This is a genomic window from Pyrococcus yayanosii CH1 (genome assembly GCF_000215995.1).
GTDB classification, from domain to species: Archaea; Methanobacteriota_B; Thermococci; order Thermococcales; family Thermococcaceae; genus Pyrococcus; species Pyrococcus yayanosii.
In genome coordinates this window covers 767,958-1,206,775 of sequence record NC_015680.1, presented here as the reverse complement: position 1 = coordinate 1,206,775, position 438,818 = coordinate 767,958, and the positions used below count along the sequence as shown (strand labels likewise).

Below are 438,818 nucleotides of genomic sequence, written 5' to 3'. Positions count from 1 at the left end.
TGGAGCCAATAACCAGCATAAACCACGATCCAAAGTTCCACATATACACGGACACCTACGACGACTTCGTGAGGACTTTCTGTACGAATCCCAACGGCTTTGTAGTGGAGGAGAGGTACGAGAACTACGTCGGCGTAAACGGGCACTCCATGAGGGATAAAAAGAGCAACAACACAAACTTTGCCTTCCTGAGCAGAATAGAGCTCACAGAGCCCGTTGAGGATACGACGGCCTACGGGAGGAGCATAGCACAGCTGGCCACCACCATAGGTGGGGGAAGGCCCATAATACAGAGGCTCGGTGACCTGAGGCGCGGCAGAAGGAGCACGTGGAGCAGGATAAGGAAGAGTGATGTTGAGCCGACACTTAAGCACGTCACCCCCGGCGATATAGCCATGGCTCTTCCACACAGGGTCGTGACGAACATAATCGAGGGTCTTGAAAAGCTTGACAAAGTAATTCCCGGAGTAGCTAGCGACCACACTCTCCTCTATGCCCCCGAGATAAAGTACTACGCCATGAAGGTGGAGGTAAACGAGCTCCTTGAAACGAGCATAGAGAACGTCTTCGCGGCCGGTGACGGTGCAGGTTTAAGCAGGGACATAGTAAATGCCGCCGCGACGGGCATAATGGCCGCTAGGGGCATACTCGTTAAGGAGGGTCTCTACACTCTCAAGGAGTTCAAGAGACCCGGCAACTGGAAGGAGAAGATTGAGGCCCTGGAGGGCTAACCTTAAAAACGGCCCTTCTCACCTTTTTTCAGGTGGGACCGTGAGATGTAAGCTCTGTGGGAGGCCCGCCTACATTAAGCTTCACTATCCTCGGATGTACCTCTGCGAGGAGCACTTCGTCGAGTATTTCGAGAGGAAGGTCCAGAGGACGATAGAGAAATACAAACTTCTCCGCAAGGGGGAGAAAATTCTCGTTGCGGTCAGCGGCGGAAAGGACTCGGCCGTAACTGCCTATGTCCTCAATAAGCTTGGCTATGATATGGAGTGCCTTCACATAAATCTCGGCATAGGCGAGTACTCGGAGAAGAGCGAGGCCTACGCGAGGAAGCAGTGTGCCATTATTGGTGCCCCGCTTCACATCGTCCGCGTCAAGGAGCTTCTCGGCTATGGCATCGGTGAGGTTAAAACGAGAAGGCCCCCCTGCTCCTACTGCGGCCTGACGAAGCGCTACATAATGAACAAGTTTGCCTATGACAACGGCTTCGATGCGATAGCGACGGGTCACAACCTCGACGATGAGGCATCGTTCCTTCTCAACAACATCCTCCACTGGAACACCGAATACCTCGCCAAAGGAGGCCCCCTGTTGCCGGGGGAGGGTAAGTTCGTCAAGAAAGTTAAGCCCCTCTACGAGCTCACAGAGAGGGAAGTCGTGGCTTACGCGCTTGCTGTCGGCCTTGAATATATAGTGGAAGAGTGTCCTCATGCAAGGGGTGCCACGACACTTGACATGAAGGCGATGCTCAACGAGATGGAAGAGAAGAGACCGGGCACGAAGATGAACTTCGTGAAGGGCTATCTCAGGAAGAGGCACCTCTTCGAGCTCAGGGAGAAGGTGGAGCTCAAAGAGTGCAAGGTCTGTGGCATGCCTGCCCAGGGAGAAGTGTGCTCCTTCTGCCGCTTCTGGGGGCTTGAGAAGCCTCTCGACTTCAGGGTGAGGCGGGGATGAGGATATATTCGAACGTCCCCGGGGAGAGACGCTCTCTCCTCATGATCGTCCGCGCATATATGCTGTACCTCTACGTGGCCACCCTATTGGCGGCCCTTTTCACAGTCCTGAATCTCTATTGGGCGAGACCTAAGCAGACTCTCTCGTACCTCTTGGGGACCTTCTTCTTCCTAACGTCCTCTATAATGTACAGGGATTTTCTGTCTTCCCTGAAGAGGACGAGATTCCCGGTCTACTGGAGGCTCTTCAGGATGTATTCACCACCTCTGGGTGCCTATGCCCTTGGACACGTTCTCATAGGCTTGGTGCTCTTAGTTGCCGACATGCTGAAGGGAGGGTATTTCTTCCTCGGTCTGTTGATAATCACTAAGGGGCTTTTCGAGCACCTCCTCTCCCGGGAGATGGTGTCACTCTCCCTAATCTCTCTCCTATACGACGAAGTATCTTCCGGTCGTATCGACATGCTCGTGCTCAAGAATCCCTTCAGGTGAACCTCTTCGTCTTTTCCCAGTGAAACTTTCCCGCTATGAGCCTTAGGAGGGCTCTTGTCGTATAGATAACCGCCATGAATACGAAGAGCGAGAAGTATAGTGGATATGCTGCGATGAAGCTCCACTCAATTTGAAGGCCTGTTCTCTTTCCTTCAATCCAGTTTGAGTACGCTATAGAGGCCCAGAACACCAGGAAGGCCACAATGGACATGGCTATCGATATCTTCGGAGGTATTAGGCCGAAGCTCCTTGCACCGGTTAAGAGTAGGTAGCCGTTAAGTAGCAGGGAGAGTAGCCAGAACACGGGCACGAGGTAACTCAGGAGGTAGAAGTGCTCTACGAAGGCTTCCACGGGCGTCGTGCATCCTCTCAGGACGTTCCAGTAGTAATCAATCATGACTTGGAGGTGCCCCTGGGCCCACCTGCTCCTTTGCTTTATGTAGTGCCTTAAGTCCTCGACAGCCTCCTCCCATCCCACAATCCCGTGGTAGTACCAGAACCGGTAGCCTGAAATAAGGGCTCTCGCCCAGAGCTCTGTGTCTTCCGTTATGGCATCCTCCCCAAACTTGCCGACCCTTATTAGGTCCTTAAATCTTATCAGTGCCACCGTTCCTCCATACTTCCCGTTCTCGTTGAGCTTCATATCCCCCTCTATGGCAACGTTGAAGCCCGCGAGCCTCTCGAGGGTTATAAACTTTGTAATGAAGTTCTTCCGCCAGTTCCTAGGTCTCACGTTCCCCTGAATCCCGATGACGTAGTTGGGAGCCTTCTCCATTATCCTCACGAGCTTTCTAATCGCATCGGGAGGAAGGATGTAGTCAGCGTCGAGGATGAACACAAACTCCGGCTTTTCATGCTCCTTTTCTATCAGCTCGAGGGCATAGTTAAGGGCCCTGGGCTTCTTGCGCCCCCTATCGGGTGGGACATCTATCACGACCACCCTCTTCGGGTTCTGGCGCTTTATAGCCTCCATGATCTTCCTCGTTCCGTCCGTTGAGTTGTCGTTTATTAGAAAAAGCTTCAAGTTTAGGTAGTCCTGATTTAAGACGCTCCTGGCGGTCTTCCCTATAACATTCTCCTCATTATGGGCAGGCACGAGGACGTAGACGAGAGGGTCGAGGGGGCTAGGTTCATCATCTGAGACCTCGGACGGATAAGAACGCCTCGTAGCGAGCATCAGCAGAATGTAGAAGATGGTCCCCGAGAATACCATGAAGAACAGAAACAATAGTACCCCCTCGAGCACGTAGGCCGCAGGCAAGAGCTCCGCTAATGCGATGAGTCCTATGAGGTATAGATATACCACCGACTGGAACCTCAGGGAAACCCTCATGACTACCGCAACCGTTTTAGTCTGGAGGATTTTTAAATTCTCGGGGGGCATGGATGGCGGTGGTTAAAATACTGGATACGGGATATCCAATTAAGTTCTTGAACGAGTTTCTTAAGGGTATTAAGCTGGGCGAGGTCGAGGGAAGCGAGAGGTACGTGGCCGATGCACGGTTGGACGGGGGGAGGATGAGGGTAATCCACGAGTTCTCCACGGGCGAGATAATGATATGGGTTGACGAAAGAGCCTTTCCAGAACTCCTTGAGCTCCTACTTTCACATCCTAGCTTCCTCAGGAGGGCGAAGGTTGTTGGATTCTCCGAGGCCCTTGAGGTCGAGGGAGAGGGTCCTTGGCTGAAGAAGGGAGGGTTTGCGGTAAGGTTCGTGAAGGCGGGAGATGAGCTCTGGCTTGCTGGGAGTTATGATGGAACTTACTTTGCCGCCACGTTAGCGGGTCTTAAGGAGCTCCTCAGGCTAATCAAGGGGGCGGAATTGTGAAGAAGGCCTATTTCGTCCTGCTTCTCCTGCTGTCGATTTTCATCTACCTCCCCCTTATCACAGCCCCATCACCACCTGCTCTTCCAGTTGATGGGAACGGCCATCTCTTTAAGATTCACAAGCTCATGGAAGATGGATGGAAGCCCTGGATAGAGGATTGGTATGCTGGTTTTCCCTTCTTCCGTTTTTATCCGCCAGCCTCCTATCTCCTCGGAGCTTTCTTCGGGAAAATTCTTAGGAGTGATATCCTCGGCTATAGCTTTACACTCGTGCTCACATCATTTATCGGGGCCTGGTCTATGTTCTTCCTTCTAAGGAGGCTTGGGCTCGGGTTGGGAGCGTACGTTGGTCCCGTCATTTACCTTCTATTCCCATCTAAGTTGTTCGTGGTATACGTGGAAGCCAACTTCCCAAGGGCAAACGCGATAAATCTCGCTCCCCTCTTTGTTCTTGCCGTTTTGCTCCTCTCCGAGAGGCACATACGAACGGTCGTTTTCTCGTCCCTGGCAATCTCGGCCATTCTGCTCACCCACCACTCTATCTTAATCCCGCTGCTCGTTCTGACGCTCGCCCTATATGGGGAGAGGCTGGTGAAGATGGGAACCATCGAGAACGCCTTCAAACTCACCGCGCTCACGATGCTCTTAGTGGCCTTCTGGTACGTCCCCTTTTTCTTCGAGAGGGCCTGGGTGGACTTTTGGGATATATATGGGACGCACCTCTTCAAAGCTTATAGCGTTCCTCCATCGGACCTCTTAAGACCTGAGTTTCTCTTGGGACTGGCCGTGTTCTCTCTTTCAATTCTCGTCTTGAAGAGGAGAGGACTTAGGGAGCTCATCCTGGCGGCTATCTTCATATACCTCTCCTTTGGATATTACTCTCCCACCCCGTGGCTTCACTCACTGCTCCTGCTCCGTATAATCCCTCCCTACAGGTGGCTTGACCTCCTAGCTTACATTGTGGCCGTCGCTGGAGCGAAGGCCGTCGATGTTACCTCCAAAAAGGTCTTGTTGGTGGCCCCCCTAACGGTCACTCTGGTGATTTCTTTGCTCTTCCTGCCTACCATTCCTAGGCTTCCTGACGACTATCTTGCCCTCGCGGAATGGCTGGGAGAGCAGCCGGGGGTTGACTGGAGGTTCATTGTCGATGCACCTTGCGAATTCTCATGGCCCAGTTATCTCCCGGCTCTCACCGGTAAGACGGTCTTCAACGGCTGGTATCATGAAGGAAATCCTGCGAGGGAAGGAGAAGAGAAGCTTTGGTACTTCCTCTCTATAGGTGACCCAACTTTGACCTATTATCTTCGCGCTTACGCTGTGAGGTTTGTTATCGAAGGGGACTGCGGCTTGGTTTCCGAAGACTTTCTGAGGTCCCTCGAGTACGTACCAGTCGTGGAGTTCGGCCGTTACAGGGTCTATGAGGCGAACGTCAGCTTCGTTCAGCCCGTCCGCGTCCTCCTCATCGGGCGGTACTGGGAGTTGCCCTTCGACTACGCCTACCTACCGAAGCTCCCCAACGAACTCTCCGGCGTTGATGCTATAATATACGCAGGGATGCCGACCGAGGAAGAAGTTAAACGACTCGAGGAGTTCGCAAGGGAAGGGGGTACCGTAATATGGGCTCCAGAGGCTGATGGTGAGGCCTTCGGTGCTGAGGTCGAGGTTGGACCGGTGGGGAACTTGAGCTCCTCCGTTTACGATGTCTCTCTCTTTGCCCCCTTCCAGTATGCCGATGGCCCTTGGTTTGGTCCTCTCTTCGAGAACGTTACCCCTCTCGTAAGGGCGGGCAACCTAACTCTGATAGGCTTCAGAGACTACGGAAGGGGTCGGGTTTACTTCCTTGGGGGCAATCTCATATTCCACTCCCTTTACTGGAATTCCTCTTATGAACTCTCCATTATCGAGGGATTGCTCTCCATCCGGCAGATATCCCTAAACTATTCAATCCTCTTCAGGAGCGACGGACGCTTTTACCTCTTAGTTGACGTTAACGAAACGTCCATGGTCAGAATCTCTGAGGCCTATTACCCTCACTGGCACATCTCATCTGGCGATAAACCGTTAAAGGTCATGCGAGATGACCGGACGGGCTTAATGCTCGTGACGCTTGAATCCGGCTGCCATAGAGTCAGCGGGGAGTTTAGAGATCCCTTTGAGAAGCTTAGACTGTACTCCGGCCTGGCGTGGCTGTTCCTCTCCCTCTATGCGTTCCCCGAGACTAAGAAGAGGCGTGTGAGGGTTCGCTTTACTCCGGGCCGATGAGGGGAAACTTTCGGGCCCTGAGCGGTGATGAAGGCCTCCCTAGCCGAGGCCCCTCCTTTCCAGCCAGCTAAAATAAGAAAGTTTTGAAATCAGAGCTCCCTGAACCTCAGCCTGAACCTCAACTCGCCGTCAAGGGGGAACAGGAAAGTGTAGCTGACACCCTGCTGGATAAAGTCCCACCCGCTCTCACTTTGCGATAGTGTCTTTATGGGATATTTCCAGACCCTCGCCCTTTTGTCGAGCTCGATGACGGCCTTCCCGATGGCATAGGTGTCGTCTATTTCTACCCTATCGGCCTCGAATTCTTCTGGCTTCTCCATGACACTGTGCACGGCCAAGTTCAGCTCCACGCCGAAGAGGACTTTGGCATCGCTCTTCACCCTATAATCGACAACGAAGCCGTCCTCGGTGAGGCGGAAAGACTTCTCCACCCTTCTCCCGGGGTACCCGTCCCTCCAGAGTGTTACACCGTTCTCGAAGGGCTCGTAATTGTAGGGGCCCGTCAAGAAGTCGCCGAGCTCCTCGTAGCGGGCGAGTCTGTAGTCGTCGAGGGTTGTCTCAGGAGAGAGGAAGTGGTCTTGGAGGAGCGCCCTGAGATGGTTGTCGTAGGCTAACTCTCTCCTAATTTCCTCGGGAATCTTCTTGCCGAGTTCATGGATGCTTGCCACTCCCTCGCCTTCCTCCTCGGGTGTCGCCGCTTCGGAGACCTCGTGGTAGTGCTCCCATCTCCTGGCGAGGACATCGCAGTAGTTCACTGCCTTCCTTTTGGAGCTCAGCTCGAAGAGGGCCCCACCGTAGGCCGGCTTGAATACCGCTATGAAATTCTCGTTCTCGAGGTAAACCTCCTCGCGGCCGTCATAGTCTATGTCCTTGACGAAGCTTCCGATGGGGACGTGGGCCCTAATAATGTTCTCCCAGATGGCCCTCCTCAGATGGGGCAGGTATATGCCGCCGAAGACGCCGTGCCAGTAGGCGTCGTTGCATTGGGCCCTGAGAATGAAGCGCCTAGCCTCTGGCTTATCCCTTGCGAGCTTACTGATCATCAGCATCCGCTTGTGCATGTAGTTGCCCTCTGGATACTTGAAGAAGAAGTTCTTCCAGATGCCGCCACGAACGAAGACGCGGTAGCGCTCGAACTCGCCCCTTTCCTTGAGTCTGTTCACGAACTCGACGAAGAGCTTTGCCTGCCTCGCCGGAAGGGACCACTCGCTCATCTCGAAGTAGGAGGCTATTGGCAGGTATACCAATCCTTTGGGCCTGAAGCGCTCCAGATACTCAGAGTAAAGCATCAAGTTGATCCGCTCGTCGCTGGATACCCTCTCGAAGAACTCCCTGAGCCATCCCTTCTCGTGCACCCACTCATAGGTGCCGGGCCAGACGCCGAACTTCTCCCCGTCGTCGTGGAAGACCGCAACTTTGCTCTCGTCATCATCTATGAGGGAGTGGAGGTATTCAATGGTTTTCTCAACTGGCCTGAATGGAATTAGGTAGCGGAGCTTCTCATCTATGGGGAAAACAGTTATGACCTCACCACCATCTTCCGTGTAGTAGGGCCAGAAGAGCTCCTCCTTGCTCAGACCGGCACTCATGAAGTGGTAGTCGTCCACGATCACGTACTCTATCCCGGCCTCGCGGAGGGTCTTGACGAGCTCGGGCTGCCAGACCCTCTCGGTTAACCAGACGCCCCTTGCATCATACCCGAGCTTCTTGGCCCACTCCTTCATAAGCCTTATCTGCTCTATGCGGTCCTCCTTGGGGATTGCCGCGAGCACGGGCTCGTAAAAGCCGGCGACTACGAGTTCGACCTGGCCTCTCTTGATGAGTGTGCGGAGCAGGTCAAAGTATTCCGGCCTGTTCTCTTCAATCCACTCCACGAGGGGTCCGCTTATGTGGATAGCCGCCTTCATGTTCGGGTACTCCTCGAGGGCCTCGAGAAAAGGTCTGTAAGCCCTTTCGTAGGCGCTCTCGAAGACCCATCCGAAGTTCCCAAGGGGCTGGTGATTGTGTATGCCAAATATGAAGTTTATCTTCTCCATCTTCCCCACCTTATCACTTCCAGTGATTCATGAAATATAAGGTTTGTGCCACTAAACTATTTAACCTCAGTAGACGAGATGATGTGGGTGGTGTGAGTGGATAAGCGTCTGCTTGGACTCCTTATCGTACTGGTGGCTCTCCTTGCCTATGCCATGAAAACAGCCAAGTTGCCCCCGGCGACCGTGGAATACGAGGAAGTCTACTACGATAACAACAGGAGCATCACTTATATCGTCGTAAATCCACAGACCGGCGAGGGAGATGGGTTGTTCGGTCTGAAGATAAATCCCCTCGTGGACAGCTTTGAGCTGAGGATAAAGTTCCCAGAGGGCACGAAATACGTCGTGGGCTACGGGAATGAAAGCTTTAGAGGAGTTGACAGCTTCAGCATAAAGGTTGAGAAAGGAAAGGTTCCGGAATGGGTTTACGTTCAGTTCACGCTCTCTCCTGAGCTCACAAAGAAGGTCGTTAGGGGTGAAGTCAACGCCACGATAGAGATTAGGATGAGCAAGCTTCCCCTCTGGAGATGGGAGGACACCATATACATTGAGAAGCAAAAAGAGGGAAGCTAAAGGGCATTCTTCACGTCTTCTATTACCTCCTTTATCTTGGAGACGTCCTTGACCCTTCCCTGAGCTAAATCGGTCTTGCCGCCACCTCCTCCTCCGGCTACGGTCGTTATCCTCTTGGCGATATCCCCCGCCTTTACCTCCACACCATCGCCGACGGCTACGACGAAGTTACCACTTCCATTGTAGAGCACCACCACCCTGCCAGGCTTCTTGAGCCTCAGGGCCGCGTCCCTGAGGGTTGCGGGGTCAAGCTCCACCTTATGGAATATCAGCTCGACGTTCCCGATTCTCTGTCCAGCTGTCTCAAGGTTACGGATCTGGGCCTCGGCCAGCTCCTTCTTAAGCCTCTCGACGTCCTTCTTGGCTTCTTTCCACTCGTTGAAGAACCTCTTCGCGGTCTCTGGGAGCTTGTCTGGAGGGACGCGGAAGACTTCGCTTGTCTTTCTCAGGAGCTCCCTCTCTTTCTGCCACTCCCTGACGGCGGCCTCTCCACAGGCAAAGATTATCCTTTCAACGCCGTCCTGTATGCGCTCCGTCCTGAGTATCTTAATTGGCCCGATTAGGCCCGTGCTCGGGAGATGAGTTCCACCACAGGCCTGGACGTCCCAGTCCTCTATCTTAAGGACGCGGATAACTCTGCCAGGCACGACTCCGCCCTGGTAGAGCCTAAAGCCGTACTTCTGCTCTGCCTCGGTTCTTGGAAGCCACTCCCACTTTACCGGCCTGTTCTCCATGACTATGCTGTTGGCGAGCCTCTCGATTTCTCTGAGCTCCTCCTCGGTTATGCGTTTGTAGTGAGAAATGTCCAAGCGGGCCCAGTCGGTGTGGAGCTGGCTTCCAGCTTGCCAGACGTGCTTTCCGAGAACCCTTACGAGGGCGCCCATGAGGACGTGGGTTCCGGTGTGGTGGCGCATGTGCTGTATTCTCCTGTCCCAGTCGAGCTTTCCGTGGACGGTCATCCCCTCCTTAAACTTCTCAGGCTCCTCGACCTTGTGGAGGATTACTTTCCCGACCTTCTGGACGTTGGTGACCTTAACTTCCTCCCCGTCCACCACCAGAACGCCCGTGTCGTAGGGCTGGCCGCCGCCCTCCGGATAGAAGGCGGTCTGGTCGAGAACGAGCCAGTTGTCGATGACCCTAAGAACTTTTGCCTTGAACTCCTTCATGAACGGGTCCTCGTAGTAAAGCGTCCTCGTCTCCGGCAGGTCCTTGACGAGCTCGAAGTCGACCACGTGCTTGGCGGCCTCTTTCTTCTCGCCCTTCTCGGCCTCCTTTGCCACGAGGGAGTAGAAGTTGTCTGGGATGTGAACATCAACGCCTTCCTTCTCGGCTATCTCTTTGACGATCTCCGGTGTTAGACCATGGCTCTCGTAGAAGGTTATGAGCTTCTCCAGCGGTATTTCTTTCTTCCCCTTCTTCTTTAGTTTTGTTATCTCCCTTTTCACGAGCTCGCTTCCCCTCTTCAGTGTCTCAGCATAGCGCTTCTCCTCCAGCTCAATAATCTCCAGTATTATGTCTTCCATTTCCTTGAACTCGGGGAACGTCTTGTGCAGGGCTTTTATGTGCATGGCGACGATTTCGGCGAGTGGTGCCTCAAGCCCAAGCTCCCTTAGGTGTCTCATGCTCTTCCTTATCAACAGACGAGCTAAGTAGCCGGCCTTAACGTTGGAGGGAATGACACCGTCGGCGAGCATAAAGGTTAAAGCCTTCGTGTGGTCCGCTATGGCATAGATGAGCTCGTAGGGCCTTATCGCCTTCTCAAGCTCCTCGACGCTTATGCCGACACGCTTGGCCACCTGCTCGCGGAGGACCTTCAGATCGCCCATGTCCTCGATGTCGAACATTCCGGCAAGGCGAGAGTTCTCCATTAAAATGCGCTCATCTATCTTCTCAACACCGGCCTCCCTCTTGAGCGGCTCGATGACGTAGTCGAGGACGGCGTCGTAAGCGGTGGGCGTCCCCTGGCTCATCCAGACCAAGCGTTCAAGGCCGTAGCCGGTGTCGACGACTTTCGTCTCCATAGGGACATACTTCTCGCCCTTGATGATGACAACCTGGCTTGGGTCTGCATTTTCTAGGGCCTTCTTATACTGCATGAAGACGAGGGTAGCAACCTCAAGGCCGCGGTAGAGAACCTCGAATGCCGGCCCGGCGTTTCCTCCACCGGCCCACGGGTTCTCCTTGAAGGTAATGTCCTCCGGCTTCATCTTGAGTTCTTTGGTGAAGAACTCAAAGGCTAGCTCAACGGTCTCGTCCATCCAGTAAATCGGCTTTCCAGGGTAGTTGAAAGCATGATGGGCCATCATCTCGAAGATCGTGAAGTGCCTGCCAGTTATTCCGACGTTGTCGATGTCGGTGAACCTTATAGAGGGCTGGCTTATGGTGAGTGGATTGGCAGGTGGATCGGCTTCGCCGCTGATAACCCAAGGCTGGAAGTCCATGATTGAAGCGCCAACGAGGAGGACATCATCGCGCCAGCGCGGAAGAACCGGGTAGCGCTTCACCCTGCCGTGCCCGTGCTTCTCGAAGAAACCTAAAAAGGTCTCGCGCATCTCGTCAAGGGTGTACTTCTTTGGGATGCCCGGTTTGCCAATGAATTCATATTCATCGCACGGCGGGTCGCCGCAGGTCTCCCTGTCGGGGTCGAGTGTCCAGAAGGGTTTCCCGCAGACCTTGCAGGTCTTCCTTATCCAGCCCTCCTCCTCGAACATCCTAGTCTTCATGATGAACTCCATGGCACTCTCCCTCCAAGAAGTTGGGGAGAACTCTTGGTAATAAAGGTTTCCTATCTTCCCTCAGTTTCCTCCTCGCATTCCTCATCAATTATCACAAATGGTATCTTAGCATTCTTTAGAAACTCGATGAGCCTTTCGTACTGCCGCTGGAGCCTCTCCAGCTTGTGTCTGAGGTTGGCGTTCTCTATGGCTAGGCTCGTGGCCTCGTTTGTCTTCATCCTGAGCTGAGTCTTCAGCCTGACGATTTCCTCCTCCAGCTCCACTATGGAGCGCTCCAATCTTTCGATTTCTTCGATATACTCCCGACAAAGCATCCTCTTAATCATGGAGGTCAGCCCCGCAAGTTCTCCTCACAACTCGGGGGGCTCCAGACTCATCATCCTCCCATGTTTTCGACACTTAGGTATTTTAATCCCTACGCTTTTATAGGCCGGAACTTCTTCTCCAGCTATTGATTTGCCGTCTCAACACCATCGGGGAGAGCGAGGGAACCGGGCGTTACGTGCCGGTGAAAGCCTCGCCCTTTAGGGAGGGGATGCAGTATTCTTGAGTCGAGCATTCTAACCACCGAAACCTTTTTAAGTCTTGCCAGCGTAATAAGGCCTCGAAGAGGCCACCGTAAGATAACCCGATGAGATGAGGGGTTTCACGTTACCCTCCAGCGTTGGAGGGTTGGCGTTGTTAAGCGTCCTTTCAAAAGACTGCCTCTTGGCAGTCAAAAACTCTGAGGGGTGGCCTCTAAACGATAACCCTAATCCGGGTTTGCCGGTAGGGGTAACGGGCCGAAGACCCGGCTTGCGGGCTGAACCGAAACTGGTAACGGGAGTAGGTGATGGGCCCGCGAACCGAACCGCCTCTGGCGAGGGGTTAATTCGTTGGAACCCTCGCCCTTCAGGGCGGGGAGGAGGTCAGTTGTGTGTAGAGGAGATGGTGGATAATTGGGAGGTCCATGGGATAAATCGTGTTCTGGCCGTTCACCTTGGACAGCTGGAAGTGGGTTTATCGGCAGCACCATTACCTTAAAAAATTAATTTGTCCTAGGGATTTAACTACTTTGGCTGGGGGCAATGTCCATGATTAGGGCTCTCAAGGAGATATACACTAAGTGGAGGACAAGATGTCCTTTCGTGAGAAGGTTCGAAGAGTGGCGGGTGCGTAGAATGGTCAGGAAGTTCGAACTTAAGAGGAAATAGCCCTTCTTTGCAATTTTTTGTTAATGGGACTCTGTCGGCACATCAAGATTAGCTGGATGGCTCAGATATTGTCCCCTAGCCCACCTCCTGCGTCTCGCCCCGCTACTTAAGGAGACTAGTAAAGTCATCAAATAACAAAAAGCCTATAAGAATTAAGAGTAAATTTTATAAGTTTGTGTGGGGTGATTGTTGTTGGGAATAACTATGGTGAGTAGGGAATTTTTGTTGGTAGTTTGGTTATTGATTCTTTTTGGAGGAACTATTGTGGGGGCCTTGAACTACATGGTGAATAACGAGGACTCCGTAAGTAGAATATTCGGCTACGATGTGTACAAGATTGAAGGTTCGGGCAACTACGTTATCTACTACCCTCTGCCCAATGGGAGTGTTAAAGTACTGAAAATCGGAAAAGCTGGCGGATTCTTCCCAGTCTTCGTCAAAGTGCCCAGGCAGGAATGGATAAAGGAATTCTCAACTACTGAGAAAGCTCTCTACGCCCCACCAACTCCCCTAATCCTCTACATAACCAAAGACGGAAGGCTTGGAGTGAAAAGCGTAACCTCAAGCAGGATCAGGCTTGAAGGCGAATTTCTCGACTTGAAGGGAAGCTACAATGTTCAGGCAACGGGCTCTTGTCCAAATGGTTACATGGACTTTGGGGGAAGGTACTGCCTAGCCTCAAACTGGGATTTCTACTTTGAAAGCAGGGCAAAGGCAAAGACTTTTGACGAGTGGGTTTCAGTGATGGGGCTAAAAATAGAAAATCGAGTTGCAGAAGAGATTGATTTTGACTGGGATCTCCTACTCAGCAGGAGCACCTACAGCTACTGGACGATTGGAATTGACGTTGGGCCTTTTACAGTCCTCAGCGTATCTAAAGGACACAACTTCGAAGGATGGGCACTTGATGTAAGCTATCAATCATTGGGACCCTTAACAGTCAATTCAAACACCTGGGAGAGGTATCTGAACATTAGGGTTGGGTATATCGTGGTTCACGCCAAAGTTCCCGCATATGATAAGCTCACAAAGAAATACGTTGACATAGAAATAGTCCAAACATACCCCATCAAAATCCACAGCACTGGAGATTACAATATTAAAGAGCTGGGAGAAGGATGGAGGTTCGAGAAATCTGTGGGGCAGAATCCTCCAAGAATTACAAAGACTCCCAACATCTGGAGTATCTCAAAAGAAGCAGAATGGAAGAGAAAGTGGATTGGCAATATCGGAAACTGGGAGGAAGCAGTATTCATAAAGCAACTTCAGGCCAATTCACTTTCCTCTAGGTCGAGCTTGAGCATTCCAATAGGCTATGCGGCCGGAAAGTATCTTACTGGAGTAAGCCCGAAGCTTGGAAGATTGGCCAGCGCACTCAGCCTGACGTTCGGATTTCACAAGTGCATGAACGCGGTATCGATTGCAGTGTACGATGTTGACATTAAGCCAAGGAAGAGTTGTTATGCAATGTACAGCGTTGTAAGTGTGAATGTGAGGGCTGGTGGGCCAAAGGTTAACGTCCCATTGGTCTTCGGCATTATAACCGATGGCAAATCACCATCCCCACCATGCAACCCAAGAACGGGAATTTGCATAACTACAAAAAATGGAGATGCAAGTTGAGGATATCTCCTTGATTTCAATTTTATTATTTTTCAGAAGAAAGCAATGGGCTCTATCTCCTGAGTAACCCTAAAACCTCTTCATCAACCTTGTCAATTTCCACTGTTCTCTGCTCGCCGCTCTCCATGTCCCTTACCGTCACCCTTCCCTCTGCAAGGTCCTTCTTTCCGACGAGAACGACGTAGGGAACGCCGAGCCTTCCAGCGTAGTCGAGGGCCTTCCTAAGCTTCCTACCCATGAGCTCGTGGTCCGCCCTAACCCCTGCCCTCCTGAGCTCCGCCGTTATCTTAAGGGCCGCTCTCCTGACTTCTGGGTCGTCTCCAATGGGTATCACATAAACCTCTGCCCCCAACTTCGGCTCCGGAAGGAGGCCCTTCCACTCCAGTATTGGGATTAGCCTCTCTATCCCTATGGCAAAGCCCGTGGCAGGTGTAGGCTTCCCTCCAAAGACCTCTATGAGGTTATCGTAGCGGCCGCCACCACCTATCGACCCTATGCCGATGTCATTGGGCGCTATCGCCTCGAAGACGACGCTCGTGTAGTAGTCGAGGCCCCTTGCTATACCGAGATCTATCAGGATGAAATCTCCGACGCCGTAAGCCTCAAGCAGGTCAACGAGCTCGTAGAGGCGTTCAATCTCCGCTCTGGCCTTCTCGCTCCTGAAGAGCTCCTCTGCCTTTGGCAGAACGTCATCGGGCTTGCCTTTCATTTCGATTAGCGAGAGAACTTTCTCAACGCTTCCATCGTCGAGGCCGAAATCCCTTAAAGCCTTAATGAAGTCCTCCCGGCTCATCTTGTCTTTCTTGTCTACGAGTCTCATCAAACCTACATCGTCCTCGACACCGAGCTCTCTTGCGAATTCGTCGAGCAAAACCCTGTCTCCTATGTTCACCGTGAAGTCCTTCAGTCTGGTAGCAAGGTAGCTCTCCACGAGGAGTGCTATGACCTCTGCGTCCGCCTCCACTCTATCGCTTCCTATCAGCTCAACACCGGCCTGCCAGAACTCCCTGTAGCGACCGCTCTGGGGCTCCTCGTATCGAAACATGTTGGCGATGTAATACCACTTGATGGGCTTTGGAGCATTCTGGAACTCATTGACGAAGAGACGGGCGACGCTTGACGTCATATCGGGTCTCAGGGATACATCGCGGCCACCCTTATCCTTGAAAGCGTAGAGCTGCTTGACGACCTCCTCCCCACTTCTCAGCTGGAAGAGCTTAGTGTACTCGAGGGTGGGTGTTAGAATCTCTTTGAACCCATAGAGCTCGAAGACTTCCCTTATTCTCTCGAAAACCCATCGCCTCTTCGCCATCTCCTCTGGAGAGAAGTCCCGCGTTCCCCTTACTCTCTCTATTCCCGCCATAGGGCCACCCGGGGAGGATGGGCCATCATCGGATAAAAACCTTTGGACGAAAGTTTTATAGCGGTGAAACTCAATCCATTGATGGTGGTTTCTATGGGGAAGCTTGACTGGATTACCGAGGAGCTTAAGGAGCTCAAGGAGAAGGGCCTCTACGTAACCATAAGGGTTCTCCAAAGCGCCCAGGGACCATGGGTCGTCGTTGATGGCAAGAGAGTTCTCAACATGTGTTCCAACAACTATCTCGGCCTCGCAGCCCACCCGAAGATTAAGGAGGCTGCCATAAGGGCTATCCTTGACTATGGCGTCGGTGCCGGAGCCGTTAGGACGATTGCAGGGACCATGGAGCTTCACGTCGAGCTAGAAGAGAAATTGGCTAAGTTCAAGAAGAGGGAAGCGGCAATACTCTTCCAGAGCGGTTACAATGCGAATCTTGGTTCAATAAGTGCCCTCCTTAGGAAGGGGGAGGATGGCGTCTTTATCAGCGAGGAGCTCAACCATGCGAGCATAATCGACGGAATGCGCCTCAGCGGCGCTCCTAAGGTTATCTACAAGCACATAGACATGGACGACCTCAAGAAGAAGCTGGAGGAGAACAAGGATAAGAAGAAGAAAATCATCGTCACTGACGGAGTCTTCTCGATGGACGGCGACCTCGCTCCCCTGCCGGAGATAGTTGAGCTTGCCGAGCAGTACGATGCAATAGTTTACGTAGACGATGCCCACGGTGAGGGTGTCCTTGGAGAGCATGGCCGTGGAATAGTAGACCACTTCAAGCTCCACGATCGCGTTGATTTCGAGATGGGTACACTAAGCAAGGCCTTTGGAGTAATAGGCGGCTACGTCGCCGGACCTGAGGAGGCTATAGAGTATCTCAAGCAGAGGGCGAGGCCGTTTCTATTTTCAAGTGCCATGAACCCACCTGACGTTGCCGCGGCGATAGCGGCCGTAGAGATACTTCAGAAGAGTGATGAGCTCGTCAAGAAGCTCTGGGATAACACTCACTTCCTCCAGAAAGGTTTGAGAGACCTCGGCTACGACCTCGGCAACACCAAGCACCCGATAACGCCGGTCATGCTCTACGACGAGAAGCTTGCCCAGGAGTTCAGCAAACGCCTATATGACGAGTACAACATCTTCGCGCAGGCGATTGTTTATCCGACCGTCCCGCTCGGAACGGCGAGAATAAGGCTTGAGCCTTCAGCGGCCCACACTAAGGAAGATCTCCAGTACGTCATCGATGCCTTCGAGGATCTGGGCAAAAAGACCGGCTTTTTGAAGTGAAGCGTGATCGCTCTTTTTTACCCCCCATTTGAGTCTACGCGCAGGCAGTTGTGGCCTAAGGATCACCGATTGTATCACCATTTTTACTCAGGCTACTTTTGACAAATCCTAAGGGAAGATTTACTTTAAGTAAATGGAAAAACTTATAAGATAAAGTTGGATAGCAGACATTGCAGACAACCCTACGAAGGTGACCTCATGAAGTGGAAAGGCCTGTTGGCAGTTCTCTTGGGACTGCTGATGGTAGGAGTGACTGCAGGAAGTGCAATGGCGATTCCAAGCACCTATAACAAACAGCAATGGGTTGGTGGGGATGTTCAACCCCAGTCAGTAACACCCGGAGCTGCTTTAGAAGTGTATCTCGACGGAAGTGGCATTCAGGATAAGAGGATAGTACACTTGATATTCTTTGCATACAAACATTACAAGGTGAAACATGGAAGCAAACTTTCACTGGTAGTGGGTATCGGAAAGTTGCCAATAGGAGGCTATCGGGTCTGGATAGGGGTTCCAAGCGGTGTTACGTTATACCCTAATGAGGTAGAATGGAAGTGGAACGAGGTTAAATACGAGGGAACAACGAAGAAATGGGGCAAGCCGTTCCATAAGTTCAAGATTGAGAACAGCGGTTGGACCATGTCCGCCTTTAAAGTCCCAGTTAAGTTCTCAAGAGGAAAAGGGGAGAGCTACGGCATACTTGTGCTGGGAGCAAACACCTACGATGAAATTGACACGTTTTTAAGTGATCTTGGAGGAACCATCTTGGGTTACGTGCTGGCTGGACTCGCAGGAGCCCTCACCGGCTTGCTGGGAGCTTCGGGAGTCAGTTATGACTACATAAAAATCACCGAGGTGTGACAATGAAAATCAGACTGAAAGCCACAATTCTATTCCAAACGCTTCTTTTACTTATTTTCGCCATCCCTTACCTGATTAAATCGGGGATTTCCCGGCATATCCTGTTCCCAGCAACTTTAGTGACGGGAATTATATTAGCTAGCAAAAGTAGAGAAGCCTTTAAGGAGTATCTTCATGAGCAGGTCAGACAAGAAAGAGATACTAATTTTGTAGCCATGTACAACGTTCTTATCCTTTCATTGGTGATATTGGTTCTACTATCAATCTCACTTGCGTGGATAGTTGGCAAAAATGGTTACTCAAAAAATATCGTGGGGTTTATGGTACTGCTCTTGTTGTATGTATTTCTGGCGTTTTATTCCCCAATATCCTTCTCCAGAATTGTTACTATCGCTGTTTCCCTCTATACTCCCAACGTGCTCGCCCTTGAGCTCGCAGGGTTCTATGAGATGCCTATAATTCTAATAGTAAGCGCAATTTTTAGGGTTCTCCTCTGGGTACTGGGGATTAAGCTGGCTCTCCGTATTTTCAAGCTGAAGGAAAACGGGATAGACCCAGTACTTTCCCTGTTTCCCCTCATGTATACGGGATGGATAATAACGATAATCCGGCTGGTTGACTACCTCTATTTCCCCATATATTTAAGGCGCGGAATCGAAGGTTTTCTTATCATAGGGGCCTGGGGACTGTCGTTTTACCTCCTTGGAAGGAAGCTCAGACCATATATCGGCATAATTGCTTATCTGGCGTCGTTCAGCATCGGGGTGGTTTTGTTCATATTATTACCACCCCCAATAAGTGTTTAGTCCTCCCTTTTGCATTCCTGATAAAGGACATCCTTAGCAGGGGCTACCGAAAACAGACTTGTTCATGAAATCCTCGCTATTTTAAGCCTCTCGCTCAACAAGATAGGCCGTATCAAGGAGCGAGAGAAAGAGCCTACCATTGATCATTCTGCCGAAGTACCGCTTGTTGTAGAGCTGGTTTATGGCCTTCTCCAGTCCGCTGCCTTGCCTTTGTAGGCGGGGTCAACGGCTATGCTCATGTGCTCGGCCCTGTAAAGATTCCTTCTCTATCCTCACTACGTCGGGAATGTCGAGGGGAATTCGGCCAGCTTCCCTAACGGACACACTCATGTTATAAGCTACGCGCCAAAGCTTCTAATGTTTGGCCTCAAAAAACGTTCCAGCAATCACCAAATACTGGGATTATGCATTGAGGCCACAGAGTATTCTGAAGGATGAGCCCTCTTTTGGGATGTCTTGTCTTTGTCAGTAGGCAGGACTGTTATACCAACAAGGGCATATTCCTGACGGTCTTCAGTTAGCCCAATTCCAACTGATCCAACTGAAAGCAGCAGAGGGTAGAGAACAACACCCTCTGGCAGTGAAAGAGCAGGTAAAACTGCCGCCGAAGCCTCAAAAGCATTGATTTTTACTGGAGGAGAAAGATTTGAGAATATCAGTCGAAATTCAACAAGTCTGAAGCCAAAACGGGCAGGAGGCTCAAGAGAATGCATAAGAAAGCTAAACTTCAGGCGAGGCATTACATTAACACTGTTAAAAAACTTTATGAACCGATTAGAACGGGTTCTCTAATGAGAACCCCTCAAACCTCCCCACTAGCAAGGGGTTAAGGCGTTGGAACCCTTAGCTAAGGGGGGAGGAGGTTGCGAAGAAGCTTGAGAGCTCCTAGGGGCCCTGGGTCGTGGTTGATGGAAACCGCGTTCTGAAGTATGTGCTCCAACAACTACCTCGGTTTAGCGGCCCATCCCAAGATAAAGGAGGAGAGCAAGGATAAGAAGATCATCGTCAGCGCCGGGGTCTTCAGCATGGATGGTGATTTGGCACCGCTCCCAGAGATGGCCGAATTAGCTGAACAGTACGACGCGATTCTCTACATAGACGACGCCCACGGTGAGGGCGTTTTAGGAGACAGCGGAAGGGGTATCGTTGACCACTTCAAGCCCCACGACAGGGTTGACTTCGAGATGGCTTTTGACAATGCATCGTTTTGAATAGCCGGATGAACCAAAAGGTATTTATGAACCTCTGGCAGAGTATCCAATGAAAGACAAACGAGGGGGATTAACGTGAAAAGGATTTACGCATTTTTCTTGATGGCCATTCTAACTATGGGGGTCATCACCTCGGGATGTATAAGTATCGGCGAAACTTCAACTGCTCCTACGGCGACCCAACCCGCGAACGATACGATTCCCTTAACCGGGGACACCAACGGTAACCTGAACGTCCAGAGTCTTCAATCTTACATAGATTCCATACCTGCTGGGGAACTGACACAGCAGGAAAAAGAAAGCCTTCTCTGGATGATCGAGGAGGAGAAGCTGGCGCACGACGTTTACATCAAACTCTACGAGAAGTGGGGGCTTCCAATATTCAACAACATCGCCAAGAGCGAAACCACCCATGTTGAGTCCGTCAGACTGCTCCTGAAAAAGTACAACCTGACCGATCCAACCACCAGTAGGGGGATTGGTGAGTTCCAGAACAGAGACCTGCAGAACCTGTACAATCAACTCGTTGAGCAGGGGATGAAAAGTGAAATAGATGCGCTCAAAGTCGGCGCTTACATAGAGGAAATTGACATAATCGACCTGCAGGAGAGGATAGCACAGACTGACAAAATAGACATCATAACCGTCTACGAGAACCTCATGATGGGCTCAAGGAATCACCTGAGGGCCTTCGTGAAAACACTTTCAAATTACGGGGTAACCTACGAGCCGCAGGTTCTGCCGAAGGACGAGTTCGAGGCGATAATCAATAGCCCGATGGAGACAGGTCAAGGGAGGGGCGGCAAGCCCTAATCCCGCTTTTCTTCCCACACCAACATTTTATCTCCCCTGCTCTCAGCCAGCAGGTTCCCGTCCCCATCGAAGACCCAAGCCCCGCCCGGCGGGTAGCTGTTGACTATGAATGTCCTAACACCGAGGAGTTCAGCCCGCTCGGACATTGCCTTCACATCCTCCTCGTTCGGCTCGCCGTAGTCCGGCGAGTACTCCATCGGTATAAAGATGAAGTCCGGTCTCTTTTTCCGAACCCACTTCGCTATCCTCTTGTTGTAGAGGTCGCCGCAGATGATTATCGCGGCCTTTCCAAACTCAGTTCTTGCAGTTCTTACTGTATTGCCGGTGCAGAACTTGTAAGGTTCTTGAAACTTGCGGTGCTTCAGCAGGATTTCCCCGTTCCGGCCGATCAGCAAAGCTGAATTGTAGACGCAGTTTTTGTAGGGTTCCAAAAGGCCGAAGACGACGTAAACACCCGCCTTCCTGGCAAGCCGGCTCACCCACTCAACTATCTCGCCGTAAAGCTCCGCCCCGCTGAAGTCCCACTCCTCAAAGCCAGTTAAACAGTACTCCGGGAAGACAACGAAGTCAGGGTCATGTTTCAGGGCCTCCCCAAAGCGCTTCTCAAACTCCCGCCAGTTGGCCTCAAAGTTTCCAGCCTCAACCTTCATAGGGATTAGAGCGACCCTCATTTTTCAGCCTCCCTGTTTTTTGAGAACGAGCAGGAACGCATCGCACTCCCTACCGTGACTCGTTGCCCATCCGAGGACGAGCTCCTCACTCACGAGGAGCCCATAAAGCCCGGTGAGCTCCTTTACCTTTTCTCTCAACCCATTAAGGTCGAAGTCGCCGACGAGGATTCTGCCACCGGGCGAGAGAACGTCAGCGGCCCGTTTTATGAACGACTCCGGTTCAAGGTCGTGGAGGGTGTAGGAGAAGACCACGGTGTCAAAGTCCCGCCCAACGTCGTCGCTGAGGAAATCTGCCCGGATAAACCTAAGGTCTCCGCTCTCAAGTTCCCGAAGGAAGGGAAAGAAGTCGGCCCTCTTTTCGACTCCGATGACGGTTCCCTTCTCGGAGAGCGCGAGGGCAAGCAGTCCGGAACCGGAACCAACGTCGAGGATTTTCCCTTCTGCCCGCCGTACGATTTCCTCCATGGTTCTAAGCCTCAGCCTGACCTCCTCCCTGTGAGCAGGAAACAGGGCTAGTGTCGAACCGGTGAGCCACTTGAGTTCCTCCTCCGTGTCACCTGCTTTTTTAAACACTTCGACGGCTTTGGAGTGGAAGTTATCCAGGGTTTCTCTCACACAACCACCTCCGTCCTCAGGAAGGGTAGGGATAGCGAGAGCCCTTCGTCGAGCCACACCCTTGTAAGCTCGCTCCCAACTCCCGTGGTGGTTTTGAGCAGTTCCCAGACGTTCCCCTTGAGTTCAAAGCGGGAGAAGCCCTTAACCTCACCCCTCTCGATTATTAGGGCAGGCGTTACGACGACTGAAAAGTTGCCTGTCACTGGGTCGAGTGCATTTGCCCCCCTGAGGCCAAGGGCCAAAAAGCCCTTCTCCACCTCTTCTATCATCCGCTCAAGGGTTTCTCTTCCCGGTGCAAGCGTCAGGTTGTGTGGACCATCGAAAACCTCCTCTTCTATTCTTATTCCGTTGCCCGTGCTTTCCTTCCCTGCCTTCCAGGCGGTGTAGCTGTCCCATAAGAGTCCTTTAGCAATGCCTTTCTCAATGAGAAAGTTTTTTCTCGCCTTAACCCCTTCATCGTCTGCCTTAACGTAGCGGAGCGAACCCTCGTCGAGAGGATCATCAAGAACCGTCACGAGAGGCGAGGCCAAGACTTTCCCTTCCTTCGCCTCCATCCCCGGTGAGTTCACAACTGTTCTTCCCCGAAACTTCCAGAGGACTGGGGGGAGAAGAAGGGTGTAAAGTGGCGTTGGGGCAAAGACCACCTCAACTTTCCCTTTTGGGGGCGCGATTTCATCGAGCCTATCGATAAGCTCGAGATATGGCTTAATGAACTCAATTAGTTCCGTTTTTGAAGCCGAGCCCGCGGAAACCTGAAAGGAAAGCCCACCCCCGATTTCGAGCTCGGCTCTCAGGAAGGAATATGAACCCTCAACGTCAGCTCCCGCGGTGCTCTCCACCGAGAAGCGCCTCGTTATGAGCTCCACCGTACCCGAGAGGGAAATGCCCTTCAGCTCGCCGGCCAGCGCGGAGAGCTCTCCGGCAAGGTCGCCAACGTCAATTTCAAACGCCCTCTTCCAGCGGGATTTGTGGCCAGTTGGGAGCCTGTAGTCCTCTTCACTGGAAAAGCGAAGTGTCTCGCGGGCAAGCCTAAAAGCCTCTGCCTCGCCCTCGCCTTCTGCAAGCGCCGAGCCCATTTTTCCGTTTTCGATGAGCCTGACCGCCGTGAACTCCCTAACCTTGGCAAAGGGCTTAAAGCTTCCCTCAAGGGAGACACCCTTCCGCTCCTCACGCAACCTGTAAATTTCCTGCTCCATTCACACCACCCTTATTCCCCTCTCGAAGAGAACGTGTGGCCCGCCCATGCTCACCCTAACCACCTGGCCCTTCCCGCAGTAGGTATTCTCGAAGTCGAGCTCCTTCCCGAGTCCCCGGATTCCGGGAAGTGCATCCAGAGCCCTCCCGGTGGCCGTGGCGTTGAATATTGGCTCCCCAATTTCACCGTTCTCGATTGTGTATCCCTCGAGGACACCAACGGTGAAAGACGAGTCCACTCCTGTCTGTCCCGGTCCAGGGCGGACGAGGTAGTAGCCGTGCTTAACCTCGGAAACAAGCTCCTCGAAGGACCAGTCACCGGGCTCAAAGTAGGTGTTCCTCATCCTCACCATTGGCTCAAAGGCGTAGCTCTCGGCCCTCGCGTGACCGTTCGGGGAAACCCCGAGCTCATAAGCCCTCTCCCTGTCCAAGAGGGGCTCGTTGAAGATTCCATCCTTCAGGATTTCAACTTTTCTGACTGGGACGCCTTCGTCATCGTATCTATCGTTCCCGTGGCCGTTCTCGACGTTCCCGTCGCTTAAGCTAACAAACTCCGGTGCAATCTGCTCCCCGAGCTTTTTGGCTAAAGGCGTGTTCGGCAGTTGGTCTGCCTCAGCCAAGTGACCGAGAGCCTCGTGGGCAATCATCCCGGCAAAGTAAGGGGAGACGCTCACCTACCCGAGCACGGAGGTCAAGAAGACCATACTGAACGACCCCGCATGGCAGTCCATAAAGGCCGTGAAGGAAGGAAAAGTGTATGCCATGCCCAACGACGGTGAGAGCTGGGATTATCCTGCTCCAAAGTGGGTTCTCAGCCTCTACTGGCTGGCAAAGGTTCTACACCCGGACCTCTTCCAAGATGTTGATGTCCAGAAAATTGCAGACGAGTTTTACGGGAAGTGGTACGGCATAGACCCGGGGAAGGTTACCTATCGAGGCTCATAGGAGATGGAATCCTGAGCCTCGTCCTCGCAGGAATGGCCGTCTCGGCCTTTTTCTCGGCCCTGGTTGGCATCGCCAAATATACGGCCGATCCCTACGACAAACTGCCCACGATAGTCTTCTGGCTCCTCGGGAGCCTCGCGGGAATGAGGTGGGAGAGTATGAGCTTTCTCCCGATCCCCATTTTGATTTGCATCGCGGGACTGGCACTCCTCCGATGGCCGCTAAATGTCTGAGCCTTGGAGAGGAGGAGGCAAAGGCCCTTGGATTGAACGTTAAGGTCTACAGAACCCTGATAATACTGCTTTCAACCCTTGGCATATCGGCCTCAACGGCCATGGCCGAGATAGTGAGTTGGATTGGACTTATTGCGCCACACATAGCCAGGCTCCTGGTTGGGCACGATGCAAGAATCCTTGTCCCTGCCTCGGCCCTGATCGGGGCGACACTTTTGATCATCTGCGATGACCTCGCGAGGAGCCTTGCCCCAATGGAGCTCCCCCTGGGGGTAATGACGTCCATAATAGGCGCCCCTGCGCTCGTTCTTATATTGAGGAGGCGATGGTATGCTGTGCGTTGAGGGACTGAGCTTCTCCTACGGCCAGAGGCGGGTTTTAAAGAGCGTAAACCTTTCGGTGGAGAGAGGACTCACCTGCCTCCTCGGGCCGAACGGCGCTGGCAAGACTACCCTCCTGAAGTGCATAGCAGGAATACTGAGACCCGAAACAGGGCGCGTGATCGTGGATGGCAGGGACATAACGGGGCTTCCACGGAGGGAAGTCTCGAAGCTGATAACGTATTCACCGCAGGAGTTCTCATCAACCTTCCCCTACACGGTCTTCCAGATGGTTCTTATGGGGAGAAACCCTTACATCAACCCAATCGAGGGGCCAAGAAAAGAGGATGAAGAAGCCGCGCTCCAGGCCTTAAGAACCCTCGGCCTCGAAAAGCTAAAAAACAGGCCCTTCACTGAGCTCAGCGGCGGTGAGAGGAGACTTGTCATGATAGCCCGCGCGGTGGCTCAGGGGGGAAGGGTTTTACTCTTCGACGAGCCAACTTCTTTCCCCGATTTTAAAAACAAGTACGAGGTGATGTCCATCATAAAATCCCTCTCCGAGAAAAAGCCCGTCCTCGTTTCACTCCACGACCCGAACCTCGCCCTGACGTACTCCGAGAGGGCGTTTCTGCTCAAGAACGGGAAGATAATAGCCGGGGGCAGGGCGGAAGAGGTGATAACTCCACAGAACCTCTCAGTTCTTTATGACATCCCGGTTGAAAGGGTTACCGCCGAGATAATGGTTCCCCGGGAGGTGGTACCATGAGAAAAATCCTGGTCTTTGTAATCTTGACCGTTTTTGTGTGCGGATGCGTTTCGAACGGCTCGAACACGGGGGAAACAAACAGTTCGGAGGGCACATGGACACTGTACATTATCTCAGGAAACAGCGTGAAGGAGCTTTCACTGGAGGATCCAAAGAAGCTCGGTCTGACGGACATGCCCGTTCCGGACCTTGCCCTCGGAAGAACCGTCCACTGGGAAGGTATACCCCCGCAGAAGCTCGGAAAGGGGGACGTGATAAACTTCATCTCCGAAAACGGCGAGATAGTCAGCGTGCCATCGAACGTCAGCATGGTTCTGGCCCTCTACCGCGACGGAGAGCCTGTAAACGGGACGGTGAGGCTGATAACAAGTCTATCCTTCGGGTGTAAGTGCCACTGGATAGACAGAATAAAGGTGGTCGAGTTCCTGAACGAAAGCAGCGCGCTCCACATATACGGAATGGTGGAGAACGAGTTGTATTTATCTCCAAGAACCTTAGGTATCTTCGAGGGCATTGACTACATCGTAAAGCATGAAAAATCAAAGGCAGGCCTCAAAGATATCATTAACCTGGCAGATCCGTGGCCCGAAGCAAAGGAGGTAACCTTCGTAACGTCCCGGGGCGAGAAAACCTTCAGGCTCTCCGATGTTATCGAGAAAAACCCGACGATAGAGTTCGAGAACGGTTTCTGCGTTCCCGAGCTCAACATATGCGGCATTAAGGGGATAAGGATTGGAGGTGACTGAGGTGTTCATAGGCTCGATTAAAAGAAAGGTCTTAAAGCTCTCCCGTGGGCTTGAGCTCGCTGATTTTTCCTTCGGCCTGCCATACACGTGGGTTCTCGTCAGAGATGACAGTGGAAAATCGGCGCTCGGCGTCGCTATGACCCTTAGCGAGGAGGTGGGAAGGTACGAAAGCTCCCTCGAAGAGATAACCCTCCCGGCCTTAATAGAGCGGGCGGACTCACTCAACGCCATCGAGAGGACCCTTGGTCTGGCTGCTATGAACGCCGTCTGCCAGTACCACTTCTCCCTTGAGGACGCGGAGCTCAGGGACATAGTTGAGATTGTGCCCGAGAACGTGGAAAGAGTGGCCGTGATTGGAAACATCGAGCCTGTTGTTGAAGTTCTAAGGAGGAAGGGAAAGAATGTCTATGTTTTCGAGAGGAACCCCAAGCTGTGGACCAAAGACACACTCAGCGACGCCCTTGAGTACGTTCTTCTTCCGGAGATGGAGGCAATAATAGCGAGCGCCACCAGCCTTGTGAACGGAACCTTCGACATGCTCATTGACAGGAGCAAAAACGCCAAGACGTTCATCCTCGTTGGCCCAACTGGAGGACTGCTCCCCGAGTTTTTCAGAGATACAGGAGTGACGCACGTTGCCTCTATGAAGGCGGTAGATATCAATAAAGCCCTTCTGGGCCTCAAACTTGGCTCGTTTAAGGCCTTCGAAAGGGGATGTGTGAAGTACGTTTGCTCCCCTTAGATTTCAATACCTGGTTATTTCTCTTTTCCCAAGGGACAGCTCGGAGAAGGCTGCCTTTGTTCATATTGTTGCCACCCTCAATAAGTGCTACCGAAAACAGGCTTGTTCATGAAATCCTTACCACTATTTAAGCCTTAAGTTAAAACTTCACCCACTCGATTCTGTAATATACTACATCCCCATCCTCGTCAACCACAGCCATAACCATGCTCTTCCTGACACCGTGGGCCACTCTGATACGGGCAGTTATGTCATTAGGGCTCAGCTTGGCGTTCTCCCGCACCACCCAAACGAGCCAGTCCGAGTGCTCTGATCCTCTCCTATAAACGCGGTAGTGGGAGCCGAACTTAAGGCCGGATTTAACGATGTAGCCCCTCTCCCTTAGATCCCTATAAACGAGAAACTTCACGTCAAAGTCCTCATCACGCTTCCGACCAAGATCAAAGAGCTCCTCAAGCGAGAGCTCCCTGTCTCCATCCAGTACTCTTATCTTCCCCTTCTCCAAAAGGTATGCCGCCTCGACGAGCGAGAGGAAGAGCTTTCCCTCGATGACCTCCCCGTAGCCTCGGTTGTTGTGTAGCTGATTTATCGCCTTCTCTCTCTCGCTGAAGACCCTGTCGCCACTTAGCCTGAACTCTATTGGCTCCTTCATTAGTTCCCCCTCCACTCCTCGGCCGGGAGCACCATATAATAGGCATCTTCACCATCTGAGTAGTAGCCTATAATTCGCTTGACCTTCCGGAAGCCGAGCCTTTCGTAGAGTCTTATCGCTCTCTCGTTACTTACCCTCACTTCTAGCCCTATCCATCTGGCTCCCTTCTTGAGGAGTCGCTCTATCACGGCTATCATCAGGGCCTTTCCTATGCCGTTCCCCCTGTACTCCGGGTCGACCGCTATGCTCATTATGTGGCCCTCCATGTCGGGCCTTAGGTAACCCATTACGTAGCCTATAACCTTTCCATTGTACTCGGCCACAAGGAAGGTGTCGGGATTGGCCTCAAGGAACGTGAGGAATATTCCCCTCGGATACTTCTCCCGGAAGGATAGGTGCTCTACCCTCATTATGTAGGGTATGTCGAAGAGTTTTGCCGGTCTAATTGTGACGAGATTAATGGGTATCTTCTTCCGGGCCCTTTTGTCCCTGACCACCGTTTCTTCCATGTTTTAAACTCTTCCTCCCTGTTTTATAAGCTTTGGAGCGAAACCGATATAAGGATTCCAAGATAGAAGGAACAGATGTGATGAGCGCCATCCGATACTGAGTGGTGATGACCGGATTCCTGGCTGATCAGCCCTCGAGGCATCTTTCGAGGGCTTTTAACAACTCTTCCTCATCCCTGAACCTCATTAAGAATGCGAGCAACTTTCTCGCCGTTTCATTCCTCCTAAGCGCCTTCTCTAGTTTCTCTCTGATCCTCTCGGCATCTTTTTCCTCTTCTCCCTCCAGTTCTTTTAAGGCTCTAAGGAGGTTTTCCCGAGTCTCCTCGACGTCCCTGAGGAGGCGGCTGTAGAATGCTGCGCTTCTCCACTCGCCAAAGCTTTTGGTGGCCACAAAATAGGCCTTTCTGTCCCCGGGCTTCTTTACCCTCTGGACTAGTCCGACTCCCTCTAGTACCTTCATGGCTGAGCTCACGTGGGAAAGGGAGTATCCGGTAATCTCGGCTATCTCGGCAAGGCTAAGAGGTTCATCGGAGAAGAAGAGGGCTCCATATATATAACCGAGGAGCTCGCTCTGGCCAAACCTTCGGGCCGTGTTCGCGAAGCTCTTCATGACTATCCTCTTGGCCTCCTCAACCCCCATCCCACCCACACCAAAAGCCTTTTAAAATTCTCACAATATAAAACTTTCGGAAATTTCCGAAAGTTCCGGGGGATCCTCATGCTCCGGAGACTCGCTAGGATAATAGTGGTTTACAGGCACAGCCTTGCCTTGGTTACGCTCTTCCTCCTAGTCCTATCCTTTTATGGTATGTCTCAGCTCCAGTTCGAAAGTGACCTTTCTAAACAACTTCCCTCTGATCTGAAGGCTGTCCAGGACTATTACACTCTCCAGAACGAGTTTGGAAGCGGGGGCTCTGCTCTGGTCCTCGTGAGGATAAAAGGGACTGGATCTGACGTAGTCGATATAAGAGATCCAAGGGTCATCAAGGCGATATATGACCTTGAGCAGAGGTTCATGGAGAGAGAGTACGTTACGGATACCTTTAGCATTGCTGACATCTGCGTTCAGGTTCTGGGCAGGCTCCCGAGGACTATCGAAGAGACAAAGTTCGTCTTGGATATGCTTCCCGAGGATGCAAGGAGCTCCCTCGTCAGTCGGGATTACTCGACAACCCTTGTGGTGGTGACACTGAACAGAGAAAGTAACCAAGAGGCTCTTGTGCGGGTTTACAAAGAAATGTTGGAAGATATCAAGAAGGCAGGTTTTCCCGAGGGCGTTGAGGCTGTTCTGACTGGGGACCTCGGGATAACCTACCGAATACTGGAGATGCTTCAGGCCGACATGAACAGGACGATGGCCGTTGCCGGTGTTATAGTCGTTCTGATACTCATTTATTTCTATCGCTCCCCCATAAGGATGCTCGTCCCCCTGATACCACTGACATTCGGCGTCATCATGACCCTCGGCTTCATGGGACTCCTCGGAATACCCCTCGACCTTGCCACAAGCACCGTGGGGGCAATGATAATCGGGATGGGAATAGATTATGGTGTCCACGTGACTAACCGCTACTACGAGGAGAGGGCAAAGGGGAGGCCACCCGAGGAAGCGGCGGAAGAAGCTATAGCTGAGACTGGAAAGGCCTTGCTCGGGGCCGCTCTCACGACGATAGCCGGCTTTTTGGCGCTATCCCTATCAATCCTTCCCTCTCTGAGACGGCTCAGTTTGGCCCTCGTTATGGGCCTTGGACTTACGGCAATGAACGCCGTCATCGTGACCCCTGCCGTCGCAATCCTTGAGGAGGAGGTAGGGAAAAGGCTGGGTTGGAGAAGCGGGGGACTGAGACTGGGAACCTCGGAGAGGATTAAAAGGGCCTTCGAGTTCCTCGGCGGGGCCATAAAGAGGGCCCCGTGGGGTGCTCTCCTCGTCGCCGGCCTCATAACGGGCCTATCTATTTACGGCTTTACCCTCGTGACGACGGAGGTCAGGCTTGAGAAGATGATCCCCACGACGCTCCCTGAGATAGAAGCGCTGAGCGATATCCGGTCGGAGTTCGGTGGTCAGGACGAAGTTGTAATACTCGTGAAAGCCGATGATGTAAGAGATCCAACCATAGTAAGGGCCATCTACAGGTTTGAGGAGGCTATTAAGGCTGACTCGTGCCTGAACAACGTCTTCGAGACCGAGAGCATAGCTGACGTTGTCATTGAGAAATACGGATATATCCCGAACGACAAGGAAAAGATCGCGGAGGTCCTCAAAGGCTCCTCCCTCGTGAGCGACGACTACTCCATGACGACGATAAGGCTGAAGGGCAACTTTATGGGGGTCAGGCAGGAGGTGTTCAACGAGATAATGGCCTACTTTGAAGAGGAACTTAAGAATGCGGACTTTCCACCAGGAGTGTCCGCAAGGCTCGCCGGGGAGGCCTATCTCAACTACGTCCTCAACAACCTCGTGAACGATGAGCTTAATCGAATCTCGACCGTTGGGACACTCATAGTGGTTCTCGTCGTATTCGCTATCTTCAAGAGACCTACGGTTGCCCTTGCCATGCTAATGCCCATGTTCCTAGGAGCCCTTTGGACGATAGGATACATGGGGCTAGCTGGCATACCTTTTACTCAGACACTGGCGGGCGTCGTTTCCATGGTCGTAGGGCTTGGCGTGGACTACGGTATGCACATAACTCACCGCTTCCTCGAAGAGCTTAGGGAGGGGAACAGGGCCCCAATAATAACAGCCATGGGAAGTGTAGGACCTGCAATACTCGTGGGGGCCCTGACGACAGCCGGTGGCTTTCTTTCCCTCTTGACAGCCGAGCTCACGGCCATCCACGACTTTGGAAAGGTCTTAGCGGTGGGAATATTCTCCTCGATGCTCTCGGCTTACCTCGTTACTCCGGCCCTGCTCCAACTCGAGTTCGGGAGGAAGCTAGGAGGTGTTGAAAATGAAGATTAGGGCGGCACTCCTTATCCTCTTCCTTCTCACCGTCCCGATATCGGTAGCCGGAACGGATATCGCGTTGCTCTTTGAGGGATACCTCAACAAGGGGGACTACGTTCTCGTAGGTCCCCTCACGGTCGTGCTGAGCAACGTGGACAAGAACTACACGAGTGGAGAATGGGTGGCCTTCATAGCAGTCCTCGATGAGGAAGGCAACCCGATAAATCTCGAGTACAGGGTCATAGAGGTGCCCGACCAGGCTAAGATTCAGGAGCTCCTCTCAAACGAGACCTTCCTAATGGCGATGGCCGAGACCCTTGGCTACAACGTTTCCAATCCCATTGAGTATGCTCAATTCCTCCTCTGGCTGAACTCCGCATCTCCAGCTGAGATTTATGAGGCCGTTGTGAAGACGATAGAGGAGCATCCGGAGCTTGGCTTGACCGTGGAGGACATAATGAAGCCATACCCAATTCCCTACCTAACACCCCTCAGGGAGAACGAGACGATGGAGGTTGAGTACAAGGGGAACAAGCTTTACATAACCGCTTTGCTAGTGTATCCGAATGGTGCCAAGCTGAGTATAAGCGGACCCCCAGGATGGAGGGCCTCTATGGTTCAGGGACTTGTTATTTCCAGCATAGAAACTCCCACGGTTGTTAGACCGGGGGATGTCTTTGACGTGAAAGTCCACCTGAAGAACATCGGGGCCAGGAAGGTGAGGTATTTAACCGTCATACTATCGCCCACCCCCGTAATCCCGGAGAGCAGGGAGGAGGGAGCGGCCTCAATAATCCCCCAGACCCTGAGCCAGACTGGACTCGCCCAGGGAGCCCTTTATCCTGCCCATACCTCTTTCCAGTACTTCGACTTCCTCGAGCCCGGAGAGGATAAGGTCGTGACCTTTCGCTACAAGGTCAACGAGAACGCGAGGGCTGGAATTTATCCCCTCTACCTTACCGTGGTCTATTTCGTCTACACTAAGGACGATCAGATGGAGCGGAGGATGCTCTTCGACTTTGCGGGAGTGACCGTCGCCAGGGATGAAGACGCCGCTTTTCAGCTTGTAGAGATTAAAGGGCCTAGGATTGTTCATCCCGGGGAGGATTTCTCCCTAACCATCCGGCTGAGGAACGCCGGTAGGGATATAGCCAAGAACGTGTTCGGAGAGTTAGTGATCGATAGGATTGAGGGGCTTTCGAACAACGCCGTGATTCCTGTTGAGGGGACGGGCCAGTTCTTTGTCCAGTTTGTGAACCCGGCGGGCGAATACGAGCACACCTTCAGGCTTCACGTAGCTGAATCGACGAAGACGGGGACCTACACCTTCAGGCTCAGGCTGAGGTATTATTCAGGCAACTCTAACGAGGAGAAGACGCAGGAGATGACCTTCTCAGTAACCGTCATCAGGAGGAGGGCGGCGTTTATAGAAATTGAGGAGGTTAGGATTGATCCTAAGGAGGTCGAGCCGGGGGACACCTTCAAAATTATCATGAAGCTAAAGAACGTTGGAGAGAGTGATGCAAGGGCTCTCGAGGTTAGGATCGTCCCCTACGAGGTCTCTGTGAGAAGAGATGTTCAGAAGGTTGACCTCTCGGCCCTCTCCAACTTGCCCATAACGGGAAGTCAAGAGCTCAGCGAGAACCTTGCCTTGGCCCTCAACAGGATAATGGAGGAGCTTGCAAGAGAGAACGTGCAGGCTTTTCTGCCCATAGGAGAGGACAACGTCAGGTATGGGAGTATCATCAGGCCTAACGAAAGCTTGAAGGTTGAGTTCACACTCAAGGCGAACGAGAGACTTGAGAATGGCGTGTATCCACTTCGCGTGTCCCTGAAGTATCTCTCGGCCCCAGATGACAGAGAAATAAGTGATGAGAGGCTCGTGGGCGTAGAGGTGACGGGAAGAGAGATGCTTGTAGTGTCAAAGGTCTCTACTTCGCCTTCGAGGGTACTGCCCGGGACCGATAACGTCGAGGTATCCTTCGAAGTCGAGAACATCGGTAGCGGGGTAGCGAGGTATGTAATACTGAGACCACTTGTTGAGCCCCCCTTCGAGCTTAGCGAGACGAGCGAGCAGTTAATAAACATTGGAACGCTAATGCCTGGGGATTCGGCCAGGGCAAGCTTCAGGATAAACGTGGATGATGGGGCGAAGGCGGGCACATACATCATCCCACTCGAGCTCACGTACAAGGGACCTGCGGGTGAGGTGAGAAAGCTCCAGCTTGAGCTCCCGATAATAGTGGCCGAGAAGCCAAGGATAGTCATAGAGAAGGTGAAGTTTGACAGACCCCCTACGCAGGGCGAGGATGTTAACGTCTACATAACGGTTAGGAACGTTGGAGGAGAGCAGGCTGAGAGCGTCGTCATAGAGGGCGTCGTGAGGTCTTCCCAGCCCTTTACCCTCGTTAAGAGGACGGACTACATTGGTAACCTCGACCCGGGCCAGGCTGGCCAAGGCGTGATAACATTGACGGTCGGTAAGAACGCCATACCCAAGACCTATACAATTCAGGTCCGCATAAGGGCGGTGGGTGACAGGGAGAAGGGTGATGACAACGTCTATATCTTTGAGGGCACGATAGAGGTGCCCGTGCAGGAGAACGTCGAGGAGAAGGAGAAGCTGAGGAATACTGCCGTAGCAACTGGCATTCTCGCCTTGGTCCTGAGCATACTCATCTACTGGAGGCGCCGCTCTGGTTGAATTCTTTCATTTTCTCCTGCCACCCACCTCTTGAGTCTTTCCCTAAGGTAAGCGCCTAAGAGAATGCTCAATCCTATATCAAGAGCTATAACGGTGATTCCCTCGACAATTTCGATCCTTTCAAGGGTGATAAGGGGATTCGAGTATTTGGTCATAAGGTCTACAACTTTCCAGAAGGCTGGGAGCATCACTAGGCCCGTCACGTAGTACCAGAGGTGGTAATCCCTGCGTAGGTATCCTTGGATTATCTTTCCGCCCACCATTATGGCCAAACCGAGAATGAACGTCGAATTAACGGCATTGAGGAATATCAGGAGAGCTATGAGCTCACTACCGGGTTGCCCTCCAATCATCTCAAGGGCGATATCCTCCAGCCTAAGATAGACGTTTATCGCTCCGGCGGTTATCACGAGGAGGCCTGTTACCACGGAAATGAAAGTTATGAATCCTTTGGTTATGCTCTCCCTGAGGGATACCCTAATGCCAAAACCCTTGGCAAAGAAATAGCCGCCGACGAGGAGCATTACGAAGCCTGTCACTGCTGAGGAGACTATCTGGGCGCTCGGGGGGTACTTGATTGAGATAAGCCTAGCGAGGCCATAGAGCAGGACTATCATGCCCGGGATTCCGAGGAGGATCTTCGATGCCTCGGGGTCGCTGAGTATCTCCCTAACGTAGCGCGCTATCACGTAGTATGTTGTTTCTATACCCGGGCTCTGCTTGACGACAACCCTTCTAGTGCTAATTATGGGGACCCGGGAGGATATAAGGGGAAATACCTGCTCGTCCTCCGCGCCGTCGGTTACAGTTATGACACCGTCCGCAGGAAACTTCTTGAGAACTTCCTCAAGCTGCCTGCCAAGCTCAAGATCGCTCTTAACTCCGACGTCGGGATGACCTGTTATGAGGGCAACTCCCACCTCGTCGAACTCCCCCTTCCCCTTAAGCTCGTCGTAGAGCTTCACGGCGGCATAGAGGACGTTGGCATCACTGTCCTCCGGGTCGGCGAGGCTGAGCTTCAGGGCGGCCTTCACGCAGGCATCCCTACCGATGACAGGCCCCCTAACATCTGCCTTCACTCCGAAGTCGTCGTCCCTGTCTATCGCGAGGATGAGGACCCTCATTCAACCACCTTCTCGAGGACGGACCGAACCTTGTCTTCCATCCCCCTTTCCTTGTCTCTTCTGTCGTCTATCTTGATGTTTGTGAGCACCCTCTTGGCGCCGAGCTTGAACATGAGCTCGTGGGCCTCCGCGATTATCTTAAACCCCTCTTCGATGCTCGAAACTTCGATTATGGTCCCCATGGGGGTGAGCTGATGCTTGACTCCCTTCTCTTTAAGAAGCTTTATGATCTCGGCAACGTAGCGGCTCAGGCTGAGCTCCCCGAGGGGGACGACCGAGAACTCGATAATTATCACCCTCACCACCGTAGTCCATTACGTGGAGGACGATTTAAGGCTTATGCTCCAAAGGTTTAAATTTAGGGGCGCCTAAAAGGTTCTCGTGGTAGGTATGAAAGCTGAGAGGCTCCGCTTCGGCACGGCTGGCATTCCCCTCTCGACCCCAAAGCCCTCGACGATAAAAGGAATAGAACGGGTTAGGGAGCTTGGTCTCGATGCAATGGAGTTGGAGTTTGTGCGGGGGGTAAACATAAAACCCGAGCTAGCTAAGAAGATAAAGTATGTGGCCAGAAAAAACGACGTTCTACTCACGGCCCACGCCCCCTACTACATAAACCTCAATGCAATGGAGAAGTCCAAGGTAGAGATTAGCAAAGCTAGGATAATCCAGAGTGCCGAGAGGCTTCATGAGGCGGGGGGATGGAGCCTCGTCTTCCATGCAGGTTACTACATGAAACAGCCGCCGGAAGTTGTTTACAAGAGGATTAAGGATGCTCTGCGAGATATTGTCAGGGAGCTCCAAGACAGAGGTGTAAAGGTCTGGATAAGGCCAGAACTCACAGGAAAGCCAGTTCAGTTTGGTGACCTTAGAGAGTTGATAAGGCTGAGCCAGGACATCGAGATGGTTCTTCCTGCTATAGACTTTGCCCATGCCCACGCTAGGACAGGTCGTTGCAACTCTCCTGAGGAGTGGCGGGAGATGCTGGCCCTCATCGAGGGGGAACTGGGGAAGGAGGCCCTCGATAACATGCACATCCACATGAGTGGTATAGAATACACGGACAAGGGAGAAAGGAGGCATTTGAACCTGCAGGAGAGCGATCTGAGGTGGGAGGACCTGTTGAGGATCTTAAAGGAATTCCGCGTCAAGGGGGTCGTCATAAGCGAGAGCCCGAACGTAGAAGGAGATGCCCTGCTGATGAAGAGGAAGTGGGAGGAGCTCGGCCGACAACTTTAAAAGTGCTCCCCCTCCAGCTTAGTGCAGGAAAACTTTTATGAGTTCTCGAAAAAGCAGCCGGGGTGGTAGCCATGAACCCGTTCCATGACCTTGAGCCCGGACCGGACGTTCCCGAGGTCGTTTACGCCCTCATAGAGATACCCAAGGGCAGCAGGAACAAATATGAGCTCGATAAGAAGACCGGACTTCTAAAGCTTGATAGAGTGCTCTACAGTCCGTTCTTCTATCCAGTGGATTATGGCATAATCCCAAGAACTTGGTATGACGATGATGATCCATTCGATATCATGGTCATCATGAGAGAGCCCGTTTACCCACTTACCATCGTCGAGGCGAGGCCCATAGGGCTCTTCAAGATGATAGACAGCGGCGACAAGGATTACAAGGTCCTGGCCGTTCCGGTCGAGGATCCCTACTTCAAGGACTGGAAGGATATCGACGACGTTCCCAAGGCATTCCTCGATGAGATAGCCCACTTCTTCAAGCGCTACAAGGAGCTCCAGGGCAAGGAGATAATAGTCGAGGGCTGGGAGAACGCCGAGGTTGCAAAGAGGGAAATCCTAAGGGCAATCGAGCTCTACAAGGAAAAGTTTGGGGCCAAGTGATCTTTCACTCTTTTTGCGGGGGTTGAGGAATGTACAAGCTCGTGACGGTCAAGGACGTTGTCAGGATTCCTCCGAGGATGTTCACTATGGATCCCAAGGAGGCCGCCAAGATAGTCCTCAGGGAGACTTACGAGGGCACCTACGACAGGGACGACGGCGTTATCTTGGCAATCCTTGAAGTAAAAGAGGTCGGAGATGGAATAATAGTCCCGGGGGATGGGGCCACTTACCACGAAGCCGTCTTTGACGTTCTCGTCTGGAAGCCTGAGATGCATGAAGTCGTGGAGGGCATTGTCGTTGACGCGGCTCCCTTCGGTGCCTTCATCAGGATAGGCCCCATGGACGGTCTGGTTCACATCTCCCAGCTCATGGATGATTACGTCGTTTTCGACGAGAGGAACAAGCAGTTCGTTGGAAAGGAGAAGAAGTACCTCCTCAAGGTAGGGGACGAGGTCAGGGCTAGAATCATAGCAATCAGCGATAAGAGCCGCATCATAAGGGAGAACAAGATAGGCCTGACCATGAGGCAACCTGGCCTCGGAAAGTTCGATTGGATTGAGAAGGAGAAGAGGAAAGAGAAGGAGGGTAAGAAGTGACGGAGAAGGCCTGCAGGAATTGCCACTACATCACGATGGAGGATCGCTGTCCGATTTGTGGGAGCAAGGATCTCAGTGAGGAGTGGTTCGATCTCGTCATAATCCTCGACGTTGAGAATTCCGAGATAGCGAAGAGGCTTGGGGCAAAGGCTCCGGGCAAGTACGCTATACGGGTGCGCTGATGACAGTCCTATTCAGGCTTCCCCCTGAGCTTAGGGGAGAGCTAAAGAGGCCTTTGGGAGAGCTCATCCGGGGCCCGATCCCGGGCCCCTACCTTAAGGTGAGGGAGAGGCTAGCTCGGGCTCGAAACCTTGTAACGGTTGGGGATGTCGTTACGGAAAATGTTTTAAAGCTTGGTGTTAAGCCCTCCATCGCCATCTACGACCACAGAACAGAGCGCAGGGACTACAAGCCAGACATAGAGCCTGATGCCGTGGTGATAACCGTTCAGAACCCGCCCGGCACGATTACTAAGGAGCTGCTAGAGGCCATAAGGAAAGCCTACGAGCTCGTCGGGAGGGGCAAGAGGGTTTACATAATTGTTGGAGGAGAAGAGGATCTAGCGACCATACCTGCCGTCCTCTACGCCTCCCCTGGAACCTTGGTGGTTTACGGTCAGCCCCGTGAAGGGATAGTACTTATAAAGGTCATCCCCGAATGCAAGCGCAGGTGCGCGGAGATAATGAGGAGGATGGAGGTGGTTCGCGATGGAGATTAGGATTACGGAAATCAAGGAGAACAAGCTTATAGGCAGGAAGGAGATATACTTCGAGATATATCACCCAGGCGAACCGACCCCGAGCAGGAAGGATGTCAAGGGCAAGCTCGTGGCAATGCTCGACCTTAACCCCGAGACGACGGTCATACAGTACATTAGGAGCTACTTCGGAAGCTATGTTAGCAAGGGTTACGCCAAGGCCTACGACAGCAAGGAGAGGATGCTCTACATAGAACCCAAGTACATCCTAATAAGGGACGGGCTCATACAGAAGGAGGAGGGTGAGTGATATGGGACAGAAGTGGAAGCTCTACGAAGTTAAGGACGGTAAGGTCATAAGGAAGAACAGGTTCTGTCCACGTTGCGGTCCCGGTGTCTTCATGGCTGACCACGGGGATCGCTGGGCCTGCGGTCGTTGCGGCTACACCGAGTGGAAGAAGTGAATCGCCCCGCCTTATTTTTCAACTTCAAAGCTGGTGGCCTCGTTGGGGTTGTTTCCTGACTTGATACTGAGGAAGTTCAAGAACATCGCGGGGAACAGGTACGAGGAGATAGCGAAAGCTTATAGGGAGTTTCTTCTAACTAAGGAGGAGCTTTCAATCCCAAACGTCAATTCCATCCTCCTGCCTCTCGACAGGTACGTTAAGAAGGTTCCCGAAGGCGTTTACGAGATTCTCTCCGCGTATCCACATGCCGAGGTTGAAGTCGTCTACGTTATAGACGGTGAGATCTGCAGGCTGATAGAGGAGACGATAGGCAAGGAGGAGGCAAAGCTCTTCAGGGAGCGTGAGGAAGAGACCGGAAGGAGGCTCCTTGAGAGCGTTGGCTGGGCCCTTTCTAGACTCGGCTTGATTGGAAGAACGAGGCTCCTATTCGGAAGCAAGAGTGAAGTTGTTGAGGAGATTTCCGAAAACTTTGACCTCATAGTTCTATCAAGGCATTACGGGGCTGAGACTACTAAAACACATCCCGTAAGCACGGTGGTGTTGCGTATAATGCAGAACGTTTCAAAGCCCGTTATACTATACTGACCAGGTGGTGCAAATGATAACGCAGGAAGCCGTAGCTATAGCAGTGTTCGTGGTAGTTTATATAGCAATAGTTAGTGAAAGGATCCATAGAACGGTTGCGGCAATGGTGGGGGCATCTATAATCATGATACTAGGCATAGTTCCTTGGGAGAAAGTTCCTGAGTACCTCGATTTTAACACGATACTCCTCCTGGCGGGCATGATGGTAATAGTGAACGTTTCACGGGAGAGCGGCCTCTTTGAGTATCTCGCAATAAAAACCGCCAAGCTCTCGGGAGGAAATCCTATAAAAGTTCTCCTTTTCTTTTCAATAGCTACGGCGGTTGTAAGTGCTTTTCTTGACAATGTAACAACGGTTCTGCTCTTAACACCCATGCTCCTCTACATAACGAGGCGGATGGGTGTTAATCCTATCCCCTTCCTGCTCTCGGAGATATTTGCCTCTAATATAGGGGGAACCGCAACCCTTGTGGGGGACCCACCCAACATAATGATAGGCTCCGCGGCAGGGCTCAGCTTCAATGAGTTCCTCGTGAACATGGGGCCTATAGCAACGGTAGACCTTGGCCTCATGATTTTGATAATCTGGCTAATATATAGAAAAGATATCGGTGTCGGGAAAGAGAAGGCCCTCGATAGGCTCATGACCCTTGACGAGAAGGAGGTAATAAAGGACCCAGTCCTCTTCAAGAAGTCAGTGATTGTGCTTGGGCTCGTGATATTAGGTTTCTTTCTTCACGATTTGTTCAAGATAGAGCTCGCTGTTGTGGCACTGGCTGGGGCATCTCTTCTCCTTCTCTGGAGCGGAATCTCGCCGGAGCATGCTCTTGAAAAGGTTGAATGGGCGACGCTTTTCTTCTTTGGGGGCCTCTTCATAGTCGTTGGAGCTCTCGTCGAAACCGGAATAATAGACAGCCTTGCATTATTGTTGACCTCTCACGTAAGGAGTGAAGATGAGGCCATACTCCTCGTGGCCTGGTTTTCTGCTGTGGCTTCGGCGGTAGTGGATAACATACCTCTAACGGCCACAATGATACCCCTTATAAAGAGCATGGGGTCAGTCTTGAACATCTACCCCTTATGGTGGGCCCTGAGCTTAGGAGCATGCCTAGGTGGAAACGGAACTGCCATCGGTGCCAGTGCGAATGTTGTCGTCCTCGGTATAGCTTACAGGGAAGGCATTAGGATTAGCTTCATAGACTTCCTTAAGATTGGCATGCTCATAATGCTTGCAACGGTGGGCTTGGGCTCGCTAATGATACTGGTTAGGTACGGGTGAGGAAGATGAGAATACTCGTGCTTGTTGACGGGTCTAAGTGGAGCCAGAAAGCTGCCCTCTACGCCTTTTCCGTCGCGAAGAGGAAGAATGCCAAGGTAGTGCTCTACTCAGTCCTCGACAGGAGGGAAGCTAAGGCTTTGGCTTTTCATCTGAGCATGAGGAGCGAGAACCTTGAGAATATAAGGCGGTTCGAAGAGACCATTTGGAAGGACATGAAGAAGAGCGTCAAGGAGGTCCTCACAACCTTACTTGAGCTCGGCCGTAGGGAGGGTATAAACTGCTCCTTCAAGATAGTGGAAGGCTCGGCGAAGGATAAGATACTGGAGGAGGTCAATTCAGGTAAGTATGACCTCGTGGTGATGGGGGCCTATGGGAAGAGCGGAAAGACAAGGATAGGTTCTCTCCTGGAGGAGGTCGTCGGTCTGATAGAGCCACCGGTGATGATAGTCCGCTAGCGCATATCCTCTACGTAGAGAAAGAGGCACTTGAGGTACTCGGTATCCTTAGAAGCCATGAGTATCGGGTGATCGGGAGCCTGCGTTCTATAGGGTTCAAGCATTTTGAGGAACTTGCCGGCCTTTGCGGCCGCCGCTATTATCATGTCCTTGAATGCCTGGAGATCTACGTGCTGGGAGCAGGAGCAGGTCACCAGTATTCCACCATCCTTAACGAGGTTCAGGCCGGCGAAGTTCACGTTGAAGTACGCCCTGAGGCCTGCCTTCAGGTCCTTCTCGTGCTGGACGAAGGCTGGCGGATCGAGTATCACGATGTCGAACTTCTCCCCTCTCTTCATCAGCTTCTCCATTTCCTCAAATGCACTCCCCACGATGAACTTAATCCTGTCTTCGACGCCGTTCAGCTTCGCGTTCTCCTTGGCAGTCTCTATAGCCCTTGGGGACTTGTCTATGGCTATAACCTCATCAGCACCAGCTATGGCCGCGTGTATTGCGAAGCCACCTGTGTAAGTGAAGACGTCGAGGATCCTATCTCCCGGTCTTACCCACTTTTCAAGGGCTAACCTGTTCTCCCTCTGGTCGAGGAAGAAGCCCGTCTTCTGCCCCCTCATGTCGACTATGAACTTTGCCCGCCCCTCCTCGATTACCGTGCGGTACTTCTCCTTTCCGAGGAGAACGCGCTCTATCTCCGGTAGGCCTTCCCTCCTCCTGCTCCGTCCCGTGTTCTTCTCGAAGACGGTTTCTATCCCTGGCTCGATCTCCATGATGGCCTCGGCCACGTCCATCTTGAACCGCTCCATGCCGGCGCTGGAAATCTGGAGGGAGGCTATATCATTGAACCTGTCCACTATCAGGCCTGGCAGGTAGTCAGCCTCGCCGTAGACCATCCTGTAGACGTTTCCGTACCGGAGGACCTTCTTCCTGTACTCGTTGGCTTTCCTTATGCGCTCGCGGAACAGCTCCTTGTTTATCTCAACGTCCTTGTCCTTCGTCACTATGCGGACCATTATGTTAGAGTTGGGGTTCGCGAATCCCTTTCCCAGGAACTTCCCGCCCCTCGTGTAGACCTCCACTATGTCTCCTGGCCTGATCTCTCCCTCTACCCTCACGACGCCCTTCTTGAAGACTATCATAGCACCCTTCCCTATAGCCCTCGCGGCCTGTGCATCGACTATGACCTTCGTCATGGGGCTCACCCAACCTCGCTTCATCATTTAATCAGAAAGGAGAACGCCGATCATCGCCCTTAGAGCTCCTCCTTTACAGTTACGAAGCTCACCATCGTGACAGTTTGGCCGACACCCTTTATCTCTCTGAGCTTGTCTATAACTATTTTCCCTATATCCTCGGCGCTGGGCGCCCTGACCTTGATAAGGAGGTCCCACTCACCCGCTATTATATGAACTTCGTAAACGCCTGGAATTTTAGCTATCTGCTCGGCTACTTCCCTTTGGGTGAGGCCGGAGTCGGGATCGTAGCGGACGAGAATGAATGCAGTCGTGCCGAGATTGAGCTTCTTGTAGTTGGGCTTTATAGTGAACCTCTCTATTATGCCCTCTTCTATGAGCCTCTTGATGCGGTAATGGACTGTTGTCCTTGGAATTCCGAGCTTCTTGCTGAGGGAGGCTATGTTCTCCCTGGCGTTCCTCTTTAGCTCTTCGAGCAATCGCTTGTCAATTTCGTCGAGGATCTCAGACATAGCCCCCACCCTTTTGACGCTTTGTTTCTACTCAGGTTAGGTTCATTGACATTCATTCATTATTTAAGGTTTTCTTTTAGCCACTCTGAGAATGCCTTCAACGCTTTACCCCTATGCGATATGGCGTTCTTTTCCTTGGTCGTCATTTCGGCGAACGTTTTTGAGAAGCCGTTGGGGATAAAGATAGGGTCAAAGCCAAAGCCTCCGCCCCCTCTAGCCTCCGTTGCTATACTTCCTTTCACAATGCCCGTAAATATGTATGCTTTTCCGTCCCAATACCCTATGACGCTCTTGAAGTGGGCATCTCTTTCCTCAATGCCTTCCATGAGCTTTAGTATTCCCTCGTTCCCTATCGTCTTGAAAACGTAGGCAGAATAAACTCCCGGGAAGCCTCGAAGGGCCTCTATGAAGAGACCCGAGTCCTCTATGAAAAATGGCCCTTCAATTCTCTCGGAGAGCCATTCAAGGCCGAACTTCACTACTTCCTCAAGGCTCTCCGCCTGAACCTCTGGGTAGGGCACTTTTCTCTGGACAATCTCTATTCCCAGGGGCTGTAGATATGTGGCGGCCTCTCTGACCTTTCCCGGATTGGAGGTAATAAAGAAGATGCGCATACTGGTCCCTCAGTCTATCTTGTAGCCTATCTTCTCGACGAGCTCTCTCCTTTCTCTCTTCTGCTCCTCGGTCTCGATTTTTGTGGCGGCTTTGCCATCAACGATCCCCAAAACACTTCTGCCGAGCTCAGTCTCCGCAACTATCACCTGGAAGGGATTCTCGCTGGCCCCGTAAATCATGGTAACTGCCGGGTGGTTCTTTATCGTGTTGAGGACGTTTATTGGGTAGGCGTTCTTCATGAGGATCACAAAGACGTGGCCCGCTCCTATCTTCAGGGCATTCTTGGCAGCCAGCTTCTCCAGTTCCTCGTCGTTGCCGGTGTAGCGGGTGAGCTGGGGCTTGGCCTCGTTCATAGCGATGCCAAACTTTATGCCCGGGACCGTCGTCAGCAGGGCCCTCGCAAGGTCGTCCACCGTGAATATCGAGAAATTCCCCTGCCCTATTATAACCTCGACGCCCTCGGGCTTCTCGATGTCAACGACTTCTATCCTCACCATGGCCCACCACCGTAACCGTTTTAGGTGGCTGGAAATAAAATTTTACCGATGCCCGATGGCCCAAGATAAGGGGCGAGTAAACCTCGAAGAGCTCGAATGGTTGGCTGAGCTTCTCAACAAATATCCGAGGGAGAGCTTAAAAAGGATAGCGGATATAGAGGGCATCGAGTACCACAGGCTCAAGAGGCTCTACGACAGATACTATGGCAGGTACGTCTTCGTCAATGCAATGTACAATATAACGAAGCTTGGTCTCAAAAGCTACGTAGCCTTTCTCTCGGTCCCAAAGGTTGAGCTTAGGATGAAGGCTGAGGAGATGCTCAGGAACCCTTTCGTGGTTCACGTGACACCTATCTTCGGCTTCAAGAACGGCCTGAACGCCATACTTCACATCCCGGTTGATCAAGAGAAGTATATCCCAGAGTTGCTCTCCAAGTACTCGAATGATTTTGAATACTATGAGGTCTGGGCCTACCCGATGGAAAAAGGCAAAGAAGTGAAGTTTGGAAGATGGCGGTATTCCTACGAGTATGCCCTCCTGCTGGACATCCTGAAGATAGACGCGAGGACACCCATGAAAGAGCTCGAGAGGAGACTTGGGAGAAGCAGGCCGACGATAAAGTTCATGATTAAACGTCTGATTGAGGATGGTATAATCCAAGGTTTCTATGCCTACATAGACAACGTTCAGGACGTTTACGACAGATCCTTTGTCGGAATAGCCGAAGAGCTCCCAGAGGACTTCTTCCAGAGGTTCGGTGATATGGAGATACAGATAGGAGTTCTTAGTCCAAGAGGATACTTCGTTGAGTGGTACTTCTCTTCTAAGGAGGATATGGGAGGGAAGATACTGGAGTTTGGTCAGTACGTGGAGAAGATGGCCATAGGCTATCTGGACATGTTCAGGGAGCTAAACCACAGGCACATGAGCACTAGGTACTCAAGGATGGTAAAAGAAGATGGGAGCGGCTATCGCTCCATCTTGGAATTTTAGCCCCCCTTCATCTCCTTCAGTATCTTCTGGAACTCAGAATAATCGGTGACAACCCTTACACCATCAAGTGTCTCGAAGTAAACTTTCTTAATCTTAACCTTCTTGACGTCGGTGTATTTCATTTCGGGGGGATCGTACTCGCCAGGCTCCACGACCTCGTCCTCAATGACATAGGTCTTGAGCTCGGGCTCACCCACGAACTTCCAGACCTCATAGAAGACTTGAGGCTCGAGGTGAATTTCCCCCTCAAGCTCGATGTAGTCTGCGCCGATGTCCTCCAAAAACTCCTTCACGACCTCGGAGTTCATAGAGAATCACCTCCAAATTATCTTGGGCGTCCACGATTAAATACCTATCGGTTGGCCAAAAACTTTAAATCCTCCCCCACCATTTTCCCAACCATGTTCGGTGGTTGCCTTTGGCCTTGGTGAGATTTCCCTCTTCTGCTCTAGCCTAATCTGGGGTTTCACGTCTAGGGGAGGTGTTTTGGATGGCTGAGTTTAAGGTTACGCCTTGGGACGTTGAAGGGTTAGTGGACTACGACAAGCTGATAGAGCAGTTCGGAACCAGTCCGTTGACGGAGGAGTTGCTTAAGAGAACGGCCGAACTAACAGGGGGTGAACTTCCTATATACTTCAGGAGGCGCTTCTTTTTCTCCCATAGGGACTACGACAAGGTTCTCAACGACTACGAGAGCGGCAGGGGCTTTTTCCTCTACACGGGGAGGGGTCCGAGTGGTCCCATGCACATAGGCCACATAATCCCGTTCTTCGCCACCAAATGGCTCCAGAAGAAGTTTGGAGTTAACCTCTACATCCAGATAACGGACGACGAGAAGTTCCTCTTCAAGGACAAGCTAACCTTTGAGGACACCAAGCGCTGGGCCTACCAGAACATCCTTGACATTATAGCCGTCGGCTTCGATCCTGACAAGACCTTCATCTTCCAGAACAGCGAGTTCACGAAGATCTATGAGATGGCTATTCCGATAGCCAAAAAAATAAACTTCTCGATGGCAAAAGCAGTTTTCGGCTTCACCGAGCAGAGCAAGATTGGGATGATTTTCTATCCGGCGATACAGGCCGCTCCAACCTTCTTCGAGAAGAGACGCTGTCTGATTCCAGCGGCCATAGACCAGGATCCCTACTGGAGGCTCCAGAGGGACTTCGCGGAGAGCCTCGGCTACTATAAGACGGCGGCACTTCACAGCAAGTTCGTTCCGCCGTTGACGGGGCTTGAGGGCAAGATGAGTGCCAGCAAGCCCGAGACGGCAATATACCTGACGGATGACCCGGAGGATGCCGGTAGGAAGATATGGAGGTTTGCCCTCACCGGTGGCCAGCCGACGCTGAAGGAACAGAGGGAGAAGGGCGGAAACCCCGAGAAGTGTGTTGTCTTCAAGTGGCTCGAGATATTCTTTGAGGAAGATGACAAAAAGCTCATGGAGCGCTACCACGCCTGTAAGGCTGGCGCCCTCATGTGTGGGGAGTGCAAGCGCTACCTAATCCAGAGGGTCCAGGAGTTCCTGAAGGAGCACCAGAGGAGAAGGGAAAAAGCGGAAAAGCTCGTTGAGAAGTTCAAGTACACTGGGAAGTTGGCCCAGGAGAAATGGAATGAGGCAATCCCGGAGCCGCTGAGAAGGTGAACCGACTCCTTGTCCTTTTTCTCTGGTAGTCGCTTCGATTTTTGGTCCTGAGTTTTGAAAATTTTTCAGCCTCTGGGTGCAACATTCCGTTCTTCAGTGTTCATGTATGCATTCGAGCGTATGGATAAAATTCATCTAAGTCCTAATTTTTCTAACGGCAAAGCGTATTAGGTCCGAAAGCTTATCGTCGATTGGGGTGGTTGGATGAAGAGGGGTGAGGCCTTGGCAATCCTCGTGGGAACTCAGATAGGGGCGGGAGTCCTCGGGCTACCTTACGCCGCGAAGAGCGTTGGTTTAATTCCAGCTCTGGCTGTTCTAGTGGCTGTGATGCTTCTCATGCTCTTCACCGCGAGGATAGTCTTAGATTTTTCCGCGAGGATAGTCTTAGATTTTTCCGCGAGGATGAATGGGGCCCAGCTCAGCACGATAGCTAAGAAGGCCTTAGGCCGTGGTGGCGGTGTTCTGATGTTCGTGAGCGTCACAATAATGAGCTTCGGGGCCCTTCTCGCTTACATAGCCGGCATGGGCAGTGTCTTCTCGAGTCTCTTCGGAATCAGCGAGACCCTTGGAGCCATAATCTTCTGGGCTCTTGCCTCCCTTGTGATATACTTGGGCCTAGAGGCGAGCGGGAAGAGCGAGCTTATTATGAGCTTTTTCATGCTTATACTCTTCCTCGTGGTTGCAGTCATGCTCCTCCCCAAGGGGAGGCTCGAGAACGCTCTCTACATGAGCGGTGAGGGACTCTGGGCAATTGTCGGTGTGTCTATCTTTGCCCTCGGTTGCCACACGGTAATCCCGGACGTTTACAAGGGGCTCGGGAGCTATGAGGAGACGAAGAGGCTCCTTACATGGGCCTTCATAATCCCGACCGTCATCTACGCATTGTTCATGGCTTCCTTCCTGCTCGTCTTCGGCCAAGATACGCCCCAGATTGCCACTCAAGCCTTGGAGAAGCTTTACGGTAGGACGGGCCTAATCTTGGGCAACCTTATTCCCCTCTTCGCCATAACGACTAGCTACATTGGGATTGGGCTGGCCCAGCTCAGCAATGTCGAGGAGTACCTGAGAGTTAACAGGAAGCTGGCGTGGGTCCTCACAGTCATTCCGCCGCTGGTCGTTTATCTCTCAGGTGTCGGAGACTTCGTCAGTGTCCTTGGGGTAGCCGGGGACACCGGAGACCTCATGGCCTTCATAGTCCTGCCACTCGTGATATATCTGGCCAATAAATTGGGCCTCGTCCCGATGGGCGGGGAGGCGGGAACTTCCCCCGGGGATTAAACGAAAAGCTTTTAGCTATATTCTTCCTTATTCCCTATGGGGGTTTAGTTACCATGGGTAAATGATTGGGGGTGATAGGTATGAGCGACGTCGAAGAGAGGATTAACCAGATAATTCAGGTTCTCCGCGACCAGGTCGTTCAGGACACCGTCGTTCCCAGGAACATAAGGAGGGCCGCTGAGCAGGCGATAGAGGCCCTCATGGATAGGAGTAAGGAGCCCGCCGTCAGGGCGGCCGACGCTATAGCGATACTTGAGGAGATAAGTGAGGATCCGAACATGCCTCTCCACACCAGGACGATAATCTGGGAGGTTCTCGGTGCCCTCGAGCAGATAAAGTGAACCTTTTATCTCTTCGTTCGCTTCTGTCCAATATTATCCTCCGAAAGCCCTTGGCTTGGCATCATAAGTTGAATTTATAAACCTCTACTCCCATATTCCCCGGGGATGGCATGAAGGGGCTGATAGTGAGGGAACCCTACGCGAGCTGGATAGTGGAAGGGAGGAAGGTCTGGGAGATTAGAAAGAACTCTACGAGGATTAGAGGGCGGATTGTGATAATCTCCGGAAGAAAGGCACTTGGAACCGTGGAGCTTGTGGACGTCCTGGGGCCCTTTACTCCCGAGGAGCTCGTAGAGCATGAGGACAAACATCTAGCCAGCTACGAATTCCTCAAGAGGTACTCAAACGGCAAGAAGCTATACGCTTGGGTGCTTGCCAACCCCGAAAAATTCGAGCACCCGCGGGATGTGGCAGTTCCCCCGGGAGCCCAGGTGTGGGTTAACCTCAGGGGGTTCCAGTATTGAGGAGGCTCCTCTTCTCCCCCCTTACCCTGCCGCTGTTCATCCTCTTCCTGATTCTCCTTCCTATCCTCCTCATCCTCTTCGCGGGAACGATCGCGGGGGCCTTCTCAAAGCTAGGCATACCATCCACCGTTGCCTACACACTCTTCTTTGCTTCCCTTCTTGGCAGCTTCATTAACATTCCGGTCGGTGAGATAAGGTCACTGGTTCCGGTTCTCCGGATAAGGGAGGTCACAGTATTCGGGATAACGTATCCAATTCCTTACGTTGACGTGGGTGAGGGTAGGACTGTCGTGGCCGTGAACCTTGGAGGGGCCCTTATACCGCTGAGTGTGTCCCTGTACATAATAGGTAGGGCTGCGGCTGAATACAACGTTGCCCTTCTCCTCAGGCTTGCCCTATCCGTTGTCGTTGCCTCCCTGATAGTTCACTCCTTTTCGAGGCCTGTGAGGGGAATGGGTATCGCAGTCCCCTTCTTTATTCCTCCCCTGACGGCCGTGAGCTTGGCTATGCTCTTTGACGTGAACCGGCCCGCCGTGGCTTACATCAGCGGAACCCTTGGAACGCTTATAGGGGCGGACCTGATGAACTGGAACAAATTTAAAGAGCTCGGTGCTCCCATGGTCAGCATAGGAGGTGCCGGAACCTTTGACGGTGTCTTCCTCGCGGGCATAGTCGCCGTGTTGCTGGTGTAGGGGGTGGGAGCATGATTGTGATAGGGAGCGGTGCCAAGCACCTTGAGGAGGAGATAAGGAGGCTCGGTGGTAGAGTCCTCGACGTCGAAATAAGGAAGTTTCCGGACGGGGAGAAGTACGTGCGCGTCCTCGGTGAGGGGAAGGAGGCCCTCGTCGTCCAGTCCACCTTCGCGCCCCAGGACGAGCGTATCGTTGAGGCCCTGATTCTTGGAGACGCTCTCAGAGAGAAGGGCTTTAAGAAGCTCCGCCTCGTCGTGCCTTACCTCGCCTACAGCAGGCAGGACAGGGTTACGAAGGATGGAGAGCCAATAAGCATCAGGGCCGTTATGAGGGCTCTGGGTCTCTACTACGACGAGCTCTACGTCTTTGACCTGCACAATCCTGAGACTCTGAGGTTCTTCCCTGGAAAGGCCCTGAACCTCTCGCCGGCCAGGGCAATCGCGGAGTACTTCGGGGAGAAGCTCGGTGACGGAGTGGTCTTGGCACCGGATAGGGGTGCCCTGGAGAGAGCTAAGGCCGTCGCCGAAAGGCTCGGCCTTGAATACAGCCACTTTGAGAAGAGGCGTATATCCCCCACGGAGATCCAGATGAGGCCAGTCGACGTTGACGTGGCCGGTAGGAACGTGCTCATAGTGGACGACATCATAAGCACGGGAGGTACCATGATTAAGGCCGCGAACCTGCTCAGGGAGATGGGTGCCAGAAGAATATTCGTAGCGGCGACGCACGGTGTTTTTGCGGAGGGGGCGATAGAGAGGGTGAGTAAAGCCGTTGACGAGCTCGCAGTTACGAACTCTATTCCAACACCCGTCTCGAAGATAAGCCTTGTTCCCGACATACTTTCCCTCTGACGAAACATTTATTTTCAACCTTTCGGGTAATTACTGTAGTGTGGTAACATGGCCATTGGAAACACAATCCTTCAAGGGGTCCTTACGTGGCTTCCGGTGGAGGCGCCGGAGAATCATTCCCTTGTCCTCCAGTTTGGGGCACTATTCGCGGTTCTCTATTACCTCCGCTATGACTTTGGGTTCCTGCTCCTCAACATCATTAGGGGACGGTTCGGGGAGGAGGAGAAGTTCTTTGTCTATGCAACCCTCTTCACGGCCCTCATAGGTCTTCCGCTTCTGAAGCTCACCGAGTTTCCAAACTTGGCGATCCTGAACTTCCTCATTGGAGTCGCAATTCTGCTGACATGGAGGAGGACCACTGATGGGGAGCTGGGATTCATGGAGGCCTTCATCGTTGGTGTTGCCCAGGGGATGGCCGTGCTTCCTGGAGCCTCGAGGATGGCCCTCGTTCTCGGGATGCTCCTGCTTAGGGGGATTGAGGCTAAGAAAGCCCTTAGACTGTCCCTTCTAGTGTCCATCCCCTACATTATGGGCAGTATGCTGGCTGGAACGTGCGAGCCTCCCTTACCATCTGCCCTGCTCTCGATGGTGGCCTCCTTCCTCGCTGGTGTCATGACAATACATTTGCTCTTTCTACTCGCAGATAAGACAGGTTCCCCCGGCTTTAGACTGGTGTTTGGTATGATAGCAGTTATTGGTTGGCTCCTGGGGGTGGTGATATGAAGGCTGTGATACTCGCGGCTGGAAAGGGTGAAAGATTGAGGCCCCTCACCGACGACAGGCCGAAGGTAATTCTCAAGGTCGCCAACAGACCAATAATAGAGTACATCCTTGAGAACCTCGAACCATTCGTTGACGAGTTTATAATCATTGTCAAATACATGAAGGAAAAGGTCATCGAGCTCCTCGGTGACGAGTTCAGGGGCAAGCCGATAACCTACGTCGAGCAGGTTGAGGGGGAGGGGACCGCAAAGGCAATATACTCCGCAAAGGATTACGTGGAAGGAGAGGAGTTCTTCGCTGTGAACGGGGACATATACTTCGAGCCTGAGGCCGTGAAGGGGCTCCTCCACGTCTTCAGGAAGGAGAGAGCTGATGCTGCTCTCGTCGTGAAGGAGTTTGAGGATCTCAGCCATTTTGGGCTCGTGGAGGCAAATGGGGTGGTCGTTAGGGCTATAAAGGAAAAGCCTGGTCCTGTCAGGGGGTTTGCTAACCTCGGCTTGTACATCTTCAGGCCTGACATCTTCGAATACATTGAAGTAACAGAGGCCAGCGATAGGGGCGAGTATGAGATAACCGATACCATCAACCTGATTATAGGTGATGGAAAGAAAGTGGTTTGCTACGCTTATGACGGTTATTGGAACGACATCGGCAGGCCCTGGAATCTGTTGGAGCTCAACGAGTACCTGCTCAAGAACAGGCTCAGGCACGACATCCGTGGGAAAGTTGAAGAGGGGGCCGTGATAGTTCCCCCCGTTGAAATAGGGGAAGGCACCGTGGTAAAGAGCGGGGCCTACATAATAGGACCCGTGAAAATAGGGAGGGACTGCCTGATAGGACCCAACTGCCTAATAAGGCCCTGTACGAGCATAGGAGATAACTGCCATATAGGAAACGCCGTGGAGGTCAAGAACTCCATCATAATGGATAACAGCAACGCGCCGCACCTTAACTACGTTGGGGATTCGATAATAGGTGAGAACACGAACCTTGGTGCCGGAACGATAACCGCAAATCTTAGACACGACAACGCCACAGTCAAGGTTGAGGTTAAGGGGGAGCTTGAGGACAGCGGAAGGAGGAAACTGGGCGCGATAATTGGGCACAATGTCAAGGTTGGCATAAACGTCTCCATATATCCGGGAAGGAAGATAGGGAGCAACTCCTTCGTTGGGCCTGGCGTGATAGTTGATAAGAACGTCCCACCTAACACCCTAGTTGTCGTTAAGCAAGAGAAGGTGGTGATGAAGAGATGACTCTGATTGCCTGTCTAAATTTCCTTTCTAGGTGGATACTCTTCTCTGTGGCCGCTTATAAGGCCTATAGAACTAGGGAGAAGGGATGGGCTCTCTTGGCGACGGCCTTCTTAATAGACGCTCTTGCCGTCGAGAGATACATTCTTGAACCCCTTGGCCTGAGGGTAGTATATGGATACGATGTGCTCAGTGCGATTCCAAATTTCCTCGTGGCGTGGATGATTTGCTGGGCTGGCTTTCATCTCAGGTACGGAAAAACTGAATTTAGACACGTCTTGCTAATGGCCGGGCTCCTCATTACCGCGTATCTTTGGCTCTTCCTCCTTGGAACTGGCGAGATAGAGAGCTTTGCCATTAAGTATTCGCTCCCCTCCCTTTTCTACGGACTATCGATGATATACATTGCCTACGTCCTTAAGCGATACGTCGTGGGTAGCGAGCGCTTTCTCGATGCCCTATTCCCCCTTGGTCTTTTCCTTCTCGGCGCGATAAACCTCACATACCCAATCACAAGGCCCATGCCTTGGGCTACGTATGCATTCTTTGCGGCTTTCATCTTTAGGACGATTGCCGCTGTAGGAGCACTGGGTTTCGCTTATTACTCTATCACGAGGCCAAGGGTTGTGAAGACGGGCAAAGTGGAGCCAGGAGCTTACTATACTGAGAACAGAAAAGCCGCCCTTTCCTTCATAAGTAACTTCACACCCATCATTATAACGAGAAGCCCCCCTAAAGTTACCAACTCTTCCCTTATCTACTGGCTGACTAAGGTTAGAGACGGTCAAGTTGGCGAATCAACTTACACTATATCCCCCACGAAAATAGATGTGCTCACTGATCTCATAGCTAAGGCCTTCAGAATAGGCTACAATGCCATTTATCTCGATTCTCTTGAATACTTGATACTAGAAAACGGCTTTGAGCCGGCCATGAAGTTCCTGCTTAACGTTAGAGACATTGCCCTGAGCAACGGAGGCACAATGGTACTCGTGGTGAACCCGAAGGCCCTTGAAGATAGGCAAATGAAGATACTAGAAAGGGAGTTCAGACCCCTTCCTTGAGCTCTTTCAGGTACTTTCCATATTTTACAAGGGCGAATGCGGCGTCAACGCCGTCCTCGACGGTCTCGAATACTGGGACTCCTTTCTTCTCGATTCTCCTAGCCATCTCCTCTGGATATCTGCCTCCGGGAGCCACAAAGATTATGGGCTTTCCGTACTCCTGCATCCTCTCCATGACGTCCACGATGCCCTCGTCGAGGGCTGGACTCTGGAAGAGGGCTATCACGACGAGCAGGTCAACGTTTGGATCCTCAAGGGCGAACCTCATAGCAATCTCGTAGCGGCTCGATGGAGCATCGCCGATGATATCTATCGGGTTCCTATAGCTCATGTGCTCCGGGAGCTTGCCCTCCTCTATCGCCTTCTTGAACTTCTCATTCGTAGCTTCACTGAGCTCTGCAAGCCTCATACCCCTTTCCAGAAGGCCGTCGCTCATCATGACGCCCGCTCCACCACCGTTTGTAACGATAGCTATCTGGTCACCTTCCGCGGGCTTCTGCATAGCAAGGGCCTTGGCGTAATTGAAGAGTTGCCTCATGCTTCTGGCCTCAAGGACGCCCGCCTGCTCGAAGGCGGCCTTGTAGATGGCGTATGAGCCGGCGAGGGAACCCGTGTGAGATGCAGCAGCCTTAGCTCCTGCTTCGGTGCGACCGCTCTTCAGGATTATGACGGGCTTGACCTTGGTAGTCTCCTTGGCGGCGTTGAAAAACTTCCTCCCGTCTTTAACGCCCTCCAGATAGGCGGTTATGACCTTTGTCTTGGGGTCGTCTTTAAGGTAGAGCATGAAGTCGCTCTCGTCGAGGTCGGCCATGTTGCCTAGGCTTATGAACTTGCTCATTCCAACCTCGTGTCTCGCGGCCCAGTCAAGGATTGCGGCACCGAAGGCACCACTCTGGCTCATGAAGGCTATCGGGCCGAACGGGGGCCTTGCCTGCCTCTCGGGTGGGTTGAAAGTACAGTCAAAGCCGTTCTCAAGGTTCGTGACGCCGAGGCAGTTGGGCCCCACGATCCTTATGCCCCACTTCCGGGCCCTCTTGACGAGTTCTTCCTCGAGGTCAGCCCTCCCGGCCTCCTTAAAGCCCGCGGAGATAATGACTGCCCCTTTGACGCCTTTCTCACCACACTCGTCGATAACGTCGGGAACGAAGCGGGCGGGGACTGCTATGACTGCCACGTCAACGTCATCAGGAATATCCTTGATGCTTTTATAGACGGGGAATTTCTTCCCGTTGACCTCTATCTCTCCACCCTTGACGTTCACGGCGTAGACCTTCCCGTTGAAGCTCCTCGTTATAGAGCGCATTATGGCGTTTCCGATCTTTCCTTGGACGTGTGATGCTCCTATCACGGCAACGCTCTTAGGATAAAAGAGGAAGTTTAGATTGCCCGTCATTTCTATCACCTTTGTAGGCGAGCTTTTTAAATTTATAAAATTTTCTCAATTGGACAATATGTCCATTTACTCCTCCCTAATGAGACGGCGCAGCTCTTCGGCCTCTTTCACGTGTCTTGGGGATGCGAGTAGCGTCAGAAAATTCAGAAGGTGAAAGAGCTCTATCTCATCTATTTTGACATTATTTTTGGAGATCTTCTCTATTATAGGCAGGGATTCCACTTCTATTGCATCAAAGACATTCTCAAGGACCTCTACAAACCTTTTCTTATCCGTGATTTTCAGGCCTGAGGCTTCAAGTATTTCCGCTATTCTAGAGGCCTCCATTCTTAGGTAGCTTCTTCTGAACTCCTCGATATCTCCGGAAGATTCGACCTTGATAAGAAAAACCCTGGCCGTCCTAGCGTACACGCTCTCGTTTCCGATCCTGTCTATTTCCTCAACTAGATCTGCCCTCTCGAGGACCTTGATGTGCCTGTATATGGTGGATTTGTCCTTCCCAAGGGCCTTACTCAGCTCTGATATCGTCATTGGGTGATTTCGGAGCATCTCCAGTATCTTTAGCCTGGTGGGTTCGATGATAATCTTGGCTCGCTCGACATCGGTTATAATTAAAACGTCCCTCATTTCAGAACTCCTCTAACTTGTCTTGTGGTGTCTCTCCCTCCTCTACTATTCTCTTTCCGGCCGCTACCATGTCTATACTGTGCACTACGCCTCCGAACTCCTCAATTGTCCTGACGATCTCCTCATAGTCAAGGTTGTCGCCCACGATTGTTATCTTGACGTTTTCAGTTTCCTTATCTATTTCAACGAGGGTTATGTTGACACCTTCGACTCCTTCAAGCTCGCTGAGGCCCAAGGCCAATTCCGTGACCATGGGCTGGTGGGGCTTCAGGACGTCGAGCACGAGGAGCCTTATTCCCCTTGCCATCTCTTATCCCTTCTTCAGGATTTTTCCGAGCTGCCTCAAGAGTTCTATATATTCTTCATCGCGGCCAATCTCGGCCATTGCGAGCCACTCGACGGCGTGTATTATGTCCTCGTTTGAGAACTCACTAAGCTTTTCTTCATTTTCCTCTATATATTTCGAAACCTTCATTTTGTACTCATGCTCTTTCTCGAGAAGCTTATCCATTACGTTGAGTATCTCATCGTCGTTGAACTCGTAGCCGAGGGCTCTGAATATCTCAAGCTTAGTCTTCAACCTCGAACGGGCAAGGTATCGAAGCTCCTCATCTCCGAGGTAAAGGTTTATGTAGAACACGTCAGCCGTTCTCCCGTAGTACTTCTCGACGAGGTTGCCCTTCATTTCGGTCCTCTTCACCTCAACTAGACCAGCTTCTTTGAGCTTCTCGATGTGGTGATAGATCGTCTGGGGAGTCTTTCCGAGTATTTCGCTGAGCTGGGAAATCGTCATCTCCCTGCTTCTGAGGAGTTGGAGTATCTTCCTCCTCGTGTCCTCGAGCATTATCTTGATGACTTCGGGGTCTGTGATTACTTTCACTTTCTTTGCCATCTGCCAGCCCTCCAGTTTAAACGCTCTGATACATATTTAAACGGCGTGGCAATATAACTTTTTTCCCAGGGGCATTTAGGTGATTGTTTTGAACAGGAAGTTAACAAAGCTCAATAATTTATTTAAACAATACTGTCAGAGCAACACACCTAGATTGAAGCTTTCTCGACTACCCTTTCGTCTCAAACGCTTAGAGAGGACAAATCAAAGGAAACAGGGTACACGAAATTTTAAAAACGCGTTTCTGGCGGGCCCGGCGGGATTCGAACCCGCGACCTCCGGCTTAGAAGGCCGGCGCCCTATCCTGCTAGGCTACGGGCCCTCCGGAAGATGGTGAGGAAGCCCGCTTATAAATTTTGCCCATCCCTAATCATCCTAACCCATATGCCGCTCTTTCCAATCTTTCGGAATCCATGGCGCTCGTAGAGCTTCATAGCACTCTCGTTCTTCTCCCCTACCCAGAGCTCTATCCTATCGTTGTGTTTGGAAAGGAAATCGATGCACGTCTTCAGTAGCTTCTTTCCTATCCCCTTACCCTGCCAGCTCTTGTCAACTACGAATTCGTGGATGGCTCCAACTACCCTCCCTTCGTACTTGCTAAACCAATCCCTATCGCAGACTATGAATCCGACTATCTCGTTCCCCGCCTTGGCCACAAAGAAGCCGTCTGGAGCCCTCTTCCAGCACCAGAGGATGTACTTGCGGGCGTAATCCTCCCCCTCACCTCCATACTCTTCCAGGCCCTCGTAACCCCTCATATAGACCTCCACGAGCCTTCTCAACGTTTTCTCATCGAGCTCCCTGAGCCTCTCTATTTTAATCTTCTCCATCGTCTTAAGCTTCTCGGGAAGGTTTTTAACGGTTTGGCAGATTTTCTTCGGGGCGGGCCATGCTGGAGGGGGTCGTTAAGGAGTTCCTGGGGGAAGTGAACGAGATCGTGAGTAGGGCATGTGAGATGGCGAGGCAGAGCCTCGGAGAGGGAAGCCATGGACTTGAGCACACGGAGAGGGTCCTGAGGCTTGCCCTGAGGATTGGAAGGGAAGAGGGAGCGGAGTTGGAGGTAGTAGCCCTTGCGGCCATACTCCACGACATAGCAAGGCCTCTCGAGGATGCCGGGAAAATCGAAGATCATGCGGCCGAGGGGGCTAGGATAGCGAGACAGTTCCTCGGGAGCCTCGGATATTCGAAGGCCGAGAAAGTGGCCCACGCGATAGAGGCTCACCGCTTCTCTGGTAGCCTAAAACCGAGAACCCTTGAAGCAAAAATCCTCAGCGATGCCGACAAGCTGGATGCCATTGGCGCTATCGGCATTGCGAGGGTCTTTATGTATTCGGGAGAGCATAGGAGGGGCATGTGGGACTCTATAAGGCACTTTGAGGAGAAGATTCTAAAGCTCAGGAATCTCATGTATACGGAGACCGCTAGGAGGATCGCGGAAGAGAGACATAGGTTCACGGAAGAATTCCTCAAGAGGCTTAAGATGGAGCTCAGAGGGAAAGCTTAGCCTTCACGATAGCCTGGAGTAGGCCAAGAAACCGAGTATGGAGCTCAAGGGAAAGGCCGTCCACGCTGAGGGCGGGCCTCTTCAGGATGCCGTCTATAAGTCCCTCCTCCACAAGGGCCTTAAGAATTATCTCCTCGTTGAAGTCCCCGAGAAGGCCCCTGCCTTCCATGAGGGAGAGCTGGCCCACAAGTCCGTAGGCTCCCCAGTTGGAAACGCCCGCTATTATGAGCTCTTTCGTCTCTACGACGGAAGCGAAGCGGTCGTCTATGAGGCCCCTTATCTTACCCATCCCTATCTCGTTCCCACCGTCTCCAACCCCAATTGTAGGTATTCCCAGCCTGCGGGCCTCGATGAATAGGCCATCGTAGGGCCGAACTTTTATCTCAAGGCCCGACATTGAATAGTACCTTCCATCCCTAGCCCTCCCGGGAGTTTCGACGCTTATAAGGAGGGAGTAGCGGGAGGGATTTGGGAGCTCAGTCTTGACGTGCTCGTAGAAGCGGGAAATAGCCTTTGCCGTTCTCTCACCCGTCAGGATGTCTGCCCTGCCACCCAGCTCCTCGATGGCGAAGGCAAGAGCGAGAGCCCCCGGTGGTCCATCCGTCTCAGGGAGCATGGTGGGAGGTATTGGGAAGTCTGCCACTATGAGAATCCGTTTTAGGTTTTTGAGCACGAGCTGAGCAGCCCTTTCTAGATAGTCCCCTTCCCTAACCCTGTATTCGGGATATATCCTTCCGATACCTCTGCCGCCAACGTCCGTCGCTATCAGGTGGGCAATCACTCCTCATCAACCTCGTAAACTATTATCTTCACCCTCTTACCCTTTATCGCCTCCTTCAACTCCCACCAGAGTCTCGTGGGGCTCTCCGACCGGTGGATTATCTCGTCATTCCTGGCGGTCTTCACAACATTCTCGGTGTACTCGATAAAAATCCCCTCCTTCTCGAACACTTTCCTCATTGCAACCACCCCAACACTTTCGGGAGCTCCGAGAACGTTTTTATCTCTGCATCGGGCAGGTTATAACCTTTTTCCCCCTCTCTGTTAACCCAAACGGCCCTCATTCCAAGAGCCTTTGCCCCCAATATGTCCTGCTCGAGGCTATCACCAACCATTACTGTTTCCTCCGGCTTTGCATTAAGGGCCTTAAGCGCCGTCAGAAATATCCTTGGCTCAGGCTTGATGGCATGAGCATCGTCCCGGGTTACCACAGCGTCGAAGAATTCTAAGAGGCCAGCCAGCCTCAACTTTAGCCTCTGATATTCCGGACCGCTCGTCACGATGCCGAGCTTGTACTCTTTGGAGAGCTGCTTGAGAGTCTCCTGCACGCCGGGAAAGACCTCAATTTTGTGGGGATACTTTTTCAGGAGCTCCTCGAAGCGGAGGGAAAGTCCGAAGAGCTTGAAGAAGAAGTTCCAGTCGTGCCACTCGTAGGTTCCATGCCTCCTCTCCACCTCGCGGAGAAAAATCCTCCTAGCCTCTCCTCTGCTCACGCCCATACGCCTGGCTATTTCGGCGTAAACCTGGGGGAGGAACAGCATTACGAGCGGTCGCTCGGAGAGGAGCGTTCCGTCTATGTCGAAGAGTATAACCCTCACCATTTCCTCACCAGGAGGGCGAGGATCTCGAGTCCTTTGAAGCCATCGTCCGTTCTGACTCCCCAGATTATGTCCTTCTCCTTGAGAATCTCCTGGAACCTCCTGAGGATTTCGTGAACGTCCCTGAGAGGAACCCCCCTCCCGGCCATGATGTTTATGAGGCCTCTCTCCCAGACTCCCCAGTGCCACTCGAAGTCAACCCTCTGGAGGAGCCGGAGTATTCCTACGTTGCCCCCCCTAACCATCTCCAAGAAGTCGGCGTAGTCCACGTTCACGAGCATGTTGCCTGCGAGGTAACCGTAGAGCTTGGTGAACATGTCGCCTAATGAAATTGCGGCCTCGTTGTAGGCCTGCCAGAGGGGCTTTTTCTCCTTCCCACTCAGGTACTCCCAGAGGGAGTCATAAAAAACGGTCTCGAAATTTAGAGCCCACGGAGGTTTTTCCTCAAAAACGAGCTCCTTCCCCGGGCTCAGGATGTAAGCTAGTCTGATGACGTCTGAAGGAGTGCTGTCAATGATGTGCTCCACTATCTCAATGTTTATCTCCTTGTCCTCAAAGATTAGCCAGAGGTGGCTTCCCTTCTCTAGGGTTCCGAAGACCTCTCTTATCTTCTCGATGAGTATCCTCCTGTTGAAGATGTAGCCGGAGGTATCTATGGAAAGCTTGCGGAAGGGCCCCCTGATTCCCCAGACCACTCTTATTCCAGCTCCCCCTATGCCCACAAAAATGGGGTTGGGAGGCATGGGGATCACTCAAGCGTTGCGTGCTTCCTTTTCATGTCCTTTTCGGTCTTCTGGAAGGTAGCCATGAGGAGCGCTATGACACCGTCGAGAAATACCATCGTTGAGTCCTCGAAGAGTGTTCCCATAGGAGCCGTCCACTTGTACTGGGTCAGCATCTGCCTCGCTATGTAGTCGGTGGGGACATCTGTCTTTGTTCTACCCGGTATCTCAACGACGACGTCGGCCAGACGGCCAAGGGTCGAGTCCTTATAGGATGTTATGGCCACGACCTTTCCACCCTGTTGTTTCGCTATCTCGGCCGCGTCAACTATCGTCTTGGTCTCGCCCGAACCGCTGATGGCTATGAGCAAGTCCCCGGGTTCGAAGGCCGGTGTTATCGTCTCGCCTACCACGTAGACGTTGAAGTCGAGGTGCATGAGCCTCATGGCAAAGGCCTTTCCAACGAGACCACTCCTCCCGGCACCGTAGATGAATATCTTGTTGGCCCCTATCATGGCGTCAATCATTCCCCGGACTTCATCGAGCTTGAGCTTTTCAGCCACCTCATCGATATGCTCCGTGATGTCATGCATGGCCTTCCTTATCGTTTTCATGTACTCGCCCCAGAAGAGGTCAATAATCTTCCTGGTGACTTCCTCCGGATCCTTGGCCTTCGTTATGGCACTCCCAACGACGACTATGGTTGCTCCGAGCTCTATGACCTTCGGAATCGTCTCAAGGTTCAGCCCGCCCGCAACTGCAACTGGAACCTTTACGGCCTTGACGACCTTTTCGAGGTCTTCGAGGGGGCTCTTCCCTTGAGCCTGCTCGTCTATACCCGTATGGACGAGTATGTAGTGGACGCCCATCTTCTCAAGCTCCTTGGCCCTCTTGACCTTGTCCTTGACACCAATGAGGTCAACCATTACCTTAACGCCGTACTTCCTGGCAACGGCGAGGGCGTCCTTTATCGTCTTGTTGTCGGCGACGCCAAGGATGGAAACTACATCAGCGCCATGGCGGGCGGCCATCTCTACTTCAAGGGCTCCTGTGTCCATCGTCTTGAGGTCGGCCACGATCTTTCTGTCGGGAAAGCGGCGCTTCATGAGCTCTACCGCACGCATTCCCTCTTTCTTAATAAGAGGCGTTCCAACCTCGAGCCAGTGAGCGCCACCGCGAGCGGCCTTCTCTGCGATAGAAATGGCTTGCTCTATGTCCGTTAGATCCAGGGCAACCTGGAGTATCATCGTGCGCACCCGAGATGGAGTCGGCCGGGGCACTTTTAAACTTTAACACCAACACCTCATGGGTGCCATCATGGGAGTTACGCGAAAGATATACTGGGCGAAGGAGTTCGACACCAGTCATTTTCTGTCTCTGCCCTACGAGAGCAAGTGCCTAAGAATCCACGGCCACACTTACAGGGTCGAGGTGGAGATTTGGGGCGAGCTGAATGAAAGCGGGATGATTTTCGATTTCAACCACCTGAGCTCCCTCGTGAAGCATTTAGACCACAGGATACTCGTGAGTCGGGACTGGGTCGTTGGGAGGAAGGATGGCGTGATTATCGTGGAGAAGAACGGGAAGAGGCTTGAGCTACCGGAGGGGGAGGTCGTGATACTTGACAAGCCGAATGCGACGGCGGAGCTTATTGCGGAGTGGTTCGCTGAGAGGATTGTTGAAAGGGCGGGGAAGAATGTGAAGAGGGTGAGGGTTAGGGTCTGGGAAGACCCGAGGAGTTATGCGGAAATCACGCTGGAGCTCTGAATCACTCGAGGACCTCTAGTATTTTGGCCTTCACTATGCCTTTGCCACCCGTGGGCTCCACGAGGGTGGCACCGCAGACGAGGCACCTGACTCTAGTTGCCGGGTGGCTGAAGACTATTTGCTCGTTGCCGCAGTCGATGCACTTGACTCTCAGGAAGCGGGAGCGGGGCATTGGAATGAGCCCCTTAGGGAGCGTCATGGCTCACACCTCAACGAGCTCGAATTTCTTAACCCTGAAGCCCTCTCCCCTTGTGTGGGCCTTCCCGCAGACGGTACATCTGAACCTAAGGTCGAGCTTCTTGACGGGCTTCTCCCTACCCTCAGGCTTTGGCCTTGGGAATCCTCCGTAGCCCTTGAGTACCCTCCTGAAGCGCCTCTGACCAGCACTAAGCTCACTCCTTGGCCTCTTCTTGACCCTCTCAACCTTGTGAATCGTGTGCTTCTTACAGAACGGGCAGTAAGTTCTTATCTGCTTTGGGTACTTCATTTCCCTCACCTCCACGAGGCCCGGTGGGTTCCTTCTCGGAGACCCCCGAGCCGTGCGCGATGACCACTGCATGCTCCCCTGATGTCGATGTCTTTAAAACGTTATCGCCCACCTACCTCCGGGTGGTGGAATGCTGGTGCTTGCCTCCGCGAGTCCGAGGAGGAGGGAAATTCTCGCCAAGTTCTTCGAGGACTTCATCGTCGTCCCGAGCGGCGTCGGCGAGGAAAGCTACGCCAAGACACCTGAAAAACACGCGGTTGAGGTTGCCCGGAGGAAGGCTATGAAAGTTGCGGAAAAGATGGGATTGGGGCATACGGTCGTCGGGGCTGACACGGTGGTAGTGATAGACGGGGAAATCCTCGGGAAGCCGAGAGACGAGGACGAGGCTAGGAAAATGCTCGAGAGGCTCAGCGGCAGGGTCCATGAAGTCATAACGGGCTACTGCATAGTCCACGGCGGAAAGATAATTGAGGGCTTCTCGAGGACGGAGGTTAAGTTCAGAGCCCTTTCACACCTTCTCATAAACTGGTACCTCTCGACGGGGGAGTGGAGGGATAAGGCCGGAGCTTACGGAATACAGGGAAAGGGCGGTCTTCTCGTGGAATGGATTCGGGGTGACTACTACAACGTCGTTGGCCTGCCCATCGAGGTAATCTTCAAGCTCGTCGAGCTGGGCTTCAAGCTTAGGCCATAGGATTTTTTAAGGTTAGGGTCGATACCACCCCGGGTGATGGCCATGGAGAACCCCTTTGAGATTACATCCGTCGTGGCCAGGGAGATACTTGATAGCAGGGGCAACCCCACCGTCGAGGTCGACGTGTACACGCCGATAAGCATGGGAAGAGCGGCTGTGCCCAGCGGAGCGAGCACTGGAACCCACGAGGCCCTTGAGCTTCGCGATGGTGGAAAGCGCTACCGCGGTAAGGGCGTCAGGAGGGCCGTTGAGAATGTCAACAAGATAATTGCCCCTGAGCTTATCGGAATGGATGTGAGGTGGCAGAGGGAGATTGACACCCTCCTTCTCGAGCTTGACGGAACCGAGAACAAGAGTAACCTCGGTGCCAACGCGATTCTCGCGGTTTCTCTCGCCGTTGCCAAGGCGGCCGCTAATTCCCTCGGCCTTCCGCTCTACCAGTACATTGGGGGGGTCAACGCCTACATCCTTCCAGTACCCCTGAGCAACGTCATAAATGGAGGTGTTCACGCCGGAAACGAGCTCGACTTCCAGGAGTTCATGATAATGCCCATAGGGGCTGACTCTTTCAGGGAGGCAATCAGGTGGATAAGCGAGACCTACCACACCCTCAAGGGCATTCTTGCCGAAAAGTACGGCAAGCTCGCCGTCAACGTCGGTGACGAGGGCGGCTTTGCACCGCCCATGAGCGACGTCAGAGAGCCTCTTGAAGTTCTCGTCAAGGCGATAGAGGAGGCCGGCTACAAGCCGGGCGACGAGATAGCCCTTGCAATAGACGCCGCCTCGACGGAATTCTACCACCCTGACACCGGTAAGTACGTGGTCTCGGGCAAGGAGTACACCAGAGAGGAGCTCATAGACCTTTACAAGGAGCTTATCTCGGCTTATCCGATAGTCTCCATCGAGGACCCCCTCTACGAGGAGGACTTCGAGGGCTTTGCTCTCATTACCAAGGAGCTCGGGGACAAGGTTCAGATAGTCGGCGATGACCTCTTCGTTACCAACCCGAAGAGGCTCAGGAAGGGCATCCAGATGGGGGCCGCCAACGCTCTCCTACTCAAGGTCAACCAGATTGGAACGCTGAGCGAGGCAATGGACGCAGCTTACACTGCCTTCAGGGCCGGTTACGGCGTGGTAGTTTCGCACCGCTCCGGCGAGACCGAGGATGCGACGATAGCAGATTTGGCCGTTGCCCTCAATGCGGGTCAGATAAAGACCGGTGCACCGGCCAGAAGCGACAGGAACGCTAAGTACAACCAGCTCATCCGCATAGAGGAGGAGCTCGAGGGCGTTGCCGTCTACGCCGGTAAGAAGTTCAGGAACCCCTTCTTCTGAACCCTTCTTTCATTATTTCAATTCTCCACGATGTCCATGGAGGTCGGCCTTAGGTCTTGCTCCATCCTTGTGGTGGTCTTTCTACTTCTCTGCTCCTCCTCGACACACTGACGGCGTTTGGGAAAGATTTATAACGGGGCCCCGAAAGTGTGTGCCGAGGGGTGGTATAGATGGGTCGTAGAGAGGAGATGATTGCCAAGATTAAGGAGCTCATGCTGCAGCCCGAGAGGATAAGGAACATGGGTATCGCCGCTCACATTGACCACGGTAAGACTACGCTGAGCGACAACCTGCTGGCAGGAGCGGGAATGATAAGCGAAGAGCTTGCCGGAAAGCAGCTCGTTTTAGATTTTGACGAGCAGGAGCAGGCGAGAGGAATTACAATCAACGCGGCCAACGTTTCGATGGTCCACAACTACGAGGGCAAGGACTACCTTATCAACCTCATCGACACTCCGGGTCACGTTGACTTCGGCGGTGACGTTACTAGGGCTATGAGAGCCATCGATGGTGCAATCATCGTCGTCGATGCCGTCGAGGGTGTTATGCCCCAGACTGAAACCGTCCTTAGGCAGGCTCTCAGGGAGTACGTCAAGCCTGTTCTCTTCATAAACAAGGTGGATCGCCTGATAAGGGAGCTCAAGCTCACGCCCCAGCAGATGATGGAGCGCTTCGCTAAGATAATCACCGACATTAACAGGCTCATCCAGAGGTATGCCCCCGAGGAGTACAAGAAGAAGTGGATGGTGAGGGTTGAGGACGGTAGCGTCGCCTTCGGTAGTGCATACTACAACTGGGCCCTCAGCGTTCCCTTCATGAAGAGGACCGGGGTCACGTTCAACGAGATAATAGACCTAACTCTAAAGGGAGACAACAAGGCCCTCAGGCAAAAGGCACCGCTCCACGTAGTGGTTCTCGATATGGTCGTCAGGCACCTACCCAGCCCCATCGAGGCCCAGAAGTACAGGATTCCGCACCTCTGGCAGGGTGACATCAACAGCGAGATAGGCCAGGCCATGCTCAACTGCGACCCGAAGGGCAAGATGGTCATGGTCGTCACGAAGATAATCATCGACAAGCACGCTGGTGAAGTTGCTACCGGTCGTGTCTGGAGCGGAACTGTTAGGACCGGCCAGGAGGTCTATCTGATAACGGGCAAGAGGAAGGCTAGGATTCAGCAGGTTGGCATCTACATGGGTCCCGAGAGGATAAACATGGAGGCCGTTCCAGCCGGAAACATCGTCGCCGTTACGGGTCTAAGGGATGCCATGGCCGGTGAGACGGTCTCCGAGGAGCCCATCGAACCGTTTGAGGCTCTTCACTACGTCAGCGAGCCCGTCGTCACCGTGGCTATAGAGGCCAAGAACGTTAAAGACCTGCCAAGGCTCATTGAAGCACTCAGGCAGCTCGCTAAGGAAGATCCCACGCTCCACGTCAAGATCGACGAAGAAACTGGCCAGCACCTCCTTAGCGGTATGGGTGAGCTCCACCTTGAGGTCAAGCTTCACAAGCTCAAGCGCGACTGGGGCATCGATATAGAGGTCTCCGAGCCAATAGTCGTTTACAGGGAGAGCATAACTAAGGCCAGCCCGATGGTCGAAGGCAAGAGCCCGAACAAGCACAACAGGTTCTATATAGTCGTCGAGCCAATGCCCGACGAGATTTACAACGCTATCAAGGAGGGCATAATACCCGAGGGCCGCATCAAGAACCCGAAGGAGACTGCCAAGAAGCTTGCCGAGCTTGGCATGGACTACGATATTGCGAGGGGCATTGTGGACATTTACAACGGCAACATGTTCCTCGACAACACCAAGGGTATCCAGTACCTTAATGAGGTTATGGACCTGCTCATAGATGGATTCCACCAGGCCATGGACGAGGGTCCGCTCGCTAAGGAGCCAGTCATGAAGGTCATCGTCAGGCTCATCGACGCTCAGGTTCACGAGGACAACGTTCACAGGGGTCCGGCCCAGATCTATCCGGCAATCAGGACTGCCATCCACTGTGCAATGATGAAGGCCGGTCCAGTTCTCTACGAGCCCTACCAGAAGGTTATCATCAACATACCCTACGAGTACATGGGCGCCGTCAGCAGGGAGATCAGCCAGAGGCGCGGTCAGCTCGTGGACATGAGGCAGGAGGGTGAGGTGATGACCATAATCGCCGAGGCTCCAGTTGCGGAGATGTTCGGATTCGCCGGGGCAATCAGGAGTGCCACCAGCGGAAGGGCCCTCTGGAGCACCGAGCACGCGGGCTTCAAGAAGGTGCCCAACGAGCTGGCCATCAACATCATCAGGCAGATACGCCAGAGGAAGGGCCTTAACCCAGAGCCCCCGACCGAGAAGGACATCTGCCCGCAGTTCTGATTTCCCTTTTCCATAAAACCTTTAACCCTTTCTCCCAATTTCTCCCCGGTGGTGAAATGCTGGAGGAGTTTTTTCAGCGGTACTTCATAGACCCAATAAGATATAACACCGGCTACAACGTCGTGAACACCCTCACCTACGCGATCATCCTGGGCGTTGCCACGCTCTTCGTTTACAGGGTCCTCAATAGGCTCGGTATAAAATACGATAACGCCTTCTTCAGGGCCCTAATCCCCTACATGGTCTTTGGAGCCTTCACGAGAGCCCTTACAGATGCTGGCGTCTATCCTCGAACTTACCTCACAGTATCGCCGGGCATATACTTTTTAGTCTTCGTCATAACTTTCTCGGCCCTCCTTGTAACCCATAGGCTCTTTGAGGACTGGAGGAGGGTATTTCTCTGGTTCGGCTGGGGTCTCGTAGCCGTTGATCTCGCGGCCCTCCTCGCGAGGGGAGATGTTGACTTTAACTGGGCCGTCCTTAAGTACTTTCTACCCGCCCTCGCCGTGGCAGAGCTTGCAGTTTATGCTCTTTCAAAGAAGCTTTCCCTTGTGAGAGAGAACAGTTACCTCTTCTACGTCCACTTCTACGATGCCACTACGACGTTCGTTGGTGTCGACTTCATGAATTACTGGGAGCAACACGTTCTCCCTAGATTCCTCATGGCCCTCACGGGGACTGCGGCCGTAATGTATCCTCTCAAGTTTACCGTTCTTTACGTGGCCCTCTGGCTGATGAGAGAGCTTGAGAGGGAGGGGGAGGACAAGGAGTTGCTGGACTTCGTAAGGATGGTCATATTCATCCTTGGATTTGCCCCCGGAACCCGGAACCTCCTCAGAATGCTCATGGGGGTGTGAAATTGGAAGCTAAATGGTGGAGGAAGGTTGCCTTTGACATAGTGAGCGCCTTCGAGGAAACCGTAATGCCCCTTTTCGGGAGTCCAGAGGCCGGAAAGCTCGTGGGAAGGGGGCCGAGCGGGGATGAGACGAAGCTCGTCGATAGGGTGGCTGAGGACATCATCCTGGGTTACCTGGGAGAGCTGGGTGTAAACGTGGTTACGGAGGAGACGGGTGTATTAAACGAGGGGAGCGACTATACTGTCATAGTTGATCCGCTGGATGGTTCCTATAACTTCATCTCCGGAATACCTTTTTTCGCTGTTAGTATGGCGGTGTTCGAGAAGGAAGGGCCGATATACGCCTTCATATACGAGCCCATAGTGGAGCGCTTCTACGAAGGAATACCTGGCAGGGGGGCGTATCTGAATGGAAGAAGGATAAGGGTCAGGAAGTTCGATGGAAAGGCCTCGATAAGCTTTTACACAAGGGAAAGGGGAGGAGAGTTAATTCGCAGGGTTAAGAGGACGAGAACGCTTGGTGCGATAGCACTTGAGCTGGCTTATCTTGCCTCCGGCAGGCTCGATGCCGTCGTTGATGTAAGGAGATACGTGAGGCCGACTGACGTGGCTGCAGGCATTATAATCGCGAGAGAGGCAGGGGCCCTCGTCAGGGATGCAGAGGGAAGAGAGCTAAAGATCAGCTTTAGTGCCACCGATAGGATAGACATAGTGGCCGTCAACAGCGAGGAGCTCCTCAAGATAATCCTTGAGGCCCTCCGATGATTTTATTAACTTCCATGAGGAGATTCATCGATGCTCCTCCGCAAAGACTTAATCCAACCCCGCCTTTACCAGGAGGTCATCTACGCACGGTGCAAGGAGCGTAACTGCCTGATAGTCCTTCCGACCGGCCTCGGCAAGACCCTGATAGCCATGATGATAGCCGACTACAGGCTCTCAAAGTATGGCGGTAAGGTCCTTATGCTCGCACCGACGAAACCCCTCGTTCTCCAGCACGCCGAGAGCTTTAGGCGGCTCTTTAATCTTCCCCCTGAGAAGGTGGTAGCCCTCACAGGCGAGATGGGGCCGGAGGAGAGGGCGAGAGCCTGGGCGAGGGCGAAAGTAATCGTTGCGACCCCGCAGACGGTTGAGAACGACCTTCTCACTGGAAGGATAAACCTTGAGGACGTGTCTCTGCTCGTGTTCGATGAGGCTCACAGGGCAGTCGGCAATTACGCCTACGTCTTTATAGCGAAGGAGTACAGGAGGCAGGCGAGGAATCCCCTCGTAATCGGGCTTACAGCTTCCCCCGGTAGCAGTGAGGAGAAGATAATGGAAGTCATAAGGAACCTTGGCATAGAGCATGTGGAGGTTAGGACTGAGGATTCTCCGGACGTCAGGCCTTACGTCCATGGGATTAAGTTCGAGTGGGTGAAGGTCGAGCTCCCTCCCCTATATAAAGAAGTCAGGAAGCTTCTCCGCGACATGCTCCAGGACGCCCTAAGGCCCCTAGCGGAGGCTGGCCTTATAGATTCGCCATCGCCCGACCTCCCCAAGAAGGAGGTCCTCAGGGCCGGCCAGATAATAGGTGAGGAAATTGCCAAGGGCAACCACGACCTCGGGCGGCTTCTTCTCTACCATGCCATGGCCCTAAAGCTTCACCACGCCATAGAGCTTCTGGAGACGCAGGGTCTTTCCGCCCTCAGGGTTTACCTGAAAAAACTCTACGAAGAAGCCAAAGCCGGGAGAATAAAGGCCAGTAGGGAGCTATTCCGGGATATGAGGATGAAGAAGGCGATATCACTACTCGTACAGGCTAGAGAACTTGGCCTCGACCATCCGAAGATAGACAAGCTCAAGGAGCTCCTGAGGGAGCAACTAGATAAAAAGCGGGCATCGAAGGTTATAGTCTTCACGAACTACAGGGAGACTGCAAAGAAGCTCGTAGAAGAGCTTTCAAGGATGGGTCTAAAGGCTAGGCGCTTCGTGGGGCAAGCGAGTCGAGAAGGGGATAGGGGAATGAGCCAGAGGGAGCAGAAGGCGATCTTGGATGCCTTCGCGAGGGGAGACTTTAACGTTTTAGTTGCTACAAGCGTTGGCGAAGAGGGCCTTGACGTTCCTGAGGTTGACATGGTCGTCTTCTACGAGCCCGTTCCTTCTGCTATAAGGAGCGTTCAGAGGAGAGGGAGAACAGGGAGACACAAGCCAGGACGGGTGGTAATCCTGATGGCCCGTGGAACCCGGGATGAAGCTTACTACTGGAGCTCCCGGCAGAAAGAGAGACTCATGGTCGAGACGATAAAGAGGGTGAACGAAATGCTCAGGAGGGAAAGGCAGACTTCTTTGGAGGTCTTCGTGAAACCTTCTGAGAAGGAGGAGAGGGGAGAGGAGGCGTGGAAGGTTGAGGAGAGGAGGGGCCGGGGCATCATAGTTTACGTGGATAGCAGGGAGCTTAAGAGCCCCGTAGTGAAGAAGCTAAAGGAGCTGGGCCTTAAGATTGAGGTTAAGACTCTTGACGTCGCCGACTATGTCGTAAGCGAAGACGTCGGCATAGAGAGGAAATCAGCCAACGACTTCCTCCAGTCAATAATCGACGGTCGCCTCTTCGACCAAGTCAAAAGGCTCAAAGATGCGTATCCAAGACCTCTTCTCATAGTGGAAGGCCAGCTCTACGGTATAAGGAACGTCCACCCCAACGCCATAAGGGGGGCGCTTGCGGCCGTGACGGTTGACTTCGGTGTTCCGGTGCTCTTCTCGTATTCCCCGGAGGAGACTGCCCAGTTCATATTCCTGATAGCGAGGAGGGAGCAAGAGGAGAGGAAGAAGGATGTGAGGCTGAGGAGCGAGAAGAAGGCCCTGACGTTGGCCGAGAGGCAGAGGCTCATAGTTGAGGGCCTACCTTACGTCTCCGCAACCCTTGCCCGGAGGCTGCTAAGACACTTTGGGAGCGTTGAGAGGGTCTTCACGGCCAGTGTCGCTGAGCTTATGCAGGTGGAGGGAATAGGTGAGAAGATCGCGAGGGAAATAAGGAAGGTTATAACGGCACCTTATAGGGAGGACGAAGAGTGATGTACCCCGGGGGAGCGAAGGGGAGTCATGGCCCGGCTAAGGCCTAAGCTACTCCCCCGCGGTTTCCCCGGGGCGATAATTATCGGGGCCGGACGGTTATAAGCTTTGGGAAAACCTTTTATATTCGACTCCCCACCCTATCAGGGGAGGTAACATGGCGAAGGAGAAAACTACTCTACCACCAACGGGAGCCGGTCTCATGAGGTTTTTCGACGAGGATACGAAGGCAATAAAGGTTAGCCCAAAGGGGGCGGTCGCAATAGTCCTCGTTTTCATAGCGGTGGAGATATTCCTCCACGTGTTCGGCCCTCAGATATTCGGCTAAAGTATCGTCTTTTTGAGCCCCCTTGCGTTTAGCTCCTCGTTCACTATTCTCCTGACGGTATCCTCTATGTATCCGGACATGAGGGTTTCTATATTGGCCTTCATGGCGTCTATATCGTGCCTGAGGCCCTCAAGGAGCTTTATGTACTCACGGGCCATTTCCAGCTGGCCCTCCTGCTTGAGCAACTGCTCCTTGAGGTGGCCGAAGTCGTCCTCTATTATCTGGAGCCTCTTCAGCTTCCTCCTGAGTTCTTCAATCTCCCTTTCGAGGTTTTTATTCTCCTCCTTGAGTCGCTCTATTTCTCTCTCCTTGAGCTCGAGCTCTTTGACTAGGGAGTTGTACTCCTCCGCTATCTGGGCGAGCCTTTCCACTTCCCTCAAGGGCGGAACTTTCCCATCTCCGAGGATTATGACGTCGGGCCCGACGTTAACGATGTCAGTAGGCTTGATCTTCAGCTTATTCTCGGAGGAGAACATGCTTGGATGAAACTCTCCCCTTGAGAGGTTCTCTAAGGATTTCATTTTGAGGATAAAGTAGAATTGGTTCCCCTCTACCTCAACGTTTATGTCGGTAACGTAACCAAGTATTTTGCCCTCTGTAAGGGAGACAACGAACTTATTTACGAGCTGGTTGGCTTGGCCTTGCTCCATAGTCTCATCACCAAGCAATCTTAGGCGAGAAAATACTTAAAGTTTGGGGCCTACTCGAGAAGCTTGTAGTAGCCAGCCTCTGGCTCGTATATCTCGCCATCCACGAGCAGCTCGGCTAAGGCGTCCTCTATCGTCTCTTCGTCGTACTTGTCCCCCAGCTTCTTCAAAATATACTTCCGTGAGAGAGCTGTCTTCTTGTTCCTTAGGAGCTCAAGGATGTCCTTCTTGGCCCTTTCAAGCTCCTCGTTCTCTTCTCTCCCTTCATCAAGTTCCTCCTCTATGAACTCCTCGACGGGCTCTTCAAGGCTTGCCCTCTGCTCCATCATTATGGCGTAGAGCTCGTCTATCGTTTCCAAGAGTTCCTCGGGGATTCCCTTGTTCTTGGCTATGACCCTAGCCTTGGCCGTTATGCCGTACTGGTTGTAAAGCTCAAAAGCTATCCTAGCCTTTTTAACGTGCTCAACTTTTTCCTTAAGTGCCTCGTAGCGGTGGAGTATCCACATGTTGGGGTGAACCTTAGCGACGCCTTCCACGAGTATCTGCTTGTCGTCCCTCCACTCCGCTATCTTGCCTATTATCTGGACAAGATCGCCCTTCTTCACGAGCTTCGCGAACTTTGTGTCGTCCCTGAAGCCGAGCACCCAGATAACCCCGGTGCCATCATCCACTTGAAACTTCCCATAGGTCTCGTCCTCGGCTATGACCGGTTCTCTGACGACCGTTCCCACGATCTTTGCCCTGTATATCTTGCGAGCGTCTCTTGTTATTAGATAGTTGGGCTCAAAATCTCCCTCGCTCCTTACGAAAAAGCCTTCGAGGATATCCCTGATGTAAACCCGAGTTGCGGGTAAGCGCTTCTTCATTCAGACCACCACACAAGTTCGTTTTCGAGCCTGGGCAGGGCCTTCCTCTCCAGCTCCCTAATCTCTTCGAGAGCCTCCAAGTCAGCATCGCTGAAGTCCTGGACGACCTCCGCGTATATATGGATTTCTTCGTTCCTTATTACCCTCCCTATGACCCTCACCGTCTGTCCAACCTTGGGGAGCTCGGCCTCGCTCTCGATTACCGCGACGCCCGTCCCGTCATCAAGCCAGAACATATATTCGAGCTTGTCGACCTTTATGACCCTGCCAATTAGCGAGACCCGCGTATCGTTCTCGTTTATCTCGGCAATTTTCTTCTCTACCGCCGGCCTTCTTCTTCTCACCGTAACCTCCATTTCAGAGCACCTCCTTCAGGACTTTTCTGAGCTCCTCTCTCGCCCTTGCGATCTCCCTCGTATAGTCGACCTCCTCCCAGCTTGAGGCCCTGAGGATTAGGCCCAGGAACCTGTCCTCGACTACGTTGCCCCTGACGATTATCTCCCTGCCTACGAGCCTGTAGAATTCCTCCTCGGCGAGCTTCCTTGCAGCCTCCTTAAGGGTGCTTCCCATCCCCTCAAGCTCCTTGAGCCTCTCCGCTATCTCCTCCGCCCCCACTCCCAAGAGCTCCTCCGCGTCGTCGCCAAAGAGGGTGGCCCTTATGTAGCCGGTTCCATCATCGATGCCAAAGTCGAGTATGGTTATCTTCATTGCCTGAACCTCACCGTGCTCTGGGCATATCCAGACGTTCATTCCGGGGTCATAATCTACCTTTCGCTTGCACTCTGGGCAGGCGTCGTAGACTAGGACCCTGTATATCTTGGCTATAGTTCCCCTTACCTCCACGAACCTGTCGCCGTCGCTGAGCTCTTTTATGGGTCTCCTCGTGTAGGTGGCTATCTTCACGGCCTCAAGGGGAGGTATGTCCTCAACCCTCGGGTCATCGGGATTTATTATCAACCTCGCCCTGAAGTTCACGTGTAGCTCCGGCAGGCCTGAAAGGCTCTCCCGTACTTGGGCGTCCAGAACCTTGACGATGTCCCCGATCTGAACCTTTTCATAGTACTCGCCGACCTTTCCGTCCCAGAGAACGACCCTTGCCCTGCCGGTGTCATCGTAGATTATAAGGCTGGCTACCCTTCCGACGCTCCCGTCCCTCTTCGTGTACTCCCTGGGCGGGTACTTCTTTATGACTCTCCCCACTATGTTGACGTCGGTCATTCCGGGGACGAGGTCCCCTATCTTCATGAGTGCTCCGCCTTCGCTGAGAGAAACCCCGAGTTCTTCGGCGAGCAGTAAGGCGGCAGCATGTTCAGAAATGTTATGTTCTTTCATAAGTTCCCAGATTTTAGCTTCAATCTCCTGCGGGCTCATATTTTTAATCTGTCGGATTCTTTCGACGATGTCCTCTTTGGTAAGCACGCCCATAACCACTCACCTGAATAGTAATGCTGGAGTTGAGGTATTTAAGTTTTTGGACATACGATGCTTTAAACCTGAATGAGAGGCTGGAGCTCTTCGTTTAGGAAGAGGCTGTGGGTTAGTGTCCGAATCCCCTCGCATTATCGTAACTTTGACATCAAAAAACAATGTTAAACACTGGTTTAGAATGTTTAAGACAACAATAAAACTTATAATATGTAAGTTTTCATAAGTATAATGTGTAAAATCTCGTAGGGGGTACTAACTATGGGGAGGAAGATACTCGAATTACTGTGGGGGTTGTTAGTTTTGGGAGCAGTGATAGGAATTGTGGTTGCGGGAGCACCAAGCGATAAGAACAACATGGAAGGAATGGTGGAATTACGCATGGGGAGTACGATGCTTACCCTTCCACTTAGGGGGTTTACTGAGGTTAAGGAGGTGCGTGTTGGTAATCAAACGTTTACAGTGGAGGTGGAGCATTTTGGTTTGAGAGAGCTTAAACTTCGGGCACTATACGTTTGCTGAAGAGAATGGCGTGGACATGAGAGAGTTCTTTAACTATCTGAGTGAGTACACATGGAAGACGATGAAGCGTATGTCTTACGAGGGTATAAAGGAGCTCCTAATAGATTTTGCTAAGAAAGAGGGTATTGATCTTGAAAAAATAGCAAAAATGAAAGGGATAGACCTCGATTTCAATACTGCTACTGAATTAACGAAAGTAATACTTGGGGAGGAATTAAAGAGCCTAGTATCCCCACTATATATTAGTGATCCCCCCACTTGGACAATAGATAATATCTATGATTACTATGGGAATAAAATTACCAATAAGCGTCGAGACCCTGCAACGTTATATTTTAGATCGGGTTATTTTGTGGGAACGTACGCTTCAGCGATTTTGTACGATGGAACGGTTTACACATTCATATGGACGACATATAGAGACCGTTTTAGCGTAAAAGATTGGATACTTAGTTATCTTGCTAGAGAGTACGGAATAACAGCTAGTGAAATTGAAAAGATCCATGTAAAGTACTTTATTCAGGGATATGCTGATTGGATAAGGAGAGATCAAACAACGGTTTACTTCGATAATTCTCCTGTAGAGTCAGGATACATTAAGTTTGAACTATGGAGCGAGGCTACTTACTACCCTTCAATAGATTCGTGGCCGTCCGACGAGATACATAGTTACCCTGATGATCAGGATGGAGGGCTCTACAAGATTATTGGTCAGAAAATAAAAGTACTTGCAGGATTTCCTTTTTATTCTCAATACCCATGGTTATCAAGTAGATCTTTCGGAGGAGGTAGCGAAACAGGGATTTCCTTAACTTTATATTCAAATATATATCACCAGGAAAGACTTGAAGGAGTGGGGGAGTGGGGATGAAAAGAAGCCTTCTTGTATTTTCCCTTATTGCTTTCGTCCTAATGGTTTTTGTAGCATACTCAGACTGGACTAACAAAGGAAGTTCAAATGATAAGTGTCCTCTTATGGCTCTAGTGAAAGTCAACGAGGAAAACTTTGAAGTCATTGGTAAATTTGACGGCACAGTAGTATTGCGGGCTGTAGAAAATAAAGGATTGTACATAAGGGTTAGGGGTTATTACGTTAAAGTAGGGGATGGGAAAACGTACAGGATAAACTCATCCAGTGCTTACTTCTTTACCTGGGGATTCGTGGCATCTATTGAGGATACAAGGACCATGAACGTTCCCTTTGTCATTGTGAATATAACTAGATATGAGACTAATGTAACGGTCTTAAACAAAATAATTACAGTGAATGTAAAGCGCTTGGTTGTATGTAGTTATGAGGGGAAATTGTTGTGGAGTTATGAGCTAAAACACCCTTACTATTACTATTGGACTATCAATTACGGGTCGGAAATGTCCAGTAAAGAGGGTTTAAGTTATCCTCAAATTCTTATTTCTAACACCAGCAATTATCTTTTTGTCGTTGAGATTTATTCAGCACCTCGTGAGATGTCTTTTGTCAGGCGCTGGGTTGGTGATGATTTCGTTTATATATTTGGCAAGCAAGGGCTCATCAAAAAACTAAGCCTCGGCGAAAATCCATGGCCAAAGAGGAACGTTTTCGTGTCGTCGGCGGGAAACTATACAATTCTGGGATTCGAGCAGCCGCAGGGGGACGGGTCTCCTGCTTTTGGCCGGGTTTTAATCTTTAGCGGGACGGAGGTCATCTTTGATAAGATTTTTCCCTATGATCCTAACTGCCTGTGCCATGTGATTCCCGGCTGGGGACATGTTAACGAAGATGGATATGCGGTCTTTGGTCTATACACCGGGGTCGGAATCTACAACGGGACGTTCACTTACAGGGAGGGATGAGGGAAGAATTCCGGCTTCGCTCCCTTAAGCTTCTTCTCTTTTGTCTTTTCGGTTGTTCTTTTCGATTTTTTCCATCAGGTCAGCATACTCTGAATGTATTACCTTCTTGAAGGCTTCCTTGATTAGCTCGGGATCATTCTCGGGGAAGCCGTAGAGCTCGGCGAACTTCTGCGTTGTGCCAAGGAGTTTGGTCCTCTCGTAGGGCTCCGCATAAATCAAGCCCATCTCAAGGAGCTTCTTTATGTGCTCGTAGGCCTGGCTTCCGCGTAGCTTTATTATCTTGCTCTGCTCAACGGGCTGAAGGTAAGCGATGAGCGCCAATGTTTTCAGCTCGCCAGCCCTGAGCTCGGGTTTGGGCATTAAGTGGATGACCTTCTGGGAGTACTCTTGTTTCAACTGCATAACCCACTTGTCTCCGAGGACCTTTACTACTTCGATCGCGCTCTTCCTTTCCTCATACTCGCTCGCTATAAGTTCTATCAGCTTCTCCAAGTATTCGAGCGATTTTATGCCAAGGGCCTTCGAGAGCTCCTTCAGGCTCAGGGGTCGTCCGGCCACAAAGAGGGCTGCCTCTACCAGTGCCTTGTCCTCGAGCAGTCCCATGCTACCACCGGGAGAATAAGGGTATCTGCTCGGTTAAATTTTGTGGTAAGAAAAAGGGGGAAAGGGTCACTCCTCGACAACGTAGATGGGCACCTTGCCGTACCATTCGCTGAGGAAGTGCCGGGCCGCTACGAGTAGGATGAGACCTATAGGCAGGAGGATCGCCGGATTCGGGAGAAGTGGTTGGGGAAGATGCCGTGTGCCAAGCACGAGGACAAGGGGCACAATAACCATGGCAAAAGAGCCCAGAGCAATGATGTTGAGGAGTGTTTCAAGTATGTCCATTGCCCATCACATGCCTTAATGCCTGTGAGTGTAGGTCATCCAAGTGGACACGAAGGCCTATGGTCAATGGCAACCCTTTTAAGCGGCGTTCCTTAAGGGAATCGGGTGTTGGAATGTACTGGGTGAGCGAGGACAATGTAGCTGGCGAGCCCGGGAAGGTTCTCTTCGTGATCCTGCCCACGATAGGTTGCTATCGTTACCGGTTCGGTAAGGCCTGCTACATGTGCTCCTACCCGGCTCAGGCCCCGAAGGAGACGAGCCAGGAGAGGATATTTGGCCATTTCTTGGAGGCACTCGATAAGATACGGGGAAAGGAGGGCCGCTTCGCCGTCAGGATATTCACCTCTGGCTCTTTCTTTGACTCGGCTGAGGTCGGGAGGGAGACGAGGCACAAGATATTCGAGGCCATCGCGGAGCTGGACAACGTTTATGAGGTAGTGGTAGAGACCAGGAGCGAGCTCGTGAGGGAGGAGTGGGTGAGGGAACTAGCTAAGAGGGTAGAGGGGAAGCACTTTGAAGTTGCTATAGGCCTTGAAACGGCCAACGATGACGTGGCAGATGTTTCCATAAACAAGGGGAACACTTTCGAGGACTTCGTGAGGGCGAGCGAGAGAATAAGAGGGGCAGGCGCGTTCGTCAAGACTTACCTGCTCTTTAAGCCGGCGTTCCTGGGGGAGAAGGACGCCATTGAGGACATCAAGGCGAGCATAGAGAGGGCTGCTCCTTATACCGACACATTCTCCATAAACCTTACCAACATCCAGAAGGGAACCATCTACGAAAGGCTTTGGGATAGGAATGAATACAGGCCACCTTGGCTCTGGAGCGTCATCGAGGTGCTGAAATGGGCGAAGGAAAAGTTCCCGGAGAAAAGGTTCCTCTGCGACCCTGTCGGGGCCGGTTCACCGAGAGGACCTCACAACTGCGGCCTATGTGACAGAGAAGTGGCTAGGGCGATAAGACGTTTTTCGACGACACAGGATGTCAAGCACTTAGATATTGAGCATGAATGCATGAGGGAGTGGGCTTACATTACAGCGACAGGCCTCCTCGACTGGCAGCTTATCACCTGGTGAGCTTTCTGAAGAGCTCGTCCTCCCCCAGCTCCTCCTTTAGCTTTCTGAAGTTCTCCTCAAGGCGGGGAAGCCGCTCCTTGCTTCTCCTCAGCATCTCGTTTCCTACCTCAAGGGCGAAGAGAAGATATTCATCGTCCACGAAGACCTTCCCATCCCTCCCAAGGGGCACCGTTAGGTACTCGGTTCCGTTTATCTCGACCAGATAGCGGCTTGATATGGCCTTGAAGGTTGTGTATTTGAAGCCCGAGGCGAGACCGAGGGCGTGAACCTTCTTCGCGATTTCGAGATTCTCAGAGACAACGTGGAATATGGGTGGCTGGCTCTTGAGGAATATCAGCCCCCTCTCTGCCCTCATTAGGGCTTCTTTCGCCTCCTCGAAGGTCAGGGGCCTGTGAACCTTGACAAGCCAGCGAGAGAGAGGTTTAGCACCGAGGGCGGGCTCCTCTATGATACCTATCCTCCCCGAACAGGAAGAGGTCGTGTAGACGCCCTTTATGGAGTTAATGAGGAGGAGCAGATATATTATGTCCTCGTCAACCTTGCCTTCCTCAATGGCTCTCAAAAGGCCCAGGAGGGCTTCCCTCTTAGCCTTCATCCTATTTTCCTCCCGGAGATTTCTGAAGTCATTCCTAAGAGCGGTTTCAAAGGTTAAGCGTTTCCAGGGGCCTTCTTTCCGGGATTCTGGCGAAAACTTTATAAATATATCCCAGAAGCTAAGGCTGAGCGCGGCCGGGGTGGTGTAGCCTGGTCTAGCACACGGGACTGTGGATCCCGTAGCCCGGGTTCAAATCCCGGCCCCGGCCCCAGAACTCTTGAATTCAAATTTCTTGTAGCCTCTTTAGACAGCTAAAACAGTTCCATGAGCCATCTCTCGAGGGATAGTGGTTCAATTGAGGTCAGCCGCTTACCGGAGAAAATTAGTCGGTTTACCTTTTCCACGTCGTTAATAACAACTGTTCCATCCTCAAATACCGCTTTAAATCCGTGGATTTCACGTAACTTATCTTTACCTAGGTTCTTCATGACCTTACCGTTGTATAGCACCACGAGGCTGTCGAGTTCGCTGAGGTTCGTAAAGACGTGGGAAACGACGACTATGTTAATCTCTTTTCTAAGTTCGATGAATGTTTCCATCATCTTCTTTTTTGCCACTATGTCGACGTTGCTGAAGGGTTCATCCAAGAAAACGACATCTGGAAAGCCAACAAAGGCGCTCGCAACCAAAAATCTCCTCTTGTAACCCTGAGAAAGTTCGCGGAATTTTTTCGTCTTAACACTTTCGAGGTCGAAGAGCGAAATTATCTCATCGGTGTTGTCGTTTCCCCGAAGCTCCCCAACCGCGTGGAGACAGTCAATGACCCTGACCGAAGGCGGAAACACCGTTTTTTCAAATGAAAAAGCTATCTCGCTAGGTTTAAGGTCAAGGTAGTGCTTTCCGAGTATCATTATCTCCCCCGAATCGGGGGTTATTATGTTGCTAACTATCTTGATGAAGGTTGTCTTTCCGCTACCGTTAGGGCCGAGAATAAAGGAGAGGCCCTTTTCGAGAGTGAAGCTCACGTTGTCGAGTGCCTTGACACTCCCATATGACTTACTCAAGTTTGAGCACTCTAAGAGCATAGCCCACGACACCTCCTATCACTACTATTGTGGCCAGGTTGAGGAGCGGGAATTTTACCCTTGGTTTTAATGTGATGACAGTTTCTCCATCCTTTCTTAGCACCGCCGTGACTCCAACTCCTCTAAGCTTTGTCGTGAAGCTTTCATTGAACTTTCCCTCGGCAGTTATCACTGTTGCATTGGGCCCCTCTATCGTATATTCGCCAGCAAAGGGGAGGATGGTCTCCTTCATGCAGACTGAATAAAGGGGATACGGACCATGCTCGTTCGCAAAAGTAAGGAATTTTATCTTCACATTCTCTTTTGAGGCCTGATAAAAGAGGCCTGAGAGCGTTAGGGCAAATAGCACAGCTGACGCCATGAAAACAATCCAGAGACCTTTCCTCAATAGTAATCCCCCCTTTCAAACGTTCTTAGTGCCAGGGCAGGAGAGAGGATAAAGAGCGAAAGGCCGATTGTCGCCCAGGAACCCATGGGCTCTTGTCCTGAACTCGAGAGCCAGATAAGGAGCTTGAAGAAAGGAAAAAGGACCTCTCCAACGTCTTCTATTGCGAGGAAAATACCGGCTACGGCGAAAGAGCCCAAGATTGAATATGCGTACTCCTTGGATGTGGTACTCAAAATCGCCGATAGGAAAATTCCCCAGAAGGAAGAGAGCATAAGAGCTATGAGCAGATTCATAATGTCGGACTTTGTGGCATCTACACCCGTAAGCGGGAAGATAGAGGCCAAGCCTATGGTTAAAATAGAGGCTAGAAGGATGGAGTAGATGATGAGAGGTGCCAGCCTGAAGATGAACACCTTTCTCCTATCCCTTACGAGACCTATGTCATGGATTATCGTTCCAGTCGAGATAGCCTTTCCGAAGGTTAGGGCGGTGAGGATTGACATCACAAGAAATACCCCGATGAGGGTCGTTTTAATGCCTCTGCCGAAGGCTTCCGACTGTTCAATTGCAACATCTTGAATGAATGATCCTAAAGAGGCTTGGAGTTCAGAAAGGGCTCTCTCTACTTCGAAGGAGGGAACGGCTTTTGCAAGTTCGGCTCCACCATCGCTTGGCATGTCAAGGTTAAGAAACACATTCCATGCAACGTACAAAATCAGGGAAGGAGCCAGAACCATCAGGGCGATGATTCCTGGATTTGATCTGATTTCAAGGGCTATGTGCTTCATTCTCCTTACCTCCTTCTCCTCAGGATTAGCAGCCCAATTCCAGCAGAGATTCCAACGGGGACAACCCAGAAGATTTTGTTTGTAGAATCGCTGGCCTTCAGCACCTCTATGATTTCGTCCGAGGGTATTAGCTGAAAGCCCAGTAGAACAGGCCCATCGTGCAGTCCAAAGGGGTCTCTGGGATACAGCAGATTCGCTCCAGCAACGTACGAAGATTTCGTCACGAGCTCTGTATATCGCACAGGCACAGGATCCTCGCAGGTTATGTTTCCCGTAATGCTCCCAGAGCAGAAAACGTACGTGAAGTCCCTTGTTGATTTAAGGATTACTGCATCACGTATGATGACCTTGGTGTTATCCCCTAAATAGGCGTTTATCCTGTTCTCCTTTTCCATCTTGAGGAACTCAAAGATGTGGAAGGGTCTAAAGTCATCGCCCTTGAAGAGGTAGAACGGGAACAAAACCCTTGTCCCGTTGAGCTCGAACGTGTTGGTTCTCTTGTCAACGATGAAGTTGAACATGAATTTTTTGTTGGCTATTTTTGGATTGAGATAGTGTAGGTCAATTAATTGGCGAAGGTCTTCATCTCTTTCAGTCACGGTGAGCTCCACGGTGACGTTTACTGAGCTTCCCAAATCCCGACATTCTATTATCCTGACATCACCTTCGTAAACGACATTTCCCCTAGCCCCAGAAACAACAAACGGAACGGTCTTGTAAGTGTGGGAATCGGTCTGATTAAGTGCCGTCACCATTATTTTTCCCGTTATTTTGCACTTATCATCATCTTGTAGGGCACTGCTCGCGGCCAGTGCGGGGAGTAGCAACAAAAGGGAAAAAGCGAAAACAAAGTAAACTTTCCTCACAAATCTTCCCCCTCACATGTGGATGTAAACGTTACCGCCTACATCGGCGTAGGGGTTGTATATTACGCGCTCAATAGAATCAAACCAAAGGGCGTGCTCTATTTTTCTTTCCACACTTATATATGCCACTGCATCAACTCTATACCCATAGCTGGTCCTATAGCTGGCCTTCTTTAACCAGTAGCATGTCTTGAAGTACTTAACATTCTTCTCGATTCCATCGTAGTCCTTACTCCTCACCTGAAGTAGATACATTGGGCTGAACGTTACATCCCCATTCGGGAGTATCATAACATTATATCCTGATGCTGCTCCGGCAGCGGCTCCATAATCCCCAGAAATCACCACCTTGAACGTAAGATAGGCGCTCCCGTACCCGCCGGTGATAGATATGTCTGCGTATGACACGCTGTCTGCCGTGTCGACGAACTTTCCAAGAATGGCACTACTTACGTGAGAATACCCCATGGCTGGACTAGTCCAGATGGCCATCCCGACTAGAAGTATTATCAACAGACTGCTGAACCTCTTCATGTCACCTCCCTCAAGAGTTGTCTTCAACGATAGTATATAAATCTTTTGTTTGTTGGTTAATAGTGCGTAAATCTTCCTCGTTTAGTTTAAAGCTGAAAAATTTAGTTAAAAATATACTACTACATTAATAAGTAAAAAAAATCTCCGCATATACACTGGCCTCTCTAGAGGGGATAGTTTTTGCTTTACCTTCTGAACTCCTTGAGGTCGACGTTTAGTTCGCAGTAGGGGAGTTTTTCGCGCGAGGACATTATCACAACGCCTTTCTCTTTGAGGCTCTCCAGGATAGTCTGGAGGAGCTCGTGTTTTGATTCTTCATCCACCGCCACGAGTGGGTCGTCTAGGACGAATATTTCGGCTTCAACAAGGAGGGAAGCGGAGAGCTGGACCCTCCTTTTCATGCCTTGTGAGAGCTTCCCAAGCGGAACCCTTGGAGTTGCGACGCCGACGGTTTTGAGGGCCTTCAACGCCCTATTTTCATCAACTCTGGTTCCATAAAGGCTCGCAACGGCCCTTACGTATTCTATCGGGGTCACCCTGCTGGGGACATCCACAGTCTCCGGGAGGAAAAATATCCTCCTCCTGAAATTCGTTATTGGTTTCCCCTCATAGAGGATTTGACCCTTCAATGGCCTAATGAACGTTGCCACAGTTTTTAGCAGGGTTGTCTTTCCTATGCCATTATATCCATAAAAGTTGGCTGCTTCCCCCTTCTCAATCCTCAACCCTATGTCCTGAAGAATTGGGAGATTCCTATCATAACCGACAGAGAGCTCTTTCAGCTCAAGGCCCATCCTCCATCACCTTCCCTAAAATCGGTGAGAGTGAAATAGCTAAGAATGGTAATGCTTCGAGGCCATTGTTAGATACCAGCAGGAATAGGCCTATCAGAAAGGGACCAAGTATTCCAAGCAAGGTGGAAACATATAGCCTGTTTTGGGACACTTCAATCATTGGCCTCCATACAAATGCCATTCTCTCTCGGTATATTACAACTTGTGCGTTTATTGGCAAATATTGGAACAGTTCGTGCACGTACATTGATACAATAATAGGGAAGAGAACCCGAAAAGCAACAAATTGCACATAACATCTTACATACGTCATCCCAATAACTCCAGAACCGACAGCAATCGCCGCTATAACTAATAAAACACTCCCCAAGATTGCCACGACATAGCCAATGTAAAGCGTTAAAATTTTAACAAAGTCAAAGATTGAATTTGCTTGACATGCTTTCATGTACCCCTACCTCCGCTCATTCTGACATGACATATTAATGGTAGAATTGACAGGATAAGCAATGTGGCAAAGGCTTTAGCGGCAGTTTTCTCAATCATAGGGGGCTTTGGTAGGAAGTATGGGAGGAATGTGAGGCTTAAGTAAAGTGTGAAGGATACGTCTTTCTCGATGTTTGGAAGCACGGCCACAAGGATAGTTCTGAAAAATGCCAACTGGAATGCCACTTCAACGATATCTTGGGGAGGTAGGGTATCCATTAGAAAGCTAGGAACATAAAACGAGAATATTGTCAGGAGCGAGGCTCCATAGAGTAAGAGCTCTTTTGAGGATCTCCTCAGGTAACCTTCCGGAACGAGCTTGTGGAGGTAGGTAAAGTAGGAGTCAAGGTAAGCGTCGGGAATGAGCAACAATTTCCAGAGGAGGGTGTTCACGAGGAAGAGTACCGTGCCAAGTGCAGTAATAAGGATTGACAGCCAAGAAAAGTTGGGCAAAACAAAGAAGTCGGGAGGACAAGCTGGGTAGAAAGAAACCGGGCCATAAACGACTAAACATCCAGAGTTAGATACGTAGCCTACTAAGGAGCCTATCGCAATGCCAGCAAGGAAGATAAGAAGGCGAGGTAGCCTTCCCAACGTCGTTGTGTAGAAACTGGCAAGGAAGTACACGTCGATAATTCTTTCGTACACTTTGGGCCCAATAAACACCAAGATAGCTATCCCAAGATAAGATGCCAGCATTGCTAAAGAGTCCAAAAAGGCTAAACAAAGACCGACAATAAATGCCACAAGTCTGAAAGAGGGGTAGGTAAACGTGGAAAAGAGGAAACTTGACAGAAGAATTAGGGCGACAATAGAGACGGGCTTTGACGTCATGAGTAGTAGCGATATGTATATCGGGAGTATTGAGACGAAGCTGATGAGCGTCTTCAAGAGTTCTATTAATATCGTTTTTGGAATAAACCCAAATATTTTTCCAAACTTTTCGGGACGGAAGTTCATTGAAAGAAGTATGACAACGGGGGAGAAGAATAGGTACGTGAAAGCACGGTCCTCGGGAGTGTTCAGTGGGAGCAGTAAACCTTTACATTGAAGATACATGGCCGTTGATATGAATGAGAGTATTAAGACGAGATATCGAAAGTCCAGCAGAAGGAGCTTCATATGAAAGGTTATTAGGCTTAGGTGGGCTCTCTTCATTCTATTCTCAGCCTCCTAACAAGCTTGTATGACATAAGGGCTGAAACGAAAGCCACAAGCGCCCATGAGAGCGCCGTTCCCTTGACACTTACAGAATAGGAGGCCAATCTCGATACTGTGAACAGAAGGCCCTCCCCAGGTAGCTTCACTTCATGAGTTGCTGAATAAACTGCCAATATGAGAAGTAAGGTGGGGTGAAGCACGAGCGTGAGACATAATGTTGAAAACAAAAATGATAGCAGGCGGAGGGTTCTCATGGTAAACCCCCCGTAGCGTTGTCATGTGGCGTCTCTCAATATTATGGCTGTTGGTACGGGCGGGCCTCCTTCTCTACTTGCACACTTGCAATAGCAGGATATCTTAACGCCATTCAGCCCCACATACGTATATGGGCCGCAAGAATACATTATTATAGCAAGTACAATCCACCAGACACCGTAGAACTTACGTCTTTTCGTATTCATCTTATACCTCTCCAACTCATATCATGCTTTGATTTCTTTAAAAATCTTTCGTAAGATCAACATGGAGTATTACGTAATCATACCAACCGCCCGACAATCTCCAAGCTCACGTCGAAGTTCTTCACGGAGTGAGTTAAGGCACCGAGGCTTATGACGTCCACATCCAAGCGGGCGTACTCGGTTATGTTATCCTCCGTTATCCCGCCGCTGACCTCGAGTTTAACGCGCTCGCGTAGGCCCTCCTTCCTCAGGGCCTCGATGACTTCTGCAACTTCCTCGGGTCTCATGTTGTCGAGCATAATAACATCCGCTCCCGCCCTTGCAGCCCTCAGGGCGTCCTCCAGGTTCTCGACCTCTACTTCGACGACCTTGTAAACGCTGAAGGCCTTCGCCCTCTTTATCGCTTCCTCCAGCGGAACTAAAGCTAAGTGGTTGTCCTTAATTAGGATAGCATCGCTTAGGGAGAAGCGGTGAGGTTCTCCGCCCCCTATAATTATTGCCCTCTTGTCTATTAGCCTAAGAAGGCTCTTCCTCGTCCCCGCCACCATTATCTTTGGGTTGACCTTTCTTACCTTCTCGACGAGCCTTCTCGTCTGGGTGGCTATCCCGCTCATCCTCCCCATCACATTTAGGGCCGTCCTCTCGACGAGGAGGATTGCTCGGGCGTTGCCTTCCAGCTCAAGGATTACGTCGCCCTTCTTCACCTCCTCACCGTCCCTTTTCTTAACCTTCACCTTGACGCCGAAGTGCTCGAACAAAGCTTTGGCCTCTTCGACGCCCGCTATCACGCCGTCCTGCTTAGCTATTACAACCGCCTTTGCCCTCATGTTTTCTGGTATAATGGCCTCGCTCGTAACGTCGCCGAAGGGGGCGTCCTCCTTGATGAAGCGGAGGAGATAATCCAGGGGAACCATGGCACTATCCCACCTTGTTGAGCTTGAATGAAGTGCTCACGAAATTTTTCCTTTTAGCTCATCTCCAGCATCCGTTCGATGGCCTTCCTTGCTTTCTTCGCTATCTCCTCGGGCACCTCCACCTTGTACTTCATGTCCCTGAGGGACTCGTAGATGTGCCTAAGCGTTATGGCCTTCATGCCCATGCAGACTGCATCATCTCTCGCGGGGTAGAACTTTTTCCCTGGGTACAGCTTACTTAGCCTGTAGACCATCTCCCGCTCGGTAAAGACGACCCACTTGTTGTGCTCGCAGGCCCTCCTGACCATTCCGCCAGTCGAGACGATTATGTCTGCTCTATCTTGGACCGCCGGGTCGCATTCAGGGTGGACCATTAGCCTTGCCTGAGGGTACAGCTTCCTGGTCCTCTCCACGTCCTCAAGGGTGAACTTCCTGTGCACGTAGCAGTGGCCGTTAGGAGGTATCGGAATTACTTTCTTGCCCGTGACCTTAGCGACGTAGTGGGCGAGGTTCTTGTCGGGGCCGAAAATCACGACGTCCGAGTCGAGCTTGGCTACTATCTTGGCGGCGTTGGCTGATGTTACCGTTACGTCGGCGTAGGCTTTCGCCTCGGCCGTGCTATTCACGTATAGAACGACGGGGGCGTCTGGATACTTAGCTTTGGCCTCAAGGATATGCCTCACCTTCAGCATGTTGGCCATGGCACAGGTAGCTCTTTTCGTCGGGAGAAGGACGATTTTGTCCGGGTTGAGTATTTTGGCTGTTTCGGCCATAAAGTCAACGCCCGCGAAGACTATCACGTCAGCCTCAACATCCACGGCCTTTCTCGCCAACTCGAGGCTGTCCCCCACGAAGTCGGCGATATCCTGTATCTCGGGGAGCTGATAGTTGTGGGCTAGGATTATGGCATTCCTATCCTCCTTAAGCCTGAGGATCTCTTTGGCGAGATCCATGCTATCGCCTCCGAATTCCCTATCATCGACTAGATTTTTAATTTTTAACATTAGAGCTGTCTTCCCTTTTATTGTGTCTGATGGTGGTCAAACCGGGCACTATTGGGACATGGAACAAGAAGGGAGCGATTCAGCTGGCGAAGGAGATGATTCCAGAGATAGGGAAGATTAGGTACAGCCACCTCGATCCGAAGGAGTTAACTGAGACACCGCAGATGAAAGCTTTGAAAGAGAAGCGAGGCTTTGGGCGGAGAAGGCTGACACCACAAGTTCATCAGCTTGGCGGATAAGAGCGAGCACGAAAAGGTCGAGGAGACAGTTGCTAAGGTCCGCTTCTTCCTGAACACAATGTTACCAACGTGAACATCGGCGACAGGGCGATAACGGTTGTCACCAACGACCTTGCCGTTAAGGAGGGCAACCGTGTGGCAGTAGCTCTACCCCTGCCGGCTAACTTCCGCGGAATAGTCAGCGAGGGCATGTTCCTCGGTGCCGGAGAAGGCGTCCTGAAAGATATCAAGGGGAAATACGGTAGATTACTCTTCTTTTGACCCGTTCACTTCATAAAAACCCGCCTCTCAGAGAGTATACTTGTAGTTTTTCTCACCCTGCTATCTATTTTGATCTCGACTTTTCTTATCTTCGACTCGGTTTTTGCAGGTCTAATGATTCCCCTGGCTTTTGTGTTCCCCTTTCTCCACTGCGTATCCCTGAAGCTCGCTTCTCTCGTCGCGCTTACTGGACCGTATTTGATATGGGCCATTAAGACCATTAGCAAGCGACTTGCATTCAGAACGAGCTTTCAGGGTTTCCTGATCGACAGTAGATATGCAATACTGCTCTCCCTCTTGGTCTTTATATTTGACATGTTCTATGAAGGTGAGATGAAGTTTGTGGTTGCCGATTACATTGGCTTTAAAGACCCCGAATTCAATCCAGTATTGTTCATAGCTTTCATTTCCCTATCTCTTGCGTTCATTACAATTCCATACTTCACACCCTATGGACTCAGGGAAGGGGACCTATACACCTCTCATATTCGAGCGATGGTCGGAACTCCCATTGGGCGTAGGGTCATGGCATTTCTCCTTGCCCTTGTCCTGGAACTTCCTGTGCTTGTATACCTCAACCTTCTGGAGCATTTCGTCGTATCCCCTGAGAATGCCCTGAAAATTATGGGGGCAGGTGCTTTCTTTAACTCAGTCGTCCCAACGGACAACAACTCTAAGTGGACTAGTTATTCTTTCATAGCCTACATGGTGGCGGTTCACTTCTTAATCAAAGTGCCGGCTTGGCCGAGTATAGCCTTCGTTTGGGGACAGTATGTGATTCTTCTGATGTGAACTTAGTTAAGGCCATTGTTAGGTAACATTGAATGGCTTGTCAGTCTCGTTACAGAAAAAAGAAAAAAAGAGTGTAGGGGCACTATCACACTTTCCTCCACTCGGTGCTTCCGCATCTTGGACAAGCGGGTTTTGCTCCGAAGCCTAAGAACCCTCCCTTCCGCCCAAACTTCCTTAGGCAGTCAGCACAATATACTGCACCGCAGTTCTTGCACTGATAAAATGCCGGGCCACCAAAACGTTTCTTTTTCCGTCCGCACATAGCACATACAAGAGCCATCCCACTTTCACCCCCAAGATGCTATAAGAATCCAAGAAGTTGTTGATAAAGGGCCTTCATCTCAGAAGCTGGTCCAGAAAGCGTGGCGAGAGTCTTGGCATGTATCTCAATGATTCCCTTTTTCCCAATTATTCCCTGCTCCTTATATTTGATTCCCTGAATATCCTCGAGTTTAAACGTCACCACGTCATCACTTTTGAATACCAAGCCCCTCTGAGCGTAGAGTATTATTCTCTTGTTAGTTACAATGACTTGGTACCTGCTCCCACCGTACTCCACAAGGCTTTTGCTTTGGAACCTTATATCTTCTCCAGGCAATAGATGGTCTGAGAGGGCCACTTTAGGCACCTCCTGCTTAAAAACTTTTGGTATGCTCAATTCACTCTAAATTCTAAACAACGAAAAATAAAGGAGAACCGGGCGAGAGGAATCCTGAGGGATTTAGAGAGAAAATTGGAGTCAATTTGTCTTACGGCTAGGAGAAGAGCTATGGTCTCGTGGCAAAGCATCTTTGCCCGGAACTTGAGGGACTTTTAGAGAACCTGAGAAAAAGTTTTATACTTTTGGATCGAAACCCTATGAGCTCAGCGAGATCGGTGGTGAGGGATGAGAATAATGAAGAAGGAGCATACCGTTTCAGACTAACAAATGGGAAAGAGGTGGGTAATCTATGAAGAAGGGCTTTGCTATTTTAATTGTGCTACTATTTGTTTGTCCCAACTTATCCCAATTTGGAGTGTCTCGCGTTGAGGCAAAAGAGCTATCTAATGGAATAATAAAGTATACAATTACAGTGAACAACAGGAGCCGGGAGTTGGTAATAGACGCCGAGATACCCCTGTACCAAGATTCTGTCCACTTAGGAGTCCGCTGGTTGCCTCCTGGGGCGGCTATAGAACTAAAAAGCTATGAAGGATGCAGAATATCTCAGGATTGGGTAGTTGAAAAGATTAAAAATGTTTGCAAGATACGATACATCGTTCATTATGACTTGTATGAGATTATCAAAAATTACCACAAAAATCCAGGAGTTGCAGAAGGATTTGCGGCGATAGGGCTTGAGCATGTCTTGATTTATTATCCGGATCTACTTGACGAGACGGCGGAGATAACATTCTTGCTTCCCAAAGGCTGGGAACTGTACACTCCAATAAAGCCGGAAACAAACAACAAGATTACCGCGAAGCTTAGAGAGTTCTTGAGAATGAACGTTGTTGCCGGAAAGGTAACATACAAGTACTCGATGACCTCCAATGGCAGAATATACACGTATGTCTTATTTGAAAAGCCTCACCGTATTATTCATAACAAACTTCTTGAGCAGGTTCCGTTGATAACACGCGATGTCCTTTTGGATGAAGACGCAAGAGAAAGCCTAAATGAGGTTATTTTCTATACTCAGAGATTGGAGGATCTGTTTAGATATCCCAGTCCTGAAAGATTCACAATAACCGGACTGGCTCATATAACGCCAAACTGGATGGGATTCTGGCACTTTGATCAAAATGTAAGGCAGGATCACATAGCACACCACATAGTTCACACATGGATTTCAATTCTGGGCATCCAAACTTACTCAAGAGATCCAAGAAGGTCTCTTGGATTTGGTGAGGGATTTCCTATGTACTATTCCTTCACCCTTGCATATGAGTATACAAAGGAAAGACGTTATCTCGGTCACCATTATCTATATTATCTTCTCTACATGCGCGGGGGCAGGGATAGGTTAAAGCGCTGGTCGCCCGAGGATAAGTACATTGAGCAGGTTCGCACATATCTTTATGAATACGTTATGGCTGTTTACCTTGAAAGACAATTAAATAAGGTCGGGAAAACACTTGCAGATGCCTATGCAGAGGCTCTGTCGAGATATCAATACACCACAATTTCGCTCGATGAGTTCTTGGATATCGTGGAGGAAATTGGTGCAAATGTTGATAGGAACGCTATATACAGTTTTGATCTTGACGTCTACGACTACGAACGGAAAAATTACTTCGATGACTTCGAGGACACCGTGAAGTTCTTTGTCCTAAACCATGAAATGCCTCCAGCGATGTTCTATGCCTTCATTGACATTGAAGCTAACAAAGGAAATCCCGAATACACACCTTACCTCTCACTACCATACGTTGAGAACTTCTTTGTCAGCCAAGCCTTCAAGGATTTTGTCAGCAAGCTCAGGATTAGAAAAAAATGTTTCTAGGCAGGAGTTTCTGAACCTTTTAACTGAGTATGGGGGCAAATCGGACTTTTTTGAGTTCTACTCAACCCACACACCAGTCCCACCAAGTATAGAGTCGATTAACTACTGGCTTTCAGGGAACTACAGCAGGCTTATAAGAAAGATAAGCTATGCAATGTCCCTCACGAGGAGGCTTCAGGACATTGGCATTGACATCAGCAAAGAAAAACGACTAATCAATGAGGCTTTCAAATATACACTACAAGACAAATATCAAGAAGCTAATTATCTCATAACAGCAGTACTCGAGGATATTCATGAAAAATATTCTATGGACAGCGATAAGGATGGAATTCCAGATTTCGTTGAAGTCGTCCATGGGAGTTCTCCTATAACTTCCGACAGCAATAACAATGGCATTCCTGACAATCTCGAGTTAGGGATGAGTTTGGATGGGAGCCTCTGGGATTGGAACAAACTTTATATTGAGGCTAAGGGAGCTAAAAACATAAGGTGGGTCAGGGCATTCAAACTGAACGGAACCACATGGATTGCAATTAAGCTCTCGAAACCTGCCTACGAATTCATAGATAAGCAACTCTATATCTGGATGGGTGACATTAACTATCCAATATTCACACGGTATTCGTTTTGGGGTCAGGAATTTACCTACAGCATGTTCTATGGGAACATTTTCAAATATTCTATGATACTAAACGATACTATCGAGGTAGCAATACCCAATATTTCGTTTTGGGAAAAGTATGGCATGAGGCTTCGGCCTATTGTCATTGCCCTTGATAATGAGTACATCCACATTCCAAGCGTCCCGGATGATACTCTCTCGAACGTGACGGTGGTGTATGGATTCAACAGGGTGGATAAAGAGTACGCTAAAATGATAGCTTACAAAATGGACATCACTCTCACGGACGATGTAAGCTTTACGGGACCCTCTGGAAAGGTGCTAATACTTGTTGGAGGACCCCTTGCCAATAACCTAACTAAACATTATATGACCAATGCTAGGCTCTTTCCATATGTCGTAACTAACGAGTGGCCAGGTAAACACAGAGGGCTGATAATGGCAACTATTCACAATGGCAGAATTATTGTCGTACTTGCAGGTTCCGATAGATTTGGCACTAAAGTTGCAGTTGATGTCTTTCTAGAATTGGGTTACATACCTCATACGCCTATAATTGTCGAGTACTCAAACACTGGATCGAAAATTGTTGAAATTTTAACCTCTTAAATTTTGAAATTTTTCAATTTATCATCATCTCTCGATAACCTCCACCCCCGAATACCTCAGCAGTCTCCTCTACATTCAGGAAGCGAGCTCGATGTATCCTCCGGTGGCTCTGGTGCCGATGCCTGTGAGTTACCGATATAGCAACCGCCCTCGGTAGGAAGATACCTCGCGGAATCTCTAGTGAAGCAGGTTCTTGTCGGGAAAGAGTTCTACGGGACGATGGTTCTTGAAATACCAACGAAGCAGAGAATAGAGTATTACAGGGACGTGGAAACGAGAGGGCTTGCGCTTGTGACCTCCGAGGCAGAAAATCGAGCTAAATATTCAGAAATCTTAGAAACCATTCTGGTTAGCCCAAAAGTATTTAAAAATTACGGAAAACAAAAATGCCAAATTTCACGCCTTTTACTACCTACGGAACAGCCCAGTGGAACCCCTCACCCTTCAGGGCGAGAAGAAGGTCAGTCCCCCCGCTGAATCTTCGCATGCCCGCCGACGAGGCTCTTCTTGAGCTCAAGATTCCTTATCTCACAACGCTCGTCAATTATGGAGCGCCAGATTGTGGAATTCCTTATTATCGTTCCCCTAAAGATTATGGAGTCACTTATGTCCGAATTCTCTATAACGCAGTCCTCCCCGATGTAGACGTAGGGCCCGATTATGGAACGGCCAAGTATCTTCGCCCCCCGCTTTATCACAACTGGGGGAATTATCTTTGCGTAGGGGCTTATCTGAATCTCCTCGATGTAGCTCTCCTTCATGAGGGTCTTCATGGCCTCGATGTAGCTGTCTGCACTTCCAATGTCGTACCAGTAGTCGTCGAACTTATAAGCCTTTATCTCTACGCCTCTCTTCAGGAGCCACTGGAGAAAGTAGCCGGGCGAGTCCCTATTCCCCTCCCTAAGGTAATCTTCCAAGAGCTCCATGACATCCTCGGGGAATATATAGAGGCCTGTGCTTACCAGGGTCGACTTAGGCGTCGCAGGCTTCTCCTCAAAGTCTATCACCCTATCTCCCTCGAGCAGAACAACACCGTACCTCTTCGCGAGCTTGAGGTCGCCCACATCGTAGACTGCTATTATGGTCTTTCCCTCATAGCGATTAAGAAAGTCCCTGAGGGAGAAGGAGAATATGTTATCACCGGCTATGACGAGGTAATCATCAGAGCCTAACTTCTCCGCGATATACCTCAGGGCACCCATCGTTCCCAGCTTTTCCTCTTCGGTTAGGGTATCCTCAATGATAAGCTCAATGCCCCGTTCTTTGGCCCATTCCTCGAATTGTCGCGCGAAGAACCGGTTAGTTGAAACGTAAACATCGAGGTCAAGCTCCTTGACCTTATCAAGTATATAATCTATTATCAACCTCTCCCCTACGGGGAGAAGGGGCTTGGGCTTTGACTTCGTTATGGGCCAAAGCCTCGTGGCATAGCCGCCTGCCATTATAACGACTTTCATGAGCGCCCCCTCTCAGACTGAGCGCTTCAAACCCTTATTATTTTTTGCGGGTGCGTTAAGTGAGGGTGTTCCCGAGGCTACCAAATAGTTTTTAAGTTCTTGGTAATTCAAATACCAACATGATTGAACAGTTCAATCCATGGTGGAGAGGGGCAGAGTTCATTCGAGAGGACGAGGACTACCGCAAATGGGAGGAAGCCAAGGTCAAATGGGTGCCCCGGGCAATTGAAGAAATATCCCTCGAGCCATTCTCCCTGAACTTCGTGTTCGGTCCGAGGCAGGTAGGCAAAACAACGCTCCTCAAGCTTCTTATAAAGAAGCTTCTTGACGAAGGCGTTCCTCCAACGGCGATATTCTACCTCCGGGCAGACTATCTGAGCGACTACAAGGAGCTAATGGAAGTCCTGGATGAATACATGCAGTTCCGCAAAGTTGAGGGCATTGAGAGGTCTTACATTTTCCTCGACGAGATAACGTTTCCAAGAGAATGGTTCAGGGCAATAAAGCTGTATATTGATATGGGAAAGTTCAGGAATGACGTCCTAATTCTAACTGGCTCCACAAGTATGTACGTTAAGGGAGAGGTTGAAACATTCCCGGGCAGGAGAGGCATGGGAAGAGACATCATAATGTATCCCCTTAGCTTTCGAGAATTCCTAAAGGTTGCGGCACCTGAAATTTATTCAAAGCTTCCAACCGTTGACCCAAACGGGGACGTATCAAAATGCCTAAGACTTCTCCCCTGGAAGGACAGGCTTTACGAGATGTTCATGCTTTACCTAAGGAGTGGGGGCTTTCCTAGGGTCGTAAGGGAGATCCTTGAGAGGGGGAGCGTCAGCAGAGAGTCATATGACATATATATCTCGTGGATAAGGGGAGATCTGCTGAGGGCCGGAAAGAGCGAAGGCGTCGCCAGAGGGATTATAAAGGCCCTCCTCAACAGAGTGCCCTCTCCCGTTGGGTGGAACACAATCGCAAAAGAAGTTGAGATCGGCTCCCACAAGACCGTGTTCAGCTATATTGAGTTCTTTGAAAGGAACTTTGTCGTTAGAGTTCTACCCTACTTTAGCCCGAACACCCTCGAACCAGACTTCAAAAAAGAGAAAAAAATACATTTCACGGACCCCTTCCTGTACAGCATGTTTTCATGGTGGTGCCTGGTTGAGGAACCTGATGAGAGCGCAGTCGTTGAAGGCATTGTGGCCACACATCTCGCCCGAAAGTGGAGCGTTGGTTACTGGAGAAATGGGAGTGAAATTGACGTTGTAACGAGGGCTGGAGTGGGATTTGAAGTTAAATGGCAGGAAAAAGCCCAGCCATCAAAGGTTAGGGTTGGGAAAATAAGGAAGGTCGTAACACTCACTAAGCACGAGTTCCGGAAGAGTCCGCTCATGATTCCCGTGCACGTTTTTTTGGCATGCTTGGATGTCTAACCTTTTAAAAGCTCCTTCACGGTCTTTCTTACGGCCTCCCTGCTACTCATCCTCGGCCTCCAGCCTGTTCTCTTGGCCTTCTCTATGCTGAGGAGCATGAACTTGACGTCCCCCTTCCAGCCCCTCCCTCCGTCAACTCCGCCCGTGAACTTGAAGACCGGTCTAAGGCCCATTTCCTCACTCACTATCTCCGCTATCTCCCTAACGGTTATCCAGTCCTCGTTCCCGAGGTTGTAGACGTCGTAGACCTTATCCTCCTTTCTGAAGTGTTCGAATATATGGAGCATGCCCTCGATAGTGTCGCTCACGTGGAGGTAGCTCTTCCTCTGCGTACCATCTCCAAGTATCTCGAGCTCCTCTGGATTTCTCCTGAGCTTGTTTATGAAGTCGTAGATGACGCCGTGGTTCGATCTCTCGCCGATTATGTTCGCAAGCCTGAAGACCAACGCCTTAAAATCGAATATGTGAGCGTAGCCGCTTATCAGTGCCTCAGCCGCGAGCTTGGCCCCTCCATAGACGCTTATTGGCTCAAGCCATGCAGTCTCAGGCGTTGGAAGGACTTTGGCATCTCCATAGACGGTCGAGGAGCTCGTGAAGACGAGGAACTTGACGTTTGAATCTCTAATCGCCTGGAGGAGGTTGTAGGTTATGAGCACGTTGGTTTCATAGAGGAGCACTGGGCTCTGGGAGCTTATCCTTACCTCGGGGTTCGCGGCCAGGTGAAAGATGACGTCAACGTCCTCGACGGCTTCCCTCACGATTTCAGGGTTCCTCATGTCACCCCTCACGAACTCAAAGCGGTTGTGGTTGAGCCATCTTCGAATGTTCTCGAGCCGTCCAGCACTTAAATCGTCCAGAACCCTTACCCTGTGCCCCTCCTCCATGAGTCTGTCCACGAGGTGGGAGCCAATGAATCCCGCACCCCCCGTAACGAGAACTCTCATTCTGGACCCTCCGCCCAGAATTGGACCGTAGATTATAAGGCGTTTTCTCTCACTTCTCAGAATCAACCTCCCCCCTTCCCTTCAGCCAGGCCTCGTAGAACCTCGGCCATTCCTTCTCAAAATCTCTCTTAACGCCCCATCTCCTCCTGAAGGCGTTAAGGAGAACGGATATATCCCTTTTCAGCAGGGCAAGGCTCTCGGGATGGGCGGCGCTCAGGTACTGGGCCCAGTCTATTATTAGGATATCCCCATCCTCAGTCAGGACGACGTTGAACTCGCTCATGTCCGAGTGAACGATTCCGAAGCGAACTATCTTCTCGTACTCATCCAGGACCTTTCCCAGTATCTCCTCAGCTTCTTCCTTAGTCAGGTCCGTGTCCCTCAGCTCCGCCAGCTCCACGCCGCTTATGAACTCCATGACTATGGCATGCCTGTTCCAGGCTATTGGCTTTGGAACCTTTGCGAAGGGGCTCAGCAGGGTGAGGGCCTCATGCTCTCTCTTCGCTATAAGCCTCGAAACATAAAGCCAGCTCTTGTGGTGCTTGTCCGCGAAGACGTGGCCATGGTAGCCGGCCCTTCTCGCGCTCGTCCTTTCTCCGATTCGGTTAAATTTCACCGCAACCTTCTCCCCACTAGGTGTGAGGGCCACGTAAACATCGGCATCTTTTCCGACTCCTATCTGCGTCGTGCTTATGGCCTCTATGACGCCTTTCTTAGCGAAGGCTCTTATGGCGAGAGCGTCGTAGCCGTGGATCGTTAGCTGGTAGCCTATGTAACCTATGTCGCTCCTTCTAACAACAAGGCCCCAATTATCCAGGCGGCCAAGTCTGTGGCTGGCACTCTCGACGTCCATGCGGGCAAACCTCGCTATGTCCTCGAGGGGGACCCATCTGTGGTACCTCATGTTAAGCTCCACTGCCCTGAGTAGCCGGAAGTCTATGTCCTTGAGCTTTGGATAGGCTTCGAGGGCAAGTAGCTTGCTAACCATCGGCAAAGTTATTCGAGAGATAATTTATAAAATCTTAGCACAAGAGATAAAGTATAAGGTGTGGCATATGCTGTGGCAAACCATCGATATAATTCGCATGATAACGTTCATTGTCAAAGTTAGTGCCGCCGCGTACATCTTCCATGTCTACTTTAAGACGGGTCGTCGCTCTGCTTTCGTAATGGCCCTCGCTTTGATAACCTATGCCATTCATACGCTCTTCGATATTCTTCAGATCCCAACGTTAGGTGTCATCTTTGTGGCCATAACATCCTCGTTGTTCTTGCTGACCTCCATCTTGCTGCTCGGAGAAGATGATGTTCTTCCAACTTCCAAGCTCCTTGGAATTCTTCCCCTTACGCCCCTCATTCTGACCCTGTATTCTCTCCTCTTAGGTTTCCATTCAAGTAACTTGGAGGCTGTTATGGTGGGTACGGGCTATGGGATATCTGGCTTCTTCACGTTCCTTGCTGGCCTCTTTCTCCTCCGCCTTAGGGATATATACAGGAAAGATTCAATGCTTCTCATCTTATCATTATCCTTAATTGGCCTGCACGAGATGGACTATCCGTTTCTTAGGCCTGTTGAGTGGTTTGCCCCCATAGGCTTTACAATAGCAACAGTTCTAGTGTTTACCCTCGTGTATGGTGTCATCAGATTTGTGAGGAGCGAAGAATACTTCAAGATCAGGTCACAAGCCCCGACCGGAGTCCAGAAGGGTCCGATGATAATTAATGTGGAAGATTTTCAAACAAGCGTGCTTCCCAAGATAGCTAACGTTCAAGCACTTGCTTTCCTGAGAAACATTGACGGTTCGCCCTCTTGGCATGTCTACTTCGTTACTCAAGCTCTCGCCGAACACGATAGGAACATCGGACCCACGAATCTCCCGAGGATGCTGGAACTAACTCGGAAATATCTCTCTGCCTTTGAAGGAGGTGTTGTAATCCTAGATTGCCCCGAGTACTTGGCCCTATATAACGGCTTTGATGCTCTGCTGAAGTTCTTAGCAACTCTCAGGGATATGACTCTCATGAGAGACGGGACGCTGATAGTAGTCACGGATAGGAGCGCTTGGGACGAGAAGCAATGGAAGCTTCTTCAGAAGGTTGTAGGGGGATAATGTGCCCTCCCCGACCGCCCCCCGGTCACCTTTCGCGGGGGTGTGAGGGGGGAGGGCGTAGGATTGTCTCACCGAACCTTTAAATTGATTATCCTCATAACCTTCTCCCGGAGCTCCTCGAGGGTGCCCTCGTTGACTATGACGTAATCCGCGAGGGCCTTGAGCTCGCTCGTGCGGTAAAGTCTCTCTTCAATCTCGTCGAACCTCTTTAAATCGTCGAGCGTCCTTATTTCCCTATCCTTATCGGCTCCCCTTCTCCTGAGCCGCTCGAATCTTATCTCAGGCCGAGCCTCCACGTAAATAACTATGCCTCCCCTCCGCTTTATGGCCTCTACCTCACCCCTTGACCTAACGCCGTCTATGACGACGTTCTCGCACTCCCTCGTCCTGTCAAGGGAGAGGCGAATGAGCACGTCCTCCCCGTACTTCTCCTTCAGCAGACGGCCAAGCTCTATCAGGGTCTCTCTCGTCGGTTCTCCCTTTATGGGCACCTCGGGAACCCACGTGTAGCGCCAGATTTTTCCCTTCAGCAGGTCCACGAGCGGATCGCTGCAGCTCACTCGACAAAATCCGATTTCCTCAAGGAACTTTGCTACAGTCGTCTTTCCGGCCGCTATCTTCCCAACGATGCCGATTATCACCGCCTCCACCCCCACCTTATTATCCTGGCCCCGTCCGTGGCCTCCATGAGCCCCTCGGAAACCATCGAGACCACGTAGTCAACGAGATCTTCCCTATCAAAAACAGCCGGCCTTGACTCCCCGAACATGTACTTGAGTTCGAAGTAGTTTATCCTAAGGAAGCGGATGGGATTGAGCAGAATTACATCCCTTTCGGCTTTAGCGGGAAACGTGAATTCCGCAAGCACGAGCCCAACGTCCTTGCCGAGCTCCGCCAAAAAGTGAGGGTCGGGAAAGAGGATCTCCCTCCAAGGCCTGTCCACTGGTATGAACTCCATCCGTGGAAAAGAGTAGCGAACACCGTAGACGATAGGCTGAAGGCCAAAGTTCTTCGCGAGGCCAATAAGGGCATGAGCGTTGAAGCCAAGGAAGACGAGAGCTTTACCAGATCCTCTGAGGGGTGGCCACTTCCTCGGGGGAAAAGAGAACTCGGCCTCTATTATTGGGAGCAAGAAGTCAAGGCCGTGCTCCTCGGCGAACCGCTTACTTTCTTCAAGTCGCATCCTCTTTAGGAGGATGTCAAGAGTCGTGTAAACGCTCACGAGCTTCACGCCGAGCCTCTCCTTGAGTTTCCCTATCACGAGGCTGCTCCCTATAACGACGCTTTTGTCTGTCCTGTCGTGGGCTATTATGAAAAGCTTGTCTCCTTCCGGATCGTAGCGAACCTCATCTATTTCGAAGGGTGGCGTTGGAAGGCCGTGCTCCCTCCTTATCTCGACGATGAGCTCGATTATCTCTTCGGGCGTGAAGCGCGGCATGGCTGGAAGTGGGCGGCTAAGGTTAAAAATGAATCGCCAAGTGTAATCCATAGAGTATGGGTGTTGAGCTTTGTAAGTTCAGAACGCCTCGGCCAGGTTTGGTTTATCCCACCATCTGTGCCCGTTCACCTCAATCCTAATGTCGAGGGGCTCCAGCCTCTTCACCTCGAACCCTCTCTTTTTGCCCCACTTCTCTATCTGCCTAAGCACGATCCTTGTCCCGAGCCTCGCCAATGGGTAGAAGGGTATCAGGAAAGGATTCCCCCTCATGACCTTGGGAAGGCTCTTGGTAACCTCTCGCATCATGTGCTTCCACGCGTAGTAGAGATGGAGGAAATGGCCGTAGGTTATCATGTCCTCTATCCTATAGAACTCCTCGCCCTTTAGCAGACCCATGGGAACAAAGGCCAGGGGTGTGACCGTGAAGTGAGCCCTGCTACCAAGCTTCTCTTCGAGTTCCCTCTCCATCGTGATTATTAGCTGGGCGGTCATTATCTCGTCCTCATCCGTATCCCCAGGAAGACCGAGTATCGTGGTGTAGGCCGGGAACCAGTAGTTCTCGTTAAAGACATATGTGCCGTTGAGCACGACCCAAGGCCATTCATCGGGTGAGAAGGGCTTAGTCTTGTTGTTCATGTACCTGCCCATTAATAGCGGAGAGGCAGTTTCGAGGCCCACTTGAATCCCAATCCAGTGGTAAGGGCCACCATTAACAATATCTGAAATTGCCTCAATCATTCCCGGGTTCGCGAGAGCAGCTGCAACACTCCCGTGCGTCGGGTTAACGTTCTTCGTGTACTTGGCCGCGGTCTCGAAGAGCTCGACCACGGCCTCGGCGTTCGGGTAGAAGTTCTTCCTGTCCTCGACCCGGTATAGGAAAACGTCCTCACCATGAAGCCAGGCATGGTCTATTCCTGCCCGAACGTTCAGCCGTATCTCGCTTTCAATAGTCTCCAGGGAAATATAGCGAGCCACCCTCAGGTTCGGCTCGCAGAAGTGGCAACCGCGGCCGCAACCACGCATGACCTCGACGAGGCCACTGTAGGAAGGCCCAGTTATCGCCGGGATCTCCTCGGCCCTTGGCCATCCCTTCACGTATATCGTCTCGGGGGCTGAGCCACTCTCTATGTCCCGGAAGAGCTCTCCGGCGACGTGATCAACCTCTCCTATCACCACGTGGTCTATACTGAGCTTCTCCCTTTCCTCCCTCCTCATCTCGAGCTGCCAGGCACCTGGTCCGCCCACTACAAGCCTGAACTTTAGCCCTTTGGCTTCCCTGAGGTGGTTTATTCTCTCAACGAGCTCCTTAAACTTGACGGATGTATAGTTCCTCCATTTGCCACCGTTCGTGAACATCATGCTTACGGGGCCGAGGCCAAGTGGGTCCATTTCGTAGAGAGCCACGATGGTCGTCTCAGGTCCTATGAATTGCTCGACCTTGCGCGGATGCGCGACCACAACATCCTCCCGCCTGAACCCTTGGGATAGAAGGGCCGCTTCGACCTTCCTGAGGCCGTAGGGGGCTATGGAGAGAGGCCGTTCTCATCGGGTATCTGGGAGTTTAGGAGCCTGAAGACCCATTTGGGGAGCTTATCGTAGGGAGCACATCCCAAGAAGTCAAGAAGTGGGACGTTGTGATACGTGCTCGTCAGGGTCTCGTCCGTAGTAAGAACTATCCTCGCCACGTTCTTCCCCCCTTCAGCATTATGGTCAGCGGTATGTAAGTAAAGTTGCATATTTAAGAACCTTGTGCTTCAGAGAAACGATAATAGTCTCTACCCCTACTCCGGGGCATGAGGAAGAAGGAGCTTGCGATAATCCTCTCGAAGCTCAAGGGGTTCAGGAGCCCGAAGCCTTGGCTTGAACAGTATAGAACGCCGGGAAACGTTGCGGCGGAGCTCTTGTGGTTAGCCTTCACCCTCGGCGACTTGGAGGGGAAGGTAATCGCCGACCTGGGAGCAGGAACAGGCGTTCTGACAGTTGGAGCCTGCCTTCTCGGGGCCAAGAGGGTTCACGCCGTGGAGGTGGATGGAGACGCCTTGACAGTGCTCAGGGAGAACGTCTCATCCATGGGCTTTGAAGGTTGCGTTCAAGTATTCAAGGGCGACGTCTCTGCCTTTGCTGTCCGGGTGGACACCGTTGTCATGAACCCACCATTTGGGGCCCAAAGAAAAGGAGCAGACAGACCTTTCCTTCTCAAGGCCTTTGAGGTTGCGGACGTCGTTTACTTGATTCATCTTGCCAAACCGGAGGTAAGGCGTTTCATAGAGGCCTTCGTTAGGGACAACGGCTTCCTGATAACCCACAGGCTGACAACTTGGCTCGAGATTCCTGCCCAATTCTTCTTCCATAGGAAGAGGCTGGCTAGGATTGCCGTAGACATTTACCGCTTTGTGAGGGCCTGAACAAAAGGGTTAATAAAACTACATAATGGTATGACGCAATCTTACGAACCCCAAAACTATCACTGGAGGAACTCAAAGAGATAGTCTCGTCCTGGCACGTGGGGGAAGTCGTCAAGCTGGCCTGCTCCAGCGAAGACGTTCTTAGAATGCTCATAGAGCTCGTAAGGGATAAAGACAGGAACGTCCGTATTGGTGCTCTTATGGCCTTAAAGGAGATCCTTTCCACCATGGGAGATCCTGAAAAGCTTTTTGTCGTAAAGGAGAGCCTTGAGGCAATCCTTCTTGCTCGAAATCCCGAGCGTGCTCGCCGGTATGCGTCCTCTCCATACTTCTCCCGTTGTCCGGTCTAAGATAGCCCGTCTAATCTCTTCAAGGGATCCCAGGATAAAAGCTATGGGGCTTAAGCTTCTCCTCAACATGGCGGCTTATGTTAGGGATAAAAAGGCCCTCCTCTTGCTCATAAGGGAATTAACCGACCTCCTGACAAGTGAAGATATACTCCTTCTGGACTTCATCCTGACCATTGTAATGGAATTGACAGAATTTCCACCAACGGAGGAAACAGTCAAAGAATTATCAAGGACACTCACGGCCGTTAAGAACCTTGCACTCTACCACAAGGATCCAACAATTACGAACAAGGCAAAAATGGTGGCAGGGGCTCTCGAAGATTTGCTCCACAAATATTACGTGTCAAACCCGGAAGAGGCCCTTAGGAAAATAAACGGGCTGCTGAAGGATGGGAAATTTGAGGAGGCAATAGACCTTGCCCTGGCAGTTGGTGATAAATACATTCTGAAATGGCTTGCAGGTGAGCTTGAAAATATGGAGAAGGTTCGGCTTCAGATTGGCGAAAGGATAATTCTTGGCCCCGTGTACAAATCTCCGCTCCAGGAAATGTTCGGATCCCGGGAGTTGCATCCTCCTCTCCTGGGGGACTTTAAGCAATCAGAAAAATCAAAGCTCAAGGAATGTTAAAAGATTCAAAAAAGGTTGAGAAGACATTTGTCCGTGTGCTCTCCTCGGGGGACAAAAAAAGAACTCCTTAATTTCGTGAAGGTAAGGCGAGAGATAGTGGTAGAGCTCATAGACATGCTCAATAGCAAGAACATAGAGGATAGGATGGATGCCCTCTGGGCTTTATACGTGCTGTCCAAGGAGTTAAAGCCAGATAACATTTCTCTCCTGAGGCCGGCCATCGGACCGCTCCTTAACATCTTAAGCTCTCAGAACAGATGGGCAAGGGATAGGGCGGCCAAAATCTTGGCGAATATGGTGTTAAGAGCGGACTTCGGAGGGGAAATCCTGGAGGAAATGCTCGAATGGTTGGATTCATCGAATAGAAGTCGCCGACTTGGAGCACTGATATTCTTTGGCTACTACTTTCTCCGTAGGTGGGATGATGATATTGGAACAAAAATCATAGACAGACTGAAAGCGTTCTTAAAAGATAAGGAAACGCGTTTTGATGCCCTTTTAACACTTGAGGCAGTCGTGGGGAGCATTCCCTGTGGAAAAGCACCCCCATTGAAGAACTTAGTTCCCGCCCTGAAGGAACTCAAAGAATCAGAAAGTCCAGAAATAGGTAGGATATGCATCAGAATTCTAGAGGCTATGGCTGAAAAGGACCGTTCGCTGGTTGTGGAGTAGGCTGATCTCTCTCCACCTTGACCCTCAGTTCTTGGGCAAACCAGTTGACCCTCTGCGGGAAGGGTATCTCTATGCCCTCCCTCTCGAGAGCCTCCTTTATTTTCTTGAGAATCTCTGTCCTCACGCTATACCACTTTTCGGCTGGGGCCCACGCCTTGATGGATATGTTAACACTGTTATCTCCGAAGTCTTGGACGAAAACTGCCGGTTCAGGTTCGGCTAGAACGTAGGCCATATCTTCGAGTGTCCTCTTAATGACATCTATCGCTCTATCGATGTCCTCCTTATAGGCTATTCCAACGACGACATCCACTCTCCTAGCCGGGTACTTCATTAGGTTCTTTATCTCGCTGTTGAAGAGCTTCTCGTTAGGTATCCTGACGAGAAGGCCATCCCAGGTCCTTATCCTAGTCGAGAGTATCCTGATGTCGTGGACTATGCCCGAGTAGCCCGCAACCTCAACCGGGTCTCCTATCTTTATCGGCTTGTCGAAGTACATGAATATGCCCGAGATGAAGTTCGCAACAACGGTCTGCGCTGAGAAGCCCAGGACTATACCGGTTATGCCAGCGGCCGCCAGCACCGTTGTGAGCTTGCCCGTGAAGCCCGCTATATTGAGGGCTATAAAAAAGGCGAGTGTGATGAGGATGTAGTAAAAGAGTTTAGCCTTTAACTGGACTTCTGGGCCCTTCCCACCGGCCCTCATGACCCAGTAAGCCTTGGTCTTCTTGCCTATAGCGTGGGCGAAGTAGAAAAAGAGGACGGCCGTTAGGATGTTGCTTAGCTTCGTGCCCGCGACCCCTATGTCGAGGATGCCAAGTTGATCAAGGGAGTATATTATCGCTACGAGAATTACGAGGTTCCTCAGAAGGGAAGCAGTTTCCTCATTGAATATCCAGACGAACTTCGTGTTCCGGGAGAGCTTGAGAATTTGATGCTTTAGCAGGTTGCCGATGATGAGTCCAGCCATTAGGATAGTTATGGATTCAAGGAGGGTTCTGACGGTGATGTTGAATATTATAACTTGGTCAAGAACAACTTCTTCCCACATCCTCACCACCTCATCATGAACTTGAGCTGGTGTCTCTCCTCGCTGGCGGCTTTAAGGCCGGGCAGAGGGGCCTTTCCAGTGTTGACTACCTCCACGTCCTTCTTCAGGGAAACGGTAATCAAGGGATAGTAAGCCTTCTCCCGAGAGTAGAACATGGGTCCCGAGAGTGGGAAGACGACCCTCTCAAGGAGTCTCCAGTCATTCGAGGGGTTTATGACTTTCAGCTTTACGACCCCCGGGTCTGGAGGTTCCTCCCTCCAGAACCTGCTCTTATAATACCTGGCTATGACCCCTGCCTCAAGGGTGCCGTAGAGGGCATACTTTTCCCTGCTAATGGAAAAGCGGTCGATGGAAAGGTTTTCGACCTTCACTTCCACTTCCACTGGAGCCGAAAGGAAGCCTTCAACATTCCCGCCTGGCGGGACCGCCAGGGGCTCTGCGAGCCTTATCATGAGGAGCTTGACCCCGTAACCGACGGCAGGAGCAGGGAGGATTCGGAGCACCTCTCCACCCACTATAATTCTCTCCACGTCTCCCCTCCTGTACCTGTAGAACTCACCCTCCTTCTCCAGCATTATCGTCTCGCCGGGCAGCTCTATCGAGCCTTCCCTTAGTTCGTGCTCTCCGAACATGAAAGATGATTTTGCCTGAACAACTTAAACCTTGCGGGAAACCTTTAAGGGGAGTGTCCGCTCAATCTTCAAGCATGTGGGTTGATGTCCTTACATACTCCCTTTTGAACCCCCCAGCTTTTCCCCGTTTTAGAAGGGCTGGCTTCAGGATAGAGGGTAAACACCTGATATTTGAACTGCGGCCCCAGGGATGCTTGACGCTAGACCTCTCGAAGCTTGAAAAGGTGAGCATAATCGAGTTGGTTAATTTCCAACCCCCGAGAAAGGCTATAAAAATGGAGTTCTCGATAGGGGGCGGTTTTTGTATTCTCGTCTCCGTGGGTAAAAACCCCTTGGCCTACGACAGGAGAGCTCTTCGCTCCCTTCTTGTAGGCGTGTTCTCAAGCCTCCTGGATGGAGTTCCTGTCAAAGCCCAGGGTAAGTCAGGCGTCTTAAGGGTTGTCCCAGTGGAGAACGGGAGGCATGGGGTGGTCCTAATAACTGAGGCCGGTGAGATACTGCCCGTTGGAGAAGATGTAAATGGGCCGGGAAAGATTAAAAAGCTTGTGAGAGAGTTCTTAGAGGCTGAGAGCCTTCTTTCCGAGGGGGAGTGCGAAGAGGGTGAGTAGGACTGTTAGGCCCGGGCCGCACACACCTTTACTTGAGAGCTCCCTTCCATCTAAGACGAAGAAGTCGCCACTTCCCGTCCCCACGACGACGGTATCGCTTTCGATGGCGATGCTCCTAACGTAGCCTAAACTAAGCTCCTTGAGGATTTTTCCGTTCCTTGGGTCAACGACAAAGAGCTCACCAATGTTGTAAACGACCGTTCGGTTGTCCTCCTCCTTGGTCTCGAACTTCCCGGTCCCCACGAGAAGCTTTCCTTCGTACCACTTCACGACTTTCACCCTGTAGGGGAAGTCCCTCTCCCACACCACTCTCCCCGTGTTCAGGTCAACCGCCGCAAGCTTTCCGTTCTCCTCCGCTCCTCCCACGTAGGCCATACCTTTATGTACCTCCACATCCTCCACGAAGAAGAGCTCCCTTTCAAGCAACACATTCCCGTTTCCATCCACAACGAGTAGCTTGCCCTCTCGGCCAAAGCCCGTTCCGACGACCGCTTTTCCATTCCAGAGGTCTATGTCCCTGACCCATTCCCCTAGTGAAACGTTCCAGAGTAGCCTTCCATCTGGATTTATACCGAGGAGCTCGCCGAACCTGTGGCGACTCGTGTAGCCGGAGGGAAATCCGGAGCCCACGTATATCACATCTCCCACTCTGACCCTGTCGGGCATCGTTGAGAGGTTGAGGCTCCAAAGGGCCGGCTTAACGATTGTTCCGTTAGGCAAGAGCCTAACCTTATATATAAAGCCGTAAGGATATGATCTGTTCCCCACCATTCCAACGTCACCGCTGACGAGATAAACCTCATCGCCGTCAACGGAGAAGTCATAGAGCTTGCCCTCCACTAGGAACCTGTCAACGTATCTGCCATTCTCGTCAAACACGACGAGGCCTCCTATGCTCCCCACAAGGATTTTCCCTTCAGGTAGCGGATACAGCTTCATCACGAAGCCTGAGTCATTGGTCCACAGCATCGTTCCGTTGGTAGAGTAGGCTGCCGTCACACCTAGGTAGTAAACGCTTATGAGCCCCGTGCCGTTCACGACCCATTTGTAGGAGCACCCCGCGTATATCGTTCCATTGGATATCGCAACGGCTTCTATTGTCTTTTGATAGGGAACGTCTTCACAGGGACTTCCTTTCCAGAGAATCACATCTTGAGCCATGGCGAACGGTATGAGCAAGAGGATGAGTGCAAGGGCGCGCTTCATTGAATCACCTCCGGTAACCTTTTTAACCGGTGGGGTAATTAAACTTATGTGTGGTTCCTATGGAGGAGGAGCTCGACGTTAGAGAGCTTCTAGCGACGGGAAAGGATCTTGATAGGGTTCTCATTAAGGCAAGGTATGATGAGGAGGTTCTTAAAGAGCTGGTATCATATCTCGACGATGACCTCTGGACGGTCGTGAAAAACGCGATATCCATAATTGTCATTCTTGCTAGGGAGAAGGAGGAGCTTTACAAGCCCCTGATTACAAAGCTCTTCGCCCTTGTGAAAAAGAGCGAGGCGATTCCTCTCACCCAGGAGATAGCTAAGGCCTTCGGCCAGATAGCTAAAGAAAAGCCAGAACTACTCAGGACTATGGTGCCCGTCCTCTTCGCAAACTACCGGATAGGGGATCCAAAGATCAAGGTCAACGTGAGCTACGTCCTCGAGGAGATAGCCCGGGCGAACCCCACGCTCATGGCCGAGATAGCGAGGGACTTTGCTGAGATGCTAACGTCAAGGGCAAGAGAGGATAAGCTCGCTGCCCTCAACTTCATAGCGGCCATGGGGGAGAACGGTTTCCGCTACGTTAGCCCATATCTTCCTCGTATAATCTCTCTGCTCCACGACGAGGATGAGATAGTGCGGGCGAGTGCAGTGGAGGTGCTGGTTCATCTAGGAACCCTTAATGACAAGTTCAGAAAGGTGATTCTCAGGAGATTGGAGGAGTTCGAGGATCCTAGTGAGCTAGTTATGAAGGTCGTCAAGGAGGGCATATCGAAGCTCAGCCTTCTTGAGAAAGCTGGGTCGTGATGAGTCCCTCTTCGATTAGTACCTTGACTGCTTGGTTTATCCTCTCGAGCTCTTTTCTTAGCCTCTCATTTTCCTTCTTCAGCTCCTCGTTTTCCTCCATGAGCTTTTTGACACTCTTTGCTAGTTCCTCCACCTTTGAGCGCGGTATGAATTCCTTTTCAAGGGCCTTTAGGGCATCTTGGACGTTGTAGCGGCCCGTTATCTGGGCAAGCTTTGCCCTTATGGTGGCTACCTCCTCGGCGAGTCTCTTGTACTCATCCACCCTCTTCTCAATCTCCTCAACTTTTTTTGCACCCTCCTGTAGTTTGGACACCTTAGCCGAAAGCTCCCTTATTAGCTTATCCTTTCTTTCCAGCTCTTTCTTTAGCTCGACATTCTCCAAGAGGGCCTTTTCGTACTTCGTTAGTACCTCCCTAATCGCCTCAGGTCCAAATCCTTTGGTGTTAAGCCTTTCCTCAAGCTCTTCTATTTTCTCCTCTACAATCTCCCTGATGAGAGTCTCAGCCTTCTCCTGAAGCTCTTTGATGTATCTCTTCTCAAGTCTCTCAGCAACCTCGAGTGGATATGTTGCCATCTTTTCCTCCAGCTCTGCCAGCCTCGGAAGCATCTTCTCAACGTTTGATATGAGAAGGGTTCTCCTTTCGAGTTCGTCGAGGATGTCCTTTATCTGGGCAATCTCCTTTTCGAGACGTTTGTAGGAGTTATCGGCATCCGTCCTGAGGGCATCGAGTTTGGACGAGAGGGTATAAAGTCTTTCACTTACCATCTCTATCTCGGTGTGGAGTTCCCTTTTTAGGGCCACTATCGCATGGAGAGCGAGGATTGAGTAGTCTCCGAGTCTCTCAGCATCCGCTAGGGAAGCTTTAACGGAGTCCCACTCCCTCAGAGACTTGAGTCCTTCGGCAACATCCGGATACCTATTTTGTATGAAAGACCAACTGAGTCTCTCCTTCTTCTTTCTGCCAAACATTATCCAACCCCATCATAAAATGAACAATCATCTTATTTAAGGATTCCTTGAGGCGACGTGGAAACGCATCAGCGCATAATTATACTTTACTGCCTTGTATTGTATTGGGGAATATTTAAAGTCTTTCCGAAAGTTTTATTAATTCCACAGCTATATAAAATAAGTGGTAAAGATCAGCCAAGAATCAGCAAAGCGGGGGGGGAACAGTGGTTGCAGTGATAGACCCCCACGTCCTGCGTTCACTTCACAGGAGCGAGCTCCGGCGCAGAATACTCCTGTATCTATACGAGATTTATCCTTCTGCCACCTATCTCAGCGAGATAGCTAGGGTAGTAGGTTCCGATCCCTCCAATGTGAGAGGTGCCCTCGTTGGTCTAGGTAACAGGTACAATGGCGAGAGTTCTCTCGTTTACCTTGGTCTCGTCGAGGAAGTTGTGAACAATGGATTTAAGTACTACCGGCTCACAGAATATGGAAAGAAGGTTGTTGAGATGCTTAAGGATTACCAGTCCTATTACAGGAAATTTATGTGAGGGGAGGAGAAATGAGCCGTCGGGAAACGCTTGTAAAGATCGTGGACACGAACATTGACCACATGATAAGCCTTAGCGTCCTACACCTTGCCCAGCTTGGAATAAAATACGGGATATTTAAGGCCGTCGCTAGCAGGCCCAGCTACGGGGAGCTCTTGGCCCAGATAGGTGTCCCTAACAAGCCTCTTCTTATGAAGCTTGTGGAGCATCTGAAGGCCCTGGGTATAATAGAGGAAACGCCTACTAACCTCATCTTGAACGGATTCTCCTACGAGCTTAAATTCCCGAACGAGGATTACCTCCTCTTACTTCCCGACTGGATCCCCATGTTCGAGGAAATATATAAGATGGTCGACTTCGCGCTTATATCACCTCATCACCCCCATGTCCTGATGGACTTTGACAAGGACGCAGACTTCTGGGATATCAGGCTTAGCTCATCCTTCCACTCCTCTTACAGGGAACTAATACTCAGGGTGGGAGGGATAGATAGGGGAGTTGAGGTTCTCGACCTTGGCTGTGGCTCCGTCTCTCCAGCATTTTTCGGCAGGCATGTGGGCGAATCTGGCATTTATGTAGGTGTCGACTACTCTTCGGGTCTGCTCGACATAGCGAGGGCTAGGGTTGAGAAGGAAAACCTTCCTGTAGAGCTAAAGGAGCTTGATGTTGCCGTTATGAAACCTCACAACAGTTATGACGTTGCTATAATGAGCTTCGTCCTTGAGTACATCCAAAACAGGCGTAACGTCCTCGGGAGAGTTTTGGAGAGCCTCAGGGACGGAGGAAGGCTCGTGGTGGTTGACGTCTTCAGGGACGAGTTCAACAACGTGGAGGCCCTCGAGTTCTTTGAAGGCCTTAACGGCGACTTTATAGGATATCCGGCGAAGGCAGAGATTAAGAGGGCGATACTAGAGGAGGGCTTTGACGTGAGCTTTGAGGACGTGGGCAGGAGCGTCCTCCTCGTCAGGAAGCTCTGATCCTTTTTTCTTTAAATTACTTTTTTTCTGCATAAATACCTACATATGCACCTACATATGTAGTTACATTCTTACAAACATTCCCACAAGCAAAAAATCAATTTATATCCAACAGCCCCCAGATATTATTGAAAACCTTCCAAGGGGGTGCGGCCATGGCAAGGAGGGGTGCTGTGGGTATTGGGACCTTGATTGTGTTTATTGCCATGGTGCTAGTGGCGGCAGTGGCTGCGGCAGTGCTCATCAACACCAGCGGCTTCCTCCAGCAGAAGGCTTCCAGCACGGGCAGGCAGACAACCCAAGAAGTAGCCAGCGGAATCAAGGTGATGAGTGTCGTGGGATACAACCCGAACCCAACAGGTGGCTTCAACATTACTAGGCTTGCCATTTACGTCAGCCCGAACGCCGGAAGCTCGGGAATTGACCTCAAGAATACTAAGATAATACTCTCAGACGGCAACGTCGAGGGCATACTATACTACAACGACACCCTTGACACTTACGTAGTTGGCCCGGTTGACAACGTATTCAGTGACACACTCACCGATGCCAATGGGAACACTTTCAACTGGGCACAGTTAACATCGACGACGTTTGGTATCATCGTTATTCAGGACTATGACGGTTCGGTCCAGAAGACTGCTCCAACTCTCAACCAGGGAGACATCGTCGTCCTTGCCGTTCAGGCTGACCAGATATTCACGGGTGGAATTCCAGTTAGGACTAAGATTACTGGTGAGGTCGTTCCGGAATTCGGTGCTCCAGGTGTCATAGACTTCACGACCCCATCCACGTACACCACTAACGTCATCGACCTCCAGTGACTTCTCTTCCCTCTTAATATCTTGGCCCTTTCATTCTTTCTTTAAGATTATTTTTCAGGGGGTGATGGCATGAGGAGGGGAGCAATAGGCATCGGCACGCTCATAGTGTTCATAGCGATGGTGCTCGTTGCTGCAGTGGCGGCGGGCGTTATTATAGGCACCGCCGGCTACCTCCAGCAGAGAGCCCAAGCTACGGGCAGGCAAACAACTCAAGAGGTTGCGAGCGGCATAAAAATAGTCAACGTCTTCGGCTATGTCAATGGGACCCCACCCTCCAATGGCACTATCACCAAGATGGCGATCTTCATCACACCCAACGCGGGCAGTAGTGGCATCGACCTCAGCAACGTCAAAATAGTCATGAGCGACGGCATCAAGCTCGTCGTTTACAACTACAGCGGCATCCTCTACACGGGCAAGATACTAGACCTATTTACGGGAGCCAACGAGACTGCCCAGATATGGGACAACCTCGACGAGGGTACCTTCGCCATAGCTATCATAAACGACATAGGGTCAAAGATGGAAGACAACCACCCGACCCTCGAGTGGGGAGACACGGTCGCCCTACTCATAAAGACTGACGTCTTCGAGTACAGGGGCAGCCTCGGCATTGGACCCTCCACGAAAATCGTCGGCAAGGTCATACCCGAGGCAGGCTCGGCTGGAGTTATAGACTTCACTACACCCCCAACCTTCGGATACAACGTGATAGAACTACAGTGAGGTGGTTGATATGAGGAGGGGTGCGATAGGCATTGGCACGCTCATAGTATTCATAGCGATGGTGCTCGTGGCGGCGGTTGCGGCCGGCGTGCTCATAGCCACGAGCGGTTACCTCCAGCAGAAGGCAATGGCAACCGGCAGGCAGACAACCCAGGAGGTAGCGAGTGGCATAAAGGTCATGAACGTTTATGGGTACATAAATGGCACGGTACCAGCGGGCAGCAATATAACGAGGCTCGTCATATACGTCAGCCCGAATGCTGGAAGCACCGGCGTTGACCTCGCCCACGTCAAGATCGTTATCAGCGACGGGAAGAAAATGGCAGTCTACAGGTACTACGACCCCGAAGAGGACGCGGGCCTTCAGGCGACATACTTCCACTACACGGGCGACCTCCCGGACGTGTTCGCATACAACCTCAGCCTCGAGCCCTATGGAGCCACTACAATTACAGGCTACGTGACCGTGAACAGCGCCTCGGACGTATGGCAGAACCTCTACTACGCCTACAAGAACAGCACCAAACTACTCTTTGGCGTGGCAGTGGTGCAGGATGGAGACGGAAGCCTCAAAGATGTCAACAATCCAACCCTCACCTGGGGCGATATTGCGGCCATAATGATCTGGCTAATGCCCTTCGACAACGACAACACTTACAGCGACGGCAGCTTCGGTTTCATGCCCAGCACAAAGGTCATCGGGAAGGTGATACCTGAAAATGGTGCGGCTGGAGTCATAGACTTTACCACGCCCAGCACCTATACGGACAACATAATGGAGCTACAGTGAGGTGGGGGCCTATGGCCCTTGACTTTCTCTCTGCTATCTTTAAAAAAAGAAAAGGGAAGAGAAGGCAGAGGTTGAGCCCGTTGAGGACGTCATAAACGTTGAGGAGCTCGAGCAAAAGGTGGAGAACAGGGAGCAGGAGGAGCAGATAAACCAGATTATGGAGAGGCTTAACGAAATAGAGAACGACCTTCCGAGGGTTAAGATAAGCATCGACAACATCAAGAAGCAGATGCAGGAGCTTCGTGAAGAGATCGAGAGGCTCGACAAAACTATCAAGGACATAATGATGCTCTATGAAGTAGTTTCCCAAGAGATAAACCCCTTCAAGGAGCAGCTCTCTCAAGAGTCCTCCCTCAGCAGTGAGATTCAGGAGCTCAAGAAGCAGATCGAGGAGCTCAGGATGGAGCTTGCTCAGGTCAAGAACGACATCAAGGTGCTCGCCGGGTATGGTGTTGACATAGACTCAATACTCTACGAGGTGCTGGCTGAGGTGTGAGCCATGGAGATGGGATACGTTACGGATGCTGAAATAAATGCAAAGCTCTCCGAGCTCAAGGGCAAAGTGCCCAGCGTCGTCATCAACGAGCTTAGGGAAAAGCTCATGGCCAAGAAGGATTCCCTAACTCCCCAGCAGCTCGACGAGATAATCAAGAGGGTCCTTGATGCCTATGGAAGTCAGGCAGCAAAGTACGAGCAGATAAGCAAGAGGGTCGATGAGCTCGGCAAGAGGCTGACAGAACTCAGCACTCAGCTTTCCCGCTTGGTCGAAGCCTTGGAAGAAAAGAAGTTCGCAGTTCATGAGAAGAGGGCCGAGAAGATTACCGAGCAGGTTGAAGAGGTGGAGGAGAAGGTTGAGAAGCTTGAGGAGATACTCGAAGGCGGCGAGAAGGAGGAGACCGGTAAGGAGATAGCTGAGAAGATTGAAGGGCTCCACAAGAAGCTTGACGAAATATCGGAAAAGATAGCCGGCGAGAAGCTTGAGGAGGCCAGAAAGAAGGTAGAAGAGCTGGAGGAGAAGTTAGAGAAGGGGGAAGTTGCTGAGGAAGAAGTTCAGGAAGTTGTTCAGGAAATTGAACAGCTTGAGGAGGAAGCCAAGAAGAAGCCTGTCGAGGAAGTATCCGTCGAAATCGAGGAGCTTCCGGAGGAGGAGAAGCCCAAGGTTGAGGAAGTTGTTGAAGAAGTTCCCCCTGAAGAAGAGGTTGTTGAGGAGGTTATTGAGGCTCCCGCTCCTGAAGTTGAGAAAGGAGAGGAGAAAGTTCCCGAAGAGGAAAATGTTGAGGAGGGAGTTAAAATGGCCGAAAAGATGAAGATACCCGAGGACATCGCAAGCATACTCTTCGAGGAGGAGCCCAGGAAAGCAAGACTCGAGGAGATACCGGAGGACCTTGTCTCCATAATGATAGCACTCAAGTGGCTTGGGTTCCTTATCGACAGGGTTGGCATGCAGAACCTTGAGCGCGTCCTAGAGTTCTACTACGACATCGGTTGGATAAGCGAGAAGGTTCTCAATCAGCTCCTCCGCTTTGCCAAGGGTACAAGGCCACACCACCGCGACCCCGAGTGGAGGCCGGCTGAAAAGCTCACCGTCCAGGATCACCTCATAAGTCTGCTCTTCATCGAGAGGCTCAGGGGACTCAGGATAACGAGAGACGTCCTCGACAGGCTTGAAAGAGAAATCAAGATGCTGGAGAAGACGCTCGATGAGTTTTACGGCGTCTGAGCTCTATCAAGGAGGGAGCACCAGTGGGCTTCAGCGTTTCAGCGAGCGCAGCAATAATCTTTATATCTTTTTTACTCGCCCTCGGGGCTCTATACGTAGCCTGGGAAAACTCCTACTCGGAAGTGGTCTCGGCAAAAGATTACTGGTACTCACTAAGACTCTCTCAGATAAATTTCAAGATTGGTAGCATTTCAATACTTCCCTACAATACGACTCACGTAAACTTAACGTTTGTATTTGAAGGCCAGACAATTCCTGGTAATGTTGACATAATATTCAACGGTATCTATTCAAATTCCGTAGATTTTAACTATCTGATACCAGGTGATTCCTACTCACTCCTCTTTCCGGGTGCCGATACTAGTGGCAACTTAAATCACGTAAGCCTAGCTTTCGCGAATGGGTGCCAGCTGATAATAACCTATCACTATAATGGCACTAACTATGTCATCGATTCGAGCTCAACTCAGTGTGTAATGGAGGTGAGCTGATGGCCGCAGGCGGGCCTGTGAGCGAGCTCATAATGTTTATCGTGGCCGTCATCGTCGCCGGCACGGTCGCCGGCGCCTTAGCTTACGTTACCACCGATATAGCTGGAGGTATAAAGGTTAGAGGTGCCTCTCTCGCCGACCAACTTAGAACAGACTTCGCGATAATCAACGATCCGGCGAACATTCCCGTGGAGGGTACTGGCCCTTACAACTACACCTTTTACATTAAGAACATTGGGAGGGTTCCGATATCCTTTACGTCCGAGGCTGTCCAGGTATTTATAGATGGGAATTTAATCCCTCCGGCCAACCTCACATTTATGGATGTTAATGGCAATGTTATAACATCCCTCGACCCCTACGAGGTGGGTGTCATTAAGGTCACACTTGGGACACAACTCTCCGCGGGATATCACAAGCTCGTCGTCGTGCTGGAGAACGGCAAGAAGAGGAGTCTGGTGTTTGAGATCTAAAGAACTCTTTCAGGCTAAAATCACCTTAGAAGGGTAACGGGTGATCACCTTGGTCGAGGAGCTCCTCAGGATGGATCTAAAGGGCGATGAACTCCACAGGCGTCTTGGCGGGGGTATCCCCGCCGGCACTATTTTAGTCATAGAAGGCGACAGGGGTAGCGGTAAGTCCATACTCTCTCAGAGACTCCTTTACGGCTTCCTGATGAACGGTTATACGTGCTCTTACGTCTCCAGCCAGTACACGACTGTTGAATACGTCAAGCAGATGATGTCAATTGGTTACGATGTGATTCCTTTTCTCATAAGGAAGAAGCTTGTGTTCGTTTCCCTTTATCCTCTCCTGAGCGGTGTGAGCGAGGAGAGAAAGTTCCTGAGCAGGCTCCTTGGTGAGCCTCGCCTCTGGGAGCAGGATGTTGTTATGATAGATTCCTTTTCATCGATACTCTCGAGGGAGCAGGACGTAAGGGCCGTGAGGAACTTCCTTATGTACATAAAAAGGCTTTCGAGCCTTGGGAAGGTGATAGTGCTTACAGCTAACCCTGAGGAGCTCCCGAGGGACGTTCTCTTCTTACTAGAAGAGGCCTCCACGATGCTCATGCGCCTCAACGTGAGGGTCTTCGGTGGGGATCTGAAGAACTCCGCCACGATAGTGAAGTACAACAATGCCAAGGGAGCTTTTCAAAAGATAATACCATTCCGCGTGGAGCCAAAGGTCGGCCTTGTTGTAGAGATAGCGGCGGTGGTGTGACATGGCGGAGGTAGTGTCAACGACGCTCGAGGATGCGATGAGGAGGAATCCGCACCTCCGCAAATACATCGACCAGTTTAGGAGGAAGTACGGTAAGATTCCAGAGTTCCACGTCCAGCTCAGCAGGGAAATGAAGGAGATACCCTATCCGAATATAATCTACCCAGTGGGTGATCCAATATTCATCCACATCTACGGCGACCCTCAGACCGAGAAGCAGTATATAGTCATAGAGCCCAGGATAGAGAGCAAAGAGGAAGAGGAGAAATACAGGCTCATAAAGGATAGGATACTCGAGTTGGCCCCCTCTCGCGAGATTCCTGAGGAGCAGGAGGAGTTCGAAAGGTTCTTGGACTCCCTCTTTGAAGAGGCAGTTCTCTCCCTCGTAAAGGGTAGAAAAGCAATTACTATAACGAAAGACGAGATGGAGAAGTTCCGCTACCTCATAAAGAGAGACATAATAGGTATCGGTCCTCTTGAGCCTCTCGCGAGGGACCCATACATCGAGGACATCCATATCATAGGTGCCCACTACGTATCCCTCGTTCACAAGATATTCGAGCACCTTCCGACGAACATCAAGTTCAAGGACAATGTTGAGCTTGCCGACTACTTCAAGAACCTTTCAGAGCGCATAGGAAGGCCTGTGAGCGATAGGAACCCGATAGTTGATGGTGCGCTGCCTGACGGCTCCCGTATCAACATAATATACTCCCCGGACATTTCCCTTAAAGGTCCGAGCGCAACAATTCGTAAGTTCGCGGCCACACCCCTTAGCATAACCCAGCTCGTTGCCTGGGGAACTATGAGCGCCGAGATCGCGGCCTACCTCTGGCTGGCCATAGAGTATGGTATGAGTATATTTATCTGTGGTGAAACAGCCTCAGGTAAGACGACGACCTTGAACGCTATAATCCCCTTCATAAAGCCAGGTTCCAAGGTTTTCACCGCCGAGGATACACCCGAGGTTCAAGTGCCCCATCCAACCTGGCAGCGTCTAGTGACTAGGGAGCGCGGTCCCGAGGAGAGCAGAGTTACACTTTTCGACCTTCTCAAAGCGGCCTTGCGTTCGAGACCGAATTATATCATCGTCGGTGAGATCCGTGGTGCCGAAGGTGCCATAGCCTTCCAGGCGATGCAGACTGGACACCCCGTCATGTCCACGTTCCACGCGGGTGATGTCAAGAAGATGATCCAGCGTTTCACGGGCCATCCGATCAACGTCCCAATAACCTTCATAGACAACCTCAACATCGCCCTCTTCCAGCAGGCCGTCTATGTGAGGGGCAAGTTTCTGAGGCGTGTTATCACCGTTGTCGAGATAGAGGGTTACTATGAAGAGCTTGGAGGCGTCGCAACGAGAAATGTCTTCGAATGGGACCCTGTCAGTGATAAGCACATATTCAGGGGCATGAACAACTCCTACATACTCGAGAGGAAGATAGCCGAGATTGCTGGTTATGAGGACCCGAAGGATATCTACGACGAGCTCTTCCTTAGGGCAAGGATAATCCAGAGAATGGTCGAGCTGAAGATATTCAACTACTGGGACGTTTACAGGGAAATTAAGGCCTTCTACCAGAGGGGCATCGAAGGTCTCAGCTTCAGGCTGTGAGGTGGTGGTAACAATGCCGGAAGAGAATATCAGCATCTTCGTTAAGTCAGACGTGTCCCCGAAGGAATACGTGCGCAGGATACTCATCCCCAGCATATTTGGCTCCCTCATAATCTTCATGGCGATAATGGTATTCACTCGATTCTTCGTTCTTCCTCTCGGCCTCAGAATATTCATGTATCTCATCCCGACTATCATTATCATCTACGCCGTGGCATACCCCTACCTCATGGCCGATTCGAAGAAGATATCAATTAACTCCAAGCTCCCCTACTTCATAACGTACTTCGCTGTCCTTTCGACGAGCGAGATAGGCAGGAGCGACCTCCTCAAGGTTCTCTCGAGTGACCCTAAGCTTGGTGCTATAGCCAGCGAGCTCAAGAAGGTTTACATAATAGTTGACAAGCTTCACCGCTCCCTCCCAGAGGCCTTCCGCTTCCTCGCGAGAAGAACTCCAAGCAGGGTGTTCTCAGATTTCCTTGACCGGCTGGCTTATTCCCTTGACAGCGGCGTTGACCTGAAGGAGTATCTCTTCCAGGAGCAGCAGACAGTTATGGATGACTACCAGACATTCTACGAGGGCGCCCTCTACGACCTTGACATCTTTAAGGAAATCTATGAGTCAATAATAATCTCCGTGGTCTTTGCCGCCGCTTTCATAATCATTGGGCCCCTGATAACAGCCCAAGACATTGGGAGGCTGGCCTTATACCTTCTCTTCCTCATAGTGGCGGCTGAGGTGGGTGCCCTCCTGGTCATAAAATATCGCATGCCCGAGGATCCAATATGGGCGGAAGTGAAAGTTGAAACGCCGAGACAGAGGAGGATAAGGAGGGCCTTAATATACTCTCTTATTGCCATTCCAATAGTTGGCCTCGCCTATTACTTAATCATCAGGCCCCGCTTTCCAATACCAACGCCCTTTGTGGTGGCCCTCACCCTAACTCCCCTCGCCTATGTTGGCAATGTCGTTAGGAGGGAGGAGGCGGCAATATTTAGGAAGGATGAGAACTTCCCCGCCTTCATAAGAAGCCTTTCCTCCTCCTTGGCTGCGAGCGGTGCTTCCCTGCTTCTTGTCTTGAAATACCTTAGCGCCCATGACTTTGGAACGCTCACCGAGGACATAAAGTCCCTTTACCGCAGGCTGGCCGTTAGGGTCGACCCGCAGAGGGCTTGGGACTTCTTTATAGCTGAGACCGGTAGCTGGCTCATAGGGATATTCTCGGAAATTTTTAGGGAGAGCCTTAGACTCGGTGCCGAACCGGACTACGTTGGCAAAGTAATCAGCAGGAACTTTGAGAGGCTCGTTCGCCTTAGGAGGAAGAGGCAACAGAGCGTTTCGAACTTCCTCGGCATAATTCTCGGCCTCACGGGAGCGTTTGCATTCTCCATAGCAGCATCCTTCCAAGTGGCCGTTTCCATAAACGATCTATTCGGCAAGCTTGAGGTGCCCACCGAGTACATAGGGGACATCATTCATGTGATACCACCCAGTGGCATGGCGATGCTCAGCCTCGTGATGCTGGTTCTCATGGTAACTCATTCCCTGCTCTCGGCGATGGCCATTAAGGTGGCTGATGGCGGTCACATCCTTGGCTCCCTCTACTACTTCGTAATCCTCCTCTGGGTCTTCGCGGCGGGAATGTACTTGGGCCAACACCTGATGGCTAAGTTCATGAACCTTGGGGGAGGCGAGGCAATACTCTGGCTACTGGGGTGAGCGATATGAAGAGGATGTTTTTGGTATTGTTCCTTCTCTTAACGACCCCGGGTGTCCTCGCATCTGGGCTAGCGGTCTGGGTTACCGTCCCGATAGACATGATCTTAGGCGAGTATTCAGTTTCCTTCCTTGACGTCAGTCTCGATGGAAGCGTGCTTGTCAAGATAACATATGGAGATAGGGTGGTCTATAAGTCAATAATGCCGGGTAAGAGAGAGCTCTTCGGTCTGTGTCCCAACGCGGATTGTGAATACATACCCTTCGGTAATCTTAGCATAGATATCGAGAGAATTCTTCTGGCAGGTAAGAATTACATTTTGGCGAACGTGACCTTCCCTCCAATCCTCGTGGGCCAGTCGGTGAGCGTTGGGCCTGTTAGCTTCATGCTAACGAGTGTTGGGCCTACGGGGTTCTCGATAACCGCCTCGGACGGCGAGACGACTAAGACCTTCTCCACGAAGTCGTTTACCTTTGCAGGCTATAGGGTGACCGTTGACCCCTATCCCCTCGTCTTCTCAGGCAACGTGCGAGTTGGGGATGAGATAACCTATTACTCGATGGTTCTCAAGGTGGTAAGCGTTAACACCACGGGCCTCAATGGAGAGCTCGTTAATTCCGTCATCATGGAGTTTAATGGCTCCACGTATGAAATTCCTGAAGGCTCTTCTGGGGATGTCGGGCCTTTCAGGGTGGACGTCAAGAGGATAGTGTGTGAGTACACAGACAACATCTGCAATCCGATAATCTTCCTCGAAGTGCACCTTCGCGGGGCGATAATACGTGTCGAAAGGAATCCTGATTACGACTTTTGGCTCTACGTGGGACAAGACTACAGGATAGGACCCTACTTGATAAGGGCGGAGGGAAGCGAGGGAGGGCTTGCATACATCAGCATAAGGAACCTGTGCGGTGATATCTTGGTTGCGAAGTACCTGCCCATTGAGAGCAGGGTCATCAAAGGGCTTGGCTACGGTGGCCTTGACCTAGGAATAGTGGGGACAGAAACGGACGCAAAGGGCGTCAGGCTCCATATCATTGCCTTCTACGACCCTGCCCTCAAGCCTAAGCTGGAGCACTTCGCGTGGTTAAACATCTCCCTTGAGGGTCCCAAGAACGTCACCCAGTACGAGAAATTCCCCTTAACTATCCGCGTGAAGAACGTGGGGGAGGACAGGTTATTCAACGTAAAACTATACTTCATGCCTGGCAATGGCATCGAGGTTCTGGATGAGTGTGTCGGTTGCCTCTTCCTTGAATCTCTAAAGCCGGGCGAGGAGAAAACCCTAATCGTCCATGTCAGGGCCCTGAAATCGGGAGTACTTGAGGTTGGAAATGTGAGGGCCCTCGTTCCAATTCCCTATCCACTCGTCTGCGGGGGTTGCGACCAGCTAGAATTTTACTCCAACTCGCCTATCATCACAGTAACTCCCGCTCACGTAACTTACACCGTGGAGCTGACGCTCCCGGAGGTTGTGAGGGCCGGCGAACCCTTCGTAGCCAGCCTAAAGGTGAAGAACGCGGGCAACGTAGCTATACCCGCTAATCTTACTCTGAATCTTCCACCGGGCTTTGGTCTCGTAAATGGTAGCTCCCTCCTTGAGAAGTGGGTTGTGATACCACTCTCCTTATCCCCCGGCGAAGAGTGGTTGGGCAACGTAACCCTCGTGGCCGTGAGTCCTGGCATATATAACGTAACGGCAATCGTAGATACGCTGGGGGGCCCTGCTGGAACGGGGAGGGCAGAGCTTGAGGTGAAGGCTGATGAAAGAGTTGTCCAAGCTCCCGCAACAACCGTGACGGAGACCGTAGGGAAGTATTTAACTACAACGGTCACGAATACCACGACGCTCACGATTACCCAGACGGTCAAGCGGACGGCAACCGCTACGACGACAACCACGGTGACCGTTCCCTACGCTCCGCTCGGGACGAAGCTGTTATTCCTGGGTCTTGGGGCGGCCGCTGGAGCAGGCGCCGTGATACTATACGCATGGTGGAGGGCGAGGAAGAGCTAATAAACCGAATCCCCAACTTTTTCTGGTGATCGTGTGTACACGGTGGAGGGTTTACTCAGTGAGATAAGGGTCCTGATGGAGGATGAGGAACTATTCAGACTCTTCAAGGAGACGTTCAGACGCTACCGCCACTACTTTGAAACGACGAACTCAATAGTCTTCAACGTCTACGGCTTCAATGACCATGGAAGCATCCACGTCCTTCTAACGGCGAAAAGAGCCTTGGAAATCCTCAGGATTCTGAAGCGCTTCGGCGTGAAGACAACGGCCGAGATGCTGGGTAAGTCCCTAAGGTGGAGCAAGTTCATCGTGGCCTTTGCTGCTCTCTTCCACGACGTTGGGAACATCATCCACAGGGAGAACCACTACTTCTTCAGCGTTGTCCTCGCGGAACCGATAATAGAAGAGCTCGTGAGAAAGTTTGAAAATGATAATCCTCTCCTCCTCAAGGCCCTTACCCTTAACGCCATTTACACCCACGACGAGTCAACGGACTGTACGACGATGGAAGGGAGCATCCTCACGGTGGCCGACGGTTGTGACATGGAGGCCGGGAGAAGCAGACTTGCTTACAAGCCGGACAAGGTGGATATACACGGCGTCTCGGCCCTCGCAATCGAGAAGGTCGAGATCCGGGAGGGCGATGAGAAAACGCCAATTCTCATCGAGGTTAGGATGAACCATCTCTCCGGAATATTCCAGGTGGACGAGATACTAACGAAGAAGGCCAGGCGTTCCCTGCTTAGGGAAAAGGTTCGAGTGAGGATTATTGCCGAAGACGAGGTACTCGAGAAGATTATATGACCTTAACGGGTGATTGCATGGAGGCCTATGAGGACCTCAAGTATCTACTCAGCAGAGGCTACAGAAAGAAGACGGCACTGAACTTCGTGGCCAATCACTATTTGCTCGACGCTCGAACCCGTCACATTTTGGCGAGATGCGTCTTCAGCGACGTTGAAATCGAGGAGAGAAAGTCGAAACTCGTTCCCGTGGAAGCCATAAGGGACAGGAAGCTTGGCATAGATGGCTATAACGTCCTCATAACATTCGAATCCCTCCTTGCGGGCAGGGCCGTGCTCTGTGAGGATGGCTTTGTCCGCGACCTGGAGCTTAGGAGAGGCTACGAAATCCATGAGAGAACGGAAGAGAACCTGCGGACCCTTTTGGGCTTCCTAGCAGATTTTGGTCCTTCCGAGGTCTGGGTGTTATATGACAAGAACGTTAGCGGGAGCGGGCGGTTGGCGAGGTTAACACGTTCGATAATGGAGGAGCTGGGCCTTAAAGGAGGAGCCAAAACCGAGAAGGTGCCGGATTTAGCGGTGACACGCTTCGATATCGCCGCGAGCTCGGATGTCTCCGTGATAAAAAAGGCTACAGCGCTCGTCGATGTACCTGGAGAGTTCGCGAGGAAGAGGGGTCTCAGGATTCCCCACTTCCTCGAGCTCTTTCCCTATATTCATAGATAACCTGTCCGTCCACAACGCCGTAAACGTCGGTGCCATCCACCCTATAGTGGAATATCGGGTTCCCCGTAAGGTTTGCAACTTTTTTCAAGCTTTTCTCATCGTTCAGGAAGACCTTGGCCTCGATGCCATGAGGACGGCCTTCCAGCGTTCCTCTCTTCCGGGGCTTTGGATCCCAGAGCCAGAGGAACATTAGTCCGGAGGCGATAGCTAGGAGGGGAAACACAATTCTAGCGGTGCTGACGCTCATGAAGAGAAGCTCGTTTTTAATTGACATCCTGTCAACGATGTTCTTCCTAACAACTTTCTCAGCATTTGCCACGCTCGTTAGGCCCGTTGACGAATCTCTAACCAGGGTGATTTCGTGGGCGAACTCTTCATCGCTCGCTTGGACGAAAGCTTTCATTGATATTTCCCTGGAAAGTCGTGGGAGCTTGAGAGCCTTAGCGAGCTCATCACGTCTCTCATCAATTTTCGTGAGATTGAAGTAAACGACCCTTGTGAAGCCCCCATCTTCGAATGCTCCACTGTACTTGAAAAGCGTCTCGTTAAAAAGCACGATTCTCTCGCCGCCCTTTGTAACGAAGTATGTCACTATGCCCTGAAGCTCATATCTTCCCGTCAGCACGGGGGATACTGTGTAGGTGTACCTTCCGTATATCGCATCCGTGATTCCTGTGGGGTAGTTTTTAAGGGAAGCCCTCTCCCCATAAACGGTTGAGTTGGTAAAGTGCCCCTCATGAGTGAAGGCCGCCGTTTGAACTACCATGCCCATGAGTCTGTCCTCTTCCCTTATGGGATCCCTAGTGTAGGCAACTATCGAAAGAAGCATGAAAGTCACGAAGAGGCTCGCGCTGATGAATGCGAGGATTCTCTTAGTCTCAGCGTTCATAGTCATCACCCTTCTCTATGGTTACTTCTATTCTGCAGGCGGTTATTTTGGCATCCCCACCATTCCATCTGGCTATAATGGTCAGGGGAATTTGGTAGGTGCCGGGAAGCCCAGTTACGGTTCCCTTTAGCTCCTTGCTTTCTCCCGGCAGAATCGTGGCCTCTTCCCAATGGCAGTTTAGCTCTGGGGAACAGCTTGCCACGACTTTGGCTGAAATTGGCACATCCATATTGTTGATGACTCTGATGATGGTGTTATTGCACTCAAATTCGATGTATGCATTTCTCCCTACGGGCACTGTGATTGCTCTTTTAGCGTTATACTCTGTAAAGCTGCCCCTAGAACCGAGGGCGAATATCCCTGCAACTATTAGGAGTAGGATAAATCCAGCGTATCTCATCCAAATCAGCTCCATAAAGTTCTCGGTGATTTAATCCTAATTGGCTCTCCTTCCCCTATTGCCAGCCTTAGGAGTGTCAGGAGGACGCTCAGTTCAGCTATCTGGACGGCAATAGGTAGGTAAGGACTTACTCCGTATAGTTTCTCTATGGTGCTTGCTGGAAGGATTGGTATGAAGGCATAAACGTGCACGTTTTCTCTGTACACTCTTGTCTCCTCTGGAACCTTCACCGTAACTGGCACGTCCTTAGATTCCCCCTTAAAGAGCATGAAAGCACTGTCCTCTCCAATGCCATTTCCCTCAAGGATGAAGAGGAGTGGATACAGGCCCCTGTTTTCCACGGTGATGTTCTCCGTGAAAGTTGAGCCTGGGAGATACCACCCTTCCCTTTGCCCACCCGCCGCCGTTGAGGCATAGCCTATTCCGATGGTTCCCCATGACAGCATCGTGGAAAATACAAACATGAGGAGGAGTATGGTGGATATGAGGCCGTAGAGGGTGTTGAAGCTGATCGTCAGGAACCTCCTACGGGATTTACGGGACTTTCTGCTTTTCTTTCCTCCGGTAGTCAGGAGAATTGTCCCAAAAAGGACCAGCCCAACGGCGACATAAGGTGAGTTCAGGTGCTTTCCAGCCCTTGGTATCTTAAGAGGTTTCCCTCCGATTGTTATTACCTTGCCCGCCACGTCTCCCCTTTTTATCGGCTCTGCTTTCCCATCCTGCTGATCGGTTGCCACGTTGTTGTCTCCCTTGGTTATGTAGCCCTCTCCGCTTATCGCGTATATTCTGTGGACTACCCACTTTCCGTCAAGCTTGAAGACGATTATGTCTCCAACATCCCCTTTAGATAGAGGGTTTATGAAGAAAAGGTCCCATTGTTCCAGCGTTGGTTTCATGCTATCCGAGTAAACGTAGGAGACAAAGAGGGGCCTTCCAAGAATGAAACCAGTAGCGGATGCCGTTACAAAGATAAACACGGCGAGCGTAATGGCGACCTCCACGATTCTCATAATCTCTCATCACCAGAAATTTATTTGGGGGAAAATCCCCCATTTCACTGACAAGCTCCTGCAACTGCATCTATCTGCAGCTGAAACTGATAGCTGCCTAGAGCCGCGTTTGTGTTGTCGAATATAAAGCCTATAGGAACTGGACTTCCATGGTAGACGGTCACGCTTATTGAGCTTCCTGGCCCAGCGATTGGAGAGTCGTAGTCCCCAGCAAATATCTGAATGTTCGGATGCACGGCACTGATTGTTACGCATATAGGATAGTCTCCGTCCTCGTTTTCCCAGAGCTCGTTGCTAACTTCAAAGACCTCTTCAAAGACATATGTTGTGTTCGGACTCATGCCGTCCCCGTATCCTGGATAGTTGGGGTTGTTGGCCGAAAAGTCTATTACAAGCTTTCCGTTGCTTAAGATTGCATAGGGCTGAAGCGGTGTTAGGTCTATAAACTCGTTGTCGTCCCCAACTATGTCCACCGTTATGTCCCTGCTCGCCTCGTAGTATCTAAAGTTGGCTCCCGTGCCAACTGCAAGCATCATTCCTGCGAGAAGCAGGGCCATTCCAAAGAATTTATTCATTTTCAAACCCCCCTAGGTTGCCCGCACTTACCGACGAGCTCCGGCGGCTCCGTGCCGAGCCTGTAAGCTTTGATTGTCATAGCTTCGATCCATACGTCATTAGGGCTGTCCCCGTTGGCGCTGAGGTCGATTCCTATCTTAACAGTGTCTCCAGGCATGACAACGAAGCATACCCAGTCCCTAGCATAGTCGCTTGAACTCGCTAGGCTTCCATCATAAGCTGAGTAAACGTCCCCTTCATGGCCGTAGAACTCCACATTAGTGCTGCTCGACTGTATTTCGACGACTATTGGCATATTTTCCCAAAGGTGGTTGCTGACTCCGAAGACTTCGTCGAAGTTGTATTCACTTGAGGGGCTTATACCATCCCCGTATCCCGGATAGTTAGGGTTATTGGCCGAGAAGTCAATCGTCAGAAGGCCGTCTCCGTTGATGTAAGAGTAGGGCTGAATGGCAACAAGGTCTATTAGCTCGGTATCGTCCGTGACTATGTCCCAGTGGAAACTTCTGCTGGCGTTGTAGTCACTAAAGTTCGCCCCCGCGCCGAGCACGAGACCGAACGTGGCCAAAAGGCCAAATACTCCAAGGGCAAGTTTGTTCAAATTTTCCATCTCCTCGCTTTCTCAGGACCCACATATCGTGAGTCCTAAACCAAACTTAGGTAACTCTGAATACTTAGGTAGTTGGGCCTTTCCCGAGAGATAATAATCAATTACCAGCCAGAGCAGATCAGAAGGTATCAGGCGTGCGATGTCTTGGCCCAGTGGAAAAGCGAAAGCGCCAAGAATGCCAAGGATATCATGACTCCTTCAGGGTTTACTTTCAAAGCGGCTCCTATGAGTGATATGGATGCAAGAAGGGCATAAGCCATAGCCCATATATTTTTCTTTTTCCTTACAACAATATACGCATTAACATCATCGGGAACCTGGAGTAGCCTTATTGTTCCTCTCTTGATCTCCACTATGCCCTCCCTCTTAAGCTTTGGAAGATGGGTCTGAACAAGGCTCACGTAAACACTCTTCCTGTGTCTTCTGCTTGTGTTCCCTTCGATTTTGGTAATATAATCAACGAGCTCACTTATTTCGGCCTCTTTACCGTTCTTCTGGAGAAATTCAATAATCCAAGTTCTCCGATCATTCCCAAGTATCATAGAAGAAGGTGAACTCATAAGACCTGCGGAGGAAAGAGGTAATATCATACCAATTCACCACATGCGTAGTGGAAACTTTGGGTGTATAAGCGTTGTGGTTTGAGAATAAGGAAGGAAATTAAGGAACTCGTATGGTAGCCCCGCGGGGATTCGAACCCCGGTCGCGGGATCCAGAGTCCCGCATGCTTGGCCGCTACACCACGGGGCTACGTCCAAGAGATAGTCTATAAAAGTGGGTTTTTAAGTTTTACCATGATGGCGGGCCGGGCGGGATTTGAACCCGCGACCGCCGGGTTAAAAGCCCGGCGCTCTGACCAGGCTGAGCTACCGGCCCACCACTTCGAAGACAGACAGAAGTTTTATAAGCTTTTTTGTGAAGGGTTAATGTGAATCCTCCATAGACTCGATGACTTGATATCTTTAATCTTGTGAGAATTCAGCGTGGAGGTGGCATCATTGGAGATAGTCGTTGAAAAGTTCAAACCGAAGGTCACGAGGCCCTTCAAGAGAAAGAACGAGTGGTGGGTTAAGCTTATAACCGAGGATGGTGAGTACATAATGAAGTTCAAGAGCCCAATTGAAGCTGAAGATGCCGTTTACGGTCTTCTAGATCTCCAAGTTTACGGAGGCAAGGTAAAGCTAAAGCTCAGGGAGGGAAATGTTATAGAGGACATTGAAGTCTTGGAGGTTTACAAACCCTCCGCCAAGGAGCTAGTTGATGAATATCTAACGGATTAATGCCCGCTTCTGTTCGTCAGTATTCTTTCTAAAGCACACAAAGTATATATATTGATATTGTTTATATAAATTCATTGGAGATGTGTTCAACCGGTAATATCGGAGGGCCAGAACAATGGCAAGGAGAAACAAGGCGCTCATAGAACTTGCACGTGACATAGGTGGAGAGGAAGCCGTTGAGGTAATAAAAGCCCTAGAGAAAAAGGGCGAGGCAACCGATGAGGAACTTGCTGAGGTGACTGGAATACGTGTCAATACCGTCCGCAAGATTCTGTATGCCCTCTACGATGCAAAGCTGGCTGATTTTAAGCGGGTAAGGGATGACGAGACTGGGTGGTATTACTATTACTGGCGCATTGAGATAAAGAGGTTGCCGGAAATCGTCAGGGCGAGAAAGATGCAGGAGCTGGAACGGCTGAAGAAGATGTTGCAAGAGGAGACGAGTGAAGTCTATTATCACTGCGGTACACCCGGCCACCCCAAGTTGACCTTCGATGAGGCCTTTGAATATGGCTTTCAGTGTCCAATATGCGGGGAGATACTTCAGGAGTATGATAACACTCAGATAGTCGAGGAACTGAAGAGGAGGATCGAGGAGCTAGAAATAGAGCTTGGACTTAGAAAACCTGCGAAGACGAGCAGAGGGAAGAAAAGCAAAAAAGTAAGCTAGTTCACCTGGAGGTTCAGACATGGACGTTATAATCAGGGAGAAGATTTATGGAGATAGGAGTGGTTTTAACAAACTTAATCGGAAATTAAGAGCTCTTATTGGAGATCTCGACGTCAGATGGAGGATTAGCGTTACGACGAGGCAGTGGGTAAAGATTAGCCTCGAAGGAGAAGATTCTGAGGTCTCCGCGAACTTAATAAGAGAAGAATTCGGGGAGATCCCCCTGTCCCTCGGCAAGATTGAAGAAGGGCATGTTATCAGGGGTAGGCTCGTGGATCTCGGCAAGGTTGGCTATGGGATCTATGTGGACGTGGGAATCCTTAGGCCCAAGCCCAAGGACGCCCTGCTCCCTTTATACTGGCTCAAGAGGACGTTTGGAGAGAAACCCGTTAGGCAGATGATAAGGGAGTTTGGATGGGTTGACAATCTGCCCGTAGAGGTAAGGGTTGAGAAGGTAGAAAGGCTAGCGAGGGAAGTAGAGGTATACCTTACGGAGAGGTGGATAAAGAAGATAAAAGGATGGACAACGGATGGCTACGATAAGCTGTTTATCGCCGGGACCATAAGCGAGAACATTGAGAGGGCCCTCATAGAGACGGGCCACAGCAGGGACGTTAGGAGGATGGAGGAGCTTGGGCTCATGGAGACGATGCTCATCCTGAAGAAGGGCACCCACGCGCCCGGGATTATAAAGGAGATAGGCCCCTACATTAGGGGGGCCGTTATAGGGGCCATCAAGTTTCCTCATGAGGAATGACGAAACTCACAAGGGCCCTTACGGCCGCCGCCGAGAATATTAATACGAACTCAGGCTCGTTCCCCCTTATGAAAGGAAGAGTAAGTGTTGCGAGTATGATTAGAAACGTCGTCTGCTTCTTCCTTATCAGACTCCTCCATCCCTCAACGAAGGAGTATCCTATGACGGCCATCTGGAGGACTGTTCCAGTAATTAGCCAGCTTGGGACCTCCAATTCCGGTCGTGGTAATGTGATAGGTCCAGCCCTAAATAGTATAGCGAGACCTCCCATGGTAAGAATGACGTACGCGTAACTTCTCTTGTTTCTGGGGAAGGTGAGCAGGTAGGATAGCGGGAGAAGAGGGGCTACCGGAGTAAACAGGGATGTTATAAGGGTCAGCACAACCCCAAGGGTCGTCCAGAGGGCGCCTGTTACCCTGCCAGATGGCCCGTGGCTCAAGAGAACTGATATGGCGAGGGAGAGGGAGGAGAGGGCAAGGGCCTTTTGGGGTGTTAAGAGCTCCCTCACGGCCGGCACCGCGAGAAGTAGGCCTAGTATCAGGAAACCCAGCTCCCTGGAAAACTTCGGCGCGAGAAAGAATATCGAGGGCATCAAGACAAGAAGAGGTAAGAGCTTCTCCGCCTGGCCTTCATTGGTCGCTATCAGGAGTACTAAGAAGCTCATTATGAGGAGGTAAAGTGTCTCTCGTGATTCGAGGGACAAGACTATCGTGAGAATGATTGCAACCGAGGTTATGATTACGTGCGGGGGTAACGGATTGAAAACCTCTAGCAAACCATTCCACCCCAGATAAATGTAGCCCGGTCCAGCACGGCTTCACGGCATCGGGAAGCCCCGGCCTCTGCCGTGCATAGGGAAGTCCTAAAAAGAAAATTTAAACTTTACCGAGCAGTCAGTATATTAGCTTAACGTTAACCTGAACTATCTCGGGGCTTATGGTGTTGCCGCGAACGGTCTTCTTCCTTCTCTCCCCCTTTTCCCTGGGCCTGAAACCTGGTCCCTTGGAGAGGAGTATCCTGACCCTCCTAGGACCGTGGACGTCGGGTCTCATGGGGAATCCGTCCTTGTCGGTACCTCCCCTTATCTCCATCTTGACGTCCTCTGGGAACTCCTTGCCAAAGATTGCGTTGAGGTCAAGTCCAAGTTCTTTAACCAGTATCTGGTCGCCTATGCGCTTTCCTATGAGCTTCTCCGCTGCCTCACCGCTTATCTCAACCTGCTTGGCTATGCCAGTCTTTGGATCAGATATCACGAGCTTGAACGTGGCCATTCCTCCCACCTCCATCTTCATCAGCGGGATTCATCGGGTAGCCCCTTAGCCCGAGGTCTGTGGGAGTGGTGGACTTAAAAGGTTTGCCCTTGGGTCAAGATTTTTAAGAGACGCCCCTGAGTTAAATCAGGTGAAAACGGGTGAGATGGAAAAGATACCTCTCCATAATCCTGTTGGTGCTTACGTTTCTCATCCCCTTTGCAACCCCCTTCACTGAACCAACGTATGATCTTATAATTGTCCGAAACGATAACCTGATAGATTACATAACTGTTCTTCCCTATTCTTACCTAATAAAGGCCCCGATATTGCCCGTGAACCCCGATGGCCTCGACCCGATTACTAAGGCCCAGCTTTACTCCTACGTTCAGCTAAGGAGAACTAACGTTCTCATAGTTGGGAATGCCCAAGCTATAAGCCTAGAAATTGAGAGGGAGCTAGAGAATATGGGCTTTACCGTAACCAGAATAGGAGGTGTTGACAGGACGGAAACTGCCGAGAAGCTCGCCGTCCATTTCTATCCTCAGGGTAGCGAGACGGTCGTCCTCGCGAGTGCCCTCGACTACGGTTCAACGCTCGCAGCTGCTAAGTTGGCGATGGAGTATCGACTCCCCCTTCTTCTAACCTGGGAGGATCGCCTGTCTCCGAGCGCGCTTAGAGGGCTCGAAGAACTCAACGCGAGGATGGTGATACTAGTCGGATTCGGCCTAAACAAGACCATTGAAGATACCCTCAGAAACCTCGGATACACGACCTATTGGATAGGGGAGAACATAGCTCCTCCACCCATAGAAACGCCCAAGCCTCCGGAGGAAAACCCCTATAAGTACACCTTTATCGGAGCCATAGGCGCTCTCCTTGTGGCAGTTCCGATAGTTCTTTACTTAGCCAGGAGGAAGTGGGGATCGAGCAAGGTTCCCCTAGAAATCCTCAGCGAGAAGGAAATAGCCGTTATCAGGGCTATAGTTGAGAATGGCGGGACAATAAAGCAGGAAGACCTTCCCGAGCTCGTCGGCTATTCGAGACCCACTGTGAGCAGGATAATTCAAGAGCTAGAGAGAAAGGGGCTCGTGGAGAGGGAGAAGGTCGGGAAGACATTCATAGTCAGGCTCGTAAAGGAGGTTGACCTCAAAGGCTCATGACGTTATCAGGACTATTCCAATCACGACAAGTATTAGGCCAATGAGTATCTTCTTATTGGGAGGTTCTCCAAGGAATCCCACCGCGAGGGTCGTGGACACTATGGGGTTTATCGCCGTGACAGGAGTCGCAATTTGAGAGCCGACAAGAGCGACCGATTTTACGAAGGTGTATTGGGCAATGACAAGGCCCAAGAGACCGGCAGGTCCCACAACGGAGAGCTCCCTCTTTGAGAAGCCCTTTATTTCGTCTATATATCTCCACGAGACGAGTGTGAGACCGAGGGCGGCGTAGATCATTCTAAGTCCTGCCAAGGTGAGGGGGCTCATCCTGTTAGAGAGCCAGTCCATTAAGGTTATGGCAAGGCTCCAGGAGATGGGAGTTAACAGGGCATAGAGAAAGCCTTTCGGGTCGGCATGCTCCTCGACCTCTGCCTTCCGCACTATCCAGAGGGCGGCCACTATTAGAATGGCTCCCACCACCACGTTCAACGTGATGGTCCTGCCCAAGAAAAGATGAACCCAAAGTATCGTCCAGAGTGGGTATGTGGACGTTATTGGAACGACCCTCGACACGCCAAGCCTCTTGAGTGCGGAAAAGTAGAAGTAATCCCCTATGACGAAGCCGAACTGAGCGGAGATGAAGGCGATAACGTGATTGCAAAAAGGCAAGGAGGCTATCTCTCCGTAGCTTCCGTTTAGGTAGAAGATTATCAAGTAGGTGAGGGCGGCAACGTAGAGCCTCACGAGGTTCGCGGAAACGGGGCTCTTCTTCCTGAGTCCAACCTTTATAAGGACGGAGGAAATTCCCCACGCGAATGCTGAGATAAGCGCGAGGAGAATCCCGAGGATCATGATGGGGCATCCTCCGCTCAGCTTAAAAACTTAACGATTCGATGACTAGCTCAATGAAAGCCCAAAGGTTATAAACTTCGCCGACGATTTTCGCCGGGAGAGGCTATGGGGCGGATAATCTCGATAGTATCGGGAAAGGGGGGCACTGGAAAGACTACGCTCACTGCAAACCTCTCAGTTGCTCTCGGTAGCCTTGGAAAAAGTGTCCTTGCCGTAGATGGTGACCTAACCATGGCGAACCTAAGCCTCGTTCTTGGAGTTGATGACGCTGAGGTGACCCTTCACGATGTTCTCGCGGGTGAGGCGGACGTTAAGGACGCAATCTACATCACCCAGTTCGAGAATGTTCACCTGCTCCCCGGAGCCGTTGACTGGGAACACGTATTAAAGGCTGACCCCCGAAAGCTCCCTGAGACAATAAAGAGCCTTAAGGACGACTTCGACTTCATTTTAATTGACTGCCCGGCGGGCCTCCAGCTTGATGCTATGAGCGCAATGTTGAGTGGTGAGGAAGCTATCCTCGTGACAAACCCCGAAATATCTTGCCTGACGGATACCATGAAGGTTGGAATCGTCCTTAAAAAGGCTGGCCTTGCGATTCTTGGTTTCGTCCTGAACCGCTATGGGAGGACGGAGAGAGACATACCCCCGGAGGCCGCCGAGGAAGTTATGGAGGTTCCTCTCCTCGCCGTAATACCCGAGGACCCTGCCATCAGGGAGGGAACCCTTGAGGGCATCCCCGCTGTCAAATATAAGCCTGAATCGGAAGGTGCAAAGGCCTTCATGAAGCTTGCCGAGGAGGTCCTAAGGCTTGCCGGCATAAAGGCAAGGGTCATGTATTAGGAGGGGAGCTCCTCATGATATTAACCTTCGTAGGCACCGCGGGTAGCGGTAAGACGGCCCTCACATATTCTTTCGGCAAATACTTGGAGGAAAGCTATTCGGTTGCCTACGTGAACCTCGATACTGGGGCGAAGAAGCTTCCCTATAGGCCAGATGTTGATGTGAGAGAAACAGTAACCGTCGAAGAGCTAATGGCGGAGGGCTACGGGCCCAACGGAGCCATAGTGGAGAGCTACGACAGGCTCATGGCAAAGTTCGACGAGTATCTGGGGGCGATATTAGAGCTTGAAGGAGAACACGATTACGTCCTTATAGACACGCCCGGCCAAATGGAGGCCTTTCTTTTCCACGAGTTTGGCGTCAGGCTGATGGAGAACCTGCCATCCCCTCTCACGGTTTACCTCTCGGACCCGGAGATTTTGAGAAGGCCACATGACTACTGCTTCGTCCGCTTCTTCGCCCTTCTCCTAGATCTGAGGCTCGGAACGACGACGGTCCCGGCCCTGAACAAGGTTGATCTGCTGGATGAGGAGGAGCTCGAGATGCACAAGCGGTACTTCGATGACATGGAGTATCTCAAGACGAGATTAAGGCTGGACACTTCAATGCAGGGTCTCTTAGCTTTCAGGCTTTGTTCTTTCCTCTCAGAAGTTTCTCCACCCGTTAGGTTCATCTACCTCTCAGCTAAGACGGGAGAGGGGTTCGAGGACCTCAACACTCTAGCTTACGAGCATTACTGCACCTGCGGTGACCTTACGTAAACGCGGAAGTCTATTGCCACATTGTACTGTCTTGGGGCGTAGTTCCTTATCCTTCTCCTGTCCAGGAACTCCACCTCTAGGCCGAGTTCCTCCGCGACATCCCTTATGGCTTCCTCATGCTTCCCGAACAGGTCTTCCTCGGGCGAAAATCCGTAGTAGTGGATGACACCGCCGTCCCTCACGCTGAGCATGGCTTCCTTCAGGAAGGCCCGCGCATGGCCGGGCAGGTTCATTATCACCCTGTCGGCCTTTATCTGCCCAGCGACCTTCCTGACATCCCCGAGTACCGGCACGACATTGGGAATCTTGTTTAGCCGCTTGTTTTCATCGAGGTACTTCACGGCCCAGGGGTTTATATCACAGGCAAAGACGAGTTTGGCCTTCTTTGCCAGGAGAATCGAGAAGGGGCCGACCCCCGCGAACATATCAAAGACAACTTCCCCCGGCTGGGTTCTCTCGAAGATCCTTCTCCTCTCCGTGGCGAGGCGAGGCGAGAAGTAAACCTTGGCGATATCGAGCTTGAGCCTTATGCCATTCTCCCTGTGGATGGTTTCCGTCTTCTTCTCTCCGGCCAGATGAATCAGTGGCCTTACCCTGAACTCTCCTCCCACTTTCCCGCCCTTGGCGAACACGGCTCTTATATGACGGTGAACCTCCATTATGGCCCTTCCTATCTCCTTCCCGTAGGGAACGAGCTCCTCCGGGAGCTCTATGATGGCTATATCGCCCACTATATCGAAGGAGCTTGGGAGGGAGGGCCTCAGCTCCTTGGGAACCCTGACGACCTCCTGATAGCTGTGTGGCCTCCTCCTCACGGGCTCGAGCTCCACCTCAACGGTTTCGAATCCTTCGACGGGTTCAACCACAGGGATCAGCAGGTAATCGCCCTCACGTCCTATCCTGTAATCCCTGTTAAAGAGTCCTAACTCGATGAGCTTTCTTCTGACTTCCTCTCCCTTCTCCCTCGGCACCTTAACCGCCAGCGGCATCGTTCCCTCTTTGCCATTACGGCTTTTAAAGATGCCTGAGCAACACGTCCAAACTCGCCAATGCCCTGTAGGTGTTCTGGAAATTGGAGATGCCCAACTCGAGGCTCCTCCTGAAGCCACCGTTGGGGTTCTGAAGGGCTCTTATGAAGGCGATATGCCTTCTAATGCAGGTAGCCTTCTCTCTTTGGAGTTGAAGACCTCTGAGGGCGTAGAAGGTTGGTTCAAGGTACGGCGGTAAGGAATGTGGAACCTCGGTAAAGCCACCCCACTCTCCACATACCTCTACCCTCTTGAAGTGCCCGCTCTTTATCTTATAGCCGAGAGAGTGAAGCGTAAAGATGGCCTGGTATGTCATGGTTGTCGTTGGATGAGTCACACCAAAGGCATCGCCGATCCTGAAGCGCATCACGAAGGCCCTGATTTTTTCTCTCATCTCAGCGTTCATTTTATGGCCAATGGCCTTCATCGCTCTGATGGCCCAGTAAGTGGCTTCAAGGGGAGTGGCCGTTCCGAACTCCTCGCTTCCGCCAAGGCCAACCGCGAACTTATCTTCCAGCGGGTTGTACTTCTGAAACAGCAGGTCGAGCTTTTCCCTCGCTAAGTCCTTGGCATCTAGTACAATAAGCCCTTCAATAGCCATTGCGACGCCAACAACTGCGGTTTGCATCTGAGCCGAGCTATAGAGAAACTCTATGGTCCTTTCCCTTTCAGGAACTTCGAGGCCTAAGAGATCGTAGATTTTGATGGCGTAATAGGTATCGTTTATGTTCGTGTCGGCTAGTTGAGACACGAAGCAGTAGCCCCCATCTTCGTGCCTCCTCTCGGAGACGTATTTCAAAAGTGAGTCCACGTTGATGAATCTCTTGAACTCCTCAAGCTTCGAGCCCATACTATCGCCCCCAGGACGTAGAATAGGCGCCATCTTTGCAGGGGTTTAAATCCGTTTAGCCCACTAAGGTTTATAAGGTTTAAAAGTCCACTACTCCTGAGTTTCGGCCTTACGAGGTGGTGCTGAATGAGGAACAGGTCAGGACTTGCTCTGGCCGTTGCTATTTTGGTTATGATGGCCGTTGCCAGCGGGTGCATTCAGGGAGAAACATCCCCAACCGCAACTCCAGAAAAGAAAGTCAAAGTTGCCGTGCTTTTTGATGTCGGCGGGAGAGGTGACCTGAGTTTCAATGACATGGCATATTTGGGAGCTGAAAGGGCGAAGAAAGAGCTTGGCGTTGAAGTTGACTACATGACGCCAAAGTCAAACGAGGATATGGTGCCCTTGCTTAGACAGCTGAGCGAAAGCGGCGAGTACGACCTCTTGGTGCTGATAGGGTTCCTCTGGACGGGGCCACTTAACGAGGTCGCCGACGATTACCCAAACCAGAAGTTTGCTCTCATAGATTCAACAACTGGGAAGGTCCGCGAAAATGAAGTTGACATACTCTTCCGCGAGCAGGAAGTTGCCGCGCTAATGGGGGTTATAGCGTCTGGAATGGCTTATGAGCTGGGCGGGAATACGATTGGTGCGGTTGCCGGAATGGACATTCCTCCCCTCTGGAAGTTCCACATTGGTTACCTCTTCGGGGCCAAGTACTTCGAAAAGAAGACTGGAAAACCAGTAAAGGTGCTCTGGCAGTACACTGGAACCTTTACGGACACTCAAGTTGGCTACAACACGGCAATGCAACTGCTTCAGCAAGATGCAAAGGTTCTATATGGTCTGGCCGGTTTGACCCACGTGGGGATGTTCAACGCCATAATTGACTGGAATGAACAAGGAAAGGGCAAGGCCCTAGCCATGGGTCAGGATGCTAGCCAGGAATGGTACGCTCCAAAGTATATTCCAATAAGCGGTGCTAAGAGAGTTGACGTTGCAGTTTACAAGGCTATAGAGATGGTCGTCAAAGGAGAGTGGAAGGGCGGAATAGTGACATTAGGCTTGAAAGAGAATGGAGTCGGTTACTGGGATCTTGAGGGAGTCAGAGAATTTGCCCAGTTCGCATACGAGGCTGGAAAGCTCAAGGGAATGACGCCCGATGAAGTTGTTAACATCGTTAAGGAAACTCGTGAGGCTTACATAAAGCCCTATGTCTGGGACATAGTCAACGAGCTCGCGGAGAAAATAAAGAGCGGAGAAATAGTCTTCAAGACTCCAAAGACGCACGAAGAATACGAAAAGATAATTGAGGAACTTAACAAGGGTAACCTTGATGCGGCTTTAGAAAAGGGTTCTGTTTCATGACTCCCTAACATTTTTATTTTGCCCATTCATATCTGGGTTTGGTGTTCCTCTAATGCCGGCGGTTGAGATGAGGGACATTGTGAAGGTTTACCCAGATGGTGTTGTAGCATTAAAGGGCGTTAACTTTATCGTTGAAGAGGGAGAAATTCACGGTCTTCTGGGTGAAAATGGTGCAGGGAAATCAACATTAATGAGGATTCTCTACGGCGAGATAAAACCAACGAAAGGAACGATAAAGCTGTTTGGGAAGGAGGTAAAATTTCAGGGACCATGGGATGCCATAAGGCATGGAGTAGGCATGGTCTACCAGCACTTCACACTGGTTCCAAGCTTTACAGTACTGGAGAACCTTCATCTCGCGATGCTGTCGCTGAACCCAAAAATCACGGTTGAGGAAGTCGAAAAGCTTGCCAAGGAGAAGATGGAATACGTTGGCTTTAAAGTCCCACTTTACGAGCCTGTTGAAGAGCTACCAATCGGAATTCAACAGAGAGTTGAGATAATAAAGGTTCTTATGGGTAACGCCAAGGTGTTGATTCTAGATGAGCCGACGTCCGTTTTGACTCCAATCGAAGTTGAGGAGCTCTTCAGAACTCTTAAGGGTCTTAGAGAAAAAGGCATAACAATAATATTCATAACCCACAAGCTTAAGGAAGTAAAGGAGATAACCGACAGGGTAACGGTTCTTAGGAGGGGGGAAGTAGTTGGAACGGTGAAAACCGATGAAGTTTCGGAAAATGATCTTGCAAAGATGATGGTTCAAAGAGATGTTGTTATGAGCATTGAAAAGAAACCTGCAAAGCCGGGAAAAACCGTTCTGAAAGTTGAGGATTTGTGGGTTAAAGACGATAGGGGATTGGACGCCGTAAAGGGAATAACCCTGGAACTTAAGGAGGGTGAAATCTTGGGCATTGCTGGAGTCCAGGGAAATGGGCAGAGGGAGCTTGCGGAGGCTTTGGCAGGTATCAGGGCGTCCTACAAAGGTAGCATAAAGCTTCTTGACGTGGATGTTACCGGAATGCCTGCCATTGAAAGATATAAACTTGGCATAGCCTATGTTCCTGACTCAAGAAAAGTTGGCTTGGTTTATGATATGAATGTAACCGAAAACGTTATCTTGACGAATCTATGGGGTGTTACGTCATCGAAGAGGATTCTCTGGGAGAAGGCCAATACCATTGCCGAAGACGTTGTTAGGAGGTTTGATGTTGTCGTTTCTTCATTGAAGACACCTATAAAACACCTAAGTGGAGGCAATCAGCAGAAGGTCATGGTTGGCAGGGAGATAGTGAGGGAGCCAAAGGTTTTCATCGTTTCAGAACCAACTCAGGGCCTTGACATCGGGGCCACGGAATTCATAAGGAAAACACTTGTTGAGCTTAGAGATAAAGGAAAAGCTATCCTCCTGATATCAACGGACTTGGACGAGATCCTCCAGTTAAGCGACAGAATTGCTGTTATATACGAAGGCAAGATAATGGCCGTTGGAAAAAGGGAGAAATTCACGTTAGAAAAGCTAGGGCTCCTGATGGGTGGTGTAAATGCCTAACGGGGAACTGGTAGGAAAGGCATTTGAGATCGTGATGTCCTTGGCAATAGCATTTTCAGTTGGTGCCATTGTTTTGGTCATACTAGGCTATAACCCGATTGAGGTTTATGCAATCCTCTTCAAGTATGGCTACGGTAACGTTAAATACCTCATGAACAAAAGTACCCCTTTGATAATGACCGGTTTAGCTTTTGCAATACCGTCAATAGCGGGTGTGTTTAACATAGGTGGTGAAAGCCAGCTTTATGTTGGGGCATTTACAGCTTTGATGACCGCTTACTACACCAATAATCCCCTTTTGGCATTGATAGTGGGGGCACTCGCCGGGGCCTGCCTGGGATGGTTCATAGGGGCCTTGAGGGTGTATAGAGGGATTAACGAAGTAATTACGGCGATAATGGTCAACTGGGTATTTTTCTATGTGATAACATATCTGATTGCCGGAGTATTTTATAATCCTCAGAGACCTCATGAGTCAATTCCCGTTCCGGAAAATGCAAGGATAAAGCCAATAGGTGACCTCAGCGTTATATTCTCGATAGCAGTGATCGTTGCTTTGGCATATTACTATCTTCTATACTACACTGACCTTGGATACAGGCTGAGGGTTTCTGGTCTCTCCCCCTCTTCCGCCAGATACGCTGGATTTGATCCCTCCAAAGCTGTGCTAACGTCAATGCTCCTTGGAGGGGCTGCCGCTGGTCTTGGAGGTGCTCTCTTGGTCCTTGGAATTACCTACAACATAGATGACATGCTCTCTGCCGTTTATGGGCTTGGCTTTACTGGAATAGGTATAGGCCTTCTTGGAAGGAATCATCCAATTGGCATAATATTCTCTGCCCTCTTCCTGTCTGGACTCATAATAGGTGGTCAGTGGGTCGAGCTTAAAACGGGAGCTCCCCCCGAGCTTGCTGACACCTTGATGGGTGTTATCGTGATAGCATTGGCAATTCCCTACGTTTACAGGATGATATTCAGAAAGCTTGCGGAGGGAAGGCAATGATCGGAGACATTTTGAATATAATTTCAAACACCTTGATTTCGATGGTTCCGTTAACCTTGGCTGGGGTTGGCGAGATAATAACAGAGAAATCCGGCGTTGTTAACATTGGGCTTGAAGGAATATTCATACTTTCAGCGTTTACTTCGACGGTTGTGACATTCTATACTGGAAATCCATACCTGGGGCTTTTGGTCGGGGTTATCGTTGGTGTACTCTCCGGAATTTTACACGGATTAATAAGCGTATACCTTAAAGGAGACCAAATAATAGCGGGCGTTGGTTTCAACTCCTTCGCCTACGGAATAAGCTTATTGGCCCTGGTCTCACTCTGGCACAGCCATGGCTCTTCACCCTCGGTAAACAAAATACCGATGATAATAGTTGGCAGTCTGTCATTTTCGCCCCTTACGATAGTTGCATTTCTGGTTGGCTTTGCCGCATGGTGGTGGCTATACAAAACGCCGGGCGGATTAAGACTTAGGGCCTGTGGAGAAGATCCGAGGGCGGCCGAAGCTATGGGAGTCAACGTTTACAGAGTTAGGTTCTATGCAACCGTAGTAGGTTCGGCATTGACCGGCCTAGGAGGGGCTTACCTTGTTGTTGGTTGGATTGGGCAGTTCACGAAGTTCATATCCGCCGGAAGGGGCTTTATTGCACTGGCAAATGTTGCTTTTAGTAACTGGAACCCGTTGATGGCGATAGTTGGTGGTTTACTCTTCGGGTTCTTTGAGGCATTGTCAATTTACATTCCAATAAAATTGCAAGAAATGACTGGAAGGGTTTTCACGGCCGAGGCGAGCCTCTTTAGGACGATTCCTTACCTGGCAACACTGGTCGTTGTGGCGATAATAATGAAGAAGGTCAAAATGCCAAGAGCTTTAGGAAAGCCGTACATCAAGGAATGAGATGCACCTTTATCTGATCCCTTTCGAAACTTTTTTCAAATGCTTCTATACCTTTTTCGAGTTTATAAATAGATGTCACAAGGTTTTTAACGTTGATGAGCCTTTTCCTTAGCAGGTTTATTGCCTTTTCAAAGGGTCCGCACCTACTGCCAACGATTTTTACCTCCTTAACGACCATCAGCGTGTAATTGAACGATACATCGCTCCCATGCGTCGATTTTGCCGCAATTACACCCCTAGGCCTAACCAAGTTCAATGCCATTTCCAGACCTTTTGGACTGCCTGTGGCTTCAACAACGTAATCAAAGCCATGTCCCTCTGGGGTGTGTGTCTTCATAAAGTCTAAAGCCTCTTCAAAGGTCATTACCTCAGCCCCAAGCTTTTCGGCAATTCTCCTCTTTGGAGAGTCAGCCCTTGCAACGGCAACGACATTCGAGCCCAACAGATTAAGCAACTGAATTGATAATAGGCCCATTGTCCCTATTCCAACGACTGCCACATTCGATGATGGGTTTAGGGGATGCATTTCCAGCATCTCTATAACAGCTGCAAGAGGCTCAACAAACGCACCCTCCTCCCACGATAGGCCTTCAATAGAATGAATTAAATCGGCCCTAGTTAGCACGTATTCTGCCATCCCTCCGTCAATGCTTATCCCTATCGTCTGCCTGTATGGACAGTGTGAGGACATTCCATGTAAGCAATACCAGCATTTCCCGCAGTGAACGTTGATTTCTGTAGTTACCTTTTCTCCAACAAGGTGTTCGAGCTCTTTGTTGCCAACATCATTAACGATTCCCGCAATTTCATGTCCAGGGATAATGGGAAGCTTTTGAGGCATGTAGGTCCCTTTATAAAAAGCCTTGTCAGTGCCACAGATTCCCACGCGCTTTACCCTAATTTTTACCCAATTTCCTTTGGGGGTAGGCTCGTCAACATCTTCAAGCCTTAAATCTCCCGGCTTATGCAGGACAAGGACTTTCATGAGTTTTACTCTCCCGGGAATAGTATTAAACTTATCGGAGGAGTGGAATTTTTAAACCCTTCCCTTAAGGCTAAGCCGGTGGTGTTATGAGGATAGCGGTCATCGACTACGACAAGTGCAACCCTGACAAGTGCGGACACTTTCTATGTGAGAGGGTCTGCCCGGTCAATAGAATGGGCGGTGAGGCCATAGTTATATACGAGGAGAAGTACAGGCCGATAATCCAAGAGGCAAGCTGTACGGGCTGTGGAATATGCGTCCATAAGTGCCCATTCAACGCCATAAGCATAGTCAACCTGCCCGAGCAGCTTGAGGAGGACTGCGTCCACCGATATGGAATAAACGGCTTCGTCCTCTACCGACTTCCCGTTATCAAAGATGGTATGGTTGTTGGTATCTTGGGTCCGAACGGAACGGGTAAAACGACGGCCGTCAAGATACTCGCCGGCCAACTTATTCCTAACCTCTGTTGCGACAACAGCAGCTGGAATGCCGTCGTAAAAGCCTTCCGTGGAAGCGAGCTTCAGAACTACTTCGAGAGGCTGAAGAAGGGCGAGATACGGCCCGTCGTTAAACCTCAGTACGTTGATCTAATCCCTAAGGCCGTCAAAGGCAGGGTTGAGGATCTTCTCAAGAGGGCTGACGAGACAGGGGCCTTCGAGGAGGTAGTCAAGGAGCTTGAGCTCGAGAACATCCTTGGAAGAGAAATAGAGCACCTCTCAGGCGGCGAGCTTCAAAGGGTCGCGATAGCGGCCGCCCTCCTTAGGAACGCTCACTTCTACTTCTTCGATGAACCCTCGAGCTATCTCGACATAAGGCAGAGGCTCAAGGTGGCGAGGGCCATAAGGAAATTAGCGGACTCGGGAAAGGCTGTCCTCGTGGTGGAGCATGATTTGGCCGTCTTGGATTACCTTAGCGACATAATCCACGTTGTGTATGGTGAGCCGGGCGTCTATGGAATCTTCTCCCAACCAAAGGGCACTAGAAATGGCATAAACGAGTTCCTCCGCGGCTATCTTAAGGACGAGAACGTTCGCTTCAGACCCTACGAGATTCGCTTTACCAAGACGGGCGAGAGAATTGACGTTGAGAGGGAGACCCTCGTGGAATACCCAAGGCTTGTTAAGGACTACGGGGACTTCAGGCTCGAAGTTGAGCCTGGCGAAATAAGAAAGGGTGAGGTAATAGGCATAGTGGGTCCCAACGGCATTGGAAAGACGACCTTCGTCAAGATGCTCGCGGGCGTTGAGGAGCCCACCGAGGGTAAGGTCGAGTGGGACCTGACGGTGGCTTATAAGCCCCAGTACATAAAGGCTGATTATGAGGGAACAGTTTACGAGCTCCTAAGCAAGGTCGATGAGGCAAAGCTCAACAGCAACTTCTACAAGACCGAGCTCCTGAACCCGCTCCGCATCCCGGACCTCTACGACAGGGAAGTTAACGAGCTGTCCGGTGGCGAGCTTCAAAGGGTCGCGATAGCAGCCACGCTTCTAAGGGACGCGGACATATACCTCCTTGACGAGCCCTCGGCATACCTCGACGTCGAACAGCGCCTTGCCGTCGCCCGAGCCATAAGGCACCTCATGGAGAAGAACGAGAAGACGGCCCTCGTGGTCGAGCACGACGTCCTTATGATAGACTACATAAGCGACAGGCTCATGGTCTTCGAGGGCGAGCCCGGTCGCTATGGAAGAGCCCTCCCGCCGATGGGCATGAGAGAGGGCATGAACCGCTTCCTGGCGAGCGTTGGCATAACATTCAGGCGCGACCCTGAGACGGGAAGACCAAGGGCTAACAAAGAGGGCAGCGTCAAGGACAGGGAGCAGAAGGAGAAGGGCGAATACTATTATGTTTAGTCAGGGAATGCTTAATTACTTCTTCCTCCAAACTTTCTTGGGGAGGTTCCATGAAGGAGGTCATCTTCACTAAGAAAGCCCCAAAGCCGATAGGCCCCTACAGCCAAGCCGTGAAGGTAGGCAGCTTCCTCTTCATATCTGGCCAGATACCCATAGACCCCGAAACGGGGAAGCTCGTGAAGGGTGACATAAAGGCTCAAACGAGGCGCGTTTTGGAAAATATTAGAGCCATAGTGGAGGCTGCCGGGGGAAGCCTTGAGGATATCGTCAAGGTGACCGTGTATCTGAGGGACTTGGATGACTTCCAGGCAATGAATGAGGTTTACGCCGAGTTCTTTAGTTCATCGAAGCCGGCCAGGGCGGTCGTAGAGGTGTCGAGGCTCCCAAAAGATGTCGCCATCGAGGTTGAGGCGATAGCCTACCTCGGGAAATGAGGGCTCGGGAAGCCGTCCACTCATCACGTCTCAGTGTCGGAAGGCGTCGTCATCGCCCCTATGGTATATTAGAGGCGAGACTTTTGATGTTTTCTCTCCGGCTCTTTTACCGGCTGCTTGATGTGGAATTACATCTATCTGGCAAAACCGAACCGTTTTTAAGCTAGAACCTAACATGTACATGGTGATAGCATGGCCGTTCATCCGATAGATTACCGCTATGGCAGCGAGGAGATGCTGAGGATTTGGGACGAGGAGAACAAGCTCCAGAGGCTCCTCGACGTCGAGGCTGCCTTAGCGAGGGCTCATGCGAAGGTGGGAAACATCCCCGAGGAGAGTGCCCGTGTCATCTCCGAAAGAGCCAACACGAAGTACGTTACCGTGGAGCGCGTTAAGGAGATAGAGGCGGAGATAGGGCACGACATAATGGCCGTCGTCAGGGCTCTGAGTGATGTCTGCGGTGAACACGGCAAGTATGTTCACCTCGGCGCAACATCAAACGATATAATAGACACGGCGAACGCCCTCCTCATAAGGGACTCCTTAGACATAATCGAGAAGGACCTCAAGGACCTCCGCTCTATCCTCAAGGAGCTCGCGAAAAAACACAAGTACACCGTCTGCATAGGGAGGACGCACGGCCAGCACGCAGTCCCCACGACCTATGGCATGAAGTTTGCCCTCTGGCTCGACGAGATTCAGCGGCACATAGAGAGACTCCACCAGCTCAAAGAAAGGGTTCTCGTTGGGAAAATGAGAGGGGCCGTTGGAACGGGAGCATCTTTTGGTGATAGGGCTCTCGAGATAGAAAGGCTCGTCATGGAGGACCTCGGTCTCAAGCCAGCTCGTATAACCAATCAGATAGTTCAGAGGGATGTTTACGCCGAGCTTGTGTTTTTCCTAGCCCTAGTTGCTTCTACGCTCGACAAGATTGCTCTCGAAATAAGGAACCTCCAGCGGACTGAGATCCTTGAGGTCAGCGAACCCTTCGGAAAGAAGCAGGTTGGCTCTTCTACCATGCCCCATAAGAGGAATCCTGTGAGGAGTGAGAAAGTCAGCGGCCTTGCTAGGGTGCTCTATTCGAACGTCATTCCTGCCCTGCTCAACAACCCGCTCTGGCACGAGCGTGACCTGACGAACTCCTCGGTTGAGCGCGTTATACTTCCAGAAAGCTTCGTTCTCCTTGATGAGATGCTGAAGACCACGAAGAAGATCCTGAGGGACCTAGAGTTCTTCCCGGAGAACATCAGAAGGAACCTCTACATGACGAAGAACCTCATAATGGCCGAGCCCCTAATGCTCAAGCTCGCGGAGAGGGGGATGAGTAGGCAGGAAGCCCACGAGCTTATTAGGCAGCTTGCCATGAAGGCCTTCAGGGAGGGAAGGGATCTACTCGAAGTTGCTAGGGAGAGCGAGGTTATTATGAGATGTCTTAGTGAAGAGGACCTTGAGAGCCTCAGGCCGGAGAACTACATCGGAAAGGCGGGGGAGATAGTGGATAGCGTCATTAAATACGTCGAGGAGATGGAGAAACGCGGCCTTTAATTTATCTAACTTTTTGTGATTTTAATGGCTGGCTTGCTTAGATTGACATTGAGTGTTCCAAATTTTACTTTATTTTGTAATTAACATCTTTAATTAACTAAGTTGTATCTCAATTGTACCAATATTTAAACAAAAAAACTTTTTCCATTAAATGCAAATGCAAAAATCTAGAACTATGGTAAAAAATGCAAATTTTATACTATCTAGGGTGGTGAAATAATGGGTTGGCTTTAAAAATGTCATAGACTCTACCTAAAAATGATGGAGGAAAGAAAGTTATCGATACCGCCGCGGGGTATCAGAGCAATAATCGAAGCCGTGAGGCTGGGGGAGATAATAAAACCTAGCCAGTACGCGAAGAGAGAGGCGTTTAAGAAGCACGAGATAAAGGAAGCCTGGCTCAACAGGACACTTACGATGATATTCTACGACATCATGAAGAAGCAGGGGCTGATAGACAGGGCGATAGAAGACGTTGTCGGTGTAACCCCCCTAATCCTTGACCCCTGGCTTAGAGCCGCCTTAAGGGTTGCCTTTGATGTTGTTCTATTCCACGATCCCAACGCTAACACTCTGAAGAACCTCCGTTGGAAGGCTTCTGACTTTATTTCAGCCAGAACCCACCCCTATGTGGGTATGTATTATTGGGACATCTTTGATAAGATAGTCTCCTACAGGCCAGCCCCGAAAGACGAGCTAGAGAGGCTTGAATGGGAATATCTTGCCCCCGCCTGGCTCATAGAGAGGATAAGGGCGATATTGGGAGACGAGACTGAAGACTTCTTTAGGGCGGTCAACGAAAGGCATGAGTGGATAAGCATTAGGGTAAACACACTAAAGGCGGGCGTTGAGGAGGTTGTGGAGGTTCTAAGGAATGAGGGGAAGGAAGTTGTCGTCAGCGAGAAAGCTCCGACCGTCGTTAAGCTAAAGGGCCCTTACGACTTTGATTCCAGCTCTCTGTTCCGGAAGGGGAAGATAATAGTCCAGGAGGAAGCCTCGGCGGTTGCATCACTGGTTCTTGATCCCAAACCGGGAGAAGTCGTTGTGGACATGGCGGCGGCCCCGGGCGGTAAGACGACGCACCTAGCGGAGCTTATGAAGAACAAGGGGAAAATATACGCCTTTGATATTGACGAAGCCAGGATGAGACGTATGAAGGAGTTTCTGAAGAGAATGGGAATTAGGATAGTTAAGCCGATTAAGAAGGATGCAAGAAAAGCTCCTGAGATACTTGGGGAGGAGGTCGCGGATAAGGTTCTCTTGGATGCCCCGTGCACGTCCTCGGGAACGATAGGTAAGAATCCGGAGCTCAGATGGCGTCTCAGAGAGGCAAAGATAAGGGAGATGGTAGAGCTACAGAGAGAATTGCTGGATGCCGCTGCCCGCCTCCTTAAGCCCGGCGGCCGTCTGCTTTACACTACGTGCAGTGTTTTCCTTGAGGAGGATGAGGAAAACGTGAAGTGGTTCTTGGAGAAGCACGAAGACTTTAGGCTTGTGCCGCTCAGCGGCCCCTATGATCAAGGATTCCTTGAGGGAACCATGCGGGCATGGCCACACCGTCACTCCACGATAGGCTTTTTCTATGCTCTTTTCGAAAAGGTTCAAAAAATTTAAAAACTTTTACATGCATGTAAAGCGGGTGTCCGCCATGCTAGAGATATTATCATTTATGTTCTTTACGGGAGGAGGGCTGGTAATGCTGTTCATAGCGGCCTTCGCAACGACGTGGGCTCAGAGGATTGCGGCTCTAGTGGGGGCAATAGGGTATGGCTTGCTGGGTTTTATGATGGTCGAGAGAATGTCAGTGGATATAAAAAGGAAGACGAGCGACAAGAACTTCCTAATGGTTATGACCCTTGGTTCGTTCCTGATAAACTACTATGCCCTCTCCTCATATCTTAAAAACTACTTTGTCCCCCTGCTTCTAGTTGGGCCAGGCCTTCTATTGGGTCTGTGGATTTACTTCAAGGCCAAGTGACTCTTTTTTATTATCTAAGCAACCAGGGGTTTCCTATGTAAACGTTCTTCAGCCCAGCCTTCTGGGCCGCCTTGTAGGCTATTTCCATCTGCCTTCTGCTCGTTGGTGGAACGTCGGACATAAGATGCTGGGGAGCGAAGGCCAAAAGGACATATGGCGTCTCCGGATTCAGCTCGGCTATGTAACTCGCAATGCCGAACACTTCATGCTCGTCGATGTAGTGAGGGACAACAAGGGTACTGACGACCAAGAGTGGAGGTTCCCCATTGCCCTCAATATCTAGGATGAGCTTGACATTTTCCTTTATCCTCTCCACGGCCCTTTCACCGTTTACGCCAGTCAATGCCTGATAAACGGTTGGTGTGTAGGCCTTCCAGTCGATCTTAACTATTCCACCACTTTCAAGGCTGAGTCTTGCCATTTCCTTCATGATCCTTGGATTCTCAAGCCCGTTCGTCTCCCAGCAGATTCTGATTTTCCTCCTTCTCAGAATTTCCCGCGAGGTTCTAATGGAGTAGAAAGCGTTAGGACAAGGATCGCCGCCAAAGTAGCAGACACAGGTTACTCTTTTATCACTCGCAACGTTGGCTAGTTCCTCGGCGCTTACCAAGTTTCCTTTATGGCTAGTAAGCATGTGCTTGTGTTCGATGTTCTGGCAGAATAGACAGTCAAGATTACAGCCAGCGAAGAATACCGCTAGGTTGTAGAAACCGTAGTGCTCCCGCTCTGGGCATATTGGCTCGGCAACGCAGTTCGTTGGGTGAGGATCTAGATACCAGTGGAGAAGGGCTTTGTTGAATGCTCCGGTCACCGATGTTATATTTCCATTCTTGTTCCATATCACACCACAGTAGCCTGAACCGTTTCTTGGAATCCGACACTCGTTGGCGCAGATATTGCACTCGACTTCCCCGTCCCTTGGGAGTTCTGGAGGAAGCCCCATAAGTCTGCGCCATTTAAAATGGCTTTCCATAGCTATCTTTAGGGCCCTATCATCTTCTTTAAGGCAGTTAACGCACACTCCCAGTGACTTGCTAATTTCCACGAACTCATAACCGCACAATCTGCATCTCGTCATAATGAAAATATCTCCGGAAGGATTGTTAAAGGTAGTGGCTGGTCACTCTAACGTGCATAGTTGTTCGTGGATTTTAGATATAAGGATCATTATATCTAAAATCTTCGTTCATAAATGTACATTTGGGGGGCAAATTACATGGTTGGAGTATCCCAGTAGAGGTCTTGTTTTAGGGTGCTTCCCCTACCCTATACAACACCTTTATTTGGATACGAGTTAAGATAGTACAAATTTGGCATTTTTTACTAAGTTAGATAATTTTTTTAAGGACTACAAAAAGACGTAAAATTTTAGAAAGTTGTTCTCCATTATTGTTGATTTTCCTTAGTTATCTCAAAGTTAAGCTCAACCCAATTTTCGTTATTAACTTTGGAAATTTTAACAAGACCCATCTTTTCAAGCCTTTTGAACATCCTCCATGCAGTGGTCCTCGGTATACCCAAGGCATTCCGAACATCTGCTTGTCTCACCTTGCCTCCATGGTCATATATGAACATAAGGGCCCTCTTCTCATCCTCGTTGAGGTTGAACGCCTTAACAAGCTCGTCGAGACTCTTCAACCTTGCTTTATTACTTTTACCTTCTCCTCGGAGGAATTTCAGGGAGAAAATAGCCCCAAATGTTACAACGACCAACACAGCCAGAATTAGTTGCCATGACATGCTCTTATTTTCGATGGGAGCTGGTTGGGAGGGTTTCTGAAATTCTAGGAGGTAGTATATCGTCTGATTGCCCGGGGGCATCGTAATTGAATTGTTCTCGATTTTCATGGGGATGCCAGAAAGGCCCACTATAACGGAGCGCTCCGGAAGGATTACCGTTACGGGGGCCTCAAAGGACACCCTTACTGCCCATTTCGCTCCAGCTTTGGATGTTATGTCGGGCGTGTAGTACATCACCTCAACCCTGCTCGCGTTCCATGTATAGACGACTATCCTTGAACCGTTAAGGATGTATGATGTTTCTTTCCCATCTACGAGGACGCTAAGACCTGTGAAATTTTCCACAGGGAGAGGCACTTCTATCCTGCTCTCCCCTGGGGATGGTACTATCACCTCGTAGATATTTGCGTATCCATCCCTGTAAACGGTTATTGTAACGCTCTTCAGAGAGTATGCCTGGACTGGTGTTAGGAATATAAGTAATAAGAAGAGCAGTACTCCCTTCTTCACCCTACTCCTCCCCCGTTCTGGGAACCTCGTTGCCCTGAGGTAGGATTATCAGTTCCCTACCCTCAACGAGCATCTGAGCGACCTTCTTTCTTGCCGAGCTAAGGGCCCTCCACACGGTACCTCTAGACACGCCCATCCTCTCTCCAGCCTCCTCCTGGGTCAATCCCTCGTAGTCAACAAGTCTCAGAGCCTCGAACTCCTCATAGGTCATCATTATGGGGGGTTTGGGTGGAAATACTGGGGGAATTGCGGGATAGAAGTGCCTAACCTGGGGGAGGAAGCCTATCTTCCTTAGCTTTCTTCTCCTTCCTCTTCCTCTATTCCACCCGGGACCGGGCATGGTTATCAACGTGGCTTAAGGAGGGGCATCTTATATCTTTTCCGCCTAAACCTCCACCGTGAGGCCGGCGTGGAGGGGGTGAACGTTTCCAAGCTTCGCCCGCAGGTAGGCGTACTCCTCTAGGCCCGTGCAATGTCCAACATAGAGAACCTCCACACCTGCCACTTTGACTTCTCGGATGACATCGTCGAGGAGCTCCTTTTTAGCCCCTCTCAAATGAAGGCCACCAATGAGTGCCTTGATGGGCTTCTTCGCTATGCAAGTGGCGTGCTTGAGGATGTTTATCACGCCGCTGTGTCCACACCCGGTTATCACGGCAATACTATCTCCAAGGTCAACGATGAGGGCGATGTCATCCTTGAGGGAATCTGGCGTTCCGTCTGGCAGATATCCTACTGCCCTGTCCCAGGTCTCCCTTGTTATCTCTCCAGAGCTTATGAATCCAGGGAATATTTCAAAGGGCTCCTTTCTCAGGACGAACTTGGCCCCGAGTTCTTCCAGCTCATCCCTTGGGAAGGGTATCCCGATGGTCCTTCGCTGTGGCTTTAGGGCTATCCTCTCCTGAAATATCCCTGGGTGGGCATATATCTTAACGGAACTCTCTCTGGCCATTAAAAAATCCTTCAGACCCCCTGTGTGATCGTAGTGGCCGTGGGTCAAGAAGATGGTATCTATGGAGTCTGGTTTAATTCCCAGTTCGCGCATGTTGCTGAGCAGAACTTTTCCTTCAGTCCCCGTGTCCACGAGAATTCTACGGCCTTCGTGCTCTATCAGGGCAGAAAATCCATGATAGCCAATCAGGCCCTTCTTATAGCCGGAGTGGTTCTCAAAAATCATGGTAAGTTTCATCACTCTCACTCCCTTTGCGGTCCCTTCCCATGCCCCTCCTGCCACCTTCGGGCCTCAAAACTGGTTGGGTTAGCTCGCCCCTAAGGAAAGCTTTGACTGCCTCCTTAACGGTCATCGTCGAGGGGGCCGAGACAATTCTTATACCAGCGGCTTGAAGGACCTGGTAAGAGTTTGGACCGAAGCGCCCGGCTATCACCACGTCGGCTCCTTGCTCGATGCAGAACTGGGCCGCCTGAATGCCCGCACCTCTTGAGGCGTTCGCCGCCGGGTTCGGGACCACTTGAGCGTTCATTATTTCGCCATTCTCAACATCTACGATTGTGAACGTGGGCGTCCTCCCGAATGCCTGGTTGACGAAGTCGTCGAGTCCTCCCCTTATCGTGGTTACCACTATTCTCATTTCCTCCACCCCACTGAATTAGGGGAGCCGAACTTTAAAAATTTCGTGCATATGCACTCTATGCGATACCCAAAAATGTCCCAAAATGCTTAAAAAATGTAGATGTTACTGTAACCGGGGGGTGCTGAGATGTTAAAAATTGAGGACCTTAGGGTTGCGATTGAGGGGAAGGAGATTCTTCATGGTGTTAACGTCATGGTAAATCCTGGAGAGCTTCACGTGGTTATGGGGCCGAATGGAAGTGGAAAGTCCACACTCGCCTTAACCATAGCCGGCCATCCCCGATACGAGGTCGTAAGAGGCAAGATTCTCTTCGATGGGGAGGAGATAACTTCCCTTGGTCCCGACGAGAGGGCAAGGAGGGGGATTTTTTTGGCCTTTCAAGTTCCCCCGGAGGTTAAGGGAGTTAGGATTATTGATTTCCTCCAGCAGGTTCTCACCGAGCTCAAAGGGATTGACCCCGCCGAGGCGTACGAGTTGATAGAGGAAAGGGCAAGGGAGCTTTGGTTCACCGAGGAGGATCTCAGGCGCTACGTTAACGTTGGCTTCTCAGGTGGCGAGAAGAAGAGGCTCGAGCTCCTTCAGGCCCTTCTTGTGGAACCTAAGCTCCTAATCCTGGACGAACCGGATAGCGGTGTTGACGTAGATTCGCTCAGCGTTATAAGCAGGAAGATAGAGGAGCTTCACAAGAAGGGGACGGCCATAATCTTGATAACCCACTATGGGAGGATACTCGCTCACATCGACACGGACTACCTGAAAGTTCACGTGATGAAGGATGGAAGGATAGTCAGGACGGGCTCGAAGGAGCTCATCGAGGTCATAGAGAGGGAAGGTTTCAAGGCTGTATTCTCGGAGGTGGAATGATGGTGGAAACGCTCACCTCTAAGGACGTTCGTTCCGTTATAGAGGACCAGATAGAGGAGCTGGCGAGGAGAAATAAGGAACCTGAGTGGATGACGCGCATAAGGTACAAGGGACTTGAGGCTTTTGAGAAGGCTCCCCTTAATGATCCCGTCATTGATGAAGAGCAGTTGCTCCAGTTCATAGCGAAGCCGGAAGTGGAGGGCCTCCCTGAACACATAGAGAGTCTTGATGACCTCCCACCGGAGATGAGAGCCCTTCTCGACAGGCTTGGCATAAGCGAGGTTGAGCAGAAGTACATAGCTGGCCTCGCCGTTCAGACGGATACAGGTGTCATATACAATCAGTTCATCCGGGAGTGGGCAAAGAGAGGCCTAATAGTTCTTCCGATGGAGGAAGCCTTGAAGAAGTATCCGGAGGTCATCAAGGAGCACTTTCTAAGGCTGTTCAACGCCGGAGAGAGCAAGCTGACTGCCTATCACACGGCCGTGTGGAACGGGGGCATATTCCTATACGTTAAGGAAGGGCTGAAGGTTCCATTCCCTCTTCATCTCTTCTTCCTAATCCAAGAGAGCTCCCTCGCCCAGGCGCCTCACATCATCATAATCGCTGGACCCAACAGCCAGGTTCACCTGATAGAAGGGTGCACGGCCCCTATCCTCGTCCGTCACTCTCTCCACCTAGACATGACGGAGGCGTATCTCCATAAGGGGGCTAAGGTTCAGCTGACAGTCCTCCAGAACTGGCCTGAGTACGTCCATACGAGGCCCATGACGAGAGCCATGGTGGGAGAAGAGGCCCGGTTCATAAACACCACCGTTTCTCTCGGCAGTGGGAAGAGCAACGTGGCTAATCCCAAGTACTGGGTTGCCGAGAACGGCTACGTTGAGCTGAACGGCATAATCCTCGGCCAGAAAGACTGGTACGTGGACCTGGGCGGTGAGATGTCTCTCAAGGGCAGGGGGGCGAGGGGAATAAACGCCAGCAAGGCTGTGATAATGGACGAGTCAAAGGTCATAACGAGGGGTAAGATAGTGGCAGAGGCCCGCGGAACGAAGGGGCACATAAGCTGTGATGCTCTTCTGATGAGCGACAAAGCGGTTATGGAGACGTATCCTGGCCTGGTCAGCAGGGTTGATGATGCAGAGCTTAGCCACGAGGCGGCGATAGGAAGGATAAGGGAGGAGGAGCTCTTTTATCTCATGTCGAGGGGGCTCAGCGAGGAAAAGGCGACGCAGCTAATAGTCAAGGGCTTTCTGGAGCCGATGCTTAAGGACATTCCGGTAGAGTTCTTGGTCGAGATAAGGAAAATTATTGAGCTTGCGGTTACCGGGGGGATGTGAACGGAGAAGGAAGAAAAAGCGTCTCATAATGACCAGAAAGTCCAACGTGATCGAAGGAAGCTCCTTATGGTCAGGAGCAGGGCCAATGCCAGAGCGTAGGGGGCTGCGACGAAGAAGATCTTCACAAGGGTGTAGAGTATTCCGATGAGCAGGAGCAGGTCGAGTAGGTTGTAGAATCCTCCAAATGGAACTGGATAACCATAGTACCTCCTGCCGAAGCTCCTATCATATCCCCTTCCCATACCGCGCGGCACTGCTCACTCCTCCAAAAATTAAGGAAAAACCTCACCACCAGCCGTAGAGCCGGTGGGGGGTTCTCCTGTTTGGCATGCCAGTTCGGGGGCAGTACCCTAGACGGGCGCCCCAGCCCCTACCTCCTCTGCCCCGTCCGCGGCCCCAGCCCCAACCAGAAGCTGGGCCATAGTAGGCTGGATACGATGGATAAATCGGGCCATATGCCGGGGCCGGGGGCTGGGTGGCCTTTCCACTGATCGCCATCTTAATCGCCTCCTCGACGGGCGTTCCTGGGGACACCTGATAGAGCCTTATGCCAGCTGCCTGGATAGCGCCAAGGGAGCTTGGGCCGACCTGTGGTGCGACGATGATGTCAACCCCCTCATTTATGAGCATTTGCACAGCCATTGGCCCGGCTCCGCCGGCTGCAGTCGTGGCTGGATTCTGGATAACCTTGGTGTTCGTTATGTTGCCTTTCTCGTCAACGTCCGCTATGAGGAAGGCCGGTGCTCTCGCGAAGACGGGTGCCACGGTGCCCTCGAGACCTCTACCATTGGTTGGTACGGCAACCCTAACCATCTTACCACCTCCATTATTTTGTGCATATGCACATAAATATAAACTTTTCGACCAACATTACTCAGCTGAGGTTAGGCGAGGAGAATCAATCGAAATGATTTAATAATAGTGGTATTACGAAACTATGAATTTGGAGGGAGCGGATAAAAATGCAGCGGGGGTTGATTCTCGCCTTAATACTCTGTGCTATCATAACTTCAATGCCTTTTGCGGTTAAGTTTTTGGAGAACGTGTCAGAGACATCAGTTACGGTAACGGTTGTTTCGAACGCCGGTGTCTATTACGTAGGCTCAGCAATTTCCCACGAGGGCTCGGATTTGCTCTGTGTGGTTCCGGCCGAGGTCTATGTTCCAAAGACGGGAATCGAGGTAACGCTCAACGTCACCGTGAAATTTAAACATGCTCAGCCCTGTCCTTGCTCCGACTGGCAGATACTGACCGAAAACCCCAAAAACGTTGAAGTTATTGACGAAACCGAGACGGAGCTCAAAGATCCGTACACGGCTTTTAAGCAATACGTTGTGAAAGTTCTTGGAAATGGTACCCTCGACGTTGTCTTTAAATACGGCTCTGAGTGTCCTTACGGATCAGAAGAGAGAGTGACGATAAAGTTCTACGTCGGAACACCAACCAACGAGGTCCTCAGCAATGCCTCAGCCCAGACTCAACTTCCAGAGCTTAACACCACTGAGAAGATCGTGGAAGGAGTTGTCCAAGAGGTGAACGTTGATGGTCGCTACTTCGTAATCGATGGCACTACATTCGCTGTCAGGGGCAAGTGGATCGGACCGAATGGCGAAGAGTACACTTGGAGAGAAATGCTCTCCCTAATAAAAGTTGGGGAGAAGGTCAAGGTTAGGGCAGTCTATGAAGATGGTGAGTGGAAGGCGGTAGAAATCGTGATAAACGGGGAAATTTTTACCAAGGGGTGATAGCATGGGAATAAGGCTGAGGATGTGGGTTTCAATAGTGCTGTTTTTCCTCTGGCTAATCACAGGAATAAGCGGGACGGTGCTGCTGCTGGGCCCCCTCTTTCCCAGCCTCCCAGTTTCGCTGATGGATACCATTCACATGTACGCGGGCTTTGCGTTCTTTGGTCTCTCAGTGGTTCATATAGCTCTCAACTGGGGGGCCTTGAAGAGCTACTTCCGAAAGGTTTTCTGATCGTTCACTCTATTCTTATTGTGTACTTCCTGCTCTCTTTTGAGAACCCCTGAAGCAACCAAGCTTCAGCTTTTCTATTGCCCTATCGATATCCACAACCTTCATCGCGGCCACGTGCGTTACGCCCGTCCCTCTGAGAAACTCTGGCAGAACCTGCCCAGTTGGGCCGGTCAGGAGTATTACCCCCGCGTTCTTCGCCCTGTCGAGTATCATGTCGAGGGTGCCATTTACTATGCAGGTGGCACTCGCTATTACGGCATCGACTTCGGGCAGGAGCCAGTATTCGAGGGCGTCGCTGAGCGTTTTCCTGTCCCAGAGCTTGGGGTTCCGCTCGAAGACATAGACATCATAGCCTTTCTCGCGAAGGGCCTTTACTATCGGGGCCATGTTGCCTATTACAGCAACCTTCCCTATGCCATCATCGAGGATATTTACCGCATCCACCCATTCCGCCTCGCTTAGGTCTATGTAGTACTGGGACACCGCGTTTATCGCCGCTAAACCGAGCGTCCTCTCGATTACGTTCAAGCTGTCGGCCTTCTCTATGAATGCTTCAATGGAGGGTTCTTCAATCGAGTTCTCATACCCCTGAATCTCCTCGGGGAGGGTCATAGCAACACCCAGGGCCTTGCCGTGTTTTCCTTCAATAAGGACGTAGGTGTAGGGCAACCCGAAAGAGAAGTCCAGAAGCTTGAAGTCCTCATCTATTATATTAAGAGCTTCCTTCTTGAACCTCTTTAACCCTTCAATGTTAAGTTCTAAGCCTTTAAACGTTCCGTCTTGGGGATGCGGTGAGCGTAATCACGTCTCCCTCCTCAAAACTTCCTCCTACGAGCTTTATCCGCTCCTGATTGCAGTATATCCCGATTCCCACCCGCTTTCCGTTCGCGGTGATTGTAAAGGCCGCGTCAAAGATTGAAACTCCAGATGAAATCTGGCAGGTAGGTAAGATGACGTCGAAGAGTCTGACCTCTCCCATATGCTCGAAGGCCGCTCCGTAGTGGTAGTGCGGCAGGCCACCCTCGATTGGAACGCCTTCGGAGGTGAGCGGCGTCAGGCTCCTTCTTCCCCGCCTTCTGGGGACAACCCAGCAATAGTTCTCGGGACATTCGACGACCTCGAACTCCCTATCCTTAGCCGTCGGGACGAGCCTCAAAACCTTTGGTCGAATAGGGAAGGCTCCCCTTGCCCGGTAGGGGTCCTCACAGGGCCGGAGCTCGAAGTGGGCGTGCTTGTCGCTCCAGGGCATGTAGAAGCCGGAAATTATCATATCTCCAATCTCCTCCCCTAGGGAAACCCGCTCCCCGACTTTAATGGAAGGCTTAACGTGAAGAACTTTGAGACAAAATTCACCTACCTGGAAAACTATGACGTAGTCCTCCCTTATTGGCACGTAGGCTGGAGTTGTAACCTTCCTGATTACCTTAACGATGCCCTCTTCGAGGGGAAAGAGCGCTCTGTCGGGAAAGTAAACGTCAATGGCCGTTCCGAGCCTATGGGCGGGGTAGGGGCTGTTGTAGAAGCTCCACCATGCTCCCTTAGGAACCTCGAAGGCCATCCCGCCAACGGTCGCTATCCTCAAGTTCATCACCTAACGCGCCCTATGGAGCTTGCCTATCAACTAACTTGACCTTGTTAATGACCTCTTTAGCCTTTCTGTGGCCAAGTATCCTTCCATCCTCCGTAAGGAAGACCTCGTTGCAGAAAAGGAGGGCTAAGTTGGGGTCATGGAATAAGATCAGGCTTTTTTGGTGCTCCTCCTGAACGAGAAAACGAAGGGACTGATTTTGAAGTCGAGGAAAAGTTGCTCATCGACAACTGGCTATTGAAAACTCCCAAGGGCTATTATCTTTTAAATGGCTGGCTTCAACGTCCCCCCGAATGCTTATATTTTGTTAGGTTCGCTTAACATTGGTGACCACGATGAGGTGCCTGAAAGTGGCCTTTTTTTACATGAGGAGGCTCCTAAGCAGAATTTAGCATATGCACAAAATTTTTAAGCTATTAGGTTGCCCTAACTCTGGGGGTGGTGGGGTGCAGATCGCGGTCAGCGGTGGAAAGGGCGGAACCGGAAAGTCAACGATTGCCGTTAACCTTGCGGTTGCTCTAGCCAATCGAATCGAGATTGCACTTGCAGACCTTGACGTGGAGGCCCCGAACGACCACTTACTGCTTGGCGTTGAGCTGGCCAACGAGGAGCCGGTTACCCAGTTTATGCCAAAGTTCGACTACTCGAAGTGCACCCGGTGTAGGAAGTGTGCCGAGGTCTGCGAGGAACATGCGATTATAACTCTCAAGGATGGCACGCCCTTCCTCATGCCGACCCTCTGCTCCGGGTGCAGGGCCTGCGAGATAGTCTGCCCGGTTCCAGGAGCTATACTGGAGGGTAGCAGGCTCGTTGGCCATACCTACGTTACGGAGACACCCTATGGCTTCCCGCTCGTCACGGGGAAGCTCCTAGAGGGTGAGGAGCGTTCAATGCCTCTTGTTGTCGTCGCAAAGAAGAGAGCTCAAGCCCTTAACAAGGATCTCATCCTCGTGGACACCGCTGCTGGGACTGGAAACACGGTCTCCAAGGCCATCGAAGATTCGAAGCTCCTAATAGCCGTCACGGAGCCCACTCCCCTCGGTCTTCACGACTTGGAGCTCATCCTGGAGCTCGGGAGGCTTATGAGTATTCCCACATGGATCGTTGTGAACAGGGCAGACCTTGGGGACGTGAAGGAGGTCGAGAAGCTGGCCACCAAATATGGGGCCGAAATCGTTGCAGAGATACCCTACAGCGAGGCCATAGTCAGGAGCTACGTCGCCGGCAGACCGATAGTCTTGAAGGATGGTCCTGAAGCCGAGATTTTCAAGGGGCTGGCCGACAGGGTGGCCGAGTTCCTGAAGGAGGTGATCTGAATGCAGATAGCAATAGCAAGCGGTAAGGGTGGCGTCGGAAAGAGCACCGTGACGGCCTCCCTGCTCTACTTCTTGAAGGATGAGTACAGGCTCATAGCCGTTGATGCGGACGCTGAGGCCCCGAACCTCGGCCTGTTGCTGGGCGTAACGGAGTGGGAGGAGGAGAGAGAACACGTGGGTGCCAAGGTCGCCAGGATAAACCCAGAGACCTGCATCAGATGTGGCATCTGCCATGAGAAGTGCCCCCATGATAGCATCAAACTGGTTGACGGCGACTACGTTGTCAACCAGCTGACGTGCGAGGGTTGCAACGTTTGCGGGCTCGTGTGCCCCGTGCCGGGTACGGTAACCCTCGAAGAGGTCCGCTCCGGCGTGATAAGGAGGGCGACCACCAAGTACGGCTTCCCTATAATCTCGGCCCAGTTAGACGTAGGAAGACCAGAGAGCGGGAAGCTGGTGACAGAAGAAAAGGAGTGGGCCAAGCAGCTCATGAAGAAGCTCGACCTTGAGCATATGATAGTTGACTCTGCCGCCGGGATAGGTTGTCAGGTCATAGCGAGCCTTGGGGGTGCCGATGTTGCCATCCTCATAGCGGAGCCGACGCCTGCTTCAATCAGCGACGTCCGGAGGGTTTACAAGGTCGTTCAGCACTTCAGACAACCAGCTTACCTGATAATCAACAAGGCCGACATAAACCCTGGCTTTAGGGCCCTCAGGGAGTGGGCCGAGGGCGAAGGCATCCCGATACTCGGCGAGATACCCTACGACAGGGCAATACCGAAGAGCATGGCAATGCTTAAGCCTGTAGTCGAAGCGTTTCCGGAAGCGCCGGCCTCAAGGGCAATAAGGGAGATAGCGGAGGTCATAATGGGGGAGATTTTAAAGTAATTGAACGAAACCTCACTGCTCACGCCGGACTAAAGGGGAATCACGACGGGGACTCCCCTTACCTCTTCTATCTCCACTCTCACACCGTAGACCTCCTCAAAAAGGCCCGGTTCCAGTATTTCCCTTCCACCGTCGGCCACAATCTTTCCGTTTTTCATGAAGACAAAGCGCTCAGCGAAGCGCAGGGCCAGGTTGACGTCGTGCATGACAACTATTGAAGTCCCTCCCCCGGCGGCAAAGTCCCTGGCGATCTCCATTACCTCCAGCTGGCTCTTTATGTCAAGGTTGTTGGTTGGCTCGTCCATCAGGAGTATCCTTGGCTCCTGTGCCAGAGCCCGGGCTATGCTTACCTTCTGGAGCTCGCCACCGCTCAGCCTGTTGGTGGGTTTCAGAGCCAGGCCATGTATCCCCATCTTCCTCAGCACGCCCATTACCACCTCAACGTCTCTCTTTGACGGTTTTAATCCCATATAGGGCCTCCTGCCGAGTAAAACCGTGTCAAAAACGGTTATAAAACCCGGCTCGTATCTCTGCGGCACGTAGGCGAGAACCTTCGCCAGATCATTCCGGGAGTAGTCACGTATCGACCGCCCAAAAATTTCCACGGCATCACAGTCCAGAATTCCGGCGATGCACTTGAGGAGGGTGCTTTTTCCAGCCCCGTTTGGGCCGAGTATGGCCACGAACTCGCCCTCACCAACCTCAAGGTTGATTCCCTTCAGAACCTCGGAGCCGCTGTACGTGAAGTGGAGGTTCCTGACCCTCACGGCGCTCATCTTGCCCCCTCCATTTTCACCAGCAGGTAGATGAAGGTCGGCGCACCGAGGAATGAGGTGACGACTCCAACCGGCAGGATCATCGGAGAAAAAGCCAGCCTTGCAACTGTATCCGCCGCTACCAGGAGAAGTGCCCCCGTCAGGGCAGATAGGGGAATGAGGAAGCGATAATCGCCGCCGGCGACGAGTCTTATTGCGTGGGGGGCTATGAGGCCGACGAAGCCTATGACACCCACGAAGGCAACACTAACCGCAGTTATCAGCGCCGCCAAAAACGTGGAAACGAGACGAACCCTCTCGACGTCAACGCCCACGCTCTTTGCAACGTCGTCCCCAATGACCGCGGCATTCAGGTCCCACCGCTTCACGACGAAATACCCGAAAACGGGGAGGAAGGTGATGAGCATTATCGTATCTTCCCTCCAGGTGGCCCTCCCGAGGTCACCGAAGCTCCAGTAAACCATCGCCGCCAGCTGGAGCTCATCAGCGAAATACTGGATGAGCGTGGTTAGTGCCACAAAGAGCGAGCTCATTGCCACTCCTGCGAGAATAATCGCCTCAGGACTGAGCCCCCTGAGCCTTGCAAGTGTCAGAATTACGGAGGTTGCGCTTATCGCTCCTATGAAAGCGAACAGGACAACCGAATAGGGATTGTCCAGTGAAATCCTCCCTGAACTTTCCGCGTAGCCTGCCCCGAGGAGTATGGCTAAGGATGCTCCAAACATCGCGCCGTGAGAAACGCCCATCGTGAAAGGAGTCGCCAGCGGATTCCTGAGGAATCCCTGCATGACGGCTCCAGCCACGGCCAGGGAAGCGCCGACGAGGATTCCAGCGACGATCCTCGGCAACCTTATGTTCCAGATTACAAGCCTAGCGCTCTCGCTCCCGCCGCCGAGAATGACATCGATGACCTCCCGCACGGAGAGCGAGTATGCACCGTGTGAGAGGGAGTACAGGCTAACCAGAGCGATGAAAAGAAGAAGGAAAAGGCCGATGAACAGCTTCCTGGCCACGTAGCCCTCGTAGTCCATTTTCATCACGGCGAGACCGGCAGTGAGTACTCAACGGTTCCGTTGGTGAGGTCTATCTTTCCAAAGCCCCCGAACTGTTCCGCCATGACGCTGTAGACCGGCTTCCCGACCAGGAAGGTGTATATCTCGTCGGCCTTCTTAGCCGGGTCGATGTCCTCGAAACGGTCTGGATAGAGGACTTTGCCTATGAAATACGCGTCCGCTAAAGCGGTTCCTATGTTGGTCGTGTAGAAGTTATAGGGAAGTATGCCGTAAACGTTGCCCTCCTTGACGGCCCTCAGGGAGTTGTAGAAGTCGGGGTCTTTCTTGTAGTCGTCAAGGATGAGTTTTAGACCGCCCTCGTCTATGAATATGTACTCCGGCTGCCACTCAAGGAGCTTTTCCTTGTCTATGAGGTGATGCCCCTCACCGAGTTCATCGGCGACGTTCTTAGCATGGGTGACAACGAACGGCGGGTACTCCGCTTCGGTGCTCTCTATGCCGTGGGCGCCCTTGTAGCCGATTCCACCGACGTAGACTGTCTTCGGTTCAACACCTGATGTGCGCTCCATCAAATCCTTCTGGAGGGACTTTATGAAGTTAATAACCTCTTCCGCTCGTTTCTCCTTCCCAAGGATTTTACCGGCCAGTTCAAGCGATTTGAAAAGCTCCTCGTCCTCGAAGGTCGCCAGCCGGCCGTAGCTGAGAACAACAACCGGAATGCCCGTCTTTGCCTGTATATCATCGGCCGTCTTCCTGTCCACGTAGGTGATGAAGATAACGTCCGGCTTGAGCTGTATCAGCGCCTCGAAGTCCGGCAGTTTTCCCGGCCCGCCGGGCCCTATGCTGGGAAGCTCCTTCAGCTCGGGGTGGGCTATGATGTAGGGCCTCCCGAAGTTGTAGCGCTTCTCGAAGTCCTCAACTCCCACAACCATGTCGCTCGCGTTGAGGTAGACTATCAGCCTGAGCGCACCAGGACCAACCGCAACTATTCTGGTGACCTTCGCCGGAACCTCGACAGTTCTTCCAAGGGCGTCCGTGACGGTTATCATAGCCTTTCCGGTTTCGGTGTTCGTGCTGCTCCCGATGCAGCCGCTCATTGAAACCACGAGCAGGATTAAAAACAGGGCAAGGAACCTTTTCATCTCAGCACCCCCTTGGCGGGACATCAACTATCCCCCTTCCAACCACCGCTCGATAGATTTCCCCGGCACAGCGGAGGCAGAAGGGTTTATCGTTTATGTAAACTGTCCTCGTCTCCATAACCAGCTCCCCGCACTTCGCGCAACGGACGCTCTCCACTATCGGCGCCTGCTCGATGGGGGCGACTTTCAGGCGCTCAATCTTGAACTCCTCCTTCGGCAGGTTGAGCATGGTGTATGCTATATCTTCCCAGAGCTCCCAGAGGCGCCTCCGCTCTTCTTCGGTTCCCTTTCTTTCCTTGACAACCTTCCTGAAGAGCTCCATGGCATCTGGTGGGTAATATTTCCTCAGCTTTTCAGCATCGGCGTAGACCCTTACACCCTCCCAGGTGGAGCGCTTCACGAGGGTCAAGGCCGTTTTTCCGAGGTCAAGGTATATCAGAGAGTTGTTTCCCAAGGTGCAACCAGTCGTTACCTGAACGCCGTCGGTGAAGCAGCTGTTCACCTCAACTATGGCAAGAACGGATTCATCAACACTGCCCGAGTGGTCAAGCCTTCCAACACCGAGCTCCTCCATGGCTATCAGAGAAGCTCTTACTCCAAGTGCAAGGTATGGGCAGACGTGGCCATGGAACTCCCTTGCGTACTCCAGGATTTTAACCGCATTTCTCTCCTCGACGAGCCTGTTTAGGGTGAGCATTGTATCACCAGTAGCTAGTTTAGTAGCACGTTTTTAATAATTTTCTAAGCTTGGTGTTATCAACCTTTGGTGTCCAAGAAAACGTGCAAATGTGAAAAGAGGGACGAAAAGATCTGCGAGCACTTTGGCCATGATGAAAGCCATGGCAATCCTTTAACGTTTAAACTGTTCCTTACGGCTTTCCTTTCATGGCATGGAGCTCCATTTCCTCCGTTCTTCGTTGATTGGAGCTATCACCTTCTGATAGAACTCCCTGAGCTTCCTTGTGTGTTCTTCAACCCACTTACCGCTGACCTTTCTCCTCGCGACACCGTCTTTAATTGCCTGTTCCGCGACTGCTCTGGCTTCCTTCGGGTAAACGTCCGGGTGAAGTGGTGTTGGAATTATGTAATCCTCGCTCAGCTCATCCTCCCCTACGCAACTCGCTATTGCCTTGGCCGCGGCTATGTTCATGTTCAGCGTTATGCCCCTCGCCCTAACATCTAAAGCTCCTCTGAATATCCCCGGGAAGCCGAGGACGTTATTTATCTGGTTTGGATAGTCACTCCTACCCGTTGCCACTATCCTTGCTCCAGCTTCTTTAGCATCCTCGGGCATTATCTCAGGGATTGGATTTGCCATCGCGAAGACTATCGCATCGTCGGCCATCTTCGCTACCATCTGCTTTGTAACGATGCCGCCAACACTGACGCCGATGAAAACGTCCGCACCTTCCATGGCCTTTGCTAGGTCACCTTCGACGTTATGGATGTTGAATTTCGCCACCTCTTCCTTGTAAGGATTCATGTTCTCCTTCCTTCCCTCATAGATTATTCCGCTCCTGTCAACGACGAGGATTTCTCTAACCCCAACGTGATGAAGAAGCTTCGCTATAGCTATCCCCGCCGCGCCAGCGCCGCTTATGGCGACCTTTATTTCGCTGAACTTCTTACCAACGATCTTCAAGGCGTTGATGAGACCAGCCAAAGTTACAATGGCAGTCCCATGCTGGTCATCGTGAAAGACTGGGATATCGAGCTCCCTCTTGAGACGCTCCTCAATGACGAAGCACCTCGGCGCGCTGATGTCCTCGAGGTTTATTCCACCAAAGCCCTTTGAGATAAGCTTGACAGTTCTGACTATCTCGTCAACATCCTTAGAATCAATCAGAATCGGGAAGGCATCAACCCCAGCCAAAGACTTGAATAGGACGCACTTCCCTTCCATAACGGGCATTCCTGCCAGTACTCCAATGTCTCCGAGGCCGAGAATGGCAGAGCCGTCTGTGATGACGGCAACAGTGTTGGGAATTACCGTGTAATCGTCGGGACTTTCCCCACTCGCTATGGCCTTGCAGGGCTCCGCTACGCCGGGAGTGTATGCTAAACTTAAGTCATAGAAGTCCTTGAGCCTGATCTTTGGAATGACCTCGATTTTGCCGTTGCCTGGGAAGTTGTTCTTGTGGTAGAGCAGCGCACCTTCCTTCAGCCTCTTCCTCTGCTCCTCGGTAAGTTTAACTTTCACTTTTGACACCTCCAAACGGTATCGAATTCAGAGGATGCTGCCAAAACATTATAATGGTGGAGAAATATTTAAGCCCGCCAGCGTCCTTATACACTTGGTGGTGCTCGTGAAGGCCGTTAAGGCGACGCTCCTCTATGACGGCCTTGGCAATGTCTTGAAGGATGTTTACATTATCTTCGATAAGGAAATCGTTGAAATAGCGAAGGAGAGGCCAAAGGAGGCCGAGGTGATAGCGGAGGGCGTTGTAACCCCTGCCTTCATAGACGGCCACAGCCACATAGGCATGGATCGCTATGGTGAGCCTTACCAGGAGGGAGAAGCTAATGAGCAGATGGATTCCGTTCTACCGCTCGTCGATGCCCTCTACTCCATCTACATGGACGACAAGGCCTTCAAGCACTCCATAGAATTCGGTGTCCTCTACTCGTCCGTGCTTCCGGGAAGCGGCAATGTCATCGGGGGGAAGGCAGTCTTCATCAAGAACTACGGCCGCGACATAGAAGAGGCCTTCATAAAATATGCGGGCGTCAAGGCGGCCTTCGGCTACAACCCGCGCTCGACGACGAACTGGAAGGGAACAAGGCCAAGCACGAGGATGGGCGCGGTGGGAATACTCCTAAGCTGGCTGATTAAAACGCAAAAGACTATAGCCCTGCTCGAGAAGGGTAAGAAGGAACCTGAAGAGGTCGAGCCGACGGTCGAGGCCCTAATTCCCGTTCTGAAGGGAGAGATGCCACTGAGGGTCCACGTGCATAAGGAGGACGACATAGCGGCCCTCCTAATGATAAAGCGCAAGTTCGGGCTAAAGATTACAATCGAGCACGCTGGCGACGTCCACAGCAGGGAGACCTTCGAGAAGATAAAGAGGGAGGGGGCTCCCATAATCTACGGTCCCTTTGACAGCCTTCCCTACAAGGTCGAGCTGAAGCACGAGGACTGGAAGAACGCCCGCTACCTGCTCGAGGTCAAACCGTTCTTCGGCCTTATGAGCGACCACCCGGTCACCTTGCAGGCCAACCTTTACCTTCAGCTCAGGCACTTCATACGCCTTGGGATGAGCAAGGCCGAAGCGATAAAGGTCATCACATACAACAACGCGAAAATCCTTGGCGTTGACGATAAGCTCGGGAGCATCGAGCCCGGCAAGTGGGCCTCTCTGGTAGTCTGGAATGGTGATCCTTTCAACCTTGAAAACTATCCCACGCACGTTTTCGCTGAGGGGAAGCTTATCCACGAAGCTAGCTGGTGACCTTTTCCATACCTCCATCAAAAACTTTAAATATACATCCCCTCCGTAGTGTAAACCGGGCGGCGCCGCGGTAGCCTAGCCTGGTAGGGCGCCGGCCTGCTAAGCCGGTGGGCGTTGCCCTCCGGGGTTCAAATCCCCGCCGCGGCGCCACATTCTATGCCGGGATAGCCTAGAGGCCAGGCGGGGGACTGCAGATCCCCTCCACCCGGGTTCGAATCCCGGTCCCGGCTCCATCCTTTTATTCCGCTTAAGTGGAAGCAGAACCTTTAAGCCATTCTCGAGCCTGCCCTCCCTTATGAGCCTCCAATTCCAGAAGAGCCTTAAACCATTGTAGGGACGGCATATAAGCATGAATTCTCTAAAAATGAAAGGTCAGGAGAGGCGTTCTCTCATGAACTTCTCCAGCCTGTCCATAGCCTCTTCGAGGATCTCCACGGGCGGCAGGAAGACTGCCCTGAAGTGGCCCCTTCCGTATTCGCCGAAGCCTGAACCGTGCACGAGAAGGACGTGAGCGGTGTGTAGGACGTCGAGAACGAATTCCTTATCGTCCTTCCACGGTCCCCCCTCAATCTTCGGGAAGATGTAGAAGGCCCCCTGTGGCTTGACGACGCTTATCCCGGGCATCTCGCTGAGCCTCTTGTAGATGTAGTCCCTTCTCTCCTTCAGCTTCTTCATGTATTCCTTGAGGTAGTCCATGGGTCCCCTGAGACCGGCAATGGCCGCGAACTGGGCCGGTGTGTTGGGACATAGCCTTATCCTGGTGAGCCTGTCTATGGCTTCTCTAACCTCGGCGAGCTGACCCTCGGGATCGACGAAATACATGTAGCCTAGACGCCAACCCGTCGCGAAATAGACCTTGGAGAGGCCATTCATAACTATGACAGGGACATCCTTCGTGAGCGAGCCGGGTGAGATGTGCTCTCCCTCATAGGTCATGAGATCGTAGATCTCATCGCTTATGACGGGTATTCCGTATTCTCCTGCGAGGTCGAGTATCTCTCTCAGCGTTCCCTTGTCATAGAGGGCTCCCGTGGGGTTGTTGGGGTTTATGACAGCTATCGCCTTAGTTTTTTCCGTTATCTTCTTCCTCATGTCATCTATGTCGGGTCTCCAGCCTTCCTCCTCAATCGTCTTGTACTCGACAGGCTTGCCACCGAGGAACTTCACGAGTCCCGTGTAGGGCGGGTAGCTTGGGCCTGGTATCAGAACCTCGTCCCCGGGATCAAGAAGGGCCCCGAATATCAGCTGGAGAGCCTCCGTAACGGCAGCGGTAATGCGGACATCGTCGGGCGTTATGTCCACGCCGTTCTTCCTCTTTTCCCTCTCAACTATGGCCTCCCTCAGCTCGAGAAGTCCCTCGCTGTCCCCATAGTAATTATGGCCCTCTTTTATCGCCCTGCAGTAGGCCTCCTTCATGTGCTCCGGGGGCTGGAAGTCGAACTTGACGGGGTCCCCTATGTTAAGCCTTATTACCCTTATACCCTTCTTCTCAAGCTCCCTTGCGGGTAAAACTACGTCCCTTATTGCGTACTCAACGCTGAGGGCCCTCTTTGAGGCTCCAATCATGTGGGCCACCTCGGGGTATAGTTTGTACTTCCCCGTTAAATGTTTTCCCAAATCGATTTAAATCTCGGGGCCTACCTGGGAATAATGGCGGATGTTAGGAAGCTTTTCCTTGAGTGTGCCAAGGCCCTAGATGCTGAGCTTCCCGGCCTCGGGGATGACGTCAGGAGGTTGGCTGATCTTCCTCCCAATCGGGCCTTCGAGGAATATCTCAAGCTCGTTGATAAGGTCGCGAGACTGAGGGTGAGCAGGGAAAAGAGGAACGTCCTCCTCATGATTTTGTGGAGATATGGAGCCCAGATAGAGGAGTGTATTGTCCCTCCTCAATTCCGTTATTTCAAAATTCGGGGCAGACCTTTCAGGCTCGTGGATTCAAAGCTCGTAGCTTTTCTTTTCATAGTCTTCTTCCTCTTTCCTGCAATAATATCTAGCCTTTGGAGTTTCAATACCTCCTACACAATAGCACACCCGAACGAGCCCGTTACGTTCAGCACACATCTCTGCTCCTATAGGCTCTCATGGCTCTACGATTTCAGGGCTGCCATGGTCTGCGTAATAAAAGAGGGCATTGGAGAAGTTTATTTTAACCTTGGGACGAGCGACCCTTTTGAAGCTAGCCGGAGGATTCAGGCTATTATCTCGAGAATTCCCTACGATATGAGGAGGCTGAAGTTCTCGGAGCCCTACATTCAGACTCCGGAAGAGACCCTGAGGAGAAACATGGGAGTATGTAGCGACTTCGCAATCCTTGGAGCATCTGTCCTCTTGCACAACAACGTTTCCCCGGTTTATATAGTCCACACGGTGTTCAGGGGTGACGAGACCGGCGGGCATGCGGCCATGGCCATCTATTACAACGGCACCCTCTGGGTCTTCGACTGGGGCTCGAAATCTGTTCCTTTTGAAGATTTCATAAATACTATGGGGAAGTATGCGGAAATAGAGGAGGTCAGGATCTACGAGTTGACGGGGGAGGAGGTGAGGCTGGTCACCGTGTACAGGGCTCGGAGGGAGAGGGATTGGTGGAGGTACATCTACGCCCTTACTATTTTCCTTGGGATAGCCTTTATGAAGAGGAAAGAATGGAAGCTAATTTGAACAAGGATTTAAAAGCTGGAACTAAATCTCTTGAGGGTGAGAGGTATGAGGAATCCCTTTGAGAGGATGCCCACGGTCCTTACCGCTGATGAGCTCATCGATAAGGCCTTCAGGCGGGCCGAACGGGCTGCATCAGCCTTTAAACCGCGGGGGGACAGGGTTAAGAAGGCGAGGCAGAGAGAGGAGCTTAGGGTAAGGACTGTGAGCAACGTTATCAGGGACAACCTCAGGAAAGTCCTGGAAAGAACGCCAGGTCTCTCAACGCTTCCCCCATTCTATCAGGAGCTCGTGGATGTGCTCGTGGACAGGGACACCTTCCACAAGGCCATGGCCGGGATAGACTGGGCCATAAGAATGGTGAGGACGCTCGAAGAGAGGTACGTGGAGCGAATACGCTATTCTAAGGATCCAGATGAGATGGCTCAGCTTAGGAGGCAGTTTTACGGCAGGGTCGCGAGCGTGCTGAGAGACATAGATGACCGCCTGAGGTACCTGAACAAGGCAAGAGAGGTTTTGAAGGACCTGCCGGTAGTGGATCTTGATGTTCCGACAATCGTGATAGCTGGGCATCCAAACGTTGGCAAGAGCACGCTTTTGAAGGCCCTGACGACTGCGAAGCCAGAAATAGCGAGTTATCCTTTCACGACGAGGGGGATAAACGTCGGCCAGTTCGAGGACGGCTACTTCAGGTATCAAGTTATAGACACTCCTGGTCTACTTGACAGACCCCTGAGTGAGAGGAACGAGATAGAGAAGCAGGCAATACTCGCTCTCAAGCACCTTGGGAAGGTTATAGTCTACGTCTTTGACCCAAGCGAGTACTGTGGCTTCCCAATAGAGGAGCAGATGCACTTGTTCGAGGAGATTCACGGCGAGTTTAGAGAGTTCCCATTCATAGTTGTGCTGAACAAAGTGGACGTTGCAAGCGAGGCCCAAATTAAAAGGGTGGAAGAATTCGTCAGGGCAAGGGAGCTGGAACCAATAAGGGTGGCCGCCACCAAGGGCATCGGTGTTGAGGAAGTAAGGAAGAGGATAATCGAGATACTGCGACCTATGGCAGAGGAACTTGCGAAGAAGAAAATCGAGGAGGAGCTTAGGAAGTACAGGGAATCATAGCTTCAGTAGACCATCGCTGTAGTCTCCTCCGGCCGCTCCAGCTCATCAGGCAGGGAGAAGAACGATACTATCTCTAAGATGGCGGCGACGAATATCACAAGGAGCCCAACGAGCACTACCATAGTTATTGCCCCTATGAAATATAGTAGACCCGTTGTCCGAAAGAGATCCGTGCCTGTGCGCTCCGCTATCCTCTCGTAGCTACGCTTCCTGAAATAGGTTGCTATGACTAGGGCTATCCAGAGAATCACTAAAGCTATTAGGACACCGCCGAGTATTGCCGCTATATTACGGGCCTCTCTCATCATGCCCTCTATACCTGCCCCTAGTATAAAGGCTCCCACGGTTGCGATGGCAATAATTGCCGCCAACACGATACCACCGATCTGGATTATGAAAGCCTTAAGAAAATCATCGAATATGTCCTTATCACCCGTTTCGTCGCTTATTTTTTTCACGGCCATGAAGATAAGCACTAAGCCTGCCAGCGACAGCACAAAGCCTATCCTTGGCACTAGGCCACCAATAAGTCCTAATATTGCTCCTATACCACCGTACAATTTCGCGTCTTTCAGCGTCATTTTCCCGTGCACCAAGTAATTAGTTCCTAAGTGAAAATATTTAAAGCTTTCGAATTTCACTCAATCAAAATCATACCGTACAAAACGCTTTCGGAGAAATTCAGTTCTACGAGAGAGCCCAGCTCAATGCCGATGGCATCTATGCTTGGCCTCACCTCCGTGGGCATCTTGCAGCTTTTACCTTTTTCGAAAGGACAGTCGTCGCATAGGTTACAGTTGCCGGGAAAGAGGGCGAGAGCATAGATTTTCCCCTGCCTGAAGAACTCTCTTTCTTTTTTCAGCAACCAGGTAAGCACTTTTCTCTTCTCGTTCTCAAAGTCTTTCATTTCGATCTCGAACTTGATAAGGAGGACCTTCCTGTAGTGGCGGAGGAGCTCTCTAGTTTCTCTCCACTCAGGAACATGGGGAGGGCAGCTTGGCCGCTTGCCGAACATGGGGCACGTTCTGCACTTCCACACGGGTCTCGGTGAGATGATGACACTTTCGGCGGGGATTTCCTTTTCCCACACCACTTTCATGGCTGGAGGTAAGGTCACTGCATACAAAAGCTTTAAATTTCACAATCGTAAAATTCGTCCGGTGGTTCTCATGATAGAGGTCGGGGAGTACAAGGTTAAGGAGGGCCTCTACTACACGAAGGATCACGAATGGGCTCAGGTCCTTGAGGACGGAACGGTCCTCGTTGGGATAACCGACTACGCTCAGAAAGAGCTTGGAGACATAGCCTACGTAGAGCTGCCTGAGGTCGGGAAAACGGTGGAGAAGGGCGATGTTCTCTGTGAGGTGGAGAGCGTCAAGGCTGTCACGGAAGTTTATGCTCCTATCAGCGGCGAGATCATAGAGGTCAACGAGGAGCTGAACGACAGCCCCGAGAAGATAAACGAAGACCCCTACGGAGCCTGGATAGCAAAGATAAAGCCAAGCAACCTTGAAGAAGAATTGAAGGAGCTAATGGATGCAAACGCCTACGCTGAACACCTCAAGACCCTCTGAGCTCTTAAAAATTTTTCAGAGAATCTTGCCCTCCTGCTTCATTCTGACGAGCTTCGTCACGTAGCCCGCTATCCTGTTCCTTATGGTCTTGCTAGTCACATTAGTAAGTTCTTGCACCTTCTTCTTGTTGTGCTCGAAATCTGTGGTGAACTCATCTGGATAACGATTCACGAGCTCCCTCGCGACCCTCTTAATGAATCCCTGCCTAATCTTCCCCATCTTCATCCCCCCGTTATCGTAATCCAATCTCCCCTGGGGCGGAGGAGTTTTAAAGTTTACCCACAACTTGCCCCCCATGATGGACCTTCACACGCACACTAGGTACTCAGATGGGGTGGGTCTCATAATAGACAACGTCTCGTGGGCGGAGGCGAGGGGCCTGAGATTGGTGGGAATAAGCGATCACATTCACTACCTCACGCCTGCGACCTTTCGCTCATACGTTGCCGAGGTCAGAAGGGCGGCCGAAGAGAGCGAGGTTATAGTCCTAGTTGGGGTTGAGGCTAATATACTTGATTCCGGGCCGGACATCACGGACGATTTCACGGAGAAGCTTGACTACGTCATAGCGAGCGTTCATGACTGGTTCGGGGTAGGGGAAGTTCATAGGTATCTGGAGCGCATCAAGCTTGCCCTGATGGATAAGAACGTGGACGTAATCGGCCACTTTGGCAACATCTTCCCATGGATAGGCTACCCGAGTCAGGAGGAACTTCTGGAGATAGTCGAGCTGGCAGAGGCCTACGGAAAGGCCTTTGAGATAAGCTCACGCTACAGGGTTCCAGAGCAAGAGTTTATTAAGCTCTGCGTGCGGAGAGGCGTTAAGCTGACCTTCGCGAGCGATGCTCACAGGCCCGAGGACGTTGGGGCTTTGAGTTGGAGCATTAAGGTGTTTGAGAGGGCAGGAGGGAAAAAGGAAGACCTTCTCTTCTCGGATCTCTTATAGCTCCTTAAGGGCCTTCTCCGCTATCTGACCGAGGGGAACCCATTTATAGCCCTCAAATGGGAGCATGACCTTGTCCTTGACGTCTACGAGCGCCTCAACCTTATCCTTAAGCTCTCCAAGCTTTAGCTCCTTGGCAAGCAGTATGGCGAAGCCTCTCTGATTCTTATCGCCCTCCTCAAGGAGCTTTCCGATCTCGGCCACGATTTTGTCCCTCATGCCCTCATAGACCGGCCTATACTTCCTGATGGCATTCATCGTGAATACCATAGCTCCTTCTCTAACGTAGGGATTTCTCGCGGAGATCAGCTTCAAAACCCTAAGGGCCTTTTCCTCCGTGAGCACTTTCCCTATAACTTCGGGCTTCTCACTGATTATAGTTGTCAAAACGAGAATTGCATCGCCGGCAGTTCCAGGGTTCTCATCGTCGAGAAGCTCGAAGAGGATGTCAAGGATCTTCTTGTCCTTCACGGCCTTTTCTATCACTTCGTTAACTTTGTTTTCTTCGAGCATCTTCTTTATTTTCCTCTTGTCTGGGCGGAAGGAAAAGAGGGTCATTGCTTTCACCTTGACGAGAAATTAAAAATACTTGTCCCCTTAAGCTTTACGTTGGAAGTAGAAGATAGTGGCCGGCGGCGTCCCCGGCTTCCCGCCCCCTCTCGGAGGGCAGTACAACCGGGATCGCTGGGGGGCTTAACTTCCGGGTTCGAAACGAGACCGGGTGTGGCCCCCCCGCTATGGCCGCCGTACCGATCGATAGTCCCAAGGTTTGATTTAAAAACTTTTCGGTCTAGAAAAACCTTTTTCAAGGGACTATCCATCAGGATAGACGATGATAAGGTGGGCCAAGAGAGAATACAGCGACGAAGAGATATTTTCAATCCTTGAGGAGCCGGTTAGGGAGTGGTTTAGAAGGAAGTTTGGCACCTTTACCCCTCCCCAGAGGTATGCGGTCATTGAAATACATAAAGGGGAGAACGTGCTGATTTCTTCTCCGACGGGTTCTGGAAAAACTCTCTCCGCTTTTCTTGCCGCTATAAACGAGCTCATTCTCCTAGGAAAGGAGGAAAGGCTTGAGGATAAAATCTACGTTCTCTACGTTTCTCCTCTCAGGGCTCTCAACAACGACATAAAGAGGAACCTTGAAGAACCATTAAGGGAGATAAGGGAGGTTGCAAAGGAGCTCGGCTACAAGCTTCCAGACATAAGGATAGCCATAAGGACGAGCGATACTTCAAGCTACGAGAAGAGCAAGATGCTGAAAAAGCCTCCGCACATACTTATAACAACCCCAGAGAGCCTTGCCATAGCCCTCAACGCGCCTAAGTTCAGGGAAAAACTCAAAACGGTGAAGTATGTCATAGTTGATGAAGTCCACGCCTTGGCTGAGAATAAGAGGGGTTCTCACCTGGCCCTAAGCCTTGAGAGGCTCAGGGAATTGACGGGAAGGGACTTTGTGAGGATAGGGCTTAGCGCAACAATTCACCCTCTTGAGGAGATAGCGAAGTTCGTTTTTGGATTTGATGAGAACGGAAATCCAAGGCCGGGGCTAATAGTGGATGTGAGCTTTGCGAAGAAGACCGAGATAAAGGTCGAGAGTGTGGTTGAAGATTTAGTATATACGCCGGCGGAAGCTCTCAGCGAGGCTCTCTATGAGCGACTCGCGGAGCTCATAAGAAAGCACAGAACAACCTTAATATTCACGAACACGAGGAGCGGTGCGGAGAGGGTAGCCTATAACCTTAAGAAGCGCTATCCGGAGTTTGAGAACCTCGTAGAGACCCACCACTCCTCTCTGTCGAGAGAGGTAAGACTGGACGTTGAAGAGAGGTTGAAGAGAGGTGAGCTTAAGGCTGTTGTGTGTGTTTCTGGAGATTCGAGGGTTCTCACATTAGCTGGTCCCAAAAGGATAGAGATCCTTAAGGAAGGCGGTGCAATAGTGGGAGTAAAGGATGGGAGAAGTTCCTTTGTGATGTTTGACTATCCATATAGGATTGAATACAAGGATAATGGCCTCAAAATAAGAACGAGGCTCGGGTTCAGTGTTAAAGTCACAAAGGAACACAAGTTCCTAATTATTAACGAAGAGGGAGAACTTGAATGGATTGATGCTTCAAGGCTGAAGGAGGGTGATTACATAGGGGTTGTGAGAAGGTTACCAAGCCCAAACAGGGAAGTTTCCATTCTTGAAATCCTTCCGCAGGATTCTGCTTATCTTTACTTGACTGAAGAGTTCCTTAAACAGTTAAAGGCCAACATTCGGGCAAAGTTTGGCTCTATAAAATCTTTCGCCAGAGAGGTTGGAATTAGCGGGGACTATCTTTCCAAACAGCTCAGAGGTGCTTATCCGTTTAGGTGGGGAAAGCTTCAAGCCATTCTTGAAAATGTTCACATTAGCTTGAATGAGAAAGATATCATTAGGATAACCTCAAGTAAGGGTAAGGGTCACCTCCCATTGAAGTTTACTCCCGGAATGGCAAGATTGCTTGGCTTTTGGCTCGCGGACGGTTCGTGGAAATCAAGCGCGATTACACTCTTCTCAAGCGATCTAAATATGCTCAAAAGATATCGCGAACTCGCAAAGCGAGAGTTTGGAATTGAGGGCATAATAAGAAAACATAACGAAAGTACCTATGTCCTTGAACTTTCTTTCACCATTCTCCTTGAGATATTTAAAAAGCTTGTTGGGAGTATAGGGAGAAAGTCAAAGCTCAGAGAGTTTCCAGAGATTCTCTACGTTCTCCCTGAAAAGCATAAGATCCAGTTTCTTTCGGGTTACTTCGATGGAGACGGGTATCTCGAAGTTAGGGGAGGCAGGATTTATTCAGCTGGCTTCACAACGTTCAATGAGAAATTTGCTAGGGGTATAAGGGATATTCTGCTCCAGCTTGGAATTGTTTCTTCTCTTCGTAGCAGAGAGCATAGGGGCATCTCATATACCGTCTCAATCCTTGGAGGGGACTACCTCAGGAAGTTCTCTCGGCTGATTGACCCATGGAGGGAGGAACTCTTCAAAGTTAAGGAATTTCAGCCTGAGGGATATTCAAATATGGATGTTATACCTAATCTCGAGAAGAAACTCCTGAGGATCAGCGAAAGGCTTGAGACGAGCTCGTATTCTCTCCAGAAAAATGGGGGATACAATCCGGTTAAAGTTGAACTCGGAACAAGGGAAATTAGTCGCAAGAACCTAAGAAAGTTAATTGATATCTATAGAAGAATTGCACAGGAAAAAGGGGATACAAATACGATAAGAGAACTCGAAGAGTTGAAAAAGCTTGCGGAGGGCGATATTTTCTTTGACAGGATAATAGAAATTAGGCCCGTAAAACTGGACATCGCCTATGGAATAATAAACTCTGAAACTGGAAACTATGTCGTTGAAGGTTTCATTTCGAAAAACAGCTCAACATCGCTTGAGCTTGGCATCGATATAGGGAGCATTGACCTCGTTGTCTTGATAGGTTCTCCGAAGAGCGTGAACAGGGCCCTGCAGAGGATAGGGAGAGCGGGGCATAGATTGCATGAGGTCAGTAGGGGGATAATCCTTGCCCTCGACAGGGATGACCTCGTTGAGGTAACCGTTTTGGCTCACAACGCGAGAATTAGAAGGCTCGACAGGGTGAAGATTCCGAAGAACCCTCTTGACGTTTTAGCTCAGCACCTCCTTGGCATGGCCCTTGAGAGAGTCTGGGATGTTGAGGAGGCATACAAAGTTGTGAGGAGGGCATATCCTTACAGGGATTTACCATTTGAAGACTTCATGAGCGTTTTAAGATATCTGGCAGGCGAATATGCTGGCCTTGAGGAGAAAAAGGTTTATGCAAAGATATGGCTAGAGGATGGAAAGTTTGGAAAGAGAGGAAAGATGACTAGGGCCATCTACTATATGAACGTTGGAACAATTCCAGACGAGGCAAAGATAGATGTTTTCACCCTCGACAAAAGGTACATTGGAACGGTGGAGGAGGAGTTTGCTGAAAGGCTGATGCCCGGTGATATATTCGTCTTAGCTGGAAGAACCTATGAGTTCGTAAAGAGCAGGGGGAACAGAATCTACGTTATTCCAAGGGAGGGAGCAAAGCCTACAATTCCCTCCTGGTTTTCTGAGATGTTGCCCTTGAGCTTTGATTTAGCTTTGGACGTGCAGAGGTTCAGGAGGGAAGTAAAGGGTCTGCTTAGGAGCAAAAGAGCTAAGGAAATTCTCATGAGGAAATACGGCATTGACGAGAGGGCCGCGAGGGCAATACTGGCATACTTCAGGGAGCAGGAGAAGTTCTCGATAATACCTGACGATGAGACAATTTTGGTTGAGGAAGTTGTGAGGGAAAACACCGTCGAATACTTCTTCCACACCCTGATAGGCAGGAGGGCAAACGATGCCTTGAGCAGGGCGTTCGCTTATCTGATAGGCAAGGAAAAGAAGTGCAATGTCGGCGTTGCGATAACGGATAACGGTTTTATGCTCAGGATTCCAAAGGACAGGAGGCTTAAGGAGGGAGAAATACTCGAGCTGTTTAATGTGAAAAACCTTAGGGATGTCCTAATGAGGGCCCTTGAAAACACGGAGCTTCTGAAGAGGCGTTTCAGGCATGTCGCGAACAGGGGTTTGTTAATATTAAGGAGGTATGTCGGCAGAGGTAAAAGGCTCGAAAGACAACAACAAATGGCAGTTTCCCTTCTCAAGATACTGAAGGAGCGCTATCCGGACTTTCCACTTTTAAAGGAGGTTTACAGGGAGATACTAGAGGACAAAATGGATATAGAAAATGCCGAGAGGTTTCTCGGCTGGATTAGAGAAGGAAAAATTAAGGTTATATTCAGGAGGAATCCATTGCCTAGTCCGTTTGCGTTTAACTTAGAGGTCGTTGGTGCGAGCGATGTCATATTAATGGAAGACAGGAGAGAGCTGATAAAGGCTTTGCACCGGAAGATAATGGCCTTAATCAGAGAACTAGATAGAGGAAAGCCTTCTTAGGGCTTCAATTAGCTTTCCAAGTTTCCCAAAATTTAGTATTTCATTTTCTAGAGGGACGTGAACTTCCAGCTCATTAATGTTTTTTGTCCTCAAAATTGGGGAGATTATTTCGCCGGTTATGTCATTTCCATAGGCCCATGGGCTAAAAGCTGGCAGTACTATTATGTCCTTTCCAATCAAGAATGTTGGGACCTTAATTACTGCTCCAACCTCGTCCCTTAACCTTATGGCTGGATGTTCATGGCCGATTATGAACCTTTCGCCTTCCTCCAATCTATGGCCATGAACGACTTTCCACTTTCCAATTTCAAATGCATCTAGCACTTCGGCCCCGATATTTTCGATCCATTTTATTCCCACGTCGTGATTTCCCTTTACAACAATGACTTCATTAACTAAGGAAGTTATATTTTCCAGGAAGGTTTTTACCTCTACATACTCCCTTTTCAGGGGAACAAAAGAGTGCTTTAGGTCTCCGTTTATTATTACTCTTCTCGGTCTTTCCCTCTCTATTATCGCTTGGATTTGAGATATTACCTCCTTCAGAAGCTTCGGGATGTATTTTCCTTCCGCTGCAGCAGCCTCCTCAAATCCTATATGGATATCTGCCACAATTAGATTACCGTTTGCAAGAATGGCTTTTTCTGGGAGAAGTTTAATGTCCATCCTTCTCCACCCGCCTATGAGATCACCCAGAAAAGCTGGCGGGCCGGGGGGGATTTGAACCCCCGACCTGCGGATTAAGAGTCCGCCGCTCTAACCAGGCTAAGCTACCGGCCCAAGACCCGAAACCATTGGGGCCTAGTCCTTTTATAAGCTTTTCGGTAAGTTCTGTGCTAAGGTTTATAAAAAACCCTGAGGTATAGGGGGCGGGGCGGGAGACCTTGGCCGATGTGGCCAACGTTATCAGCGAGGAAAAGCTCAAGAAGTACTTCCGCCTGACCAGGGAGGCCCTCGAAAAGCTGGAAATAGCCGTTCACGAAAAGAGCCACCTCTATTCTGTTGCGAAAGACTTTTTAATGATGGCCGAAAGCTACTTCCGCGACGCCCAGTACTACTATGAGAAGGGTGATTATGTGACGGCTTTCGCTGCCCTAAACTACGCCCATGGCTTCATAGATGCTGGTGTGAGGCTCGGTGTTTTCAAGGGGGAGGACGAGAGGCTTTTTGCCTTCGGGTGAGGGGGTGGAGTTATGGGAGACTATGTGGTAGTTTTGGAGGCTCCAATAATAGTGAGAGATGTGAAAAGCGTCGAGGAGGCGATAGAGGCCGCCGTGAGCAAGGTTATGAATGCCCTTAACAGGGAGAAGCTGGACTTTGTGAGGATAGAGCTCGGCTACTCTAGGTGCCCTGTCTGCGGGACCCACTTCGAGAGTGCCTTCGTGGTCGGCGACGTTGGCCTCGTGGGTATATACCTTACCTTGAAGGTGTTCAACGCTCAGAGCCTCGAGCACGCCGAGAGGATAGCTAAGGCGGTCGTCGGGAAGGCCCTTAAGAAGGTTCCACTCAAGCTATTTGAGATTAGGGAGCTCAACAACGGAAAAGAGGGAGGGGGAATAAACATCGAGGAGCAGGGAGAGGCCTCATAGCCCTGCCCTTTTTCTGACACCCTCTAGGTATTCCTTAGGGAGTGCTATGAGCGGATAATAAATCGGGAGAGGACACTTCGCGTTCTCCTCTATGAGGGCGTCGCCAAGAGCCTCCGTAAGTTTTTCCGCACGACGGCCACTCACGATACCCTTTGCTCCAAAATCCTTAGCAAGTTCAACGGCCTTCTCTATCATCTTCTCCTTTGGAACCTCCGCGACGACTAGCTCTCCCTTTCCCCCGTAGGCATAGCGTTTTAGCTTCCTCCAAAGTACTCTTACGTTCTCTAGCTCTTCTTCGCTTTCCTTCACGTGGAAGGGGATCACCTCAACTCCCCTCTTCATCATTAGAAAGGCCGCGAGGGCAGAGTTGGGCCCGCTCAAGAGGACGACAACCTTTCCCTGAGTACCTAGAGGTAGCCCTCCCCACCCCTTAACTTTTTCCGTGAATATGTACGCCTTTCCCTCCATGACCTCGATGCCAACCTCGATGTCGTAGTTCCTCAAATCTACCTCAGCCTCTTCATGTTCTAAGATGTATTCTCCCACCTTTGCCTGCAACTCCACGCTTGTCAGCGGAAGCTCCTTCGTTATCCTCCTCGCGGTCACCCTGAACCTTGGCCGCTCTAAGCTTAAGCTTCTCTTTGTTCTCCGGAAGAGCCTCAGGGCTATTTTGTTTATCTTTTCAAGGCTCGCCTCGACTTCCATTGCGGGGCTGAGGGAGACTATTCCGAAGACCCGCGCCAGAACTTCGGTAGCTTTCTCGGCCTCGTTGGTCTTCACGATTATTCTCCCGTGCCTCGCGACTATCTCCTTGTAGCCTATTCCCTCACTAATAAGGGCCTCCCTTATGTTGTTCACGAGTATTCTCTCGAACCAGCTCCTCGTCTGTCTCGACTTCGTTCCAATCTCTCCGTATCTCACTACCACGGCGTTCACTCGCGATCCCATCTTGAGGTTCGTCTCCCGATTTATATGACTAGCGGGCGCAAGGCTTAAAAGCTCTGAAGTTTTAATAACAATTGGTGAAGAAAAATGCTGGAGGGTTACTACATAATCGAGAACCCGGGTGTCGTCCCGGCCGAAAGGAGGTTTCGATTCAGGGACCTAAAGGCTTGGGGCTATGATCTGCATCTTGGTACAATTGAGGGGGAAAGAGCCTACTTCGTTTTCAGGGCTGGCGAGAAACAGGAGGGAGAAACCTATGTCGTCGGCGGGAAAGAGTACTATGTCGAAGAAACACAGAGGGATATCCCCGAGAATGCCCGTCTGCTGGCGAAGATAGTCATAGAGAAGGGTCAGCCTTATCTGGTCTTCTGGCTCGAGGAGGAGGATAGAAGTTTCCCACTAGCCAAAGAAGATCCGAGAATAATCCTGAGAAGGTTCTGGGAGAAAGAGAAGTTCAACCAGCTCCTCAAGCACGTGAGGAGCGTTGGCCTTACCACGGACTTCTACAAGGATAACGTTTTCATAAAGGCTATACCTCTTCCCTACGAGGAGTATCCGCCGAAGGTTAGAAGGGTTCTGAGGGCTGTCAAGGATGTTCACCGAGACATGACAGGGTTTGGTAGGTTCGTATTCCAGTACTTCGGGGAGGAAGACAAGAGACATAACTACAGGCTCTACTGGACATTACCGACGCTACACCTATTCGACCTCGAGGTGGCCAACGAGGTTGACAAGATCCTCGGGATGCTGGATTGAAGAACATGGATATTTTATCCAATATCAAGGTTTGGCTTGGAGTATGTAAAAAGCTTTTATAACTCCCGCTCCTTAACTATTCTTTGGTGGTTGGGATGACTTTCGATCCCGAGAAGCTCAAGAAGATTAGGGAGGAGGAGAAGCGCTGGGAAGAAACTACAGTAACCAAGTTCCTCCAGAAGGCTCCCGAGAGAAAGGAGAAGTTCATGACAGATGACGGCTTCGAGATAAAGCGCATCTACACGCCAGCCGACCTTGGAGAGGATTGGGACTACATGGAGAAGCTTGGCTTTCCTGGCGAGTATCCCTTCACGAGAGGCGTCTACGCCACGATGTACAGGGGTCGTTTCTGGACTATGAGGCAGTATGCGGGCTATGCAACGGCCGAAGAATCCAACAAGCGCTACAAGTATCTCCTTGAGCAGGGTCAGACCGGTCTGAGTGTTGCCTTCGATCTGCCGACCCAGCTCGGATATGATAGCGACCATCCACTTGCTGAGGGCGAGGTCGGCAAGGTGGGTGTTGCCATAGATTCGCTCTGGGACATGGAGATACTCTTCGATGGAATTCCACTCGACAAGGTTTCCACATCGATGACGATAAATTCCACAGCCGCCAATCTGCTTGCCATGTACATTCTCGTTGCTGAAAAGCAGGGAGTTCCCCAGCACGTCCTCAGGGGAACCGTCCAAAATGACATCTTGAAGGAATATATAGCTAGAGGAACTTACATCTTCCCGCCCCAGCCGAGCATGCGCCTTACGACCGACATCATCATGTACTGTGCCGAGAACGTCCCCAAGTGGAACCCCATAAGCATAAGCGGCTATCACATCCGTGAGGCTGGAGCGAACGCCGTTCAGGAGGTCGCCTTTACCTTGGCGGATGGCATCGAGTACGTTAAGGCGGTCATAGAGAGGGGTATGGACGTTGACAAATTCGCTCCAAGACTAAGCTTCTTCTTCGCGGCACACAACAACTTCCTCGAGGAGATAGCCAAATTCAGGGCCGCAAGAAGGCTCTGGGCCTATATCATGAAGGAATGGTTTGGTGCCAAGAACCCGAGGAGCATGATGCTCCGATTCCACACCCAGACCGCTGGCTCTACGCTCACGGCTCAGCAGCCTGAAAACAACATAATAAGGGTCGCCATTCAGGCTTTGGCTGCCGTCCTTGGCGGAACTCAGAGTTTGCACACTAACTCCTACGACGAGGCCCTCTCATTGCCAACGGAGAAGAGCGTCCGCATAGCCCTAAGGACACAGCAGATTATCGCCTACGAAAGTGGCGTGGTCGATACAGTAGACCCACTTGGCGGCGCCTACTACATCGAGTGGCTCACCGACCACATCTATGAGGAGGCCCTTAAGTACATCGAGAAGATAGAGAAGATGGGAGGCATGATGAGGGCCATTGAGAGGGGCTACGTACAGAAGGAGATAGCGGATGCCGCATACAAGTACCAGAAGGAAATAGAGGAGGGCAAGCGAATAATCGTGGGCGTAAACAAGTTCGTGACGGATGAGCCCATTGAGGTTGAGATACTCAAAGTTGATCCAAGCATAAGGGAGAAGCAAATTGAACGTCTGAAGAAGCTCAGGAGCGAGCGCGACAACAAAAAGGTCGAGGAGGCCCTTGATAAGCTAAGAAACGCTGCTGAGAAGGAGGATGAGAACCTGATGCCCTACATCATTGAGGCCCACAGGCACCTCGCGACACTTGGCGAGGTCACGGACGTCCTTAGGGAGGTCTGGGGAGAGTACAAGGCCCCCCTCATCTTCTGAAACTATTTATTTTAGGCTAAGCATTTTTTTATCTGTCCAGCATAATTCATAACAACAAAATATTTAAGAGCCAAGCGAAAACTTTATAGTTAGGAATGTTTCATCGGCAAAGAATATACACCATCTAAGGTGATACATAATGGTCGAGATGTTCAACAGGCTTAGGGACAAGCTCACCAAGGAGGTGCTGTGGCTTTACATCCTGCGACTCCTGAAGGAAAGGCCTATGTATGCCTACGAGATAAAGGGCCTCCTTAAGGAGAGATTTGGCTTCGAGCCAGCTACCGTGAGCTCATATGTTGTTCTCTACAAGCTCGAAGAAGAGGGCTACGTTACCTCCGAATGGCACGAGAGCGAGGCGGGAAGACCCGCTAGGAAGTACTACAAACTTACAGAGAAGGGGGAGAAGCTCTTCGAAGAGGGCATAAAATTGATAGAGGACACTCTGAAGAAGCTCAAATGAGGATCAGCGGCCTCCCCCTCTGGGTTCCCTTGCCTTTGGCCTGAGCCTCTTGTAGCCACACCTCCTGCACTTCTCCGCTCCCCATGGGTTAGTAGCACCGCATCTTAGGCAGACGTACTTCCTGAATATCCTCGCCTCAGCCTCTGGGAACCTTGCCATCTCAATCCCCCGCCCTAACTTGAGGGGTTCTTTTTTAAAGTTTACCGTATAATGTTTTTGGGAAGAAGAATGAAAGAGGGGTGCGTCCTCATAGTCCTCCTGCTCATGGGCTTGGCCATGACCATAATCCTCAAGACCTTCCTAGGACTCGTGGTTCCAGCAGTGGGCATACCCGCTTATCTGGCATACTCGGCGAGGTATCAGAACATCCTCGCCAAATCTAGGCTCGTTGACCTTGACCTCTTCATAATGATAGGTGTCATAATCATCGTGGTGCTCGCTTTTGAAACTTTCTCTGATCCGAGGCTTGGCTTAATACTTCTCTCCCTCCTCCTTCCCCTCCTCTTCGCCTTCCTGCCCTCAAAGGGACGCGAGTAGCTCGAATACTTTGCTAGGGTTCATTGTCCTCTTGTATTCCCTTAGGGTCTCTCTCATAGCCTTTCGAAAGTCGTCGCCTATTCCGAATTTTTCCAATACTCTCCTCGACACGATGTTGTTGGATAGAAATATCATAGCCATCGCCGAGGTCAGGTTTCGGGGTTTTCTCTGGGTGCTAGCCTTCTCGAAGTCGATTATCCAGACGTCCTCTCCGATTATTATGTGCTTTCCCCCTTGTATCTGGCCGTGATCTACTCCCATTACATCCAGGAGGTGCGCCTTCTCAGCTATCCTCAGGAGGTGCTTCTTTTCAACGTCCGCCTCTATTATAGGCTTTCCTTCAAGGAACTCCCTGACGAGGATCTCTCTTCCCAGGACCTCAGCGTAGAGCACGGGCTCGGCCGTTACCCCCGTTCCCTTAAGCATCTCGAGTATCCTGGCTTCCCTCCATAAGGTCCTTCGCGGTGAGTCCCTTCTTTGCCATTTTATTACGACGGGCTTTTTCCCAGCCATACCTTTGAACACGACGCTCGTAGTACCCTTGGAGTAGGGTTCTAAGAGCTCGATTCCCTCACCCCTAAGGAATTTTCTAAGCTCCTTGATATCCTCCTCGCTAACGAGCATCCCAAGGGGCCCCTTCATGTCCTTCCCCCGAAGTGTTTTTATAGACAACATGCGATGTCCGCTATGAGGTGTTCAAGATGCAGTTCGAGGAGGCATTTAAAGAGGTTTATGAGCTCGTCAAGCCTAAGTATAAGCTCTTTACGGCAGGCCCAGTCGCGTGTTTCCCTGAGGTCCTCGCCATTATGGGCGTTCAGATGTTTAGTCACAGGGCCAAGGAGTACAAGGAGGTTCACGTGGACACCGTCAAGAGACTGAGGGAGTTCCTCGAGGTTAAAGAGGGTGAAGTCCTGCTCTTCCCGAGCTCCGGAACGGGTATCATGGAGGCAAGCATAAGGAACGGGGTTTCCAAGGGTGGAAAGGTTCTCGTCACGATAATCGGGGCCTTCGGAAAGAGGTACAAGAGCGTCGTCGAGAGCAACGGCAGGAAGGCTGTTGTCCTAGAATACGAGCCGGGTAAGGCCGTCAAGCCCGAGGACCTCGATGATGCCCTCAAAAAGAACCCGGACGTCGAGGCCGTTGCCATAACCTACAACGAGACCTCTACAGGAGTTCTCAACCCACTTCCAGAGCTTGCCAAGGTCGCCAAAGAGCATGACAAGCTCGTCTTTGTCGATGCGGTCTCCGCCATGGGTGGCGCTGACATAAAGTTCGATAAGTGGGGCCTTGATGTCGTGTTCGGAAGTAGCCAGAAGGCCTTCGGGGTTCCACCCGGCCTGGCAATAGGAGCCTTCAGCAAGGCCTTTTTGGAGAAGGCTGAGAAGATGGAGGAGAGGGGTTGGTACTTCGACATCCCCAAGTACGTAAAGTATCAGAACGAGAAGCAGGGCACTCCCTCAACTCCCCCAATGCCGCAGATATTCGGTCTCAACGTAGTCCTCCGTATCGTTGAGAAGATGGGTGGCAAGGAAGAGTGGCTCAAGATGTACCAGAAGAGGGCCGAGATGATCCGCGAGGGTGTCAGGGAAATAGGCCTCAGTATCCTGGCGGAGCCTGGTTACGAGAGCCCAACGATAACGGCCGTCGTGACGCCAGAAGGGATAAAGGGCGATGAGGTCTACGAGGCCATGAGGAAGAGGGGCTTTGAACTGGCCAAGGGCTACGGTAGCGTCAAGGAGAAGACTTTCCGCATAGGCCACATGGGCTACATGACCTTTGAGGACATAAGGGAGATGCTCGACAACCTGAGGGAGGTCATAGAGGAGCTGAAAAGGGAGAAGGGGCTGGCTTAAGCTATTTTCTCCAGCTTTATTCCTTTCTCGTTCTTTATCCTATATATGGCATTCACCTTCCTGAGCCCTGTCCTGACATCCCTGTAAAGCTCCACGATGAGCTCGAACCTGGCCAAGAGCTCATCGTCCATTCTGAGCCAGTGCTTCACTTCCTCAACCAGGTTGCGGGCGATTACTAGAGAAGTGATAATGAAGGCGTAGTTATCTATCAGGGCCCTGAGAATCTCTGGAACGCTAACGGTGTGAAGGGTATCTACGATAACATAGTCGGGCTCGATTTCCCTTAGCTTCTCCACAACGTCTTGGGTCCTCTCCTCGAGCCTCCTTCCATCGAACCTGGTATCGATGACCTCGATGTTCTCCTTGAAGGGTTTAAACTCTCCATAAGCTGTGATGACGGCTATCCTCCAATCGTCAGGTATGAGAAACGTTAAGGCCTCTACGAGCTTTGTCTTTCCGGCCCTCGTGCCACCCACTATAAGGATGTCGCTCCGGCCCTTAACGGCCTCCTCAAGAACCTTAAGTTGCTCCTCGCGGATGGTTCCGTACCTCAGAAGATCCTCCGGCCTGAAGATGTATATGCCCATTATCAACCACCGGATTGGAATCGAAAGTGGAGGATAAAAAGCTTAGCCCACCAAAGCCCGTTTAAACTGAGGGTGCCAACCTCTAAAAGATGGGGCTCATTGACTCGGTCATCGGTACGAGCAGTCACATCAGCGGTCTCTGCCACAGCGTCGTCAGGGGAGAGCTCTTCACGACCTGCTCCTCTGGATGTATCTACTGCTACGCCCGCTGGTATAGGGGGCCCCATGGCAGGCCGAAGGCAAGGTTTGATATCTTCAAGCTCCTGAAGTCCCTGGGAGAGCTTGTTGGACGCGGCATTCCTGTGATTCCCGTTAGATTCTCGGCCCTGAGCGACCCCTTCCAGCCCCCGGCAAAGGTAACGCTGAAAGCCCTCAAGATGGCCCTCAAGCTGAGGATCCCAATAATCCTCAACACGAAGCTTCAACCGGGAGAGGCCCACCTGAAGGTTATGGAATCCCTAGCGGCTGAAGGCCTGCTCCTCCTTCAGGTCAGCATCACGGGACTAGACGAGGCCGCAATCAGAAGGCTCGAACCCTTCGCGAGTCCCGTTGAGGAGAGGCTGAGGCTCGTTGAGTGGGCCAGCGAGATTGGAATTCCGACGATCGTGAGAATTCAGCCCTTTATTCCGGGTCTGAGCGACAGGAATGTGGAGGGTTTCCTCGATGAGATAGCATCAGCGGGGGCTCGGATGGTCATTGTCGAGTTCTTGAGGATTGAAAGGGGGTTTCTCGACTTCTTCAGGCGGCTCTTCCCCGGGAATGGGGTCTATATGGAGGAGTGGGAGTCTTACCTTCCGAGGACACCGAGCGATGAGGCTCCTCTCCTTCAGGCTCCCTTCGAATACAGGCTTAAAATTGCGACCCGGATAGCGAAAGAGGCTGTGAAAAGGGGTCTTGCATTCGCCACATGCAAGGAGGGGCTCTTCCATCTTCACGAACCGAAAACTTTGGATTGTTGTGGCATGGGATTTCTCGAGGCTGGGTGGACGAGGAGACAGACCCTCTGGGACCTCTACCTTGAGGCCTACGAGAAGGGGAGAGCAAAGCCCGGAGACCTGTGGGGGAGGTGTGAGAGGGAAGGCCTCCTTTGCCGCGAGAGGATGAAGGTGTATCCGGGCTGGCTCAGGAGGGGTTTGAGAGTCCACGAAAAGCGGTTGGAAGGTCTTCTGAAGAAGCCGAGCCTTGTGGAGAAAATAGCTCCGGCCCTGCGGTTCGAAAACGGCTTCTACGTGCCCAAAAATTGAAAAAGGAGGTCAGAGCCTCCCAGTGTCGAGCTCACCCTCCGTCTTGGCCACTATGGCGGTTCCGGTAAGGTCGCCGGTAACGTTGACCATCGTCCTACCCATGTCGAGGATTGCGTCGATGCCCAATATCATGGCGTAGGCGGCGGCGACACTTGGGTTGGTGAGTGGCAGGCCAACGCTCTCAAGAACCATGGCAAGCATTATGGCTCCAGCGCCGGGCACGCCAGCCGTTCCTATCGAGGCCAGCACGGCCGTCAGCACTATGGTGAGTTGCTGGCTGATGGAGAGGCCGACTCCAATGGCATTGGCTATGAAGAAGGTCGTGACACCTTGGTATAGGGCCGTTCCATCCATATTTATCGTGGCGCCGAGGGGCAGGGTGAAGGAGTATATGCCCTTGGATATGCCCATATCATCGGCGACCCTCATGGTGACTGGCAGGGTTCCGCTGGAGCTCCTCGTGACGAAGGCCGTGAGCATGGCATCCTTGGCCTTGGCCAAGAACTTAATCGGGTCGATGCCAAAGATTTTGAGTAGCACCATGTAGACAAGGACTATCTGAAGAATGAGGCCAACGTAAACTGCGGTGGTAACCTTGGCGAGGTCACCGATTACCTTAACCCCATAGCTTGCCATGACGTACGCGATGAGGGCAAAGACACCGATGGGAGCGTACTGCATGACTCCAGCAACGATCTTATAGACGGCCTCGGCGAGGCCATCTATGGCCCTGTAGAGGGTCGTGGCACTGTTCTTAATCCTCTCATCCTTACTGTTCATGAGGTAGCTGAGCGCTATTCCCAGCACTATCGCGAAGAATATCGTGGGCAGGACCTGACCGTTGGCGAGGGCGTTGAAGGGGTTCGTCGGGACTATATTGAGGAGGGTCTCGACGAGTGGTGGGGCCTGCTTGGGTTCGAACTTGGCGCCCTCAACGACGAGCTTGAGGTTTGCACCGGGATTGAAAACCCTGGCCATCACGATTCCTAGCGTCACGGCGAAAGCTGACGTCAGTAGGTAGTAGACGACTATCTTGGCGCCAACCCTCCCGAGCCTAGCCGGGCTGATGCTGGCCGCACCGACGACCAGTGATGCGAAGACTATGGGCATGACGAGCATCTTCAGAAGTCTGACAAAGAGGTCTCCGAAGGGCTTAATGTATGTCTTGACGGCGTCGGCGTGGCCGTAGTGGCCCATTACGAGACCGAAGACTGCTCCTACTATCAGCCCTATAAGTATCTTTTGGAGCACCGGATACTCTAAATACTTCTTTAAAATGCCCATCTATGTCCACCTCCGCACAGGTGAATATCGGGCCGTTGTAATGTTCATCATCAGTTATATACGTTGTGCCCAAATGCCTTATAAAAGGCTGGAGGAGTATTAGGTCGGGATGATGAGGTTCGCTAGAGCGGAGCGGTGAAGAAGCCCAGGGTATCTGACCATGATGAGGCCTACCCCTCTGATCGGTGATGAGAGGGTGAGCTGGCTGAGCTTGTTAAAAGTCTTCGAGCTTGGTCTGTTTGAAATTAAAATGGTAATTGAAGCTAAGAAGAGAGCTCTTGGAGCTTCCTCCTGACTATCTGGCTTACGAGCTTTCCGTCGGCTCTGCCTCTAAGCTTGGCCATGGCGCGGCCCATTATGAGGCCCATCGCTCCCATGCCCTTTTCCCTCACGACTTCGATGTTCTGCTGGATGACCTCGTCTACTATCCTCTCCACTTCCTCCTCGCTGAGCAATGTTAGTCCCTTCTCCTCGGCGATCTGCTTTGGACTCTTCTCCGGGTGAAGGGCAAGCTCCTTGAATATCTCCTCGAAGGCCTCCTTCGCTATCTTGCCCTCAAGGAACAGCCTGAAGGCCTCCTTTATGTGCTCGTCAGTGATATTCTCAATGGGCACCTCCTTCCTGAGCCCCTTGAGGACGACCACGAGTACTGAAGCGGCCAACGATGGCTTGACGCCCATTTCCACAAGGGTCTCGAAGAGCTCATCTCTCTCGTCGTCCACGAGCGTCTGGGCCATGCTCCTGTCAAGCTTGAACTCCTTCACGTAGCGTTCAACCCTTGCCTGCGGGAGCTCTGGAAGATTGGCCCTTATCTCCTCCTTCAGCTCGTCGCTCAGTGGAATGGGTGGTATGTCCGTTTCAGGATACATCCTCGCCTTTCCGGGGAGGGGGCGCATGTACTGGGTATTCCCGTCCGGCAGGGCTCTCCTCGTCTCTTCGGGGACACCTTCTATGGCTTCCCTCGCCCTCTTGATGACCTCACGGAGGGCCCTCTTGGCGGTTTCCTCTTCAGCAGCGACAAGCACGAAGGCATCCTCCTCGCCGAGGCCGAGCCTCTCGATGACGGCGTTTACCTCCTCCTGACTTATCCCGTAGTTGGGGAGCTCGTCTATGTGGAATATTCCGGGCACGTACTTCTTGGCCCTGTCCGCGAACTCCGTACCTAGCCTCCTTCCGGGCTGGATCTCCCTCCCTATTAGTCCCCTGAACTTGGGGAGCTTTATCGCGAGGACACGGCCTCCCTTCTTTATGGCCCGTGCTATTATCTTAGAACCGGTGTTCTGGAATATGTCGGTGACGTCGTAGAACTCCTCCCTTATGTCCTCAGGTTTAACGCCCCTCCTCCTCAGCTCGTCCCTTATCTCGAGAAGGTTGAGTTGCCTCTCGACCTCCCGCTCGATTATAAGGGGAATCATGTCGAGCTCTTGAACGCCCTTAATCTCTACCCTCGCACCGCCCTCGATGGAGATGTTGAGGTCCTGCCTTATGGTTCCGAGGCCCCTCTTAACTTTTCTTGTTGCCCTTAAGGCGTCGCCTATGAACTTGGCAACAACTTTTGCTTGCTCCGGATGGTGTATGTTCGGAGTCGTGCTTATCTCGATGAGGGGGATTCCAAGCCTGTCTATGCGGTAGATAACCTCTTTATCTTTCCTCTCGACTATCCTGCAGGCGTCCTCTTCGAGACAGATAGTTGGAATGCCCACCGTCCCCCAGGGCGTCTCCACCTTTCCATCCGTCGCTATTATCGCCGTCCTCTGGAAGCCCGAAACGTTGGAGCCGTCAATAACTATTTTACGCATGAAGTGAACCTCGTCAACGGGCGTCGCATTTAGGAGGTAGGCTATCTGGAGGGCAACGCGGAGGGCCTCCTCGTCGGGCATGTGCGGCGGCTCCTCGTCCATATAAACGAGGTCCGTCAGCTCGTAGTTGCCCTCGTAGACGTAAACTCTACCCTTCTTGAACTCCTCTAAGGCGGCTGGGTCGATCTCGCCGAGCTCGCTCATCGTCGGCCTAAGCCTCCTCTGGAAGGTGAAGTCGACCTTATCATTGAGCTCACTCGGAACGGGCGAGAAGAGCTTCTTCGTGTCGAGCTGTCTGTGAATCTCGAGGCCGACCTTAAGCCCGAGCTTCTCGTAATCAAACTTCTCCCCCATGGAAATCACCTCAGCACCTCAACAAAATCGTCCTTTTCGTTTCCGTAGAGCTCCAGCATCACTCGCTCTATCGTGAAGGTGCTCATGTAAATGGCCATTATTCCCACGCGTATCACCTCAGGAAGGTGTCGAACCTCGTGTATGGGGTTATCTCACCCGCGTAGCTCGTCAGCATCATCCTCCTGACTTCGTTAAGGTCGTCAGTGTGACCGAGAACCCACATCAGCTTAACATAGGCCGTTTCCGGAAGCATGTCCTCGCACGGAATGACGCCTGCCTTGAGGAGCTTCCTGCCCGTTGAATATACGTTGAGGTTCACCCTGCCGTACAGGCACTGGCTCGTCATGCAGACGGCGACGCCCTCCTGCACGGCCCTTTCAATAGTGGGTATCAATCCGCTTGGCGTATGGCCGAGACCCGTTCCCTCGACAACTATCCCCCTATATCTCCTATCCACGAGGAAGTCGATTATCTCGGGGCTCATCCCGGGGTAGACCTTCACGAGGGCAACCCGTTCATCAAGCTTATCATCGACCCATACCTCCCCCTCGCTCCTCCTTCTGTAATCGTCCCTGAGGAACTCCACCCTGTCAGGCCAGACCTTTGCTATCGGCACGTCGTTTATGCTCCTGAATGCATCTCTTCTGCTCGTGTGCATCTTCCTAACCTTTGTTCCCCTGTGGGCGAGGCAGTACGTGTCACCCGTTTCCCCGTGCATGACGACCATGACCTCGGCGGCATCGCTTAGGGCCATCCGAACCGAGCATATGAGGTTCATAGCGGCGTCGCTGCTCGGTCTGTCGGAGCTTCTTTGAGCACCAACAAGAACGACCGGCTTGCTCAAATCGCGGAGCATGAAGCTGAGGGCGGCTGAGGTATAACCCATGGTGTCCGTTCCATGGGCCACTATCACACCGGCATCGCCAGAGTTTAATGCCTTGGCAACTTCGTGGGCGATCTTAACCCAGTATTCGGGCCTCATGTCCTCACTTAGGATGTTCATAAGGAGCTTTGGCGTGATGTTGGCCATCTCAAATATCTCAGGCACCGCTTTGGCGAGCTCTTCCGCCGTGAAAGCCGGGTGGACTGCACCTGTCTCGTAGTCAATCCTGCTCGCTATCGTTCCTCCCGTGCCTATTATCGTGACGTTTGGAAGCTCGGGTTTTCCCTCGATGAGGGCCTTAAAGTGGACCTCAGGCTTCACCTTGGCCTTTTCAAGAACCTCAATGGCCTTTATCTTCCCGAGGGCAACTCCTATGTTGTAGCCGTTGTCGAGCTTTATGACGAGGGTCTCACCGCTTGAGAGCTCGTAGGGAGGCATTACGATGCCCTCGTAGATGATTTCCTTATTGCCCTCCTGCTTGATTATCCTGACGTAATCTCCAACGCCGATTCCCCGTTCCCTAAGAAACTCCTCCACCCTCATAACTACCCCCGAGTGGGAAAGGGAGGGGAGGGATATAAACCTTTAGAGGCAGACCCCGAAAGGGGGTGAATTGATGGGGATAGGGGGAGGCTGAGGAAATCCTCATGTCTTCTCGGCTGTGTTCTTCCAGCTCATGCTGGCCTCTATGAGCTCCTCCAGAGTTATTTCCCTCTCCGAGACGACCTCGTAGCCGTAGGGCTCGAACTCTTTCAGAATGAAGTCCTTGGAAAGCTTTTTGGGATTGAAGACCACCCTGGCGGTCCTCGCGTATCCGTTCACGAAGACCCTGTACGTCCCCTCGTGGAGGGAGAGCCTGTACTGAATGTCCTTTGCCTCCTCCGGTTTAATTTCCCCGAGCCGGAGCGTGAGCTCTATGAGCATCTCCACTCACCCCCTGAGCCCGAAGTAGTCCTCGATGTCAATGTAGGTCTTCCTGTACAGCTCGCTGTTCCTCATCTTCTCGACGAACTCCTTGGTACGAACGTACTTGTCCTTCGTGTAGTCCCAGTCTGGGTGTAGCTTCTTCCACTCCTCCCAGCTGTAGCTGAACTGGGCTTGGACCTTATCCCTGTAAAGCTCTGGAATCACGTTAAAGGTACAGAAGGGCACTATCCTGCCGTCGGGCATGGCGTAGTGGATTACACAGCGTTCGACACGCTCGACGTCGTAGTTGTATTCGTCCATGAAGTGCATCATTCCGAGGAAGAGCGTCCTGGTGTGGAACTGGCCGAGGGCCTCGTAGTTGCCGTGCACAAGGGCGTTTTTAATTAGTTCCAGTACATCTAGGCCCTTCGGGGCGTTCTTCTCATCGTAGAAGCTCTTGAGCTTGAGGAATACTGCCTCTCCGACAGCCTTGAGCTTGGCGAGTCCCTTGAACCTCGCCTTCTCAATCTCATCCGCCTTCTCCTCGAGGAACTCCGCGAGTCCCTCGACGTCTATAAACCTCGGTATCGGAATAACCTTCTTCTGCTCCCTGTCGAGGAAGACGTAGGTGGCAGCACCACACGCGTAATGGCTTGTCATGTAGTACTTCCTTCCAGTGAAGACCTCGAAGAAGCGCGCTATGTGGCCCGCAATCGGTATGGGATACCAGTCGTCCCTGCTTATGGCCCCGTTAGTCTGCTCCTCTATCTTCTTTATGGCACCCGCCACAGTTATCCTGAACCTCTGGCGCTCCTTCTTCGGAACCCTACCAACGAGGGATATTGGCTGGAAGTTCACACCCCTGACGATGTCGAGGTGGTTGAGGCCGAAGTTTATTATTGCCCCGGCCTCGTGGTCATTGACGTTCCTGATTAGGGTCGGGACAAGGACTATGCCAGGCCCACCAGCCTTCCTTACGTTCTCGAAGATGAGCGGAATCTCCCAGTGGTTCTTCCAGTTAGTCTGGGGCGTCATTCCGTCGTAGCTCAGGTATAGAGTATTCACGCCGGCCTCCCTAATCTTCTTAACGAGCTCCGGCTCGAAGGCAAGCCTTATGCCATCGGTGTTGAGCTGAACGTGGTCATAACCTTCCTCCTTTGCTATCTTGATTATCTCGACGAGATCATCACGGAGGGTTGGCTCGCCACCCGTGAACTGGACAGCGTTTGCCCCTATAGGCTGTTCCTTCTTGGCGTTGCGGAGCATCATTCTAATCTGTTCCAATGTTGGCTCGTAAATTGGTTCTCCTTCTTTGGCATAAAAGAAACAATACCAACAACTTAAGTTACATCTATTTGTGAGCACTATGTTAAGTAAATTAGTGTGGGAGTAGTGCCTCGCGCAGAGGCCACAGTCAAAGGGGCAGTTGACGCCCGTGTTCTCGACGTTGAAGGAGGACAGCTTCTTTTCCGTCCACCTCCACCGGCGGAACCTATAGTAGAGGTCAACATCCTCATAATAAAGGTCGGTTATTATGCCCTCGGGACACTTCTTGGTTATCCAGACCATCCCGTCCTTCTCCCATATGACGGCGGGGACGACCTTCCTGGTCTCGGGACAGAGGGACCATGTCTTATGGGGGAGAGGTTCACCATAGATTCTGCTCGCGTTCTTGAGCATTCCCTCAAATTCCTCTTCGGTTAGCTCGGGGAACTCGACAATGTCTTTTATTGTGCGGGTGAGTCCCTCGAATTCCTTTTCACCGCTCGGAATCTCACCAACGTTTTCCGCCATACTATCACCTGCCCCAAATTTATGGCCTCGAGTATAAAAAGTTTTGCGTAAATATGAAAGTTATCCTTCACACCCCTGCGGGCATCTGAAACCTCAGGTTTAAAACCTTTAGGAGCTAGGCAAACATTTATAAAAGTTCGTTGCAAACCAACGGTGAAATATATTGGAAGAAATCTTCAACCAACAATAAAGCGGGCCGGGAGGGTAAGAAATGGCTGAGGCAAGCAGGATAAGTCGCTACCTCTATACTATTATCGTGCTGTTCATCATATGGCTGTTTCTGACGGCAAGTCTGGATCCTCAGGAACTCGCGTTCGGACTGGTGCTGTCCCTAATCATTGGGGCCTTCACCTACGAGATATTTACAACGCGCGGCCTTGCCAACCTTCACCCCAAGAGGGTCGCCTACGCGATAGCCTACATTCCCTACTTCCTCTGGGCCATGCTCCTGGCAAACCTTGACGTGGCTTATCGCGTCCTCCATCCGAAAAGGCCAATAAACCCTGGAATCGTTGAGTGCAGAACAAACCTCAGGAGCGATGTCGGGAAGCTCGTTCTGGCGAACTCGATAACCCTGACGCCCGGAACCATAACACTCGAGGTTGAGGGTGACAGGTACTTCATCCATTGGATAGACGTCAAGGATGCCTCCGTTGAAGGGGCTTCTAAGAGCATAACCGGGCCCTTTGAAAAGTTTCTGAAGGTGATCTTCGGATGATAGGGATAAACGTTTATCTCGCCCTCATAGCGATAGCGACGCTCCTAAGTATGTACAGGGTCTTTAGGGGACCCACTATCGTGGACAGGCTTGTGGCCGTCGACATCATGACCACGATAACCACGGGCCTCATGGTTCTCTTCGCCCTATACTATAAGAGGATGATATTCCTCGACGTTGCCCTGATCTACGCGGTTCTGGCCTTTGGAGGAGTCATAGCCTTCGCACGCTACCTGGAGGGAGGCCTATGAACGTCCTCGTGGCGGTGGGGGAGTTCCTCGTGCTGTTTGGCTCAGCGTTCTACTTCCTATCAACCCTCGGTCTCATCAGGATGCCCGACGTCTACACCAGGATGCAAACGGCAACCAAGAGCGCTACCCTTGGCTCCCTCGGCGTCATAATCGGTGCAGGAATATGGGCCCTCGGTGATGGTGGAAGCGTCGCCTGGCTCACGAAGACGATAATAATCGCGGTCTTCCTCCTCCTGACTAACCCGATAAGCGCTCACACTCTCATCAGGGCCGCGTACAAGAGCGGCATCCCTCTCTGGGAGGGCAGCGTAGTTGACAAATACCGGGAGGCCAAGGCCCGGGCCGAGAGTGGCGAAGAGGAGGGTGGGGAGGCATGAACTGCATATCCTGCATCGAGTATATTATCGTCGCCCTCATGGTGCTGTCGGCCATACTTGCCGTCGAGTGGAGGGACCTGCTGGCGGCCGTGGTTGGAATGGCAGCGGTTAGTCTCTTCGCGTCAATACTGTTCTTCTTCCTGCAGGCGCCTGACGTGGCCATGACGGAGGCAGCGATAGGAGCTGCTCTCAGCGGTGCGGTGTTCATCTTCGCGATTAAGAGAACCTACAGGTATGAGAGTGAAGAGGAGGAAAGGCCAGGGTGGTGGGTGAGATGGTGAAGAGACTCCTTGCCATACTTGTCCTCCTCATCATTGGTTACTGGCTTGCCCAGGGCCTTGCCAACGTTCCCTTCGGTGAGAACAAGATGCTCGTCGGCCAGTACTATCTTGACCACGTTAAGGAGCAGACCGGAGCTGTAAACGCCGTCACCGCGGTCGTCGTCAACTACCGTGGCTTCGATACCCTCGGTGAGGTCACAGTCCTATTCATCGCGTCCACGGGCGTCGCCGCCCTCCTCTGGAGGAGGAAGAGGAAAAGGACGGCCAAGACGAAAGGTAGCGTTGTCCTGACGACAGGAACAAAGCTACTCTTCCCCTTCGTGATTCTGTTTGGCGCCTACATCTTCATCCACGGCCACCTCACCCCCGGTGGAGGATTCCCCGGCGGGGCCACCATAGCAACGGCCTTCCTTTTGCTCTACATGGCCTTCATAACTTACGAGATTCCGCACAGGGGCTTTGAGGCTACCGAGGGACTGGCTGGAATGGGTTACGTCCTCGTCGGCCTCATAGGCCTTGCAATAGGTGGCTACTTCCTCCTCGACTGGGTATGGCAGACATGGGGCTTCGGCCACGAGAACCTCGGCAGGCTCTTTAGCGGCGGCTTCATTCCGATAATCTACACCATAATCGGCATCAAGGTCGGCATGGAGCTGAGCGGCATCGTTGACAACATGCTCAAGGAGGAGGTGAGCGAATGATAAGCGCCTACTACTTCGGCTCTGTAGCGTTGATCCTCATCGGCCTCTATGCCGTGCTCGTCAAGAAGAACCTACTCAAGATCCTCATAGGCCTTGGCATAATGGAGACAGGGGTAAACTTGCTCCTCATAAGCATCGGGTACGTGAGCGGAAGGAGCGCTCCGATACTTAGCGAGGGGATAGGCCCAAACCAGGCCGTTGATCCAATACCGCAGGCGCTGGTTCTTACGGCCATAGTTATCGGCGTCGCAACCACCGCCATGGCCCTTAGCGTTGCCATCCTGATTTACGAGAAGTACGGAACCCTTAACGTTGAGGAGATAAGGAGGTTGAGAGGATGAGCGGGCAGTTCGCGTCCCTCCTCATAGCGCTTCCTCTTATCAGCGCCTTCTTCATCCCCGTGCTAAAGCAGATTGGAAAGGGCCTGATAAAGCCGTTCCTTATCCTGATAACGGCCCTCCAGACCGGTATAGCGGCCTGGGTCTTCAAGGAGGTCTACACGACCGGCGAGCCCATCATAGTCTTCGCGGGTGGCTGGAGACCACCCATCGGCATAAACCTCTACATCGGCCACTTCGCGGCACTGTTCGTGCTCATCGTTGCCGCCATCAGCTTCCTCATGGCCGTCTTCAGCCTCAGGGCCGTCGAGGTAGAACCCATAGACAAGTTCGCCATGCTGTTCCTCCTGCTGATGCTCGGAGCCACGGGCATGATTGCAACGGGTGACATCTTTAACCTCTTCGTGTTCATGGAGATAACCGCCATAACGGCCTACGCCCTCACCGCCTACAACAAGACTGGCGAAGCCGCTGAGGCCTCAATGAAGTACATCGTCCTTGGAGGAATAGGCTCAAGCTTCTTCCTCATCGGCGTGGCCCTTATCTACGGCTCCCTTGGAACCCTTAACATGGCTCAGATAGCCCAGCTTGCTGGCAGAATAAACCCTGTCGTGGCTCAGGTTGGCCTCGCCCTGATAATCTTCGGCCTAGCCGTCGAGGCAGAGCTCTTCCCGCTCAACGCTTGGGCGCCAGATGCATATCAGGCGGCACCCCATCCGATAACGGTCATGTTCTCGGCCTTCGTCGTTAAGGCCGGCCTTTACGCGATGGCTAGGATCCTCTACATTATGAGCTCCACAGTCCGCTGGTCGTCCGTCCTGAAGTTACTCCTCGTGATGGCGACCCTTACCGTCGTCATCGCCGAGCTCTCGGCCCTTAGGCAGAGGAACGTCAAGCGCATGATAGCCTACTCCAGCATAGCTCAAATAGGCCTCATAACCCTCGCCTTTGCCCTGGGAACGGCTGAGGGCGTTGAGGCAGGGACATTCCACATGGTTAACCACGCCATAGTGAAGGCCCTCCTCTTCTTGGCTGTCGGCTACGTGGCGATAACCCTTGACGGTGCAGAGCTAGAGAAGTTCCAGGGACTTGGCAAGAGGATGCCGCTCACGGCCCTCGCCATATCTGTTGGTGCAATAGCGACGGTGGGCATACCGCTCTTCAACGTCTTCTGGAGCAAGGTCAGGATAATCATGGCGACACTCGACGCCGGTTACCTCTGGGCAGCCGCCCTCGTGCTGTTTGCGAGCGTCGTCGAGGCCGTGTATTACTTCAGGCTGCTCCACACAATGTGGTTCGGCAAAACCGGGTCGAAGGTCGGAGAGAACACGGTCGTGGTGGCAATGCTGCTCTTCTTGCTGGTCCTCGTGGTGGCCATAGGGATTTACCCAGACTACGCTTGGAGCCTTGCGAAGAAGGCCGGTGAGGACATCTTCAACGTGGCCCAATACGTTAAGAACGTTCCCTTGGTGGAGGTGGGAGCATGAACGAGCTTCTAATAATAATTTTCGCACCCCTTATGGCAGGTGTGCTCGCTGGAGCCCTCAACGTTAAGGGAATCAGGGAGCTCCTTGGCGTGGGTGGTGCACTGGTCCCGCTCGCCTACCTCGTCAAGCTCTACCCGAACCTCAGCGCGGGTGGAATAAGCTATAACCTGAACTTCGGCGGCTTCACGTTCGCCTTCAGCCTCGGTCAGCTCAACTGGATATTCGCCATGATAGCCGGTGTCGTCGGCCTGGCGGCGGTCCTCGGTATGGTCTCGACTGTCAGGAGCGGCTACGAGTGGCTCTTTGCCCTTATGAGCCTGACCGGCGTTTACGGCGTCTTCCTCGCCAGCGATCTGCTTGGCTTCTTCATATTCTGGGAGCTCATGACTTTCGGTAGCTTTATGATGGTGCTCAAGTATAACAGGGGAGCATCCCTCAAGTACTTCGTTCTAAGCATCGCCGGGGCCTACGCCATGCTCATAGCCATCGGCCTGATATACGCGAAGGTCGGATCCTTTGCATTTGCCGACATACGCTCAGCCTTCTACAGGGATGCCCTCTCCCTGACAATGGGCGGACCGGCCCTCTTCAGCAGGGGCGAAGTGGCCTTTATCTTTGGCCTCTTCCTGCTGGCCTTCGGCGTTAAAGCGGGCATGTTCCCGCTCCATGTCTGGGCCCCCGACGCCTACGGTGAAACCAACCAGAGTTACACCGCCATGTTCAGCGGCGTCCTCAGCAAGACGGGTGTCTATGGCTTCCTGCTCCTCTACCTCCTCATGGGTTACAGGCTCTTCTACGAGTTCGGGACCGTCAGAAGCGCACCCGCCTTCGGCTACATAATCGCGTTCCTCGGTGGTTTAACCATTATAGTCGGAGGCATCCTCGCCGCCCTCCAGGAGGACATCAGGAAGCTCTTCGCCTACTCCAGTATAAGCCAGCTCGGCTACATCCTCGTGGGCATAGGTGTCGGGACGGCATTGAGCATACAAGCGGCAATATACCATGCCATCAGCCACGCCCTGTTCAAGGGCCTGTTCTTCCTCATAGTTGCCACGATAATATATCGCACCGGCAAGACCGAGTTCAAGGACATGGGCGGCTTAGCAGAGAAGATGCCTTTAACCTTTGCCATGGCATTCGTCGCAATCCTCAGCCTCGCCGGAATCCCGCCCCTCGCCGGATTCGCCAGTAAGTGGCTGATATTTGAGGCTGTGATAAGTCAGAACCTGCCAATACTCGGCGGTATGCTATTCTTTGGAAGTGCCATAGGCTTCGTCTATCTCATCAGGTTCACCTACGCCGTGTGGTTCGGTCAAAGGCCGACCGACCTCGACGACATCAAGGACGCGCCTCTCCCGCTTGCAATAGGCATGGGAATACTGGCTGCCTTAAACGTGGCCTTCGGCGTTGCGCCTGGCCTCGTCGCGAAGGAACTCAACAAGATATTCGGACAGGAGGTCATCGGCGGGACTATATGGGAGCTGGATTTAGGCTTTGGCAGGTATAACGGCCTGCTCCTCACCATCTGGATGGTCGTTGGCCTGCTCATAGCGGCCATCGTATACTTCATGGGTGCCAAGGTCAGGAGGGTCCCGGTCACCGACACGTATCAGTCGGGCAACCCGGTTACCATGGAGTACAACCTCACCATCAGGAGGAACTTCTTCCTTCCACTCAAGGAAGCCATGGCCTTCTGGCTCAGGATGAGCTTCGATAGGCTCTACAGAGACATCTGGAAGGCCATAGAGGATCTAGCAGAGACTGTGAGGAACTACGTCTACAACGGAAATGTTCAGGCATATGCTTGGTATCTTGCGGCAATCCTGCTAATCCTCGCGATGTGGGGGGTGTGAGCCATGCTCGGAGCCGTGCTCAAGGCAATCTTCATAATCCTTTACGCAACATTCGTCGGGTTCATGTTCATGGGCATAATCAGGAAGGTCACGGCGAGGATTCACAGAAGGATAGGGCCGCCCATCTACCAGCCCATCATAGACACCATCAAGTTCTTCGGCAAAAGGGAGAACATAACGCACGGCTTAATCTACGACTTCGGCATAATCTTCGCCCTCGGTGCCACTATCTTAGCTCTTATGTTTATTCCCCTGGGCAGCATAAGCATCCTCAGGACATATGGCGACTTAATCCTCATTACCTTCCTCCTCGAGATACCCATGCTCGGCATAATGTTCGCCGCAATGAGCTCCGGCAACCCCTGGGCTGGCCTCGGTGCCCAGAGGGCCCTACTCACACTGCTGGCAATTCAAGTTCCGTTGGGCTTCGCCATAATAGCCCTCGCAGAGTTCTACGGGACCTTCAGCACCTACGAGATAGTCATGGCCCAGCAGGTCGGCGGATGGAGCATATTCCACCTCCCGCTTCTCCTAGTGGCAATAGCCTACGATATAGTCCTCCAAGCGATGTTTGGCAAGGAGCCCTTCGACATGATGATCGCACCTGGCGAAATATCCCTTGGACCCATGGTCGAGTTCGGCGGCAAGCACATGGGAATGCTCCAGATACAACACGCCATTGGCCTCTTCGCCGAGACGCTGTTCTTCGCCAACATATTCCTCGGAGGAGCCGTCGTGATAGCATTCAGCAGTCCAATACTCAACACGCTCGCCACACTGGGAATCCTCCTCGTGAAGCAGATAGCGGTGCTCCTCATAGCGATATTCATCGGTGCGATATTCCCGAGGTTCACCATAGATCAGGCTGTCAAGTTCTACTGGAAGTGGCCCACGATAATAGCCGCTCTCGGGGCGATACTTGCAAGCCTGTGAGGTGATAAAGATGGTTGATTGGAGGCTCTTTGAACCCCTCTTCAACTGGGCGAGGAAGAAAAGCCTTTGGATTGTGTCGTTCTGTACGGGATGTGGCGGTATAGAGATGCCCCCCCTAATGACCGCCCGCTATGACCTAGAGCGCTTCGGTATAATGCCCGACCCAAGCCCAAGGCAGTACGATCTCTTCCTCATAACGGGCTACGTCACGCCGAAGACCCTCAAGAGAATAATAATCACCTACGAGATGGCCCCAGATCCGAAATATGTGTTGGCTCACGGTTCCTGTCCGATAAACGGTGGCATCTACTGGGACGCCTACAACGCGATAAAGAGGCTCGACCTTTACATCCCCGTCGACGTTTACATAGCCGGCTGCATGCCAAGGCCTGAAGCTGTGATGGATGGAATAAAGAAGCTCATGGAAATGATTGAGAACGGTGAAGCAGACGGATGGAAAAGGTACAAGGAGAACTATGAGTGGTATAGGAAGAACCAGGACGAGCTCCTTGGAGAGGGATGGCGGGAGAAGGAGGCAAGGAAGTGGATACCTTGGCTCATGGATAAGAAGAAGGAGGAAGGAACATGACCTGGGAGAAGGGCGAAAAGCTCGTCCAGGAAATCCTTAAAAAGGCTCCCTATGCTGAGGGGAAAGTCAGAAGGGATAGGAGGCTTGAGTTCAGCATTCCTGCAGACAGGATAAGGGACTTCCTCATGACGCTCAAGGAGAGCGGCTTCGAGCTCATGCTCCAGATAACCGCGGTTGACTGGCCCAAGGACGGCGAGATTGAGCTCGTCTATCAGATGTGGAGCATAACACACGGGACGCACGCTATGGTCAAGACCCGCATTCCTCGAGACCTCGACAAGGCGAGGGTGCCAACGGTTAGGGACATTTATCCTGCGGCCGAGACTTACGAGAGGGACGTCCATGATTTCTTTGGCGTCTACTTCGAGGGCAATGACAAGATGGAGATGCCCTGGATACTCGACGATCCCGAGAGGGGCCTGTATCCCCATAGGAAGGACTTCGATATGCTGACCTACGTGAAGAAGAAGTACAAGCTGCTCGACAGGTTCGACGAGAATAAGGACAACTACCTCATCTGAGGTGATGATTATGGTATCCCAAGAAGAGATCATCCGTGAGGCGAGAGAGAACGGGATGGAGTTACTCCCCATAGACAAGGACACCTATGAGCTGTTCTTTGGTCCTCAGCATATGGCGACGGAGAACTTCAGCATAATTCTCAAGATGGATGGCCACAGAGTTATGAAGGCCATAGCAAATCCGGGCTTCCTCCACAGAGGGTTCGAGAAGCTCGCCGAATACAGGCCTTGGTATACCAACATAGCCTTGCTCCTGAGGATATGCGTTCCAGAGCCTGATGTTCCTGAGGCAATCTACTCCATGGCCGTTGATGAGCTAATGGGCTGGGAAGTGCCGGAGAGAGCCCAGTGGATAAGGACGATCGTGCTTGAGATGGCGAGGGTCTCAGCGTACCTCTTCTGGATAATGGGCCTCAGCTTCAAGCTTGGCGTTTACACGGCCGGTCAGTGGGCCGCGGCTTACAGGGAGAGGTTCATGCACCTCTTTGAGGAACTGACTGGGGCAAGGGTCTACCACATCTACACAATCCCCGGCGGCGTTAGGAGAGACATTCCAGGCGACAAATGGTTGAGACAGCTGAGGGACACCGTGGAATACATCAAGAGTAAGCTCTCTGACTTCGACAACCTAGTTTTCGAGAACTACATCGTCCACAGGAGGCTTGAGGGAATAGGCGTTATGGACAAGAAGTTCGCCCTGGCTGAAGGCGTCACCGGTCCGAACCTAAGGGCCACGGGGGTTCCCTACGACGTTAGGAGAGCTGATCCGTACCTGCTCTACCCCGAGCTAGACTTCGAGGTTCCCGTTCTCAAAGAAGGTGACGCCCTCGCGAGGGCTTTGATAAGGCGCTACGAGCTAGAGCAGGATCTCTACATACTGGAACAGCTCCTCGAGATGGGGCCGCCCAGCGGGCCCTACAAGGTCAAAGATCCAAAGCTCAAGAACCTTCCGAGGTTCAAGGTGCCTGCCGGAGATGCCTTCGCCCACGTTGAGTCAACAAAGGGCGACTTCGGTGCCTACGTTGTCAGCGACGGCGGCCACAAGCCTTACAGAGTGCACATAAGGGGTCCGAGTATAGCCCACGGCATTAGGGTTCTCGAGCACCTTCTAGTTGGAGCGAGGATAGCCGATGTCCCCGTCATATTGATGAGCCTCGACAACTGCCCGCCCGACATAGACAGGTGATGGAGATGACCGAGGTTAAGGTTGCCCCTGAGGAGAAGGTGAGAAAGAAGCCTTCCTTCGTTAAGCCTTGGCTCGGCCTCAAATACCTCTTTAAGAGGCCGGTCACGATAAAGATACCGGACGAGAAAATAGATCCGGCCCCAAAGTACAGGGGATTCCACACCCTGGACTGGAAAAAATGCGTCGGCTGCAACTTCTGCGGCCAGATATGTCCGGCGAGGGCCATCGAGATGACATGGATAGAGGGCGAGAAAAGGCCCCATCCTAAGATAGACTATGGCAGATGTACCTTCTGCCAGTTCTGTGTTGACGTCTGCCCTACCGGAGCTTTGAGCTTCATCGAGAGCTACATATTGACGACCACGTGGAGGGAGGAGGAACTGGAGCTTTACGACTGGGTTCCGATTCCTCCCGATAAGTTCAGGGAGATGCAGGAGAAGTTCGGCGACTACCGCTTCCCCCTTGAGAAGATGGAGTTCAACAGGGAGACCAAGGAGGTCACCTACTACCTGAGGGATGGAGAAGTCATGAAGTTCAAGATACTGGGTTACGGCATAAAGCCGCCGAAGTCACCAGCCGAAAAAGCTTATGAGAAGTAGCTCATGCCCTTTCCCTTTCCTTCAAGAGCCGGACTATCTCGTCCCAAATCCTCTCCGCAAGCTCTCTCTTCTTCATTCTCGGTAGCTCTTTCACGAACTCCCTGCCAACTAGGATTACTTCACTTTCTTCTCCTCCGAAGGCCTCTAGGGTGTTGGCAACTACAAGGTCGCTTCCGACCCGCTCGATTTGCCTCTTCGCTTCTTCCACGAGCCTGCTCTCATTAGTCTCCGCCTTGAAACCCACAAGGAATACGTCGGGCTGAATGGCCTTGATACGGTCGATTATCTTGGGTGTCGGTTCCAGCTCTAAGACGAGCTCCCGCCCGCTCTTTATTTTCTCCTCTGCCCTTACCTTTGGCCTGAAGTCGCTCACGGCGGCCGCGTGGATAACTACATCGTACCTCTTGGACTTCAGCTCGCTCTCTATAACCTCTAACATTTCCTCAACGGTCTCGACCTCTATCTGGTTCTCGACGAAGCTTGGAACGCTTCCCTTCGTTCTTATCAGCGTCACCTCTGCCCCGCGGAAGTCCGCCTCCTCAGCCATGGCCACTCCCATTTTTCCTGAGCTCGCATTGGTTATGAACCTGATTGGGTCGATATATTCGCGCGTGGCCCCTGCCGTGACGAGAACCCTTTTCCCTGCCAGGTCTTTCCTGTGGAGCTTCTTTATGACGTGGTAAACGATTTCGTCGATGCTCGCCACTTTAGCCTTTCCCTCCTCGAACCTCGGTCCTATGAACTCGACGCCGAGCCTCTTGAGCTTCTCTATATTTTCCCTGATTATCGGGTGCCTGTACATGCTTTCGTGCATCGCGGGGGCTATCATTATGGGCGTGTGGGGGAAGGCCGTGGTTACCACGGTCGTGACGGGTGTGTCGTCTATGCCGCAGGCTATCTTGGATATAGTGTTCGCGGTTGCCGGACACACTAAAATCAGGTCGGCCTTGTTTCCGTGTTCTCCTGCCAATTCCACGTGCTCTATGAACCCAGTTATCTCGGTGATGACGGGGTTGCCAGTTGCAAACTCCATGGCATAGGGGTGGATTATCTTTTGGGCGCTCTCGCTCATTACCGCATGAACTTCAGCTCCATGCCGTATGAGTTCCCGGGCGAGCTTCACGCACTCGACGGCGGCTATGCTTCCGGGGATGGCAAGAATTATTTTCTTGCCGACGAGTTTTCTGCTCTTGGTAGCATAGATGAGCCTAACGTGATGGAGCATAGGATCACCAGAAGGAATTCGGTGAGAGGCTTTTAAGTCAATCGATATCGAAACCTATATTTACTTCCTGGGACCTTTCCCTAAGAGGTGATAAAGATGGATGGGGAGAAGAGAACGAGTCTTGGCTTGGAGGAGAACGTGGAGGCGGCGCTCGCTTACGTGGGAATATTCATAACTGGGATAATCTTCTTGGCCCTTGAGAAGGAGAGCGAATTTGTTAGGTTCCACGCAATGCAATCTACTGTTGCTTTCTTGGGACTGTTCTTCCTGTGGGCGATATTCTCTATGATACCGTTCATGGGCTGGATAATAGCCCTTCTCGTCCAGATAGTTGGCCTCGTAGTCTGGATAGTCGGTATCGTAAAGGCCTACCAGGGGGAGCGCTACAAGTTTCCAATCGTGGGAGATATTGCCGAACAGTGGCTTCCGAAGGTTAACTTTTGACCCGAAACCCGTATAAATAATCCTAATTCTCTTCTTTTTGGTGGTGTAAAATGAAGAAGCTTGTTCTATTCCTCCTGTTGCTCGTTCTACTATCGCCTGCAGCAGCTCAATGTCCCTGCGAAGGAAGAACGGTGATTTTGAAGGCTCCGGCTGTCTCCCAGACCTCCACAGGCGAGCTCGTCGGCGTCCCCACGGAGTTCGTTATAACCGTGGCTCCGGGCAGTGGTCATGTTTACGTTGAGACTTGGCCTCTCACCCAGGTTGATATGCAAGCATCTGCAAGATTGGCGGCTGAGGTCGCGGGCAGGGTTCTGGGCGTGAACATGAGCCAGTACGACGTCTTCATACAGGTCAGGGCTGACTCACCGATAATCGGGGGCCCCTCAGCGGGCGGCACGATGACCGTGGGCATAATAGCGGCCCTCATGGGCTGGGATATAAGGAAGGACGTGATGATGACGGGCATGATAAATCCCGACGGCAGCATAGGACCCGTTGGAGGAATCCTCGAAAAGGCCTCTGCGGCCCACCAAGCCGGCGCCAAAGTGTTTCTGATTCCAGAGGGTCAGAGGATTCAGGTGGTGACCGAGAGCCAGAGGAAAAGCATAGGGCCAATCGTTCAGATAACCACGACCCAGAAGAAGGTCGATGTCGTTGAATACGCCAAGGAAAGATGGGGCCTTCAGGTCATCGAGATAAGGGACATCTACGATGCTATCTACTATTTCACGGGTCACAAGCTCGAGCGACCGAAACCCCCGGCTCAGGTTCTCATAAACACGGACTTCCTCAAGGAGGACGCCAAGAAGGATTATGAAGAGACTGTGAGATACTACAAGGCCGTTGAAGCGAAGCTCAATGATAGCAACGTGGGCTACACCACCTACAACTACCTCAAGACGGCCCTCGACAGTGCAAGGGCCACGATCGAGAGGGCCAAGGCCGCCTTGGATGCTGGCAAATACTACACCACCATGAGCCTCGACTTCCAAGCAAGGATAGTTCTCCGGCACGTTGAGTGGTATATATATGCAAGCGAGGGGAAGGACATAGAGGCAATCTTTGAGGATGTCCAGGCAGAGATAAACTCCGTCGAGTCCTACGTCTCCAACCTCACGATAAGGGGCATCACAATGCTCCAGGCGGTTGCCGCAAGCGAGGAAAGAATAGAGGAGGCCAAGGAATACCTCAGGAAGGCTCGCACCGACTACTACAACGGGGACTACTGGAACGCCATAAGCAACGCCGCCTACTCCTACGAGAGAGCCAAGACGGCCGAGTTTTGGGCGAGGCTTGGAGAGAGGTTCTCAAGGGGAGAGGTCATACCTAGGAGCAGTATAAAGATGGCGGCAAGGAACCAGCTCGACAACGCTAGGCTGATAGTCACCTACATCACCTCGATGTTTGGAGAGACGAACCTGCAGGATCTGGTGGATGAGCTTAACAAGGGGGAGGCTTATTACGAAGATGGAAAATACTCTGCGGCCTTATTTTCAGCGATGGAGGCGAGGATAAGGGGTGAGATAATCCTCGACACCATAGGGATAGGCAATACAACCGTGCTGCGAGATAAGCTGGCGAGGATGAAAGAGGACGCCAAGATTGCCATAGCGAGGGCCCAGATGGAAGGTGTGCTTCCCCTCTTGTCAATGGCCTACTATGAGTTCGCCGAGAGCTACGAGGCTGGGAACACAACGGACGACATTATAACTGCCATGCTCTTCTACCAGTATGCCAAGGAGACCGCAATGATATTCCTTGGATGGGGTGGAGGAGAGAACAAAGTCGAAGAGGTCACGGACACGGGCACTCAACTGCCTATCCCAACGCCAACCGAGACGACCCAGAAGCCTTCCCCAACGACCATTACGACCTCGGTGTGCGGTCCAGCGCTATTCATTGCACTGGCTCTTGCGCCTCTTCTCAGGAGGCGCCGTTAATCCTTTTCTTCATTATTTCGGGCAGGTGTCCCAGCTCGCTCAGGAGTCTTATCTCCCAATCAGCCAAACTCGGACAGACGGTGCATCCGAGCCTATAGAATCCCTCGTAGTAGAGGGGGTGTAGGTCGAGACCGTTCATTAGGATGTATAGCTGGACCATCATGCCGCTCCAGAACTTTATGGGCATCACTTCCGTGATTGGTCCAAAGGGAGTTTTTCTCTCGACGACGGGCGGCTTCAGCCTTCTCCTCATGCTCTCTCCGTCCCTGTCCCCGACGACAAGGATTGGGTTCTCGAAGTCCTTCACGACGTCATAGAGGGCCTCAACCTTCATCCCTGTGCACCATCTGTTGGTGTGGGTGGGTAGGCCATATCTCTCGAGGGGCATTGGGACCTCCACCTTTATCAGGTCGACTCCCAGCTTTTTGGCTGTTCTCTCTACGTATTCATCCGTCAATGGCATCTCGTATTCCATGCGCACGTAGACGGCGGTGACATTCTTGAATACCTTACTCGCGAGTATGAGGGCAGCTGTTGAATCCTTGCCACCACTCCACGGAACGATGATGTCTCCTTCGAAGCCTTTCAGGAAGGCGGCGCTGGCCCTTTCGAATGCCTCTATATACTCCTTGTTTCCCTCTATCGTTTCATCGAGGGAAACTTCCTCGCTAGCCAGAATCCTCCAGAGAACCTCCGTGGACCTTCCGATTACCTTGCTAACCTCCGCGATCTTATTTGGTCCCGAATAGTAGACTTCCTGGTTCATGAGCTTCCTCAGAACGAGGGAGACGTCTCCCATTTCTACACCTAACAACTCTTTCATGTGCCTCCTGAAGCCCTCTCCGACCGCGAGGTAAGTATCGTAGTCTGGGTTTATCTCAAGGCCAAGAGGATTTGAAGGATCGAGGATATAGGCCCTTCTCTCCTCGGACCATGCGACCCCCAGTCTGAACCTCGCCTTTATATCCTCTATGTTCCCGTAAAGCTCGTCAACGCGCATGTTCCTCACGCGCTTCGTCCTGAGTACTCTCACGAAAAATGGACCCTTAATTTCCTCGCTGATCCTTTGAGCTAGCTCCTTCTCCTTCTCCCCGAAGAGAAAAATTGGGACGTAGGGGTTCTCGAGGGCATCCTGAAGGCCATCCTTGACTTCCTCGAACTTTCTGCCCCCTCCGAGACTCGAAACCCTCAGATAACCACCATAGTTCCTCTCATTTACGTATTGGACGGCCTTCGCGTCCTTTCTCGCCCTCACGATAATGTTGAACATATGTGAATTTTAGGAGTCAGGTTTAAAAACCTTAGAAGGGAGCGGATGGCGATGATGAGAACTCCCTGGCCTGAGCAGTGATGAGGACCGGTTGGCTGAAAAAGAAAAGAAGTTAAGACTTCTTTGCTACCTCCTTGGCCTTCTTCTGCTCTTCTAGCTTCCTCTTGTACTCCTCGATTTCCTCTTCGGTGAACCACCTGAGCTTCTTATCATACTTGTCGTAGGTTGCAAGGAGGAACTCATCGCTCATCTCTAGGGCTCTTGTCGGGCAGACGTCAACGCACTGCTTGCAGAAGACGCAGCGTCCAAGCCACAGGGTGACCTTTCTGACCTCCGGTAGGTAAATGAAGACGCCCGCCGGGCACACCATGACGCACATTCTACATCCAACGCACTTGTCCACGTGATAGATAATCTTGCCTCTGAAATCTTCAGGAACGGGGACGGGGTCCGTTTTCGGGAAGAGGTTAGTTGCAGGCCTCTTGGCGATGTTCTTTAAGACCGTTGAGAGGAGCGGAAGCTTTATCACATAACCACCCCCATGGCTATTATCAGGCTGGCCACAAGGCTGGCACTGAATACCCTCGTCCAGAGCAGGTTGACGGCCTCTGTGACCCTAAGCCTACCTGTAACGGCCCTGAAGACCGTCTTGGCGACGAAGAGCACCGCGAAGACCTTGGCGGTGTGTATAAGAAGGTTGACCACGTAGCCCTCAAGGCCTGGCATCTCAATTCCCCATGGGAAGAGTATGGCCACGACGAGTGAAGCGGCTATGAACTCTTTCAGGGACTCGGCAAGCTTTATTATGGCAAGGTAGCGACCGCTGTATTCCACGAGGGGTCCCTCGGCAATCTCCTGTTCAGCCTCAGGCACGTTAAAGAACCCCGCCTCCACCTCACTCGCCAGCCAAGTCATGAAGACGTAGATGAGTACAGCACCCCCAACCCATGCCATCGGGCCAAACTCCCAGATATTGTGCTCGTAGAGGTTGGCGAGGCTGAAGGGCTTCTCGACGCCGTGCTTTGAGAGGGCCCACATCACCGTGAAGACTCCAAGCATCATCGCGGGCTCCCTTGATGCAAGTAGTGCGATCTCCCTGCTCGCCCCTACCTTCGCGTAGGGGTTGCCCGAGCTTATGGCACCAAGCACGAGGAAGAAGTCAGCTAGCGTGAGGAGGTATATGAAGACTATTATGTCGCCCTTGGTAGCGAAGAGCGGCTTAAAGCCGATGGGTGTATAGGCCAAGAGTGCTATGGTAGTTGCAAGCATGAGGATTGGGCTAGCCTTGAACATGAAATTGGCAGTATTAGGCACTATCGTTTCTTTACTGGCAAGTTTCAGGAAGTCGTAGAATGGCTGCAAGATCGGCGGCCCTATCCTGCGTTGCATCCTCGCGACGAGCTTCCTGTCTATTCCCGCATAGAGGAGCGATGCTATCGAGACATAGGCGTAGATGCCGAGGAGGGCGAGGAGCTCCCAAATCATAGCAGACCACCCCTCAAACAGCCCAGTCCAGCGGGCGTTGGATCGCCCCTGATATTGGGATTTATTTCCCTCGTTTTCTCAATCGAGAGCTTAAGAAGGTCCTTCTCCGTGAGGATGGTTCTCTTTCCATCCTTGACTACCGCGACCCTGTCGGTACAGCTCAGGCATGGGTCTATCGAGGCTATTGCAACGACAACGTCGGCGAGCTGATTGCCCTCAAGTGCTTTCGCTATGGTGAATAGATTTGGAAATGTGGGCTCTCTCATCTTCCAGCGCAGAGGCCCGTCTTTGCCTTTCTGACCGCGGACGTAGTGAACGAGCTCGCCTCTCGGGGCCTCGTACCTTCCTATTCCCTCTCCATCAGCCATAACTTTGAGCTTTGCGAGGAGGACGTTGTCCTTGGGGAAGGTCTTTATCTTGCCCTCGGGCATCTGATCGAGCGCTCTCTCTATAAGCTCAAGGCTCTGCCAGAGCTCTCCAATTCTCACGGCGACCCTGTCGTAAACGTCTCCCCTTGCCTTCTCCCCAGTGACGTCTTGCGGGAGGATGGGCTTTACCCCGAGATCCGGATAAACGCCGAGTCCCTCGCTCCACCTGGCATCTTCTTTGATGCCGCTTCCCCTTCCCGTCGGTCCCACGGCACCCATCTCCAAGGCAAGCTTTTTGGGGGCCGTGGCGACATCTCTAAGCCTTGCCTCTATCGTGGAGTCGTGGAGGAAGATGTCCTCTATCTGGGGCATAATCTTCTTGTAGTACTCTATCATTTCGAGGATCAGCCTCTTCCTCTTCTCGTTGATGTCCCTTCTAACGCCACCTATGGTTATCATGGAGTAGTTGACGCGGTTACCGCTGATGGCTTCAAGGACGTCCATGACCTTCTCACGGGCTAGCCATGTTAGGTGCAGAACGGTATCGTAACCTATGTCGTGCCCGATGACACCGAGGTTGAGGAGGTGGGAATGAATCCTCTCGAGCTCGCCGATAATAACCCTTATATACTCGGCCCTCTCGGGCACTTCAATACCCGCCATCTCCTCGACGGCCCTGACGTAGGTGTGGTTGTGGGAGAAGGAGCAGATGCCGCATATCCTTTCCGCCAAATACATTATCTGGACGTAGTTCCTCCTCATGGCTATCCACTGGATGCCCCTCAAATTGTAGCCGAGCTTGACGTCAACGTTAACTATGCTCTCACCGTCGAGCGTGAGGATGAACTTCTCGGGCTCCTCAAGCCCTGGATGAATTGGGCCAAAGGGTATCTTGACCCAGTATTCAACCTTCTTCATGTGCTACCCCTCCTGAGGAGATACGGATGGCCGGCGTTCTTCACAATCTCTTCGCTTATGCCCTTTTCGTCAAGTCTGAGCGGGTAGATATCCTCGGGGAAGTCGTCCGGAAGGAACAAACGCCTCTTGTCCGGGGCACCCTCGAAGTCGAGCCCTATCATCTCCATGCATTCCCTCTCGAACTGGAGTGCTATAGGATATACATCGCTGACGTCGGGTAGAACGGGGTCCTCCTTGGGAACCTTGGTCTTCACGATGAGCGAAACGCCGGGGGCATCTTCATAGAGGATCAGGAGGTGCGTTGCTAGGCCCAGCTCTTCGCCAAGGTCCTCTTCAATTGCAATGGAGTAGTGGGCCTCTGGATCCAGCTCCCTGAGGAACTCCATGAGGGGTTTATAGTCCTCCCTGCTCACGCTCACCCCTATTCGTTTCCTACCCCACTTGTTCTCCCTGACCTCGACCTCAGCCCTCGGGAACTTGGCCTTTATCATCTCGGCGATCTTCTCCTCTTTGGTTGGCTCTCTCTGCGCCTCAACATTCTCGGTTGTAGGGTTAGCGTCACTCATTATCTTCACCCTCCTCCGGAAGTTTCCCCTTAATTTTAAGGGCCAGCTTCTCCAGCGCGAGGACGACGCCGTGGAGTATGGCCTCTGGCCTCGGCGGGCAACCCGGAACGAAGACGTCAACGGGTATTACCCTGTCGAGGGGGGCGTTTGTGAAGGGGCTCTCGTAGAAGACGCTACCCCCGGTTGGACACGCCCCAACGGCTATGACTATCTTCGGCTCGGGGGTCTGCTCGTATACAAGCTTGACCCTCTCGAGGCTCTGGTTCGTAACCGGGCCGGTAACGAGTAGGATGTCGGCATGCCTTGGGCTACCAACGAGCTTAACGCCGAAGCGCTCTGCATCATAGCGGGGCGTCAGCGCGGCTATTATCTCGATGTCGCAACCGTTGCAACTCCCCGAGTTCACGTGGAAGACCCATGGTGAGCGCCCTATGAATCGGCATAACTGAGCAATCCTCTTCTCAAGCTTCTCCCGCTCCAATGAGTTCCCATTGACAGGAACCTTGATCATGATGTCACCCCCTCAGCAGGAGGATCACGAGGACGAAGGCCGTCGTCATGAGTAGGTAGCTCGCATAGTCTGTGAGCAGGCCGGTATGGTCCTTCTGGAGGATTGTGAAGAACCTCTTGACACCGTGGATTAGACCCCACATGACGTTCCTGCCAGTGTAGTTGCCCTCGAGGTGCTCGAAGCCGGGAATTACTTTCTCAGAGTCCTCACCGCTGATGAATATCTTCGTTCCCTCTCCGACTTCCCTCGTTCCCATGCCCGCCTTAGCTGCCCACCTCTCAAGGAGCCACGCGAGGATAAGGCCGATGATAAAGACGAGGACGAAGTAGAGAGCGTCCCAGTATCCGAACATCATCCCACCCCCATAAGGGCCGCTACGTATCCGAAGACGTCCCAGAGTGCCCTAGCTGCAGGAATCATGAACTTCTCACTTATCTGCCACGGGAGGATGCCCATGATAATTATTGTCGCAACTAGGATGAACATTGGAATCAGCATTGCTGGGCCTGGTTCCTTTGCCTCAATGACCTTCTCGCTGGGCTTTCCGAAGAAGGTGAAGAGCACCCTAACGTACGCTGCCGTACAGAAGGCCGTTCCGATGATTGCTATGGCACCGAGGACTGGGTTGAACAGTGCTGAGCTCTCGTAGATGAGCCACTTGCTGGCGAAGCCGTTGAGTGGAGGTAGGCCGACTATGGCGGCCGCACCTATGAGAAAGGCAAAGGTCGTCTTGGGCATGCTCTTTGCTAAGCCACTCAATTCGTTGAGGTTCCTCGTGCCAAGCTCGTGGATGACGGCCCCAGCGACAAGGAAGAGGAGTGCCTTCATCAGGGCGTGGTTGACGGTGTGGTAGATGGCTCCAGCCAGGGCGATTTCGCCAACCTTTGTTCCGTAGGCGGCTAGGCCGATACCGAGGCCGAGGAGTATGTAGCCTATCTGCCCGACCGAGGAGTAAGCGAGGAGGCGCTTCATGTCCGTCTGGATAACGGCCATGGCGTTACCCACGATGAGGGTTATGCAGGCAAAGATTATTATTATCCAGCCCACGGTCGTGAGGTTTACTGCCGGAGAGAATACGCTGAAGATAATTCTGGCTATTGCGTATATGCCACCAACCTTTATAACCAGCCCACTCAGCATTGCGCTGATAGAACTTGGGGCCGCTGGATGCGCATCGGCGAGCCACATGTGGACGGGTGAGGCACCACTCTTGAATAGCAGGCCTCCGAGGAAGAGCGCCAAGGCAACCTTAGCCACTATGGTCGGGTTCTCGGCCATCTTAATGGCCAAGTAAGCCATCGTCAGCGTTCCATACTGGCCGTAAAGGAGAGCTATGCCGAGCAGGACGAAGGAGCTGGCAAGGGAACCAACGAACATGTACTTTATACCCGCTTCAATGGCCTCCCAAGTGTCATTCCTAAAGGCGACGAGGGCATAGCTGGCTATGCTCATTATCTCGAGGAAGACGTAGAAGTTGAAGATATCGCCCGTTATCGCTATACCAAGCATGCCGAGCTCGAGGATAAGGATGAGGGTGTAGAACTTCTCGAGCCCGGTGTCGTGGGCCATATACTCGAGGGAGTATAGCACCGCCAGAAAGCTCACAAAGGCCACTATGACGACCATGATTGCTCCAAGCTTGTCCACTTCCCAGACTATCCTTATTGGGAAGTTCGCCATGCCGAAGGGGCTCTTGGCACCGAGCGTGTAGACTATCGTCCCCCTATTCCAGACATCCCTGAAGACCTGAACGGCTACTGCAAGAGTTGCGCCGCTGATGAGCAGGGCCCAGGCTTCTCTTGCTCTCCTTCCGAGGAGGCTCACTATAGGCATGGAAAACGCTCCGAGTAGGGGGATTATTATGAGGTACGGCAGTATCATCCCCTCAACCTCCTGATCTTCGTTACGTCAAGGGTTCCATAGTGACGGTAGGCGTTTACCGTCATGGCCACCGCGAGGGAAAGCACACAAACGCCGATGACTATGCTCGTCAGGACAAGGGCTTGGGGAATCGGAGCTACCATCGCGCCACCCTCATAGCCAGTGTAGACGGGGGCCGTCGGGGGAATACCGTTCTCCATCCTGTAGCCTTCACTTATGAGGAGCAGGTGTATTCCAGAGTCGATTAGGTTCAGGGCGAGTATCAGCTTGATGAGGTTGCGCTTGTACAGGAAAGCGTATATCCCGAGAGCTACCATTATAAAGGCCGTGAGGTACTGGAGGGCTATCACTTTCGCCACCTCCTGTAGAGGGCTATTGCCATAAGCGCCGAGACGAGTCCGGTGAATACCTTGAGACCGACGGCGAGGTTCATTATTGGCAGATAGCCAGCCGAGAGGAGAGTTCCGGGCTGACCGTTGAGGAAAGGCCCTTCATGCCAGAGGATGTTGTAGAAGAAGGCCACACTCAGGCCAAGCATTGCGGCGCCGAGGAACACGAGGCCCCCTATCCCTTCTAGAACTGAATACAGGCTCTTGTTTATCCTCTTCTTGGCCTCTTCAAGGCCGAAGGCGACGAGGAAGAGTATTCCAGCCCCGGCTATCGTAGCCCCTCCCTGGAAGCCGCCACCCGGTGTAAGGTGGCCGTGCGAGACGATGTAGGCGCCGAATATTCCAATGAGCGGTATTGTGGTTCGTGCAAGCGTCCTCACGATGAGTCCCATGTCACTCATTCTCATCCCTCCTCCAGGGCCTTAGCAGGGCCACGGCACCGGCTATGGCCGTAAACAGAACGGTGGCTTCGCCGAGAGTATCGTAGCCACGGTAGTCGAACACTATGTCAGTTACGATGTTCGTTCCTCCAACCTCTTCAACGCCGTGCTCTATGTAGTACTCATCGGTGTAGCGATATCTAAGCCACTCATCACCGCCAAGGCCAAACTTTATCCCGTAATCGGGATGCGTCGCTAGTAGGAGGGCCGCAAAGATAACGAGTAGCGAAAGGAATGCCAGTGTCTTCTTCATGGGGCCTCACGCTCCCATCTCTCCGTCTTGGCTATCGCATAAACAACAATTGCGGTAACGACGCCTGCACCAACGGCGGCTTCAGCTATAGCCACGTCGGGGGCGTGGAGCATATAAAACTCGAGACTGAGGAGTAGGCTCATGGCAGCCGAGGCGAGGGCGGCCGAAAGAAGGTCCCTGAGGTTGATGATAAGGACGGAGCTCACTATGATGCCCACCAGTATCATCGCTTGGATTACCATATCAAGGGTTGCGGGGTTCATTCTTCTCCCCCCTTCCTCTTCAACAGATAAGCATCGACGACGGCCCCCTTGGGAAGATATCCGCTCAAGTGTGCCGCCTTGGCGATGGCGTGAGCGCCCGTTGGGTTCGTTAGTAACAGTGCTACGAGAGCAACGACGCTGTGGAGGGCCATCTGCAGGTACTTGGGGTTCCCCGTTTTATGAAGCATATTGAGGGCGTGGACAACAACGGCCAGAACGGCAAATATCGTGCCAAAAGTAGTGCATTTTGTAGCTCCATGAAGCCTCGTGTAAACGTCGGGGAAGCGGTGGAGCGCTATACTTCCTAGGAAATTGAAGGCGATGGCGATAGTAAGGAAAGCATAGATCACATACTCTATCACGCCAATCCCCCCTGAAGATACCTGGCTATGATAAGCGTTCCAATGTAGCTGAGCAAGGCATAAACGATGGCTATGTCGATGTAGATAGTTCTGCTGTAAGCAGCCCCCAAGAGTATCATCGCGGCTACCACTAAGGTGTTGAGTGTGTCGAGGGCCACGACTCTGTCTGGGACGCTGGGACCGAGGATGAGTCTGGCCACGGCCAAGAGGGCCGCCACTCCCACCATGAGTGTGGCGTAAAAGAATATCATTCTCCCAACCTCCTCGCCCATCTTTCAAATGGGCCTGAGACGGGCTCCGAGTTCTCGGGCCACTCAAGGCCTTCGGGGATGTTTATCCAGTGAACGTACAGGGCTTTCTCTTCGGGGCAGGCGTCCACCGTTAGGGTTCCCGGGGTTAGGGTTATTGAGTTGCTGAGGATTGCATACTGGGCATCGTTTTCAAGGTTGACGGGAACCTTGACTATGCCGGGCCTTATCTTTCCTGTTATGACCCTGTAGGCAACGTCAAAGTTTGCTTTGACCATGCCCCAGAAGAGCACGGGAGTATAGGCTATCGCAAGAACCCACTTCACTGGATTTAGGAATCTTACCGCCTTATCCCCTATTATCCCCCTCGTCGCGTAGCCCACGATGGCTGAGAATATTAAGCCCGCCACGAGCTCCTGCGTGCTCCATAGTAATCCCTTGCTACCCGCGGTGAGGACGAGCCAGAGGATATAGGACCAAGCGAAGGCCGCGATAAACGACAACCCTGACACCTCCCGGACTCGAATTAGATTGTTTTGTTTACCTTGACTTCAGGGGTTGATTCTCGCGAGCTTTTAAAACGCTTTTCTGAAGCTTAGAATTGCAAATTGAAGTATAAAACTGGCTGTTTTCAACCAAAGGTTAAAAAAGAGGCTAGAGAAGCCGCCCTACACCTTCCATGCTCTCGAGAGAAATTCTTTCGCGGGCTATCTTCTCGGCCGTTCTTCTTCTTATTTCGTCCTCGACCTCCTCGGGCTTTCCAAAGAATATGGCTTCTGCTGGGCACATCTCGGCGCATGCGGGCTCCATTCCTAACTTTCTCCTGTCGGCGCACATATCGCACTTGGTAACCGCCCTGATTCTCACGTCATAGCTCGGCGCGCCAAAGGGACAAACGGCGAGACACATGAGACACCCAATGCACTTCTTGGGGTTGATTATGACGGCACCATCACTGTCGCGATAAATAGCCCCTGCAGGACAAACGTCCATGCACGGAGCTTTATCGCAGTGCTTACAGCTTATTGGGACCGGCAGACCCGAGACAGTGTAGTATATCCTTATGTTAGGTTTCCCATTGTGAATGAACTCACAGACGGACTGACAGGTCTCACATCCTATGCAGAGGCTATAGTCAACGTGGAGGATCCTTCTCCTCATCTCCATCACCTCCCCATTAACCAGTTGTGAATACTCTCGCCCGCATAAAGGCCGTCCTTAACGGCCCTCCCAACCTTTGAGGGGCCCAGAACGACGTCGCCAGCCGCGAAAACTCCCTCTCTACTTGTCATATGCCTTGAATCGACAACTATCCTGCCCTTCTTGTCAACTGCTATGCCTGCGTCCTCGGCGAAGGGAGGCGTTGGCGTCTGACCAATTGCGAACACGACGTAATCAACCTCCACCTGGAAATTAGATCCATCAATTGGAATAGGTTTCCTCCTTCCCGTCTCGTCGGGTTCACCGAGCTTGCACTTCTGGAGCTCTATTGCCCTCACCTTCCCGTCTTCGCCTATTATCTTTACTGGAATTGTAAGTTCAAGCCACTTAACGCCCTTGCTCTTCAGAAGGTTTATCTCATAGGCTCCTGCCGGAGCTTCCCGAATCGTTCTGCGGTAGCTCATATACACGGTGTCAGCTCCGAGGAGAAGGCTCTCCATGGCAGCGTCGACGGCCGTGTGGCCAGCTCCTATGACCATGACTCTCTTCCCCTCTATCGGGGGAATCTCGGTCCAGTCCATGTATCCGAGCTTGGCGGACTTTATCTTGAATAGGTACTCGAGCGCCGGATAGACTCCCTCTAGGTTTATGCCCTCGATGTTTGCCACCCAAGACTTCCAAGCTCCTGTGGCTATGAGCACAGCATCGTAGTCCCTGACGAGATCCTCGAAGTTCACGGTTCTTTCGACGTACTCATCACCTTCATCTTCTCTTTCGCCGAAAATGACCTTCGTTCTAGTGAAGAACTTCACGCCAAAGACCTCTTCGAGCTCCTTGTAACCTAATCTGACCCTATAGATGGGAATCCTGAACTCTGGTATTCCGAAAAGCATTAGGCCTCCGGGCTCGGGAAGCTTGTCGTAAACGTGGACTTCATGTCCGTGGCAGACGAGGTAGCCAGTGGCCGCAAGGCCGGCGGGGCCAGCACCGATAACGGCCACCCTCTTTCCAGTAGGTTGGGGCTTCTCCCTACACAGGAAGGCAAATCTCATACCCTTCATCACGAATCACCCCTCAGACCATGTATCCATAATAAGCTTTAGATGCGCGTGACTGAAGCTTTATCTTGCATTCATCGCACAAATACGCGAATTCGGGTCTTCCACCAGATTTCATAAGTACTTGGGCAAGATGTTCGGCTTCTTCCCTCGTGAGGGGAAGTCTTTGTCCGCACATGGCACAGATGGCGTATTCGAACTTTAACACCCGGGAAGAGGGCTTTTCTTCAATAGCTCCCGTAGGGCAAGAGGCGTTGCACTCAAATCCACAGTCCCTGCAGAGTTCAGGATGAAACTCCAAGATCCTCACCTGATTCTCACGAACGATTATGGCTCCGTGGGGGCATGCCTTTGAACACACACCACAGCCGATGCATCTATCTTCGCGGAGCATATTCTGCCACCATAGACCTTGATTCGGTTCGAATTTTTCTATTCTTCCAATTTTAGCTTCTCTCCGGCCTATAAAAGACTTTCCTGAACTTTCCCTTCCCAACCAAGGGTTAAATAGAGAGGTGTCAGGAGAGTTTCAACTTTACCGCACTCTCGAGCGCCGCCCTTATATAGAGCTCGTAATCTACGGTCTGATTCACGGCTGGGTTGATGTAGTGCTCGATTATATATGGAGCCAGCAGACCTAGGGCTATCGATGCTATAGCCAGTAGCAGGCAGACCGTGCTCATGCTAATAGGCTCTTTGACGTTTACCACTCCTGTACGCTTGCCAAGCCATATCTCGTAGAGCACCCTGATATAGGCAACGAGTGCTATGATTGAGCTCAGCACAAGGATAAGAGCTAGGACAAAGCTCTTCTCCATAAAGGCGTTGAACAGTAGCAGTTTGCTGAAGAAGACGTTGAGTGGTGGTATTCCTACGAGACTCAGGGAAGCTATGGCTAGGCTGAATGTTGCGAGGGGCATTTTCCGGCCAAGACCGGCGAGGTCGTTAATGTTCCTGGAGCCGGCCGCGTGAACGAAGACTCCCGCTGCAAGGAAGAGCAGCGCCTTGGCCACCGCGTGGTTTACCATGTGAAAGACCGCCGCCTGAAGTGCCAGCTGTGTTCCAGCCCCCACGGCCATTGCCAAGTAACCCATGTGCATAATGGTTGAATATGCTATGAGCCTCTTGATGTCCCTCTGAACGTTCATCATTAAAGCCCCAAACAGTGCCGAAACAGCGCCGAGAGTTATGATTATCGTGCTTATGATATGAACCATCTGACCGAGCTGGCCGCTTAGCTGGCCACCATAGATTGTGTAGAGGAACCTCGCCAGGGAGTAAATGCCGACGTTTACAACCAGTCCCGAGAGAATTGCCGATACAGGACTTGGAGCGGCGGGGTGAGCCTCTGGAAGCCAGAAGTGGTTAGGAACTATCGCCGCCTTAATTAGGAACGCCCAGCTCGCTAAAGCCAAGACGATACCCGAGGCAACGGCTATGTTATAGTAGGTCTCGTTGGCAATCGGAAAGTTTATTCCGTGAATTATAGCGCTTAGGTTGGCCATGTTTAGGGTTCCAAAGGCGTAATATATGACGCCGAGGGCAAGGAAGTACATGGTGGTCCCAATGGCACCTATGAAGGCGTATTTCAGACCAGCGTAGATTGAATCCCCCCTGGCATTGTAGTACATGACGAGGGCGTATGCCGCGATGCTGGTTACTTCTATCATGACGAAGAGGTTGAAAGCGTCGCCCGTTAATAAAACCCCCAATAGGCCGGCTTCGAGGCCGAGATAAAGTGTGTAGTACCATTCAAGACCACCCTCCCTTTCAAGGTACCGATAGCTGTAGATTGCGATGAGGAACATGAGCACGGCTGTGACTAGGGCAAGGAGGGCGCTCATCTTGTCGACTTCGTAAATTATGCCCACTGGCGCATTCCAGCCGCCGAAGGTATATATTAGTGGCTTTTCTGCGGCATAAGTTATCTTAAAAAGCTTGCAGGTGGCAAGCAACGTCAAGCCTGTGCCGAGCAAGGCATACATCTGGATAATTTTCTTATTGCCCTTTACGATTATTGAGGTTAGTGGAAGTGCAAAGGCAAAGACGATTGGGATTATGGGGGTCAGTCCAACAACGTTCATTCACACCACCTCACTCGAACATTCTCTTAGCGAACTTCTCAAAGTCGGCCGAGATTTTTTCCCTGGCTCTTTCCGGGTCTTCACTCGTCACGTTAATCCAGTTCACATAGAGATAGTTTTCATCCATGTCAACAACAACGGTTCCCGGCGTGTTCGTAATCGAATTTGCAACTAAGGTCTTCGCGTAATCGGTATTCACCCTGATTGGAACCCTAACTATGCCGGGGTTGACGTTCCCGGTGATTATCCTGGCCATGACATCTAAGTGAGCCTTCGTTTCAGCCACCAGCATATACCAGACGAAATATATGGCACCCCAAAGCCACCTAACCAGATTGAGGGCCTTGGCATCGCTCCTGACGAGGAACTTCCCCATTAGGGCCCCGGTAATGATGGCAACGATAGCACCGGTAGCCAAATCGTAGGGAGTCACTGATCCGGTAAAGATGATGTAAGTTACAAACCCTAAGAGAGCCGTCGATAGGAAGCCTCTCATTCACCATCCCTCCCTCAGGATTTCAGGCAATTTCTTTCCGAGCTCCCTAACGTCGGTACTTCCGTAGATGCGGTGTATCTGGATTATTGCGAAGGCTATGAGGACGTTGACGGCCATTCCAATGACGACCGCGGTAATTACCAACGCCTGAGGAAGCGGGTCAACTGAATGAGCTATAAAGCTGCTTAGTGCCTTCTCCTCCCACTTCGGTAAGATAGGGGGCTGGACCGGGTATATCAGGCGGTAGCCAAGAGCAACTACGAAGAGATTGGCCGCATCACCGAAGATCGTTAATGCTATGAGTTTTTTGACAAGGCTCGGCCTCCTTGCTATCCCATAAAGGCCGATGAGCATGGTGGCTATTATCGAGAGTAGCGTTAGGCTCCAGAGGAACGCAATCATTCACAGGCACCCCCTTTTTCCTTGAACTCTTCTTCGGGAATGGCGAGCAGGAGGAACACCGCCGTGAAGCCCGCTCCCACGGCAAGAAATTCAAAGATGTTGTAGTAGATCAGCGAACCACCGAGGGGAACCCCTAAAGCTTCGGCCGGGAAAATCGGTTGATTCTGCATTATGTGGCCTCCACTGAGGAGGGGGATCAAAGCAATAAGGGCTATGCCTAAGAGGCCTATTGAACGGAGTATTATCGCCTTCGTCTTGTCTAGGCCGTTGTTTTCGAGTGCATACTTGGAGTATGCTGCAATTATGAGGAGTGGCGCAACCGCTAAGGCAACGCCACCTTGGAAGCCGCCACCCGGCGTGAGCTGGCCGTGGAGTGCTATTGATGCCGAGATAGCTAGGATGAGGGTGGCGATAAACTTGGTAACTACCGGAACCGGCAGAGGCAGGGAGCTCTTGGCTTCAGCTCTCTCCTTCTTACCCTCTATCCTGAAGATTGTAAGGCTTCCTATTATTGCGAGGAAGAACACGGCCGTTTCGAATAGTGTGTCAACACCACGGTAGTCCCAGAGGATTGACGTGACGACCTCTGGGCTCTTGGCTGAATAATCACCAAAGTAACTGCTCTCCAGGTAGAACTCGCCAAGACTCCTTAGGCCCTCTTGGGTGGGTAGGCTAAGATAAAATGCTAGACCAATGATTATACCGAGCAGGATGAGCAGGCTGAGTAGGCGCTTCATTTACACCACCTCGTATCTTTCGGTTTTGCTTACCACGAAGACGAGAAGTGCTGAGTAAATTCCAACAGCAATGGCAATGTAAGCTAGGACAACGTCTGGCGCCATCAGGATGTAGAAGGCTACGGCATAGGCCACAGCCTGAACCGCCGAGTAACCTATGGCTTTGAGGAGATCCTTTTCTGTCACTGCGAGGTATGAAAAGGCCATCCCAAGGACCGCCGCGATTGCCAAGATTATCAGGTGAACTTTAATCATTCTTCCTCACCTCTGCGAGGTGGTCAACCTTTGGCTCCCACTTCACGAGTTTGGCCCTGTGGGCAGCGTAAGCTAAAGCTGTTGCTCCGGCTGGAGCCGCGAGGAGAATTATAACCCCCGTGACAAAGCTTGCTCCCGCGATTGCATACTTGTGGGGGAGGAAGTCGGCACCGAGGGAGAGGAGCGAGATTCCAAAGAGAGGAACAACTGCACCGCCAATTGTACCTACCGTTGCAGCGTGTAGCCTGACATAGAAGTTGGGGAAGCGGAGCAGGCCTATGGCTCCAAGTAGGTCGCAGATTCCTCCAATGATGATCATGAGTGCTCCAAGGTAGAAGAGGATCTCGCTCATGCTCCCACCTCCCCTCTCGCCAGGTGTTTGGCAACGTATATGTCTAGGAGATACGCCCAGAGGGCGAGGGTTATGGCTCCCCCGATCAGAAAGACGCTTTTGAAGTAGACGGCAAGAATGGCCATAAAGGCTGCCAAGTCAAAGCTAATGCAATCCACTGCAAGGATTATATCTGGAACAGTCGGTCCTCTAAAGGCCCTAACCGTGTAGATAACTATCGCCAGCAGGTACAGCGGAATCGCAAGCTTCATGAGCGTCATGAACGCGTCTTCGAGCATCTATATCACCTCTCATAGTGAATGAAAAAATGAAAGAGTCAGTCGCGCTTGGTTTTCTTGTAGAGGAGGAAGGCGCCGACGATGTAGTAGAGGGACAGCACCAGCGGGACGATGTACATGGCGCCCTTGCCGAGTGCCTTGTCGAGTGCTATGCCAATTCCTGCGGGGATGAGAGTCGCAACGGCCCAGAAGGCCATGAAGACAATGAAAAAGTCAACGATCTCCTTGATGATTCTCTCAGTGCTCAGCTCTGGATGGCTGAGGTACCAGTAATAGAAGGCCACAAAGAGGAAGCCACCGACAGCGTTGCCGAAGGTTACTGGTATGAGGTTGTGGAAGAACTGGGTCCAGGTTATGGAGTAGTCACTTAGGAAGATGCCAGTCGGGATTACCCACATGTTAGCTATGGCGTGTTCGAAGCCTATGGCGACGAAGGCGAAGATTGGGAACCAGATGGCGAGTATCTTGCCGGCACCGTCCTGAACCCTTGCTGACTGCCAAATGGCCACATTGACGAGCCAGTTACAGCCGATACCGAGGAAAAACAACGCCAGTAAGTCCTTGGAGACCTTCCCTGTTGCTATGCCAACTGCGACCTGACCGAAGTAGTTCGGCTCGCCAACGTGGCCAAAGAGCCCGGTGAGTGAAACCGCTAGGAGCGCTAGGAATATCGAGCCTATGAAGTTTCCACCGTAGCTTCCGAACCAGTTGTAAAGGACGCACTTGAAGTCAGCGTAGCCCTTGGCCTTAGCGGAGCTGAGGAACTGCACATTACCGGTCCAGAGATCCGCTCCCGCCAAGATGACCGCTATGAGGCCAACTGGGAAGACGGCACCGAGTAGCACTTTGAACGCTGAGATGTTGCCCTTGTCTGGGAACAGCTTGGGACTGTATCCCGTGGAAGCAATTATGGCAAGCAGGAATCCGAAGGCAATGAAGGCACCTGCCATGAAGCCGGCGAAGAGCAATCTGCCTGGCGTAGTCTTGAATTTTGGCGTGGCCTTCTTGGCTATCGCTTCAAAGGTCGTATCAACTCCATACAGGACTTTTTCCTTCGTTTCAGCCATCATCCTTCACCTCCACTCTATTTTGAGCCTTTCATTCTCCTTTAGACTTGAGAGAGCTTTAATCAGCAGTTGCCTATCCCCCTCATCCAGCTCCTCCAAGGGAATCAGGGGAGCATCGGCGAGCGTGATGTATGGGAAGCGCCTTCTAAGTATGTGAGCCGCTTTGGAGCTTATCTCCCCGATTACCTCCTTCACCTCGAAGTCTCCCTCTATGTGAGCGAGACCAGCTCCTATACGAGTTTTAAATCCAATATACGAACTCTTTACCAGCATCCAGGGCATCTCTAACCCTCCAATACTCGCTCTCTAGGAGAGCCATGCAGAAGGCCAGCCTGACATCGCCACATTTGGCGGCGTACTCTTTGACAAGCCTTGCTAACTCTCCTCTTGGGTTCTCGCTCTTCTCCGCCTGCTCGACGAGCTTCATGAAGTCCTCCAGGATTCTCTCCCTATCCAGGTAGCCGACGAGGTGCCTGAGCCTCTCCCTAAGGGTCAGCCTTATCCTCTCCTCTATCGGGCCCTCCGGTAGCCTGAACTTCACGATATCATCGCTGTACTCCTGATAGCTCAATCTCTTCTCAACGAGTCCCACGAGCTGAGCTATTCCGTAGATTATCTCCTCCGGCCTTGGCGGGCAACCGGGGATATAGATTACTGGCCCTATCGGCTCCCCCTCCTCCCTGAGATCCGCTAAGAGCTCGTTTATACCTCCTTTCCGCGGATATTCGAGGCCTTTCCTGCCGCTCTCGGGCCTTCTGTAGATTGGATAGCCGTCGTAGAATATCCCGCCACTGCAAGTGCAGGTTCCAATTGCCACTATTACCCTTGGCTGTGGTGGCATCGCCTTTATCGTCTCCTTAGCACCGTAGTAGGCCTGCCTCGTGAGCGGACCGGAGACGAGGAGCGCGTGCGCGTGTCTTGGACTTCCAACTAGCTTTATTCCGAAGCGCTCGACGTCGTAGAATGGCGTGAGCACGTCGATTATCTCGATGTCGCAGCCGTTGCACGAGCCCGTATTGAGGTGGAAAACCCATATGGAGCGGAGTTTGGGCTTCATAGAACCACCTCCCTGCTGGCCCTTATCGTTCTGTCAACTGTTCCATTTCTTCTACATTCCATGCAGAGCCAAACCTTCTCCTCGAGCGCTTCTTCCTCTAAAACTTTCTTCGGAAGTATCTGAAGGGCCTTCTGAACCTGCCTGACGGTAAAGTCAGCGTACCTACCGCAGTTCTTGCATTTCACAAGCCTAAGCTCAACGAGTTCCACGTGGTCCTTCCTATTGGGCGATGCTGCCTCAAAGAAGTTGGTTAGCTTTATCGCACCGGTCGGACAGACTTCTTCACAGCGAGCGCAGCGGATGCACCTTCCTACGTCGAGGACAATCTTTCTCGTTCCCTTCTCGTAGTCGTCTATCCTGAGGATGGCATCGGGCGGACAGGCGTTAACGCAGGCTCCGCAGCCAATGCAGAGCGTTGGATCTATTTGTGGAATGCCCCTGTATTCGGGTGGGGCCTCGAGCTTTACAAACGGATACTTCAGCGTTACCGCCATCTCAGACCCTCCTTGAGGCCTTTATGGACAGCTTATTGAATTGAGCTTCTGTCAGAACTCTCACCTTTCCAGTCTCGATATCCACTATCTGCACCCTCTCTGTGCAGGAGTAGCAAGGATCTATAGAGGCCACTATGAGCGGTGCATCCGATATTGTATAACCTCTCATCATATCTGGAACGGCCGGGAGGTTGTTGTAGGTCGCCGCCCTTACGCGGTACCGGTAGAGCTTGTTCCCGGGTCCGGTCATAACGTAGTGAACGTTCTCACCCCTCGGAGCCTCGGTGGCTCCTATTGCCTCCCTGTAGGCAGGTATCTCCCTGTATTCCGCCAGAATGTCGCCCCCGGGCATCGTGTCGAGGACCTGCTCGATTATCCATATGCTCTCCCTGACCTCGTCGATCCTGACGAGGGCCCTCGCGAAGACGTCGCCCTCCTTGTAAACCGGCACCTTGAAGTCCAGATCCTTGTAGGCCGCGTACGGATGGTCCCTCCTGACGTCGAAGTCTCTGCCCGAGGCCCTTCCGAGGGGACCGTCAACGTCCCACTCCTTGGCGAGCTTGTAGGGAAGAACACCCACTCCTTCGCAACGCTTCACGAAGGTCCTCGTAGACATTGCGGCGTCAACGAACTCCTCGAATTCGGTCTTGATCTTCTTGATGGTTTTCTCTATGAGAGAGCGCCTATACTCGAGAATGTCCCTTCTAACTCCTCCGATGAGAAGCATTCCATAAGTTTTCCTGTTGCCCGTTAAGCGTTCAGCTAGCCACATGACGTGCTCCCTTATCTTCCAGGCCTTCATGAAGCCGTAGTCGTAGCCCGTGAGGTGGCAGACTATTCCGAGGTGAAGGAGGTGGCTGTGGAGCCTCTCTATTTCGAGAACTATCGTCCTTATGTATTCAGCCCTCTCGGGAACCTCTATCTCACCGGCCCTCTCAACGGCCTGACAATAGGCAGTTGAGTGGGTGCAGCCGCATATTCCGCATATCCTTTCGGCTATGAAGCAGACCTGGTCGTAGGTCAGCCTTCCCTCCACTATTTTCTCTATCCCCCTGTGGGCGTAGAAGCCGCGGTAGTCTACATCGGTGATTGTTTCTCCCTTGACGTAAAGCCTGAAGTGGGCCGCCTCTTCGAGGGCGACGTGGTAGGGCCCATAGGGGACGATGGCCTCGTTCTCTTTGGGCTTCTTGTAGGGGTAGAACTTCTCTCCAGGTGGGCTGTCCGAGTAGTGGAAGTCCTTCCTGAGGGGATAAACGCAGGGTGGCCAATCGTCGGGGAGGACGAGCCTTCTCGGGTCAGGATGGTCCCTCGCTTCGAGGCCTAACATATCCATAGCTTCCCTCTCGTACCAGTTGGCGCCCCTGTGCTTCGGCGTTATCGAGATGAACCATGGGTCGTTCTCGGGTATATAAGCTCTAACACCAAGGTAAAAGTCCCCGGCCTTTCCGTTCACGCTGAGCCAGTATGTGATGCTGAACTTGCCGTTCAGGGGCCTTTCGTCGGTCGCTACCATTGTGGAAAGCTGAGTCTCCTTCAACTCGGGATGATTGAGGAAGTAGAGGACAACTTCAGGTAGGTCCTCTCTATCGACAGTAATGATCCATTGGTTATAGGCAACCTGCTTGACGTCCTTTATCTTCTCCCCAAACCTCTCAATAATTTCGTCAAGATACTTCCGCGTAACCTCGACCCTCTCCTCAACGGATTTTGAATTAGCTTTCTCGCTCACATTCCCACCCCCAAGGACGCGAGCACCAGCAGGATGAGTCCAATAACGAATATTATGGTGTTCTGCCTGAGAGCCTGTATTACCTTCATGCGCGCCGTCGTCGCTTCTATAACCGCCGATAGGGCGTAGAGGATAATTAGGAGAGCTAGCTGCACGATAAATATCACAACACCGCCGATCAACGTTGAGACATCAACATAGTTCTTCAAGATAGGTATCGACAGCATGCTTGCGAAGAACCATGTCAGGACAACCCTCTTGGCCAGCAAGGCCCACTTGAAGAGTCCAAGCAACCTCCCGCTGTACTCTACGAGCGGACCCTCGAGTATCTCCGTCTCCGCCTCCGCTATGTCGAAGGGTATGAAGGCGCACTCGACATAGCTCCAGTAACCTAGGAACGCGAGGATCAAGAGCATCGCAAGGTTTGGCGTTAGGTTAAAGGCTAAGCCGCTGATACTGAGCGTGCCCTCCTTTAGAGCCATTATTCCGACGGCTATGCCCAGTATCGGCTCGACGCCAAGGATTAGCATCATCTCCCTGTTTGCTCCGGCGTTTGCGTAGGTGTTATTCACGAGGAAGCCGGCCATCATGAGTGAAACGGAGAATATTCCGAGCACGTAGACAAAGACGAAGATGTCTCCGGAAAACGCTATCGGAGTGAAGTTGCCGTAGGGAAGGAGCATTCCAGCCGATATGACGGCGGCAAGGGCTACATAGGGGGCTAATATAAAGCCTAGCCTGTCAGTTGGAAGGGTGGGCTCCATGGAGAGCAGGCTAGCTAGGTCATAGTAGGTCTGAAGGATCGGAGGCCCCTGCCTCTCCTGGATTGTCGCCTTGATCTTCCTGCTGATTCCGTCGAGGAGTGGTGGAAGGGCGAGGATTATGAGGAGGGATGAAATTCCGAAGATGGCCTTTTCGATCATCTTTACCACCTCACAGGAGTACCAAGGCCAAGATTATCGCCAAGGTCACAAGGGCTAGCGTTAAGCTTGCGTTGACTCTTATCTCACCGAGCACAAAGCCAAGCCCGCGCAGTATCTTGACGAAGGGCGCGAAGATGAACTCATCGAGGTAAAGTTCTCTGGCGGAGCGCAAATATGCTAGGCCGGCATTTGTTATGGTCCTTGATGTTGCATCCGCAATTTCGTGAAGCTTCGTGCAGAGCCAGAGGTAAGCGTAACTAACGCCATCCGTTATCCTTCCGCCGAGCTTGCTAAGCTCCTTGCCCCAGTGGTAAAGGACGTGGATGTATTCCTCGAAGGGCTCGTAGTAGTTGCTGGCCTTCATCTTGTAGGCACCCATCGGAATGGGTTCTCCGAGCGTCCAGGGCTTGTAGATTCTCTTGCGAATTGGAAATGCCACATAGAGCACAGTAAAAGCTATGCCGAAAACTATCACGAAGAGGAGCGGCTTGAAGACAGTCTCTCCTCCGGCGGGCATTCCGGGAGCCTTTATCATGATGAGTGAGTGTGTTGTGGTAAGCCATCCAGAGATATCGGAACCGCTGAGGATCTTTCCGGGCGAGACTAGCAACGGGACTACGCTGGAAGGTATCAGCCCGAAGAGAAGGCAAAGCAGTGCCAAGAGACCCTTGGCAATGAGCATCTCACTCGGGACCTCTTTGGCCTCCTTAGTCAGCTCGTTGGGCTCACCTCCGAAGGCTGTCGTGTAGAACTTGAGGAAAGATGCTAAGGTAGCGGAGCTTATGAAGAGAGCAAAGATGCCGAAGATGACGATGATGACGTTTCTTGAAAGGAAGGTGGCTTGATATATCATCCACTTGCTCATGAAGCCGTTAAAGGGTGGGACTCCAGCTATTGACATTGCCGCTACGAAAGTGAAGAGCGCTGTTACCGGCATGAGCTTCGCAAGTCCGGCGAGCTTGTTGAGATCCTTACTTCCCGTCCTGTAGAGGATCGAACCGGCCGAGAGGAAGAGCAAGCCCTTGAAGACGGCGTGATTGAGGAGGTGGTAAAGCCCAGCGGCCAAAGCTATCGCTCCGAAGGCTGCCCACTCGCCGCCCTTGGCGAGGAAGAAGATTCCTGTGCCCACTCCAAGCCAGATGTAACCCATCTGACCAACGCTGTGATAGGCAAGAAGCCTCTTGGCATCTGTCTGCTTGAGGGCGTAGAGCGTTCCAACGGTCAAGGTTATTGCACCTATTGCTCCGACGATGTAGCCAAAGATCTCATTCGGCTTCATGACGAAGCAAGTGAGCCTGACTAGGCCGTAGACGGCAACTTTAATCATGGCACCGCTCATCAACGCTGAAACGTTGCTCGGAGCTATAGGATGGGCTTCTGGTAGCCAGAAGTGAACTGGAACAACGCCTGCCTTGCTACCGAAGCCCATGAGGAACAGGAGGTAGTAGACTGCCCCAAGATGGAGCTTGGATAAACTTACAAAGTTTAAACCTTCCACCGAGCCGGTCTTGGCGTAGAGCAGGGCCAGGGCTAGGATGAGAGGCAAGGTGCTGGTGATGTGCATTGTGACGAAATACTTCCAGCCGGCCTTCCTGACGTGGCCCTCGTTGTGCTCCCATATCATGAGCACGTAAGAGGCCAAGGTCATCACTTCCCAGAAGAACACGAACCAGAGCAGGTTGGCTACCGTTACTATGAGTATCATCGAAAGCACGAAGGTCGAGTAAAGGATTACGTAGACCCATCCCCTTCCGAGCTTCTTGTAGGACTCCATGTAGCGCGGGGAATAGAGGGAGGTAGCTAGCCCAAGAATGCCGAGGACCATGCAGAGTACCAGAGAGAGCCCGTCAACGTGGAAGGGAATTCCGGCCAAGGTGAAGTCGATTGCCCCTCCCCTTATCGCGGTGGGTACGGCCTCGACTACGAAGGCCAACAGTGCCAGTGAGGCCAGCGTCGTGAAGGCGTGCCCGACGCGAATTGACTTCTCATAGTTGTTTCTGATGGGCAGGACTGCAAGCATCGAGGCCGCATAGAGGCATATCATGAGAGTGAAGAGCTCCGCCATCCTCACCACCTCACCCACAGGTACTGGCAGACGAATTGGCTCACCATCGAGAGGAGCAACAGCAAGATTACCGCTATCGCTATGCTTCCCGCGAGCTTCCTCTTAGGTTCCGGCCTGCCGTCGCCGATGATGTATGCGTGAATTACTCTGAGGAACAGGATGAACGCTATAACCCACTCAATGGCCGTGAAGTAAGCTAGAGCTGGACTGACGGTTAAGAGAGTCCTTATGACGTCGAGCTTGCTCAGGAAGAGGTTGAAGGGCGGAACACCTTCCAGGGCGAATATTGAGGCTATTAAAAGTCCAGCGGTGAGCTGGTCGGAATTTATCATTCCCCTAACCCTATTGAGGTTCTTTGTTCCAAAGGCATAGAGCATGGCTCCTGTCGATATGAAGGCGGCGGCCTTGGCCAAACCGTGGGAAACAACGTAGTAACCGACGGCCTTCTCAACACCAGTAACCCCAAGCAGGCCGGCTAAGATCAGCAGGTACATCCAGCCTATGTTGTCTATTGTTGACCAGGCGAAGAGCCTCTTGACGTCATCTTGAATGGCATAGCTAAGTATAGCAGCGAGCATGCTGAGAACTGCCATAATCCAAAGAGCATAGACTATCCACCCCGAAACGCTCCAGCCAACGCTTTCGAGCACCCTTATCGTTCCGTATAGGCCGAGCTCGACCATCGCACCACTCAACAATGCCGAGACGGGGCTGGGTGCGGCCGGGTGGGCATCGGGAAGCCAAAAGTGAAGCGGGAAGAGACCAGCCTTGGCCACGAATCCAAGGAGGAACAGAGGAACGATGACGTCCTTGTAGGCAGTTATGGGCCCAAAGTTGAAGGTGCCGTGGAAGGCGTAGTAAATTGTGATGGCCAGCATCAGCGGCGAAGTATCGAGGAGGTGCATTGTGGCGAAGTACTTCCACCCGGCCTTCTTGGCGCTCTCCTCGGGCCAGTCGTAGATTATGAGGAAATAGGATGCGAGCGTCATTGTCTCCCAGAGGAAGAGGAAGCTGAGCCAGTCGTGGACAAGCGGTATGAGGAGCATTGAGGCTATAAAGATTAGCAGGGTTGGATAGTAGGGGATCTTCGGCTTGAAGGTGTAAATCTCTAGGTATCTCACCGACGCGAGTATTGCCGCCAAGCCGAGTATCGCGACGTTGAAGACAAATAGTAGGGCAATCCTGTCGAGTGAGAGCGTGAGTGTGAACTCGAACATTCCTCACCACCCCACCTTGAGGATCAACGGATAAGCTATGTACGGAGCGATTATCGCGAGTACGAGCAGGATAATCATCACCGCCTTCATCAGAGGAGTTATCTCAACCTTTGCGTCCCCCCCGCTGAATACCATGTCGTGTATCCTCTTCAGGGACACCATGAGGAATACGGCTGAGTCTATAAGTAGCAGGACAAACATGGCAATAATGAGGGCACTCTCCCTCATCGCTTGGGCATTGCTGAGTATGCCGAGCTTACCGAAGAAGACACCAAAGGGTGGGATCCCTGCCAGGCCGAGTAGCGCGAAGGTCCAGCCATAGCCGACTACCGGGGCTTTGATTAGGCCTCTTATTTTGTCCATGTCGAGCGTTCCGAGGGCGTAGCTGAAGGCTCCGGCCGTTAGAAATGCCAGACCTTTGATGTAGGCGTGGTTGAATAGCTGGAACATGGAGGCTTTTAGTCCGCCTTGCAATCCAAGGACGGCAACTGCGAGGGCTACGTACATCAACCCTGACTCGGCTATTGTTGAGTATGCGAGAAGCTTCTTGGCGCCCCTCTGGAGCGGATACATGAGGATGCAGATTATCTGGGTGGCTATTATCAAGGCGGCCATTATGTAAAAGCCCTCCCTGGGAATTGGGTGCATGGACTGGATGAACCTCGCGAGCAAAAACACACCCATCTCGACCATTGCCGCACCATGCAGGAATGCACTTGCCGGAGTTGGAGCTACCATAGCATCTGGAAGCCACGAGTAGAGCGGAAACTGGGCACTCTTGGTGAAGGCCGCTATCATGACCGCTATGAAAACGATGAGCTTGAAGTGGTCGTCAAGGCTCGAATACGCGAACAGGCTGAGGTCATGAAGCTTAATCAAGCCAATACCAACGGCCGTGTATAGACCTATCATCGCTCCGAAGTTAGTGACTATCAGCGCCTTGTAGGCGGCCCTCTTGGCCTTGTTCGTCCCGTAGTAGCTGACCACACCCCAACAGGCGAGACTCATGAGCTCGAAAAATATCAGAAGCTGGAGGACGGACGAGGAGTAAATGAAGGCCAACGTTGCGCCTATGAAGAGGACCATCCATGCGTAAAAGCGACCTTTACCTTCATAAACGGGATGCTCCTTATTGTCCGGACTCATGTAGTCCTTGGCGTAGAGCATGAAGAGCAGGCCTGCCGTTATGACGACCAAACCCACGCACACGCTCATCGGGTCTATTAGAAGGCCATAGACCTCTCCAAAACTTCCGAAGCTTACAAGAACTTTGTGAATGGATGGCATCCCAGTGGAATAGAACTCATAAACGCCAACAAGATTCAGGATAGTTGCTAAGATGACCGTTATGAGCATGAAATAGTCTGCCCTCTTACCGTCGAGCTTGAACAGTAAAAGAGCCCCAATAAGTGGAATTAAAAAGGAAAGAAGGAAAAGCTCCTCCATTTAATCACACCCCAGTCAGCTTGATGCGCTCCGCGGTCTTGGCAAGCTCGATGGCCTTCTCTGTGAACTTCTTCCTCCTCTCCCTGATTATTTCGTTGAAGTCGCCGTAGAATAGAGCATCCGTTGGGCAGGTCTCAACACAGGCAGGTAGCTTCCCTTCGGCTCTTCTGTGAGCACAGAGGTCACATTTCATCATGATCTTGTTGATGAGGTCCAGCTCTGGTATTCCGAAGGGACAAACTATGCCGCACATGAGACAGCCAATACATTTCTGAGGAGCGAGCAGAACAGCCCCATCCTCATCACGGTAGAGCGCATTTGTCGGACAAACCTCGACACACGGTGCCTTCTCACAGTGGCGGCAGTTGAGAGCCATGGCAGCCATTTCCTGCCACTCAAAGACGCTAATGAAGGACCTTCCATCGTGCTCACGCTCACAAGCAACTTCACAGGCCCTACATTCGATACACTTTGAAAAGTCGATAAAGATGGTCTTGCGGGCCATTCAGATCACCCCCTCACAATCTCAATCTTAGGTATGAGTTGCGGAAGCTTGTCCATGAGCTTCCTTGCATCTTCCTCGGTTATCTTGATGACCTTACAGGCACAGGCCTTGGTCTCCGGTATCTTCGCGATCGGATCAAGGGCGTCATTGGTAAGGACATTAGCTCCCCAGTGCCATGGAACCGCTATGACGCCCTTCTTAACGGTTCTGGTCACCTTGGCCTTTATTGGGTATTCTCCCCTCCTTGTGACTATCTTAACCCAGTCTCCATCTTTTATTCCAAGCTTAGCCGCATCTTCGGGGTGTATCTCTGCCAACGGTTCTGGCCAGCGCTTCCTGAGGGCTTGGGTCCTCATGGTCATGGTTACAGTGTGGTACTGGCCGACGTATCTCATAGTAGTCAGGAGGAACGGATACTCCTCGTCCGGAAGCTCGACCGGTCCCTTGTATTCTGAAACGGCCACAAGGTGCGCTTTTCCATCTGGGGTTAGGAACTTATCCTTGTAAAGAACTCTCGTTCCTGGATGGTCCGGGCTCGGGCACGGCCAGTGAATTCCTGCGAGGTTTTCCTTAAGTCTCTCAGGGGTTATGCCGCGATACTGGGGCGTGCAGGCATTAATTTCCCTTAGAATATCTTCTGGACTAGTGTAGTCGAAACCCTTCGGACCCTGACCATCGAAGCCAACGGCCTTTCCTATCTCGCTGAGTATCCACCAGTCAGGCCTAGCTTCTCCCGGCGGATTGATAGCCTGGAAGCTCCACTGCACGCGCCTTTCGGTATTAGTAAGGGAACCTTCATTCTCGAGCATTGCGGCAGCCGGCAGAACGATATCGGCAAACTCCATGGTTGGGGTCGGGACTATATCTTGGACAACTATGAATTCGAGCTTCTGGAGGACATGCACCACGTGATTCGCGTTGGCCTCGCTTATAACTGGATTCTCACCCATAATGTAGTAGGCCTTGACCTTGCCCTTCTCAGCGGCATATGCAGCTTCTATCGTCGTCAGGCCCACTTCGCCGTTCAGCTCAACTCCCCAGAACTCCTCGAAGAACTTCCTCTTCTCCGGGTCAGTAACCGCCTGGTAACCTGGGAAGACGTTGGGCAAAGCGGCCATATCACAGGCTCCCTGGACATTGTTCTGACCACGCATTGGAGAACAACCGCACCCCTCCTTTCCTTGGTAGCCACATATTGCGGAGAGCGTTCCAAGAAGCTTAACATTCTCAGTTCCGTGAGTATGCTGGGTAAGACCCATAGCCCAAGTTATGACGCCCTTTCCAGCAGTTGCGAAGGTCCTTGCGGCCTGGATGATGAGTTCGGCTGGGACGCCAGTAACTTTCTCAACGAATTCGGGCGTGAACTTCTCAACAGCCTTGACGACCTCATCGAAGCCTACGCACCTCTCCCTTACAAATTTCTCATCATAGAGCCTCTCCTTGATTATGATATGAATAAGGCCGTTTATCAGTGCGATGTCCGTTCCGGGGTAGTGCTGGAGGAATATATCGGCAAACCAAGCTGTTCTCGTGAACCTCGGATCAGCGACTATAATCTTGGCACCCCTTTCCTTAGCCTTGAGAACGTAACGGAAGCCAACAGGATGTGTCTCGGCGTAGTTGTGGCCGATGATGAAGATAACGTTCGCCTCCTCGATGTCCTTGTAGGTGTTAGTCATTGCACCGGCACCAAAAATGGCCTTGAGGCCTGTAACGGTGGGCGCGTGGCAGAGCCTTGCACAGTGGTCCACGTTATTAGTTCCAAGCATTCTGGCCAACTTCTGAATGAGGTAGTTGGGCTCGTTGAACGTTCTTGCGGAACCGAAGAACATGAGCTGATTCGGGTCGTCCTTGGCATAGTCCTTGAGTCTTTCGGCCACCTCTCTTATCGCCTCACTCCAGCTGATCTCAACGAACTTGCCCTGCTCCTTGGCCTTGAGCGGCTTTTTGAGCCTGTCTTTGGCGAGGAGATATTCGATGACGGCGTTACCCTTAGGACAGAGCTTACCGAGCTCGTTTGCAATGCCCGGAATGTCTTTGGCGTATTCTATGCCTACGGGATATCCATCGACACTTCTAATGTAGAGTCTACACCCCACACCACAGTAGGGGCAGACCACGGGGACGAGCCTTTCACTCATTCATCACACCCCCACGTTGAGGAACTATTTTGGTTGCTGTCGTCCCTAAATGGTACCATGCCCATCTTTGTTCTTCGTGGAATTTTAGCGCTTTTTTACTTAAAACTCTTTTTGACCCGCTTAGTTTTTAACAAAAGGTTACAATCGCCTAGTACAGCCTAAATAAAGTCGTCGAAGAGTTTCCTTGACTTAATTTGTATACTGCGCCTCCTGAAGGTAAACAAAAATGATTTATGCTGTGGAATCCCTGAAAGAACTGATATTCCCCCATTTCAACCAATGGGTGAGGATGTTGAGGAACCTGAAGAAGCTCTTCGGACCAATCTTTGGCTCGTTAGCCCTTTCTCCTAACTAAAGTGGGAAGGCTCGGGATTATGCGTTCTTCTTCAGAATATTGGACCCTCTAACAATGCCGGCATTTATTGTGGATATCTCGTATACGAAAGCATGAATAAAGTTTTCAGAAAGCCAACCTCTCTTCCCCTGCATAAACGTTGAAGCGGCCTCCCCTTGCGAAGCCTATGAGCGTTACCCCGTATCTCTTGGCGAGCTCCACACCCTTATCAGTTGGAGGGGACTTCGTTACGACAATGGGGATGCCGGCGTTAACGACTTTCTTTACCATTCCATACGGCATCCTGCCACTCGAAGCTAAGATTAGTTTTCCAAGGTCCATCCCGTTTAAAACGGCGTGCCCGACGACCTTGTCAATGGCGTTGTGTCTACCTATGTCCTCACTGAAGGCCACGATGTTGGCGTTCAACTCGAAGAGGGCGGCCCAATGAGTTCCACCAGTTTTCTTCCACGTCTCGGGCAGTGTTGTCATCGCGGAGGAAATTCGTAGGATGAGGTCGGGGGAAACCTTTAGGTCTCCACCGTTGGTCCCTTTGGTTTTTCCGGTTCTAGCCCTGTAAGGGTCACCACAAGGGGAGTGTATCTTCATCAGTCTCCCATAGATAGGAGGTCTTCCAATCTCCACGTAAATTCTGTTCCCATCAACCCAAACGTCCATAATATCTTCCTGCTCTGCAAGTCCCTCGCAGACAAGAAACCCGGCTCCAAGCTCTTTGAGTTGACTTGGAGAAGCTGGTAACTCGGCGATAAATTCTTTCTGACCTTCATACACCGCAAATATCTCAAAGGTCTCCTCAACGCAGACGTAATCCTCTGTCTCTGTGAGGTCACCCTGCCACTTAATTACTTTTACTTTTTTAATCACTACACCACCTCCGGAAATAGTTAAGGCGAATCAAAGCAGGCTCATCATGTTCCTCTGCGCCCTAGCAAGCTTCTCCCTCGCTGCCCTGAGGATATCTCCCATCACCTGGGAACCATCACGCACCTCGAGGTATCCCTCCTTCTCCGCCCCCTTAACCAGCTCCTCCCCACGGGCATTGCGCGTTATGATGACAGTCCAGCCCTTCTCTTTTTCGATAAAGCCCGCCGATATATCGCTCCAAGTTCCCGTATAATCGGCGCAGACAAGGCAACCGGTCTGGAGATAGGAGTAAACTTCTTTAAGAGGTAGCTGTAAGAGGGAGTCATCATGCTGTATCTCGAGGAAGCCTTCCTTGAGAGCCATGTTCTTTATCTCCTCTGCCTTTATGTCATACTTCATCCTTAAGTAGTTCAGGAAGGCTTCAAAGGCGAAGGTTCCCATACAGAACAGACTTACGATGTACCTTATCCGTTCTCCAAAGTCCGTTTCCAGTATTGGGAACTCTCTCATCTGGCCGAAGAACTGGGCCTGACAGGGCAGGCAGACAATGGCAACTTTCTTGAGATCTTCTTCCTCAATCTTAGCTTTCACCCTCGCCGCAAAGGGAACTATACTCCACTTGTTACCTGCGGTTTCAAGTATCTCCTCTCTAGTCCTCGCAACAACGGCCTGCCCTTCAAATCCGCTAACCCTCTTTGCCGTCACGACGCCATCTATGAGGCCTTTTTCAAGGGCGTAGATTAGCATCGCGGTAACCGCACCGCCGCTTGCTACTTTCCTCTTGAGTATCTCTTCATCCTTTGCCCTTGCGAGGTACACCCCCACCACGCTACCGAGTAGGTTGTCGGGGGTAACCATCATATCCTCTCACCCCCCATAGATAGAAGCTGAGAAGCGCGCGGACATCTTATATAACACGTCCCACATCGGATGCACCTTTCTTGGACTAATGTAGGCCTCCTGTCAATGAGCTTTATGGCACCCGTCGGGCAGGAGAGCTCACATGCGCCGCACCCGATGCAGAGGCCCGTGAGAACGATGTCGTCGAGCAGGTCAAAGCCGCTCAGCTTCTTTATATTCGCACTGACTTTGAAGAGCCTCAATCTGGCTTCATTGCCGCTCACAAAGAACTTGAAGAAGGACTGAAACATCTGATGTGTTGGCGGGCAGCCGGGGATAGAATAATCAATGCTTATCACGGCGTTTATGGGCTGGAAGTTCCTGTGATCTGGCCTCGGCTCCTGGCCACCGCGGCAGAAGCGCAGGATTCCGCCGAAGGTCGCGCAGGAACCAAAGGCTATCACGACGTCTGCCTTCTCCCTGATATCCTTAAGCTTTTCAATTTTGCTCGGTTCGTTCATGCAGACTCCACCAGTTATAATAGCGACGTCGTAGTCATCGAACTTGAGGCCGTCGTCCCTTAGATAGGTTATGTCTAGGTCAATAAGCTCCATAAGCTTTGGGTATGCGCGGATTATGCTGACGTTACAACCCTCACACCCACCGATATCGACATGAAGAACCCTAAGCTTCTCCATCTGAATCACCCCAGCTTAATAACGTGGGTTGTGCATGGGATACACGGATCGTAGAGCCTCACGCTAGCCTCAGCCGCCTTAACGCTCAGCCCCTTGGCCATCTCCTCCATTATTGGGATGTTGAACATCGTTGGGACGATTATCTTCAGGGACATAACCCTACCCTCTTCGCCAAGCTCCACGATGTGTATTAGCGTCCCTCTCGGCGCCTCATAGACGCCAACCCCTTTACCGGGTCCAAAGATTATGTTTTCGGTTCTAAATGGTTGGTCCATTTTTATTCCGTCGAGAATTTCCTCAAATCTCAAAAGGGCAAGCGTTGTATCCTCTATCCTGGCCAAGTGAAGTCCATAAAGGGAAGAGTCCCTAAAGTTTCTGTAGAGCTTCATCCTTGCCCTTGGTCCGGTTTCTACCTTATGTCCTCTGTAGAAGGCCACAAGAGTCGTTGAATCTTTAGAATGCTGGTTTTCCTTTCTGAATTCATAGTATGGGGTTGTCTCTATGCCTTTTACCTCAAGATTAAACCTATCTCCGTAAAAGAGACCTGTCGCGAGGTATTCGCTATCAACTTTCTTTTCCCTCAGCTCATCGGCAATTTCCGTCTGGATGTCCTCATCGGTAAGGAGATGTCTAAGCTCCTCCCAGTTCTTCATAAGGCTCGGTAATCGGGCCTTGAGGTTGTTAAAGACGCTCCATTTAGGAACGCTTAGCATTCCTCCGATGGTCAGGTTCGGCGGATGTGTCGCCGCCCCTCCAAGCTTCAAGAGATAATCGCTTATCTTTGCGTGGAACTCCATAAGCTTGAAGAGGACTTCGTTCCTTTTCTCCTTAGCGAGGAGGTCGCCGGCGGCCATGAGAAACTCGAGGATGTGGCTCTGAACCCTGTTAATTAGTCCAATGGCTTCCCTCATCAGGAGTCCATTTCTTGGGGGAGTTATACCTATGGCGTTCTCAATGGCTTCACTCGCCGCTATGCCGTGGGATGCATGACAGAGGCCGCATATCCTCATGACGGCTTCGACCGCGAAGAGGGGATTCTTACCGACGACGAGCTTTTCGAATCCCCTGACAGGAGCCGTTGCAATGAAGAAAGCATCTTGAACAATCCCATCCTCCTCGTAGAGCACCAGTTTAGCCTCACCGGCTATCCGGCAGATTTCGTTTATGACGGTCTCACTCACCTGATCACCCCCAGCGACAAAGTTCTCACCACCCCTTTTTGTCTTGGAGCTCAATGAATAAAAGTGTTTTTTGAACCGGAGGTTTAGAACGGAATTTTGGATGATTATCGAAATCATAAACGCTTTTGTTTACCCATTTTGGCAGAATGAACATATTTTCAATACCCAATTATGTCCCAAAATGCTTTTAAATATTCACCACGAGCTTAGGTTAGAGGATTAAGGGGGTGAGAAAATGTTCAGCTTGGGAGCCCTATCGAAGGGTGCCACCGATGAGAGCAAGGTTTGGGATGTCATAATAATAGGAGCAGGTCCGGCAGGCTACACCGCCGCAATATATGCGGCGCGCTTTGGTTTGGATACGGCGATAATAAGCAAGGACCTTGGTGGCAACATGGCCCTGACAGACCTCGTAGAGAACTATCCGGGATTCCCGGATGGCATAAGCGGTGCAGAGCTCTCGAAGAGGATGTACGAGCACGTCAGGAAGTATGGCGTTGGCGTGATATTCGACGAGGTAGTTCGCATAGATCAGACGGAGTGCGCTTACTACGAAGGCCCTTGTCAGTTCATCGTGAAGACAAAGAATGACAAATCCTACAGGGCTAAGGCTGTAATCATAGCCGTTGGTGCGGAACCTCGGAAGCTCAACGTACCGGGAGAGAGGGAGTTCACGGGCAGGGGCGTCTCTTACTGCGCAACCTGCGATGGTCCGCTCTTCGTGGGTAAGGAGGTCATAGTCGTCGGCGGTGGAAATACCGCCCTTCAAGAGGCGTTATACCTCCACAGCATTGGCGTCAAGGTTACGCTCGTACACAGGAGGGAGGAGTTCAGGGCCGATAAGATACTACAAGACAGATTCAGGGAGGCAAAAATACCCATGATACTGAACACTGTCGTCACGGAGATAAAAGGAAAGGACAAGGTCGAAGCCGTCGTCCTGAAGAACGTCAAGACGGGGGAAACCTTCGAGAAGAAAGTCAATGGAGTCTTCATATTCATAGGCTACGAGCCCAAGACGGACTTCGTCAAGCACCTTGGCATAACGGACGAGTACGGCTACATAAAAGTAGATATGCACATGCGCACCAAGGTTCCCGGCATTTTTGCGGCCGGCGATGTAACCAACGTCTTCAAGCAGATAGTCGTTGCGGTGGGTCAGGGGGCTATAGCAGCGAACTCGGCCAAGGAGTTTCTTGAAAGCTGGGGTGGAAAGGTTATCGAATGAACGCCTTCTTTCTTTGAAAAATTTTCGGACGAAGATGTTCATTTCCGAGCTCAAAGTTTAAAAGAAGGTCATCGAGTTCTCCTCCGGTGATGCTCCGTGCAGCTCAGGCCGAGGGTTAAGGAGATACCTGGGCCAAAGGCGAGGGAGATAATAGAGAAACACCACAAGTACATGGCTACCACTACGAACGACCCGAACGAGTACTTCCTCGTCATCGAGAGGGCCGAGGGTGTTTACTGGATTGACGTCGATGGGAACGTTATCCTCGATTTCTCCTCGGGCATTGGAGTTATGAACGTTGGCCTCAGGAATCCCAAAGTAGTAGAGGCAGTGAAGAAGCAGCTTGAGCTCGTCCTCCACGCGGCTGGAACCGACTATTACAACCCCTACCAGGTTGCCCTTGCTGAGAAGCTTGTCCAAATAACCCCCGGCGACTTCGAGAAGAAGGTCTTCCTCAGCAACAGCGGAACAGAGGCAGATGAGGCGGCACTCAAGATAGCCAAGTGGTCCACCAACAGGAAGCTCTTCATAGCCTTCATAGGGGCCTTCCACGGTAGGACGCACGGTACCATGAGCCTCACGGCCAGCAAGCCTGTCCAGAGGAGCAGAATGTTTCCGACGATGCCGGGAGTAGAGCACGTCCCCTATCCGAACCCTTACAGGAACCCCTGGCACATCGATGGTTACGAAAATCCAGATGAGCTCGTGAACAGGGTCCTCGAGTACATAGAGGACTACCTCTTCGCCCACTACGTCCCGCCCGAGGAAGTCGCGGGAATATTCTTCGAGCCCATCCAGGGTGAGGGCGGCTACGTCGTCCCGCCGAAGAACTTCTTCAAGGAGCTGAGGAAGTTGGCGGACAAGCACGGCATACTCCTCATAGACGATGAGGTTCAGATGGGAATGGGCAGGACGGGCAAGATGTGGGCCATCGAGCACTTTGGCATAGCTCCCGACATAATAACCACCGCCAAGGCCCTCGGTGGCGGAATACCGATAGGAGCGACGATATTCAGGAAGGACCTTGACTTCGGCGTTAGTGGAGTTCACAGCAACACCTTCGGAGGCAACGCCGTAGCTGCAGCTGCAGCACTTGCCGTCATTGAGGAGCTTGAGAACGGTCTCATAGAGAATGCTAGAAAGCTTGAGCCGCTGTTCAGGGAGAGGCTCGAGGAGATGAAGGAGAAGTACGAGATTATCGGCGACGTCAGGGGTCTGGGACTTGCTTGGGGTGTCGAGTTCGTCAAGGACAGGAAGACCAAGGAGTACGCCGTCAAGGAGAGGAACGAGATAGTCATCGAGGCCCTCAAGCGCGGTCTCGCCCTCCTCGGCTGCGGCAAGAGCGCCATAAGACTTATACCGCCGCTCATAATAACTGAGGAAGAGGCCAAGATAGGCCTCGACATATTCGAGGAGGCCATAAAGGTCGTCAGCGAGAGGCACGGCTACAAGGTCCACTGAGGCCTCTCACCTCCTTCTATTCTTCTTGGCATGTCCGCAAAGGCGAGTATCAGGAGTATCCTGCCAACGAGGCCTATGAAAAAGCCAATTATCAGAAACGACAGCAGGGCGCCATACCAGAGTAGGTTCGCCGCATCTCTGAACTTCTCCGTCCTCGTGGCGTAAAAGAACTCCATCCAGACCCTTCTCTCGAAGTACATCGAGGCTATGAGCACTATGGCAAAGGTGCCCATTGCATAGAAGTAGGTTGCCAAACCACTTCTAAAGGTTGGAGCCTTGGCTATGAGGACGAGCCATAACCCGGTCCCGCCGATCCCTATGAGCAGAGACTTCAGGAAGTTATTCTTGGCACTTTCCCTCCCACTCCTCTCCGCAAAGCCTCTTACGGCACTGTAGAGCATTAACAGACCGGCCAGCTGAATTAGGGACCCGAGGACCTTTCCAATTAGCCCACCGACCTGAAGAAGGCCACCAACCACTAAGAGGACGTTCCCTTCAAGCCCCGAATTTCTAACATCTGCCAAGTAAACCATACCATCACCTTGTAGTAAAAAAGAAAAAACGCTTAAAAGTTTTGCTATAAGTAGCCGAACTTCTCCAGGATGTGGTATATTCCCTCGGCCCCCCCGGCTCCGTAGCTCTCCTTGGTTATGTAGTCGGCTTCGCGCTTAAGGGATTCTGGCGCTTGGGAAACGGCGACGCGGTAGCCAACGACCCTGAATGCGTCCAAATCGTTCTCGCCATCGCCTATGTGTGCAACTTCCTCGGGCTTTATCCCAAGGATCTCGCAGGCCTTCTTTATCCCTTCTCCCTTGTTTATCCAGGGCTTCTTGACGTGTATTGCGAAGCCAGAATCTACGGCAACGAGGTTCAGGCCAAGCTCCCTTATTATGGCTCTAACTTCCTCTATGGGAATCGTGCGCATCATGACGAGTCCGGCTTTCCGTTCTGGCATTGTGAAGGTGAGAAGGGCGTCGGGATGGTGCCTCTTTATCTCGCTCCAGAGAACCCATTCCTCATCCATGTTTGTTAGGTAAATCCTCTCTCTGATCCTGCCCTTTCTATAGGAGATTGCACCACCGTCCTCGGCCACCACTGGGCCGCTCGTGCCAATCATTATACTGGCGGCCTCTGCGAAGGGAATCGAGTTGCCCGTGACGAGCATCACGGGAACGCCAAGCTCTTCCGCCTTCCTTATGGCCTTGAGAGCCTCTTCATGAAGTCTCCTATCCGGGTAGGTTATGGTTCCGTCTATGTCAAGAGAAATGGCCTTTATCATAGAATCACCAGGAGGTTTTTGGTGCCCCGGCCGGGATTTGAACCCGGGGCGCGGGCTCGAAAGGCCCGCATGTTTGACCGGGCTACACCACCGGGGCTCCCACTATCTAACCGCAAAAGGTGGCTTAAAAATTTTTCGAGGGTTAGCGAAGGGCGAACTCACCAACGAAAGCTGAACTCGAAATGGTGTCCCCTATGCCCACGGTGCTCTTTGGGGAGACAACTATCTTCGTTGGAACGAAGACCAGTTGCTTGTCTTCAAGCTTGGCAACCCCTCTCTCGAACTCAGAGAACTCCCTTTCAAGCTTCTCTTCAAATATGAGGGCCTTTTCGTTCGTGGGAACGGCGAGGGCTTTTCTTACATCTTTGAGTCCTGTTATGTTGCCCTTCATGGCCTTTGCTGCGGCCGCGAGGGACGCGAAGAGCAGGGCATCCCTCACCTCCTCCCCGTGATAGCTTGTCAGGGCAAGGTAGTAGCCGTAGGTGTGGAAATGTATTCTCTCGATGCCCGTCCTGTCCATGAGGATGTTCATGGCGTCTATCACGATGAGCGGGTCAATGGGCTCTGTCTTCAAGAGCCTTTCGGAAATGGCTTTCTCGCCGAGGATCTCCATTATCGATGCAAGCTCAACCTCGTTTAGTCCAACGCTCGTGAACCTGCCGAGGATTTCCACGAGCTTTCTTCTAACAGCTTCGTCGGGGGTGAATGCGAATTCAAGGTGGACGGGAATACCCTTGGCGCTGAGCACGTCAAGATGCCTCCCTATTTCCACAAATGGTTCCTTGTAGTTCTCCTTTGTCAGGGCCTGCAGGCCACTTATGATGGCCAGCTCAGCCTTTTCAGTTATCTCTTCGAAGGCCTCCCTGAACTCGGGCCTTATGTAAAGGTTCGGATTGTAATCATCGGCAGAGCCTATGAAGCGGTTCTCCCTCGGCGCTTCAAAGTCAAAGACTCTGAAGCCGCGCGGGAACTCGTAGATGTAGTGAATGCAGTTCTCTTCGTCTCTCCAAAACTTCCTCGGGTGAACGAGCTTGAGCTTTCCACATTCGAGCTTGGGGACGTATATTGGGCCGTCGAGGAAGAGACTCGCCTGAAGTCTCGAGAGCTGGGGAACGTGGGCTATTACGGGAACGCCGTAAACACCTCCAAGGAGGTTTGCCATTATACCGACCTGACCACCTATCCTGAGCTCATCCCAGCCCCACATCTTCATGTAAAAGCGGACGGAGCAACTTTCAACGAAGAGCTCGGCCGCTTTGCCCCTCCTTATACTCCACAGAATTCCGCCGAGAAGGTGTTCCACCCTTGTTATCCTCTCGGGGAGTTCCTCTGAATACTTCAGAACTTTCTCTCTTCCAATCCTTTCGATTCTATCCTCGAGATCTTGGGAGTCCAGATACTTTATGGCGTCTATGTTCGTGTTGTAGGCCAGTAAAACTCCCCTCACTTGGGGTAGGGCCTCAGTGACCTTGTGGAAGGCCTCCGTGTAGAGGGCTTTCCAGGTCCCGATTCTGTCCTTGAAGTTTCCCACATTTATCACCCTTAGGGATTAATAGGGCAGGAAATAATAAAGGTTGTGTCAGGGGCCGATTAGCTCATCACAGCTCAGCTACCTACCCTCACATCATCCACCGAGCAAGCCAAGCCGTTCTCGAATCTCCAGGGGTATTAGGCCTATCTTCGGGAACACTAGGAGGGCCTTAGCCTCTACGGCATAGCCGGGGACGCAGTCAAGAACCCTCACACCGAGAGGATAAATATCAGGTATTTGATTGTTGTCTCCCCACGTCACGAAGCAGAGCTCTTCTCTACCTCCTATTTCCACAGTCTTTATCTTTCTAACCCTATGGATGATTGGGTACTTGGAGAGGGGGCTCTTGTAAACGATGACGTCCCCAACCTTCACGTCCTCGGGCTTCACGCCCTCCAGCAGGACGACATCTCCCCTGTAGAACACTGGCTCCATAGATCCACTCACGACTATCACGAGGGGAGAGTCCGTGTGAAGTATAACCTTCAGGCCAGTTTGGATCCCGAGGACTAGCAAGATCAGGAGTATCAGCGCGACGGTCTCTTCAATCCACCTCTCCATTTTAGGGCCTCCATGAGGGTTTTTATCCTAGCGGGGATTATGCCTATGGCAGTGCATGTTTCGAGGCTTACACCGAGGCCGTCCGTTATATCAAGGTGATGGCGGGCCATCTTAAAGATTTCCTTAGGGAGCCCGTGCCTCCCGAGACCTATAAGGAAGATGAAGCTCTCTCCCCTGAGGGCTCTCTCGGCAACCTCAAGGCTCGTAATCTTTTTTTCTTCCCAGGGCTTGGATGTCGTCGCTATGGGGGTTCCGAACTGAGGTGAGAATCCTTTCTCTGGAAAGTCAAGGAGGTGGAACTTGTTTGCCCTCGCGAGCTCCAGTAGGTATTTTCCTCCTTCACCTATCGTTGTGTGCTCCGCGACCTCTTCGGCGACGTCCAAAGGTTTACCCGTGAGGGGAAACCCGACGAGGGCAAGGTGGAAACCAAAGGCGTGGGCGACGGGGGCAGCTCTCGCTATCGCCCTCAGGTGGGTCTCGTGGAGCTTTTTGGGGTCATAGGTATTGTAGAGAGCTATCGTCAGCATCGTTTCCAGACTTGGGAAAGGTATTAATAAGGCTTTGGTGATGTTAGGCTAATGACGATCGAGGATATAGTTGTTCTTGCGAAGAAAGGTATGGTAGAAGAAGCCCTTAAGCGGGTTGAAGCTCTCGGCGACCCCTTCGATAAAGTTCTTGCAGTTGTTGGGATAGCCAAGGTCGTTGGGGATCTTGCGTTTCTTCAGGACGCTGCATATCTCCTTAAGAAAGTTAAAAAGAAGGGGGAGAAGGCCATAGCCTATTCGGAGGTTGCCCTTGCGCACTCCCTTCTTGGCGATATGGAGAAGGCAACTGAGCTCTTCAACGAGGCTCTCAGGATCGTGGAGGGTCTGGAGCCCAAGGGAGCCGGTCCCGTCGCTGGGATTATAGCTTCAAGGCTCGCCCTCGCCGGCTTCATAGACGCTGCTCTGGAGACTTTCGAGTTCGCCTTCGACACTATAATGAACCTTGAGGTAGATTTTTCGAAGAAAATTGATATGATACTCCAGCTAGCCGACCTGATGGAGGAAACAGGTGATGACCTCACCTCGGAGGAAGCCCTCCCAATATACCTCAGGGCTCACGACATATTCGAGAAGCTGAGGGTAAATCAGAGGGCTGGAACCCTCGAGAAGAAGATAGAGCTTGCCCGCGTCTTGAAGAGGGGTGGATGGCCTGACATCAGGCACCCCGTTTATGAAGGGAAATATCAACAAGCTCTCCACCTCATTCAGCTGGTCCTAACGGGTGAGAATAAAGCCATAGCGATATTAGAGATGGCTCTCTGGGCCAAAAGGTCAATGGCCCCCGAGAGGTATGGCCTGCTGGGGAGGGCACTTGACGAGCTGTCGAAAACGGAAGTTTCCCAGGAGGGGGCCTACGAGGCTACCCTCCTCCTCACGGAGCTGAGAAAGATTAACTTAGCTCTTAAGTTTGCCCTATCCCTTGAGGACACCGAAAAGCGGGACATTGCCATAAAAGGGATAATCGAGGCTCTGATAGAGGACGAAGAGTACGAGGACGCCAAAAAGCTAGTCTCCTACATCTCGGACGAGCGGCTCAGGGAAGAGGTAATTGAAAAGATAATGCTGGCGGAAGGTCAACGCTTATAACCGACGCGGCTCATGAAGGGTAGGGACGCGGTTCATGAAAGCTAAGAAGGCGGAACTAATATTACTTGGGATAACCGCCATTTGGGGTTCGACGTTCCCCGTGATGAAGGTAGGGTTAGAGGGTATTCCCCCCGTCACCTTCATAACCTACCGCTTCGCACTCGCGACTCTCCTTCTTCTAATAATTTTTCGGCAAAGGATTGCCAGTAGAGAGGTTATGCTTAAGGGCTTCGTCCTCGGAGTAACGCTCTTCTTTGGGCACGGCTTTCAGATAATCGGCCTCAAATACACGACCGCTTCGAACTCCGCCTTCATAACCTCCCTCTACGTCGTCTTCACGCCCTTCGTGGCCTATGCTCTCCTCAACCGTCGGGTAGATAAAAGGGACGTCATATCCCTCATTCTAGCTCTCGTCGGCCTCTACCTGATATCAGGAGCCACCTTGAGGCTCAACTATGGCGACCTCCTCACGGTGTTTGCTGCAATAAGTTTCGCGTTCCAGATAGTTCTCGTGGAGAGGTTCAGCGGGGGTGAAGTTTCCCTGGCCTTCTGGCAGGTCTTCTGGAACTTTATACTATCTCTTACCTACGCCCTTCTCTTCGAAGGGCTCACCGTGCCGACCTCATCAATCTCTTGGTTCGGTATCCTTTACACGGCCACCTTCGCCACGGCGATTGCTTTCACCCTCCAGATGAGGTATCAGCCCTTCGTAGCCGCCCATAGGGCGGCCCTTATATATTCGGCGGAGCCCCTCTTCGGTCATGTTGCCTCCTTCATAACGCTTGGGGAGGTACTGGATCCTTGGGGGTATCTCGGAGCCGTACTCATCCTCGTGGCCGTTTGGAACGAGCTCAGGGAGTAAGGGTTATAAGGGTGGAGCCTGATAAGTCATCGGTGATACCGCTATGAGCGGCATCGAATGGAATGAAAAGACATTTTCTAAGTTCGCCTACCTGGGCGATCCGCGGATTAAGGATGACCGGGTGGCCTACGTCCTGACTAAGGCCAACCTAAAGAACAACCGCTACGAGAACACGGTTGTTATAGAAGATATTAAAGCCGGCACAAAGAGGTTCATAGAAAACGCCACGATGCCCCGATTCTCGCCTGATGGTAAAAGGCTCGCCTTTATGAGGCTCAACGAAGAAAAGAAGACCTCCGAGATTTGGATCGCTGACGTCGAGACCCTTAGCACCAAGAAGGTTCTCGAGGCCAAAAACGTTCGCTCGATTGAGTGGAATGATGACTCCCGCCACCTTCTCGTCGTAGGCTTTAAGCGCAGGGATGATGAAGACTTCATCTTCGAGGACGACATTCCTGTCTGGTTTGACAGCTTGGGCTTCTTCGACGGTGAGAAGACGACCTTCTGGATTCTCGACACGGAGAGCGAGGAAATAATCGAAGAGTTCGAGAAGCCTCGCTTTTCCTCTGGAATCTGGCACGGCGATGCGGTAATCGTGAACGTTCCCCACCGCGAGAATGGCAAGCCGGCCTACTTCAAGTTCTACGACATCTACATCTGGAAAGATGGTGAGGAGGAGAAGCTCTTTGAGAGGGTCTCCTTTGAAGCTATGGACTCCGACGGCAAAAGGATATTGCTTAAGGGAAAGCCGGAAAAGAAGAAGATAAGCGAGCACGACTTCCTATACCTTTGGGATGGTGAGCTTAAAACCATGAACGAACACCTCGACAGGGACACTGGCCAAGCGAAGCTCGATGGTGATAGAGTTTACTTCACGCTCTATGAGGCTGGCAGTATTAACCTCTACGTCTGGGATGGCGAGATAAGGCCGATAGCCAAGGGGGAGCACTGGATAATGGGATTCGACGTTGACAACGGGAGGGTCGTTTACCTCAAGGAAACCGCTACAAGGCTGAGGGAGCTCTACATTTGGGACGGAGAGGAGAGGCAGATTACTGACTACAACGGGCCGATATTTGCGAAGCTCAAAACTTTCGAGCCGAGGCACTTTAAGTTCAAGAGCCTCGACCTTGAGATAGACGGGTGGTATATAAGGCCAGAGCTTAAGGAGGAAAAAGCCCCCGTCATAGTCTTCGTTCACGGCGGGCCGAAGGGCATGTACGGATACTACTTCAAGTATGAAATGCAACTGATGGCGGCTAAAGGTTATTACGTAGTCTTCCTCAATCCGAGGGGGAGCAACGGCTATTCCGAGGAGTTTGCCCTCCGCGTCCTAGAGAGGACAGGTCTCGAGGACTTCAAGGACATATTGAACGGAATCGAAGAGTTCTTCAGGCTCGAGCCCCAGGCCGACAGGGAAAGGGTAGGAATAACGGGCATAAGCTACGGCGGCTTTATGACGAACTGGGCCCTGACACAGAGTGATTTGTTCAAAGCTGGAATTAGCGAAAACGGCATAAGTTACTGGCTTACTAGCTACGCCTTCTCTGACATAGGCCTCTGGTTTGATAAGGAGGTCATTGGAGCAGACCCTCTGAAAAATGAGAACTACAGGAAGCTCAGCCCGCTCTTCTACGTCGAGAACGTCAAGGCTCCATTACTGCTCATTCACTCGCTGGAGGACTACCGCTGTCCCCTCGACCAGAGCCTCATGTTCTACCACGCCCTCAAGGATCTTGGCAAGGAAGTCTACATAGCGATATTCAAGCGCGGTGCCCATGGCCACAGCGTACGCGGTAGCCCAAGGCACAGGGCCAAGCGCTACAAGCTCTTCGTAGAATTCTTCGAGAGGAAGCTAAAGAAGTACGAGGAGGGCTTCAACGTCGAGGAGATTCTGAAGGAGGATTGAACTATTTCTTCGGTTTTTTTGCCACGACCCCCAGCGCTTCCTCCACCCTCCTAATTTCAACGAAGCCCGCTTTCCTCAGCCGTTCCATAACGCCCCTTTGCAAGTCCTTTCTCCTGTATTTCTTTCCGGGATTGCCAACATAGTGGAAGAGCCTGCCACCCGGCTTCATAATCCTGAAGAGCTCCTCGTAGAACTCCAGACTGTAGAGCTCGCCTGCCAAGCTGAATCTTGGAGGATCGTGGATTACAACATCGAAGCTCTCCTCCTTAAAGCGCTTGACGACATCAAAGGAGTCACCGTGAACGACTTGAATTTTCTGGCTCGTGAAGAGCTCCCTGCTCCAAGGGTTTATTTTCGCGAGCTCTATGACGTTTTTGTCCTTCTCGACGGTTATGACGTAAGCCCCTCGCTTCGCCGACTCTATCGCCGTATAGCCTAGACCCATGCAGGTGTCCAAAACGCTCTCGCCCTCCTTCGGCCTCACGGTGTTGACCTTGGCCCTCGTGTCCTGGAGAGGGTTTACGTCTTTGGTCCGGTGCATCCTTATGCCGTTTATCTCGATCGTCGGCGGAATCGTTGGGACAAGCTTGTAGAAGTGCTCCCTCGCTATGGCCGCCTTAAAGAGCTCTCCATCCTTGAGAAAGTAAACTGTCTTTTCGTCCTTGGCGATTTTTCTCAAAAGCTCCAGCTCGAGGGAGGTTCCGTCCGGGAATACAGCTCTACCTCCCTCTACCTTGACCCTAACCGTCCTGTTGCTCTTTTGCAGGTCCGTATTTATTCTAACATCTCCCCTTGCCTGCAGTATTCTCCTTGCCTCCCTGAAAGTCAAGAAGTAAAGGACCATGGTTACGGCCCCACGACCTTCTCGAATACCCTTCTGAAGTTCTCGAAGGCGATTGCCCGAACTTCCCTCTCGGACATCCTATCCCTAAGGAGGGCTATGAGCTTCGGTATGTCCTTCTCGCTCTCAAAGCCCTCAACGCTCTTTCCGCTCCAGTTTGGCAGGTAATAGACGAAATCAAAGCCGAGACCGACGTGCTTGTAACCGGCGAGGTCGGCCATATAGATGATATGCTCAACGTACCTCTCGAGCGTCGGTCTTTCTTTATCAACAAAGCTCGGTATTGCCACCGCCCCGATGACGCCGTCCCGCTCGGCTATGGCCTTTATCTGCTCGTCGGTAAGGTTTCTCGGGTGGTCACACAGCTTTCTCGCGTTCGAGTGGGACGCTATAACCGGGAAAGCTGTGATATCGAGGGCATCCCAAAAGCCGGCCTCGTTTATGTGGCTGAGGTCGAGCACTATACCTAGCTCTTCAGCTTTTCCGACAACATCCACGCCGAAGTTTGTAAGTCCACCGTTCGTTCTCTCGAAGACTCCATCCCCTATCTGGTTCCTCAGGCTCCAAGTGAGAGTTAGAACACGAAGGCCGAGCCCGTAAAAGACTTCGAGTATGTCGAGGCTCTCTATGGGCTCTCCCCCCTCGAGGCCCAGCCATAGAGCCACCTTCCCTTCTTTGATGGCTTCATCCATTTCTCTCACATTTCCGACTATGACGAACCTTTCGCTTTCTATGACGTCGTTAAAGATTCTGTTGAAGGCTTCAAGGGCGTATCTCAGAATTGTGGGCCTCTTTTCAGGCCTGCTCCAGACGCTCATAACTCTTGCGGAGACGTTGGGAAAGAAGCGCTCAAACTCGCTTTCAAGGACTCTGGTTCTCTTTTCTCTTTCCTCGTAGATATAGGTGGGAAGGTCCGAGTGGGCGTCGAAGATCATGGTTATCCCCATTCGCTTAGCCCCTAAAAGCATTTAAGCTTTCCCGAGGTATCATCTGAGGGAGAGACTATGCAGGTTGCCTCTCACTTGGCGAGGATATCCACCGGCGTCAAGGGTCTTGACGAGCTCATAGAAGGTGGGCTCATTCCGGGAAGGGTTTACCTGATCGTTGGACCCCCGGGCAGTGGGAAGACCGTTTTTGGCATGCACTTTCTTCTTGAAGGGGCAAGGAGGGGGGAAAAGGTAGCTTACATTTCTCTGGTCCAGAAACCAGAGGAAGTCGTCAGGGACATGGTTCGCTTCGATCCATCCATCTATGCCTATGTAAACACCTGGAAGCTCATCCTTTACGACCTCGGTCCAATCCTCTGGAGGGAATCTTCGAGGGTTCCAACATGGAGGAGCGTTCTCTTGAGGATTAGGGACATCGTGGAGGATGAAAAGATAACGAGGCTCGTGATAGATCCTTTAACGGCTATAGACTTTCCCCAGCAGAATCCTGTGGAGAAGAGGGTTGAGCTAGCCAAGTTCATAAGGGGCCTTGAGGACCTGGGGGTTACGGCGTACCTAATAGCCGAGATGACGGACCTCGACAAGTACACGGAGGAGCACTACCTCGTGAGTGGCATAATAATGCTCCACTACTTTATGCACAATGGAAGGATGACAAGGGCAATCCAAGTCTTCAAGATGAGGGGGACGAAGCACGATCCCAACCTGAAGCTAATGAGGTTCACCGACAAGGGATTGGTCGTTTACAACAAGTCCCCTTTCGAGGCTGAATGAGATGACGAAGGATGAACTTAAGAAAATACTGGCTGAAAAGGACGTCGTTAAGAAGGCGTATCTCTTCGGTTTCTACGTAGGCTTATACGGCCACATAGACTGGTCCGGCTGGGTCGCGGAGATTAAGGAAGCTATATTCAGAGAAGCAGAGGAGCGGAGAATGTACGAGGATGTCAAGGAGGCTTACATCCGAGGGAAGCAGGACGGCAGGGAGCGGAGGGAGGAGTTCCTTCAGAAGGGCCTCATGAAAGAGCGAGAGGTGGAAGTCCGCCGGAAGAAAATCAAAAAGATATCCTCCGAAGCACCTCTCACCGACATACTGAGCACTCCTAAAATCCTTGAACAACCTAAGATATCCAAGTTGCCGGCCGTTTTGAAAGATGTTAATTTTCTGAGGCTTCCCCGCGTCATTAGGAGGAGATAGCCATGTTTATGAAGTTTGGTTACCACTTCCACGCCTATCAGCCAGGTGACATAATCTACATCCACGACGGCTCCGGTTGGGATCCCATAAAGTATTCGGAAAGGCTTAGCCCTGTGTCTCTAAAGATAAGGGACGATGAAGTTAAGGGGAGGAACTGGACCCGTGCCATGATAAAGGCCTACGAGTACGTTGACGACACTCTCAGAATGCTTGAGCCGAACTCCGTCAGCGTTGATTTTGAGCCCTTCACTCTCTATATGGTTCTGAAGTACAAACCAAAGATATACGGGGAAATCGTCGAGACGCTTGAGACGCATGTCGAGCCCACCCCAACCGTGCCCTTCCATCCTATAATGCCCCACCTGAGCGTCTTTGAGCAGGAGATACTGGCAAAGGTTGCTTTCGACTTCTACAAGCCTCTGATAGCTACCAGGGACGTTGTGGGCTTCTGGCTTCCCGAGAACGTCATAACTAGGGAGACAGCGCGCATAGTGACAGAGGCGACCGATAAGAAGGTCGTTTTTCTCCTCGATGAGAGGCAGTTCGTGGGTCTCAACATACCGCCGGCCAAGTTCTCCTGCAACACCTACAGGTGCGATGGAAAGATAGCCTTCGTGTTCGGGAGGGATCACTACCTGAGCGACGCCTTTGCCTTCAACATCCTTGACGTTGAGGGTCTTGTTAGGGCGGTTGCGGAGGGGAAGGTGGACGTCTTCAAGGAGAAGAATGGCATAGAATACCTCGCCTTCCTCTCCAGCGATCTTGAAAGCCTCGTGGCGAATCCTCAGCAGCTGGACAGGTTCTTTGGCTGGATAGATGGACTTAGGGAGAAGGGTATCGAGGCCGTGAATGCTGCCGAGTTCGTCAGGAGGAAGCTCTCCGGCGTCTATAAATGCCTTGAGGGGGAGTGCAGCGAGAGCTTTCACGTCAACATAAAGGACTACTCGAGCTGGAGCGACTACTACGACCTCAGCGTGGACGGCAGGACGAGCGACATGAGGTGGACGGGCGTTAGGAGGGAAGATGGTGTAGTAATTCACCGCCTGTACAAGGGAAGGAAGATCTCGCAGCTCTGGAAGTATGCCTTTACTAAGCTCTTCCGCGAGCTCAACAGGAGCATAAGGTTCGGAGTCATAGACCTTCTCCGGAAGACATCAGAAGCTGATGTTGAAGCGGTGAAAGAGTTCCTCGTAAGGTACGCCCGGATATTCTTCAGGGAGCACTACGAGTACTTTGAGATGGAAACCTCCGTGGACTACGTGATGGAGCCTTTAGGTGAGGCCGACCCCTCCCTAGCCCTCAAGCTCGGCCGCATATACTACATCATGCTTCTGGCAAACCACTCCTGTCCTCGCTTCTGGGAGCCCATCGACACCCGGGTTACCTTTGGAAACGTGGCGGCCATAACCAAGGCCCTCATAGAACTCATGAACCTCTACATGGGGGAGAACGAGGAGAGGGCAAACTACCTCCTTCTCGAGTATATGAAGCTCCTCGCATTTCCCCAGCTTTACTACGACTACGACCTCTTCAGGATGAGGGGACTGGAGGGTTGGGAGACAAGCGAGGAGGCATGGTTTGACTCCCTTAAGAGCGAGGTTCCCAACAGCCGCTACAACGTCGTGACGAGGGCAGCCCTCTACGTCGGCAAGAGGGACCTGCCAGGCGATTTGAAGAGTATCATCGAATCGCTTTACGACCTTGACGAGGCCGTGGCGGATACCGGCCATATTCCGGGCGAAATGCACGGGTACTGGGAGAACCCCGAGTGGTGTGAGCACAAGGGCAAGGATAGGCCCTGAGGGGTAAACCTTATATGCAAGTTTTAACTTGAGATTCTTTTGAAAGGGTTAGCTTGAGGTGGTGCCAATGGGTAAGCTCGATGTGATTATGGAGAAGGGTACCGAGAGGCTGAAGAGGGGCTTCGCGAAGATGGTTAAAGGTGGCGTCATAATGGACGTTACCAACGCGGAACAGGCTCGCATAGCGGAAGAGGCTGGTGCCGTTTCTGTCATGGCCCTTCACAAGGTTCCCGCCGACATCAGGAAGGCAGGTGGAGTGGCCAGGATGGCGCCCATCGAGAAGATACAGGAGATAATGGATGCTGTCACGATCCCGGTCATGGCGAAGGTCAGGATTGGCCACGAGGCCGAGGCGAGGATACTTGAGGCCCTCGGCGTTGATATGATAGACGAGAGCGAAGTTCTAACTCCCGCAGACCCGTTCTTCCACATATACAAGAAGAAGTTCACCGTCCCCTTTGTCTGCGGCGCCAGGAACCTTGGCGAGGCCGTGAGGAGGATATGGGAAGGGGCGGCGATGATAAGGACCAAGGGAGAGGCTGGGACCGGCAACATCATCGAGGCGGTCAGGCACGTTCGCCTTGTCAACGAGAACATAAGGCTCATACAGAGGATGACGGACGAGCAGATTTACGGTGTAGCAGAGAGGTTCGCGGAGCCCTATCTGAGGCTGGCCTTCAGCGTCAAGGAGATCAGTGGCCTACCCAAGCAGGTCCTTGAAAACGAGCCCATCTACGAGGGCTTCACCTATAGGGAGATAGTCGAGGGCCTTTACAAGATACTGCTCGAGATTAAGAAGCTCGGCAGGCTTCCCGTCGTTAATTTCGCAGCCGGTGGCGTTGCCACGCCCGCGGATGCCGCTTTAATGATGGCGATGGGAATGGACGGCGTATTCGTGGGTAGTGGAATATTCAAGAGCTCCAACCCGCCAAAGATGGCGAGGGCAATCGTCGAGGCCGTCAATCACTGGGACGAGCCCGATGTCCTTGCGGAGATAAGCAGGGAGATAGGAGAGCCCATGCGCGGCCAGGACATAGCAGAGCTCGCCGTGAGGATGGAGGAGAGGGGCATCTAATCCCTTTCTTTTTTGCTGGAGGTGTTTCCATGATTAGGGTTGGCGTCATAGGGGTTCAGGGCGACGTCCAGGAGCATGTGGACGCTGTCACACAAGCTCTTAAGAGGATGGGCGTCGAGGGTGAAGCATTTTGGCTAAGGAGGAAGGAGCAGCTTGAAAAGGTTGACGCGATAATCATCCCTGGGGGAGAGAGCACGACAATATCACGGCTCATGCTCAAGAACGGCCTCTTCGAGCCTGTTAGGAAGCTGGGAGAGGAAGGCCTGCCCATAATGGGCACTTGTGCTGGCCTTATAATGCTGTCAAAGGAAGTTGAAGGGGCCACGAAGGAGCAGCGTTTCCTGGAGCTCCTCGACGTGAGGGTGAACAGAAACGCCTACGGCCGCCAGGTCGATTCTTTTGAGGCTCCTTTGAGGCTGGCCTTCAGTGATGAACCCTTCACGGGCGTCTTCATAAGGGCCCCCCAGATTATAAAGCTCCTCAGCGAGAAGGTTAAGCCCATAGCGTGGCTTGGTGAGAGAATCGTTGGGGTTGAGCAGGGCAACATAATGGGATTGGAATTCCACCCGGAGCTTGTCGACGACACGAGGGTCCACGAGTACTTCCTCCGAAAAGTCCTTTAGTTTCCCTTTCTATCACCCATCCATGAGGTCTAAGATACTCTTGCTGGCATCTCTCTCGGCCCTCGCGCTCCTCTTCTACTACCCGGTAGTGTCCATACTCGTATGGGGCTTCTCTCCCTCCACCCTCCTTGAGGTGCTGAGAGATGAATATTACCGGCGTGTAATCGCCTTCACCTTTTGGCAGGCCATCCTATCCACGCTCTTAACCCTTGCAATCGGCCTTCCCGGGGCGTATCTCTTCGCTAACTACGAATTTCCTGGAAAGAGAGTTTTGAAGGCTCTTCTGACGGTTCCCTTTGTCATGCCAAGTGTCATGGTGGCCCTCGGTTTCATAGTCCTCTTCGGTAGAAGTGGGATGGTGGCATCACTTATTGGGAGAGACCCTGGCATCCTCTACAGCTGGAAGGCTATAATTTTGGCCCACGCCTTCTATAACTTCCCCGTGGTCTTGAGGATGGTCTCCGCTCTCTGGGAGAGGATAAGCCCATCATACGAAGAGGTCGCCTCGACGCTTGGAGCGAAGGGCTTTACCCTGTTCTTCAGCGTGACCCTGCCGATGCTCCTCCCTGGCCTCGCAGCAGCTGGCATGCTCACGTTCATATTCTGCTTCATGAGCTTCTCAATACCCCTGATACTCGGTGGCTACCGCTACACCACTCTTGAGGTCGCGATATTCACGTCTATAATGACGCTCCTCGACTTTAGAACGGGCTCTGCCCTCGCCCTCCTCCAGATGGCCTTCAGCTTCACGTTCATGTACCTCTACCTTAACCTCTTGGACGAGTACTCAAGGGCAAGCTCCCAGGGCATCATCAGGAGACAAAGGCGTGTCTCATTAGGAGACCTTCTAACGGTGAAAGGTCTCGTAATGCTCCTATACTTCGCATTCATAACGGCCTTTATCCTCGGTCCTCTCTTTGCAGTTGTTTACAGCTCTCTAATCTACGGAGACCGTTTGTCTTTGGAATGGTACAAGAGGCTGTTCTCTGAGGAATACAACCCACTCTTCGGCACGAACGTGCTGGGGATAATCAAGAACTCCCTCCTGTTCGGTTTCTCGACGGTCGTCTTGGCGACCCTTCTCGCCCTTTTGACAGCCTACGTTTCTCACAGATGGAGTTTTAGGGGCAAGAGGGTATTTGATACTCTCGCAACGCTTCCGCTGGCATCTTCTCCTATAGTCCTCGGTCTCGGATACTTACTCGCCTTCCGGGAGTTCGTCGGCAGTCCCCTTCTGATAATAATGGCCCACACCACAATGGCTTACCCCTTTGCCCTTCGCTCCATTTCTGCAGCCTTAAAAAAAGTTGGAGTCAGCGTAAGGGAGGCGGCCATGAGCCTTGGAGCAACGGAGCTGAGGGCATTCCTCAATGTGGAACTCCCCCTCGCACTCGGTGGCCTCATCGTGGGTGCCATATTCTCCTTCGCAATGAGCATGGCGGAGCTGGGTGCTACTTACATGCTCTACAAGCCCGAATACACGACGATGACAATAGCCGTTTACCGGTATATAGGGGCCAGGCAGTTCGGACCAGCTTCAGCTCTTGCGGTCCTCCTAATGGTTATATCGGCCATCGGCTTCATGATAATTGAGAGGGTGGGTGAGGAAGCGTGGTGAGGGTGAGGCTTGAAGGAATACGCCTAAGGAGGGAGGGGTTTGAGCTCTTCATTCCCGAACTCGAAGTTAAAGAGGGCGAGCTCTTCACGCTCCTTGGCCCAAGCGGTTGCGGCAAGACGACGACCCTCCGGATAATAGCCGGGCTAGAGGAGGCCGAAGGAAGGGTCCTCTTTGGAGAGAGGGATGTGACGAGGGTTCCGCCCCATGAGAGGAATGTGGGCATAGTCTTCCAGGACTATGCATTATTTCCACACATGACCGTCTTTGAGAACGTTGCCTTCGGCCTCAGGATGAGGAGAATCTCTCGCCAAGAGATTGAGGACCGGGTGAGGGAGGTTCTGGAGCTTGTGGGTTTGAGAGGCTTCGAAGACCGCTATCCGGAGCAGCTGAGTGGAGGTCAGCAACAGAGGGTTGCCATAGCTAGGGCCCTCGTGATAGAACCCGAGGTCCTGCTCTTAGACGAGCCCCTTAGTAACCTCGACGCCAAGATAAGGGAGAGGCTGAGGTCGGAGATTAGAAGAATCGTTAGAGAGGTTGGGATAACCACCGTCTATGTCACTCACGACCAGGAAGAGGCCATGGCCATTAGCGACAGGATGGCCGTTATGAAGGACGGAAGAATTCTTGAGATAGGAAAGCCGTTGGAGCTTTACTACCGGCCAAAAACAGAGTTCGTGGCAAGTTTCTTAGGAATCTCCAACATCATCGAGCTGAGAGCTGAGGGAGGCACGGCATGCCTTGGAGAACTCTGCTTCGACGTTGGCCTTGAGGGAAAAGTTCGGGTGTTCTTCAGGCCTGAGAATATCATCATCGGGGAGGGAGCCGAGGCGGAGGTTCTCAGCTACGAGCTCCTTCCGGGTAGGATAAGGCTTAGATTGTCCATCGAGGGCGTGGAGTTGATTGCGGAGGAGCTCTTAAGTAGGCTCCCGTTTTCTCCCGAGGAAGTCCCAAAAAAGGTTAGGATAAAGGTGAAGGCGTTTAGCCTTCTCTAACCTCATCTGGACTCTTGCCTTCGACGACGACCGCCACCCATTGGTCAAGCCACTTCTTGTAGTTCTCGGCGATGAGCTTGGGGTCGAGGGTTACCGGCTTCTCTACCTTTACGGCGTACTCGTACACAGGCGGTAGCTGGACGTTCTTGTTAACGGGATACATCCACTGGGTCGTTGGGAGCTTTGACTGGGCTTCCTCACTTATGAGGAACTCTATGAAGGCCTTGGCAAGCTCTGGGTGCTTGGCCCCTTTTACTATCCCGGCACCCTCTATTTGCAGGTAGTTGCCCTCCTTGAAGGCGATGGCACCCACGTTGGTGTTGTTTTCATAGTAGACGGTGGCCGCTGGGGAAGTGGAGTAGCTCAGGACAAGGGGGAATTCACCTTGGCTGAAGGCGTTCCAAGCTGCACTCCAGCTCTTGACTATCTGGACGTTGTTGTCCCTGAGCCTGGCCCAGTAATCGAGCCAGTCGTCGCCATAAACGGCTATCGTCCAGAGGAGGAAGGCCATACCTGGGGAGCTCGTTCTCGGATCCTCTATGACGAGCTTACCCTTCCATTCAGGCTTTGTGAGATCTTCGAGGCTCTGTGGTGGTTCTGAGACCTCATCCTTGCGGTAGTTAATCGCTATGTAGCCATAGTCGAAGGGTGTAAGGTGGAAGCTTGGGTCGAAGCTCTCGATTATCCACTCGGGAATAACGTCCGCGTTCTTGGGCTTGTAAGGTTCAAGGATGTCCGCGTTTATTGCCTTGGCCAGGTAAGTGCTGTCAATTCCAACGACGACGTCGGCCTTGGGGTTGTCCTTCTCGAGTATCAACCTGTTGAGGAGCTCACCCGTTCCTCCTACGAGCACGAGCTCGACGGTGACATTGTATTCTTTTTCAAACTCGGGGATTACCTCCTTGAGCCAGTACTCGAGGCTGTCATAGGCGTATACGACGAGCTTTTTTTCTTCTGTGGACGTCTCTGGTCCCCCTATGCACCCAACCACGAGGAGGGTCAGGAGGAAAACCCCGAATAGCTTCTTCATCTTCGCTCACCCTCCAGACTAACCCGGTTATTTCCTTCCATAACCCAGTGTGAGGAAACGCCTTTTAAATCAGGCGGTTCGAACTTCGCTCGATGTTGCCATTTACATGGCAAAATAAAGCTTAAAAGATGGCAATTTTTGACATTTTCTCGGGGAAAGGTTAATGGTGAGGATAGCGACCTATGCATCCCATTCGGCCTTACAAATCCTGAAGGGGGCTAAGGACGAAGGGTTTGAAACGGTTGCCTTTGGAAAGGCTAGGGTGAGACCCCTCTACACGAAGTACTTTCCGGTGGCCGACCACTTCATCGAGGGAGAGTATCCCGAGGAGAAGCTTCTTAGGCTGAATGCAATAGTCATCCCAACTGGTTCTTTCGTGGCTCACTTGGGAGTTGAGCTCGTCGAGAGGATGAGGGTTCCCTATTACGGCAACAAGGCCGTGCTCAGGTGGGAGAGCGATAGGAACCTTGAGCGAAAGTGGCTCGAAAGGGCCAGGCTCAGACTTCCGAGGGTCTATGACGATCCCGACGACATAGATAAGCCCGTTATAGTCAAACCTCACGGCGCAAGGGGTGGCAGGGGCTACTTCCTCGCTAAGAGTCCAGAGGATTTCTGGAGAAAGGCAGAGAAGCTCGGCATTAGAGACAAAGAAGATCTAAAAGGTGTTCAAATCCAGGAATACGTAATTGGTGTGCCAGTTTATCCTCACTACTTCTACTCGAAGCTCAACGGCGAGCTCGAGCTCATGAGCGTGGACAGGCGCTACGAGGCCAACGCGGATTCCCTTGGAAGGATTCCTGCGGGAGAGCAGCTTGACCTGAAGATAGAGCCCAACTACACGGTGGTGGGGAACATCCCAATAGTCCTTAGGGAGAGTCTGCTAATGGACGTCATCGAGGCAGGAGAAAGAGTCGTTAAGGCGGCCGAAGAGCTCATGGGGGGTCTTTGGGGTCCCTTCTGTCTCGAGGGGGTCTTCACGGAGGATCTCGAGTTCGTTGTTTTTGAAATTTCGGCGAGAATAGTGGCGGGAACTAACCCTTTCGTCAACGGCTCCCCCTACACATGGCTGAGGTATGGGGAACCCATGAGCACGGGTAGGAGGATTGCCCGTGAGATTAGACATGCTATCGAGGAAGACAAGCTTGAGGAGATAATCACTTAAACCCTTTGTAGGAGGTTCAAGCATGTGGGAAGGATTCATAAGGGAGAAGGTTCGGGAGATAAGGGAAACAGTGGGAGGCGGAAAGGCCATAATAGCGCTCAGTGGGGGTGTTGACAGCTCTACAGCGGCTGTTCTTGCCCATAGGGCAATAGGCGACAGGCTTCATGCGGTCTTCGTGAACACTGGCTTCCTAAGGAAGGGCGAGCCGGAGTTCGTGGTGAAGACGTTCAGGGACGAGTTCGGCATGAACCTGCACTACGTAGACGCTCAGGATAGGTTCTTTGAGGCCTTAAGAGGCGTCACCGACCCTGAGGAGAAGAGGAAGATTATCGGTCGCGTTTTTATCGAGGTCTTCGAAGAGGTCGCGAGGGATATTGGAGCAGAGTTCCTCATCCAAGGAACTATTGCCCCCGACTGGATAGAGAGCCAGGGGAAAATAAAAAGCCATCACAATGTTGGCGGTCTTCCCGAGAGATTAAATCTCAAGTTAATCGAGCCGCTCCGTGATCTCTACAAGGACGAGGTTCGCGAGCTAGCCAAGGAGCTGGGCCTTCCTGAGAAGATTTACAACAGGATGCCCTTCCCGGGCCCCGGCTTGGCCATCAGGGTAATCGGTGAAGTAACTCCCGAGAGGATAGCCATCGTTAGGGAGGCCAACGCCATAGTTGAGGAGGAAGTCGAGAGGGCCGGGCTGAGACCTTGGCAGGCATTTGCGGTTCTCCTTGGTGTCAAGACCGTGGGAGTTCAGGGAGACATAAGGGCCTATAAGGAGACGATAGCGGTTAGAATAGTTGAGAGTTTGGATGGAATGACGGCTAATGCCATGAACGTCCCCTGGGAGGTTCTCCAGAGGATTGCCTTTAGGATAACGAGCGAGATTCCACAAGTCGGTAGGGTGCTTTACGACATCACGAACAAGCCGCCCGCCACAATAGAGTTCGAGTGAGGTGAGGGCATGATAGTTATCATGGATAATGGGGGCCAATACGTTCACAGGATTTGGAGAACGTTGAGATACCTCGGCGTCGAGGCAAAGATAATCCCGAACACGACGCCGCTTGAGGAGATAAAGGGACTAAAGCCAAAGGGCATAATCTTCTCGGGCGGTCCTGACATAAACAGGACTGGCAACTGTGAAGCTGTTTTGGAACACTACGACGAGTTCAACGTGCCGATCCTAGGCATCTGCCTCGGTCATCAGCTCATAGCGAAGTACTTCGGTGGGAAGGTGGGCAGAGGGGAGAGAGCCGAGTACAGCCTCGTGGAGATTGAGATTTTGGAAGAAAACGATATCTTCAGGGGGCTTCCAAAGAGGCTCAGAGTCTGGGAGAGCCACATGGATGAAGTTAAAAAGCTCCCGCCGGGCTTCAAGCTTTTGGCGAGGAGCGACACATGTCCCATTGAGGCCATGAAGCATAAGGAGCTCCCCATATATGGCGTTCAGTTCCACCCGGAGGTAGCTCACACGGAGAGGGGGGCAGACATCCTCAGGAACTTCGCAGAGCTCTGTGGAGAGCTCTAGTCAGCTAGTCGGTCCTCTCCTCATCTTTTCATCAGCAACGGATTTATTCATCATCCTTTTGCCATGTTGTTCTTGGGTCCCCACTTGATCCTTGGTGTTGGACTATTAATATTCTTGGCGGTTGCTATCACTGCATATTAGAAAATCAAAAACTTTTTAAAGTTATTCTTTCTACTCTTAACGGTGATAGCTTGGGCCACACCTTATACTATAAGACGCGCATAGAAAGGTGGGGAGAGCTGAGGGCCTTCCTGCGGAGGATTTGTCGTGGCCTAGGCTATGAGGTAAAGGAAGAAGATAGCACCTTGACGATTCTCCCTGAATGTCCTCGCGTCGAGCCCTTGAGCATTCCAAGAAGGGGCTTCGGCTTTGCAAAGACAAACCTCGTTGAGCCTTACCACTCCCTCTATCTGCTTATCCTTCACTCCCTCTGCTCCTTTGGCTCCGTCGAGGTCTGGGAGGATGAGTAAACCTCGATGATCTTTCTCGGAACGGCCCCTCTTAGCGGCCTTTCCTCAACGAGGAGCTTGACGACGGCTCCCCGCGGGACGTCTGAGGGGGCATCTACCCAGTAGTAGCCGGGCTTCACGTTGGCCGCTATGTCGTCGTGGACGAAGACCCTAACGGCTCCATCCTTTATCTCCTCAACGACACCATAGGTGTAGTCCCGGCCGTATTTACTTCTGAAGACGTGCCTGAAGCCCAAAACCGTTATGAAAACTCCAGCAAGATAACCATAGTAATACTGGGGCCTAACATTTAGCCCTCTAAGAACTACATACCCCAAAAAGGCCATGAACGTTAACAGTGATATCGAGTAATAAAAGGCCCTGTAGGGCTCTGGCTCTATGATGAAGTTCTTGGTCCTCATGAGCAGACTCCTCAGGTAGATAAAGTAAAGGATAGCAACTGGAACCAAGAGGGAGGGAGAGAAGACGACTATTAGAAGGTTTATGAAAAGGTATATGAGGAACGTTATCTGAAGCTTTAGGCTAATCAATTCGTGAATCGAGAGGTCCTTCTTAACGAGCTTTCTGAGGATTCGGAAATTTGGAGGAGTGTCTTTTGGCTCTGGACGAAGTAAGTCCTTAATAATCGATTCAAACCGTTTAGCAATATCCACCGTTAGCTCACCAATAGAGTAAAGGAAATCTTCAAATCTCATTATTTCACCCCGTGTCAAGCGCTTCCGTTGTGTTGAACAGGGCAATGGCCGTGGCGTTGTCGAACCTGAGATCAGGGTAAGGGGAATTCAACAGGGGATATCCTCCGAGGCACTCCTCCCCCTCGACGGCACATTTTAGGTAATAGTAATCCACGCTGGTTGAGTTTAGCGGAGCTGATATTCCCAGGCTCGTGAAAGCCCCTATAAGCGTGCTATCCGTGGAGGGAACCATAAATGTTACGAGACCAATGGGAAGCTGTTCTGTGTATCCGAGATCCTTTTGGAGTATCACGGCGACGGAGAGGTAATAGTCGTGGTTGCCAATATCCCCTTCAAATCTCTCCAATATAGACGGGTAATAGACCCCCGCGGTTTTGTTGTCCGAAAGCCCAACGTAGCACTGCTCAAGGGCAAGCTCGTCTATGTCATCGGTGCTGTTAGGATTGTAATATCCATAGAGTGGGCCGGGAAATGGTATCCTGCATGGCATTATGACTCGTGTGTACAAACCATTTAGCTCCTTCACTATAAATGGATCCTCAAATCCTACAACGCTCACCACAGAGTACACGTATCCAATGTCTCCCTGGTACTTAACTATTCCCGAGTTGTCCCTTATAGTAATATTCTTTATTTTAACCCTAACGGCAATATGAAAAGAATCCAGAGGGCCAACAAGGATATCTAAGTGGGATTCAAGCTCATCGGGGGTTGAGGGTTCTATGCTCATTCCTTTGTCCCTAAGGTACGTAATGACATTATTGAACCACTTTTTAAGGGTCATGTTCTTCATTGTGGGTTGGACACGTCCATTAATGGTACCGTTTATTATAAGCTCCTCAAGAATCCTCGAAGCGTTGTTAACGAACACGTTATGGGTTATTACGTATTCCGTTAGGGTTAAATATGCCCTTTTAATGCTCAAATCGACAACATTCTGAAGATCCTTTTGGATTGTGTCTACGTTAAAATACATCGTTTCTGCTTGAGTCCTAGTAATTTGGCCGCTGATTATAGTTGACGATACACTCTCATAAGTGGCCACTAGGAGGAGGATGGGAATTAGGAGCAGGAGTGCAGTGACATTAAGGAGGAATCCCCGCTTCATATTAGTCCCTCCATATCCTTAATGTTATTTGGATAGGTTCTATTGTCGTTGGAACGTTCCTAATCCCTATTGACTTAGCGGCTAACCCTTCAAGCTTAACTCTTATTGGGTTTTCTTTGGTTCCTGGTAGGGCATTATAGTCCTCTCTGGCTCCAAGCTGTACGAAGAGCCGGAATATGGCATCGTCAAGAGCATACTTCGTTGGCTCGAGTTCGCTTGCCGATATGGCAAGCGGAGTTTCGGTGGGCTTACAATTCCCAATGAATACGGTGTCTGAATCTATGATTCCGCTGAGATTGTAATAGTAGGTGAGGACATAGCCGCAAGCTCCATTCTTGGAGTAGTAGGGGAACACGTTACCGTAGGGAGCATAGCCGTTGAGGAAGTAGTGGACGATTGCCTTACTATCATCGACCCTGAAGACATAATTCTCCGAACTACTTTCAAGTTTGAACGTGTTTGTCTCACTGGGTACCATAATGTTTTCGTTCAGTCTTGTATATGCGAGACGGATAAGGTAATAGTCAAGGGGGAACTCAAACACCCTTGTGTTCGCGTTCGGGCCCTCGTAGAGGGTAGTGGTTCCTTCTGGATACCCCGAAAAGTGTATAGCCGTCCATACATCAACGTACCAAGGAATTGCTTTATCTGGGAGATAATAGTTGAAGTACATAGTTCTATAGCCGGCCAGATACCATCTCCACCCGCTCCACCAATAGGCTGGATTTTCGCCGTTTAGGGAATAAGTCTGCTCGATAGGTATCATAAATCTTGTAGTCGTAACCTTTGGTATATAGGTTATATTTATGTACGAGTCGGGATAGCCGTAGAGAATCCTCTGATTGTTCCACTGATAATTATAATCCTGGCCGGCATAACGAACAGGTCTTGAGTAGCTAGAGTTGTAATAGGCGTCGAGCATGATTATCAGATTGAAGTTTCTCCTGCTCAGCTCGCTGAGGGGGACGTAATTTGTGAGGTTGCCCACCAGCGTTGAATTGTCTATAGTTACAGTTGTCTTTGAGCCATCCAATGTTGTGTTCTCGTATATGAGGTTTAAAGCCGTCCCGTTGGAGTAGTAAACCCTGATCTCGTGGACACCCTCAACGGTGAGCTTCATGCTTATACCTGTAACGGTCCCAGGAACGAATAGGGAGTTGAGATAGTAAATCCCAGTCCCTTCGCTGATTATGTTGTAGAGCTTAACCAGGCCGGGGTCCTCTACCAAGGGAGTCGAGGTCTTGTACCTCAGGCTTATCCAGCTACCGCTACCGAAGCCGATTTCATACCATTGTGGATTATAGAAATAGGCACTGAAAACGTTCTCTCCACCTTTAAGTAGGGTTGAGATATCAGCTGATGTCACAGGCTCTCCGTTCAGTTCAAAGTTAACTGACTCACCGGCTCTGGTAGCGTAGTTTAATAAACCGGTTATATCTGATGCATCGAGGGGGAGTTCGAATTTAAAGGTAACATCTAGGGAGTTATCCATCCAGCGGTAACATCCATATACCGGAACGCGGTAAACTGCACTGTCAATATTTGGAACAGTCGTGTAGGCCCTTGATGAGGATATATACCACCATCTACCAATCTGTATCCAGCTGACCTCAACATAAATCCCCTCGTTAAGGTAAACGACAGCCTGATTGCCATTGGCGTCTTCGTAAACTATAGCCCGAACTTCATATAACTCGGGATTATATCCACTGGTATATGATGTGTAAATTATAATTGTCTCTGCGCCGTTTGTTAGGCTAATTTTCTCAACGTATCCCCTCCGATTTAAGGAATACTCAACACTCCACCCACTTAGGTCATCATTAACTTCCACGCTTCCCCCGCTATAGTTCCCTGAGAGCTGGAACCTTCCGGATTGCACTGTGTTTTCGTCCCCCGGAACTGTCTGATACTCAAGGTAAAGGGACAAGACCGTTAATGGATATTCATTGTAACCCGTTGGTGCCAATTGAAAACAGTAATACCCCCCAGCCAAAACCCTCTGTATTCCAATGAGCTTCTCCTGCGCGGTTACGAGCTTGGTCAGGTAGGCCTTCGCAACGTATCCCCTCGGCGTCTGGTTTTTCACGTATCCACTTATCATCACCGTTGCCGAGCCGACGTTGCTCGCGTTTTCATAGGAATTGTCAAAGGTGAGGTAAGGGCTCGTGTAGTTGTTTATTATCAGCTGGTACTTGTAGCCCCTGGCAAGGTTGTCAAGTAGGTACTTCATTATCCTCTCCGCCTTTTGTTTATACTCTGCGGAGTTAAGCGCCCAGTATGTTGCTACTATATCCAGAGGAGACATCTGCGGGTTGACGTATGTTAAATCTATTGTTCTGTCCTCTATCCACTTGGAAATTTGAGTTGGAGGGACGAGGTTGCTCAATGGTACAGTTCTAAGGGTCTCTAATAGGCTCTGGGCTATATACTTGTTGTTTTCTTGTATTTTTGTAATGTATACATTTGGGGCGGTGGTTGTTACCCTTACCACGCCTGCGACCATTATAGTCACAAGGATTAGAGCAAGCAGGGCATCAAGGGTGAATATGAAACCTCTCCTCTTCATCTGTCATCCCACACCCAGAGCTTTATCGTTATCGGCAAGTATTGCGGCTTTAAAATCTCCCCTAAAATGGGCGGAATTGAAACTGAAACGCTATCTAAATTTACCATGGAGTATTCCCATAGATATAGGGTTGCTTTTTCTCCTATCCCTGGGTTCTGGAAAATGAATTCAAGGGGGACTGGAACAGTTGTCGAATTGCCGTATATTGTTCTCGTCGTGCCATCGGGATAAAATATGTGTGCCTTGACTATCTCAGCGTCTGTGGCGTTAATTACAATGATGACTTGCTGGACACCCTCTTCTAAAACACTCAGTGCTATGAATGTTGCATTTCCCCGGCCACTGGGAGAGAACAATATCTCTCCCGGCGGAATTGGCTGGTCAACCATTCCACTTAATAAGAGCTTTGGACCATCTGAAGGGTAGAGAGTATACTCGGCGTCATATATCAGCCATTTCACTGGAAGCGTCCGTGAAGCCGATTGTATCCACGGAGAGTTGTTCATAGAACTCCTGATCTTTAAAGGATTTGTCTCAATTGTGCCGTTTATTATCCCAAACATTATTTCTGGTGTTTTAATGATTGTAGAGTAAGTAAACATTGTCGAGATATTTGCAACCAGAATCTTTGTCTCTTTGGTTACTTGCCCCCCTTCTCCCGTGATTATAATAACCCTTCCACTTGCGCTCGATGAATATACATATACAGCAACTTTCCACCGCCCTCCCTGCTGGTAGGCTATGTTAACATAGACTTGGCCGCTATCAACTTCAATGATGCCGTAAATGTAATCCGTCACCCGAGTTGCAGTTCCATTATCAACAATTATCCTTGCTCGCCCAGATCCTCCTCTTGATGGATAGTAGAACACGAATTTATCTCCCGGGTTTAATATGACCGGATTGCCATATTGGAAAATGGCATTGAATATGCCGTACTCGGTTCCGTCAATTATAAAGTAAGACAGATATCTGTCCACAAAAAAGTATTTTCCATACCCTTGGCCGTGTCCCGTAGATATCTCGATCCGATCCGAGAATGGTATTGTTATGTTTTCATAGATTGTAATGTTAGTATAGGTAACTCTAGTCGTTATATTTCCAGCAAGTGTAACGTTGGTGTAGTATATACTTATAGCAAAGTCATATCCTAATGAGAGGTTCTCCATGGCAGATATTACTTGGGAAGCATTGTACATCTCGGCAAGTCTTAGTATCTTTTCACCAGCGAGGCAATAACAATCTGTGTCTCCAAGTCCAATAACCCTTAGATTATTGATGTTTTCTTCCCAGTTCTCTGGCTCTCCTGGGCTTTTCGTCAACACGTCAAGCATATTATCGGCTATGTTTGTCCTCTCGTACCACCCTATCATTGACGTTATCTCGCCCCTTATAGTTTCTGATGTGCTTGTAACGGTTCCGATGATAAACATGACTAGGATTAAGGAAAGGAGTGCGTCCATGGAAAGCACTTGGGCCCTCTTCATTCTTTCGCCCCCTAATCCTTCTCAACCGTTATCTCCAATATGACCTCTCTCCCATCGAAGTAGAGCCTCCCATTTCGCACAACAAATCCTTTCATCCCAGTGAGATCTCTCATCAAGAATTTTCCTATTGCTTCTTTAACCTTCTCACTTTCCGTAATGCGAGTTCCTATTCGTATCTGCACCGTCACATTCCGCTCTGTCTCAGCCACTATTCCAATACCGAGGAGCCTAAACCCAAGATAGTTGTAGCCAGTATAGTTCTGGATGATTGCATTAAGGGGCTCGTACTTAGACTCATTCACGATGACGCCTATATTTAAGTAATCACAGGCTTCCGAGGCCGAGTTCCTGACGTAAGTGACGAGCATTGCAGAATTGTTGATGGACAAGTACGTGGGCACTATGACAGCTGCCCCTAAGAATATCACGGCCATGAGAAACATCATTTCAAGAGCCGTTTGGGCTTTACTGGGAGACCCTGACATGGGTGAACCCCCCCTCATCACTGGCGGTTATCCAAAAGCTTGAATGCGAAGCATCGAGGATTACGAGGGTTTGCTCGTATATTGGCACTTGGCTTCTTTGAATGACTGAGTAAACCCTTCCATTTATTGTTGCTTCGATTTTAATCACATTAGTTGTATTGTCGAGGATTACAATTATCCTATCGCCAGGTTTTAGCTCAAAGGGATACTCCTTCCTGATGGAAAAGCCGCCTCCCATGGAGTGAACTTTAGCAACGGTATCTCTCACGTCTATGGCAAAGACTTTAAGCTTGGCCACGGTATCGAACTCTTCGGCCTTTACCTTTTCCCCCACGGCGAGATATGTTAAGTTGAGCGCGGTTATGCTAATGAGGAGGAACGCCAGTAGGAAATCCAGGCTGAGCTGTCCTCTCATCTCATCCACCGGGGTTTATATTTATCATCAACACTCCCTTAGCATCATCGAAGGTCCAGCTCTCGCCTTTATCGGGATTCCACTCTACAACCACCTTTAATGTTTTCACTGGGACGCCGTCCGAAAAGGAAATCGCCGTGTCAAAGGTTGTGTTGTAAAGGGTGGGGGCTGAGAAGGTGTTCTTATCGGGACCGTTCGTTATAGGTGTGTCCCCTATGGTAACCCGGACGCTACCGTTAATGTAGGCTATTTGAACCTGAGATGATGAGAAAGCTCTCTCGAGATAATAAGTGTTTGAAAGGTAGCGGAGAGAGACATAGGAGGTTGCCTTTGAACCGGGCCCTTGGGCATATACTTGCGAGATAGTGCCGGCAATCGTTGTTGCAACTTGTTTGGCTTCCAGGGCCACCTCAACAGTAAGTTGGGTCTGAGCGATTGTTCCTTGGGTGAAAGCAAGATTGTTAACTGAGTAAAACAACATTATCAGGAGCAGACTGAATATGACCATGAATTCAAGTGACATCTGACCCCTTCTCACCATCTTTCTCTCCCGCAACTAATTTTCGTCTCCACCATATTTAACCCTTGTCCCGGACAATTTTCGCAAAGATACCCTCTCGCCTTTTCTCCACCTTGATTCCCCGGTAATCTTGGCTGTACACTTTGAACCTGTACTTCTCGGCTGGCAGGCCGAATTTATCCAACAGGGCAGAGAGCTCGTAGATGAAGAACTGGGCAAGTTCGTAGTAGCGAAGGTCAGCTCCCTCCCTCGAGACATCAAACAGGAGGGGAATTAACGGGGCCGCGCCGAGGCCAATAATTACCCACGGCTCTCCTGTGAGCAGTGATGCCATGAAGGTTCCGGTGAGTAGAATGGAGATGGCGGCGAGGCCTACCATCTTTAGGTTTTTGAACCTCTTGGCATCCTTCACCTTCTCCTCCCAAAGATCAAGTAGGGTGGGGTTGTAGAAATCGAAGGCAGTATGCCTCTTCCCCTTCCTTATCCTCTCCCTGATGAGCTCATCCCAGTCGTCCCTGTGGTAAATTTCTTCCCCCCTGAGCCTTGCCCTCTCCGCATCTATGGCGGAAATTATCCTGATGATGTCCTCAGCGCTCTCGTGGGCTATATGGGAATAAATGCTCTTCTCGTCAAGCTCCATAACAACATCAACGGAATCCCGTACCTTCATCTGCCTCACCTGGATATATGTCGTCGAAATCTGGCAGGCCACTCAGGAGCTCCCTCTTCTTAATTTCCGCCTCCTCCTTTGCCCTCATGAACTCGACTGCGTACTTCTTTGCCGTCATGACGATTTCCTCTATACTCCTACTTTCGTATATGCCGCTGAGCAACGTCACAACCTCCACCTCTCTTTCCCGTGGGTCAGGGTAGAAGCCTCTGAATATCTGCTTTCCCCTTATCCTCCTTGTGAGCTCGTTTAGGGCCTCAAATATCTCCTTGGCCTTCAGAGCCTCGGGAGGTCCGTGAATTGCGACGAGGCCATAGAGGGCGGCTTCAATGTTTACATCGAGGTAAAGGCCCTCGTTCTCGAAAGATCTGATTATCAGGCGGGAAAGGCTTTTTACCTTGGAAGCGTCGGCCTTCGCGTAGCCTATTGTAGCGAAGCTACCCATCGCCCTGAGGACGAACTTAAGGTCGCTCGCGTCAAGGGTCTGCTCTCCCGGGACGTCGATGAGAGCTAAGAGGGAAGCTATGCGCTCAACGATGGTGTAGTTTATCTTCTCGTACGCCTGGCTTATGTCATCTCCGCTCTCCTTCAGCTTGTTGTTGTCTATGGCTATTATTGAGTCCACGACCTTGGAGAGCTTGTCTATGGTTATGGCGGCATTTATCGTCGGTCTTATGCCTTCCTCCTTCAGGGGAAGGGCTCCTAGGGCGACGACAAGGGCCTCGGGATATTCCTCCTTGAGAGCTTCTGCCAGCACAGGTGTCCCGCCTGCTCCAGTACCCCCGCCAAAGCCGAAAGTTAAGAAAAATACGTCCACGTCCTCGTATCCCACGAGGGAGGCTATCTTTCGCATCACGAGGGGCAGGTCCCTTTTCATGGCCTCCCTGCCAAGCACTGGGTTGGCGTTCACCCCTTTTCCACCAACCAGGCTTTCTCCTATGAGTATCCTCCTCTCAGGAGGTATATGCTTCAGATACTCAAGGTCACCCCTCGATGTGTTCACGGCGAGGACCTCGAAGTCAACGAGGGCGAATATATCCGCTATCTTCGTGCCGCACTGCCCCACCCCTATGATGATCGCCCTCAACTCCTCACCACCTCACAGGAACTCCGCCTCAAGCTCTTCTAGCTCCGCCCTTCCGTTCCCATTGGTGTCCTTCCACGTGAGCACAAAGATACCTCCGTGCAGGTATCTGAGGATTCCGCTACTGAAGAGGGTCTCCAACGCGGGTAGGGCATCTTCCTCTAACAGCACGAAGAGTATGACCCCCGTCCTAGTCCTACCCGGGATTATGGCGATGATTTTGTCTCTCTTGTACTCTCTGCCGTTTATTATTACTTTATTATCCTCGACTTCCAGCTTCACGTTCCGGTTGTACTCCGAGACGTTCATAGTGCCAAAGGGAGCAACAACCACGTAGTTTCCGTCTCCTATCTCCGTAAAGGGCTTAATGGTTACATTCTTTTCAAATAGCCTTTCGAGGCCTTTCGCGACGATTTTCCCTGCCTCCTGAAGGTTAGTGTAGCTAACGGTGAAGTTCTCAGCCCTGAGAGTCTCCATGACGGTGTAGATATTAACCGTGGGAACCTCTGGAAAGGCCGAAAGGTATAGGATTATCATGGAATCGAGGAGAACATCGTCGTAGTCTGGTTTCTCAATCGTCCATCCGGGGTCGATGCCCCAGGTCTTGAGAATCCTCATCGCGTAAACCCTTAGCCACTCGGCTGTAGCGTCAGCATTAAGCAGCCACGTGAGGTGGGGCTTTAATTCATCTTCAGTTGAGATTGGGGAGAGCGCGTCTATGATTATGAGGGTGTCGGCATAGCTGGGACCAGCCATGTATCCCGTGAAGAAGAACTGAACGTAGGGACCCCATCCTCCATTTGAAAGCCCCAGGAGCCACCTCTTTCTTTCAACTATCTTCGAGTCAGTTGGGGATACGCCAAGGGCAAGAAGAGCTTTTATGGCGAGGGCAGTCGTTAAGGGTTGCCGACCGAAGATGTTACCCCACCTAGCGCCCTTTATGAGGGAGATTGCCTCCTCTTTTTCATCCTTTGTGAGGTTTCCGAACTCGGCTAGGGCGGTTACGGCGAATAGGTAATCGTTCGGTAGGTAGCCGTTCACCCTTATCCAGTAGGCTCTCTCCTTCATGACATTCCTCATGAACTCGAGACCTCTACCGATCGCTGGGCTCATAGGGTTGCAGACCTTGAGTGCGTGGAGGGCATAGTAAGTTGATTTTGCATCCGACTTGAATCCCAGATAGGGACCCCAACCCCCATCTTCGTTCTGAAGCTTGGGCAAGCGAGAGCAGGCTATTCCCAGGTAATCCTCTCCCGCCTCAATGAGCTTGTCCGAGACAAGAGAAAATGCCATCGTGGCGTATGCCGAAGCCTCAAGACCTCTCCAGAATGAAACGTCATCCCCAAGCGCATTTTCTTCAAGGATTGAAAGGGACTTCGCGACTTCGAAATTCAGCCCCTTTACCCTTAGAAGAACGTATGTTATCAGGGCTCGTTCCTCGTCGCTAACATCACCGGAGAGGGCAGATTCAAGGGAGGATATGGCATCTTCGGGGACTTCTTCACCCCCGAGAAAGAGGGCAAGCGTCCAGAGTGCGAGCTCCTTTTTGTCCGTTGGCCTGTTTTCTTTAAGGTACCTTATCCCGGCCTCGAGGGTTACGGAATCCTCGCCGAGCTCGGCAAGGGCCAGGGTCGCCATTAGGGTTGGGTAGAAGTCCGTTGGGGAGCCCCATATATACCCCCACCCATCACCGTTGAAGGCTTTAGTCAGGTAATACATACCTTTTTTAATAGCTACCTCTATAGTGATTCTCCGGCCATCCGTGGCCGGGTAAACGTTCTTGGCCCGGTTCAGGGCCATGAGGGCATAGGCGGTGTCAGGGACGTTGCTTATACTCCCCTTGTAATAACCCCATCCCCAGTCTGAGTTCTGTCTCTGAAGAAGCTCATCAACCGCCTTCCATAGCTCGTCTTCATATTCTCCCTCAACCTTCCCATGGGCGGAGGAGAGGGCCATTATGAGAAGACTAAGCTGGTGGGTTTCGTATGGATATTCGTCAACCCCGCTTAGAAACTCTATGGAGCCCTGGAGAACGGGAATTGACGATACGGGGGCGGCGAGCATAATTAGAACAAGTATTATCGTGACCGGTATCCTACTCTTCATGATGTGCACCTCCTGATTGAGAACTTCTGGAGCTCGTTATAAATAAACTTTTCCAAGAAAATGTGATAAAAGGGCGAGCTCATACTTTTTCGATACCTTCTTCTTTGTACCCCTGCTCTTCCTTCTTGGGAAGGCCTCCTGGCCTGGACTTTCTTCTGAGCTTCTCCCTAAGCTTTTCGTATTCTCCCTTATACTTCAGCATCATTGTTCCAAAGGCAACGGTAGTCACGAGGAATACCGTGAGAAGGATGCTTAGGAGTATCTTGATGCGGTCCTTCTTCTCTTCCTGGGGTACATACTTGGCCGTGACGTTCATTATCTCTTCCGCGAGTGTCGAAGAAGAGTTGCCCATTGAAGCTAGGACGCTGTCTATATACTCAGGTAGATCTTCTGGCGTCGGCCACTTCTCAATGACCTTCTCTTTGACAATGACCGTAGGGGGCACCGAGTTTATGAGAACGAGGTTCGGGAATTCCTGCTCATGCCAGTTGCCGAGCGGGTCTTGATACCTAAGGGTCGCACCAACTATGGAGATGCCCTCCCCAAGGACCAGATATTCTCCTTCCACAACCTTCTCCTCGCCCGCCGCGAGGTCTCCTATATACAGTGTCTCCTCACCATCCAGGGCGTTCCCCAGCTTGAGAATGAGGGTTGCGTTCTTCACGAACTCGTAGGTGGGATCTGTTCCCGCAGCGGAAACCGTGAATCTGAGCCTGATCGTCGAGTTAGCCTTTGCCCTCACGTAGTTACTCCAGGTGCCATTGTACGCAACCGCTTTGAGTTCGAGCCGTGGAATCGCATAAACAACTATTTTGTCAATTGTATTAGAGGTCACGGAGATCTTCTTTCCGGCCTCGTTGTAGTACTCCACCTTCACGGGCCCGAGGGAGTAAGTTCCGACTTTTGTGGGCTTAATCGTGTAGACGAGGACGGGCATCTCGGAGAATGGGTCAAGGGTGCTGAGTGTCCAGACGCCTATGCCACTCTTGAGCTCGAAGTCGTTGGGCAAGGGTGCCACGACCTTAACCCTGAAGGCGTTACCTCTCCCATCGTTCCTCACATTGATGAAAACTATGAGTTCCTCCCCATCCAGCAGAAGAGCCCTGCTACTGACGCTTAGCTCAGCTATTACCTTGGCTTCTCTAATTATCGGTTCCGCAACAGCCCCGGGGGGTGCGTAAACCCTTACTAGGGTTCTGTTATACTCAAGGTCGACGCTGTTCGGAGGGATCTCAACCCTCAGCGGGGCTTTCGTGCAGGTATAGCTCCCACCCTCCTTCACGGTGAACGTTTCGAGAACCTTACCGGCCTTGTCGAGGATGGAGAACTTGGAATAGTAGCCCAAGGTGGCTAGGTATATCTGGTAAGTTGTTCCATTGTAATCAACCCTAAGGCGCTCCCCGACGTAAAGTATGTCGCTGTATATAAGCTGGGTAGGTTCCTCAACTACCTGGGCGTTCTCCTTTTCAGAGGTGTTGCCACCCTCCACGATCTTCAGACCGGAGAATATGAGCGTTGGAACGTAAATGTCAACTATGGCGTAATCATCCTTAACGGCGTCGTCAAGGATGAGATATATGATTGGGGTCTGGGATATGTCCGATGTGATTGGATACGCAACGATAAGGTGCTTTCCTTCGTCGACACTTCTCACGATGATACTGCCACTCGGGGTCGTTATCTTAAAGGTCGCGGTGTTGTCCGTGACCTCTGTCAGGGTGATTTTATAAGGCGGGTATCCACTGGGAAGAGTGTAGGTGGCTCCCACGGTCATCTTGTAGTTCTCCTTCAGGAGCTTAAGGGGTGTCATCAGCTCCAGGTACACCATTTCCCTGTAGGAGGCGACCCACGACAGCTTTACGGCGAAGAGAACGTTTGCCGAGCTAGGATAGTAGAGGACATCACCGACGGACAGTGGCTCCTCCGCTTTTTTGACCCCGTCCTCATATATTGTTATGACGGCTTTCGTCCAATCTTGGTCAACGTCCGTGAATTTTACCGTGTATCTCCCGAACTCTATATAACCCCCCAGTTTTAGTCCAATCATCTTTGACAGACCTGAATAGCTCTCTTGGGCGCTGACAATTTCTATGGGTTGCAAGATTGCGAAGAATGCGAGCCCGATAAGAATTACCGCGAGCTTCCTCATTTTCATCCCCTTTCCGGACGTTTTATTTGGGAGGGCATCATAAATACCTAAGGCTTTAAATGGAGAGTGAGTATAAAGCTCTTTTGGTGTCAGCGCCAGAACCTTTTCGTGCGTATGAACTGCTTCTCAGCTTCCATGAGGACCAGCAACAGAGCGGCTCCCCTGTACTGAGCGAGTAACCTCGTAGCAGTCCCAGGTCCGACGCCGTAAGTAGCTAGGGCTAGGATTGCATCAAACCCGTAGCTCCTGAGCAGGTCGCTGGCCTTCAGACCCTTCCTATAAGCTTTCACCTCTTCCGGACTGAGGGATTTGCCCCTCCGCATCTTCTTTAGGGCCTTCTGAAACTCCTCAGCGTCCTTGGGGTGCAGTGGGGCTAGCATTATGGAGCCACAAGCAGGGCACTTTAGCTCTTCCGCTCTCTCCTCCAGCCGTCCTACCCTAGTCTCCCAAGCCTTCCCACAATTTGTGCAGACGAGCACTATACTGGAGTCAAGGAGCCTTCTCCTGAAGATTTCGAGCAGTTCATCCCTGTCAAGGCCCCCTGCAACCAGGAATTCCCCGCCGACCGTGATGTTTGCGGAGGCTAGGGGTGAAGGCTCCTTGGCGAGCATCGTTCTGACCCTTATTTTACCTTCCCTGATTTCCTCCAGGACCTTCTCTGCCCTCTCGACGTCGATTTTGTCATGGAAGAGCTCGTTAAGGGTCTCTTTCTCTATTATAGTCCCCCCGAACAGCTTCTCCACGGCTTTTATCCTCGCGTTCCTCCTGAGGGCTCCCATCCTTCTGGCCACGTTTAGCATCCTCCACCTGTAGATAGGGCCCTCCCTCAGGGAAGCTGCCACAAACTCCCGGAGTCTTCCCGCGCCCATCGTCAGGTAACCTTTTACCTCCTCCGGGTTCAGCTGGAAGGGTGTCCTGAAGACTAAGGTATGGGCCTGTGCCCTGAAAGCGAATATCTTACCATACTTAAGGCTTAGGAGAGCCCATACGAACCTACCGAGGGCCTCGTTGACGTTGTTTCCGAAATCGGCGTGAATGACTAGGAATTTTGGAAGTGACTCAACGCATACATCCCTGTCCGTTGGCAGGGGCTCCTGCTTCCTAAGGATTTCGACGGCCCTTCGGAGTTCCTCCTCCCTAAACTTCACTCCTTTAATTAGCCTCTTCCCCCTCTCCATGTCAAAGACTAGCTCTCTCCTGAGCCTCCCGACCTCCCTGGCAATTTCGAAGGGTACGGGTATCATCTCGCCCTCCCAGCTAGGCACAGCTCCCTCCACGTTTCCGCTTTCCCTAACCTTTATTAGGAAGGCTTCTTCGTTTATCTCCAGAACGACCCAGCTCCTTCCATGCATTATGAACTCGACACCCTCCGTTAGGTTCATTGCGAAGCTCTCGTCTATCCTTCCGATGACCCTGCCGCTGGTGACGTCGAGGACTCTGTAGCTGACCTCGTCCGGGATGGTCGAGAGGTTCTCGAAGTAATACCTGTAGGCGTTCCTCCTCAGCTTAAGGTTCCCCTCCTCATCCTGACTTATTATGTTCGCTTCCTCAAGCATCCTTATAACCTTAAGATAGTCCTCCCATTCGAGCTCTTTGTAGGGGTATGCTCTCTTTGCTACCTGATAGGGCTCCCAGACCTTCATGGTCCGATTCTCTATCAGAAGGCCTATCACGAAGTGAGCCAGAACATCCAGAGCGTTCTTGTATGGCCTTACGGGTTCCAGCTTTCCTTCAAGGACTCTTTTGGCTATGACAAGGCTCTGGAGGTAATCCTCCACGCTGGTGGCGATTACATACGCCTCGCTGACCTCTCCGAGCCTGTGGCGGCTCCTCCCTGCTCTCTGAATGAGCCTGTTCACCTGACGTGGACTCATATATTGGATTACGACATCCACGTCTCCTATGTCGATGCCGAGCTCCATCGAGGAGGTACAGACGAGAGCCTTGACCTTTCCCTCCTTCAGCTTCCTCTCGGCCTCAACCCTCGCCTCCCTTGAGAGACTTCCGTGGTGAACCTCTACTGGCTTCCCCCAGACCTTGAGCCTATGGGCGAGTACTTCGGCGAACTGTCTCGTGTTCACGAATATCAAGGCTCTCTCATGCCTCTCCACGATTTCCCACAGAACCCTCAGTCTTGCGGCAACATCAATCGGGACCTTCAGCCTCTCTGCGAGATCAGCATCCCTTTCGTCCGGGGCTGGGAAAAGAACTGTGAAGGAGTACTCCTTCCTTAAGGATGGCTTCACGACAATTTCAGCTCCAAGCCACTCCATGACCTCCCTCTCATTCCCTATAGTGGCCGAGAGCCCTATCCTCTGAAAGTCGGCCAGAAGAGCTAACCTCTCAAGGTTAAGAATAAGCTGAGCTCCCCTCTTATTGTCCACGAGCTCCGCCACTTCGTCAACGATCACGTAGCGGACGTTCCGGAGATAGGGTCTTAAGGAATTCATCGTCAGGATTATTCCTAAGGTCTCGGGCGTTATTATGAGGACGTGGGGAGGGTTCCTAACCTGCCTAGCCCTTCGGGACTGGGGGGTGTCCCCATGCCTTACCTCTACTCTTACGCCCGTCTTTTCTCCCCACCACTCGAGCCTCTCGAGGAGGTCCCTGTTGAGGGCCTTGAGGGGGGCTATGTAGAGGGCCGCTATGGGCTTGAGGCCTTCCTTGAGAATCGTGTCAAGAACGGGGAGGAAGGCGGCCTCGGTTTTACCGCTACCCGTTGGGGCGATTATCAGGACGCTTTTTCCAGCCTTTATTTCTCGAAAGGCCTTAATCTGGAGCTCGTTCAGGCTCCCAAACTTCTCTCTCACGGCCTTTCTGAGGGTTATGTGCATGTTATCAGGTGCGGCGGTGAGCTTTTAAAAGCTTGACCGTCATCATAGTCCAAGGTGAACCCATGCGGTACAGAAGGGGAGCGGCCGCCGAGAGGGAGCTCATAAGAATGCTCGAGGAGAGGGGATTCGCGGTTGTTAGGTCTGCCGGGAGCAAGAGGGTTGACCTCGTCGCCGGCAATGGGAGGATTTACCTCTGCATAGAGGTCAAGAGCACTAGGGCCGAGAAGCTCTACGTGAGGGCTGAAGACATTGAGAGGGTTAAGAGGTTCGCGGAAAGATTTGGTGGTGTCCCCGTGCTCGCCGTTAAGTTCGTGGGAAGGGGATGGGAGTTCTTCAGACTGGACGGAGGGAGTCGCCTCAGGTTCTCGCCTGGCAAGGGGGAGTCCCTCGACGTACTCCTGGGTCTTCAAAGACAACTCCTGGAGGTGTGAGAATTGAGGAAGCTTGCTATCTTTTTCGCGGTTCTCATGCTCATAAACTTCCCCGTGGGAGCTCAGTCTTCCCTGACGCTGGAGGTGAACCCAAACTACCTGGAAGGGCTGCCAGGCGAGGTCCTGCACCTGAACGTTACCGTCAGGAACGCTGGAAGTGAACCGGCCGAGAACGTGACCGTTTACATTGCCGGTCCAGTGAGAGGAATTCTCTTCACGCAGGCCTTCATAAGGCTTCTCCCCCCCGGGAACGCCACCAACGTAACTCTAACGATTTACATAAATGATGCCCAAGCTGGGGTCTACGAGCTAAAAGTAGTGGCTAGATTCGGGAGCCAGCTTGTGGAAGTTCCCTTCAGGCTCCGTGTTAAATCGGTCATAGGTTACTCACTCTCCATAGAGGGAGCGGAGCGCTATCTTTACGGGAAGGATGTGGGTCTCCTACTAACACTTTCCTCGAAGGCTAACTCAATCCTGATAGGGACCGTTGAGTTCAAATTATACATGAACGGAAGCCTCTTGAAGGGCGAGCGGTTCATAGTATACCTTTCCCCTGGGGAGACTTGGAGACGCTCCGTGAAGATAGAAAGGCCAGAACCCGGGAACTACACCGCCGTTCTCTCTGCCGACTTTTATGGAGTCAGGAAGGAGGTATCGCTGAACTTTACGGTTTACAGGAGGGACCTCAGGTACTCAGTCAGCTTTGAGAACGGTGCGATAGTGGTGAGGGTTACGGAAGGGAATAGGCCCGTTTCGGGGATACCTGTGACGATAGGAAACACCACGATGCTGACAGACGAGAGCGGAATGGTTGAGTATCCAGTTAGTGAGCCTGGAACATACAGAGTCGTGCTTAATCTGGACGAAAAAATCGTAGAGACCGTTGTGGATGTTAAGAGGCCTATCCTTATGCTCCGGCAAGAGGGCTCTGAGCTCGTCGTGAGGGTGCTCGACCCGACAGGGAGTCCAATAGCGGAAGTCCCAGTAGTTGCTGTTGGACCCGAGGGAAAAGCATACGGAACAACGGACGCTAACGGTACCGTGCGCTTCGATGGAGAAGATATTGGGTACGGTCTCATTACGGTGATTGTAGAGAGCTCTCGCTATCTCTCGGCTAGAGAGTCCATAACGCTTGAGGCCCCAACGTCCACGCCCTTAACCATGAGCCCGACCTATACGGAGACGTCTATATCCCAAGCAACAACTCCTCCGATTACTCCCTCGCCAAATTACACCCCGTCGCTCGCATACACCAAGGGAAGCCATCTGCCCTTAATCCTTTTCATTTTCCTGGCACTCTTTGCTACCAGCTCCTACGTGGCGTTCTTTAGGCCTCTAGTTGTCGAAGACAGGCTGGGCAGGTACTACTTTGTCAAGATAAGGGCTCCGAAGCTAAGGGCTCTCCACGGTTTCAGGTATGAGAAGGCAGCCAAGGCCATTGAGGCTTGGGCTACCAAAGGGGATGTTAAAATCGAAGATGGCAAGGTCGTGTGGGAAATCGACGAGCTGGAGCCTGGAGAGGAAGCCACCCTACAGATATTCCTGGCCTAAGAGCCGCATGATCTCCCGGGCGGTCTCACTCCTTCCTCCTAACCTTTCGTATTCTCCGAAGAGTTCCCTTGCCTTGTCGAGCATCTTCGATGAGTCGATTCCTCTCTTTCTTGCCACTAGAATCCTTGAGGCAAGAACCGCGAGTTCTAGCAGGTAACAGTCGGCCCTGCTAAGGGGCCTTGGTGGTCTCGCTATGATTCCAACGTGGACTGGTGCGAAGGTGCACCTTAGCACCTGACTACTTCCCAGGGAGTCCTCGATAAGTCCTTCTAAGCACTTAACACTTCCCTCGATCCAGGAGAAACCTTCAATTCTTTGCAGAGGGACCTTCTCGGCTGGAACGAATTCAAGGGAGAGGGAAAAGTTGAAGGCCGCCTTCACGAGGAGTTCGACATCATCTACTACATGAAGAACGGCGTAGGGCCATGCCTTCAGATCTTCGAAGCTCCTTCCCTCGAACAGCTTAAAGTGCAGAATATTTCCCCTCCTAACGACACCTACTGGCGTTACGTTGGTTTTCGTGACGAGCAGGAGCTCGTAAACCTTGCCCTCCTCTGGAAGAAGTGTCTGGAGGGACAATCAGGAATGCCTCCCGGTGCTCCTCAGCTTGGACTTCACGGCTAGCTTAGAGGAGTCAATGATTATTACCTCGCCGATGCTCTTGACGGCGCTTATTGGTATTAGGAGGAGACCCTCGTGGGTAGTGACGAACTGGCTCGTGTCCAAGTCCTCGTCAGGTTCCGCGACTATTACAAGAAGCTCTCCGGTTTTTTCGTCGAAGCTCAGGTCGTAAACCCAACCGAGCCTCATGCCGGTGTCAGTTATGAGCTCAACATCCCTGAGCTTTGATGCCTTTATCTTCACCATTTACCATCCCCTGAGAGCATCCACTGGAAGGTATAAAATTTTTGTGGAGGCCAAGGGTGAAGAGAAAAGGGAAGCTCAGTACTTCTTGAGCTCGGGAATTATCTCTTCAAGCTCCTTCTTGAGCTCGGTAGCTATCTTGTCGAGAAAGCTCCTGCCCTTGGGCGTTACAACCCTCCCCTTACCAGGAACCTTCTCCACGAAACCTGCAGCCTCGAGTTGCTGAAGGGCCTTCCTTATTATACTTCCACCGGCCTTGTAGAAGCGCTCCGGTGCATGACCACGATTCTTCCTACCACCGTAGTAAGTCCTAAGTCTCTCGATGCCAACGGGGCCATCCACATAGACCCTCCTGAGTATGGAAGCGACCCTGTAGTACCACCAGTCCTCCTGCTCCGGAAGCCTCTCCTTATGCCTCCCGGTCTTTACGAACGGAGCCCACTCAGGAGGCTTTATTTCTGGTATCTCCTTGAGCTTCTGGGCAACCCTTTCGACGAGCAGGTCACCGGGAACATCATAAACCGTCGCCATTCTTCAACCCCTCCCCTTCTTGAACTTCTTCCGGAATTCGAGGATATCGAGCTTAATCTTGCGTACGGGCTCCTCCTGAGCCCTCCTCTTTGCCTGCTCCTTAAGCTGGAGTCTCTTTAAATACCTTTCCCACCCCTCTCTCGGGCGGAACAATATAAACCTTTTGCCCCTGACCTCGAGGAGCTCGCTGTCCGTGAGCTCGGCGACCTTCTCTGCTATCTGTTTTCTCGTCATCTTGGTCGCGATGAGGGCGCCCTTTCTTATCTCAACCTTAAGGACGCCGGTTCTCGCGAGTTGAGTTTCTATCTCCTTTATGACGCTCTCCTCAAGCCCCCTCTTCCCTATCCAGGCTCGCGGCTCGATATCATAGTATCTCGCCCGAAGGGCCCTTCTCACTTTTCCCGGTAATCGCTTAACCGCCATACTCTCACCCAGAAGGGTGGCGGATTCTAGGCTTTTAAACATGTCGGAAAAGTTGTGGAGCCGGGACCGGGATTTGAACCCGGGACCTGGGGATTACGAGTCCCCCGCCCCACCAGGCTAGGCTATCCCGGCTCGTGCCAATTCCCTAACGAGCAAGGGCCTTTATAAATTTTGCTACCCTTTGAACTTCATCACGTGGATGTCCCTTATGAGCCTGTGCCTCTCCTCGAAGTCGAGATGCCTTTCGAGAACCTCGAAGCCCAGCTCTTCAAGCCATGGGCGGTTTCTCCTGTACATGCCACCCCCCTCGAGCCTGTAGGCTGGAAAGACGAAAACTACGCGAGCGTTCCTCTTCAGGACGTCCGCAAAGCTTTCGAAGGCCCCGTAGTAGAGGCGGTCGAGCTCCCTTGCCATCTTCACGGCCTCTTCCTTCGTGGACGTTCGGCGTAGGGGCTTGCCCATGTAGGGCTCCGTGACTATAGCATCGAAGCGAGTCCTGAAGCACTTTCTAAGCCTTCTGACGTCGCAGATCTCAAGCTGGGCAACCTTCCTGACGCGGAACTCTCTTCTAAGCCACTCGAGATTTCTCCGGGCTTCCCTTATTCTTTCCGGATTCCTATCGCTTCCGTAGGCGTTCAGGCCCTGGAGGATGAGCTCTTGAAGGATTGTTCCGATGCCGCAGAATGGATCGAGGACATTCCCCCTCCTGACCTCGGCGAGGTTGACCATTATCCTTGCAAGCCTTGGTGGTATCGAAAGGATGGGCCTCACAACCGGCCTTTCAACGTCAAGTTTCTTGAGTTCGAAGGGATCCGTTATCCTAACGGTCTCTCCCACGAGGATATCACCGTCCCTGAAGAAGAATACGAAGTCCTTGGTCTCTGGAAAGCCCTTTAGCAGGAGCTCGCCGGGCATGGCGTAAACGTTGGCAGGTTTAAAGAACTTCGTTCTGTCTTTCCTCTTGAGGATTTCCTTGACTTTTGACCCAAGCTTCCTCCACACCCGCCAGTCGTTGTTCCCGTAAAGGCTGAGGGTAAAGAGCCTTGCATATTCGAGATGTTCTATCGCATCCTCCCCATTCCCGATAATCCAGACAAGCTTCAGAGAGCCTCCGAGCCATCTGAAATATCTTTCTATCTCTTCCTTTGCCTTGATGAGAACCCAGCTCGTATTTGGGCCTGAGAGATGCTCCTCAAGTATCCTAATCCCTAACCTGAACCTTTTGGAGAATGCTCTGAGCTCTGCGATGCTGAGCTCCGGGTTTTTACCGAGAACGATAGCGTATCTCCGCATGAGGGGAGCTCGGTGCTTAGGTTAAAAACATTGGCACCTCACCGCAAACCCTATGAATGAATTAGGTAAAGTTCAAGTGGGAGCGTGAATGAGAAGTAAAAGCGCTGCTCTGTTAATCGTGGCAATGATTCTTTCCGCGACCGTAGTCTATGCGGATGAAAGGGAGAGTGCGGAAGCTCTTCTTAAGGTTCTTGAGAGGGCGATAAGCGTTGCCAAGATGTTCGATGTTGATGGAAACGTGAAGGCCGCGGAGGAGCTTAGGGATAGGGCAACAGATATGCTGGATGCCGGAAAGTATCTAGAGGCCAAAAATCTCTCGGTGATGGGTCTCAGAGCCGTTGAGAGTTCCCTTCGGCAGGTTGAGGTTAGGGACGAGAGCCAAATGGACCTTGCCGGGGAGATAAACAGGGGGCTGAAATACCTGAGTTACGTTAACTTAACCTTAACTTACCTAGAAAAGAGGGGTTACAACACCTCCGCGCTTAGAGAAGCTTATCTGAACACCCTTTCCCTATACCTGCAGGCAAGGAATGAGCTAAGAGTCGAGAACGTTCAGGCTGCTAAAAAAACGTTGGAGAAAGCGGAAAGTGAGAAAAGGATGCTTGAAAGTGCTCTAATATCTATGTTTCTCACCTTCAGGCAGAGGAACGCGAGGCACGTAGTCGAGGATTTCCTGAATAAGAGTGGGTTTCTCCTGAAGTACGCCGAGCTGACCGCCCTAAGTGCTGAGGACGTTGGCATTGAGGTCAATGAAATTCGGCATGAGGTGGAGGAGGTTAGGGCCTTAAGGGAAAGAGTAAAGAGGCTCGTGGAAGAAGGCAAGTGGTTGGAGGCTCTTCAGCTCATAGATGAGAGCTCACCACTCCTCCTCAAACTCCAGGCTGAGGCCAGCAGGCTTCAGGCAGCCTACGTCTTCAGGCAGGCCTCCGAGAATCCGAGGTCTTTTCTCGGTAGGCTCCAAGTTAAGGCCAACCAGTATAGGGGTATCCTTGAGGATATGTCGAGAAGTGGAATTGATGTTTCAAGACCCATGGAAGCATTGACATTCGCGGAGAAGAACATCGAAGTGGCCTCCTTAAGCCTCTCCATGGGTAGGGAGAGGGAGGCCCTCCTTTACATGGTCAACGCTCTTAGGGCCCTGAATTACGTGGGTCGCTTCATATCGATGGCTGGGGGGGGCTCGGAATGAGGACCTGGATTTTTTTGCTCTTTCTCATGCTTCTCCTGCCCCTCGCATCTGCCCAGTATATCCCAATCGATCTCCAGCTTAAGGTTTACAGGGATGGTGTCGTTGAGGTCTCGATGAGGATAATCCCGGAGGAGTACGCCTTCCAGGTTGAAATCCCGTTGCTTGGGAAAAATGTTGAGGGAATAGAGGTAACTGATGAAAATGGGGAGCCGCTCGTCTATGAGATTCGTGGGGATGTCCTCGTGGTTTACCCAGAAGATGCGGATGAGATTCTCGTGAGTTATTACACGCCCGACCTCACGATGAAGGAGGGTGTCGTATGGACCCTTAAAGTTTCCATCAATCAGACTTTCACGGTGGTGCTTCCGGAGGGCACGGTGATCGTGGGCCTGAGTGATATCCCAATATCCCTTTCCGGGAACACAATAGAGATGCCACCAGGAAATCAGAGCATTTCCTACGTGTTCGAGGACATAATCCCCGAAAGGAGGCGTTTCTATACGTACTTCCTCATCGGTGCGGTTATTATTGCCCTTTTGGTGGCCTTGAGATTCTGGAGGAGGCCGAAGAAGGTTGAGGAGAAACCTCCCGAAGACTTTCTTTCCCGCTTGATGCGGGAATACAACCTAAATGACGATGAGATAAGGGCCATAAAGTACCTGATGGAGGTTGGCGGGGGAGCTAGCCAGGCCGATGTTAGGAAGGCTCTTGATATACCTAAGACCTCCGCTTGGAGGATGTTTAGAAGACTAGAGCAGAGGGGTCTCGTCAAGATTTACAAGAAGGGAAGGGAAAACTGGGTGGAGCTGGCGATTGATATACAAAATGAGACATAACGTCTACCTGTCGTAATAACCTACCGTAATGTTTAAATTTTGCACCTTTCACAACAACGGGCAGGAGGTGGTAAAATGGTCAGGTACATGGTGACCTCCGCGCTTCCCTATGCCAATGGGCCAATTCACGCCGGTCATCTCGCCGGTGCTTACCTCCCCGCGGACATCTTCGTTCGTTATCTGAGGCTGAGGGGCGAGGAAGTGGTCTTTATATGCGGAACCGATGAGCATGGAACGCCGATAACCTTCAGGGCCCTGAAGGAGGGTAGGAGCCCAAGAGAAATCGTTGATGAGTTTCACGAGCACATAAAGACGACGTTCGAGAGGGCGAAGATAAGCTTTGACTTCTTTGGAAGAACTGAACTTCCTGTTCACTACAGACTAAGCCAGGAGTTCTTCCTAAGGGCTCTCAAAAACGGCCATCTCGTCAAGAAGGTCACAAAGCAAGCCTACTGCGAGCATGACAAGATGTTCCTGCCCGACAGGTACGTCATCGGAACATGCCCCTACTGTGGGGCGGAGAACCAGCGTGGCGACCAGTGTGAGATCTGTGGAAGGCCACTCACGCCGGAGATACTCATAAACCCGCGCTGTAACCTCTGCGGCAACCCGATAACCTTCAAGGATTCCGCCCACTACTACATCAAGATGGAGGACTTCGCGGAGAGGCTCAAAGAGTGGGTGAAGCGGCAGGAGCATTGGAAGCCGAACGTGAGGAACACCGTCCTCGGCTGGATTGAGGAAGGTCTTGAAGAGAGGGCAATGACGCGCGACCTCGACTGGGGCATTCCTGTTCCACTCGATGAAGAGGACGTAAAGGGCAAGGTCCTCTACGTCTGGTTTGAGGCTCCCATAGGCTATATCTCGATAACGATGGAGTACTTCAAGAGGAAGGGAGAGCCGGACGGTTGGAAGAAATACTGGCTCAACATCGACGGTCAAACTAAGGTAATTCACTTCATAGGCAAGGACAACATTCCATTCCACGCCATATTCTGGCCGGCCTTCCTGATGGCCTACGGCAAGTACAAGGATAGGGACGTCGAGGCTGAGTGGAACCTGCCCTACGACATTCCGGCTAACGAATATCTCAACCTCGAGGGCAAAAAGTTCTCGACGAGCAGGAACTGGGCCATCTGGGTTCACGAGTTCCTCGACGTGTTTCCGTCAGACTACCTCCGCTACTACCTCACCGCAATAATGCCCGAGACTAGAGATAGCGACTTCAGCTTCGCCGACTTTAAGGCGAAAATCAATGAAGAGCTCGTTAACAACCTTGGAAACTTTGTCCACAGGGCGTTAACCTTTGTGAACCGCTATTTCAACGGAATAGTCCCGGAAAGGGGTGAGCTGGACGACCTTGATAAACAGGCCTTCGAGGAGATTGAAAGGGCATTCAAGGAGGTTGGTGAGCTAATAAGCCAGTACAGATTCAAGGACGCCCTCAAGAGGGTTATGGCCCTTGCATCCTTCGGAAACCGCTACTTCGACCACCAGAAGCCGTGGAAGACCGCGAAGGAGGACAGGATTAGGACGGCGACGACTGTCAACGTCTCCCTGCAGATAGTCAAGGCCCTAGGAATACTCCTCGAGCCCTTCCTGCCGGATGCGAGCGAGAAGATATGGCACCTGCTCAACCTCGAGGAGCTCAAGCGCTGGCAGTTCAGGGAGCTTCCGGCCGGTCACAGGGTCAGGAAGGCTGAGATACTCTTCAGGAAGGTCACCGACGATGAAATTGTGTATTTCATTGTGAACTACGTTGCACGCGGAAACCCCGAGAGCGCGAAGCTCCTCCTCGATAAATACTACAAGATGGATGACGTCGTTAGGATAATTCTTGAGCGCTTTGGCGAGAAGCGCAGGGAGGAGGCTGTGGCAATACTTAAGAGTATCTACGGTGAAGAACTCGAGAAAAAGGCCAAGAAGGGGAAGAAAAAGGGGGGTGAGGAAATGGAGCGCGTCAAGTTCGAGGACTTCGCGAAGCTTGACCTCCGCGTTGGAAAGATAATCGAAGTCAAGGACCATCCGAACGCCGACAGGTTATATGTGATCAAGGTGGATCTTGGGGGCGAAGTTAGGACGCTTGTCGCCGGGCTGAAGAAGTATTACAAGCCCGAGGAACTTCTCAACCGCTACGTTGTCGTGGTCGCAAACCTCGAGCCCAAGAAGCTCCGCGGTGTTGAAAGTCAGGGAATGCTTTTAGCGGCAGATGACGGCGAGAACGTGGCCCTCCTTATGCCCGACAGGGAGGTAAAGCTTGGGGCCAAAATCAGGTAGACTTATTACCTCCCCCATCTTACTTTTCGTGGTGGCCTCGAATGAAGATTAGGGTTACCTCCCGTTTTAAGTTTGAGGCGGCCCACGCGGTAAAAATAGGAGACGCTTGGGAAGAAGTTCACGGCCACACCTTCACGCTCGAAGTAACCGTTGAGGGGCCGTTAAGGAGGGACTATGTTATAGACTTCTTAAAGCTCAGGAAGATAGTTGAGGGTGTTGTAAGGGAGCTCGACCACAGGAACCTTAACAACCTTCTCGACAATCCCACAGTTGAAAATATTGCCCTCCGGATAGCGGGGCGGATAAGAGACAGACTCCCAAGCCACGTGAAGCTGAAGCGCGTAATTCTTTGGGAAGGGGACGAGAACGCCGTCGAGCTTGAGTTCTGAGGTGATAAGATGAGGCTCGTTCTGGCAGAGGTCTTCAACAGCTGGCAGGGTGAGGGAGGTAGCGTCCCGGGAAGCGCCTTTGGGAGAAGGCAGATATTCATCCGCTTCGCAGGCTGCGACCTTGATTGTAATTATTGCGATTCCAGAGAGTTTATAAATGCCTCCAGCGTCCTTCACTGGCGCTATGAAGTTGAGCCTTTCACGGGCCGCTTCGAGTACAGACCAAATCCGGCCAGGCTGGATGAGGTCGTAGATGCAATTCTTCGCCTCGACACTGAGGACATTCACTCGATAAGCTACACGGGTGGCGAGCCGACGCTCCAGGTCAGGGGGCTTCAGGCTATAATGGAGAAAATGAGGGAGCTCGGCTTCGACAACTTTTTAGAAACCCACGGGGGCCTTCCGGGGCTCATCAAGGAGATCGCTCCCCTAACGGACTATGCGAGTGTTGATATAAAGGACGAGACCGCTAAGGCTACGGAGAACTGGCGCTCCCTCGTTCTCAGGGAGGTTGAGAGCATAAGGATATTAAAGGAGGCGGGAGCCGAGGTCTACGCGAAGCTCGTAGTAACGAAGGATACCAAGGTTGAGAACATTCGCTGGTACGCCTCGCTCCTGAAGGGCCTTGCTCCCCTTGCCATCCAGCCGAGGGAGCCAATGGACATTCCCATGACAAAGCTCATGGCCCTTTACCGTGAAGCTGCCCTGATAATGGGGAGGAAGAACGTCAGCCTGAGCTTCCAGGTTCACAAATACTTGGGCGTCCTCTGAGCGGAAGTCTTAAATACTGGAGGGTGGAGGGTAAGGGAGGGTCCTCATGGACGAAAAAGAGCTCTTGGAGTACCTCAGCCTCCTAAGAGCGAGGATGGAGTTTGCCGAGAAGTTCTATGGCTTTCGGATGAACTATCTCCCTCTGTACTTGGGAAATGATGAGATCATCGTGCTCGACAGGAGGGACGGCCGCATAAAAAGGCTGAGTGATAAAAGGCCCATTGAGGGGGAAGAACTCAGAAGGCTACTCCCCAAGATAATTGAAAACATCAGGAGCGGATTTGTGGACACGCTCTTGACGATGAACTTTTCATACATTCACGGGCCGGAGGATTAAACTCTAATCCTCTTCCACACCGTGCCCTGGGGAGTGTCCTCCAGCTGAATGCCAAGCTTTCTGAGCTCTTCCCTGATCTTATCGGCAAGGTCATAGCGCTTCTCCTTCCTCAGCTGGGCTCTGACATCCACGAGCAGCTTTATAAGGGCCTCCTCGTTTCCGGTCTTCTGCTCCTTGAAGTAGTCCTCAAAGAGACCGAAGACCTCGCTTACAGCCTTGAAGAACTCCCAGGCCTTCCTTAGGACGCTCTCCTTTGGCCTCTCTACCTTTGTGAGGTACCTGTTCACGGCGTTGGAAACCTCAAAGACGGCCTTAAGGGCTTCAGCGGTGTTGAAATCGTCGTCCATAGCCTCATAGAATTTTCTTCTTCCCTCCTTAATCACCTCGTAGAGCTCGAACTCCTCCTCGCCCCAGGTATAAGCCAGCTCCACCCTCTCCATTGCAACCCTTATATTCTCAAGCGTGTTGTATAAACGCTCAAGATTGTTTTTCGCGTGCATCAGGCCCTCCTCGGTGTAGTCAAGCGGCGAGCGGTAGTGCTTCTGAAGGACGAAGAAGCGGATGACTTCGGGAGAATACCGCTGGAGAAGCTCTCTCACCGTCACGAAGTTTCCGAGGCTCTTACTCATCTTCTCGCCCTTGACCATCACGAAGCCCGTGTGTAGCCAGTAGCGGACCCACTCGTGCCCGAAGCAGGCCTCGCTTTGGGCTATCTCGTTCTCGTGGTGCGGGAAGATTAAATCATTGCCGCCGCCGTGAATGTCGAAGCTCTCGCCAAGGTATTTACTACTCATAGCTGAGCACTCGATGTGCCAGCCCGGCCTTCCCTCGCCCCAGGGGCTTTCCCATTTTGGCTCTCCCGGCTTAGCCTTCTTCCAGAGGGCGAAGTCTTCAGGGTTCTTCTTACCCTCGCCGGGCTCAACCCTCGCACCTTTCTTGAGCTCTTCAACCTTTATTCCGCTGAGCTTTCCGTATTCTTTAAACTTAGAAACCTCAAAGTAAACACCGTCGCTCCCCTCGTAGGCGTAGCCCTTCTCCTCGAGTCTCTCTATGAAGGCTATGATATCGTTGACGTGCTCCGTTACCCTGGGGTAGACGTCGGCTGGCTTAACCTTGAGGGCGGCCATGTCTTCGAGGAAGACCCTGATGAACTTCTCGGCAAGCTCCTTCGGATCTTCGCCCGTCTCCTGAGCTCTCTTGATTATCTTGTCGTCTATGTCGGTGAAGTTCATGACCATGAGAACCGTGTAACCCCTGTGCTCTAAATAGCGCCTTATAACGTCGAAGGCTATGTAAGTTCTCGCGTGGCCAAGATGAGGATAGTCGTAAACAGTCGGGCCGCAGACGTACATCCTGACCTCGCCTTTTCTTAGGGGTTTGAACTCTTCCTTCCTCTTGGTGAGCGTGTTGTAAACCATGATGACCATTTTGACCACCGCGTTTCCATCTGGATGGTAGCTTATTAGCGTGTCGGTTTCGGCAAAGGAGGAGGAGATAACCTTTAAATACTAGCTGAGGGTAAATTCATTTTGGTGATAGCCGATGGTGACGGCATTTATACTGATGGTTACGGCCGCCGGTAAGGAAAGAGAAATCATGGAGAAGCTTCTCGCGATGCCCGAGGTTAAGGAGGCCTACGTCGTTTACGGTGAGTATGACCTCATAGTGAAGGTTGAGACGGATACACTGAAGGACCTCGACCAGTTCATAACGGAGAAGATAAGGAAGATGCCCGAGATACAGATGACCTCGACTATGATAGCAATTTGAAGAAAAAGAAGAGCGTATCACTTGTTCATCATTATCCTTATTCTTTCCGCGGCGTCCTTTGCCTTGTCCGAAATGTTACTGAGTGTTCTGGCTATGTTGAGTATGTAAAGGCCATCGCCCCAGCTCAGCCTATCTTCATTCTCGAAAACTAGCCTCATGAGCTTTGTATCAAGCCCGTCTATTTTGTTCTCCACGTCCTCGATTTCCCTGATGAGCTCGTACTCCCTCTCTATCTCCCTCTCTGAGAAGCCACTTTCAACTACGATGTCCATTTGCCTTATAGCCTCGAAAACGAGCTTGGCAGCCTTTATGCTCTCTTTCCCCATCTTCAGTATGAGGTCCCTAATATCCTCCGGAACGTTTGGATTAGTCTTCACAAGAAGCCACTTGGCAGTATCCTCGGCGGCGTCGGCTATCTTGTCCTGCATGTGGAGGTACTCTAGGATGTCGCTCCTCTGAACGGGCATCAGAAGCTTTGAAGTGATGCTGTCCCTGAGCTCCTTCTTTATGGTATCGGCAATGTCCTCCAGCCTGTCAACTTCAACCGCGTAGCGTCTCATCGCCTCGTAGTCCCCCTTGCTCCAGCTCTCAAGGGCCTTCTCAAGGGTCTCCACGGCCTGCACAACGACCTCAGCGTGCTTTATGAGGGGCTTGAAGGGACTCTTGGCGAAGAGCTTCGTCCACACCTGCATGTCATCACCCCACGAGCATGAGGGCTTTGAATATTACGGCGGATATTATGGCGGCGACGGGCACCGTGACGAACCAAGAGATTATTATATCCCTCACGATGTCCTTGTTTATGGCCTTTATGCCCCTAGCTAGCCCGACGCCTATGACGGCTCCAACTACGGTGTGAGTAGTTGATATTGGCATGCCAAGCCAGCTTGCGACGAGGACTACAGTCGCCGCTGAGAAGTCTATGCTGAATCCCCTGGTGTTCGTGAGTTCTGTTATCTTCTTACCAACGGTCTCCATAACCTTATATCCGTAGGTTAGCACGCCGAGGGCTATGCCTAGGCCGCCGAGGGCAAGTATCCATTTGGGAACGGGCACTTTTGCTCCTGCCAGACCCATCGTCGCTATCGTATAGACCGCAGCAACGGGACCCACGGCGTTGGCGACGTCGTTGGCTCCATGGGCAAGGGCCACGTACCCGGACGTTATAACCTGGACCCTGCGGAATATCGCCTCGGCCCCGAGGTAGGGATTAACCTTGGGGAACCTGATCTGGAGAAGGGCAAAGCTCACGAGAAACGCGAGGATGCCAGCAGGTATGCCGTACTTTAGGATGCCCGCCGGGAGGGACTTTCCATGGAGAACCTTGATGTAGAACATCGTCCCTATGACGACGAAGGCCAGCCCTATCCAGAATGGAGACCACTGCTTGGCGCTTTTTATCGGATCCTTGCTCTGGAGGACGGTCTTTGTAACGGCCTTGAAAACTATGAAGGCCATGATGGCACCGGCTATCGGAGAGAGTATCCAGCTGAGGATTACCTGCACCATCTTACTCCAGTTAACCACGGATAGACCTGCGTAGACGATTCCGTACCCAACTATCCCTCCGATTATTGAATGCGTTGTCGAGACCGGGAGGCCGTAGTGGGTGGCTATCAAAAGCCAGAGCGTGGCACCAAGGAGGGCGGCCACGGACCCATATATCAGGACGTTGGGGTCGTTTATTTTCGAGGGATCTATTATACCCTTTCTGATAGTTTCGGTGACGGTCTTTCCGAAGAAGTATGCTCCCGTGAACTCAAGAACGCCTGCGATGATAACCGCCTGTCTTGGCGTAATAGCCCCCGCTCCTACGGCTGTACTCATGGAGTTGGCCGCATCATTGGCACCTATGGCCCAGGCCATGAAGAGACCAATGGCTATAGTTATCAGGAGCCATGGGTCCCATAACATTTTCTCACCAAGTCGCCGGTGGTAGGGTTTGCTATAAATACATTGCCGAAATAGAATATTGTGAGCTATTAATCCAATATAGTCTATATAGATAGTTTGCCGAGATAAATTCCCGGTGGCAGAAATGCCTCCCCCTCTACGGCCTCCCTCAAGAAGGGCACTCTCTTTATTCCCTCTCGAACGTCCATTCCCTCAAAGAAGGGGTTCACCGTTGGAATTATCAAGAAATTTCCAATTTTAAAAAAGCACTTAACTTTCTTTTTAACACCTCTCCAGCCTATTAGGACCGCCGGATGGATATGACCGAGATATGCCATCTCAAACTCCACTTCCGGGAGGGTTTGATGACCGTGAATGAAGAGAGCTCCGTCGATCAAAACGTAATTAACAACCTCAATATTCTCGAATTTTTCAGCCACATTTTCAATCCGTCCGTCGTGGTTGCCCTTTGTTATGATAACATCAAAATCCCCTAGGAGGGCAAAGAACTCTTCGAGAACTCGTCGAGTGAAGGGGCCAAGGCCGAGCTCGTCCTTGACGTCCCCAAGGATTACAACGATATCGGGTGATCTCTCGGATATAAACTCTGCCAGCTTAACCTCAAACTTCGTCCTGATGTTGATGCCTCTAGTGATTTCAAATCCAAGGTGGGGATCGGCAAGAAGAAGAAGCCTTCCGCGAGAGGTTTCAAACTCAAGGACGAGGTCGGAAAAATCCATAAAATCACCGAAGGAGGGGCTCAGATAAGGCCCCTCTCCTTCTTCCTCTGCCTCTTGAGGCGCCTTATCCTTTTCTTTATCCACTTCCACCTCATCCTACCTTTCTTCTTCCACTTCCTTGGTCTCCTCTTCATGAGCGTCACCTCCTGGGCTCCAGAGTAGGCTTAAGAGGGGTCTTTTTAAGCTTTTCCCACCCCCGATTCCTTCCATCAGACGTAGGCCTTTTTAGAGAGGCTCCCCTTCCTTAGAATAAAAAAAGAACAAGTTGGCCTTAATGGAACGTTGGGCAAAGGCCAGAGACAATTTTCAATCTTGCAATGTTATCGTGCCCCCACTACCTACTCTTGGACTTCAAAAACTTTATTAAGAGGAACCTCACCACGAACGTCCGGTGATGATATGAAGGTCGCCTTCGTCCAGATGGAACCGGTGCTCCTCGAACCTGAAAAGAATTACTCGAAGGCGGAGAGATTGGTGAGGGAAGCGGCGAAAGAGGGGGCTAAACTCGTTGTCCTTCCAGAACTTTTCGACACAGGCTACAACTTTGAGAGTGGGGATGAAGTTTATGCCATAGCACAGCCAATTCCCAATGGGAAGACAACGGACTTCCTTATGGAGCTTGCCGAGGAGCTGGACATATTCATAGTGGCCGGAACAGCCGAGAAGGATAGGGACAGATTATATAATTCGGCCGTCGTGGTCGGCCCAGAAGGTTATATCGGAAAGTATCGCAAAGTGCATCTCTTCTACAGGGAAAGGCTTTTCTTTGAGCCTGGAAATCTTGGCTTTCGCGTCTTCGACCTCGGCTCCGTCAAGCTGGGTGTGATGATATGTTTCGACTGGTTCTTCCCAGAGTCTGCAAGAACGCTCGCACTGAAGGGGGCCGATATAATAGCCCATCCCGCCAACTTAGTCATGCCCTATGCACCTAGGGCCATGCCTATTAGGGCCCTCGAGAACCGCGTCTACACGATTACCGCCGACCGCATAGGTGAGGAGCGCGGTCTAAGGTTTATAGGCCTCAGCACCATAGCTTCCCCGAGGGCAGAGGTTTTGGTTCAAGGTAGCGAGGATAAGGAGGAGGTCGGTGTCGCGGAGATAGACCTGAGTCTTGCGAGGAACAAGAGGCTAAACGAGCTTAACGACATATTCAAGGACAGAAGACCTGAGTACTACGAGTTGTGAGGTTTTCACGATGATACGACTTCCCTTCCGCGACGGTTACTATGAGGTTCGGCCGACGAAGATAATAGCACTGGCAAAGAACTACGCCGAGCACGCGAGGGAAATGGGAAGCGACATTCCAGAAAAGCCAGTCTTTTTCCTAAAACCTCCCTCGGCGCTAATAGGGCCAAACTCCACGATAATCCTTCCTCGGATCAGTAAACGCGTTGACCATGAGGTCGAGCTCGCTGTGATAATCGGCAAGCGCGCTAAGAACGTTCCAGCCAAGAGGGCAATGGAATTCGTCCTCGGTTACACTATAATGCTCGACATCACAGCGAGAGACCTTCAGGCTGAGGCTAAGAGGAAGGGTCTTCCCTGGACCATCGCCAAGGGCTTCGACACCTTCGCCCCAATCGGTCCTCGTGTCGTGGACAGGCGGGAGCTTGACCCCAGCGACCTTGAGATTGGCCTAAAGGTTAACGGAGAGGTCAGGCAGCTTGGGAGAACGAGTCAAATGGTCTTCAAAATTCCGGAGCTCATAGAATACATCTCAAGCATTATGACGCTCGAACCGGGAGACATAATAGCCACAGGGACTCCTGCAGGTGTTGGCCCTTTAAGGCATGGAGACAGGGTTGAAGCTTGGATAGAGGGCATTGGAAAGGTCGAGTTCGACGTTCTGGCTGAGGGCTCAATCCTCTGCTAATTTTTTACTTCTTATTGACCAGCTTCACCGAAATCCACTGCATTCCCTTCTTGTCGTTCTTGATGACGAGGAGGTAATCTCCATCTGGAATTCTGACGTTCTTGAACTCTACATCTTTCACGTGCTCCCAGGCCCTGTAATAGCTGAAGGACTCGCCCTCCTTGAGCCTCTTAAAGTCCTCCTTCGTGAGTATATAGACGCTTATCTCGCCATTAGCCTTCACGTAGCCGTTCAGCGTCGAGTTCCCGATGAGCCTGTATGTTCTGTAGTCCTCAAGGTTGGTCTTCCACTCGTAGTTGAAGCTGTAGTGGTTGAAAGTGTAGTATATACCCCCGGCGAGAAGCACCACTAGAACGGTGAGGCCAAAAATGATTGCCTTTTCCTTCATATAACCACCAAACAAAGTAGGAAAAATTTGCTTAAAAGTTTTACTCGATCACATAGGTGTGAACCATCAGCCCACCGTGGCCGATGAGGCGGTGGTGAATAATTCTAAACCCGTTCTCCCCTATTGCTTTCTCTATCGCCCCCTTTTCGGTGGTTATGAAAACGCCTCTCTTCTCGAGGACTTTGGCGAGCTCCGCAAAAAAGTCCATGTAAAGCTTTGGAATCGCGCTCCTCCGCCCGATTTTTAGCCCGTAGGGAAGATTGCTAACGGCAAAGTCAACGCTCTTAACGTATTCGCTCAGCTTCGTTGCATCGCCGAGGATAAAGTTTATCCGGTCAATAATCCCAGCCGAGATTGCGTTCATCTTTGCTCCAAGAAGGTGCTTTTTGAACTTCTCAAGGCAGATTATTTCACCGGTATATCCCCTCAAGGCGAGCTCGATTGGAATGGTTCCGCTACCGCAAAAGGGGTCTATGAAGGGTCCGCCGTCAGGCTCGGCAAGCTCAATCAGTGCATTGGCTATGCTTGCCTTGAGGTGGGCCGGGTGGTCATAGACTCTCCAGGGCCTCCTGTGGAGCGAGTGGTCGCCCGTTGTGTCGACGCCAAGGAAGAAGGATCGGCCGACAAGTTCGGCCCTAAATATGACCGCGGGATGGTCGAGGTTCACGAGGGCCTTGGTCTTCTCGACTATTACCTTCCCTACAACCCTTGCCACGTCAATGCTCGTGAAGTCATGCTCCCCAAGCCTCTCCGCCCTCACGGCGAAGCTCTCCGTTGCCTTCACGTACTTCTCAACAGGTAGCTTTTGAACGAGGGTCTCTATATCTTCCAGCCCTCCAACTTCCCCCATCCCAACCTCAAGCATTACCCTGTGGAGGGTTCTAGACCGCTCGTTCAGGAGAGTTGCAACGCTCAGAGGCCTTTTCCTGCCTTTCTCATCGGTGTAGTAAGCCTCGCCAACCTCAAGCTCTAACCTTCCCTCGACTCCAAGGGGTCTCTTCCTAATCTTTCCCTCAATTCCCACCTCCGCAAGGATCCGTTCGACTTCTCTACTCGCAACGTCTTCTATTCCCTGAGCCGTCGTCAGGAGGAGCCTCATATCCATCACTCCAGAACTGCCACTATCCCCTTCCACTTCTTCCCGAAGCATTCAGCCGCAATAACGTACTTCCCGGTAATCCTCTCGACGAATTTGAGGGCATTGGGGCACTTCTTAAAGCCTGTGGCTATGGCCACCATGAAGTTGCCGACATTCACAGCTCCAAACCTTTTCTTGGGTCCCAGTTTCTCCTCAAGCTCCCTTCCGAACTTCCAGAGGATTACCCTTGGTTCCGTGAGCTCCAGTTCCGCAATTCGATTTAGGATGTCGTCGAAGTCTTCGACGTATTCCTCTTCTTTTCTCTCATCCGTGCTAAAGAGTGTGAAGCGGCCGGTCTGCCACTCACGGAGGAACCAGCGAGCGGTTTCCTCTAAGTCAACCTCGCCACCGGCCTTGATGAGACCTCTTCTCTCCCCTATCTTTCTGAGAATTTCCTCCTCGCTCTCGAACTCTTTGATGCCGAACTTCTCGGTTATCGCTTCCTTCCTTGTCTCGAGTATGCGGGAGATTAGCTTCAAGGCCGGCTTTACCGGTTCCTCTATTTTATCGGCGGGAAAGCCACCTTTAATCACTAACTCGTCGAAGTCATCTATGGGGACGACGCCTGGAGTGTCCAGGAGCCACAGCCTTCTTGTTAGCCTTATCAATTGCTTTCCCTTCGTGTACCCAGGAATGGGGGCCGTCCCCACGGCGTGCTTTCCCTTGAGGACGTTGATTATGGTGCTCTTGCCCACGTTGGGATAGCCTATAAGGGCGACCTTAACTTTCTCTTTCCCAATCTCCCTCGCGAGCTTCTTGAGCTCTCTCCGCAATATCCCCGTTCCCTTCCTCTCTCTCGCCGAGATGAATACCACGGGCAACTCGCTCCTCCGCTTGTACTCTTCGGCCCATTCCTTGGGCACGAGGTCAGCTTTATTCATAACTATGAGAAGCCTCTTCCCACTCTCCAGGACCATCCTTTCAAGCTTCCTATTCCTCGTTCCTATTGGGTCTCTGGCGTCCACTACCTCGACGACTATGTCGGCTTCTTCAATAACTTCCTTCACTATCGCCCACGCTTTTTTCTGCTTCATTCTCCACCACCGCTATCTCGAAGATTACTGTTCCCCCATCCGTATAGGGTGGTCCCGGATCAAGACACTGGATGTAGGCCTTGTCTCCCTTTCCTAGGCCAAGTTCCCTCGGCTTAATACCCTTTCGAAGGGCGACTATATATGGTAGTAGGGATGCAAAGGCATGGGTGCAGAGGGCATCCGTTTCGTCAAGTTTTACCTCTGGTCCCTCTATAACTATTCTGTCCCCAACCTTAAATACCGGACATCTGCCACGAATTTCCACGACGCGGGCTGTTAATCTCTCCAATGCTAATCCCTCCGAACCGTGTTAGCGAAAGGCGAAAGTTAAATAAATATGGTGAGTCCAAGATTATGGCAGGACTTCCAATTACTGATCTCGCGTTTAAGTTAGATAATTATGACGGTGGTGTCGAACGTGGCTGAGGATATAGAGTCCAAGATTAGACGTTTAAGAGAGCTTGGAAGAACTATTGGAGAGACGGAGGAGCAGCCTCCCGTTCCTGCGGCACCGAAACCTCCTAGGAGGAGGATTTCTAGGATAGGTACCCTGCGAGAAAGGGAGAGGCGGAAGAGGATAATTATAGGGGCGACGATTATAAGCATAATAATCATAGTTGCTGTGCTTGCCGTTTATGTCTACCTTCAAAACAAGGCCGCGAGAGAACTGGAATTAGCTAAACAAGCCAAAATAGCTGAGGTAAATAAATACTTTACGGGGGAGCTCGCTAATGATACTGTCAAGTACCAACATAATAAATAAGATTATGGCTGCCAAAAGTATTGAGGAGCTCAATCAGATAGATGTAAAGGCTACATACGAGCAAAGGCTTAGAGAAATAGAAGAAGAAAGGCGCAGAGAGGAGGCCCTGAGGGCTCAAAGGGAGCTTGAACTGCTCAAGGAGCAGGTGAAAGCCAACGTGACGATGGCATTTGAACCCCTTCTTGCCATGCCGCTTCCCGATGAACTCAAGAGTGAAGTGGTAAAGACCATGGATGAAATCATCCAGAAGATCGATGAAGCCCAAAGCAAGGAAGCCGTGCTCTCGATAGACCCGACGCCCTACCTCCTGAATCTGTGGAAGCAGTACTACTACTATCGCATTGATACAATTCCCACCCAGAAGGTAATCCTCAAGAAGGGCCAAGAAATGCGGATATACACTAAGCAGGAGGCGAAGGTGGAGATAAGCAAGATAAACGACCTCGCGGAGCTTCTCTCCTATGAAGTTGAGAAAGTTGAATATGTTCAAATTGCCCTTCTCCTCACGCGCGACAACGTCGTTGGTGGGTTCCTCCAACCTGGAGATAAGATAAAGATATACGCTATGAACGGAACAAAATTCGTAGAGATAGCTCCAGAGGGTTACGTCGTCTTGCCACTTCTCTCAACGGATGCGGGGATGATCTCGGTTTCCGAATCTCAGAGTCAGAGCACCTCGATATCGAGCTCTGCCACAACCTCAACGACCGACACCTCTAGCACCTCCTACACCCCGGGTGACAATACCCTCACGATAAGCCAGCAGAAGCAGGAGCAGCATTCCACTAGCCAAGTCAGTAGCGAGAGTGTGACCGCTTCCTATTCCTACACGGTTGACCTCTCCGAAATACTTAAGGCGATAGCGGCCGGTAAGATAAAGACTCCGGAGGAAGTCAGGGAGCAACTAAAGAACTACGGGTGGAGAGTCCTTGATCTCGAAGAAGAGTCCGGCTTCCTTGCGTTACCACCTAACACCCTCGTCCTAGTGGTGGTCGAGGTTCCCAAGGAGTTCGTTCCCGACATCCTCAATTATAGGGGCTCGATAGTGATAGCGAAAATCGTGGGGTGACAGGGGTGAGGCCGGTTATTGCTCTCTTCCTAACATTTTTAGTAGCTTTTACGACGTCTCCCGTGCTCGGTGGGACGTATAACCTCCCCAGTCACCCCGATTATAATAACATAGGTCTCCACTCAGAGCTTTACCTGACCCTTAACGTTACCCTTGTAAACACGGGCCCCTTCCCTAAGTTCGTCCTTGTGAATCCTCGCTACGATTTCGTCGTTCACAGGGGATATCCTGGCAACGAAAGCTATAAGTCTTTCTTGGTTGGTGACACGGTGTACTATTCTCTTGGCAATTCCTGGGCAAACACATTGAACTACTACATTGGTTTCTGGATACATCCACACGAGGTTGTGGTCGTTGAGTTCAGGATTATAGAGTCGAACCCCCTTGTGATAGACCTCAAGGATTACGTCAGTCTATGTGGTGAGTATAAAATAACTGAGGTAACCCTTGAAAATGGAAATGTCACAGGCCACGTCAATACGAAAGATGACCTTGGAAATGGACCCTTCTGCGATGTTATATACCCCCAGTTGCTTAACACCCCGAAGTTCATTGATCCAACGATACTCTTTCCAATTCGGGATCCCAGCATAAAGATCCTTAATTACTGGGGGACGGTAGGGTTTAGGGTTGAAAATGTTCCCGGACAATACGGAAACTTCAGAACACTTTTTGCCATTGCACCCCCTGTCCTCTTTAAGGATGCGGAGCACTATGCCTTCACGCCCAATTACACGATGACATATAGGGAGTACGTTAATGATTTCCTCCCCGAATACCTTGGAATTGAACCTATGAAGGAGGGCGTCTCCCTCAACGTGACCCCTGACCTTGTCCTCTACGAGCTCACAGATTCCCTAATCACCCTAGGCAAGATAAAGGCCACGTTAATTCAAGGAGGCGAGATGGAGCCCATTGACTTCCCTATTTGGATAGTGTGGCTTGGTGCAGATATGAACATAGGATGTAGAAAGCTTGAATTCGAGATTTCTTACAGATTCAGGTGGGAGATTGGAGATTAAGGGACGGTGATGGAGTGTGGAAAAGAAGGAGAAAAAGAAAAAGTCAACGTCCTGGATTGATGAGATACTTAGTGGAGATAATCTCTCCCTTGAGGCCATACTTGGTAAGGGTGAGAGGCCGAAAGAGAAGCCAGCAGAGAAGGATAAAGCATCCCTTCCAGATCTCTCCCTTGGGGCACTCCTCACCAAGGAGAGTGCACCCAGGGAAGATACTCCATCTCCCCTGGCCTTCTTGAAAGGGGGCGGAGGTCCGAAGCTTGAAGACATACTGAAGAAGCCGAGCGAGGAGCCCAAGAAAGTGAGAGAGCAGCCTGCTCTTGTAGATATGGGTATTCAAGACATCCTTGGGACGAGAGCGAGAAAACCCTCCGTTTATTCTGGGGAGATTAAGGTTCTCGATGTTTACGGCAACGTGAGGATACTGAAGGTCAAAGGGGAACCAATTCCAATATATGAAATTAAAATGCCAGAATTGAGCAAGGAGGAGGAAAGGTTGCTTAAAATGGTCAGGGACAGGGCTATAGTGGAAATTCAGATAGATCCGGAGAGCATACCGAACCTCGAGGAACGTAGGAGGGTCTTTCTCCGAGAAGTTAGGAAGATGGTCAAGGAAATGGCACCAACCCTGTCGGAGGGTAGGGTCGAGCTTCTTTCGGAACTCGTCGTTCAAAGCATGATTGGCTACGGCAAGCTTGATCCCCTCGTTAGGGATGATAACCTTGAGGAGATTATGGTTATTGGAACGAACAGGCCTGTCTACGTGTGGCATCGCCGCTTCAGCATGTGCAAGACCAACATCGTCTTCGAAAATGATAGGGAAATCCTCAACATAATAGAGCGCATAGCGAGGGAGGTTGGCAGGAGGATAGACCAACAAAGTCCGCTTCTTGATGCCCGCCTCCCCGATGGTAGCCGTGTAAACGCCACCATACCTCCGATAAGCCTTGACGGACCGACGCTAACTATCCGTAAGTTCAAAAAGGATCCGCTGACGATAATAGACCTGATAAAGTATGGCACGCTTAACCCGGAGGTCGCAGCGTTTCTCTGGCTCCTCGTTGATGGTCTCGGCGTTAAGCCGGCCAACATCCTCGTGGCCGGTGGAACCGGTTCCGGTAAAACCACTACTCTCAACTCCATTGCAATGTTCATACCCCCGAGCGAGCGCGTCATAAGCATAGAGGATACTGCGGAGCTTCAGTTGCCTATAGAGCACTGGGTAAGGCTCGAGACGAGACCGCCAAACGTCGAGGGGAAGGGAGAAATAACTATGGATGACCTTGTTAAGAACACCCTGCGTATGCGTCCCGACAGGATTATCGTTGGTGAGGTTCGCGGGCCTGAAGCGAGAACTATGTTCACGGCGATGAATACCGGTCATGATGGTGCCTTACTCGGGGACGAGCCAATACAGCTCTCTGACGGCGGAGTAATTGAGATAGGGAGGCTGGCTGAGGAGTTCTTCCAGGATGGAGAGATCCACAGAGAAGGGGACTTTGAGTGGGTGGACGTATCCGAGAGGGGGATTCTCGTCAAGAGCTTCAACAAGGAGACCTTCAAGATTGAGGATAAGCCAGTGACGAGGGTATGGCGCAGGAGATACAGGGGCAGGATGCTGCGTATCAGAACCAAGACAGGCAAGGAGATAACTTTAACTCCGGACCACCCCGTTTACATAATCAAAAACGGAATAGTTGAGATAAACGCCGAGAAGCTGAGGGTTGGCGACTACATAGCACTCTCTCAGAAAGCCGGTGAGTCCCTTGACGTTATACCAAACATCGGTGAGCTTATCAGGGAGATAAGAAGATCTGCTGGACTGACTCAGGAAGAGCTTGCTTCCCTGCTCGGACTTAGTGGAAGCACTATAGAGGCCTATGAGCGGAACGTCTGCTCACCCTCACGCAGACGCGTTAAGGAGTTGGCAAAGATTTTACAGCGCTCGGAACTCGAACTCCTCGCCGATGCGGATGTCTACTGGGATTTGGTCGTGGAGATAGAGGAGATTAACGTGGATGATTATGTGTACGACCTGACAGTTGCGGATAATCACACCTACATAGCCGGGAAGTTCGGTGGGTTTATAGTTTCCAACTGTATGGGCACCATACACGCCAACAGCGCTAGGGAGACCATAGTTCGTCTTGAGAGCCCACCGATGAACGTTCCCAGGATTATGATCCCGGCACTCGACATAATTATTATGCAGGTCCGCTATCACAGTCGTAAGAAGGGAACGATAAGAAGGATAACGGAGATAGCTGAGGTTTCTGGAATAGAGGGGGAGAGCGTTCAGTTGAACAAGCTCTATAAATACGACCCCGCCAAGGATGAGCTCGTGTCGACGGGCGTTCCGAGCAGATTTCTTAATACGTTATCATATCACACGGGCATGAGCGTCGAGGAGCTGAAAATCGAGATAGAGAAGAGAAAGCTCATTCTAGAGTGGATGATAGAGAGGGGCATAAGAGGCATAGACCAGGTAGGTGCTAACATAAGGGAGTTTTACGTGGACGAGGAGGAGTTCCTGAAGAAGATTCAAAGGGAATCCACAATAGAGATGAGCAGAAGGGTTCAAGAATTCGTGTGAGGGAGAGTAAATGGCTATTAAGAAAAAGATAACGAATTTCCTAGAGAAGCTCGGGGGCAAGACAATTGAAGTTGCAGAGAAGCCAATCAGGAGGATACCCCGCAGTATGCCAATAGCCGAAAGGCTCCAGCTCCTAAAGAAAATGCAGGAGGAAATCCAAAAGGAGAGAGAAAAGAAAGAGGAGGAAATCCTTGAAGAGACGATTGAGTGGCGCGAGAAAGAGCTTCAGCGTCCGTTTTCGGAGAGGTTTGCTGATGCAATGCTCAAGTACTTCAGGGGGCCTGTCGAATCGCTCAGCAAATCAATCAAGGGTCTTGATGTTGATCTTTACAGGGCTAATATGAGGATGTCCAGGGAAAGATACGTTGCCCTTATGCTTGGCGTTGCTATATTTGCGGCAATATTTGGATTTCTGGTTGGCTTTCTCCTCTACATGCCAATAGACCTTTCTATCCTCCTTGGACTCCTCGGATTCATTGGTGGTTTCATGTACATGAGGTACTACCCAAAGATAGTGTGGAGGAGGAGAGTTGAAGAAGTTGAAAGAGCTCTGCCCTATGTTCTTAGGCACATGGCCGCGCTATTGAACGCAGGCGTGGGCATTGCGGAAGCCCTTCTGTCAGTTGCGAACGCTGATTATGGAGCCATCTCAGAGGAATTCGAGCTCATGATTAGGGACATGCATGGTGGGGCGAGCTTTGAAGATGCGATAACAAGGTTCGAGGAGCGCATGGGGTCGGAGAGTGTCAGTAGGGTTGTGAAGCAGATGCTTAGGGCGATAAAGTTTGGCGGCAACCTTGCCGATGTACTCTACAAGATGGCTGAGGATTTTTCTTTTGAGTATCGCATTAAGCTCATGGAGTATGTCCAGAAGGTGAACGGTCTCGCGTTCATATATATGTTCCTGACGGTTGTAATGCCGACCCTCATGGTTGTGGCGATACTTGCGGCATCCCTCATGGCGAAGGCCCTCGTAATAACGATACCGGCACTTGCCGTCATCTTACTCTTCGCATTCCCCTCCCTGTCGTTCATTATGGTCATGATGATAAAGAGGGCCGAGCCGAGGTGATAAAATGCCAAATGGAAGGCTCACCAGGTTGCTGACGGGTTTTATAGAGAGGATGGTTCCAAAGAGGCACTTGAAGAGGTACGAGCTCCTTCTCTATTCGGCGGGGATAAACTTCAAGGCCTCAGAGTACCTTGGAATATCCGTCATGGTAGGCATAGTTTCTGGTTTAATCTTAATCTTGATGTTCTTTAATCCTCTCTATGGCATCGCCGGCTTCTTTGGTGGTTTCCTCGCCTTTGCGATTATCTACCCCTACTGGAAAGTATCTCGGAGAATAGAAGAAATGGAGAAGATGCTCCCCGATGCGTTCTTTTACCTAGCGAGCTCCCTGAGGGCGGGCGTTTCTTTCTCGGAAGCTATGGAAGAGCTGACAACGGCAAAGTTTGGTGCATTAACGGAGGAGTTTAAGAGGACCGTCGCCGAGATAAAGAGGGGAAGACCAACCATAGATGCCCTTAGGGCGTTCGCTATGAGGAACAGGAAGTCTGCGGTGCTCTACAGATCAATGATGATAATAATCGAGGCACTTGAAAGGGGTGCCCCTATGGCCGACGTTCTTGTAGCGGTTGCCAACGATGTCAGGGAGATACTCAGGATAAAGAAGGAGAGGAAAGCCGCGACGGGCATGCAGATGATGTTCTTCATGGCCGCAAGCGGTTTCATAGGGCCTCTCATACTGGCGGTTATCTCCAAGATTACTGAGGGAATGTCCGGTGCACAGCTCGGCTTTACACTGCCTGTGGATGCGATAAGGACAATACTGGGACTCTTCGTGGTTGCCCAAGCCTTCGTCAGCGGGCTTGGTATAGGGGTGATAAGGGAAGGGAATTTCTCGGCTGGCCTTAAGTATGGGGCGATAATGATAGCTATGGGCATCTTGGTGTTTATCCTTGGTACCAAAATGGAAATTGGGGGCTTCGGCTTCTAATACAATTTTGCGACCATAAACCGTTTATACCCTGCTGGAAATTATTTGAATGGGAAAAATATTTCTGGAGGGGATGGCATGCCAGAGAAGATGGTTGCAATTATGAAGACTAAGCCCGCCTATGGTGCTGAGCTCGTTGAGGTGGATATTCCAAAGCCCGGAGCGGGGGAGGTTCTCATCAAAGTCCTTGCAACGAGCATCTGTGGAACGGACCTCCATATATACGAGTGGAACGAGTGGGCCCAGACCAGGATCAAGCCGCCCCAAATCATGGGGCATGAGGTCGCCGGCGAGGTCGTCGAGGTCGGCCCTGGCGTTGAGGGAATAGAGGTGGGCGATTACGTCAGCGTTGAGACTCATATAGTGTGTGGCAAGTGCTACGCCTGCAGACACAACCGCTATCACGTCTGCCAGAACACCAAGATATTCGGCGTTGATACCAACGGTGTCTTCGCAGAGTACGCCGTTGTGCCAGCCCAGAATGTCTGGAAAAATCCGAAGAGCATTCCGCCGGAGTACGCTACGCTTCAGGAACCCCTTGGAAACGCCGTGGATACAGTTCTAGCGGGCCCGATAGCTGGAAAGAGTGTCCTGATAACTGGGGCAGGCCCGCTTGGCCTCCTTGGGATAGCCGTTGCGAAGGCCAGTGGGGCGTACCCTGTCATCGTTTCAGAGCCCAGCGAGTTTAGGAGAGAGTTGGCAAAGAAGGTTGGTGCCGACTACGTGCTCAACCCTTTCGAGGAGGATGTCGTTAGGGAAGTCATGAACATAACGGACGGAAATGGCGTTGACGTTTTCCTTGAGTTCAGCGGTGCCCCTAAAGCCCTTGAACAAGGTCTTCAGGCCGTGACGCCTGGAGGAAGGGTTTCTCTGCTCGGCCTATTCCCCGGGAACGTCAGCATAGATTTTAACAACCTTATAATCTTCAAAGCGCTGACGGTCTACGGAATCACGGGCAGGCACCTATGGGAGACCTGGTACACCGTCTCGAAGCTTCTCCAGAGTGGCCGGCTGAATATCGACCCAATAATAACTCACAAGTACAAGGGTTTCGACAAATATGAGGAAGCTTTCGAGCTGATGCGCGCGGGCAAGACCGGAAAGATAGTCTTTATGCTGAAGTAAAAAATCAGGGGCGATAGAGGGGTCTCAGGAAGAGCTCAAAAGCCACAACGGGAACCTCGAGCCCCCAGTTTTCGAGGACTTGGGGGTGCACTTCCCCTATTATCCCTATTTCTCGGCCGTCCACGATTATCCTTCCAACCCTGCCCGGGATAAAGGAGCCATGCTCTGTCTCCTCCAGTTCGTACTTTACGCCGAGGTGCCTCAGGAAGGAATCGAGGATCTCTTTGGCCTCCGTGAAGTTAGCCCTTGGGTGGGCTATAGCCACCGCAAGCTTGGGCTCGCTGACGGTTTTAGTCTCTCTGGTCTCGTCAATTAAGGTTGCGAGACCTACCTCGAAGATCCTCTGTGGGTACTCCTCGTGAGTGTTCATGCTTAGGAACTCCATGAGGCTTGGAAGGAGCCACTTCCTGAGAGCGCTCCATCTCTGACTCACTGGATTGGCTATCTCGACGATTTCCTCCTCAGGAATGTTCATCTTCTTGAACTGGGCCTCCTTGTTGGTTAGGTTAAATGTCATGACCTCTTGGAGACCAAAGCCTATCATGAGCTCTCTTATGGCATCCTCAAAGTCTTTGAACGGATCTCCCTTGCCCTGCACGGCCAGCTTTGGTTCCTCGGGCTCGATGTTATTGTAACCGTAGGCGATAAGCACGTCTTCAAGCACATCCCTAGGGTGCATTATGTCGTCGCGGAAGGCAGGATACTTGAGCTTGGCCTTTCCACCCTCAAGCTTCACCTCGTAGAACATCCTCTCGAGGAGCTCTTTTATCTGCTCGTCACTCAGGTCAAGGCCGCTGAGCCGCCTTATGTAGTCAAGCTCAACCTCGAACTCTTTGGGAGTTAAGTCGGGTGTCTCGATTTTAAAGTCGGGGTAGACGACCTTAACGCTCCTTATCTTTCCACCACGCTCGGCTAGGGCGGTAACCACGACGTTCAAGGCGAGCATTATCTTCTTTAGATTCCACCCGGTGACATCGATGAAGACATTTCTCGTCCCGATTGTTACCCTTCCGGTCAGCTCGGAGTTAATTATGGGCGGCATCGAGAGAACGTTGCCCTCGCTGTCCACGAGGAGCGGATAGTAGGGCTTGTCCTTGATGAGATGGCCGTGCTCTCTGCCCTTCTCATGCTTCTCCAGGATTTCTTCGAGGGTCATCTCCTCCTCAAAGCCAAGCGGGACGAACCGTTCGGTCTTCTCCGCCGCCTTATAGTAAATCGGAGGCTTCACCTTGTCAAAATCGAAGATGCCTATCGCGACTTCCCTCCTTCGCCTCCCGAACGTCAGGGCTATCTTCTCTTGGAGGTTTATCATCTGCCTGAGGGCCTCTTCGTCAAGCTTCAGCCCCTCAACGATGGCGTAGACACCGTAGGGTCTGATGTCCTTCAGCCTTTCATCCACGTAAACGACGACGTCGCTCCTCTCGACTTTATACTCGGGAAGCCCTCTGGCCATTCCCAGTGCCCAGCGAATCTGTCTCGCAACTCCCTCTGCACTCCAGAGGTCGGGCCTGTTCGTGTCCTTGGAGTCAAGCTTGAAATATACCCTCCCATTCTCCTCCCAAACGTCATCGAGCTCACACTTGGCGTATAGCACAAGATCCTCCCACTCCTCGAGGGTGAAGCTCTTCCCGATAAGTCTTTCGAGGTCTTCCTTCGAGACGTCGAACTTGGGCATGGACATCACCTCACAATATCACCCTGGCTTCTCTGAGCCACTTTAGGTCATAGCTGAAGAGGTAGCGAATGTCATCTATACCAAGCTTGAACATCGCGAGCCTGTCTATTCCGATTCCCCACGCTATTACAGGAGCGTCTATGCCAAGGGCCTTTGTCATCTCTTCCCTAAAAACACCCGCGCCGCCGAACTCCACCCACCCAAGTTCGGGGTGATAGGCGCTCATCTGGACGCTTGGTTCGGTAAACGGGTAGTAGTCGGGCAGGAACTTGACCTTCTTCGCCCCGGCGATCTCTATCGCGAAGCGCTTGAGTATGCCAAGCAGATGTCTGAAGTTTAAATCTTCGCCAACGACGAAGCCGTCCACCTGGTTGAACTCTATCAGATGCGTCCTGTCGAGAACATCTGGGCGGAACACGCGCTGGATTGTGAAGTATTTCCCCGGGATCTCGACGCCCTTGGCTAGTTGCCTCCCGCTCAGGGCAGTTCCATGAGCCCTCGGCATCAAAAGCATCGCCCTCTCGGGACTCCAGACGTAGCCCCAGCCTCTCGAACCAGCGAGGCCCCTCTCGTGGGCCGTTTTAACCCTCTCAACTAATTCCTTCTCTGGCAAATGGCCTACCTTCGGATACTTGAGCTGATAGGTGTCGGTCCACTCCCTTGCCGGGTGATTCTGGGGCTGGAAAAGGGCGTCAAAGTTCCAGAACTGGGTCTCGATCAGGCTGTCAACAGTCATCTCTATGAAGCCCATCTCTATGAGCTTCCGCCTTATTTTATCAAGAAAGGCCCTATAGGGTTGCTTCTTACCAGGGTAAACCCTTCTAACGGGCGCCTTTATGTCGAAGCGCTTGAGGGTAACCTCTCGCCACTTGCCTGAGCTTATCAGTTCGGGCGTCAGGAGGGAAACCTCTCGCCTGAGCTCTATTCCCTTTCTGACCAGCTCCTCTCCCTTAGATGTTATCTCAGCCCAACGCTCCGTGATGACGTCTTCTTCAGCTATCTTTCGCCTTTTGAGCTCGCCGATCTTGACTATCGTCTCAATCTCTCGCAGGGGAACTGTCCCACGCTCCGCGAGAAGCCTCAACACCCTGTCGATAGGTCTCTCACCGGCTTCTAAACCTTTCTCCGTGATTTCAAGGATGAGCTTTTCCCCTTCTTTCCTTACGTTCGCCCACCCCTCTTTCCTGAGGAGCCCCACTATTGGTCTGAGTTCCTCCTCGCTGAGGACATTCCTGAGTTCCTCGAGTTCAACCTTGCCCTTCTCCCTTAGAATCCTTAGAACCCTCCACTCCGGCAGACCAATTTCGGCGTATCTCTTTCCTATCTCCGTAAGCTTGACGATTTTCTCGCTCCTCTCATGGAGTTTGGCTAATCCTTTGCTCTGGAGACCAAGAAGCGCTCTCATAACAGCTACCTGCTCAAGACCCGTCCTCTCGACGAGCTCTTCCACACTGGCTCGCTTGGTCTCTGCGAGGTTAAGGAGCACAATTTTCTCGTTGTAGCTCAGGTCCATGGCGACCCCCTCCGCTTATCGGGGTGAGGCTTAAAAACACTTTTGGGTATAATCAACCGTCCGACCCCGTCCGGTCGCCCCGGTCCCCGGAGGCCCCAGTGGGGATGCGATGAGGGGGCTGGACACCCGGACGGACAGGGCCCGGTCTCCGGGGCCGCCAGAGGTGGCCGACAAGGGCCTTCTATGATGGCGGGCGGATAAACCGGGCCCTCATAGGGCCTCGATTCTTATCCTATCCCCGTCCTTCAGGCCTAGCTTTTCCCTTAGGTTCACGGGCGAAATAATCTCGGCAATTTTCGGCGAATGGATGGTCCTGGAGGGAATAACTATGGCCCCCTCGATGCCCCCTATTCTCACCCTGTAGGCTCTCACGTCTCCGAAACTCCTGCCCTCCTTGACGAAGCCCGGAATCACTATCGGCCTTGCGGAGTACAGGGCATCGAATATAGTCTTGGGAAATATCACCTTAACGTTGAGCGTCCCGGGGAAAGGATCGAAGCCGAGGTACTCCCTTATCAGCGGGGCGTACTGCCTCACGTAATAGGCCCCTTCCCCTATGCCAGACACAACTTCCCCAATGATGACCCCCCTGTACAAGGCCTTTGAGAGGTTCTCGTAGAGCTCTTCTAGGAACTCGAGACCCTTCTCGGTCAGCTGAATCTTCGTCCCCCTGCCCTCTTCGGCCCTTTTAATGTATCCCATCTCTTCGAGCTCCCCTATCCACCGGAGAACCGTCTGAGGGGAAACTCCCAAGTCCTTGGCCAGCACTCTCAGGGTTAGGGGGATAGGCTTTCCAATCCCGCCCCTCTCAGCTATCCGAACCATTAGGTCTAAAGTTTTGAGCTTCATGACCATCCCTTTGAGAGCTTATCTGCCAGCTTTAAGGGTTTTGGGTATCCTCCCTCGAGAAGGGCTTTCACGAGCCTCACGGCGTCCTCGAGGACTATCAGGTGCCCGACGCTCACGTAGACCTTTCCCACCTTCCTGAAGCTTCCCTCTGGGGCCCCCTTGAGAGGCTTCTTGGCGACCCCTATGGTGGGCCTTCCGAGAATGAGGCCGACGTGGGAGGCGAGACCGTAGCCTCGCGGATGAGCCTTTCCGTGACCCTCTACGAGGAGGACGTCGAAATCTTCCCCCTTGACGGCCAAGAGGATTGGCCGCGTCTCCCTTAGGAAGAAGAACGTTGTGACGTAAGGGGCTGTTACATCAGTTTCAACAACCCTCCACCGGATGGGTTCGCCCTCAGGAAAGGAGCAGAGGACGAAGGCCGTCCTAGCCTTCTTGTCCCTGTAGGAAACATCCACTGCTCCGACCCTTTTAACTTCTGCCAAGTCGAGCTCCCTCTCCACGATTCTAGTGGCGAGTTTCCTCTGAACCTCGGCGAGTTTTTCCAGCTTCATCCTATGGCTCCCTCCAGCTTTCTCTCCAAGTCCTTGTTGAGCTTCGCCCTGACGAGGTCCTCAAGGGTTCTCTCCACGGTGTAGCGGGCCTGGTCCTGCTTCTGCCTCACGTTTACCAGCCCCTTGGGATACTCGAGGGTCATGAGCTCCTCGTAAGTTTCTTCCATAAAGCGGTAAACCTCTTCGGCCCCTCTCAGGTCGCCCTCCATAAGGAGGATTAGGAAGTGCCTCCTGAGCTCCCCTATGAAGTCGCCAAGGCCAAGGATGTAGTCCTGCGGAGGAACTCCTAGTTCGTCCGGTCCGGGAAAATCTCGGTCGGTGAGATAGTGGTAGAGGAGCTGGGCCTCTACGAACTCCTGGTTAGCACTCTGGACGTAGCCTGTGAAGTAGAGGTCTGGATGGTTCCTGAGCTTTTTCTTGAGTTCCCCTAAAAGCTGACCGGCCCTCTCGAGCCTTTCCCTCGCCCTTTTCAACTCGCCCCTGTGCATCGCCTTGATGGCGTCGCCGCTGAGCCTGACAACCTCTCTTGTTATCTGGAGTGCTTCTTCTCTCAGCTCGTCTTTCTCGTCGAGCCTTGTCCTCAAGACCTCAACTATTTCCCCAATCCTCATCTCACCACCCATCAAAAATTTGGCAAAACTTTTTTATCACCAACGCCCAAATCCTGCCCTTGGCTGAGGGGGTGGGTGAGATGGTTAAGTTCTGTCCCAAGTGCGGGAGCATAATGGTTCCCGACAAGAACAAAGGAGTTTTCGTCTGTAGACGGTGCGGTTACGAGGAGCCTATCAATCCCGAGGATGCGAAGGCCTACAGGAGGACAGAGGAGGTTAAGCACAGACCTGATGAGGGAGTTATAGTCGTGGAGCAGGAACTATCCACCCTACCAACGGCGAAAGTTACCTGCCCGAAGTGTGGTCACAATGAAGCCTACTGGTGGGAGCTCCAGACGAGGGCAGGGGATGAGCCGAGCACTATATTCTTCAAGTGCAAGCGGTGCGGATACGTATGGAGGAGTTACGAATAGAGGTGCTGAGGCGTCTGGCGGAAAGGGCTCTCAAGGAGCTTGAGGAGGCCTACAAGAGGATACCCGACACGAACAATGGAAAAGCTTATTTATTCAGGGGGAAAGAAAGGGTTAGGCTGATGCTCAACATTCTGAAGGAGATGGAGGGATGAGCATGCCGTTCGAGATAGTCTTTGATGGGGCTAAGGAGTTTGCCCAGCTGATAGACACGGCCAGCCAGCTGATAGACGAGGCCGCCTTTAAAATCACGGAGGAAGGCATTTCGATGAGGGCCATGGATCCGAGCAGGGTTGTCCTGATAGACCTCAACCTTCCCGCAAGTATATTCAGCAAGTACGAGGTGGAGGGGGAGGAGACGATAGGTGTGAATATGGATCACCTGAAGAAGATACTAAAGAGGGGGAAGGCCAAGGACACCCTCATCCTCAAGAAGGGTGAGGAGAACTTCCTTGAAGTCACCCTCCAGGGAACCGCCACGAGGACGTTCAGGCTCCCGCTCATAGACGTTGAGGAGCTCGAGCTTGAGCTTCCCGAGTTGCCGTTCACGGCTAAGGTCGTCGTCCTCGGTGAGGTACTCAAGGAGGCCGTTAAGGATGCCTCCCTCGTCAGCGACAGCCTGAAGTTCATAGCCACCGAGAGCGAGTTCATCATGAGGGCGGAGGGTGAGACGCAGGAGGTTGAGATAAGGCTGACCCTTGAGGACGAAGGTCTTCTCGACCTTGAGGTTCAGGAAGAGACCAAGAGTGCCTACGGTGTCAGCTACCTGGCGGACATGGTCAAGGGCATAAGTAAAGCGGACGAAGTAACCATAAGGTTCGGCAACGAGATGCCCATGCAGATGGAGTACTACATAAGGGATGAGGGCAGGCTGACGTTCCTCCTCGCGCCGAGGGTTGAGGAGTGATTCCTTTTAACCACTTTTTGAGGTGTCCTGATGGATATAGCGGTTCTGAGGGAGCTCCTCGAAAAGGAGCTTTCGAATGATGAGCTCACACCCCTCGATGAGGAGTTCTACCGGGAGATTGACGGCCTCGTTAAGGCCCTCAAGATTAGGGCGGAGAGTTCGAAGGAGAGGGGGGAAGAGATAGAGGAGAGGCTTTACCTGGCGGAGCTCTCCATAGCTGAGCAGATAATCAGGGAGATACTTAAAATCCGGCTTCACAAGATAGTTGACATGGCCTTTGAAGGCGTCCCCAAAAACCTTGTTGGTGAGGAGAGGAAGATCTTCGCTATCCTTTCTGCCTTCATAAACAGAGAACCCTTGCCCGTTGAGCACGAGGTTGTAGAAGAGAAGACCGGGGAAGTCGAGGTTGAAGAAGGTAAGGCCACTACCTGGGAAGCTTACATAATAAAGGTGGACGTTCCCAAGGTTCTTGATGAAGAGCTCAGGGAGTACGGTCCCTTCAAAGCTGGCGACCTTGTAACCCTACCGCGGAGCATAGCGAGGGTTCTCATGGAGAGGGACGCCGCCGAGAGGATATTGGTGAACCCGTGAGGATAAGGGCGACGAACAGTGGGACTAAGGTTGATAGGAACATCAGCCTGAAGCTTATGCCACTGAGATACCCGCCGAGGAGAGGTCCGATTGCCCATCCAAGGCTCATCATCGTATTGAGCAGTCCCATCCCTTGCCCCCTTTCTCTTTGAGAGACCTTCATCGCCACGTAGGTCGAGGAGGAACTGAGGGTCATCGCCCACTTCACGCCGGAGAGTGCGGAGATGGCCACCATGATGGGAACGGTTTTTGCGAAGGCGTAGCCGAGGAAGGTGAGCATGTAGCCGACTATGGCGGCCCGATAGAAGAGTTCCGGTCCATACTTGTCTATCAGACGCCCTATGGCTATAGAACTGAGTGCCGCGGCCAGAGAGTCTATCCCAAAGAAAAGGCCGACGAACTCCTCCCCAAACCTCTCTCCGAAGTAAACCGACACCGTTGAGTAAACTTCCCCAGATGCTATCATAACGAAGAAGATGGAAAGGTAAAACCTCCCAAGCTTTCCCTTCATGAGCCTCCTGAAGGCGGCCCCTTCAAAGGATACCTTCTCGGATTCCCTACCCTCCTGCACGACTATCGGCCTTGAGTATGATCTCTTTCCAGTGCTTTTCTCCCTAATTGGGAAGAGGAAGAGAATGGAAAGCAGGGAAAAGGTAGAGGCTAGCATGAAGGTCTTTCTTATTCCCAAATCCCTGACTACAATTCCTCCGAGAAAGTTCCCGGCCATGTAACCCATATTCTCAACGAAGCTGAAGAATCCAAATGCAGATCCAACTCTAGTTGCCAGCTCGGATATTAGGGCTGAGTGGGCGGGTGCTAAGGAGGCGCTCAGAGCACCCTGAAGGGCCCTGAAGCCGAGGAGGAGGGGCGGACTCGCTATGAAGGCTACGAGAGCATAGGTAGCTCCAGAGGAGAGCACTCCCAGGGCTATGAAGGGTTTCCTTCTTCCGGTCTTGTCCGAGAGATAGCCAAAGGGGTACTGGAAAGCCGTGGAGGTTACGTTGAAGACGACACTGAGCATGCCAACGAGGAACATCGTTCCCCCAATCATCCTCATATAGACGCTCAGGTAGGGAAACGCAATTCCCCAGGACATGTTGGCAAAGAACATCGATATGGCTAGGAATAGCATGTTCCTTCGGGCTATGCTCCTCCTTCTAACTTTCCCGGCCCTCTCCCGAAGCCCCTGAATGAGTGAGAGTTCCCTCTTCATCCTTGGAAGCACCGGGAGTAAAGCTTATAAGTCCATCGATGACTAACCTAGAACGAGTGGGGGCGTGGTGTAGCCTGGTCCATCATCGCGGGCTCCAGAGGCCATGAGGACAGGCGGGTTTGCTGACCTCGGGGCGTGATGAACCTTTGGAGCCCCGAGGGCCGGAGAAACCCGCGGACCGGGGTTCAAATCCCCGCGCCCCCACCATCCTTCACTCCGTTCTGTAAATCTTCTTATCGAACGTCACGAAATCCGTCCACGATGCATGTGCTAGGAACTTGGCCTTTCCAACGTCTGGCTTTCCGTCGGGGAAGGCCTTTTCATCGTAGGAATAAGCCACGACCTCGCCCACGAACCAAGTATGATCGCCGTAGTCCCTTGCGTCAACGACCTTGCATTCTATGTTGGCGAGGGCCTCCTTTATACTCGGCGTCCCGACTTTCTTGGAGGGCACGAGGGTTATGCTCATCTCCTTAAGTTTCTCGGGTCCGTGCTTCGTCCCAGCCGTCCAGACGTCCTTAAGCATGTCAAGGCTAGGCACGCTGATGACGAACTCCCCATACTTCTTTATCAGACCCCAAGTGGTCCTCTTCGGTGAGATGGCGACACCCACCATAAAGGGGTTGAATGATATGACGCTCACCCAGTCTGCCGCCATAACGTTGGTCTCTTCTCCCTTTCCCGACACGATGAGGTAGGTTCTCATCGGATAAAGGAGGTGGTACCCAGCCATTTGCATCACCGGAAAAAGTGTATGAAGGAAAGTTCAAAAATCTTGCCTCTTGGCGAGCCATGCGATTGCTCTGGCGGCCCTTTCGGGCGTAGGAAAGTTCTTAATACCATGGGATTCGAGAAGCCTAATGCCCTCCCTGACGAGCTCACCTGCCATAAAGTTCACAATTATCGGTTTATTGCACTTGGCATCGATAACTGCCCTCGCTATCTCCTCGCTGGGAATGAATATTGGAGGGACGCAGATTACTAGCAAGGCGTCAACGTTATCATCTTGACACACTACCTCGATAACCCTTCTGTAACGCCCGTAGTCGGCATCTGCGATGAGGTCTATAGGGTTCTTCACGGAGCACTGGGGTGGGAGCGAGGCCCTAAGGACTTTAACGGTCTTCTCGCTAAGCTGAGCGATCTCAAGGCCAAGGCTTTCAAGCTTGTCCGTTGCCAATACTCCAGGACCGCCGGAGTTCGTTATGATAGCGACGCGCTTTCCTGCTTGTTCATACATCTCGAAGGCTTTTGCCGCATCGAACAGCTCCTCCATCTCCTCGACTTCGATTGCCCCGACCTGCCTGAAAACAGCCCTGTAGATTTCGTATGAACCAGCTAGGGAACCCGTGTGTGAAGAAGCCGCCCTCGCCCCGCTCTCGCTCTTCCCGGCCTTGAGGATTATGACGGGCTTTTTGCTGGCGGCGTAGCGTAAAGCTTCCATAAACCTCCTTCCATCTTTAACTCCCTCTATGTAAAGGGCTATCACCTTCGTGTTCTTGTCATCGGCGAAGTAGCGGAGGAAGTCGCTCTCGTTAAGATCGGCGGCGTTTCCGTAGGAGACGAATGCCGAGAAGCCTACCCCTTCCTCGTTGCCCATGGCCAATGCTGCACCACCGAAGGCCCCGCTCTGACTTATCAAGGCCAAGCCACCTGGCTTGACCCTCACCTCGAAAGAGCCAAAGAACTTCCCGTGAACGCCAAAGATGCCGGCGCAGTTTGGCCCTATTATTCTTATACCTGCCTCCTTAGCGGCCCTGACGAGCTCTTCCTCTAGTTTTGCGTTCCCCACCTCAGAGAAGCCGGCGCTTATGACGACAGCTCCCTTCGTGAGCCCCTTCAGCTCCTTTATCAGGCCGGGCACAAACTTCGCCGGTATGGCGATTATCGCAACCTCGACGGGCTCGTCGAGCCTCGGCTTTATCTTAAGGGTCCTTCCCGTAACCTCTACCGTTCCGCCCTTCGGGTTCACGGGTATTACTTTCCCCTCAAAGCCACCTTCGACGATGTTCCGCAGTATCTCGTACGCTATGGCGCCTCTCCTGAAGGATCCGAAGACGGCCACAGAGGAGGGATAGAAGAAGTTGTCTAAGTTCATCGCGAGTCACCCCCAACCTTTTTAGCCGGTGGGATAAAAAGGATAGCGGTTGCCATGAAGTTCAGAAAGGTCGTCGTTGGGGGAACCTTCGACAGGCTCCATCTCGGTCACAAGGCCCTGTTGAGGAAGGCCTTCGAGGTCGGGAAGTACGTTTACATAGGGCTCACGGCGGACGAGATTATCAAGCAGAAGCCCTACGCTGAGAGGATACTTCCCTACGAGCTCCGCCTCAGGGACCTACTCAAATTTCTCGACGCGAACGGCTACCGGAACTACAGAATAATCAAGATATACAGCGCGATAGGCTTCACAACGAAGATTAAGAGCCTCGAGGCCATAGTTGTGAGCGAGGAAACATACAAGGGAGCCATACTCGTCAACAGGGCAAGGCAGGAGCTCGGTCTGAGACCCCTCGAGATAGTGGTAATCCCCATCATAAGGAGCAAACTTGGGCAAAAAATAAGCTCCTCCCTCATACGGGCCGGTCTTATAGACCCTTTCGGCAACCCGATTAAGGGGTGATTAAATGAGGGTTGTGGTTGTGGGGGCTGGCCTTGGAGGCCTGCTCACGGCGGCGTTCCTCGCGAGGGCGGGTCATGATGTGACCATTCTTGAGAAGGCCCCCTTCGTAGGTGGCCGCTTCACCAACCTCCCCTACAGGGGCTTCCAGCTCTCCACGGGCGCGCTCCACATGGTCCCGCACGGGAAGGATGGACCGCTAGCTCACCTCCTCCGTCTCCTTGGGGCGAGAGTCGAGATAGTTAATTCGAGCCCAAAAGGAATGATATTCTACCGGGGGAAGCTGATACATTATAGGGAAGGCTGGAAGCTCCTGAGCCTCAGGGAGAAGGCAAGAGCTGTGAAGCTCCTCGCCGAGATAAGGGCTGGCAGAATGCCAAAAGGTGAAGAAGCCGTCATGCCAGCTGATGAATGGATAACGGAGCGTATAGGGGACAACGAGTTCGTCATGGCCTTCTTGGAAAGCTTTGCCGGATGGGCCGATAGCGTTTCTTTATCCCAGCTCCCAGCCCTTGAGCTTGCCAAGGAGATAAGGGCCGCCCTCCTTTGGGGAGGGCCGGGCCTAATAAGGGGTGGCTGTAAGGCTGTTACCGAGGAGCTGGCCAGGATAGTGAGGGAAGCCGGTGGGCGGATACTCCTCGGGAAGAAGGCCGTTGAGATAGACCACGAAAACAAGCGGGTGATAACCGAGGACGGGGAAGAATTCCCCTACGACATCCTCGTCTCGAACGTTGGGATGAGGGAGACGGTGGAGCTCATGGGCAGGGAGAATTTCGGCCGGGACTTCCTCAAACGGCTCGACTCTATGGAGCCTGCGGAGGGTATAAAGTACAACCTGGCCATTCCTGGAAAGGGGGGGATAGGGAACACCGTCGTGTTCACGCCTGGCTTCTCAATCAATGGAGTTAATGAGCCTTCCTCCCTGGACCCAGGTCTTGCCCCCGAGGGGTACTCTCTCGTGATGGCCCACCAAGCCCTCTTCGAGAGAAACGTTAAGGCGGCGATAAGGAAGGGCAGGGAGGAGCTTGCCGAGATTTTCCCTGGGGCGGAGGTCATCATGGTCCAGGTTTACAGGGGTAGCAACCCGGTGAACAGAGTGCGGGCCGGCATGCACCTGGAGTTTCCCTTATCCGACGTGTATGTTGTCGGCGATTCTTATAGGCCGCCCGGTGGGATAGAGGTAGATGGCATTGCTCTCGGTGTCATGAGGGTTCTGGAGAGGATAGGTGTTGGGGAATTTCAGGGCTGGGAGCTCTAACGGCCTGCAAGTTTTTATACCCTTTCCCAATTCTCTCTTTGGTGGTTCCTATGAAGATCGTCGTCATTGGTTCTGGAACCGCTGGAAGCAACTTCGCCCTCTTCATGAGAAAGCTCGACAGGAAGGCGGAAATCATCGTCATCGGAAAGGAACCAACGATGCAGTACTCTCCCTGCGCCCTTCCGCACGTGATAAGCGGAACCATAGAAAAGCCCGAAGACGTCATCGTGTTCCCGAACGAGTTCTACGAGAGGCAGAGAATAAAGCTCATGCTGAACACCGAAGCGAAGGCAATAGACAGGGAGAGGAAAGTTGTAATAACTGAGAAGGGCGAAGTTCCCTACGACAAACTCGTTTTGGCCGTGGGTTCAAGGGCTTTTATCCCGCCGATAAAGGGCGTCGAGAACGAGGGTGTGTTCACCCTTAAGAGCCTCGACGATGTGCGCAAAATTAAGGCTTACATCACCGAGAAGAAGCCGAAAAGAGCAGTTGTCATAGGTGCTGGCCTAATCGGCCTTGAAGGCGCGGAAGCCTTCGCGAAGCTTGGGATAGAGGTCCTCGTCGTCGAGCTGATGGACAGATTAATGCCCACGATGCTTGACAGGGATATGGCGACCCTCGTCCAGAAGGAGATGGAGAAGCACGGCGTTTCCTTCCGCTTCGGCGTTGGCGTAAGTGAGATCATTGGAAGTCCCGTTAAAGCAGTCAAAATCGGGGATGAAGAAGTAGAAGCTGACCTCGTCCTAGTTGCCACAGGTGTTAGGGCTAACGTTGACCTCGCCAAAAAAGCGGGCCTTGAGGTAAACCGCGGAATAGTAGTCAATGAGCACCTGCAGACAAGCGACCCCAACATCTATGCAATAGGGGACTGCGCTGAGGTCGTTGACGCCGCAACAGGCCAGAGAATCCTCAGTCAGCTGGGCACGAGCGCCGTCAGGATGGCCAAGGTAGCGGCGGAGCACATAGCGGGAAAGGACGTCTCCTTCAGGCCGGTCTTCAACACAGCTATTACAGAGCTCTTTGGCCTCGAAATAGGCACTTTCGGAATGACAGAGGAGAGGGCCAAGAAAGAGGGCGTTGAAATAGTTGTCGGCAAGTTCAAGGGCTCAACTAAGCCAGAGTACTACCCCGGTGGAAAGCCGATAACGGTCAAGGTCATCTTCAGGAAGTCCGACAGAAAGCTCATCGGCGCCCAGATAGTCGGCGGGGAAAGGGTGTGGGGAAGGATAATGACGCTCTCAGCTTTGGCCCAGAAAGGCGCAACTGTTGAAGACCTCGTTTACCTTGAGACAGCTTATGCTCCTCCGATAAGCCCGACTATTGATCCGATAACAGTTGCAGCGGAGATGGCTTTGAGAAGGTTCAGGTGAGGGGAAGATTTTATCCTAAACTTTTTTTCATTTAATCGGTGAGCCTCATGAAACTCGACCTGTTAGCCGTTCTTTTGGCAATGGAGCTTGTGATTCCTCCCCTGTTCACCCTGATTAGCTCCAAGAGGATATTCAAATCGACAGAAGACCGTAAAGAGAGAACCTACGGGCTGAGCAAGGTAGTGCTGATTGGAATCGGCATTGCTGTGGCAATTCACGTTCCCCTCATCACCACGACCGGGATTATGGACCCTCTCATGGATAGGCTGAGCGGAACCTCGATGCCCCTGCTCCTTCAGGCACTTCTGTTTGCCCTCGTCCTAATTTCGCCCCTCCTGACTTCCACGTTTCTCGTGATGCTCTCGGTTAGTTTAGTTAGCGAAAAGAGCGGGGAAAAGAAGATAAAGTTCGTAAGGCTTGCAAGGGGGATCCTGCTCTTCATAACAATACTTCTTACGCCCATCCTCGGTTTTGGTCTTGTATGGTGGGCGCTTATAATATACCTTCCTCCCAGCCTAACCTCAAAGTGGTGGTTCGACTTTATAATGTACTCCCTCCTCGTGCTTCTGTTTTCGCCCTCTATCCTGAAGTGAAAGTCAGACTCGGGGGAGCCCGAAAGTTGCCTGAAGACCTTAGAAGAGAGCTTCTTCGTTTCTGCCTTGAGAACGGCGTCAAAGTAAAGGATATAGTTGTCAAGAGGGCCAGGTATCCGAACGCGATGGTTACGGGAGTACTGCCCGGAAGGAGGTACATAATACTCACCACGGCACTTCTTGAGAACTTTGAAATGGATGAGATTAAGGCGATAATCGCACACGAAATCGGACATATAAAGGGGAGACACCTCCTGATAAGGATGCTCCTCACAGCTGGGTGGTTCCTCTTCTGGGTGGGGCTCACCTGTGCCGTTCCCGGCCTCAGGAAAATGCTGTTCCAGAGCACGTTTGGGTTCCTTACCGTTTTCATTCTGGCACTGCTCCTTTGGGATTATGTTATATAAGATAATGAATTCAAGGCCGACGAGTTCGCGGCCAAAACCGTTGGCGTTGAAGCTACCATACGGGCACTTGAGAAGCTGTCCAAGATGAGCCCCTACCCCAGAAGAACCGGCATCTGGTTCCAGGCGATAACGTATCACCCCTCCATAGAGCTGAGGGTTGAGCATCTAAAGTCAATTGGGGGGAAGAGAAATGAGACTTGGACAAATCTGGAATGACTCGCTGAAAAATCCCTTCCTGCTCGGCCTAATTCTTTTGACAGCTTTTTGGTTTTTCACGCGAAGGTTTATCCTCGCAGTCCTGACATTTGTGGCATTTATAATCGCGTGGTACGTAACCTATGGAGGAAGGAAAGATGAGGAAAAGTAAGGAGCTTTGGTTCCTTTTGGGCATCGCTCTGATAGCAATCGGCATCGCCACGAAAGTCTGGGCGTTCGTGGGAGCTGGTGCGTTCTTCATAATCATGAGCAACAGGAAAGAGCGAGACCGATGAGTGTTACTCCAGAAATGAGGACTAAAATCGAAACGACGAACCCCTTTGAGCGCTCACCAAAGATGAAGAGCAATCCGAGACCAGCTAAGACGTTGACAATGTACATTCCCGGAAGGCAGAAGGGCCCGAACTTAACCCACCAAGTGAAGTAAACCCCGTAGCGGGAACCGCAGGTAAGATGTCCCCGGGGATGTGTTAAGAACCAGAACCAGTCTTGATAAGTTAATCCAATCAGCAATGCACCAAACAGTGCAAAAACGACCTCAAGAGCTTTCCATCGATGAGCAACGCGAGCGAGAGAATCAGACAGGGAAAGCCAAGGTCAAAGAGCAGGAAGTGGTAGGTAAAAACTGGAATTTTGTCCCCAAACCAGCTGAAAACCTCTGGGAGAGGATTCGGCAGGGAAAAGAGGGCACTCTTAGAGTTTACATAGCGGAGCGATGCAACGTAGAGCGTCAGGAAGAGGGCATAGAGACAAGCGGAAGCAGTTTTTCTTTTCCTGTCGGCGCTTATCATCAAAAGGAGCAATGCCGTTGCAGTCGGCAGAAGGAATAACAGATTGTAAATGATAGCGTAGAAAATCCCGCTCTCACTGCTCATGTAAAAACTCTCGGTCCTTCCATAGGCGGTCAATGCGATTAGCAGAGATGCAGAGGCAACGAGCAGTTTTGAATTCTTCATGTGGGATGTTGGGGGCCATCTCTAAAGATTTTGCGCTCCGGTCATAAAAAAGGACTGGCCGGCTGAGGCGAAGGACTACGGCTGCCTCTGCGACGTCCTGGTGTCAGACCACAGGCCGGTGTGGGCGGTAATAGCAATGCCGTGAGGTTTTTATTTTTCATTTCCACCTTTTCTCCATGCCGCCGAGGGTTAAGGTCAGCAAGCTAATGGCCTACATCCTGCGGCATTCCCCTTGGGAGTTCGGCCTTGAGCCTGAGGAGGGCGGCTTTGTGCCAATTTTGGAACTCGTCAGGGCCCTAAGAAAAGTCTATCCAGACGTCACGGAGGAGCTCGTAAGGGAGATAGTTGAGAGGGACGCAAAGGGGCGCTACGAGATTAGAGGAGACAAAATCCGCGCCCGCTACGGTCACAGCTTTGAAGTCAGGCTCAACCATGAAGAAGATAGGGAGTCAAGAGTCCTCTACCATGGGACGCCGCGTAGAAACTTGAGGAGCATTATGCGCGAGGGCCTCAAGCCGATGAAAAGGCAGTTCGTCCATCTAACAACGAGCAAAAGCGAGGCCCTTGAAACCGGCAGGAGGCACGGGAAGGATGTGGTTCTTCTGATAATTGACGCCGACTGCCTGAGGAAAAGGGGGCTGAGGATTTACAAGGCCGGGAAGAACGTCAGGATAGTGGAGCACGTTCCACCAGATTGCATAATCCTAGAAAAGAATTAAGAGGGATCACTCGCTTTCGCCCTTTATCCTCATTATCTTTATCCTGCCTAGAGTCTCCCAGTACTCGACGTTTATTCCCTCTTTGAGCTGTCCCTTGACCTCCTCCTCGACGCCCGTCTCTATGGGGACCTCGAATATCTCATAGGTCTCCATGTCCATTATCTGGACGGTGTCGGGGGTTATGGCTATGACCTGGCCTGTCCTCTTGTCGATTATCGGGACGTCAACCTCGGCGCTTGTCGGCTTGACGATGCTCCTGACCTTACCGTCGAAGATTCCGACGGCTTCGATCCTAGCCTTGGCCGAACCGTGCTTGCCCGGGGAGGAGACTGTTATGTTGACTATTCTGCAGGGCTCGTCGTCTATTATGATGTACCTGCCCGGCTTGAGCTTGCTCACCTGAACCTTCGTCTTGTCTCCCATTTTCCTTCCCCCTATCTTTTTCTCGGAGGTGTTTTGGGGGCCCAATTTATTAGTTTTTCCCCGCTACCTTTTCCCCGACTTCACAAGTACCCCGTTGAAGAGGAGTGGAACGAGCAGCACGAGACCGAGGGCTATCCCCAGCATAACTGCTTCCTCTCTAATTCTGGCGACTGTTATGACTGCTGGAAGCCAGAGTGCTATGAATATTGCTACCAACACTGCAGTAGCTCCCTTTGAGGCTCCCCAAATTCCTCTTGCCCGCATCACGGGAAGTAGCTCCACCGCTGCGAACACTGGGATCATGATAACGACTACCGTTGTGAGAACAACTTTTATGCTGGGAATAGCCGTTAGGCCCGTTAGAATGCTGCTCAGCGCGGTTATCACTGCTATGCTGTTTCTCCTGTTTATCTGGAACACGTCGGCCGCGATTTGTGCTCCTCCCTCTATCAGCAGGAGAAGCGTCGTGAATCCAGCCAGGAAAAGGGACAGCATAAGGAATGTTATTATGCCCTCTCCGCCTTCCAGCTTCGTCGTCCTGAGGACATCGGGGATAAGGTATATTGCCTCCACGGAGTATATGATCTTAATATCCTCGGACTGCCTGTACTTGAGAAGGGGCAGGAAGTACTTCTCGTATATCTCCTGGGCTTCCCATGGGTCGCGGGTCTTGAAAGCCGTTGAATAAGCTTGGTGAGATATTGCGATTGAGTAGGCAACGACGAGGGCAGCAACGAGGCTCAGCATGACTTGGAGAAGTATGACTATCGCGAGCACCTTTTTAATATCTAGGTCTGGGGGCATGAATGTTCCGAGGACGTAGTAGAATCCGACGCCCAGTCCGAAGCTGAGTATAGATACTAAGAACACCTGAACGACACTTGAAAGCTTGAGGGGTGCTTCAAATGATTTCATTGCATCGAAAGTCGCCGTCAAGTACGTTCGGGATGCTCTATCTACGACGACCTCATCAACCTTCGAATGAAGGAATACAGCTGATAACACGGCAAGGATTACGAAAAGTACAGAGACTATGACTATCAGCTGAAGGGTCCTGCCCCTTGCCATCAGGAGAAGCAGGGCGACCAATAAAATCGAGAGTATACCGAAAATCGCGATGTTGGTGTTAAGGGCTTTGGCGAGGGCCTCCCCCGTGTAGTGTCCAATGACGGCCGTCACGACTAACAGGAAGGATATCATGATTATTGATATCGATGGAAACCTTGCGACCTTCACCAGGTATTCGTGGACTCTGTATTTGGTGGCATTTATGCTGGAAATCTGGAGCACGATTGCCGCTGCGGCCACGAGCGTAAAGGCAAGCATTAGCACGGCGCCTTTAAGGCCTAGAAGCATAAGGACCTTTGGTGTAACCGTGAACGTCCATATACCTACCGTGTACGCTATAACTATAAAGGCGAAGTACAGGTTCAGTTTTCTCATTTGACATCCCCCGCTCGGGTTGAATCGAGTTGAAATGAGTAGAAAAGCTTGAATATAAAAAAATATCGCCTCAAAGTATCTCCCACTCGTAGGAGACTATTACCTCGTTTACTATCGTCCACGCCATCAACGGTTCCTTGTACAGGCGTACTTTGACACCTTCAATCTTGCTTCTGAAGTCGCCGTGCGGGAATCCTCCCACTACAACAACGGGCTTCCAGAACTGAGTCAATAACTTCCCAAAGTGCTTGGGTTCCATGAAGTTTCCGTTCTCGTGCATCACGAACACGGCGTCCGCGTTTATCTCCTCTATGAGCTCTCCCAGCGTTTTCCTCTCCAGCCTCAGGAGCTTCAGGTCTTCAGGAACTGCTCCCTTTTCGAAAAGGCTCTCCATAAGTCCTATGAATCTGTTGTAGTTCCTGGGGAGTCTTGTCTCAGGATCAACGTAGATTACATAGTCATTCCTCGTGTGGACGTAGACTCTCAGCCTGTCCTCCTTGTTTAGGATACTATCGAGGGCATTAAGAAGGCATACATGGACTATATCAGGCCTGCCTCTCCTCTCCCCATCCTCGAGGTTCCTGAGGGCCGCGTGGTGATACGTGGAATCTAGGATAATACGCTCGGGCCGCTTCTTTCTTCGCCTGGCGTAGTTTACGATGGCGGGATGATCCCTGATGCTCTCCGGGACCGTCTCGAGCTCGGCGTCCGCAATTATCAGGTGCAGTCTCTTCTTCATTACCCTCCCCTGAACTGGGTGAGAAAGGGATTTATAAGAGCTTACCGACAATTCTCCATGCGGCTGTTCAGAAAGGTGCTCCCGAAGGAGTTGCTCGAACCCGGAAAAAAGCTTATGCACGTCAGCGACACGCCTGAAAGTATTTACCCTTTCTTGGAGGACCTAATTGAGAAAGTCAAGCCAAATATCATAGTTCACACCGGTGACCTTGCCGACAACATAAAGCTGGAGAGGAAGCCTTGGCTGAGGGAGGAATACAGGAGGGCCGTTCAAAGGCTAATTGGAATACTCGGACGTTTTGGGGCCTTGGTGTATCTGGTCCCGGGTAACGAGGACGATATCGAAGTTCTGAGGGAGCTGTCGCCGGATTTTATCCTTGTAAGGCCAGGCACTGTGCTTGAGATTGGACCCTTTCAGGTGGCCCTTGGGCATAGGGCTGAAGATGTCAAAGATGTCGACGCCGACTTCAAACTCTACGGTCACAACTTCAAACTCATCGAGAGGGGCCTTAACGGGGTTTTGAACGTCAACTTCATACTTCTACCGGAGGGAAAGGTAATAAAGGTTAATTATCCACAGGGTACAAACCATGATAGAGGATACAGGCTCCTGAGGGTGTTGTGATGAGGTTCGTGAGGCTCGGTCCGGGAATGCTTTTCCTGAGGACGAATGAGCCCGAGAAGGTAACGAAATTCCTCGTGGCGAACCTCGGTGGAAAGGAGCTGAGCAGGGAGGAGGCTTTTAGGGAGGCGGGGGAGCTTGAAACCGTGGTCTTCGTTACGGGACCCGAAGATAAAACGGTTCCAGGGGAAAGGGCAATCCTCGTTATGGACTGTCCATGGAAGGTCATGGCAGATGTCGTCAATTCCGATGTTCCAATCCTAAGGGTAGACTTGGAGGGGATCGTTCTCCTCATGAGGGTTCCCGATGTTGAGAAAGCCCTTGCGATCTTGAGAGAGAAATTTGGGGGAGAAGTTTTGGACCCGCTCGGCGCAATGGAAAGGGCGGAGGCAGGAAATACGATGATATTCCTTACTAAAAATAGCCTTGAAAAACCAGTGCCTCTCGAGGATGTGGAGGGCGCTCTTTTAGTTGAGGAGAGCTTCTTCAGGGTTTACAGGACCCTGCTCCTCGAAGCCTCGGTAGTTCTCTTTAGGCTCATCCCTGAGTGGAACGAGCTCACGATAAAGCTTTATGACAGCACGAATCATTACGAAGAGAATGTGGAGAGGCTTATAGTGGTTGTGGAGGATCTCGACCTTGGTTATATCATATGGGAGGGGTGGGCCTGGGATTACCCGCGTCCCTTTATGAGGGTTCCAGTTTACAAGCTCAAGCTCCTGACGTGGGAAGATCCACGGAGGGTGAAGTTCCTCCTTAAAGGCCTCGAATATAAGGGTTACAGGAGGCTCTGCGATATAGATGTCTTCGTTCAGGGAAAGAAGCTTAGCTGGATTGAACTCGGGGGCTTCCCCTCTAAGTTTGAGCTCGCGAAGGCGGCAAGGGAAGAACTGGAAAAGGCACTGAGTGAACCTGCCCGTAAGAGACTAAAAGAGCTTGAGGAAAGGCTGGGCTAAGGCTTTTAAACCCCCCATCCAAAGTCTGAGAAGGTGGTCGGGTGTGAATCCTGAGGGAAAGATGATGCTCATCGCTTATGCTATCGCCACGATGGCCGGGATTATCAGCGGTTTGCTTGCTGTATACGCCCCCCTTGGCTGGGTTTCTGGGTGGCTAATATACTTCCTATCCCCCAAGATAATTCTTGCCGTTGTCAGGGACTTGCCTGAGGAAATGAGAAACGAGAGAATCATACTCAGGAAGACGCTCTGGAGCTTTTTCTTCTTCTGGCTGTACTTCACGGGCATGACTTACACCCTTATGATTAAATTCCAGCCCGTGGTCTACTATAACGGGACCCTCCTCCACAACCTCACGAAGGGATGAGTTATGGACGTTGAGGAGCTCAAGAAGCTCGTTGCGAGAGAGGCCCTGAAGTTCATAGAGGATGACATGGTCATTGGCCTCGGCACCGGTTCGACGACAGCCTACTTCATCCGCTACCTCGGCCAGATGATAGAGAGAGGTCAGCTGGAAGACGTTTACGGCGTACCAACCTCCCACCAGGCGCGCCTTCTCGCCCTGGAGCATGGGATCCCCGTAGTATCCCTCGATGAGGTGGATGCGATAGACGTTGCGGTTGATGGGGCCGATGAGGTAGATCCGAGCCTTAACCTCATAAAGGGGCGCGGCGCCGCGTTGACAATGGAGAAGATAATCGAGTACAGGGCCGGGACATTTGTCGTTCTCGTAGACGAGGGCAAGCTCGTCGAATACCTTGGCAAGAAGATGCCAGTTCCAATAGAGGTAATCCCGGCCGCATGGAAGGCCATAAAGGAGGAGCTTGAAATTTTCAACGCAAGGGCTGAGCTCAGGATGGGCATCAGAAAGGATGGACCCGTCGTTACGGAGAATGGTAACTTCATCCTTGACGCGTGGTTCGAGCGCATAGACGACCCTCTGGACATGGAAATAGAGCTTAACACGATTCCTGGCGTCGTTGAAAATGGAATATTTGCCGACATAGCCGACATAGTTCTCGTCGGGACGAGGGATGGCGTTAAAAGGTTGGAGAGATGATTGAGAAACTCTTCTCCCTTGGCTACTCCAAGACCTTCGCCGAGCGTTACTATGAGCTCTGGGGTGAGAGGGCCTTAAAGATAGCCGAAGCTATGGAGAAGCCCCTGCCGAGGTGCTTCCGCGTCAACACTCTCCGCATAAGTGTTCCCGAGCTCACCAAGAGGCTCAACAAGAAGGGCTTCCAGTTCAAAAGGGTCCCCTGGGCAAGGGAGGGTTTCTGTCTAACGAGGGAACCCTTCTCGATAACTTCGACACCGGAATACCTGAGTGGTCTCCTCTACATTCAGGAAGCGAGCTCGATGTATCCGCCCGTTGCCCTCGACCCCAAGCCTGGAGAAGTCGTTGCCGACATGGCCTCTGCCCCGGGTGGGAAGACTTCTTACATGGCCCAGCTGATGAAGAACGAAGGCATCATTTACGCCTTCGACGTTGGTGAGGAAAGGCTGAAGGAGACGAGGTTGAACATCTCCAGATTGGGCGTCACAAACGTGGTGCTCTTCCACAAGTCGGCCCTTTACATAGACGAGCTGGGTATTGAGTTCGACAGAATACTTCTCGATGCTCCATGCACGGGCTCAGGAACGATACATAAGAATCCAGAGAGGAAGTGGAACAGGGCCTTGGACGACATAAAGTTCTGCCAAAAGCTCCAGATGAGGTTGCTTGAGAGGGGACTTGATGTCCTCAAGCCGGGAGGCATCTTGGTTTACTCGACGTGCTCCCTTGAACCGGAAGAGAACGAGTTCGTAATCCAGTGGGTCCTCGATAACTTTGACGTTGAGTTGTTGCCCCTTAAATACGGAGAGCCCGCCCTGAGGAGGCCCTTCGGCATTGAGCTCAGCGAGGAAATCGCGAAGGCGAGAAGATTCTATCCGGACAGACACGGGACGAGTGGCTTCTTCGTCGCAAAAATAAAGAAGCTCTAGAGGAAGGCATGCCGGTGCTTGTAGAGGGAGTATAGGCCATAGGTTAGGAGAATGAAGTCGAGAGTTGCCAGCAACATCACGGCATAACTGTAGCCCATGACAAAGCCCTCGCTCTTTCCGAGGAATTCGGCGACCTTCTTGACAACCTCGGGGTTCGAGACCACGGAGTAAAACATCCTCACGATAATGGCCGACTGGATTATGGGTATAGGGGCGACTGCGAAGGCCAGCATCCAGCCAGTGTAGCCCCTTCTCTGAAGGCTGAGCATTGATAGAATAGCCGGTATCGCCAGTATCAAACCAGTTATCGCGAATTCCTGCCTCAGTGAGAGACCCGATAGCAGAAAGTACAAGGCCATCCCGAAAATAAACGTCCTGTAAGCTCTCTTAAGCTCTCTCAGCTTGCCTGGCTTGAAGTCGTAGGGGGCAGCCTTCGAGTATAGGTTCATCCGCTTTACCTCGTTGAGGAACTCCTTCCTTCCCATCCTCTCTATACCCTTATCATGGGCGTTGTTCTTCAGCTGAACCGAGCGCTTTCTGAAGAACTCGGCGAGTTGCTCGTTATCGATTTCTACCTCATCGCTGAGCCTGAGAAAATTGTCAGAGGCTTCCATTAGAAGTCTTATGGCTTTTTTCTTATCCTTTTCCTCCAAGGCCTTGACCTTGTTCAGCCTCTCGACCGTGAGCTTTAGGTTCTCGGCGACCTCCTTGAGAATGGCTGAGCTCTTCACTTCTTCACCCCCAGAAAAATAAGGAGGAGGGCTTAAAAGATTAGACCTTACTGCCCTCTGCCTTAAGGAGCTTGCTGATGCTCCAGCCCATCAGTGCAAAGATTACAAGCCAGGCGATTGCCATATAGACGGCCCACATTCTGCCCACCTCACACCTTTATTATGACCTCGTTCTTCTCGAGCTCCTCGCCGTACTTCTTCTTGATGGCGTAGTAGGTCTCCACGGCCCCTATGAGGAGCATCGCCAAAATGGCGATCCTGGCGGGCCAGCCAAGAGTTTTGCCAATGAGGTCTGTGAATGTTCCTGCAAGCGGGAATATCAGGAATATTGGTGCCACGATCATGGTGATCCACTTGTAGAATCCTGGCACCCTGATGTAGGCGCCCCTGTGGAGCTCCTCCCAGAAGTTGTCGGGCTTGAAGAGCCACACCGCCACTATTATGTCGAAGAGCGCCAGTAGTGCCAGCTGGAAGCTTATCCAAGCATCGACCTGGTCGAGGTAGCCGTCGATGTAAACCACGGGCAGGCCAAGAATAAAGTACAGCGCAAAGACTATCCATGTTCCGGTGCTTCTCTTGATGTTGAGGTCCTCCTCGAGGAGAGCTGTGAGGTAGTTATACATGGCTATGGCCGAGGTGAAGCCGGCGAACCATAGCAGGAGGAACCATAGCGCTCCAAAGAACCTTCCTGCGGTGCCCATCTCGACGAATATGTTGGGCAGGCTGGTGTACGAGAATCCAAGCCCGAACTCGCCCGCTATCCAGTTGAGGGTCTCGGTGCTGCCCTGGGCGAGGACCTCAGGCGGGACTATCTTCGGGGCGTAGGCGACGGCAAGCGGAACGGCTATGGAGCCACCGAGAACAACTTCAGCGAACTCATTGAGCGAAACAGTCGCGAGACCGCTCAAGGCCACGTCGTCGTCGGGACCAAGGTAGCTGGCGTAGTTCTGAATGATACCCATTCCAAGGGATAACGTGAAGAATATCTGTCCGCTGGCCGCCAGGAGGACCTCGTAGAGGTGTTCCCTCAGATAGGACCAGTTGGGGCTCCAGATGAACTCGAAGCCCTTGATGGTGCTCCAATTTGGATCGCCGAGGGGAGAGCCAAGGGCGAAGACGTATATAACGAGGATTATTGCGAACACATAGAGAAGCGGCATCATGACCTTAACCCAACGCTCTATACCCTTGCTGACACCCTGGCCAACGGCTATGCCGAGCAAGACAACCGTTATGCCCCAGAAGAGGAACACCTGGGCGTGATTGGTGAGATAGTTGCCGAAGAATTCGGCGGTGTTCTTGCCAAAGTATGCTCCAGTTATGCTGAACCAGGAGTAGGCTGCAGACCAGCCTATCAGGTGCAGGTAGTAGCTGTTGAGGAGCGTGGTCGTGGCAAATGCAAGGGCACCGCCGATGAGACCGAATATCAGAGCGCTCTTGGGCTTGAGACTCTCTCTGGCCATGAGATAGAAGGTTGGACCAAGGGTTCCGTGGCCATACTTACCGCCATACCGTCCCTGAACCCACTCAACCCACATCACCGGGATTCCGAGGAGGAACAGCGCCGCGAAGTAGGGCACCATGAAGGCGCCGCCACCGTTGCCGGCAACCTGGGTTGGAAACCTGACGAAGTTACCGAGGCCTATGGCATTTCCTGCCATCGCTAAAATCAGTCCAATCTTGGTTGCCCACCTATCTCTCTGCTCCATATAAGTTCACCCTCCCAATATTCATATTCATTAGGCGCAACTTAGGGGCGTTGACGCATAATAATGCATAGGGAAATTAATAAGCCTTGCTATGGAAAAATTTGGATAAATGACAAATATAATTGGGGCTGGAATGAAGGTTATCCCTTTGCGAAATTCCGTTAGATGGACTTGAAATTTTTGCGTTCTTCGGTGGACAACTATTTTTCGAGAGCAAACTTATTAAAAGGAGCCGAGAGTGACATAGTTCCTGGTGATGCTCATGGCCCTGAGCGACAGGCTCGATCTCGTGAACCCTTCTGAAATCAGGAAGCTTTTCGACATCGCTGCGGGGATGAAGGACGTGATTTCCCTGGGAATCGGGGAACCAGACTTTGACACGCCGGAGCATATTAAGGAATATGCCAAGGAGGGATTAGATAAAGGGTATACGCATTACGGTCCAAACATCGGCCTTCTAGAGCTTAGGGAGGCGATAGCCGAGAAGCTGAAGAAGCAGAACGGAATAGAAGCGGATCCCGAAAAGGAGATAATGATTCTCGTTGGAGCAAACCAGGCCTTCCTAATGAGCTTCGCAGCTTTTCTGAAGGACGGGGATGAAGTCCTCATTCCGAGCCCTATGTTCGTCAGCTACGCCCCCGCGGTTATCCTCGCGGGCGGAAGGCCTGTTGAGGTGCCCACATACGAAGAGAACGAGTTCCGTATCAGTGTTGATGATCTCGAAAGGCACGTCACGGAGAGAACGAGGGCGCTCATAATAAACAGCCCAAACAACCCGACCGGCGCCGTGCTTACGAAGAAGGACCTCGAGGAGATAGCGGACTTCGCAGTAGAACATGATCTCATCGTCATAAGCGATGAGGTCTATGAGCACTTCGTATACGACGGCGTCAGGAACTACAGTATGGCCGCCCTTGACGGCATGTTCGAGAGGACCATAACGGTGAACGGATTCTCCAAGACCTTCGCCATGACCGGTTGGCGCCTTGGCTTCGTTGCGGCCCCGGCGTGGATAATCGAAAGGATGGTTCGCTTCCAGATGTACAATGCCACGTGCCCTGTGACATTTATACAATACGCGGCCGCAAAGGCCCTAAGGGACGAGCGTAGCTGGAAGGCCGTTGAGGCTATGAGGCGAGAGTATGACAGAAGGAGGCTTTTGGTATGGAAGCGCCTGAACGAAATGGGTTTACCCACTGTGAAACCGAAAGGGGCCTTCTACATATTCCCAAATATAAAGACCACCGGCCTAACTGACAAAGAGTTCAGCGAGCTTATGCTGATGGAAGCCAGGGTTGCGGTTGTCCCTGGCTCGGCCTTTGGAAAGGCGGGTGAAGGTTACATTAGAATAAGTTACGCCACAGCGTATGAAAAGCTCGAGGAGGCGATGGACAGGATGGAGAGGGTGCTGAGGAAGAAGAAGCTCGTGTGAGGTGCACGGGATTGGTGGCACCTAATCTTTACATCTACGGTTCTGAAAATTGCGAGAGGTGCAAGGAGCTCAAGAGGCTCCTCGATGAGAGGCTTCACTATGGCTATGAATTTTATGACGTTGAGAAGGATGAAGAGGCGAGAAGGCGGTTCATGGAGATATGCCGCATAACGGGGGCCAGAAATTACCCGCTGGTGGGCGTCTTCCAATGGAATGAGCTCGTTGCGGTATACCAGGGAGACATGGCCATAGTCGGTGTGGCGAAGCTCGATGAGCTGAGGCCAAACCCAAAGGTCGTCCCGGTGGTGACGGACAACTCTCGGGCATTTTTCTTCAGGAATTCAGATGCCGTAGAGCGCCTGAGAGCTCTCTTTCTTCCCTAAATGTTAGAGGCTGCCCTTGGGTCTTCAAGTCTTTCAAGCGTCCGTTTTATCTCCTCTATTTCAGCTCGGACCTCCCTAATGACCTCCTGACCAAGGGGGGTGAGCCGGTAGTACTTTCGGGGCCTTCCTCCAATTTCCGCCCAGAAGTTCTCCACGAGCCCCAGCTTCTTAAGACTCTTCAGGATATCGTATAGGGCTCCCTCACTCGGCACGAGCTCTCCACTGCTCAGGTCTTCCAGCTCCTTTCTTATGGCGTAGCCGTGGAGCTCGCCCTTTTTCTCCAGAATGGAAAGAATTAGGTAGGAGTAGAGGCCAGCCCTCAGCTCCCTCCTAAACTTCTTAAGGGCCTTCTCCTTCTCAACCCCGGGCAAGTCCTTCACCATATAACCTTTTCCCCGGATTTTTCTGCCTTGACCTTCGGGAGGGTGTAGGAGACCAGGAGGAGCGCGATGAGAGCTAATATGACCTCGACGGCGTAGCCGACCATTGCATGCCCGGTGAGCTGGTAGTAGGCGGCCATCGAATCCACGAGGGTGTGAACGGCAATCATGGCCACGAGCCCTTTCTTTCCAAAGCCCTTGGCGGCGGCATATGCGAGGAAGACAGTGGTGCCCACATGGAAGAGGGTTGCAAAGTAGCGTTCCAGAAGGGACATAAGGGCCGCACCTAGTGGAACGTCAAGTCCCTTTCCCATGACTGCTCCGGCAACCGCAGTCATTATCGTTACGAAAAACGCCTCCGTAACGCCGAAACCGAGGCCGACGAAGGAAGCCGTTCTAAGGTCCTTGTCCTTGACGAAGAAGTACTTAACACCTTCTTGGACTAGGCCGGCGGCGAAGCCCAGCCATAGCGCGGTCTCCACTATGAAAGCCGATCCCCTGGTGATCACATCGGCGTTAGAGCGAATGCCAAGGGCGAGGAGCGATAACTGCTGGATTGGAGTCTGGACTATCATCGCGAGGAAGAACGCCACCAGACCGAGTAAGAACTCTGCCCACTTCGTCCTTCTGAGGCCTAGGAAATATATTGTTGCCCAAGCGAGCAGTCCCCCGAGCGCGGGGAACGGGAGGAGGTACATGGGGATCACTCCTTCTCGACGACAACAGCCGTTCCGTAGGCATAGACCTCTGCCATGCCCGAACCAACGTTAGAAGTTGCGAAGCGTACGCACACGACAGCGTTTGCTCCAAGCTCCTTTGCGTGCATTATCATCCTCCTAAGTGCTTCCTCCCTCGCCTCGGCCATCATCTGGGTGTACTCCTTCACTTCGCCTCCCTTTATGTTCCTGAAGACCGCGAGTATGTCCTTACCAAGGTGTGCGGCCTTCACGATGCCCCCGCGGGCTATCCCCTTGACCTCAACAATCCGGTAGCCGGGAATAGTCTCGGTCGTAACGACGATTACCTCCTCCATATCTTCCACCCCGATGCATCGAACTTCGAGGTATAAGTCTTGCCTCCGAAGTACATAAACCTCTTTCGGCTAAGAAGATAAGGAAAGGTTTAGGCCTTCCTCAGCCTGAGCAGAATCGCAATCAAGAGGACGACTGGAAGCGCGATCCAGGGAGGGATGGGGCCTCCCTCTTCATTCGGGGCGAAACCTTCCACCGGAACGGCGTCCACCGCGAAGACCTCGCCATCGGGCATGTATATGGCAATGAAACCATCGAGACCCGTTATCTTCGCCGTGCCGTTCGACTGGCCGACGAACTTCGAGTCCTTTATAAGGAGGAGGGTTCCGTTCGGAAGTACTGCACTCTCCCCATCAATCCTCACTTTCGGGACTTCTATGAAGAGGACGGATCTCAGGAAATTCCAGCCCTTTTGGTAGGTTTCGTTCTTTATGCCACAGTATTCTAGGGCATCGAGAACGAGGGCTGTGCTCCTTATACCGCTTGGATTCCCTTTGGAGTATCCAAAGCCGCCATCCGGGTTCTGGTAATCCTTGGGTATCGTTAGCGTTCTCTCAATGAGATCATCCCTTCCGAGGACGTGGAAAGTTTTCAGAGCCTGGGCATAATAGTAAGTTGGATAGCCCTCCTCAAGGCTTTCCTCCAGAAACCTTTCGGCCTCGGAATAGTTGCCTTCTATCTCAAGGGTCCTGAGAGCCCAAAGGACATAAGCGGTGTTGTAAAAGTCACCCCAATCATCCTTTCCCAGCAGAAAACTTATCTCTCGTGAGTTGTCAAGACCCATCTGGTCCTTGAGCAGTGCGATCTGTGCCACAAGCCAGGGTCTTAGGGCCGTTAAGTTTAGGTCAAGTTTCGCATCCCTTCCGCATTCGAGCAGGTATGGCGCGAAGATAGCCCATCCCATATCGTCTTGGGGCTTTATCATGTCTATGTAGCGGCATGCCACGTCCCTGAGCATCTCGAAGCCTTCAACGTGCGATGCATCGAGTATTTCCACGGTGTTAAACCTCTTGACTCCCCAGAACCCTAGATGCTGCCTTTTAAGGAGCTCGCTTAGGAGTCTATCATCTTTGGTGGCGTAGAGGGTGAGTGCTATCGAGAGCGTTGATTTGAAGTTGGCATCGTCTTTGACTTCCTTTCCGAGATACTTCAATGCGAAGAGCTTCCAAGCACTTCCCTCTCCCTCAACGTTCGCTCTTTCGACCATAGAAGCGTTACCAATCCCCAGCCCCTTAAAAACTTTCTCAAGCTCGTCTTTTGGCTTGTAGAGCCCAAGCCACACTTTCCCTCTTCTTACCGCCTCCTCAACTGGGACGTCCCCGGAGCAATAGTCCGAGTATTCCTTAAGTGCAACGACGGATAGGGCGGTATCGTAAATATCACCGAAGGAACCGTCATCCCCTTGGACGTATGTAAGCCAGTAGGCCGCCTGGTCAATGGTCCTTTCATATCTCCCTCTTGCAATCCTCTCGCATCTCAGAAGGGCCATTAAGGCCATGGCAGTATACTTAGGCTCGGCCTTTCTCCGAAGGCTGCTCCCCATGAAGACTGGGGAGTCTTTATGACGAGTAACCACTCGCAACCTTCAAGAGCCCCTTCGTAGTGGCCGACCTCATAGAGCGCGATGACGGCAGTAGCAGTTTCCATAGTGGTCAGCTTCAGGACGTTCGGGACCTCCTCGGCGAGAACTGGGGGAATAAGCAGAAGGGTCACTAGGAACCATCTTATCATTGAGAATCCCTCCAAGAATTGGGAAATAAAGGGGCTAAAAAGGTTTTAGAGAAGGGTCAGCCGTAGTAGACCTTGACGTCAAGCTGGTAGCTTCCTCACCATCTTCGAGCTGAATCTCAGTCTTCTCCTCTTCGTAGCCTTCCTTTTTGATTATGAGCTCATATTTACCAGGTTTCAGTTCTACACTCAAAGTCCCAGCTGGGTCTGTGAAATAGGATGTTCCGTGCCGGTGAAAGCCTCGCCCTTTAGGGAGGGGATGCAGTATTCCACCGAAACCTTTTTAAGTCTTGCCAGCGTAATAAGGCCTCGAAGAGGCCACCGTAAGATAACCCGATGAGATGAGGGGTTTCACGGTGGCCTCTAAACGATAACCCTAATCCGGGTTTGCCGGTAGGGGTAACGGGCCGAAGACCCGGCTTGCGGGCTGAACCGAAACCGGCAACGGGGGTAGGTGATGGGCCCGCGAACCGAACCGCCTCTGGCGAGGGGTTAATTCGTTGGAACCCTCGCCCTTCAGGGCGGGGAGGAGGTCAGCCTCTTCTCATTCAACCTCTCTATTCTTATGAGGTCGGGTAGGTCAAGGTCTGGAATTGGCTGCTTCGTCTCAAGCTTAATCTCGTAGCCCTCAAGTTACATGAACTGCCTCTTTATATCCTCTATCGTTCCCACCATCCTGAGCTTGCCTCTCACAATTATGCCGACTTTCTCACTGAGCTCTTCCACCTCGCTGAGGACGTGCGACGAGAAAAAGATTGTCTTTCCTTCTGTCCTCTGCTCTCGGATTATACTTTTGAGGAGGTATGGCCCTTCAGGATCGAGGCCGCTGGTGGGCTCATCGAGTATTAGAAGCTCTGGGTCGTTTATAAGGGCCTGGGCAAGTAAAAGCCTCTGTTTCATGCCCTTTGAGTAAGGTCTTCGCCTTTCTATATCTCAGTTCGTGGCCAAGCAGCCTTATGATACCCTCGTCTGGTATTATGAGGCCAAGCATGCTTAGAATTGTCGTAGTCTTACCGGCCCCGTTTGGTCCAAGAAAGCCAAAAACAGTTCCTTCTTCCACCTTAAGCGTTAGGTTATCAACGGCCTTAAAGTTCCCGTAGCTTTTCGTCAGGTGCTCGATTTCAATCGCATACATAAGAATCACCTAGCTCCACTTATAAACATCACAGCAGGCAGGTACTAACGTTAGTAGGGACATGACAATCAGAGTTTATAATTTTTTATGATGCCGAGCTCAGGCCCAGGCTTTAAGATTCCCTGTGAAAAAGAAGAGCTTTAGTAGTCTTGAAAAAAAGATTGAGGGGTGATTTTATCCCATCTGAAGGGCCGTGCTCCTCAACTCGCCGCGCTCGAAGCGGTATGGGTCGTACCACTCGACGGGAAGGCCAGTTTTGCCCTTTGTTATCAGGTTAGCCACCATCTCGGCGACGGCGGGGGCCATCATGAAGCCGTGACCCGAGAAGCCGGCCGCGATGTAGTAGTCGCTTATCTCCTCGAGTCTTCCAATGACTGGGTTGTTATCCGGCGTCTTGGCGTAGTAGCCGGCCCAGGTTCTGAGGATGAGCAGCTCCCTAAGGGCCGGGATTATCTTGGTGAAGTAGTAGCTGACCTCCCTGAGGAAGGCGTAGCTGGGGGTTAGGTCGTATGTGGGGCCCTCCTCGTAGCCGACGCCGCCTATGATACCGCCGTGGCTCGTCTGGGTGAGATAGGCGTGGCCGTACTTGAATGAGATTATCATGGGCTTTATCGTTCCGGGCCTTATGGGCTGGGTTATCACCGCCTGATGCTTGTAAGGCTCTATGGGTATCTTTATTGGGACGCCTGCCATCGCGTTGATAAGCTTGGCCCATGCGTTGGTCGCGTTAACGACGATGCTCGTCTTTATGATTCCCCTGTTTGTTTTGAGACCCTTGATCTCGCCGTTCTCGATGATGAAGTTCTTGACTTCGGTGTACTCAACGAGCCTCGCCCCAAACTTCTCCGCATTGAGTGCGAAGGCCGTGGTTGAGTGGAAGGGGTCTGCCTTTCCATCAGTCGGGTTCCACGAAGCGGCGATGACCTCGCTTATATCCAGAAGGGGAACTACATCCTTGGCTTCCTCGGGCGTTATGAGCCTCGTCGGGACGCCGAGCCTGTTCTGGAGCTTTATGTTTTCCTTGAAGGCCTCGATCTCATCCTCGTCATAGAGCAGAAAGAGGTAGCCTGTCTGCTCGAAGGGAAAGCCGTACTCCTCGGAGTATTTCTTCCAGAGCTCAACGGAGCGCTTCATAACGCGAACGTTTGCCTCGTCGTTGAACTGCTGCCTTATACCTGTTCCGCAGCGGAAGGTTGAGCCCGAGCCGATGAACCTCTTCTCTACAACGGTTACCTCCTCACCCCGTCTGGCGAGCTCGTGCGCGAGGGTTACGCCCACGATTCCCCCACCGATTATCACGATCTCACTCTTTTCGGGAAGCTCCCTCGTTGGCATGGCCATCATCCCCTCGTCGCCATAACCTTCATCTTAACGTTCTTCAGGGGTGGCCTTGCGGCGGGCAGGTCAATCTTACTCATGTCGATTCCCGCCCTTTGTGCTACGACGACGGCCCCGTTGAAGAGGCAGTAGCGTCCTTGGCAGAAACCCATTGCTAAGTGTGTGAGACGCTTGATTACCTGGAGGTCTGTTATGCCCCACCTCACGACGTCGTCCACCTTTTCCAGTGAAACGTCACATCCGCATATCTGGACGTCCTTCAGGTGGAAGACGTCGAAGGGTATCCCGTGGACGGACATGACCTCGGGCTCGTAATTCCTGAGCCTTTCCTCGTAAACACACGGTTGGGCCTCATAGCCGAACTCGCGGAGGATGTAGGCTCCGACGAGCCTGCCCTCGATGTAGTTCGCGTAGTGCGGCTTTATGCTGACGGCACTTCCTGCGACGTAGATTCCCTCCCTTATCCTGTGCATTTCATCGAGGACCGGCATGTAGTAGCCGCGCTTGAACCTCAGCTTCCCTCCGGCCTGAGTTATCGAGTTTATGTCCGGCCTTCTGCCGTCGGAGATAATGACGGCGTCGATTTCGTAGACGTTACCGTTCATGTCTATCAGGCGCTCAACCTTTTCCTCGCCCTCGACGCGCTTCGGGTTCGGCACGACGACGTACTCGATGCCCCAGCGCTCCAGCTCGGCCGTTACATCCTCGGGCCTGCTCCCGACGACGGCCACCTTCCTACCGGGGGCGACGCCCCACACGTTCATGACCTCGAGGGCGAAGTCCCTCCTAAACACTCCGGGCATGTCGTTGTTCTCGAAAAGGAGGATGTTGTCAACGGCTCCCGTGGCGAGAACGACGCGCTTCGTCATGACCTCGATGAGCCTTTCTCCATGAACTGCGGGCACGAGGAAGTACTCGCCCTCGTCGAAGACACCAAGGGCGGTGGTCTTGAGGAAGACGCGGACATTGTCGTTGAACTTCGATGTCAATTCCTCGATTACCTGCTTGGGCTCCTTTCCTTCGAAGCCTTCCTGCGGGAGCCCCTTGAGCCACATATCGCCACCGAGCCAGCTCTTCTCCTCGATGAGGGCTACGGTAAGGTTCTCCTGAACTTCTAGTGTTGCCCCTATTCCGGCTGGGCCGCTCCCGATAATAGCTACGTCAACGACGAGCCTCTCGACGGGCTTTCCCTCATCTACCTCGACTGCCTCTTGGAATTCGCCATACCGTTGCCTTTCGACCCTCATGCCGTTCCTGACGGCCGTCTTCCTAGCGTCAATGTTCTTGACGCCATTAACGACCATCGGGACGGGGCCGAAAGTGAAGGCCCCCTTCTTCCTTCCCTCCGTGCTCGTGGTGAGCCAGTAGATGCCGTTCGCCAGCAGAGCAACGGCGAGCTTCTCGCCCTCGTAGACCTCAAGGGGCCTTCCCTCAAAGTATATCGTGACCTTCCTAGAAGGGTCCTTCTCCGTCAGGTCGAGCGGCCTCATCTTATCACCCCTTTCGCGGCCGGCGTTCTCCAATATACACCGATGCTTATAAACGTTGGGATGATCAAAAATGGTTGTCCACTTATGGTTGGGATGTTCGAATGGAAAAGCATATAAATCCCAATAACCGAGGAGCTTGCGATAACAAAAAACTAATTGAATTCGATATGGGAACAAAAGTGGTGTGATCTCGTGGCCTAGGTATCTAAAAATTCGGGGAGGGTTCCACATGTCAAAATTGGCAGGCGAAACTGGGAGGCAACTAATTATGGAAAAACTTAATTATGTAATTAAGGAATTCAATAGGCTACATGGGAGCGAAGCTAGGGCAAAAGTGCTCGAGGTTAGGGAAAATGAAGTCGTGATAGAGTTTGAAGGTTCTTTCTGCAAGACATGCGGTCTCCACGACTACTTCGAAGACATAACGTGGGAGGCCATGGATCTCGGCCTAAAGATAAGGGCCGAGGAGATTATAGAGAGCGAGGAGAACTTTGAGCGGGGCAGGTACATCGTGAGGTATAAGGTTGAGGGGGATAAGGCTTATAAGGGCTCTTCTTAACCGGGGGATATGAGCAGGGCCTTCTCCGTCTGCATGCGCGACTGCTACGACACCTGCTCGATGATAAGCGAGCTCAGGAATGGCCGCTTAGTCATTAGGGGTAATCCAGAGCATCCAGTAACGAGAGGTTTTCTCTGTCCGAAGGGGGCCCTTCTGCCGAGGTGGTTCCACTCGGAGGATAGGCTCAAGGCTCCGCTCGTAAGGACGGGCGAGAGGGGAACGGGAAGCTTTCGGGAGGTCAGCTGGGAGGAAGCTATAAACCTCGTGGCCCGGAAGCTGAAGGAAACCATCGAAGAACATGGAAGCGAGAGTGTCCTTGTTTATCAATACGCGGGCGACAGAGGCGTGGTTAATTACTACTTCCCGCTTAGGCTTTTCCACTATCTCAACGCGGCGATGCTCGACTACGGGATATGCGACAGGGCCGGCCAGGAGGCTTTGAAGGATGTTTACGGCACCGCAGTTGGCATGGATCCGGATGAGCTGAAAAATCAAAAGCTGATAGTTTACTGGGGCATCAACGCCTTCTGGACGAATCTGCATGGCTTCATGTTGGCCAAACGATACGGGCTTGAAATCTGGACAGTCGACGTCGTGAGAACTGAAACGGCAAAGAAAAGCGACAGGTTCTTCCAGATAAAGCCCGATACAGATGTCCTCTTTGCCTTAGCTGTTGCGAAGCTGATAATCGAGAACGGGCTCTATGACAGGGATTTCGTAAGGGAGAACGTTTATGGTTTTGAAGAATTCAAGAATTACGTAAAAAAGTTGGACGTCAATTATGTGAGTCGAGAGACGGGCCTGAGCGTGGAGGAAATCGAGGACTTTGCCTTCGGCTTCGCCGAGAAGAAGGGGGTAATCCACATCGGCTACGGCTTCCAACGCTCCCTGAGCGGTGGCGAGGCGGTTAGGGCGATAGCCGTTCTTCCAGCTTTGGTCGGCCACCGCTTCGGTTTCATCTACGACATGAAGACCATAGACAAAAGCTATGCCGAGGGAGCGTTCCTGAGGACGAAGCCCATAAAAAGAATCCCCCAGATGAAGCTCGCGGAATATATCGAGCGTGGGGAGATAAAGTTCCTCTACATCTACAACTCTAACCCCCTCGCGAGTCTGCCGAACCAGAACAGGCTGAGGAAGGCCCTAATAGAAAACGACGTCTTCGTAGTCACCCATGATATCTTCCTGACGGACACGGCCCTATATTCGGATGTCGTCTTTCCAGCGAACACTTTCTTCGAGAGGCTCGACATAGCGGACTCCTACTATCACCGCTACGTCGCCCTTAACGAGCCTGTCACGAAAGCCTATGGAAAGTCCAACAGCGAGGTTACGAAGCTCCTAGCCAGGGCCCTCGGCATAGATAACCCCTACCTCTACGAGGAAGATGAGGAAGTGATAAGAAAGGTCCTTGAGCTCAACGGCTTGAGTTTTGAGGAGCTGAGGAGGAAGGGCTTCGTTAAGGTTTTGAAGGAGTCGGGGAGGTGGGAGACGCCGAGTGGCAAGATTGAGTTCTACTCCAAGAGGGCCATTGAGCGCGGTCTATCACCGTTCCCAGAATACAAGCCCCCACAGGGCAACTACCCGCTTCGCCTGCTCAGTCCAACGCACAGGATGACTATAACGAGCCAGTACCACAACACGCACGGCATTATAGATCCGAACCTGTACATGAATCCTGTCGACGCCGAAATGCGCGGAATCAAGGACGGCGATCTCGTGGAGGTCTTCAACGATTACGGCAGGATAAAAACTACCGTGAGGCTCACGGAGGATATTCCAAGAGGCGTCGTCCTTCTCTACAAGGCTTTCTGGCCTTCCCTTCTGGGCTGGAACGTGAACTTCCTGACGAGCGATGAAACCGTTGAGAAATACGGTAACGGCTCCGCCTACCATTCAAGTTGGGTTGACGTGAGAAAGGTTTGAAGGCCTCTGCCCCAGGGAGAGGGGTAGATAAATAGGAGATCACTCAATCGGGTGCACCTGCGGGAGCGTGGTAATCTTCACGGGCTCCCCGAAGGCCCTGTCCCCTGCATCTCCAAGGCCGGGCAGGATGTAGCCTTTGTCGTTGAGCTCTCTGTCAACCTTCGCGACGAATATCTCCACCTCTGGGAACTCCCTCTTTATCTTCTCGATGCCCTCGGGGGCAGCGAGGACGCCGAGAACTATGAGCCTCTTGGGGGTTCCGTACTTCTTGACCTCCCTAAGGACCGTAAGAAGGGTGGAGCCCGTTGCTATCATCGGGTCCGCAACTATGACTATATCCTCCGGCCTTATCTGGGGTATCTTGACGTAGTTCATCTCCACCTCAAACTTCGGAGCCTTTCCTCGCGCGGCCGAGACTATGCCAACGCGTGCGTGCTCGAAGACCTTTATGAGGCCTTCCATGAGGGGTATAGCCGCCCTCAGGACGGTGATTATCACAACGTTTCTCCTGTCTTTCACGATTATCCCTTCGGTCTCCTCGAAGGGTGTCTCAACCCTAACCTTCTCGACATCCATAGTCTTCGTGAGCTCGTAGCCCATGTAGCGGCCGAGCTTGACGAGGCCCTTCCTGAAGGCTATGCTGTCGGTGTTCTTATCTCTAAGCCCTGTCAGGATTTCCATAATATATGGAGAGTCCTCGAAGGAATAAACCCCCTTCCACCTCTTATCCTCAATCATACTAATCACCTCAGTAGCTGGTCGAGTAGTATGGCCACTATAGCCCCAACGGCCATGCCCGATTCGAGGATGCTGGCAACTATTCTCGGGAAGTGTGCCAGGAACTCCGGTGGAAGCTGAGGGGCACCAAGGCCGGCTATGAGGGCCGCCGCTATTATTAGCGTGTTCCTGTCGTTTAACTCGACGCGCTCCTTTATAAGCCTCAGCCCCGTGACGCTTATCATACCGTAAAGGGCCAATGTTAGTCCACCGAGGACAGGAGCAGGTATCGATGCAAGTATGCCTGAAAACTTTGGCACGAGTGACAGCGCGATGAGTATCAGGGCTCCAACCTGGACAACGTATCTACTTGCGACCTTCGTGAGGGCCACGAGTCCGATGTTCTCGGAGTAGCTCGTCGTTCCACAGGCTCCAAGGATGCCCGCAATTGAGCACGCGATTCCCTCGCTCATTATCCCTCTGTTTATGTTCTCGTTCGTTATCGGTGCTTCGGTTATCGCGGATATGGCGTGGTAGTCGCCGACACTCTCGATTATGCTCACCATGAAGGCGAAGAGGAGCGTTATTATGGCGCTGATGTCGAAGATTGGTGTCCCCCAGGGAAGAGGCCTGGGAACGCTGACAACAGGAAGCTCGTGGACGAGGCTGAAATCCACAAGGCCGAGCGGGATGCTAAGTAGGTAGCCTACGACGGCTCCAACTATAACGGGCATGGCCCTGAGAGCTCCCTTAGCCTTCAAGGCCACATAGACAGTAGTTCCAAAAGTCACAAGCCCTATGACCACTGCCTTTGGTATGCTCGCACCGCTCGGGTCAGCGTAGAAGTTGAAGAAGTACTTGACGGCAACGTCCGCCAGCGAGAAGCCGATAAGCATTATCGTCACACCAGTCACGAGCGGCGTGAAGAGCCTTTTGACTTTGCCGACTATGCCTAGACCTCCGACGAGGGCCTCTATAAGGCCACCTATGATGAGTGCCCCTTCCGTCGCCGCCATTCCAAGGCTTGAACCTATGCTTATAAGGCCCGGGATGAAGGCGAAGCTCGAGCCCTGCACTATCGGATAGCGGGAGCCTATGGTGGTCTGCAGGAGCGTCGCGATGCCCATCGCCAGAAGGACCGCCTGAATCATCGTCGCGATTTCTTGTCCCGAAAGTCCCACGGCGCTGCCAACGACCAAAGGCACCGTGACAGTTGCCCCGAACATTGCCAGAACATGCTGGAGACCAAAAACCAAAGCCTTAGAAGGTTCTACCTTTTCGTCGATTCTAACCTTCATTCCGTTCCCCATGAAAGCCCGCCTTGGCTGTGTCGCTCGATTTTTAAAAATTTTTCGGAGCAACTTAATTGCGCTCCAAAAACCATATATACTTCTGGCCGTATTGGATAAATGCACCGAGGTGTTGCGTATGGCGGTTCAGAAGGATATGACAAAGAAGTTCCTGGAGGAGGCCTTTGCCGGAGAGAGCATGGCCCACATGAAGTACCTAATCTTCGCTGAGCAGGCCGAGAAGGAGGGCTTCCCCAACATAGCCAAGCTCTTCAGGGCAATAGCGTATGCCGAGTTCGTCCACGCGAAGAACCATTTCATCGTCTTAGGGAAGCTCGGCAAGACACCCGAGAACCTGCAGGCTGGCATAGAGGGGGAAACCTATGAGGTAGAGGAAATGTACCCGGTCTTCAAGAACACCGCCGAGCTTCAGGGCGAGAAGGAGGCTGTTAGAAGCACCCACTACGCTCTTGAGGCAGAAAAGATACACGCCGAGCTCTACGCCAAGGCCAAGGAGAAAGCCGAGAAGGGGGAGGACATCGAGATAAAGAAGGTCTACGTTTGTCCTGTATGCGGTTACACAGCGGTGGACGAGGTTCCCGAGCGCTGTCCAGTTTGTGGCCTCCCAAAGGATAAGTTCGTTGTCTTCGAGTGAAGCTTTCGTTTTTCTCATTCTTTAAGTTTGAACCACAAACCTTATAAGGCCGAGTTGCTAACATAGGATGGTGCACCCGTATGGCGAAATGGAGATGCACAGTTTGCGGATACATATACGATGAGGAGGAAGGCGATCCCGACAACGGGGTTCTACCTGGAACGAAGTTCGAAGAGCTCCCAGACGACTGGGTCTGCCCGCTCTGCGGGGCCCCGAAGGACATGTTTGAAAAGGTGGACTGAGGTGGTGAAGATGCTTAGCGGAACCATAAAAAGTGGGGACTGGAAGGGGGAGAAGCACGTGCCCGTTATAGAGTACGAGAAGGAAGGCGACCTCGTGAAGATCGAGGTCAGTGTCGGCAAGGAGGTACCCCATCCTAATACACCCGAGCACCACATAGCCTGGATTGAGCTCTACTTCCACCCCCAGGGTGAGAACTTTCCCATAATGGTCGGCAGGGTTGCCTTTACAGCTCATGGAGACCCGCTTACCGAGCCGAAGGCGGTCTTCTTCATAAGGACGAACAAAAAGGGCAAGCTCTACGCCCTGAGCTACTGCAACATCCATGGCCTTTGGGAGAACGAGGTCCAGCTCGAGTGATTCCTTTTCTTTTTGGTGATTACCATGAAAGTCTACATGCCGGAGCGGGAGTGGCCCCCCGAGTACAGGGCCGTTCTGGAAGAGCTGGTCAAGATAACCGACCCCGTAACCGGTGGCAACATCCTCGACTCGGGCGTTGTTGCAGGTCTTGAGGTCGGTGGGAATACCATAAAGGTCTGGCTTCGCTTCGAGAGTCACGCGGAATACAATATAATCGGTGAGAACGCTATCGCCTACTCGAAGATAATCGGCGACATAATTGAGCGCTTCGCCCTACTCAAGTTCGACAACGTCTACGTCTACGACCTGAAAAACAATTTGGTGGGCGTCTTCGAGAACAAAAGGGCTACAAGCCAGAGGACATAACCCGGGAGAGGGGCTGAGTCTCGAGACTTGACCTTTTCAAAACCCAAAAGAAGCCGAGATCCCGGAAGGAGTTGCCTCCGAAGGTTCGGCACGTCGTTGAGGCCCTGAGGAGATTCGGGGATCCAGAGACGGGCCTCAGCATAGTAGAAGAGGGGCTCGTCGAATGCTGGCGATAAACGTGCAGAGAAGAATTCTCAGGGACATTGTCGCTGTGCTGAAGGATGAGGGGTTTAATAGGGTGAGGATTTACAACGAGCTTGGGCTGTTGCTGGAGGAGGGATGAGTTGTGGTTCCGGAACTTGAGGAGGGGCTTCCCTTCGGAAGAATTAAGGATTTCTCCCTTGAGGAGCTTCTGGGAATGGCCATAAAGGCCGAGGTGGGGGCAAGAGAATTTTACATAAGCCTAGCCAGAAGGGTGGAGGCCCAATCGCTAAGGGAGAAGCTTGAATGGCTGGCCGGTGAGGAGAGTAAGCATGAGGAGCTTTTGAGGAAGATTTACGAGAACATGTTTCCTGGGAAGGAAGTCCTGTTTCCCAAGGAGTATATAGGGCCCGAGCTGAAGCCTGTCGCGAGGGAGCTCACTAAGGTAGAGGACATAGTGGACCTGATAAGGTGGGCCATGGAGGCGGAAGAAATAGCTGCAAAGTTCTATGCCGAGCTTGAAAAGATGGTTGAGGGGAAAGATAAGAAGAGGCTCATGAGGTACTTAAGCGACATGGAATTGGGCCACTACTATACTCTCAAAGCCGAATACGAGCTTCTCCTCGACTGGTCCATGTATAGTCAGATGATGCATGTCGGCCCGTGAGCTTCTTATTTTTCCGCGGCGGTGTCGAAAAAAGACAGAGAGAAGCCGTTAGAGCTCTGTCTTTATTCCGGTTTCCTCTTCTACCTCTTTAAATCCCTTCTTCATGTATTCCCCGAGCTCTGGATCCAGCTTTAGGAGGAGGGCCAAGAACTCTCCAACGTGCTCCTTCTCCTCCCTCGCGACGTCAAGGAACACGGCCTTAACATTCTCGTCCTCAACAAGCTCCGCGATCTGCTCGTAGAAGTTTATGGCATCGAGCTCGGCTATGAGGGCCCAGCGGAGGGCTTGAGTGATTTCTTTCTTGGACAATCTTTCCTCTCCACTCGAGATGGGGTTCAGACTGAACATGGACTACACCGAGGGAAGTTTGTTCTCCCCATAGATAACCTTTTCCAAAGGTAGCCAAAACTTTTATAAGATGGCCCCGCGGCCTAAGTTTAGGTCACTCTCATCGGAGGTGAGAACATGGCGCTGAGGCCTGCCAAGATAGACAGGTACGTTGACAAGCCCGCTTACACTAGGAGAGAGTACATAAGGGGTGCCCCTGGTCCGAAGATAACGATATTTGACATGGGGAACCCCGCAGGTGACTTCGAGTTTGAGGTTGCCCTTCACACGGCCGAGCCCGTCCAGATCAGGCAGAACGCCCTCGAAGCTGCCAGACAGCAGGTGAACCGCTACCTTCAGAAGAACGTCGGTAGGAGCAACTACCACTTCAAGATAAGGGTCTATCCCTTCCAGGTCCTCCGGGAGAACCCAATGGCCACCGGAAGGAAGGCTGACCGTTACGGAAACGGTATGCGCAGGCCCTTCGGAAAGCCCATAGGCCTCGCTGCGAGGCTCAAGAGGGACCAGAAGATCCTCAGCATAAGGGTCAACAGGCAGCACCTTAAGTTCGCCATCGAGGGCACTAGGAGGGCCGCCATGAAGTTCCCGTGCAAGTGCTACTATAGGATCTACGACAAGGAGGGCAATGACGTTACGACGAAGATACTCTCTCAGGGCCTCTAATTTTTGCTTTTGTTAAGTCCCCCTTTAGCATTAAGAAGTCCCCTTTCAATTCTCTTTGAGTCTTATTGGAACCCTCAATCGACCTGCCTCCGCGCCAGTTCTTCGAAGAAAACACTTTCAATTCTCTTTGAGTCTTATTGGAACAACCGTGGCTGTTGGTCCGGACGGTTTTGAAGGAAAGAACTTTCAATTCTCTTTGAGTCTTATTGGAACACCCAGAGAAGACCAGTGTCCTCCTACTAGGACCGCCCTTTCAATTCTCTTTGAGTCTTATTGGAACCCAGGACTAAGCACGAGGAGACCGAGCTGTTTCGTGATAGCGACCTTTCAATTCTCTTTGAGTCTTATTGGAACCCCGATTCTCATGATCTTCCTAAAAGAAGAGTCAATGCTTTCAATTCTCTTTGAGTCTTATTGGAACCCGCCCGGGGGCGCCTATGCCGTCATCCGGGCCCGGCCCTTTCAATTCTCTTTGAGTCTTATTGGAACCCGCGGGGGCGGATTCCCGCCCGCATCACGCCCCGAACCCCCCGGAATGGCTTTCAATTCTCTTTGAGTCTTATTGGAACGATTTCCTGAATTTGCTCACTCCAAAATCAGTGAGGACGTGAAGAAGTGCTTTCAATTCTCTTTGAGTCTTATTGGAACCTTCCTCCTCAACCCCTCCCTAACCAAATCCCCGTGCTTTCAATTCTCTTTGAGTCTTATTGGAACGAGCATCCTCAGCGCAATTCGCAGACTCTGAGTCAACTTTCAATTCTCTTTGAGTCTTATTGGAACCACGCCCCGAGGGCCCTCGGAACGGGGCCCCGTATTCTTTCAATTCTCTTTGAGTCTTATTGGAACAAACTCACGCCCAACCACCCCCCTCATTTTTGTTGTCATGCTTTCAATTCTCTTTGAGTCTTATTGGAACGCCCTGTTCTTCGGCAGCTTTATGACGTCGTGCGGGTCTTTCAATTCTCTTTGAGTCTTATTGGAACGACAAAAAGAAGGGAGGTGGTGGGAGATGAAGATTTTCTTTCAATTCTCTTTGAGTCTTATTGGAACCCAGATAGTCCCTTATTTTGTCTTTATTAACTATTCTCTTTCAATTCTCTTTGAGTCTTATTGGAACAGGCGGGCTTTTTGCTTGTTTTCCTCCCTACTCTTCTTAGCGGGTTTGGATTTTATAAGTCTTTCGGCAAAGGGGTCTTAATGAAGCCTTGAGAGGGCTTGAAATGCAATTGTGAGAGTTTAGAACTCGGGGTAAAAGAACTCCTAAAAACCCCAAAATTTCAATGCTCGAAAATGAGCATGAGACTTCCAACGGCCTCTCCGCAAATTAAATCAAAAATTAAGAAATAATCTAACAGCAAGGGGAAAAAGGCACAATTTCAACAGGGTTTTGCGTGAGAGGACTGTTCTCCCCGCCCTACTCCAAATCCCGAAAAAAATTCGTTACAAAATATGTAAAAAATCATAACCAAACGTTACACACTAACAAAAAGTTACTAAAATCTTCCAAACCACTCACAACCCACCATTTGCTCAAATAAACCACACTTTGACTTTTTCGACCAAAATAACGCCCGAGAGCGAGCATCTAATATTTTTCGAAAGGCATAAATTTTCGGATGTCCTATTCTTGATCATGTACGTGGTTGTAGTCTATGATGTTGCCGTTGAGCGAGTGAACAAGGTCAAAAAGTTTCTAAGGCAGCACCTTCACTGGGTTCAGAACAGCGTTTTCGAAGGAGAAGTAACTTTGGCAGAGTTCGAGCGCATAAAGGCAGGTCTTCTCGATATTATCGACGAGGACGAAGATTCAGTGATTATTTACAAGCTTCGCTCTAAGCCAATAAGAGAAGCCCTAGGGGTAGAAAAGAACCCAATTGAAGACATCATCTAATTATGCAAGTGTGTGTTTTTTGTGGAGGTAGGGGGTGTTTTTTCATTTTTTGCCTCGAGAGTTAGCGTGAGTTTTTCACCCTAACCCTTGGGAATAGCGCCCACCATTCTGGGCGATGTGGACGGGTAGAGCTAAGACCATCTCCGGCCTCGTCTATCGTCAGAACAATCGCATCCCTCCACCCGCTCCGTCGTTCCGAAGTACAGCTCAACTGTTCCGGGTTCCACTAAGATGCCCTTTTCGGTTCTTCTGGTCTTTCCAACGGGATAAAGTTTTGAGAGGACGAACTTAACGTCCTTCTTGTTGTCGCGAAGCCTCTTGGCGATCCTCTCGTCTCCGAGGTTAATTGCATTAATGACGAAGCCGTAGAGTGGGCGCGGGTAGTTGTAGGGTATTAAAAAGGGCCGCTTAAAGTGGAGGGTAAGCTTAATCCTCAAGGCAATTACCACCATGGAGTTTTAAGTAGAGAATGCCCGCCCTTGTGACTGTGTAGCTCAATGGTCGGTTCTTGCCCGAAATTTCCTCTACGAGCGAATATCTGAGGAGACTCTTCAGCTCCCTGCTCACCGTAGCTGGTGAAACCCCTAGCTCTTCAGCTATTCTCCTCACACTTTTACCTGCTTTCAGTCCACACAGGATGTTGACCCATCTAATGTTTTTTGGAGCAAGGAATGGGCCAAGCTCAAGAGAGATGAAGCCGGAAAGGTTCTCGAAGTCGCTCTCCACCTTCACCCTTGCGTTATCCAGAGTTATAGCCGCGAGGAGAATCGCGACGCTTAACGGCCTCATGCCACCGGAGAGGATTGCTATAACCCTCCTGTCCTCGGTTAGATTATCCTCAATGGCGTTTTTTATTTCAAGAACCATTTTCTCCCCGCTTGTTGTCAAAAGTTCAATAACCTTGAAGCTTTCCTTACCAACAAGTGGAGTCGTTATATCTTTAATCGCGCGAAGAGCATTTACTGTCCTTTCTTCTGCCTGGTAACCATTTGGGACAACGGCAAGCAGCCTGTCGCCTTCTTTTGTCTGGTTCCTCATGAGAGCGCGTATTATGAACTTCTCATCGAACCCTACCGGGAATACCGCAAGCAAGCTTCCACCTCCCGGCGGGTAAAAACGGCTTTCATAACTTCTTTTCCCAGCATGGTTTGTTCTCCTCCCCTGTTTTTTAGCGCAGAATAGTTGTCGGCAAGTGAAATGGGGAGTAGGAGGGCGTAAACTGCGCGGATGTTTGAACTAAAAACTTTTATCATCCAGTCCCGGAACTCATCTGGAGCAGTCCAGGGCACACTTTTTGGTATTTCCGCTCCGATTAAGTCTTCAATAACTTCTATGCAATCGGAATGGAGCTTTAAATTTCTCGGCTTTCTGGGCGGCTTCTCCCTAACCCAGTCATGATGGTGGAGAAAAATCGCAATAGTGGCAATTTCACTGGCTTTGCCGAACTGCTTCAGTACTTCTCTCGCAACAAGTGCCGAATAAAACTCGTGATAGCGAAAGCCTTGTTTTGCATCTTGGAACTCCTCAAGGCACTTACCGACGTCGTGGATTGCATATGCTTTGAGGAGAAGCTCTTCTGCCCTAACCTTTTTCAGACCAAGAACTCGCGAAAGGAATTTTCCATAATTCCTCGCAATGTATATTCTCTCTATAAACCTGAGCCCTTCCGTTATATGAGCCTCCATACTCTCAATACATCTTCCGTCTTTGAAGTAGGCACAGCAGGTCATACTATACCACGCTCCTCGTCGTATTTTCCGGTGAATTTAACCGCTATGACCTCCCCGAGGGCTATCCTCTTGGCAACGTTGTAGGCGTCCTCTAGCGAGCGTAGAGAAAGTTTTCTTTCCCCTACAATTATTTCAGCAAGTCCTTTCTTATACAGCTCCAATAACCTCTTAGGTGAAATTAAGACGGTTTCCCCTTCAACTTCAAGTGGAATCAAGAAGTCCCTAAGCAGAGGTTCATTCTCCTTCGTTATGAGCTTTATTTCGTCGAGAACATCTTTTGAGCGCTTTCTTGGATTCTTTAGGAGACCATAGAGCTTTTTCATGAGGCTTCTATTCACACCGCGCATAACTTTGGATATTGTTTTTCCGTGTACTTCGTCAACTATTTCCTGATATGTCCACGGGATACGAGGGTTTAATTCGGATGCTTCTTTAATGAGGTTGATAGTTTTCTTAACTTTCTCCCCATTATAGGGGCCTGCTGGAGCGTCCTCCATGATTATTATCTCAGCTTTTCTCTCGTTGTACCGTGCCACTCTCCCGAAGCGCTGAAGGAGTGAGTTTATTGGAGCTGCATCAGTAATCATAAGGTCAACCGAAAAATCAACGCCAGCCTCTATGGCCTGTGTGCCGATAACCAGGAAGCTCTCCTTATGTTTCCATTTTCTCAGCTTCTCTATTAGTTTCTCCTTGTGGCTTGGTTTCATTCTGCCGTGAATTAGCATTATCTTGTCCTCATTAAGGCCGAGCTCAGCGGCGTTTTCCTTTGCCTGGTCAAAGATCTCTACGGCTCTCGATACAGTGTTAACTATTATAGCGTTCCTTTTGGCGTTATCGATGAAGTCTAGAGGATTTCCTGTTTGGAATTTAATTTTAAACTCCTTTCTTAGCTCACGTTGAATAAAGGGGTCGTCTTCTTGGGGTATCAGGATTTCAAAGTCGTATTCATTCTTTCTCGCATATTTCCTGAAAAGCTCAACATAACCCTTTGACAGCGTCGCCGTCATAACAATTATCGGAACGCAGTTGTCAGTTAGGAACTCGAGAACTGCAAGAAAGGCAGTTTTCATCTTTGGCTCTTCGAGGATGAAGTGGGCCTCGTCGAAGATGACGAGTGAGGTTAGGATTGACGCCTGCGTGAGGTAGTCGTAGCCAAACTCGCTTCCCTTGTCCACTTGAATAATCTTCTTTGTGTTGAGCTTGAGAACGTCCCAAGTGAAAGTATCCACTGTGGTGATGTTGAGGGGAAATAGGTGGAGGAATTCCTCACTCGATCCCATCATCTTCGTTCTCGAAAAGCCAAATGCTTCTTTGGCAGTACGATCAATATCCTCTATAATCGAGCGCATTGGGAGGACATGAATAACTCTGTCAAAGAGTGAAGCGTCTTCCATCGAATAGAGGGCAAAAGAAAAGCTGAGGGATGTTTTGCCGTAGCCTGTCGGAGCCTGAACAACAAAAAATGGAGCTTCTGAGGAAAGTATCATATCAAAGGCCCTCTCTAGGAGTGGCCGCTTTTCAGGTTCAAATCCCTTTATCTCACCGAGTCTTTTCACAACCTTATCGTAAGCATTCACACGAGCACCTCCAAGTGATGCTCCTGCATGAACGCCCTGAGGACCTTTCTCAGCTCTCCGCTTGCCTTTCCCGTTCCCTCAAGCAACCCTCTACCTTGTCTGAAGATTCTAAATACTGAGTCCTCTATTAGCTCCTTCCTCCCAGCGTTCACAGCACGATAAAGGTCTTTAACGAGAATATATGCTAACAGTTCTCTATCACCTTCTATCCCTTTTCTTAGCTCTCTCTCAGCTATATTCACAAGGGCCCACAGAGGATACCTCTCTACTTCAATATTGTCTTCTTTGAGTTTGACCTTCAGGTTCACACCCATCGCCATGTAGTTTTCAATTCTCTCAACATAGGCCAGGAGGTAATTTGAGAGTTCCCTGAGGTCGAGTTGGAGCGTTTTTAATTCTGTGTAAACTTGGCCCTCGAGGCTAATTAAGTGGAGCGTCACTGGATAAATCTCCTCTAACACGTTCATTTTCTCTTCGGCTAGCTTCATGGTTATTTTCAACTCATATAGCTCCTCCGTCTCGAGTCTAGCCCTGCTTTCTATACCCGCGTTCGTCAGAATAAGCAAGCTGTCAAGAATGTCTTCGATATCTGGAAAGTATGCCTCAATGCCAGGCTTCGTCATTAAGTAATATCTTCCGTCAATAAATCCAGCAAACGCTGTAAGGAAACCAGTAGAGAGTATAGCAAGCCAGAGAGGATCGAGGTAAATTTGAGCCTTTTGCCCCGCGGTTGGCTTAAGAAAGTCGCTCTGAAACTCATAGTACTCTGGTTGCTTTACCACTGCCGGACTTATGGCATACTGGCCATTGTAAGGCTGGCCGAGGTAGGTGCCGTTCTTGTCCCACTTAATGCTTCCCAGGGATTTTGCGGGATCAAGCTTTCCGGAGCGTAAGAGCTTAACAGCTTCCCTTATCGCAAGCTCAAAGAGCTCCGTGTAGGTGTCTGGGGCCTTAACACCATACCATGCTGAGAGGAGCTTATTATAGGAGCTCCTATCGTTCCTGCTCATACGCGATGAGTTCATTCTCGCTCGCTTTTCCAGTGTGTCCATAGAGTTTTCAAGGGCATCCGCAAAATCATCCGCATTGGGCGAAAGGCCTGCGTCTATAACAACCCACGAAAGGCCCAGCGTCATTAGTTCTCTCGAAAGTCCCTCGAAAGGCAACTTGGCAATAGCTTCAAGTATCATAAAACCACCTCCTCACCATCCAAGGAGACAACCTTGAGTGCTCCTCTGACTGTGACCTCTTCCTCCGGGTAGAACATCACAATGAAGGAAGTGTTTGAGTAACTTCCGATGCCCTTCCTCCAGTCAAAGACGGCTTGGAGAGCTCCCCTACCCTCAACCTCCTTGCCAGTGAAAGGAAATGCATAAGATGTCCTCGCTTCATCCGCTTCGTGAATCTCTACCCTCCCGCTCTCAACGCTCTCAACGCTCACCACTGACTCCCGTGAGCCGAGTCTGCTTATCCCCCACGCAGCTCTTTCGAAGTCCTTGAGACTGTAAGAACTTGCTGATATTGCCTCTTCCTTGAGCAGGTAAACGATTGACATAGAATAGTCCCGCTCGCCGTACATTACTGTGAAGGGCAGCGAAGTTATTGCACTCTCAACGCTACCCCTATGAAGCCGATTTATCTTGAGTATCGAGCCATATGCCTTCGACTTTCCACTCATCTTTATCGTGGTCCAGAGGAAGATGCCCCTCAGCGTATCGGCGGCACTTTTCGGGTTCTTTCTCTCCATCAGAGTTTCCTTACGCTCGCCTTTTATATGAAAGAGAGGATAAGCTATGGCCCCTATCAGCGTGCTCGGAGGAATGTAGCGAAGGGCGTTGCGCATCTTACTTTGGGGTAGTGCTCTGAGAGCAATGATTCCCGTGGGGTTCACTTCAACTTTTAAAAAGAAAACCAAGAGGACCACCTCAGATATGACCCTTCTCGCGTATGTACTCAATTGCTTCTTTTAACACTTCCTCCGGGAGCTTCTCCCCACTGCTCTTGGCGTAGAAATAGCTCTCGCCGAAAGACTCAAGCACCTTCAGCCTCTTCTCGGTCTTTTCTGCATAATCATCGTATATCGGCGAAGTTACCACGAAGGGATGCTCAGTGACTGAAACGACGAGCTCTGTGATTCCTCCGACCGGGAAGAACCGCGAAAGCTTTGCTCCGAACTGAGCAGACGAGAGCATCCTGAAGAGAGCCTTCAAAGCAGCTTCCCGCCTCTTTTTTATCTCGTCCTCGTCGAGTATTGGCTTTGACGTTATTGCACTGACTCCAATCGCGTCGAGGTCGAGGTTGAAAGTGAAGCCGTAGAGTGCCGTGCCTGTTTCGACATAGTATATCATCTGCTCGGAAACGTTACCCTTCTTGCCACCCTCCATCTGAGCATGCCTCGCGTGAAGCTGTGGCTCTGCCGTGGCAAAGAGGGCCATGGATTTTATTGGCAGGGCATAGCTGACTTGGAAAACCGAGCTCCTCCTAACTGGTGGAGATCCCGCATACATGAACCCTCCAATGTCTTCAATAGTACAATTCTTCACTATGATTTCTTCAATAGTGTATGGACTCAAGTCAAGTATATTCTTTTTTATCATGTAGTTCCCAATAACTTGTGAGGCTACAGATTTATGTTGAATAAATAGTGCTCGAGGATTATCAGCATTCTTGAATCTCTGTATTAATTCAATATAACTCTTAAGTTGGGCTATCTTTTCTTCATTGAGTTTCTTACTTTTCTTTGCTTTCTCAAGTTCCTCATTTAAGATTCTAAGAGTCTCATCTGATACTGTTGTAACATCTCTGAAGACTGTCTTAAACACTCTATCTAATAAAAACAGCTTTGGTGCTAGATGAACCTCATCCATAGACTTAAAGAACTCTCCTTTTGCACAGTCATCACAGACTGGAAGACCCATTCCAAGGGCCTCCCTCACAAGGTGTTCCTGGTATGCGTGGGCAAGGCTCTCGCCGCTGACGGCTGGAACATACACGCTCTTCAGCTTTCCATCTTCCTCCACAAGATACGGGACGCGCCTGTGCTTGCTGTAGTTACCAGCGGTTTCCACCATATTGAGGGCCTCTACATTTGCCTCAAACCTTACACCAACGCTCAGAAACATCACTCACCACCTCCGTTCTTCTCTTTCTTTGAAGGATACGCAAGAGCGAGGGTCGCAACTCGCTTGGCTATGCGAATATTCTCCCTAACCGCGTTGAGGAAGTTCTCAACTTCACTATCTGACGGAATTTTTGGGACGTAAATCTTTTCTCCGTCCTTTTCGATGTATCTTCCTCCCTCATCGGTCTTAGCGCTTTCCCAGATGGAGCGGAATGCCCTCATGGCTTCAAGGAGGGCAACCTCCACAGGTTCTGGAGTAAGAGCATTCCCAATTCTGTCCACGTAGCCAAAGTTCTTCGTTCTTACGAAGAATCTCAGCATGTTTACTATTCCACGGAACTCCTCCATGCCGAGCACCTCAATAATAGTAACCAAGGAACTACCATAAAAAGTTTACGTTCAGCTTTGTTTAATATAGGAGTGCCATATGTTTAAAATAAATGAAACAAATGTTCAAACAGTTCCTCCCAACTCCACTATTTAGAAACCATAGGCGCCTAATGAAACACCTACCCATAATGTTCACCTTAGAACCACGCTACCAGCGGATCATATTCCTGAGCCCCAACGAGATGCTTTATCAGCTTGTAAGCTTCAAGTCTAATCAGCCTCTGCTTCGTCACGTTCTTCTTCAGCTTTGGATGCCTCACGCTCTTAACCATTTCCTCATTGTATTCCTTTATAACCGCCCTCTTGCCCTCGTCGTTTAGGAGAACGCCATTAAGTTCCGCCCTAAAGTGCTCCTTCCTTGCTATACCCTGCTTGACCAAGCGGTTTGCTATTCTATCCGCGATCATCGGCTTGAAAATCTCACTTAGATCTAAGGCTAGAGAGAATCTCCTCTCACTTGGCTCGTGTAAGTAGCTGACAGTTGGGATGAGCTGGGTGTTGTAAATCTCGCTCACTATCGTGGCATATAGACGGGAGTTGAGAAAGCTTATTAGGGCGTTCATCTCATTCTGCGGAGGCCTTCTCGTCCTCTTCACGATTTTAAAACCCTCAGGCAAGTGCTCGTCCCAGAGGGCATAATACTCCTGTCTTATCCTCGCCTCGACGTTCATAACCTCGGTAATTTTCTCCACGCTTTCAAGCTCTTTGAGAAGTTCTGAAAAGTCCACGTTGATCCCCCAGCGCCTTAAGTTCCGCTCCATATTTTTTGCCCCGCCAACCACGAATAGTTTAGCCAGCTTGAGTCGCTTTTCTTTGTGGAGATAGTGCTCAACCTGCTTTATGATTAGTTCTCCTGAGTTCAGGCACTCCCTTGGGTAAAAAGAGCCATCATAGTAACCATAGTGATTGAAGAAGTGGACGACTATCCCCCTTTGGGCTAAGAAGTGCAGGGCTTGAGATGTTATGTTGACATGTCCGTAAACATAGATGTCGTAAATGCCTTCAATAGCAAGAGGCTTCCTTCCTTGAGCATTCTCGAAGTAGAGGGTGTTTTCCTTCCTCAGGAGGGTTCCATCGGAAAGCAGGGTAAGGGAGCGCTTTCTCATCTTTCACACCCAGCACAGCTCGTAATATGCGCATTTCCTGCAGATGGATTTCATCCTTGGCCTCGGTGGAGCGGGAAGTGATTCTATCCGCTCGACTTCCATTATAGCTTTCTCGATGTCATCTTCTCGACCGTCGAGTGTTATTTCCTTTGTTTCGTTTAGTTTTGGATAATGAAGAACGCCTTTTGCCTTAATCCCGTGCCTCCTGAGGTAGTAGAGGTAATATAAAGCCTGCATCTCGTGGGCCTTTTCCATCTTCTTCCCGTGCTTGACCTCATGGACTTCTATAACGCCTCCACGCCGGATGAAGTCAATGCTTATGGGACCTATCTGGACGTCCTTTTCCTCGCCGAAATAAGAGCGCTCATGGAGGAACCTGCCAAGGTCGACCCACTCGCTTTCTTGCTCCATGGTAATTCCTTTGGCAAAATACCAGAGCTTCGTGGGGCAGACGAAGAGGTAGTTGATTTCGATGCCACGAATGAGGAGGTTGTTAAGGGGATATTCTTCAGAACTCACAGCACCTCTCCTCCACTTGCCGGCTCACGAAGAAGGCCCAACTCGGGGCTGTACTCAAGCTCTGCAACCAGTACGTACTTTCCAGGCCCCCTGTCTGAGAGTCTGTGGAAGGCGTCGCTTTCGCTCATGAAGAGCCACAGTGGAACCGGCACGAGATAGCGATGGATCTCGATTGATCTTCCACGATTGATCAGCTCCAGAACCCTGTCCTGATAAACCCCCGGAACCGCTTCCAGGCCTTGGAACATCTCGTAAAATTGCCTTTCACTCTCATTGCTCTTCAACGGCTTTAAACTATCGAACAGCTCAAGGGCCTGCTCGCGGTAGGTCAGAACTTCATCTGTTAGCTTATCCGCTATAGGTTCATACGCATGACTAACGAGTTCTGGAACTCTCGATTCGAGGAGGGGTTTTCCGTTGAGTTCTTCCAGGATTCTGAGGCTTTCTTTCACAACTTCCATTGGATATATTCTTTTGTCTCCTTCCCCTCCAGTAGTTAAGATGTAAACGTCCCTTGGATTTCCGAAACCCTGTCTGTTTACCCTGCCGAAGCGCTGAATGAGAGCGTCGAGGGGGGCTGGTTCCGTTATTATCGTCGAGAAGCTTACGTCAAGCGAAACCTCAACAACCTGGGTAGCAACGACAACGTCGTAGTCTTCCAAACTTGCAAGGAGCTTTTTCTCTTTCTCCTCCCTATCGCCATAGGTAAAGCGACTGTGGAGGAGCATCGCGTTGTACCTATCGCACAAGCGTGAGTAGACTTCCATTGCCCTTGATACCGTGTTACATGCTATTAGAACGGGGCCGTGGGCATTAACTTCCTCGACCAGTTCACCAACCTCGTCCATCGAGCCGTCTATGACGTTCACCCTATGCCTTGTAAAGCGGTCAGCCTCTTCAGATGGAGTGCTTAGCAGATGGGGCTTAAGAACTTCGCGCAGGAGTTTTTCAAGGAATTTGGGTAGAGTTGCGCTCATTACGAGGGCTTTGGCCTTTTTTCTCATCAGCAGTTCTAGCATAGCGAGGATTATGCCTAAAACGTTGGGCTCGTAGGCGTGGATTTCGTCGAAGATGAGAAGCGAACCAGTTAGCTCGGTGAGTCCCATCTCTGGGAAGCCAACGCCGAAAAAGGGCTTCATGAGCTGGAAAGGCGTCGTGACCTTGAGGGGCGTGTAAATCTTCCTGTAGAGGGAGGAGAGGCGCTTGTATTCAAGCTCCGAAGAGTAGAGATAAAAAGCAGAGGAGCTGTGGAGAACACCGACAAGTTCAGGCTCGCGGAAGAGGGCTAAAAGGCGTGAGTGCATGGCGTTTATGCTGGCCTTGTAGGGGAGAACGTAGAATATCCTGCTGGCTACCCCCTTCTTGGTTCGGAACGCATTCCTGTCCGCCCAGAGGAGAGAGGCCTCTGTCTTGCCATAACCGGTCGGCGCGCGGAGAATTAGGTTGCCCTCCGTTTCGCCTGCCTGTCTCTGTAAGAGCCTCCAGCGCTCGAGCGGGATCCGAGACTCAACGGCGGCCCTTATATCCGACAGCAGGCGAATACCAAGCTCCCCAGCTGAAGCAAGATGATCAGAGGCGTTGAGGATTCCTCGAAGAAAAACAAGCTCGCTCCAGTACTTCTTAGCGTTTCGCTCGTACCAACTGAGCAAAGGATCAAAGTCATAGCCTTCAATTTGTTCAACCCAATCAGCCGGAGGATTAAAAAGATCCTTCCGCCTTCCGAAGAAATACAGCTCCCAGTAGGGAACTCGCTCAAAGAAAATCTCCTCGATATAGTCCCTGTTCTGAAAGAGTTCCCCAACTTTTTCCTCGAACTCCCCACGGTGTTCCCCGCTGGGCAGTATCTCTTCAAGCTCGTCAAGGGGTCGATGGTGAGTGAGTATTGTGAGTGCAATGAGATTTCTCTCGTCCTCAGGAAGTTCGAGGAAAGCCGTAAACGGTGTCGAGAGTACCTCGTGCCGATAGCCCCATCCTCGAGGGTCTCTCTGGAATCCACTCGCGCACTTGCCGAGGTCGTGAAGTAGAACGGAATAAAAAGAAAGTTCCCAGACACGCGGGAAGAGCTCCTCAAGCCATTTGAAAGAGATTTTCATGCTCTTCAGCACGTTTATGGCGTCGTTGATGTGACACTCAAGGAAATCGTGCGGAATGAACTTGGCGTAGCAGACCTTCATTGATTCCACCTGTGGAGGTAGACTCCGACACCAAGTTCCTCGTCGTAGGGAAGTTTCAGTTTCGGTGCTTTGCCCTTTGGAAACGGCAAAACCACAAAAGGCCTAACAAGCCTTGCCTTCCTGGGGGTCACTGAATAATCATACTCGACGACGAGGGCGTGAACAACGCCGGGAACCCCAAGCTCCAAGGGAAGGACTGCTCCACCGACGGGAGCTTCGGACTTCTTTAGCTCAACCCATTTTATCTCCTCAACAGTAGCGATGTCGCTTGAACGGCCAAGGAGGAGCTGGTATCTTGGTCGCTTAAAGTGCTCTTCCCACTCATCAGGGAGGTATAGGTAAAGCTCAACATTGTAGAGGAACTCTCGCCTCATTATGTCGGTCTCGACCTTTCCGAGGGCGTAGATTTTTTCGAGGTCAAGTCCTTTACCTTCGCTTCTAAAGATGTAGCCGACGTATGGAAGCTCGGTCAGATAGACGGGCTCTCCCCTTGCAGCGGAGAGGACTCCCTGAATCGTTGAGGGAGGTGGAACAGGCAATGTCGGCTGATAACCCGACTGGAAAGTTGGATAGCGGAACGAGGCAGTCCACGCCCTCAGCTTAACTCTTATCATGGGCTCACCCGTAGTAAGCCTCGATTTCCTTGGCGAACTCTTCTACTACCTCTCCAACTGCGCCCATAAAGACCGCGATATCTCCTTTCACCCTCTCGGCTATTTCATCGACGTCCCAGCCGAGGGAGCGGACAAAGCCAGCATCGTAGCCGATGTAGAGCTTTGCATCCTCAGGAATTATCTCCTTAAAGTCAGCAAGCCTCTTTGCAAGGGCCTCAGCATCAAAACGAATTTCGCCCTTCTCCTCGAAGACAAGGTCGCTTATAAAGGGGTTTATACCGGCATCTACATTAAGGAGCATGACAAACTTCGGAGTCACGTCGGTGTGGTACTGACTCTGCTTGGCACCTCCTGTGAGGAATCGGAGGGCCTTAATAGTCTCAGTGGCACGCTTCTTTCTGATTTCTGAGGGCATGAGCCACTCATTATATCTCTTCACAACGCCGAGTTCCTCAGCTATGCGCTCCATTTCCTTGATTTCATTAACGACGTCCTCTGTGCCTTTCTTGGGGTTGCCCTTCTTGTCCCTCGGAATGTCGTCCCAAGTGAGGAGGTTCTTAAAGCCTGCCTTGCTGAGAAGTGTGAACCTTCCAACAGAATCGAGATCAAGAGAAAAAGCGCCTTTAAAAACCGTCGAGTAGAACTCCTGGCTGTAAGGGACGGGATCGCCTTCGTGCCTTGAAGCGTAGCCCTCATCAATGGTTATGGAGTTCCTATCAGGAAGTATAGAAATCAGTGGTGTGTTTTTAAGAGGAGAGACCCTCGTCACGGTGACGTTCACGCCACCCTTCTTGAAGGCCCTCATGTAGCCAAAGACGTCGTCGTCAGGGTATTTGAGGGGATTTGCTGCCGTAAAGACCTGCTTCTGCTCGCGGTAGAGCGGGGAAAGCTCCCAATTGAAGTGCTCTTTGAGCGTAAAGCGCCACCAGTAGCGCCAGGCCTGAGGTGAGACGTATGGGTAGCGCTTTCCACCCCTCCTGAAGGTCTTGACACGGGTAACATTCCTATCAGCTAAACTCTCATCTATACCCAGCATGTTCAAGGCAGAGTGTGGCGCGTCAATCAATACCATTCCAGTCGCAAACCTCATCCTTCCACCCCCATTCCGAAAATTCCAACTTCTTCATTCTCCTCAACCTCTTCCTCCTCTTCAGAGGCCTTCATCAGCTTGTCATGAAGCCTTTCATAGATTCTGAAGAGGAGCAGGTGCTTTACCGTCCTCCACGAGACGTTCAGGTCTTCCCCGTAGGAGGTGAGAACAGTCGCAAACTCGTCGAATGTCATGAGAGGCTTCTCTATCCCGAGCCTCTGACGGAGCTTCTCAAGGTTCACGAAAAATGCCTCAAACTGATAAAGTTTTTCAGCTCTTTCAAGCTCCCTGACACGCCTTGAAAGCTGGTTGTCCGGGAGCTTCTCCAGAGTTTCGACAATCCTATCGCCCACATCTTTAATAAACTCCAAAGCTTCCTTATCCAAACCCAACACCTCCGAGCAGTAGAAAGACAGAAGCGACCATTTCGCGTTCGCACGGCGGTTTTTCATGTCGATGAAGTAGGGCAAGATGCTTTCCTCGGCCAAGAGCCTAGAGTAAACCTCGTTAGCGTAGCTCCGCTCGTACTTTTCAAAGTCTTCTTCACTTGGCCGTTTGCGCCAGCCCATCGCCACAATTCTCTTCCAGCCCTTGGGATCCTCCCTGCTGGCGTGAGCGATGAAACGAAGAACAGGCGTTGGAACATGGATTATCTGAAGGTCCTGCCCCTGGTTGTTGTTCACGAAGTGATAGAGCGTTATTGAGGCTTTACCCCACAGGTCGTCGCGCTCCGTTTTTCTCGTTAACTCCCCAAGAAGGCGGAAGAGGAAGTTCTCCGGCCTCTTGAAGTCCCTTGCGTTCGAGGCAAGGAAGCTCTTCCTGACGTCGTTTATGGCTTCTTCATGGAGTTCGAGCATAAGCTCATAAGGATAAGTGTGCATCACTAGAACCCTTCCTCCGACCTTGTAAGCAACCAGTGGAAGGAACTGCACGAGGAAGAGGCAGTGGGAGCAGACGTTGAGGCCGTCCTTTGCCGAGGGGAAGTAATTGGGAACTCCACCAGTGCCGACCAGTGGGAAATCGGAGCGGTAGACCGGCTTTGGGCGAGAGTGTCTTCTCCCGCAGATTTCGCAGATTGGCGCGTTCGGGTCTTCAGGTTCTTGCAGGAGGTCTCTTAGATTTTGGGCTATTGCCTCCGGAGTTCTCTTCTTTGACATGCTTGGGTTTGCCATGAGGATTCCGCTGTTCGGGAGCATCATCGCGTGAATATAACCAGAACCCCACTCCTTACGCGCATAAAGCTTCGAGGCAAATTCTGTTGCCTTCCTGATGTCTTCCTCTGTAAGCTCTTCTGGCGAACGCTTTTTGTTCAAAATCAATAGCGCAACGAGACCTGCATCGACGAAGGGATGCCCGGTCCAGTCAAAAAGAGAAACTTTCTCGTTGTCTTCTTTTGAGGATTCGTGGAGTGACGGGTCAGGAAATCTTTTTCCGATTATCCACACCTCCCCCTAGGTTTCTTTCCGCTGTCATCTCCCTTCCATCAACCTTCACCATCCCAAAGCCAAGTGAATTCTTTTCTCCAAAGCCAGCCTGATAACCGACCCGCAACAGCTCATCATCCCCATAAGCCTTGAAGACAAGGTGCCAGGCCGTCTGGAAGATGCCAGACTTCACACGAAAGCGCTTTGGCTTCGCCTTAAGAACATCCATTTCGAACCCATCCGGAGGACTGGTTCCATGAATCATCACGTACTTCTCCCGCAGGTTCTCCCTTATGTTTTCGTAGAACTCGGGCTCCGTGGGAGAAAGATCATAGTGCCTCGGCTTTATCGGGCCAGGCTTAATGGTTGTAACGGCTATGGGGGATAGCGTTACGAATGTCTTTCCGTTTAACCTCTTAGGCTCCCTGAGAACCTTCACTTCCTCGACAATGAAGCGCTCTCCCCAGAGCTCCACCACTGGATCCTGGAGGAGTCCCGAGACGAAAGCCTCTGCTATCTCGGGCATAGGCGTCGAGAAGTAAAAGAAGCCCCGACGATAACCAAAGAAGTGCTCCTCCTTTGTGAACTCCCTCTTCTCGGCCATAAAGAGCGAGAAAGTGAAAAGCTTAGGTCCCTTGAGGTTATGAAGCCTTAAGCTCAGCTCGGGGTTTGCCCTCTGAATCCTCCTGTATATTAAGCCCTGGAGATAATATAAGTGGTTGTAGGGAATCCTGAAGGGCTCCCTCTCAGGAGCGAGCCTTATCAGGAGCCTCATGACGCCCCACCATAGGTAGGGACACTGTAGAATAACTTATGGGCATTAAATTTTAAGGTTTATGGAAAGAACTTTGGATAAAAGACTGAGTAATTCTTTTTACCTGCTGTAAACTGCAAACCCCTCAACCACGAGGATGTCCAAGCGAGCCTCCTTGAACGTTCTCAGAGCATCCGCTGGCGAGCAGACTATAGGCTCGCCGTGCATGTTGAAGCTCGTGTTGAGCACAGCTCCGAGGCCAGTGCTCTTCTCAAAGACCTTTATAAGGTCGTAGTAGGTTGAGTTTACCTCCCTTACAACGCTCTGTGGCCTAGTAGTGCCATCTACATGCACAACCGCCGGGGCAAGCCTTCTGAATTCTTCACTCGCTATGTAACTCATCGTCATAAACCTATTCGGGGGTCCGTTCAGGTCAGCGAGATAATCTTCAGCCCGCTCCTCGAGGATGGATGGGGCGAAGGGCTGGAAGACATCCCTCTTCAAAGCAAGATTGAGCCTCTCCTTCACGCTCTCATCCCTAGGATCAGCAAGTATCGACCTATTGCCGAGGGCCCTCGGCCCGAACTCCATTCTTCCTTGGAAAAAGCTAACAAGCTTACCCTCAACGAGAGCGTCCACGACGAAGGAGGAGACGTCATTAATCTCCTCGTATTCAACCCCTTCACCTTTGAGGAACCCCTCGACTTTCTCCTTTGAATATCCTGGTCCAAGATAGACGTGCTCCAACTTGAAGGGCCTCCACTTTCCATCAAGCCTCTCGAACTGGGCCTTTACGAAGACAGCCGCTCCAAAGGCAAGGCCCGCGTCATCCATGGCCGGAAACACCCAGAGGTTCGGAAAAATCCTCCTGAGAACCGCATTGGCCTTTACGTTCTGGGCTACTCCCCCCGCGTAGGCCAAGGGAAGATTATATCTCACAAGCCTTATACCCAGCTCTTCCACGAGCCTCTCGAGGTGAGCCTGGACGCTTGCCGCTATCTCTATTGCCCTCCTCTGGAGCTCTCCATCGAGCTTTCCACGCTTCATCTCCCCCGCTATCTCCCTCGCCCTCTCCAGCGGGTACGAGAACAGCTCAGCCAACCTCTTCGTGGCCTCTGTTCCTATAACCTTGAGACGATTCTCAAAGGTGAGGCCGTTCACCTCGATGATGTTGCTCAAATCGTAGGTTGGCCTCCCGTAGGCAGCCAAGCTCATAACCTTGCCCTCGTGCCTCATGGGCTTGAACCCAAGGAGCTCCGTGACTGAAGCATAGAAGTCTCCGAGGCTGTCTATATACGTGCTCTGGGCAATCCTAATCATCTCACCATCCCGGGCAATGTGGACGGTAGAGCTAAGGCCGTCTCCGGCCGCGTCTATTGTTAAAACAATCGCATCCCTCCAGCCGGCCGTGTAGTACGCGGAGGCAGCGTGAGCAAGATGGTGCTCGACGAAGAGGACTTTTCGCTTGAAGTCGGAACCGAAGACAGCCTTCAAATGAGCCTCGAGTTCGAGAAGCCTTTTCTGCCGTCTGAAGATGCCGGCGACCGCTATAACGTCAACCTCTTCCGGACTGACTGAGGCCATCTCTAGAACTGTCCTCAGGCTGAGGGCCGGGAAGCCCCTGTACTTCTTTATCCTGTTCAGCCTCTCCTCATTGACCGCGAATATCTCCTCATCCCTTATCAGAACGGCGCCTGCGTCGTGTCCATCATGAAGGCCGATGACTATCATGGGTGGAGGTTCTGAAAAAGGGTTAAAAACGTTAGCCGGCCGACCGGGCCTGCTTCAGGGCCCTGATTATCTTGGCCTCCTCCCTTAGTACAAGCTCCTTCTCCCTCCTGATCACACGAAGCATGCCGAGGCTCTTAGAGTGGTTTTGCCGGGCCATCCTCGCGAGCTTGGCCTCCTCCAGAAGGAGGGCCTCCTTCCTCTTCTTAACGACGTTGAGTCTCCTCAGCAGGAGATCCATGGAGGTCACCCGGATGACTAACGAGTCCCTGCCTTAAAAGTCTTTCGCCAAGCGTTGAAGTAAAATTCGTCAAATGACGAGATCCGACCATAGGTTTAAAAAGTCCGAGAAAAAGTTATGGTTGGTGAGGAGATGCTAATAGCCGTAACGGGAACGCCAGGCGTTGGTAAAACCACCGTGGCGAAGCTGCTCGCCGAAAAACTCGGATACGAGTATGTGGACCTCAGGCGTTTTGTCCTTGAGAGAGGGATAGGGGAACTTAAATATGATGAGCTGGAGGTGGAAGTCGACGAGCTCGCCTATCATGTGGAGAGAGAGCTAAAAGGAAAGAGAGCTGTCCTCGACGGCCATCTCAGCCACCTCATGCCCGTTGACTTGGTTATTGTGCTCAGAGCTCATCCAAAGCTGATAGGGAAGAGGCTGACGGCCCGGGGATATTCCAGAGAGAAGGTCGGCGAGAACGTGGAGGCCGAGCTCGTGGATGTGATATTGGTTGAGGCCCTAGACGAACACGAGAACGTCATAGAGGTTGACACAACGGGCAAGAGGCCAGAAGAGGTTGTGGAAGAAATCCTTGACCTCATACGTAGTGGCGTGAAGAAAAGGGTCGGCGTGGTGGACTGGAGCGAAGTTTACGACGAGATAATTCCCTACCTGAGACTGGGAGGTGAGTGAAATGGGGTTCGGTCTATGGATTAGGACCGGCCTCTTAATGGCCTTCCTCACCGCCCTTCTCGTGGGGATAGGCTACCTCCTGGGCAACACGGCCGGGATGGTCTTCGCATTCACGCTGGCCCTCCTCATGAACTTTGTGAGCTACTGGTTCAGTGACAGGATAGTGCTCAGCTGGTACGGGGCAAGGATAGTTGATGAGCATGAAGCCCCAGAGCTCCACAGGATAGTGGAAAAGCTTGCCATGGGGGCTGGCATACCGAAGCCCAGGGTCGCAATAGTGCCATCGCCTACGCCAAACGCCTTTGCCACGGGCAGAGACCCGGAGCACGCCGTCGTCGCCGTTACTGAGGGCCTTTTGCACATCCTCAACAGGGACGAGCTTGAAGGAGTTATAGCCCACGAGATAAGCCACATAAAGAACAGGGACACCCTCATTCAGACGCTCGCCGCAGTAATGGCTGGAGCGATTATGGTGCTCGTCAGGATGGCTAGCTGGAGCCTCTGGTTCGGTGGCTACGATGAAGACAGAGATTCGGGCAACCTCATAGGGCTGATACTCGCCATAGTTCTGGCTCCGATAGCGGCCATGCTCATTCAGCTCGCCATAAGCCGCTCTCGCGAGTATCTTGCGGACGAGACCGGGGCCAGGATAAGCGGAAAGCCTCATGCCCTCGCCAGCGCCCTCCTGAAGATAGAGCAGGCAGTTCGCCACAGACCCATGCGTGAGGGGAATCCAGCGACGGCTCCGCTCTTTATAGTGAATCCCTTCAGAGGTGTCAGCTTCAGCGAGCTCTTCTCGACCCACCCGCCAACCGAGAAGAGGGTGGAGAGGCTCAGGAGGATAGCGATGGAGATGGGCATAGTCTTTTAGCCTTCCCCCTTCTCGTATCTTTTGGGGTTTTCATTGTCTAAACGGAGCTTTAATCTCTCAACACCGCCAAACCCAACAATTAGAACCATTGCCGCCAGGGCAATCATTTTAAGCAGTTGGCCTGATTGAGGAGAGGGGGTCGGTATGCTCGACATAAAGCTCATCCGCGAAAATCCAGAAATCGTCAAGAACGACCTGATAAAGAGGGGCGAGCTCGAAAAAGTCAAGTGGATAGACGAGATACTAGAGCTGGATAAAGCGTGGAGGGAAAAGCTCAAGGAAATAAACAGACTCAGGCACGAGAGGAACAAGATAGCAATTGAGATCGGCAAGCGCAGAAAGGCCGGAGAAGACGTCGAAGGGCTTCTTGTTAAGAGCAAGGAGATAGTTGCTAGGATTGAGGATCTCGAAAAGGAAGTTGAGGAGCTCAAGAGGAGGATAGATTACTACCTTTGGCGTCTCCCCAACATAACCCATCCGAGCGTCCCCGTGGGGAAGGACGAGAATGATAACGTTCCGGTAAGGTTCTGGGGCAAGGCTAAGGTTTGGAAGGGGCACCTCGAGAGCTTCCTCGAGCAGAGCGGAGGGAAAATGGAATATGAGGTGCTGGAGTGGAAGCCGAGGCTCCATGTTGATCTACTCGAGCTCCTAGGGGGTGCAGACTTCGCGAGGGCCGCTAAGGTGAGCGGTTCGCGCTTCTACTATCTGCTCAATGAAATAGTCATCCTTGACCTTGCCCTCATCCGCTTCGCCCTTGACAGGCTCATAGAGAAGGGATTCACCCCAGTTATACCGCCCTATATGGTCCGCCGCTTCGTAGAAGAAGGGGCCACAACCTTCGAAGACTTCGAGGACGTAATCTACAAGGTCGAGGGGGAGGACCTCTACCTTATCCCGACGGCCGAGCACCCCTTGGCAGGAATGCACGCCAACGAAATACTTGATGGGAAGGACCTCCCGCTCCTCTACGTCGGCGTTTCGCCCTGCTTCAGAAAGGAGGCCGGAACGGCAGGAAAGGACACCAAGGGAATCTTCAGGGTGCACCAGTTCCACAAGGTCGAGCAGTTCGTATATTCAAGGCCCGAGGAGAGCTGGGAGTGGCACGAGAAGCTTATAGCCAACGCGGAAGAGCTCTTTCAAGCCCTTGAGATTCCTTATCGCGTCGTGAACATATGCACGGGCGATTTAGGTTATGTGGCCGCCAAGAAGTACGACATTGAGGCGTGGATGCCTGGGCAGGGCAAGTTCAGAGAAGTTGTGAGCGCGAGCAATTGCACCGACTGGCAGGCTCGGAGGCTCAACATAAGGTTCAGAGACAGAACGAACGAGAAGCCCCGCTACGTTCACACTCTAAATTCCACCGCAATAGCAACCTCTAGAGCAATAGTGGCCATCCTCGAGAACCACCAGGAGGAGGATGGAACCGTCAGGATTCCAAAAGTCCTATGGAAGTACACGGGCTTCAAGGAGATAGTTCCAGTCGATAGGAAGGAAGGGCGGTGCTGTGGAAAGTGAAGCTCGTCCTTGATTCTTCCGTTTTCATCCAGGGGGTTGATGTCGAAGGCTATACAACCCCAAAGGTCGTTGAGGAAGTTAAGGATAGGGAATCAAGGATTTTCCTTGAAGGCCTCATCTCGGCTGGCAAGGTTAAAGTAGTTGAGCCCTCGAGGGAAGCCGTTGAGATCGTTAAAAAGGCCGCCCGCAAAACTGGGGAGCTCAGGGAGCTGAGCGAGGCGGATATCGAGGTTCTTGCCCTCGCCTATGAGCTGAAAGCCGAGCTCTTCACGGACGACTACAATCTTCAAAACGTGGCCAGAACGCTCGGCATCGAGTTCAAGACGCTCAAGCGGGGGATAAAGAAGGTCATCCGCTGGCGCTACGTCTGCATAGGGTGCGGTAGAACCTTTGAGGAGGAGCCGCTCGATGGAATTTGCCCCGACTGTGGGGGCCCAGTAAGGCTGATACCGAGGAAAAAGAGTTAGTCGGCTTTGATTTTGGCAGATTAGTTAGCGTTAATGCTTAGGTATTAAACAACCTCACACATCATCCCTCCCTCGGAAGTGTCACAAGGGGGCGTCAGCGCTCATAGGGCTCTTCATCAATCCGTTAAAACTCTTCATCATCCGCCTCAGGGCCAGTCCCTCTCGTCATCCGCCTATGTAGTAGTGTATCAGCTTCCTAAGCTCACTTGTATCTTCTATCCTCCTCCCCAAAAACCTTTTGAGTTGGACATTCTCCGCAAGTAGGCCCGAGAGCTCTATTGCAAGGAGCTTGTTGTCCTCGGAGAGACCATAAGCCTTGAACTTAAGGGGGCATATTCCTTCTCCAACTGCCACACCTTCTTCTCAAGCTCCCTCACTTCTTCTTCCAGCTCCTCCCGAATTCCCTCCGGTTCCTTGAAGTCACCCAAGAGAGCCATCTCAACTATTCTGTCCGGAGGAACGCCGTACCTTTCGCTAAGTTCCCTAATCCTACTCCAGAGCGCCTCGCTCAGTTCGATCTCGATTTTGCCGAACCCCTTATCCGGCCTGATTACGAGCTTCATAGCCTGTCACCAGGACGAGCGCCTATCCCTCCTTCTCTCCTCCAGCTCCTTTCTGAGTGCCTCATTCTCTTCCCTCAGGCGCATCCTCTCCCTCATCATAAACTCCTTGTCCCTCAGGGCTCTTTCGTAGAACTCCCTCAGCTCTCCAAGCTTCACCTCAAGCTCCGTCAGCTTTTCCTTCAACTTGACCCTCTTCTCCAGCAGGTACTCCTCATATTCTGCCTCCAGAGTCCTCTCAACTCTTTTGAGGTTCTCCTCAAGCAACCTTAAGAGGACGAGCTTCTTAAGCTCCTTAAAGCGCTCTCGAGGAACCGTTATCTCCATGACCTTTCCCGGCATAAGATCGGGAATTGGGTTTAAAACATCTTCCCGTCTAGAGGAACTTTCCCATGTACTCCTCCGGAATGGGGCAGAGAACTATCCGCCTCGACCACAGACAATCGCCGCAGCTTGGAGAGTTCCCCCAGCAGTCCCTCTCCGTATCCTCTACGAATGCGCAGGAGTAGTTGAGGGGACAGTCTATACAGGAGGGATAGGCCGAGGCCCTAACTATGAAGCGGAACATGACGTATTCGGGACTCACCCATATCTCCTTTAGGCTCTTCTCCCTCACGTTGCCGAAGGAGTGCGTCACGACTTTCTTCCTCCGCCCGAAGATGAACTCGGGATATGTGTGGAGAAAGCGGTAGCAGGGAAAGACCTCGCCATCCCACCTGACGACGGCCACGTTGTTCTCCACGAAGTCGCAGTAACGCTCCGTCCTTAGCTGAAACTCCGCTATTCTCATGAAGAGGCCACCGCTCGCTATCCTCTGGAGCTTCCTGAGGTAGGGTTCCATGTCAATGCTCCCGTCGTAAACTATCTGGTCTGCCTGCTCCTCCGTCATCGGGAGCAGGTTAGAGACGAGCATAGAGTCAACACCCAGCCTCTTAAGGTAAAGGGCCATTTCTGGCAGTTGGTCATAATTCTCCTTCGTTACCACGACCTCAACTCCTATAAATGGCCTTTCTGTGCCTACCTCTCTCTTGAACTTCACGAGCTCCCCGATTTTCTTGGCCGTTACGGCCGAGGTTACGTGGCCGAGATTGAGGACGTTCGCGGCCGTTGGGACGGCGTCCATGGAAAAATATATCAGGTCAACGCCCAGCTCCACGAGCTCTTCCATTACACCTTCCGTAAGAAGGGTGCCGTTCGTGCTTATGCCCAAGGCGAATCCCCTCTTCTTTACCTCGCGGACCATGTCCATGAACCTCGGGTGAACCGTCGGTTCCCCTATGCCGCCGAAATATATCATTTTGAGCTCAGGGAGATCCTCTGCATCGTCGAGCACCTTCAGGAACAGGTCCCAGTCCATGTCCCCCTCTTTGTCCTCCCAATACTGCTTGAAGCACATCCTGCAGTGGAGGTTACACCTGTTCGTTATCTCGATGTAAAGATATCTAAGATCGGGCTTCGGCTGTATAAGAATTCTTGCGCCCCATAAAGAAAATTTGTACATTCATCCCCCTCCAGCTGGCGGGAAGATACTAACCTTATCTCCTTCCTTGAGCTCCGTGTTGAGGCCCTTCAGATGCTCTATATTGTGACCGTTGACGAGTATCATGAAGCCACTCTCCAGCTCTCTCCTGAAGGGTTCGCCGAACTTGGCGTAGAGCTTCTCGAGAAGCTCGCCGATGGTTCTCGCTTCAAGCTCGAGGGACTTCTTCCCGGTTATCTCAATTAAAGTGGCAAATAGCTTCACCGTTACCTTCGGCATGAAACCACCTCAAAAGAGAAAGTAAAGGAATCAAATAAACTCTTCGAGGCCGAGCTCCTTGAGCTTCTCCTCTGGAATCCTCCCGTCCTCGGTCCAGCCACGGAACTTGTAGTAGCGTGGAAGCATCTCCTTCAGGCGCACAACATGGCCTTTGTGTGGTCCTTCCGGCATGGGCTCCTCGAGAAGCCTCTTCGGCAAGGTGTCCTCCTTGACTGGATCGAGACCGGCCTTGAGGTTGAAGAGCCTCTCAGCGTTCCATATTCTCTCGCCTATCTTGAGGTAGTCCTCGGTGCTGAAGTCCCAGCCGAGGGCCGCGTTTAAGAGGTCGCGGTAGTCGTCGGCGCCGAGACCGAACGTTGTGAAGACACAGAGACCGGCGGCGTCTACTAGTGCCGTGAGGTCCTGGAAGAGGATGACCATCTTGACCTTCTCGTCGCTGATGTCGTGTGGATCCATCTTGTACGGGTAGCCGAGTATCTCGGGGCTTATCATGTACTGCTTGATGTGACAGCCACCACGGTTGTTGGTTGCGTAGCCGAGGCCATGCCCTTCAGCACCCCTTGGATCGTAGGCCGGAAGCTCCTGCTTCTTGACCCCCATGAAGTATTCCAAGCCGTTGAACTTCTCCGCAAGGCGGTAGCCACCTTCGGCGAGAACATCTCCAAAGCCTTCTCTGCGTGCGATCTTCTCAACGTAGTAGTGGAGAACCTCGGTGTTGCCCCACCTAAAGGGTGGCGCGTCCTCCCCAATATCTTCTTGCTTGAGAAGGCCCTTCTCGTAGAGTTCCATGGCAGTAGCCAAAGTTCCGCCGAGACTTATTGTGTCCATTCCAAACTCATCGGCGAGGTGGTTGGCCTCTATTATGCTCGCGAGGTCGTTTATGCCGAGGTTAGCACCGAGAGCCCAGACGCTTTCATACTCAGGCCCCTCCGTGATTCCAAGGGTCGGAAGCCTGTTAACGCGACCACAGCCGATTGGACAAGCAAAGCACGGCTTATTCTTTGTGAGATACTTGGCGGCCATCGCTTCACCGCTTTGCTCATATGCGTACTCAAACACTCCTTTCTGGAAGTTTCTCGTTGGATATAAGCCGTTCTCGTTGATAATGTTAACGAGAACGGCGGTTCCGTACTTGGGCAAGCCGCCGCCGGCCACAGGATCCTTCTTCAGCTTCTCTATCTTCTCCCTAACGACCTCCATGAATTTGCCCTTGTCCGCAACCTCGACCTTCTTGTGACCCCTGACAACTATGGCTTTGAGGTTCTTGCTTCCCATGACGGCTCCGACACCGCCCCTTCCCGCTGCTCTGTGTCCGTTGTTCATAACAGCCGCGAAGCGAACCTTGTTCTCACCGGCTGGTCCTATGGATGCTATCTGAACGTTCTTGTCGCCGACCTCCTCCTTAAGCCTCTCCTCGGTCTCGCTAACAACCTTGCCCCAGAGGTGGCTAGCGTCCTTAATCTCGACACTCTCGTCATTTATGTATATGTAGACAGGATGATTAGCCTTGCCCTCGATTATCAGGGCGTCCCAGCCTGCAAACTTGAGCTCAGGTCCGAAGAAGCCGCCAGAATTTGCCATGGCTACATATTCAGTCAGGGGGCTCTTGGTAATCACCATGTATCTGCCGCCCGTGGGGGCAGAGGTTCCAGTCAGCGGGCCTGTGGCGAATATAAGCTTGTTCTCAGGGCTGAAGGGGTCGATGGTAGGGTCAATTTCCTTTAGAAGGTAGTAGATGCCGAAGCCCCTCGTTCCAAGCCACCTCTTGGCGAAGGCCTCGTTGAAGGTCTCCTCCTTAATTGTTTCGTCGGAGAGATTTACACGAAGTATCTTCCCATTGTAGCCAAACATTGAAAACACCAAATTTTAATTTGCATTTTATCCATATAAAATCTTTGCGAAAATAAATCCTATTATGATTGAGGGAAAGTTTAATGGAAGCACTGAATTCATCCTAGCCATTTATCAAGGGTCACGGGGTGCTCTCTTAGCTCCCTAAGCGTCAGTACGTAGAGTCTCCTTCCATCTCTGGACTTTCTTATCCTGAGGACACCTGCATCTTCAAGGAAAAGCATGATATCCTTGACATCCCTCTCGCTTATTCCAAGCTTTTCCGTGACTGCTTTCCAAAATGGCTCCTCGTAGGAAAACTTGGCAAGTTCTCTGAGGATTTTGCGTCCCACTTTAATTTTCTCTTCGCCCCTTGTCATCTTAAACAGTTTTACCAGCTTCTTCATGTCTCAGTCTTATGTTTAGAAACTTATTAATGTTTTCAGACAGGTGAAAGTTTAAAAGTTGGTTGTCCGAAAATCATCATCGGTGGTGATGATGAAAGCCGTGATTCTTGCAGGAGGTTTTGGAACGAGACTTAGGCCTATATCATCGACGAGGCCCAAGCCTATGGTTCCAGTTTTGGGTAAGCCAAACCTTCAGTACATCTTGGAGGCACTCGAAAAGGTCAGGGAAATTGACGAGGTCATACTGTCCGTTCACTATATGAGGGGAGAGATAAGGGAGTTTATAGAAGAGAACATGGCTGATTACCCAAAGGATATCCGATTTGTGAATGACCCCATGCCTCTTGAAACTGGTGGGGCCCTCAAGAACATTGAAGACTATGTTGAGGGGGATTTCCTTGTTATCTACGGTGACGTCTTTACGAACTTTGACTACTCGGAGATAATTGAGGCCCACAAAAAGAACGATGGCCTCATAACGGTTGCCCTTACCAAGGTCTATGATCCGGAGCGCTTCGGCGTCGTGATAACCGACGAAGAAGGCAAGATAGTGGACTTTGAGGAGAAGCCGAGGAAGCCGAAGACGAACCTCGTCGACGCCGGAATATACGTCGTCAATAAGGATGTCCTAAAGGAGATACCTAAGAACAAGGAGGTTTACTTCGAGAGGGAAATACTTCCCAGGTTTGTTGGCCAAGGGCTCGTTTACGGATACAGGATGCCCAAGCACTACTACTGGGTCGACCTCGGAACTCCGGATGACTTCTTCTATGCTCACCAGATAGCCCTCGATGAGCTCGCAAAAGAGGATGGCTACCTGATACTTGCTGAGGGCGTCGAGCTCCCCGAGGACGTCGAAGTTCAGGGCCCCGTTTACATCGACAGGAACGTCAAGGTCGGCCATGGTGTGAAGATAAAGGCCTACACTTACATCGGGCCCAACACCATAATCGAGGATAAGGCTTACCTCAAGCGGGCTATCCTCTTGGGCAGTGACATAATCAAGGAGAGGGCCGAGATAAAAGGGAGCATCCTCGGTGAGGGCGTCGTCGTCGGAAAGAACGTCATAATAAAGGAGAACGCCGTCATAGGCGATTATGCTAAGGTATATGATAACCTCGTCATCTACGGCGCCAAGGTTCTGCCATGGAAGAAGGTCGAGGAGTACGAGGCCTTTATAAAGATAAAGCTCGATCCGACAAAGGTCAGGCCTGAGCTCACACCTGATCGCTGTCCGCTCGGCCTTCCCGAGTGCATTTACAAGAAGTTCAAGGCCATAGCCGGCGAGAAGCCGCCCTGCGACGAGTGTATTGAGAACCAGTGGCTCTTCTGACCTTAATATTTTATCCTTGGATTGTATTCCAGCACGAGTTCCCCATCTTTGAATATCCTTACCGCTCCGGTCTCCGAGAGTGTGATGGCAACTGCCTTCGTTATCTTCGTTATCGCGGCCGACGCGAGGTGCCTGCTGCCGAGACCGGGCGGGACCTTCACGTCCAGCCTCTTAGGGTCAACGTCGAGGTACCTTCCAGCTGCCACGAGTCTCCCGCGAGAACTTATTACGAAAGCTCCATCTATCGCCGAGAATTCCTTTACGACACCTTTTACCTTCGGATCAAGGATGTTCAGGTTATGGCCCTTGAAGGGGTTTGGAACGAGCTGATGGGAGTGCTTCAGGACATTTTTTGTGTCTCCAACAACGAATATCGTCCCAACGGGCCTTCCTTCTCTGCCCTCCACGCTGAGCTCTATAGCTATTTCTAGAACCCTCTGGATTATCCCTTCATAGCGGTCGAAAAGATCTTCTGCCGCCAACAAATGCCCTTTCACTTTTTTAATTCCAATTAAGTCCTCCGTAATGTATACGAAAACGTCTCCACTTGAAATTATCCCCTGCCCCTTCAGGAAGGCGGCCACGAGGTTCACAAGATTATTTAGGCCGAGGGAGAGTGGGAGAGGGAGTTTCTTGATTCTCTCACCCTTAACATCAAATTCTTCTCCCACAATAACAACAGGCCCATCATAGTCAATCTCCAGGTCCTCTTTAGGGGGGTATATCAGAACGAGTGCCTTTCCCCCTATATCACGGGAAAGCTCAACCGCTTTCTTTAACACGAGGGTGTAATACTCCTCCACTGACGGCACCATTTTTTGTGGCAACGCTTAACTTTATAAGAGTTTGGCCCTACCATGGACCGGTGGAGGCATGAGAGTCATCGTTGCAATAACGGGAGCGAGCGGGGCCATATACGGCGTCAGACTTGTGGACATTTTGAGAGAACTTGGCCACGAAGTAATTCTCCTCGCATCAAAAACTGGAATAATGGTGGCCAGACATGAACTTGGAATAACGATAAGGCCTGACTACGATGAAGAAGACCTCTTTGCACCAATGGCTTCCGGAACATACCCTTTCGACGCCATGGTGATAGCTCCATGCTCTATGAAGACCCTCTCGGCGATAGCGAATGGTTACGCCAATAATCTAATCACGAGAGCAGCAGATGTCGCCCTAAAGGAGAAAAGGAGGCTTGTGCTGCTCATAAGAGAAACCCCCCTAAACTTGATCCATATTCAAAATATGTTGAAGGTTGCCCAAGCCGGTGGAATAATTATGCCAGCTTCTCCGGCTTTCTATATTAAGCCTAAGACTGTAGATGATATGGTAAGGTTTATAATTGGAAAAATCCTCGACGTGTTAGGGATACCACACAACATTTATGAGAGATGGGGTGGTGAAAATGGCACAGGTAATTCAACTGGATGATCTCGACAGAGCAATACTCAAGCTCCTCAAGGAGGATGCCCGGCTCACAATAGCCGAGATAAGCAGCAGGCTTAATAAGCCAGAGTCCACGGTTCACTTTAGGATAAAAAAGCTCCAAGAAAAGGGCGTTATTGAAAAATACACGATAATCCTTGGAGACCCTCTTAAGCCTAAGCACCTCGCCCTCGTCGTCCTTGAGGTTGAAAGGCCCATAATAGAGGACTTCCTCGAACGGTACGTGGAGTACATAACGAAGACGCTTTCAATGCTTCCGAACGTTCTTCTGGTTGCCAAGAGTGGAGACGACAAGATAGTTGCCCTGGTCGGGGATGAAAGCAAAGAAAAGCTCACAGAGTTTATAGAAGACAACATAAAGACAATTCCGACACTTAGGAACGCAATCGTGCTCCCACTCTCTGAGTTCAAGAAGGGGAATGATATAGCCGGCTTCCTCGCGGAGGTTTGAGCGTGGAGGTCGAGGTGAAGTTCAGGGTTAACTTGGAAGATATTAAAAAGCGATTGGAAGGAATTGGGGCCAAGTTCAGCCACTATGAGTTCCAAGAAGATATTTACTTCTCGATCCCTCGACCGAAGCTCCTAAGGGTCAGGGCAGTTCACAACAATGGGAAGGCTTACCTCACCTATAAGGAGATAAGGGACGAGAGAAATGGGGAGTTCTATGAAGTCGAAGTTGAGGTCGAGAACTTCGAGAAAACCGTTGAAATACTCAGACGCCTTGGCTTTGAGGTTGAGGTCATCGTTAGGAAGCATCGTTGGGTTTACAAGATTGGCGATATTACCTTCGAACTCAACAGGGTGGAGGGGGCAGGAGACTTCCTTGACATAGAGGTCATAGATGACGACGTTCATAGGGCGAAGGAGAAGATATGGACAGTCGCTAGAAGGCTGGGCCTCGGCGAGGAGGACGTTGAGCCGAGACTGTACACGGAACTTCTAAGTGAGGCTTCAAGAGTAAAAAAACGAGGCATCAGCGGGTAATCTTGACGCTCTTCATGAGCTCCAGCGGCTCAGGATGCCTCTCAAAGTACTTCCTGATGGGCTCTAGAAGCTCGATGAGGTATTCGGCCACGGCGTTCTTTAGGTCAAGCGGGTGGAGCTTGCCCTCGGCGAAATCCCTTTTCAGCTCCTCGAAGGTCGTGTAGGTGACGTCGCCGCCGAATTTGGCCGGTCTGTGGATGGTAAATTCGGTCGGCTCCTCCCTGAATATTATGTGCTCGGCCCAGTCGAGGACTGGATTGTACTTGACTTCCTTGGCCGGGCAGAAGGCCTTTCTGAGCTTCTGCTTGATTTCCTCCGGACTGTCGTGGATGAAGACGGCAGAATAGGGCTTGCTTTTGCTCATCTTCATCTGAGCCTTTATCTCTTTGAACTGCTCTTCACCCTCTATCGGCCATACCGGAGGTTCTTGGAGGCCGAGTAGAAGGTGATGGTGCACGGCGACGGGCTTCAGCTTCTCGCCATTGTGCTCGAGCGGGTGGTATTTCAGCTTGGGGGCAACTTCTATAGCTATGACGTGGGCTTTCCTCTGGTCCATCCCTGCGTGTGCTATTGTGACTCCCTGGTAAAATATGTCGGCCACCTGCATAGCAGGGTAGATTAGCTTGGCGAAGTCTATCGCCTCTCCCATCTGCCTGCCCATTATCGTTATCGAGCGCATCATCCTTGCCAGAGTAACGTTCTTGGCTATGTCGATGACGGTCTGCCAGTAGTCTCCTTTCTCAAGTATCTCGCTCGCAAGGACGAACTCGACCTTGTCCGGCTTACCTCCCATGACCTCTATGCTCCTCTCCATTCCCACCTTGAAGTACTTGAGAGCCACCTCTTGGATTACCTCTAAATCGCCACCGAGCTTGTCGTTTATCCAGCTGTGCCAGTCTGCCAGAAAGATGCGCGTCTTAATTCCGGCCCTCTGAAAGTCAGCTATTTTAGCACCCGCCATAAGGCCCGTGCCAAGGTGTATGAACCCACTTATCTCGAACCCTATGTAATGCTGGAGGGGAGCCCCGACCTCAAAGAGGTGCCTTAGGTTCTCTACCGTCAGGACTTCCTCCGTTGGCTTCTTTAGCACCAGTGCAATCCTCTCGTCTATGTCCATGCCCACCACCCACCAAGGTTGACCTTCCATAGTTTAAGGTGTTTTTGCCTTCTCGACCGCCCACCTGACGAGACGCTCAGCTTCCTCCATGAGCCCTCTCGCTTTATCCTCCGTGTGTGCCTCAAGCGTAATCCTCATGACAGGCTCCGTGCCGCTCGGTCTGAAGAGCACCCACCAGTCGGAACCCTCAATTCTCACTCCGTCTATCGTTATCTCCCTTTCATAGCTGAAGAACTCCCCAATCCGCTCCCTTATGAGGGCCATAACCATCTGCTTCTTCTCATTGGGACACGGAATTTTACTCCTCAGCGTCGCGTAGCGCGGCACCTCCTTGGCCAGCTCGCTTATTGGGCCAAACCTGTCAATCATCTCAAGGACAAGGGCACCAGCAAAAATGCCATCCGGTGTCAGGTTCCACTGCGGGATTATCCATGTGCCGCTCGGCTCGCCTCCGAAGATTCCACCGTGCCTCGCCAGCTCCTCCGCGACGGCCACATCTCCAACGCGCGTCCTTATGACCTCACCACCAAGTGGTCTAAGGTAGTCATCGAGGGCGAAGCCCGCATCAACGGTCGTGATTACCTTCCCCTTCCCGAACTTCCTGAGTATGTAGCCGGCTATAAGCGAGAGCATGACCTCGTACTCGACGAAGTTGCCCTCATCATCAACTATGCCAATCCTATCGGCGTCGCCATCGTGCGCTATTCCCACGTCCGCTTTCATGACCTTTACGGTCTTTGCCAGCATGGATAAGCTCTTGGCGTTCGGCTCAAGCTCCCTTGCGAAGCGACCGTCAGGGTGGGCGTTTAAGGATATCACCTTGTTCCCGAGCTCCCTCTGAAGATAGGGACTCACGAGAGCCCCTGCCCCATTGCCGGTGTCCACAACGACGGTGTAGCTTCCCTGGAGCTTTACCATCTTGAGAGCCGCCTCTATATAGTCCTCCTTCGGGCTGGTCCTTGTGAGCTTCCCGATCTCGTTCCAGGGAGCTTTCTTGAACTTTCCCTCTTCCATTAACCTCTCCAGTTCCCTCTCCTTGTCAGGCGTGTAGGCCATGCCATTCTTGTCCCAAATCTTTATCCCGTTGTACTCGGGGGGGTTGTGGGAGGCCGTTATGGTGACTCCCGCTTCAGCATCGTATATCCTGATGGCGAAACCTGTGAGGGGAGTGGGTGCGACCCCTATGTCAATTACATCCACCCCAGTGCTCAAGAGACCGCTCACGACGGCTCTCTTTATCATCTCGCTACTCGTCCGCGTGTCCGTTCCAACGACGACGGTTCCGCTTCCCAGATATGTCCCAAGAGCCATGCCGACCCTCAAGGCAAGCTCTGGCGTGAGCTCCTTGTTGACTTCCCCCCTAATTCCGCTCGTCCCGAAGTACCTCCCCATGCCACCACCCGTAAAGGTGGGGACGCAAGCCTTTTTAATACCTCCCCCATAGGGCCGCCCATGATAGACGCCCACGCCCACCTGGAGTTCCTCAAGGGAAACCTTGGGGAGCTCGTCGAGGAATGCCGCCGAGAGCTTAGGGCTATCGTCGATTCGATAACAGAGTACAGAAAGACGCACGTCTGGAAGAGCTGGACCCTTCTTGAACCCTACTTCGGCTTCGTCTTCCCGACGCTTGGCTACCACCCAAATGAGGCCAGGAGAGGCAACTGGGAGAAGGTCAGGAGGGTAGAAGCCTTTATCAGGGAGCACGCCAGCAGGATATACGCCGTTGGCGAGATAGGGCTCGATTACTTCCACGCTAGGAGCGAGAGGGAGAGGGAAAATCAGAGGACCATCTTCAGGCACTTCCTAGAGCTTGCCCTCGAGCTGAATCTTCCTGTGGTCATTCACGCCCGGGAGGCCGAGGAAGAGACCTTCGAGCTCGTTCAGCGCTACGGCGTTAGGGCTTACTTCCACTCCTACACAGGCGATCATGAACTCGCGAGGGAAATAGTGGAGAACGGGCACTATATAGGGATAAGCACGGGAATAGCCTTTATACCCCAGATCAGGGAGGTAGTGAGGACAGTTGAGGTTGAGAGAATCCTTATCGAGACTGACGCACCTTACATGAGCCCATTTAAAGGAGTTAGGAACAGGCCAACGTTCGTCAAGGTCGCCGCGAAGGCGGTTGCTGAACTCAAGGGGCTTGAAACTAAGGAAGTAGAAAGGGTCACTGAGAGGAACGCTATAGAGTTCTTCTCGCTCCCTCTTTAGCGAGATTTGAACCTTTGAGGTTTTTCTCTCCTACCAAAGGCTTATAAGGATGCCATGCTCATGAGAATTAGGGAAACCTAATAAAAATCGGGAGGCCAATATATGTTGCTGACGGCCTTGCGAGAGGGGGAGGAGGGCGTTGTGGTGGACATTCTAGGTAGTCCCAACGTCCGAGCGAGATTGATAGCGCTTGGCATAGCTCCTGGCGTGAGAATTAGGGTAATTAAAGCCCAGGGTCCTGGCCCAATGATAATTGCCGTGGGTGCATTGAGGGTTGCCATAGGATGGGGCATCGCCAACAAGATCGTGGTAAGGAGGGTGTGAGATGCTCAAGGTCATTGCCCTAGTCGGAAATCCTAACGTGGGCAAGACGACGATATTCAACGCCCTGACCGGAATGAGGCAGCACGTGGGCAACTGGCCCGGCGTTACCGTCGAGAAAAAGGAGGGGATAATGGAGTACAGGGGGGAGGAGTACCTCGTGGTCGACCTGCCGGGCATTTACTCTCTCACGGCCCACAGCGTTGACGAGCTCATAGCCAGAAACTTTATCCTTGAGGGCAACGCCGAAGTGATAGTGGATATAGTTGACTCCACGTGCCTTATGAGGAACCTCTTCCTCACACTCGAGATATTCGAGATGGGTGCCAAGAACGTCGTCATAGCCCTCAACAAGTTTGACTTAACGAAGAAGAAGGGCATCATAATTGACGTCGAGGATATGGAGAAGGTAATCGGTGTCCCCGTGATACCAACGAACGCGAAGAGTGGTGAGGGCCTCGAGAGGCTCAAGAGGACAATAGTGATGATGGCTGAGGGAAAGATAACGACTGCTCCAATAATTCCCCGATACGATGAGCCCATCGAGAGGGAGATAGAGCACGTGTCGGCCCTTCTCAAGGAAACCCCGCTCGTCAAGAAGTATCCCCTTCGGTGGCTTGCCATAAAGCTCCTCCAGAGGGATGAGGAGGTCATAAAGCTTGTACTCAAGCACCTAGGCCGGGCGAAGATGGACGAGATACTGAGGCACGTGGGCGAGCTCGAGGATTACTACAAGAGGTCCCTCGACATAGTGATCGCGAGCCAGAAGTATGAGTTCTTGGAGAGGCTCTTAAGGAGGTTCGTGAGGCACGTCGCAGAAGTTAGGGAGACGTTTAGCGACCAGCTGGACAGGGTACTTACTCACCCAGTTTATGGCATGCTGTCCCTCCTGATAGTCTTCTACGCCCTCTTCCAGTTCGTGTTCACGCTCGGAGCACCCCTTCAGGAGCTCCTTGACGGGGCTTTTTCGGCCCTCGGCGAGATGCTTGGCCTTTATATAGGCAACGAAGCTCTGAGAGGCTTAATAGTTGATGGCATTATCGGTGGCGTCGGTTCCGTGCTGAGCTTCTTCCCGCTCGTCTTCCTGCTTTTCGTCGGCATGTCAATCCTCGAGGACACAGGCTACATGGCCAGGATGGCAGCTATGATGGAGAAGTACATGAGGATGTTCGGGCTGCCCGGGAAGAGCATAATCCCCATGGTACTAGCCTTTGGATGTAACGTGCCCGCCATAATGGCCACAAGGACCCTCGAGAACGAGAGGGACAGGATAATCACGATGCTCATAAACCCACTCGTCCCCTGCGTGGCTAGGATGACCGTCATCACGTTCCTCGCAGGAACCTTCTTCCCGGAGCGTAAGGCCATAGTGGCCGTCAGCATATACGCTATGGCGATAGCCTTAGCTCTTCTCTCCGCCCTGCTACTCGGCCGCCTCGTGGTCAGGGGAGAAGATATCCCCTTCGTGTTCGAGCTACCCGATTACTCTATTCCCTCCTGGAAGACCGTGATCCTGCACTCCTGGGAGAGGAGCAAGGAGTTTTTACACAAGGCGGGCACCGTTATATTGGCCGGCTCCATCGCCGTATGGTTCCTCAGCAGTTATCCTGAGCAAGTAGGCACGGGCACGAGCTACGCGGAGATGCTCGGCAGGACCTTCGAGCCCCTCGCAAAGCTTATGGGCCTCGATTGGAAAGCAGCCGTCAGTCTTATATTTGGCATAATCGCCAAGGAGAACGTCATAGCTACCTACAATGTGATATACGGCGTCTCCGGAGAGGCACTCGGTGAGGTTATGGCCTCTACCATGACGCCACTTCAGGCCTATGTCCTTGCCCTCGTAACTACCCTCTACATGCCCTGCATAGCGACCATAGGAGCCATAAGGGCAGAGGGAGGCAACAGGTGGGCCCTCGTGGCCGTCATGTATAACTTGCTGCTGGCCACGGTCGTTGGCATAGTTGTCTACACCATGGGGAGCGTGCTCTGATGGGGAAGCTCGAAAGGCTCCTTGACATACTCAAGGATGAGCCCAGGGACGTCAATGACCTTGCCCGGAGGCTAGGGGTGAGCAGGGAAGAACTTGAGGGAATGCTGAAAATATTGGAGGCTATGGGTTACGTGGAGGAGGTTAAGGCTTTTTCCTCCTGCAACTCCTGTCCCCTCAGAAGCATCTGCGGAGGCGGCTGTGCCAGGACGGGAGCGAGGGCCTTCATGCTTAAGAAAGTTAAATGAAGGCCGAACATCGGTCAACATTTTTAACTAAGTCGGTCAAAGTCCTTCCGTGAGAGCTAAGCGTTTGGGGGGGTGATGAAATGAAGCCGAAGGTCTTAATAACACGGGCCATTCCCGAGAACGGCATTGAGCTTCTCAGGGAGCACTTTGAGGTGGAAGTCTGGGAGCACGAGCACGAGATTCCAAGGGAGGTTCTCCTCGAGAAGGTCAAAGATGTGGATGCCCTCGTAACGATGCTCAGCGAGAAGATAGATAGAGAGGTTTTTGACGCCGCTCCCCGCCTGAGAATCGTCGCCAACTACGCCGTCGGTTACGACAACATAGACATCGAAGAGGCCACCAAAAGGGGAATCTACGTTACGAACACGCCCGACGTCCTGACCGATGCAACGGCGGACCTCGCATGGGCACTCCTGCTGGCGGCGGCGAGGCACGTTGTGAAGGGAGACAAGTTCGTCCGCTCCGGCGAGTGGAAGAGAAGGGGAATTGCATGGCATCCCAAAATGTTCCTTGGTTATGACGTCTACGGCAAGACCATCGGAATAGTGGGCTTTGGGAGGATAGGGCAGGCGATTGCCAAGAGGGCTAAGGGCTTTGGCATGCGCATTCTCTACACGGCGAGGAGCAGGAAGCCGGAGGCCGAGAAGGAGCTCGGGGCTGAGTTCAAGCCTCTGGAGGAGCTCCTCAGGGAGAGCGACTTCGTCGTTTTGGCAGTTCCCCTCACGAAGGAGACATATCACATGATAAACGAGGAGCGGCTCAGGCTTATGAAGCCAACCGCGGTGCTCGTGAACGTGGCTAGGGGCAAGGTCGTTGACACGAAGGCCCTAATCAGGGCCCTTAAAGAGGGCTGGATAGCGGCGGCTGGCCTAGATGTCTTCGAGGAGGAGCCCTACTACGACGAGGAGCTCTTCGCCCTCGACAACGTCGTCCTAACGCCTCATATAGGGAGCGCGACCTTCGGTGCAAGGGAAGGCATGGCCGAGCTCGTCGCAAAAAATTTGATAGCCTTCAAGAACGGCGAGGTTCCGCCCACGCTCGTCAATAGAGAGGTGCTGAAGGTGAGGAGGCCTGGCTTTTAATGAGCAGCGCTGGCGATGATGAGCTCCATCCCTCCTGAAGGGTGATGTGTGTAGCGCGCCCTGAGCCAAAAATTTTTAGCCTAAATCCCGAGGAGCCGATGAAGAGGGTGGGCACTTCCGAGCGGTGAGGGCTGGGGGGAGGAACCTGAGGCCCGTGATGAGCTACTCCCGGCTGAAGGGTGATGAGCCACCTACCGACTGAGGACAATGCTTTAAAGCTCCCTTCAAATTCTTTCTCATGCGCCGAAAGCTTGTCCTCATAAGCATCGACGGCAATGGGGTTTACAATCTCAAACATATGCCATTCTTGAGCGAGTTGGCGGAGAGTGGGCATTACACAGTCGTCGAGTCAATCTTCCCCACCCTGACCGACCTCGTTCACACCACCGTAATGACGGGCGTCGAGCCGAGGATCCACGGCGTCGTGGAGAACGGCTACTATGACAGGCTAAGCGGGAGAAAAGTGGCCTTCTACGACTACGAGATAGCCTTCAATCCTCACCGCGTCATAAGGGCACCGCTGATTCAGGACCTGCTGAGGGCGAAGGGTGTAAAGACCGCGAGCGTCTCCGGCTACACCATGCCCCCCTTCAGCAACACGGACGTCCGGATATTTCCGCCCTTCTTCGCGAGCGACGAGTTATATCGAAAGCACGGAAGGGATTACAAGAAGGACATCTGGGTTCTCAACTCGGCCCTCTACCTCTATGAGGAGTTTAAACCCGACCTCCTTCTCGTTCACTTCGCTTCCGTTGATGGGATGCAGCACGACCACGGGCCTGAGAGCCCGGGGGCCCTGAAGGCAATTGAAACGGTTGACACCGCGATAATGACCCTGTGGGAGAGGCTTAAGGACGAGTATGCCTTCATAATTTTTGCGGATCATGGCCAGGAGGAGGTGCACACGTGGGTGAATCTGAGGGAATATCTTAGGAGGGAAGGAATAGAGACCGTTAGAGTTTCCTCGGGAGGGGGTGTTCACATCTATCTCAAGGACCCAGCGGAGAGGGAGGATGCCTTCGAGCTCCTGAGAAGAGCTCCCGGCGTTGCCGAGGTCTTCTTCAGGGAGGACCTGCCACACCTTAATACGCTCAACAGCGGGGATATCATAGTGGCGGCCAAGCCTGGCTACTGGTTCTGCCATCACCGGAAGTGCAACGGGATAAGGGGGGTAAGTCATTGGGTTAGAGGTATGCATGGGTCGCTAAACGAGCCCGTCATAAAGGTGCCCCTCGTGGTCTGGGGTTTCGACGTCGTGGAAGAAAAGTTTGAGAAAGCCACCCTCTACGACATAGCCCCCACGGTCTTAGAGTTCTTCGGCGTGAGACGAGAAGGAATGGTTGGTCAGCCCTTCTTGAAGCCGAGATAGAATCCAGCGAGGAAGGCCGCACTGCCCGGCAGTATTCCAAGAACTTTCTGGCCGAGCGAAAGTGTTGTTTCTGTTGCCCCCTCAACAAGGTTGAAGAGCTTATCGGTGTTTATCGTTATGACGCCCTTCTGCTGGAGCCAGAACAGGCTGAGGAGATAGACCCCTATGAGCGCGAGCACTATCTTCATGATCTTCTTGAGCGCATAGCCTATTATAAAGCCCACCAAAGCTCCCACGCCCATGTCCCCAACGATTCCGCCAAGGTTGAAGTCCATGAAATCACCCCGAATATCCCTTTAAGGGCAGAAGGTTAAAGACCTTGCGGTTTGGCGAAAGGCTTAAATACCCTCAGTGTTTTAGTAAATTTTGGTAAAAAAACAAGGAGGTGATAAGATGGTCTACGTGGCGGTTCTCGCAAACATCGCCGGGAACTTTCCGGCTCTCGCGGCGGCCCTTGGAAGAATGGAGGAGCTGAAGGAGGAAGGATACGATATAGAGAAGTACTACATCCTCGGCAACATCGTTGGGCTTTTCCCATATCCGAAGGAGACCGTTGAGGCGATAAAGAACCTCGCGAAGGGGGAGAAGGTCAAGGTCATACGCGGGAAGTATGACCAGCTCATAGCCATGAGCGACCCCCACGCCGAGGGACCTGAGTACATAGACAGGCTGAACATACCCCCTTACCTCAAGGAGGCCCTCAAGTTCACGTGGGAGAAGCTCGGTCATGAGGGCAGGGAGTTCCTGCGTGACCTTCCCGTGTACCTAGTGGATAGGATAGGCAACAACGAAATATTTGGAGTTTACGGAAGCCCGATAAGCCCCTTCGAGGGCGAGGTTCTCCCCGACCAGCCGACCAGCTATTATGAAGCCATAATGAGGCCCGTAAAGGACTATGAGATGCTCATAGTCGCATCCCCAAGGTATCCGCTGGACGCCATGACGAGGTACGGAAGGGTCGTGTGTCCGGGAAGCATTGGATTCCCGCCCGCCAAGGAGCACAAGGCGACTTTCGCCCTCATAGATGTCGAAACCCTCCGCGTCAAGTTCTTCGAAGTTAACTATGACAAGAAGCTCATTGAGGACAGGATAAGGAATGAGAAGCTCCCCGAGGACATCGTTAAGATACTCTACCACGGAAAAGCCTGAGTGCCTCTTCTAGCTTCCCCCTCTCAAGCATAAGATAGAGGAGCAACAAGAAGAGGGCGAGGGGCCGAGAGAAGAACCCAACCACCTGAAGGGGCAGGGCGAGGAGAAGGGGCTCGCTCACCTTGGGGCTTAAGCTAAATTTTTTCCATACGACTGCGTGAGTCAGGAAGAATATCACCGCGTATCCAGCTAACAGGCCGAGGGGCGCCCCAAGAGGTCCCAAATGCGGAATCAGAAGGAGCCAGGAAGTCCCGGCGACAACCGCCCCGGAGAGGGCCACAAGGGCCGAGTCCTTCACATAGGCCGTCGCGCTCAGGAGGTTGATGAGCGGGTTGTAGGCCACGTAAATCTCGACGGCCAGCAGAGAGACGTAGAACTCTGGACCGGGCGTGAAGCCGAAGAGGATGCGAATTGCCGGGCCACCCACGAGTATCATTAGGAAAACTGCAACCGCCGTCGCAAGCTGAATGAAGCTTGCAGATACCTTGGCCAACCTTTTAGCGGCCTCTACGTTCCTTTTCCCATGGTCGTAGGCGTAGAGGGGGACTATGGCCGACTGCATCACCTGGGGCAGGTATCCGAGGAGAAAGGACGCCGAGAGGACGGCCGCCACAACACCCGAGGCCTCCCTGCCTGCGAGCTTTTCCGTGAGGAAGTAAGGAGCCTGAAGAAGGAATATTCCGGCAATGGTTCCTATGAAGGCGTAGGAGGAATAGGAGATGAGAAGGGCGACGTCCTCTTTTGTAGGGCGTGCTAAGTATCCCCTTCTTGCGACGTAGGCGATGGCAATAATGGTTACCGTGCCCAGAAGCAGGTAGTAAGGGGCAAGGGGGTCTGGAAGGAGGAAGCCCAAGAGGAACGCTGCGAAGGCCGCGAGGATGGTGTAGGCATAGACCTCTCCCCTGTGGAGGCCATAGATGAAGGCCCTGAAGGTCAGCTGAAAAGCCCTGAGGGTAGAGAGGAAGGCAATAGAGAAATTTAGGGGAGCGAGCAGCAGGCCGAGGAGTGGGGCGGCGAAGGATAGGCTGGTTATCCTCCCAATTCTCCCCCTTTCTCCCCTTCCCAAGAACTCGGCCGTATACTTGCCGAGGGCAACGGAGAAGAAGGCGAGGAAGCCCGCGAGAAAGAAGGCTTGGGAGATTAGGGAGTTTGCCCACCCGAGAACTTCCAGGCCGAACTTCCGCCCGATGATAACGTTGTAGAGGAACCGGCTCCCTCCGAAGACCGCGAGGGCAACAACACTCGCCAGGGAGTGCCTGATGATTATTCGCCGTCGATGCATGGCCTTCGTTCAACTGGCGAACTTAAAGGATTTGCGGGACGAAAGGTTAAAAACTGCTGGCCCGGTTTAAGGGTAGGTGGTGCTTATGGTCGAGCGGAAGAGGTGGAGCGAGGCCTTCAGTGACTGGTTCAACGAGGTCATAGAGACTGCCGGTATCTTGGACAAGCGCTACCCGGTCAAAGGGATGAACGTCTGGCTCCCCTACGGTCTTAAGATAATGCGCAACATAGAGAAATTCATTCGCGAGGAAATGGAGCGCACCGGTCACCAAGAGGTTCTCTTCCCGGCCCTGATTCCGGAGACGGAGTTCAGGAAGGAGGCGGAACACATCGCGGGCTTCGAGGGCGAGGTCTTTTGGGTTACCCACGCTGGCTTAGACCCGCTCGACGTGAGGCTTATCCTCAGGCCGACGAGTGAAACCGCTATGTACTCGATGTTCTCGCTCTGGATAAGGTCGCACGCGGACCTGCCCTTCAAGGTCTATCAGATAGTCAACGTTTACCGCTATGAGACGAAGCACACGAGACCGCTTATCCGTGTCAGGGAGATAAGCCACTTCTTCGAGGCTCATACTGCCCACAGGGACTTTGAGGACGCGGAGAGGCAGATTAGGGAGGACTTGGAGATATTCGACAGACTCATGAGAAAGCTCGCGATAGCCTACATAATCTCCAAGAGGCCCGAGTGGGACAAGTTTCCCGGAGCCTTTTACTCCCTCGGGGCGGAAGTCGTGATGCCAGATGGCAGGACCCTCCAGATAGGCACGATGCACAACTACAAGCAGAACTTCGCCAGAGCCTACAACATCCTCTACGAGACCGAGACTGGGGATCATGAGTACGTCCACCAGACGACCTTCGGGATGAGCGAGCGCCTTTTGGCGGCTGTTATAGCCATCCACGGCGACGACAGAGGGATGGTTCTGCCGCCAACTATCGCCCCAATCCAGGTTGTTATAGTTCCAATTCCGAAGAAGGACGCGGAGGTTGACGTTTACGCTTACGCTCGTGAGATAGCCGAGGAGCTCAAGGTCGCTGGAATAAGGGTTCACGTTGATGAGAGGGACATAAGACCTGGCAGGAAGTTCTACGATTGGGAGCTTAAAGGGGTCCCGCTCCGCATAGAGGTTGGTCCGAGGGACGTCGAGGGCAAGACCGTCGTCATAGCCAGGAGGGACACGCTCACGAAGGAGACCGTCAAGAGGGCCCGGGTCGTGGACAGGGTGAGGGAGCTCTTCGACGAGATAATGGAAAACCTACACGCGAGGGCGAGGGAGTGGCTTGAGTCCCACATAAAGCGTGTCGAGACCCTTGAGGAAGCCAAGGAGGCCTTTGAGGACAGGCGCGGCGTAGTGGAGATACCGTGGTGCGGCGAGGAAGAATGCGGGCTGAGGATGGAGGAAGTCCTGGATGCAAAGATGCTCGGAACCCCCTACCCGGAGGAGGAGGCGTTGAGATTGGAGGGTAAGAGGTGCCCGGTCTGCGGCGGGGAAGCGAAATTCGTGGCGAGATTTGCCAGGACCTACTGAGGGGTTCGCCCATGATAATCCTCCTTACGGGGATGCCGGGCTCCGGAAAGGGAGAGATAGCCAGGGCCTTCAAGAGGGCGGGCGTTCCCGTGGTCTCGATGGGAGACACCGTCAGGGAAGAAGCCGATAAGCGAGGAATACCGAAGACACCCGAGGGTCTCAAAGCCCTAAGCATAGAGCTCAGGAAAGAGATGGGGGAGGATGCCATCGCTAGGCTGGCGATACCAAAGGTCAGAAAGCTCCTTGAGAAGAGAAGCGTCGTCGTTGTCGAGGGTATCAGGAGCCCGGCGGAAGTGGAGGCATTCAGAAGGGCATTTCCACGGGAGAAAGTCCTCATCGTGGCCGTTCATTCCCCTCCCCATCAACGTTTTGAGAGGCTGAGGCGCAGGAAGAGAAGTGATGACCCGAGGACGTGGGAGGAGTTCGTCGATAGGGACAAGAAAGAGCTTGGGTTCGGCATAGGGGAGGTTATAGCCCTTGCTGACTACATGATAGTGAACGACGGTCACCTCGAGGACTACAGGCTGAGGATAAGGGAACTAATCTCGAAGCTACTCCCAGAATGAAGGACAAATTTTAAAAACTTGGCCTCGGGTATTTATAAGGGCTTTTTAAAGGGGGTGCCCTTATGGTGGACACGAGCAAGGTAAAGCTTAGGATAGAGAACATCGTCGCCTCGGTTGACCTCTTCGCCCAGCTCGACCTTGAGAAGGTCATAGAGATATGCCCCAATTCCAAATATAATCCCGAGGAGTTTCCCGGGATAATTTGCCGCTTTGATGATCCGAAGGTCGCTCTCCTGATATTCAGCTCCGGGAAGCTCGTCGTTACTGGAGCTAAGAGCGTTGAGGACATAGAGAGGGCCGTCGGGAAGCTCGTTCAGATGCTGAAGGGGATAGGCGTGAGCTTCAAGAGGGCCCCTCTCATAGACATTCAGAACATGGTTTTCAGCGGGGATATAGGAAGGGAGTTCAACTTGGACACCGTGGCCTTGAGCCTCCCCAACTGCGAGTACGAACCAGAACAGTTCCCCGGCGTCATATACCGCGTCAAGGAGCCAAGGGCCGTGATACTCCTCTTCTCATCCGGTAAAATAGTGTGCTCGGGAGCTAAAAGCGAGCATGACGCCTGGGAAGCCGTCAGAAAGCTACTGAGGGAGCTGGAGAAGTACGGTCTACTGGACGAGGAAGAGGAGGAGCTCTAACTATTCGATGGGGACACCATCTTTCGTCCTCGGTGCGAGCCACTTCATGAGCCTCTGCGGCTCCTTGGTTCTTATTATTATCGTTATGGGGCCGAGGGGGGAATCCTCGTTGAAGTTCACCTTACCGACGTAGGCAACCTGCTTGTGGACCTTTATAATAATCTCCTCCCCGAAGTAGCCCTCCTCAAGCATTGCCCTCGCGGTGTCAAGTATCTGCTGACCTCTGAAGAGCTCGTAGAGCCTCTGGAGGGCCTTCTTGCTTTTGGTCCTGCCGACGAGAAGCAGGTATTCTCCCTTGTCGTAAGCCTCGAATTCAAGGCCCGGCACAAGGTTCAGCATGGCCCTCTTGACCTTCTCTATGTCCTCCGTTGGATACACGTAGGCCTCGACCTCGACCTCCTCGAACATGTTTTCACCGCTCTCCCCTTTCAGCGCGGTGTTATAAACCTTTGGTCAGCCACAGGCCCAGAGGCCGAGTTCCCTTTTGACGGCTTCCCTCTGGTATCTCAAGTACTCCCCCTTCTTCTCAAAGCTCCCCTCCACATACACGCGGGCGAGCCCCCTCTTCACGAGCTCGGCGTTGAAATCGACACCGTCCACGTAAACGTAGGCAAGCAGGCGCCCGTAACGGTCCCTCTTCGGCTGGAGGGGATCAAGAACTAAGATGACCCTTTTTCCTTCCAGCCACTCCTCTGCGAACTCCTTGGCCCTGAATCCCCATTCCACGAGGCATGTAATGTTCTTTATGCCGTCGTATTCTCCTGGATACATCCCCGCGGGTTCGAGTTCCGGCGTGTCAACGCCCACAAGCCTGACCTTCTCGACGGTTCCGTTGTCGAGCCTCACGTAGACCGTATCCCCGTCCACGACTTTTATGATGACGCCGGTAAGCTCTTCCCCCCTCTGGCCAATGCAAGCCGAGGCCAGAACCAGAAGAGCTATAAGGAGGCTAAGCCCGCTTCCTCCTCTCCCAGACAACCCTCCCATCCTTCCTCACGACCTTTATTATCCTGTGGTAGGGTATCTGGGTCTCGCCGACGAAGAAATAGCCGTGTCCAAGCTCTATAACCCGCACCGGGATTTTTTTGATGTCCCCGTAGGCCCCTCTGTGCTCTATGATTACGAAGTAGTCCTCCTCGTTCTCGCGTGGGTCGTACTTTATCTTCGCAAGGGCTTCCTTGACGCTCCCCTTCCTCATCCGATCACCCTGAGCAGCTTCTCCAGATTTCTCTTCCAATCCCCTATAACCCTTCCATGGCCCGGGAGGCCAAGGTGGACATCCAGCTCTGCCAGTCTCCTCAGTGAAGCCCTCAGCTGGTTGATATCACCTGTCGGCAGGTCCGTCCTGCCATAGGTTCCCGCAAAGACCGTGTCGCCCGTGAAGAGCAGGCCTTCCTCGGGCTCGTAGAGGCAGGCGCTTCCCCTTGTGTGTCCGGGCGTGTGGAGAACACGGAGGCGCAGGGAGCCCACGCTGAGCTCGTCGCCATCCCGGAGCTTTATGTTGACGGTGTGAGGTTCGACCCTGCGGCCGTAGTAGAAGGAAAGTATCAGGTAGTCGTCGCCCTTCTCCAGCGCCTCCGCCGTGAACTCGTGGGCCGCAAACTCAACCTCGATGCCCCTCTCCTCAAGGGCCCTCCTGAAGGCGAGGTTTCCGCCGACGTGGTCAAAGTGCTCGTGCGTGTTGAATATCACTGCCCTCTTCACGCCCTCAAGGTAGCCCTCTCCCGCGAGGGCCGAGAGGTAGCGGTTCCAGTAAACCCCCGTCCCCGTATCAATTATCAGGAGCTCATCCCCATCCCTAATGGCGTAGACGTTTGAATCGAGACCAACACCCCTCAGGAGAAGCGTGTGGGGAGGGATTTCCACGGGAATCATAGTCCGTCACCGGCTCCAGGGGGGACCGCCTCCTCATCCGAGGGGAGCACCCGTCAGGAGGGATGAATCTCTTCATCGCCTAAAGCTGTGACATCCAAAGTTATCAAAGGCTCTGCCTTCAAAGGCTTTTCGGTGCCTCTCCTAGGGCATCCCAGCCGAGAGTCAACAGGCGTCTAACGAAGCTCTAAGGGTTGAAGTGGAAATCAACAGGATAAAGAGAATGAGAGAAGCTATGATGAGGAGGTTGAATAGTTTAGCAAAAAGGATCAGAAGGTGAACCCGTTTCTTCTCAAATCTTCATCCACTTTTGCCATGTATACCTTGGAAACCTCAGCTATCCATTGTCCAAACGTGTCTATCCTAAGTTCAGCTCCATAGTCTAATTTACCAAGATCTATGACTCTTTTTCTCATGTCCTTGTAGGTTCCCCCATTTTTATATAGAACATTTATTCCAATTCCATTGCCAATTAAATCTAGACTCTCTTTTGAGAGCATATCAGTTGCTTGCTTGTAACTAAACGGCTCTATCTCCTCCTTCCCGGTCCTGAAGAATCTTTCGATCCATTTTAGGGATTCGTTCATGATGTAATCGGCGTAATCCTTGAAGGCGTCGATTTCTCCTACATCCACTCCGAAGAACTCGGAGAACATGTTGTAGACCTTCTCTCCGAGACCGTCCCAGATCTTGAGAATAGCATCTCTCGACCTCGGATGAATCTTATCTAAAATGAAGTCCACCGTCTTTTTATACTCCGGATTCCTCTTATAATACTCGAAAACCGCAGCAGTCAAAGAATCTGGAAGGGTTCTATCTATAAGTCCGCGTTCCAAACACATCTCAACACCATCAATTAAATACTCATTAATACGAGGAACACGATATCCGTGAATGTTATACTTCATTCTCTTCGCCCTTTTATATATCCTCTTTATCTTTCTCGTCTTGTATAAGGCTTCCAATCTCCTCCAAGCCTCTTCCTCTGAAACCTTCTCAGCTTCCCGTAGAATTTCGTCCAACCCGACCATGGCTCTCCACCCACACGGTCGCTATTATCATTATTTCCGCGGTTCGTAATATATAAATCTAACGGGCCCTTATTTGGCACCTGTTTGTGCAGTTCATTGAACCGAAAATCTTATAAGGTCGAACCTGTTGAGTTTATAGTGAACACCAACTTGGGAGGGATAGAGATGGTTGTGATAGGGGAAAAGTTCCCGGAAGTTGAGGTGAAGACCACCCACGGAGTGATAAAACTGCCCGACCACTTCACCGAGAAGGGCAGGTGGTTCATACTCTTCAGCCACCCGGCCGACTTCACCCCTGTCTGCACAACCGAGTTCTACGCGATGCAGAAGAGGGTTGGGGAGTTCAGGAAGCTCGGTGTTGAACCTATAGGGCTGAGCGTTGACCAGGTCTTCAGCCACCTGAAGTGGATGGAGTGGATAAAGGAGAACCTTGGCGTTGAGATAACCTTCCCGGTTATTGCAGATGATCGCGGTGAGCTCGCCGAGAAGCTCGGCATGATACCGAGCGGTGCCACTATAACGGCCAGAGCGGTATTCGTCGTCGACGACAAGGGAATAATAAGGGCCATCATTTATTATCCGGCCGAGGTCGGCAGAGACTGGGACGAGATACTCAGGCTCGTCAAGGCCCTCAAGATAAGCACCGAGAAGGGAGTCGCACTTCCGCACAAGTGGCCCAACAACGAGCTCATCGGCGATAGGGCAATAGTTCCGCCCGCGGCCAGTGTTGAGGACATCAAGGCCAGAGAAGAAGCCCAAGCAAAGGGAGAAATCGAGTGCTACGACTGGTGGTTCTGCCACAGGAAGCTCGAATAAACCCGTTTTGCCTCCAGCCATTTTTCTTTTTCTCAAGGGGTACCGCCGCACACCAAAAGACTAATTTACGGGAAGGCGTTACACATAGTGGTGGTGGAGGTGATAGTTAACCTGCCCGCTCCCAAACGCGAGGGTGGAATGAGCCTGGAGGAGGCAATAGACAGGAGGAAAAGCATAAGGAAGTACAAAGACAAGCCTTTAACACTTGAACAACTTTCTCAGGTGCTCTGGGCGGCTTACGGAATCAACAGGTGGGGAAAGAGGACATCGCCGAGTGCCGGGGCGTGCTACCCCTTCGAGGTTTACGTCGTCGTTGAAAACGTTGAGGGCCTGAAGCCTGGGATTTATCACTACGATGGAAAGGCTCACAGGCTGGAGCTTATCAGAGAAGGGCATTTCAGAAAGGCCCTTGCCGAGGCATGCCTTGGCCAGAGGTGCGTTGCCACAGCTCCCGTCAACATCGTCATCGTTGCCCACTACGAGAGGACCACGGGACGGTACGGCGAGCGTGGGGTGAGATACGTCCACATTGACGCAGGCCACATGGGTCAGAACATCTACCTTCAAGCTACTGCCCTGAACCTGGGTACCGTTGCGGTCGGGGCCTTCAGGGACGAGGATGTAAAAAAGGTGCTGGAAGTGCCGGGCGAACCGCTCTACATCTTCCCGCTTGGGATTCCGGAGGAATAATCAGAGCCTTTTGAGCTCTTCAAACCTTATTAGAACCTCCTCCTTCCTCCTTATGAGGTTCTGCCTGGCAACCTCTTCCCCATCCTTAAGGTAAATCAGCGTCGGGACGTTGAGGACGTCAAAGCGGTTCACAAGGTCGTTCCATTCCTCGGCGTTGATGTGGACGACCGTTATCTCCGGGAACTCCGCACTGAGCTCTTCCATGAAGCTATCAACTATCCTGCACGGTGGACAGCCCGGGATGGAGAACCACAGCACGGCTTTTCCGTCCATGAAGTTAATCTTTCCATCATACTCAACTATCAACCCTCTCACCTCCGGAAAATAAAAATGAAAGGGCTCAGATTCTGGCCCTCTTCAGGAGGAGCGAGTTGCTCACGACGCTGACACTGCTCATCGCCATTGCTCCAGCCGCCCACTCGGGCCTGAACGCTATCCCGAAGAGCGGGAAGAGCGCCCCCGCCGCTATCGGGATGAGGATTATGTTGTATATCATTGCCCAGAAGAAGTTCTGCTTTATCTTTGATAGAGTTTTCTGGCTGAGCTTTATTGCCTTGACGACGTCCCTTATGTCGTTCCTCATGAGCACAATCTCGCCGCTCTCCATGGCTATGTCGGTTCCTGAGCTTACCGCTATGCCCACGTCCGCCTGGGCAAGTGCCGGAGCGTCGTTTATTCCGTCGCCCACGAAGATTACCACCTCTCCCCTCTCCTGGAGCTTCTTGACCTCGTTGGCCTTGTCCTGCGGGAGCACCTCAGCAAGGACATAGTCTATGTTAAGCTGCCGCGCTATCGCGTTTGCAGTTCTTCTATTATCTCCGGTAATCATTCCAACTTTCTTGCCCATCCTGTGGAGCTCCTCTATTGCTTCCTTTGCGTTCTCCTTTATTGTGTCCGCTATGCCCATCACACCGGCTATCTTACCGTCTATGGCTATGATTATGGCCGTCTTCGCCTCGTCCTCAAGCTTGTGGAGAGTCTCCTCAATATCCTCAATCGGGTACCCTGCCTCCCTAAGGAGCTTCCTGTTGCCCGCGAGGATTTCCCTTCCTCTGACCTTAGCTTTGACACCCTTGCCGGTTATGGCCTCGAACTCCTCCGGTTCTTCAAGCTCAAGGCCGAGCTCCTGGGCCTTCCTCACGATGGCTTCTCCAAGCGGGTGCTCGGAGCGCTTTTCAGCGGAGGCGACGAGCCTTATGAGCTCCTTCTCGTCCATGCCAAAGGTTATTACGTCAGTCACTTCAGGCTTGCCCTTTGTGAGCGTTCCAGTCTTGTCAAAGAGCACCACCGTTGCCTTCCTCGCTATCTCAAGCACTTCACCGTTCTTGATGAGTATGCCCATCTCAGCCCCCTTGCCCATGCCCACGGTCAGGGCAGTAGGTGTCGCCAGGCCGAAGGCACACGGGCAGGCTATGACGAGGACACTGATCAGTGTCGTGAACGCGAAGAGCAGGGGCTCCTTGGCTATAAAGGCCCAGTAGACGAAAGATGCCAGTGCAACCGTCAGCACTACCGGGATGAAGTAGGTCACTATTTTGTCCGCTATCCTCTGGATCGGGGGTCTGGTGTTCTGGGCCTCTTCAACGAGCTTGATGATCTGAGCCAGAACCGTGTCGCCACCGACTCTCTCGGCTTTAATCTTGAGCACGGAGTTCCTGTTTATGGTTCCGCCAATTACTTCATCTCCCTTCTTCTTCAGGTTTGGAATTGGCTCTCCAGTTATCATTGACTCGTCAACATAGCTCTCCCCTTCGATTACCACCCCGTCAACCGGTATCTTTTCACCGGGCTTCACTATCACGATGTCGCCGACCTTGACCTGAGTTATAGGAACCTCAATTTCTTTTCCATCTCTAATTACAGTTGCCTTTTTAGCTTGAAGGCTCATGAGCTTTTTAATTGCTTCACTCGTCCTTCCCTTTGCTACATGCTCTAAGTACCTCCCAAGAAGCAGGAAGGCCAGTAAGAGCACGCTTGCTTCGTAAAAGTTGTATTCCGCCGGAAGAACGCCGATGGTTGCCAGCACGCTGGCTATATAAGCCGAACCGACACCCATGGAATACATGACGTCCATGTTGAGGGTTTTGTGCCTCACAGAGCGGATGGCCTTTAGGAACACATCCCTGCCAGAGTACGCTATGACAGGCGTTGCTAAGAGGAATTGTATCCAGAGCATATAAGGTATCTCAAAGTCCAGCCCAAAGATCCAGCGGTATGTCATGAAGGTTATTATCCCTCCAAATGTCCAAGCCACTATAAGCTTTCTTTTCATATCTTTTAGATGCCTTTCTCTCACTTCCTTTTCTATATCAACGCTCTCTTCCCCCTCAACGCCAAGAAACTGATAACCAAATTCCTCGATAGTTTTCTTTATATCGTCCATATCTACCATGGTCGGATCATAGGTAACATTGGCAGTTTCGGTTGCCAGGTTAACTCTGACGTCCAGAACGCCCGGAAGCTCCTTTAACGCAGTTTTTATTGTCCTAACGCAAGAGGCGCAGGTCATACCGCCGATTTTAATAACCGCGTCCCTCTTCTCCCTGACAACACCGTAGCCAACGCTTTCTATTGCCCTAATTATATCCGTTATGCTGACCTTTGATTCATCAAACTTAATGTAAGCGCTTTCAGTCGCTAAGTTCACCTTGGCTTCCTTTACCCCCTCCAGCTCTTTAAGTGCCATTTCTATCGTTTTGGCGCATGATGCACAGCTCATTCCGGTAATCTTAATGTTCACTTCCACCGGAGTTCACCTCCATTACATGCTTTGTTGAAAAGATTATTGAAGTTATTTTTTGCCAAAATGTAAATTCTCATAGGAAAATTTTTATAGTTTGAAAGCACAATGTTAATGGTGGGAAAATGATGAAGCTCGATGAAATCGATCTAAAGCTTATCTACCTCCTAATGGACAACTCCAGGTTAAGCATTTCAGAGCTTGCCGAACGCCTGGGAGTCAGCAGACCGACGGTAAAGTCGAGACTGGACAGACTGGAGAAGGAGGGAGTGATCCAACGCTACACAATAAAACTTAATCCCGAACTTCAGAGGGCCAGCAATGTTGTTGCCCTGATAATCAAAACAGACGAACCAGAAAAGCTTCAAGAATTCGAAGAAATTATTGAGATTAACCGATTTACAAGTAAAAAATATCTTATAAAAGTGGCTGTCGAGGATATGGAAGGACTGAGGAACGTCATAGAAGGGGCAGGTTTTGAAGTGCTTGAGATAATGCCCATCCTTGAAAGCATTGAAAAAGAGTACCCACCAAAAGTCAAGGTCTCTTTCAAATGCGACTACTGCGGTAAGGAGATAACCGGGGAACCAATAGTCTATAAGTACCGCAACAAAGTTTACTTCTTCTGCTGTGAAACCTGCTTCAGAGAGTTTAAAAAAGCAAGGGAAAATCTGGAAAAATTCAAATTAAAGGAAAAAGACAAGGTAGAGCACGCTCACGAACACGAGCACCACGCCCATAACTAAATCTCCTCTCCCGCTTACCGAGGAGAGCCTGTCCACGGCCCTTCCAAGTCTCGCGTACCTGCTCCCGTAGTGGAAGCCCAAGGTAACGATGGCAAAGGGAAGCACGGATATTCCAATAAACACCAAAAGCAGCGCCGCTGTAGTACTTGGTGAGAACCTGCCTGAAAGCAGGGAGCTTACCAAAAGGTACGAAGGGAGCACGCAGGACAGCGAGAGAAACGCCATTACTCCCCCAACAGCAAAAGCCGCCGGCGGGGACGTTGCCTTTTCAAGTATTAGGTTGCTCTTTTCCCTAAACGGGCTGGAAACCGAGAGTCTCACGTAGCCCAGTGCGGAAAGTATCTTGTAAGTCCCCACGGTTATTCCAAAGGCGACCACAAAGTACCTCAAAAAGGGCACCTTCGTATGGAGGTTCATTAGGGCGACAGCGATGACAGAATAGCCCAGAAAGGCACCGAGAGTAAAGGCAAAGCCCACCCTGAGGACCTTCCTCTCATCCGTCAGCGCTATCATCGAGAGGAGGAATACTATCATGAGAAATATTGACGGCCGGAGAGCGTTGAGAATCCCGAGGGCGATTATTGAGAACGTTACTCCAGTGAACTCCGTCACCTGGCTTAGGGAGTCCAGCGGTATATCCGCGGCGGTCATCAGGATTGCGTCTGAAATCGTCATTTTGATCACCTAATGTTCCATCGATGGCTTTCCCAAACGTATAATTTCTACAGTTGAATCACGCTTCATTTATATTAACCTTATCCCCCTTGGAAAGGCATGGAGTTTTTATCGGATGAGTGTAGCGCACTTTTATTATCTGATCGTTTGCTTGTATTATCGCTGTACATGTGAGCGTGGTATATGCCTCGTTGGGTATGCAGTCTGTATCAGCCAAAACCTCCGCATTTTCAGCATTAACTGGTCTTCCTTCAATCAAAACACCAACAAAAGCATCTTGTCCACTCTTTTGATTTACAGAGAAAAACAAAAATAGGACGAATACTACAACAAAAAGAAAAAGAAGTCTTTTCATCTCCCCACCTCATTATCAGCCGCCTAAAGCAGTGGGTTCACTCATCTTCCTCAATGTCCATTGCCTTCTCGCAGTACTCGTGCATCTCCTTCCAGTTGCCCCCCATATACTTCTCCATTATTGGCTCCATTTCCTCATGCATCTCGGTGAAGTTGCCACTTGCCATGTACTCCTCCATCTGAGCGTACATCTCGTCGTCCATCATGCCGTGCATGCCGTAGCCCATTATGCCCATGCCATGTCCCATTCCCATCATGGGACTGAATCCTCTCCAAAATCCTCTCTTTCCCTCATTGTCAAACGTCCCTGTATGAGCCATGCCTATTGGAATTGCTATGAGCGCTCCAATTATAAATCCGATTAATATTGACTTCCACTCCATCTCAAATCACCTCTTTTGTTGCTTCAGATTGTAGTTATGAGCAAAATGCTAATAGGCTTATTATTTTCAACATGTAAACCACGACTGATAAGGTTTCACAAGATGAAAGGACAAAGTTAATCTAAAGTTTACACAATATATAAGTTGTGGGGGAGATGAATAAGACCGCCAAAAAATATGATAGGTTTTCAAAATTCTATGATTCCTTTGAGAGTTTAATAGAAAAAAGAGCCTTCTCAAAATATAGAAGGAAAGCTTTAAGCTTGGCTAAAGGCAAAGTTCTTGAAGTGGGTGTTGGAACAGGTAAAAATCTGCCCTACTATCCAAAGGATGTTGAAGTTATCGGAATAGACTTCAGTAAAGGCATGCTTGAGAAGGCCGAAAAGAGGAGAAAAGAGCTTGGCCTTAAAAACGTCAGGCTTCTCCTGATGGATGCTCAAAATCTGGAGTTTGAAGACAACAGCTTTGACACCGTTGTGAGCACCTTCGTCTTCTGCACCGTGCCCGACCCGATAAAGGGGCTTAAGGAGGCCTACCGCGTCCTAAAGCCAGGGGGAAGGGCCATATTTTTGGAGCACATGAAGAGTGAGTCAAGGCTTTTGAACGTTCCCCTCTACCTTATGGATCCCGTGATGAGGGCGCTCACGGGAACATCCATGGTGCGGGAGACGCAGAAGAACATCGAAAGGGCAGGTTTTAAGATAGAAAAGGTGGAGAACCTGTTTTTTGATATTGTAAGGTTAATTATTAGCACAAAATCTTGACACATTAATATAGCAAAAACAACCCTCTATTTCCCAATTTTATCCAAAACCCATCATTCAAAACCATAGGTTAAATGAGGCTGAAGCACTCCTGTTTTTGATAAAATCTGCATTGCCACAACCGAAAGATATATATGCATTTTTATTCATTAATGAGTATGGAGGGGTTAAGATGGTAGAAAATTACGCAAAATTGGGTATTTATGATAACATATTGCAGACTATCGGAAAAACACCATTAGTGAGGCTGAGGAAGATAGAGAGATACTTCAACCTCAAAAACGAGCTCTACGCCAAGGTGGAGTTCTTCAACCCCGGTGGGAGCATAAAGGACAGGATAGGCAAGTATATGATAGAAGGGGCAAAAAGAGAGGGCAAAATCGTCGAGGGCGGCGTGATAGTCGAGCCAACCTCGGGCAATACCGGCGTTGGCCTCGCCCTTGTAGCGGCCGACGAGGGCTACATGACGGTCTTCACGATGCCGGACAAGATGAGCACCGAGAAGGAGCTCCTCCTAAAGGCCATGGGCGCCTTCGTCATAAGAACCCCCACCGCTGTGGCTCCAGGTGACCCGAACTCCTACTATAAGGTGGCAGAAGCTGTAAGAAACCTCATCTGGAAGAAGGGGCAGGCCATAAGTAGGGAGGAGCTTAAGGAGATAGTTGAGCACGTTCAGTGGCTCGTTAATGAAGAGAGGCTCGACGAGCTCAGAGCAATTCTTGAGGAGGAAGTCGAGGAAACGCCCTACGCCTACATCCCCAACCAGTACTTCAACAGGTACAACCCCCTGGCACACTACGAGACCACCGCGAGGGAGATATGGGAGCAGACCGGAGGGGAGATAGACTACCTCTTCGCAGGGATAGGCACCGGGGGGACGATAACGGGCATCGGGCGCTACCTCAAGGAGAGGAAGAAAGATGTGAAAATAATAGGCGTTGACCCGGTCGGCTCGATATACAGCCTGGTTAAGAAGGGAATGAGCCTTGAGGAGGCCCTCAAGAAGGCCCACCCCTACCTCGTTGAGGGCATAGGCGAAGACCTCCTCCCGGAAACCGTCGATTTAAGCCTCGTTGACGATATGGTTGTCGTCAATGATCAGGAAGCCTTCGCAATGACCCGCTTCCTCGCGAGGAAGGAAGGAATTCTGGCGGGCGGTTCATCCGGTGCAGCCCTCTACGGGGCGGTGAAGTACCTCAAGGAGAAAGGAGTTGAAGGCAAGAAGGTTGTCGTGATATTCCCGGACACGGGGAGGAACTATCTGACAAAGGTGTTCAACGACGAATGGTTAATCGCGAACGGCTTCGAGGTTGACGATGAAAAGGTCCTGGAGGTGCTGAGATGAGGTTCTCAACCAAAGCCATCCATGTCGGTGAAGATCCCGAGAGCATGCAGCACGGCGACGTTGTTTCCCCCATCCACCTCTCAACCACCTTCGCGAAGAGGAGCATAAGGGAGGTCGAGGAAGGCTACGTCTATTCGAGGAGCGGCAACCCCACGAGGGACGCACTTGAGAGAAAGCTGGCAGCGCTTGAGAACGCAGAGTACGGGCTGGCGTTTTCTTCAGGACTTGCCGCCGAATCCACGATACTCCTTGCCCTCCTCAAGAAGGGCGACCACGTAATAGCTTTCGACGATCTCTACGGCGGAACGAAGAGGCTCTTCAACCAGGTGATGGAGCGCTTCGGCATCGAGTTTACCTACGTTGACGCGAGGGAGCCGGGGAACGTGAGGAGGGCGATAAGGGAGAACACGAGGATGGTCTGGCTCGAAACGCCAACGAACCCCCTATTGAAGCTGGCGGACATAAGAGCAGTAGCCGAGATCGTCCACGAGAGAGACCTAATCGTGGTCGTAGACAACACCTTTGCCAGTCCTTACTTCCAAAACCCCCTTGACCTTGGGGCGGATATAGTGCTCCACAGCGTCACCAAGTACCTCGGCGGGCATTCAGATGTTGTCGGCGGGGCTGTGATGGTCAACGACGACGAAATCTATGAGAGGCTCAAGTTCCACCAGAACGCGGTTGGGGCAATTCTGTCACCTTTTGACTCCTGGCTGGTAATGAGGGGCATCAAAACGCTCGCAGTCAGGATGGAGAGGCACGAGAAGAACGCCATGACGATTGCGAGGTATCTTGAGGAGCACCCGATGGTTGAGCGCGTTTATTACCCCGGCCTGCCCTCACATCCACAGCACGAGCTCGCGAAGAGGCAGATGAAGGGATTTGGTGGGATGCTCTCCTTCGAACTCAAAGGAGGACTGGAAGAGGCAATAAAGTTCGTGGAGAGCCTTGAGATATTCGCCTTGGCTGAAAGCCTCGGCGGCGTCGAGTCGCTCATAGAACTGCCAGCAATCATGACCCACGCATCGGTTCCAAGGGATGAGAGGGAGAAGGTCGGCATAAGGGACTCGCTCATCAGAGTTTCAGTCGGGATAGAGGACGTTGAAGACCTCATCGAGGACCTTGAGAGGGGCTTTGAGGCGGTGAGAGCATGATACCTAGCATTGAAGAGATTAGAACGTTCTTAGAGAAGCTTGGCTTTGGCGAAGAGGAGGTCAACGAGCTGGTGGAGCAGATAGAGTACTTCGAGACGGAAGCGCCTGAGAGGGACGACATCGTGAGGGACTACCTCAGGGACGAGTGCATAGAGACGATAGTTAACGATATAGTTGGGGAAATCCTAAAGCTAAACAGGAAAGACATCAGGCTCCTTGACGTTGCCGCAGGTTCGGGCTTCTTCACGGAACGTGTAAGGAGAAAGCTTGAGGAGAAGGGTGTAAAAGTCGAGGTCTACGGCTTCGACATAACGCCCAGCATGCTGAAGAGGCTCAAGGAGAAAGGAATAACACCCATCTGGTGTGTTGCCGAGAAGATCAGAGAGTCAATAAGGATAGCCAACGAGCACTATGGCATAAATGTTCCAAAAGAGTTCGACGTTGTTTTATCAACCCTCGCATTCCACCACTTCCTAAAGCCAGAGGAAGTCCTCAGGAGCATGAAAAGCGTTTTAAAAGAGGGAGGCAAGGTCATAATAGTTGACGTCCTCAAACACGAGCACGAGGAGCTCAAAGAAACGCTGAAGGACACCCATCTTGGATTTTCACTTGAAGAAATAAAGGGGATGGGCTCAAGGGTTTTCAAAAACGTGGAAGCAGGGTATATGGACGTTTACTGTGAGGTCGGCGACATCATAGTTGGCCTTTACAAGGCGGTGTTTGGCTAACAGCTTTACTTTTTGTTCTTTGTCCGTTCCCTAAAGGAAAATAGAAGAGAAAAATCAGATATTCAGCCTTCCAGAAGCTTTCTTTTCCTTCTCTCGTACTCCTCGTCGTCTATCTCACCGCGTGCATACTTCTCGTCGAGTATCTCAAGGGCGCTCTTTCTGCTCCCGCTTGAGCTCTGCTCAACGAGCCATTTGATGAACCATACAACGCCCGCTATTATTGCGATCCAGAATAAGAGCATGAGCAGTGCTCCAAATATCCCAAAGTATCCAAATCCCATCATGTCGTGCCACCCCCATCCAGTTTCTCCAGTGTGAGCTGAAAATCTCACCAGTTCAGTGCTTTCAAACATCATTTTGATCTCCTCACATACTACTCAGTGATAAAGGCTATAGAGCTTATTATTGGCAAAAATGAAAGAAATATAGAAAAATCTTCGCAAAATATAAAATGAGAAGGTCATCAGACCTTCAAGAACTTCGCGTTTATAGCCACTATCACCGTGCTCAAGCTCATTAACAAAGCACCTACGGCTGGACTTAACAGTACCCCATAGTTGTAGAGGACACCCGCAGCCAGAGGAATTGCAAATGTGTTGTATCCTGTTGCCCATGCCAAATTCTGAACCATCTTCTTATAGGTAGCCCTTGCGAGGTGTATTGCCGTTATAACGTCCCTCGGGTCGTTCTTGACGAGGATTATGTCGGCGCTCTCTATCGCCACGTCAGTTCCTGCCCCGATGGCTATTCCAACATCAGCTTGAATCAGAGCCGGGGCATCGTTTATACCGTCGCCCACCATCGCCACTGTGTAGCCCTGCTCCTGGAGCTCCTTAATTTTCTCCGACTTCTGGTGAGGTAAAACTTCAGCGAAGAAGCCGTCGAGGCCGAGCTCCTCAGCCACCCACTTTGCGACCTTGGCGTTGTCGCCGGTGAGCATGTAGGCCTTTATGCCCATCTCGTGGAGCTTTTCAATGGCCTCCCTTGACTCGGGCCTTATCTTATCTGCTAAAGCCAGAGCACCCACGAGCTTTCCATCAATGACCAGGAAGACAACGGTCTTACCCTGCTCCAAGACTTTATTGACGCGCTCGTCCTCCATCCACAGGCCGTTCTCCTTCAGGAATCCCGGGCTTACGACGAGGACTTCCTTTCCGTTGATGACGCCCTGGACACCCTTGCCCGGAAGAACTTTTGATTCAGCTACCTCGTAGACCTCAAGGCCGAGCTCCTTGGCTTTCTCAACTATTCCCTGGGCTATCGGGTGGTTTGAGTGGGACTCAAGTGCCGCCGCATACTTCAGGATCTCCTCTTCACCGAGCTCGTCCAGGGTCATTATGTCGGTTACTTCGAACTTGCCTTCGGTCAGCGTCCCGGTCTTGTCGAAGACGACCACCTGAACGTCCTTCGCTCTTTCAAACGCCTCCCTGTTCCTTATGAGGACTCCCTTCTTGGCCGAGATTGACGTTGACACCGAGACGACCAGCGGAACAGCTAAGCCAAGCGCGTGCGGGCACGTTATGACCATTACCGTGACCATCCTCTCAAGGGCGAAGACGAAGGGCTTGCCGAGGTAGAGCCACGTGCCGAGGGTTATTGTTCCAGCAGTTATAGCTATGAGCGTGAGGTAGAAGGCAGCCCTGTTAGCTAAATCCTGCGTCCTTGACCTTGTCTCCTGTGCCTGCCTGACGAGCTCAACGACCTGCATCAGGTAGGTATCCTTTCCGGTCTTCTCTATCCTGACCTTTATCGCTCCCTCAAGGTTTATGGAGCCTCCGATGACTTCATCGCCCGGTTTCTTATAGACGGGCTTCGACTCACCTGTCAACATAGCTTCGTTTACGCTGGTTTCTCCTTCTATTATGATACCATCAGAAGGTATTTTCTCACCGGGTTTGACAAGGACTATATCGCCTTTCTTCAGCTCGCTGACCGGGACGTCCTTTATTCCCTCGGGCGTTACGAGATGAGCCTCAGTGGGCATGAGCTTTATGAGCTCTTCCAATGCCCTTGAAGCGCCGAGAACGGAGCGCATCTCGATGTAGTGGCCAAGGAGCATGATGTCGATAAGCGTCGCAAGCTCCCAGTAGAAGGTCTTACCCGGCAGGCCAAAGGTCACCGCAACGCTGTAGAAGAATGCAACGGTGATTGCCAGCGCTATCAGCGTCATCATGCCCGGCAGTTTTTTCTTCAGCTCGTCCCTCATGCCCGTGAGGAACGGCCAGCCGCCGTAGAAGTAGACCACAGAGGAGAGGCCAAAGAGAACGTAGTGATCGCCCGGAAAAGTCAGCTCAAAGCCCAGAAACCTCTGTATCAGCGGCGACAGGATCAGGATTGGGACCGTCAGTATCACGGAGACTATAAAGCGCTTTTTGAAGTCCTCCATCATCATCCTGTGGTGCTCGGCGTGGGAGTGCTTGTGACTCTCGTGGCCCGTATCTTCAGCTTCATGGTCTTCCCCTTTCTTCATCTTCATCTCACCGTGCCCCTCCATGGAAGGGGTCTCCTCATCCACCATATAAATCACCATTAAGTTTTCGTTTCGAACCACTATAACCTTATCCTTTAAAGTTTCGAAAAACCGGGACTCAGATTCTTTTCACAATGTCGCCCAAAATCTCTTCAACCTTCGCCGCAACCTCAAGCAGCTCATCGTTCCCGGTTATGCTCATGGCCATCGGAGGGAGCAGCAGGCTCACGTAGGTCTTTCCGTCCTTCACGTACACCATCAGGTTGCAGGGCAGGAAGGTACCGCTGTTGATGTCTATTCCGATGAGCTGGCTTGAGAACTTCGGGTTGCAAGCGCCGAGGATGACGTAGGGCTCCATGTCAAGGTCGAGCTTCTCCTTGAAAAGTTGGTCAACCCTGACCTCACTGAGGACACCGAAGCCCTCCTTCTTCAGCTCCTCCTTGACCCTCGCCACGGTCTCGTCAAAGCCCATCTCGACCTCGCGGAGGTAGGAGTACTCCTTCTGCCCTTCCATCCATTTCATTCCGTGCATTCCGTGGTGGCCCTTTCCCATGCCTTTCATTCCCTTGCCGTGGCCCTTACAGCCACCCTTCATCTTTCCCTTACCTTTCATTCTCTTCATGCCACCCATTTTCCCGTGGCCTTCATTCCGCCGTTTTCCATTTCATTCATGCCTTTCATTTTGGATCACCTTTTTCTTTTGTCAGTGCTTACTCTACTGGAGGGAATAAGAGGCTTGTACTTCACAAGATGAAAATATATGCGGACAAAAATTAACAAAATTAAGGTGGTTCTTTAAGTCCCTTATAAACCACCTTCAGAAACAGACCGAAGCCAATGATTGAGATGCTGACGTTATGTGATTTTGTTGTTTTACATGTTCTCTTGAAATTCCTGTCCTAAAGATCCTGAGGAGGTCGGCAATTTTATTCACCCCCGATTCAGTCCGAGCGGTTTTTTTCAGCGCCCAGCGCCAGCCCAACCCCGAACAGCAGGAACGTCCAGAGGAGCGAGATTACCGCGGTGGAGTACGGGCAAGACCTGAAAACCCACACGAAAACATTAGACGCCGGGACCACAGCAGAGAACACGAACCACAGCCTGCTCTCTCTTGAGCAATACTCTGAATCTCTGTAGGCAGAGCATACAAGCCACATTAGGACCGGGAAGCCTAGCCAGTAAAAACACATGACAAGAAGGGCCTCAGGATAAAACCCATCACGCCCAAAGTACCCACCAAGAAGTGCTAGAGTTAGTTCGGCAATCCACCAGCGTAAAAAATAAGATGAAAGGAACTTCAGTTCCGTAGAGCTTCATTGAATATTCTTTCTTTTTCCTCTTTGCTAAAAGGATAGCCGGCATCGGTGAGGAGCTTTGCCGCCAGCAGTGCAAGCAAGAGCCCGCGGATCCATAAAACACTAAATTGGCGGTGGGATCAGTAAAAACATTAAAATGCCAATTAAAAGTGCCCCAACTATCGACCATATATTGTTCCTATCTGTTCTGAATAGTGTTCCCAATTTATAATACGAAACAAACCATGCCACAATCAGAGATGTTTGCTCTACGAGTACTCTAATTTGTAAAATTTGTGGAACCATTAAATTAATGAGTCTCAAAAATAAAGACAAAGCACCCCAAGATGAGAGAGGCAGAAAATATTTAAAAAACTCTATAGAAGGTTTTTTCTCGAAAGCCCCACTGAGATCGCCATTAAAAGTAGAGCCCTGAGGATATATCCCACACTGGCCGCTACGAATAGAATCATGAATCCAGAGTATCCAGCAAACCCGCCAAATAAAGAGAGAGATACTATCTGCGGTGCATAAAACATCCAACTGTAGGTCAAAATTTTGAGTACTTCTATCAGCATATTACGCCTCATGCTAAACCCTCACTACCTCGTGATAGAGCGATTTATCCAGGCGATCACGAGGGACTTAAAGCAAGAAACGATGTGTCATAAACTGATAGTATTGTTCCGACAAACCCAAAAAGCCATACCATAGATAATTTGACAAAGATATGTTTAGAATTTCATTTCCCTAATTTTTCAACGAATCCTCCAAAGTCACTTATGAGCAAACCAATCGTCAGGACACTAGCTAAAAAACCGCTTGTATTAATGTTAATTCTCTGTTGGATATCATGTGTTTAGCAAAAAAATAAAATAACAAGGAACCGAAAACGGAAAATAGAATATTAGAGACCTTCATACACTACACCTCCTTAAACACCAGCACGTCGACATTAGCTCCCGATGCCAATGCAAATGCTATTATTGTAATGATATTGCTCTTAGTTATTTGGCTCCGTAGTAAGGCTTTAAGTGCTGTAAAAAGCTTTGGTTTTCCCCGTTTACAAGAGATGCTACAGGACCACCAGTGAGCACTTCTGGACTCCCACCAAAGGAAAGAACTACATGGTGTCCTCTGCCCGCTGTGAACTTAACGGGAAGTTTTAACTGTACTTTCCATACGAACCAGCCACCTTTCCTGAAATGATAGGCTATACCCACTTTCCCCTCGTATTCCATCCCTGTTGGCCTATTAGGATATACCATATTTTCTGGAAAAACTATCAGGGCATCATAGCCGAAAACAGGAATCCTGTACACGGTCAAAGTGAAGTATCCATTGGAGCCATGCCTAACCTTCTGGTATACAAGATACCTCTAAAGTTGTGGGATATAAATTGGACTATGTTGAAGTTGAGAGGACACCCGATCCAATAAACCTCGTGTCAATTATTGAGCCCGCCCCAATGCCACCATGAGAGCTATACGTGTCATTGATTGGCGCCGCCATCGCACTCCCCGCCGTCACTCCAACCATCAGAAGTCCCAAGAGGACTGCCACCAATGGACGCCACTTCACTCAGTTCACCTCCAAGAGTTTTCAATGAACATAAAATCCAAGTCCTTAAAAAGTTTTCTCTTAAGTAGTAATTTGCAATAAACATGAAAAAAAAGATTTCAACAACTGCAAAACTACTCCACCTGACGAAAACAAGTTGAGTAAAAGAGATCATATCCACATCAAACTTCCGGAGTATAGAAAGACATTTCCCCTGGGGTAGACCATACCCTGAAGTCACAAAATCCCCTTGCCGGGAGTTAAGCCCCATCGAAAACTTAATCGGGAAGAACCATCTACTTCATCCGGGTGGGGGACGTGCCCCTTAGGATTCTCCCCGCAAAGGGGACTAAAGAGGAAGTCGGACACTTCGCAAGGCTTATGGAGATTTCTGCGCCTGAATACTTCCCGGCCCTGCTGGGACCGAAGTTCAGGCACGTTTTTGAGGCACTTTTTCTGGAAAAGGAAAACCTCTTCAGTCACGAGCATGTGGTTTTTGCCGTCTATGAAGGGGAAATCGCAGGAATGCTCCTGGGCTATGACTGGAAAACTCGGGAACGGGAGGAGAAAAGAACCGGCTGGCTTATGCTGAAAGTTCTCGGCTTTGACTTCCTGAGGAAGCTTCCGGGGCTCATAAGAGCTTCATTTAGCTCCGGGAGGCTTGAGAAAGGCGATTATTACATCAGCAACGTCGCCGTTTACCCCGAATTCAGGGGCAGAAAGATAGGAAAAAGCCTGATGCTCCACGCGGAGGAGATGGCAAAAGACATAGCCGAAAGAATGGCACTCGACGTGGAAAAGGACAACGAGATAGCGATAGCGGTCTACAAAAAGCTCGGATACTTCATTGAGAGGGAGCACAGCGTTGAGCTTGAGGGAAGGACTTACAGGTTCTACAGGATGGTTAAGGAGTTGAAAAAGAAAAGCCAGCTCACCTCAGTATTCTCATCGCGTTGAAGACCGCTATTAGGGCGACGCCGACGTCCGCAAAGACCGCCTCCCACATCGTCGCCTCTCCAAGGATTCCAAGGCCTATGAAGGACAGTTTGACCGCTAAGGCAAAGATTATGTTCTGCCATACTATCCTCTGCGTCTTTCTCGCTATCCTGATCCCCCTCGGCAGCTTAGACGGCTTGTCGTCCATTATGACGACATCGGCAGTCTCTATCGCCGCATCGCTTCCGAGCGCGCCCATCGCAACGCCAACATCGGCCCTGGCCAGGACGGGCGCATCGTTTATTCCGTCGCCGACGAAGACGACCTTTCCATCTGCCTCTTTCTCAAGCTCCTCAATGACCTTTACCTTGTCCTCCGGCAGGAGCTCTGCATAGAAGCCGTCTAAGTTGAGATGCCTCGCTATCTCAGCCGCAACATCTTTGTTGTCTCCCGTGACCATGACGACCTTCTTGATCCCGAGGCGCTTCAGCTCCTTCACAGCAACCGGGGCGTCCTCCTTTATCTCGTCTGAGATTATTATGTAGCCCGCATACTTTCCGTTTATTACAACGTGAGCGACGGTTCCCTTAACCCTGCACGTGTCGTGCTCGATGTTGAAGCGATGTAAGAGTCTGTCGTTGCCCACCATGACTTCCACACCATCTATCTTTGCCCTGACGCCGTGTCCGGCTATCTCCTCGTACTCGACTATCTCCGCCTCGTTGATCTCCTCGCCGTAAGCTTCACGTATCGCCTTAGCAATCGGGTGGTTTGAATGCGCCTCCGCCAGAGCTGCGAACTTTATTATCTCCTCTTCACTGAAGCCGTTCCTTGTCTCTATTTTCGTGACCTTGAAGACTCCCTTTGTCAGTGTTCCAGTCTTGTCAAAGGCAACCACCGTTGCCTCCTTGAGGGCATCGAGGTAGTTGGAGCCCTTGACGAGTATTCCCTCCCTCGCTGCTCTGCCTATTCCTCCAAAGTAGCCGAGCGGAATTGAGAGGACGAGAGCACACGGGCACGAGATAACGAGTATCACCAGGGCCCTATATATCCAGGGAGTGAACGGGTCTCCCGTGAGGAGCGGAGGGACTATGGCTATAAGTGCAGATATGCCGACGACAGCTGGGGTGTAGTAGTGGGCGAAGCGCGTTATGAACTTCTCTGTTTTAGCCTTCCTCGCGCTTGCGTTCTCGACGAGCTCAAGGATGCGGGAGATGGTGGACTCGCTCAGCTCTTTGGTCACCTGGACTTTGAGGACGCCCGATAGGTTGACCATGCCTGATAGGATTTCCTCCCCTTCCTTCACCGTCCTGGGAACGCTTTCCCCGGTTAAAGCGGAGGTGTCAACGGTCGACTCACCCTCGATGATAACTCCATCAACGGGAACCCTCTCACCGGGCTTGATGATGATAACGTCCCCAACCTTCAGCTCCTCGGGCTTTACCCGGACTACGTCCCCGTCTCTAAGCAGGTTTGCATATTCTGCCTTGAGCGCGAGCAGGGCCTTTATGGAGCGCCTTGACCTGTCCACTGCCAGGTCCTGGAAGAACTCTCCCACGACGTAGAAGAGCATTACCGCCACTCCTTCCGGATACTCCCTGATGAGGAAAGCTCCTATAGTGGCTATCGTGATAAGGAAGTTCTCGTCAAAGACGTTGCCGTGGAGGGAGTTGACCACTGCACTTCTGAGCACCCTCCAGCCGGAGATGACGTAGCTCGCGAGGAAGATGCCGAAGACGAAAGCGTCGTCTATGCCGTAGTAGTAGCGCATTACTATGCCTATTGCAAACAGGGCCAGAGAAACTCCGATCTGGTACACCGTTTTTCTGCTGATTTCTCCGTGTTCATGGCCGTGTCCATGGGAGCCTATGCCGTGCTCTTCAACCACCTCAACGTCCGGCTCGACCTTCTTGATGATCTCTTTGGCCTTCTCAACGTCACCCTCTATGATGGCCTCCTTGGTGGTGAAGTTAACCAGCGCAAACTCAAAGCCCTCCTTCTTGAGGGCCTCCTCTATCTCGTATGCACAGCTAGCGCAGTCGAGTCCTTCAAGCTTGAGTTTGGTCGGCATTACTTCACCTCCGAAAGGTGCTCAATCGCTATCCTCAAAATCTCCCTGATGTGCTCGTCGTCGAGACGGTAGAACACGTTCTTGCCGTCCTTGCGGTAAGTTACTATCTTTCTGTCCTTGAGGATGCGGAGCTGGTGAGAAATCGCCGAAACTGAAAGTTTCGTTATCGCAGAGAGGTCGCAGGTGCAGAGCTCCCCCGCTTCCATCAGCGCGAGCAGGATTTTAAGCCGAGTGGGGTTCCCGAGGGCGTCGAAAAAGTCCGCCGCTTCCAACACGGTCTCCTCCTCTGGAATTTTTGCCTGAGCCTCCAGTATTTTATCAAGGTGTTCCTCGTACACCTTACACACTTCCGTCATCATAAATCACCTCTACATTTGAGCAGTTGTGCAAATGTTTTATAAACCTTGTCATTTCGAAAGTGAATGAAAACTAAAAAAGAAACTGAAAACACAAAAAGATTCGCCGCTCGACTGCTTTCATTCTGAGAGAAGATATACACCTACAAGCATAATCATTCCAAAAATTGCTTTTATTCCCGTAAAGCTCTCCCCAAGAACCAAAAAGGCAGTAACGGCGCCCATCAGGGAAGACGTGGCAAATATTGCTCCAGTTTTCATGGCACCAATTTCTCTCAGGGCAAAAAGGAACAGCACAATGGAGAATCCAATGCTGAGCGAACCAACGGTCAGGAGATATGGAAGGCTTTCAGGGGGAACATTAAGAGGGATACCAAACAATATGGCCAGAGACAGGAGGGCACTTCCTCCCAGTAACCCTTTTAGGGAGGTCACCAACAGCAGATCCCTCTTGAGGCTCAAGAGCTTGCTGAGATTGTTGTCTATAGCCCATGAAAGACTTGCCAGCACAACCAGAGCGTTGCCCAGAAGTCCTTCCGTGAGGTGGACTCCCATGAGAGACTCTGTCGAGACAACAACAGCCCCAACTAAGATAAAAAGAATACCGATGGCCCCTCTGCGTGATATCTTTTCCCCAAAAAGAAAGAGCGCAAGTATGACAGTAAACAGCGTCTCAGTATTAAGGAGCAGGGAGGCATTGACCGCCGTTGTCCTGTCCAGCCCAAACATGAACAAGAGAGGTGCCAAAAAAGAGCCGAACAGTGCTATAACCCCCAAAAGCAGAAAATCTTTACGGGAAAAGGAGTCCTGCGTCGCCACTTTGGATTTTAGCTGCTCCAATATTATGTCCTTAACGGGAGTATACCGAATGACCATTAAAACCACTCCCGCGGTGAGGTATATGCTCCCCGCTACAACGAGCGGGTGGACGTTCTCCAGTGCTATTTTGTTTAGGGTCGAGCTAATCCCGAACAAGAACGCGGCCAAGAGTGCCCCAATATATCCGTGGTGGTGTGTCATGCGGTTTAACAGCGCAACAAGGTTTATAAACGTTGTTCACACGAAAAAAAGGGACGTAGCACCTGATCCCACAAAATGCCCAAAATCAACATGGGACAAAATGAAAAGAGTCAGTGGTGGCAACCACCCATGTGGTGCCTGTTATGGGAGTGGCCGTGGCCCCCGTGGGAGTGGTGATGGTCTTTCATGCCCTCCATTCTGATGTATTTCTCCGGATTTGCCTCGAACTCCGCCTTGCATCCCGGGGAGCAGAAGTAGTAGACCTTTCCGCTGTACTCGACCTTGAGCCCTGTGTCCTCACTCACCTCCATTCCGCAGACGGGGTCAATCGGCATTCAGGCCACCTCCACTTCGTAGCCGTACCTTTCGATGGCCCTGACTATGTCCTCAAGGCGCACCTTCCCGGGGTCGAACTGGACAACGGCCTTCTTTTCCTCAAGACTGACTTCGCCCTTGGCACCGACGCTCTCTATCGCCTTGGTTATTCTCATACCGCAGTGCTTGCAACTCATGTTAGGTATCTTCAACACGACTTCGGTCATTTACATCACCGATAGAAGCTAAGGGGGAAAGCTTATGGGGCTTATCGTTGCCAGAATGGAAACCGGAAACCGAACGTATAGACAAAATTGAAAATCTAGAGGGAGTCGATAATCCTCTTGATTTTCTCCTCCATGGGTTTCATGATCTCGACAACCTTCTCTCCTGCGATCTTCCAGGCGACGCTCGGCAGGGTAACACCGAGGTAGTTGCCCTCCTCAGTCCTGTAGCCGAAACCGGTGCACGGAAACAGGGCGCCGATGTTGGGGTCTATCTTTACCAGCTCCTCAACGAGCTCGCTGTGACAGATGAAGAGCAGGTGGTAGTCGGCTATTATTCCGTTCTCCGTCTCGGTTATCGCAACGGGGATGCGCTCACCGATGAGCAGAAAGCCCGCTTCCTCCAGCTTTTTCTTGAAGCGCTCCCAGAGGAAGTCGAGATCCTCGTCAAAACGCTTGACGTAGTAGAACTCCATGCCAGCCACCTCCTTTCAGCCCGAAGTTTCTACCATTATGCATTTCCAAAAGCTGTACTCCACACCGTTCTCATCGAGAAACCTGGCTATCTCACCGCTCTCCGCCCCCGGCTGGAACCAGAGCCTTTTGAAACCCGCTTTAGCGGCTTCTTTCACGACCTGAAGCCCCACGTGAGGAGGAACGACGAAGACTATAACGTCAACGTCCTTCGGAAGTTCCCGAACGCTCCTGTAGCACCTGAGGCCTTCAATCTCGTCATACTTGGGATTAACCGGAAGAACCTCAAAGCCCTTACCAAGCAGATCCCTGAGTATCACGTTGCCGTACTTGTCCGGGTTAGGGCTTGCTCCAACGAGGGCTATCCTCCTGAAGCCATCCACATCCATCCTCCACACCTAAGCTGAAATCAATTTCACCCTTTTTATTCATTGCGGGCCAAAAATGAATAACTCAGGCCGCGCTCTCCGCGGCCTTTTTCTCGCGGTTCAGTGCCGGCCCCTTGCCGTAGGCCCTGAGCACGAGGTAGAGGGCCGTTATGAGATAGCCGAACTGCACCAATACCCTCCCCCACTCCATGCTCACGGAGTAGCCGAAGAGCACCGCAAAGACCGAGCCTATTGCTCCCTTGTGGTGCCAGATGCTATCGCTCGGAATCCCGAGGTCGTATGCCTGGGCAGAGAACACTCCAAGGGAGTAACCCTCCTCCTCAGCCCACTCGATAAGTTCGTGAGTGCCGTAGCCCGCAAGGCCAGCCGCCACAAACACCAGCAGTATTGAGCTGAAGTAGAAGAACCTCCTCAGATCTATGCGCATTCCAACCCCATATATCAGGTATGCCAGCACGAGCGCCCCAGTCAGCCCGGCGGCGAGACCGAGGAGCGTCCCGGTTAGGTTCTGGGTCATGAAGGGCGTGAGGAAGAGAACCGTCTCAAGCCCCTCCCTGAAGACAACGATGAAAGTGAATCCTATTAGGGCCAGGGGAGCTATTGACTTGCTCACCTTGCTCTCTATTTCCGCCCTTATGTCCTTTCCCTTGGTCGCCATCCAGTATATCATGCTGGTGAGAACTATCACGGCGAGGTACGAAGCAATCCCCTCGAAGAGCTCCTTCTCCACCAGGCCCCCGTAGAACTTCAGTATGCCGATCCCAAGAAGCAGGCTAAAGCCAACTGAAAGAGCGGTTCCTATCCACACGTCCTTTATCTGGTTCGCCCGGTTGGTTCTTCGTAGGTATGCTATTATTATCGCCACTATTATGGCCGCCTCAAGGGCCTCTCTGAAGGTTATGAGGAAGGCACCAACGCTCATGGGTTCACCTCCAACTTTTTAGGTCAATCTAAAATTCATAGGGTAGCTTATGAGTTTTACCTTTGCCAAATCGAAGTTTCGTAAAATGGACGGAGGGCATGCCGTATCCCTAACCGAGTATGCCACGTGTCAAACCAGAAGGGTTCGAAGAAAGCATCCCGAGATATGAAAACCTGCCAAATTTCTCAAATCTGTGAAAAGGGGTGAAAGCTTGAGTCCATCTTGATAAAAATGGAGTGGAAAAATTCACAGAATGGAAAGATCCATCATATCTTTCCTACCAGGTCGAGGCTGACCTCAAGGGCCTCCTTGCCGGGCTCCCAACTTGCAGGACATACTTGCCCAGGGTGTTCTCTTACATACTTAGAAGCCCTGAGCCTCCTGAGGATCTCCTTTGCGCTCCTCCCTATGCTGAGGTCGTGCATCTCCATGTGAACGACCTTTCCGTCGGGGTCTATTATGAAGGTCGCCCTCCATGAAACGCCCTCATCCTCTATGTAGGTTCCAAAGAGCCGGCTTATTTTTCCAGCAGGGTCGGCGAGCATGGGGTATCTTATCTTCTTTATAGCTGGCGATGTGTCGTGCCAGGCCTTGTGGACGTAGGCGGTATCGGTCGAAACGCTGAGTATTTCAGCCCCTTCCTTCTTGAACTCCTCGTAGTACTCGGCCAGCTCCTCAAGCTCCGTCGGGCAGACGAAGGTGAAGTCAGCCGGGTAAAAGGCAAGAACAACCCACTTGCCCCTGTAGTCCGAAAGCTTGACCTTTCCGATGTCGTCCTTCTCGGGGAGGTATGCATCGGCCTCGAAGTCCGGAACGATTTCTCCAACCTTCACCATGGAATTCACCTTAATATTATGTTGGCGAGCCTAACTTATATAGGTTTGCCTAACAAAGTGAAAACTTTTGAAATTAGAATCCATCATTTTGAAAGACAAACTTAATTGTCTTAAAAAGCAAACTGATTTATGTGAGGATATACGGGAATATAATTCACAGAATAACAAAACAAAAAAAGAAAAAGAAAGTCAAAGATATCCTCATTTCCTACTCCCTTTTAGACCCATGAAGTAAACCGTCGCCAGACAGCCCGAACATTTCCTACCGTAGATGTAGCACTCCGTGCAGACCTTCCCGCAGGGGGTAACTTTCCTCGTCGGCTCCAGCTTGAAGTCAACGAACTCTGGATAGGCCGGAGACGAACCGAGGGAGACGTCCATCTCCTTAACCGACTCCATGGGCCGTATCGTGTTTTCTATGGTAGCCTCAAGGGCAGAGTAGCTCTCCGCTATGAGAGCCAGGTTTAGGTTGTACTTACCGGTTGTCGTGGCGACGAAGACCGTTCTCGGGCACCTTGCAAAAACATCGGCCAGCTTCTCGGCCTCGTCCATGCTCCGAACCTTGAGGTTCACCACCGCGGAGACAAAGTTCCTCTTCCTGATGTTCAGCAGTGCCGAACCCTTAAGTCCCCCCGCCTCTCCCTCGCGGAGGGGTGGCTTATCCCCAGCTCCCTCGCTATCTCGGACACCTTCATCCTGCCGTTCTTCCTCAGCAGGCGTATACTACAACGCCGGCTATTCCGGAGTACTTGAGGTACTTCATCATGATATCAGTTTGACTCATATCAGTTTGACTCAGAGAAAATAAAAGTTTTCCCGAAAATCAAAACTTAAAAAAGTATGAAATATCAGAGAAGCCCCTTTATTAGCTCCCCGACGTTCCCCCTTGCCTTGCCGCGGAGCCTTTCGAGATGACTGCTCAAAGCCTCTCCAATGCCGTGGACGAAGAGGCTCATCGCCTCGTCGCTGTCGAGTCCCCTCGACCTCAGGTAGAAGAGCGCGTCTTCGTCGAACTGCCTCACCGCCGAGGAGTGGAAGGCCGACTCGATTTCTCCTGCATCGACCTCAAGCATCGGCACGCTCACTCCAAGTGAACCCTCGTCCATTATGGTTATCTGAGACACGACACCGCTCGATGAGTTCCTGGCGCTCTCAAAGACCTTGGCAACCCCCCTGTGAACCGTCCAGCCGTTCTTGTATGAAAAGCCGTGAACCCTCGTCTCGCTTTTGCTCCTTTCGCCGTACTGGAGGACGTTGGTGAGGTAGTCCACCGAGCTTCCAATGGCTATGGGCATGCCCCTGAGTATCAGCTCACTCTTTGCCCCTTCAAGGGAGTAGTCCTCGCGGTGGTGGCTCATTTTTCCACCCTTGACAAGGGTGAAAGCCCTGACACTGGTTTTCTCACCGAGAGAAGCCCTCAGGAGGTAGTGTGAGAGTGCCTCGTGCTTTCCGACAGTCAAGATTTCGAGGTTAGCATTCTTAGCTTTGAGCTCGATAACGAGGGATTTTGTTCCCTCTTCGCTCATGTCGTAGATGACTATCGGCGCTTTAACGTTATCGGCCTCTATCGAGATGTGATGGCTCACGAAGGCCCTTTCGGAGAGGTGTGAAACTATCACAAGTGGTGTCCTGAGGTCTTCAGCTATCCTCAGCCTGTATGCCTTTCTGAGTGCGTAGAAGTGGAAACCGAGGATTCTCGACTCTTCGGGCTGAGAAAGGCCTAAAGTCCCCTCGCTCAGCTCAACCCCCGCAGGAAGGTTGAACTCGGCCTCGCTTCCCGATAAAACGATGTGCCCCTTTATCGGAACCTTGACCGCTTTAGCCTCTGTCGGCAGTTTGAGTGGCGAGTTTTCCTCGAAGAGCTTCCACTTGGTGTAACTCTTTATGGTTGGGCTGTCGCCGTACTTCTGGTAGGTTAGCCTTTCGAGTGCTTCCTTCCCAATGAACATCAGCCAACACCCCCTATCTCGCTGAACTCAAGCTCTATGACCTTCTTGAGAACCTCCACGTACTCGAAGGGCAGACCCTCAAGGATTTCGCTGATGAAGCCGAGCACGATGAGGCTCTTGGCCTCTTCATCGCTTATTCCTCTCTGATTCATGTAGAAGAGTTTGTCCTCCCCAAGCTTTCCGGTAGTGGCTTCATGGATTATACTCGCTGTAGGCTCGTCGTTCTGATTGTGCGGATAAGTGTAGGCCCTGCTCTCTTCGTCCAGAATGAGCGAATCGCATGAGACCGTCGCGGTGGAGTTCTTTGCACCTTTGATTATTCTCACCAGCCCACGGTATATGTTTATTCCGCCGTTGGCGCTTATGCTCTTGGAGACTATCTTCGAGCTTGTGTTCGGGGCGAGGTGGAAGCTCTTGGCCCCGGTGTCCTTGAGATAGGGCCCATTGCTCAGCGAGACGACGTACTGGGTGGTCCTTGCTCCCTCTCCCTTGAGGACGCTCGATGGATAGGTGTAGGTTATCCTGCTCCCTATGCTCCCTTCTATCCACTCGACATAGGCGTTCTCCTCTATGATTGCGCGCTTGTTGTTGAAGTTGATCACATTGCGGCTCCAGTTCTGTATCGTGGTGAACTTGACGGTTGCTCCCTTGTGGGCGTAAATCTCAACCATGCCGTCGTGGAATGAGAAGCCCTTGTACATCGGCGCAGAACAGCCTTCTATGAAGTGAATGTAGCTTCCCTCGTCTGCAACCAAAAGTGTGTGCTCGAACTGTCCCTCCAATGCGGAGCCGATAACGAAAAACGCCTCTATCGGGAAGGGTATTCTAACCCCCTTCGGCACGTAAACGAAAACTCCACCGCTCCAAAGGGCGTGGTGTAAGGCAGAAAACTTGTGCTCTCCAGGGGAAAAGACTCTACCAAAGTACCTCTTCACAAGGCCAGAATACTTTTTCACGGCCTCCTCCATGGGGAGCATAATTATGCCCTTCTTCTCGAACTCCTCCTTGAGCTTAGAATAGACGCTCTCACTATCGAACACAGCCGTCAGGCCGGAGAGGAACCTCTTCTCTATTTCCGGGATGTTCAAACGCTCGAAGGTTCTCCTAATGCTCTCGGGCAGGTCTTCCCAGTCCTTAACCTCACTGCCTATCTCTGGCTTCGAGTAGATAACCAGACTCTCAAGATCAAGCTCCTCGATACCGACCACCCACTTCGGCATGGGCAGTTTGTGGAAGAGCTCCAAGGCCCTGAGTCTATGCCTAAGCATCCATCTTGGCTCGCCTTTTATCCGTGAGAGCTCCTCTATGGTATCCCTCGTCAGCTCACCCTTGAGTTCTATCTCTTTAGGGTAAGGCACGGCGGTGCCGAGGACTTCCTCGAGAGAGCCGGCCCTAAGTATTTCCTCAAGCTTTGACGGTCTCTCCATTCTCTCCCACCGCCGCGAATCCCTTCTCTTCGATGAGCTTTACGAGCTCAAGACCACCCGAAGCCACAAGCTTGCCTTCCTTCAGCACGTGAACCATCTTGGGATTTAGATACTCCAGAATTCTGCCGTAGTGAGTTATGAGGAGTATTAAGGTGCCTTCGTTATGAAGCCTGTCGATAACCTTGGCTATGACCTTGAGCGAATCAACATCAACACCACTATCGGGCTCGTCAAGTATCAGAAGTTTTGGCCTGGCTAAATAGGCCTGAAGCATCTCAAGCTTTTTCCTTTCACCGCCTGAGAATCCAACGTTAAGCTCCCTCGAGAGAATGGAACTGTCAAGTCCAAGCTCCCGAACGGCATTGAAGATAACCTCATACGCCTCTACTTCGTCCACGCCCCTGAGGTTCTTCAACATTCTTTGGAGAAACTGGAGGACCTTGACACCCTCGACCTCAACCGGATGCTGGAAGCTGAGGAATATACCCTTCTTCGCCCTCTCCTCGGGTTTCATCTTGGTTATGTCCTCTTCCTCGAAAAGAATCCTACCCTCCACAACCTCGTACCGTGGATGGCCAGCTATGGTCAAGGCGAGAGTGGACTTTCCACTTCCATTTGGCCCCATAACCACGTGAAGTTCACCCTCACTTAGCTCCAAGGAAACACCCTTCAGGATGTTCTTTCCCATAACCCTGACGTGTAGGTTTTCAACCTTTAGCATGCTCATCACCGTCCTATATGTATACATTCTTGGGTAAAAACCACTACTTTTAAATCTTTGTCCACAAATTTGGGTATTAGGAATACAGGTTAACTCTAAACTACACCCTCCCTTTCCAAAGCGTCTAGAATACTGAAGAACTCCTCGGGTTTCCCACCTGTCACAACCTTCTCGGGCCTGAAGGGACATTGGCAGTAGGGATATTCGAGAAACGCCTGATACGTCCCAATCTTCTTGGCTATCGCCACTATCTCCTCCTTATCGAACCCAATAAGAGGTCTGTATATCGGGAAGCGGACGCTCATAGTCTCGAGGTAGAGGTTCGCCAGCGTCTGCGATGCTACCTGACCGAGAGAGTCCCCTGTAACGATGCCAAATGCGCCTTCCTCCTTTGCTATCTCCGCAGCGCGCCTAAGCATGGCAACCTTACAGAAGACGCACGTCCACTCCCTACGGTTAATATCGCTAAGCACCTTGACGTAGGGTTTCAGGATTTCGAAATGATTCTCCACGATGAGCTCAATGTCCTTGGGTGAGTATTCGCTCAGTATTTCCACCGTCCTCTCGACAACCCTCCTAGCGTTCGTCCCCTGGTCAAAGTGAAGAGTTATTACCTCCGCACCGCGCTTGAGCATCAAAAACGCCGCCACAGGAGAGTCTATGCCGCCGCTCAAGAGGGCGATGACCTTTCCCTGCGTCCCCACTGGCAGGCCACCCACACCCTTTATCTTTTCGAAGAAAACGTATGCCTTCCCATTTATGATTTCGATGCCTATCGTGAGCTCCGGATTTTCGAGATCAACCTTCCAGCCAAACTCTTTCACGACGAAGGCCCCGATTTCTCGGTTAACCTCAAGGGAGGTCTTGAGAAAGCCTTTGTCAAGCCTCTGGGTGTCAACCTTGAAGCTCTTCGGGTTCAGGCCTTTGAGGGCCTCCTTCAAGTATTTGGGAACTTCCTCATATTCCATCTCCCTTGCCGGCGAAACCGAGACAACACCGGGAACTTTCGCTATGACATCTGTCGCATCGTCTGGGGCATCTACGAGAATTCTCCCCCGAACGAGCTTAACTCTTCCCCCAATTCCCTTCCTCTTCAGTGCCGCGAGGATGTTCTCTACTAACTTTTTCTCGAACTCCTTCCTCTTGCCCCTCTTTATGGCTATCTCGCCGTAACGAACGATTATCATGTCAACCACCCAGGTAGCGGGCAAAAAAGTTCTTTGCTTCCTTTTCGTTCTCAACTCCCCTCACGACCATCCTACCGCCTTGGAATATCAGGATTTCAGCATAGTCATCCTCGAATTGGATAAACTGGGATGTCTTGATGTACTCTATGCCGAGAGCTTTTAGTCTTTTAGCGAGCTCGTCGAAGTCGATGTCCATTCTTTCCGGTGGAGTTATCTGGATTGAGCCGTCGCAGAGGCGCTCAATTCTGATCTGCTTCTTCAGGAAGATTAACTCTTTCCTAACACACGCTGGACAGTCTTCCTTTCTCGGCATCTCAATCTTTTCGAATTCGAGGGTCTTAGTGTCGAAAAATATTAGCTCGCTCCTTACTTCCTCCCCAAGGAGTATCTTGGTAGCCAATGACACGGCGAGCGATGCCGCGAAGGGTGGGACGTAGCTCATGATTCCGGCGACGGCACAAGTGGGCATGGGTCTCGAGGGTAGCTTTGGCATTAAACAGCGGAAACAGGCGGTCTTCCCTGGGATTATAGGCATTACGTCTCCGTAGGTGCTCAGAACCCCAACGTAGATCCAAGGCTTGTTCATCTTTATGGCATAGTCATTTATTACCTGCCTTGTGTAAATATTGTCGGTCCCATCGAGTATTAGGTCGGCCTCGTCCAAGAGGTTCACCGTGGATGGGTTCAAGTCTTCGAAGTAGCCAACGACGTTGTCAAAGCGCTCCTTTAGGGCTTCGACTTTCGGCTTTCCAACGTCCTCCTTCGTGTAAATAGTCCTCGGAAGGTCGCTCTCATCCACGAAGTCCCTGTCGATAACAATTATCTTCCCGATGCCCAGCTTGTAAAGGAAATAAACTTCCCAACTGCCAAGTGCCCCCGCCCCGACGACGGCCACGGTGCTCTCGCCAAGCTTCCTCTGACCCTCCATTCCTATGATCGGGAAGTGTCTCGAAAAATCCATCATCTCCCTCACCAAGGGAGGGTTTGAAGGAATCTTTATGAACTTAATCTTTTCAAAAATCAAAGCTCCTTAAGGGGCCGGTAGACACTTGAAAAGTTCTTCTATTTAAGCCCTTGAAGAACGTTAGATCAAGGTATTGTGCTCCTGCTTTCCTGAACATCTCGTTGAACCCGGCCTCGCTCTCGTAGGGTGAGAGGAATAATTATGTCGGCTATGGAGGTATCTTCCCTACGTGCCAAAGACATATCCACCTCGCCATGATCATCCAAAGGCAGATTTAAAGGGCTTGTTACTCCCTTAAGTGTGGTGATGGAGATGGAGTTTTTTGAAGTACTGAGAAAGAGGAGAAGCATAAGACGTTTTCAGGATAAAGAGGTTCCAAAGGAACTCGTGAAGAAGCTCCTTGAGGCAGCCTTCCTGTCACCGAGTTCCCACAATAAGAGGCCATGGCACTTCATAGTTGTTGATGACAGGGAGAAACTCCAAAAGCTCTCGAAAGCTAAGCCCGGGGCGGCGGGGCTTGCCACTGCGTCATTGGCGATAGTGATTACCGCCGACGAAAGCAGGAGCGACGTATGGATCGAAGACGCTTCCATAGCGGCCGAGCACATCCATCTCGCGGCTGTTGCCCTGGGGCTAGGCTCATTTTGGATACAGATCAGGAACAGGATGCACGGTGAAGGTAAAACGGCCGAGGAATATGTGAGGGAGCTCTTGGACATTCCAGAAAACTACCGCGTTCTCTGCATCATTGGCGTTGGCTATCCAGCGGAGAACAAGCCGCCTCACGGCGAAGAGGTCTTCGAATGGGAGAAGGTCAGCTATAACAGGTTTGGCATGCCATTCTATTGGGGTTAGATATTTATTTTCCGGGGGCAACATCATAGGTGAGGTGATCTCAGTGCAGAGGGCCCTTGTAACATTAACACCCTCCGAGAGCAAGCGCTTAATTGCCAAAGCCGTTGTAGCGATGGATGAGGTTCAGTATGCATTAAAACATGGCTTCGTTTATATAGCTACAGGGACTACCGCCGCCTACATCGTCGAGGAGATTTCAGGAGAGAAAATTGAAAAGGAGAAGTGGACGATAGGGGTTATAAGCAAAGGCAGGACGTGCGTTACCCCAAAAAAGACATGGCCCAGGCATCTTGTCCTTTATAAAGGGAAGCCGTTTGAAGGCGACCCAATGGAGGCTCTAAAAGAAATGGGTCCGGAAGATGTCTTCATCAAGGGGGCCAACGCGATTGACATAAACTGGAACGTTGCGGTCTTCGCGGCCGCCCCCGATGGAGGCACGATAGGCAGGACTTTCGGATGGACGATAACAAAGGGCGTGCTTACAATAGCACCAGTAAGCCTTGAGAAGTTTACCCCCACCCCGGTCGAGGTAAGTGCAAAGCTTACAGGAATTAGGTCCTTTGACTGGGGGACCGGGCTTTACGCCGCCCTAGTGCCAATTCCGCATGCAATCCCCGTAACAGAGGTCGAGGCTTACGAAATTCTTGTGAACGTGGATGCGATTCCAATCGCGGCGGGCGGCGCTGGAGGAGCTGAGGGGAGTGTGACATTGGTTTTAGAGGGCGAGGATGAGGAGATGGAAAAGGCCAAGGAAATTACGAAAGCTGTAAAGGGAGAACCTCCTTTACAGCCCTACACCGAGGACTGCTCGATATGCCCCTTTGCCAAGATATGTGGCATTGGAAGCGGTGCTTTTTGAGGTGGCTCATGTGAGGAGACTTCTGGTTTTCTTCCTTTTAGCGCTTCTCCTTGCTCCCCTTGTTCTTGCAGATGAATATGGAGAGCATGGGGACGAATACGGGGCAGGCTACAGTGAGCTCGCGGCCCTTGGAGTAGGCCTTATTGCCGTCGGTGTCGTCTACTACTCCCTCACCAAGAGGAAGCTCCTCATAGCCTACAAAAAGTCGGGTAAGTGGGGATTTGAGATCAGGCTGGAGCATCCGTACGTGATGGTTACCGGTCCAGTGCATCCCCTCACGATACATCAAGTATTCGCCCTGACCGGGACACTGCTGGTCTTCCTCCACTTCTTCTCATGCTACAAATACGGAGGACTCGCCGGAGGCACCGGACTTGCGATGGGAATCGTGCTGGTTCTGCTCAACGTTACCGGGTTCATCGGCAGGTACATACACGGAAAGGTTCTTCTCGCGGCGAGGAAGCATGAGGGAAAAATGGCGAAGATTGCAGGCACACTGGGCCACTGGAAAAAAGTTCACATAGCCCTGGCCGTGCTCTTTGCGATACTGCTGGCTATACACCTTGCAACCGTCGATTAGTGTTTCATGAACTCTTTTTCAAAAATTTCTTTTTAAATTCCTAAATCTTCCCTCTAATGGGGTGAGAGGGTGGACGAGCTGGAGATGATAAGGAGGAAGAAGATGCTCGAGCTAATGAAGAGGATGGGGATAATTGAGGAGAAACCGAAGAGGCCAAAAGTAACAATTGAAGTCATAACCTCGCCGACTTGCCCCTATTGCCCAATAGCATTGGCAATGGCCCAGGAGATAGCGAGGAAGTATAAAGGTGTTGTGGCCAGAGAGCTCAGCATTGCAACCCCCGAGGGCAGAAGAAAGGCCATGGAGCACAACATCATGGGGACTCCAACGATACTCATAAACAATAGGGTTGAGTTCATCGGCGTCCCCAACTTTGCGGAGTTCGAGAGGAAGGTAAGGCAGTATCTTTCTGCGTAGCTTGATAAGTGGGATGCCCTTGACAGTCTCTTTTCCAATTTATTCAGATCTCGTGAAAACTTTTTATATCTTTTCCCGAACCATCTTAAGAGGGATAAGGTATGCCAAAGGTTTGGATTGAAAAGCTACTTGAGGAACCCGAGCTCTATCTTCTCAGGATCGATGACGACAAGATTAGATATTTTGAGGCCACCTGGGATATTCCAGAGGGGATAACCTACAACGCATACGTCATGAAAACCGACGGGAATGTGATCCTTTTCGATACATGGAAGAGAAGCTATGCCGACGAGTTCCTTAAGGCCCTTTCCAGCGTGGTTGATCCGAAGGACATAACTCACATAGTCGTCCACCACACCGAGCCCGACCACAGCGGAGCCCTTCCGGTCGTCCTTGAGGCCAACGGCTATAGGGCCAAGATAATAGGCACGACCTTCGCGAAGAGGCTTCTAAACTCGTTCTACGGAATAATGGAGAACGTTCACGCCATCAAGGACGGGGAGGAGCTCAAGATAGGGAGCAGGACGCTGAAATTCATAACCCTCCCGTGGCTCCACTGGCCCGACACAATGATAACCTACGTGGTGGAGGACAAGATAATCCTCGGGTGTGATGTCGGTGGCGGATACTCGATTCCGCCAGCCATCGACGACAGCAACGAGGAGGTCGTCGAAAGGTATCTCCCCTACGTCACCAAGTACATCGTTACGGTCATCGGTCATTATCGTAAGCACATCATTCAAAACATTGAGAAGATAAAGAAGCTGGGTATCATCGATGACGTCAAGATAGTATTACCCGGCCACGGCCTCATCTGGAGGAGGAACCCCAAGAGGATTTTCGAGCACTACGTCAAGGTCGGCGCGGGGGTTCCAAAGAAGGGCAAGGTGCTCGTGATATACGACTCGATGTATGGGTTCGTCGAGAGGAGTATCTTGATAGCGGTGGACGAGCTTAAGAAGCACGGCTTTAACCCTATCATCTATAGCTTCACGGATAAGGATGCTCCAGCGGTCAGCGATATCCTTGGGGAAGTTCCAGACAGTGAAGCCCTCATATTAGGAGCATCAACCTACGAGGCTAACATACATCCGAGGATTCGCTATACCCTCTATGAGATTCTCGACAAGGCCAACTACGAGAAGCCCGTGCTTATTCTCGGAACGTTTGGGTGGGCAGGGGTAGCGGGCAGGGAGATTGAGACCCTCATAAAGAAGTCGATGTTCAAGCACGTAAGCACAATCGAGGTTAATGGAAGAACAACCCCAGAGGACGAGATGCGCATCAGAGAGGGCGTGAGAAAGCTCATTTCTTTGCTTTCTGAGCCTTAAACAAGCTTGTTCGCCTTCCTCTCGAACTTCTTTATCATGTTATCAGCTTAGCTACTCTTTCATTTCCCTCTTCCTGAGGCGAAGCTTTTTTCGTGGTAACCCTTATAACCCTTCCTCCCAGACAACCGACGGTGGGAACATGCTTAGAGCAGTGATAAAAAACACCAGGATACTGGATGGGAGAGCATTCATTGGTATGGGCATTTTGGGCCTAACCATGAATCTCTCCAGTAACCTCGATGCCCTTCGTGCCCTCTTCCTTATCATATCCCTCATCCTATATGTCGCCTATGCGTTCGCGATAAACAACTGCTTTGACGCCGATACGGATTCTGTTAACCTGGTCAAACGAAGAAAGAACCCTGTAGCGAACGGGGAGCTGAGCTTCCGAGCTGGCATTCTGTCAGCAGTCCTGATGGCAGTGGCCGGCCTGTCGTTGGCGGCCTTTCTTGGACTTGGGGAGCTCGCCATATACCTCTCAATGGTCTTTCTGGCGACGATTTACTCGGCACCCCCAAGGCTCAAGGCGAGACCCGTGACTGACGTGCTCTCTCATGGGGTTTTCTTCGGGGCGCTACCATTCCTTTACGGGGCCAGCCTTGACGGGATAATGACACGGCAAGAACTTATTATGGCACTCGCGATAACTTTCTATTCTCTCGCCCTTGAACTGAGGAATCACCTAGAGGATTATGAGAGCGATTTAAGGGCTGGTCTGAGGACAACGCCAATCGTTATAGGGAAAACAGCATCGGAGAGATTCGTCCTAATCTTCTCATGCATCTCAATAGGTCTGCTTCTGGCCCCGCTAAACCCTGCCTTCGGTGCCATCAGCATCATGACATTGGGTGTCAGAGTGAGGGTCCTCGATGCTATTGTGGCGTCCCTTTTGCTGATGCACTTATTATTAAGGGTGATGGGTGTGTAAGATGGAAATGAAAAGAATCCTCACTCTCGCGGCTCTCTTAATCTCCCTCGCGTACCTGTACAGGGTGATTGACATCGATGAACTTAGGCTGGCCCTGAAGACGGCTTCCTTGGAGTACATCTTGATTGCATTCTCCCTTTCGGTTCTCACGGTCATCTTATCTACCCTCAGGTGGCACCTCTTCTTGAGGGAAATCCAGGGAACGAGCTTCAAGGAGACCCTCAGGGCCTTTATAAGCGGCTACTATCTTATGACGGTCCTCCCACCGAGCGTCGGACACGTCGTGAAGGTCAAGCTCGTAGGCGGTGATTACTTCAAGGCCTTATCTTCTCTTGCCATTGGAATTAGCACGGAAATCTTAGTGGTGCTATCCTTTGCCCTGATATTCTTCGGCCTCACGAAGCTCGGAATCCTAGCGTTGGCCCTCATCTTGCTGGCTCTCATCTATGAGGAGAGCGTTTACAAGGCTCTCGATTCTTTCCTCAAGTTCTGGGAGAGAGTTGGTCTTAAGGGACTGATATCAACACTCAGGGCCTATCTAGATAGGATATACAGCGGATGGAAAGGAGCAAAGAATAATAAAGTCGTTTTTCTCTTGTCCTTTTTGCTCTCCACGGTGATAATCTTCCTCCAGGTCTGGGGGATTATAGAGGTAGGGAAGGCCTTCGGCCTAAAGGTTTCAATGAGACGGGCCCTCTATGGGTTCCTAATGAGCGTGCTGTTCGCTTCCCTCAGCGGCATTCCGGCAGGATTTGGGGCAAATGAGTTCGGGCTAGTCCTCGGAATCGGTGCTTCAACTAAGGCTGCGGTAACTGCGTTTGTCTATAAGTTTCTATTCCAGTATGTTTACTCAATCGTCGGCGCGGTGGCGTTTTATCAGGCTCTGAACAGGGGGTGATTTGTTGAGGATAGCACTCGTGAGTGACTGGTATTACCCCAAGGTTGGCGGGGTCGCGAGCCACATGCATAACCTTGCCATACACCTCAAGAGGCGCGGCCACGAGGTGGCCATAGTTACTAATGACCTTAGGACAGGAAAGGAGAATGAGCTCGAGGCCCTGGGGATAGAACTCGTCAAGGTTCCAGGCGTTGTAAGCCCCATTTTTAGTATAAACATGAGCTACTCCCTCGCATCAAGCGAGGAGATGGGTGAGTTCCTGAAGGGTTATGACGTCATACACTCCCATCACGCCTTCACACCCTTGGCTCTGAAGGCCGCCAAAGCCGGGCGGCTCTTGGGCAAGGCAACGGTTCTGACGACCCACAGCATATCCTTTGCCCACGAATCTAGGCTCTGGGAGGCCCTCGGCCTGACGATTCCCCTCTTCAGTCGCTACCTTCGCTATCCCCACGAGATAATAGCCGTGAGCAAGGCCGCGGAGGCCTTCATCAGGCACTTCACGGACGTCCCGGTGAGGGTGATACCCAACGGCGTGGACGAGGAAGTCTTCAGACCGCTGAGCGATAGGGAGAGGGAAAAAAGAAAGGAGGAACTGGGTATTGAAGGTTATGCAATCCTCTACGTCAGTAGGATGAGTTATCGCAAGGGGCCACACATCCTCCTAAACGCCTTCTCGGAGGTAAGAGATGCTATCCTCCTCATGGCGGGCTCGGGAGAGATGCTTCCTTTCCTGAAGGCGCAGGCCAAGTTCCTTGGGATAGAGGATAGGGTGAAGTTCCTCGGCCACGTCTCCTCGGAGTTCCTCCCCAAGCTTTACGGTATCGCGGACGTCTTCGTTCTCCCTTCGATAACGGCGGAGGCTTTTGGCATAGTCATCCTAGAGGCCATGGCTTCGGGAGTTCCTGTTGTGGCGAGCAACGTGGGCGGGATACCGGAGGTGGTTGAATCTAGCGGTGCAGGAATACTCGTTCCACCCGGCAACGAGCTGGAGCTCAGGAGGGCGATAGAGACGCTGCTTGAGGACGATGAGCTTAGGAAGGAGATGGGTAAGAGAGGCAGGAGAGCCGTCGAGGAAAAGTATTCGTGGAAGAAGGTTGCCTATGAAGTCGAGGCATGCTATGAGGAAATCCTATCGAGCCCAAAATGATTTTTTTATTCCTTTCTGGGAAATGGTGACTTGGGTGGTGAAGGTGCGAATCAAGAGGATAGAAAATCCCATTGAGCTGAAGGATGAGCTTGTTAGGTTCGTCTTTCGGGTCTATCAGGGCACAAACGGGGCTTATCCTGCTCTGGAGTGGGTTGAGAACAAGCCAAGCACCCACGACTTCGAAGGCTTTAGGAGGGTTTACGAACCCTTCCTTGAGTTTCGTCTGACGAAGGAGTTCGATGAGCTCTATGTTCTAAAGGAGGGTGAGAGAATCGTCGGCACGGTTGCACTCGTCTACAACCTTGAGGGAAAAGACGTCTGGTGGGTGCCTGGGGAGATTAAGGGGGAAAGAACTGGCCTTATCGAGTTCTTTATGGTTGATCCCGCCCACAAGGGGAAGGGTTACGGCTCGAAGCTCCTTGAGTTTGCTATAAATCGGCTGAGGAATCTCGGAAAAGAGCCCTACGTGATAACCTTTCCGAACCTGGAGGCCTACGGCTACTACTTACGGAAGGGCTTTGAGAAGGTTATGGACTACAAGGAGTTCGTCGTTCTAAAATATAAGGGCTCGGGGTAGCGCATGATATAGTCACTAACATGCTAATCAAAAATCAGGCACAGGGGCTTAACTAGCAGCTGCCCCAGAGCGACTATGACTCTGATAGTCCATTCAGAACTCGGAAACCTCGTAGATAAGTTCGCCACCCCTCTCCTCGACGAGCCTTGCCTCATAGATCCTCCTTTTTCCGTTGGTGGTTACCTCCATGAGGACCTTTGCAGGGGACAGCTTTTCCCTGGTTTTTACTTCCTTTGTCTCGATCACTTGGATAAAGAAATCGCCGCTCCTCTCGAACCTAAAGACAAGGGTGTCGCCCCTTACCTCGTAGCCCTTATACACTACCCCGCCCATCCTGAATATGGCCCTAAGCCTGATGACAGGATTTTTCACGGAATTTCACCTCCAATACTTCCAGGTGAAAATATTAAAAGGTTACTTTAACTTCTCAAGGGTCCCTTCAGTCTTTCGACGACTTCTCCCTTGCTCCTCACGAGGTTTTGCCTTGCAACCTCCTCTCCCTCTCTGAAATAAACCAGCGTAGGCACGTTCATGACTTCGAACTTTTCCGCGAGTCAGAGATGTTTACTCACGTCACTTCCCAGGACTCAACATCTCTGTATTCCTCACTCAGCTCACGCATGAAGGGCTCAATCATCCTGCACGGTGGACAACCGGGAGAGGAAAACCAAAGGAGGGCGTACTTGGCCCTCTTAATTTCTCAAAGTCCCCGTCGAATTCCCTTATCATCCTACCACCTCAAATCTTTGTCCTCTTTAAGAGGAGCGAGTTCGTTACGACGCTCACGCTGCTCATCGCCATAGCGGCAGCTGCCCACTCGGGTCTGAAGACTATTCCGAATGTTGGGTAAAGGGCACCTGCTGCTATGGGGATAAGGATCATGTTGTAAATCATCGCCCAGAAGAAGTTCTGCTTAATCTTCGAGAGCGTTTTCTGGCTGAGTTTTATCGCTTTAACGACGTCTCTTATATCATTTCTCATTAATACTATATCTCCACTTTCAATCGCTATATCCGTTCCAGAGCTTACAGCTATGCCCACGTCCGCCTGGGCAAGTGCCGGAGCGTCGTTTATACCATCCCCAACAAATATGACCGTTTCTCCCCTCTCCTGGAGCTTCTTGACCTCGTTGGCCTTGTCCTGCGGGAGCACCTCGGCCAAAACGTAGTCTATGTTGAGCTGCTTTGCTATGGCATTGGCAGTTCTCCTGTTGTCACCAGTGATCATCCCGACCTTCTTACCCATCCTGTGAAGCTCCTCTATAGCCTCCTTTGCGCCCTCCTTGATTGTGTCGGCTATGCCAATGATTCCTACTATTTCACCGTCTACAGCCACTATTATGGCTGTTTTGGCCTCGTCCTCAAGCCTGTGAAGGATCTCTTCAATATTATCAATTGAATACCCGTTCTCCCTAAACAGCTTTCTGTTTCCAGCTAGGACTTCCCTCCCACGCACCTTAGCCCTAATGCCCTTTCCAGTTATAGTCTCAAATCTCTCAGGCTCCTCCAACTCTATTCCAAGCTCCTTAGCTTTTCTTACGATTGCCTCTCCCAGCGGGTGTTCCGAGCGCATCTCAGCAGAAGCCACAAGTTTCAAAAGCTCCCTCTCGTCCATGCCGAAAGCTATCACGTTCGTAACCTCAGGCTTCCCCTTCGTCAGCGTTCCTGTCTTGTCGAAGAGAACCACCGTTGCCTTCCTCGCGATTTCAAGAACTTCGCCGTTCTTGATAAGTATTCCCATCTCTGCTCCTTTACCCATCCCGACCGTTAAAGCGGTTGGAGTCGCCAGACCAAAGGCACAGGGGCACGCTACTACCAGAACGCTAATCAGCGTCGTGAATGCGAAGATGAACGGCTTCTGAGCTATAAAGTACCAGTAGATGAAGGAGAGCAACGCTATTGCCAAGATGGTTGGTGTGAAGTACGTAACTATCTTATCGGCTATCCTTTGAATTGGCGGTCTCGTGTTCTGAGCCTCCTCCACAAGCCTAATTATCTGTGCTAGGATGGTGGCCCTTCCGACGCGCGTTGCCTTAATCTTTAGGACCGAGTTCTTATTTATCGTTCCTCCGATTACCTCGTCCCCCTTTCTCTTTAGGTTTGGAATCGGCTCGCCCGTAATCATGGATTCATCAACGTAGCTCTCACCCTCAATAACTACTCCATCAACCGGTATTCTTTCTCCAGGCTTTACTATTACGATGTCACCTACTCTAACTTCGCTTATAGGCACCTCAACTTCCTTTCCTTCCCTAATCACGGTCGCCTTCTTGGCCTGAAGACCCATGAGCTTCTTAATTGCTTCACTAGTTCTACCCTTTGCTATGTGCTCTAAGTATCTCCCGAGGAGCAGGAACGCCAATAAGAGCACACTCGCTTCATAGAAGTTATATTCTTTGGGGAGTATGCCAACTGTTGCAAGAACACTTGCTATGTACGCCGAGCCAGCACCCATGGAGTACATCACGTCCATGTTTAGGGTCTTGTGCTTCAAAGATCTGATAGCTTTTAGAAATATGTCTCTTCCCGAATACACTATTATTGGCGTTGTTAGGATGAACTGGATCCAAAGCATATATGGAATCTTAAAGTCGAAGCCTAAAATCCACCGATATGTCATGAATGTTATTATTCCTCCGAACGTCCAAGCGACGATAAGTTTTCTTTTCATATCCTTTAGATGCTTTTCCCTGACTTCCCTTTCAACATCATAGCTCTCCTCGCCCTCGACTCCGAGGAACTGGTAACCAACTTCCTCTATGGTCCTTTTAATGTCCTCCATGCTCACAAAACTGGGATCATAGCTAACTCTGGCCTTCTCAGTCGTCAGATTGACCTGAGCATCTAAAACCCCAGGGAGTTCTTTGAGTGCCACTTCGATTGTCTTGGCACACATTGCACACGTCATTCCGCCGATCCTAATTATCGCATCCCTCCTTTCCCTGACAACTTGGTAGCCTAGCTCTTCAATTGTTCTTATAATCTTATTCAGGCTCACCTTCGACTCGTCGAAGTCAACGTAAACGGTTTCGGAGTTTAAGTTAGCTTTTGCATCTTTAACCCCCGGGAGTTCTCTTAGAGCCATTTCAATCGTTTTAGCGCACGTCGCACATGTCATGCCATTTACCTTAAGTATGAGCTTCATGCTAATCACCAATTTTTCCTAAACGTGAGAGCTTATGGGGATTATTTTTTCCAGAATGGAAACTCCAACCAGAAAAATTTTATACTTTGAAAGCAAACTATCAACGGTGGAGGAAATGAAGCTCGACGAGCTGGACCTAAGATTGATATATCTCCTTATGGACAACGCCAGGCTAAGCATTTCGGAGATTGCCGAGAGGCTCGGAGTCAGCAGGCCGACAGTTAAAGCAAGGCTGGAAAAGCTTGAAAAGGAAGGTGTCATTCAGGGATATACGGTAAAGCTTAACCCCAATCTTCTGCGGGCGCACAACGTTATCGCCATGATAATTAAAACAGATTATCCAGAGAAGCTCCAAGAGTTCGAGGAAATAATAGAGATCAACCGCTTCACGAGTAAGAAGTATCTCATAAAAGTTGCCATTGAGAATATGGAGGAGCTACGAAGAGTTATCGAGGAGGCTGGATTTGAGGTTCTTGAAATAATGCCCATCCTAGAGAGCATTGAGAGAAAGGCCTCCCCGAAGGTAAAGGTGCCTTTCAAATGTGACTATTGTGGTAAGGAAATAGTTGGCGAGCCAATAGTTTACAAATACCGCAATCGGATTTACTTTTTCTGCTGTCCGACATGCTTGAGAGAGTTTAAAAAAGCAAGAGAAAACTTGGAAAAATTCAAATTATCTAAGAAGAAACAAGAGATAAATCACACTCACAATGGCAAAAACTACCTCCATAACTAAGTAAGGCGGTAGGGTACACATCAGAGCTAAAAACGACATTATAGCACCAACTGCAAATGCGCTTACTGGCGAAGTTGCCTTCTCCAAAATCTTATTGCTTTTCTCCCTTAGCGGACTTTGGAGAGTTATGTCCATTAGTCCAAAAGACTTGAAAATCTTGTAAAAGCCTACAAGTAGGCTGAATGCTACCACAACGTAGCTTAAAAATCCAAAGCTTCGGTGGAGCATAATCAGCCCTAGTCCGATGATGAGATATCCAATAAAGACACCAGCAGTAAAAGAAAGACCTATCCTCAGGATCTTTCGCTCATCAATAATAGCTATCATAGACAGCAAAAACACAATCATCAGGAACACTACAGGTCGAAGAGAGTTTAACAGACCAAAAACGATAATTGGAAGCATGATCTCCTTGGTATCAAACTCTTTAAGTTCCAGTGCATATGCGTTTGAGGAGAAAACCAGAGTAAAAGCACAAGAGTTATCCAGAACAGCTTTCTTTTCACTGCTCTTCACCTCAATGCTTCATTGAAGGTGGGCCTTTTCTTACAATTTTTACCGTTGAGTTATCAAGCGGCAAAACATCCACCCGGTCTCCCTTCGAAAGGCAGGGGACTTCAATTGGATGAGTGTAGCGGACCTTTAAGATGTCCCCGTTGGCGTCTATCACCGCGGTGCACGTGAGCATTGTGTGTTCCTCGTTGGGCACGCAGTCCATATCTGCTAAAACAGCGGCGTTCTCAATGCTGATAGCCCTGCCTTCCACAAGATGGCCTACGAAGATGTCGCCCGTTTTGGGAGCCGTTGAAAAGTAATATAGCATAGAGAACAGGAAAAGGAGCAGGCCCGCAAAAAATAAAGCTTTTTTCATGCCATCGACCTCCAAGTATAAAGGCGGTATTCACTCGTCCTCAATTCCAATCATCCTTTCACAGTATTCGTGCATTTCTTTCCAGCCCTCTCCCATGTACTTTTCCATTGTTGCCTCCATATCCTCTTCCATTTCCTCATGAATTTCCGTGAAGTTTCCGTTCTCCATGTATCGCTCCATCTCCTCGTGCATGCCCTCGTTCATCATGCCCATGTGCATGCCCATTCCGTGCCCCATGCCTGTCATTAGTCCAAAGCCCCTCCAGGGGTTCTTGTCTTCCCTCTCAAAGACTCCCGAGTGCGCCAGACTATAGGGAACCGCTATGAGCACCCCAATTATAAGTCCCATCAACACGGATTTCCACTCCATTTGCATCACCTTTTTGGTGTTTTCATGATGTGATTGGAGCAAATGCTAATAGGCTTATTATTGGCAATGTGAAAACTTGTTATGAGTAAATTTGCCAGAATGCAAGGATAAACCTAATTGAATACCCTCCAGGACTGCAAAATGTGAGGGGGATGGATAGCACCGCCAGAAAATATGACAGATTTTCAAAAATTTACGACATCTTCGAGATTCCAATGGAGACATGGGCTTTCTCAAAGTACAGGCAAAAAGCATTGAGCTTAGTTAAGGGCAAAGTTCTTGAGATCGGTGTTGGAACAGGTAAGAATCTCCCTTATTATCCTGCGGGTGTTGAAGTAATCGGCATAGACATCAGCAAAGGAATGCTCGAAAGAGCTGAAAGGAGAAGGAGAAAGCTTGGTTTAGATAACGTTAAGCTCCTCTTAATGGATGTTCAAAATTTGGAGTTTGAGGACAACACTTTTGATACCATCTTAAGCACCTTCGTGTTCTGCACAGTTCCAGACCCACTGAAGGGCCTAAGGGAAGCGTATAGAGTCTTAAAACCTGGAGGAAAGGCGATATTCTTGGAGCACATGAAGAGCGAGTCAAGGCTATTGAACATCCCGCTTTACTTGATTGATCCGAGGACAAAGGCACTGGTAGG

At 51.5% G+C, this 438,818-nt stretch carries 490 protein-coding genes, 10 tRNA genes, 1 rRNA gene, 1 other RNA gene, 11 pseudogenes and 1 CRISPR repeat array (2 of these 514 cut by a window edge); of the genes and pseudogenes, 237 read left to right on the top strand and 276 right to left on the bottom strand.

Translation table 11 applies throughout. The features are described 5' to 3' along the window. The 3 genes in view from PYCH_RS06750 to PYCH_RS06740 are tightly spaced (at most 40 nt apart) and all read left to right on the top strand, a layout consistent with a single transcriptional unit that may run on beyond the window. A protein-coding gene (locus PYCH_RS06750) for an NAD(P)/FAD-dependent oxidoreductase (RefSeq protein WP_013906101.1) crosses the window boundary here: on the top strand, positions 1–731 show its 3' portion. Its footprint begins 724 nt before the window's first position; the window shows 731 of its 1,455 coding nt (coding positions 725–1,455); its start codon lies off the left edge, out of view; the stop codon is at positions 729–731. Positions 732–771: 40 nt separating this feature from the next. Then, positions 772–1,680 (top strand): tRNA-5-methyluridine(54) 2-sulfurtransferase, encoded by a 909-nt coding sequence (ttuA, locus tag PYCH_RS06745; RefSeq protein ID WP_013906100.1) that lies wholly within the window; start codon positions 772–774, stop codon positions 1,678–1,680. Then, positions 1,677–2,171: a hypothetical protein gene (locus PYCH_RS06740; RefSeq protein WP_013906099.1), complete on the top strand. Its 495-nt coding sequence runs from the start codon at positions 1,677–1,679 to the stop codon at positions 2,169–2,171. Before ttuA ends, PYCH_RS06740 begins: the two co-directional genes overlap by 4 nt. Here the strand turns inward: PYCH_RS06740 and PYCH_RS06735 are convergent. Then, positions 2,164–3,555, bottom strand: coding sequence for a glycosyltransferase family 2 protein (locus tag PYCH_RS06735; RefSeq protein ID WP_013906098.1), 1,392 nt, complete (start codon positions 3,553–3,555; stop codon positions 2,164–2,166). The two genes, PYCH_RS06740 and PYCH_RS06735, sit on opposite strands and share 8 nt — an antisense overlap. 2 nt (positions 3,556–3,557) lie before the next feature. Between PYCH_RS06735 and PYCH_RS06730 the strand changes: the two genes are divergently transcribed. Together PYCH_RS06730 and PYCH_RS06725 are read left to right on the top strand one after the other, a co-directional pair. Then, positions 3,558–3,998, top strand: coding sequence for a hypothetical protein (locus PYCH_RS06730; RefSeq protein ID WP_013906097.1), 441 nt, complete (start codon positions 3,558–3,560; stop codon positions 3,996–3,998). Next, on the top strand, positions 3,995–6,259 hold the full coding sequence (locus PYCH_RS06725) for a 6-pyruvoyl-tetrahydropterin synthase-related protein (protein WP_013906096.1): 2,265 nt from the start codon (positions 3,995–3,997) through the stop codon (positions 6,257–6,259). The genes PYCH_RS06730 and PYCH_RS06725 overlap by 4 nt, the downstream gene beginning before the upstream one ends. A gap of 89 nt (positions 6,260–6,348) precedes the next feature. Here PYCH_RS06725 and PYCH_RS06720 read toward each other — a convergent pair whose 3' ends face one another. Beyond that, entirely contained in the window at positions 6,349–8,295 is a 1,947-nt protein-coding gene (locus PYCH_RS06720; protein WP_013906095.1) for an alpha-amylase/4-alpha-glucanotransferase domain-containing protein, read from the bottom strand. A gap of 96 nt (positions 8,296–8,391) precedes the next feature. On the opposite strand from PYCH_RS06720, the gene PYCH_RS06715 reads away from it, so the two are divergent. Further along, positions 8,392–8,868 carry a hypothetical protein gene (locus PYCH_RS06715; protein ID WP_013906094.1) on the top strand — a complete coding sequence of 159 codons (477 nt, stop codon included), beginning with the start codon at positions 8,392–8,394 and terminating at the stop codon, positions 8,866–8,868. On the opposite strand, the gene alaS is transcribed toward PYCH_RS06715, so the two are convergent. Then, the gene (gene alaS / locus PYCH_RS06710) at positions 8,865–11,603 is read right to left on the bottom strand and encodes an alanine--tRNA ligase (RefSeq protein WP_013906093.1); all 2,739 of its coding nucleotides are present in this window, start codon (positions 11,601–11,603) and stop codon (positions 8,865–8,867) included. The genes PYCH_RS06715 and alaS overlap by 4 nt on opposite strands. Before the next feature lie 50 nt (positions 11,604–11,653). Continuing rightward, a complete protein-coding gene (locus tag PYCH_RS06705) occupies positions 11,654–11,929 on the bottom strand; it encodes a hypothetical protein (RefSeq protein WP_013906092.1) in 276 nt (91 codons plus the stop codon). A 1,059-nt stretch (positions 11,930–12,988) separates the two neighbouring features. Here PYCH_RS06705 and PYCH_RS06700 point away from each other — a divergent pair. Next, positions 12,989–14,419, top strand: coding sequence for a hypothetical protein (locus tag PYCH_RS06700; protein ID WP_013906089.1), 1,431 nt, complete (start codon positions 12,989–12,991; stop codon positions 14,417–14,419). Between the two features lie 52 nt (positions 14,420–14,471). Here the strand turns inward: PYCH_RS06700 and hisS are convergent, their stop codons facing one another. Further along, the gene (gene hisS, locus PYCH_RS06695; protein WP_013906088.1) at positions 14,472–15,782 is read right to left on the bottom strand and encodes a histidine--tRNA ligase; all 1,311 of its coding nucleotides are present in this window, start codon (positions 15,780–15,782) and stop codon (positions 14,472–14,474) included. Positions 15,783–15,875: 93 nt separating this feature from the next. On the opposite strand from hisS, the gene PYCH_RS06690 reads away from it, so the two are divergent. The 3 genes from PYCH_RS06690 (at position 15,876) to PYCH_RS06680 (ending at position 18,727) form a co-directional block, all read left to right on the top strand. Then, positions 15,876–17,063, top strand: a complete 1,188-nt coding sequence (locus PYCH_RS06690) for a glycine C-acetyltransferase (protein WP_013906087.1) — start codon at positions 15,876–15,878, stop codon at positions 17,061–17,063. 198 nt (positions 17,064–17,261) lie between these two features. Beyond that, a complete protein-coding gene (locus tag PYCH_RS06685) occupies positions 17,262–17,921 on the top strand; it encodes a hypothetical protein (RefSeq protein WP_013906086.1) in 660 nt (219 codons plus the stop codon). 2 nt (positions 17,922–17,923) lie between these two features. Then, positions 17,924–18,727, top strand: coding sequence for a hypothetical protein (locus tag PYCH_RS06680; RefSeq protein WP_013906085.1), 804 nt, complete (start codon positions 17,924–17,926; stop codon positions 18,725–18,727). An 81-nt stretch (positions 18,728–18,808) separates the two neighbouring features. Here the strand turns inward: PYCH_RS06680 and PYCH_RS10335 are convergent, their stop codons facing one another. Next, entirely contained in the window at positions 18,809–18,874 is a 66-nt protein-coding gene (locus PYCH_RS10335) for a hypothetical protein (protein ID WP_083817014.1), read from the bottom strand. Positions 18,875–19,332: 458 nt separating this feature from the next. Here PYCH_RS10335 and PYCH_RS10180 point away from each other — a divergent pair. The 3 genes and pseudogenes from PYCH_RS10180 to PYCH_RS06670 all read left to right on the top strand — a co-directional run. Beyond that, positions 19,333–19,497, top strand: a pseudogene (locus PYCH_RS10180) (RNA-guided endonuclease InsQ/TnpB family protein); the annotation flags it as partial. A gap of 207 nt (positions 19,498–19,704) precedes the next feature. Then, positions 19,705–19,935, top strand: a pseudogene (locus tag PYCH_RS06675) (aminotransferase class I/II-fold pyridoxal phosphate-dependent enzyme); the annotation flags it as partial. Positions 19,936–20,250: 315 nt separating this feature from the next. After that, entirely contained in the window at positions 20,251–20,751 is a 501-nt protein-coding gene (locus PYCH_RS06670) for a DUF2202 domain-containing protein (RefSeq protein ID WP_308700743.1), read from the top strand. On the opposite strand, the gene PYCH_RS06665 is transcribed toward PYCH_RS06670, so the two are convergent. From PYCH_RS06665 to PYCH_RS06650, 4 genes are read right to left on the bottom strand one after another with little or no spacing between them, the layout of a single operon-like run. Continuing rightward, positions 20,748–21,422, bottom strand: a complete 675-nt coding sequence (locus PYCH_RS06665; RefSeq protein ID WP_013906081.1) for a carbon-nitrogen hydrolase family protein — start codon at positions 21,420–21,422, stop codon at positions 20,748–20,750. The two genes, PYCH_RS06670 and PYCH_RS06665, sit on opposite strands and share 4 nt — an antisense overlap. 3 nt (positions 21,423–21,425) lie before the next feature. Next, positions 21,426–22,037 carry a class I SAM-dependent methyltransferase gene (locus PYCH_RS09505; protein ID WP_013906080.1) on the bottom strand — a complete coding sequence of 204 codons (612 nt, stop codon included), beginning with the start codon at positions 22,035–22,037 and terminating at the stop codon, positions 21,426–21,428. Continuing rightward, positions 22,034–23,233: a TldD/PmbA family protein gene (locus PYCH_RS06655; RefSeq protein WP_013906079.1), complete on the bottom strand. Its 1,200-nt coding sequence runs from the start codon at positions 23,231–23,233 to the stop codon at positions 22,034–22,036. Before PYCH_RS06655 ends, PYCH_RS09505 begins: the two co-directional genes overlap by 4 nt. Further along, a complete protein-coding gene (locus PYCH_RS06650; protein ID WP_148236208.1) occupies positions 23,234–23,905 on the bottom strand; it encodes a TldD/PmbA family protein in 672 nt (223 codons plus the stop codon). Between the two features lie 88 nt (positions 23,906–23,993). On the opposite strand from PYCH_RS06650, the gene PYCH_RS09500 reads away from it, so the two are divergent. The 5 genes and pseudogenes from PYCH_RS09500 to PYCH_RS06630 all read left to right on the top strand — a co-directional run bounded on the left by PYCH_RS09500 (position 23,994) and on the right by PYCH_RS06630 (position 26,983). Next, complete coding sequence (locus PYCH_RS09500; RefSeq protein WP_237698652.1) at positions 23,994–24,176, top strand: hypothetical protein; 183 nt, start codon at positions 23,994–23,996, stop codon at positions 24,174–24,176. Between the two features lie 32 nt (positions 24,177–24,208). Continuing rightward, positions 24,209–24,753: pseudogene (locus PYCH_RS09490) on the top strand (FecCD family ABC transporter permease). Beyond that, positions 24,740–25,495, top strand: a complete 756-nt coding sequence (locus PYCH_RS06640) for an ABC transporter ATP-binding protein (protein ID WP_013906076.1) — start codon at positions 24,740–24,742, stop codon at positions 25,493–25,495. Before PYCH_RS09490 ends, PYCH_RS06640 begins: the two are co-directional and overlap by 14 nt. Further along, positions 25,492–26,241: a hypothetical protein gene (locus PYCH_RS06635; protein WP_013906075.1), complete on the top strand. Its 750-nt coding sequence runs from the start codon at positions 25,492–25,494 to the stop codon at positions 26,239–26,241. Before PYCH_RS06640 ends, PYCH_RS06635 begins: the two co-directional genes overlap by 4 nt. A 1-nt stretch (position 26,242) precedes the next feature. Next, positions 26,243–26,983 carry a Rossmann-like domain-containing protein gene (locus PYCH_RS06630; RefSeq protein WP_013906074.1) on the top strand — a complete coding sequence of 247 codons (741 nt, stop codon included), beginning with the start codon at positions 26,243–26,245 and terminating at the stop codon, positions 26,981–26,983. A gap of 139 nt (positions 26,984–27,122) precedes the next feature. Here the strand turns inward: PYCH_RS06630 and endA are convergent, their stop codons facing one another. The 3 genes from endA to PYCH_RS06615 form a co-directional block, all read right to left on the bottom strand. Next, entirely contained in the window at positions 27,123–27,635 is a 513-nt protein-coding gene (gene endA, locus PYCH_RS06625) for a tRNA-intron lyase (protein ID WP_048058255.1), read from the bottom strand. After that, entirely contained in the window at positions 27,635–28,144 is a 510-nt protein-coding gene (gene rimI / locus PYCH_RS06620; RefSeq protein WP_013906072.1) for a ribosomal protein S18-alanine N-acetyltransferase, read from the bottom strand. Before rimI ends, endA begins: the two co-directional genes overlap by 1 nt. A 127-nt stretch (positions 28,145–28,271) precedes the next feature. Then, entirely contained in the window at positions 28,272–28,784 is a 513-nt protein-coding gene (locus tag PYCH_RS06615) for a GbsR/MarR family transcriptional regulator (RefSeq protein WP_013906071.1), read from the bottom strand. A 78-nt stretch (positions 28,785–28,862) separates the two neighbouring features. Here PYCH_RS06615 and PYCH_RS06610 point away from each other — a divergent pair, with 78 nt between their 5' ends. Together PYCH_RS06610 and PYCH_RS06605 are read left to right on the top strand one after the other, a co-directional pair. Next, positions 28,863–31,106, top strand: coding sequence for a hydrophobe/amphiphile efflux-3 (HAE3) family transporter (locus PYCH_RS06610; protein ID WP_013906070.1), 2,244 nt, complete (start codon positions 28,863–28,865; stop codon positions 31,104–31,106). Then, complete coding sequence (locus PYCH_RS06605) at positions 31,096–33,795, top strand: COG1361 S-layer family protein (protein ID WP_013906069.1); 2,700 nt, start codon at positions 31,096–31,098, stop codon at positions 33,793–33,795. The genes PYCH_RS06610 and PYCH_RS06605 overlap by 11 nt, the downstream gene beginning before the upstream one ends. On the opposite strand, the gene PYCH_RS06600 is transcribed toward PYCH_RS06605, so the two are convergent. Both PYCH_RS06600 and PYCH_RS06595 read right to left on the bottom strand, forming a co-directional pair. After that, positions 33,771–34,919: a DUF373 family protein gene (locus PYCH_RS06600; protein WP_013906068.1), complete on the bottom strand. Its 1,149-nt coding sequence runs from the start codon at positions 34,917–34,919 to the stop codon at positions 33,771–33,773. The genes PYCH_RS06605 and PYCH_RS06600 overlap by 25 nt on opposite strands. Beyond that, positions 34,916–35,215, bottom strand: a complete 300-nt coding sequence (locus PYCH_RS06595) for an MTH1187 family thiamine-binding protein (protein ID WP_013906067.1) — start codon at positions 35,213–35,215, stop codon at positions 34,916–34,918. The genes PYCH_RS06600 and PYCH_RS06595 overlap by 4 nt, the downstream gene beginning before the upstream one ends. Before the next feature lie 94 nt (positions 35,216–35,309). Between PYCH_RS06595 and PYCH_RS06590 the strand changes: the two genes are divergently transcribed. The 10 genes from PYCH_RS06590 (at position 35,310) to PYCH_RS06545 (ending at position 40,839) form a co-directional block, all read left to right on the top strand. Beyond that, complete coding sequence (locus PYCH_RS06590) at positions 35,310–36,155, top strand: deoxyribonuclease IV (protein WP_013906066.1); 846 nt, start codon at positions 35,310–35,312, stop codon at positions 36,153–36,155. Positions 36,156–36,226: 71 nt separating this feature from the next. Then, on the top strand, positions 36,227–36,760 hold the full coding sequence (locus PYCH_RS06585) for an inorganic diphosphatase (RefSeq protein ID WP_013906065.1): 534 nt from the start codon (positions 36,227–36,229) through the stop codon (positions 36,758–36,760). Positions 36,761–36,789: 29 nt separating this feature from the next. After that, positions 36,790–37,356 (top strand): DNA-directed RNA polymerase, encoded by a 567-nt coding sequence (locus PYCH_RS06580; RefSeq protein WP_013906064.1) that lies wholly within the window; start codon positions 36,790–36,792, stop codon positions 37,354–37,356. Next, entirely contained in the window at positions 37,353–37,538 is a 186-nt protein-coding gene (gene spt4, locus PYCH_RS06575; RefSeq protein ID WP_013906063.1) for a transcription elongation factor subunit Spt4, read from the top strand. The genes PYCH_RS06580 and spt4 overlap by 4 nt, the downstream gene beginning before the upstream one ends. Next, positions 37,538–38,074, top strand: coding sequence for a GTP-dependent dephospho-CoA kinase (locus PYCH_RS06570; protein WP_013906062.1), 537 nt, complete (start codon positions 37,538–37,540; stop codon positions 38,072–38,074). The genes spt4 and PYCH_RS06570 overlap by 1 nt, the downstream gene beginning before the upstream one ends. After that, entirely contained in the window at positions 38,064–38,363 is a 300-nt protein-coding gene (locus tag PYCH_RS06565) for a 30S ribosomal protein S24e (RefSeq protein ID WP_013906061.1), read from the top strand. The genes PYCH_RS06570 and PYCH_RS06565 overlap by 11 nt, the downstream gene beginning before the upstream one ends. Position 38,364: 1 nt before the next feature. After that, complete coding sequence (locus tag PYCH_RS06560; RefSeq protein WP_013906060.1) at positions 38,365–38,517, top strand: 30S ribosomal protein S27ae; 153 nt, start codon at positions 38,365–38,367, stop codon at positions 38,515–38,517. A 33-nt stretch (positions 38,518–38,550) separates the two neighbouring features. After that, the gene (locus PYCH_RS06555) at positions 38,551–39,105 is read left to right on the top strand and encodes a universal stress protein (RefSeq protein ID WP_237698650.1); all 555 of its coding nucleotides are present in this window, start codon (positions 38,551–38,553) and stop codon (positions 39,103–39,105) included. Between the two features lie 13 nt (positions 39,106–39,118). Further along, positions 39,119–40,384 (top strand): ArsB/NhaD family transporter, encoded by a 1,266-nt coding sequence (locus PYCH_RS06550; RefSeq protein ID WP_013906058.1) that lies wholly within the window; start codon positions 39,119–39,121, stop codon positions 40,382–40,384. Between the two features lie 5 nt (positions 40,385–40,389). After that, a complete protein-coding gene (locus PYCH_RS06545) occupies positions 40,390–40,839 on the top strand; it encodes a universal stress protein (protein ID WP_013906057.1) in 450 nt (149 codons plus the stop codon). Here the strand turns inward: PYCH_RS06545 and PYCH_RS06540 are convergent. The 4 genes from PYCH_RS06540 to PYCH_RS06525 are packed head-to-tail and all read right to left on the bottom strand — an operon-like array spanning position 40,836 to position 43,650. Next, positions 40,836–42,026: a class I SAM-dependent rRNA methyltransferase gene (locus tag PYCH_RS06540; protein ID WP_013906056.1), complete on the bottom strand. Its 1,191-nt coding sequence runs from the start codon at positions 42,024–42,026 to the stop codon at positions 40,836–40,838. The two genes, PYCH_RS06545 and PYCH_RS06540, sit on opposite strands and share 4 nt — an antisense overlap. 59 nt (positions 42,027–42,085) lie before the next feature. Next, a complete protein-coding gene (locus tag PYCH_RS06535; protein ID WP_013906055.1) occupies positions 42,086–42,538 on the bottom strand; it encodes an Lrp/AsnC family transcriptional regulator in 453 nt (150 codons plus the stop codon). A 59-nt stretch (positions 42,539–42,597) separates the two neighbouring features. Beyond that, entirely contained in the window at positions 42,598–43,152 is a 555-nt protein-coding gene (locus tag PYCH_RS06530) for an XTP/dITP diphosphatase (protein ID WP_013906054.1), read from the bottom strand. A 9-nt stretch (positions 43,153–43,161) separates the two neighbouring features. Beyond that, positions 43,162–43,650 carry an adenosine-specific kinase gene (locus PYCH_RS06525; RefSeq protein ID WP_013906053.1) on the bottom strand — a complete coding sequence of 163 codons (489 nt, stop codon included), beginning with the start codon at positions 43,648–43,650 and terminating at the stop codon, positions 43,162–43,164. Positions 43,651–43,705: 55 nt separating this feature from the next. Here PYCH_RS06525 and PYCH_RS06520 point away from each other — a divergent pair, with 55 nt between their 5' ends. Further along, positions 43,706–44,644 (top strand): Lrp/AsnC family transcriptional regulator, encoded by a 939-nt coding sequence (locus PYCH_RS06520; protein WP_013906052.1) that lies wholly within the window; start codon positions 43,706–43,708, stop codon positions 44,642–44,644. Here the strand turns inward: PYCH_RS06520 and PYCH_RS06515 are convergent. Then, positions 44,641–44,952, bottom strand: a complete 312-nt coding sequence (locus PYCH_RS06515; protein WP_013906051.1) for a DUF5748 family protein — start codon at positions 44,950–44,952, stop codon at positions 44,641–44,643. The genes PYCH_RS06520 and PYCH_RS06515 overlap by 4 nt on opposite strands. A gap of 182 nt (positions 44,953–45,134) precedes the next feature. Between PYCH_RS06515 and PYCH_RS06510 the strand changes: the two genes are divergently transcribed. From PYCH_RS06510 to PYCH_RS06470, 9 genes are all read left to right on the top strand, one after another. Further along, the gene (locus PYCH_RS06510) at positions 45,135–46,289 is read left to right on the top strand and encodes a tryptophan--tRNA ligase (RefSeq protein WP_013906049.1); all 1,155 of its coding nucleotides are present in this window, start codon (positions 45,135–45,137) and stop codon (positions 46,287–46,289) included. Between the two features lie 204 nt (positions 46,290–46,493). After that, a complete protein-coding gene (locus tag PYCH_RS06505; RefSeq protein ID WP_013906048.1) occupies positions 46,494–47,567 on the top strand; it encodes an aromatic amino acid transport family protein in 1,074 nt (357 codons plus the stop codon). Between the two features lie 80 nt (positions 47,568–47,647). After that, positions 47,648–47,908, top strand: a complete 261-nt coding sequence (locus tag PYCH_RS06500; protein WP_013906047.1) for a UPF0147 family protein — start codon at positions 47,648–47,650, stop codon at positions 47,906–47,908. A gap of 110 nt (positions 47,909–48,018) precedes the next feature. Next, positions 48,019–48,372, top strand: a complete 354-nt coding sequence (locus PYCH_RS06495) for an ASCH domain-containing protein (RefSeq protein ID WP_013906046.1) — start codon at positions 48,019–48,021, stop codon at positions 48,370–48,372. Continuing rightward, positions 48,369–49,064: a DUF1614 domain-containing protein gene (locus PYCH_RS06490; RefSeq protein WP_013906045.1), complete on the top strand. Its 696-nt coding sequence runs from the start codon at positions 48,369–48,371 to the stop codon at positions 49,062–49,064. Before PYCH_RS06495 ends, PYCH_RS06490 begins: the two co-directional genes overlap by 4 nt. Before the next feature lie 11 nt (positions 49,065–49,075). Further along, a complete protein-coding gene (locus PYCH_RS06485; protein WP_013906044.1) occupies positions 49,076–49,915 on the top strand; it encodes a ribose-phosphate diphosphokinase in 840 nt (279 codons plus the stop codon). 48 nt (positions 49,916–49,963) lie between these two features. Continuing rightward, a complete protein-coding gene (locus PYCH_RS06480) occupies positions 49,964–50,638 on the top strand; it encodes an undecaprenyl-diphosphate phosphatase (protein WP_013906043.1) in 675 nt (224 codons plus the stop codon). Beyond that, positions 50,635–51,894 carry a bifunctional sugar-1-phosphate nucleotidylyltransferase/acetyltransferase gene (gene glmU / locus PYCH_RS06475; RefSeq protein WP_013906042.1) on the top strand — a complete coding sequence of 420 codons (1,260 nt, stop codon included), beginning with the start codon at positions 50,635–50,637 and terminating at the stop codon, positions 51,892–51,894. The genes PYCH_RS06480 and glmU overlap by 4 nt, the downstream gene beginning before the upstream one ends. Beyond that, positions 51,891–52,955 carry a DUF835 domain-containing protein gene (locus PYCH_RS06470; protein WP_013906041.1) on the top strand — a complete coding sequence of 355 codons (1,065 nt, stop codon included), beginning with the start codon at positions 51,891–51,893 and terminating at the stop codon, positions 52,953–52,955. Before glmU ends, PYCH_RS06470 begins: the two co-directional genes overlap by 4 nt. Here the strand turns inward: PYCH_RS06470 and PYCH_RS06465 are convergent. The 6 genes from PYCH_RS06465 to PYCH_RS06440 form a co-directional block, all read right to left on the bottom strand. Beyond that, the gene (locus tag PYCH_RS06465) at positions 52,939–54,348 is read right to left on the bottom strand and encodes an acetate--CoA ligase family protein (protein WP_013906040.1); all 1,410 of its coding nucleotides are present in this window, start codon (positions 54,346–54,348) and stop codon (positions 52,939–52,941) included. The genes PYCH_RS06470 and PYCH_RS06465 overlap by 17 nt on opposite strands. A 66-nt stretch (positions 54,349–54,414) precedes the next feature. Continuing rightward, positions 54,415–54,975 (bottom strand): ArsR/SmtB family transcription factor, encoded by a 561-nt coding sequence (locus PYCH_RS06460; protein ID WP_013906039.1) that lies wholly within the window; start codon positions 54,973–54,975, stop codon positions 54,415–54,417. A 1-nt stretch (position 54,976) separates the two neighbouring features. After that, complete coding sequence (locus PYCH_RS06455; protein ID WP_013906038.1) at positions 54,977–55,282, bottom strand: DUF211 domain-containing protein; 306 nt, start codon at positions 55,280–55,282, stop codon at positions 54,977–54,979. 3 nt (positions 55,283–55,285) lie between these two features. After that, positions 55,286–55,867 carry a winged helix-turn-helix domain-containing protein gene (locus PYCH_RS06450; protein WP_013906037.1) on the bottom strand — a complete coding sequence of 194 codons (582 nt, stop codon included), beginning with the start codon at positions 55,865–55,867 and terminating at the stop codon, positions 55,286–55,288. A 245-nt stretch (positions 55,868–56,112) separates the two neighbouring features. After that, positions 56,113–56,189: transfer RNA gene (locus tag PYCH_RS06445), tRNA-Arg, on the bottom strand. Positions 56,190–56,214: 25 nt separating this feature from the next. After that, entirely contained in the window at positions 56,215–56,697 is a 483-nt protein-coding gene (locus PYCH_RS06440; RefSeq protein ID WP_013906036.1) for a GNAT family N-acetyltransferase, read from the bottom strand. Positions 56,698–56,756: 59 nt separating this feature from the next. Here PYCH_RS06440 and PYCH_RS06435 point away from each other — a divergent pair, with 59 nt between their 5' ends. After that, on the top strand, positions 56,757–57,371 hold the full coding sequence (locus PYCH_RS06435) for an HD domain-containing protein (protein ID WP_013906035.1): 615 nt from the start codon (positions 56,757–56,759) through the stop codon (positions 57,369–57,371). Here the strand turns inward: PYCH_RS06435 and PYCH_RS06430 are convergent. From PYCH_RS06430 to hxlAB, 5 genes are read right to left on the bottom strand one after another with little or no spacing between them, the layout of a single operon-like run. Further along, positions 57,355–58,152 carry a glutamate cyclase domain-containing protein gene (locus PYCH_RS06430; RefSeq protein ID WP_013906034.1) on the bottom strand — a complete coding sequence of 266 codons (798 nt, stop codon included), beginning with the start codon at positions 58,150–58,152 and terminating at the stop codon, positions 57,355–57,357. The two genes, PYCH_RS06435 and PYCH_RS06430, sit on opposite strands and share 17 nt — an antisense overlap. Beyond that, positions 58,149–58,331 carry a hypothetical protein gene (locus PYCH_RS06425; protein WP_013906033.1) on the bottom strand — a complete coding sequence of 61 codons (183 nt, stop codon included), beginning with the start codon at positions 58,329–58,331 and terminating at the stop codon, positions 58,149–58,151. The genes PYCH_RS06430 and PYCH_RS06425 overlap by 4 nt, the downstream gene beginning before the upstream one ends. Beyond that, complete coding sequence (locus PYCH_RS06420) at positions 58,328–58,972, bottom strand: TIGR02253 family HAD-type hydrolase (protein ID WP_013906032.1); 645 nt, start codon at positions 58,970–58,972, stop codon at positions 58,328–58,330. Before PYCH_RS06420 ends, PYCH_RS06425 begins: the two co-directional genes overlap by 4 nt. Then, positions 58,966–59,712 carry a hypothetical protein gene (locus PYCH_RS06415; RefSeq protein WP_048058253.1) on the bottom strand — a complete coding sequence of 249 codons (747 nt, stop codon included), beginning with the start codon at positions 59,710–59,712 and terminating at the stop codon, positions 58,966–58,968. Before PYCH_RS06415 ends, PYCH_RS06420 begins: the two co-directional genes overlap by 7 nt. Positions 59,713–59,717: 5 nt before the next feature. Then, positions 59,718–60,938, bottom strand: a complete 1,221-nt coding sequence (gene hxlAB / locus PYCH_RS06410) for a bifunctional 3-hexulose-6-phosphate synthase/6-phospho-3-hexuloisomerase (protein ID WP_013906030.1) — start codon at positions 60,936–60,938, stop codon at positions 59,718–59,720. Positions 60,939–61,008: 70 nt separating this feature from the next. On the opposite strand from hxlAB, the gene PYCH_RS06405 reads away from it, so the two are divergent. Continuing rightward, a complete protein-coding gene (locus tag PYCH_RS06405) occupies positions 61,009–61,458 on the top strand; it encodes a 6-pyruvoyl trahydropterin synthase family protein (protein WP_013906029.1) in 450 nt (149 codons plus the stop codon). Between the two features lies 1 nt (position 61,459). Here PYCH_RS06405 and PYCH_RS06400 read toward each other — a convergent pair whose 3' ends face one another. Beyond that, positions 61,460–61,657 carry a 30S ribosomal protein S27e gene (locus PYCH_RS06400; protein WP_013906028.1) on the bottom strand — a complete coding sequence of 66 codons (198 nt, stop codon included), beginning with the start codon at positions 61,655–61,657 and terminating at the stop codon, positions 61,460–61,462. A 3-nt stretch (positions 61,658–61,660) separates the two neighbouring features. Further along, positions 61,661–61,945, bottom strand: a complete 285-nt coding sequence (locus tag PYCH_RS06395) for a 50S ribosomal protein L44e (protein WP_013906027.1) — start codon at positions 61,943–61,945, stop codon at positions 61,661–61,663. A 130-nt stretch (positions 61,946–62,075) separates the two neighbouring features. Between PYCH_RS06395 and PYCH_RS06390 the strand changes: the two genes are divergently transcribed. The 7 genes from PYCH_RS06390 (at position 62,076) to PYCH_RS06360 (ending at position 70,575) form a co-directional block, all read left to right on the top strand. Next, a complete protein-coding gene (locus PYCH_RS06390; protein ID WP_048058252.1) occupies positions 62,076–62,639 on the top strand; it encodes a Maf family nucleotide pyrophosphatase in 564 nt (187 codons plus the stop codon). A gap of 42 nt (positions 62,640–62,681) precedes the next feature. Next, positions 62,682–63,974: a phosphopyruvate hydratase gene (gene eno / locus PYCH_RS06385; protein ID WP_013906025.1), complete on the top strand. Its 1,293-nt coding sequence runs from the start codon at positions 62,682–62,684 to the stop codon at positions 63,972–63,974. A 170-nt stretch (positions 63,975–64,144) separates the two neighbouring features. Continuing rightward, the gene (locus tag PYCH_RS06380; RefSeq protein ID WP_013906024.1) at positions 64,145–66,343 is read left to right on the top strand and encodes an elongation factor EF-2; all 2,199 of its coding nucleotides are present in this window, start codon (positions 64,145–64,147) and stop codon (positions 66,341–66,343) included. Positions 66,344–66,399: 56 nt separating this feature from the next. After that, positions 66,400–67,200, top strand: coding sequence for a DUF63 family protein (locus PYCH_RS06375; protein WP_013906023.1), 801 nt, complete (start codon positions 66,400–66,402; stop codon positions 67,198–67,200). Positions 67,201–67,202: 2 nt separating this feature from the next. Continuing rightward, complete coding sequence (locus PYCH_RS06370; protein ID WP_013906022.1) at positions 67,203–67,964, top strand: bifunctional fructose-bisphosphatase/inositol-phosphate phosphatase; 762 nt, start codon at positions 67,203–67,205, stop codon at positions 67,962–67,964. A gap of 30 nt (positions 67,965–67,994) precedes the next feature. Beyond that, on the top strand, positions 67,995–70,250 hold the full coding sequence (locus PYCH_RS06365) for a DEAD/DEAH box helicase (protein WP_013906021.1): 2,256 nt from the start codon (positions 67,995–67,997) through the stop codon (positions 70,248–70,250). Between the two features lie 154 nt (positions 70,251–70,404). After that, positions 70,405–70,575 (top strand): preprotein translocase subunit Sec61beta, encoded by a 171-nt coding sequence (locus tag PYCH_RS06360; RefSeq protein WP_013906020.1) that lies wholly within the window; start codon positions 70,405–70,407, stop codon positions 70,573–70,575. On the opposite strand, the gene PYCH_RS06355 is transcribed toward PYCH_RS06360, so the two are convergent. The 4 genes from PYCH_RS06355 to PYCH_RS06340 are packed head-to-tail and all read right to left on the bottom strand — an operon-like array spanning position 70,572 to position 73,513. Beyond that, complete coding sequence (locus PYCH_RS06355) at positions 70,572–71,225, bottom strand: restriction endonuclease subunit S domain-containing protein (RefSeq protein ID WP_013906019.1); 654 nt, start codon at positions 71,223–71,225, stop codon at positions 70,572–70,574. The genes PYCH_RS06360 and PYCH_RS06355 overlap by 4 nt on opposite strands. A 50-nt stretch (positions 71,226–71,275) precedes the next feature. Further along, positions 71,276–72,088 carry an OB-fold nucleic acid binding domain-containing protein gene (locus PYCH_RS06350; RefSeq protein ID WP_013906018.1) on the bottom strand — a complete coding sequence of 271 codons (813 nt, stop codon included), beginning with the start codon at positions 72,086–72,088 and terminating at the stop codon, positions 71,276–71,278. Further along, positions 72,085–72,444, bottom strand: a complete 360-nt coding sequence (locus tag PYCH_RS06345; RefSeq protein ID WP_013906017.1) for a hypothetical protein — start codon at positions 72,442–72,444, stop codon at positions 72,085–72,087. The genes PYCH_RS06350 and PYCH_RS06345 overlap by 4 nt, the downstream gene beginning before the upstream one ends. A gap of 1 nt (position 72,445) precedes the next feature. Then, positions 72,446–73,513: an OB-fold nucleic acid binding domain-containing protein gene (locus tag PYCH_RS06340; RefSeq protein WP_013906016.1), complete on the bottom strand. Its 1,068-nt coding sequence runs from the start codon at positions 73,511–73,513 to the stop codon at positions 72,446–72,448. A 261-nt stretch (positions 73,514–73,774) separates the two neighbouring features. Between PYCH_RS06340 and PYCH_RS06335 the strand changes: the two genes are divergently transcribed. Genes PYCH_RS06335 through PYCH_RS06325 form a run of 3 tightly spaced genes read left to right on the top strand, consistent with a single transcriptional unit; the run spans position 73,775 to position 75,868 of the window. Further along, entirely contained in the window at positions 73,775–74,035 is a 261-nt protein-coding gene (locus PYCH_RS06335) for a hypothetical protein (protein ID WP_048058251.1), read from the top strand. A gap of 10 nt (positions 74,036–74,045) precedes the next feature. After that, positions 74,046–74,906, top strand: a complete 861-nt coding sequence (locus PYCH_RS06330) for a hypothetical protein (RefSeq protein WP_048058250.1) — start codon at positions 74,046–74,048, stop codon at positions 74,904–74,906. Beyond that, a complete protein-coding gene (locus tag PYCH_RS06325) occupies positions 74,903–75,868 on the top strand; it encodes a hypothetical protein (RefSeq protein ID WP_013906014.1) in 966 nt (321 codons plus the stop codon). The genes PYCH_RS06330 and PYCH_RS06325 overlap by 4 nt, the downstream gene beginning before the upstream one ends. A 24-nt stretch (positions 75,869–75,892) precedes the next feature. Here the strand turns inward: PYCH_RS06325 and scpB are convergent, their stop codons facing one another. Both scpB and PYCH_RS06315 read right to left on the bottom strand, forming a co-directional pair. Further along, a complete protein-coding gene (gene scpB, locus PYCH_RS06320) occupies positions 75,893–76,471 on the bottom strand; it encodes an SMC-Scp complex subunit ScpB (protein ID WP_013906013.1) in 579 nt (192 codons plus the stop codon). Positions 76,472–76,537: 66 nt separating this feature from the next. Next, positions 76,538–76,756 (bottom strand): hypothetical protein, encoded by a 219-nt coding sequence (locus PYCH_RS06315; protein WP_013906012.1) that lies wholly within the window; start codon positions 76,754–76,756, stop codon positions 76,538–76,540. A gap of 113 nt (positions 76,757–76,869) precedes the next feature. On the opposite strand from PYCH_RS06315, the gene PYCH_RS06310 reads away from it, so the two are divergent. After that, positions 76,870–77,832, top strand: a complete 963-nt coding sequence (locus PYCH_RS06310) for an archaeosine biosynthesis radical SAM protein RaSEA (RefSeq protein ID WP_013906011.1) — start codon at positions 76,870–76,872, stop codon at positions 77,830–77,832. Here the strand turns inward: PYCH_RS06310 and taw3 are convergent. After that, positions 77,822–78,427, bottom strand: coding sequence for a tRNA(Phe) 7-((3-amino-3-carboxypropyl)-4-demethylwyosine(37)-N(4))-methyltransferase Taw3 (gene taw3 / locus PYCH_RS06305; protein ID WP_013906010.1), 606 nt, complete (start codon positions 78,425–78,427; stop codon positions 77,822–77,824). The genes PYCH_RS06310 and taw3 overlap by 11 nt on opposite strands. 133 nt (positions 78,428–78,560) lie before the next feature. On the opposite strand from taw3, the gene PYCH_RS06300 reads away from it, so the two are divergent. Beyond that, positions 78,561–78,638: transfer RNA gene (locus PYCH_RS06300), tRNA-His, on the top strand. A 40-nt stretch (positions 78,639–78,678) separates the two neighbouring features. Here the strand turns inward: PYCH_RS06300 and PYCH_RS06295 are convergent. From PYCH_RS06295 to nadA, 12 genes are all read right to left on the bottom strand, one after another. Next, positions 78,679–79,452 carry an ABC transporter ATP-binding protein gene (locus PYCH_RS06295; protein ID WP_013906009.1) on the bottom strand — a complete coding sequence of 258 codons (774 nt, stop codon included), beginning with the start codon at positions 79,450–79,452 and terminating at the stop codon, positions 78,679–78,681. Further along, a complete protein-coding gene (locus tag PYCH_RS06290) occupies positions 79,424–79,840 on the bottom strand; it encodes a hypothetical protein (protein ID WP_013906008.1) in 417 nt (138 codons plus the stop codon). Before PYCH_RS06290 ends, PYCH_RS06295 begins: the two co-directional genes overlap by 29 nt. Further along, a complete protein-coding gene (locus tag PYCH_RS06285) occupies positions 79,837–80,628 on the bottom strand; it encodes a hypothetical protein (RefSeq protein ID WP_013906007.1) in 792 nt (263 codons plus the stop codon). Before PYCH_RS06285 ends, PYCH_RS06290 begins: the two co-directional genes overlap by 4 nt. 5 nt (positions 80,629–80,633) lie before the next feature. Next, positions 80,634–81,494 carry a hypothetical protein gene (locus tag PYCH_RS06280; RefSeq protein WP_013906006.1) on the bottom strand — a complete coding sequence of 287 codons (861 nt, stop codon included), beginning with the start codon at positions 81,492–81,494 and terminating at the stop codon, positions 80,634–80,636. Positions 81,495–81,506: 12 nt separating this feature from the next. Then, a complete protein-coding gene (locus PYCH_RS10170; protein ID WP_013906005.1) occupies positions 81,507–82,028 on the bottom strand; it encodes a hypothetical protein in 522 nt (173 codons plus the stop codon). A gap of 185 nt (positions 82,029–82,213) precedes the next feature. After that, positions 82,214–82,822 carry an ABC transporter ATP-binding protein gene (locus PYCH_RS06265; protein WP_013906004.1) on the bottom strand — a complete coding sequence of 203 codons (609 nt, stop codon included), beginning with the start codon at positions 82,820–82,822 and terminating at the stop codon, positions 82,214–82,216. Further along, complete coding sequence (locus PYCH_RS06260; protein ID WP_048058249.1) at positions 82,812–83,270, bottom strand: hypothetical protein; 459 nt, start codon at positions 83,268–83,270, stop codon at positions 82,812–82,814. The genes PYCH_RS06265 and PYCH_RS06260 overlap by 11 nt, the downstream gene beginning before the upstream one ends. Further along, positions 83,267–84,430: a hypothetical protein gene (locus tag PYCH_RS06255; protein ID WP_148236207.1), complete on the bottom strand. Its 1,164-nt coding sequence runs from the start codon at positions 84,428–84,430 to the stop codon at positions 83,267–83,269. Before PYCH_RS06255 ends, PYCH_RS06260 begins: the two co-directional genes overlap by 4 nt. A gap of 32 nt (positions 84,431–84,462) precedes the next feature. After that, positions 84,463–84,723, bottom strand: a complete 261-nt coding sequence (locus PYCH_RS06250; RefSeq protein ID WP_013906001.1) for a hypothetical protein — start codon at positions 84,721–84,723, stop codon at positions 84,463–84,465. Positions 84,724–84,744: 21 nt separating this feature from the next. Continuing rightward, positions 84,745–84,945: a hypothetical protein gene (locus PYCH_RS09820; RefSeq protein WP_148236206.1), complete on the bottom strand. Its 201-nt coding sequence runs from the start codon at positions 84,943–84,945 to the stop codon at positions 84,745–84,747. 62 nt (positions 84,946–85,007) lie between these two features. After that, a complete protein-coding gene (gene nadC, locus PYCH_RS06245) occupies positions 85,008–85,844 on the bottom strand; it encodes a carboxylating nicotinate-nucleotide diphosphorylase (RefSeq protein ID WP_013906000.1) in 837 nt (278 codons plus the stop codon). Positions 85,845–85,897: 53 nt separating this feature from the next. After that, on the bottom strand, positions 85,898–86,797 hold the full coding sequence (gene nadA / locus PYCH_RS06240) for a quinolinate synthase NadA (protein ID WP_048058248.1): 900 nt from the start codon (positions 86,795–86,797) through the stop codon (positions 85,898–85,900). An 80-nt stretch (positions 86,798–86,877) separates the two neighbouring features. Between nadA and PYCH_RS06235 the strand changes: the two are divergent. Next, a pseudogene (locus tag PYCH_RS06235) lies at positions 86,878–87,336 on the top strand (tRNA-binding protein); the annotation flags it as partial. Between the two features lie 17 nt (positions 87,337–87,353). Here the strand turns inward: PYCH_RS06235 and PYCH_RS09815 are convergent. Beyond that, positions 87,354–87,569 (bottom strand): hypothetical protein, encoded by a 216-nt coding sequence (locus tag PYCH_RS09815; RefSeq protein WP_148236205.1) that lies wholly within the window; start codon positions 87,567–87,569, stop codon positions 87,354–87,356. Between the two features lie 112 nt (positions 87,570–87,681). Between PYCH_RS09815 and PYCH_RS06230 the strand changes: the two genes are divergently transcribed. Continuing rightward, positions 87,682–88,140, top strand: coding sequence for a hypothetical protein (locus PYCH_RS06230; RefSeq protein ID WP_148236204.1), 459 nt, complete (start codon positions 87,682–87,684; stop codon positions 88,138–88,140). Between the two features lie 301 nt (positions 88,141–88,441). Here PYCH_RS06230 and PYCH_RS06225 read toward each other — a convergent pair whose 3' ends face one another. After that, positions 88,442–88,759, bottom strand: a complete 318-nt coding sequence (locus PYCH_RS06225) for a PH domain-containing protein (RefSeq protein ID WP_013905996.1) — start codon at positions 88,757–88,759, stop codon at positions 88,442–88,444. Positions 88,760–89,090: 331 nt separating this feature from the next. On the opposite strand from PYCH_RS06225, the gene PYCH_RS09965 reads away from it, so the two are divergent. The 4 genes and pseudogenes from PYCH_RS09965 (at position 89,091) to PYCH_RS09805 (ending at position 92,337) form a co-directional block, all read left to right on the top strand. Next, positions 89,091–90,626 carry a hypothetical protein gene (locus tag PYCH_RS09965; protein WP_013905995.1) on the top strand — a complete coding sequence of 512 codons (1,536 nt, stop codon included), beginning with the start codon at positions 89,091–89,093 and terminating at the stop codon, positions 90,624–90,626. Next, a complete protein-coding gene (locus PYCH_RS06215; protein WP_013905994.1) occupies positions 90,589–91,860 on the top strand; it encodes an S-layer family protein in 1,272 nt (423 codons plus the stop codon). The genes PYCH_RS09965 and PYCH_RS06215 overlap by 38 nt, the downstream gene beginning before the upstream one ends. Positions 91,861–91,891: 31 nt before the next feature. Continuing rightward, positions 91,892–91,984 (top strand): annotated as a pseudogene (locus PYCH_RS10165) (SAM-dependent tRNA/rRNA cytosine-C5 methylase); the annotation flags it as partial. 56 nt (positions 91,985–92,040) lie between these two features. After that, positions 92,041–92,337, top strand: a complete 297-nt coding sequence (locus PYCH_RS09805; protein WP_148236203.1) for a hypothetical protein — start codon at positions 92,041–92,043, stop codon at positions 92,335–92,337. Here PYCH_RS09805 and PYCH_RS06210 read toward each other — a convergent pair. After that, entirely contained in the window at positions 92,322–93,317 is a 996-nt protein-coding gene (locus tag PYCH_RS06210; RefSeq protein ID WP_013905993.1) for a sugar phosphate nucleotidyltransferase, read from the bottom strand. The genes PYCH_RS09805 and PYCH_RS06210 overlap by 16 nt on opposite strands. A 119-nt stretch (positions 93,318–93,436) precedes the next feature. Between PYCH_RS06210 and PYCH_RS06205 the strand changes: the two genes are divergently transcribed. After that, positions 93,437–94,750 carry an ATP-binding protein gene (locus PYCH_RS06205; protein WP_013905992.1) on the top strand — a complete coding sequence of 438 codons (1,314 nt, stop codon included), beginning with the start codon at positions 93,437–93,439 and terminating at the stop codon, positions 94,748–94,750. Here the strand turns inward: PYCH_RS06205 and PYCH_RS06200 are convergent. Both PYCH_RS06200 and PYCH_RS06195 read right to left on the bottom strand, forming a co-directional pair. Continuing rightward, positions 94,747–95,694: an NAD-dependent epimerase/dehydratase family protein gene (locus PYCH_RS06200; RefSeq protein WP_013905991.1), complete on the bottom strand. Its 948-nt coding sequence runs from the start codon at positions 95,692–95,694 to the stop codon at positions 94,747–94,749. The genes PYCH_RS06205 and PYCH_RS06200 overlap by 4 nt on opposite strands. Before the next feature lie 49 nt (positions 95,695–95,743). Beyond that, positions 95,744–96,682, bottom strand: coding sequence for a serine/threonine-protein kinase RIO2 (locus tag PYCH_RS06195; protein WP_013905990.1), 939 nt, complete (start codon positions 96,680–96,682; stop codon positions 95,744–95,746). Positions 96,683–96,749: 67 nt separating this feature from the next. Here PYCH_RS06195 and PYCH_RS06190 point away from each other — a divergent pair, with 67 nt between their 5' ends. After that, entirely contained in the window at positions 96,750–97,805 is a 1,056-nt protein-coding gene (locus PYCH_RS06190; RefSeq protein WP_013905989.1) for a DUF835 domain-containing protein, read from the top strand. Between the two features lie 68 nt (positions 97,806–97,873). On the opposite strand, the gene PYCH_RS06185 is transcribed toward PYCH_RS06190, so the two are convergent. The 3 genes and pseudogenes from PYCH_RS06185 to PYCH_RS06175 all read right to left on the bottom strand — a co-directional run bounded on the left by PYCH_RS06185 (position 97,874) and on the right by PYCH_RS06175 (position 100,928). Continuing rightward, the gene (locus PYCH_RS06185) at positions 97,874–98,446 is read right to left on the bottom strand and encodes an AAA family ATPase (protein ID WP_013905988.1); all 573 of its coding nucleotides are present in this window, start codon (positions 98,444–98,446) and stop codon (positions 97,874–97,876) included. Next, the gene (locus PYCH_RS06180) at positions 98,443–99,243 is read right to left on the bottom strand and encodes a hypothetical protein (RefSeq protein ID WP_013905987.1); all 801 of its coding nucleotides are present in this window, start codon (positions 99,241–99,243) and stop codon (positions 98,443–98,445) included. Before PYCH_RS06180 ends, PYCH_RS06185 begins: the two co-directional genes overlap by 4 nt. Positions 99,244–99,321: 78 nt before the next feature. Then, positions 99,322–100,928, bottom strand: a pseudogene (locus PYCH_RS06175) (B12-binding domain-containing radical SAM protein). 108 nt (positions 100,929–101,036) lie between these two features. On the opposite strand from PYCH_RS06175, the gene PYCH_RS06170 reads away from it, so the two are divergent. From PYCH_RS06170 to PYCH_RS06155, 4 genes are all read left to right on the top strand, one after another. Next, positions 101,037–101,648 carry an METTL5 family protein gene (locus PYCH_RS06170; protein WP_013905986.1) on the top strand — a complete coding sequence of 204 codons (612 nt, stop codon included), beginning with the start codon at positions 101,037–101,039 and terminating at the stop codon, positions 101,646–101,648. 98 nt (positions 101,649–101,746) lie between these two features. Beyond that, on the top strand, positions 101,747–101,998 hold the full coding sequence (locus PYCH_RS06165) for a HEAT repeat domain-containing protein (RefSeq protein WP_013905985.1): 252 nt from the start codon (positions 101,747–101,749) through the stop codon (positions 101,996–101,998). 43 nt (positions 101,999–102,041) lie between these two features. Next, entirely contained in the window at positions 102,042–102,626 is a 585-nt protein-coding gene (locus PYCH_RS06160; protein ID WP_048058245.1) for a hypothetical protein, read from the top strand. A 96-nt stretch (positions 102,627–102,722) separates the two neighbouring features. After that, on the top strand, positions 102,723–103,298 hold the full coding sequence (locus PYCH_RS06155; protein ID WP_148236202.1) for a HEAT repeat domain-containing protein: 576 nt from the start codon (positions 102,723–102,725) through the stop codon (positions 103,296–103,298). Here PYCH_RS06155 and PYCH_RS06150 read toward each other — a convergent pair. Together PYCH_RS06150 and PYCH_RS06145 are read right to left on the bottom strand one after the other, a co-directional pair. Further along, a complete protein-coding gene (locus tag PYCH_RS06150) occupies positions 103,261–104,349 on the bottom strand; it encodes a mechanosensitive ion channel family protein (protein WP_013905984.1) in 1,089 nt (362 codons plus the stop codon). The two genes, PYCH_RS06155 and PYCH_RS06150, sit on opposite strands and share 38 nt — an antisense overlap. Positions 104,350–104,351: 2 nt before the next feature. Continuing rightward, complete coding sequence (locus tag PYCH_RS06145; protein WP_013905983.1) at positions 104,352–104,981, bottom strand: DUF432 domain-containing protein; 630 nt, start codon at positions 104,979–104,981, stop codon at positions 104,352–104,354. A 74-nt stretch (positions 104,982–105,055) separates the two neighbouring features. On the opposite strand from PYCH_RS06145, the gene PYCH_RS06140 reads away from it, so the two are divergent. Further along, positions 105,056–105,589, top strand: a complete 534-nt coding sequence (locus PYCH_RS06140; protein ID WP_048058243.1) for a hypothetical protein — start codon at positions 105,056–105,058, stop codon at positions 105,587–105,589. Here the strand turns inward: PYCH_RS06140 and PYCH_RS06135 are convergent. After that, positions 105,539–106,795: an outer membrane protein assembly factor BamB family protein gene (locus PYCH_RS06135; RefSeq protein ID WP_013905982.1), complete on the bottom strand. Its 1,257-nt coding sequence runs from the start codon at positions 106,793–106,795 to the stop codon at positions 105,539–105,541. The genes PYCH_RS06140 and PYCH_RS06135 overlap by 51 nt on opposite strands. Positions 106,796–106,854: 59 nt before the next feature. Between PYCH_RS06135 and PYCH_RS06130 the strand changes: the two genes are divergently transcribed. Further along, on the top strand, positions 106,855–107,604 hold the full coding sequence (locus PYCH_RS06130) for a PH0542 domain-containing protein (RefSeq protein WP_013905981.1): 750 nt from the start codon (positions 106,855–106,857) through the stop codon (positions 107,602–107,604). On the opposite strand, the gene PYCH_RS06125 is transcribed toward PYCH_RS06130, so the two are convergent. Continuing rightward, positions 107,576–108,574, bottom strand: coding sequence for a hypothetical protein (locus PYCH_RS06125; RefSeq protein WP_013905980.1), 999 nt, complete (start codon positions 108,572–108,574; stop codon positions 107,576–107,578). The two genes, PYCH_RS06130 and PYCH_RS06125, sit on opposite strands and share 29 nt — an antisense overlap. 206 nt (positions 108,575–108,780) lie before the next feature. On the opposite strand from PYCH_RS06125, the gene PYCH_RS06120 reads away from it, so the two are divergent. The 15 genes and pseudogenes from PYCH_RS06120 to PYCH_RS06050 all read left to right on the top strand — a co-directional run bounded on the left by PYCH_RS06120 (position 108,781) and on the right by PYCH_RS06050 (position 122,675). After that, positions 108,781–109,107 carry a helix-turn-helix domain-containing protein gene (locus tag PYCH_RS06120; RefSeq protein ID WP_013905979.1) on the top strand — a complete coding sequence of 109 codons (327 nt, stop codon included), beginning with the start codon at positions 108,781–108,783 and terminating at the stop codon, positions 109,105–109,107. Between the two features lie 11 nt (positions 109,108–109,118). Next, the gene (locus PYCH_RS06115; protein WP_013905978.1) at positions 109,119–110,084 is read left to right on the top strand and encodes a class I SAM-dependent methyltransferase; all 966 of its coding nucleotides are present in this window, start codon (positions 109,119–109,121) and stop codon (positions 110,082–110,084) included. A 155-nt stretch (positions 110,085–110,239) separates the two neighbouring features. Further along, positions 110,240–110,908 carry a flagellin gene (locus PYCH_RS06110; protein ID WP_013905977.1) on the top strand — a complete coding sequence of 223 codons (669 nt, stop codon included), beginning with the start codon at positions 110,240–110,242 and terminating at the stop codon, positions 110,906–110,908. A gap of 69 nt (positions 110,909–110,977) precedes the next feature. Further along, positions 110,978–111,634, top strand: a complete 657-nt coding sequence (locus PYCH_RS06105; protein ID WP_013905976.1) for a flagellin — start codon at positions 110,978–110,980, stop codon at positions 111,632–111,634. Between the two features lie 10 nt (positions 111,635–111,644). Next, positions 111,645–112,424 carry a flagellin gene (locus PYCH_RS06100; protein WP_013905975.1) on the top strand — a complete coding sequence of 260 codons (780 nt, stop codon included), beginning with the start codon at positions 111,645–111,647 and terminating at the stop codon, positions 112,422–112,424. An 11-nt stretch (positions 112,425–112,435) separates the two neighbouring features. Beyond that, positions 112,436–112,920 (top strand): annotated as a pseudogene (locus PYCH_RS06095) (flagella accessory protein C). A 3-nt stretch (positions 112,921–112,923) separates the two neighbouring features. Continuing rightward, on the top strand, positions 112,924–114,144 hold the full coding sequence (locus tag PYCH_RS06090) for a FlaD/FlaE family flagellar protein (protein WP_013905972.1): 1,221 nt from the start codon (positions 112,924–112,926) through the stop codon (positions 114,142–114,144). A gap of 23 nt (positions 114,145–114,167) precedes the next feature. Next, complete coding sequence (locus PYCH_RS06085) at positions 114,168–114,635, top strand: flagellar protein (RefSeq protein ID WP_048058242.1); 468 nt, start codon at positions 114,168–114,170, stop codon at positions 114,633–114,635. Next, positions 114,635–115,108: a flagellar protein G gene (locus PYCH_RS06080; RefSeq protein WP_013905971.1), complete on the top strand. Its 474-nt coding sequence runs from the start codon at positions 114,635–114,637 to the stop codon at positions 115,106–115,108. The genes PYCH_RS06085 and PYCH_RS06080 overlap by 1 nt, the downstream gene beginning before the upstream one ends. A gap of 49 nt (positions 115,109–115,157) precedes the next feature. Beyond that, a complete protein-coding gene (locus tag PYCH_RS06075) occupies positions 115,158–115,856 on the top strand; it encodes an ATPase domain-containing protein (RefSeq protein ID WP_013905970.1) in 699 nt (232 codons plus the stop codon). 1 nt (position 115,857) lies between these two features. Continuing rightward, a complete protein-coding gene (locus tag PYCH_RS06070) occupies positions 115,858–117,471 on the top strand; it encodes a type II/IV secretion system ATPase subunit (RefSeq protein ID WP_013905969.1) in 1,614 nt (537 codons plus the stop codon). A gap of 13 nt (positions 117,472–117,484) precedes the next feature. Further along, entirely contained in the window at positions 117,485–119,191 is a 1,707-nt protein-coding gene (gene flaJ, locus PYCH_RS06065; protein WP_013905968.1) for an archaellar assembly protein FlaJ, read from the top strand. Positions 119,192–119,196: 5 nt separating this feature from the next. After that, the gene (locus PYCH_RS06060) at positions 119,197–121,206 is read left to right on the top strand and encodes a COG1470 family protein (RefSeq protein WP_013905967.1); all 2,010 of its coding nucleotides are present in this window, start codon (positions 119,197–119,199) and stop codon (positions 121,204–121,206) included. A 33-nt stretch (positions 121,207–121,239) separates the two neighbouring features. After that, positions 121,240–122,010 carry an HD domain-containing protein gene (locus PYCH_RS06055; RefSeq protein WP_013905966.1) on the top strand — a complete coding sequence of 257 codons (771 nt, stop codon included), beginning with the start codon at positions 121,240–121,242 and terminating at the stop codon, positions 122,008–122,010. Positions 122,011–122,027: 17 nt separating this feature from the next. After that, a complete protein-coding gene (locus PYCH_RS06050) occupies positions 122,028–122,675 on the top strand; it encodes a DUF434 domain-containing protein (protein ID WP_013905965.1) in 648 nt (215 codons plus the stop codon). On the opposite strand, the gene PYCH_RS06045 is transcribed toward PYCH_RS06050, so the two are convergent. The 8 genes from PYCH_RS06045 to PYCH_RS06010 all read right to left on the bottom strand — a co-directional run bounded on the left by PYCH_RS06045 (position 122,629) and on the right by PYCH_RS06010 (position 127,036). After that, entirely contained in the window at positions 122,629–123,564 is a 936-nt protein-coding gene (locus PYCH_RS06045; protein WP_013905964.1) for a hypothetical protein, read from the bottom strand. The two genes, PYCH_RS06050 and PYCH_RS06045, sit on opposite strands and share 47 nt — an antisense overlap. Continuing rightward, entirely contained in the window at positions 123,554–123,964 is a 411-nt protein-coding gene (locus tag PYCH_RS06040; protein ID WP_013905963.1) for a hypothetical protein, read from the bottom strand. Before PYCH_RS06040 ends, PYCH_RS06045 begins: the two co-directional genes overlap by 11 nt. Positions 123,965–123,969: 5 nt before the next feature. Further along, positions 123,970–124,974 (bottom strand): signal peptidase I, encoded by a 1,005-nt coding sequence (locus tag PYCH_RS06035; protein WP_013905962.1) that lies wholly within the window; start codon positions 124,972–124,974, stop codon positions 123,970–123,972. A 44-nt stretch (positions 124,975–125,018) separates the two neighbouring features. After that, positions 125,019–125,549 carry a DUF1102 domain-containing protein gene (locus PYCH_RS06030; protein WP_013905961.1) on the bottom strand — a complete coding sequence of 177 codons (531 nt, stop codon included), beginning with the start codon at positions 125,547–125,549 and terminating at the stop codon, positions 125,019–125,021. A 2-nt stretch (positions 125,550–125,551) separates the two neighbouring features. Then, complete coding sequence (locus tag PYCH_RS06025) at positions 125,552–126,160, bottom strand: DUF1102 domain-containing protein (protein WP_048058239.1); 609 nt, start codon at positions 126,158–126,160, stop codon at positions 125,552–125,554. 128 nt (positions 126,161–126,288) lie between these two features. Further along, positions 126,289–126,750, bottom strand: a complete 462-nt coding sequence (locus tag PYCH_RS06020; RefSeq protein ID WP_013905959.1) for a DUF7344 domain-containing protein — start codon at positions 126,748–126,750, stop codon at positions 126,289–126,291. A gap of 84 nt (positions 126,751–126,834) precedes the next feature. Next, positions 126,835–126,910: transfer RNA gene (locus PYCH_RS06015), tRNA-Gln, on the bottom strand. 48 nt (positions 126,911–126,958) lie between these two features. Next, positions 126,959–127,036 (bottom strand) — tRNA-Lys (locus PYCH_RS06010). Positions 127,037–127,158: 122 nt separating this feature from the next. On the opposite strand from PYCH_RS06010, the gene PYCH_RS06005 reads away from it, so the two are divergent. From PYCH_RS06005 to PYCH_RS05995, 3 genes are all read left to right on the top strand, one after another. Continuing rightward, entirely contained in the window at positions 127,159–127,440 is a 282-nt protein-coding gene (locus PYCH_RS06005) for a hypothetical protein (RefSeq protein ID WP_013905958.1), read from the top strand. Between the two features lie 115 nt (positions 127,441–127,555). Beyond that, on the top strand, positions 127,556–128,110 hold the full coding sequence (gene tfe / locus PYCH_RS06000; RefSeq protein ID WP_013905957.1) for a transcription factor E: 555 nt from the start codon (positions 127,556–127,558) through the stop codon (positions 128,108–128,110). Between the two features lie 19 nt (positions 128,111–128,129). Further along, positions 128,130–128,867, top strand: coding sequence for a DUF2110 family protein (locus tag PYCH_RS05995; protein ID WP_013905956.1), 738 nt, complete (start codon positions 128,130–128,132; stop codon positions 128,865–128,867). Here the strand turns inward: PYCH_RS05995 and PYCH_RS05990 are convergent. Next, on the bottom strand, positions 128,845–129,642 hold the full coding sequence (locus PYCH_RS05990) for a hypothetical protein (protein ID WP_013905955.1): 798 nt from the start codon (positions 129,640–129,642) through the stop codon (positions 128,845–128,847). The two genes, PYCH_RS05995 and PYCH_RS05990, sit on opposite strands and share 23 nt — an antisense overlap. 118 nt (positions 129,643–129,760) lie before the next feature. After that, positions 129,761–130,138, bottom strand: coding sequence for a 30S ribosomal protein S6e (locus tag PYCH_RS05985; protein WP_013905954.1), 378 nt, complete (start codon positions 130,136–130,138; stop codon positions 129,761–129,763). A 140-nt stretch (positions 130,139–130,278) separates the two neighbouring features. Between PYCH_RS05985 and PYCH_RS05980 the strand changes: the two genes are divergently transcribed. Beyond that, positions 130,279–131,280, top strand: a complete 1,002-nt coding sequence (locus PYCH_RS05980; RefSeq protein ID WP_013905953.1) for a DUF7343 domain-containing protein — start codon at positions 130,279–130,281, stop codon at positions 131,278–131,280. Here PYCH_RS05980 and PYCH_RS05975 read toward each other — a convergent pair. Next, positions 131,275–132,132 carry a DMT family transporter gene (locus PYCH_RS05975; protein ID WP_013905952.1) on the bottom strand — a complete coding sequence of 286 codons (858 nt, stop codon included), beginning with the start codon at positions 132,130–132,132 and terminating at the stop codon, positions 131,275–131,277. The genes PYCH_RS05980 and PYCH_RS05975 overlap by 6 nt on opposite strands. Positions 132,133–132,237: 105 nt before the next feature. On the opposite strand from PYCH_RS05975, the gene minD reads away from it, so the two are divergent. Together minD and PYCH_RS05965 are read left to right on the top strand one after the other, a co-directional pair. Then, positions 132,238–132,975 carry a cell division ATPase MinD gene (gene minD, locus PYCH_RS05970; RefSeq protein ID WP_013905951.1) on the top strand — a complete coding sequence of 246 codons (738 nt, stop codon included), beginning with the start codon at positions 132,238–132,240 and terminating at the stop codon, positions 132,973–132,975. A 14-nt stretch (positions 132,976–132,989) separates the two neighbouring features. Then, complete coding sequence (locus PYCH_RS05965; RefSeq protein WP_013905950.1) at positions 132,990–133,736, top strand: ATP/GTP-binding protein; 747 nt, start codon at positions 132,990–132,992, stop codon at positions 133,734–133,736. Here the strand turns inward: PYCH_RS05965 and trm5b are convergent. Both trm5b and PYCH_RS05955 read right to left on the bottom strand, forming a co-directional pair. After that, entirely contained in the window at positions 133,709–134,725 is a 1,017-nt protein-coding gene (gene trm5b, locus PYCH_RS05960) for a tRNA (guanine(37)-N1)-methyltransferase Trm5b (protein WP_013905949.1), read from the bottom strand. The genes PYCH_RS05965 and trm5b overlap by 28 nt on opposite strands. A 25-nt stretch (positions 134,726–134,750) precedes the next feature. Then, the gene (locus PYCH_RS05955; protein WP_013905948.1) at positions 134,751–135,614 is read right to left on the bottom strand and encodes a prenyltransferase/squalene oxidase repeat-containing protein; all 864 of its coding nucleotides are present in this window, start codon (positions 135,612–135,614) and stop codon (positions 134,751–134,753) included. A 126-nt stretch (positions 135,615–135,740) separates the two neighbouring features. On the opposite strand from PYCH_RS05955, the gene PYCH_RS05950 reads away from it, so the two are divergent. Genes PYCH_RS05950 through PYCH_RS05935 form a run of 4 tightly spaced genes read left to right on the top strand, consistent with a single transcriptional unit; the run spans position 135,741 to position 140,418 of the window. Beyond that, on the top strand, positions 135,741–136,961 hold the full coding sequence (locus PYCH_RS05950; protein ID WP_013905947.1) for a BMP family lipoprotein: 1,221 nt from the start codon (positions 135,741–135,743) through the stop codon (positions 136,959–136,961). 52 nt (positions 136,962–137,013) lie between these two features. Next, a complete protein-coding gene (locus PYCH_RS05945) occupies positions 137,014–138,510 on the top strand; it encodes an ABC transporter ATP-binding protein (RefSeq protein ID WP_013905946.1) in 1,497 nt (498 codons plus the stop codon). Then, a complete protein-coding gene (locus PYCH_RS05940) occupies positions 138,503–139,513 on the top strand; it encodes an ABC transporter permease (RefSeq protein WP_013905945.1) in 1,011 nt (336 codons plus the stop codon). The genes PYCH_RS05945 and PYCH_RS05940 overlap by 8 nt, the downstream gene beginning before the upstream one ends. After that, positions 139,510–140,418: an ABC transporter permease gene (locus tag PYCH_RS05935; protein ID WP_013905944.1), complete on the top strand. Its 909-nt coding sequence runs from the start codon at positions 139,510–139,512 to the stop codon at positions 140,416–140,418. Before PYCH_RS05940 ends, PYCH_RS05935 begins: the two co-directional genes overlap by 4 nt. Here the strand turns inward: PYCH_RS05935 and PYCH_RS05930 are convergent. After that, positions 140,408–141,403, bottom strand: coding sequence for an MDR/zinc-dependent alcohol dehydrogenase-like family protein (locus tag PYCH_RS05930; RefSeq protein ID WP_013905943.1), 996 nt, complete (start codon positions 141,401–141,403; stop codon positions 140,408–140,410). The genes PYCH_RS05935 and PYCH_RS05930 overlap by 11 nt on opposite strands. Before the next feature lie 86 nt (positions 141,404–141,489). Here PYCH_RS05930 and PYCH_RS05925 point away from each other — a divergent pair, with 86 nt between their 5' ends. From PYCH_RS05925 to PYCH_RS05905, 5 genes are all read left to right on the top strand, one after another. Continuing rightward, positions 141,490–143,259: a ribosome biogenesis/translation initiation ATPase RLI gene (locus tag PYCH_RS05925; RefSeq protein WP_013905942.1), complete on the top strand. Its 1,770-nt coding sequence runs from the start codon at positions 141,490–141,492 to the stop codon at positions 143,257–143,259. 50 nt (positions 143,260–143,309) lie between these two features. Then, positions 143,310–143,693 (top strand): RidA family protein, encoded by a 384-nt coding sequence (locus PYCH_RS05920; RefSeq protein WP_013905941.1) that lies wholly within the window; start codon positions 143,310–143,312, stop codon positions 143,691–143,693. A 192-nt stretch (positions 143,694–143,885) separates the two neighbouring features. Beyond that, positions 143,886–145,238, top strand: coding sequence for an adenylosuccinate lyase (purB, locus tag PYCH_RS05915; protein WP_013905940.1), 1,353 nt, complete (start codon positions 143,886–143,888; stop codon positions 145,236–145,238). Between the two features lie 258 nt (positions 145,239–145,496). Next, entirely contained in the window at positions 145,497–146,852 is a 1,356-nt protein-coding gene (locus tag PYCH_RS05910; RefSeq protein WP_013905939.1) for an RsmB/NOP family class I SAM-dependent RNA methyltransferase, read from the top strand. A 34-nt stretch (positions 146,853–146,886) separates the two neighbouring features. Continuing rightward, a complete protein-coding gene (locus PYCH_RS05905; RefSeq protein ID WP_048058238.1) occupies positions 146,887–147,216 on the top strand; it encodes a hypothetical protein in 330 nt (109 codons plus the stop codon). Between the two features lie 10 nt (positions 147,217–147,226). Here the strand turns inward: PYCH_RS05905 and PYCH_RS05900 are convergent, their stop codons facing one another. The 5 genes from PYCH_RS05900 to PYCH_RS05880 all read right to left on the bottom strand — a co-directional run bounded on the left by PYCH_RS05900 (position 147,227) and on the right by PYCH_RS05880 (position 151,055). Further along, positions 147,227–148,294 carry a radical SAM protein gene (locus PYCH_RS05900; protein WP_048058237.1) on the bottom strand — a complete coding sequence of 356 codons (1,068 nt, stop codon included), beginning with the start codon at positions 148,292–148,294 and terminating at the stop codon, positions 147,227–147,229. Positions 148,295–148,602: 308 nt separating this feature from the next. Then, a complete protein-coding gene (locus PYCH_RS05895; RefSeq protein WP_013905936.1) occupies positions 148,603–149,466 on the bottom strand; it encodes a helix-turn-helix transcriptional regulator in 864 nt (287 codons plus the stop codon). A gap of 1 nt (position 149,467) precedes the next feature. Beyond that, positions 149,468–149,806, bottom strand: coding sequence for a DUF134 domain-containing protein (locus PYCH_RS05890; RefSeq protein ID WP_013905935.1), 339 nt, complete (start codon positions 149,804–149,806; stop codon positions 149,468–149,470). Between the two features lie 45 nt (positions 149,807–149,851). Beyond that, a complete protein-coding gene (locus PYCH_RS05885; RefSeq protein WP_048058236.1) occupies positions 149,852–150,655 on the bottom strand; it encodes an MBL fold metallo-hydrolase in 804 nt (267 codons plus the stop codon). Beyond that, positions 150,633–151,055, bottom strand: a complete 423-nt coding sequence (locus PYCH_RS05880; protein ID WP_013905933.1) for a NifB/NifX family molybdenum-iron cluster-binding protein — start codon at positions 151,053–151,055, stop codon at positions 150,633–150,635. Before PYCH_RS05880 ends, PYCH_RS05885 begins: the two co-directional genes overlap by 23 nt. Positions 151,056–151,184: 129 nt before the next feature. On the opposite strand from PYCH_RS05880, the gene sufC (PYCH_RS05875) reads away from it, so the two are divergent. Then, positions 151,185–151,922, top strand: a complete 738-nt coding sequence (gene sufC / locus PYCH_RS05875; protein WP_013905932.1) for a Fe-S cluster assembly ATPase SufC — start codon at positions 151,185–151,187, stop codon at positions 151,920–151,922. Beyond that, positions 151,922–153,262: an SUF-like minimal system protein SmsB gene (locus PYCH_RS05870; RefSeq protein ID WP_013905931.1), complete on the top strand. Its 1,341-nt coding sequence runs from the start codon at positions 151,922–151,924 to the stop codon at positions 153,260–153,262. The genes sufC (PYCH_RS05875) and PYCH_RS05870 overlap by 1 nt, the downstream gene beginning before the upstream one ends. A gap of 23 nt (positions 153,263–153,285) precedes the next feature. Here PYCH_RS05870 and PYCH_RS05865 read toward each other — a convergent pair whose 3' ends face one another. Beyond that, the gene (locus PYCH_RS05865) at positions 153,286–153,516 is read right to left on the bottom strand and encodes a hypothetical protein (RefSeq protein ID WP_013905930.1); all 231 of its coding nucleotides are present in this window, start codon (positions 153,514–153,516) and stop codon (positions 153,286–153,288) included. Positions 153,517–153,547: 31 nt separating this feature from the next. Next, positions 153,548–154,075: a NifB/NifX family molybdenum-iron cluster-binding protein gene (locus PYCH_RS05860; protein WP_013905929.1), complete on the bottom strand. Its 528-nt coding sequence runs from the start codon at positions 154,073–154,075 to the stop codon at positions 153,548–153,550. Positions 154,076–154,305: 230 nt separating this feature from the next. Here PYCH_RS05860 and PYCH_RS05855 point away from each other — a divergent pair, with 230 nt between their 5' ends. Next, positions 154,306–155,007 (top strand): hypothetical protein, encoded by a 702-nt coding sequence (locus PYCH_RS05855; RefSeq protein ID WP_237698706.1) that lies wholly within the window; start codon positions 154,306–154,308, stop codon positions 155,005–155,007. A gap of 4 nt (positions 155,008–155,011) precedes the next feature. Next, a complete protein-coding gene (locus PYCH_RS05850; protein ID WP_013905927.1) occupies positions 155,012–155,239 on the top strand; it encodes a DUF4405 domain-containing protein in 228 nt (75 codons plus the stop codon). Positions 155,240–155,243: 4 nt separating this feature from the next. On the opposite strand, the pseudogene PYCH_RS05845 reads toward PYCH_RS05850, so the two are convergent. Together PYCH_RS05845 and PYCH_RS05840 are read right to left on the bottom strand one after the other, a co-directional pair. Further along, positions 155,244–155,989, bottom strand: a pseudogene (locus PYCH_RS05845) (Rossmann-like domain-containing protein). A 16-nt stretch (positions 155,990–156,005) separates the two neighbouring features. After that, positions 156,006–156,821 (bottom strand): hypothetical protein, encoded by an 816-nt coding sequence (locus PYCH_RS05840; RefSeq protein ID WP_013905925.1) that lies wholly within the window; start codon positions 156,819–156,821, stop codon positions 156,006–156,008. 452 nt (positions 156,822–157,273) lie between these two features. Between PYCH_RS05840 and PYCH_RS05835 the strand changes: the two genes are divergently transcribed. Next, positions 157,274–158,143 carry a nucleotide-binding protein gene (locus PYCH_RS05835; RefSeq protein ID WP_048058235.1) on the top strand — a complete coding sequence of 290 codons (870 nt, stop codon included), beginning with the start codon at positions 157,274–157,276 and terminating at the stop codon, positions 158,141–158,143. Then, positions 158,144–159,031, top strand: a complete 888-nt coding sequence (locus PYCH_RS05830; protein WP_048058234.1) for a nucleotide-binding protein — start codon at positions 158,144–158,146, stop codon at positions 159,029–159,031. Between the two features lie 29 nt (positions 159,032–159,060). Here the strand turns inward: PYCH_RS05830 and PYCH_RS05825 are convergent, their stop codons facing one another. From PYCH_RS05825 to PYCH_RS05805, 5 genes are all read right to left on the bottom strand, one after another. Beyond that, positions 159,061–159,807, bottom strand: coding sequence for an ABC transporter ATP-binding protein (locus PYCH_RS05825; protein WP_013905924.1), 747 nt, complete (start codon positions 159,805–159,807; stop codon positions 159,061–159,063). Further along, positions 159,804–160,838 (bottom strand): FecCD family ABC transporter permease, encoded by a 1,035-nt coding sequence (locus tag PYCH_RS05820; protein WP_013905923.1) that lies wholly within the window; start codon positions 160,836–160,838, stop codon positions 159,804–159,806. Before PYCH_RS05820 ends, PYCH_RS05825 begins: the two co-directional genes overlap by 4 nt. Before the next feature lie 5 nt (positions 160,839–160,843). Further along, the gene (locus PYCH_RS05815; protein ID WP_013905922.1) at positions 160,844–161,962 is read right to left on the bottom strand and encodes an iron ABC transporter substrate-binding protein; all 1,119 of its coding nucleotides are present in this window, start codon (positions 161,960–161,962) and stop codon (positions 160,844–160,846) included. Between the two features lies 1 nt (position 161,963). After that, positions 161,964–162,659, bottom strand: a complete 696-nt coding sequence (locus PYCH_RS05810; RefSeq protein WP_013905921.1) for an FmdE family protein — start codon at positions 162,657–162,659, stop codon at positions 161,964–161,966. 186 nt (positions 162,660–162,845) lie between these two features. Then, positions 162,846–164,162 (bottom strand): NAD(P)-dependent malic enzyme, encoded by a 1,317-nt coding sequence (locus PYCH_RS05805; RefSeq protein WP_013905920.1) that lies wholly within the window; start codon positions 164,160–164,162, stop codon positions 162,846–162,848. A gap of 106 nt (positions 164,163–164,268) precedes the next feature. Between PYCH_RS05805 and PYCH_RS05800 the strand changes: the two genes are divergently transcribed. From PYCH_RS05800 to PYCH_RS05790, 3 genes are all read left to right on the top strand, one after another. Further along, entirely contained in the window at positions 164,269–165,411 is a 1,143-nt protein-coding gene (locus PYCH_RS05800; protein ID WP_048058233.1) for an amidohydrolase, read from the top strand. A 64-nt stretch (positions 165,412–165,475) separates the two neighbouring features. Continuing rightward, positions 165,476–165,561 (top strand) — tRNA-Ser (locus tag PYCH_RS05795). Positions 165,562–165,569: 8 nt separating this feature from the next. Next, positions 165,570–165,644, top strand: a tRNA-Cys gene (locus tag PYCH_RS05790). Between the two features lie 139 nt (positions 165,645–165,783). Here the strand turns inward: PYCH_RS05790 and PYCH_RS05785 are convergent. Further along, a complete protein-coding gene (locus PYCH_RS05785; protein WP_013905918.1) occupies positions 165,784–166,977 on the bottom strand; it encodes a pyridoxal phosphate-dependent aminotransferase in 1,194 nt (397 codons plus the stop codon). An 84-nt stretch (positions 166,978–167,061) separates the two neighbouring features. On the opposite strand from PYCH_RS05785, the gene PYCH_RS05780 reads away from it, so the two are divergent. Both PYCH_RS05780 and PYCH_RS05775 read left to right on the top strand, forming a co-directional pair. After that, positions 167,062–168,072 (top strand): transglutaminase-like domain-containing protein, encoded by a 1,011-nt coding sequence (locus PYCH_RS05780; RefSeq protein ID WP_048058382.1) that lies wholly within the window; start codon positions 167,062–167,064, stop codon positions 168,070–168,072. A 45-nt stretch (positions 168,073–168,117) separates the two neighbouring features. Then, a complete protein-coding gene (locus PYCH_RS05775; RefSeq protein WP_013905916.1) occupies positions 168,118–169,188 on the top strand; it encodes an NOG1 family protein in 1,071 nt (356 codons plus the stop codon). Between the two features lie 2 nt (positions 169,189–169,190). Here PYCH_RS05775 and PYCH_RS05770 read toward each other — a convergent pair whose 3' ends face one another. Next, a complete protein-coding gene (locus PYCH_RS05770; protein ID WP_308700751.1) occupies positions 169,191–169,781 on the bottom strand; it encodes a DUF996 domain-containing protein in 591 nt (196 codons plus the stop codon). Positions 169,782–169,825: 44 nt separating this feature from the next. Further along, complete coding sequence (locus PYCH_RS05765) at positions 169,826–170,287, bottom strand: DUF2284 domain-containing protein (protein WP_048058232.1); 462 nt, start codon at positions 170,285–170,287, stop codon at positions 169,826–169,828. 70 nt (positions 170,288–170,357) lie between these two features. On the opposite strand from PYCH_RS05765, the gene gcvH reads away from it, so the two are divergent. Continuing rightward, a complete protein-coding gene (gene gcvH / locus PYCH_RS05760; RefSeq protein WP_048058231.1) occupies positions 170,358–170,762 on the top strand; it encodes a glycine cleavage system protein GcvH in 405 nt (134 codons plus the stop codon). Positions 170,763–170,777: 15 nt separating this feature from the next. Here the strand turns inward: gcvH and PYCH_RS05755 are convergent, their stop codons facing one another. Further along, a complete protein-coding gene (locus tag PYCH_RS05755; RefSeq protein ID WP_013905912.1) occupies positions 170,778–170,981 on the bottom strand; it encodes a 30S ribosomal protein S17e in 204 nt (67 codons plus the stop codon). Between the two features lie 79 nt (positions 170,982–171,060). Here PYCH_RS05755 and PYCH_RS05750 point away from each other — a divergent pair, with 79 nt between their 5' ends. After that, positions 171,061–171,708 carry a PHP domain-containing protein gene (locus PYCH_RS05750; RefSeq protein WP_083817013.1) on the top strand — a complete coding sequence of 216 codons (648 nt, stop codon included), beginning with the start codon at positions 171,061–171,063 and terminating at the stop codon, positions 171,706–171,708. On the opposite strand, the gene PYCH_RS05745 is transcribed toward PYCH_RS05750, so the two are convergent. Continuing rightward, positions 171,703–172,263 carry a hypothetical protein gene (locus PYCH_RS05745; protein ID WP_013905910.1) on the bottom strand — a complete coding sequence of 187 codons (561 nt, stop codon included), beginning with the start codon at positions 172,261–172,263 and terminating at the stop codon, positions 171,703–171,705. The two genes, PYCH_RS05750 and PYCH_RS05745, sit on opposite strands and share 6 nt — an antisense overlap. Before the next feature lie 69 nt (positions 172,264–172,332). After that, positions 172,333–172,454, bottom strand: a 5S ribosomal RNA gene (gene rrf / locus PYCH_RS05740). A gap of 83 nt (positions 172,455–172,537) precedes the next feature. Between rrf and PYCH_RS05735 the strand changes: the two genes are divergently transcribed. Beyond that, positions 172,538–176,683 (top strand): DEAD/DEAH box helicase, encoded by a 4,146-nt coding sequence (locus PYCH_RS05735; RefSeq protein ID WP_013905909.1) that lies wholly within the window; start codon positions 172,538–172,540, stop codon positions 176,681–176,683. Here the strand turns inward: PYCH_RS05735 and PYCH_RS05730 are convergent. Then, positions 176,660–177,349, bottom strand: coding sequence for a metallophosphoesterase (locus tag PYCH_RS05730; RefSeq protein ID WP_013905908.1), 690 nt, complete (start codon positions 177,347–177,349; stop codon positions 176,660–176,662). The two genes, PYCH_RS05735 and PYCH_RS05730, sit on opposite strands and share 24 nt — an antisense overlap. 36 nt (positions 177,350–177,385) lie before the next feature. Further along, positions 177,386–177,463, bottom strand: a tRNA-Lys gene (locus PYCH_RS05725). A 113-nt stretch (positions 177,464–177,576) separates the two neighbouring features. On the opposite strand from PYCH_RS05725, the gene PYCH_RS05720 reads away from it, so the two are divergent. Together PYCH_RS05720 and PYCH_RS05715 are read left to right on the top strand one after the other, a co-directional pair. Continuing rightward, positions 177,577–177,864, top strand: a complete 288-nt coding sequence (locus tag PYCH_RS05720) for a DUF357 domain-containing protein (RefSeq protein WP_013905907.1) — start codon at positions 177,577–177,579, stop codon at positions 177,862–177,864. A gap of 12 nt (positions 177,865–177,876) precedes the next feature. After that, entirely contained in the window at positions 177,877–178,272 is a 396-nt protein-coding gene (locus tag PYCH_RS05715; protein WP_013905906.1) for a DUF555 domain-containing protein, read from the top strand. Here PYCH_RS05715 and PYCH_RS05710 read toward each other — a convergent pair. Further along, on the bottom strand, positions 178,267–179,208 hold the full coding sequence (locus PYCH_RS05710) for a tRNA 4-thiouridine(8) synthase ThiI (protein ID WP_013905905.1): 942 nt from the start codon (positions 179,206–179,208) through the stop codon (positions 178,267–178,269). The two genes, PYCH_RS05715 and PYCH_RS05710, sit on opposite strands and share 6 nt — an antisense overlap. 96 nt (positions 179,209–179,304) lie before the next feature. Between PYCH_RS05710 and PYCH_RS05705 the strand changes: the two genes are divergently transcribed. The 3 genes from PYCH_RS05705 (at position 179,305) to PYCH_RS05695 (ending at position 182,220) form a co-directional block, all read left to right on the top strand. Continuing rightward, a complete protein-coding gene (locus tag PYCH_RS05705; RefSeq protein ID WP_013905904.1) occupies positions 179,305–179,973 on the top strand; it encodes a TIGR00703 family protein in 669 nt (222 codons plus the stop codon). Positions 179,974–180,068: 95 nt separating this feature from the next. After that, on the top strand, positions 180,069–181,757 hold the full coding sequence (locus PYCH_RS05700; protein ID WP_048058229.1) for an acyl-CoA mutase large subunit family protein: 1,689 nt from the start codon (positions 180,069–180,071) through the stop codon (positions 181,755–181,757). 139 nt (positions 181,758–181,896) lie between these two features. Beyond that, positions 181,897–182,220 carry a PadR family transcriptional regulator gene (locus PYCH_RS05695; RefSeq protein WP_013905903.1) on the top strand — a complete coding sequence of 108 codons (324 nt, stop codon included), beginning with the start codon at positions 181,897–181,899 and terminating at the stop codon, positions 182,218–182,220. 3 nt (positions 182,221–182,223) lie between these two features. Here PYCH_RS05695 and PYCH_RS05690 read toward each other — a convergent pair whose 3' ends face one another. Continuing rightward, positions 182,224–182,379 (bottom strand): 50S ribosomal protein L40e, encoded by a 156-nt coding sequence (locus tag PYCH_RS05690; protein WP_013905902.1) that lies wholly within the window; start codon positions 182,377–182,379, stop codon positions 182,224–182,226. Between the two features lie 69 nt (positions 182,380–182,448). Between PYCH_RS05690 and PYCH_RS05685 the strand changes: the two genes are divergently transcribed. Further along, complete coding sequence (locus PYCH_RS05685; RefSeq protein WP_013905901.1) at positions 182,449–182,757, top strand: hypothetical protein; 309 nt, start codon at positions 182,449–182,451, stop codon at positions 182,755–182,757. Here the strand turns inward: PYCH_RS05685 and PYCH_RS05680 are convergent. Further along, entirely contained in the window at positions 182,740–183,399 is a 660-nt protein-coding gene (locus tag PYCH_RS05680; RefSeq protein WP_013905900.1) for a serine/threonine protein kinase, read from the bottom strand. The two genes, PYCH_RS05685 and PYCH_RS05680, sit on opposite strands and share 18 nt — an antisense overlap. Before the next feature lie 59 nt (positions 183,400–183,458). On the opposite strand from PYCH_RS05680, the gene PYCH_RS05675 reads away from it, so the two are divergent. Beyond that, a complete protein-coding gene (locus tag PYCH_RS05675; RefSeq protein WP_013905899.1) occupies positions 183,459–184,610 on the top strand; it encodes an alanine--glyoxylate aminotransferase family protein in 1,152 nt (383 codons plus the stop codon). Here the strand turns inward: PYCH_RS05675 and PYCH_RS05670 are convergent. Further along, positions 184,607–185,197, bottom strand: coding sequence for a P-loop NTPase family protein (locus PYCH_RS05670; RefSeq protein ID WP_013905898.1), 591 nt, complete (start codon positions 185,195–185,197; stop codon positions 184,607–184,609). The genes PYCH_RS05675 and PYCH_RS05670 overlap by 4 nt on opposite strands. Positions 185,198–185,286: 89 nt before the next feature. Here PYCH_RS05670 and PYCH_RS05665 point away from each other — a divergent pair, with 89 nt between their 5' ends. Next, positions 185,287–186,441, top strand: a complete 1,155-nt coding sequence (locus PYCH_RS05665; protein WP_013905897.1) for a radical SAM protein — start codon at positions 185,287–185,289, stop codon at positions 186,439–186,441. Positions 186,442–186,450: 9 nt separating this feature from the next. Here PYCH_RS05665 and PYCH_RS05660 read toward each other — a convergent pair whose 3' ends face one another. The 5 genes from PYCH_RS05660 to tes all read right to left on the bottom strand — a co-directional run bounded on the left by PYCH_RS05660 (position 186,451) and on the right by tes (position 193,461). Next, positions 186,451–187,725: a dicarboxylate/amino acid:cation symporter gene (locus tag PYCH_RS05660; protein ID WP_013905896.1), complete on the bottom strand. Its 1,275-nt coding sequence runs from the start codon at positions 187,723–187,725 to the stop codon at positions 186,451–186,453. A 263-nt stretch (positions 187,726–187,988) separates the two neighbouring features. Next, on the bottom strand, positions 187,989–189,878 hold the full coding sequence (gene gatE / locus PYCH_RS05655; RefSeq protein ID WP_013905894.1) for a Glu-tRNA(Gln) amidotransferase subunit GatE: 1,890 nt from the start codon (positions 189,876–189,878) through the stop codon (positions 187,989–187,991). 112 nt (positions 189,879–189,990) lie between these two features. Further along, the gene (gatD, locus tag PYCH_RS05650; RefSeq protein WP_013905893.1) at positions 189,991–191,304 is read right to left on the bottom strand and encodes a Glu-tRNA(Gln) amidotransferase subunit GatD; all 1,314 of its coding nucleotides are present in this window, start codon (positions 191,302–191,304) and stop codon (positions 189,991–189,993) included. 102 nt (positions 191,305–191,406) lie between these two features. Continuing rightward, positions 191,407–191,685: a DUF3213 domain-containing protein gene (locus PYCH_RS05645; RefSeq protein ID WP_013905892.1), complete on the bottom strand. Its 279-nt coding sequence runs from the start codon at positions 191,683–191,685 to the stop codon at positions 191,407–191,409. A gap of 6 nt (positions 191,686–191,691) precedes the next feature. Continuing rightward, the gene (gene tes, locus PYCH_RS05640) at positions 191,692–193,461 is read right to left on the bottom strand and encodes a tetraether lipid synthase Tes (protein ID WP_013905891.1); all 1,770 of its coding nucleotides are present in this window, start codon (positions 193,459–193,461) and stop codon (positions 191,692–191,694) included. A 211-nt stretch (positions 193,462–193,672) separates the two neighbouring features. Between tes and PYCH_RS05635 the strand changes: the two genes are divergently transcribed. The 13 genes from PYCH_RS05635 to nuoI are packed head-to-tail and all read left to right on the top strand — an operon-like array spanning position 193,673 to position 203,295. Next, on the top strand, positions 193,673–194,179 hold the full coding sequence (locus PYCH_RS05635) for a Na+/H+ antiporter subunit E (protein ID WP_013905890.1): 507 nt from the start codon (positions 193,673–193,675) through the stop codon (positions 194,177–194,179). Next, positions 194,176–194,430, top strand: coding sequence for a monovalent cation/H+ antiporter complex subunit F (locus PYCH_RS05630; RefSeq protein ID WP_013905889.1), 255 nt, complete (start codon positions 194,176–194,178; stop codon positions 194,428–194,430). Before PYCH_RS05635 ends, PYCH_RS05630 begins: the two co-directional genes overlap by 4 nt. After that, the gene (gene mnhG / locus PYCH_RS05625; protein WP_013905888.1) at positions 194,427–194,807 is read left to right on the top strand and encodes a monovalent cation/H(+) antiporter subunit G; all 381 of its coding nucleotides are present in this window, start codon (positions 194,427–194,429) and stop codon (positions 194,805–194,807) included. Before PYCH_RS05630 ends, mnhG (PYCH_RS05625) begins: the two co-directional genes overlap by 4 nt. Then, a complete protein-coding gene (locus PYCH_RS05620; protein ID WP_013905887.1) occupies positions 194,804–195,088 on the top strand; it encodes a DUF4040 domain-containing protein in 285 nt (94 codons plus the stop codon). Before mnhG (PYCH_RS05625) ends, PYCH_RS05620 begins: the two co-directional genes overlap by 4 nt. Next, positions 195,082–195,789, top strand: a complete 708-nt coding sequence (locus PYCH_RS05615) for a Na(+)/H(+) antiporter subunit B (RefSeq protein WP_013905886.1) — start codon at positions 195,082–195,084, stop codon at positions 195,787–195,789. Before PYCH_RS05620 ends, PYCH_RS05615 begins: the two co-directional genes overlap by 7 nt. After that, complete coding sequence (locus PYCH_RS05610) at positions 195,786–196,130, top strand: NADH-quinone oxidoreductase subunit K (RefSeq protein ID WP_013905885.1); 345 nt, start codon at positions 195,786–195,788, stop codon at positions 196,128–196,130. Before PYCH_RS05615 ends, PYCH_RS05610 begins: the two co-directional genes overlap by 4 nt. Next, positions 196,127–197,614, top strand: a complete 1,488-nt coding sequence (locus tag PYCH_RS05605; RefSeq protein ID WP_013905884.1) for a proton-conducting transporter transmembrane domain-containing protein — start codon at positions 196,127–196,129, stop codon at positions 197,612–197,614. Before PYCH_RS05610 ends, PYCH_RS05605 begins: the two co-directional genes overlap by 4 nt. Beyond that, positions 197,611–199,467, top strand: a complete 1,857-nt coding sequence (locus tag PYCH_RS05600) for a proton-conducting transporter transmembrane domain-containing protein (protein ID WP_013905883.1) — start codon at positions 197,611–197,613, stop codon at positions 199,465–199,467. The genes PYCH_RS05605 and PYCH_RS05600 overlap by 4 nt, the downstream gene beginning before the upstream one ends. Before the next feature lie 3 nt (positions 199,468–199,470). After that, positions 199,471–200,400 (top strand): respiratory chain complex I subunit 1 family protein, encoded by a 930-nt coding sequence (locus tag PYCH_RS05595; RefSeq protein ID WP_013905882.1) that lies wholly within the window; start codon positions 199,471–199,473, stop codon positions 200,398–200,400. Between the two features lie 10 nt (positions 200,401–200,410). Then, complete coding sequence (locus PYCH_RS05590; protein WP_013905881.1) at positions 200,411–200,989, top strand: NuoB/complex I 20 kDa subunit family protein; 579 nt, start codon at positions 200,411–200,413, stop codon at positions 200,987–200,989. Then, entirely contained in the window at positions 200,986–201,510 is a 525-nt protein-coding gene (locus tag PYCH_RS05585; RefSeq protein ID WP_013905880.1) for an NADH-quinone oxidoreductase subunit C, read from the top strand. Before PYCH_RS05590 ends, PYCH_RS05585 begins: the two co-directional genes overlap by 4 nt. 10 nt (positions 201,511–201,520) lie before the next feature. After that, the gene (locus PYCH_RS05580) at positions 201,521–202,696 is read left to right on the top strand and encodes an NADH-quinone oxidoreductase subunit D (RefSeq protein ID WP_013905879.1); all 1,176 of its coding nucleotides are present in this window, start codon (positions 201,521–201,523) and stop codon (positions 202,694–202,696) included. Beyond that, a complete protein-coding gene (gene nuoI, locus PYCH_RS05575) occupies positions 202,696–203,295 on the top strand; it encodes an NADH-quinone oxidoreductase subunit NuoI (RefSeq protein ID WP_048058228.1) in 600 nt (199 codons plus the stop codon). The genes PYCH_RS05580 and nuoI overlap by 1 nt, the downstream gene beginning before the upstream one ends. Before the next feature lies 1 nt (position 203,296). Here nuoI and coaBC read toward each other — a convergent pair whose 3' ends face one another. Continuing rightward, positions 203,297–204,520 carry a bifunctional phosphopantothenoylcysteine decarboxylase/phosphopantothenate--cysteine ligase CoaBC gene (coaBC, locus tag PYCH_RS05570; protein WP_013905877.1) on the bottom strand — a complete coding sequence of 408 codons (1,224 nt, stop codon included), beginning with the start codon at positions 204,518–204,520 and terminating at the stop codon, positions 203,297–203,299. Between the two features lie 96 nt (positions 204,521–204,616). Here coaBC and PYCH_RS05565 point away from each other — a divergent pair, with 96 nt between their 5' ends. Continuing rightward, entirely contained in the window at positions 204,617–204,964 is a 348-nt protein-coding gene (locus tag PYCH_RS05565) for a DUF4870 domain-containing protein (RefSeq protein ID WP_013905876.1), read from the top strand. Positions 204,965–205,014: 50 nt separating this feature from the next. Further along, entirely contained in the window at positions 205,015–206,904 is a 1,890-nt protein-coding gene (locus PYCH_RS05560; RefSeq protein ID WP_013905875.1) for a S16 family serine protease, read from the top strand. Here PYCH_RS05560 and PYCH_RS05555 read toward each other — a convergent pair. Beyond that, the gene (locus tag PYCH_RS05555; protein WP_013905874.1) at positions 206,888–208,174 is read right to left on the bottom strand and encodes a phosphoadenosine phosphosulfate reductase domain-containing protein; all 1,287 of its coding nucleotides are present in this window, start codon (positions 208,172–208,174) and stop codon (positions 206,888–206,890) included. The two genes, PYCH_RS05560 and PYCH_RS05555, sit on opposite strands and share 17 nt — an antisense overlap. Positions 208,175–208,222: 48 nt before the next feature. Here PYCH_RS05555 and PYCH_RS09645 point away from each other — a divergent pair. After that, positions 208,223–208,276, top strand: an RNA gene (locus tag PYCH_RS09645) — C/D box small nucleolar RNA. Positions 208,277–208,286: 10 nt separating this feature from the next. Here PYCH_RS09645 and PYCH_RS05550 read toward each other — a convergent pair. The 39 genes from PYCH_RS05550 to PYCH_RS05360 form a co-directional block, all read right to left on the bottom strand. After that, positions 208,287–208,703, bottom strand: coding sequence for a 4Fe-4S binding protein (locus tag PYCH_RS05550; RefSeq protein ID WP_013905873.1), 417 nt, complete (start codon positions 208,701–208,703; stop codon positions 208,287–208,289). Next, entirely contained in the window at positions 208,700–209,659 is a 960-nt protein-coding gene (locus PYCH_RS05545; RefSeq protein WP_013905872.1) for a respiratory chain complex I subunit 1 family protein, read from the bottom strand. Before PYCH_RS05545 ends, PYCH_RS05550 begins: the two co-directional genes overlap by 4 nt. Further along, on the bottom strand, positions 209,656–210,945 hold the full coding sequence (locus PYCH_RS05540; protein WP_013905871.1) for a hydrogenase large subunit: 1,290 nt from the start codon (positions 210,943–210,945) through the stop codon (positions 209,656–209,658). Before PYCH_RS05540 ends, PYCH_RS05545 begins: the two co-directional genes overlap by 4 nt. Continuing rightward, complete coding sequence (locus tag PYCH_RS05535) at positions 210,942–211,511, bottom strand: NADH-quinone oxidoreductase subunit C (RefSeq protein ID WP_013905870.1); 570 nt, start codon at positions 211,509–211,511, stop codon at positions 210,942–210,944. The genes PYCH_RS05540 and PYCH_RS05535 overlap by 4 nt, the downstream gene beginning before the upstream one ends. Then, entirely contained in the window at positions 211,504–212,022 is a 519-nt protein-coding gene (locus PYCH_RS05530) for an NADH-quinone oxidoreductase subunit B family protein (RefSeq protein WP_013905869.1), read from the bottom strand. Before PYCH_RS05530 ends, PYCH_RS05535 begins: the two co-directional genes overlap by 8 nt. Positions 212,023–212,026: 4 nt before the next feature. Continuing rightward, the gene (locus PYCH_RS05525) at positions 212,027–212,374 is read right to left on the bottom strand and encodes a hypothetical protein (RefSeq protein WP_013905868.1); all 348 of its coding nucleotides are present in this window, start codon (positions 212,372–212,374) and stop codon (positions 212,027–212,029) included. Further along, a complete protein-coding gene (locus PYCH_RS05520; RefSeq protein WP_013905867.1) occupies positions 212,374–213,903 on the bottom strand; it encodes a proton-conducting transporter transmembrane domain-containing protein in 1,530 nt (509 codons plus the stop codon). Before PYCH_RS05520 ends, PYCH_RS05525 begins: the two co-directional genes overlap by 1 nt. Then, entirely contained in the window at positions 213,900–214,253 is a 354-nt protein-coding gene (locus PYCH_RS05515) for an NADH-quinone oxidoreductase subunit K (RefSeq protein WP_013905866.1), read from the bottom strand. Before PYCH_RS05515 ends, PYCH_RS05520 begins: the two co-directional genes overlap by 4 nt. Further along, positions 214,250–214,693, bottom strand: coding sequence for a Na(+)/H(+) antiporter subunit B (locus tag PYCH_RS05510; RefSeq protein ID WP_013905865.1), 444 nt, complete (start codon positions 214,691–214,693; stop codon positions 214,250–214,252). Before PYCH_RS05510 ends, PYCH_RS05515 begins: the two co-directional genes overlap by 4 nt. Continuing rightward, positions 214,686–214,985 (bottom strand): hydrogen gas-evolving membrane-bound hydrogenase subunit E, encoded by a 300-nt coding sequence (gene mbhE / locus PYCH_RS05505; RefSeq protein ID WP_013905864.1) that lies wholly within the window; start codon positions 214,983–214,985, stop codon positions 214,686–214,688. The genes PYCH_RS05510 and mbhE overlap by 8 nt, the downstream gene beginning before the upstream one ends. After that, positions 214,982–215,248, bottom strand: coding sequence for a DUF4040 domain-containing protein (locus PYCH_RS05500; protein WP_013905863.1), 267 nt, complete (start codon positions 215,246–215,248; stop codon positions 214,982–214,984). The genes mbhE and PYCH_RS05500 overlap by 4 nt, the downstream gene beginning before the upstream one ends. Then, positions 215,245–215,610: a monovalent cation/H(+) antiporter subunit G gene (gene mnhG / locus PYCH_RS05495; RefSeq protein ID WP_013905862.1), complete on the bottom strand. Its 366-nt coding sequence runs from the start codon at positions 215,608–215,610 to the stop codon at positions 215,245–215,247. Before mnhG (PYCH_RS05495) ends, PYCH_RS05500 begins: the two co-directional genes overlap by 4 nt. Further along, the gene (locus PYCH_RS05490; RefSeq protein WP_013905861.1) at positions 215,607–215,861 is read right to left on the bottom strand and encodes a cation:proton antiporter; all 255 of its coding nucleotides are present in this window, start codon (positions 215,859–215,861) and stop codon (positions 215,607–215,609) included. The genes mnhG (PYCH_RS05495) and PYCH_RS05490 overlap by 4 nt, the downstream gene beginning before the upstream one ends. After that, a complete protein-coding gene (locus tag PYCH_RS05485) occupies positions 215,858–216,361 on the bottom strand; it encodes a monovalent cation/H+ antiporter subunit E (protein WP_013905860.1) in 504 nt (167 codons plus the stop codon). The genes PYCH_RS05490 and PYCH_RS05485 overlap by 4 nt, the downstream gene beginning before the upstream one ends. 151 nt (positions 216,362–216,512) lie before the next feature. After that, positions 216,513–217,019, bottom strand: coding sequence for a 4Fe-4S dicluster domain-containing protein (locus PYCH_RS05480; RefSeq protein WP_048058380.1), 507 nt, complete (start codon positions 217,017–217,019; stop codon positions 216,513–216,515). Between the two features lie 5 nt (positions 217,020–217,024). Continuing rightward, positions 217,025–218,080 carry an FAD-dependent oxidoreductase gene (locus PYCH_RS05475; protein WP_013905858.1) on the bottom strand — a complete coding sequence of 352 codons (1,056 nt, stop codon included), beginning with the start codon at positions 218,078–218,080 and terminating at the stop codon, positions 217,025–217,027. Positions 218,081–218,093: 13 nt separating this feature from the next. Further along, positions 218,094–218,471: a 4Fe-4S dicluster domain-containing protein gene (locus tag PYCH_RS05470; RefSeq protein WP_048058226.1), complete on the bottom strand. Its 378-nt coding sequence runs from the start codon at positions 218,469–218,471 to the stop codon at positions 218,094–218,096. Between the two features lie 124 nt (positions 218,472–218,595). Further along, positions 218,596–220,161: a proton-conducting transporter transmembrane domain-containing protein gene (locus PYCH_RS05465; protein ID WP_013905857.1), complete on the bottom strand. Its 1,566-nt coding sequence runs from the start codon at positions 220,159–220,161 to the stop codon at positions 218,596–218,598. 10 nt (positions 220,162–220,171) lie between these two features. Beyond that, the gene (locus PYCH_RS05460; RefSeq protein WP_048058225.1) at positions 220,172–220,657 is read right to left on the bottom strand and encodes a Na+/H+ antiporter subunit E; all 486 of its coding nucleotides are present in this window, start codon (positions 220,655–220,657) and stop codon (positions 220,172–220,174) included. After that, entirely contained in the window at positions 220,658–221,059 is a 402-nt protein-coding gene (locus tag PYCH_RS05455; protein WP_013905855.1) for a Na+/H+ antiporter subunit C, read from the bottom strand. After that, positions 221,056–221,796, bottom strand: coding sequence for an MnhB domain-containing protein (locus tag PYCH_RS05450; RefSeq protein ID WP_013905854.1), 741 nt, complete (start codon positions 221,794–221,796; stop codon positions 221,056–221,058). Before PYCH_RS05450 ends, PYCH_RS05455 begins: the two co-directional genes overlap by 4 nt. Beyond that, complete coding sequence (locus tag PYCH_RS05445; RefSeq protein ID WP_013905853.1) at positions 221,797–222,051, bottom strand: hydrogenase subunit MbhD domain-containing protein; 255 nt, start codon at positions 222,049–222,051, stop codon at positions 221,797–221,799. Continuing rightward, a complete protein-coding gene (gene mnhG, locus PYCH_RS05440) occupies positions 222,044–222,403 on the bottom strand; it encodes a monovalent cation/H(+) antiporter subunit G (protein WP_013905852.1) in 360 nt (119 codons plus the stop codon). The genes PYCH_RS05445 and mnhG (PYCH_RS05440) overlap by 8 nt, the downstream gene beginning before the upstream one ends. Further along, the gene (locus PYCH_RS05435) at positions 222,400–222,681 is read right to left on the bottom strand and encodes a monovalent cation/H+ antiporter complex subunit F (protein WP_013905851.1); all 282 of its coding nucleotides are present in this window, start codon (positions 222,679–222,681) and stop codon (positions 222,400–222,402) included. Before PYCH_RS05435 ends, mnhG (PYCH_RS05440) begins: the two co-directional genes overlap by 4 nt. Before the next feature lie 38 nt (positions 222,682–222,719). Then, positions 222,720–223,748 (bottom strand): formate/nitrite transporter family protein, encoded by a 1,029-nt coding sequence (locus PYCH_RS05430; protein WP_048058379.1) that lies wholly within the window; start codon positions 223,746–223,748, stop codon positions 222,720–222,722. A 6-nt stretch (positions 223,749–223,754) separates the two neighbouring features. Continuing rightward, the gene (locus tag PYCH_RS05425) at positions 223,755–224,030 is read right to left on the bottom strand and encodes a hypothetical protein (RefSeq protein WP_148236200.1); all 276 of its coding nucleotides are present in this window, start codon (positions 224,028–224,030) and stop codon (positions 223,755–223,757) included. Beyond that, a complete protein-coding gene (locus PYCH_RS05420) occupies positions 223,990–224,805 on the bottom strand; it encodes an NADH-quinone oxidoreductase subunit B family protein (protein ID WP_013905848.1) in 816 nt (271 codons plus the stop codon). The genes PYCH_RS05425 and PYCH_RS05420 overlap by 41 nt, the downstream gene beginning before the upstream one ends. Further along, entirely contained in the window at positions 224,802–225,299 is a 498-nt protein-coding gene (locus tag PYCH_RS05415) for a 4Fe-4S dicluster domain-containing protein (protein ID WP_013905847.1), read from the bottom strand. The genes PYCH_RS05420 and PYCH_RS05415 overlap by 4 nt, the downstream gene beginning before the upstream one ends. Position 225,300: 1 nt before the next feature. After that, a complete protein-coding gene (locus PYCH_RS05410; RefSeq protein WP_013905846.1) occupies positions 225,301–227,028 on the bottom strand; it encodes a hydrogenase large subunit in 1,728 nt (575 codons plus the stop codon). Further along, on the bottom strand, positions 227,025–227,951 hold the full coding sequence (locus PYCH_RS05405) for a respiratory chain complex I subunit 1 family protein (RefSeq protein WP_013905845.1): 927 nt from the start codon (positions 227,949–227,951) through the stop codon (positions 227,025–227,027). Before PYCH_RS05405 ends, PYCH_RS05410 begins: the two co-directional genes overlap by 4 nt. Positions 227,952–227,961: 10 nt before the next feature. Continuing rightward, positions 227,962–230,016: a proton-conducting transporter transmembrane domain-containing protein gene (locus PYCH_RS05400; RefSeq protein ID WP_013905844.1), complete on the bottom strand. Its 2,055-nt coding sequence runs from the start codon at positions 230,014–230,016 to the stop codon at positions 227,962–227,964. A 2-nt stretch (positions 230,017–230,018) separates the two neighbouring features. Further along, positions 230,019–231,233: a complex I subunit 5 family protein gene (locus PYCH_RS05395; protein ID WP_013905843.1), complete on the bottom strand. Its 1,215-nt coding sequence runs from the start codon at positions 231,231–231,233 to the stop codon at positions 230,019–230,021. A gap of 3 nt (positions 231,234–231,236) precedes the next feature. Then, positions 231,237–232,679, bottom strand: coding sequence for a hydrogenase 4 subunit D (locus PYCH_RS05390; protein WP_013905842.1), 1,443 nt, complete (start codon positions 232,677–232,679; stop codon positions 231,237–231,239). Positions 232,680–232,683: 4 nt separating this feature from the next. Next, on the bottom strand, positions 232,684–233,184 hold the full coding sequence (locus tag PYCH_RS05385) for a 4Fe-4S dicluster domain-containing protein (protein ID WP_048058224.1): 501 nt from the start codon (positions 233,182–233,184) through the stop codon (positions 232,684–232,686). A 5-nt stretch (positions 233,185–233,189) separates the two neighbouring features. Next, positions 233,190–235,325, bottom strand: coding sequence for a formate dehydrogenase subunit alpha (gene fdhF, locus PYCH_RS05380; RefSeq protein ID WP_013905840.1), 2,136 nt, complete (start codon positions 235,323–235,325; stop codon positions 233,190–233,192). 460 nt (positions 235,326–235,785) lie between these two features. After that, a complete protein-coding gene (gene fdhD, locus PYCH_RS05375; protein ID WP_013905836.1) occupies positions 235,786–236,544 on the bottom strand; it encodes a formate dehydrogenase accessory sulfurtransferase FdhD in 759 nt (252 codons plus the stop codon). Between the two features lie 30 nt (positions 236,545–236,574). After that, a complete protein-coding gene (locus PYCH_RS05370) occupies positions 236,575–237,405 on the bottom strand; it encodes a Coenzyme F420 hydrogenase/dehydrogenase, beta subunit C-terminal domain (RefSeq protein ID WP_048058223.1) in 831 nt (276 codons plus the stop codon). Continuing rightward, positions 237,402–238,082 carry an NADH-quinone oxidoreductase subunit B family protein gene (locus tag PYCH_RS05365; RefSeq protein ID WP_013905834.1) on the bottom strand — a complete coding sequence of 227 codons (681 nt, stop codon included), beginning with the start codon at positions 238,080–238,082 and terminating at the stop codon, positions 237,402–237,404. Before PYCH_RS05365 ends, PYCH_RS05370 begins: the two co-directional genes overlap by 4 nt. Before the next feature lie 5 nt (positions 238,083–238,087). Beyond that, on the bottom strand, positions 238,088–239,263 hold the full coding sequence (locus PYCH_RS05360) for a nickel-dependent hydrogenase large subunit (protein WP_013905833.1): 1,176 nt from the start codon (positions 239,261–239,263) through the stop codon (positions 238,088–238,090). A gap of 235 nt (positions 239,264–239,498) precedes the next feature. Between PYCH_RS05360 and trxB the strand changes: the two genes are divergently transcribed. Together trxB and PYCH_RS05350 are read left to right on the top strand one after the other, a co-directional pair. Continuing rightward, on the top strand, positions 239,499–240,491 hold the full coding sequence (gene trxB, locus PYCH_RS05355; protein ID WP_013905832.1) for a thioredoxin-disulfide reductase: 993 nt from the start codon (positions 239,499–239,501) through the stop codon (positions 240,489–240,491). 96 nt (positions 240,492–240,587) lie between these two features. After that, a complete protein-coding gene (locus PYCH_RS05350) occupies positions 240,588–241,952 on the top strand; it encodes an acetyl ornithine aminotransferase family protein (protein WP_013905831.1) in 1,365 nt (454 codons plus the stop codon). Here the strand turns inward: PYCH_RS05350 and PYCH_RS05345 are convergent. The 6 genes from PYCH_RS05345 to PYCH_RS05320 form a co-directional block, all read right to left on the bottom strand. Further along, positions 241,937–242,485 (bottom strand): DUF996 domain-containing protein, encoded by a 549-nt coding sequence (locus PYCH_RS05345; protein WP_013905830.1) that lies wholly within the window; start codon positions 242,483–242,485, stop codon positions 241,937–241,939. The genes PYCH_RS05350 and PYCH_RS05345 overlap by 16 nt on opposite strands. Positions 242,486–242,529: 44 nt before the next feature. Then, the gene (locus tag PYCH_RS05340) at positions 242,530–243,231 is read right to left on the bottom strand and encodes a phosphoglycolate phosphatase (protein ID WP_013905829.1); all 702 of its coding nucleotides are present in this window, start codon (positions 243,229–243,231) and stop codon (positions 242,530–242,532) included. A gap of 19 nt (positions 243,232–243,250) precedes the next feature. Beyond that, a tRNA-Glu gene (locus tag PYCH_RS05335) sits at positions 243,251–243,328 on the bottom strand. Positions 243,329–243,373: 45 nt separating this feature from the next. Then, positions 243,374–244,741 carry an ADP-specific glucokinase gene (locus PYCH_RS05330; protein WP_048058378.1) on the bottom strand — a complete coding sequence of 456 codons (1,368 nt, stop codon included), beginning with the start codon at positions 244,739–244,741 and terminating at the stop codon, positions 243,374–243,376. A 114-nt stretch (positions 244,742–244,855) separates the two neighbouring features. Further along, a complete protein-coding gene (locus tag PYCH_RS05325) occupies positions 244,856–245,323 on the bottom strand; it encodes a signal peptidase I (RefSeq protein ID WP_013905827.1) in 468 nt (155 codons plus the stop codon). Beyond that, on the bottom strand, positions 245,290–245,850 hold the full coding sequence (locus tag PYCH_RS05320; RefSeq protein WP_013905826.1) for a DUF531 domain-containing protein: 561 nt from the start codon (positions 245,848–245,850) through the stop codon (positions 245,290–245,292). Before PYCH_RS05320 ends, PYCH_RS05325 begins: the two co-directional genes overlap by 34 nt. A 51-nt stretch (positions 245,851–245,901) precedes the next feature. Here PYCH_RS05320 and PYCH_RS05315 point away from each other — a divergent pair, with 51 nt between their 5' ends. From PYCH_RS05315 to PYCH_RS05305, 3 genes are read left to right on the top strand one after another with little or no spacing between them, the layout of a single operon-like run. Beyond that, a complete protein-coding gene (locus PYCH_RS05315) occupies positions 245,902–246,954 on the top strand; it encodes a hypothetical protein (RefSeq protein WP_013905825.1) in 1,053 nt (350 codons plus the stop codon). A gap of 34 nt (positions 246,955–246,988) precedes the next feature. Further along, positions 246,989–247,816 carry a DMT family transporter gene (locus tag PYCH_RS05310; protein WP_013905824.1) on the top strand — a complete coding sequence of 276 codons (828 nt, stop codon included), beginning with the start codon at positions 246,989–246,991 and terminating at the stop codon, positions 247,814–247,816. Between the two features lie 43 nt (positions 247,817–247,859). Beyond that, the gene (locus PYCH_RS05305; protein ID WP_013905823.1) at positions 247,860–249,725 is read left to right on the top strand and encodes an alpha/beta hydrolase family protein; all 1,866 of its coding nucleotides are present in this window, start codon (positions 247,860–247,862) and stop codon (positions 249,723–249,725) included. Position 249,726: 1 nt separating this feature from the next. Here the strand turns inward: PYCH_RS05305 and PYCH_RS05300 are convergent, their stop codons facing one another. Together PYCH_RS05300 and PYCH_RS05295 are read right to left on the bottom strand one after the other, a co-directional pair. After that, a complete protein-coding gene (locus tag PYCH_RS05300; protein ID WP_013905822.1) occupies positions 249,727–250,569 on the bottom strand; it encodes a class I SAM-dependent methyltransferase in 843 nt (280 codons plus the stop codon). A gap of 2 nt (positions 250,570–250,571) precedes the next feature. Next, a complete protein-coding gene (locus tag PYCH_RS05295; protein ID WP_048058222.1) occupies positions 250,572–251,501 on the bottom strand; it encodes a dipeptidase in 930 nt (309 codons plus the stop codon). A 69-nt stretch (positions 251,502–251,570) separates the two neighbouring features. Between PYCH_RS05295 and PYCH_RS05290 the strand changes: the two genes are divergently transcribed. The 7 genes from PYCH_RS05290 to PYCH_RS05260 all read left to right on the top strand — a co-directional run bounded on the left by PYCH_RS05290 (position 251,571) and on the right by PYCH_RS05260 (position 258,821). Then, positions 251,571–252,287, top strand: a complete 717-nt coding sequence (locus tag PYCH_RS05290; RefSeq protein WP_013905820.1) for an RAD55 family ATPase — start codon at positions 251,571–251,573, stop codon at positions 252,285–252,287. 1 nt (position 252,288) lies between these two features. Beyond that, positions 252,289–252,711 carry a hypothetical protein gene (locus PYCH_RS05285; protein WP_013905819.1) on the top strand — a complete coding sequence of 141 codons (423 nt, stop codon included), beginning with the start codon at positions 252,289–252,291 and terminating at the stop codon, positions 252,709–252,711. 2 nt (positions 252,712–252,713) lie between these two features. Further along, on the top strand, positions 252,714–254,513 hold the full coding sequence (locus PYCH_RS05280) for a polysaccharide deacetylase family protein (RefSeq protein ID WP_013905818.1): 1,800 nt from the start codon (positions 252,714–252,716) through the stop codon (positions 254,511–254,513). 67 nt (positions 254,514–254,580) lie between these two features. After that, positions 254,581–255,588: a pyridoxal 5'-phosphate synthase lyase subunit PdxS gene (gene pdxS, locus PYCH_RS05275; RefSeq protein WP_013905817.1), complete on the top strand. Its 1,008-nt coding sequence runs from the start codon at positions 254,581–254,583 to the stop codon at positions 255,586–255,588. A gap of 29 nt (positions 255,589–255,617) precedes the next feature. Beyond that, on the top strand, positions 255,618–256,211 hold the full coding sequence (gene pdxT / locus PYCH_RS05270; protein ID WP_013905816.1) for a pyridoxal 5'-phosphate synthase glutaminase subunit PdxT: 594 nt from the start codon (positions 255,618–255,620) through the stop codon (positions 256,209–256,211). A 22-nt stretch (positions 256,212–256,233) separates the two neighbouring features. Then, the gene (locus PYCH_RS05265; protein ID WP_013905815.1) at positions 256,234–257,829 is read left to right on the top strand and encodes an ABC transporter permease; all 1,596 of its coding nucleotides are present in this window, start codon (positions 256,234–256,236) and stop codon (positions 257,827–257,829) included. Then, complete coding sequence (locus PYCH_RS05260; protein WP_013905814.1) at positions 257,823–258,821, top strand: ABC transporter ATP-binding protein; 999 nt, start codon at positions 257,823–257,825, stop codon at positions 258,819–258,821. The genes PYCH_RS05265 and PYCH_RS05260 overlap by 7 nt, the downstream gene beginning before the upstream one ends. On the opposite strand, the gene PYCH_RS05255 is transcribed toward PYCH_RS05260, so the two are convergent. Next, entirely contained in the window at positions 258,808–259,851 is a 1,044-nt protein-coding gene (locus PYCH_RS05255) for a thiamine ABC transporter substrate-binding protein (RefSeq protein WP_013905813.1), read from the bottom strand. The two genes, PYCH_RS05260 and PYCH_RS05255, sit on opposite strands and share 14 nt — an antisense overlap. A 163-nt stretch (positions 259,852–260,014) precedes the next feature. Here PYCH_RS05255 and PYCH_RS05250 point away from each other — a divergent pair, with 163 nt between their 5' ends. The 4 genes from PYCH_RS05250 (at position 260,015) to PYCH_RS05235 (ending at position 263,005) form a co-directional block, all read left to right on the top strand. After that, positions 260,015–261,013: a formate--phosphoribosylaminoimidazolecarboxamide ligase gene (locus PYCH_RS05250; protein ID WP_048058221.1), complete on the top strand. Its 999-nt coding sequence runs from the start codon at positions 260,015–260,017 to the stop codon at positions 261,011–261,013. A 22-nt stretch (positions 261,014–261,035) separates the two neighbouring features. After that, a complete protein-coding gene (guaA, locus tag PYCH_RS05245) occupies positions 261,036–261,959 on the top strand; it encodes a glutamine-hydrolyzing GMP synthase (protein WP_013905811.1) in 924 nt (307 codons plus the stop codon). Between the two features lie 9 nt (positions 261,960–261,968). Then, complete coding sequence (locus PYCH_RS05240) at positions 261,969–262,535, top strand: GMP synthase subunit A (protein ID WP_013905810.1); 567 nt, start codon at positions 261,969–261,971, stop codon at positions 262,533–262,535. A 191-nt stretch (positions 262,536–262,726) separates the two neighbouring features. Further along, positions 262,727–263,005, top strand: coding sequence for a hypothetical protein (locus PYCH_RS05235; protein ID WP_013905809.1), 279 nt, complete (start codon positions 262,727–262,729; stop codon positions 263,003–263,005). Here the strand turns inward: PYCH_RS05235 and PYCH_RS05230 are convergent. The 12 genes from PYCH_RS05230 to PYCH_RS05170 all read right to left on the bottom strand — a co-directional run bounded on the left by PYCH_RS05230 (position 262,957) and on the right by PYCH_RS05170 (position 279,127). Continuing rightward, the gene (locus PYCH_RS05230; RefSeq protein ID WP_013905808.1) at positions 262,957–263,700 is read right to left on the bottom strand and encodes a DUF2101 family protein; all 744 of its coding nucleotides are present in this window, start codon (positions 263,698–263,700) and stop codon (positions 262,957–262,959) included. The genes PYCH_RS05235 and PYCH_RS05230 overlap by 49 nt on opposite strands. A gap of 4 nt (positions 263,701–263,704) precedes the next feature. Continuing rightward, on the bottom strand, positions 263,705–264,808 hold the full coding sequence (locus tag PYCH_RS05225; protein ID WP_013905807.1) for a hypothetical protein: 1,104 nt from the start codon (positions 264,806–264,808) through the stop codon (positions 263,705–263,707). 1 nt (position 264,809) lies between these two features. Further along, complete coding sequence (locus tag PYCH_RS09485; protein ID WP_013905806.1) at positions 264,810–267,377, bottom strand: hypothetical protein; 2,568 nt, start codon at positions 267,375–267,377, stop codon at positions 264,810–264,812. Further along, positions 267,374–268,864 (bottom strand): hypothetical protein, encoded by a 1,491-nt coding sequence (locus tag PYCH_RS05210; protein WP_013905805.1) that lies wholly within the window; start codon positions 268,862–268,864, stop codon positions 267,374–267,376. Before PYCH_RS05210 ends, PYCH_RS09485 begins: the two co-directional genes overlap by 4 nt. A gap of 11 nt (positions 268,865–268,875) precedes the next feature. Then, entirely contained in the window at positions 268,876–269,349 is a 474-nt protein-coding gene (locus PYCH_RS05205) for a hypothetical protein (protein WP_048058220.1), read from the bottom strand. Beyond that, positions 269,330–269,764 (bottom strand): hypothetical protein, encoded by a 435-nt coding sequence (locus PYCH_RS05200; RefSeq protein ID WP_013905803.1) that lies wholly within the window; start codon positions 269,762–269,764, stop codon positions 269,330–269,332. Before PYCH_RS05200 ends, PYCH_RS05205 begins: the two co-directional genes overlap by 20 nt. A 1-nt stretch (position 269,765) precedes the next feature. Then, positions 269,766–270,320: a hypothetical protein gene (locus PYCH_RS05195; RefSeq protein WP_237698649.1), complete on the bottom strand. Its 555-nt coding sequence runs from the start codon at positions 270,318–270,320 to the stop codon at positions 269,766–269,768. 22 nt (positions 270,321–270,342) lie between these two features. Then, complete coding sequence (locus PYCH_RS05190) at positions 270,343–270,954, bottom strand: hypothetical protein (protein WP_013905801.1); 612 nt, start codon at positions 270,952–270,954, stop codon at positions 270,343–270,345. Beyond that, positions 270,932–272,041, bottom strand: a complete 1,110-nt coding sequence (locus PYCH_RS05185; RefSeq protein ID WP_013905800.1) for an FtsZ/tubulin family protein — start codon at positions 272,039–272,041, stop codon at positions 270,932–270,934. Before PYCH_RS05185 ends, PYCH_RS05190 begins: the two co-directional genes overlap by 23 nt. Before the next feature lie 12 nt (positions 272,042–272,053). Beyond that, a complete protein-coding gene (locus PYCH_RS05180; protein WP_013905799.1) occupies positions 272,054–274,144 on the bottom strand; it encodes a prenyltransferase/squalene oxidase repeat-containing protein in 2,091 nt (696 codons plus the stop codon). A 79-nt stretch (positions 274,145–274,223) separates the two neighbouring features. After that, positions 274,224–276,299: a DUF11 domain-containing protein gene (locus PYCH_RS05175; RefSeq protein ID WP_237698648.1), complete on the bottom strand. Its 2,076-nt coding sequence runs from the start codon at positions 276,297–276,299 to the stop codon at positions 274,224–274,226. Positions 276,300–276,382: 83 nt separating this feature from the next. Then, entirely contained in the window at positions 276,383–279,127 is a 2,745-nt protein-coding gene (locus tag PYCH_RS05170) for a DEAD/DEAH box helicase (protein ID WP_013905797.1), read from the bottom strand. A 62-nt stretch (positions 279,128–279,189) separates the two neighbouring features. Between PYCH_RS05170 and hjc the strand changes: the two genes are divergently transcribed. Beyond that, positions 279,190–279,558 (top strand): Holliday junction resolvase Hjc, encoded by a 369-nt coding sequence (gene hjc, locus PYCH_RS05165; RefSeq protein ID WP_013905796.1) that lies wholly within the window; start codon positions 279,190–279,192, stop codon positions 279,556–279,558. Between the two features lie 3 nt (positions 279,559–279,561). Beyond that, positions 279,562–281,109: a COG1470 family protein gene (locus PYCH_RS05160; protein WP_013905795.1), complete on the top strand. Its 1,548-nt coding sequence runs from the start codon at positions 279,562–279,564 to the stop codon at positions 281,107–281,109. Here PYCH_RS05160 and PYCH_RS05155 read toward each other — a convergent pair. From PYCH_RS05155 to PYCH_RS05130, 6 genes are all read right to left on the bottom strand, one after another. Next, complete coding sequence (locus PYCH_RS05155) at positions 281,089–281,688, bottom strand: DUF447 domain-containing protein (RefSeq protein ID WP_013905794.1); 600 nt, start codon at positions 281,686–281,688, stop codon at positions 281,089–281,091. The genes PYCH_RS05160 and PYCH_RS05155 overlap by 21 nt on opposite strands. Then, positions 281,689–281,976: a PRC-barrel domain-containing protein gene (locus PYCH_RS05150; protein WP_013905793.1), complete on the bottom strand. Its 288-nt coding sequence runs from the start codon at positions 281,974–281,976 to the stop codon at positions 281,689–281,691. A 75-nt stretch (positions 281,977–282,051) separates the two neighbouring features. Next, complete coding sequence (locus PYCH_RS05145; RefSeq protein ID WP_013905792.1) at positions 282,052–282,504, bottom strand: 30S ribosomal protein S19e; 453 nt, start codon at positions 282,502–282,504, stop codon at positions 282,052–282,054. Between the two features lie 3 nt (positions 282,505–282,507). Next, a complete protein-coding gene (locus tag PYCH_RS05140; RefSeq protein WP_013905791.1) occupies positions 282,508–282,927 on the bottom strand; it encodes a YhbY family RNA-binding protein in 420 nt (139 codons plus the stop codon). A gap of 55 nt (positions 282,928–282,982) precedes the next feature. Beyond that, positions 282,983–283,059: transfer RNA gene (locus tag PYCH_RS05135), tRNA-Thr, on the bottom strand. Positions 283,060–283,101: 42 nt separating this feature from the next. Beyond that, positions 283,102–284,220, bottom strand: coding sequence for a TRM11 family SAM-dependent methyltransferase (locus PYCH_RS05130; protein WP_013905790.1), 1,119 nt, complete (start codon positions 284,218–284,220; stop codon positions 283,102–283,104). A gap of 88 nt (positions 284,221–284,308) precedes the next feature. Between PYCH_RS05130 and PYCH_RS05125 the strand changes: the two genes are divergently transcribed. The 6 genes from PYCH_RS05125 (at position 284,309) to PYCH_RS05100 (ending at position 290,019) form a co-directional block, all read left to right on the top strand. Continuing rightward, positions 284,309–285,409 (top strand): hypothetical protein, encoded by a 1,101-nt coding sequence (locus tag PYCH_RS05125; RefSeq protein ID WP_013905789.1) that lies wholly within the window; start codon positions 284,309–284,311, stop codon positions 285,407–285,409. Beyond that, on the top strand, positions 285,406–286,245 hold the full coding sequence (locus PYCH_RS05120; RefSeq protein WP_013905788.1) for a helix-turn-helix transcriptional regulator: 840 nt from the start codon (positions 285,406–285,408) through the stop codon (positions 286,243–286,245). Before PYCH_RS05125 ends, PYCH_RS05120 begins: the two co-directional genes overlap by 4 nt. A 75-nt stretch (positions 286,246–286,320) precedes the next feature. Beyond that, entirely contained in the window at positions 286,321–288,522 is a 2,202-nt protein-coding gene (metG, locus tag PYCH_RS05115; protein ID WP_013905787.1) for a methionine--tRNA ligase, read from the top strand. 41 nt (positions 288,523–288,563) lie between these two features. Then, positions 288,564–288,911, top strand: coding sequence for a 6-pyruvoyl trahydropterin synthase family protein (locus PYCH_RS05110; RefSeq protein ID WP_013905786.1), 348 nt, complete (start codon positions 288,564–288,566; stop codon positions 288,909–288,911). 9 nt (positions 288,912–288,920) lie between these two features. Next, entirely contained in the window at positions 288,921–289,682 is a 762-nt protein-coding gene (locus PYCH_RS05105) for a 7-carboxy-7-deazaguanine synthase QueE (protein WP_013905785.1), read from the top strand. A 46-nt stretch (positions 289,683–289,728) separates the two neighbouring features. Beyond that, positions 289,729–290,019 (top strand): hypothetical protein, encoded by a 291-nt coding sequence (locus PYCH_RS05100; RefSeq protein WP_013905784.1) that lies wholly within the window; start codon positions 289,729–289,731, stop codon positions 290,017–290,019. Here the strand turns inward: PYCH_RS05100 and cysS are convergent. Next, on the bottom strand, positions 290,016–291,446 hold the full coding sequence (gene cysS, locus PYCH_RS05095) for a cysteine--tRNA ligase (RefSeq protein WP_013905783.1): 1,431 nt from the start codon (positions 291,444–291,446) through the stop codon (positions 290,016–290,018). The two genes, PYCH_RS05100 and cysS, sit on opposite strands and share 4 nt — an antisense overlap. A gap of 115 nt (positions 291,447–291,561) precedes the next feature. On the opposite strand from cysS, the gene PYCH_RS05090 reads away from it, so the two are divergent. Further along, on the top strand, positions 291,562–291,789 hold the full coding sequence (locus PYCH_RS05090) for an Lrp/AsnC family transcriptional regulator (RefSeq protein WP_013905782.1): 228 nt from the start codon (positions 291,562–291,564) through the stop codon (positions 291,787–291,789). A 17-nt stretch (positions 291,790–291,806) separates the two neighbouring features. Here the strand turns inward: PYCH_RS05090 and PYCH_RS05085 are convergent, their stop codons facing one another. The 3 genes from PYCH_RS05085 to PYCH_RS05075 form a co-directional block, all read right to left on the bottom strand. After that, entirely contained in the window at positions 291,807–292,481 is a 675-nt protein-coding gene (locus tag PYCH_RS05085; RefSeq protein WP_013905781.1) for a TIGR00153 family protein, read from the bottom strand. A gap of 4 nt (positions 292,482–292,485) precedes the next feature. Further along, a complete protein-coding gene (locus PYCH_RS05080; RefSeq protein ID WP_013905780.1) occupies positions 292,486–293,703 on the bottom strand; it encodes an inorganic phosphate transporter in 1,218 nt (405 codons plus the stop codon). 83 nt (positions 293,704–293,786) lie between these two features. Then, positions 293,787–294,422, bottom strand: coding sequence for a metallophosphoesterase (locus tag PYCH_RS05075; RefSeq protein ID WP_013905779.1), 636 nt, complete (start codon positions 294,420–294,422; stop codon positions 293,787–293,789). 399 nt (positions 294,423–294,821) lie between these two features. Here PYCH_RS05075 and PYCH_RS05065 point away from each other — a divergent pair, with 399 nt between their 5' ends. Together PYCH_RS05065 and PYCH_RS05060 are read left to right on the top strand one after the other, a co-directional pair. Continuing rightward, a complete protein-coding gene (locus PYCH_RS05065) occupies positions 294,822–295,607 on the top strand; it encodes a nitrilase (protein WP_013905778.1) in 786 nt (261 codons plus the stop codon). Between the two features lie 10 nt (positions 295,608–295,617). Next, positions 295,618–296,295, top strand: a complete 678-nt coding sequence (locus PYCH_RS05060) for a fumarylacetoacetate hydrolase family protein (RefSeq protein ID WP_013905777.1) — start codon at positions 295,618–295,620, stop codon at positions 296,293–296,295. Positions 296,296–296,299: 4 nt separating this feature from the next. Here PYCH_RS05060 and PYCH_RS05055 read toward each other — a convergent pair whose 3' ends face one another. Genes PYCH_RS05055 through PYCH_RS05040 form a run of 4 tightly spaced genes read right to left on the bottom strand, consistent with a single transcriptional unit; the run spans position 296,300 to position 299,144 of the window. Next, positions 296,300–296,683, bottom strand: a complete 384-nt coding sequence (locus PYCH_RS05055) for a hypothetical protein (protein WP_013905776.1) — start codon at positions 296,681–296,683, stop codon at positions 296,300–296,302. Positions 296,684–296,723: 40 nt separating this feature from the next. Then, positions 296,724–297,782, bottom strand: a complete 1,059-nt coding sequence (gene trm14 / locus PYCH_RS05050) for a tRNA (guanine(6)-N2)-methyltransferase (RefSeq protein WP_013905775.1) — start codon at positions 297,780–297,782, stop codon at positions 296,724–296,726. Between the two features lie 5 nt (positions 297,783–297,787). Beyond that, on the bottom strand, positions 297,788–298,855 hold the full coding sequence (locus PYCH_RS05045; protein WP_013905774.1) for a GTPase: 1,068 nt from the start codon (positions 298,853–298,855) through the stop codon (positions 297,788–297,790). Then, a complete protein-coding gene (locus PYCH_RS05040) occupies positions 298,812–299,144 on the bottom strand; it encodes a TIGR04076 family protein (RefSeq protein ID WP_013905773.1) in 333 nt (110 codons plus the stop codon). The genes PYCH_RS05045 and PYCH_RS05040 overlap by 44 nt, the downstream gene beginning before the upstream one ends. 129 nt (positions 299,145–299,273) lie before the next feature. On the opposite strand from PYCH_RS05040, the gene PYCH_RS10320 reads away from it, so the two are divergent. The 7 genes from PYCH_RS10320 (at position 299,274) to tdh (ending at position 307,424) form a co-directional block, all read left to right on the top strand. After that, on the top strand, positions 299,274–299,618 hold the full coding sequence (locus tag PYCH_RS10320; RefSeq protein ID WP_308700741.1) for a DUF515 domain-containing protein: 345 nt from the start codon (positions 299,274–299,276) through the stop codon (positions 299,616–299,618). Further along, positions 299,587–300,687 carry a DUF515 domain-containing protein gene (locus PYCH_RS05035; protein WP_308700740.1) on the top strand — a complete coding sequence of 367 codons (1,101 nt, stop codon included), beginning with the start codon at positions 299,587–299,589 and terminating at the stop codon, positions 300,685–300,687. Before PYCH_RS10320 ends, PYCH_RS05035 begins: the two co-directional genes overlap by 32 nt. 5 nt (positions 300,688–300,692) lie before the next feature. Beyond that, a complete protein-coding gene (locus tag PYCH_RS05030) occupies positions 300,693–301,709 on the top strand; it encodes a hypothetical protein (RefSeq protein ID WP_013905772.1) in 1,017 nt (338 codons plus the stop codon). Between the two features lie 16 nt (positions 301,710–301,725). Continuing rightward, positions 301,726–304,299: an ATPase, T2SS/T4P/T4SS family gene (locus tag PYCH_RS05025; RefSeq protein WP_013905771.1), complete on the top strand. Its 2,574-nt coding sequence runs from the start codon at positions 301,726–301,728 to the stop codon at positions 304,297–304,299. 10 nt (positions 304,300–304,309) lie between these two features. Beyond that, positions 304,310–305,371, top strand: coding sequence for a type II secretion system F family protein (locus PYCH_RS05020; protein ID WP_013905770.1), 1,062 nt, complete (start codon positions 304,310–304,312; stop codon positions 305,369–305,371). A 4-nt stretch (positions 305,372–305,375) separates the two neighbouring features. Then, entirely contained in the window at positions 305,376–306,299 is a 924-nt protein-coding gene (locus tag PYCH_RS05015; protein ID WP_013905769.1) for a type II secretion system F family protein, read from the top strand. A 78-nt stretch (positions 306,300–306,377) separates the two neighbouring features. Next, positions 306,378–307,424: an L-threonine 3-dehydrogenase gene (gene tdh / locus PYCH_RS05010; protein ID WP_013905768.1), complete on the top strand. Its 1,047-nt coding sequence runs from the start codon at positions 306,378–306,380 to the stop codon at positions 307,422–307,424. Positions 307,425–307,428: 4 nt separating this feature from the next. On the opposite strand, the gene pheT is transcribed toward tdh, so the two are convergent. The 5 genes from pheT to PYCH_RS04985 form a co-directional block, all read right to left on the bottom strand. Then, positions 307,429–309,099, bottom strand: coding sequence for a phenylalanine--tRNA ligase subunit beta (gene pheT / locus PYCH_RS05005; protein WP_013905767.1), 1,671 nt, complete (start codon positions 309,097–309,099; stop codon positions 307,429–307,431). A 10-nt stretch (positions 309,100–309,109) separates the two neighbouring features. Further along, a complete protein-coding gene (gene pheS, locus PYCH_RS05000) occupies positions 309,110–310,612 on the bottom strand; it encodes a phenylalanine--tRNA ligase subunit alpha (RefSeq protein WP_013905766.1) in 1,503 nt (500 codons plus the stop codon). 210 nt (positions 310,613–310,822) lie between these two features. Further along, a complete protein-coding gene (locus tag PYCH_RS04995) occupies positions 310,823–311,461 on the bottom strand; it encodes a DUF120 domain-containing protein (protein ID WP_013905765.1) in 639 nt (212 codons plus the stop codon). Further along, positions 311,458–312,012 carry an endonuclease V gene (locus tag PYCH_RS04990; protein WP_013905764.1) on the bottom strand — a complete coding sequence of 185 codons (555 nt, stop codon included), beginning with the start codon at positions 312,010–312,012 and terminating at the stop codon, positions 311,458–311,460. Before PYCH_RS04990 ends, PYCH_RS04995 begins: the two co-directional genes overlap by 4 nt. Then, on the bottom strand, positions 312,009–312,623 hold the full coding sequence (locus PYCH_RS04985; protein ID WP_013905763.1) for a translin family protein: 615 nt from the start codon (positions 312,621–312,623) through the stop codon (positions 312,009–312,011). Before PYCH_RS04985 ends, PYCH_RS04990 begins: the two co-directional genes overlap by 4 nt. Before the next feature lie 80 nt (positions 312,624–312,703). On the opposite strand from PYCH_RS04985, the gene PYCH_RS04980 reads away from it, so the two are divergent. Genes PYCH_RS04980 through PYCH_RS04970 form a run of 4 tightly spaced genes read left to right on the top strand, consistent with a single transcriptional unit; the run spans position 312,704 to position 314,531 of the window. Continuing rightward, complete coding sequence (locus tag PYCH_RS04980) at positions 312,704–313,036, top strand: transcription factor S (protein ID WP_013905762.1); 333 nt, start codon at positions 312,704–312,706, stop codon at positions 313,034–313,036. Continuing rightward, positions 313,018–313,188, top strand: coding sequence for a hypothetical protein (locus PYCH_RS10030; protein WP_013905761.1), 171 nt, complete (start codon positions 313,018–313,020; stop codon positions 313,186–313,188). The genes PYCH_RS04980 and PYCH_RS10030 overlap by 19 nt, the downstream gene beginning before the upstream one ends. Before the next feature lie 2 nt (positions 313,189–313,190). Beyond that, positions 313,191–313,940 (top strand): DNA polymerase sliding clamp, encoded by a 750-nt coding sequence (locus tag PYCH_RS04975; RefSeq protein ID WP_048058374.1) that lies wholly within the window; start codon positions 313,191–313,193, stop codon positions 313,938–313,940. A gap of 30 nt (positions 313,941–313,970) precedes the next feature. Further along, complete coding sequence (locus PYCH_RS04970) at positions 313,971–314,531, top strand: DNA replication complex subunit Gins51 (RefSeq protein WP_013905759.1); 561 nt, start codon at positions 313,971–313,973, stop codon at positions 314,529–314,531. Here the strand turns inward: PYCH_RS04970 and PYCH_RS04965 are convergent. Then, entirely contained in the window at positions 314,488–315,744 is a 1,257-nt protein-coding gene (locus PYCH_RS04965) for an MFS transporter (protein WP_013905758.1), read from the bottom strand. The genes PYCH_RS04970 and PYCH_RS04965 overlap by 44 nt on opposite strands. A gap of 58 nt (positions 315,745–315,802) precedes the next feature. Between PYCH_RS04965 and PYCH_RS04960 the strand changes: the two genes are divergently transcribed. Continuing rightward, a tRNA-Trp gene (locus PYCH_RS04960) sits at positions 315,803–315,951 on the top strand. Positions 315,952–315,955: 4 nt separating this feature from the next. Here the strand turns inward: PYCH_RS04960 and PYCH_RS04955 are convergent. Together PYCH_RS04955 and PYCH_RS04950 are read right to left on the bottom strand one after the other, a co-directional pair. Then, positions 315,956–316,477, bottom strand: a complete 522-nt coding sequence (locus PYCH_RS04955; protein ID WP_013905757.1) for a flavin reductase family protein — start codon at positions 316,475–316,477, stop codon at positions 315,956–315,958. A 33-nt stretch (positions 316,478–316,510) separates the two neighbouring features. Beyond that, positions 316,511–317,842, bottom strand: coding sequence for an acetate--CoA ligase family protein (locus PYCH_RS04950; protein WP_013905756.1), 1,332 nt, complete (start codon positions 317,840–317,842; stop codon positions 316,511–316,513). Positions 317,843–317,896: 54 nt separating this feature from the next. Between PYCH_RS04950 and coaD the strand changes: the two genes are divergently transcribed. The 8 genes from coaD (at position 317,897) to PYCH_RS09955 (ending at position 322,480) form a co-directional block, all read left to right on the top strand. Then, positions 317,897–318,364 (top strand): phosphopantetheine adenylyltransferase, encoded by a 468-nt coding sequence (gene coaD / locus PYCH_RS04945; protein WP_013905755.1) that lies wholly within the window; start codon positions 317,897–317,899, stop codon positions 318,362–318,364. A gap of 4 nt (positions 318,365–318,368) precedes the next feature. Beyond that, positions 318,369–319,619: a protoporphyrinogen/coproporphyrinogen oxidase gene (locus PYCH_RS04940; protein WP_013905754.1), complete on the top strand. Its 1,251-nt coding sequence runs from the start codon at positions 318,369–318,371 to the stop codon at positions 319,617–319,619. 50 nt (positions 319,620–319,669) lie between these two features. Beyond that, a complete protein-coding gene (locus tag PYCH_RS04935) occupies positions 319,670–320,989 on the top strand; it encodes an NAD(P)/FAD-dependent oxidoreductase (protein WP_013905753.1) in 1,320 nt (439 codons plus the stop codon). 47 nt (positions 320,990–321,036) lie between these two features. Then, the gene (locus PYCH_RS04930; protein WP_013905752.1) at positions 321,037–321,582 is read left to right on the top strand and encodes a hypothetical protein; all 546 of its coding nucleotides are present in this window, start codon (positions 321,037–321,039) and stop codon (positions 321,580–321,582) included. 26 nt (positions 321,583–321,608) lie between these two features. Further along, positions 321,609–321,989 carry a M48 family metalloprotease gene (locus PYCH_RS04925; protein ID WP_013905751.1) on the top strand — a complete coding sequence of 127 codons (381 nt, stop codon included), beginning with the start codon at positions 321,609–321,611 and terminating at the stop codon, positions 321,987–321,989. Between the two features lie 84 nt (positions 321,990–322,073). After that, entirely contained in the window at positions 322,074–322,205 is a 132-nt protein-coding gene (locus tag PYCH_RS10270; RefSeq protein WP_013905750.1) for a hypothetical protein, read from the top strand. After that, positions 322,180–322,356 carry a hypothetical protein gene (locus PYCH_RS09960; protein WP_158306789.1) on the top strand — a complete coding sequence of 59 codons (177 nt, stop codon included), beginning with the start codon at positions 322,180–322,182 and terminating at the stop codon, positions 322,354–322,356. The genes PYCH_RS10270 and PYCH_RS09960 overlap by 26 nt, the downstream gene beginning before the upstream one ends. Continuing rightward, the gene (locus tag PYCH_RS09955) at positions 322,343–322,480 is read left to right on the top strand and encodes a hypothetical protein (RefSeq protein ID WP_013905749.1); all 138 of its coding nucleotides are present in this window, start codon (positions 322,343–322,345) and stop codon (positions 322,478–322,480) included. Before PYCH_RS09960 ends, PYCH_RS09955 begins: the two co-directional genes overlap by 14 nt. Positions 322,481–322,711: 231 nt before the next feature. Here the strand turns inward: PYCH_RS09955 and PYCH_RS04920 are convergent, their stop codons facing one another. Beyond that, positions 322,712–323,161, bottom strand: coding sequence for a hypothetical protein (locus tag PYCH_RS04920; protein ID WP_013905747.1), 450 nt, complete (start codon positions 323,159–323,161; stop codon positions 322,712–322,714). Between the two features lie 176 nt (positions 323,162–323,337). On the opposite strand from PYCH_RS04920, the gene PYCH_RS04915 reads away from it, so the two are divergent. Beyond that, positions 323,338–323,880 carry an RNA 2'-phosphotransferase gene (locus tag PYCH_RS04915; RefSeq protein ID WP_013905746.1) on the top strand — a complete coding sequence of 181 codons (543 nt, stop codon included), beginning with the start codon at positions 323,338–323,340 and terminating at the stop codon, positions 323,878–323,880. Positions 323,881–323,886: 6 nt separating this feature from the next. On the opposite strand, the gene PYCH_RS04910 is transcribed toward PYCH_RS04915, so the two are convergent. The 3 genes from PYCH_RS04910 to PYCH_RS04900 all read right to left on the bottom strand — a co-directional run bounded on the left by PYCH_RS04910 (position 323,887) and on the right by PYCH_RS04900 (position 326,485). Further along, positions 323,887–324,303 carry a translation initiation factor IF-5A gene (locus PYCH_RS04910; RefSeq protein WP_013905745.1) on the bottom strand — a complete coding sequence of 139 codons (417 nt, stop codon included), beginning with the start codon at positions 324,301–324,303 and terminating at the stop codon, positions 323,887–323,889. Positions 324,304–324,366: 63 nt separating this feature from the next. Next, complete coding sequence (locus PYCH_RS04905) at positions 324,367–325,746, bottom strand: sodium-dependent transporter (protein WP_013905744.1); 1,380 nt, start codon at positions 325,744–325,746, stop codon at positions 324,367–324,369. Between the two features lie 70 nt (positions 325,747–325,816). Beyond that, complete coding sequence (locus PYCH_RS04900) at positions 325,817–326,485, bottom strand: 16S rRNA methyltransferase (protein ID WP_013905743.1); 669 nt, start codon at positions 326,483–326,485, stop codon at positions 325,817–325,819. A 57-nt stretch (positions 326,486–326,542) separates the two neighbouring features. Here PYCH_RS04900 and PYCH_RS04895 point away from each other — a divergent pair, with 57 nt between their 5' ends. From PYCH_RS04895 to PYCH_RS04875, 5 genes are read left to right on the top strand one after another with little or no spacing between them, the layout of a single operon-like run. Then, the gene (locus PYCH_RS04895; protein WP_048058219.1) at positions 326,543–327,109 is read left to right on the top strand and encodes a metallophosphoesterase; all 567 of its coding nucleotides are present in this window, start codon (positions 326,543–326,545) and stop codon (positions 327,107–327,109) included. Next, positions 327,109–328,062 (top strand): hypothetical protein, encoded by a 954-nt coding sequence (locus tag PYCH_RS04890; protein ID WP_013905741.1) that lies wholly within the window; start codon positions 327,109–327,111, stop codon positions 328,060–328,062. The genes PYCH_RS04895 and PYCH_RS04890 overlap by 1 nt, the downstream gene beginning before the upstream one ends. 43 nt (positions 328,063–328,105) lie before the next feature. Next, positions 328,106–328,429, top strand: a complete 324-nt coding sequence (locus tag PYCH_RS04885) for a hypothetical protein (protein ID WP_013905740.1) — start codon at positions 328,106–328,108, stop codon at positions 328,427–328,429. A gap of 3 nt (positions 328,430–328,432) precedes the next feature. Then, on the top strand, positions 328,433–329,122 hold the full coding sequence (gene rpiA, locus PYCH_RS04880; protein WP_013905739.1) for a ribose-5-phosphate isomerase RpiA: 690 nt from the start codon (positions 328,433–328,435) through the stop codon (positions 329,120–329,122). Then, the gene (locus PYCH_RS04875; RefSeq protein WP_013905738.1) at positions 329,119–330,048 is read left to right on the top strand and encodes an RsmB/NOP family class I SAM-dependent RNA methyltransferase; all 930 of its coding nucleotides are present in this window, start codon (positions 329,119–329,121) and stop codon (positions 330,046–330,048) included. The genes rpiA and PYCH_RS04875 overlap by 4 nt, the downstream gene beginning before the upstream one ends. On the opposite strand, the gene PYCH_RS04870 is transcribed toward PYCH_RS04875, so the two are convergent. Together PYCH_RS04870 and PYCH_RS04865 are read right to left on the bottom strand one after the other, a co-directional pair. Next, the gene (locus PYCH_RS04870; RefSeq protein WP_013905737.1) at positions 330,045–330,779 is read right to left on the bottom strand and encodes a hypothetical protein; all 735 of its coding nucleotides are present in this window, start codon (positions 330,777–330,779) and stop codon (positions 330,045–330,047) included. The genes PYCH_RS04875 and PYCH_RS04870 overlap by 4 nt on opposite strands. 149 nt (positions 330,780–330,928) lie before the next feature. Then, positions 330,929–332,488 carry a sodium-dependent transporter gene (locus PYCH_RS04865; RefSeq protein WP_013905736.1) on the bottom strand — a complete coding sequence of 520 codons (1,560 nt, stop codon included), beginning with the start codon at positions 332,486–332,488 and terminating at the stop codon, positions 330,929–330,931. A gap of 262 nt (positions 332,489–332,750) precedes the next feature. Here PYCH_RS04865 and PYCH_RS04860 point away from each other — a divergent pair, with 262 nt between their 5' ends. Then, positions 332,751–333,920: a pyridoxal phosphate-dependent aminotransferase gene (locus PYCH_RS04860; protein WP_013905735.1), complete on the top strand. Its 1,170-nt coding sequence runs from the start codon at positions 332,751–332,753 to the stop codon at positions 333,918–333,920. A gap of 14 nt (positions 333,921–333,934) precedes the next feature. After that, complete coding sequence (locus PYCH_RS04855; RefSeq protein WP_013905734.1) at positions 333,935–334,303, top strand: glutaredoxin family protein; 369 nt, start codon at positions 333,935–333,937, stop codon at positions 334,301–334,303. Here PYCH_RS04855 and PYCH_RS04850 read toward each other — a convergent pair. From PYCH_RS04850 to PYCH_RS04820, 9 genes and pseudogenes are all read right to left on the bottom strand, one after another. Next, complete coding sequence (locus PYCH_RS04850; protein WP_048058217.1) at positions 334,300–334,686, bottom strand: PadR family transcriptional regulator; 387 nt, start codon at positions 334,684–334,686, stop codon at positions 334,300–334,302. The genes PYCH_RS04855 and PYCH_RS04850 overlap by 4 nt on opposite strands. Then, a complete protein-coding gene (locus PYCH_RS04845) occupies positions 334,680–335,381 on the bottom strand; it encodes a YhfC family glutamic-type intramembrane protease (RefSeq protein ID WP_013905732.1) in 702 nt (233 codons plus the stop codon). The genes PYCH_RS04850 and PYCH_RS04845 overlap by 7 nt, the downstream gene beginning before the upstream one ends. Positions 335,382–335,386: 5 nt before the next feature. Beyond that, on the bottom strand, positions 335,387–335,716 hold the full coding sequence (locus PYCH_RS04840; RefSeq protein WP_013905731.1) for a heavy metal-binding domain-containing protein: 330 nt from the start codon (positions 335,714–335,716) through the stop codon (positions 335,387–335,389). 89 nt (positions 335,717–335,805) lie between these two features. Continuing rightward, on the bottom strand, positions 335,806–337,212 hold the full coding sequence (locus PYCH_RS04835; RefSeq protein WP_148236197.1) for a squalene cyclase: 1,407 nt from the start codon (positions 337,210–337,212) through the stop codon (positions 335,806–335,808). Further along, entirely contained in the window at positions 337,203–337,445 is a 243-nt protein-coding gene (locus PYCH_RS09480) for a hypothetical protein (RefSeq protein ID WP_052296529.1), read from the bottom strand. Before PYCH_RS09480 ends, PYCH_RS04835 begins: the two co-directional genes overlap by 10 nt. 34 nt (positions 337,446–337,479) lie before the next feature. Beyond that, the gene (locus PYCH_RS09640) at positions 337,480–337,635 is read right to left on the bottom strand and encodes a PEGA domain-containing protein (RefSeq protein WP_013905730.1); all 156 of its coding nucleotides are present in this window, start codon (positions 337,633–337,635) and stop codon (positions 337,480–337,482) included. Between the two features lie 344 nt (positions 337,636–337,979). After that, positions 337,980–338,577: pseudogene (locus tag PYCH_RS09635) on the bottom strand (ABC transporter ATP-binding protein); the annotation flags it as partial. Positions 338,578–338,751: 174 nt separating this feature from the next. Beyond that, positions 338,752–339,912 carry an NAD(P)/FAD-dependent oxidoreductase gene (locus tag PYCH_RS04825; RefSeq protein WP_013905728.1) on the bottom strand — a complete coding sequence of 387 codons (1,161 nt, stop codon included), beginning with the start codon at positions 339,910–339,912 and terminating at the stop codon, positions 338,752–338,754. Between the two features lie 5 nt (positions 339,913–339,917). Beyond that, a complete protein-coding gene (locus tag PYCH_RS04820) occupies positions 339,918–341,405 on the bottom strand; it encodes an FAD-dependent oxidoreductase (protein ID WP_013905727.1) in 1,488 nt (495 codons plus the stop codon). A gap of 268 nt (positions 341,406–341,673) precedes the next feature. On the opposite strand from PYCH_RS04820, the gene PYCH_RS04815 reads away from it, so the two are divergent. Both PYCH_RS04815 and PYCH_RS04810 read left to right on the top strand, forming a co-directional pair. Further along, positions 341,674–341,964, top strand: coding sequence for a hypothetical protein (locus tag PYCH_RS04815; protein ID WP_013905726.1), 291 nt, complete (start codon positions 341,674–341,676; stop codon positions 341,962–341,964). A 9-nt stretch (positions 341,965–341,973) separates the two neighbouring features. Next, positions 341,974–343,890, top strand: coding sequence for a molybdopterin-dependent oxidoreductase (locus PYCH_RS04810; RefSeq protein WP_013905725.1), 1,917 nt, complete (start codon positions 341,974–341,976; stop codon positions 343,888–343,890). Positions 343,891–343,929: 39 nt separating this feature from the next. Here the strand turns inward: PYCH_RS04810 and upp are convergent, their stop codons facing one another. Both upp and PYCH_RS04800 read right to left on the bottom strand, forming a co-directional pair. Further along, positions 343,930–344,628, bottom strand: coding sequence for a uracil phosphoribosyltransferase (gene upp / locus PYCH_RS04805; RefSeq protein WP_013905724.1), 699 nt, complete (start codon positions 344,626–344,628; stop codon positions 343,930–343,932). A 5-nt stretch (positions 344,629–344,633) separates the two neighbouring features. Beyond that, positions 344,634–345,917 carry a uracil-xanthine permease family protein gene (locus tag PYCH_RS04800; RefSeq protein ID WP_048058216.1) on the bottom strand — a complete coding sequence of 428 codons (1,284 nt, stop codon included), beginning with the start codon at positions 345,915–345,917 and terminating at the stop codon, positions 344,634–344,636. 118 nt (positions 345,918–346,035) lie between these two features. On the opposite strand from PYCH_RS04800, the gene PYCH_RS04795 reads away from it, so the two are divergent. The 5 genes from PYCH_RS04795 to PYCH_RS04775 all read left to right on the top strand — a co-directional run bounded on the left by PYCH_RS04795 (position 346,036) and on the right by PYCH_RS04775 (position 348,325). Continuing rightward, a complete protein-coding gene (locus tag PYCH_RS04795; RefSeq protein ID WP_013905722.1) occupies positions 346,036–346,551 on the top strand; it encodes a rubrerythrin family protein in 516 nt (171 codons plus the stop codon). A gap of 80 nt (positions 346,552–346,631) precedes the next feature. Beyond that, positions 346,632–346,793 (top strand): rubredoxin, encoded by a 162-nt coding sequence (gene rd / locus PYCH_RS04790; RefSeq protein ID WP_013905721.1) that lies wholly within the window; start codon positions 346,632–346,634, stop codon positions 346,791–346,793. A 10-nt stretch (positions 346,794–346,803) separates the two neighbouring features. Further along, positions 346,804–347,151, top strand: coding sequence for a class II SORL domain-containing protein (locus PYCH_RS04785; protein WP_048058215.1), 348 nt, complete (start codon positions 346,804–346,806; stop codon positions 347,149–347,151). Positions 347,152–347,175: 24 nt separating this feature from the next. Next, a complete protein-coding gene (locus tag PYCH_RS04780) occupies positions 347,176–347,517 on the top strand; it encodes an iron-sulfur cluster assembly protein (RefSeq protein ID WP_013905719.1) in 342 nt (113 codons plus the stop codon). Positions 347,518–347,803: 286 nt separating this feature from the next. Further along, the gene (locus PYCH_RS04775) at positions 347,804–348,325 is read left to right on the top strand and encodes a ferritin family protein (RefSeq protein ID WP_013905717.1); all 522 of its coding nucleotides are present in this window, start codon (positions 347,804–347,806) and stop codon (positions 348,323–348,325) included. Between the two features lie 48 nt (positions 348,326–348,373). Here PYCH_RS04775 and PYCH_RS04770 read toward each other — a convergent pair whose 3' ends face one another. Beyond that, positions 348,374–348,673: a ferritin family protein gene (locus PYCH_RS04770; protein ID WP_048058214.1), complete on the bottom strand. Its 300-nt coding sequence runs from the start codon at positions 348,671–348,673 to the stop codon at positions 348,374–348,376. Positions 348,674–348,790: 117 nt separating this feature from the next. Between PYCH_RS04770 and PYCH_RS04765 the strand changes: the two genes are divergently transcribed. After that, the gene (locus tag PYCH_RS04765) at positions 348,791–349,336 is read left to right on the top strand and encodes a 50S ribosomal protein L16 (protein WP_013905715.1); all 546 of its coding nucleotides are present in this window, start codon (positions 348,791–348,793) and stop codon (positions 349,334–349,336) included. 42 nt (positions 349,337–349,378) lie between these two features. After that, a CRISPR array of direct repeats spans positions 349,379–350,453; the repeat unit is 30 nt; unit sequence CTTTCAATTCTCTTTGAGTCTTATTGGAAC. Between the two features lie 516 nt (positions 350,454–350,969). Further along, complete coding sequence (gene cas2 / locus PYCH_RS04760; RefSeq protein WP_013905711.1) at positions 350,970–351,227, top strand: CRISPR-associated endonuclease Cas2; 258 nt, start codon at positions 350,970–350,972, stop codon at positions 351,225–351,227. 131 nt (positions 351,228–351,358) lie between these two features. On the opposite strand, the gene PYCH_RS04755 is transcribed toward cas2, so the two are convergent. From PYCH_RS04755 to PYCH_RS04675, 17 genes are all read right to left on the bottom strand, one after another. After that, entirely contained in the window at positions 351,359–351,664 is a 306-nt protein-coding gene (locus tag PYCH_RS04755; RefSeq protein ID WP_013905710.1) for a CRISPR-associated protein Cas6, read from the bottom strand. Next, positions 351,654–352,319: a CRISPR-associated transcriptional regulator Csa3 gene (locus PYCH_RS04750; RefSeq protein WP_013905709.1), complete on the bottom strand. Its 666-nt coding sequence runs from the start codon at positions 352,317–352,319 to the stop codon at positions 351,654–351,656. The genes PYCH_RS04755 and PYCH_RS04750 overlap by 11 nt, the downstream gene beginning before the upstream one ends. Further along, a complete protein-coding gene (locus tag PYCH_RS04745; RefSeq protein WP_013905708.1) occupies positions 352,298–352,957 on the bottom strand; it encodes an HD domain-containing protein in 660 nt (219 codons plus the stop codon). Before PYCH_RS04745 ends, PYCH_RS04750 begins: the two co-directional genes overlap by 22 nt. Beyond that, the gene (gene cas3, locus PYCH_RS04740) at positions 352,954–354,534 is read right to left on the bottom strand and encodes a CRISPR-associated helicase Cas3' (RefSeq protein ID WP_013905707.1); all 1,581 of its coding nucleotides are present in this window, start codon (positions 354,532–354,534) and stop codon (positions 352,954–352,956) included. The genes PYCH_RS04745 and cas3 overlap by 4 nt, the downstream gene beginning before the upstream one ends. Then, positions 354,531–355,724: a type I-A CRISPR-associated protein Cas8a2/Csx9 gene (gene cas8a2 / locus PYCH_RS04735; protein ID WP_013905706.1), complete on the bottom strand. Its 1,194-nt coding sequence runs from the start codon at positions 355,722–355,724 to the stop codon at positions 354,531–354,533. The genes cas3 and cas8a2 overlap by 4 nt, the downstream gene beginning before the upstream one ends. Continuing rightward, the gene (gene cas5a / locus PYCH_RS04730; RefSeq protein ID WP_237698697.1) at positions 355,721–356,458 is read right to left on the bottom strand and encodes a type I-A CRISPR-associated protein Cas5a; all 738 of its coding nucleotides are present in this window, start codon (positions 356,456–356,458) and stop codon (positions 355,721–355,723) included. Before cas5a ends, cas8a2 begins: the two co-directional genes overlap by 4 nt. A gap of 1 nt (position 356,459) precedes the next feature. After that, positions 356,460–357,656 carry a DevR family CRISPR-associated autoregulator gene (locus PYCH_RS04725; RefSeq protein WP_013905704.1) on the bottom strand — a complete coding sequence of 399 codons (1,197 nt, stop codon included), beginning with the start codon at positions 357,654–357,656 and terminating at the stop codon, positions 356,460–356,462. Then, the gene (gene csa5, locus PYCH_RS04720; protein WP_013905703.1) at positions 357,656–358,003 is read right to left on the bottom strand and encodes a type I-A CRISPR-associated protein Csa5; all 348 of its coding nucleotides are present in this window, start codon (positions 358,001–358,003) and stop codon (positions 357,656–357,658) included. The genes PYCH_RS04725 and csa5 overlap by 1 nt, the downstream gene beginning before the upstream one ends. Before the next feature lie 179 nt (positions 358,004–358,182). Then, positions 358,183–359,151, bottom strand: coding sequence for a type I-B CRISPR-associated endonuclease Cas1b (gene cas1b / locus PYCH_RS04715; RefSeq protein ID WP_013905702.1), 969 nt, complete (start codon positions 359,149–359,151; stop codon positions 358,183–358,185). 3 nt (positions 359,152–359,154) lie between these two features. Next, positions 359,155–359,670 (bottom strand): CRISPR-associated protein Cas4, encoded by a 516-nt coding sequence (gene cas4, locus PYCH_RS04710; RefSeq protein ID WP_013905701.1) that lies wholly within the window; start codon positions 359,668–359,670, stop codon positions 359,155–359,157. Then, positions 359,667–361,844, bottom strand: coding sequence for a CRISPR-associated helicase/endonuclease Cas3 (locus PYCH_RS04705; RefSeq protein ID WP_013905700.1), 2,178 nt, complete (start codon positions 361,842–361,844; stop codon positions 359,667–359,669). The genes cas4 and PYCH_RS04705 overlap by 4 nt, the downstream gene beginning before the upstream one ends. Continuing rightward, the gene (cas5b, locus tag PYCH_RS04700) at positions 361,841–362,458 is read right to left on the bottom strand and encodes a type I-B CRISPR-associated protein Cas5b (protein ID WP_013905699.1); all 618 of its coding nucleotides are present in this window, start codon (positions 362,456–362,458) and stop codon (positions 361,841–361,843) included. Before cas5b ends, PYCH_RS04705 begins: the two co-directional genes overlap by 4 nt. Positions 362,459–362,462: 4 nt before the next feature. Beyond that, on the bottom strand, positions 362,463–363,548 hold the full coding sequence (gene cas7i / locus PYCH_RS04695; protein ID WP_013905698.1) for a type I-B CRISPR-associated protein Cas7/Cst2/DevR: 1,086 nt from the start codon (positions 363,546–363,548) through the stop codon (positions 362,463–362,465). Further along, on the bottom strand, positions 363,545–364,993 hold the full coding sequence (gene cas8a1 / locus PYCH_RS04690) for a type I-B CRISPR-associated protein Cas8b1/Cst1 (protein ID WP_013905697.1): 1,449 nt from the start codon (positions 364,991–364,993) through the stop codon (positions 363,545–363,547). Before cas8a1 ends, cas7i begins: the two co-directional genes overlap by 4 nt. Then, positions 364,965–365,747, bottom strand: coding sequence for a CRISPR-associated endoribonuclease Cas6 (gene cas6 / locus PYCH_RS04685; RefSeq protein WP_013905696.1), 783 nt, complete (start codon positions 365,745–365,747; stop codon positions 364,965–364,967). Before cas6 ends, cas8a1 begins: the two co-directional genes overlap by 29 nt. 99 nt (positions 365,748–365,846) lie before the next feature. Further along, positions 365,847–367,457, bottom strand: a complete 1,611-nt coding sequence (locus PYCH_RS04680) for a carbamoyltransferase family protein (protein ID WP_013905695.1) — start codon at positions 367,455–367,457, stop codon at positions 365,847–365,849. Between the two features lie 31 nt (positions 367,458–367,488). Next, positions 367,489–367,695, bottom strand: coding sequence for a hypothetical protein (locus PYCH_RS04675; RefSeq protein ID WP_013905694.1), 207 nt, complete (start codon positions 367,693–367,695; stop codon positions 367,489–367,491). 132 nt (positions 367,696–367,827) lie between these two features. Between PYCH_RS04675 and PYCH_RS04670 the strand changes: the two genes are divergently transcribed. From PYCH_RS04670 to PYCH_RS04655, 4 genes are all read left to right on the top strand, one after another. Then, the gene (locus tag PYCH_RS04670) at positions 367,828–368,370 is read left to right on the top strand and encodes an adenylate kinase family protein (RefSeq protein ID WP_048058213.1); all 543 of its coding nucleotides are present in this window, start codon (positions 367,828–367,830) and stop codon (positions 368,368–368,370) included. Between the two features lies 1 nt (position 368,371). Then, positions 368,372–369,241: a zinc metalloprotease HtpX gene (locus PYCH_RS04665; protein ID WP_013905692.1), complete on the top strand. Its 870-nt coding sequence runs from the start codon at positions 368,372–368,374 to the stop codon at positions 369,239–369,241. 144 nt (positions 369,242–369,385) lie between these two features. Further along, positions 369,386–370,756 carry a serine--tRNA ligase gene (gene serS / locus PYCH_RS04660; RefSeq protein WP_013905691.1) on the top strand — a complete coding sequence of 457 codons (1,371 nt, stop codon included), beginning with the start codon at positions 369,386–369,388 and terminating at the stop codon, positions 370,754–370,756. After that, positions 370,741–371,223 (top strand): type II toxin-antitoxin system VapC family toxin, encoded by a 483-nt coding sequence (locus tag PYCH_RS04655; protein WP_048058212.1) that lies wholly within the window; start codon positions 370,741–370,743, stop codon positions 371,221–371,223. Before serS ends, PYCH_RS04655 begins: the two co-directional genes overlap by 16 nt. Positions 371,224–371,388: 165 nt before the next feature. Here PYCH_RS04655 and PYCH_RS04650 read toward each other — a convergent pair. The 6 genes and pseudogenes from PYCH_RS04650 to PYCH_RS04625 form a co-directional block, all read right to left on the bottom strand. Continuing rightward, positions 371,389–371,786: pseudogene (locus PYCH_RS04650) on the bottom strand (hypothetical protein). Between the two features lie 6 nt (positions 371,787–371,792). After that, positions 371,793–372,125, bottom strand: coding sequence for a hypothetical protein (locus tag PYCH_RS04645; RefSeq protein WP_013905688.1), 333 nt, complete (start codon positions 372,123–372,125; stop codon positions 371,793–371,795). A gap of 34 nt (positions 372,126–372,159) precedes the next feature. Beyond that, positions 372,160–373,284, bottom strand: a complete 1,125-nt coding sequence (locus tag PYCH_RS04640; RefSeq protein ID WP_013905687.1) for a tungsten cofactor oxidoreductase radical SAM maturase — start codon at positions 373,282–373,284, stop codon at positions 372,160–372,162. Next, positions 373,285–373,542: a MoaD/ThiS family protein gene (locus PYCH_RS04635; RefSeq protein WP_013905686.1), complete on the bottom strand. Its 258-nt coding sequence runs from the start codon at positions 373,540–373,542 to the stop codon at positions 373,285–373,287. It abuts the gene before it with no gap. A 30-nt stretch (positions 373,543–373,572) separates the two neighbouring features. Further along, positions 373,573–375,393: an aldehyde ferredoxin oxidoreductase family protein gene (locus PYCH_RS04630; protein WP_013905685.1), complete on the bottom strand. Its 1,821-nt coding sequence runs from the start codon at positions 375,391–375,393 to the stop codon at positions 373,573–373,575. A gap of 98 nt (positions 375,394–375,491) precedes the next feature. After that, positions 375,492–375,779, bottom strand: a complete 288-nt coding sequence (locus tag PYCH_RS04625; RefSeq protein WP_013905684.1) for a hypothetical protein — start codon at positions 375,777–375,779, stop codon at positions 375,492–375,494. A gap of 91 nt (positions 375,780–375,870) precedes the next feature. Here PYCH_RS04625 and PYCH_RS04620 point away from each other — a divergent pair, with 91 nt between their 5' ends. Continuing rightward, complete coding sequence (locus PYCH_RS04620; protein ID WP_013905683.1) at positions 375,871–377,112, top strand: sugar phosphate nucleotidyltransferase; 1,242 nt, start codon at positions 375,871–375,873, stop codon at positions 377,110–377,112. Positions 377,113–377,114: 2 nt separating this feature from the next. Here the strand turns inward: PYCH_RS04620 and PYCH_RS04615 are convergent, their stop codons facing one another. After that, a complete protein-coding gene (locus tag PYCH_RS04615) occupies positions 377,115–377,927 on the bottom strand; it encodes a DNA integrity scanning protein DisA nucleotide-binding domain protein (RefSeq protein WP_048058211.1) in 813 nt (270 codons plus the stop codon). Positions 377,928–377,985: 58 nt separating this feature from the next. Here PYCH_RS04615 and PYCH_RS04610 point away from each other — a divergent pair, with 58 nt between their 5' ends. From PYCH_RS04610 to cyaB, 3 genes are read left to right on the top strand one after another with little or no spacing between them, the layout of a single operon-like run. Then, positions 377,986–378,546, top strand: coding sequence for a UbiX family flavin prenyltransferase (locus PYCH_RS04610; protein ID WP_013905681.1), 561 nt, complete (start codon positions 377,986–377,988; stop codon positions 378,544–378,546). Continuing rightward, positions 378,521–379,012: an Lrp/AsnC family transcriptional regulator gene (locus PYCH_RS04605; RefSeq protein ID WP_013905680.1), complete on the top strand. Its 492-nt coding sequence runs from the start codon at positions 378,521–378,523 to the stop codon at positions 379,010–379,012. Before PYCH_RS04610 ends, PYCH_RS04605 begins: the two co-directional genes overlap by 26 nt. A 2-nt stretch (positions 379,013–379,014) precedes the next feature. Further along, a complete protein-coding gene (gene cyaB, locus PYCH_RS04600) occupies positions 379,015–379,545 on the top strand; it encodes a class IV adenylate cyclase (RefSeq protein ID WP_013905679.1) in 531 nt (176 codons plus the stop codon). On the opposite strand, the gene PYCH_RS04595 is transcribed toward cyaB, so the two are convergent. Both PYCH_RS04595 and glmM read right to left on the bottom strand, forming a co-directional pair. Beyond that, on the bottom strand, positions 379,535–380,662 hold the full coding sequence (locus tag PYCH_RS04595) for a tyrosine--tRNA ligase (RefSeq protein ID WP_013905678.1): 1,128 nt from the start codon (positions 380,660–380,662) through the stop codon (positions 379,535–379,537). The genes cyaB and PYCH_RS04595 overlap by 11 nt on opposite strands. Positions 380,663–380,695: 33 nt before the next feature. After that, positions 380,696–382,054, bottom strand: coding sequence for a phosphoglucosamine mutase (glmM, locus tag PYCH_RS04590; RefSeq protein WP_013905677.1), 1,359 nt, complete (start codon positions 382,052–382,054; stop codon positions 380,696–380,698). Between the two features lie 60 nt (positions 382,055–382,114). Here glmM and PYCH_RS04585 point away from each other — a divergent pair, with 60 nt between their 5' ends. The 6 genes from PYCH_RS04585 (at position 382,115) to PYCH_RS04560 (ending at position 387,880) form a co-directional block, all read left to right on the top strand. Then, on the top strand, positions 382,115–382,873 hold the full coding sequence (locus PYCH_RS04585; RefSeq protein ID WP_013905676.1) for a YchF/TatD family DNA exonuclease: 759 nt from the start codon (positions 382,115–382,117) through the stop codon (positions 382,871–382,873). A gap of 102 nt (positions 382,874–382,975) precedes the next feature. Beyond that, positions 382,976–383,197, top strand: a complete 222-nt coding sequence (locus PYCH_RS04580) for a FeoA family protein (protein ID WP_013905675.1) — start codon at positions 382,976–382,978, stop codon at positions 383,195–383,197. Position 383,198: 1 nt separating this feature from the next. Then, positions 383,199–385,184 carry a ferrous iron transport protein B gene (feoB, locus tag PYCH_RS04575; RefSeq protein ID WP_013905674.1) on the top strand — a complete coding sequence of 662 codons (1,986 nt, stop codon included), beginning with the start codon at positions 383,199–383,201 and terminating at the stop codon, positions 385,182–385,184. Further along, positions 385,184–385,429, top strand: coding sequence for a DprA-like winged helix domain-containing protein (locus PYCH_RS04570; protein ID WP_013905673.1), 246 nt, complete (start codon positions 385,184–385,186; stop codon positions 385,427–385,429). The genes feoB and PYCH_RS04570 overlap by 1 nt, the downstream gene beginning before the upstream one ends. Before the next feature lie 80 nt (positions 385,430–385,509). Continuing rightward, positions 385,510–386,511: a glyoxylate reductase gene (gyaR, locus tag PYCH_RS04565; RefSeq protein WP_013905672.1), complete on the top strand. Its 1,002-nt coding sequence runs from the start codon at positions 385,510–385,512 to the stop codon at positions 386,509–386,511. A gap of 238 nt (positions 386,512–386,749) precedes the next feature. Continuing rightward, a complete protein-coding gene (locus PYCH_RS04560; protein WP_048058210.1) occupies positions 386,750–387,880 on the top strand; it encodes an alkaline phosphatase family protein in 1,131 nt (376 codons plus the stop codon). On the opposite strand, the gene PYCH_RS04555 is transcribed toward PYCH_RS04560, so the two are convergent. After that, the gene (locus PYCH_RS04555; protein WP_013905670.1) at positions 387,856–388,155 is read right to left on the bottom strand and encodes an FUN14 domain-containing protein; all 300 of its coding nucleotides are present in this window, start codon (positions 388,153–388,155) and stop codon (positions 387,856–387,858) included. The genes PYCH_RS04560 and PYCH_RS04555 overlap by 25 nt on opposite strands. A gap of 118 nt (positions 388,156–388,273) precedes the next feature. Here PYCH_RS04555 and PYCH_RS04550 point away from each other — a divergent pair, with 118 nt between their 5' ends. After that, on the top strand, positions 388,274–389,029 hold the full coding sequence (locus PYCH_RS04550) for a metallophosphatase family protein (protein ID WP_013905669.1): 756 nt from the start codon (positions 388,274–388,276) through the stop codon (positions 389,027–389,029). Here the strand turns inward: PYCH_RS04550 and PYCH_RS04545 are convergent. Continuing rightward, the gene (locus tag PYCH_RS04545) at positions 389,001–390,311 is read right to left on the bottom strand and encodes a lipopolysaccharide biosynthesis protein (RefSeq protein ID WP_013905668.1); all 1,311 of its coding nucleotides are present in this window, start codon (positions 390,309–390,311) and stop codon (positions 389,001–389,003) included. The two genes, PYCH_RS04550 and PYCH_RS04545, sit on opposite strands and share 29 nt — an antisense overlap. A gap of 85 nt (positions 390,312–390,396) precedes the next feature. Between PYCH_RS04545 and proS the strand changes: the two genes are divergently transcribed. From proS to PYCH_RS04530, 3 genes are all read left to right on the top strand, one after another. Beyond that, a complete protein-coding gene (gene proS, locus PYCH_RS04540; RefSeq protein WP_013905667.1) occupies positions 390,397–391,839 on the top strand; it encodes a proline--tRNA ligase in 1,443 nt (480 codons plus the stop codon). Positions 391,840–391,850: 11 nt separating this feature from the next. Next, positions 391,851–392,405 carry an AAA family ATPase gene (locus PYCH_RS04535; protein ID WP_013905666.1) on the top strand — a complete coding sequence of 185 codons (555 nt, stop codon included), beginning with the start codon at positions 391,851–391,853 and terminating at the stop codon, positions 392,403–392,405. A 62-nt stretch (positions 392,406–392,467) separates the two neighbouring features. Next, positions 392,468–393,043, top strand: a complete 576-nt coding sequence (locus PYCH_RS04530) for a TATA-box-binding protein (protein WP_013905665.1) — start codon at positions 392,468–392,470, stop codon at positions 393,041–393,043. Here the strand turns inward: PYCH_RS04530 and PYCH_RS04525 are convergent, their stop codons facing one another. From PYCH_RS04525 to PYCH_RS04505, 5 genes are all read right to left on the bottom strand, one after another. Next, a complete protein-coding gene (locus tag PYCH_RS04525) occupies positions 393,044–393,451 on the bottom strand; it encodes an RNA-binding domain-containing protein (RefSeq protein ID WP_013905664.1) in 408 nt (135 codons plus the stop codon). A 45-nt stretch (positions 393,452–393,496) separates the two neighbouring features. Beyond that, positions 393,497–394,030, bottom strand: coding sequence for a thermonuclease family protein (locus PYCH_RS04520; protein ID WP_048058209.1), 534 nt, complete (start codon positions 394,028–394,030; stop codon positions 393,497–393,499). Continuing rightward, a complete protein-coding gene (locus tag PYCH_RS04515) occupies positions 393,993–394,241 on the bottom strand; it encodes a DUF504 domain-containing protein (RefSeq protein ID WP_013905662.1) in 249 nt (82 codons plus the stop codon). Before PYCH_RS04515 ends, PYCH_RS04520 begins: the two co-directional genes overlap by 38 nt. Beyond that, the gene (locus tag PYCH_RS04510; RefSeq protein ID WP_013905661.1) at positions 394,238–394,918 is read right to left on the bottom strand and encodes an MBL fold metallo-hydrolase; all 681 of its coding nucleotides are present in this window, start codon (positions 394,916–394,918) and stop codon (positions 394,238–394,240) included. The genes PYCH_RS04515 and PYCH_RS04510 overlap by 4 nt, the downstream gene beginning before the upstream one ends. A gap of 266 nt (positions 394,919–395,184) precedes the next feature. Then, entirely contained in the window at positions 395,185–395,946 is a 762-nt protein-coding gene (locus PYCH_RS04505; RefSeq protein WP_013905660.1) for a hypothetical protein, read from the bottom strand. 165 nt (positions 395,947–396,111) lie between these two features. On the opposite strand from PYCH_RS04505, the gene PYCH_RS04500 reads away from it, so the two are divergent. Both PYCH_RS04500 and PYCH_RS04495 read left to right on the top strand, forming a co-directional pair. Beyond that, the gene (locus PYCH_RS04500; RefSeq protein WP_013905659.1) at positions 396,112–396,762 is read left to right on the top strand and encodes a peroxiredoxin; all 651 of its coding nucleotides are present in this window, start codon (positions 396,112–396,114) and stop codon (positions 396,760–396,762) included. A 138-nt stretch (positions 396,763–396,900) separates the two neighbouring features. Next, positions 396,901–397,452, top strand: coding sequence for a SagB/ThcOx family dehydrogenase (locus PYCH_RS04495; RefSeq protein WP_373419036.1), 552 nt, complete (start codon positions 396,901–396,903; stop codon positions 397,450–397,452). On the opposite strand, the gene PYCH_RS04490 is transcribed toward PYCH_RS04495, so the two are convergent. Further along, positions 397,453–397,758 carry a thioredoxin family protein gene (locus tag PYCH_RS04490; protein WP_013905657.1) on the bottom strand — a complete coding sequence of 102 codons (306 nt, stop codon included), beginning with the start codon at positions 397,756–397,758 and terminating at the stop codon, positions 397,453–397,455. 34 nt (positions 397,759–397,792) lie between these two features. After that, on the bottom strand, positions 397,793–400,198 hold the full coding sequence (locus tag PYCH_RS04485) for a heavy metal translocating P-type ATPase (protein WP_013905656.1): 2,406 nt from the start codon (positions 400,196–400,198) through the stop codon (positions 397,793–397,795). A 119-nt stretch (positions 400,199–400,317) separates the two neighbouring features. Between PYCH_RS04485 and PYCH_RS04480 the strand changes: the two genes are divergently transcribed. Continuing rightward, a complete protein-coding gene (locus PYCH_RS04480) occupies positions 400,318–400,938 on the top strand; it encodes a TRASH domain-containing protein (RefSeq protein ID WP_013905655.1) in 621 nt (206 codons plus the stop codon). Here PYCH_RS04480 and PYCH_RS09950 read toward each other — a convergent pair. Genes PYCH_RS09950 through PYCH_RS04465 form a run of 3 tightly spaced genes read right to left on the bottom strand, consistent with a single transcriptional unit; the run spans position 400,879 to position 402,350 of the window. Then, the gene (locus PYCH_RS09950; RefSeq protein WP_158306788.1) at positions 400,879–401,613 is read right to left on the bottom strand and encodes a cytochrome C biogenesis protein; all 735 of its coding nucleotides are present in this window, start codon (positions 401,611–401,613) and stop codon (positions 400,879–400,881) included. The two genes, PYCH_RS04480 and PYCH_RS09950, sit on opposite strands and share 60 nt — an antisense overlap. Positions 401,614–401,671: 58 nt before the next feature. Next, a complete protein-coding gene (locus PYCH_RS04470; protein ID WP_237698696.1) occupies positions 401,672–401,968 on the bottom strand; it encodes a hypothetical protein in 297 nt (98 codons plus the stop codon). A gap of 37 nt (positions 401,969–402,005) precedes the next feature. Then, positions 402,006–402,350, bottom strand: coding sequence for a hypothetical protein (locus PYCH_RS04465; protein WP_013905653.1), 345 nt, complete (start codon positions 402,348–402,350; stop codon positions 402,006–402,008). Positions 402,351–402,505: 155 nt separating this feature from the next. On the opposite strand from PYCH_RS04465, the gene PYCH_RS04460 reads away from it, so the two are divergent. The 4 genes from PYCH_RS04460 (at position 402,506) to PYCH_RS04445 (ending at position 406,341) form a co-directional block, all read left to right on the top strand. After that, on the top strand, positions 402,506–403,114 hold the full coding sequence (locus PYCH_RS04460) for a class I SAM-dependent methyltransferase (protein WP_048058207.1): 609 nt from the start codon (positions 402,506–402,508) through the stop codon (positions 403,112–403,114). Positions 403,115–403,286: 172 nt separating this feature from the next. Next, complete coding sequence (locus PYCH_RS04455) at positions 403,287–404,459, top strand: PLP-dependent cysteine synthase family protein (RefSeq protein WP_013905651.1); 1,173 nt, start codon at positions 403,287–403,289, stop codon at positions 404,457–404,459. Beyond that, on the top strand, positions 404,456–405,613 hold the full coding sequence (locus PYCH_RS04450) for a cystathionine gamma-synthase (protein WP_013905650.1): 1,158 nt from the start codon (positions 404,456–404,458) through the stop codon (positions 405,611–405,613). The genes PYCH_RS04455 and PYCH_RS04450 overlap by 4 nt, the downstream gene beginning before the upstream one ends. Next, the gene (locus tag PYCH_RS04445) at positions 405,610–406,341 is read left to right on the top strand and encodes a class I SAM-dependent methyltransferase (RefSeq protein ID WP_013905649.1); all 732 of its coding nucleotides are present in this window, start codon (positions 405,610–405,612) and stop codon (positions 406,339–406,341) included. The genes PYCH_RS04450 and PYCH_RS04445 overlap by 4 nt, the downstream gene beginning before the upstream one ends. 62 nt (positions 406,342–406,403) lie before the next feature. Here PYCH_RS04445 and PYCH_RS04440 read toward each other — a convergent pair whose 3' ends face one another. From PYCH_RS04440 to PYCH_RS09945, 5 genes are all read right to left on the bottom strand, one after another. Beyond that, the gene (locus PYCH_RS04440) at positions 406,404–406,697 is read right to left on the bottom strand and encodes an SHOCT domain-containing protein (RefSeq protein WP_237698695.1); all 294 of its coding nucleotides are present in this window, start codon (positions 406,695–406,697) and stop codon (positions 406,404–406,406) included. 107 nt (positions 406,698–406,804) lie between these two features. Beyond that, on the bottom strand, positions 406,805–408,859 hold the full coding sequence (locus PYCH_RS04435) for a heavy metal translocating P-type ATPase (RefSeq protein WP_013905647.1): 2,055 nt from the start codon (positions 408,857–408,859) through the stop codon (positions 406,805–406,807). Positions 408,860–408,929: 70 nt separating this feature from the next. Continuing rightward, on the bottom strand, positions 408,930–409,433 hold the full coding sequence (locus PYCH_RS04430) for a DUF302 domain-containing protein (RefSeq protein WP_237698694.1): 504 nt from the start codon (positions 409,431–409,433) through the stop codon (positions 408,930–408,932). A gap of 1,680 nt (positions 409,434–411,113) precedes the next feature. Then, positions 411,114–411,434 (bottom strand): hypothetical protein, encoded by a 321-nt coding sequence (locus PYCH_RS09785; RefSeq protein WP_148236194.1) that lies wholly within the window; start codon positions 411,432–411,434, stop codon positions 411,114–411,116. Positions 411,435–411,510: 76 nt separating this feature from the next. Beyond that, complete coding sequence (locus tag PYCH_RS09945) at positions 411,511–411,687, bottom strand: hypothetical protein (RefSeq protein WP_158306787.1); 177 nt, start codon at positions 411,685–411,687, stop codon at positions 411,511–411,513. 288 nt (positions 411,688–411,975) lie between these two features. Between PYCH_RS09945 and PYCH_RS04415 the strand changes: the two genes are divergently transcribed. Further along, a complete protein-coding gene (locus PYCH_RS04415) occupies positions 411,976–412,623 on the top strand; it encodes a GNAT family N-acetyltransferase (RefSeq protein ID WP_237698693.1) in 648 nt (215 codons plus the stop codon). Here the strand turns inward: PYCH_RS04415 and PYCH_RS04410 are convergent. The 16 genes from PYCH_RS04410 to PYCH_RS04340 all read right to left on the bottom strand — a co-directional run bounded on the left by PYCH_RS04410 (position 412,598) and on the right by PYCH_RS04340 (position 425,457). Next, positions 412,598–414,673, bottom strand: coding sequence for a heavy metal translocating P-type ATPase (locus PYCH_RS04410; RefSeq protein WP_013905642.1), 2,076 nt, complete (start codon positions 414,671–414,673; stop codon positions 412,598–412,600). The two genes, PYCH_RS04415 and PYCH_RS04410, sit on opposite strands and share 26 nt — an antisense overlap. After that, positions 414,673–415,029, bottom strand: coding sequence for an ArsR/SmtB family transcription factor (locus PYCH_RS04405; protein ID WP_013905641.1), 357 nt, complete (start codon positions 415,027–415,029; stop codon positions 414,673–414,675). Before PYCH_RS04405 ends, PYCH_RS04410 begins: the two co-directional genes overlap by 1 nt. Positions 415,030–415,149: 120 nt before the next feature. Beyond that, a complete protein-coding gene (locus PYCH_RS04400; RefSeq protein ID WP_013905640.1) occupies positions 415,150–416,049 on the bottom strand; it encodes a DMT family transporter in 900 nt (299 codons plus the stop codon). 110 nt (positions 416,050–416,159) lie between these two features. Then, positions 416,160–416,384, bottom strand: a complete 225-nt coding sequence (locus PYCH_RS04395; protein ID WP_013905639.1) for a YHS domain-containing protein — start codon at positions 416,382–416,384, stop codon at positions 416,160–416,162. Next, positions 416,385–416,591 carry a heavy-metal-associated domain-containing protein gene (locus PYCH_RS04390; protein ID WP_013905638.1) on the bottom strand — a complete coding sequence of 69 codons (207 nt, stop codon included), beginning with the start codon at positions 416,589–416,591 and terminating at the stop codon, positions 416,385–416,387. Positions 416,592–416,686: 95 nt separating this feature from the next. After that, positions 416,687–417,064: a DUF302 domain-containing protein gene (locus tag PYCH_RS04385; protein WP_013905637.1), complete on the bottom strand. Its 378-nt coding sequence runs from the start codon at positions 417,062–417,064 to the stop codon at positions 416,687–416,689. 15 nt (positions 417,065–417,079) lie between these two features. Further along, the gene (locus PYCH_RS04380; RefSeq protein ID WP_013905636.1) at positions 417,080–417,451 is read right to left on the bottom strand and encodes a CoA-binding protein; all 372 of its coding nucleotides are present in this window, start codon (positions 417,449–417,451) and stop codon (positions 417,080–417,082) included. Positions 417,452–417,515: 64 nt separating this feature from the next. Beyond that, positions 417,516–418,373 carry an FTR1 family iron permease gene (locus tag PYCH_RS04375; protein WP_013905635.1) on the bottom strand — a complete coding sequence of 286 codons (858 nt, stop codon included), beginning with the start codon at positions 418,371–418,373 and terminating at the stop codon, positions 417,516–417,518. A 266-nt stretch (positions 418,374–418,639) separates the two neighbouring features. Beyond that, positions 418,640–419,209, bottom strand: a complete 570-nt coding sequence (locus tag PYCH_RS04370; protein ID WP_013905634.1) for a peroxiredoxin — start codon at positions 419,207–419,209, stop codon at positions 418,640–418,642. Positions 419,210–419,410: 201 nt separating this feature from the next. After that, on the bottom strand, positions 419,411–419,782 hold the full coding sequence (locus PYCH_RS04365; protein ID WP_148236193.1) for an Lrp/AsnC ligand binding domain-containing protein: 372 nt from the start codon (positions 419,780–419,782) through the stop codon (positions 419,411–419,413). Between the two features lie 32 nt (positions 419,783–419,814). Then, entirely contained in the window at positions 419,815–419,904 is a 90-nt protein-coding gene (locus tag PYCH_RS09625) for a hypothetical protein (protein ID WP_083816997.1), read from the bottom strand. A gap of 153 nt (positions 419,905–420,057) precedes the next feature. Further along, on the bottom strand, positions 420,058–421,158 hold the full coding sequence (locus tag PYCH_RS04360) for a SufD family Fe-S cluster assembly protein (RefSeq protein ID WP_013905632.1): 1,101 nt from the start codon (positions 421,156–421,158) through the stop codon (positions 420,058–420,060). Further along, positions 421,158–422,585, bottom strand: coding sequence for a Fe-S cluster assembly protein SufB (gene sufB, locus PYCH_RS04355; RefSeq protein ID WP_013905631.1), 1,428 nt, complete (start codon positions 422,583–422,585; stop codon positions 421,158–421,160). Before sufB ends, PYCH_RS04360 begins: the two co-directional genes overlap by 1 nt. Beyond that, positions 422,563–423,306, bottom strand: a complete 744-nt coding sequence (sufC, locus tag PYCH_RS04350) for a Fe-S cluster assembly ATPase SufC (RefSeq protein ID WP_013905630.1) — start codon at positions 423,304–423,306, stop codon at positions 422,563–422,565. The genes sufB and sufC (PYCH_RS04350) overlap by 23 nt, the downstream gene beginning before the upstream one ends. Positions 423,307–423,401: 95 nt before the next feature. Beyond that, positions 423,402–424,493: a tRNA uracil 4-sulfurtransferase ThiI gene (thiI, locus tag PYCH_RS04345; RefSeq protein ID WP_013905629.1), complete on the bottom strand. Its 1,092-nt coding sequence runs from the start codon at positions 424,491–424,493 to the stop codon at positions 423,402–423,404. A 1-nt stretch (position 424,494) separates the two neighbouring features. Continuing rightward, positions 424,495–425,457: a HesA/MoeB/ThiF family protein gene (locus PYCH_RS04340; RefSeq protein ID WP_048058204.1), complete on the bottom strand. Its 963-nt coding sequence runs from the start codon at positions 425,455–425,457 to the stop codon at positions 424,495–424,497. Positions 425,458–425,769: 312 nt separating this feature from the next. On the opposite strand from PYCH_RS04340, the gene PYCH_RS04335 reads away from it, so the two are divergent. The 9 genes from PYCH_RS04335 (at position 425,770) to PYCH_RS04295 (ending at position 433,052) form a co-directional block, all read left to right on the top strand. After that, entirely contained in the window at positions 425,770–426,312 is a 543-nt protein-coding gene (locus tag PYCH_RS04335; protein ID WP_013905627.1) for a nitroreductase family protein, read from the top strand. 43 nt (positions 426,313–426,355) lie between these two features. After that, on the top strand, positions 426,356–427,171 hold the full coding sequence (locus tag PYCH_RS04330; RefSeq protein ID WP_013905626.1) for a hypothetical protein: 816 nt from the start codon (positions 426,356–426,358) through the stop codon (positions 427,169–427,171). A gap of 10 nt (positions 427,172–427,181) precedes the next feature. Then, entirely contained in the window at positions 427,182–427,751 is a 570-nt protein-coding gene (locus PYCH_RS04325) for a hypothetical protein (protein ID WP_013905625.1), read from the top strand. A gap of 69 nt (positions 427,752–427,820) precedes the next feature. Further along, the gene (locus PYCH_RS04320) at positions 427,821–428,168 is read left to right on the top strand and encodes a thioredoxin family protein (RefSeq protein ID WP_013905624.1); all 348 of its coding nucleotides are present in this window, start codon (positions 427,821–427,823) and stop codon (positions 428,166–428,168) included. A gap of 101 nt (positions 428,169–428,269) precedes the next feature. Then, positions 428,270–429,499, top strand: a complete 1,230-nt coding sequence (locus tag PYCH_RS04315) for an FprA family A-type flavoprotein (RefSeq protein ID WP_013905623.1) — start codon at positions 428,270–428,272, stop codon at positions 429,497–429,499. 139 nt (positions 429,500–429,638) lie between these two features. Next, complete coding sequence (locus tag PYCH_RS04310; RefSeq protein ID WP_013905622.1) at positions 429,639–430,427, top strand: UbiA prenyltransferase family protein; 789 nt, start codon at positions 429,639–429,641, stop codon at positions 430,425–430,427. 1 nt (position 430,428) lies between these two features. Next, complete coding sequence (locus PYCH_RS04305; protein ID WP_013905621.1) at positions 430,429–431,325, top strand: flippase-like domain-containing protein; 897 nt, start codon at positions 430,429–430,431, stop codon at positions 431,323–431,325. A 4-nt stretch (positions 431,326–431,329) separates the two neighbouring features. Beyond that, on the top strand, positions 431,330–432,475 hold the full coding sequence (locus tag PYCH_RS04300; protein WP_013905620.1) for a glycosyltransferase family 4 protein: 1,146 nt from the start codon (positions 431,330–431,332) through the stop codon (positions 432,473–432,475). 22 nt (positions 432,476–432,497) lie between these two features. Then, complete coding sequence (locus PYCH_RS04295) at positions 432,498–433,052, top strand: GNAT family N-acetyltransferase (protein WP_373419034.1); 555 nt, start codon at positions 432,498–432,500, stop codon at positions 433,050–433,052. 93 nt (positions 433,053–433,145) lie between these two features. On the opposite strand, the gene PYCH_RS04290 is transcribed toward PYCH_RS04295, so the two are convergent. The 3 genes from PYCH_RS04290 to PYCH_RS04280 all read right to left on the bottom strand — a co-directional run bounded on the left by PYCH_RS04290 (position 433,146) and on the right by PYCH_RS04280 (position 436,196). Beyond that, positions 433,146–433,424: a hypothetical protein gene (locus PYCH_RS04290; protein ID WP_013905618.1), complete on the bottom strand. Its 279-nt coding sequence runs from the start codon at positions 433,422–433,424 to the stop codon at positions 433,146–433,148. Between the two features lie 196 nt (positions 433,425–433,620). Then, positions 433,621–433,749 (bottom strand): thioredoxin family protein, encoded by a 129-nt coding sequence (locus PYCH_RS10160; protein ID WP_237698705.1) that lies wholly within the window; start codon positions 433,747–433,749, stop codon positions 433,621–433,623. A gap of 41 nt (positions 433,750–433,790) precedes the next feature. Beyond that, entirely contained in the window at positions 433,791–436,196 is a 2,406-nt protein-coding gene (locus PYCH_RS04280) for a heavy metal translocating P-type ATPase (protein WP_013905616.1), read from the bottom strand. Between the two features lie 115 nt (positions 436,197–436,311). Between PYCH_RS04280 and PYCH_RS04275 the strand changes: the two genes are divergently transcribed. Next, on the top strand, positions 436,312–436,932 hold the full coding sequence (locus PYCH_RS04275; protein ID WP_048058202.1) for a TRASH domain-containing protein: 621 nt from the start codon (positions 436,312–436,314) through the stop codon (positions 436,930–436,932). On the opposite strand, the gene PYCH_RS04270 is transcribed toward PYCH_RS04275, so the two are convergent. Genes PYCH_RS04270 through PYCH_RS04260 form a run of 3 tightly spaced genes read right to left on the bottom strand, consistent with a single transcriptional unit; the run spans position 436,870 to position 438,172 of the window. Continuing rightward, positions 436,870–437,448: a hypothetical protein gene (locus tag PYCH_RS04270; protein WP_048058201.1), complete on the bottom strand. Its 579-nt coding sequence runs from the start codon at positions 437,446–437,448 to the stop codon at positions 436,870–436,872. The two genes, PYCH_RS04275 and PYCH_RS04270, sit on opposite strands and share 63 nt — an antisense overlap. A gap of 1 nt (position 437,449) precedes the next feature. Next, on the bottom strand, positions 437,450–437,803 hold the full coding sequence (locus PYCH_RS04265; protein ID WP_013905614.1) for a hypothetical protein: 354 nt from the start codon (positions 437,801–437,803) through the stop codon (positions 437,450–437,452). 30 nt (positions 437,804–437,833) lie between these two features. Then, on the bottom strand, positions 437,834–438,172 hold the full coding sequence (locus PYCH_RS04260) for a hypothetical protein (protein WP_013905613.1): 339 nt from the start codon (positions 438,170–438,172) through the stop codon (positions 437,834–437,836). 152 nt (positions 438,173–438,324) lie between these two features. On the opposite strand from PYCH_RS04260, the pseudogene PYCH_RS04255 reads away from it, so the two are divergent. Then, positions 438,325–438,818: pseudogene (locus tag PYCH_RS04255) on the top strand (class I SAM-dependent methyltransferase); it runs 120 nt beyond the window's last position.

What these genes read in the sequence shown, in the direction of transcription:
- flaJ (WP_013905968.1), top strand. Translation starts at nt 117,485, where the DNA reads ATGCCGGAAGAGAATATCAGCATCTTCGTTAAGTCAGACGTGTCCCCG.
- pdxT (WP_013905816.1), top strand. Translation starts at nt 255,618, where the DNA reads ATGATTAGGGTTGGCGTCATAGGGGTTCAGGGCGACGTCCAGGAGCAT.
- PYCH_RS05735 (WP_013905909.1), top strand. Translation starts at nt 172,538, where the DNA reads ATGATAAGGTGGGCCAAGAGAGAATACAGCGACGAAGAGATATTTTCA.
- PYCH_RS04845 (WP_013905732.1), bottom strand. Translation starts at nt 335,381, where the DNA reads ATGTACCTCCTCCCGTTCCCCGCGCTCGGGGGACTGCTCGCTTGGGCA.
- metG (WP_013905787.1), top strand. Translation starts at nt 286,321, where the DNA reads ATGGTCAGGTACATGGTGACCTCCGCGCTTCCCTATGCCAATGGGCCA.
- PYCH_RS05320 (WP_013905826.1), bottom strand. Translation starts at nt 245,850, where the DNA reads ATGCTGACGATAGCTCTCTACAATACCTATGACCCCAAAAAGCTCCAC.
- PYCH_RS06470 (WP_013906041.1), top strand. Translation starts at nt 51,891, where the DNA reads ATGACTCTGATTGCCTGTCTAAATTTCCTTTCTAGGTGGATACTCTTC.
- PYCH_RS05075 (WP_013905779.1), bottom strand. Translation starts at nt 294,422, where the DNA reads ATGGATTTTTCCGACCTCGTCCTTGAGTTTGAAACCTCTCGCGGAAGG.
- PYCH_RS05775 (WP_013905916.1), top strand. Translation starts at nt 168,118, where the DNA reads ATGAGGAATCCCTTTGAGAGGATGCCCACGGTCCTTACCGCTGATGAG.
- PYCH_RS06515 (WP_013906051.1), bottom strand. Translation starts at nt 44,952, where the DNA reads ATGAACTCCGAGGTCGTGAAGGAGTTTTTGGAGGACATCGGCGCAGAC.
- PYCH_RS05635 (WP_013905890.1), top strand. Translation starts at nt 193,673, where the DNA reads ATGGCTGAGGCAAGCAGGATAAGTCGCTACCTCTATACTATTATCGTG.
- rpiA (WP_013905739.1), top strand. Translation starts at nt 328,433, where the DNA reads ATGGACGTTGAGGAGCTCAAGAAGCTCGTTGCGAGAGAGGCCCTGAAG.
- PYCH_RS04645 (WP_013905688.1), bottom strand. Translation starts at nt 372,125, where the DNA reads ATGCCGGGAAAGGTCATGGAGATAACGGTTCCTCGAGAGCGCTTTAAG.
- PYCH_RS05255 (WP_013905813.1), bottom strand. Translation starts at nt 259,851, where the DNA reads ATGAAGAAGCTATTCGGGGTTTTCCTCCTGACCCTCCTCGTGGTTGGG.
- PYCH_RS05660 (WP_013905896.1), bottom strand. Translation starts at nt 187,725, where the DNA reads ATGGGCATTTTAAAGAAGTATTTAGAGTATCCGGTGCTCCAAAAGATA.
- PYCH_RS04310 (WP_013905622.1), top strand. Translation starts at nt 429,639, where the DNA reads ATGCTTAGAGCAGTGATAAAAAACACCAGGATACTGGATGGGAGAGCA.
- PYCH_RS06465 (WP_013906040.1), bottom strand. Translation starts at nt 54,348, where the DNA reads ATGACGGGCAATCTAAACTTCCTCTTTTATCCTAAGAGCGTTGCCGTG.
- PYCH_RS06525 (WP_013906053.1), bottom strand. Translation starts at nt 43,650, where the DNA reads ATGGTGAGGATAGAAGTCGTTGACATCGAGAAGCCCGAGGGCGTCGAG.
- PYCH_RS06390 (WP_048058252.1), top strand. Translation starts at nt 62,076, where the DNA reads ATGCTGGTGCTTGCCTCCGCGAGTCCGAGGAGGAGGGAAATTCTCGCC.
- PYCH_RS05310 (WP_013905824.1), top strand. Translation starts at nt 246,989, where the DNA reads ATGAAAGCTAAGAAGGCGGAACTAATATTACTTGGGATAACCGCCATT.
- PYCH_RS05530 (WP_013905869.1), bottom strand. Translation starts at nt 212,022, where the DNA reads ATGATCAAGGTTCCTGTCAATGGGAACTCATTGGAGCGGGAGAAGCTT.
- PYCH_RS05905 (WP_048058238.1), top strand. Translation starts at nt 146,887, where the DNA reads ATGCTAGAGATATTATCATTTATGTTCTTTACGGGAGGAGGGCTGGTA.
- PYCH_RS05950 (WP_013905947.1), top strand. Translation starts at nt 135,741, where the DNA reads ATGAGGAACAGGTCAGGACTTGCTCTGGCCGTTGCTATTTTGGTTATG.
- PYCH_RS04450 (WP_013905650.1), top strand. Translation starts at nt 404,456, where the DNA reads ATGAGGTTCTCAACCAAAGCCATCCATGTCGGTGAAGATCCCGAGAGC.
- PYCH_RS04620 (WP_013905683.1), top strand. Translation starts at nt 375,871, where the DNA reads ATGAAAGCCGTGATTCTTGCAGGAGGTTTTGGAACGAGACTTAGGCCT.
- PYCH_RS04975 (WP_048058374.1), top strand. Translation starts at nt 313,191, where the DNA reads ATGCCGTTCGAGATAGTCTTTGATGGGGCTAAGGAGTTTGCCCAGCTG.
- PYCH_RS04480 (WP_013905655.1), top strand. Translation starts at nt 400,318, where the DNA reads ATGATGAAGCTCGATGAAATCGATCTAAAGCTTATCTACCTCCTAATG.
- PYCH_RS04990 (WP_013905764.1), bottom strand. Translation starts at nt 312,012, where the DNA reads ATGAAGCTGGAAAAACTCGCCGAGGTTCAGAGGAAACTCGCCACTAGA.
- glmU (WP_013906042.1), top strand. Translation starts at nt 50,635, where the DNA reads ATGAAGGCTGTGATACTCGCGGCTGGAAAGGGTGAAAGATTGAGGCCC.
- pheS (WP_013905766.1), bottom strand. Translation starts at nt 310,612, where the DNA reads ATGGACCTGAGCTACAACGAGAAAATTGTGCTCCTTAACCTCGCAGAG.
- PYCH_RS05400 (WP_013905844.1), bottom strand. Translation starts at nt 230,016, where the DNA reads ATGGCGGAGCTCTTCACTCTCATGATATGCCTCTATGCGGCCTCGATG.
- PYCH_RS04265 (WP_013905614.1), bottom strand. Translation starts at nt 437,803, where the DNA reads ATGAAAAAAGCTTTATTTTTTGCGGGCCTGCTCCTTTTCCTGTTCTCT.
- gatD (WP_013905893.1), bottom strand. Translation starts at nt 191,304, where the DNA reads ATGAGGGTGGAGGAGTTTCTTAGGGAACGGGGAATCGGCGTTGGAGAT.
- PYCH_RS06355 (WP_013906019.1), bottom strand. Translation starts at nt 71,225, where the DNA reads ATGGAGCAAGGCCAAGCCAACCAGCTCGTAAATAAGTTCGTTGTCTCC.
- PYCH_RS04510 (WP_013905661.1), bottom strand. Translation starts at nt 394,918, where the DNA reads ATGATTCCCGTGGAAATCCCTCCCCACACGCTTCTCCTGAGGGGTGTT.
- serS (WP_013905691.1), top strand. Translation starts at nt 369,386, where the DNA reads ATGCTCGACATAAAGCTCATCCGCGAAAATCCAGAAATCGTCAAGAAC.
- PYCH_RS04635 (WP_013905686.1), bottom strand. Translation starts at nt 373,542, where the DNA reads ATGCCGAAGGTAACGGTGAAGCTATTTGCCACTTTAATTGAGATAACC.
- PYCH_RS06560 (WP_013906060.1), top strand. Translation starts at nt 38,365, where the DNA reads ATGGGACAGAAGTGGAAGCTCTACGAAGTTAAGGACGGTAAGGTCATA.
- PYCH_RS04315 (WP_013905623.1), top strand. Translation starts at nt 428,270, where the DNA reads ATGCCAAAGGTTTGGATTGAAAAGCTACTTGAGGAACCCGAGCTCTAT.
- PYCH_RS06250 (WP_013906001.1), bottom strand. Translation starts at nt 84,723, where the DNA reads ATGAGAACCCTCCGCCTGCTATCATTTTTGTTTTCAACATTATGTCTC.
- PYCH_RS06150 (WP_013905984.1), bottom strand. Translation starts at nt 104,349, where the DNA reads ATGTGGGAAGAAGTTGTTCTTGACCAAGTTATAATATTCAACATCACC.
- PYCH_RS04640 (WP_013905687.1), bottom strand. Translation starts at nt 373,284, where the DNA reads ATGTACAAATTTTCTTTATGGGGCGCAAGAATTCTTATACAGCCGAAG.
- PYCH_RS04435 (WP_013905647.1), bottom strand. Translation starts at nt 408,859, where the DNA reads ATGGTGGATGAGGAGACCCCTTCCATGGAGGGGCACGGTGAGATGAAG.
- mnhG (WP_013905888.1), top strand. Translation starts at nt 194,427, where the DNA reads ATGAACGTCCTCGTGGCGGTGGGGGAGTTCCTCGTGCTGTTTGGCTCA.
- PYCH_RS05480 (WP_048058380.1), bottom strand. Translation starts at nt 217,019, where the DNA reads ATGAGGAGAAGGATCCTCCACGTTGACTATAGCCTCTGCATAGGATGT.
- PYCH_RS06615 (WP_013906071.1), bottom strand. Translation starts at nt 28,784, where the DNA reads ATGGGGGTTGAGGAGGCCAAGAGGATAGTCATGAAGAGCTTCGCGAAC.
- PYCH_RS06635 (WP_013906075.1), top strand. Translation starts at nt 25,492, where the DNA reads ATGAGAAAAATCCTGGTCTTTGTAATCTTGACCGTTTTTGTGTGCGGA.
- trm14 (WP_013905775.1), bottom strand. Translation starts at nt 297,782, where the DNA reads ATGAGGCTCCTCCTGACGACGGCTCAGGGAATAGAAGACGTTGCGAGT.
- PYCH_RS05105 (WP_013905785.1), top strand. Translation starts at nt 288,921, where the DNA reads ATGAGGCTCGTTCTGGCAGAGGTCTTCAACAGCTGGCAGGGTGAGGGA.
- PYCH_RS04385 (WP_013905637.1), bottom strand. Translation starts at nt 417,064, where the DNA reads ATGGAGTTCTACTACGTCAAGCGTTTTGACGAGGATCTCGACTTCCTC.
- PYCH_RS06050 (WP_013905965.1), top strand. Translation starts at nt 122,028, where the DNA reads ATGGAGGCCTATGAGGACCTCAAGTATCTACTCAGCAGAGGCTACAGA.
- PYCH_RS04465 (WP_013905653.1), bottom strand. Translation starts at nt 402,350, where the DNA reads ATGGAGTGGAAGTCAATATTAATCGGATTTATAATTGGAGCGCTCATA.
- PYCH_RS05250 (WP_048058221.1), top strand. Translation starts at nt 260,015, where the DNA reads ATGGTGAGGATAGCGACCTATGCATCCCATTCGGCCTTACAAATCCTG.
- cas5b (WP_013905699.1), bottom strand. Translation starts at nt 362,458, where the DNA reads ATGATAAGAGTTAAGCTGAGGGCGTGGACTGCCTCGTTCCGCTATCCA.
- PYCH_RS05045 (WP_013905774.1), bottom strand. Translation starts at nt 298,855, where the DNA reads ATGAAGCAGAAAAAAGCGTGGGCGATAGTGAAGGAAGTTATTGAAGAA.
- PYCH_RS04395 (WP_013905639.1), bottom strand. Translation starts at nt 416,384, where the DNA reads ATGCCGATTGACCCCGTCTGCGGAATGGAGGTGAGTGAGGACACAGGG.
- PYCH_RS06325 (WP_013906014.1), top strand. Translation starts at nt 74,903, where the DNA reads ATGAAAAGAAGCCTTCTTGTATTTTCCCTTATTGCTTTCGTCCTAATG.
- PYCH_RS05670 (WP_013905898.1), bottom strand. Translation starts at nt 185,197, where the DNA reads ATGGGCATATACATCTTCAGGCCGGAGGATCTTCTGAGGTACGGAACC.
- PYCH_RS05395 (WP_013905843.1), bottom strand. Translation starts at nt 231,233, where the DNA reads ATGTTCGAGTTCACACTCACGCTCTCACTCGACAGGATTGCCCTACTA.
- PYCH_RS04825 (WP_013905728.1), bottom strand. Translation starts at nt 339,912, where the DNA reads ATGCCAACGAGGGAGCTTCCCGAAAAGAGTGAGATCGTGATAATCGGT.
- PYCH_RS05210 (WP_013905805.1), bottom strand. Translation starts at nt 268,864, where the DNA reads ATGAAGAGGGCCCAAGTGCTTTCCATGGACGCACTCCTTTCCTTAATC.
- PYCH_RS05850 (WP_013905927.1), top strand. Translation starts at nt 155,012, where the DNA reads ATGGGAATAAGGCTGAGGATGTGGGTTTCAATAGTGCTGTTTTTCCTC.
- PYCH_RS05680 (WP_013905900.1), bottom strand. Translation starts at nt 183,399, where the DNA reads ATGAAGGGGCCCCTTGGGATGCTCGTTAGCGAGGAGGATATCAAGGAG.
- PYCH_RS05695 (WP_013905903.1), top strand. Translation starts at nt 181,897, where the DNA reads ATGGTCGAGATGTTCAACAGGCTTAGGGACAAGCTCACCAAGGAGGTG.
- sufB (WP_013905631.1), bottom strand. Translation starts at nt 422,585, where the DNA reads ATGGAGAGACCGTCAAAGCTTGAGGAAATACTTAGGGCCGGCTCTCTC.
- PYCH_RS06565 (WP_013906061.1), top strand. Translation starts at nt 38,064, where the DNA reads ATGGAGATTAGGATTACGGAAATCAAGGAGAACAAGCTTATAGGCAGG.
- PYCH_RS04610 (WP_013905681.1), top strand. Translation starts at nt 377,986, where the DNA reads ATGAGAGTCATCGTTGCAATAACGGGAGCGAGCGGGGCCATATACGGC.
- PYCH_RS05315 (WP_013905825.1), top strand. Translation starts at nt 245,902, where the DNA reads ATGACGATCGAGGATATAGTTGTTCTTGCGAAGAAAGGTATGGTAGAA.
- PYCH_RS06670 (WP_308700743.1), top strand. Translation starts at nt 20,251, where the DNA reads ATGATCGAGGAGGAGAAGCTGGCGCACGACGTTTACATCAAACTCTAC.
- hisS (WP_013906088.1), bottom strand. Translation starts at nt 15,782, where the DNA reads ATGGCGGGAATAGAGAGAGTAAGGGGAACGCGGGACTTCTCTCCAGAG.
- PYCH_RS04765 (WP_013905715.1), top strand. Translation starts at nt 348,791, where the DNA reads ATGGCGCTGAGGCCTGCCAAGATAGACAGGTACGTTGACAAGCCCGCT.
- PYCH_RS05745 (WP_013905910.1), bottom strand. Translation starts at nt 172,263, where the DNA reads ATGACCCTCTTTTCCTTCCGCCCAGACAAGAGGAAAATAAAGAAGATG.
- PYCH_RS05555 (WP_013905874.1), bottom strand. Translation starts at nt 208,174, where the DNA reads ATGTTCAACATTATCGTGAGGGCGAGAAAGGACGCGAAGGCCGTCCAA.
- PYCH_RS04595 (WP_013905678.1), bottom strand. Translation starts at nt 380,662, where the DNA reads ATGGACATAGACGAGAGGATTGCACTGGTGCTAAAGAAGCCAACGGAG.
- fdhF (WP_013905840.1), bottom strand. Translation starts at nt 235,325, where the DNA reads ATGAGTGAAAGGCTCGTCCCCGTGGTCTGCCCCTACTGTGGTGTGGGG.
- PYCH_RS04625 (WP_013905684.1), bottom strand. Translation starts at nt 375,779, where the DNA reads ATGAAGAAGCTGGTAAAACTGTTTAAGATGACAAGGGGCGAAGAGAAA.
- PYCH_RS06375 (WP_013906023.1), top strand. Translation starts at nt 66,400, where the DNA reads ATGCTGGAGGAGTTTTTTCAGCGGTACTTCATAGACCCAATAAGATAT.
- PYCH_RS04580 (WP_013905675.1), top strand. Translation starts at nt 382,976, where the DNA reads ATGTTGCTGACGGCCTTGCGAGAGGGGGAGGAGGGCGTTGTGGTGGAC.
- PYCH_RS05100 (WP_013905784.1), top strand. Translation starts at nt 289,729, where the DNA reads ATGGACGAAAAAGAGCTCTTGGAGTACCTCAGCCTCCTAAGAGCGAGG.
- PYCH_RS06030 (WP_013905961.1), bottom strand. Translation starts at nt 125,549, where the DNA reads ATGAATAAATTCTTTGGAATGGCCCTGCTTCTCGCAGGAATGATGCTT.
- PYCH_RS05230 (WP_013905808.1), bottom strand. Translation starts at nt 263,700, where the DNA reads ATGAGATTTGAAGATTTCCTTTACTCTATTGGTGAGCTAACGGTGGAT.
- PYCH_RS06190 (WP_013905989.1), top strand. Translation starts at nt 96,750, where the DNA reads ATGCTGTGGCAAACCATCGATATAATTCGCATGATAACGTTCATTGTC.
- PYCH_RS06070 (WP_013905969.1), top strand. Translation starts at nt 115,858, where the DNA reads ATGGCGGAGGTAGTGTCAACGACGCTCGAGGATGCGATGAGGAGGAAT.
- PYCH_RS04890 (WP_013905741.1), top strand. Translation starts at nt 327,109, where the DNA reads ATGAGGTTCGTGAGGCTCGGTCCGGGAATGCTTTTCCTGAGGACGAAT.
- PYCH_RS05340 (WP_013905829.1), bottom strand. Translation starts at nt 243,231, where the DNA reads ATGATAAAGGCCATTTCTCTTGACATAGACGGAACCATAACCTACCCG.
- sufC (WP_013905630.1), bottom strand. Translation starts at nt 423,306, where the DNA reads ATGCTAAAGGTTGAAAACCTACACGTCAGGGTTATGGGAAAGAACATC.
- PYCH_RS06335 (WP_048058251.1), top strand. Translation starts at nt 73,775, where the DNA reads ATGGGGAGGAAGATACTCGAATTACTGTGGGGGTTGTTAGTTTTGGGA.
- PYCH_RS04630 (WP_013905685.1), bottom strand. Translation starts at nt 375,393, where the DNA reads ATGTTTGGCTACAATGGGAAGATACTTCGTGTAAATCTCTCCGACGAA.
- PYCH_RS06420 (WP_013906032.1), bottom strand. Translation starts at nt 58,972, where the DNA reads ATGGTGAGGGTTATACTCTTCGACATAGACGGAACGCTCCTCTCCGAG.
- PYCH_RS05430 (WP_048058379.1), bottom strand. Translation starts at nt 223,748, where the DNA reads ATGGCTGAAACGAAGGAAAAAGTCCTGTATGGAGTTGATACGACCTTT.
- PYCH_RS05750 (WP_083817013.1), top strand. Translation starts at nt 171,061, where the DNA reads ATGGACCTTCACACGCACACTAGGTACTCAGATGGGGTGGGTCTCATA.
- PYCH_RS05615 (WP_013905886.1), top strand. Translation starts at nt 195,082, where the DNA reads ATGGTGAAGAGACTCCTTGCCATACTTGTCCTCCTCATCATTGGTTAC.
- PYCH_RS05500 (WP_013905863.1), bottom strand. Translation starts at nt 215,248, where the DNA reads ATGAACCCCGCAACCCTTGATATGGTAATCCAAGCGATGATACTGGTG.
- PYCH_RS06435 (WP_013906035.1), top strand. Translation starts at nt 56,757, where the DNA reads ATGCTGGAGGGGGTCGTTAAGGAGTTCCTGGGGGAAGTGAACGAGATC.
- PYCH_RS05765 (WP_048058232.1), bottom strand. Translation starts at nt 170,287, where the DNA reads ATGAAAGTGGTGTGGGAAAAGGAAATCCCCGCCGAAAGTGTCATCATC.
- PYCH_RS06395 (WP_013906027.1), bottom strand. Translation starts at nt 61,945, where the DNA reads ATGAAGTACCCAAAGCAGATAAGAACTTACTGCCCGTTCTGTAAGAAG.
- PYCH_RS05715 (WP_013905906.1), top strand. Translation starts at nt 177,877, where the DNA reads ATGGGAGACTATGTGGTAGTTTTGGAGGCTCCAATAATAGTGAGAGAT.
- pdxS (WP_013905817.1), top strand. Translation starts at nt 254,581, where the DNA reads ATGGGTAAGCTCGATGTGATTATGGAGAAGGGTACCGAGAGGCTGAAG.
- PYCH_RS09485 (WP_013905806.1), bottom strand. Translation starts at nt 267,377, where the DNA reads ATGAAGAGGAGAGGTTTCATATTCACCCTTGATGCCCTGCTTGCTCTA.
- PYCH_RS05910 (WP_013905939.1), top strand. Translation starts at nt 145,497, where the DNA reads ATGATGGAGGAAAGAAAGTTATCGATACCGCCGCGGGGTATCAGAGCA.
- PYCH_RS05815 (WP_013905922.1), bottom strand. Translation starts at nt 161,962, where the DNA reads ATGAAAAGGTTCCTTGCCCTGTTTTTAATCCTGCTCGTGGTTTCAATG.
- PYCH_RS05120 (WP_013905788.1), top strand. Translation starts at nt 285,406, where the DNA reads ATGAGGACCTGGATTTTTTTGCTCTTTCTCATGCTTCTCCTGCCCCTC.
- PYCH_RS06295 (WP_013906009.1), bottom strand. Translation starts at nt 79,452, where the DNA reads ATGCTCTTAGAGTGCTCAAACTTGAGTAAGTCATATGGGAGTGTCAAG.
- purB (WP_013905940.1), top strand. Translation starts at nt 143,886, where the DNA reads ATGGCCGTTCATCCGATAGATTACCGCTATGGCAGCGAGGAGATGCTG.
- PYCH_RS06040 (WP_013905963.1), bottom strand. Translation starts at nt 123,964, where the DNA reads ATGAGATACGCTGGATTTATCCTACTCCTAATAGTTGCAGGGATATTC.
- PYCH_RS06580 (WP_013906064.1), top strand. Translation starts at nt 36,790, where the DNA reads ATGTACAAGCTCGTGACGGTCAAGGACGTTGTCAGGATTCCTCCGAGG.
- PYCH_RS04515 (WP_013905662.1), bottom strand. Translation starts at nt 394,241, where the DNA reads ATGAGGAAGGGGAGCGTCAAGGAAGCCCTTGCGAAGATAAAGTACGAC.
- PYCH_RS04495 (WP_373419036.1), top strand. Translation starts at nt 396,901, where the DNA reads ATGAGCCTGGAGGAGGCAATAGACAGGAGGAAAAGCATAAGGAAGTAC.
- PYCH_RS05490 (WP_013905861.1), bottom strand. Translation starts at nt 215,861, where the DNA reads ATGATATTCTTTTACGCCACACTCATGGTGGGAGTGGCGGCCCTCTTG.
- PYCH_RS05390 (WP_013905842.1), bottom strand. Translation starts at nt 232,679, where the DNA reads ATGGAGGAGCTTTTCCTTCTTTCCTTTTTAATTCCACTTATTGGGGCT.
- PYCH_RS06350 (WP_013906018.1), bottom strand. Translation starts at nt 72,088, where the DNA reads ATGAAGAAGCGCTTACCCGCAACTCGGGTTTACATCAGGGATATCCTC.
- PYCH_RS05475 (WP_013905858.1), bottom strand. Translation starts at nt 218,080, where the DNA reads ATGAAGGGTATGAGATTTGCCTTCCTGTGTAGGGAGAAGCCCCAACCT.
- PYCH_RS05825 (WP_013905924.1), bottom strand. Translation starts at nt 159,807, where the DNA reads ATGAGCGCCGTGAGGGTCAGGAACCTCCACTTCACGTACAGCGGCTCC.
- PYCH_RS06210 (WP_013905993.1), bottom strand. Translation starts at nt 93,317, where the DNA reads ATGAAAGTCGTTATAATGGCAGGCGGCTATGCCACGAGGCTTTGGCCC.
- PYCH_RS04380 (WP_013905636.1), bottom strand. Translation starts at nt 417,451, where the DNA reads ATGGATGTGGATGGCTTCAGGAGGATAGCCCTCGTTGGAGCAAGCCCT.
- PYCH_RS05830 (WP_048058234.1), top strand. Translation starts at nt 158,144, where the DNA reads ATGCAGATAGCAATAGCAAGCGGTAAGGGTGGCGTCGGAAAGAGCACC.
- PYCH_RS06495 (WP_013906046.1), top strand. Translation starts at nt 48,019, where the DNA reads ATGAAGGGGCTGATAGTGAGGGAACCCTACGCGAGCTGGATAGTGGAA.
- PYCH_RS05465 (WP_013905857.1), bottom strand. Translation starts at nt 220,161, where the DNA reads ATGAACGTTGTTGGACTGACCCCCATAATCCCAATCGTCTTTGCCTTT.
- PYCH_RS04390 (WP_013905638.1), bottom strand. Translation starts at nt 416,591, where the DNA reads ATGACCGAAGTCGTGTTGAAGATACCTAACATGAGTTGCAAGCACTGC.
- PYCH_RS05935 (WP_013905944.1), top strand. Translation starts at nt 139,510, where the DNA reads ATGATCGGAGACATTTTGAATATAATTTCAAACACCTTGATTTCGATG.
- PYCH_RS05645 (WP_013905892.1), bottom strand. Translation starts at nt 191,685, where the DNA reads ATGCTCATAGAGCTCACGCTCCGGCTCGGGGAAATTAAACCGGAGGAG.
- rimI (WP_013906072.1), bottom strand. Translation starts at nt 28,144, where the DNA reads ATGGAAGAAACGGTGGTCAGGGACAAAAGGGCCCGGAAGAAGATACCC.
- PYCH_RS05435 (WP_013905851.1), bottom strand. Translation starts at nt 222,681, where the DNA reads ATGCTCGAAGACGCGTTCATGACGCTCATGAAGCTTGCGATTCCGCTG.
- PYCH_RS04745 (WP_013905708.1), bottom strand. Translation starts at nt 352,957, where the DNA reads ATGACCTGCTGTGCCTACTTCAAAGACGGAAGATGTATTGAGAGTATG.
- PYCH_RS05525 (WP_013905868.1), bottom strand. Translation starts at nt 212,374, where the DNA reads ATGTTCGGATACTGGGACGCTCTCTACTTCGTCCTCGTCTTTATCATC.
- PYCH_RS05755 (WP_013905912.1), bottom strand. Translation starts at nt 170,981, where the DNA reads ATGGGGAAGATTAGGCAGGGATTCATTAAGAGGGTCGCGAGGGAGCTC.
- PYCH_RS06640 (WP_013906076.1), top strand. Translation starts at nt 24,740, where the DNA reads ATGCTGTGCGTTGAGGGACTGAGCTTCTCCTACGGCCAGAGGCGGGTT.
- PYCH_RS06285 (WP_013906007.1), bottom strand. Translation starts at nt 80,628, where the DNA reads ATGAAGCACATAGCCCTTGAAATCAGATCAAATCCAGGAATCATCGCC.
- PYCH_RS05535 (WP_013905870.1), bottom strand. Translation starts at nt 211,511, where the DNA reads ATGAGTGACGCTAACCCTACAACCGAGAATGTTGAGGCGCAGAGAGAG.
- PYCH_RS05520 (WP_013905867.1), bottom strand. Translation starts at nt 213,903, where the DNA reads ATGATACTGCCGTACCTCATAATAATCCCCCTACTCGGAGCGTTTTCC.
- PYCH_RS04920 (WP_013905747.1), bottom strand. Translation starts at nt 323,161, where the DNA reads ATGAAGAATTCAAAACTGCTCGTTGCCTCTGCATCTCTGCTAATCGCA.
- sufC (WP_013905932.1), top strand. Translation starts at nt 151,185, where the DNA reads ATGTTAAAAATTGAGGACCTTAGGGTTGCGATTGAGGGGAAGGAGATT.
- PYCH_RS04460 (WP_048058207.1), top strand. Translation starts at nt 402,506, where the DNA reads ATGAATAAGACCGCCAAAAAATATGATAGGTTTTCAAAATTCTATGAT.
- PYCH_RS04560 (WP_048058210.1), top strand. Translation starts at nt 386,750, where the DNA reads ATGCGCCGAAAGCTTGTCCTCATAAGCATCGACGGCAATGGGGTTTAC.
- PYCH_RS06255 (WP_148236207.1), bottom strand. Translation starts at nt 84,430, where the DNA reads ATGAAGCTCCTTCTGCTGGACTTTCGATATCTCGTCTTAATACTCTCA.
- PYCH_RS06110 (WP_013905977.1), top strand. Translation starts at nt 110,240, where the DNA reads ATGGCAAGGAGGGGTGCTGTGGGTATTGGGACCTTGATTGTGTTTATT.
- eno (WP_013906025.1), top strand. Translation starts at nt 62,682, where the DNA reads ATGGAGAACCCCTTTGAGATTACATCCGTCGTGGCCAGGGAGATACTT.
- alaS (WP_013906093.1), bottom strand. Translation starts at nt 11,603, where the DNA reads ATGGAGTTCATCATGAAGACTAGGATGTTCGAGGAGGAGGGCTGGATA.
- PYCH_RS09955 (WP_013905749.1), top strand. Translation starts at nt 322,343, where the DNA reads ATGAGGAAAAGTAAGGAGCTTTGGTTCCTTTTGGGCATCGCTCTGATA.
- PYCH_RS04875 (WP_013905738.1), top strand. Translation starts at nt 329,119, where the DNA reads ATGATTGAGAAACTCTTCTCCCTTGGCTACTCCAAGACCTTCGCCGAG.
- PYCH_RS05700 (WP_048058229.1), top strand. Translation starts at nt 180,069, where the DNA reads ATGACTTTCGATCCCGAGAAGCTCAAGAAGATTAGGGAGGAGGAGAAG.
- PYCH_RS06530 (WP_013906054.1), bottom strand. Translation starts at nt 43,152, where the DNA reads ATGCGCATCTTCTTTATTACCTCCAATCCGGGAAAGGTCAGAGAGGCC.
- PYCH_RS05085 (WP_013905781.1), bottom strand. Translation starts at nt 292,481, where the DNA reads ATGCAGGTGTGGACGAAGCTCTTCGCCAAGAGTCCCTTCAAGCCCCTC.
- PYCH_RS05460 (WP_048058225.1), bottom strand. Translation starts at nt 220,657, where the DNA reads ATGAGAGGCTTCCTATCGACGGCTCTCTTAGGGTTTGTAACTTACATC.
- PYCH_RS05180 (WP_013905799.1), bottom strand. Translation starts at nt 274,144, where the DNA reads ATGAAGAGTAGGATACCGGTCACGATAATACTTGTTCTAATTATGCTC.
- PYCH_RS06590 (WP_013906066.1), top strand. Translation starts at nt 35,310, where the DNA reads ATGAAAGCTGAGAGGCTCCGCTTCGGCACGGCTGGCATTCCCCTCTCG.
- hjc (WP_013905796.1), top strand. Translation starts at nt 279,190, where the DNA reads ATGCGGTACAGAAGGGGAGCGGCCGCCGAGAGGGAGCTCATAAGAATG.
- PYCH_RS05425 (WP_148236200.1), bottom strand. Translation starts at nt 224,030, where the DNA reads ATGCCCTGGATGCTGGTAAAGAGTTCGTATATTGGATTTAAAACTCGT.
- PYCH_RS04500 (WP_013905659.1), top strand. Translation starts at nt 396,112, where the DNA reads ATGGTTGTGATAGGGGAAAAGTTCCCGGAAGTTGAGGTGAAGACCACC.
- nuoI (WP_048058228.1), top strand. Translation starts at nt 202,696, where the DNA reads ATGGAGATGACCGAGGTTAAGGTTGCCCCTGAGGAGAAGGTGAGAAAG.
- PYCH_RS06340 (WP_013906016.1), bottom strand. Translation starts at nt 73,513, where the DNA reads ATGGGCGTGCTTACCAAAGAGGACATCGTCGAAAGAATCCGACAGATT.
- PYCH_RS06550 (WP_013906058.1), top strand. Translation starts at nt 39,119, where the DNA reads ATGATAACGCAGGAAGCCGTAGCTATAGCAGTGTTCGTGGTAGTTTAT.
- cas8a2 (WP_013905706.1), bottom strand. Translation starts at nt 355,724, where the DNA reads ATGATACTTGAAGCTATTGCCAAGTTGCCTTTCGAGGGACTTTCGAGA.
- PYCH_RS05810 (WP_013905921.1), bottom strand. Translation starts at nt 162,659, where the DNA reads ATGCTCACCCTAAACAGGCTCGTCGAGGAGAGAAATGCGGTTAAAATC.
- PYCH_RS06230 (WP_148236204.1), top strand. Translation starts at nt 87,682, where the DNA reads ATGAAGTTTGTGGTTGCCGATTACATTGGCTTTAAAGACCCCGAATTC.
- PYCH_RS05890 (WP_013905935.1), bottom strand. Translation starts at nt 149,806, where the DNA reads ATGCCCGGTCCCGGGTGGAATAGAGGAAGAGGAAGGAGAAGAAAGCTA.
- PYCH_RS04585 (WP_013905676.1), top strand. Translation starts at nt 382,115, where the DNA reads ATGATAGACGCCCACGCCCACCTGGAGTTCCTCAAGGGAAACCTTGGG.
- PYCH_RS05940 (WP_013905945.1), top strand. Translation starts at nt 138,503, where the DNA reads ATGCCTAACGGGGAACTGGTAGGAAAGGCATTTGAGATCGTGATGTCC.
- PYCH_RS04940 (WP_013905754.1), top strand. Translation starts at nt 318,369, where the DNA reads ATGAGGGTTGTGGTTGTGGGGGCTGGCCTTGGAGGCCTGCTCACGGCG.
- PYCH_RS06105 (WP_013905976.1), top strand. Translation starts at nt 110,978, where the DNA reads ATGAGGAGGGGAGCAATAGGCATCGGCACGCTCATAGTGTTCATAGCG.
- PYCH_RS05295 (WP_048058222.1), bottom strand. Translation starts at nt 251,501, where the DNA reads ATGATCTTCGACGCCCACTCGGACCTTCCCACCTATATCTACGAGGAA.
- PYCH_RS04445 (WP_013905649.1), top strand. Translation starts at nt 405,610, where the DNA reads ATGATACCTAGCATTGAAGAGATTAGAACGTTCTTAGAGAAGCTTGGC.
- csa5 (WP_013905703.1), bottom strand. Translation starts at nt 358,003, where the DNA reads ATGGAGGAGTTCCGTGGAATAGTAAACATGCTGAGATTCTTCGTAAGA.
- PYCH_RS04525 (WP_013905664.1), bottom strand. Translation starts at nt 393,451, where the DNA reads ATGTTCGAGGAGGTCGAGGTCGAGGCCTACGTGTATCCAACGGAGGAC.
- PYCH_RS06460 (WP_013906039.1), bottom strand. Translation starts at nt 54,975, where the DNA reads ATGAGGGACGTTTTAATTATAACCGATGTCGAGCGAGCCAAGATTATC.
- PYCH_RS05055 (WP_013905776.1), bottom strand. Translation starts at nt 296,683, where the DNA reads ATGAAGGAAAAGGCAATCATTTTTGGCCTCACCGTTCTAGTGGTGCTT.
- PYCH_RS05690 (WP_013905902.1), bottom strand. Translation starts at nt 182,379, where the DNA reads ATGGCAAGGTTCCCAGAGGCTGAGGCGAGGATATTCAGGAAGTACGTC.
- cas7i (WP_013905698.1), bottom strand. Translation starts at nt 363,548, where the DNA reads ATGAGGTTTGCGACTGGAATGGTATTGATTGACGCGCCACACTCTGCC.
- PYCH_RS06360 (WP_013906020.1), top strand. Translation starts at nt 70,405, where the DNA reads ATGGCGAAGGAGAAAACTACTCTACCACCAACGGGAGCCGGTCTCATG.
- PYCH_RS06025 (WP_048058239.1), bottom strand. Translation starts at nt 126,160, where the DNA reads ATGGAAAATTTGAACAAACTTGCCCTTGGAGTATTTGGCCTTTTGGCC.
- PYCH_RS06180 (WP_013905987.1), bottom strand. Translation starts at nt 99,243, where the DNA reads ATGCCGCGCTTCACGCCCGAAGAGATAATCGAGCTCATCGTCGAGATA.
- trxB (WP_013905832.1), top strand. Translation starts at nt 239,499, where the DNA reads ATGTTCAGCTTGGGAGCCCTATCGAAGGGTGCCACCGATGAGAGCAAG.
- PYCH_RS04915 (WP_013905746.1), top strand. Translation starts at nt 323,338, where the DNA reads ATGCCGCCGAGGGTTAAGGTCAGCAAGCTAATGGCCTACATCCTGCGG.
- PYCH_RS05620 (WP_013905887.1), top strand. Translation starts at nt 194,804, where the DNA reads ATGAACTGCATATCCTGCATCGAGTATATTATCGTCGCCCTCATGGTG.
- PYCH_RS09480 (WP_052296529.1), bottom strand. Translation starts at nt 337,445, where the DNA reads ATGATAAGATGGTTCCTAGTGACCCTTCTGCTTATTCCCCCAGTTCTC.
- PYCH_RS05585 (WP_013905880.1), top strand. Translation starts at nt 200,986, where the DNA reads ATGACCTGGGAGAAGGGCGAAAAGCTCGTCCAGGAAATCCTTAAAAAG.
- PYCH_RS05325 (WP_013905827.1), bottom strand. Translation starts at nt 245,323, where the DNA reads ATGGAGAGGTGGATTGAAGAGACCGTCGCGCTGATACTCCTGATCTTG.
- PYCH_RS04930 (WP_013905752.1), top strand. Translation starts at nt 321,037, where the DNA reads ATGAAACTCGACCTGTTAGCCGTTCTTTTGGCAATGGAGCTTGTGATT.
- PYCH_RS06035 (WP_013905962.1), bottom strand. Translation starts at nt 124,974, where the DNA reads ATGAGAATCGTGGAGGTCGCCATTACGCTCGCCGTGTTTATCTTTGTA.
- PYCH_RS04705 (WP_013905700.1), bottom strand. Translation starts at nt 361,844, where the DNA reads ATGAAGGTCTGCTACGCCAAGTTCATTCCGCACGATTTCCTTGAGTGT.
- PYCH_RS05240 (WP_013905810.1), top strand. Translation starts at nt 261,969, where the DNA reads ATGATAGTTATCATGGATAATGGGGGCCAATACGTTCACAGGATTTGG.
- PYCH_RS04360 (WP_013905632.1), bottom strand. Translation starts at nt 421,158, where the DNA reads ATGTTCATTGGGAAGGAAGCACTCGAAAGGCTAACCTACCAGAAGTAC.
- PYCH_RS05345 (WP_013905830.1), bottom strand. Translation starts at nt 242,485, where the DNA reads ATGGTTTACTTGGCAGATGTTAGAAATTCGGGGCTTGAAGGGAACGTC.
- tes (WP_013905891.1), bottom strand. Translation starts at nt 193,461, where the DNA reads ATGGCGGAAAACGTTGGTGAGATTCCGAGCGGTGAAAAGGAATTCGAG.
- PYCH_RS04615 (WP_048058211.1), bottom strand. Translation starts at nt 377,927, where the DNA reads ATGGTGCCGTCAGTGGAGGAGTATTACACCCTCGTGTTAAAGAAAGCG.
- PYCH_RS05455 (WP_013905855.1), bottom strand. Translation starts at nt 221,059, where the DNA reads ATGATTGCGTTCCTCTGGAGCCTAACGCTACTCTCGATAATAGCCACC.
- PYCH_RS05170 (WP_013905797.1), bottom strand. Translation starts at nt 279,127, where the DNA reads ATGCACATAACCCTCAGAAAGGCCGTGAGAGAGAAGTTTGGGAGCCTG.
- PYCH_RS04970 (WP_013905759.1), top strand. Translation starts at nt 313,971, where the DNA reads ATGGATATAGCGGTTCTGAGGGAGCTCCTCGAAAAGGAGCTTTCGAAT.
- PYCH_RS06345 (WP_013906017.1), bottom strand. Translation starts at nt 72,444, where the DNA reads ATGGAGGTTACGGTGAGAAGAAGAAGGCCGGCGGTAGAGAAGAAAATT.
- gcvH (WP_048058231.1), top strand. Translation starts at nt 170,358, where the DNA reads ATGATAGAGGTCGGGGAGTACAAGGTTAAGGAGGGCCTCTACTACACG.
- PYCH_RS05450 (WP_013905854.1), bottom strand. Translation starts at nt 221,796, where the DNA reads ATGAAGCGCCTACTCAGCCTGCTCATCCTGCTCGGTATAATCATTGGT.
- PYCH_RS05885 (WP_048058236.1), bottom strand. Translation starts at nt 150,655, where the DNA reads ATGAAACTTACCATGATTTTTGAGAACCACTCCGGCTATAAGAAGGGC.
- PYCH_RS04910 (WP_013905745.1), bottom strand. Translation starts at nt 324,303, where the DNA reads ATGGGAGACAAGACGAAGGTTCAGGTGAGCAAGCTCAAGCCGGGCAGG.
- PYCH_RS06535 (WP_013906055.1), bottom strand. Translation starts at nt 42,538, where the DNA reads ATGTCTGAGATCCTCGACGAAATTGACAAGCGATTGCTCGAAGAGCTA.
- PYCH_RS05175 (WP_237698648.1), bottom strand. Translation starts at nt 276,299, where the DNA reads ATGAAAATGAGGAAGCTCGCGGTAATTCTTATCGGGCTCGCATTCTTC.
- PYCH_RS04950 (WP_013905756.1), bottom strand. Translation starts at nt 317,842, where the DNA reads ATGAACTTAGACAACTTCTTCTATCCCTCCTCTGTGGCCGTCTTCGGA.
- feoB (WP_013905674.1), top strand. Translation starts at nt 383,199, where the DNA reads ATGCTCAAGGTCATTGCCCTAGTCGGAAATCCTAACGTGGGCAAGACG.
- PYCH_RS05015 (WP_013905769.1), top strand. Translation starts at nt 305,376, where the DNA reads ATGCCAAATGGAAGGCTCACCAGGTTGCTGACGGGTTTTATAGAGAGG.
- PYCH_RS04370 (WP_013905634.1), bottom strand. Translation starts at nt 419,209, where the DNA reads ATGGTGAAGGTTGGAGAAATCGTTCCGGACTTCGAGGCCGATGCATAC.
- PYCH_RS04780 (WP_013905719.1), top strand. Translation starts at nt 347,176, where the DNA reads ATGAAAGTCTACATGCCGGAGCGGGAGTGGCCCCCCGAGTACAGGGCC.
- cas6 (WP_013905696.1), bottom strand. Translation starts at nt 365,747, where the DNA reads ATGAGGCTCCTGATAAGGCTCGCTCCTGAGAGGGAGCCCTTCAGGATT.
- PYCH_RS06415 (WP_048058253.1), bottom strand. Translation starts at nt 59,712, where the DNA reads ATGCCTCCCAACCCCATTTTTGTGGGCATAGGGGGAGCTGGAATAAGA.
- PYCH_RS04985 (WP_013905763.1), bottom strand. Translation starts at nt 312,623, where the DNA reads ATGAGGATTGGGGAAATAGTTGAGGTCTTGAGGACAAGGCTCGACGAG.
- PYCH_RS06480 (WP_013906043.1), top strand. Translation starts at nt 49,964, where the DNA reads ATGGCCATTGGAAACACAATCCTTCAAGGGGTCCTTACGTGGCTTCCG.
- PYCH_RS05370 (WP_048058223.1), bottom strand. Translation starts at nt 237,405, where the DNA reads ATGATGGTTACCCCCGACAACCTACTCGGTAGCGTGGTGGGGGTGTAC.
- PYCH_RS04905 (WP_013905744.1), bottom strand. Translation starts at nt 325,746, where the DNA reads ATGAGAAAACTGAACCTGTACTTCGCCTTTATAGTTATAGCGTACACG.
- proS (WP_013905667.1), top strand. Translation starts at nt 390,397, where the DNA reads ATGGTCGAGCGGAAGAGGTGGAGCGAGGCCTTCAGTGACTGGTTCAAC.
- PYCH_RS04530 (WP_013905665.1), top strand. Translation starts at nt 392,468, where the DNA reads ATGGTGGACACGAGCAAGGTAAAGCTTAGGATAGAGAACATCGTCGCC.
- PYCH_RS06405 (WP_013906029.1), top strand. Translation starts at nt 61,009, where the DNA reads ATGGGAGTTACGCGAAAGATATACTGGGCGAAGGAGTTCGACACCAGT.
- PYCH_RS04810 (WP_013905725.1), top strand. Translation starts at nt 341,974, where the DNA reads ATGAGCAGGGCCTTCTCCGTCTGCATGCGCGACTGCTACGACACCTGC.
- PYCH_RS05955 (WP_013905948.1), bottom strand. Translation starts at nt 135,614, where the DNA reads ATGGGCTCGAAGCTTGAGGAGTTCAAGAGATTCATCAACGTGGACTCA.
- PYCH_RS06315 (WP_013906012.1), bottom strand. Translation starts at nt 76,756, where the DNA reads ATGGACATACTTGAAACACTCCTCAACATCATTGCTCTGGGCTCTTTT.
- rd (WP_013905721.1), top strand. Translation starts at nt 346,632, where the DNA reads ATGGCGAAATGGAGATGCACAGTTTGCGGATACATATACGATGAGGAG.
- pheT (WP_013905767.1), bottom strand. Translation starts at nt 309,099, where the DNA reads ATGCCCAAGTTCGACGTCTCGAAGGAAGACCTCGAAAGACTTATCGGG.
- PYCH_RS04955 (WP_013905757.1), bottom strand. Translation starts at nt 316,477, where the DNA reads ATGGCTGGGTACCACCTCCTTTATCCGATGAGAACCTACCTCATCGTG.
- PYCH_RS10030 (WP_013905761.1), top strand. Translation starts at nt 313,018, where the DNA reads ATGGAGGAGTTACGAATAGAGGTGCTGAGGCGTCTGGCGGAAAGGGCT.
- PYCH_RS06520 (WP_013906052.1), top strand. Translation starts at nt 43,706, where the DNA reads ATGGCCCAAGATAAGGGGCGAGTAAACCTCGAAGAGCTCGAATGGTTG.
- PYCH_RS04535 (WP_013905666.1), top strand. Translation starts at nt 391,851, where the DNA reads ATGATAATCCTCCTTACGGGGATGCCGGGCTCCGGAAAGGGAGAGATA.
- PYCH_RS06260 (WP_048058249.1), bottom strand. Translation starts at nt 83,270, where the DNA reads ATGAAAGCATGTCAAGCAAATTCAATCTTTGACTTTGTTAAAATTTTA.
- PYCH_RS09965 (WP_013905995.1), top strand. Translation starts at nt 89,091, where the DNA reads ATGAAGAAGGGCTTTGCTATTTTAATTGTGCTACTATTTGTTTGTCCC.
- PYCH_RS06135 (WP_013905982.1), bottom strand. Translation starts at nt 106,795, where the DNA reads ATGAAGCGCGCCCTTGCACTCATCCTCTTGCTCATACCGTTCGCCATG.
- coaD (WP_013905755.1), top strand. Translation starts at nt 317,897, where the DNA reads ATGAAGTTCAGAAAGGTCGTCGTTGGGGGAACCTTCGACAGGCTCCAT.
- PYCH_RS05280 (WP_013905818.1), top strand. Translation starts at nt 252,714, where the DNA reads ATGTTTATGAAGTTTGGTTACCACTTCCACGCCTATCAGCCAGGTGAC.
- PYCH_RS06265 (WP_013906004.1), bottom strand. Translation starts at nt 82,822, where the DNA reads ATGGGCCTTGAGCTGAAAGAGCTCTCTGTCGGTTATGATAGGAATCTC.
- PYCH_RS05540 (WP_013905871.1), bottom strand. Translation starts at nt 210,945, where the DNA reads ATGAAGAAGGTTGAATACTGGGTCAAGATACCCTTTGGCCCAATTCAT.
- PYCH_RS06690 (WP_013906087.1), top strand. Translation starts at nt 15,876, where the DNA reads ATGGGGAAGCTTGACTGGATTACCGAGGAGCTTAAGGAGCTCAAGGAG.
- minD (WP_013905951.1), top strand. Translation starts at nt 132,238, where the DNA reads ATGGGGCGGATAATCTCGATAGTATCGGGAAAGGGGGGCACTGGAAAG.
- PYCH_RS05880 (WP_013905933.1), bottom strand. Translation starts at nt 151,055, where the DNA reads ATGAGAATAGTGGTAACCACGATAAGGGGAGGACTCGACGACTTCGTC.
- cas1b (WP_013905702.1), bottom strand. Translation starts at nt 359,151, where the DNA reads ATGAGAAAGCGCTCCCTTACCCTGCTTTCCGATGGAACCCTCCTGAGG.
- PYCH_RS04505 (WP_013905660.1), bottom strand. Translation starts at nt 395,946, where the DNA reads ATGGTCGGGTTGGACGAAATTCTACGGGAAGCTGAGAAGGTTTCAGAG.
- PYCH_RS06685 (WP_013906086.1), top strand. Translation starts at nt 17,262, where the DNA reads ATGAAGTGGAAAGGCCTGTTGGCAGTTCTCTTGGGACTGCTGATGGTA.
- PYCH_RS06125 (WP_013905980.1), bottom strand. Translation starts at nt 108,574, where the DNA reads ATGTTTGGCAGAAAGAAGAAGGAGAGACTCAGTTGGTCTTTCATACAA.
- tfe (WP_013905957.1), top strand. Translation starts at nt 127,556, where the DNA reads ATGGCAAGGAGAAACAAGGCGCTCATAGAACTTGCACGTGACATAGGT.
- PYCH_RS04295 (WP_373419034.1), top strand. Translation starts at nt 432,498, where the DNA reads ATGGTGACTTGGGTGGTGAAGGTGCGAATCAAGAGGATAGAAAATCCC.
- PYCH_RS04375 (WP_013905635.1), bottom strand. Translation starts at nt 418,373, where the DNA reads ATGAGCGTTGGTGCCTTCCTCATAACCTTCAGAGAGGCCCTTGAGGCG.
- PYCH_RS05780 (WP_048058382.1), top strand. Translation starts at nt 167,062, where the DNA reads ATGGCGGATGTTAGGAAGCTTTTCCTTGAGTGTGCCAAGGCCCTAGAT.
- PYCH_RS06605 (WP_013906069.1), top strand. Translation starts at nt 31,096, where the DNA reads ATGAAGATTAGGGCGGCACTCCTTATCCTCTTCCTTCTCACCGTCCCG.
- PYCH_RS06200 (WP_013905991.1), bottom strand. Translation starts at nt 95,694, where the DNA reads ATGAGAGTTCTCGTTACGGGGGGTGCGGGATTCATTGGCTCCCACCTC.
- PYCH_RS05930 (WP_013905943.1), bottom strand. Translation starts at nt 141,403, where the DNA reads ATGAAAGTCCTTGTCCTGCATAAGCCGGGAGATTTAAGGCTTGAAGAT.
- PYCH_RS04440 (WP_237698695.1), bottom strand. Translation starts at nt 406,697, where the DNA reads ATGATGTTTGAAAGCACTGAACTGGTGAGATTTTCAGCTCACACTGGA.
- PYCH_RS05285 (WP_013905819.1), top strand. Translation starts at nt 252,289, where the DNA reads ATGACGAAGGATGAACTTAAGAAAATACTGGCTGAAAAGGACGTCGTT.
- PYCH_RS05020 (WP_013905770.1), top strand. Translation starts at nt 304,310, where the DNA reads ATGGCTATTAAGAAAAAGATAACGAATTTCCTAGAGAAGCTCGGGGGC.
- PYCH_RS04795 (WP_013905722.1), top strand. Translation starts at nt 346,036, where the DNA reads ATGGCGGTTCAGAAGGATATGACAAAGAAGTTCCTGGAGGAGGCCTTT.
- PYCH_RS06720 (WP_013906095.1), bottom strand. Translation starts at nt 8,295, where the DNA reads ATGGAGAAGATAAACTTCATATTTGGCATACACAATCACCAGCCCCTT.
- PYCH_RS05140 (WP_013905791.1), bottom strand. Translation starts at nt 282,927, where the DNA reads ATGGCGGTTAAGCGATTACCGGGAAAAGTGAGAAGGGCCCTTCGGGCG.
- PYCH_RS06080 (WP_013905971.1), top strand. Translation starts at nt 114,635, where the DNA reads ATGGCCGCAGGCGGGCCTGTGAGCGAGCTCATAATGTTTATCGTGGCC.
- PYCH_RS05405 (WP_013905845.1), bottom strand. Translation starts at nt 227,951, where the DNA reads ATGATCGAAAAGGCCATCTTCGGAATTTCATCCCTCCTCATAATCCTC.
- nadC (WP_013906000.1), bottom strand. Translation starts at nt 85,844, where the DNA reads ATGGTTCCCCTGGATTATCTCCTCCGCTTCATCAAGGAGGACGCCCCC.
- PYCH_RS06130 (WP_013905981.1), top strand. Translation starts at nt 106,855, where the DNA reads ATGGAGGAGGAGCTCGACGTTAGAGAGCTTCTAGCGACGGGAAAGGAT.
- PYCH_RS06380 (WP_013906024.1), top strand. Translation starts at nt 64,145, where the DNA reads ATGGGTCGTAGAGAGGAGATGATTGCCAAGATTAAGGAGCTCATGCTG.
- PYCH_RS04800 (WP_048058216.1), bottom strand. Translation starts at nt 345,917, where the DNA reads ATGGGGAACGGAATGAAGGTTAGAATCGACGAAAAGGTAGAACCTTCT.
- PYCH_RS05675 (WP_013905899.1), top strand. Translation starts at nt 183,459, where the DNA reads ATGCAGTTCGAGGAGGCATTTAAAGAGGTTTATGAGCTCGTCAAGCCT.
- PYCH_RS06740 (WP_013906099.1), top strand. Translation starts at nt 1,677, where the DNA reads ATGAGGATATATTCGAACGTCCCCGGGGAGAGACGCTCTCTCCTCATG.
- PYCH_RS06485 (WP_013906044.1), top strand. Translation starts at nt 49,076, where the DNA reads ATGATTGTGATAGGGAGCGGTGCCAAGCACCTTGAGGAGGAGATAAGG.
- PYCH_RS04410 (WP_013905642.1), bottom strand. Translation starts at nt 414,673, where the DNA reads ATGCCGACCAAACTCAAGCTTGAAGGACTCGACTGCGCTAGCTGTGCA.
- PYCH_RS05125 (WP_013905789.1), top strand. Translation starts at nt 284,309, where the DNA reads ATGAGAAGTAAAAGCGCTGCTCTGTTAATCGTGGCAATGATTCTTTCC.
- coaBC (WP_013905877.1), bottom strand. Translation starts at nt 204,520, where the DNA reads ATGCTCCATCACGTTAGGCTCATCTATGCTACCAAGAGCAGAAAACTC.
- PYCH_RS05145 (WP_013905792.1), bottom strand. Translation starts at nt 282,504, where the DNA reads ATGGCGACGGTTTATGATGTTCCCGGTGACCTGCTCGTCGAAAGGGTT.
- PYCH_RS06090 (WP_013905972.1), top strand. Translation starts at nt 112,924, where the DNA reads ATGGAGATGGGATACGTTACGGATGCTGAAATAAATGCAAAGCTCTCC.
- nadA (WP_048058248.1), bottom strand. Translation starts at nt 86,797, where the DNA reads ATGGATCTCGCCAAAGAGATCCTCAGGCTTAAGGAGGATAGGAATGCC.
- PYCH_RS05265 (WP_013905815.1), top strand. Translation starts at nt 256,234, where the DNA reads ATGAGGTCTAAGATACTCTTGCTGGCATCTCTCTCGGCCCTCGCGCTC.
- PYCH_RS06045 (WP_013905964.1), bottom strand. Translation starts at nt 123,564, where the DNA reads ATGAACGCTGAGACTAAGAGAATCCTCGCATTCATCAGCGCGAGCCTC.
- PYCH_RS04995 (WP_013905765.1), bottom strand. Translation starts at nt 311,461, where the DNA reads ATGAAGCTCAAAACTTTAGACCTAATGGTTCGGATAGCTGAGAGGGGC.
- PYCH_RS04550 (WP_013905669.1), top strand. Translation starts at nt 388,274, where the DNA reads ATGGTCTACGTGGCGGTTCTCGCAAACATCGCCGGGAACTTTCCGGCT.
- PYCH_RS04280 (WP_013905616.1), bottom strand. Translation starts at nt 436,196, where the DNA reads ATGAAGCTCATACTTAAGGTAAATGGCATGACATGTGCGACGTGCGCT.
- thiI (WP_013905629.1), bottom strand. Translation starts at nt 424,493, where the DNA reads ATGATAATCGTTCGTTACGGCGAGATAGCCATAAAGAGGGGCAAGAGG.
- PYCH_RS04260 (WP_013905613.1), bottom strand. Translation starts at nt 438,172, where the DNA reads ATGGAGTGGAAATCCGTGTTGATGGGACTTATAATTGGGGTGCTCATA.
- PYCH_RS06505 (WP_013906048.1), top strand. Translation starts at nt 46,494, where the DNA reads ATGAAGAGGGGTGAGGCCTTGGCAATCCTCGTGGGAACTCAGATAGGG.
- PYCH_RS06440 (WP_013906036.1), bottom strand. Translation starts at nt 56,697, where the DNA reads ATGGAGAAGATTAAAATAGAGAGGCTCAGGGAGCTCGATGAGAAAACG.
- PYCH_RS04400 (WP_013905640.1), bottom strand. Translation starts at nt 416,049, where the DNA reads ATGACACACCACCACGGATATATTGGGGCACTCTTGGCCGCGTTCTTG.
- PYCH_RS05065 (WP_013905778.1), top strand. Translation starts at nt 294,822, where the DNA reads ATGAAGGTCGCCTTCGTCCAGATGGAACCGGTGCTCCTCGAACCTGAA.
- PYCH_RS05080 (WP_013905780.1), bottom strand. Translation starts at nt 293,703, where the DNA reads ATGTTATGGGACCCATGGCTCCTGATAACTATAGCCATTGGTCTCTTC.
- scpB (WP_013906013.1), bottom strand. Translation starts at nt 76,471, where the DNA reads ATGGGACTGCTCGAGGACAAGGCACTGGTAGAGGCAGCCCTCTTTGTG.
- PYCH_RS06145 (WP_013905983.1), bottom strand. Translation starts at nt 104,981, where the DNA reads ATGTTCGGAGAGCACGAACTAAGGGAAGGCTCGATAGAGCTGCCCGGC.
- PYCH_RS05900 (WP_048058237.1), bottom strand. Translation starts at nt 148,294, where the DNA reads ATGACGAGATGCAGATTGTGCGGTTATGAGTTCGTGGAAATTAGCAAG.
- trm5b (WP_013905949.1), bottom strand. Translation starts at nt 134,725, where the DNA reads ATGCCGCTGGCGGTTAAGGTGCCGAGGGAGAAGGGAGAGGAAGTCAGA.
- PYCH_RS06425 (WP_013906033.1), bottom strand. Translation starts at nt 58,331, where the DNA reads ATGAGGAAAGTGTTCGAGAAGGAGGGGATTTTTATCGAGTACACCGAG.
- PYCH_RS04670 (WP_048058213.1), top strand. Translation starts at nt 367,828, where the DNA reads ATGCTAATAGCCGTAACGGGAACGCCAGGCGTTGGTAAAACCACCGTG.
- PYCH_RS06310 (WP_013906011.1), top strand. Translation starts at nt 76,870, where the DNA reads ATGTACTGGGTGAGCGAGGACAATGTAGCTGGCGAGCCCGGGAAGGTT.
- PYCH_RS04340 (WP_048058204.1), bottom strand. Translation starts at nt 425,457, where the DNA reads ATGATGGATTTTTCGAGACACTTCCCGATCATAGGAATGGAGGGTCAG.
- PYCH_RS05415 (WP_013905847.1), bottom strand. Translation starts at nt 225,299, where the DNA reads ATGGCGGTAACGCTGAAGTATCCGTTTGTAAAGCTCGAGGCCCCACCC.
- PYCH_RS06735 (WP_013906098.1), bottom strand. Translation starts at nt 3,555, where the DNA reads ATGCCCCCCGAGAATTTAAAAATCCTCCAGACTAAAACGGTTGCGGTA.
- PYCH_RS09500 (WP_237698652.1), top strand. Translation starts at nt 23,994, where the DNA reads ATGCCCAACGACGGTGAGAGCTGGGATTATCCTGCTCCAAAGTGGGTT.
- PYCH_RS05365 (WP_013905834.1), bottom strand. Translation starts at nt 238,082, where the DNA reads ATGGAGAAGCTTAGGGTTCTTCATGTCGATATCGGTGGGTGTGAGGGT.
- PYCH_RS04570 (WP_013905673.1), top strand. Translation starts at nt 385,184, where the DNA reads ATGGGGAAGCTCGAAAGGCTCCTTGACATACTCAAGGATGAGCCCAGG.
- endA (WP_048058255.1), bottom strand. Translation starts at nt 27,635, where the DNA reads ATGAAGGAGCCAATAGAGTTCAGGCTAAGTGGCGACAGGGTCTTCAGC.
- PYCH_RS06655 (WP_013906079.1), bottom strand. Translation starts at nt 23,233, where the DNA reads ATGGAGCAGGAAATTTACAGGTTGCGTGAGGAGCGGAAGGGTGTCTCC.
- PYCH_RS04770 (WP_048058214.1), bottom strand. Translation starts at nt 348,673, where the DNA reads ATGTTCAGTCTGAACCCCATCTCGAGTGGAGAGGAAAGATTGTCCAAG.
- PYCH_RS04335 (WP_013905627.1), top strand. Translation starts at nt 425,770, where the DNA reads ATGGAGTTTTTTGAAGTACTGAGAAAGAGGAGAAGCATAAGACGTTTT.
- PYCH_RS04275 (WP_048058202.1), top strand. Translation starts at nt 436,312, where the DNA reads ATGAAGCTCGACGAGCTGGACCTAAGATTGATATATCTCCTTATGGAC.
- PYCH_RS05705 (WP_013905904.1), top strand. Translation starts at nt 179,305, where the DNA reads ATGCTGGAGGGTTACTACATAATCGAGAACCCGGGTGTCGTCCCGGCC.
- PYCH_RS06610 (WP_013906070.1), top strand. Translation starts at nt 28,863, where the DNA reads ATGCTCCGGAGACTCGCTAGGATAATAGTGGTTTACAGGCACAGCCTT.
- PYCH_RS05975 (WP_013905952.1), bottom strand. Translation starts at nt 132,132, where the DNA reads ATGATCCTCGGGATTCTCCTCGCGCTTATCTCAGCATTCGCGTGGGGA.
- PYCH_RS06160 (WP_048058245.1), top strand. Translation starts at nt 102,042, where the DNA reads ATGGGGCTTAAGCTTCTCCTCAACATGGCGGCTTATGTTAGGGATAAA.
- PYCH_RS05060 (WP_013905777.1), top strand. Translation starts at nt 295,618, where the DNA reads ATGATACGACTTCCCTTCCGCGACGGTTACTATGAGGTTCGGCCGACG.
- PYCH_RS05600 (WP_013905883.1), top strand. Translation starts at nt 197,611, where the DNA reads ATGAACGAGCTTCTAATAATAATTTTCGCACCCCTTATGGCAGGTGTG.
- PYCH_RS05785 (WP_013905918.1), bottom strand. Translation starts at nt 166,977, where the DNA reads ATGATTGGAGCCTCAAAGAGGGCCCTCAGCGTTGAGTACGCAATAAGG.
- PYCH_RS04520 (WP_048058209.1), bottom strand. Translation starts at nt 394,030, where the DNA reads ATGGGAGGGTTGTCTGGGAGAGGAGGAAGCGGGCTTAGCCTCCTTATA.
- PYCH_RS04820 (WP_013905727.1), bottom strand. Translation starts at nt 341,405, where the DNA reads ATGAGGCCGCTCGACCTGACGGAGAAGGACCCTTCTAGGAAGGTCACG.
- PYCH_RS05445 (WP_013905853.1), bottom strand. Translation starts at nt 222,051, where the DNA reads ATGATTAAAGTTCACCTGATAATCTTGGCAATCGCGGCGGTCCTTGGG.
- PYCH_RS04860 (WP_013905735.1), top strand. Translation starts at nt 332,751, where the DNA reads ATGGCCCTGAGCGACAGGCTCGATCTCGTGAACCCTTCTGAAATCAGG.
- PYCH_RS05300 (WP_013905822.1), bottom strand. Translation starts at nt 250,569, where the DNA reads ATGGTCCTTTACTTCTTGACTTTCAGGGAGGCAAGGAGAATACTGCAG.
- PYCH_RS04850 (WP_048058217.1), bottom strand. Translation starts at nt 334,686, where the DNA reads ATGGTGAAGGACTTGCCCGGGGTTGAGAAGGAGAAGGCCCTTAAGAAG.
- PYCH_RS05420 (WP_013905848.1), bottom strand. Translation starts at nt 224,805, where the DNA reads ATGAAGCCCAAACTCCGCTCCATATGGGTTTTCCACCTCAATACGGGC.
- PYCH_RS04980 (WP_013905762.1), top strand. Translation starts at nt 312,704, where the DNA reads ATGGTTAAGTTCTGTCCCAAGTGCGGGAGCATAATGGTTCCCGACAAG.
- PYCH_RS04430 (WP_237698694.1), bottom strand. Translation starts at nt 409,433, where the DNA reads ATGAAGAGAATGAAAGGTAAGGGAAAGATGAAGGGTGGCTGTAAGGGC.
- PYCH_RS06510 (WP_013906049.1), top strand. Translation starts at nt 45,135, where the DNA reads ATGGCTGAGTTTAAGGTTACGCCTTGGGACGTTGAAGGGTTAGTGGAC.
- PYCH_RS09960 (WP_158306789.1), top strand. Translation starts at nt 322,180, where the DNA reads ATGAGACTTGGACAAATCTGGAATGACTCGCTGAAAAATCCCTTCCTG.
- PYCH_RS04665 (WP_013905692.1), top strand. Translation starts at nt 368,372, where the DNA reads ATGGGGTTCGGTCTATGGATTAGGACCGGCCTCTTAATGGCCTTCCTC.
- PYCH_RS04605 (WP_013905680.1), top strand. Translation starts at nt 378,521, where the DNA reads ATGGCACAGGTAATTCAACTGGATGATCTCGACAGAGCAATACTCAAG.
- PYCH_RS06140 (WP_048058243.1), top strand. Translation starts at nt 105,056, where the DNA reads ATGTGGGTTGATGTCCTTACATACTCCCTTTTGAACCCCCCAGCTTTT.
- PYCH_RS05665 (WP_013905897.1), top strand. Translation starts at nt 185,287, where the DNA reads ATGGGGCTCATTGACTCGGTCATCGGTACGAGCAGTCACATCAGCGGT.
- PYCH_RS06570 (WP_013906062.1), top strand. Translation starts at nt 37,538, where the DNA reads ATGACAGTCCTATTCAGGCTTCCCCCTGAGCTTAGGGGAGAGCTAAAG.
- PYCH_RS06115 (WP_013905978.1), top strand. Translation starts at nt 109,119, where the DNA reads ATGAGCCGTCGGGAAACGCTTGTAAAGATCGTGGACACGAACATTGAC.
- PYCH_RS05820 (WP_013905923.1), bottom strand. Translation starts at nt 160,838, where the DNA reads ATGGACTACGAGGGCTACGTGGCCAGGAAGCTGTTCATCGGCCTTTTC.
- PYCH_RS06450 (WP_013906037.1), bottom strand. Translation starts at nt 55,867, where the DNA reads ATGGCAAAGAAAGTGAAAGTAATCACAGACCCCGAAGTCATCAAGATA.
- PYCH_RS05595 (WP_013905882.1), top strand. Translation starts at nt 199,471, where the DNA reads ATGCTCGGAGCCGTGCTCAAGGCAATCTTCATAATCCTTTACGCAACA.
- PYCH_RS05470 (WP_048058226.1), bottom strand. Translation starts at nt 218,471, where the DNA reads ATGCTCCGCGAAGATAGATGCATCGGCTGTGGTGTGTGTTCAAAGGCA.
- PYCH_RS04835 (WP_148236197.1), bottom strand. Translation starts at nt 337,212, where the DNA reads ATGGCCTTAATGGCCCTTCTGAGATGCGAGAGGATTGCAAGAGGGAGA.
- PYCH_RS05580 (WP_013905879.1), top strand. Translation starts at nt 201,521, where the DNA reads ATGGTATCCCAAGAAGAGATCATCCGTGAGGCGAGAGAGAACGGGATG.
- PYCH_RS05945 (WP_013905946.1), top strand. Translation starts at nt 137,014, where the DNA reads ATGCCGGCGGTTGAGATGAGGGACATTGTGAAGGTTTACCCAGATGGT.
- upp (WP_013905724.1), bottom strand. Translation starts at nt 344,628, where the DNA reads ATGATTGAGGATAAGAGGTGGAAGGGGGTTTATTCCTTCGAGGACTCT.
- PYCH_RS06400 (WP_013906028.1), bottom strand. Translation starts at nt 61,657, where the DNA reads ATGACGCTCCCTAAGGGGCTCATTCCAATGCCCCGCTCCCGCTTCCTG.
- PYCH_RS06020 (WP_013905959.1), bottom strand. Translation starts at nt 126,750, where the DNA reads ATGATATTACCTCTTTCCTCCGCAGGTCTTATGAGTTCACCTTCTTCT.
- PYCH_RS05290 (WP_013905820.1), top strand. Translation starts at nt 251,571, where the DNA reads ATGCAGGTTGCCTCTCACTTGGCGAGGATATCCACCGGCGTCAAGGGT.
- PYCH_RS04895 (WP_048058219.1), top strand. Translation starts at nt 326,543, where the DNA reads ATGCGGCTGTTCAGAAAGGTGCTCCCGAAGGAGTTGCTCGAACCCGGA.
- cysS (WP_013905783.1), bottom strand. Translation starts at nt 291,446, where the DNA reads ATGGTCATCATGGTTTACAACACGCTCACCAAGAGGAAGGAAGAGTTC.
- PYCH_RS05510 (WP_013905865.1), bottom strand. Translation starts at nt 214,693, where the DNA reads ATGAGTGACATGGGACTCATCGTGAGGACGCTTGCACGAACCACAATA.
- PYCH_RS05150 (WP_013905793.1), bottom strand. Translation starts at nt 281,976, where the DNA reads ATGGTGAAGATAAAGGCATCAAAGCTCAGGGATGTTGAGCTCATAACT.
- PYCH_RS06205 (WP_013905992.1), top strand. Translation starts at nt 93,437, where the DNA reads ATGATTGAACAGTTCAATCCATGGTGGAGAGGGGCAGAGTTCATTCGA.
- PYCH_RS06060 (WP_013905967.1), top strand. Translation starts at nt 119,197, where the DNA reads ATGAAGAGGATGTTTTTGGTATTGTTCCTTCTCTTAACGACCCCGGGT.
- PYCH_RS05995 (WP_013905956.1), top strand. Translation starts at nt 128,130, where the DNA reads ATGGACGTTATAATCAGGGAGAAGATTTATGGAGATAGGAGTGGTTTT.
- gyaR (WP_013905672.1), top strand. Translation starts at nt 385,510, where the DNA reads ATGAAGCCGAAGGTCTTAATAACACGGGCCATTCCCGAGAACGGCATT.
- PYCH_RS10270 (WP_013905750.1), top strand. Translation starts at nt 322,074, where the DNA reads ATGAGCCCCTACCCCAGAAGAACCGGCATCTGGTTCCAGGCGATAACG.
- PYCH_RS05920 (WP_013905941.1), top strand. Translation starts at nt 143,310, where the DNA reads ATGAAGGAGGTCATCTTCACTAAGAAAGCCCCAAAGCCGATAGGCCCC.
- PYCH_RS05860 (WP_013905929.1), bottom strand. Translation starts at nt 154,075, where the DNA reads ATGGTTAGGGTTGCCGTACCAACCAATGGTAGAGGTCTCGAGGGCACC.
- PYCH_RS06585 (WP_013906065.1), top strand. Translation starts at nt 36,227, where the DNA reads ATGAACCCGTTCCATGACCTTGAGCCCGGACCGGACGTTCCCGAGGTC.
- PYCH_RS04865 (WP_013905736.1), bottom strand. Translation starts at nt 332,488, where the DNA reads ATGGAGCAGAGAGATAGGTGGGCAACCAAGATTGGACTGATTTTAGCG.
- PYCH_RS05870 (WP_013905931.1), top strand. Translation starts at nt 151,922, where the DNA reads ATGGTGGAAACGCTCACCTCTAAGGACGTTCGTTCCGTTATAGAGGAC.
- PYCH_RS04405 (WP_013905641.1), bottom strand. Translation starts at nt 415,029, where the DNA reads ATGACGGAAGTGTGTAAGGTGTACGAGGAACACCTTGATAAAATACTG.
- mnhG (WP_013905852.1), bottom strand. Translation starts at nt 222,403, where the DNA reads ATGAGCGAGATCCTCTTCTACCTTGGAGCACTCATGATCATCATTGGA.
- PYCH_RS06100 (WP_013905975.1), top strand. Translation starts at nt 111,645, where the DNA reads ATGAGGAGGGGTGCGATAGGCATTGGCACGCTCATAGTATTCATAGCG.
- PYCH_RS06730 (WP_013906097.1), top strand. Translation starts at nt 3,558, where the DNA reads ATGGCGGTGGTTAAAATACTGGATACGGGATATCCAATTAAGTTCTTG.
- PYCH_RS05110 (WP_013905786.1), top strand. Translation starts at nt 288,564, where the DNA reads ATGAAGATTAGGGTTACCTCCCGTTTTAAGTTTGAGGCGGCCCACGCG.
- PYCH_RS05385 (WP_048058224.1), bottom strand. Translation starts at nt 233,184, where the DNA reads ATGGCCCGCAAGACCATCTTTATCGACTTTTCAAAGTGTATCGAATGT.
- PYCH_RS04675 (WP_013905694.1), bottom strand. Translation starts at nt 367,695, where the DNA reads ATGGATCTCCTGCTGAGGAGACTCAACGTCGTTAAGAAGAGGAAGGAG.
- PYCH_RS05590 (WP_013905881.1), top strand. Translation starts at nt 200,411, where the DNA reads ATGGTTGATTGGAGGCTCTTTGAACCCCTCTTCAACTGGGCGAGGAAG.
- PYCH_RS04305 (WP_013905621.1), top strand. Translation starts at nt 430,429, where the DNA reads ATGGAAATGAAAAGAATCCTCACTCTCGCGGCTCTCTTAATCTCCCTC.
- PYCH_RS04455 (WP_013905651.1), top strand. Translation starts at nt 403,287, where the DNA reads ATGGTAGAAAATTACGCAAAATTGGGTATTTATGATAACATATTGCAG.
- PYCH_RS06665 (WP_013906081.1), bottom strand. Translation starts at nt 21,422, where the DNA reads ATGAGGGTCGCTCTAATCCCTATGAAGGTTGAGGCTGGAAACTTTGAG.
- PYCH_RS06195 (WP_013905990.1), bottom strand. Translation starts at nt 96,682, where the DNA reads ATGGTTAGCAAGCTACTTGCCCTCGAAGCCTATCCAAAGCTCAAGGAC.
- PYCH_RS09950 (WP_158306788.1), bottom strand. Translation starts at nt 401,613, where the DNA reads ATGACGATTTCAGACGCAATCCTGATGACCGCCGCGGATATACCGCTG.
- PYCH_RS05565 (WP_013905876.1), top strand. Translation starts at nt 204,617, where the DNA reads ATGGATGGGGAGAAGAGAACGAGTCTTGGCTTGGAGGAGAACGTGGAG.
- PYCH_RS06170 (WP_013905986.1), top strand. Translation starts at nt 101,037, where the DNA reads ATGAGGAAGAAGGAGCTTGCGATAATCCTCTCGAAGCTCAAGGGGTTC.
- PYCH_RS04680 (WP_013905695.1), bottom strand. Translation starts at nt 367,457, where the DNA reads ATGATAGTCATCGGCCTTCATGATGGACACGACGCAGGCGCCGTTCTG.
- PYCH_RS05545 (WP_013905872.1), bottom strand. Translation starts at nt 209,659, where the DNA reads ATGATTTGGGAGCTCCTCGCCCTCCTCGGCATCTACGCCTATGTCTCG.
- PYCH_RS10170 (WP_013906005.1), bottom strand. Translation starts at nt 82,028, where the DNA reads ATGAAGAGGTTCAGCAGTCTGTTGATAATACTTCTAGTCGGGATGGCC.
- PYCH_RS06680 (WP_013906085.1), top strand. Translation starts at nt 17,924, where the DNA reads ATGAAAATCAGACTGAAAGCCACAATTCTATTCCAAACGCTTCTTTTA.
- mbhE (WP_013905864.1), bottom strand. Translation starts at nt 214,985, where the DNA reads ATGAAGAAGACACTGGCATTCCTTTCGCTACTCGTTATCTTTGCGGCC.
- PYCH_RS04965 (WP_013905758.1), bottom strand. Translation starts at nt 315,744, where the DNA reads ATGAAGAGGGAACTCTCACTCATTCAGGGGCTTCGGGAGAGGGCCGGG.
- PYCH_RS04840 (WP_013905731.1), bottom strand. Translation starts at nt 335,716, where the DNA reads ATGGAGGAGGTAATCGTCGTTACGACCGAGACTATTCCCGGCTACCGG.
- PYCH_RS04545 (WP_013905668.1), bottom strand. Translation starts at nt 390,311, where the DNA reads ATGCATCGACGGCGAATAATCATCAGGCACTCCCTGGCGAGTGTTGTT.
- gatE (WP_013905894.1), bottom strand. Translation starts at nt 189,878, where the DNA reads ATGGGGGAGAAGTTTGATTACGAGAAGCTCGGGCTTAAGGTCGGCCTC.
- glmM (WP_013905677.1), bottom strand. Translation starts at nt 382,054, where the DNA reads ATGGGGAGGTACTTCGGGACGAGCGGAATTAGGGGGGAAGTCAACAAG.
- PYCH_RS09815 (WP_148236205.1), bottom strand. Translation starts at nt 87,569, where the DNA reads ATGGTCTTAATGGCCCATATCAAATACGGTCCAGTAAGCGCGACGAGA.
- tdh (WP_013905768.1), top strand. Translation starts at nt 306,378, where the DNA reads ATGCCAGAGAAGATGGTTGCAATTATGAAGACTAAGCCCGCCTATGGT.
- PYCH_RS06455 (WP_013906038.1), bottom strand. Translation starts at nt 55,282, where the DNA reads ATGGCAAGGGGAATAAGGCTCCTCGTGCTCGACGTCCTGAAGCCCCAC.
- PYCH_RS05225 (WP_013905807.1), bottom strand. Translation starts at nt 264,808, where the DNA reads ATGAAGCGGGGATTCCTCCTTAATGTCACTGCACTCCTGCTCCTAATT.
- guaA (WP_013905811.1), top strand. Translation starts at nt 261,036, where the DNA reads ATGTGGGAAGGATTCATAAGGGAGAAGGTTCGGGAGATAAGGGAAACA.
- PYCH_RS05925 (WP_013905942.1), top strand. Translation starts at nt 141,490, where the DNA reads ATGAGGATAGCGGTCATCGACTACGACAAGTGCAACCCTGACAAGTGC.
- PYCH_RS04815 (WP_013905726.1), top strand. Translation starts at nt 341,674, where the DNA reads ATGGAAAAACTTAATTATGTAATTAAGGAATTCAATAGGCTACATGGG.
- PYCH_RS05730 (WP_013905908.1), bottom strand. Translation starts at nt 177,349, where the DNA reads ATGGACATTAAACTTCTCCCAGAAAAAGCCATTCTTGCAAACGGTAAT.
- PYCH_RS06545 (WP_013906057.1), top strand. Translation starts at nt 40,390, where the DNA reads ATGAGAATACTCGTGCTTGTTGACGGGTCTAAGTGGAGCCAGAAAGCT.
- PYCH_RS05610 (WP_013905885.1), top strand. Translation starts at nt 195,786, where the DNA reads ATGATAAGCGCCTACTACTTCGGCTCTGTAGCGTTGATCCTCATCGGC.
- PYCH_RS05190 (WP_013905801.1), bottom strand. Translation starts at nt 270,954, where the DNA reads ATGAAGGTACGGGATTCCGTTGATGTTGTTATGGAGCTTGACGAGAAG.
- PYCH_RS05130 (WP_013905790.1), bottom strand. Translation starts at nt 284,220, where the DNA reads ATGCGGAGATACGCTATCGTTCTCGGTAAAAACCCGGAGCTCAGCATC.
- PYCH_RS06500 (WP_013906047.1), top strand. Translation starts at nt 47,648, where the DNA reads ATGAGCGACGTCGAAGAGAGGATTAACCAGATAATTCAGGTTCTCCGC.
- hxlAB (WP_013906030.1), bottom strand. Translation starts at nt 60,938, where the DNA reads ATGATACTCCAGGTTGCCCTGGATCTAACGGACATAGAGCAAGCCATT.
- PYCH_RS04935 (WP_013905753.1), top strand. Translation starts at nt 319,670, where the DNA reads ATGAAGATCGTCGTCATTGGTTCTGGAACCGCTGGAAGCAACTTCGCC.
- PYCH_RS06540 (WP_013906056.1), bottom strand. Translation starts at nt 42,026, where the DNA reads ATGACGAAGGTCATAGTCGATGCACAGGCCGCGAGGGCTATAGGGAAG.
- PYCH_RS04470 (WP_237698696.1), bottom strand. Translation starts at nt 401,968, where the DNA reads ATGAAAAGACTTCTTTTTCTTTTTGTTGTAGTATTCGTCCTATTTTTG.
- PYCH_RS04785 (WP_048058215.1), top strand. Translation starts at nt 346,804, where the DNA reads ATGCTTAGCGGAACCATAAAAAGTGGGGACTGGAAGGGGGAGAAGCAC.
- cas2 (WP_013905711.1), top strand. Translation starts at nt 350,970, where the DNA reads ATGTACGTGGTTGTAGTCTATGATGTTGCCGTTGAGCGAGTGAACAAG.
- PYCH_RS05965 (WP_013905950.1), top strand. Translation starts at nt 132,990, where the DNA reads ATGATATTAACCTTCGTAGGCACCGCGGGTAGCGGTAAGACGGCCCTC.
- PYCH_RS05200 (WP_013905803.1), bottom strand. Translation starts at nt 269,764, where the DNA reads ATGAGAGGACAGCTCAGCCTGGATTTCCTACTGGCGTTCCTCCTCATT.
- PYCH_RS05630 (WP_013905889.1), top strand. Translation starts at nt 194,176, where the DNA reads ATGATAGGGATAAACGTTTATCTCGCCCTCATAGCGATAGCGACGCTC.
- PYCH_RS05605 (WP_013905884.1), top strand. Translation starts at nt 196,127, where the DNA reads ATGAGCGGGCAGTTCGCGTCCCTCCTCATAGCGCTTCCTCTTATCAGC.
- PYCH_RS09625 (WP_083816997.1), bottom strand. Translation starts at nt 419,904, where the DNA reads ATGAAGGTGTCCGAGATAGCGAGGGAGCTGGGGATAAGCCACCCCTCC.
- PYCH_RS05305 (WP_013905823.1), top strand. Translation starts at nt 247,860, where the DNA reads ATGAGCGGCATCGAATGGAATGAAAAGACATTTTCTAAGTTCGCCTAC.
- PYCH_RS05090 (WP_013905782.1), top strand. Translation starts at nt 291,562, where the DNA reads ATGGTGACGGCATTTATACTGATGGTTACGGCCGCCGGTAAGGAAAGA.
- PYCH_RS04725 (WP_013905704.1), bottom strand. Translation starts at nt 357,656, where the DNA reads ATGTTTCTGAGCGTTGGTGTAAGGTTTGAGGCAAATGTAGAGGCCCTC.
- PYCH_RS05685 (WP_013905901.1), top strand. Translation starts at nt 182,449, where the DNA reads ATGAAAGAGGGGTGCGTCCTCATAGTCCTCCTGCTCATGGGCTTGGCC.
- PYCH_RS05985 (WP_013905954.1), bottom strand. Translation starts at nt 130,138, where the DNA reads ATGGCCACGTTCAAGCTCGTGATATCTGATCCAAAGACTGGCATAGCC.
- PYCH_RS04555 (WP_013905670.1), bottom strand. Translation starts at nt 388,155, where the DNA reads ATGGACTTCAACCTTGGCGGAATCGTTGGGGACATGGGCGTGGGAGCT.
- PYCH_RS05035 (WP_308700740.1), top strand. Translation starts at nt 299,587, where the DNA reads ATGATACTGTCAAGTACCAACATAATAAATAAGATTATGGCTGCCAAA.
- PYCH_RS06365 (WP_013906021.1), top strand. Translation starts at nt 67,995, where the DNA reads ATGCTCCTCCGCAAAGACTTAATCCAACCCCGCCTTTACCAGGAGGTC.
- PYCH_RS05205 (WP_048058220.1), bottom strand. Translation starts at nt 269,349, where the DNA reads ATGTCAGGGTCTCCCAGTAAAGCCCAAACGGCTCTTGAAATGATGTTT.
- PYCH_RS05560 (WP_013905875.1), top strand. Translation starts at nt 205,015, where the DNA reads ATGAAGAAGCTTGTTCTATTCCTCCTGTTGCTCGTTCTACTATCGCCT.
- PYCH_RS06705 (WP_013906092.1), bottom strand. Translation starts at nt 11,929, where the DNA reads ATGATTAAGAGGATGCTTTGTCGGGAGTATATCGAAGAAATCGAAAGA.
- PYCH_RS06600 (WP_013906068.1), bottom strand. Translation starts at nt 34,919, where the DNA reads ATGAGGGTCCTCATCCTCGCGATAGACAGGGACGACGACTTCGGAGTG.
- PYCH_RS04900 (WP_013905743.1), bottom strand. Translation starts at nt 326,485, where the DNA reads ATGAAGAAGAGACTGCACCTGATAATTGCGGACGCCGAGCTCGAGACG.
- taw3 (WP_013906010.1), bottom strand. Translation starts at nt 78,427, where the DNA reads ATGAAGGCTAAGAGGGAAGCCCTCCTGGGCCTTTTGAGAGCCATTGAG.